This is a genomic window from Gemmatimonadota bacterium (assembly GCA_009692115.1).
Lineage (GTDB): Bacteria > Gemmatimonadota > Gemmatimonadetes > Gemmatimonadales > GWC2-71-9 > SHZU01.
Genome location: SHZU01000001.1, coordinates 114,528 through 518,025, shown reverse-complemented (window position 1 = coordinate 518,025; position 403,498 = coordinate 114,528). Strand labels below are relative to the sequence as shown.

At 65.8% G+C, this 403,498-nt stretch carries 380 protein-coding genes, 5 tRNA genes and 3 pseudogenes (1 of these 388 running past the window's edge); 201 read left to right on the top strand and 187 right to left on the bottom strand.

What is annotated here, in order from left to right:
* Window positions 1–241: 241 nt before the first annotated feature.
* Complete coding sequence (locus EXR94_02485) at window positions 242–955, bottom strand: DinB family protein (GenBank protein ID MSR01597.1); 714 nt, start codon at window positions 953–955, stop codon at window positions 242–244.
* Between EXR94_02485 and EXR94_02480 the strand changes: the two genes are divergently transcribed.
* Entirely contained in the window at window positions 777–1,214 is a 438-nt protein-coding gene (locus EXR94_02480) for a nuclear transport factor 2 family protein (protein MSR01596.1), read from the top strand. The genes EXR94_02485 and EXR94_02480 overlap by 179 nt on opposite strands.
* Before the next feature lie 93 nt (window positions 1,215–1,307).
* Window positions 1,308–2,750 carry a DUF4384 domain-containing protein gene (locus EXR94_02475; protein MSR01595.1) on the top strand — a complete coding sequence of 481 codons (1,443 nt, stop codon included), beginning with the start codon at window positions 1,308–1,310 and terminating at the stop codon, window positions 2,748–2,750.
* A gap of 57 nt (window positions 2,751–2,807) precedes the next feature.
* Here EXR94_02475 and EXR94_02470 read toward each other — a convergent pair whose 3' ends face one another.
* Window positions 2,808–3,272, bottom strand: coding sequence for a hypothetical protein (locus EXR94_02470; GenBank protein ID MSR01594.1), 465 nt, complete (start codon window positions 3,270–3,272; stop codon window positions 2,808–2,810).
* 35 nt (window positions 3,273–3,307) lie between these two features.
* Here EXR94_02470 and EXR94_02465 point away from each other — a divergent pair, with 35 nt between their 5' ends.
* From EXR94_02465 to EXR94_02450, 4 genes are read left to right on the top strand one after another with little or no spacing between them, the layout of a single operon-like run.
* Window positions 3,308–5,062, top strand: coding sequence for an NAD+ synthase (locus tag EXR94_02465; GenBank protein MSR01593.1), 1,755 nt, complete (start codon window positions 3,308–3,310; stop codon window positions 5,060–5,062).
* 2 nt (window positions 5,063–5,064) lie between these two features.
* Window positions 5,065–5,523: an acyl-CoA thioesterase gene (locus tag EXR94_02460; protein MSR01592.1), complete on the top strand. Its 459-nt coding sequence runs from the start codon at window positions 5,065–5,067 to the stop codon at window positions 5,521–5,523.
* Complete coding sequence (locus tag EXR94_02455) at window positions 5,523–5,762, top strand: hypothetical protein (GenBank protein MSR01591.1); 240 nt, start codon at window positions 5,523–5,525, stop codon at window positions 5,760–5,762. The genes EXR94_02460 and EXR94_02455 overlap by 1 nt, the downstream gene beginning before the upstream one ends.
* Window positions 5,759–6,247, top strand: a complete 489-nt coding sequence (locus tag EXR94_02450) for a DUF2203 family protein (protein MSR01590.1) — start codon at window positions 5,759–5,761, stop codon at window positions 6,245–6,247. The genes EXR94_02455 and EXR94_02450 overlap by 4 nt, the downstream gene beginning before the upstream one ends.
* 324 nt (window positions 6,248–6,571) lie before the next feature.
* Here the strand turns inward: EXR94_02450 and EXR94_02445 are convergent, their stop codons facing one another.
* Window positions 6,572–7,321, bottom strand: a complete 750-nt coding sequence (locus EXR94_02445) for an A/G-specific adenine glycosylase (GenBank protein ID MSR01589.1) — start codon at window positions 7,319–7,321, stop codon at window positions 6,572–6,574.
* A gap of 37 nt (window positions 7,322–7,358) precedes the next feature.
* On the opposite strand from EXR94_02445, the gene EXR94_02440 reads away from it, so the two are divergent.
* The 5 genes from EXR94_02440 to rnz are packed head-to-tail and all read left to right on the top strand — an operon-like array spanning window position 7,359 to window position 11,388.
* Window positions 7,359–8,165, top strand: a complete 807-nt coding sequence (locus tag EXR94_02440; protein ID MSR01588.1) for an ABC transporter permease — start codon at window positions 7,359–7,361, stop codon at window positions 8,163–8,165.
* Window positions 8,165–8,914, top strand: coding sequence for an ATP-binding cassette domain-containing protein (locus EXR94_02435; protein ID MSR01587.1), 750 nt, complete (start codon window positions 8,165–8,167; stop codon window positions 8,912–8,914). Before EXR94_02440 ends, EXR94_02435 begins: the two co-directional genes overlap by 1 nt.
* Before the next feature lie 7 nt (window positions 8,915–8,921).
* Window positions 8,922–9,809, top strand: coding sequence for an MCE family protein (locus tag EXR94_02430; protein MSR01586.1), 888 nt, complete (start codon window positions 8,922–8,924; stop codon window positions 9,807–9,809).
* Between the two features lie 42 nt (window positions 9,810–9,851).
* Window positions 9,852–10,430 (top strand): hypothetical protein, encoded by a 579-nt coding sequence (locus EXR94_02425; GenBank protein ID MSR01585.1) that lies wholly within the window; start codon window positions 9,852–9,854, stop codon window positions 10,428–10,430.
* A 25-nt stretch (window positions 10,431–10,455) separates the two neighbouring features.
* The gene (gene rnz / locus EXR94_02420) at window positions 10,456–11,388 is read left to right on the top strand and encodes a ribonuclease Z (protein ID MSR01584.1); all 933 of its coding nucleotides are present in this window, start codon (window positions 10,456–10,458) and stop codon (window positions 11,386–11,388) included.
* A gap of 22 nt (window positions 11,389–11,410) precedes the next feature.
* Here rnz and EXR94_02415 read toward each other — a convergent pair whose 3' ends face one another.
* Together EXR94_02415 and EXR94_02410 are read right to left on the bottom strand one after the other, a co-directional pair.
* Window positions 11,411–11,920, bottom strand: coding sequence for a hypothetical protein (locus tag EXR94_02415; GenBank protein MSR01583.1), 510 nt, complete (start codon window positions 11,918–11,920; stop codon window positions 11,411–11,413).
* Window positions 11,921–11,992: 72 nt separating this feature from the next.
* On the bottom strand, window positions 11,993–13,396 hold the full coding sequence (locus tag EXR94_02410) for a hypothetical protein (GenBank protein ID MSR01582.1): 1,404 nt from the start codon (window positions 13,394–13,396) through the stop codon (window positions 11,993–11,995).
* Window positions 13,397–13,832: 436 nt separating this feature from the next.
* On the opposite strand from EXR94_02410, the gene EXR94_02405 reads away from it, so the two are divergent.
* From EXR94_02405 to EXR94_02395, 3 genes are all read left to right on the top strand, one after another.
* Window positions 13,833–13,905 (top strand) — tRNA-Ala (locus EXR94_02405).
* A gap of 6 nt (window positions 13,906–13,911) precedes the next feature.
* A tRNA-Gln gene (locus EXR94_02400) sits at window positions 13,912–13,984 on the top strand.
* Between the two features lie 25 nt (window positions 13,985–14,009).
* Window positions 14,010–14,762, top strand: a complete 753-nt coding sequence (locus EXR94_02395; protein ID MSR01581.1) for a CDP-alcohol phosphatidyltransferase family protein — start codon at window positions 14,010–14,012, stop codon at window positions 14,760–14,762.
* On the opposite strand, the gene EXR94_02390 is transcribed toward EXR94_02395, so the two are convergent.
* The 3 genes from EXR94_02390 to EXR94_02380 are packed head-to-tail and all read right to left on the bottom strand — an operon-like array spanning window position 14,720 to window position 17,875.
* Window positions 14,720–15,433: an ABC transporter ATP-binding protein gene (locus tag EXR94_02390; protein ID MSR01580.1), complete on the bottom strand. Its 714-nt coding sequence runs from the start codon at window positions 15,431–15,433 to the stop codon at window positions 14,720–14,722. The two genes, EXR94_02395 and EXR94_02390, sit on opposite strands and share 43 nt — an antisense overlap.
* Window positions 15,426–16,643, bottom strand: coding sequence for an ABC transporter permease (locus EXR94_02385; protein ID MSR01579.1), 1,218 nt, complete (start codon window positions 16,641–16,643; stop codon window positions 15,426–15,428). Before EXR94_02385 ends, EXR94_02390 begins: the two co-directional genes overlap by 8 nt.
* Before the next feature lie 5 nt (window positions 16,644–16,648).
* Window positions 16,649–17,875, bottom strand: coding sequence for an efflux RND transporter periplasmic adaptor subunit (locus EXR94_02380; GenBank protein ID MSR01578.1), 1,227 nt, complete (start codon window positions 17,873–17,875; stop codon window positions 16,649–16,651).
* A 276-nt stretch (window positions 17,876–18,151) separates the two neighbouring features.
* On the opposite strand from EXR94_02380, the gene EXR94_02375 reads away from it, so the two are divergent.
* Window positions 18,152–18,553, top strand: coding sequence for an RNA polymerase sigma factor (locus EXR94_02375; GenBank protein ID MSR01577.1), 402 nt, complete (start codon window positions 18,152–18,154; stop codon window positions 18,551–18,553).
* Window positions 18,550–19,218 (top strand): hypothetical protein, encoded by a 669-nt coding sequence (locus EXR94_02370; GenBank protein ID MSR01576.1) that lies wholly within the window; start codon window positions 18,550–18,552, stop codon window positions 19,216–19,218. Before EXR94_02375 ends, EXR94_02370 begins: the two co-directional genes overlap by 4 nt.
* Before the next feature lie 45 nt (window positions 19,219–19,263).
* On the opposite strand, the gene EXR94_02365 is transcribed toward EXR94_02370, so the two are convergent.
* The 9 genes from EXR94_02365 to EXR94_02325 all read right to left on the bottom strand — a co-directional run bounded on the left by EXR94_02365 (window position 19,264) and on the right by EXR94_02325 (window position 33,270).
* Window positions 19,264–20,724: a D-glutamate deacylase gene (locus EXR94_02365; protein MSR01575.1), complete on the bottom strand. Its 1,461-nt coding sequence runs from the start codon at window positions 20,722–20,724 to the stop codon at window positions 19,264–19,266.
* A gap of 8 nt (window positions 20,725–20,732) precedes the next feature.
* Window positions 20,733–22,919, bottom strand: coding sequence for a xanthine dehydrogenase family protein molybdopterin-binding subunit (locus EXR94_02360; GenBank protein ID MSR01574.1), 2,187 nt, complete (start codon window positions 22,917–22,919; stop codon window positions 20,733–20,735).
* Window positions 22,920–22,928: 9 nt separating this feature from the next.
* A complete protein-coding gene (locus EXR94_02355) occupies window positions 22,929–23,393 on the bottom strand; it encodes a (2Fe-2S)-binding protein (GenBank protein ID MSR01573.1) in 465 nt (154 codons plus the stop codon).
* Window positions 23,394–23,456: 63 nt separating this feature from the next.
* A complete protein-coding gene (locus tag EXR94_02350) occupies window positions 23,457–25,004 on the bottom strand; it encodes a D-aminoacylase (protein MSR01572.1) in 1,548 nt (515 codons plus the stop codon).
* Window positions 25,005–25,007: 3 nt separating this feature from the next.
* Window positions 25,008–26,405 (bottom strand): MATE family efflux transporter, encoded by a 1,398-nt coding sequence (locus EXR94_02345; protein MSR01571.1) that lies wholly within the window; start codon window positions 26,403–26,405, stop codon window positions 25,008–25,010.
* Window positions 26,402–28,546, bottom strand: coding sequence for a S9 family peptidase (locus tag EXR94_02340; protein ID MSR01570.1), 2,145 nt, complete (start codon window positions 28,544–28,546; stop codon window positions 26,402–26,404). Before EXR94_02340 ends, EXR94_02345 begins: the two co-directional genes overlap by 4 nt.
* Window positions 28,547–28,646: 100 nt before the next feature.
* Window positions 28,647–30,530, bottom strand: a complete 1,884-nt coding sequence (locus EXR94_02335; protein ID MSR01569.1) for an ATP-binding cassette domain-containing protein — start codon at window positions 30,528–30,530, stop codon at window positions 28,647–28,649.
* 15 nt (window positions 30,531–30,545) lie between these two features.
* Window positions 30,546–31,385 carry a Gfo/Idh/MocA family oxidoreductase gene (locus EXR94_02330; GenBank protein MSR01568.1) on the bottom strand — a complete coding sequence of 280 codons (840 nt, stop codon included), beginning with the start codon at window positions 31,383–31,385 and terminating at the stop codon, window positions 30,546–30,548.
* Between the two features lie 157 nt (window positions 31,386–31,542).
* Window positions 31,543–33,270, bottom strand: a complete 1,728-nt coding sequence (locus EXR94_02325) for an amidohydrolase (protein MSR01567.1) — start codon at window positions 33,268–33,270, stop codon at window positions 31,543–31,545.
* Between the two features lie 77 nt (window positions 33,271–33,347).
* Between EXR94_02325 and EXR94_02320 the strand changes: the two genes are divergently transcribed.
* The 4 genes and pseudogenes from EXR94_02320 to EXR94_02305 all read left to right on the top strand — a co-directional run bounded on the left by EXR94_02320 (window position 33,348) and on the right by EXR94_02305 (window position 37,535).
* The gene (locus EXR94_02320) at window positions 33,348–33,539 is read left to right on the top strand and encodes a hypothetical protein (protein ID MSR01566.1); all 192 of its coding nucleotides are present in this window, start codon (window positions 33,348–33,350) and stop codon (window positions 33,537–33,539) included.
* Between the two features lie 77 nt (window positions 33,540–33,616).
* Window positions 33,617–34,374 (top strand): annotated as a pseudogene (locus EXR94_02315) (CocE/NonD family hydrolase).
* Between the two features lie 102 nt (window positions 34,375–34,476).
* A complete protein-coding gene (locus tag EXR94_02310; GenBank protein MSR01565.1) occupies window positions 34,477–35,955 on the top strand; it encodes an amino acid permease in 1,479 nt (492 codons plus the stop codon).
* A gap of 32 nt (window positions 35,956–35,987) precedes the next feature.
* The gene (locus EXR94_02305; protein MSR01564.1) at window positions 35,988–37,535 is read left to right on the top strand and encodes a tannase/feruloyl esterase family alpha/beta hydrolase; all 1,548 of its coding nucleotides are present in this window, start codon (window positions 35,988–35,990) and stop codon (window positions 37,533–37,535) included.
* A gap of 197 nt (window positions 37,536–37,732) precedes the next feature.
* Here EXR94_02305 and EXR94_02300 read toward each other — a convergent pair whose 3' ends face one another.
* From EXR94_02300 to EXR94_02290, 3 genes are read right to left on the bottom strand one after another with little or no spacing between them, the layout of a single operon-like run.
* A complete protein-coding gene (locus EXR94_02300) occupies window positions 37,733–38,500 on the bottom strand; it encodes an SDR family oxidoreductase (GenBank protein MSR01563.1) in 768 nt (255 codons plus the stop codon).
* A gap of 6 nt (window positions 38,501–38,506) precedes the next feature.
* On the bottom strand, window positions 38,507–40,204 hold the full coding sequence (locus tag EXR94_02295) for a CocE/NonD family hydrolase (GenBank protein ID MSR01562.1): 1,698 nt from the start codon (window positions 40,202–40,204) through the stop codon (window positions 38,507–38,509).
* A gap of 4 nt (window positions 40,205–40,208) precedes the next feature.
* A complete protein-coding gene (locus tag EXR94_02290; GenBank protein ID MSR01561.1) occupies window positions 40,209–41,003 on the bottom strand; it encodes an ATP-binding cassette domain-containing protein in 795 nt (264 codons plus the stop codon).
* A 72-nt stretch (window positions 41,004–41,075) separates the two neighbouring features.
* On the opposite strand from EXR94_02290, the gene EXR94_02285 reads away from it, so the two are divergent.
* Window positions 41,076–42,011 carry an alpha/beta fold hydrolase gene (locus tag EXR94_02285; GenBank protein ID MSR01560.1) on the top strand — a complete coding sequence of 312 codons (936 nt, stop codon included), beginning with the start codon at window positions 41,076–41,078 and terminating at the stop codon, window positions 42,009–42,011.
* Window positions 42,012–42,079: 68 nt separating this feature from the next.
* Window positions 42,080–42,712, top strand: coding sequence for a hypothetical protein (locus tag EXR94_02280; protein MSR01559.1), 633 nt, complete (start codon window positions 42,080–42,082; stop codon window positions 42,710–42,712).
* Here the strand turns inward: EXR94_02280 and glpK are convergent.
* Window positions 42,657–44,144, bottom strand: a complete 1,488-nt coding sequence (gene glpK / locus EXR94_02275) for a glycerol kinase (protein MSR01558.1) — start codon at window positions 44,142–44,144, stop codon at window positions 42,657–42,659. The two genes, EXR94_02280 and glpK, sit on opposite strands and share 56 nt — an antisense overlap.
* A 15-nt stretch (window positions 44,145–44,159) precedes the next feature.
* The gene (locus EXR94_02270) at window positions 44,160–44,885 is read right to left on the bottom strand and encodes an aquaporin family protein (GenBank protein ID MSR01557.1); all 726 of its coding nucleotides are present in this window, start codon (window positions 44,883–44,885) and stop codon (window positions 44,160–44,162) included.
* A 149-nt stretch (window positions 44,886–45,034) separates the two neighbouring features.
* Between EXR94_02270 and EXR94_02265 the strand changes: the two genes are divergently transcribed.
* Complete coding sequence (locus EXR94_02265; protein ID MSR01556.1) at window positions 45,035–45,469, top strand: hypothetical protein; 435 nt, start codon at window positions 45,035–45,037, stop codon at window positions 45,467–45,469.
* Window positions 45,470–45,506: 37 nt separating this feature from the next.
* Window positions 45,507–47,048, top strand: a complete 1,542-nt coding sequence (locus EXR94_02260) for a serine hydrolase (protein ID MSR01555.1) — start codon at window positions 45,507–45,509, stop codon at window positions 47,046–47,048.
* A 16-nt stretch (window positions 47,049–47,064) separates the two neighbouring features.
* Here the strand turns inward: EXR94_02260 and EXR94_02255 are convergent, their stop codons facing one another.
* The 3 genes from EXR94_02255 to EXR94_02245 all read right to left on the bottom strand — a co-directional run bounded on the left by EXR94_02255 (window position 47,065) and on the right by EXR94_02245 (window position 50,349).
* A complete protein-coding gene (locus EXR94_02255; GenBank protein MSR01554.1) occupies window positions 47,065–47,529 on the bottom strand; it encodes a hypothetical protein in 465 nt (154 codons plus the stop codon).
* 139 nt (window positions 47,530–47,668) lie between these two features.
* The gene (locus EXR94_02250) at window positions 47,669–48,586 is read right to left on the bottom strand and encodes a hypothetical protein (protein MSR01553.1); all 918 of its coding nucleotides are present in this window, start codon (window positions 48,584–48,586) and stop codon (window positions 47,669–47,671) included.
* On the bottom strand, window positions 48,583–50,349 hold the full coding sequence (locus EXR94_02245; protein ID MSR01552.1) for a CocE/NonD family hydrolase: 1,767 nt from the start codon (window positions 50,347–50,349) through the stop codon (window positions 48,583–48,585). Before EXR94_02245 ends, EXR94_02250 begins: the two co-directional genes overlap by 4 nt.
* A 101-nt stretch (window positions 50,350–50,450) precedes the next feature.
* On the opposite strand from EXR94_02245, the gene EXR94_02240 reads away from it, so the two are divergent.
* The 3 genes from EXR94_02240 (at window position 50,451) to EXR94_02230 (ending at window position 52,504) form a co-directional block, all read left to right on the top strand.
* Window positions 50,451–51,896: an amidohydrolase gene (locus EXR94_02240; protein MSR01551.1), complete on the top strand. Its 1,446-nt coding sequence runs from the start codon at window positions 50,451–50,453 to the stop codon at window positions 51,894–51,896.
* Window positions 51,897–52,029: 133 nt separating this feature from the next.
* Complete coding sequence (locus EXR94_02235) at window positions 52,030–52,275, top strand: hypothetical protein (protein ID MSR01550.1); 246 nt, start codon at window positions 52,030–52,032, stop codon at window positions 52,273–52,275.
* On the top strand, window positions 52,223–52,504 hold the full coding sequence (locus EXR94_02230; protein ID MSR01549.1) for a Uma2 family endonuclease: 282 nt from the start codon (window positions 52,223–52,225) through the stop codon (window positions 52,502–52,504). Before EXR94_02235 ends, EXR94_02230 begins: the two co-directional genes overlap by 53 nt.
* Here EXR94_02230 and EXR94_02225 read toward each other — a convergent pair.
* From EXR94_02225 to EXR94_02215, 3 genes are read right to left on the bottom strand one after another with little or no spacing between them, the layout of a single operon-like run.
* Complete coding sequence (locus EXR94_02225; GenBank protein ID MSR01548.1) at window positions 52,501–53,244, bottom strand: SDR family oxidoreductase; 744 nt, start codon at window positions 53,242–53,244, stop codon at window positions 52,501–52,503. The genes EXR94_02230 and EXR94_02225 overlap by 4 nt on opposite strands.
* The gene (locus EXR94_02220; GenBank protein MSR01547.1) at window positions 53,241–54,026 is read right to left on the bottom strand and encodes an MBL fold metallo-hydrolase; all 786 of its coding nucleotides are present in this window, start codon (window positions 54,024–54,026) and stop codon (window positions 53,241–53,243) included. The genes EXR94_02225 and EXR94_02220 overlap by 4 nt, the downstream gene beginning before the upstream one ends.
* 38 nt (window positions 54,027–54,064) lie before the next feature.
* Window positions 54,065–55,717, bottom strand: coding sequence for a serine hydrolase (locus tag EXR94_02215; protein ID MSR01546.1), 1,653 nt, complete (start codon window positions 55,715–55,717; stop codon window positions 54,065–54,067).
* A gap of 117 nt (window positions 55,718–55,834) precedes the next feature.
* Here EXR94_02215 and EXR94_02210 point away from each other — a divergent pair, with 117 nt between their 5' ends.
* From EXR94_02210 to EXR94_02200, 3 genes are all read left to right on the top strand, one after another.
* Window positions 55,835–57,226: an amidohydrolase family protein gene (locus EXR94_02210; protein ID MSR01545.1), complete on the top strand. Its 1,392-nt coding sequence runs from the start codon at window positions 55,835–55,837 to the stop codon at window positions 57,224–57,226.
* A gap of 78 nt (window positions 57,227–57,304) precedes the next feature.
* Window positions 57,305–57,688: a DUF2177 family protein gene (locus EXR94_02205; protein ID MSR01544.1), complete on the top strand. Its 384-nt coding sequence runs from the start codon at window positions 57,305–57,307 to the stop codon at window positions 57,686–57,688.
* Window positions 57,622–58,164 (top strand): tryptophan-rich sensory protein, encoded by a 543-nt coding sequence (locus tag EXR94_02200; GenBank protein ID MSR01543.1) that lies wholly within the window; start codon window positions 57,622–57,624, stop codon window positions 58,162–58,164. The genes EXR94_02205 and EXR94_02200 overlap by 67 nt, the downstream gene beginning before the upstream one ends.
* A 113-nt stretch (window positions 58,165–58,277) precedes the next feature.
* Here the strand turns inward: EXR94_02200 and EXR94_02195 are convergent, their stop codons facing one another.
* The 5 genes from EXR94_02195 to EXR94_02175 are packed head-to-tail and all read right to left on the bottom strand — an operon-like array spanning window position 58,278 to window position 61,583.
* Entirely contained in the window at window positions 58,278–58,703 is a 426-nt protein-coding gene (locus tag EXR94_02195; protein ID MSR01542.1) for a cytochrome C, read from the bottom strand.
* Window positions 58,700–59,209 carry a methylamine dehydrogenase (amicyanin) light chain gene (locus EXR94_02190; GenBank protein MSR01541.1) on the bottom strand — a complete coding sequence of 170 codons (510 nt, stop codon included), beginning with the start codon at window positions 59,207–59,209 and terminating at the stop codon, window positions 58,700–58,702. Before EXR94_02190 ends, EXR94_02195 begins: the two co-directional genes overlap by 4 nt.
* Window positions 59,210–59,228: 19 nt before the next feature.
* Window positions 59,229–59,840 (bottom strand): redoxin domain-containing protein, encoded by a 612-nt coding sequence (locus EXR94_02185; GenBank protein MSR01540.1) that lies wholly within the window; start codon window positions 59,838–59,840, stop codon window positions 59,229–59,231.
* Window positions 59,837–60,376, bottom strand: a complete 540-nt coding sequence (locus EXR94_02180; GenBank protein MSR01539.1) for a methylamine utilization protein MauE — start codon at window positions 60,374–60,376, stop codon at window positions 59,837–59,839. The genes EXR94_02185 and EXR94_02180 overlap by 4 nt, the downstream gene beginning before the upstream one ends.
* Window position 60,377: 1 nt before the next feature.
* On the bottom strand, window positions 60,378–61,583 hold the full coding sequence (locus EXR94_02175) for an amine dehydrogenase (GenBank protein ID MSR01538.1): 1,206 nt from the start codon (window positions 61,581–61,583) through the stop codon (window positions 60,378–60,380).
* 96 nt (window positions 61,584–61,679) lie between these two features.
* Between EXR94_02175 and EXR94_02170 the strand changes: the two genes are divergently transcribed.
* Genes EXR94_02170 through EXR94_02160 form a run of 3 tightly spaced genes read left to right on the top strand, consistent with a single transcriptional unit; the run spans window position 61,680 to window position 63,777 of the window.
* Window positions 61,680–62,003, top strand: a complete 324-nt coding sequence (locus EXR94_02170; protein ID MSR01537.1) for an AbrB/MazE/SpoVT family DNA-binding domain-containing protein — start codon at window positions 61,680–61,682, stop codon at window positions 62,001–62,003.
* Window positions 62,000–62,320, top strand: coding sequence for a type II toxin-antitoxin system PemK/MazF family toxin (locus tag EXR94_02165; GenBank protein MSR01536.1), 321 nt, complete (start codon window positions 62,000–62,002; stop codon window positions 62,318–62,320). Before EXR94_02170 ends, EXR94_02165 begins: the two co-directional genes overlap by 4 nt.
* Before the next feature lie 20 nt (window positions 62,321–62,340).
* Window positions 62,341–63,777, top strand: coding sequence for a D-glutamate deacylase (locus EXR94_02160; GenBank protein ID MSR01535.1), 1,437 nt, complete (start codon window positions 62,341–62,343; stop codon window positions 63,775–63,777).
* Between the two features lie 2 nt (window positions 63,778–63,779).
* Here EXR94_02160 and EXR94_02155 read toward each other — a convergent pair whose 3' ends face one another.
* From EXR94_02155 to mscL, 4 genes are all read right to left on the bottom strand, one after another.
* Window positions 63,780–64,883 carry a class A beta-lactamase-related serine hydrolase gene (locus EXR94_02155; protein ID MSR01534.1) on the bottom strand — a complete coding sequence of 368 codons (1,104 nt, stop codon included), beginning with the start codon at window positions 64,881–64,883 and terminating at the stop codon, window positions 63,780–63,782.
* 263 nt (window positions 64,884–65,146) lie between these two features.
* A complete protein-coding gene (locus tag EXR94_02150) occupies window positions 65,147–66,844 on the bottom strand; it encodes a class A beta-lactamase-related serine hydrolase (protein MSR01533.1) in 1,698 nt (565 codons plus the stop codon).
* Window positions 66,845–66,911: 67 nt separating this feature from the next.
* Window positions 66,912–69,230, bottom strand: coding sequence for a S9 family peptidase (locus EXR94_02145; GenBank protein MSR01532.1), 2,319 nt, complete (start codon window positions 69,228–69,230; stop codon window positions 66,912–66,914).
* 5 nt (window positions 69,231–69,235) lie between these two features.
* Window positions 69,236–69,673: a large conductance mechanosensitive channel protein MscL gene (mscL, locus tag EXR94_02140; protein ID MSR01531.1), complete on the bottom strand. Its 438-nt coding sequence runs from the start codon at window positions 69,671–69,673 to the stop codon at window positions 69,236–69,238.
* 66 nt (window positions 69,674–69,739) lie between these two features.
* On the opposite strand from mscL, the gene EXR94_02135 reads away from it, so the two are divergent.
* Window positions 69,740–70,720 carry a (Fe-S)-binding protein gene (locus EXR94_02135; protein ID MSR01530.1) on the top strand — a complete coding sequence of 327 codons (981 nt, stop codon included), beginning with the start codon at window positions 69,740–69,742 and terminating at the stop codon, window positions 70,718–70,720.
* A 46-nt stretch (window positions 70,721–70,766) separates the two neighbouring features.
* Here the strand turns inward: EXR94_02135 and EXR94_02130 are convergent, their stop codons facing one another.
* A complete protein-coding gene (locus EXR94_02130; GenBank protein ID MSR01529.1) occupies window positions 70,767–71,114 on the bottom strand; it encodes a PIN domain-containing protein in 348 nt (115 codons plus the stop codon).
* Between the two features lie 168 nt (window positions 71,115–71,282).
* On the opposite strand from EXR94_02130, the gene EXR94_02125 reads away from it, so the two are divergent.
* The 11 genes from EXR94_02125 to EXR94_02075 all read left to right on the top strand — a co-directional run bounded on the left by EXR94_02125 (window position 71,283) and on the right by EXR94_02075 (window position 81,538).
* Window positions 71,283–72,230: an alpha/beta hydrolase gene (locus EXR94_02125; protein ID MSR01528.1), complete on the top strand. Its 948-nt coding sequence runs from the start codon at window positions 71,283–71,285 to the stop codon at window positions 72,228–72,230.
* Complete coding sequence (locus tag EXR94_02120) at window positions 72,227–73,600, top strand: MmgE/PrpD family protein (protein MSR01527.1); 1,374 nt, start codon at window positions 72,227–72,229, stop codon at window positions 73,598–73,600. Before EXR94_02125 ends, EXR94_02120 begins: the two co-directional genes overlap by 4 nt.
* Window positions 73,597–74,766, top strand: coding sequence for an acyl-CoA dehydrogenase (locus EXR94_02115; protein MSR01526.1), 1,170 nt, complete (start codon window positions 73,597–73,599; stop codon window positions 74,764–74,766). The genes EXR94_02120 and EXR94_02115 overlap by 4 nt, the downstream gene beginning before the upstream one ends.
* Window positions 74,767–74,774: 8 nt before the next feature.
* Window positions 74,775–75,719: a CoA ester lyase gene (locus tag EXR94_02110; GenBank protein ID MSR01525.1), complete on the top strand. Its 945-nt coding sequence runs from the start codon at window positions 74,775–74,777 to the stop codon at window positions 75,717–75,719.
* Window positions 75,716–76,198 (top strand): MaoC family dehydratase, encoded by a 483-nt coding sequence (locus tag EXR94_02105; GenBank protein MSR01524.1) that lies wholly within the window; start codon window positions 75,716–75,718, stop codon window positions 76,196–76,198. The genes EXR94_02110 and EXR94_02105 overlap by 4 nt, the downstream gene beginning before the upstream one ends.
* Window positions 76,199–76,200: 2 nt before the next feature.
* Window positions 76,201–77,634, top strand: coding sequence for an NAD-dependent succinate-semialdehyde dehydrogenase (locus EXR94_02100; protein ID MSR01523.1), 1,434 nt, complete (start codon window positions 76,201–76,203; stop codon window positions 77,632–77,634).
* Window positions 77,631–78,161 carry a phosphonopyruvate decarboxylase gene (locus tag EXR94_02095; protein ID MSR01522.1) on the top strand — a complete coding sequence of 177 codons (531 nt, stop codon included), beginning with the start codon at window positions 77,631–77,633 and terminating at the stop codon, window positions 78,159–78,161. The genes EXR94_02100 and EXR94_02095 overlap by 4 nt, the downstream gene beginning before the upstream one ends.
* Entirely contained in the window at window positions 78,158–78,748 is a 591-nt protein-coding gene (locus EXR94_02090; GenBank protein ID MSR01521.1) for an aldehyde dehydrogenase, read from the top strand. The genes EXR94_02095 and EXR94_02090 overlap by 4 nt, the downstream gene beginning before the upstream one ends.
* Before the next feature lie 4 nt (window positions 78,749–78,752).
* Window positions 78,753–79,901: an FAD-binding oxidoreductase gene (locus tag EXR94_02085; protein ID MSR01520.1), complete on the top strand. Its 1,149-nt coding sequence runs from the start codon at window positions 78,753–78,755 to the stop codon at window positions 79,899–79,901.
* A gap of 12 nt (window positions 79,902–79,913) precedes the next feature.
* Window positions 79,914–81,065, top strand: coding sequence for a CoA transferase (locus EXR94_02080; GenBank protein MSR01519.1), 1,152 nt, complete (start codon window positions 79,914–79,916; stop codon window positions 81,063–81,065).
* A gap of 80 nt (window positions 81,066–81,145) precedes the next feature.
* A complete protein-coding gene (locus tag EXR94_02075) occupies window positions 81,146–81,538 on the top strand; it encodes a reactive intermediate/imine deaminase (protein MSR01518.1) in 393 nt (130 codons plus the stop codon).
* Here the strand turns inward: EXR94_02075 and EXR94_02070 are convergent.
* Window positions 81,535–82,290 carry a glucose 1-dehydrogenase gene (locus EXR94_02070; protein MSR01517.1) on the bottom strand — a complete coding sequence of 252 codons (756 nt, stop codon included), beginning with the start codon at window positions 82,288–82,290 and terminating at the stop codon, window positions 81,535–81,537. The genes EXR94_02075 and EXR94_02070 overlap by 4 nt on opposite strands.
* 107 nt (window positions 82,291–82,397) lie before the next feature.
* On the opposite strand from EXR94_02070, the gene EXR94_02065 reads away from it, so the two are divergent.
* On the top strand, window positions 82,398–83,804 hold the full coding sequence (locus EXR94_02065; protein ID MSR01516.1) for an amidohydrolase family protein: 1,407 nt from the start codon (window positions 82,398–82,400) through the stop codon (window positions 83,802–83,804).
* Here the strand turns inward: EXR94_02065 and EXR94_02060 are convergent.
* The gene (locus tag EXR94_02060; GenBank protein ID MSR01515.1) at window positions 83,439–84,512 is read right to left on the bottom strand and encodes a class A beta-lactamase-related serine hydrolase; all 1,074 of its coding nucleotides are present in this window, start codon (window positions 84,510–84,512) and stop codon (window positions 83,439–83,441) included. The genes EXR94_02065 and EXR94_02060 overlap by 366 nt on opposite strands.
* On the opposite strand from EXR94_02060, the gene EXR94_02055 reads away from it, so the two are divergent.
* Window positions 84,437–85,822, top strand: a complete 1,386-nt coding sequence (locus EXR94_02055) for an FAD-dependent oxidoreductase (protein MSR01514.1) — start codon at window positions 84,437–84,439, stop codon at window positions 85,820–85,822. The genes EXR94_02060 and EXR94_02055 overlap by 76 nt on opposite strands.
* A 70-nt stretch (window positions 85,823–85,892) precedes the next feature.
* On the top strand, window positions 85,893–86,174 hold the full coding sequence (locus tag EXR94_02050) for a hypothetical protein (GenBank protein ID MSR01513.1): 282 nt from the start codon (window positions 85,893–85,895) through the stop codon (window positions 86,172–86,174).
* A gap of 66 nt (window positions 86,175–86,240) precedes the next feature.
* Here EXR94_02050 and EXR94_02045 read toward each other — a convergent pair whose 3' ends face one another.
* A complete protein-coding gene (locus tag EXR94_02045) occupies window positions 86,241–87,677 on the bottom strand; it encodes a class A beta-lactamase-related serine hydrolase (protein ID MSR01512.1) in 1,437 nt (478 codons plus the stop codon).
* Between the two features lie 168 nt (window positions 87,678–87,845).
* Between EXR94_02045 and EXR94_02040 the strand changes: the two genes are divergently transcribed.
* The 5 genes from EXR94_02040 (at window position 87,846) to EXR94_02020 (ending at window position 93,582) form a co-directional block, all read left to right on the top strand.
* Window positions 87,846–88,334, top strand: a complete 489-nt coding sequence (locus EXR94_02040; protein MSR01511.1) for a DinB family protein — start codon at window positions 87,846–87,848, stop codon at window positions 88,332–88,334.
* A 6-nt stretch (window positions 88,335–88,340) separates the two neighbouring features.
* Complete coding sequence (locus EXR94_02035) at window positions 88,341–89,861, top strand: M28 family peptidase (GenBank protein ID MSR01510.1); 1,521 nt, start codon at window positions 88,341–88,343, stop codon at window positions 89,859–89,861.
* 52 nt (window positions 89,862–89,913) lie between these two features.
* Window positions 89,914–90,375, top strand: coding sequence for a hypothetical protein (locus tag EXR94_02030; GenBank protein ID MSR01509.1), 462 nt, complete (start codon window positions 89,914–89,916; stop codon window positions 90,373–90,375).
* Window positions 90,376–90,587: 212 nt separating this feature from the next.
* Window positions 90,588–91,970 (top strand): D-glutamate deacylase, encoded by a 1,383-nt coding sequence (locus tag EXR94_02025; GenBank protein ID MSR01508.1) that lies wholly within the window; start codon window positions 90,588–90,590, stop codon window positions 91,968–91,970.
* A gap of 190 nt (window positions 91,971–92,160) precedes the next feature.
* Window positions 92,161–93,582, top strand: coding sequence for a hypothetical protein (locus EXR94_02020; GenBank protein MSR01507.1), 1,422 nt, complete (start codon window positions 92,161–92,163; stop codon window positions 93,580–93,582).
* 171 nt (window positions 93,583–93,753) lie between these two features.
* Here the strand turns inward: EXR94_02020 and EXR94_02015 are convergent, their stop codons facing one another.
* Entirely contained in the window at window positions 93,754–95,556 is a 1,803-nt protein-coding gene (locus EXR94_02015; GenBank protein ID MSR01506.1) for a CocE/NonD family hydrolase, read from the bottom strand.
* A 29-nt stretch (window positions 95,557–95,585) separates the two neighbouring features.
* Window positions 95,586–97,511 (bottom strand): hypothetical protein, encoded by a 1,926-nt coding sequence (locus tag EXR94_02010; protein MSR01505.1) that lies wholly within the window; start codon window positions 97,509–97,511, stop codon window positions 95,586–95,588.
* Between the two features lie 88 nt (window positions 97,512–97,599).
* On the opposite strand from EXR94_02010, the gene psd reads away from it, so the two are divergent.
* The 6 genes from psd to EXR94_01980 all read left to right on the top strand — a co-directional run bounded on the left by psd (window position 97,600) and on the right by EXR94_01980 (window position 103,178).
* Complete coding sequence (psd, locus tag EXR94_02005; protein MSR01504.1) at window positions 97,600–98,451, top strand: phosphatidylserine decarboxylase; 852 nt, start codon at window positions 97,600–97,602, stop codon at window positions 98,449–98,451.
* A 4-nt stretch (window positions 98,452–98,455) separates the two neighbouring features.
* Complete coding sequence (locus EXR94_02000; protein MSR01503.1) at window positions 98,456–98,674, top strand: hypothetical protein; 219 nt, start codon at window positions 98,456–98,458, stop codon at window positions 98,672–98,674.
* Between the two features lie 110 nt (window positions 98,675–98,784).
* On the top strand, window positions 98,785–99,210 hold the full coding sequence (locus tag EXR94_01995; GenBank protein MSR01502.1) for a hypothetical protein: 426 nt from the start codon (window positions 98,785–98,787) through the stop codon (window positions 99,208–99,210).
* 64 nt (window positions 99,211–99,274) lie between these two features.
* Window positions 99,275–100,549 carry a peptidase M14 gene (locus tag EXR94_01990; protein MSR01501.1) on the top strand — a complete coding sequence of 425 codons (1,275 nt, stop codon included), beginning with the start codon at window positions 99,275–99,277 and terminating at the stop codon, window positions 100,547–100,549.
* A gap of 56 nt (window positions 100,550–100,605) precedes the next feature.
* The gene (locus tag EXR94_01985; protein MSR01500.1) at window positions 100,606–101,076 is read left to right on the top strand and encodes a nuclear transport factor 2 family protein; all 471 of its coding nucleotides are present in this window, start codon (window positions 100,606–100,608) and stop codon (window positions 101,074–101,076) included.
* A gap of 29 nt (window positions 101,077–101,105) precedes the next feature.
* Window positions 101,106–103,178 (top strand): S9 family peptidase, encoded by a 2,073-nt coding sequence (locus EXR94_01980; GenBank protein ID MSR01499.1) that lies wholly within the window; start codon window positions 101,106–101,108, stop codon window positions 103,176–103,178.
* On the opposite strand, the gene EXR94_01975 is transcribed toward EXR94_01980, so the two are convergent.
* The 5 genes from EXR94_01975 to EXR94_01955 form a co-directional block, all read right to left on the bottom strand.
* Window positions 103,150–104,181, bottom strand: a complete 1,032-nt coding sequence (locus EXR94_01975) for a class I SAM-dependent methyltransferase (protein ID MSR01498.1) — start codon at window positions 104,179–104,181, stop codon at window positions 103,150–103,152. The genes EXR94_01980 and EXR94_01975 overlap by 29 nt on opposite strands.
* Window positions 104,178–105,419, bottom strand: a complete 1,242-nt coding sequence (locus EXR94_01970; GenBank protein MSR01497.1) for a class I SAM-dependent methyltransferase — start codon at window positions 105,417–105,419, stop codon at window positions 104,178–104,180. The genes EXR94_01975 and EXR94_01970 overlap by 4 nt, the downstream gene beginning before the upstream one ends.
* Window positions 105,394–106,176 carry a DUF1365 domain-containing protein gene (locus EXR94_01965; GenBank protein ID MSR01496.1) on the bottom strand — a complete coding sequence of 261 codons (783 nt, stop codon included), beginning with the start codon at window positions 106,174–106,176 and terminating at the stop codon, window positions 105,394–105,396. The genes EXR94_01970 and EXR94_01965 overlap by 26 nt, the downstream gene beginning before the upstream one ends.
* Window positions 106,173–107,399, bottom strand: a complete 1,227-nt coding sequence (locus EXR94_01960; protein MSR01495.1) for an FAD-dependent oxidoreductase — start codon at window positions 107,397–107,399, stop codon at window positions 106,173–106,175. The genes EXR94_01965 and EXR94_01960 overlap by 4 nt, the downstream gene beginning before the upstream one ends.
* Before the next feature lie 1,281 nt (window positions 107,400–108,680).
* The gene (locus tag EXR94_01955) at window positions 108,681–109,271 is read right to left on the bottom strand and encodes a hypothetical protein (protein MSR01494.1); all 591 of its coding nucleotides are present in this window, start codon (window positions 109,269–109,271) and stop codon (window positions 108,681–108,683) included.
* 94 nt (window positions 109,272–109,365) lie between these two features.
* On the opposite strand from EXR94_01955, the gene EXR94_01950 reads away from it, so the two are divergent.
* On the top strand, window positions 109,366–109,764 hold the full coding sequence (locus EXR94_01950; GenBank protein ID MSR01493.1) for a DUF1801 domain-containing protein: 399 nt from the start codon (window positions 109,366–109,368) through the stop codon (window positions 109,762–109,764).
* 17 nt (window positions 109,765–109,781) lie between these two features.
* On the opposite strand, the gene EXR94_01945 is transcribed toward EXR94_01950, so the two are convergent.
* A complete protein-coding gene (locus EXR94_01945) occupies window positions 109,782–110,804 on the bottom strand; it encodes a MoxR family ATPase (GenBank protein MSR01492.1) in 1,023 nt (340 codons plus the stop codon).
* A gap of 140 nt (window positions 110,805–110,944) precedes the next feature.
* Here EXR94_01945 and EXR94_01940 point away from each other — a divergent pair, with 140 nt between their 5' ends.
* The 10 genes from EXR94_01940 to EXR94_01895 all read left to right on the top strand — a co-directional run bounded on the left by EXR94_01940 (window position 110,945) and on the right by EXR94_01895 (window position 122,943).
* The gene (locus EXR94_01940; protein ID MSR01491.1) at window positions 110,945–112,573 is read left to right on the top strand and encodes a tannase/feruloyl esterase family alpha/beta hydrolase; all 1,629 of its coding nucleotides are present in this window, start codon (window positions 110,945–110,947) and stop codon (window positions 112,571–112,573) included.
* Window positions 112,574–112,667: 94 nt separating this feature from the next.
* The gene (locus EXR94_01935) at window positions 112,668–112,919 is read left to right on the top strand and encodes an AtpZ/AtpI family protein (GenBank protein ID MSR01490.1); all 252 of its coding nucleotides are present in this window, start codon (window positions 112,668–112,670) and stop codon (window positions 112,917–112,919) included.
* A gap of 157 nt (window positions 112,920–113,076) precedes the next feature.
* On the top strand, window positions 113,077–114,078 hold the full coding sequence (gene atpB / locus EXR94_01930) for an ATP synthase F0 subunit A (protein ID MSR01489.1): 1,002 nt from the start codon (window positions 113,077–113,079) through the stop codon (window positions 114,076–114,078).
* 192 nt (window positions 114,079–114,270) lie between these two features.
* Window positions 114,271–114,549 (top strand): ATP synthase F0 subunit C, encoded by a 279-nt coding sequence (gene atpE, locus EXR94_01925; protein MSR01488.1) that lies wholly within the window; start codon window positions 114,271–114,273, stop codon window positions 114,547–114,549.
* Between the two features lie 12 nt (window positions 114,550–114,561).
* On the top strand, window positions 114,562–115,107 hold the full coding sequence (atpF, locus tag EXR94_01920) for an ATP synthase F0 subunit B (GenBank protein ID MSR01487.1): 546 nt from the start codon (window positions 114,562–114,564) through the stop codon (window positions 115,105–115,107).
* Window positions 115,107–115,649, top strand: coding sequence for an ATP synthase F1 subunit delta (gene atpH, locus EXR94_01915; GenBank protein MSR01486.1), 543 nt, complete (start codon window positions 115,107–115,109; stop codon window positions 115,647–115,649). The genes atpF and atpH overlap by 1 nt, the downstream gene beginning before the upstream one ends.
* A gap of 54 nt (window positions 115,650–115,703) precedes the next feature.
* Window positions 115,704–116,372, top strand: coding sequence for a PEP-CTERM sorting domain-containing protein (locus EXR94_01910; GenBank protein MSR01485.1), 669 nt, complete (start codon window positions 115,704–115,706; stop codon window positions 116,370–116,372).
* A 153-nt stretch (window positions 116,373–116,525) separates the two neighbouring features.
* The gene (locus EXR94_01905) at window positions 116,526–119,498 is read left to right on the top strand and encodes a M1 family peptidase (GenBank protein MSR01484.1); all 2,973 of its coding nucleotides are present in this window, start codon (window positions 116,526–116,528) and stop codon (window positions 119,496–119,498) included.
* Window positions 119,468–121,630, top strand: coding sequence for a S9 family peptidase (locus tag EXR94_01900; protein ID MSR01483.1), 2,163 nt, complete (start codon window positions 119,468–119,470; stop codon window positions 121,628–121,630). Before EXR94_01905 ends, EXR94_01900 begins: the two co-directional genes overlap by 31 nt.
* 11 nt (window positions 121,631–121,641) lie before the next feature.
* Window positions 121,642–122,943, top strand: coding sequence for a serpin family protein (locus EXR94_01895; GenBank protein ID MSR01482.1), 1,302 nt, complete (start codon window positions 121,642–121,644; stop codon window positions 122,941–122,943).
* 16 nt (window positions 122,944–122,959) lie between these two features.
* Here the strand turns inward: EXR94_01895 and EXR94_01890 are convergent, their stop codons facing one another.
* Window positions 122,960–125,167 carry a hypothetical protein gene (locus EXR94_01890; protein ID MSR01481.1) on the bottom strand — a complete coding sequence of 736 codons (2,208 nt, stop codon included), beginning with the start codon at window positions 125,165–125,167 and terminating at the stop codon, window positions 122,960–122,962.
* A 2,255-nt stretch (window positions 125,168–127,422) separates the two neighbouring features.
* Window positions 127,423–130,080 (bottom strand): hypothetical protein, encoded by a 2,658-nt coding sequence (locus EXR94_01885; GenBank protein MSR01480.1) that lies wholly within the window; start codon window positions 130,078–130,080, stop codon window positions 127,423–127,425.
* A gap of 102 nt (window positions 130,081–130,182) precedes the next feature.
* On the opposite strand from EXR94_01885, the gene EXR94_01880 reads away from it, so the two are divergent.
* The 17 genes from EXR94_01880 to EXR94_01800 all read left to right on the top strand — a co-directional run bounded on the left by EXR94_01880 (window position 130,183) and on the right by EXR94_01800 (window position 146,835).
* Window positions 130,183–131,409, top strand: a complete 1,227-nt coding sequence (locus EXR94_01880; protein MSR01479.1) for a class A beta-lactamase-related serine hydrolase — start codon at window positions 130,183–130,185, stop codon at window positions 131,407–131,409.
* A complete protein-coding gene (locus EXR94_01875) occupies window positions 131,406–131,987 on the top strand; it encodes a 4Fe-4S dicluster domain-containing protein (GenBank protein MSR01478.1) in 582 nt (193 codons plus the stop codon). The genes EXR94_01880 and EXR94_01875 overlap by 4 nt, the downstream gene beginning before the upstream one ends.
* Window positions 131,984–132,337 (top strand): cupin domain-containing protein, encoded by a 354-nt coding sequence (locus tag EXR94_01870; GenBank protein ID MSR01477.1) that lies wholly within the window; start codon window positions 131,984–131,986, stop codon window positions 132,335–132,337. The genes EXR94_01875 and EXR94_01870 overlap by 4 nt, the downstream gene beginning before the upstream one ends.
* Window positions 132,334–133,317 carry a nucleotidyltransferase gene (locus tag EXR94_01865; GenBank protein ID MSR01476.1) on the top strand — a complete coding sequence of 328 codons (984 nt, stop codon included), beginning with the start codon at window positions 132,334–132,336 and terminating at the stop codon, window positions 133,315–133,317. The genes EXR94_01870 and EXR94_01865 overlap by 4 nt, the downstream gene beginning before the upstream one ends.
* A 5-nt stretch (window positions 133,318–133,322) precedes the next feature.
* Window positions 133,323–134,420 carry a hypothetical protein gene (locus tag EXR94_01860; protein ID MSR01475.1) on the top strand — a complete coding sequence of 366 codons (1,098 nt, stop codon included), beginning with the start codon at window positions 133,323–133,325 and terminating at the stop codon, window positions 134,418–134,420.
* Window positions 134,407–135,579, top strand: a complete 1,173-nt coding sequence (locus EXR94_01855; protein MSR01474.1) for an MFS transporter — start codon at window positions 134,407–134,409, stop codon at window positions 135,577–135,579. The genes EXR94_01860 and EXR94_01855 overlap by 14 nt, the downstream gene beginning before the upstream one ends.
* Before the next feature lie 9 nt (window positions 135,580–135,588).
* On the top strand, window positions 135,589–136,482 hold the full coding sequence (locus tag EXR94_01850) for an SDR family oxidoreductase (GenBank protein ID MSR01473.1): 894 nt from the start codon (window positions 135,589–135,591) through the stop codon (window positions 136,480–136,482).
* Window positions 136,483–136,554: 72 nt separating this feature from the next.
* Window positions 136,555–137,190, top strand: coding sequence for a hypothetical protein (locus tag EXR94_01845; protein ID MSR01472.1), 636 nt, complete (start codon window positions 136,555–136,557; stop codon window positions 137,188–137,190).
* Window positions 137,187–138,203, top strand: coding sequence for an isocitrate/isopropylmalate dehydrogenase family protein (locus tag EXR94_01840; GenBank protein ID MSR01471.1), 1,017 nt, complete (start codon window positions 137,187–137,189; stop codon window positions 138,201–138,203). Before EXR94_01845 ends, EXR94_01840 begins: the two co-directional genes overlap by 4 nt.
* Window positions 138,151–138,483 (top strand): hypothetical protein, encoded by a 333-nt coding sequence (locus EXR94_01835; GenBank protein ID MSR01470.1) that lies wholly within the window; start codon window positions 138,151–138,153, stop codon window positions 138,481–138,483. Before EXR94_01840 ends, EXR94_01835 begins: the two co-directional genes overlap by 53 nt.
* A gap of 1,200 nt (window positions 138,484–139,683) precedes the next feature.
* A complete protein-coding gene (locus EXR94_01830; protein MSR01469.1) occupies window positions 139,684–140,655 on the top strand; it encodes a metallophosphoesterase in 972 nt (323 codons plus the stop codon).
* A complete protein-coding gene (locus EXR94_01825; GenBank protein MSR01468.1) occupies window positions 140,652–141,308 on the top strand; it encodes a hypothetical protein in 657 nt (218 codons plus the stop codon). The genes EXR94_01830 and EXR94_01825 overlap by 4 nt, the downstream gene beginning before the upstream one ends.
* 83 nt (window positions 141,309–141,391) lie before the next feature.
* A complete protein-coding gene (locus EXR94_01820) occupies window positions 141,392–142,591 on the top strand; it encodes an acyl-CoA dehydrogenase (protein MSR01467.1) in 1,200 nt (399 codons plus the stop codon).
* A gap of 18 nt (window positions 142,592–142,609) precedes the next feature.
* On the top strand, window positions 142,610–143,359 hold the full coding sequence (locus EXR94_01815; protein MSR01466.1) for an electron transfer flavoprotein subunit beta/FixA family protein: 750 nt from the start codon (window positions 142,610–142,612) through the stop codon (window positions 143,357–143,359).
* A 2-nt stretch (window positions 143,360–143,361) separates the two neighbouring features.
* The gene (locus tag EXR94_01810; protein MSR01465.1) at window positions 143,362–144,333 is read left to right on the top strand and encodes an electron transfer flavoprotein subunit alpha/FixB family protein; all 972 of its coding nucleotides are present in this window, start codon (window positions 143,362–143,364) and stop codon (window positions 144,331–144,333) included.
* Window positions 144,334–144,339: 6 nt separating this feature from the next.
* Window positions 144,340–145,191 (top strand): carboxylating nicotinate-nucleotide diphosphorylase, encoded by an 852-nt coding sequence (gene nadC, locus EXR94_01805; GenBank protein MSR01464.1) that lies wholly within the window; start codon window positions 144,340–144,342, stop codon window positions 145,189–145,191.
* Window positions 145,192–146,835 (top strand): hypothetical protein, encoded by a 1,644-nt coding sequence (locus EXR94_01800; GenBank protein MSR01463.1) that lies wholly within the window; start codon window positions 145,192–145,194, stop codon window positions 146,833–146,835.
* 15 nt (window positions 146,836–146,850) lie between these two features.
* Here EXR94_01800 and EXR94_01795 read toward each other — a convergent pair whose 3' ends face one another.
* Window positions 146,851–147,090 (bottom strand): hypothetical protein, encoded by a 240-nt coding sequence (locus EXR94_01795; GenBank protein ID MSR01462.1) that lies wholly within the window; start codon window positions 147,088–147,090, stop codon window positions 146,851–146,853.
* On the opposite strand from EXR94_01795, the gene EXR94_01790 reads away from it, so the two are divergent.
* Window positions 147,080–147,493, top strand: a complete 414-nt coding sequence (locus EXR94_01790; GenBank protein MSR01461.1) for a hypothetical protein — start codon at window positions 147,080–147,082, stop codon at window positions 147,491–147,493. The genes EXR94_01795 and EXR94_01790 overlap by 11 nt on opposite strands.
* 13 nt (window positions 147,494–147,506) lie before the next feature.
* Here the strand turns inward: EXR94_01790 and EXR94_01785 are convergent, their stop codons facing one another.
* From EXR94_01785 to EXR94_01755, 7 genes are all read right to left on the bottom strand, one after another.
* Entirely contained in the window at window positions 147,507–147,911 is a 405-nt protein-coding gene (locus tag EXR94_01785) for a hypothetical protein (protein MSR01460.1), read from the bottom strand.
* Window positions 147,912–148,037: 126 nt separating this feature from the next.
* Window positions 148,038–149,402: a molybdopterin molybdenumtransferase MoeA gene (locus EXR94_01780; protein ID MSR01459.1), complete on the bottom strand. Its 1,365-nt coding sequence runs from the start codon at window positions 149,400–149,402 to the stop codon at window positions 148,038–148,040.
* Window positions 149,276–149,818, bottom strand: coding sequence for a hypothetical protein (locus EXR94_01775; protein MSR01458.1), 543 nt, complete (start codon window positions 149,816–149,818; stop codon window positions 149,276–149,278). Before EXR94_01775 ends, EXR94_01780 begins: the two co-directional genes overlap by 127 nt.
* Before the next feature lie 54 nt (window positions 149,819–149,872).
* A complete protein-coding gene (locus EXR94_01770; GenBank protein ID MSR01457.1) occupies window positions 149,873–150,475 on the bottom strand; it encodes a molybdenum cofactor guanylyltransferase in 603 nt (200 codons plus the stop codon).
* Window positions 150,468–150,878 (bottom strand): 6-carboxytetrahydropterin synthase, encoded by a 411-nt coding sequence (locus EXR94_01765; GenBank protein MSR01456.1) that lies wholly within the window; start codon window positions 150,876–150,878, stop codon window positions 150,468–150,470. The genes EXR94_01770 and EXR94_01765 overlap by 8 nt, the downstream gene beginning before the upstream one ends.
* Window positions 150,879–150,891: 13 nt before the next feature.
* On the bottom strand, window positions 150,892–151,611 hold the full coding sequence (locus tag EXR94_01760; protein MSR01455.1) for a hypothetical protein: 720 nt from the start codon (window positions 151,609–151,611) through the stop codon (window positions 150,892–150,894).
* Window positions 151,595–153,148 carry a 2,3-bisphosphoglycerate-independent phosphoglycerate mutase gene (locus EXR94_01755; protein MSR01454.1) on the bottom strand — a complete coding sequence of 518 codons (1,554 nt, stop codon included), beginning with the start codon at window positions 153,146–153,148 and terminating at the stop codon, window positions 151,595–151,597. Before EXR94_01755 ends, EXR94_01760 begins: the two co-directional genes overlap by 17 nt.
* A 30-nt stretch (window positions 153,149–153,178) precedes the next feature.
* On the opposite strand from EXR94_01755, the gene EXR94_01750 reads away from it, so the two are divergent.
* The 8 genes from EXR94_01750 (at window position 153,179) to EXR94_01715 (ending at window position 163,182) form a co-directional block, all read left to right on the top strand.
* Window positions 153,179–154,261 carry a hypothetical protein gene (locus EXR94_01750; GenBank protein ID MSR01453.1) on the top strand — a complete coding sequence of 361 codons (1,083 nt, stop codon included), beginning with the start codon at window positions 153,179–153,181 and terminating at the stop codon, window positions 154,259–154,261.
* Window positions 154,258–154,611 (top strand): hypothetical protein, encoded by a 354-nt coding sequence (locus EXR94_01745; GenBank protein ID MSR01452.1) that lies wholly within the window; start codon window positions 154,258–154,260, stop codon window positions 154,609–154,611. Before EXR94_01750 ends, EXR94_01745 begins: the two co-directional genes overlap by 4 nt.
* A gap of 107 nt (window positions 154,612–154,718) precedes the next feature.
* Window positions 154,719–156,176 carry an IMP dehydrogenase gene (guaB, locus tag EXR94_01740; protein ID MSR01451.1) on the top strand — a complete coding sequence of 486 codons (1,458 nt, stop codon included), beginning with the start codon at window positions 154,719–154,721 and terminating at the stop codon, window positions 156,174–156,176.
* Between the two features lie 90 nt (window positions 156,177–156,266).
* Window positions 156,267–158,345, top strand: a complete 2,079-nt coding sequence (locus EXR94_01735; protein MSR01450.1) for a sodium-translocating pyrophosphatase — start codon at window positions 156,267–156,269, stop codon at window positions 158,343–158,345.
* Between the two features lie 36 nt (window positions 158,346–158,381).
* Window positions 158,382–159,878 (top strand): amino acid permease, encoded by a 1,497-nt coding sequence (locus EXR94_01730; protein ID MSR01449.1) that lies wholly within the window; start codon window positions 158,382–158,384, stop codon window positions 159,876–159,878.
* 139 nt (window positions 159,879–160,017) lie between these two features.
* Window positions 160,018–160,305 (top strand): NAD(P) transhydrogenase subunit alpha, encoded by a 288-nt coding sequence (locus EXR94_01725; protein MSR01448.1) that lies wholly within the window; start codon window positions 160,018–160,020, stop codon window positions 160,303–160,305.
* Window positions 160,302–161,708, top strand: a complete 1,407-nt coding sequence (locus EXR94_01720; GenBank protein MSR01447.1) for an NAD(P)(+) transhydrogenase (Re/Si-specific) subunit beta — start codon at window positions 160,302–160,304, stop codon at window positions 161,706–161,708. Before EXR94_01725 ends, EXR94_01720 begins: the two co-directional genes overlap by 4 nt.
* Before the next feature lie 31 nt (window positions 161,709–161,739).
* The gene (locus EXR94_01715; GenBank protein MSR01446.1) at window positions 161,740–163,182 is read left to right on the top strand and encodes an amino acid permease; all 1,443 of its coding nucleotides are present in this window, start codon (window positions 161,740–161,742) and stop codon (window positions 163,180–163,182) included.
* Between the two features lie 64 nt (window positions 163,183–163,246).
* Here EXR94_01715 and EXR94_01710 read toward each other — a convergent pair whose 3' ends face one another.
* Together EXR94_01710 and EXR94_01705 are read right to left on the bottom strand one after the other, a co-directional pair.
* On the bottom strand, window positions 163,247–164,533 hold the full coding sequence (locus tag EXR94_01710) for a DUF445 domain-containing protein (GenBank protein MSR01445.1): 1,287 nt from the start codon (window positions 164,531–164,533) through the stop codon (window positions 163,247–163,249).
* Complete coding sequence (locus tag EXR94_01705) at window positions 164,530–166,008, bottom strand: sodium:solute symporter (protein ID MSR01444.1); 1,479 nt, start codon at window positions 166,006–166,008, stop codon at window positions 164,530–164,532. Before EXR94_01705 ends, EXR94_01710 begins: the two co-directional genes overlap by 4 nt.
* 233 nt (window positions 166,009–166,241) lie before the next feature.
* Between EXR94_01705 and EXR94_01700 the strand changes: the two genes are divergently transcribed.
* The gene (locus EXR94_01700) at window positions 166,242–167,459 is read left to right on the top strand and encodes a NupC/NupG family nucleoside CNT transporter (protein ID MSR01443.1); all 1,218 of its coding nucleotides are present in this window, start codon (window positions 166,242–166,244) and stop codon (window positions 167,457–167,459) included.
* Between the two features lie 37 nt (window positions 167,460–167,496).
* Here EXR94_01700 and EXR94_01695 read toward each other — a convergent pair whose 3' ends face one another.
* A complete protein-coding gene (locus EXR94_01695) occupies window positions 167,497–168,720 on the bottom strand; it encodes a cation:dicarboxylase symporter family transporter (GenBank protein MSR01442.1) in 1,224 nt (407 codons plus the stop codon).
* Window positions 168,721–168,728: 8 nt separating this feature from the next.
* Here EXR94_01695 and EXR94_01690 point away from each other — a divergent pair, with 8 nt between their 5' ends.
* From EXR94_01690 to EXR94_01665, 6 genes are all read left to right on the top strand, one after another.
* A complete protein-coding gene (locus tag EXR94_01690; GenBank protein ID MSR01441.1) occupies window positions 168,729–169,823 on the top strand; it encodes a bifunctional oligoribonuclease/PAP phosphatase NrnA in 1,095 nt (364 codons plus the stop codon).
* Between the two features lie 51 nt (window positions 169,824–169,874).
* The gene (locus EXR94_01685) at window positions 169,875–170,225 is read left to right on the top strand and encodes a PadR family transcriptional regulator (protein MSR01440.1); all 351 of its coding nucleotides are present in this window, start codon (window positions 169,875–169,877) and stop codon (window positions 170,223–170,225) included.
* A gap of 307 nt (window positions 170,226–170,532) precedes the next feature.
* Window positions 170,533–171,327 carry a hypothetical protein gene (locus tag EXR94_01680; protein MSR01439.1) on the top strand — a complete coding sequence of 265 codons (795 nt, stop codon included), beginning with the start codon at window positions 170,533–170,535 and terminating at the stop codon, window positions 171,325–171,327.
* 6 nt (window positions 171,328–171,333) lie between these two features.
* Window positions 171,334–172,455, top strand: coding sequence for an FtsX-like permease family protein (locus EXR94_01675; GenBank protein MSR01438.1), 1,122 nt, complete (start codon window positions 171,334–171,336; stop codon window positions 172,453–172,455).
* 35 nt (window positions 172,456–172,490) lie between these two features.
* Window positions 172,491–172,721: a NifU family protein gene (locus tag EXR94_01670; GenBank protein ID MSR01437.1), complete on the top strand. Its 231-nt coding sequence runs from the start codon at window positions 172,491–172,493 to the stop codon at window positions 172,719–172,721.
* A gap of 20 nt (window positions 172,722–172,741) precedes the next feature.
* Window positions 172,742–173,857, top strand: coding sequence for an MRP family ATP-binding protein (locus EXR94_01665; protein ID MSR01436.1), 1,116 nt, complete (start codon window positions 172,742–172,744; stop codon window positions 173,855–173,857).
* A gap of 19 nt (window positions 173,858–173,876) precedes the next feature.
* Here the strand turns inward: EXR94_01665 and EXR94_01660 are convergent, their stop codons facing one another.
* From EXR94_01660 to EXR94_01645, 4 genes are all read right to left on the bottom strand, one after another.
* Window positions 173,877–174,698: a hypothetical protein gene (locus tag EXR94_01660; GenBank protein MSR01435.1), complete on the bottom strand. Its 822-nt coding sequence runs from the start codon at window positions 174,696–174,698 to the stop codon at window positions 173,877–173,879.
* Window positions 174,685–175,266, bottom strand: coding sequence for a hypothetical protein (locus EXR94_01655; protein ID MSR01434.1), 582 nt, complete (start codon window positions 175,264–175,266; stop codon window positions 174,685–174,687). The genes EXR94_01660 and EXR94_01655 overlap by 14 nt, the downstream gene beginning before the upstream one ends.
* Before the next feature lie 72 nt (window positions 175,267–175,338).
* On the bottom strand, window positions 175,339–175,953 hold the full coding sequence (locus EXR94_01650) for a sigma-70 family RNA polymerase sigma factor (protein ID MSR01433.1): 615 nt from the start codon (window positions 175,951–175,953) through the stop codon (window positions 175,339–175,341).
* Window positions 175,954–176,019: 66 nt separating this feature from the next.
* A complete protein-coding gene (locus tag EXR94_01645) occupies window positions 176,020–177,279 on the bottom strand; it encodes an amidohydrolase family protein (GenBank protein MSR01432.1) in 1,260 nt (419 codons plus the stop codon).
* Window positions 177,280–177,421: 142 nt separating this feature from the next.
* Between EXR94_01645 and EXR94_01640 the strand changes: the two genes are divergently transcribed.
* The 7 genes from EXR94_01640 (at window position 177,422) to EXR94_01610 (ending at window position 185,891) form a co-directional block, all read left to right on the top strand.
* Complete coding sequence (locus EXR94_01640) at window positions 177,422–178,711, top strand: hypothetical protein (protein MSR01431.1); 1,290 nt, start codon at window positions 177,422–177,424, stop codon at window positions 178,709–178,711.
* Window positions 178,712–178,727: 16 nt separating this feature from the next.
* Window positions 178,728–179,483: a ubiquinone/menaquinone biosynthesis methyltransferase gene (locus tag EXR94_01635; protein MSR01430.1), complete on the top strand. Its 756-nt coding sequence runs from the start codon at window positions 178,728–178,730 to the stop codon at window positions 179,481–179,483.
* Window positions 179,470–180,942 carry a menaquinone biosynthesis decarboxylase gene (locus tag EXR94_01630; protein ID MSR01429.1) on the top strand — a complete coding sequence of 491 codons (1,473 nt, stop codon included), beginning with the start codon at window positions 179,470–179,472 and terminating at the stop codon, window positions 180,940–180,942. Before EXR94_01635 ends, EXR94_01630 begins: the two co-directional genes overlap by 14 nt.
* Window positions 180,939–181,856, top strand: coding sequence for a 4-hydroxybenzoate polyprenyltransferase (gene ubiA / locus EXR94_01625; protein ID MSR01428.1), 918 nt, complete (start codon window positions 180,939–180,941; stop codon window positions 181,854–181,856). Before EXR94_01630 ends, ubiA begins: the two co-directional genes overlap by 4 nt.
* 104 nt (window positions 181,857–181,960) lie before the next feature.
* Window positions 181,961–182,218, top strand: coding sequence for a hypothetical protein (locus tag EXR94_01620; protein ID MSR01427.1), 258 nt, complete (start codon window positions 181,961–181,963; stop codon window positions 182,216–182,218).
* A 227-nt stretch (window positions 182,219–182,445) separates the two neighbouring features.
* Complete coding sequence (locus tag EXR94_01615) at window positions 182,446–185,403, top strand: hypothetical protein (protein ID MSR01426.1); 2,958 nt, start codon at window positions 182,446–182,448, stop codon at window positions 185,401–185,403.
* A 98-nt stretch (window positions 185,404–185,501) separates the two neighbouring features.
* On the top strand, window positions 185,502–185,891 hold the full coding sequence (locus EXR94_01610) for a PaaI family thioesterase (protein ID MSR01425.1): 390 nt from the start codon (window positions 185,502–185,504) through the stop codon (window positions 185,889–185,891).
* On the opposite strand, the gene gltS is transcribed toward EXR94_01610, so the two are convergent.
* Complete coding sequence (gene gltS / locus EXR94_01605; protein MSR01424.1) at window positions 185,872–187,074, bottom strand: sodium/glutamate symporter; 1,203 nt, start codon at window positions 187,072–187,074, stop codon at window positions 185,872–185,874. The two genes, EXR94_01610 and gltS, sit on opposite strands and share 20 nt — an antisense overlap.
* Window positions 187,075–187,133: 59 nt before the next feature.
* Here gltS and EXR94_01600 point away from each other — a divergent pair, with 59 nt between their 5' ends.
* Together EXR94_01600 and EXR94_01595 are read left to right on the top strand one after the other, a co-directional pair.
* Entirely contained in the window at window positions 187,134–187,724 is a 591-nt protein-coding gene (locus tag EXR94_01600; protein MSR01423.1) for a UbiX family flavin prenyltransferase, read from the top strand.
* 15 nt (window positions 187,725–187,739) lie between these two features.
* Complete coding sequence (locus EXR94_01595; protein ID MSR01422.1) at window positions 187,740–188,231, top strand: metallophosphoesterase; 492 nt, start codon at window positions 187,740–187,742, stop codon at window positions 188,229–188,231.
* On the opposite strand, the gene EXR94_01590 is transcribed toward EXR94_01595, so the two are convergent.
* The 10 genes from EXR94_01590 to EXR94_01545 form a co-directional block, all read right to left on the bottom strand.
* Window positions 188,228–188,815, bottom strand: a complete 588-nt coding sequence (locus EXR94_01590) for an RES domain-containing protein (protein MSR01421.1) — start codon at window positions 188,813–188,815, stop codon at window positions 188,228–188,230. The two genes, EXR94_01595 and EXR94_01590, sit on opposite strands and share 4 nt — an antisense overlap.
* Window positions 188,692–189,159 (bottom strand): DUF2384 domain-containing protein, encoded by a 468-nt coding sequence (locus tag EXR94_01585; GenBank protein MSR01420.1) that lies wholly within the window; start codon window positions 189,157–189,159, stop codon window positions 188,692–188,694. The genes EXR94_01590 and EXR94_01585 overlap by 124 nt, the downstream gene beginning before the upstream one ends.
* A gap of 38 nt (window positions 189,160–189,197) precedes the next feature.
* A complete protein-coding gene (locus tag EXR94_01580) occupies window positions 189,198–190,298 on the bottom strand; it encodes a nuclease (protein ID MSR01419.1) in 1,101 nt (366 codons plus the stop codon).
* Between the two features lie 4 nt (window positions 190,299–190,302).
* Window positions 190,303–191,124, bottom strand: a complete 822-nt coding sequence (gene mutM, locus EXR94_01575; protein ID MSR01418.1) for a bifunctional DNA-formamidopyrimidine glycosylase/DNA-(apurinic or apyrimidinic site) lyase — start codon at window positions 191,122–191,124, stop codon at window positions 190,303–190,305.
* Window positions 191,117–191,668: a hypothetical protein gene (locus EXR94_01570; GenBank protein ID MSR01417.1), complete on the bottom strand. Its 552-nt coding sequence runs from the start codon at window positions 191,666–191,668 to the stop codon at window positions 191,117–191,119. The genes mutM and EXR94_01570 overlap by 8 nt, the downstream gene beginning before the upstream one ends.
* A 7-nt stretch (window positions 191,669–191,675) precedes the next feature.
* On the bottom strand, window positions 191,676–192,143 hold the full coding sequence (locus EXR94_01565; protein ID MSR01416.1) for a HupE/UreJ family protein: 468 nt from the start codon (window positions 192,141–192,143) through the stop codon (window positions 191,676–191,678).
* Between the two features lie 128 nt (window positions 192,144–192,271).
* Window positions 192,272–192,586 (bottom strand): hypothetical protein, encoded by a 315-nt coding sequence (locus EXR94_01560; protein ID MSR01415.1) that lies wholly within the window; start codon window positions 192,584–192,586, stop codon window positions 192,272–192,274.
* A 4-nt stretch (window positions 192,587–192,590) separates the two neighbouring features.
* Window positions 192,591–193,865 carry a phosphoribosylamine--glycine ligase gene (gene purD, locus EXR94_01555; GenBank protein ID MSR01414.1) on the bottom strand — a complete coding sequence of 425 codons (1,275 nt, stop codon included), beginning with the start codon at window positions 193,863–193,865 and terminating at the stop codon, window positions 192,591–192,593.
* On the bottom strand, window positions 193,862–194,878 hold the full coding sequence (locus EXR94_01550) for a M48 family peptidase (GenBank protein ID MSR01413.1): 1,017 nt from the start codon (window positions 194,876–194,878) through the stop codon (window positions 193,862–193,864). The genes purD and EXR94_01550 overlap by 4 nt, the downstream gene beginning before the upstream one ends.
* An 87-nt stretch (window positions 194,879–194,965) precedes the next feature.
* Window positions 194,966–195,355 carry a hypothetical protein gene (locus EXR94_01545; GenBank protein ID MSR01412.1) on the bottom strand — a complete coding sequence of 130 codons (390 nt, stop codon included), beginning with the start codon at window positions 195,353–195,355 and terminating at the stop codon, window positions 194,966–194,968.
* Between the two features lie 40 nt (window positions 195,356–195,395).
* Between EXR94_01545 and EXR94_01540 the strand changes: the two genes are divergently transcribed.
* The 5 genes from EXR94_01540 (at window position 195,396) to EXR94_01520 (ending at window position 201,511) form a co-directional block, all read left to right on the top strand.
* Complete coding sequence (locus tag EXR94_01540) at window positions 195,396–196,571, top strand: amidohydrolase (protein ID MSR01411.1); 1,176 nt, start codon at window positions 195,396–195,398, stop codon at window positions 196,569–196,571.
* Window positions 196,568–196,759 carry a DUF3311 domain-containing protein gene (locus tag EXR94_01535; protein MSR01410.1) on the top strand — a complete coding sequence of 64 codons (192 nt, stop codon included), beginning with the start codon at window positions 196,568–196,570 and terminating at the stop codon, window positions 196,757–196,759. Before EXR94_01540 ends, EXR94_01535 begins: the two co-directional genes overlap by 4 nt.
* Entirely contained in the window at window positions 196,756–198,204 is a 1,449-nt protein-coding gene (locus EXR94_01530) for a sodium:solute symporter family protein (protein ID MSR01409.1), read from the top strand. Before EXR94_01535 ends, EXR94_01530 begins: the two co-directional genes overlap by 4 nt.
* Window positions 198,201–200,834: a hypothetical protein gene (locus EXR94_01525; GenBank protein MSR01408.1), complete on the top strand. Its 2,634-nt coding sequence runs from the start codon at window positions 198,201–198,203 to the stop codon at window positions 200,832–200,834. The genes EXR94_01530 and EXR94_01525 overlap by 4 nt, the downstream gene beginning before the upstream one ends.
* A gap of 314 nt (window positions 200,835–201,148) precedes the next feature.
* Complete coding sequence (locus tag EXR94_01520) at window positions 201,149–201,511, top strand: Uma2 family endonuclease (GenBank protein MSR01407.1); 363 nt, start codon at window positions 201,149–201,151, stop codon at window positions 201,509–201,511.
* 13 nt (window positions 201,512–201,524) lie between these two features.
* Here the strand turns inward: EXR94_01520 and EXR94_01515 are convergent, their stop codons facing one another.
* Window positions 201,525–202,688 carry a PLP-dependent transferase gene (locus EXR94_01515; protein ID MSR01406.1) on the bottom strand — a complete coding sequence of 388 codons (1,164 nt, stop codon included), beginning with the start codon at window positions 202,686–202,688 and terminating at the stop codon, window positions 201,525–201,527.
* A 99-nt stretch (window positions 202,689–202,787) separates the two neighbouring features.
* Here EXR94_01515 and EXR94_01510 point away from each other — a divergent pair, with 99 nt between their 5' ends.
* From EXR94_01510 to EXR94_01485, 6 genes are all read left to right on the top strand, one after another.
* Window positions 202,788–203,027 carry a hypothetical protein gene (locus EXR94_01510; protein ID MSR01405.1) on the top strand — a complete coding sequence of 80 codons (240 nt, stop codon included), beginning with the start codon at window positions 202,788–202,790 and terminating at the stop codon, window positions 203,025–203,027.
* On the top strand, window positions 203,024–204,403 hold the full coding sequence (gene glmM / locus EXR94_01505; protein ID MSR01404.1) for a phosphoglucosamine mutase: 1,380 nt from the start codon (window positions 203,024–203,026) through the stop codon (window positions 204,401–204,403). The genes EXR94_01510 and glmM overlap by 4 nt, the downstream gene beginning before the upstream one ends.
* A gap of 3 nt (window positions 204,404–204,406) precedes the next feature.
* Window positions 204,407–206,233: a glutamine--fructose-6-phosphate transaminase (isomerizing) gene (glmS, locus tag EXR94_01500; protein ID MSR01403.1), complete on the top strand. Its 1,827-nt coding sequence runs from the start codon at window positions 204,407–204,409 to the stop codon at window positions 206,231–206,233.
* 283 nt (window positions 206,234–206,516) lie between these two features.
* Window positions 206,517–206,891 (top strand): hypothetical protein, encoded by a 375-nt coding sequence (locus tag EXR94_01495; protein MSR01402.1) that lies wholly within the window; start codon window positions 206,517–206,519, stop codon window positions 206,889–206,891.
* Between the two features lie 44 nt (window positions 206,892–206,935).
* A complete protein-coding gene (locus EXR94_01490; GenBank protein MSR01401.1) occupies window positions 206,936–207,835 on the top strand; it encodes a GNAT family N-acetyltransferase in 900 nt (299 codons plus the stop codon).
* Window positions 207,836–207,941: 106 nt separating this feature from the next.
* Entirely contained in the window at window positions 207,942–208,244 is a 303-nt protein-coding gene (locus EXR94_01485; GenBank protein MSR01400.1) for a hypothetical protein, read from the top strand.
* On the opposite strand, the gene EXR94_01480 is transcribed toward EXR94_01485, so the two are convergent.
* On the bottom strand, window positions 208,234–209,211 hold the full coding sequence (locus EXR94_01480) for an NADPH:quinone oxidoreductase family protein (GenBank protein MSR01399.1): 978 nt from the start codon (window positions 209,209–209,211) through the stop codon (window positions 208,234–208,236). The genes EXR94_01485 and EXR94_01480 overlap by 11 nt on opposite strands.
* Before the next feature lie 55 nt (window positions 209,212–209,266).
* Between EXR94_01480 and EXR94_01475 the strand changes: the two genes are divergently transcribed.
* Genes EXR94_01475 through EXR94_01465 form a run of 3 tightly spaced genes read left to right on the top strand, consistent with a single transcriptional unit; the run spans window position 209,267 to window position 211,750 of the window.
* Window positions 209,267–210,742, top strand: coding sequence for a hypothetical protein (locus tag EXR94_01475; protein ID MSR01398.1), 1,476 nt, complete (start codon window positions 209,267–209,269; stop codon window positions 210,740–210,742).
* Window positions 210,739–211,185, top strand: a complete 447-nt coding sequence (locus EXR94_01470; GenBank protein ID MSR01397.1) for a D-tyrosyl-tRNA(Tyr) deacylase — start codon at window positions 210,739–210,741, stop codon at window positions 211,183–211,185. Before EXR94_01475 ends, EXR94_01470 begins: the two co-directional genes overlap by 4 nt.
* Complete coding sequence (locus EXR94_01465; protein ID MSR01396.1) at window positions 211,178–211,750, top strand: septum formation inhibitor Maf; 573 nt, start codon at window positions 211,178–211,180, stop codon at window positions 211,748–211,750. Before EXR94_01470 ends, EXR94_01465 begins: the two co-directional genes overlap by 8 nt.
* Here the strand turns inward: EXR94_01465 and EXR94_01460 are convergent.
* Both EXR94_01460 and EXR94_01455 read right to left on the bottom strand, forming a co-directional pair.
* The gene (locus EXR94_01460; GenBank protein MSR01395.1) at window positions 211,740–213,251 is read right to left on the bottom strand and encodes an FHA domain-containing protein; all 1,512 of its coding nucleotides are present in this window, start codon (window positions 213,249–213,251) and stop codon (window positions 211,740–211,742) included. The genes EXR94_01465 and EXR94_01460 overlap by 11 nt on opposite strands.
* Complete coding sequence (locus EXR94_01455) at window positions 213,248–213,925, bottom strand: hypothetical protein (protein MSR01394.1); 678 nt, start codon at window positions 213,923–213,925, stop codon at window positions 213,248–213,250. The genes EXR94_01460 and EXR94_01455 overlap by 4 nt, the downstream gene beginning before the upstream one ends.
* Between EXR94_01455 and EXR94_01450 the strand changes: the two genes are divergently transcribed.
* The 3 genes from EXR94_01450 to EXR94_01440 are packed head-to-tail and all read left to right on the top strand — an operon-like array spanning window position 213,842 to window position 218,639.
* Window positions 213,842–215,869, top strand: a complete 2,028-nt coding sequence (locus EXR94_01450; protein MSR01393.1) for a hypothetical protein — start codon at window positions 213,842–213,844, stop codon at window positions 215,867–215,869. The two genes, EXR94_01455 and EXR94_01450, sit on opposite strands and share 84 nt — an antisense overlap.
* 59 nt (window positions 215,870–215,928) lie before the next feature.
* A complete protein-coding gene (locus EXR94_01445; protein MSR01392.1) occupies window positions 215,929–218,172 on the top strand; it encodes a type II/IV secretion system protein in 2,244 nt (747 codons plus the stop codon).
* Window positions 218,173–218,231: 59 nt separating this feature from the next.
* Window positions 218,232–218,639, top strand: a complete 408-nt coding sequence (locus EXR94_01440) for an NUDIX domain-containing protein (GenBank protein MSR01391.1) — start codon at window positions 218,232–218,234, stop codon at window positions 218,637–218,639.
* 19 nt (window positions 218,640–218,658) lie between these two features.
* Here EXR94_01440 and EXR94_01435 read toward each other — a convergent pair whose 3' ends face one another.
* Both EXR94_01435 and EXR94_01430 read right to left on the bottom strand, forming a co-directional pair.
* Window positions 218,659–219,228, bottom strand: coding sequence for a hypothetical protein (locus tag EXR94_01435; protein MSR01390.1), 570 nt, complete (start codon window positions 219,226–219,228; stop codon window positions 218,659–218,661).
* 124 nt (window positions 219,229–219,352) lie between these two features.
* The gene (locus EXR94_01430; protein MSR01389.1) at window positions 219,353–220,090 is read right to left on the bottom strand and encodes a sulfite exporter TauE/SafE family protein; all 738 of its coding nucleotides are present in this window, start codon (window positions 220,088–220,090) and stop codon (window positions 219,353–219,355) included.
* 76 nt (window positions 220,091–220,166) lie between these two features.
* Between EXR94_01430 and EXR94_01425 the strand changes: the two genes are divergently transcribed.
* Window positions 220,167–221,207, top strand: coding sequence for a hypothetical protein (locus EXR94_01425; protein ID MSR01388.1), 1,041 nt, complete (start codon window positions 220,167–220,169; stop codon window positions 221,205–221,207).
* Between the two features lie 12 nt (window positions 221,208–221,219).
* Here the strand turns inward: EXR94_01425 and ysxC are convergent, their stop codons facing one another.
* Window positions 221,220–221,891, bottom strand: coding sequence for a ribosome biogenesis GTP-binding protein YsxC (gene ysxC / locus EXR94_01420; GenBank protein ID MSR01387.1), 672 nt, complete (start codon window positions 221,889–221,891; stop codon window positions 221,220–221,222).
* The gene (gene clpX, locus EXR94_01415) at window positions 221,825–223,084 is read right to left on the bottom strand and encodes an ATP-dependent Clp protease ATP-binding subunit ClpX (GenBank protein ID MSR01386.1); all 1,260 of its coding nucleotides are present in this window, start codon (window positions 223,082–223,084) and stop codon (window positions 221,825–221,827) included. The genes ysxC and clpX overlap by 67 nt, the downstream gene beginning before the upstream one ends.
* A gap of 273 nt (window positions 223,085–223,357) precedes the next feature.
* On the opposite strand from clpX, the gene EXR94_01410 reads away from it, so the two are divergent.
* The gene (locus EXR94_01410; GenBank protein MSR01385.1) at window positions 223,358–223,801 is read left to right on the top strand and encodes a sel1 repeat family protein; all 444 of its coding nucleotides are present in this window, start codon (window positions 223,358–223,360) and stop codon (window positions 223,799–223,801) included.
* A gap of 120 nt (window positions 223,802–223,921) precedes the next feature.
* Here EXR94_01410 and EXR94_01405 read toward each other — a convergent pair whose 3' ends face one another.
* The 5 genes from EXR94_01405 to EXR94_01385 all read right to left on the bottom strand — a co-directional run bounded on the left by EXR94_01405 (window position 223,922) and on the right by EXR94_01385 (window position 226,894).
* A complete protein-coding gene (locus EXR94_01405; protein ID MSR01384.1) occupies window positions 223,922–224,512 on the bottom strand; it encodes an ATP-dependent Clp protease proteolytic subunit in 591 nt (196 codons plus the stop codon).
* A 5-nt stretch (window positions 224,513–224,517) separates the two neighbouring features.
* Entirely contained in the window at window positions 224,518–225,771 is a 1,254-nt protein-coding gene (tig, locus tag EXR94_01400) for a trigger factor (protein MSR01383.1), read from the bottom strand.
* A 51-nt stretch (window positions 225,772–225,822) separates the two neighbouring features.
* A complete protein-coding gene (locus tag EXR94_01395; protein ID MSR01382.1) occupies window positions 225,823–226,098 on the bottom strand; it encodes a hypothetical protein in 276 nt (91 codons plus the stop codon).
* A 23-nt stretch (window positions 226,099–226,121) separates the two neighbouring features.
* A tRNA-Leu gene (locus tag EXR94_01390) sits at window positions 226,122–226,203 on the bottom strand.
* A 70-nt stretch (window positions 226,204–226,273) separates the two neighbouring features.
* A complete protein-coding gene (locus EXR94_01385; GenBank protein ID MSR01381.1) occupies window positions 226,274–226,894 on the bottom strand; it encodes an Hpt domain-containing protein in 621 nt (206 codons plus the stop codon).
* Here EXR94_01385 and EXR94_01380 point away from each other — a divergent pair.
* Window positions 226,893–227,111, top strand: a complete 219-nt coding sequence (locus EXR94_01380; GenBank protein ID MSR01380.1) for a hypothetical protein — start codon at window positions 226,893–226,895, stop codon at window positions 227,109–227,111. The genes EXR94_01385 and EXR94_01380 overlap by 2 nt on opposite strands.
* A gap of 46 nt (window positions 227,112–227,157) precedes the next feature.
* Here the strand turns inward: EXR94_01380 and EXR94_01375 are convergent, their stop codons facing one another.
* Window positions 227,158–228,771: a PDZ domain-containing protein gene (locus tag EXR94_01375; GenBank protein MSR01379.1), complete on the bottom strand. Its 1,614-nt coding sequence runs from the start codon at window positions 228,769–228,771 to the stop codon at window positions 227,158–227,160.
* A gap of 156 nt (window positions 228,772–228,927) precedes the next feature.
* Entirely contained in the window at window positions 228,928–230,853 is a 1,926-nt protein-coding gene (gene dnaK, locus EXR94_01370; GenBank protein MSR01378.1) for a molecular chaperone DnaK, read from the bottom strand.
* 86 nt (window positions 230,854–230,939) lie between these two features.
* On the opposite strand from dnaK, the gene EXR94_01365 reads away from it, so the two are divergent.
* Entirely contained in the window at window positions 230,940–233,447 is a 2,508-nt protein-coding gene (locus EXR94_01365; protein ID MSR01377.1) for a hypothetical protein, read from the top strand.
* Window positions 233,305–234,291: a DUF4249 domain-containing protein gene (locus EXR94_01360; protein ID MSR01376.1), complete on the top strand. Its 987-nt coding sequence runs from the start codon at window positions 233,305–233,307 to the stop codon at window positions 234,289–234,291. Before EXR94_01365 ends, EXR94_01360 begins: the two co-directional genes overlap by 143 nt.
* Before the next feature lie 38 nt (window positions 234,292–234,329).
* Here the strand turns inward: EXR94_01360 and EXR94_01355 are convergent, their stop codons facing one another.
* Entirely contained in the window at window positions 234,330–235,058 is a 729-nt protein-coding gene (locus EXR94_01355) for a hypothetical protein (GenBank protein ID MSR01375.1), read from the bottom strand.
* Between the two features lie 170 nt (window positions 235,059–235,228).
* Between EXR94_01355 and EXR94_01350 the strand changes: the two genes are divergently transcribed.
* Window positions 235,229–235,552: a hypothetical protein gene (locus EXR94_01350; protein MSR01374.1), complete on the top strand. Its 324-nt coding sequence runs from the start codon at window positions 235,229–235,231 to the stop codon at window positions 235,550–235,552.
* Here EXR94_01350 and EXR94_01345 read toward each other — a convergent pair.
* Together EXR94_01345 and EXR94_01340 are read right to left on the bottom strand one after the other, a co-directional pair.
* Window positions 235,549–237,003, bottom strand: a complete 1,455-nt coding sequence (locus tag EXR94_01345) for an amidase (protein ID MSR01373.1) — start codon at window positions 237,001–237,003, stop codon at window positions 235,549–235,551. The two genes, EXR94_01350 and EXR94_01345, sit on opposite strands and share 4 nt — an antisense overlap.
* A gap of 9 nt (window positions 237,004–237,012) precedes the next feature.
* Window positions 237,013–237,348, bottom strand: coding sequence for an FKBP-type peptidyl-prolyl cis-trans isomerase (locus EXR94_01340; GenBank protein ID MSR01372.1), 336 nt, complete (start codon window positions 237,346–237,348; stop codon window positions 237,013–237,015).
* Window positions 237,349–237,611: 263 nt separating this feature from the next.
* Between EXR94_01340 and EXR94_01335 the strand changes: the two genes are divergently transcribed.
* Entirely contained in the window at window positions 237,612–240,194 is a 2,583-nt protein-coding gene (locus EXR94_01335; GenBank protein ID MSR01371.1) for a S9 family peptidase, read from the top strand.
* Between the two features lie 3 nt (window positions 240,195–240,197).
* Here EXR94_01335 and EXR94_01330 read toward each other — a convergent pair whose 3' ends face one another.
* From EXR94_01330 to EXR94_01320, 3 genes are read right to left on the bottom strand one after another with little or no spacing between them, the layout of a single operon-like run.
* Window positions 240,198–240,581 (bottom strand): hypothetical protein, encoded by a 384-nt coding sequence (locus EXR94_01330; GenBank protein MSR01370.1) that lies wholly within the window; start codon window positions 240,579–240,581, stop codon window positions 240,198–240,200.
* Between the two features lie 31 nt (window positions 240,582–240,612).
* Window positions 240,613–241,152, bottom strand: a complete 540-nt coding sequence (locus EXR94_01325; GenBank protein ID MSR01369.1) for a cyclic nucleotide-binding domain-containing protein — start codon at window positions 241,150–241,152, stop codon at window positions 240,613–240,615.
* 38 nt (window positions 241,153–241,190) lie between these two features.
* The gene (locus EXR94_01320) at window positions 241,191–241,730 is read right to left on the bottom strand and encodes an acyltransferase (protein MSR01368.1); all 540 of its coding nucleotides are present in this window, start codon (window positions 241,728–241,730) and stop codon (window positions 241,191–241,193) included.
* Between EXR94_01320 and EXR94_01315 the strand changes: the two genes are divergently transcribed.
* Entirely contained in the window at window positions 241,585–243,198 is a 1,614-nt protein-coding gene (locus tag EXR94_01315) for a transcription termination factor Rho (protein ID MSR01367.1), read from the top strand. The genes EXR94_01320 and EXR94_01315 overlap by 146 nt on opposite strands.
* Here EXR94_01315 and EXR94_01310 read toward each other — a convergent pair.
* The 3 genes from EXR94_01310 to EXR94_01300 are packed head-to-tail and all read right to left on the bottom strand — an operon-like array spanning window position 243,195 to window position 246,026.
* Window positions 243,195–244,403 (bottom strand): membrane dipeptidase, encoded by a 1,209-nt coding sequence (locus EXR94_01310; protein ID MSR01366.1) that lies wholly within the window; start codon window positions 244,401–244,403, stop codon window positions 243,195–243,197. The genes EXR94_01315 and EXR94_01310 overlap by 4 nt on opposite strands.
* Before the next feature lie 46 nt (window positions 244,404–244,449).
* Entirely contained in the window at window positions 244,450–245,214 is a 765-nt protein-coding gene (locus EXR94_01305; protein MSR01365.1) for a sulfite exporter TauE/SafE family protein, read from the bottom strand.
* Window positions 245,154–246,026 carry an SDR family oxidoreductase gene (locus EXR94_01300; protein MSR01364.1) on the bottom strand — a complete coding sequence of 291 codons (873 nt, stop codon included), beginning with the start codon at window positions 246,024–246,026 and terminating at the stop codon, window positions 245,154–245,156. The genes EXR94_01305 and EXR94_01300 overlap by 61 nt, the downstream gene beginning before the upstream one ends.
* A 91-nt stretch (window positions 246,027–246,117) precedes the next feature.
* On the opposite strand from EXR94_01300, the gene EXR94_01295 reads away from it, so the two are divergent.
* Window positions 246,118–246,975, top strand: a complete 858-nt coding sequence (locus EXR94_01295; protein ID MSR01363.1) for a DUF1460 domain-containing protein — start codon at window positions 246,118–246,120, stop codon at window positions 246,973–246,975.
* Here the strand turns inward: EXR94_01295 and EXR94_01290 are convergent.
* Complete coding sequence (locus EXR94_01290) at window positions 246,972–248,294, bottom strand: NADP oxidoreductase (GenBank protein MSR01362.1); 1,323 nt, start codon at window positions 248,292–248,294, stop codon at window positions 246,972–246,974. The two genes, EXR94_01295 and EXR94_01290, sit on opposite strands and share 4 nt — an antisense overlap.
* 35 nt (window positions 248,295–248,329) lie before the next feature.
* On the opposite strand from EXR94_01290, the gene EXR94_01285 reads away from it, so the two are divergent.
* Window positions 248,330–249,520, top strand: a complete 1,191-nt coding sequence (locus EXR94_01285) for a divalent metal cation transporter (protein ID MSR01361.1) — start codon at window positions 248,330–248,332, stop codon at window positions 249,518–249,520.
* On the opposite strand, the gene EXR94_01280 is transcribed toward EXR94_01285, so the two are convergent.
* Window positions 249,521–249,895 carry a hypothetical protein gene (locus EXR94_01280; GenBank protein ID MSR01360.1) on the bottom strand — a complete coding sequence of 125 codons (375 nt, stop codon included), beginning with the start codon at window positions 249,893–249,895 and terminating at the stop codon, window positions 249,521–249,523. It abuts the gene before it with no gap.
* Between the two features lie 126 nt (window positions 249,896–250,021).
* On the opposite strand from EXR94_01280, the gene EXR94_01275 reads away from it, so the two are divergent.
* Window positions 250,022–252,220: a hypothetical protein gene (locus EXR94_01275; protein MSR01359.1), complete on the top strand. Its 2,199-nt coding sequence runs from the start codon at window positions 250,022–250,024 to the stop codon at window positions 252,218–252,220.
* Here EXR94_01275 and EXR94_01270 read toward each other — a convergent pair.
* Window positions 252,186–252,863, bottom strand: a complete 678-nt coding sequence (locus tag EXR94_01270; protein ID MSR01358.1) for a hypothetical protein — start codon at window positions 252,861–252,863, stop codon at window positions 252,186–252,188. The genes EXR94_01275 and EXR94_01270 overlap by 35 nt on opposite strands.
* A 149-nt stretch (window positions 252,864–253,012) precedes the next feature.
* Between EXR94_01270 and EXR94_01265 the strand changes: the two genes are divergently transcribed.
* Entirely contained in the window at window positions 253,013–254,503 is a 1,491-nt protein-coding gene (locus EXR94_01265) for an MFS transporter (protein MSR01357.1), read from the top strand.
* Here the strand turns inward: EXR94_01265 and EXR94_01260 are convergent.
* From EXR94_01260 to EXR94_01225, 8 genes are read right to left on the bottom strand one after another with little or no spacing between them, the layout of a single operon-like run.
* A complete protein-coding gene (locus tag EXR94_01260) occupies window positions 254,500–255,405 on the bottom strand; it encodes a pirin family protein (GenBank protein MSR01356.1) in 906 nt (301 codons plus the stop codon). The two genes, EXR94_01265 and EXR94_01260, sit on opposite strands and share 4 nt — an antisense overlap.
* A 24-nt stretch (window positions 255,406–255,429) precedes the next feature.
* Window positions 255,430–256,692 (bottom strand): Zn-dependent hydrolase, encoded by a 1,263-nt coding sequence (locus EXR94_01255; GenBank protein ID MSR01355.1) that lies wholly within the window; start codon window positions 256,690–256,692, stop codon window positions 255,430–255,432.
* Window positions 256,693–256,721: 29 nt separating this feature from the next.
* On the bottom strand, window positions 256,722–257,108 hold the full coding sequence (locus EXR94_01250; protein ID MSR01354.1) for a hypothetical protein: 387 nt from the start codon (window positions 257,106–257,108) through the stop codon (window positions 256,722–256,724).
* Window positions 257,109–257,119: 11 nt separating this feature from the next.
* Window positions 257,120–258,655, bottom strand: coding sequence for an SDR family oxidoreductase (locus EXR94_01245; protein ID MSR01353.1), 1,536 nt, complete (start codon window positions 258,653–258,655; stop codon window positions 257,120–257,122).
* Between the two features lie 33 nt (window positions 258,656–258,688).
* Window positions 258,689–259,240 (bottom strand): hypothetical protein, encoded by a 552-nt coding sequence (locus EXR94_01240; GenBank protein MSR01352.1) that lies wholly within the window; start codon window positions 259,238–259,240, stop codon window positions 258,689–258,691.
* Window positions 259,241–259,284: 44 nt separating this feature from the next.
* A complete protein-coding gene (locus tag EXR94_01235; protein ID MSR01351.1) occupies window positions 259,285–260,133 on the bottom strand; it encodes a branched-chain amino acid aminotransferase in 849 nt (282 codons plus the stop codon).
* Window positions 260,130–262,043 carry a CocE/NonD family hydrolase gene (locus EXR94_01230; GenBank protein MSR01350.1) on the bottom strand — a complete coding sequence of 638 codons (1,914 nt, stop codon included), beginning with the start codon at window positions 262,041–262,043 and terminating at the stop codon, window positions 260,130–260,132. Before EXR94_01230 ends, EXR94_01235 begins: the two co-directional genes overlap by 4 nt.
* A gap of 39 nt (window positions 262,044–262,082) precedes the next feature.
* Window positions 262,083–262,577, bottom strand: coding sequence for a nuclear transport factor 2 family protein (locus tag EXR94_01225; protein MSR01349.1), 495 nt, complete (start codon window positions 262,575–262,577; stop codon window positions 262,083–262,085).
* A 50-nt stretch (window positions 262,578–262,627) separates the two neighbouring features.
* Here EXR94_01225 and EXR94_01220 point away from each other — a divergent pair, with 50 nt between their 5' ends.
* The gene (locus tag EXR94_01220; GenBank protein ID MSR01348.1) at window positions 262,628–263,140 is read left to right on the top strand and encodes a M28 family peptidase; all 513 of its coding nucleotides are present in this window, start codon (window positions 262,628–262,630) and stop codon (window positions 263,138–263,140) included.
* 161 nt (window positions 263,141–263,301) lie between these two features.
* On the opposite strand, the gene EXR94_01215 is transcribed toward EXR94_01220, so the two are convergent.
* A complete protein-coding gene (locus EXR94_01215) occupies window positions 263,302–264,309 on the bottom strand; it encodes a methyltransferase domain-containing protein (GenBank protein MSR01347.1) in 1,008 nt (335 codons plus the stop codon).
* 429 nt (window positions 264,310–264,738) lie between these two features.
* Between EXR94_01215 and EXR94_01210 the strand changes: the two genes are divergently transcribed.
* Window positions 264,739–266,106, top strand: coding sequence for a pyridoxal-phosphate dependent enzyme (locus EXR94_01210; protein MSR01346.1), 1,368 nt, complete (start codon window positions 264,739–264,741; stop codon window positions 266,104–266,106).
* On the opposite strand, the gene hpaH is transcribed toward EXR94_01210, so the two are convergent.
* The 13 genes and pseudogenes from hpaH to cysQ form a co-directional block, all read right to left on the bottom strand.
* Window positions 266,103–266,900, bottom strand: a complete 798-nt coding sequence (gene hpaH, locus EXR94_01205; GenBank protein ID MSR01345.1) for a 2-oxo-hepta-3-ene-1,7-dioic acid hydratase — start codon at window positions 266,898–266,900, stop codon at window positions 266,103–266,105. The genes EXR94_01210 and hpaH overlap by 4 nt on opposite strands.
* 14 nt (window positions 266,901–266,914) lie before the next feature.
* On the bottom strand, window positions 266,915–267,304 hold the full coding sequence (locus tag EXR94_01200) for a 5-carboxymethyl-2-hydroxymuconate Delta-isomerase (protein MSR01344.1): 390 nt from the start codon (window positions 267,302–267,304) through the stop codon (window positions 266,915–266,917).
* 6 nt (window positions 267,305–267,310) lie between these two features.
* Window positions 267,311–268,051 (bottom strand): 2-hydroxyhepta-2,4-diene-1,7-dioate isomerase, encoded by a 741-nt coding sequence (locus tag EXR94_01195; protein ID MSR01343.1) that lies wholly within the window; start codon window positions 268,049–268,051, stop codon window positions 267,311–267,313.
* Window positions 268,048–268,680 carry a hypothetical protein gene (locus tag EXR94_01190; protein ID MSR01342.1) on the bottom strand — a complete coding sequence of 211 codons (633 nt, stop codon included), beginning with the start codon at window positions 268,678–268,680 and terminating at the stop codon, window positions 268,048–268,050. The genes EXR94_01195 and EXR94_01190 overlap by 4 nt, the downstream gene beginning before the upstream one ends.
* Window positions 268,677–269,645, bottom strand: coding sequence for a 3,4-dihydroxyphenylacetate 2,3-dioxygenase (gene hpaD, locus EXR94_01185; protein ID MSR01341.1), 969 nt, complete (start codon window positions 269,643–269,645; stop codon window positions 268,677–268,679). The genes EXR94_01190 and hpaD overlap by 4 nt, the downstream gene beginning before the upstream one ends.
* Before the next feature lie 9 nt (window positions 269,646–269,654).
* Window positions 269,655–271,181: a 5-carboxymethyl-2-hydroxymuconate semialdehyde dehydrogenase gene (gene hpaE / locus EXR94_01180; protein MSR01340.1), complete on the bottom strand. Its 1,527-nt coding sequence runs from the start codon at window positions 271,179–271,181 to the stop codon at window positions 269,655–269,657.
* A 1-nt stretch (window position 271,182) separates the two neighbouring features.
* Complete coding sequence (locus EXR94_01175) at window positions 271,183–271,536, bottom strand: hypothetical protein (protein ID MSR01339.1); 354 nt, start codon at window positions 271,534–271,536, stop codon at window positions 271,183–271,185.
* A complete protein-coding gene (locus EXR94_01170) occupies window positions 271,533–272,354 on the bottom strand; it encodes a tetratricopeptide repeat protein (protein MSR01338.1) in 822 nt (273 codons plus the stop codon). The genes EXR94_01175 and EXR94_01170 overlap by 4 nt, the downstream gene beginning before the upstream one ends.
* A gap of 42 nt (window positions 272,355–272,396) precedes the next feature.
* Entirely contained in the window at window positions 272,397–273,524 is a 1,128-nt protein-coding gene (locus EXR94_01165; GenBank protein MSR01337.1) for an aminotransferase, read from the bottom strand.
* Window positions 273,524–274,072, bottom strand: a complete 549-nt coding sequence (locus tag EXR94_01160; protein ID MSR01336.1) for a polyketide cyclase — start codon at window positions 274,070–274,072, stop codon at window positions 273,524–273,526. Before EXR94_01160 ends, EXR94_01165 begins: the two co-directional genes overlap by 1 nt.
* 62 nt (window positions 274,073–274,134) lie before the next feature.
* A complete protein-coding gene (locus tag EXR94_01155) occupies window positions 274,135–276,780 on the bottom strand; it encodes a hypothetical protein (protein MSR01335.1) in 2,646 nt (881 codons plus the stop codon).
* A 2,106-nt stretch (window positions 276,781–278,886) separates the two neighbouring features.
* Window positions 278,887–278,961: pseudogene (locus EXR94_01150) on the bottom strand (hypothetical protein).
* 7 nt (window positions 278,962–278,968) lie between these two features.
* A pseudogene (gene cysQ, locus EXR94_01145) lies at window positions 278,969–279,667 on the bottom strand (3'(2'),5'-bisphosphate nucleotidase).
* 162 nt (window positions 279,668–279,829) lie between these two features.
* Here cysQ and cysD point away from each other — a divergent pair.
* Genes cysD through EXR94_01125 form a run of 4 tightly spaced genes read left to right on the top strand, consistent with a single transcriptional unit; the run spans window position 279,830 to window position 287,518 of the window.
* Complete coding sequence (gene cysD, locus EXR94_01140) at window positions 279,830–280,729, top strand: sulfate adenylyltransferase subunit CysD (protein MSR01334.1); 900 nt, start codon at window positions 279,830–279,832, stop codon at window positions 280,727–280,729.
* A 1-nt stretch (window position 280,730) separates the two neighbouring features.
* Entirely contained in the window at window positions 280,731–282,638 is a 1,908-nt protein-coding gene (gene cysN, locus EXR94_01135; GenBank protein MSR01333.1) for a sulfate adenylyltransferase subunit CysN, read from the top strand.
* The gene (locus tag EXR94_01130) at window positions 282,635–284,368 is read left to right on the top strand and encodes an SLC13 family permease (GenBank protein MSR01332.1); all 1,734 of its coding nucleotides are present in this window, start codon (window positions 282,635–282,637) and stop codon (window positions 284,366–284,368) included. The genes cysN and EXR94_01130 overlap by 4 nt, the downstream gene beginning before the upstream one ends.
* Before the next feature lie 24 nt (window positions 284,369–284,392).
* Window positions 284,393–287,518 carry a hypothetical protein gene (locus tag EXR94_01125; protein ID MSR01331.1) on the top strand — a complete coding sequence of 1,042 codons (3,126 nt, stop codon included), beginning with the start codon at window positions 284,393–284,395 and terminating at the stop codon, window positions 287,516–287,518.
* A gap of 16 nt (window positions 287,519–287,534) precedes the next feature.
* Here the strand turns inward: EXR94_01125 and EXR94_01120 are convergent, their stop codons facing one another.
* From EXR94_01120 to EXR94_01110, 3 genes are read right to left on the bottom strand one after another with little or no spacing between them, the layout of a single operon-like run.
* Complete coding sequence (locus EXR94_01120; protein ID MSR01330.1) at window positions 287,535–287,783, bottom strand: DUF2132 domain-containing protein; 249 nt, start codon at window positions 287,781–287,783, stop codon at window positions 287,535–287,537.
* A 54-nt stretch (window positions 287,784–287,837) separates the two neighbouring features.
* Window positions 287,838–288,314 (bottom strand): hypothetical protein, encoded by a 477-nt coding sequence (locus tag EXR94_01115; GenBank protein ID MSR01329.1) that lies wholly within the window; start codon window positions 288,312–288,314, stop codon window positions 287,838–287,840.
* Window positions 288,311–290,344 (bottom strand): hypothetical protein, encoded by a 2,034-nt coding sequence (locus EXR94_01110; GenBank protein ID MSR01328.1) that lies wholly within the window; start codon window positions 290,342–290,344, stop codon window positions 288,311–288,313. The genes EXR94_01115 and EXR94_01110 overlap by 4 nt, the downstream gene beginning before the upstream one ends.
* Before the next feature lie 63 nt (window positions 290,345–290,407).
* Between EXR94_01110 and EXR94_01105 the strand changes: the two genes are divergently transcribed.
* The 4 genes from EXR94_01105 to EXR94_01090 all read left to right on the top strand — a co-directional run bounded on the left by EXR94_01105 (window position 290,408) and on the right by EXR94_01090 (window position 295,253).
* Entirely contained in the window at window positions 290,408–291,613 is a 1,206-nt protein-coding gene (locus tag EXR94_01105; protein ID MSR01327.1) for a YncE family protein, read from the top strand.
* 81 nt (window positions 291,614–291,694) lie between these two features.
* Window positions 291,695–292,786, top strand: a complete 1,092-nt coding sequence (locus EXR94_01100; protein ID MSR01326.1) for a Fic family protein — start codon at window positions 291,695–291,697, stop codon at window positions 292,784–292,786.
* Between the two features lie 56 nt (window positions 292,787–292,842).
* Window positions 292,843–294,282, top strand: a complete 1,440-nt coding sequence (locus tag EXR94_01095; protein MSR01325.1) for a class A beta-lactamase-related serine hydrolase — start codon at window positions 292,843–292,845, stop codon at window positions 294,280–294,282.
* Window positions 294,283–294,347: 65 nt separating this feature from the next.
* Window positions 294,348–295,253, top strand: coding sequence for a polysaccharide deacetylase (locus tag EXR94_01090; protein MSR01324.1), 906 nt, complete (start codon window positions 294,348–294,350; stop codon window positions 295,251–295,253).
* Between the two features lie 198 nt (window positions 295,254–295,451).
* Here the strand turns inward: EXR94_01090 and EXR94_01085 are convergent, their stop codons facing one another.
* From EXR94_01085 to EXR94_01075, 3 genes are read right to left on the bottom strand one after another with little or no spacing between them, the layout of a single operon-like run.
* Complete coding sequence (locus EXR94_01085; GenBank protein ID MSR01323.1) at window positions 295,452–295,988, bottom strand: DUF2127 domain-containing protein; 537 nt, start codon at window positions 295,986–295,988, stop codon at window positions 295,452–295,454.
* Window positions 295,989–295,994: 6 nt separating this feature from the next.
* Window positions 295,995–297,272: a S58 family peptidase gene (locus tag EXR94_01080; protein MSR01322.1), complete on the bottom strand. Its 1,278-nt coding sequence runs from the start codon at window positions 297,270–297,272 to the stop codon at window positions 295,995–295,997.
* A gap of 15 nt (window positions 297,273–297,287) precedes the next feature.
* Complete coding sequence (locus tag EXR94_01075) at window positions 297,288–298,511, bottom strand: MFS transporter (protein MSR01321.1); 1,224 nt, start codon at window positions 298,509–298,511, stop codon at window positions 297,288–297,290.
* A gap of 102 nt (window positions 298,512–298,613) precedes the next feature.
* On the opposite strand from EXR94_01075, the gene EXR94_01070 reads away from it, so the two are divergent.
* Window positions 298,614–300,476 (top strand): CocE/NonD family hydrolase, encoded by a 1,863-nt coding sequence (locus EXR94_01070; protein MSR01320.1) that lies wholly within the window; start codon window positions 298,614–298,616, stop codon window positions 300,474–300,476.
* 130 nt (window positions 300,477–300,606) lie between these two features.
* Window positions 300,607–301,143: a hypothetical protein gene (locus tag EXR94_01065; protein MSR01319.1), complete on the top strand. Its 537-nt coding sequence runs from the start codon at window positions 300,607–300,609 to the stop codon at window positions 301,141–301,143.
* On the opposite strand, the gene EXR94_01060 is transcribed toward EXR94_01065, so the two are convergent.
* Window positions 301,091–302,338, bottom strand: coding sequence for a membrane dipeptidase (locus tag EXR94_01060; GenBank protein ID MSR01318.1), 1,248 nt, complete (start codon window positions 302,336–302,338; stop codon window positions 301,091–301,093). The two genes, EXR94_01065 and EXR94_01060, sit on opposite strands and share 53 nt — an antisense overlap.
* 168 nt (window positions 302,339–302,506) lie before the next feature.
* Here EXR94_01060 and EXR94_01055 point away from each other — a divergent pair, with 168 nt between their 5' ends.
* From EXR94_01055 to EXR94_01040, 4 genes are all read left to right on the top strand, one after another.
* A complete protein-coding gene (locus EXR94_01055; protein ID MSR01317.1) occupies window positions 302,507–303,367 on the top strand; it encodes an alpha/beta hydrolase in 861 nt (286 codons plus the stop codon).
* 46 nt (window positions 303,368–303,413) lie between these two features.
* The gene (locus tag EXR94_01050) at window positions 303,414–303,623 is read left to right on the top strand and encodes an Hsp20/alpha crystallin family protein (protein ID MSR01316.1); all 210 of its coding nucleotides are present in this window, start codon (window positions 303,414–303,416) and stop codon (window positions 303,621–303,623) included.
* A 110-nt stretch (window positions 303,624–303,733) separates the two neighbouring features.
* A complete protein-coding gene (locus EXR94_01045) occupies window positions 303,734–304,921 on the top strand; it encodes a hypothetical protein (GenBank protein MSR01315.1) in 1,188 nt (395 codons plus the stop codon).
* Window positions 304,891–306,093 carry a hypothetical protein gene (locus EXR94_01040; protein ID MSR01314.1) on the top strand — a complete coding sequence of 401 codons (1,203 nt, stop codon included), beginning with the start codon at window positions 304,891–304,893 and terminating at the stop codon, window positions 306,091–306,093. The genes EXR94_01045 and EXR94_01040 overlap by 31 nt, the downstream gene beginning before the upstream one ends.
* Window positions 306,094–306,113: 20 nt before the next feature.
* Here EXR94_01040 and EXR94_01035 read toward each other — a convergent pair whose 3' ends face one another.
* The 6 genes from EXR94_01035 to EXR94_01010 all read right to left on the bottom strand — a co-directional run bounded on the left by EXR94_01035 (window position 306,114) and on the right by EXR94_01010 (window position 312,896).
* Window positions 306,114–306,992, bottom strand: coding sequence for a hypothetical protein (locus EXR94_01035; protein MSR01313.1), 879 nt, complete (start codon window positions 306,990–306,992; stop codon window positions 306,114–306,116).
* 22 nt (window positions 306,993–307,014) lie between these two features.
* Window positions 307,015–308,499, bottom strand: coding sequence for an aldo/keto reductase (locus EXR94_01030; GenBank protein MSR01312.1), 1,485 nt, complete (start codon window positions 308,497–308,499; stop codon window positions 307,015–307,017).
* 1 nt (window position 308,500) lies between these two features.
* A complete protein-coding gene (locus EXR94_01025) occupies window positions 308,501–309,877 on the bottom strand; it encodes a short-chain fatty acid transporter (protein ID MSR01311.1) in 1,377 nt (458 codons plus the stop codon).
* A 71-nt stretch (window positions 309,878–309,948) separates the two neighbouring features.
* On the bottom strand, window positions 309,949–310,182 hold the full coding sequence (locus tag EXR94_01020; GenBank protein ID MSR01310.1) for a hypothetical protein: 234 nt from the start codon (window positions 310,180–310,182) through the stop codon (window positions 309,949–309,951).
* Between the two features lie 10 nt (window positions 310,183–310,192).
* On the bottom strand, window positions 310,193–311,926 hold the full coding sequence (locus EXR94_01015) for a hypothetical protein (GenBank protein ID MSR01309.1): 1,734 nt from the start codon (window positions 311,924–311,926) through the stop codon (window positions 310,193–310,195).
* A 43-nt stretch (window positions 311,927–311,969) separates the two neighbouring features.
* Window positions 311,970–312,896: a proline dehydrogenase gene (locus EXR94_01010; GenBank protein MSR01308.1), complete on the bottom strand. Its 927-nt coding sequence runs from the start codon at window positions 312,894–312,896 to the stop codon at window positions 311,970–311,972.
* A gap of 114 nt (window positions 312,897–313,010) precedes the next feature.
* On the opposite strand from EXR94_01010, the gene EXR94_01005 reads away from it, so the two are divergent.
* Genes EXR94_01005 through EXR94_00995 form a run of 3 tightly spaced genes read left to right on the top strand, consistent with a single transcriptional unit; the run spans window position 313,011 to window position 317,085 of the window.
* Window positions 313,011–313,745 (top strand): rhomboid family intramembrane serine protease, encoded by a 735-nt coding sequence (locus EXR94_01005; protein MSR01307.1) that lies wholly within the window; start codon window positions 313,011–313,013, stop codon window positions 313,743–313,745.
* A 14-nt stretch (window positions 313,746–313,759) separates the two neighbouring features.
* On the top strand, window positions 313,760–314,713 hold the full coding sequence (gene deoC, locus EXR94_01000; protein MSR01306.1) for a deoxyribose-phosphate aldolase: 954 nt from the start codon (window positions 313,760–313,762) through the stop codon (window positions 314,711–314,713).
* 50 nt (window positions 314,714–314,763) lie between these two features.
* On the top strand, window positions 314,764–317,085 hold the full coding sequence (locus EXR94_00995; protein ID MSR01305.1) for an aldehyde dehydrogenase family protein: 2,322 nt from the start codon (window positions 314,764–314,766) through the stop codon (window positions 317,083–317,085).
* Here the strand turns inward: EXR94_00995 and EXR94_00990 are convergent.
* From EXR94_00990 to EXR94_00945, 10 genes are all read right to left on the bottom strand, one after another.
* On the bottom strand, window positions 317,073–318,647 hold the full coding sequence (locus EXR94_00990; protein MSR01304.1) for a Ppx/GppA family phosphatase: 1,575 nt from the start codon (window positions 318,645–318,647) through the stop codon (window positions 317,073–317,075). The two genes, EXR94_00995 and EXR94_00990, sit on opposite strands and share 13 nt — an antisense overlap.
* Window positions 318,644–319,327: a phosphate signaling complex protein PhoU gene (gene phoU / locus EXR94_00985; GenBank protein MSR01303.1), complete on the bottom strand. Its 684-nt coding sequence runs from the start codon at window positions 319,325–319,327 to the stop codon at window positions 318,644–318,646. The genes EXR94_00990 and phoU overlap by 4 nt, the downstream gene beginning before the upstream one ends.
* Window positions 319,324–320,103, bottom strand: coding sequence for a phosphate ABC transporter ATP-binding protein (gene pstB, locus EXR94_00980; protein MSR01302.1), 780 nt, complete (start codon window positions 320,101–320,103; stop codon window positions 319,324–319,326). The genes phoU and pstB (EXR94_00980) overlap by 4 nt, the downstream gene beginning before the upstream one ends.
* The gene (gene pstB / locus EXR94_00975; GenBank protein MSR01301.1) at window positions 320,100–320,906 is read right to left on the bottom strand and encodes a phosphate ABC transporter ATP-binding protein; all 807 of its coding nucleotides are present in this window, start codon (window positions 320,904–320,906) and stop codon (window positions 320,100–320,102) included. The genes pstB (EXR94_00980) and pstB (EXR94_00975) overlap by 4 nt, the downstream gene beginning before the upstream one ends.
* Window positions 320,899–321,696 carry a phosphate ABC transporter permease PstA gene (gene pstA / locus EXR94_00970; GenBank protein ID MSR01300.1) on the bottom strand — a complete coding sequence of 266 codons (798 nt, stop codon included), beginning with the start codon at window positions 321,694–321,696 and terminating at the stop codon, window positions 320,899–320,901. The genes pstB (EXR94_00975) and pstA overlap by 8 nt, the downstream gene beginning before the upstream one ends.
* A 35-nt stretch (window positions 321,697–321,731) precedes the next feature.
* Window positions 321,732–322,685, bottom strand: coding sequence for a phosphate ABC transporter permease subunit PstC (pstC, locus tag EXR94_00965; protein ID MSR01299.1), 954 nt, complete (start codon window positions 322,683–322,685; stop codon window positions 321,732–321,734).
* Window positions 322,685–323,716, bottom strand: a complete 1,032-nt coding sequence (pstS, locus tag EXR94_00960) for a phosphate ABC transporter substrate-binding protein PstS (protein ID MSR01298.1) — start codon at window positions 323,714–323,716, stop codon at window positions 322,685–322,687. Before pstS ends, pstC begins: the two co-directional genes overlap by 1 nt.
* Before the next feature lie 68 nt (window positions 323,717–323,784).
* Window positions 323,785–324,864, bottom strand: coding sequence for a hypothetical protein (locus EXR94_00955; GenBank protein MSR01297.1), 1,080 nt, complete (start codon window positions 324,862–324,864; stop codon window positions 323,785–323,787).
* A 177-nt stretch (window positions 324,865–325,041) separates the two neighbouring features.
* A complete protein-coding gene (locus EXR94_00950; protein ID MSR01296.1) occupies window positions 325,042–326,448 on the bottom strand; it encodes a DEAD/DEAH box helicase in 1,407 nt (468 codons plus the stop codon).
* Window positions 326,449–326,490: 42 nt separating this feature from the next.
* Window positions 326,491–326,760, bottom strand: a complete 270-nt coding sequence (locus tag EXR94_00945) for a DUF2277 domain-containing protein (protein ID MSR01295.1) — start codon at window positions 326,758–326,760, stop codon at window positions 326,491–326,493.
* An 86-nt stretch (window positions 326,761–326,846) separates the two neighbouring features.
* Here EXR94_00945 and EXR94_00940 point away from each other — a divergent pair, with 86 nt between their 5' ends.
* Complete coding sequence (locus EXR94_00940; protein ID MSR01294.1) at window positions 326,847–328,559, top strand: D-aminoacylase; 1,713 nt, start codon at window positions 326,847–326,849, stop codon at window positions 328,557–328,559.
* 5 nt (window positions 328,560–328,564) lie between these two features.
* Window positions 328,565–329,974, top strand: coding sequence for an amidohydrolase (locus EXR94_00935; GenBank protein ID MSR01293.1), 1,410 nt, complete (start codon window positions 328,565–328,567; stop codon window positions 329,972–329,974).
* A gap of 19 nt (window positions 329,975–329,993) precedes the next feature.
* Here the strand turns inward: EXR94_00935 and EXR94_00930 are convergent, their stop codons facing one another.
* Entirely contained in the window at window positions 329,994–331,796 is a 1,803-nt protein-coding gene (locus EXR94_00930) for a CocE/NonD family hydrolase (protein MSR01292.1), read from the bottom strand.
* Between the two features lie 169 nt (window positions 331,797–331,965).
* Here EXR94_00930 and EXR94_00925 point away from each other — a divergent pair, with 169 nt between their 5' ends.
* A complete protein-coding gene (locus EXR94_00925) occupies window positions 331,966–333,072 on the top strand; it encodes an NAD(P)-dependent alcohol dehydrogenase (protein MSR01291.1) in 1,107 nt (368 codons plus the stop codon).
* On the opposite strand, the gene EXR94_00920 is transcribed toward EXR94_00925, so the two are convergent.
* Genes EXR94_00920 through EXR94_00910 form a run of 3 tightly spaced genes read right to left on the bottom strand, consistent with a single transcriptional unit; the run spans window position 333,059 to window position 335,834 of the window.
* Window positions 333,059–334,768, bottom strand: coding sequence for a HAMP domain-containing histidine kinase (locus EXR94_00920; protein ID MSR01290.1), 1,710 nt, complete (start codon window positions 334,766–334,768; stop codon window positions 333,059–333,061). The two genes, EXR94_00925 and EXR94_00920, sit on opposite strands and share 14 nt — an antisense overlap.
* The gene (locus EXR94_00915) at window positions 334,765–335,472 is read right to left on the bottom strand and encodes a response regulator (GenBank protein MSR01289.1); all 708 of its coding nucleotides are present in this window, start codon (window positions 335,470–335,472) and stop codon (window positions 334,765–334,767) included. Before EXR94_00915 ends, EXR94_00920 begins: the two co-directional genes overlap by 4 nt.
* Before the next feature lie 8 nt (window positions 335,473–335,480).
* On the bottom strand, window positions 335,481–335,834 hold the full coding sequence (locus EXR94_00910) for an ArsR family transcriptional regulator (protein MSR01288.1): 354 nt from the start codon (window positions 335,832–335,834) through the stop codon (window positions 335,481–335,483).
* Between the two features lie 83 nt (window positions 335,835–335,917).
* Between EXR94_00910 and EXR94_00905 the strand changes: the two genes are divergently transcribed.
* From EXR94_00905 to EXR94_00875, 7 genes are all read left to right on the top strand, one after another.
* Window positions 335,918–337,417 (top strand): hypothetical protein, encoded by a 1,500-nt coding sequence (locus tag EXR94_00905; GenBank protein ID MSR01287.1) that lies wholly within the window; start codon window positions 335,918–335,920, stop codon window positions 337,415–337,417.
* A complete protein-coding gene (locus tag EXR94_00900; protein ID MSR01286.1) occupies window positions 337,414–337,653 on the top strand; it encodes a hypothetical protein in 240 nt (79 codons plus the stop codon). Before EXR94_00905 ends, EXR94_00900 begins: the two co-directional genes overlap by 4 nt.
* A complete protein-coding gene (add, locus tag EXR94_00895) occupies window positions 337,640–338,665 on the top strand; it encodes an adenosine deaminase (GenBank protein ID MSR01285.1) in 1,026 nt (341 codons plus the stop codon). Before EXR94_00900 ends, add begins: the two co-directional genes overlap by 14 nt.
* Window positions 338,662–339,738: a hypothetical protein gene (locus EXR94_00890; GenBank protein MSR01284.1), complete on the top strand. Its 1,077-nt coding sequence runs from the start codon at window positions 338,662–338,664 to the stop codon at window positions 339,736–339,738. The genes add and EXR94_00890 overlap by 4 nt, the downstream gene beginning before the upstream one ends.
* A gap of 86 nt (window positions 339,739–339,824) precedes the next feature.
* Window positions 339,825–340,268 (top strand): hypothetical protein, encoded by a 444-nt coding sequence (locus EXR94_00885; GenBank protein MSR01283.1) that lies wholly within the window; start codon window positions 339,825–339,827, stop codon window positions 340,266–340,268.
* A gap of 4 nt (window positions 340,269–340,272) precedes the next feature.
* Window positions 340,273–340,575, top strand: a complete 303-nt coding sequence (locus tag EXR94_00880; GenBank protein MSR01282.1) for an FtsX-like permease family protein — start codon at window positions 340,273–340,275, stop codon at window positions 340,573–340,575.
* Window positions 340,576–340,600: 25 nt separating this feature from the next.
* Window positions 340,601–341,443: a purine-nucleoside phosphorylase gene (locus EXR94_00875; GenBank protein MSR01281.1), complete on the top strand. Its 843-nt coding sequence runs from the start codon at window positions 340,601–340,603 to the stop codon at window positions 341,441–341,443.
* A 21-nt stretch (window positions 341,444–341,464) separates the two neighbouring features.
* Here the strand turns inward: EXR94_00875 and EXR94_00870 are convergent, their stop codons facing one another.
* Window positions 341,465–343,033, bottom strand: coding sequence for a M24 family metallopeptidase (locus tag EXR94_00870; protein MSR01280.1), 1,569 nt, complete (start codon window positions 343,031–343,033; stop codon window positions 341,465–341,467).
* Between EXR94_00870 and EXR94_00865 the strand changes: the two genes are divergently transcribed.
* The 5 genes from EXR94_00865 (at window position 343,033) to EXR94_00845 (ending at window position 346,809) form a co-directional block, all read left to right on the top strand.
* Window positions 343,033–343,800: an RNA methyltransferase gene (locus EXR94_00865; protein ID MSR01279.1), complete on the top strand. Its 768-nt coding sequence runs from the start codon at window positions 343,033–343,035 to the stop codon at window positions 343,798–343,800. The two genes, EXR94_00870 and EXR94_00865, sit on opposite strands and share 1 nt — an antisense overlap.
* Window positions 343,748–344,602 (top strand): prepilin peptidase, encoded by an 855-nt coding sequence (locus tag EXR94_00860; GenBank protein MSR01278.1) that lies wholly within the window; start codon window positions 343,748–343,750, stop codon window positions 344,600–344,602. Before EXR94_00865 ends, EXR94_00860 begins: the two co-directional genes overlap by 53 nt.
* A complete protein-coding gene (locus EXR94_00855) occupies window positions 344,602–345,804 on the top strand; it encodes a hypothetical protein (GenBank protein ID MSR01277.1) in 1,203 nt (400 codons plus the stop codon). The genes EXR94_00860 and EXR94_00855 overlap by 1 nt, the downstream gene beginning before the upstream one ends.
* Window positions 345,805–345,985: 181 nt before the next feature.
* Window positions 345,986–346,477 carry a hypothetical protein gene (locus tag EXR94_00850; protein MSR01276.1) on the top strand — a complete coding sequence of 164 codons (492 nt, stop codon included), beginning with the start codon at window positions 345,986–345,988 and terminating at the stop codon, window positions 346,475–346,477.
* A complete protein-coding gene (locus EXR94_00845; GenBank protein ID MSR01275.1) occupies window positions 346,474–346,809 on the top strand; it encodes a hypothetical protein in 336 nt (111 codons plus the stop codon). The genes EXR94_00850 and EXR94_00845 overlap by 4 nt, the downstream gene beginning before the upstream one ends.
* A gap of 6 nt (window positions 346,810–346,815) precedes the next feature.
* Here EXR94_00845 and EXR94_00840 read toward each other — a convergent pair whose 3' ends face one another.
* The 4 genes from EXR94_00840 to EXR94_00825 are packed head-to-tail and all read right to left on the bottom strand — an operon-like array spanning window position 346,816 to window position 350,282.
* Window positions 346,816–347,901 (bottom strand): ABC transporter permease, encoded by a 1,086-nt coding sequence (locus tag EXR94_00840; GenBank protein MSR01274.1) that lies wholly within the window; start codon window positions 347,899–347,901, stop codon window positions 346,816–346,818.
* Window positions 347,902–347,920: 19 nt separating this feature from the next.
* Window positions 347,921–348,667 carry an ABC transporter ATP-binding protein gene (locus tag EXR94_00835; protein MSR01273.1) on the bottom strand — a complete coding sequence of 249 codons (747 nt, stop codon included), beginning with the start codon at window positions 348,665–348,667 and terminating at the stop codon, window positions 347,921–347,923.
* Window positions 348,664–349,629 carry an HlyD family efflux transporter periplasmic adaptor subunit gene (locus tag EXR94_00830; GenBank protein MSR01272.1) on the bottom strand — a complete coding sequence of 322 codons (966 nt, stop codon included), beginning with the start codon at window positions 349,627–349,629 and terminating at the stop codon, window positions 348,664–348,666. The genes EXR94_00835 and EXR94_00830 overlap by 4 nt, the downstream gene beginning before the upstream one ends.
* Window positions 349,626–350,282 carry a TetR/AcrR family transcriptional regulator gene (locus EXR94_00825; protein MSR01271.1) on the bottom strand — a complete coding sequence of 219 codons (657 nt, stop codon included), beginning with the start codon at window positions 350,280–350,282 and terminating at the stop codon, window positions 349,626–349,628. The genes EXR94_00830 and EXR94_00825 overlap by 4 nt, the downstream gene beginning before the upstream one ends.
* 105 nt (window positions 350,283–350,387) lie before the next feature.
* Here EXR94_00825 and EXR94_00820 point away from each other — a divergent pair, with 105 nt between their 5' ends.
* Genes EXR94_00820 through EXR94_00795 form a run of 6 tightly spaced genes read left to right on the top strand, consistent with a single transcriptional unit; the run spans window position 350,388 to window position 354,242 of the window.
* Complete coding sequence (locus EXR94_00820) at window positions 350,388–351,725, top strand: signal recognition particle protein (GenBank protein ID MSR01270.1); 1,338 nt, start codon at window positions 350,388–350,390, stop codon at window positions 351,723–351,725.
* 20 nt (window positions 351,726–351,745) lie between these two features.
* Window positions 351,746–351,994: a 30S ribosomal protein S16 gene (rpsP, locus tag EXR94_00815; protein MSR01269.1), complete on the top strand. Its 249-nt coding sequence runs from the start codon at window positions 351,746–351,748 to the stop codon at window positions 351,992–351,994.
* Window positions 351,922–352,524 carry a 16S rRNA processing protein RimM gene (rimM, locus tag EXR94_00810; protein MSR01268.1) on the top strand — a complete coding sequence of 201 codons (603 nt, stop codon included), beginning with the start codon at window positions 351,922–351,924 and terminating at the stop codon, window positions 352,522–352,524. The genes rpsP and rimM overlap by 73 nt, the downstream gene beginning before the upstream one ends.
* The gene (trmD, locus tag EXR94_00805; protein ID MSR01267.1) at window positions 352,517–353,224 is read left to right on the top strand and encodes a tRNA (guanosine(37)-N1)-methyltransferase TrmD; all 708 of its coding nucleotides are present in this window, start codon (window positions 352,517–352,519) and stop codon (window positions 353,222–353,224) included. The genes rimM and trmD overlap by 8 nt, the downstream gene beginning before the upstream one ends.
* A 4-nt stretch (window positions 353,225–353,228) precedes the next feature.
* Entirely contained in the window at window positions 353,229–353,582 is a 354-nt protein-coding gene (locus tag EXR94_00800) for a 50S ribosomal protein L19 (protein MSR01266.1), read from the top strand.
* A 12-nt stretch (window positions 353,583–353,594) separates the two neighbouring features.
* On the top strand, window positions 353,595–354,242 hold the full coding sequence (locus EXR94_00795) for a ribonuclease HII (protein ID MSR01265.1): 648 nt from the start codon (window positions 353,595–353,597) through the stop codon (window positions 354,240–354,242).
* A 34-nt stretch (window positions 354,243–354,276) separates the two neighbouring features.
* On the opposite strand, the gene EXR94_00790 is transcribed toward EXR94_00795, so the two are convergent.
* Window positions 354,277–354,948, bottom strand: a complete 672-nt coding sequence (locus EXR94_00790; GenBank protein ID MSR01264.1) for a hypothetical protein — start codon at window positions 354,946–354,948, stop codon at window positions 354,277–354,279.
* A 328-nt stretch (window positions 354,949–355,276) separates the two neighbouring features.
* Here EXR94_00790 and EXR94_00785 point away from each other — a divergent pair, with 328 nt between their 5' ends.
* Window positions 355,277–356,038, top strand: coding sequence for an acyl-CoA desaturase (locus EXR94_00785; protein ID MSR01263.1), 762 nt, complete (start codon window positions 355,277–355,279; stop codon window positions 356,036–356,038).
* Between the two features lie 15 nt (window positions 356,039–356,053).
* Here EXR94_00785 and EXR94_00780 read toward each other — a convergent pair whose 3' ends face one another.
* The 6 genes from EXR94_00780 to EXR94_00755 form a co-directional block, all read right to left on the bottom strand.
* On the bottom strand, window positions 356,054–356,275 hold the full coding sequence (locus EXR94_00780; GenBank protein ID MSR01262.1) for a hypothetical protein: 222 nt from the start codon (window positions 356,273–356,275) through the stop codon (window positions 356,054–356,056).
* A gap of 96 nt (window positions 356,276–356,371) precedes the next feature.
* Window positions 356,372–356,773, bottom strand: coding sequence for a PadR family transcriptional regulator (locus EXR94_00775; GenBank protein ID MSR01261.1), 402 nt, complete (start codon window positions 356,771–356,773; stop codon window positions 356,372–356,374).
* 22 nt (window positions 356,774–356,795) lie between these two features.
* Complete coding sequence (locus tag EXR94_00770) at window positions 356,796–357,167, bottom strand: DUF3052 family protein (protein MSR01260.1); 372 nt, start codon at window positions 357,165–357,167, stop codon at window positions 356,796–356,798.
* Between the two features lie 94 nt (window positions 357,168–357,261).
* Window positions 357,262–357,334, bottom strand: a tRNA-Lys gene (locus tag EXR94_00765).
* A gap of 77 nt (window positions 357,335–357,411) precedes the next feature.
* Complete coding sequence (locus EXR94_00760) at window positions 357,412–358,422, bottom strand: hypothetical protein (GenBank protein ID MSR01259.1); 1,011 nt, start codon at window positions 358,420–358,422, stop codon at window positions 357,412–357,414.
* Complete coding sequence (locus EXR94_00755) at window positions 358,409–359,440, bottom strand: ATP-grasp domain-containing protein (GenBank protein ID MSR01258.1); 1,032 nt, start codon at window positions 359,438–359,440, stop codon at window positions 358,409–358,411. Before EXR94_00755 ends, EXR94_00760 begins: the two co-directional genes overlap by 14 nt.
* A 43-nt stretch (window positions 359,441–359,483) precedes the next feature.
* On the opposite strand from EXR94_00755, the gene EXR94_00750 reads away from it, so the two are divergent.
* The 3 genes from EXR94_00750 to EXR94_00740 all read left to right on the top strand — a co-directional run bounded on the left by EXR94_00750 (window position 359,484) and on the right by EXR94_00740 (window position 363,340).
* On the top strand, window positions 359,484–360,602 hold the full coding sequence (locus EXR94_00750) for an aminotransferase class V-fold PLP-dependent enzyme (GenBank protein MSR01257.1): 1,119 nt from the start codon (window positions 359,484–359,486) through the stop codon (window positions 360,600–360,602).
* A 278-nt stretch (window positions 360,603–360,880) separates the two neighbouring features.
* Window positions 360,881–361,369, top strand: a complete 489-nt coding sequence (locus EXR94_00745; protein MSR01256.1) for a nuclear transport factor 2 family protein — start codon at window positions 360,881–360,883, stop codon at window positions 361,367–361,369.
* Window positions 361,370–361,453: 84 nt separating this feature from the next.
* Window positions 361,454–363,340, top strand: a complete 1,887-nt coding sequence (locus EXR94_00740; protein ID MSR01255.1) for a class A beta-lactamase-related serine hydrolase — start codon at window positions 361,454–361,456, stop codon at window positions 363,338–363,340.
* 146 nt (window positions 363,341–363,486) lie between these two features.
* Here EXR94_00740 and EXR94_00735 read toward each other — a convergent pair whose 3' ends face one another.
* Entirely contained in the window at window positions 363,487–363,900 is a 414-nt protein-coding gene (locus EXR94_00735; GenBank protein ID MSR01254.1) for a hypothetical protein, read from the bottom strand.
* 525 nt (window positions 363,901–364,425) lie between these two features.
* Here EXR94_00735 and ilvE point away from each other — a divergent pair.
* From ilvE to EXR94_00710, 5 genes are all read left to right on the top strand, one after another.
* Complete coding sequence (ilvE, locus tag EXR94_00730) at window positions 364,426–365,283, top strand: branched-chain-amino-acid transaminase (GenBank protein ID MSR01253.1); 858 nt, start codon at window positions 364,426–364,428, stop codon at window positions 365,281–365,283.
* Window positions 365,284–365,294: 11 nt separating this feature from the next.
* Window positions 365,295–365,552 (top strand): hypothetical protein, encoded by a 258-nt coding sequence (locus EXR94_00725; GenBank protein MSR01252.1) that lies wholly within the window; start codon window positions 365,295–365,297, stop codon window positions 365,550–365,552.
* A complete protein-coding gene (locus EXR94_00720) occupies window positions 365,549–365,806 on the top strand; it encodes a hypothetical protein (GenBank protein ID MSR01251.1) in 258 nt (85 codons plus the stop codon). Before EXR94_00725 ends, EXR94_00720 begins: the two co-directional genes overlap by 4 nt.
* A 185-nt stretch (window positions 365,807–365,991) precedes the next feature.
* Entirely contained in the window at window positions 365,992–366,198 is a 207-nt protein-coding gene (locus EXR94_00715; protein ID MSR01250.1) for a hypothetical protein, read from the top strand.
* Between the two features lie 132 nt (window positions 366,199–366,330).
* Window positions 366,331–368,064: a LysM peptidoglycan-binding domain-containing protein gene (locus tag EXR94_00710; protein MSR01249.1), complete on the top strand. Its 1,734-nt coding sequence runs from the start codon at window positions 366,331–366,333 to the stop codon at window positions 368,062–368,064.
* Between the two features lie 9 nt (window positions 368,065–368,073).
* Here the strand turns inward: EXR94_00710 and EXR94_00705 are convergent, their stop codons facing one another.
* The 3 genes from EXR94_00705 to EXR94_00695 are packed head-to-tail and all read right to left on the bottom strand — an operon-like array spanning window position 368,074 to window position 370,393.
* Complete coding sequence (locus EXR94_00705; protein ID MSR01248.1) at window positions 368,074–368,772, bottom strand: lytic transglycosylase domain-containing protein; 699 nt, start codon at window positions 368,770–368,772, stop codon at window positions 368,074–368,076.
* The gene (gene moaC, locus EXR94_00700; protein MSR01247.1) at window positions 368,769–369,266 is read right to left on the bottom strand and encodes a cyclic pyranopterin monophosphate synthase MoaC; all 498 of its coding nucleotides are present in this window, start codon (window positions 369,264–369,266) and stop codon (window positions 368,769–368,771) included. The genes EXR94_00705 and moaC overlap by 4 nt, the downstream gene beginning before the upstream one ends.
* Complete coding sequence (locus EXR94_00695; protein MSR01246.1) at window positions 369,257–370,393, bottom strand: hypothetical protein; 1,137 nt, start codon at window positions 370,391–370,393, stop codon at window positions 369,257–369,259. The genes moaC and EXR94_00695 overlap by 10 nt, the downstream gene beginning before the upstream one ends.
* Window positions 370,394–370,666: 273 nt before the next feature.
* On the opposite strand from EXR94_00695, the gene EXR94_00690 reads away from it, so the two are divergent.
* Window positions 370,667–370,739 (top strand) — tRNA-Asn (locus EXR94_00690).
* A gap of 214 nt (window positions 370,740–370,953) precedes the next feature.
* Here EXR94_00690 and EXR94_00685 read toward each other — a convergent pair.
* The 4 genes from EXR94_00685 to uvrA all read right to left on the bottom strand — a co-directional run bounded on the left by EXR94_00685 (window position 370,954) and on the right by uvrA (window position 376,686).
* Window positions 370,954–371,145: a hypothetical protein gene (locus EXR94_00685; protein ID MSR01245.1), complete on the bottom strand. Its 192-nt coding sequence runs from the start codon at window positions 371,143–371,145 to the stop codon at window positions 370,954–370,956.
* A 36-nt stretch (window positions 371,146–371,181) separates the two neighbouring features.
* Entirely contained in the window at window positions 371,182–372,570 is a 1,389-nt protein-coding gene (locus tag EXR94_00680) for an amidohydrolase (protein ID MSR01244.1), read from the bottom strand.
* A gap of 442 nt (window positions 372,571–373,012) precedes the next feature.
* The gene (locus EXR94_00675; protein ID MSR01243.1) at window positions 373,013–373,900 is read right to left on the bottom strand and encodes a hypothetical protein; all 888 of its coding nucleotides are present in this window, start codon (window positions 373,898–373,900) and stop codon (window positions 373,013–373,015) included.
* Window positions 373,897–376,686 carry an excinuclease ABC subunit A gene (uvrA, locus tag EXR94_00670; GenBank protein MSR01242.1) on the bottom strand — a complete coding sequence of 930 codons (2,790 nt, stop codon included), beginning with the start codon at window positions 376,684–376,686 and terminating at the stop codon, window positions 373,897–373,899. Before uvrA ends, EXR94_00675 begins: the two co-directional genes overlap by 4 nt.
* 54 nt (window positions 376,687–376,740) lie before the next feature.
* On the opposite strand from uvrA, the gene EXR94_00665 reads away from it, so the two are divergent.
* The 4 genes from EXR94_00665 (at window position 376,741) to EXR94_00650 (ending at window position 381,251) form a co-directional block, all read left to right on the top strand.
* Window positions 376,741–377,811 (top strand): flippase-like domain-containing protein, encoded by a 1,071-nt coding sequence (locus EXR94_00665; protein MSR01241.1) that lies wholly within the window; start codon window positions 376,741–376,743, stop codon window positions 377,809–377,811.
* Window positions 377,703–379,586, top strand: a complete 1,884-nt coding sequence (locus EXR94_00660) for an ABC transporter ATP-binding protein (GenBank protein MSR01240.1) — start codon at window positions 377,703–377,705, stop codon at window positions 379,584–379,586. Before EXR94_00665 ends, EXR94_00660 begins: the two co-directional genes overlap by 109 nt.
* 145 nt (window positions 379,587–379,731) lie before the next feature.
* Window positions 379,732–380,517: an FHA domain-containing protein gene (locus EXR94_00655; protein ID MSR01239.1), complete on the top strand. Its 786-nt coding sequence runs from the start codon at window positions 379,732–379,734 to the stop codon at window positions 380,515–380,517.
* Between the two features lie 2 nt (window positions 380,518–380,519).
* The gene (locus tag EXR94_00650) at window positions 380,520–381,251 is read left to right on the top strand and encodes a Stp1/IreP family PP2C-type Ser/Thr phosphatase (protein ID MSR01238.1); all 732 of its coding nucleotides are present in this window, start codon (window positions 380,520–380,522) and stop codon (window positions 381,249–381,251) included.
* A gap of 18 nt (window positions 381,252–381,269) precedes the next feature.
* On the opposite strand, the gene EXR94_00645 is transcribed toward EXR94_00650, so the two are convergent.
* Together EXR94_00645 and EXR94_00640 are read right to left on the bottom strand one after the other, a co-directional pair.
* On the bottom strand, window positions 381,270–382,544 hold the full coding sequence (locus EXR94_00645) for an HD domain-containing protein (GenBank protein ID MSR01237.1): 1,275 nt from the start codon (window positions 382,542–382,544) through the stop codon (window positions 381,270–381,272).
* A 17-nt stretch (window positions 382,545–382,561) separates the two neighbouring features.
* Window positions 382,562–384,139, bottom strand: coding sequence for a phosphoenolpyruvate carboxykinase (locus EXR94_00640; protein MSR01236.1), 1,578 nt, complete (start codon window positions 384,137–384,139; stop codon window positions 382,562–382,564).
* A gap of 524 nt (window positions 384,140–384,663) precedes the next feature.
* Between EXR94_00640 and EXR94_00635 the strand changes: the two genes are divergently transcribed.
* Window positions 384,664–385,845: a sensor domain-containing diguanylate cyclase gene (locus EXR94_00635; protein MSR01235.1), complete on the top strand. Its 1,182-nt coding sequence runs from the start codon at window positions 384,664–384,666 to the stop codon at window positions 385,843–385,845.
* Here EXR94_00635 and EXR94_00630 read toward each other — a convergent pair.
* The 10 genes from EXR94_00630 to EXR94_00585 are packed head-to-tail and all read right to left on the bottom strand — an operon-like array spanning window position 385,842 to window position 395,951.
* Window positions 385,842–387,059 carry a hypothetical protein gene (locus EXR94_00630; GenBank protein MSR01234.1) on the bottom strand — a complete coding sequence of 406 codons (1,218 nt, stop codon included), beginning with the start codon at window positions 387,057–387,059 and terminating at the stop codon, window positions 385,842–385,844. The two genes, EXR94_00635 and EXR94_00630, sit on opposite strands and share 4 nt — an antisense overlap.
* Window positions 387,052–387,927: an ABC transporter permease gene (locus EXR94_00625; GenBank protein MSR01233.1), complete on the bottom strand. Its 876-nt coding sequence runs from the start codon at window positions 387,925–387,927 to the stop codon at window positions 387,052–387,054. The genes EXR94_00630 and EXR94_00625 overlap by 8 nt, the downstream gene beginning before the upstream one ends.
* Complete coding sequence (gene ftsE, locus EXR94_00620; protein MSR01232.1) at window positions 387,924–388,610, bottom strand: cell division ATP-binding protein FtsE; 687 nt, start codon at window positions 388,608–388,610, stop codon at window positions 387,924–387,926. The genes EXR94_00625 and ftsE overlap by 4 nt, the downstream gene beginning before the upstream one ends.
* Window positions 388,607–389,764 carry a PLP-dependent transferase gene (locus tag EXR94_00615; GenBank protein MSR01231.1) on the bottom strand — a complete coding sequence of 386 codons (1,158 nt, stop codon included), beginning with the start codon at window positions 389,762–389,764 and terminating at the stop codon, window positions 388,607–388,609. The genes ftsE and EXR94_00615 overlap by 4 nt, the downstream gene beginning before the upstream one ends.
* On the bottom strand, window positions 389,761–390,303 hold the full coding sequence (locus EXR94_00610; GenBank protein MSR01230.1) for a hypothetical protein: 543 nt from the start codon (window positions 390,301–390,303) through the stop codon (window positions 389,761–389,763). The genes EXR94_00615 and EXR94_00610 overlap by 4 nt, the downstream gene beginning before the upstream one ends.
* Window positions 390,300–391,205, bottom strand: coding sequence for an ATP-binding protein (locus EXR94_00605; GenBank protein MSR01229.1), 906 nt, complete (start codon window positions 391,203–391,205; stop codon window positions 390,300–390,302). The genes EXR94_00610 and EXR94_00605 overlap by 4 nt, the downstream gene beginning before the upstream one ends.
* Window positions 391,202–392,164, bottom strand: coding sequence for a carbohydrate kinase family protein (locus EXR94_00600; protein MSR01228.1), 963 nt, complete (start codon window positions 392,162–392,164; stop codon window positions 391,202–391,204). Before EXR94_00600 ends, EXR94_00605 begins: the two co-directional genes overlap by 4 nt.
* On the bottom strand, window positions 392,151–393,119 hold the full coding sequence (locus EXR94_00595; GenBank protein MSR01227.1) for an ROK family protein: 969 nt from the start codon (window positions 393,117–393,119) through the stop codon (window positions 392,151–392,153). Before EXR94_00595 ends, EXR94_00600 begins: the two co-directional genes overlap by 14 nt.
* A gap of 3 nt (window positions 393,120–393,122) precedes the next feature.
* Window positions 393,123–394,133, bottom strand: coding sequence for a glycosyltransferase family 9 protein (locus EXR94_00590; protein ID MSR01226.1), 1,011 nt, complete (start codon window positions 394,131–394,133; stop codon window positions 393,123–393,125).
* Window positions 394,134–394,145: 12 nt separating this feature from the next.
* Window positions 394,146–395,951 carry an elongation factor 4 gene (locus EXR94_00585; protein MSR01225.1) on the bottom strand — a complete coding sequence of 602 codons (1,806 nt, stop codon included), beginning with the start codon at window positions 395,949–395,951 and terminating at the stop codon, window positions 394,146–394,148.
* 78 nt (window positions 395,952–396,029) lie between these two features.
* Between EXR94_00585 and EXR94_00580 the strand changes: the two genes are divergently transcribed.
* The gene (locus tag EXR94_00580; protein MSR01224.1) at window positions 396,030–396,938 is read left to right on the top strand and encodes a DMT family transporter; all 909 of its coding nucleotides are present in this window, start codon (window positions 396,030–396,032) and stop codon (window positions 396,936–396,938) included.
* On the top strand, window positions 396,674–397,831 hold the full coding sequence (locus EXR94_00575; GenBank protein MSR01223.1) for a DMT family transporter: 1,158 nt from the start codon (window positions 396,674–396,676) through the stop codon (window positions 397,829–397,831). Before EXR94_00580 ends, EXR94_00575 begins: the two co-directional genes overlap by 265 nt.
* On the opposite strand, the gene EXR94_00570 is transcribed toward EXR94_00575, so the two are convergent.
* On the bottom strand, window positions 397,828–398,184 hold the full coding sequence (locus EXR94_00570) for a carboxymuconolactone decarboxylase family protein (protein MSR01222.1): 357 nt from the start codon (window positions 398,182–398,184) through the stop codon (window positions 397,828–397,830). The genes EXR94_00575 and EXR94_00570 overlap by 4 nt on opposite strands.
* 1 nt (window position 398,185) lies before the next feature.
* Window positions 398,186–399,700 carry a M20/M25/M40 family metallo-hydrolase gene (locus EXR94_00565; protein ID MSR01221.1) on the bottom strand — a complete coding sequence of 505 codons (1,515 nt, stop codon included), beginning with the start codon at window positions 399,698–399,700 and terminating at the stop codon, window positions 398,186–398,188.
* Between the two features lie 493 nt (window positions 399,701–400,193).
* On the opposite strand from EXR94_00565, the gene EXR94_00560 reads away from it, so the two are divergent.
* The 3 genes in view from EXR94_00560 to mfd are tightly spaced (each overlapping or abutting the next) and all read left to right on the top strand, a layout consistent with a single transcriptional unit that may run on beyond the window.
* Entirely contained in the window at window positions 400,194–401,114 is a 921-nt protein-coding gene (locus EXR94_00560; GenBank protein ID MSR01220.1) for a DUF58 domain-containing protein, read from the top strand.
* The gene (locus EXR94_00555) at window positions 401,111–402,889 is read left to right on the top strand and encodes a hypothetical protein (protein MSR01219.1); all 1,779 of its coding nucleotides are present in this window, start codon (window positions 401,111–401,113) and stop codon (window positions 402,887–402,889) included. The genes EXR94_00560 and EXR94_00555 overlap by 4 nt, the downstream gene beginning before the upstream one ends.
* On the top strand, window positions 402,889–403,498 hold the start of the coding sequence (gene mfd, locus EXR94_00550; protein MSR01218.1) for a transcription-repair coupling factor. Its footprint extends 2,660 nt past the window's final position; the window shows 610 of its 3,270 coding nt (coding positions 1–610); the start codon lies at window positions 402,889–402,891; its stop codon lies off the right edge, out of view. The genes EXR94_00555 and mfd overlap by 1 nt, the downstream gene beginning before the upstream one ends.

The window sequence follows — 403,498 nt, the reverse complement described above, 5'->3', positions numbered from 1 at the left end:
GGCGTCCGGCAAATCCTCCGGTTCAGTTCGATCGATTATCGAGAGGGCGCCTTCTCCCTGATTGCCGTCCGGGAGCCGGACACCCTCCGCCTCGACGTGACGGTTCGGAATACCCAAACCACTCCGATCGGAACCGGGGCCGCCCGGCTTTCGTTTCTCCAAATGCGCGGCCAATTCATCGCCCGGGGCCGCCTGCTCGGCGCAACGGTCGCCGACTCCGGCTTCGGCTTCTTCGAGACCTTTACTTCGGGTACCCCGCCGCGGCCTTGACCTCGTCGATTTGTTCGATGTGCCGCACGCAGTGCCGGACCAGGAAGTACCCCCACTGAAGCCCGTTCAACGGCCCGAGCGCCGGATGCGGCACCGCGAAAGTCGTCAAGTCGTGCTCCGTCGTCTTGATGAAGTCGATCGTCGCCTGCCGGCTCTCTTCGAACACCGCGATCATCTCCTCCGGCGTGGTCCACCGTCCCGTCGGCAGGACAAAGTCCGGGGCCGGAAACGGCTGATCCCGCTTGGCCAGCCGCCCATCCACCCGCTCCTCCGCCCCCACCGTCTGCGCCAACAACTCCGGCGCCGTCGCCTCCCGAACCAACTTCCCCCGGATCAACTTCCCCGACCCCGTCTCCGCCACCGTCACATGCTCCGCCGTCTCCGCAATCGACCACCGATCCGGTGCCGGCTTGAAATGAAACTGCCCCCCCGTCACCCCCCGAAACGCCGCCGTAAACGCCCCCCCCGACTCCCCCAACATCAAAACCACCTGCCCCTTCTCAATCATGCTGTGTCCCCCCAAGAGCCGAGTGCCGAGTGCCGAGCCGCCGAGTGCCGAGCTAATATTCACCATGACCGAACCCCAACCAAGCCCTCGCGAGCTGATCGACACCTTCGCCAAAGGCTGGTCCAAGGCCGATTTGGACAAGATCCTCTCAGTCTTCAGCGACAATGCCGTCTTCATCGAGACTCCGTTTGCCCCGCCCCACACCGGCCGGGACGCCATCCGCCGCTACTGGGCTGACGTCCCGTACAACCAATCCGAGATCACGGTCACCACCGGTGAGCTGCATACGGCGGGGCCCTGGTTCTCGACCGAGTTCAAAGTGGTCTTTCGCCGCCGCCGAACCGGTGAATGGGTGGAGGCCCGAGGGGCGTTATTCTGTGAGTCCGAGGGGGACAAGGTCACCGAAATGCGAATGTATTGGCACCGGAACGGATAAACCGTGATATTGGGGTAGGGGTGTCGCCTGGCGGGTTCAGGTGTCACCCGGCTAGGACAGGGCAATGTCCGGTTTGGAAAACTGTAAGTCGTTGTGGCCATGTTGGTTGGCCGCGTCGATCGGGATGGCACGAAACTCGATATGCTGGGTAGCTGTCATTGTGTCCAAGCCCCACGAGTCGTTGCGCGGAGGTTCCTCATGATGCCCGTTCTATGGTTGGCCAGCGCGCTGTTCACCGGCGGCGATTCGATTCCGGTGGCTTCGGCCTCAATCGATGCCGCGGCCCCTCCGATCCGAATCTGGATCAACAACAGCCGTCAGTTCCGCGAAGGTGAGCGAGCCCAAGTCCAGGTCGAATCGCGCGACGACGGCTACCTCCTGGTTTTCAACTATGACACCGAAGGCCGCCTCCGGGTCTTGTTCCCGGTCGATCCCCGCGAAGACAACTTGGTGCGGGGGGGCCGGCGCTACGAGGTCCGGGGCCGCGGCGATCGGGAATCTTTTGTGGTGGGTCGCGACGGCGACGGACTGATCTACGCCTCGGTGTCCGCCGACCCGTTCCGGTTCGATGATATCGAGGTTGGGGGCAACTGGGACTACGATCGGATCTCGATCGGCGACAACTCCAGCGATCCGGAATCCGACATCACCGAACTGCTCCAACGGATTTCCACCAACCGGGGCTTTGACTACGATGTGCTGGACTACCGGGTGTACGGCTACCGATCGGTAACGGTGGCGAACAACTGGTGGCATCCCCGGCCCTACGGCTACATCGACGACTACTATTGCGATCCTTGGAATCGCCCGAGCCTGTTCGGGTGCCGCTCCTACCCGGTGGGCGGGTGGTACGGCGGCTATGGTTCCGGTTACTACGGGTACAACGGATACGGCGGCGGATATGGTAGTTGGGGCCGCAATTGGTACCGGAACCCCCGCTACTATGGCGGGTCCGTGGCTCGCTATCCGGTGCTGGCCGGCCGTCCGCGGGGCTACACCATCGTTCGGCGCGGCACTGATAATACCGGCAACGCCGCTCCCGGCCGATCGGGATCGTTGGGCGGTGGCTCGATCGGTGGCGGTGGGCGCCGTCCGGTCATCGACTACCGACCCCGGACTCCCGGTGGTCGCCCGGCCGATGGCGATCGGGGCTTCGGTGGCCGGCCGTCCGGCGACCGGGTGGCGCCCAACATTGATATCGGCCGGCCCCGCGGTCGCCGTTCGCCCGCGGTTGAAGATCGAGGACCGATTGTCGAACGGGATCGGGGCACTCCTCGGGGCCCGGTGGATTTCGGCGACCGGCCCGCTCGGCGGGCCAGCGATGGGGGGAACGACAACGGCCGACGAGTGGAGCCGCGCGAGAGCCGACCGGAAGTTCGGGAGCGGCCCCGGAACGAGGACCGGCCCCGGAACAACGACGGTCCTCGGAACAATCCACCCCCGCGCGTGGATCCCCCGAGGCAAAGCGCGCCGCCGCCGGCTCAACCGCGGAACAACGACGCGCCCCGACGCCCCCGCGAGCGTCCGCCCGCCTAATCGGCGACGAGTTCAAGGAGTGAAGCGCCCCGGTGGGTTACCGGGGCGCTTTACGTTTCAAGGGGTGTGCCGGCGGGCGTAGTCGAGGCCCCATTCGAGGATCTCGGCGCCGCGAAGGCCAATCCGCATGGCGGCCTGAATCGCGTCGTCCTCGGTCATCCCATGGTCGAGGATGAAATGCGGCACCAGCGCCCCGCCGACCCGATTCCCGCTGGCGCAATGAAACAGGAGCGGCCGGCCCGCGTTGGAGCGCACCACCTCGAGGATTCGTTCCAGCGTGGGGTCATCCAGGGTATCGGCGGTGACCGGGATGTTGATGTACTCCAACCCCAACCGCCGGGTGGCCGCCGGCTCGTCGTACGGGCGGGGCTCCATGGGATCCCGGATGTCGAGGATGACAGTCACCCCGGCCGCCTTGAGCGCCTCGAGGTGTCCTTCCGATGGCTGGCCGCCGGTCACCAGGTTGGGGAGGGGGGCCGCCGCGTTGGCGACGCCCGCGAGCGCGTCGAGTGGATTCGTCATTCCTGAAGATTAGCGCCCACCTTACCTTACCGGCCATGCTTCGGATTGCTCTCGCCCAATTTCGGCCCCGGAAGGCCGCCTACCGCGCCAACTTGGCCCAGGTGGGCCAACTCTTGGCGGAGTTGGCCACGGGAGCCGAGGTGCCCGATCTGGTGGTCCTCCCGGAGACGGCCTTGACGGGCTACTTCGTCGAGGGCGGCGTCAAGGAGCTGGCCGTCAGCGCCGAGCAGCTCTTCGCGGACCTGTCCGCGGAGCACTTGGCCGCCGGCCTGCCGCCGCTCGATCTGGTCTGCGGTTTCTACGAGATCTGGAACACTCGGCTCTACAATTCCGCCCTGGTCGTCCGGCTCGGCGGCCCCGAGGCCGGGGTCAAGCATGTTCACCGGAAGATCTTTCTTCCGACTTACGGGGTCTTCGACGAGGAGCGGTTTGTCGAGCCGGGGCGCTCGGTCCAGGCCTTCGACCTCGGGGCGTGTCGGGCCGCTGTGCTGGTCTGCGAGGACGCCTGGCATTCGCTGGTTCCGACCATTGCCGCGCTCGATGGGGCAGAGGTCATCATCATTCTGAGCGCCAGCCCGGCTCGGGGCATCCAGCCAAGCGCTGAGGGAGACGGCCGGCCCGAAAGTACCCTCCGTTGGGAACGGGTGGCCCAATCGATCGCGGCCGAGCACGGGGTGTTTGTCGTGGTGGCCCATTTGGTGGGATTCGAAGGCGGCAAAGCCTTTCCGGGCGGGTCGGTGGTGGTTGATCCCCGCGGGGCGGTCTTGGCCCGGGCTCCGATCTTCGAGGCAGCGGTGACGTCGGTCGCGTTGGACCTGGACGAGATTACCCGGGCCCGCGCGGAAGAACCGTTGCTCTCGGACTTGGAAACCCATCTGCCTCATCTGCTCGAGTCGCTCGCCGCGGCGCCGGAGCCCGGGGCGGCCAACCCCGTCCGGCGCCCGGACCGCCCGGCCATGCCGCCCCGGCAGGACGACCCCCTGGCCATCGATCCCGACCTCACGGAGCGGTGGCTGGTCGAGTTCCTGAAGGATGAGGTGACCCGACGCCGCGGCTTCGAACGGGTGGTGCTGGGCTTGTCGGGCGGGGTCGACAGCGCGGTGGTGGCGTACCTCGCGGCCAAAGCCTTTGGACCCGAACAGGTCACCGCGGTTCGGATGCCGTACCGGTCGTCGAGCCAGGAGAGTCTCTCCCACGCCGACCTGGTCATCGGGGCACTCGGCATCCAATCGAGGACGATTGAGATCACGGCCGGTGTGGACGGACTGGCGTCGGCCTTGGGCGAGCGGCCCCCGCCGGCCCGGCTTGGCAATATCATGGCCCGGATGCGGATGATCACGCTCTTCGATCTCTCGGCGGCCACCCGGGCAATCCCGTTAGGCACCGGCAACAAGACGGAACGGTTGTTCGGGTATTTCACCTGGCACGCCGACGATTCGCCGCCGGTCAACCCGATCGGCGATCTCTTCAAGACCCAGGTCTGGGCCTTGGCACGCCATCTTGGCGTTCCCGCCGCCATCGTCGACAAGGCGCCGACCGCGGACTTGGTGGCCGGCCAGACCGACGAAGGCGATTTCGGGATCAGCTACGCCCGGGCCGATCTGATCTTGCACTGGGTGTTGTCGGGATATTCGAGCGAAGCGATCGAGCAGCTGGGCTTCTCGGCCGCGGAAGTGGTCACGGTCAAGCGCCGGCTCGACTCGACCCACTGGAAGCGAAAGCTTCCGACGGTGGCCATGTTGTCGCCCACCGCCATCGGCGAGTTCTATCTTCGCCCGGTGGACTACTGACGATGCCGGAATCCCATCCAATGGCGTTCTCGAAGGGCGAAATCAGCACCTTCGTCATGCCGCACATGCAAAACGTCCTCGGCGACCTCTTCGGCGGCGACTTGATGGCCTTGGTCGACCAAGCGGCCGCGGTCGCCGCGATGCGCCATGCCGGGGGGCCCGCAGTCACGAAGTCGATCGACCGGCTCGACTTCCACCACGCCATCCCGGTGGGGGCCCTGGTCACCTGCCTCGCCACGGTCGACTTCGTCGGCAATAGTTCGATGTCGATCACGGTGCAGGTCTACTCCGAGAACATCGCGACCGGGGCCCGGGTCCATACCCACACCGCCCGGGTGGTGTTCGTAGCGATCGACCGCAACCACAAGTCGTGCCGGGTGCCCCGGCTGGTCCCCGAAACCGCGGAAGAACACGCCCGGTACCAGGCGGCCCAAGCCCAGTACGAGGCCCGCCGGTCCTGATGAAGAAGGCGGTGACGGCGGTGCTTTCGGGAGGCGGCGCCAAGGCGGCGGCCCATCTCGGGGCGCTCGAGGTCCTGGCCCAAAATGGGATCATCCCGACCCGGTTGGTCGGGACCTCGATGGGAGCGGTCATTGCCGCGCGGCTCGCGGCCGGACTCTCGGTGGCCGAGGTTCACCGCCGGCTCAGCCGGATCCGGAAAGACGATGTGGCCCGCCTCGCGCTGGGCCGCCCGGCTTGACCGACCGGTTGGACGGGTCGATGATTGGGGGTGGGTCCCCCCGATCCGGAGGCATGACGGTGGCCGAATTGAAAATCTATTCCGTCGACGAAGCCGAACGGACCCTCCCGTTTCTGCGGAAGATTCTGGCCGATCTCAAGGTTGAGTACGAGGGATGGCGGGAGGCGGTGGCCGGGTACGAAGTGTTGGCGGCCGCGAGTCGCGCCGACACCGGCGAAACGGACGATCTGCTTCTAAGCCGCGGCCGGGTCACCGACGCGGCGGCCCGGATCAACGCTGGTCTGCTCGAACTCGAAGCCGTCGGGTGCCAGTTCAAAGGGTTCGAAGACGGCCTGGTCGACTTCTATGCGCTCCGGGACGACCGGTTGGTCTTTTTGTGTTGGAAATTGAGCGAAGCACACATCACTCACTGGCACGAGGTCGACGCCGGCATTGCGGGCCGGCAACCGATCGACGCGGCCGACTTCAGCGGAATCATTCCTTGAGACATCTCTGGATTTTGGCCCACCTGGCCGGCTTTACCATGTGGTTAGGCGGCGGGTTCTCCGCCATGTTCGTGGGCTTGGCCTCGAAGCGGGAGCCCCGCGAGAATCTCGGCACCGCCATGCGGATGCTGGCGGCCATCTATCAGGCGTTGGTGCTGCCGGGCGCGCTGCTGGCGGTCGTGTCGGGGCTGGTGCTGTCGCTCATGATGTACGGCGGCCCGACGCTGGCCGGGGTAAGCCACTGGCTGATGGCGATGCAAGGCACCGGCCTCCTGGCCGCGCTGATCACCCTGTTGGTGCTGGTGCCGGGCGCCGGCAAGCTCGTCAGAGTCGATCCGGTGGCCCAGCCCGCGTTGTTCGACGCGCTCCGGAAGAAGCAGGCCCGGTTCGGGATGATTTCCGGGTTGCTTGGCCTGCTGGCGCTTTACGCCGGGGCGATGGGGAGGCCGTGACGCTCGGCACTCGGCGGCCGGTGGAGCAGAGGGGTTTGACGGGGCAGATTGGGCAGTGGGCTTGGCGGGCGGTGCATACTAGGGCGCCGAGCTCCATGAGGCCTTGATTGAAGGCCCAGGCGGTCGCGCCGGCGCGGGGAACCAGGGCGGCAGCCGTGCTCCACAGTTTTTGTTGGTCTCGGGCTGTGGCGCCGGCTCGGGGGTGAAAGGCTCGTTTGAGGACCCGGGCCACGTTGGTGTCGACGGCGGGTTCGGCTTGTTCGAAGGCAAAGCTCGCCACCGCTCCGGCGGTGTACCGGCCGACCCCTGGAAGCGCGCGCAGTTGGTCGACGTTGCTCGGGATGGTCCCGTCCCGCTCGGTAACGACCGTTTGGGCCAGCCGGTGCAGGTTGGTGGCGCGGCGGTAGTAGCCGAGTCCCTCCCAACTTTCCCTCACCATACTCGGAGTGGCTGCGGCCAACGTGCCGAGGTCGGGGTATTCCGCCAGGAAGCGGTGGTAGAAGCCCTCGACCCGGCTGACCTGGGTCTGCTGGAGCATGATTTCGGACACCAGAACCCGATAGGGGTCTCTCGTCTGGCGCCACGGCAGGTCTCGGCCGTGCTTCTGGAACCAGGCCACGATCCGGCGCCGAAAGGCGGTTAGGGTGGACTTCGATGGCATGGGGGGGCAAGATATAGCCATGGCAACAGCGGTGCTTGGGGTTCCCCGGCTGGTTGGCCGGGTCGTCCTTACCGGTCTGGCACATCTCGGGCGGTTCAGCGCCATGTGCGCCGAGATCGTCCGGGGGTTTCGGGAGTGGCGGGTCTGGATCCCCCGGACGGTTACCGAGTGCGCCAATATCGGGGTCGGAAGCCTGCTGATCGTGCTGGTGGTTGCCGGGTTTGCCGGGGCCGTGACGGCGTTCCAATCCGGCTATCAGTGGCAAACCAGCCTGCCGCTCTACGTCTTGGGTACCCTGATCGTCACCAACATCGTGTTGGAATTGGGGCCGGTCCTGGTTGGCCTGGTCTTGGCCGGCCGGATTGGAGCCCGCTACGCCGCCGAGCTCGGCACGATGCGGGTTACCGAGCAAATCGATGCCCTGGAAAGCCTGGGCCGCTCGCCGGCGTCGCACCTGATCATTCCGCGGGTCCTGGCGGGCTTCCTGATGGTCCCGATTCTGGTGGTCATCGCCGATGTGGTGGCGGTGGTGGTGGCGTGGTACGCGGTCAAGCGGGTGCTGCCGGTTACCGACGAGGATTTCGCCTACGGCGCCCAGTATTTCTACCGGACCTTCGACGGGTACTACTCGGTCATCAAGGCCTTCTTTTTCGGTGGCGCCATCAGCTTGATCTCGTGCTACGTCGGATTCAACACCAAGCAGGGGGCTGAAGGCGTGGGTCGGGCCACCACGGCCGCGGTCGTGGCCAGTTCGGTGGTCATCCTGTTACTGAACGCCACGTTGGCGCGCCTGCTTCTCAACTAATGATCGAGCTCCGGGGCATCAAGAAACGGTTCGGCGAGCAGGTGGTGCTCGGCGGCGTCGACTTCACGGTCGCCGACGGCGAGACGGTTGCGCTGATGGGGCCGTCGGGTACCGGGAAGAGTGTGCTGCTCAAGCACATCAACGGCCTGATCCACCCGGACGCCGGGCAGATCCTGGTCGACGGCAAGAACGTGGCCCTGCTTCGGCGCGATGACCTGGCCGAGCTTCGGATGAGGATCGGGTATGTGTTTCAGAACGGCGCCCTCTTCGACTCGATGAATGTCTACGAAAACATCCGGCTCGGCATCGTCGATCAGAAGCACTACAGCGACGAGATGTTCTGCCGGGCCAGGGTTGGGGAGTGCTTGCGGCTGGTCAACCTGGCCCCGGAGACGCAGGGAAAGTTCCCGGCCCAGCTGTCCGGCGGGATGCGGAAGCGGGTTGGGATTGCCCGGGCGATTGCCGGCCAGCCCAAGTACCTGTTGTATGACGAACCGACCTCCGGGCTCGATCCGGTCAACTCGGACATCATCGACCGCCTGGTCAAGCGGCTAGCCGGTGAACTCGGGATCACGAGCGTGATGGTGACGCACGACGTGCGAGGCGCCTTCCGGGTGGCCGATCGGGTGGCGCTGCTGAGTGAGGGCCGGATTGTGTTGCAAGGAACGCCTGAGGAATTCAAGGCGTCGAACATTGCCGAGGTGCGGGCATTCCTGGAACGAGATTTCGAGACCGACGAGGCAGCCTGAGCGGACTATGGATCTTCATCACAAACAAGAAGTAACGGTTGGGTTGCTGGTCCTCGGTGGGATCGGCCTGTTCATGGCCGGGACCACGTGGCTCAAGGGTCGGAGCTTCTCCAGCTCCGGCAGTCAGGTCCGGGTCGCCTTCGCTGACGTCGGCACCCTCAAGCGGGGCTCCGCAGTGCGGGTGTCGGGGGTCAATCTCGGCTCGGTCGACCGGATCGACTTCGAAGGCGTCGGCAAGGTCGTCGTCACGCTGAGCGTCAAGCCGATCGTCCAGCCGAAAATCGACGCCTCCGCCAAACTCGGATCGGCCGGCCTGATGGGCGATGCCCTGATCCTTTTTCACCCCGGCAATTCGAGTGAGCCGTTGCCCCCAGGGGCCACGATTCAGGGTGTGGTCGGTCAGGGTTTGATGGAGCTCGGCACCGAGTTAGGCGACAAGGCGAAAGAGGCGATGACCGGTTTCAGCGAGATCGCCAACCAGAAGCTGGCCGACAACTTGAATGCGACCCTGTCGGCAATGCAGCGAATGATGGGGGTCTATACCAATACCAAATCCGGCCCCGTGGGCGATCTCGCGGCCACGATGCGGCAGCTCCAAACCCTGACGGCCCATCTCGACTCAACCCTGGCCGCCGCCAGTCTGCCGACCACGCTCCGAATGACCGATACCCTGATGACCAACCTGTCGTCAACCAGCCACGAATTTGCGGTGACGGCGGCCCGGTTCGACAGCCTGCTCCAGAAGATCAATCGGGGCCAGGGCACCCTTGGCAAGTTCGTCACCGATACCGCACTCTACGCGGAGTTGACCAAAGTGGCCACCTCCGTCAAGGAGCTGGTGGACGAGCTCAAGAAACACCCCGGGAAGATCACCATCCAAATCAAGGCGTTCTAAACCTCCCTCAAGCCTCCGCGTGCCACGCCGATACTCCGTGGCATGCAGATCGTCGCGTCGAACATTCAGCTCAGCAGCGCCCATCGGTTCGAGGCCGCCCACTTGGTTCGGGAGTGGCTCACCGTGGCCGTTCGACCCGCCGAGGACTCGTTTGTCCGCGGGGCGAGCTGGGATCACGATCTCGAGAAGTTGGCCAAGCTCCTGAAGCGGTACTTCGAGGGCCGCCCGGGGGAGGGCAACAACGAGAAGTTGGCCGACCGGATCGACCGGCTGGTGGCCCGGATCGGCGACGGTCGGATCGATGCCGCCACGGCACTGGTGGGACAGAGCGGCAACGGGTTCGCTGAGTTGGCCGGGTACGATGAGGACGGGAATGGCTTCATCGACGAGGGCGATAGCATCTTCAGCCGTTTGGCCTTGGTCGACCAGGGCGCCACCGGCCTGACGGCCGACACCCTGACGAACCGGGGGGTCGGGGCGATCTTTACCGGGTCGGTGGCGACGCCGTACCGGTTCACCGATGGGTCCAACCAGACCGTGGCGACGCTGTCCCGGTCGGGGATCTACCTCAACGAGAACGGCCCCACCGCCATTGCCCAGCAGGTCGATGTTCTGATCTAGCGCCCGCCGAGGTTAATTTGCCGCGATGCTTGGGGTCACTTTCCTTGGGACCGGCGCGGCCTGTCCAACCGTCGAACGCAACGTCTCCGGCCTGGCGCTGATGCGCGAGGGCGAAATGATGCTGTTCGACTGCGGCGAGGGCACCCAACGCCAGATGATGCGCTACGGCGTCGGGTTCAGCTTTTCCGAAATCTTCTTCTCCCACTATCACTCCGACCACCTCCTTGGCGTCATCGGCCTGTTCCGTACCATGGGGCTGCTCGACCGGAAAGATGGCGTCACCCTCTACGGGCCGAAGCACGCCCAGCGAATCATTACGCACGCCCTCTCCGTCGGGGTCGAGCGGACCAAGTTCCCGGTGGACATCATCGAAGTGAAGCCGGGTGACCGGCTGAAGCGGAAAGAATACGACATCGCCGTGTTCGAAACCGAGCATCGGATCGACACCGTGGGCTATGCGCTCGTGGAGCGCGACCGGCTGGGCCGATTCGATCCCGAGGTGGCCAAGTCGTTAGGGGTTTCCGAGGGCCCTCTCTGGGGGCAATTGCACCGGGGGATGCCGGTGACCCTGCCGGACGGCCGGGTCGTGCCGCCGGATGCCATTGTCGGGCCGCCCCGGCCGGGCCGGACGGTGGTTTACTCGGGCGACACCCGGCCCTGCCAGGGCGTTAGGCAGGCGGCTCGGGGCGCCGATCTATTGATTCACGAGGCAACCTTCGGGTCGGACGAGCGCCAACGGGCCATTGAAACCGGGCACAGTACTGCGGGGGAGGCGGCCGAATTGGCGCGCGATGCCGGCGTCAAACGTCTGGTGCTGACCCATATCAGCGCCCGGTACAGCCGGGAGGCGCCCGAGTTGATCGACGAGGCCCGAGCGATCTTCCCGACCGTGAGTATTGCCCGTGACGGCATGGCGGTGGACGTGCCGTTTCCGGACCGGGGCGGTTCCGCCGGCTAGCCGATCAGGTTCAATAGGGCCGTCACCTTTGCCGCTCGGTCCCCTTGAGGGAGCCTTCTGCAGCGAGGCGGCGGAAATCTACCGGGGGGCGCCCGTTTGGGTACCATCCGTCGTCGTCGGGGAGCCGACCCGACAAACCGAGGGCCCGTCCGGTTCGAATCCGGCGCCGCCAACTCGCCAGTTCTTCGGCCGCCGCCACCGGTTGCAGCTCGGCGCCGGTCTCCCAAAGGTGATTGGGACACGGGAGTGCCGTGACCCGCGCTTCCCGGCCGATCGTGGCCTTGAACCAGAGGACCGCTCGCTCCAGGCGCCGAAGGCTCGAGATGTGGACGAGAGCCCGGAACCGGTCCGGCAGAATCGCGAACTCATCCACAATCAGCTCGGGAAAACGAGTCGGGATGTCCCGCCACCGATCCAGGACGAGGCGGCCCAAGAGGCTGGCGTCGACCCGCTTGGTGCCGAATGCCACGAACGACGGGATCCGCCCAGCGGTCCACAGGGTTACTGTCCAGATGCCCGAATGCCAGATCATCGTTGTGTCCCGCGGTTGGAGGCGGGAACACAGTAGCTCCGGCGGGTTCCGACTATATAACCGAAACGTCCGCTATTTGGCTCCGGGCGCCGCAAACCGGGCCACATAGGCCGGGACATCGAATTTCTTGGCCGCTGCCGTCAGGCTCATATACCGAACCGTGCCGAAGATCGGCCGGCGGTAGAACGGACGGTCGTACTTCCCGAAACACCAAAGAATCCCGCCGTAGGAACTCGGGTCCCGGCCGTCGAGCGCGTACTTGTGATTCAGGTGTTCGAGAATTCGGAGTGCGGCGGCGGCGTCCTTCGTCCACATCAGGACTGACTTGCCCCAGAGCATTCGGACATAGTTGTGGATCTCCCCGTGGTGGACCAGGGAACGCTCCGCCGCATTCCACAACTCGTCGTGAGTCCGGCCCGCCTCGAGGTCTCGGTCCGAGTAGAGGGCGGGTCGGGGGTCTTCGGAGTGGTCGTCCAATTCCTTTCGGGCCCAGTTGGGAACCACGGCCAGGGTGCGGTGTTTGGGGTTCCGGAAGACGAGGTTGTGCGCCAGTTCGCGCCAGGTGAGGGCCTGATCGAGAAACGTGGCGTATTGGCTGCCGGGGCCGGCTTGTCTGGCGGTGAGCAGCACTTCCTGGATGCTGATGGTACCGAAATGAAGGTGAGCGGACAGCCGGCTCGTGGCCTCGACATTCGGGTCGCCCCGCTGGTCGTAGCGGGGCAGTCCGTGAGTGACGAAATCGTGGAGCCGGGCTCGGGCGGCGCGTTCGCCCCCGGGAGTTGCCGACGCCGGCCCGACGGCGTGGTCGATGTCACAGCTCGCCACCAACGACTGGATGTCCTGGGTGGTGCTGTTTCCGTTTAAGGGCTCGTCGAACGGAATCTCGATCGGGCGGCGAATGAGGGGGTCGGGATTCTCGACCGGGTAGAGATGGTGGGGCAGGGCCTCCATCAACACCGGCCGAATCGATCGGGCCACCAGGTATTCTTTGGAATGGAACTGGAGCGGGACCACGGTGGCGGAATCAACGGCCACCACGGGTGCGTCGAGTCGGTCGCGGAGCCGCTTCAACTGGCGCGGCTGAATGAACGTCGGGAAGAAGTCGGTCACCACGAGCGCGGCCCGGCGGCCCAAGGCCGTGAGCGGTGATTCGGAGTGGGTGCGGCGGGCCTGTTCGGTTTGGGTTTCGAGGTAGAACGCGTACCGGATGCCCCGTTCGGCGAAGCCATGATAGAGATCGATGGCCGATTCGAGGATGAAGGTGTGAAACCGGTCGCTGGCCCACGGATAGTCGTGCCGGAGGCCTTGGTACACCAAGATCGGGAGGCCGAGTTGGTTGGCTTGCTCGATCGCGAAGTTGAGGGCGAAGTTGGCCCGGGAACGCATCGTGACGCCCTGCATCCAGTAGAGCACGAACTCGCCGGCGCGGCGGGGACCGGGCTCTTCGGCGGCGTGAATTCGGAGCGAGTCAACCATAGTGACGGCATGTTATCCCTGAGCGCGGCCGAAGCGCTACCCGGCAGCTGGGGTCGTGGGCCGAGGGCCATTCTGGCGGTCCATGCCTAGTTCGTGGCATTCCTGCCGGATCGCCGGATGGTGTCGAGTCGATGGGCGGTGGGTGGAGTCCATATAAATGTATGATGGGTATTGTTTTGCCAACCAGACGTCGATTGGGGCCCAACAATTGCTATGGAGGTAGTTGCATTCCAAGAGCAGCGGTGAGGGGAGAGCTAGGGACGGGGCTATAGGACTAAGTTCCCCCCGAACCGGTTCCCACTCACCGCTCGTTTTTTTGCCCCTTCAGCCTACTTAATGTTTCTATCGCATTGTCAGACAATGAGATAGAGATGCCGGTCGGGGCTGATCCCCGGTTGACGGGTTCGGGCGAGGTCACTAGCTTAGTCGCCTGTCCGGGGCGGTAGCTCAGTTGGGAGAGCGCTGCAATCGCACTGCAGAGGTCAGGGGTTCGATCCCCCTCCGCTCCACATCATTGCCCCTTGGTGTAACTGGCAACACGTCTGACTCTGGATCAGAAGAGTCCTGGTTCGAGCCCAGGAGGGGCAACTTCCAAAGCCGCCGCGAGGCGGCTTTGTTCGTTTCCCCTCCGGGCCCGTTCCCTCGCTGGCGCGGCGGGGTCGAGCCCAGGAGGGGCAACTTCCAACGCTGGCTTCCGGGTCACGCCAAGGTCACTGGTACGGGCGTACTTCCGGGTGGTTCTCTCACCCCGAGGCGTCCCGTGCTCCCCAACTGGATTACCCTGTCGCGGTTTCCGCTGCTGCTGGTCAACGTGCTGGTGTTCTACTTTGGGTCGCCGCCGATTCGGCTGGCCGCGGTGGCCCTGTTGTTCGTCAGGCTGACCCTCGACACCGTGGATGGCGTGCTGGCCCGAAAGACCGGGCAGACCAGTCTCTTCGGAGGCGTCCTCGATATCGCGGCCGACCGGACCTACGAGTTGGTCCTCTGGCTCTGCTTTACCGACCTCGGGATGATTCCATTGGCGATCCCGCTCTTGGTGATCGCCCGGACCATCCTGACCGACGCGTTTCGATCTCTTTGGGTCGGGCAGGGTACCGCGCCGTTTGCTGGACACCAGACTCCGCTCGGGCGCTTTTTGGTGACCTCGCCGTTTATGCGGATCGGCTACACCATCACGAAGACCACGACCTTCTGCGGGTTGGCGCTGGCCCAGGCTTTGGGCGGAGTTCCCGGGATGGTTGCGGTGTTCCAGGTGACCGCTTGGGCGGCGGTGGTCTTCTGCTGGTTCCGCGGCGCGCCGGTCATTGGGCACGCCATCCGGCATTACTGGGGCGTCAGGCCCGGGGGTGAGTTGCGGCGGTCGTAGTCGACGAGGCCGTCGACGAGATGGATGGTTCGGTCGCACTGGGCCGCCAACCGGTCGTCGTGGGTGACGATGATGCAGGTGATCCCTCGCTCCTGGTTGAGCCGGCGGAGCAGCTTGAGGACTTGCTCGCCCGATTCCTGGTCGAGATTGCCGGTGGGTTCGTCGGCCAAGACCAGGGCGGGCGAGAGGGCCAAGGCCCGGGCAATCGCAACCCGCTGTTGTTGCCCCCCCGAGAGTTGGGCCGGCGGGGAATTCCGCTTGTCCGCCAGGCCGACGTCATCGAGCAGGCGCTCGGCGGTTTGCCGGAGTTCGGCACCCATGGAACCGGTCTGCGCGAAACCCGGCAACATCACATTTTCAACCGCCGTGAAGGCCGGCAACAAATGGTGGAACTGAAACACGAAGCCGATGGTCTGGCCTCTAAACCGGGCCAGGCCATTGGGGTCGAGCGTTCCGGTATCGGTACCCGCCATGACCAGGCGGCCAGCGGTCGGCTGGTCGAGCAGCCCGATCAGGTTGAGCAAGGTGCTCTTGCCGGACCCCGACGGGCCGGTCAGCGCCGCGAATTCGCCCCGCTCCACTACGAGGTCAATCCCGCGGAGGGCCCGGGTGATGACGACGGAGCCGTAGTCTTTAGTCAGGCCCTCGAGCGCCAGAATCGGATCAGGCATTGCGGATCGTGACGGCGGGGTCGAGGCGAGAGGCGCGCCGGGCCGGGAGGTAGGCGGCGAGCAGGGCCGTGATGGTGGCGGTGGCCGACGCCCGAAGGTAGAGGCCCAGCTTGAGTTCGACGGGGAAGGTGGCGCTCCCATCGGGATTCTTGACCAGACTCGCGAAGAACGCGCCGAGGCCGATGCCGAGCAGGACGCCGGCCACCGATCCCAAGAGGCCGACCAGGCCACCCTGAAACAGGAAGATCCGGAGGATCTTTGCCCGGGTCGTCCCGTAGGCCATCATGATGCCGATCTCCTTCGACTTCTGGACCACCGTCACTGCGAGCACGCTGGCGATGCCGAGCGCCACGGCCAGGATCACGAAGGTCTGGATCATGTTGCTCGAGGCGCTTTGCGACCGGAGGCCGACCAGGAGTTGGGAGTTGCTGCTCATCCAGCTTTCCGAGAGCAGCCCGGTTTGCTGGCCGATGGCCTTGGCGATCGGCTCGGCCTCGAAGATCTGATCGACCTTGACCTCGATGGTGGAGACCCCGCCATCGAGGCCGAACAGAGTCTGGGCGGCGCGGAGCGGGACCAGGACCCATCGTTCGTTGAGATCCTTGTTGCCGATGTCGATGGTGCCGACCACCGTGTAGATGGCGGTCGTTCCGGATCCGACCAGGAGGCGGAGTTTGTCGCCGATGGTGACGCCGAGGGCCCGGGCCAGTTCGACCCCGATCACCGCTTGAAAACCATTGATCGACAAGGTGCCGTCGACGAGGCGGGCTTTCAGGTCGACGATGGCGGAGTACGCTTCCGGATCGAGACCGCGGATTGCGACGGCCTTGGTGCCGTTGCCGCGGAGCGCGAAGGCCGGCCCATTGACCGTCGGCGCCACGGCAACCACCCCCGGGGTCGCGGCGATGATCGCGGCCACTTGCTGCCATTGGCGGACCGACCGGATCCGCTGCGGGGGTCGGATGATCCGGGCATCGGCGCCGTCGACGGAGTCGAGACCGACCGGCCGGGGAATCTCCTCGAGCGGCCGGACCACGATGTGAGCCTGATTGCCCAACGTCCTCGAAATGATGCTCTCCTGGAGGCCGTTGATCAGGGCCGACAGGAACACGATCGTGGCGACCCCGACGGCCACTCCGGTCAGGATCAGGGCGGTCTGGGTGCGGCCCTCCCGGAGGAACCGGAGCGCGACGAACCACTCGAACTTCATGCCGGTCAGGCCTTGGGCCGGGCCCGCATCCCGACAACGGCGCTCCGGGCGCCGGCGCCGACGACCCGGTCGCCCTCGGCTGGGCCCGTCAGAATTTCAGCCGACTGCTCGCTCCGGATGCCTAACGTGACCGGCAGGCGAACCACCAGGCCGTCCCGGATGACCATGACCCACGGCGCCGGGGTGACCAAGTCACGAATGGCGCTCGACGGGAGGACCAGGGCATTGGGCCGGCGGGCGGTTTCGACCTGGACCGACACCGTCATGTCCGGCCGGAGGTAGGCCGGCACACTGTCGACATCGAGCCGGATTTCGACCGTGCCCTGTTCCGGATCGATGGCCGGGGCCACGTACACCACCCGGGCGGCGAAGGTCTGTTCGGGGAATGCCTCGGCCGAAGCCGTGGCCGGCTGGCCTTCGCGAAGCCGGGCGACGTCTTTTTCATCGGGCACCGCCACCAGTTGGGTGGTTCCGTCGAGCGCCAACGTCAGGACCACCCGACCCGACTGGATCGCATCGCCCGGCTCGACGTCGCGGGTCAGGACCCGGCCGGCACCCGGCGCGGTGATCCGGGTGTTGGCGAGCCGGGCTCGGGCCAGGGCAACGGCGGCCACTGCCTCCGCGAGCGTCGCTTCCGACCCCCGACGCTCCGATCCGCCGCCGGCGGTAGCGTCTGTCTGGGCCATGGCGATATCCCGCTGACTGCGGGCGGCGGCGAGGACCTGATTGGCGAGGTCGAGCTGCTCGGTCGACGTGGCGCCTGCGGCCACGAGCCGTTGGGTCCTCTGATAGTCGAGTTCGGCCTTCTGAAAGGCCACTTCTGCCGAGCGGAGGTTGGCCGCGGCCACCAGGGCTCGGACCTCCCCGATACCGGCTAGCCCGGCTTCGGCCTGGCGACGAGCGGCCTCGGCCTGGAGCAGCTGCGCCCGGGCCTCGGCATCGTCGAGTTGGAGGAGGACCTGTCCGGGACGGACCCGGTCGCCTTCCCGGACCGCGACCCGGTTGACGGTGCCGGAGACCGCGGAACCCAGACGCGCGGTAGACAGACTCCGGACTCGGCCGGTGGCGACCACCGATTGGACGAGCTCGCGCCGTTCCACGAGAACCGTCTCCAGGGCGGTCGGTCTGATCCGGGACCAAGCCCACCAGGCCAGGAGGAGGGCACCGACGGCGAGGAGGGTTCGTCGGGAGGTGAGTTTTCGAAGGAGTGTGGTCACGGGAGCGGATAAGATAGCGCCAAGGGCGCGCCCCCGCCGAGCGAGTGGAGGCGGTAAGTTCCCGGATCAACCCTTGACCCTTGGCCGGCATCCAAGCTCCCGTGACTTCCTGGGTCATTCCGATTCCCTTGGCGCGCGCCTCTGGCGTGGAATCCGACGCAACCGAGCGACCGGTCGACCCGATGGTCGCGGCGGCCGCGGGCGGGGACGAGACCGCCTTTGAGCAGGCCTATCGGACCCACGTTGGTTGGATCTACGCCCTCGTGACAAGGCTGGCGGACAACCCGAGCCATGCCAACCAACTCACTCAAGATGCATTCGTTCGGACGTGGGGGCGGCTCGCCAGCTTCCGGGGCGAGAGCAGCTTTGCCACGTGGCTGCATGGTCTGGCGGTCAACGTGGTCCTCACCGCCCGCCCGCCGAAGCGCTTGGCGCCGGACCCGCCGGATCAGTCCCGAGGGTGACTTGATCGACCTTGAACCTGAAGCCAGGCCAGCGACCCCAGGGCTCCATCTCGATCTTGACTGGGCCATTGCGGGCCTTCCGCCGGGCGCCCTGACCGTATTCGTGCTCCACGACGTGGAGGGCTACCAGCATGCCGAAATCGCGGAGCTCGCCGGGACCGCCGTGGGCACTTCCAAGGCCCAGCTGTTCCGGGCTCGACGACTTCTTCGCGAGGCGCTCGATCGATGACCTGTGATGGCGTACGCGATCGTCTGGACCGTCACCTGGCCGGCACGCTCGATCCGGCCAAGTCGCTGGTGCTGACCGAGCACGCTGCCGGGTGTGCGGGGTGCCGGGTACGTCTTTGCCGGAGCGTAGCCTTCCTAACTCATCGTGAATTATGCTTTCCAGTGGGCGGGCCAACCGTTGGTCGTTCTCCAGCGGGTCGGTCCGCCTCTTGCATTTTCAGCCCCCGCTTCGGACGTCAATGCGGTCTGTCTTCGGGGGAGGACCGTTATGTCGTGGATGCAGCGGGGCATGTTGGTGGGTGTTGCGGGATTGGCCGGGTTGATCGTGATGAGCCGAAACGCCGATTCGAAGGAGGCTGGGCTCGATCCGGACCAGAGTCCGATGAAAAACTCGGTCTACGCCGCGCCGGTTCCAGTGTACTACGGTGCCGAGTTCCAAGAAACGACCGGCGGGAACTATTACGACGACATCGGCGGACCGGTCACCTTCACCAGCAAGTCGTGGTTCTTTGGCATCAAGGATCCGGTGGAGGAGGTGGCCGCCTTCTATGCCAAGAACCTGCCCGCCGGTGCCCATCCCGAGGAAACGATGGACGGCGACATGGCTTTCGAGTGGATTCCACCGGGCGCTGCGGCGGGGGAGCGTGTCTCCGTCACGATTGGTGACGGAGAGCTGCAGATCAGCGAAGTGGTGAAGGCTAAGCCTTAAAACTAGGGAGTACTGTCCCTGGTGCCGGTTCGGATCGGGCGCCCGGGCATGGCGCCCTTCACGAGTTGGCCGCCTTTGACGACGAACGTGCCACCGACGATCACGTTGGAAATGCCGGTCGAACCTTGGGTCGGCTTTTCAAACGTGGCGCGGTCAATGACCGTGGCCGGATCAAAAACGGTGATGTCGGCGTCGGCGTCGATGGCGATCCGGCCTTTGGTGCGCATGGCCGGGGCGATGCCCTCCACGCGCCGGGCCGGGAGGATCGTCATCTTGGCGAGCGCGTCCATCAGGCCGATGGTCTTCTTTTCCCGGACATAGTGGCCGAGCACCCGCGCGAACGTGCCGGCGCCGCGGGGGTGGCCGGTGCCGTTGACGAAGGGTACGCCGTCGCTCGCGATCATGACACCGGGGTGCGCGATGGCTTTCTCGATGAACTCGTCCTTCATCATGTAGATGATGACCCAGCCGCCCTCTTTCCGATACTTATCGAAGGTTGCCTTGGTCAGCCGCTCGCCGGTGGCGGCCCAGCCAAGATCCGGATAGTCGATTCCGAGGTTCTGTTGCCATCCCGGGTTGAAGAGGGCCGATTCGAGCATCGTCGACGCCGCGGTGTAGGGATAGACCTCGGTGGTCAAATCCTGCCCCGCGGCCCGCGCCGAGTCGATCAACGCCAGTGCCGCCGGGAGGTCCCGGCTGGCACTGCTTCCGATGTGCACGATGTGGAGCGAGGCGCCGGTCTTCTTCGCGGCTCCGATTGCTTCCCGGATCGCGCCGATCCCGAAGGCCCGGGTGTGGACGAAGACCGGCACCTTCTTTTCAGCAGCCACCGCGAACATGGCCTCGATCTCGGCGGGAGTGGCCCCCGGCGAGTAGTTGATGCCGAATCCGACGCCGAGCGCCCCGTCGGCGAGTCCTTGCCGGATCGCGCCGCCGAGTTGCTCGGTCTGGGCGTCGGATGCCGGCTCGTTCGCGCCGGCCGGCATGGCGCCCAGTTTGGCGACGTTGGCTCGGTTGACGGGCCAATGGCCGACCTCGATCCCGTGGAACACGAAGAACCGGGCGGCAATGTGGCTCACGGTGGCGCCGAAGTTGAGCGGTGACTTGCCCTCCCGGGAGCGATACCAGGGATCGACCGGATAGACCCCGACCTCGAGCTCGAGGGCGGTGGTCACCCCGTCCTGGGCCTGGAGTTCCATGTCGCTCGTGGTTTGGCCGTGGGCGTGGAGATCGATGAACCCGGGTGACACGACCTGTCCCGACACATCAATCACCTCGGTGCCCTTGAGCGGCTCCGCGGACATCGCGGCAATCTTGCCGGCGGTGATCCCGATGCTTCGTACCGAGTCGAGTCCGGATGCCGGGTCCATGACCCGCCCGCCTTGGAGCACCAGATCGTAGGTCGGCGGTTTGGCGCAGGCCATGGCCAGGGCGGCGAGCGCCAGAAACGTGGCTCGGGCCAGCCGGTTCATCATCCCCATTTGAGACCTTCTTTCGAGAGTGGCAGGCTCCGGACTCTTCGTCCGGAGGCCGCGAAGATGGCGTTGCAGAGCGCCGGAACCACCGGGGGCAAGGCCGGCTCGCCCATGCCGGTGGGCGAGTTGTCGGTCAGCTTGAAATGGACCTCGACCGGCGGGGCTTGGACCAGCCGGAGGAGCGGGAAGTCGTAGAAGTTGTTCTGCTTGGCCCGGCCGCGGTCAATGGTGATCTCCTGGCCTAACGCCTCGCTGATTCCGTCGAGTACCGAACCTTCGACCTGGTTCAAGGCCCCGCTCGGATTGATGATCTGGCTCCCGACGTCGGCGCCGACCCAGACCTTGGTGATCCGGAAGGTGTCCGCGGCCGACATGGCGACTTCAACGACTTCGGCGAAATACCCGCGGTGGCTGAAGTGGAACGCGACGCCCATGCCGGTGCCCTTCGCCGCCGTCCGCTTGCCCCAGCCTGACTTCAGAGCGACCAGCTCCAGGACTCCGCGCATCCGGGCCGCGTCATATCCCCCCTGGGCGCCTCCAACCATCCGGGGCGGGCCCAGCAAGTCCAACCGGAACTGGACCGGGTCTTGGCCCGAGGCGTGAGCCAACTCGTCGATGAACGAATGGAACACGAAGGCCAGCGCATTGCTGCCCGGGGCCCGGAGCGGCCCGGTGGGAACCCCGAGCGGCATCAGCGACTGTTCGAGCCGGAAGTTCGGGACGAACCGGGACGGAAACTCCGTCGGGGCGAGTCCGGCGCTGCTGGCCAGCCGGTCGCCTTCGCCGAAGGTCACGAAGTGGTTCTTCCACGCGGTCAGCTTGCCGGCGGCGTCGACGCCGCCCTTCAGGAAATGGAACCCGGCGGGACGGTAGAAGTCGTGCTTCATGTCGTCTTCGCGGGTCCAGAGGAGCTTGACCGGCGCGCCGACTTCCTTCGCGATCCAGGCCGCTTCGACCATATAGTCGTTGGCAAGCCGGCGACCGAAGCCGCCGCCGCCCCGGGTCATGTGGATGGTGATATCGGTCTGGGGAATGCTGAGAGTCGTGGCGACCAACTCCCGGCCGGGCTGCGGGTTCTGGGTCGGGGCCCAGATCTCGAGCTTCCCGCCGCTGAAATGGGCGGTGCAGTTCTGGGGTTCGAGGGGGGCGTGGGCAATGAAGGGATAGAAGTAGGCCGCTTCGACGACCTTGGCCGCGCCAGCAAAGGCAGCGTCGACATCGCCGTCGTTCTGCAGGACCTTGGCCCCGGGCCCTCGGCTCAACTGGGCCGCGGTGGCCGCGAAACCCTGGGAGGTTTGGGTCGCGGTGGCGCCCTCATTCCAGGTGACCACGAGCTTCCGCCGGGCGCTTTCGGCGGCCCACCAGTGGTCGGCCACGATGGCCACCCCTCCAAGCAGACCGCTCAGCGCGGTACCGCCGTCGACGACGAACGCGTGCCGCACGCCGGGGAGTTTCTTGACGACGTCGAGATTGGCACTCGCCACCTTGCCGGCAAACACCGGGCACTTGGCGAACACCGCGTAGAGCATGCCCGGAACCTTGACGTCGATGCCGAACAAGGGCTGTCCCGACACGATCTTCGGGTTGTCGATCCCGGGTACTGACGTGCCGATCAGCTTGAAGGTTTTCGGGTCTTTGAGCCGAACGCTCTTGAGCTCGGGGGCCGGCAGGGTCGCGGCTTTGGCCACCAGGTCGCCGTACCCGAGTTTCCGGCCGCTGGCCGCATGGGAGACCGTGGCCGAGGCGGTCGTGCACTCGGATTCAGGCACGGCCCAGGTCGCGGCGGCCGCGGCGACCAGCATCTGGCGGGCGGCGGCTCCCACTCGGCGGAGTTCGTCGTAGTGGAGCGGCGTGGCGGTGCTGCCACCGGCAAACTGGCGGCCGTACTTCGCCTGGTCGGCGTCGGCTTGCTGGATTTGGATGCCCTTCCAGTCGACGTCGAGCTCCTCGGCAATCAGCATCGGGAGCATCGTTTTGACGCCTTGGCCGACTTCGGGGTTCTTGGCGATGATCGTGATCGCCCCGTCGGCAGCGATCCGGATATAGGCGTTCGGCTCGAAGAGTTCCGCCGAGCCGCGCCGGTTTCGCCGGGCCAGGGGTTCGTAGTAGGAGCCGAGGAGCAGTCCTCCGCCGGCCAGCGCGGTCACCCGGAGAAAGCTCCGGCGAGTGTGCGTCGTCGTCATGGCGTTGCCTTACCGGTCTGCCGCGGTACCGGCGGCTCGATGAATGGCTTTGCGGATTCGGAGGTAGGTCGCGCACCGGCACAGATTGCCGTTCATGGCTTGGTCAATGTCGGCGTCGGTCGGCTTTGGCTTGGTAGCGAGGAGGGCGGCGGCCGTCATGATCTGGCCGGCCTGGCAGTACCCGCACTGCGGGACGTCGATTTCCTGCCACGCCTCCTGGAGCGGGTGGGTCCCGGTGCTGGACAATCCTTCGATGGTGGTCACTTCCGCGCCCTTGACCGCCGACACCGGGATCGAGCACGACTTGATCGCCACACCCTTCAGGTGAACGGTGCAGGCGCCGCATTGGCCGACCCCGCATCCGAACTTGGTTCCGGGCAGATCAAGGAGGTCTCGAAGGACCCACAACAGGGGCATGTCGGGGGGGGCGTCGACGGTCCGGGTTTGGCCGTTGACCTTGAGCATGATGGCCATCGTGGGCGCTCGGAGTAGGGTTCGGTTGAAAAGTACTGTGGTTAGCGGCGTTTGGGAGCGGGCTCAGCGCGGACGGGCCGGCCCGGTCAGGGGCCTGCCGGGGAGTTCGCCGGTCAGGGCGCCCCGGCGGATGACCGGCCGGCCGTTGACGAAGAGGTGCACGATGCCGGACGAGAACCGATGAGGGTCGGTGAAGGTGGCATGGTCCTGGATCGTTTCCGAATTGAAGACGACGATATCGGCGAACGCCCCCGCCTTGATCCGGCCCCGGTCGGGTTGGTTGATCTGGTCGGCCGGGGCCGAGGTCATTTTCCGAATCGCGTCTTCGAGCGTCAAGACCTTGAGTTCTCGAACATAGCGAGCGAGCAAGCGCGGGAAGGAGCCGTAGGTCCGGGGGTGAGGGAACCCCTGGCCGAATCCGACCGGGTCGCCGTCGGTTTCGAGCATCGACGCCGGGTAGGTCAGGATCCGAATCACGTCGGCCTCGTCCATGGAGTGATAGATCGCGTCGAAGCTGCCCTCGAGCTGCAAATCGATCAGCACGGGGATCGCCGCCTCGATCGTCGGCGGGAGCTTCCTGTCGACGAGGTAGTCGGCGAGGGTGCGGCCGTTGTACTCGGGGTGTTTTTCGAGAGTGCGGAACTGGAGGCTCTTCGGCCCGTCGCCGGCCTGCTCGGGGAAAATCCGCTTCATCTCGGTCTCGATCCTGGCGCGGGTGGCCGGATCGGCGATCCGCCGGGCAAACTCGGCCGGCCCGCCGGCGAGCGACCACGCCGGGAACATGATGTCCGAGTAGGTGCTGAAGGCCGTGTACGGATAGGCGTCGATCTTCACGTCGAGGCCTTCGGCCCGAGCCCGGTCGACCATCGCGAGGGTTTGCTTCGAGAGTCCGAACTGGGCCGCGCCCGACACTTTGTGGTGGTTGATCTGGGCGGGAATCTTGGCCTCGCGGGCAATCCGGATCACCTCCTCCATCGACGCGAGGGCGCCGGGGCCCTCGTCGCGGACGTGGGTGACGTAGAGGCCGCCCCACTTGGCCGCGACCTTGGCGAGGGCGATGACTTCGTCGGTGGTCGAATAGAACGCCGGGACATATTCGAGGCCGGTGGACAGCCCGAGCGCCCCCTCCGCCATCGAACGGTCAACCATGGCTCGCATCGAATCGAGTTCGGCTGCCGTGGGAGCCCGGTTGGCGAGGCCCATCACCTGCTTTCGAATCCAAGTGTGTCCGGCAAAGAACCCCACGTTAGGCGCCATCCGGAGTCCGGCCAGGTAGGGGCCGAGCGGCCAGGGCTGGTCGGTGCTGTGGAGCGACGCGAGGATGGTCGTAATCCCTTGGCGGACGAAATTCTCCTGGAGCGGATACTGGGCGATCGTCGGGGCCACATGGGCATGATTGTCGATGAACCCCGGCGCGACGATCCATCCGGCGGCATTGACCACCACTTTCGCCGTGGCGGGATCGAGATCCGGCGCGATCCGGGTAATCCGGTCGCCGGTGATCGCGACGTCGGCCCGGTAGCGGGGGGCGCCGGTACCATCGATGATGGTGCCGCCTTTGATCAACACGTCCGACGTCTGGAGCAGGAACAGCGCGAAGGCCGCGAGCATCGGTTACCTCGTGGTCAGGTCGACGGCGATGGATCGCCACCGGGATTGGCGGAATCGCAGCACCGACAGGGTGCATCGGGTGGCGTGGCCGATGACGATCGCGATCCAAATGTCGGATGGCTCGAGTTTGTGGAACGTCCCGAGGACCGCCAGCAGGCCCAGGGGCAAGATGATCTGCGACACCACTGAGATATAACATGGGCTCTTGGTATCCGCGGCCCCATGCAAACCGCCGGTGTAGGTCAGGGCCGTCGTAATGAAGAACCCGGAGACGCTCAGAAACTGGAGCAGCCGGATCCCGATGGCCACGGCCGCGGGATCGGTCATGCCGAAGGCGCCGAGCAAGACCCGGGGAATCGCGATGAACAACACGGCCAGCACGGCCGCCGCCGACAGTCCGATCCGCGCGGCGCCGTGCACCGCCGCGATGGCGCGCTCGGGTTGCCTGGCCCCGATGTTCTGGCCCACCACGGCGGCGGTGGCCCCCATCAGCCCGACCGACGTCCAGGTTATCAGCGAGAACAGCTGGCCGTACCCGACGGCGTAGGCCGCCTGGGCTTCGGCGCTCTGGTCGAGCGACCCGATGAACCGGAGGAGCAAGACCCCGCCGACATTCATGGCCACGCCCTGAAAGCCGGTCGGTAATCCGATCTTGAAGAGCGCCCGGATGATGGTCCAATCCGGCCGGAATCCCTCATGCCGGGGGAATCCGACCACCCACTTGCCGCTGATCAACCGCTGGAACGCGAAGACGGCCACCAGACCACCGGCGATGACGGTGCCCATCGCCGCGCCGGCGGTGCCGAACGCCGGGATCGGTCCAAGCCCCCGGATCAAGATGACGTTGAAGACGATGTTCAACACCGTGAGGGCAATGCCAAGTTGGAGCGGCGTCTTGGCATCGCCGGCGGAGCGGAGGGCGCCGCCAAGCATGAAGAAGGTCAGCATCCCGAAGCTGAAGACGAACATGATCCGGAGGTAGGGCAGGGCCTCGGCCCTAACGGCCGGGGTGGCCCGGACGAACTCGAGGAGGCTCGGAGCCAGGAAGTACCCTAACGGCGCCAGGATGGCAAAGGAAATGACGGTCGAGGTCAGAAATGCCTGGTATGCCGTGCGATTGGCCTTGGCGACGTCGCCGGCGCCGATGAACCGGGCCACCAGCACACCCATCCCCGTGAACAACGAACTGATGAAGACCATCACGACCAGAAAGATCTGCCAGGAGACGCCGATGGCGGCATTGCCGGCATACCCGACGTAGTGACCGACCATGGCATGGTCGATCATCCCCTGGAGACCGCCGATCACGTTTTGGAGCATGGTCGGCCACGCTAGCTTCCAGACGGCCGCGCCGATCGGTCCTTCGATAATGGACCGATCGAGCTTCTTCGGGGCCGTCACGGTACCAGGTTCCTCGACGCGCCGATCGTGTATCCCTGGGGCGGTTCGGCGCCGAGGAGGTGTTTGACGAAGAAATCCCAGCGCCGCCGCATCATATAGGGCTCATTGCCGAAGCCGTGCTGGCGGTTCGGCATCATGATCAACTCGAAATCCTTGTCGGCTTTGATGAGGGCGTCGGCGAGCGCCACGGTGTTGTTCGGCGGCACGTTGTCGTCCATGGTGCCGTGGGCGATCAAGAGCTTGCCCTTGAGGTTCTTGGCCAAGAGTTGGTTGGCCTGGTTGTCGTAATTCGTGGTCCCGTCCGGGTTCCTGGTCAGCAGGCCTTGGTAGCGCTCGCCCCAATCATCCTCGTAGGTCCGGTTGTCGTGATTGCCGGCTTGCGACACCGCCACTTTGTAGAAGTCGGGGTAGCGGAGAATGCCCCCGGCCGCGGCAAAGCCCCCGCCGGAATGGCCCCAGATCCCGACCTTGTCGAGGTTCATGGACGGGTAGCGGCGTCCGAGTTGCTTGATCATTTCGATCTGATCGGGCAGGCCGTTGTCGCCCATGTTGCCGTAGTAGGCATCATGAAAAGACTTCGACCGCATCGGCGTGCCCATCGCATCGACTTCGACGACGATGAAGCCGAGTTCCGCGATGGCCTGCTTGTCGGCCCGGGAGGCTTGGAACGAGCGGGTGCCGACGCTCCCTGATTGGGGCCCGGGGTAGAGATAGTTGACGACCGGGTAGCGCTTGGTCGAGTCGTAGCTCCGCGGCCGGTACATCAAACCGTACAGGTCGGTTTGTCCGTCGCGGGCCTTCACGGTGAACGGAATCGGGGGCACCCAGCCGGACGCGGTGAGGCGCGAGATGTCGGCGGTTTCGAGCGCCAGTACCAAGCGGCCGCGCGCGTCGCGGAGCACCGTGACCGGCGCGGTGGTCGGGGTGGACCACGTGCCGAGGAAGAACTGCCCGTCCGGCGACAGGGTGACGTCGTGGTTGGCGTTCTCGGGCGTCAACAACTCCTGGCGCTTGCCGTCGAAGCCGATCCGGTAGAGATGGTGGTAATAGGGATCGCGGCCCACCTCCCGGCCGGTCGCGATGTAGTAGAGCATCCGGGCTTTCTCGTCGATCCGGATCAGCTCGAGCACCGGGCCCGGGCCGCGGGTGATCTGCTGTTTGAGTTGCCCCGTGGTGAGGTCGTAGAGATACAGATTGCCCCAGTCGTCGCGCTCCGAGAACCAGATCACTTCATTGGTGGCCGGGAGGACATGCCAGTTGGCCCGTCCGAAACCGGATTCGTACTGGGTGGCTACTCGTTCTTCGAGGACGTCGCGAACGTCCCCCGTGACGGGGTCGCCGATCCGGAGGCTGGCCTGCTTGTGATCTCGGCTGGTCGAGACGAAGGCCAGCGCTGAGCCGTCCGGGTACCACTCGACGTCGGTCCATTCGGTGCCGCGGCAAACGACATGATCGCAGAGGGTGGAGCGATGCGGGTCGGGCGGCATCCTGAGCCGGGTGACGGCGCTGGTCTGCACATCGATGATCACCCGGCTGATTCGGAAGATTACGCTGTCGCCCGGCATCGGGTATTTCCAGGCCTCGAGTTTCGGCTGGCCGACGGCGGTGTTGACCAGGTACATGGTGCTGGTGCCGCGGGCGTCGTGCTGGAACGTGGCGATCCGCTTGGAGTCGGGAGACCACGACACGACCGGCCGGTCGCTCTTAGTCCAGCCGGCATTGTCGGTGGCATACCCGAAGTCGGGAATCCCGTCGGTGGTCAGTTGCCGCTCCCGTTGGGTGGCCACGTCGCGAACCCAGAGGTTGTTGGCCCGGGTAAACGCCTGCCGCTTGCCATCGGGCGAGAGCCCTGGGGTCCAGGCGGGCGGGGTGGTGTCCCCCGGCGCCGCGGCGACGATGATGCGGGTCTTCTTGGCCGGGTCCACCAGGACATACTCGGTTCCGGTCGGCGTGGTGTTCCGATACCAGAACCGGTTGCCGTCGAGCCAGGTGGGACGAACGGTGGCTTTGAAAACCAGGGCGTTCAGCTTCGTGCCGAGGGTGCGCTCGGCGCGAGCATAGTCCTCGGCCGTGAGGGCGGTTGGCGCTTGGGCAGCCAACGGCGCCGTCACGGCTAAAAAAGCAAGGAGAAACGAGCGCATCGGTGAGGATTTCCGAGGAGGTCAGGGTCAGGAAGATACGGACGTTGGGCCTCTTCCGCCCCCCCGCGGGCGTTGCCCGACTACACCCCGGCCGGCTGCCCTACGCGAGTGCCGCCAGGCGTTCCCATCGGACAGTCGACTCGGCCAGTTCGCGATCGACCGCCGCCAGGCGGGCCTTGGCGGCCGCGGTGGCGGCGCCGTTCTTGAGGAAGGCGAGGTCGGCGAGGGAGGTGTAGAGCCCTTGCCGCTCCTGCTCGAGGCCGTCGATCCGGGCCGGAAGCTCTTCGAGTTCACGGGATTCCTTGAAACTCAACTTGCGTTTCTTCTCGGCCGGCTTCGGTGGTGGCGGGGTGTCCCGTTTCTGCGGGGCCGCCTTGGCTTCGGTGCGAGCGGTCTTCTGGCGAACCCAGTCGGAGTAACCGCCCACGAACTCGCCGACCACCCCGTTGCCCTCCATCACGAGCGTGCTGGTGACGACGTTGTCGATGAAGGCCCGGTCATGACTGACCAGGAGCAACGTTCCGGAGAAACCCGAGAGGACCTCTTCGAGCAGATCGAGGGTTTCGATGTCGAGGTCGTTGGTCGGTTCGTCGAGGGCCAGCACGTTCATGGATTTCGTGAACAAGCGGGCCAGCAGGAGCCGATTCCGCTCTCCACCGGACAGCGCCTTGACCGGGGTTCGGGCCCGGTCCGGTGGAAACAGAAAGTTCTTGAGATACCCGAGCACATGCAGCCGGCTACCTCCGATCTCGATGTGGTCCGCGCCGCCGGCGATGCTGTCGAATACCGATCGTTCCGGGTCGAGCTCTTCGCGGAGTTGGTCGAAATAGACGATCTCGAGGTTGGTACCGTGGCGGATGGTGCCGGTATCGGGAGCGAGTTGGCCCAATAGGAGCCGGAGCAGGGTGGTTTTGCCGGACCCGTTCGGCCCAATGATCCCGATTCGGTCGCCCCGGGCAATGGTGGTGGTCAAGTCTTTGACCAACGGGCGCCCGCCGAGCGAGACGGACGCGGCTTTGGTTTGAACGACCAGCTTACCGGACCGTTCGGCTTCGTCGACTTGCATGGAGACCGACCCAATCCGGTCCCGCCGGTCGCCGCGTTCGCGCCGGAGATCGATCAGGGCCCGGACCCGTCCTTCGTTGCGCGTCCGGCGGGCCTGGATGCCTTGCCGGATCCAGACCTCTTCCTTGGCCAACTTCTTGTCGAACAGCGCCCATTCGCGCTCCTCGTTGGCCAGCGTAGCGTCTTTCCGCTCGAGGTAGGTGTCGTAGTCGGCACCCCAGTCACGAAGCCGGCCCCGGTCGAGCTCGATGATTCGGGTGGCCACCCGGCGGAGAAAGGCCCGGTCGTGGGTGACGAAGAGGAGGGTCGCGCTGCGATTGATGAGGTAGTCCTCCATCCACTCGATCGCTTCCACGTCGAAGTGGTTGGTCGGTTCGTCGAGGAGCAAGAGGTCCGGTTGCTTGACCAGGGCGCGGGCCAGCAGGGCCTGGCGTTTCCGGCCGCCCGACGCCGTGGCAAACGGTTGCTCGGGGTCGAGGCCCAAGTGGGACAGGACCGTTTCGACCCGGCTTTGGAGTTGCCAAGCGTCGGCCTGGTCGAGGGCGTGATGGAGGCGATCGAGTTCCCGGAGCGCGGCGTCGTCGCCGTGGGTGGCGAGGCGGTGACTGGCGTCGTGATAGCGGACCAGCAGGGTCCCGGCCTCGCCGAGGCCGCCGGCGGCTACATCGAACACCGAGCCGTTCATGCCGGCCGGGATGTCCTGCTCCAGGCGCCCGCTGGTCAGGCCGGTTTGGCGGATCACCTCTCCGGAATCCGGCTGGATCGTCCCGTCGAGCAGCTTCATCAGCGTGCTCTTGCCGGTGCCGTTCCGGCCCAGGAGCGCCACCCGCTCTCCGCGATCGATGCTGAAACTGATTCGGTCCAGGATAGCCGGTCCGCCAAAGGCGATACTGACCTCGCGCATGCCGATCAATGCCATCAGACTGCTTTCAATTCAAAGAGTTACCGGGTGTCCCCCGTGGCGGGCCGACCGGTAGAGCGCCTCGATGACCCGGAGGTTGGCGGCGGCTTCGCTCGCGGGATACCTAACGGGGCGGTGATGCAAGGCGCAATCGGCAAAGTGCTCGATCATCAGGCGGTACTCGTCGTCGCCGGCCACCCGGTGCTCGATCGACGGTTCCCGGCCCCGGTGCTCGATCGCGACGGTGTCGGCGGTGCCCGGGAGAAACGCCGCCCGGAGTTCGATCGATCCGTCGGTGCCGGCGACCTCGACGTACTCCCGCCGTTCCATGGTCAGGGCGCAGTCAAACTGAGCGACGAGACCGCCGTCGAACCGGAGCGTGCCGGCCAGTTCGAGGTCGACATTGGTCGGTCCGAAGGTGGCCCAGGCTTGGACCTCGATCGGCTCCCGGCCGGCCAGGGTCCGGCTCACGTTGACACAATAGTAGCCGACATCCATCAGCGCGCCGCCACCGAGGGCGGCATCGAGCCGGATGTTGCCGGGTTTGGTGAGCCGGAACGTGAAGGCGCTCCGGATCGACTTGAGCGAGCCCACCGCTCCGTCCCGAATCAGGGCTTCCACCCGCCCGATCCGCGGATGGAAGCGGTACATGAACGCCTCCATCAGGGTGACCCCGTTGGCCGCGGCGGCCGCGCCCATGTCGTGACATTCGGCCGCCGTCAGGGCCAAGGGTGTTTCGCACAGGATCTGTTTCCCGTGCTCGGCCGCCTTGATCGTCCACTCCCGGTGGAGGCTGTTAGGCAGGGGGATGTGGACGGCGTCGATGTCCGGGTCGGCGAGCAGGGCGTCGTAGCTACCGTAGTGGGCCGGGATGGCGTTCGCGGCGGCGAAGTCGCGGGCGGTCGAAGACTAGCGGCTGGCCACGGCCGCGACGGTGCCGTTGGAGGAGGCGCGGATCGCGGGAATCACGGCGGCCCGGCCGATGTTGGCGGTGCTCAGGATGCCCCAGCGGAGACTCGGCACTCGGCGGCTAGCGATGGTAGGTCACTTTGCCGTCGACGACGGTGAGGTCGACCTTCATCGAGCCGATTTGGTCCGGGTCGACGCGGGACAGGCCGCCGTCGAGGACACAGAGGTCGGCGGCATTGCCGGTCTCGAGTGTTCCCTTCCATTCCTCGGCGTGGTCCTGCCAGGCGCCGGCGGCGGTGTGCGACCAGATCGCTTGATTGAGGCTGATCCGTTCTTCGGGGCCCGAGACCGTTCCAGTTTGCTTCCCTTTGCGGACCACGCACGTGGCGATGCCTTGGCGCCAGTTGCCGTCGGTTACGGGGGCGTCGGAGCCGGTGGCGACCTGGACGCCGGCGTCGAGGGCGGTTCGGTAGGGCCACTCGTACGGCGCCCGGGTGGGGCCGATGCTGGCCATTTGCCCATCGGCGATCAGGTATTTGATGGTCGAGTTGAAGTTGGCCCCGACGCCGAGGGCGGCCATCCGGCGAAGCGTGGCCGGCAACACCATGTCGGCGTGGATCAGGTAGTGTCGGCGATTGCGATCCGGTGTCGCGGCGAGCACCTTGTCGTAGGCTCCGATGATGGTGTCGATGGCGCGGTCGCCGGTGGCATGGGTGCCGATCTGCCATCCGGCGTCGTGAGCTAGTCGGACCATCGCTTCCATCTCGGCCACCCGCTGCTCGTCGCTGCCCTCGCCGCTGACCAAGACGCCGTTGCCGCCGCCTTGATAGGGCTCATGCAACCAGGCGGTCTTGTTGCCGGTCGGAATGCCATCGGCGTGGAGCTTGACGCCGGCGACCCGAACCCAGCGCGGATCGGTCCCAATTGGCGCCTTGAAGGCACCAAGCGCGGCCGTGAGGTTCGCGGCGGAGCGCCCGACCGACAAGAGCGCCGTTAGGCGGGCCTTGAGGCGCCCCGCTGCCGCCATCTCGGTGTACAACTCCAGGACTTGGCCGTCGATCCCGGGTTCGGTGAAGCTGGTAATGCCGTTGGAGGCCATCAAGGCGGTGGCGTTCTCGAATCCTCGGAGCCGCTCGGCGGCAGAGTAGGGCGGAATCACCCGGCGCACCAAGCCGGCGGCTCCTTCGAAGAAGACGCCGGTTGGCTCCCCCGCCGCGTCCTTCACGATGACGCCGGCCGGAGGCGGGACCGTTTCCCTGGTAATGCCGGCGGCCGCGAGCGCCTTGGAGTTGGCCCAGAGGGCGTGGCCGGAGAACTCGGTCAGCACCACCGGATTGTTGGGAGCTGCTTGGTCGAGATCCTGCCGAGTGGGCGCCCGTCCCTCGGCGAAGTACGGTTGATCCCAGCCGCGTCCCTGGATCCATTCGCCCGGCTGGCGGGCGGCGGCCGCTTTCCGAACCGCCTCGACGATGTCGGCGATCGACTTCACGGCCGGGTAGCTCACGTCGACGTTGAAGGGGGGCTGGCTGAACCCCCACCACAAGGCATGGAGGTGCGAGTCGTTTGAGCCGGGCAAGAGGGTCCGGCCGCGAAGATTCACCGATTCGGTGCCGTGGCCTCCCAGGCGCCGCATCTCAGCGGTGGTTCCCGTGCCGAGGACTCGGCCTCCGCCGATGGCGATGGCTTCGACTCGGCGGAAGGTCCGGTCAACGAGATGAACGTCGCCGTCATAGAGGATGAGATCGGCCCGGGCGGCAGGCCAGGCGAGGCGAGGCCATCGGAAAGCGGCGCCGCCGGCGGCGGCCAGCAGGAACTCGCGGCGAGGAACTTTAATGGAATGAGATCTCATCGGAACCTCGGTTTGCCTTGGTGGAAGTTCTCGGGGCCGAGTTGCGCTCCTCAACGCCGAGTCTTCAGATTATGGTCATGTCTGCCGCCCCGCGCCAGTACACCGTGGGCGATTTGGACGCCCTTCCGGACGATGGGAACCGGTACGAGGTGCTGCACGGGGTTTTGCTCGTGACCCCGCAGGCGGGGCTTCCCCATCAAACGCTCGCCGCGAAAATCCTGGCGTCGCTGGCGTCGTTCCTGGATCCCGAGCCTGGTCTCCCGGGGTGATCCGGATCGCCCCGGCTACTCAACTCGAACCGGACATTCTCGTTGGGCGGCTGGTCCGGACCCCGTACCCCTTGAGCATGAGGACCGAGTCGCCCCTGACGGCCGCGATGGCGAGCCCGGGAACCTTCCACTGCTTCATGGCGGCGGTCACGTACTCGTCGAAGCCGGCCATCGGATCGCGGCCGGCGGCGGGGCGCTTCTGGGCGGAGGCGGCGTGGCCCCTTCCCACGGTCCAGTTCACCAAGTTCTATCTCACCAGCGACGGGCGGGCCAATAGCCGGTTCGGGACCGGCGGGCTGGTCCGCGAGCCACCCCGGGCCGCGCCCTCTGTTGCACCGGCACAGCCGACGCGCCGCCCGGTTCGTTCGACCAGTCGGACGTCCAGATGCGTCACGACGTGTTGGTGTACTCGACGCCGCCGCTCGAGCGGGGCATCGAGGTCACCGGCCCGGTCGAGGCGAAACTCTACGTGTCGTCATCCGCGAAGGACACCGACTTTACGGTCAAGTTGATCGACGTGTATCCCGACGGGACCGCCTACAACGTGCAGGAGGGAATTCTCCGAGCCCGGTACCGGGAGGGGTGGGACAAACCGGTCCTGATGACGCCCGGGCAGGTGTATCCGATCACGGTGAACGTCCACGCCACCAGCAACTACTTCGGACCGGGACATCGGATCCGGGTGGAGGTGTCGAGTAGTAATTTCCCCCGGTTCGACCGGAACCTCAACACCGGGGGCGACAACTCCCGCGATACCGCGATGGTGGTGGCCCGAAATGTCGTCCACCATTCAGCCGCCTATCCGTCCCACGTGCTGCTACCGGTGGTCCCGTGACCGCCCCGTGGCGAGGAGCCAGGCGATGACCGTGGTGGACGTGCCTCGTCGGAGCCGGTAGGTTGGGGGGCACCCCAGACAACGATCTTGAAACGAGCCTCTATGAGCATCGCCGCCCCGGACGCCGGCCTCGAAACCGAATTCGAACGGGGCCTCGGCGCCTTCGACTCGACCATGGTGGTCATGGGCTCGATGATCGGATCAGGGATTTTCCTGGTTTCGGCCGAGATGGCGCGGGTGCTCGGGAGTCCGGGGCTCTTGCTGGTGTCGTGGGGCATCACCGCGGCGCTCACCCTGGCCGCCGCGCTTTCGTACGGCGAACTCGCCGCGATGATGCCCAAGGCCGGCGGGCAGTACGTCTATCTCCGGGAGGCGTTCTCCCCGATCTGGGGCTTTCTCTACGGCTGGACACTGTTCCTCGTGATCCAGGCGGGTACCATCGCCGCCGTGTCGGTGGGCTTTGCCCGGTACTTGGGCGTCTGGGTCGGCGGGATCTCGGAGGAACGGTACCTGATCCAGCCGATCCACCTGACTGAGGGCTATGCGATCTCGCTCTCGACCACCCAGCTAGTGGCGCTCATAGTGATCGCTGTGCTGACCTGGGCCAATACCAGGGGGCTCAAGCTCGGCCGGCTGATCCAGAACGTCTTCACTTCGGCCAAGACGGTAGCGCTGGCGGCCCTGGTGGTGCTGGGAATCGCCTTCGGCTGGAACCAGTTCGCCGTGAACGGGAACTTCGGTGACCTCTGGACCACGCGCGGCCAGGTGCCGGTGGCGGCGGGCCTCACGCCCGCCACCGGATTTGGGCTCTTCGTGACGATCTGCGTGGCGCAGGTGGGGTCGCTCTTCGCGGCCGATTCCTGGAACAACATCACCTTCACCGCCGGGGAGGTGAAGGATCCCCGCCGGAACATTCCGCTTTCGTTGGCGGCCGGGGCGGGGTTGGTGATCGTGCTCTATCTACTGGCCAACGTGGCTTACCTGGTCACCCTCCCGTTTGATCAGATCCAGCAGGCGCCGTCCGACCGGGTGGCCACCGCGACCCTCGAATCGGTCTTGCCGGGGCGCGGGGCCCTGATCATGGCGCTCGGGATCATCGTCTCGACGTTCGGTTGTGCCAACGGGCTGATCCTCTCGGGAGCCCGCGCCACCTATGCCATGGCGAAGGACGGCGTGTTCTTCGCGGCCGCCGGCCGGCTCAACCGGGCGCAGGTGCCTGCGTGGGCGCTGGTGCTGCAGGGCGCCTGGGCCTGCTTCCTCGTGCTGCCGCGGACCTACAGCCCGGCGACCCAGGCGTATGGCAACCTCTACAGCAACCTGCTGGACTACGTGGTCTCGGCCGCGCTCCTCTTTTATATCCTGACGCTGCTCGGGTTGTTCCGCCTCCGCCGGACCCGGCCGGAGGTACCGAGGCCGTACAAGGCATTCGGGTATCCGCTGGTGCCGGCACTCTACATCGGGGCGGCCGCCGTGCTGCTGGTCATGCTGTTCATCTACCGGAACGCCACCACCTGGCCCGGTTTTGCGATCGTCGCGCTCGGCGTTCCGGTGTACCTGCTTCGGCGCCGCGCCCGGCCGTAGATTTCACCTTGACCAACTTCCCAAAAATCCTTATGCGCACCCGACTCCCGTTGGCCGTCTCCCTGTTGGTTCTCGGCGCCGTGCCGGCGTGGTCGCAGCCCTCGTCGGCGCCGGCCGTGAGTTGCGAATCCCTCAAGACCGCGACCCTGGTGGACGTCCGCATCGTCGACGCCGTCGCCATCGCACCGCCCGCCGCCAAGGGTTCGTCCCGCGCGCCGCATTGCCGGGTGAGCGGCGTGATCGGGAAGGAGATCAAGTTCGTCGCCCTCCTCCCGACCGGCTGGAACGGACGGTTCCTCATGGGCGGCGGCGGAGGGTTCGTCGGCGCGGTGGACAACCAAGCCGCAACCGAGGTCGACAACGGCTATGCCACCGCCGGCACCGATACCGGTCACGAAGGCAGCCCGATCCAGGCCGGCTGGGCCCTCGGCAACGACGAGCGGCGGATCAACTACGGCCACCTGGCCGTCCATCGCACGGCGGAGACGGCCAAGGCGCTGATCCAGGCCTACTACGGGCGGGCACCCGTCAAGTCGTACTTCATGGGGTGCTCCAACGGCGGCCGTCAGGCGATGATGGAGGCCCAGCGGTATCCCGAGGATTTCGACGGGATCATCGCGGGCGCCCCATCGTACAACTTTACCGAGATCGTGACCTCCTTCCTCAAGAACATGAAGGCGATGTACCCCGATCCCGCGAAGCTCACTCCGCCCCTGGTGTCCCCCGCGGCGATGAAAATGATCGAGACCCGGGTCCTCGCGGCGTGCGACATAAGGGACGGCGTCGGCGACGGCGTGCTCGACGATCCCCGGGCCTGCGACTTCAAGCTCGCCGTCATTCCGTCGTGCCCCGAGGACAAGGCTGGTGACGACTGCCTCACGAAGGCTCAGCGAGCCGCCGTGGAAATGATCTACCGCCCGATCGCCGACCAGGACGGCCTCATCTACCCGGGCCAGCCCTTCGGCGATGAGGGCGCCGGTGGCGGCTGGCCGGCCTGGATCACCGGCGCCGGTCAACTGATGCCGGTCTCCGGGTCGGCCAGGGCGCCGAGCGTCCAATGGGCGTTCGGGAGCGAGTTCTTCAAGTACCTCGTCTTCAACGACAGCACCTGGAACTACGGTCGCTACGATCTCTCGAAGGTCCGGGCCGACGTGGCGAAGGCGGCCACGTACCTGAACGCCGACAATGTTGATCTCGACAAATTCACCGCCCGGGGCGGCAAGCTGATCATCTGGCACGGCTGGTCCGATCCGGCGTTGAACGCCCTGGCCTCGATCCGGTACTACCAGAAGGCCACGGCGCGAAACGCGGCCGCCGCGGCCGCCGTCCGGCTGTTCATGATGCCGGGCGTGTTGCACTGTGCCGGCGGTTCCGGCCCCGATCGCGCCAATTGGCCAACGGCCATCGCCGACTGGGTGGAGCGGGGGGCGCCGCCGGTCCGGGTGGTGGCGTCGAAGATCGGCGCTGATCGCCAGCCGACCCGGACTCGACCGCTCTGTCCCTATCCCGAGGTTGCGGTGTTCAAGGGGAAGGGCAGTTCGGATGACGAGGCGAACTTCGCCTGCCGGGCGTCACGCTAGACCACGAGCAAACGAGGAGCTATCCGATGACCATGTCTCGACGGGCCGCCATTGGATTGGCCGCGGCGGCCAGAGCAGCGGCGGCAAGGGTTGGAAACCGGTTCGTCATGGCGAGCCTCGGTGTGGGATGACCGAAACGTCGGTCGGAACGAGTGGCTGTCAAGCAGTGGGAGAAAACGACCGGCCAACCGTCATCGCTACAGCAGGTCGCCGCCGCTGATGTTCATCGCGGTGCCGGTGATGTAGGCGGAACGGTCCGAGCAAAGGAACAGCACCAGTTCCGCCACCTCCTCCGGCTTGCCGAGCCGGTGGATCGGGAACCCGGCCTCATATCGCCGGATGTCGTCCGGCGCGATCGTGGTCCGGACCATCTCCGTGTCGATCAAGCCCGGGCAGACCGCGTTGACCCGGACGCCGAAGGGCCCGCCCTCCGCCGCGACCGCCTTGGTGAGGCCGATGACCGCATGTTTGGACGCGGTGTAGTGGGCGCCGCCGAGCGTGCTGACCGTGAGCCCAGCCGTCGAGGAAAAGTTGACGATACTGCCTCGGGCCCGAGCCTTCATGTGGGGATAGACGGCGTGCATCACCAGGAACGTGCCCCGGAGGTTCACGTTGAGGACTCGGTCCCACTCGGCGACGTCCATGGCGTCGAATCGGGTGGGATGGAGGATGCCCGCCGCGTTGACGAGGATGTCGATCCGGCCCAGGTCCGCCAAGATGCCGGCCACCAGCGCGGCCACCTGTGTTGGATCGGCGATGTCGAGTGCCGTGGACCGCGCCGTAAGGCCCCGCTTCCGGAGTGATGTCTCTACTGCCGTGAGCCCGTCCGCTCGAAGATCGGCCAGGACCAGGGTCGCTCCTTCGGCCGCCAAGCGCTCGGCCACCGCCCGGCCCATGCCCTGGGCGGCCCCCGTGATCAGGGCGACTCTTCCCGCAAGTGCTCCGGAGCCTGCCATGCTCGCCATCTCCTCCTATCGCTGGGGTGGTACGAACGGAAGGATTACGTACGAGGGGCGCTCCCGGTCGTGATAGATCGTCTGGTCGGCCGCTTGGATCCGGGCCGACATCCCGATTGCCTCGCCGGTGTTCGGGTTCCGGTCGAACTTCGGGAACGCGGCCGAGGCGACTTCAACCCGGAGCCGGTGCCCCGGGAGCACGGTCTGGCAGGTGCTCCAGACGTCGATGTCGTACTGGTAGACCTTGCCCGGCTCGAGCAGTTCGGGACGCTCCCACCCATTCCGGAACCGGGCCCGCACCATCCCGTCGTTGAGCCGTTGGACATATCCGTTAGGCCAGACGTCGAGCAGCTTGACCATGAAATCAGTGTCAACGGCCGACGAGGCCGCGAAGATCCGGGCGGAGATCGGGCCGCAGAGCAGGGCCGGCTTCGTGAACCGGGCCGTCGTGTAGTTGAGCAGGTCCTTCCGGAGCGCCGCCTTGGCGTAGTCGTCCGGACCGCCCAGTTGGGCGAACGATGGTTCGGTCAGGAAAGGTGTCGGGTTGGCGGGATCATACCGGTAGCGATCGGGCGGATCATCGCCCGGTGCGGTGGTCGTGAGCCGGCCGGTGGCCCGGAGATAGTGCTTGGTGAAGACGGTGCCGGGGATCGGCCAGTCGTCGGCGGTGAACCAGCGGTTGGTTTGCATCGAGAACAGGTGCACCCGCGGGTCGGGCTTGGCGGGCGCCTTGCCTTTGAGCCAGCGATCGAACCAGTCGACTTGGAGCTGAAAGAGGTCGATCACCGCGGTCGGTCCGAAGTCGAGGCGGCCGAGCTTCCGGGTCGAGTTGATGGCGTGGGGCCAGGGACCGATCACGAGTTTCTGCCGGTCGCGGGTTTCGGGCGTGGCGCCGCGGGTTCGCATCCCGACATAGTTCATCGGAGTGGCGCGTTGGGTGTCGTCGTACCAGCCGGTAATGTGCAGCGCGGGCACGTCGACCTTGTCGAATTGGTTCTGGTAGCGGAGCGGATCCCACCAGGCGTCACGGGTGGAGTGGGTGATCATGTCGCGCCATCGGGGGTTCGGCCCCCGGCCCGCCGCCTCGTCCATGGTGAGGAGCGGGAGGTGCCAGTTGAGGCGGTCCCAGTCAACGGCGTCCATGTTCTGCATGACGTTCCGGGCCGTGAGGTGGTACCAGGAAATCATCGTCGGCGTCGGCACGCCGCCCGGGCCGGTGATCCAGACGTCTTCGAACGGGTCGGCCATCGGCGCCAGCGCGATGATGGCCGCCAAGTGGGGCGGTTTCCGGACCGCGGCCACCCACTGGTTGTAGCCGACGTAGGAGCGGCCGATGGTGCCGATCTTTCCGGTGGACCAGCTCTGCGAGGCGCACCACTCGATCGCGTCGTACCCGTCGTCTCCCTCGAAGAAGTAGGGCCGCCAGTCTCCGTCGGAGTCACCCCGGCCCCGGACGTCGACCGCGACGTAGACGTAGCCTCGCCCCGCAAAGGCCCGGGCCTCTTTCAGGATGGCGTCGCCGTTCTTGTTGTACGGCGTTCGCATCAGGACGACGGGGTAGCGGCCCGGGTTCGCGGGGCGGTAAATGTCGGCAGCGAGGGTGACACCATCCCGCATCGGGATCCGGGCGTCGAATTGGATCGTGATCGAATCGGGCGGCGCGAGGTGGGCCGTGGCCGTCAGGGCCACGAATCCGAAGGCGAGCGAGAGCATTGAATTACCGGCCGCAAACGGCAAAGAGGAAGCGTGCGTAGCCGATCTCAGCGGCGTTCTTGGTGAGTTCAACGTTGGCCCAGGCAACGACGTCGCCGAACGGACGATCCTGGAACGGCCATCGGGTCCGCCGCGTCGATCGGAGGTCGTCGTCGGTCATCTCAAAGAGGCGCGCCCGCCACTGCTTCTCCAGTCCGGCCACCCACTCGCGGACGCCTTCGGCCGTGCCGGGCCAGTGGACATCTTCGCGGGTGAGAGTCCCGGGGCCGAACGAATGGTCAAGCGCCATGGACCACCAGAAACCGAGGTGCCAGGTTATCCATCCGATGCTGGGCGGGCCGAGGTCATAGGTTTCGCGATCGGGCCAATCGGCGCGCCAGGTTCCGTCGGAATCGCGGTGGACGTGTAAGCCCTCGCGGGCAGGGCGCCAGAGGCATTCCTCGGTCGTCAGGCCGTCGAGGTGGAAGCTCGTCAACTGCCAGGCCGTGTCGAATTGGCGGTTCAGGTAGTCACGCGCGTCGGCCATCGATATACTCCCATCGGAAGACTCTCGTTGCCGAAGCGCCGTCGCATCGCGCCCCGGATCGAGGCCCAGTACGGAGATGGTGCCGCGGTCCGGTTTCCGGAGGCCGTGGACGCATTCCATCGTGGTGGTTTTGCCGGCGCCGTTCGGACCGATCAGTCCGAAGATTTCGCCCTGGAGCACCGTCAGTGACACGTCGTCTACCGCCACCGTGGCGCCGTATCGCTTCCCGAGGTGGGAGACGGTAATGACCGCGGGCGGAACGGCGTCAGGCATGCTCATAGGCTACGTCAGGCCCAGGTGGTTACGCAACTCGCTACCTTTGCGGAACCTCGCGCTGGAGCCCTGATGATTCACCGGTACGTCCTGACGTTCGCGCTGTTCGGTCTGGCATCGAGCTGCACGAAACCCCTGCCGCCCATCGAGGGCTTCGTGTCCGTTCCGGGCGGCAAGATCTACTATGCTCGGATGGGCAACGGTCCCGGCATTCCCCTGGTCGTGATCCACGGCGGTCCCGGCTCGGGGAGCTACGGCGATAAGCCGTTCGGGGCCTTGGGGGACGAACGGCCGGTGATCCGGTACGACCAACTCGGCGCCGGCAAGGCGGATCATCCCACCGACACGACGCTCTTCACGGTCGATCGCGCGGTCCAGGAGCTTCAAGCGCTTCGTGATTCCCTTGGCCTCACGGAAGTCCACCTCCTGGGGCAGTCCTGGGGCGCGATGCTACTCCAGGCCTACATGGGCACGAATCCAACGGGGGTCAAGAGCGTGACCTTCCTGAGCCCGCTCGTCACGACGGCCCAGTGGGAACAGGACGCCGATTCGCTGATCAAGACGCTTCCGGATTCGACGCAACAGGCCATCGCGACCCACGAAACCAATCACACCACCGATTCGCCGGCCTACCAGGCGGCCGTGCTCGCATACTACCGGCAGTTCCTTTACCGGAAGCCTCTCGATATTCCGGGGGCCGACACCAGTAGCCACGGCGACCTCGTCTATTCCTATATGTGGGGGCCGAGCGAGTTCACGGCGACCGGCACCCTCAAGCACTTCGACGGCACCGAGTGGCTCAAGGGCATCACGGCCCCGGCGTTCTTCCTGGCCGGTGAGTTCGACGAAGCGACGCCCGCGTCGACCGAACGGTTTTCGAAACTGATCCCGGGTGCTCTGTTCAAGGTGATCCCCGGGAGCGGGCATCTGTCCCAGAACGACAACCCCGAGTTCCTGCTCGGGGCGGTGCGGGATTTCCTCCGGTCGGTTGACGGCACGAGTCGCTAAGCTGGCCGACCCCTTGCACTACTAGGGGAAGGGTCATGGCTTCCCCTAGTACTTCAGAGGGAGAGGCCATGGCGGGTGATTCGGTTCCGATGCTCAAGGGCACCGTTCATTTGTTGATCATGGAGGCACTCGCGTCGCGGGCCACTCACGGCTACGGCGTGATGTGGTGGATCGAAGAGGACGCCGGGTGGCAGCGCTACTGGCGGTATCCCACCACTCGCTTCCACCGTGACGTCGATGACGAGCTTGCCTTCCACGTCGACATGCGGGCCGCTGAGCTCCAAGAACGCGGGCTCTCGGCCGAGGCGGCCAAGCTCGAGGCCCAGCGGCGCTTCGGCGATCGCACCAGAATCCGGGCGACCCTGCACCGGATCGAGAAAAACAGAGGCCAAGGCATGAAACTGTCATTTCTCTTCGACGGGTTGTTCCAGGATGTTCGGTACGGAGTTCGCGGGCTACTCAAACGGCCCGGCTTCGCGCTGATGACGGCGAGCTCGCTCGCGCTCGGCATTGCCGCCACCACGGTCGTGCCCAGTGAATCGGTGACCCGGCCGAGGAAAATGTCGGATTGCTCCTGGGCCGCCAAAGGCGCCGTGCCAAGCAAGAGGCACAGGGCACCGAGTCCCGCGAAGTGCCGACGCATCCTCACGTCGGATCTTCCCACCGGCGGGCCCGCGCGAGTGCCTTTCCCCATCCTCTGAGCAGCGCCTTTCGCTTGGCCGGTTTCATCGCCGGGGTGAACCGCCGGTCCGCCTGCCACTGCGCGGCGATCTCGGTGGTGTCCTTCCAGTAGCCCACGGCCAGCCCGGCGAGGTAAGCGGCGCCGAGCGCGGTGGTTTCCGACACCCGCGGCCGCACCACCGGTACACCCAGCAGATCCGCCTGGAACTGCATCAGGAGATTGTCGGCGGAGGCACCGCCGTCGACCCGGAGTTCCCGGAGCTTGATGCCCGAGTCGGACTGCATGGCGTGCAGTACGTCGTGGACTTGGTAGGCGATGCCCTCGAGTGCGGCCCGGGCGAGGTGCGCCGCCGTGGTGCCCCGGGTCAGCCCCGCCACCAATCCGCGGGCATACTGGTCCCAATGCGGTGCGCCGAGCCCCGCAAAAGCGGGAACGAAGTAGACCCCGCCGTTATCCTCGACCTGGGCCGCGAGGGTCTCGACTTCAGAGGAGGTCTTGATCAAGCCCAATCCGTCGCGGAGCCACTGGACCACGGCGCCCGCGATGAAGATGCTGCCTTCGAGGGCGTACTCGGTTCGGTTCCCGACCCGCCAAGCCACTGTGGTGAGGAGATTGTTCCGGGATGTGATCGGCTTGGTGCCGGTGTTCATCAGCATGAAGCAGCCGGTGCCGTAGGTGTTCTTCACCATGCCCGGTTGGCGGCACACCTGGCCGAAGAGAGCCGCCTGCTGGTCGCCCGCGATGCCGGCGATCGGCATCACGCCACCCCACAGGGTGGTTTCTCCGTAGACTTCGCTCGAGCCGCGGATCTCGGGTAGAATGGCCCGCGGAATCCCGAACAGGGTGAGCAGTTCGTCGTCCCAGTCGCAGGTCTTGAGATTGCAGAGCATGGTGCGCGAGGCATTGCTCACGTCGGTGACATGGGCCCGGCCGCTCGTCAAGTTCCAGACCAGCCAGGAGTCGATGGTGCCGAACGCCAGCTCGCCGGCGCGGGCCCGGGCCTTGGCCCCCGGTACGTTGGCGAGAATCCACTGGAGTTTGGTGGCGGAGAAGTAGGCGTCCAGTACGAGTCCCGTCTTCCGGCGGATCATCGCGGCTTTGCCAGCCTTCCGGAGCCGGTCGCACGCGCCAGCCGTCCGGCGGTCCTGCCAGACGATGGCGTTGGAGATCGGCCGGCCGGTGGCCCGGTCCCACACCACGGTCGTCTCCCGCTGGTTGGTGATGCCCACCGCCGCGATGTCGGCGCTCTTGATTCCCGCTTTCGCGAGGGCGTCCCCGGCCACCGCGGACTGGGTGGCCCAGATCTCGGTGGCGTCATGTTCGACCCAGCCTGGCGTCGGAAAAATCTGGCGGAACTCCCGCTGGGCGTCGGCCACGATGGCGCCGTGGTGGTCGAAGATGATGGCCCGCGAGCTGGTGGTGCCCTGGTCGAGGGCGAGCACGTATTTCATCGAGGGTGGTCCCGTTCACCAGTGGAGATTGAAGAACACGGCACCAAGCACCGCGCCGACGATCGGGCCGGCGATCGGGATCCAGGCGTAGCCCCAGTCGCTCGAGCCCTTGCCGGGAATCGGGAGCAGGGCGTGGGCGATCCGGGGGCCCAGGTCGCGGGCCGGGTTGATGGCGTAGCCGGTGGCGCCGCCCAGCGACATCCCGACGGACGCCACCAGGAGCCCCACCAAGAACGGCGAGAAGCCTTTGTCGAACCCGGTGTTCGGCACCAGGTTCTCGGGTCGCATGATGGCGAGGAGCCCGAGCATCAGCACGAAGGTGGCGATCACTTCCGCCGCGAAGTTGGCCCCCTGGTGCCGGATGGCGGGTCCGGTGCTGAACACCGCGAGCTTGTCGGCGGCATTGTCGGTGGCGGCCCAATGGGGCAGGTAGGCCAGCCACACCAGCACCGCGCCGACGAACGCCCCGACGATCTGGGCGCCGACATAGAGGGGGACCTGATCCCACGGAAACCGGCCGAGCGCGGCGAGCGCGACGGTCACGGCCGGATTGAGGTGGGCGCCGCTGATCGAACCCACGAGATAGACCGCGACGGTCACCGCCGCCGCCCAGCCGGCCGTGATCACGATCCAGCCGCTGTTCTGGCCCTTGGTTTTCTGGAGTACCACGTTGGCCACGACGCCGTTGCCAAGGAGCACGAGGATCATCGTGCCGACTGCTTCCGCAAAAACTGGATGCATCAAGAGGTGACCGGTTGGGGAAAGGGTGACTAGAGGTAGCGCCAACCCGGGCTCCGCGCCAATGGCCTCCACCCGGGGATTGCCGCCAGGAGGGTTCAGGCGTAAATACCTGTATTCCCTGTCCTGTATCCATTGCCCTGGGGTATCCGATGGCCGAGCCGCAGAATTTCTCCAATCACTCCAAGATGGTGCCCCTGTTTCACCGGGGACTGTTCCTGCTGATCTTCATCGTGCTGGTCTGGTCGGTACGACAGCTGGTGACGGCCTTCTCGCTGGCGTCCGCGGTGCAGGTCGTCTCGGCGGTGGCGTTGTTCCTGACCGCGTTCTTTGCCAGGGTGTTTGCGGTCAAGGCCCAGGATCGGGTGATCCGAGCGGAGGAACGGGAGCGGATGAACCGCGTGCTGCCGGACGACCTCAAGGGCCGCCTGAGTGAACTGCGGCTGCCGCAGTTCGTCGCCCTTCGGTTTGCGTCGGATGGCGAGCTTGCCGACCTCGTCCGCCGGACCTTGGCGGGTGAATTTGCCAAGCCCACCGACATCAAGCGCGCCGTGAAGAACTGGCGCGCTGACGACGAGCGGGTCTAAGTTACCGATCAACACTCGCCCAAACCAGGACCTGACCATGCCGATCCCCTTCAGATTCTCTGCCGCCACGGTGGCGTTGCTCCTCGTGTCGGCCGCGCCGGCCGCCGCCCAGCAACCCGACCCCCTTCGCGGCCTCGACGCTTATATCGACAAGGCGCGACAAGATTGGGGGGTGGCCGGCCTCGCCGTGGCCATCGTCAAGGGCGATTCGGTGATCTACGCCAAGGGCTTCGGCGTCCGCGAAGTCGGCAAGCCGGACCAGGTCGACGCCCGGACCCTGTTTGCCATCGGCTCCAATTCGAAGTCGTTCACGGTTGTGGCCCTCGGGATGTTGCAGGACGAGAAGAAGTTGAGCCTCGACGACAAGATGATGAAGTACCTCCCGGACTTTGCGATGTCCGATCCCTACATCACCCGGGAGTTGACGATCCGCGATCTGGTCACCCACCGGAGCGGCTATTTCCGGGGTGATGCGGTCTGGATGGGAAGTGGCTTTGGGCGGGACGAGATTCTCCGCCGGACCCTGCAACAGCCGCCGGCCACCAGTTTCCGCTCGACCTTCGGCTACAACAACATCAATTTCCTTGCCGCGGGCCAAATCGCTGGCAAGGTGGCCGGCACGACCTGGGACTCCTTCGTTCGGCAGCGGATCTTCACCCCGCTCGGCATGACGACCAGCGTGACGAGCACCAAAGAACTGACCGGCCCCGACGTCGCCCGGCCGCACGCGCTGGTCGATGGTAAGCCGGTCCCGATCAACCACCGGAACCTCGACAATGTGGCCCCGGCCGGTTCGATCTACTCCAACGTCGCCGAGATGGGGCAGTACCTCCGGTTCCATCTCCGCGATGGGCGGTACGGGGGCAAGCAACTCCTCAGCAAGCGATTCCAGGACCAGATGGAGACCTCGCAGATGATCGCGAGCTCAGGCCGCGACACGCTCCTCCCGATGGTTCACTTCGACACCTACGGCCTCGGCCTCTGGCTTCGTGACTACTACGGGAAGCTGCTGGTGTCCCACGGCGGCGGGATCGACGGGATGTTGTCCCAGATGGCGTGGCTTCCGGAAGCCGACGTCGGGGTCGTAGTGCTCACCAACACCGACGGGCAGAATCTCCAGAACGCGCTCCCGTTCAAGATCCTCGACCGGTTCATCGGGGCCCCGGACCGCGACTGGAGCGGGCTCTACCTGACCCAGGCCAAGCAGCAGCGGCAGCTGAGCGATTCGATTCGCGCCACCTTGGTGTCCCAGCGGGTGACGGGCACCAAGCCGTCGTTGGCGCTCGACCGGTACGTCGGGGTCTACGACAATCCCTTCTACGGGGAGCTTCGGATCGAGCAGGAGGGCGGCGGATTGGTCCTCAAGCGGAGCGCCGAGCAATCGGCCAAGCTCGAGCACTGGCACCTCGATACCCACGGGGTGATCTGGAACACGAATCGGACCCCGGAGATCAACAGCTTCGCGATCTTCCGGGTCGATCCGAACGCGAAGGTGGCCGCGCTCGAAATGCGGGGGCCGCCCTTCGCGACGCCCTATGCGGAGGGCACGGTATTTACCAGGAAAGCGGACTCCCGTTAGGCAGGGGTTCCAGGGCTCACGGGCGGAACACCCAGGCCGCCGCCCGTGGGCCGGTCCCGTTTCCGTAACCGCCGGTGACCAGCGCCCCGCCGCCTTTGAGCGGGGCCACCGCCGAGAACTGGCCGGCCATCCGGACGTCGCCGACCACGATCGTGAAGGTCCGACTGCCCGGTTCGTAGGTCTCCGCGTCCGGTGCGCCACCCGCCAACAGCACCTGGCCATTCGGCAATAGCACCCCGGTGCCTTGGTGTTTGTACCGGGGGCGCTGCAGATCCGGGCCGGCCGTGAAGACGCCGGTTCGGGGCTCGAATAGTGCTGTGGTTCGGTAGCCCCCCCTGTCGCGCTCGTCAGCTCCCCCGGTAATCAGCACCCGACCATCGCGAAGCAGCCCGACGTCGTGTTTGTGACGCCGGGCCAGCATGTCGCCCACGTGACGGAAGGTGCCGGAGGCCGGATCATAGGTCTCGGCCGAGGTGTACAAGGTGATGGCCGCCCACGATCAGGACCCGGCCGTCCTGGAGCCGCACCGCCGCATGACTTTCCCGGGCCACGGTCATGCTTCCAGTCGGCGCGAGACGCCCGTTGCTTGGTTCATAGACTTCGTCGGCCCCCCGGTTTAGCTAGTGCATGTGGTGACCGGGCGCTTCGCCGAGCGCCCGCCCGTACTGACGTTCAAGCTGCGACTTGATGGCCGGACTTGGCGCGCCGGCCGCATACCACCGCCGAAGCGCGTCCAACTCGCCGATCAACTGGTCGGCCAGGGCATTTCGGGCGGCTCGATTGCCGGACTGGTCGGCGGTTCGAAGTTTGGGCACCAATGCTCGGATGGCGGCGCGGTGCACGGCGAGTGAATCGGCGAGCCCCGGCAAGGTGGTGGCCGCCTCGACCAGGCGGGCGTAGGGCATAATCGCGCCGAACGATTCGCCGAGGGCGAGGCCGAGCGCCCGGGTACGACGGGCCCGGCTCGGCGTCGAGAGATCGGCCGCAACGGGAAGTTTGAGCCCGGTGACCCAGTAGGGCAAAGCCACGTTGTCGTGCGCGAACGGCCCTTCCGGATTTGGGATCGTCCAGGCGTGGACCATGGTGATTTCGGGTTGCCGCGGGGCGCCGCCGCGGGCGAGACAATCGGCCTCACCGTCCGCGAGCGCTTCGCCTTCACCGGGGACCACGGCGCAGGGCTGATGGAGATGCCAGGGCGCCTTGGTGCCGGCCAGGTCGTCCGGCAACCGGGCGCCCCGCGTCATTCGCCGGGTATAGGCCAAGCCGGCCGGGCGCCAGACGCCGTCGACCGGCGCGAACATCACGAAGCTCGGGCTTGCGAGGTCGGGTGAGCCGCTGAACACCCGCCACCGGTGGAGCCAGTGTTGTCCCTGGAACGGCGTCAGGTCGGCGATCCGCCCGATCTGCAGGGGGCCGAATCCTTGGGCTCGGGCGGCGCTGGTGTCGGCGTGCTTGGCGGCGACCTGCTTAGTCCGGGCCAGGACGGAATCGGATCCGGGCTCGAGGAGTCCGAGCAGGATCAGCGCGGAGGGGATCATGGGGTCTCGATTCCCCGGGCCCGGTCGACGATCGGCAGGGTCACGAATGAGAGCCGGCCGACTTCGTGATAGACGGTCTGGTGGGCGACCACGGGTTCGGTTTCGAGGCCGAGGTCGCCGCCGGTGTTGAGGTTCCGGGTGAGCAGAGGATACGCCCCCGACATGATCGCGAGTCGGAGCCGCTCGCCGGGACGGACCGCGACGCAGGTACCCCACATATCGATCTGGTAGGTCTCCGGTTTGCCCGGCGTCAACGGATCGTTCCGAAAGTTGCCGCGGCGGGCCCGGGCTCGGACCCAGCCCTCGGTGAGGCGCTGGGAATAGCCGTCAGCCCGGACCAGGGTGAGCCGGGCGACCCAGTCGGTATCCTTGGCCGACGAACTCGCAACGACCGTCGCCGTGATCGGCCCGCACACGGTGAGTTTCTCGGCCGGTGATTCCATCGTGTAGGTGAGCACGTCGGACCGGCTCTCGACGCTGCGATAGTCGTCCGGACCGCCCGAGTCGACGTTCCTCGACCAGAAGAACGGGGTCGGGTCCTTGGGATCGTAGTCGTAGCGGCTCGACCCTTCGCCTGGGGGGAGGGGGTCCGGGGCCAGCCAGCCGGCGCCTCGGAGGTAGTACGGAACGAATCGGGTGCCGGGGAGTGGCCAGTCGTCTCCACCGATCCAGCGATTCTCGCCCAGGACAAAGAGCCTAACGTGGGGCCAGCCGGCGACTTCGTTGGATTCGTGCTTGAGATAGCGATCGAACCAGAGTTGATAGAGCCGCCGGGTGTCGACGACCGCCCCAGGCCCAAAGTCCATGCCCCCGATCGTGCTGGCCCGGGCGTCCGAATCGACCCAATGGCGCCAGGGGCCGACCATCAGGTACTGGTTCTCGCGGGTGTTGGGAGTGGCGCGGGTCCGCATGGCGGCGAAGTTCTCGAGGCTGCCGCCGAGAGTGCCGTCGTACCAGCCGGTGACATGGAACATCGGGACTCGGGACTCCGGCAATCGGTGCTGGTAGCTCCGCGGCTTCCAAAACTCGGGATTCTCGAGGTTCCGGAGATAGCTCCGCCAGGTTGCCGACCGGGCGCCGATCTTCTCGTCGATGGTTTGCAACGGCAGGCTTCGGTACGCGTCCGTGAGCTCGGACTCGTCATCAGGGAAACTTCGGACGGTCCGGCCTTCGACGACCATGGCCCATTCGAGCATCCCGAAGGAAATTCCGCCGTGGCGCATCGGCCAGAAGCCCCCGGGATCGGAGGGCGTGACCATCGGGATCATCGCTTTGAGGGCGGGATTGTTGAGGATGGCCGGGAACACCTGGGTCCATCCCGAGTACGAGCCGCCCAGAGTGCCGACTTGGCCGTCGGACCAGGGCTGGCGGGCGATCCAGCTCTGGGCCCGGTAGCCGTCCCGCCCCTCGTTGACCAGCGGTTCGAACCGGCCCTCGGAATCGCCTCGGCCCCGGACGTCCTGGACGACATAGGCGTATCCGCGCGAGGCCCAGTAGTGGCCCTGCTGGTAGCTCGACAATCCGGTTCGCATGTACGGGGTTCGGACCAGCAGCGCCGGGACCCGCTTTGGGGTCTCGGGTCGATAGACGTCGGTGACGAGCGCGACGCCGTCCGCTGTGCTGACCCGCACTGCGAATTCCCGCCGGATTCGATAGCGTCCCGGGTCGTCCGGACCGCTCGGTTGGGCCGAAGCCCTGCCCGACGGCATCGAACCCACGAGGAGGAGGTAGACCGGAAGGGAAATCAGGGCGGCGCGGGGCATGGTGAACGGTGGTCGTCCGGACCACGAACCGCAAGCCGTGGACTCGCGGTTCGATTGCTGGTAGAGTTCTCCAACCAAATTGACTCTGACTGGCGAGGCGAATGACCATGCGAACGTTGTTCTTTGGGGTCGCGGTGTTCCTGCTGAGTCCGGCCGCGCTTGGTGCCCAGCGTCCGGCGGTTGGCTCCGTTGCTAGCCAGTACGTTGCCGTCGACGCTCCGGTCGTGGCGCTCACCAACGTCACCATCATCGACGGGACCGGCCGGCCGCCGAAACCCGGCCAGACGATTGTCATGTCGGGTAACCGGATTCAGGCGGTTGGCGCCGTCGGTTCGGTGGCCGTTCCCCCCGGAGCGCGAGTGCTCGACCTCCCCGGCCACACCGTCATTCCCGGGCTGATCGGGATGCACGACCACATGTTCTACACCACGCCCGGTGGCAGCGAGATTCAGTCGAACTTTTCGTTTCCCCGGCTCTATTTGGCGAGCGGCGTCACCACGGTTCGAACGACGGGCAGCTTCTCGCCGTACGCCGAGCTCAATTTGAAGGGCGGGATCGACCGGGGCGAGGTGCCGGGGCCCCGGATGCACGTGACCGGGCCGTATCTTATTTCCAGCGCCATGGACCCCCGCCTCGACCTGCTCGGCATGCACGCGCTCGCGGATGAAGCGGCGGCTCGCCGGGTGGTGAAGACCTGGGCCGAAGAGGGGGCCGAATGGATCAAGGTGTACACCCAGATTTCGCCGGAGATCTTCCGCGCGGTGGTCGATGAGGCCCACCGCAACCGAATGAAGGTCACCGGCCATCTCTGCTCGATCAGCTTCACCGAAGCGGTTGAGCTGGGCATCGACAACATCGAGCATGGCCTTCGGACCAACTCGGATTACGATCCGAGCAAGCAGCCCGGTCGCTGCCCGGCGACCCACTTCGAGACCCTGGGCCGGCTCGACATGAAAGACCCGCGGATTGCCGAAACGTTCCGGCGGATGATTGCCCGGGGCGTGCCGATGACGACCACGGCGGTCAATGAGCAACTGGTGCCGAACCGGCCGGGGCCGGACGCCCGGACCCTCGAGGCCATGGCGCCGTGGATCGCCGAGCTGGAGCAGGCGCGCCGCCGCCAGCTCGACTTGCCGAATCCGATCGGCGAGATCTATCCGAAGATGCGGGAGATCTATCCGAAATCGCAGCAGTACGAGCTGGCGTTCGTCCGGGCGGGCGGGGTGCTCGCGGCGGGCGTCGATCCCGCGTTCGGGGCGATCGCCGGATTCGGCAACCAGCGGAATCTCGAGCTCTTGATCGGGGCGGGTTTCACCGTGCCGGAGGCCGTGCAGATCATGACCGGGAATGGCGCCAAGGTCCTCGGCCTGCTGGCCGAACTCGGAACCGTCGAAGCCGGCAAACTGGCCGACCTCGTAGTCATGCAGGGTGACTTGGCGGCGAACCCGGCCGCGATCTACCGCACGGTTACGGTTTTCAAGGACGGAGTCGGCTACGACTCGGCCAAGTTGATTGCGGCGGTGAAGGGGCAGGTCGGGATCCGATAGGCCGCGGAGCACCCCACTGGATTGCGCTGATTCGGTAATGCCGGCGGCGAGTGGGTTACCGGTGCGGCCATGGCTGGTGCCAGGTTGGTGCCATGGGCTCCACTTGCCTCACCCCGACCGCCGAGCGTACCGTATGGGCATGCCGAATCTCGCCAAGACATGGACCCGCGAGCAGGTTCTCGCGCTTCCCGACGACGGCAACCGGTACGAACTGGTTGACGGGGAGTTGCTGGTGAGCCCGGCTCCGCGCTGGGTTCACCAAACCGGGGTGAAACGCCTCCTCTTCTTACTCGACCCGTACGTCCGGCCACAGTCTTGGCACCGTCATTCTATCCCCGGCGGACCTCGATCTTCGGGCCGGCCAGTTGGTTCAGCCTGATCTGTTCGTCGTGCCCCCGATTCTGATTGCCGAAGTGGTTTCGCCGTCCACCGCCCGGTTTGACCGAATCACCAAACGGCGCCGGTATCAGCGCTCCGGTGTCCTTGCCTATTGGGTGGTCGACCTGGACGCCCGGCTTCGCTGGCACCCCGTGGGCGCCGTGGAGGGATTGACCATCGACGTGTCGGCCTATATGAACGAGGTCTGGGCCGAGCACACCTCGCTCTAGAGCGTCATGGTGAAGCCGCCGTCGGGCGTCAGGGTGGTGCCGGTGATATAGCTCGCGTCGTCGGAGCAGAGGAAGACGATCGAGGCGGCAATCTCCTCTGGTCGGCCGACCCGCTTCAGATGAACCCGCCCCTGAATCATGGTGTCAACTAGCTCATCGCTGGCCACTCCCCGGATCCGGTGATGCATTGGCGTATCGATCAGCCCAGGACAGACGAGGTTGACCCGGATTCCTTGGGGCGCGAGTTCGGCGGATGCGCTCGTGGTGAGTCCGACCTGGCCGTGCTTCGACGTCGCGTAGCCGGTTCCGCCTCCAAACCCGAGGAATGAGTTGACCGAGCCGACGTTGACGATGGCGCCGCCCCGCCCGCTTTTCAGGATGGCCCTCGCCTCGTACTTCACGCCGAGGAAGGTGCCCTTCAGGTTGATGCCCATGACCTGATCCCACGCGGCTTCGTCGAAATCGACGATCGGGGCGAAGGCGCCCTCGATGCCGGCGTTGTTGATGCCGAAATCGAGGCGCCCGAAGGTCTGAACCGCGTGATCAACCAACCGTTCCACGTCGCTCGCGATGGAGACGTCCGTCTTGAGGTAGGCAGCCTGCCCCCCGCTTGCCTTGATCTCGGCGGCGAGCGCGGCCAACTCCTCCTCGCGGCGGGCGCCGAGGACCACGCTCACGCCCTTGGCCGAAAACGCCTTGGCGGTGGCGAATCCGATGCCACTGCTGGCCCCGGTGATCAGCGGTGCGGCACGCCCGCATACGCAAACCGAACGAAATCATCCGCTTTGATGAACCCAGCCCAGGTGGCGTCGAACTCCCGGGTCGGCTTTGATGCGATGATCCGGTCGAGACTGGCTCCGGCCGCGGCCTGCTTCCGGACCCGTTCGTGGATCGTCGCGAGCACGTCGCGGTAGGCGCGGAGGTTGGCCCGATTGGCGACTTTGCCGTGGCCCGGGATGATCTTGGTGCTGTCGTTGATGATCCCGAACATCATGTCGACGGCTGTGATCATCCCGCTGAGGGACCCCCCGCTCGACAGGCCGATGAATGGGAACCCGTACCGAACATAGACGTCGCCCATGTGCACGACATTGGGGCCTCGAAAGTAGATCGCGGCATCACCGTCGGTGTGGGCCGCCGCCAGGTGGATCGCGGTGATCTCCCCGCCGTTGAGATGGAAGGTCAGGACGTCATTGAAGGTCACGACCGGGAGCGCGCCGGCCTTCGCCATGTTCTCGTTGCCGCCGGAATGATCGAAGTGCCAGTGGGTGTTGACGAGGAAGCGGACCGGTTTGTCGGTAATCGTGGCGATGGCCGCGAGGATCTTCGGGGTGAGCGGCGCGAATTGATCGTCGACCACGAACACGGCATCGGGCCCCACCGCGAGGCCGATGTTGCCCCCCTCGCCGAAGAGGACATACATCCCGGGTGCCAGCCGCTCGGTGGTAATCTGGACCGAACGAGGTTCTGGGCCGACGCGACCCCGGCCAAACCGGGGAAAAGCACGGCGAGGGCCGTGCACAGCAGGACGCTCCCGATATCGGATTTCGGTGACATGGACTACCTCGGGTCTCTGGTGGCAGTGATCGGAGCACGTTCGAACCGGACATCGCGGGCTCGGCCCGCAAACATCCGAAAGCCGGTGACCCGGCCTTTCTGGTCACGCATGAAGCGCAGGGTTTGCCCGCCATTCCGAAAGCCGTCGCGGTAGGCCGGCTGAAAGGACTCTCGATCGTCCGGGCGAGACCGGAGCAGGAGGGACCGGCCCTCTGCCTCGATCCGGTAGGTCACTTCCAATTCCGGGCTCCGATATTCCCCGGCGTAATCGGTGAGCGGGGCGGCGGCCCCTCCGGCCGGCTCCAAGCGGAAGCGCCGCCACGCATCAGCGTACTGGACCACTTCCCATCGATCCCCCTGGCGCTCGAACCGGAATTCGCCGGCCGCCGCATGCCAGAACCGCCCGTTGCCCAGATGGACCAGCGACGCCTGGGGGCCGCCGTTGCTCGCGGTCAGCCCGCCGTCGGCAACCCGGAAGGTGACGGTTTGGTCGGAGGTCGAGTCTCGGTAGACGCCGGCCATGGCCGGCAGTTCGGCGGCCTCGATCGCCACCGCCGGGCCCGGTGGCGCCTCGACGGCGGGGAGTCCGAGGAGCCGGATCGCGATCCGGCTGGCGGCTCCGCCGGCATCGGCACTTGCGGCATTGCACAACACCGCGACGGAGAGGTCGCGGGTCGGCCAGCGCGCGAGAAACGTCCGGTACCCCGCCGTGGCGCCGCCGTGGTTGACGGCCCGAAGGCCGTGGAAGGTTCCGATGCTGAGCCCGAGCCCGTAGCCGATCGGCGAACCGTCGGTGAGCTTGCCCGGGGTTTCGAGCAGGGCCACCAGCGCCGCGCCGCCGGGGATGGTGCCTTTGGTAAGCGCCTCGTTCCATCGGAGCAGGTCGTCCACGGTGGTGAGGAGGCCGCCGTTACCGTGGACATTGGTAAACGGCATGTCCTGGAGCCACCCGCCGCCGGTGGGGGCGTACGCCGTGGCTCGGTCGGCCACCACCTTCCGATAGTCGGCCCGCCACTCGGTTCGGGTCATGCCGAGGGGCGTGAACAACTCGTCGCGCGAGAAGTCGGCGAGGGATTTGCCCGATACCCGTTGGACGATGATCGCCGCGAGCGCGTAGCCGGTGTTGCTGTAGAGGTATTCGCTGCCCGGGGAGAAATTGAGCCGCTGCTGGTGCTGCACGAGGTCGAGGATCCGGGCCAGCGTGTGCACTTCGGTTCCGGGCGGAAACCCCTGGATGGACAGCAGGGCCCACTGGTCGCGGAGCCCGCTGGTGTGTTGCAGCAAGTTGCGGATCGTAATCGGCGTGCCGAAGTTGGGCACCTCGGGCAGCTGACGGCGGATGTCGTCATCGAGCGAGAGGCGGCCCCGGAGCGCCAGCAAGGCCACGGCCGCCGAGGTGAACTGTTTGGCCACCGAGCCGGACTCGAGGACTGAGCCGGGGCGGAGCGGAACCCCGGATTCAAGGTTGGCCATGCCGTACGCCCGGGTGGTCCGGGTGCCGGCGAAGTCGACGCCGACCGTGCAACCCGGCCCGTGAGTACTGCCCCACTGGGCGAAGGTGCTGTCGAGCACGGCCGCCGGGGTCTGCGCTGCCAGGGGCAGCGCGGTCACCGACAATGCCGCCCAGAGCCTGGTGGACCGGCGGGTTTTGGTCATCGGGGGGTGCTCCGGCGAAGGGTGGTCTGACGAATCCTTTGAAACATAGCGCGGGATTCCGCTCGCCGTTACTGCACCGCGGGTGTAGAATAGGCCGATACCGAATCTGAGGAATCCATGCTGTTCTTCGCCCGATTGTCAGCGGTCGCCGGCCTTCTGGTGCTGGCGGCGCTGCCGTTGGTGGCCCAGGACCGAGCCGCCGATCGACGCCGTTTTCTGGCCCCCACCAGCCAAACCACCGACGACCCGAGACGGGTGCTGGTCGGGAATGCGCCGCGGGGCCCCGACGGCTCGATCGTCTTGACCGGCGGGCGGGTCTTCGACGGCACCGGCGCGCCCGCCCGCGAGATGAACGTGGTGATCGAGCGGAACAAAATCACCCGGGTCTCGGCGCCGGGTGTCACCAACTGGCCGGCCGGCGCCCGGATCATCGACGTCAAGGGCATGACGGTGATGCCCGGACTGATCGATCTCCACACCCACCTGACCGACGGCCAGATCGCGACGATCCCGCCTCCGCTGGTGGATGACATGGCCGACGGGATGCTCCGCGGGATGGAGCGGATGCGGTTCTATATCGAGAGCGGGATTACCACGACCCGCGACGTCGGGTCGCTCGACGGCATCTTCCGCCTCCGGGCCTGGGTGTCCGACCATCGGCTGACCGGACCGCGGATCTTTGCCGCCGGACGGCTGATCACCGGGCCGGGCGGCCATAGCGCCGAGGGGTTGGGGTCGACCCCGGACCACGGGAATTTCCGGATTGCGAGCGGCGCGGACGATTGGCGGAAGGCGGTCCGCGAACAATTCGACAAAGGCGCGGACTTCATCAAGGTGACCAGTCACTTCAGCCGCGACGAAATCAAGGCCGCGGTGGAGGAAGCCCACGCGCTCGGCCTCAAGATCACCTGCGATTGCGAGACGTTCTACATCGACTGGGCGGTCGACGCCGGGGTCGACATGATCGAGCACCCGCTCCCGCGCACGGACGAAGTGATCCAGAAAATGGCCGCCAAGGGCGTCGCCTCCGATCCGACGCTCGTGCCCTACATGTACATCTTCGATGACGACGGCGGTTACTTCGGGTCGACGTCGCGCCGGTTCACCTTCGGCAAAGACGCGAATCTCGGCGTGCTTCGCCGACTCAAGAAGGCCGGGATCACGTTAGGCGTCGGGACGGACCTGGTGACTGACTGGTACCGGCGGCTGCCCGCGCCGTACCTGATCGAACTCAAGAACCTCGTCTCGGTCGGCTTCTCGATTCCCGAGGTGCTTGGCATTGCCACCAAGACCAATGCGATGCTGCTCGACATGGACGACAAGCTCGGGACCGTGGAAGTGGGGAAGCTGGCCGATGTCCTGGTGGTTCGGGGGAACCCCGACACCAACCTCGACGATCTGACTCGGGTCGAATGGGTCATTCGGGACGGGGAGATTGTGGTGCAGGGCGGGACGGCCCTGATGCCGAAGCGGAGCCGGACCGACCAAGCCCCGGCGAAACGCTACTGATGTGTCACGCGGTTTCCCATCTCAACCGGCCCCGAGGGGCCAGACGGTGTTGACGTGACGGTCTCGAGCTTCCTCAAAATGTACGGGGTTGGGGTGGTGACGTTCTTCGCCCTCGATCTGCTGTGGATCGGCCTGGTGGCCAAGAACTTCTATCAGCACCAGATCGGCCACCTCATGCGCCCGAACGTTCAATGGCTTCCCGCGGTGCTCTTCTACCTCATCTTCGTCGCGGCGCTGGTCGTGTTCGTGGCGGCGCCGGCGGTGGAGCGGCAATCCGTGGGTCGCGCCGTCGCCTATGGCGCGTTCTTTGGTCTCGCCGCCTACGCCGCGTTCGACCTGACCGCCCTGGCGCTGCTGCGGGACTTCCCGGTCACGGTTGCCGTGGTGGACTTGGCATGGGGGGCCGTCCTGTCGGCGACGGTCAGCGCCGCGGTGGTGCTGGGCGCGAGGGCCTGGGCGTGAAGCTGCGCGGCATCGTGGTCTTGATCCTGGCCGTGCTGCTGCCGCTGGTGGGGGGCGGATTGGGATCGTTCGCCACGATGGACTCCGTCCGCACCTGGTATCCCGCCTTGGTGCGGCCGTCCTTCGCGCCGCCCTCCTGGGTGTTCGGCCCGGTGTGGACCACGCTCTACCTGATGATGGGAGTGGCCAGCTGGCTCGTTTGGCGACAGGGGTTTTCGCGGCCCGAGGTGCGGAGCACCTTGATGGTCTTCGGGGTTCAGCTGGGCCTCAATCTCGCCTGGTCGTGGCTGTTCTTCGGCCTGAGGCAGCCGCTCCTCGCACTGTTCGACATCGTCGTTCTGCTGGTGCTGATCGGAGTGACCATGCGCCGGTTCGCGGCGGTGTCACGAGGGGCCGCATTGTTGTTGGCGCCCTATCTCGCCTGGGTGGCGTTCGCGACCGTCCTGAACGGGGGTTTTTGGTGGCTCAATCGGTAGCCGGCTAGGGGCGTTGGACAGCGAGCCTGGGAGGCTGAACAACTCCGCCTGAACGGGGACATCCGGGGAGCAAACCGACCAAGCCCCGGCGAAACGCTACTGATTGGCCTGGGTTACGGGAGCCCGCGGCCCTCGATCACGCCGGCCCGTGTGGCGGAGATCTCCAGCAGCGGGATGGCCCGGGCCGCGGCCACCTCCGCCGCGGTGAACGGCGTGATCCGCCGGGCCACCTCCGCACCGCCGAACTGGCGCAGGGTGTAGTTCAGGACCTCAGCCGTGCGCTCTGGTTCGAGGCTGGTCTGGGTCACGCCCGGCACCCGAAGGATGTAGGCCCGCCCGCCGGGAAGCGCCGCGAGCCGGGCCAGGTCCTTTCGGAGGTCAGGGACCTGGCCCTCGAGGCCGGCCCCGTTTTCCCCGTGGCACCCCATGCAGTGGATGAAGTAGTTCTGCTCGGCCAGCGTGAGTTCCCCGCTCGGTGCGGGGTGCGCGCAGGCCGCGGCCAGCCACCCGAGCGCCGCTGGCCACACGCGTCGCCTCACTCGGGCGCGACTCCCACGATCCGGGACACGGTGCAGTGATACGGCGACCCGCTCTTGCTTCCCACGCACCAGTTGTAGTCGTTGGCCAGACTCGGCTGGTACAGCGGGCGGTCGCCCTCGTTGCGGTTGCAGAGGCACCGCCCGCAGGAGCTCTTGCCGCAACAGTCGTTGTACGACACGATGTAGTTCCGGCCGTCGGAGGCATTCCGGCAGGTGCCGACCCACGTCAGCGTCGCCGCTTCGGTGCCCGGCGGGCAGGCGGTGGCGGAACCACCGCAGCAGGCGCAGAGGAAGCCGTCGATGGAACAGTAGCGCCAGTAATCGCACGAGCTCTCGTCCGGGGCCGCGGCGCCGGCGGCCGGCCGGACGCCCCGGGCAATCGGGAGCAGCGGCACCGCCGCGGCGCCCGCCAGGAAGCCGCCTAACGACCGGAGCACGCTCCGGCGCGACACCGTTTGGGCCAGGTGCCGGGTCAACCGTTCGACCACGTCGTCGTATCGAGCCATGTCGAGATCTCCGTTGTTTTCAGGCGACTTCGCGCCGCGCCGACCGCTCGAGGAACTCCTGGAGCGACGCCACCCCGCGATCCTTGGCCTCGAAGAGACTGTCGAGGTGTTCCCGGGAATTGACCAAGCCGGTTGCCCGGACCGTCCCCGCCGCGTCGAGCAGCACGGCGTGGGGCAGCCGTCCCGCCCCGTATCCGAGACCGAGCCGCTCGGACAGCACGTAGGGGAACTCGTCCAGCGATTCCGCGGCGACGAACGCCTCGTGTTCGGCGCGCGGGCCGTCGCTCGCGAGCACCACCTCCACCCGAGGCGCTTCCCGCCGCCGAATGGCGCGGAGGGCGGGGAGGAGCGTCTTGCAGATCGGGCAGGTGGGCGAGACGAACATTACCAAGGTGTCGGCCCCGCGCTCATGGCGCCCGCCGATCTGGAGTGAACGGCCCGTGAGCGTGTCCACCAAAATTTCCGGTGCGGGCTCCCCAGCCTGGAGGCCCTTCTGCAAGGACAGCGCGCCAACCGGCTGGAGCCGCTCGTGGAGCACGCCGATTTGCCGCGCCAGCGCGAGCACCGTGAGGCCGAGGGCCAGTACCACCACCCAGAGCGCGCCGATTGCCACCCAGCCGGCCGGACTCATGCCGCCCCGCTCCGGAGCGATGGGAGCGAGGCGAGCCGGCTCGCGGCGGAGAAGAGTGCCGCGATGGCCGCAACCGTTCCGGCTACAGTCAACCAGTCGAGTCCCTCGAGCGTTCGCGCGCCGGACGGCAGCCGGACGGCCAGGGCCGCCGCTGCCAGGACGCCGTTTCGTCCCACCATCCACCAGGCGATTCTCTCGCTCGTGCCGAACCCGAGACAGCCGCAGTCGATTCGGGTCCGGCCGCGGAGCAGGTTGAGAGCGATGGCTGCGCCATAGCCGGCCAGCAGTGTCGCCGCGAGGCCGCCGCCAAGGGGCCGGGTTGCGGGAAGCACCAACAGGACGGTGCTCCCGAGTTCAGTGCCGATCACCACGATGCCGGCCAGGCCGAGGGCCCCTTCCGGCAGGATCCGGTATCCGGCCAGTGCCGACCGGAACCGGGCCGGCTCGCGGAGCTTGTGGAGCGCCGCCGCGCCGAGCAGAAGGCCGAGTGAGAGGGCAACGATCCAGCCGACCGCGGGGTCGAGGGCTATTTCCATTTCAGCGGGTGACCAAGGTACTCGGTGTAAACCCGATCTCGGCCACGGTGCGGAGGAGCTTCCCGCTCATGGCGTCGAACACCCGGAGTTCCGGGATCCCGATGTTGATCCCGAAGAGGAGTGGCTTGGCATCACTGGTCGCCGCGATGGAGGTGAGCGGCTTCTCGAGCGGGATCCGCTGGACCTTCTTGCCGCCGGCCGCCAGATCGTGAACCCAGACTTCGACGCCCGGGTCTTTATGGGTGTCGGGACCGCCCTGGTGCATCAAGCTGTAGAGACGGCGACTCTTGGCATGGATCGCGAGGTGTTGCATGCCCCCGGGCTTCCAGTTCTGCTGCCGTTCGGCCGGGGTGCTCAAGGGCCAGCGGGCCTGGGCCTTGAGGCCCGACGCCGTGGCCTCGACCGGCACCATGTCACCGGCGAAGGTGGCGAAGAGCCAAGTGTTCCCGTCCCGGATCCCCTTCTCGGTGACCGGGTCCTTGAGCGCGTCGAAGAACTTGGCCGAGCGGCTCCGCGCCGCGGGCTTGCCGGTCTCGTCGAGCGTGACCTGGAACGCGGTGCCGTCGCCGCACAACGAGAAAAAGCTTCGCGGGCCCGTTGGGTACACCTCGGCGCAACCCGGGATGTCCACCTCGCCCACGAACTTCCGGGACTTGAGGTCGACGACCGAGACGGTCTGAGCCGGCGTAAAATTGTACACCAGGAGAAACCGGCCGTCGTCGGTGATCCCGCTCGTCGAGGTCATCGGGAGCTGGCCGGCCCGCTTGGCCGGGATCCCGATCTCGGCCTGGAAGTTGAGCGTCTTGGCGTCGTAGAGGGTCACGACGTCGGTTCGGGTTCCCCGGGTTCCGCGCGAGAAGTACGTCTCCGGCGAGACGATCACCGAACCGTCCGGGACGAGCTTAAGCCCGGTGAAGCCGAAGCCGGTACTCAGCATGCCGAGCATTTTTCCGGCGTTGCCGTCGATCAGGAAGGCCTTACCGTCGGCCATGTGGTGGAAGACGATGTCGTTGACCCAGACCCAGTGCGGGCTCGCGGCCGGCAAGGCGGCGGTGGTCAGCGGTTCGGGCTTGAGCTGCGCCGCGACCGGTCCGGAGGCGAAGGCGGCGGCCATGAGTCCGGCAACGGCCGATCGACGGATGTCTGGCAACGGAGACGTTCCCATGGGGATACCTGACTGCGAGCCGAGGAGCGGGACGGGGTTCATCTAAGGTTACCGTGAGTCGGAACCGGCCCGCAAGCCGAGCTGAGTCCTTGGGCAGACCGGCTGGCCCGATCCCACGAATGTGGCTACTGTTATAACATGAAACCGGTCGAGCTGAAGGTGAATCGGATCGGCAACTCCCGCGGGGTCCGGATCCCGGCCGCCACCCTGGCCCGGTATCGGATCGACGCGGCTGTCGTGATGGAGGAGCGAAGCGACGGCATCCTGCTTCGTCCGCTGCATGGCGGGCCGGCTAAACTATCTTGGGCCGAGACCGCGCAAGCCATGGCGGCGGCCGGGGAGGACTGGGAGGGCTGGGACGCCGTCGCGATGGACGGCCTCGATACGGTTCCGTGGGACGATCCGGTGGCCCGAGTCGCGGAACGCCCGGCGGCGAAAGGCCCGCGGCGGCGGACGCGGTGAAGCGGTACGACGTCCGCTGGGCGAATCTCGATCCGGTGCTGGGTTCGGAAATGTCCAAGACTCGGCTAGTGGTCGTGGTGAGCCTCGACGACCTCAACGCCGTCCTCAAAACCGTCACGATCTGTCCCCTCACGACCCAGTTGCGCCCGGCCTGGCGGACTCGGTTGCCGTGCCGGGTCGGGGGACGAAAAGCGGAGGTGGCGGTCGATCAAATCAGGACGATTAGCAAGTCGCGGCTTGGCGCCAAGGCCGGGCGCCTGTCGCCGGATGAGGCCCAAGCACTCCGGCGGCTGATCACGGAAATGTACGGCGAGTAACCCCAATCAACGGACCCCTGATGCGCCCTGTTTTCGTCGCCCTTGCTCTCGCGGCCCTGCCGGCCTCCACCCAGGCCCAGCCGCCGCGCTACGACCTCGTCCTCACCGGCGGCCGGGTCATCGACCCGGCGTCGAAGCTCGACGCCATCCGCTCGATCGGGATCACCGGACGCCGGATCGCCGCGATCTCGGCCGGCCCGCTGGCCGGCCGGGTGACGGTCGATGTCAAAGGACTCGTGATCGCCCCCGGCTTCATCGACCTCCACGCCCACGGGCAGGACCCGTTCAGCAGCCGGCTCCAAGCCCAAGACGGCGTCACCACGGCACTCGAACTCGAAGGCGGCGCGGACGACGTCGCTGGCTGGTACCGGGAACGGGAGGGCCGCGCGGTGATCAACTACGGCGCCACCATGTCGCACGGCGGCGCTCGCGGCGAGGTGATCCGGGACACGCTGCCGAACGGGCCCGGGGTGGTCTATCGGAACGCCCGGCCCGACGAGATCGAACAGATCGTCGCCCGGGTTCGAGCGGGAGTCGACCAGGGTGCGTTAGGTATCGGCTACGGGATTCAATACCTGCCGGGCACCACCCGCGGCGAGATCGTTCGAATGTTTCGGGTGGCGGAGGAGCGGGGCGTCGTCAACTTCGTCCACGACCGGTTTGCCTCGGTCAAGGAGCCGGGGAGCAGCGTCGAAGCGGTCCAAGAGCTGATCGCGGCCGCGGCGGTGTCGGGGGCTCCGGTCCACATGGTCCACGTCGGCAGCAGTGGGATCGGCCAGGTTCCCGAAATTCTCGCCATGATCGAGGGCGCCCGGAAGCACGGTGTCGACATCAGCACCGAGGTCTATCCCTATACCGCCGCCTCGACCGACATCCGTGCCGCGATCTTCGATCCGGGTTGGCGCGAGCGGCTCGGCGTGGATTATCGCGACATCGAGTGGGTCGCTACCGGCGAACGGCTCGACTCGGCGAGTTTCTATCGCCGCCGGGCCGAGGGCGGACCGATCATCGCCCACGTGATTCCCGAGACGGCGGTCGACTTCGCGGTGGCCCATCCGCTGGTCGCGATCGCGAGCGACGGGGTGACCTACGTGAACGGACGGGCTCACCCTCGTGGGGCGGGTACCTACGCCCGGGTGCTCGGCCGCTACGTCCGAGAGAAAAAGACCTTGAGCCTAATGGAGGCGATCCGGAAGATGACGCTGCTTCCGGCCCAGCGGCTCGAGGCCTCGGTGCCCCAGATGCGGAACAAGGGCCGGATCAACGTCGGCGCCGACGCCGACCTCACGATCTTCGATCCAGCCCGGGTGATCGACCGGGCCACCTTTGCCGAGCCCGCCGTGGCCTCGACGGGGATCGTCCATGTCGTGGTGAACGGGACGTTCGTGGTGCGGGACGAAGCGTTGGTGGCGGGTGCGGTACCAGGCCTGGCCGTTCGGCGCCCGATCAAGCCATAAGCTCAGCTCCGGGGTGCCTTCGGAAAGAGGATCGCCAGCACGGCGGGAACGGCGGCATAGGCAACCCGGCCCTCGGTTTGTTCGGTGACCGCCGCCGCAACCGTCAGACGGCTCGCCGGGAAGTAGTATCCGACCGTCCCCCAGAATCCCGCGTGCCCGTAGCCATGGTGGCCCAGCGTATCGACCTGGAAGATCCCGAGTCCGTAGCCGCCGCGATCGGGACTCCGCGCCTTGAGCATGGTCTCGAGCGTGGCCGGCCGCGCGAACACCCGGCCGGACAACAGCTCCTCGAGGAATCCGCCCATTTCGTCGAGGGGCGCGTCGATTCCGCCGCCCCCGTAGAGGTCGAACGACGGATCCAATTCGTAGGAGTCAAACCCGCCGATGTACTGGTGCACTCGGGGGCCCGCGCCGTTCGGTTCGGGCTCGAGGGTTTCGAACCAGGTTCTGACCAGCCCGAGCTTCTTGAAATCCACCAACTCCCGCACCGCCACACCGACGTTCTTCCCGGTATATCGCTCGAGGATCGCGCCGAGCAGGATGTAACCGGTATCGGAGTAGCGATACCGTTCACCGGGCTCGCCGACCGGCTGGAGGCTGTCCACCAACCACCGGACCTGTTCCTCCCGCGTCCACCGCTTCTTCGGTGCCGCCAGGGCAACGGCCGCGTAAGACGCCACGGCCGGGTGTTCGTTCAACCCGGACCGGTGACTCAACACCTGTTCGATCGTCATCCGATCGGTGGCATACCCGTCGCCAACCAGCATGGCGTTCAGATCGGCCGGCAAATGGCGGGAGAGCGGATCCGATAGCTGGAGCGTTCCCCGTTCTACCAGTCGGAGCACCGCCGCCGCCACGTAGGTCTTAGTGTTGCTGGCGATCCGGAGGGGCTGGCCCGGATCGAGCCGGACCCGGCGGGCCGTATCCGACCACCCCGAGGCAATCCGCCATTGGCGGCCGGAACGGCCATCCTTCACATACAGGATGAGGCCGGGCAATTTGGGCCGGGCCGCGACGAGGCTGTCGGCGAAGTGCTGGAGGCGAGGCCCGATCGAATCGGGTTGGGCCACCTGCGCGGTGGCGATGGCGAACAGGACCGCGATCATGCTCGAATCTAACGGCCCCCGGCCGCTCGGCGACGGGGCCTGGTAAAGCCGGCTGTGCCAGTCTCACGCCGGCCCTGCTTCCCAGCGGCGTCGATCAGCAAGTGAACGACGTTGGCCGGTAATCCCCCATTCTCTCTGCGACGGTTAACCCTCCGGTCCTCATGACGACTTGGAGATCACGCTTGGTGGACCCCGCTACGCTGGTAGCGGCGGCGTTTGGTGCGCGCACGTCGAGGAGATCGCGGTCTTGCCTTACGCCTCGGCTACCGCACCCGCGTGAATCGCAGGTGCCGCACCCGCCCGGACTCGACCAGGAACCCGGTGATCCGCCCTTTCCGGTCCCGCACCACGTCGATCACACTCCCGCCCTGGGTAAAACCGTCCTGGTAGCTCGGTTCCAAGACCCCGAGCCGCCGGTAACCCGCGTAGGCGGCCAACTTCCCTTTCTCGACCTTCCAGGTGTGGGTCACCTCCACTTCGTCGCTCCGATAGTCGCCGGCGTACTCGGCGAGCTTGAGGGAGTCGAGGGCGACGGTGTCGGCCCGGGCAAAGGTCACCGGGCCCCCCGCATTGCGGACCACCATGCGGGTGGGGGTCGGCCCCTCACCCTCGAAGCGGACTTCTGTCCCCCCCTCGGTCCGGAACCGGTCGCCGCCTAACGGAACGTACGGAGTGGGGGTCTGGCCGACCGAGACGAGGGTGTCGCCGGTCATCCGGGTCCGCCGGACCTCGCCGCGCTCGACGTTTCGCCAGACACCCGCGAGCCGGCGGAGCTCCGCCGGGGGCACCCCGACCCGCGGGGCCCCCGCCAGCGCCTCGGCCCAGGCCCCCACCGTGTCCGGCTGCATCCGGTCGCTCAGGTAAATCGCCGCTACCTTCTGCGCCAGGGAATCCGGACCCGACGTCGTCAGGTTGCAGAACGTCGCGACGGCAAAGTGCTGGTCGGGGAAGCGGAGGAAGTGGCCCCGGAACCCTCCCCAGCTGCCGCCGTGGGATACGACGCGGAGGCCGCGCGCCGTCCCGACCGTGAGGCCGACCGCGTACGCCAGACCCGGCGCCGAGGTGGCCGGCGAGCCGTCGTTCAACTTGGTGGCGGTCGTCATGGTGGTGACAACGTCCCGCCCGCCGACGGTGGCGGCGTCGTAGTTGTTGAGCCAGCGGCCGAAGTCCTCGACGGTGGTGTGGATCCCGCCGGCTCCCATGATCGCGCCGTCGTAGGGATTACGCTGGACCCGGTAGCTCTTCTCGCGGAAGGAATAGCTCTCGGCCAGGTTCGGGATGATGGCGGCGCGGTCCACCAGGAAGCGGGTGTCCCGCATGCCCAGTGGGGTGAAGATCCGCTCCTCGGCGAACTGGGCCAGGGTCTTGCCCGTGAGGCGGTAAACCGCCTGCGCGGCCAGGATCCATCCGGTGTTGGTGTAGAGGTAGCGCTCGCCCGGCTCGTAGTTGGGCTCGGCCGAGTGGAAAATCACGTTGAGTGCGTCGACGGTGTCCCCCGCAAAGGTCCGGCCGGTCTGTCCCCACATGCTCCAGAGATCGCGAAGCCCGCTGGTCTGGCTCAGCGCCCGCCGCCAGGTAATCCGGTCGGCGTAGGCAGGCATCTCGGGGTAGAGTTTTCGGATCGGATCGTCGAGCGAGAGCTTGCCGTCTTTCTCGAGGATCAGCATCGCCATCGCGGTGAACTGTTTCGAGATCGAGCCGACGTCGAGGACCGTGCGAGGCGAGAGCGGTACGCTGTACTCGAGGCTGGCGAGGCCGTAGCCCCGGGCGTAGCGGATCGCCCCGTCCTGATAGACGCCGAGGGCGCAGCCGGGCGAGTCGGTCCGGTCAAAGGCCCGGAAGACGCTGTCGACCCGGGCCGCCTGGTCGTCGCGGGCACCGATGATGTACTGGGCCGAGGCGGTGCTTGCCAGGGCGAGCGAGAGGAGAGCCGGGGCAAGAACCAGGGTGTGGCGGCGCATTGGCAGGCTAGGTTGAGGTGGATGAAGATGGTTCGGGCAACGGCGATCGGCTAGTGGGGCGACGGTGCTACGGAGCGGGCGGCGCGATCAGGTAGTCCGCCGGCGGCTCTTGACCCAGTAGATGGCGGACGAAGTAGTCCCAGGTCCGCCGGATCACATAGGGATGCTGGGTCATGTTGTGATCGGCGTCCGGCACGATCAGCAGGTCGAAGCTCTTGTTGGCCTTGATCAAGGCATCGACCAGAGCAATCGTGTGCGCCGGATGGACGTTGTCGTCCAAGTCGCCGTGCATCAGGAACAGCTTGCCTTTGAGGGCGGCGGCGTGGGTCTTGTTGGCCGCTGCTTCGAAGTTGTCGGTCTTCCGGATCGTATCACGTACCAAGAGCCCCTGGAACCGTTCCCCCCAGCCTGAGTAATAGGTCCGGTTGTCGTGGTTGCCCGCCGTCGACACCGCCACCTTGTAGAAATCGGGGTAGCGGAGCAACGCGTCGGTCGAGGCAAACCCGCCGCCGGAATGCCCATAGATCCCGACCCGGTCGAGATCGAGCTGCGGCATCCGCACGGCCAGCTGCTTGATGGCGGCGAGGTGGTCGGGAATGCCGTTATCTCCCATGTTGCCCCACCCCGCCGTATACAGCGCCTTGGCCCGCCCGGTGTTGCCGAGCGCGTCGATCGACACGACGACGAAGCCGAGCTCGGCCACCGCCTGCACTTGGCCACTCAACGGATACGTGAAGGGGTCGCGACTGGGGTAGAAACTCTTGACCGCGGGGCTGATCAGCGGGCCCGGGTAGATGTGGTCGAGCACCGGGTACTTCTGGGTCGAGTCGAACCGGCTCGGCTTCCAGATTACGCCCCAGATATCGGTGATGCCGTCCCGGGCCTTGGCGGTAAAGACCTGGCCGGGCCGCCAGCCGGTGGCCAGCAAATCCGTGATGTCGGCTCGTTCGACCTCGGAGAGCACCCGGCCGTCGGCGCCGCGAATCACCGAAACGGGCGCTTCACTGATCGTCGAGTAGGTGTCGAGAAAGAACTTGCCCGACGGCACCGCCGCGACTTGATGATTGGCCTTCTCGGGTGACAACAGCGTCAGACCGGTCCCGTCGAGATTGACGGAGTACAGCGCCAGGTAGTCGGGGTGCCGGTCGGCTTCCCGGCCCTTGGCCGTGAAGTAGACCCGGCCCAGGGTTTCATCAATGCCAAGGAGCGAGGCAACGATCCAGGGTCCGACGGTGACCTGGTTCTTGAACGCCCCGTCGGCTCCGTGCCGGTAGAGATGGGCGAATCCGTCCCGCTCCGCCAGCCAGAGCAGATCGCCGTTCTTCAGGATCTTCCAATTGGTGGCGAAGGAGAAGAGGTCGATCGAGCCGATCACGTAGGTGGCGCTGCTGTCGGCCAGGAGTTCGGTCACCGCACCGGTGGCCGGATTGGCGGCGAGCAGCCGGACCTTCTTCGGCCCTCGGTTGACGTGGGTGAAGAGCACCCGATCGCCCGACGGGGACCACTGGAGCTTTCCGCCGCCGAAACTGTACATCGACATCAGGGGCTGCGGGGGCGCGTCGATCCGGCGGACCTCTTTCGTCCCGACGTCGGCCAGGTACCACTCGGTCATCTCGACGATCGAATCGCCGGGGAGTCCGTAGGGAAACCGGTAGTGGACGGGCCGAGTCGAGGTCATGCTGATCAAGTCGACGGTGCCGACCTTCCGCTCATCGACCCGGGACACCGCCAATCGCTTCGAGTCGGGCGACCAGACCACCTCGGGCCTCGACGGAATCTTGAGCCGAACCTGTCCGGCCCGCGGCGCTCCCTGCCCGTAGCCGTACCCCTCGGCGCCATCAGTGGTGAGCTTGATGGAATCGGCGCCACCCACCAGCCGGAGCCAGAGGTTGGAGCCGGAGACGAAGGCGTCCCACCGGTCGTCGGGCGAGCGGACATAGCGGGTGAGGTTCGGGAGGGTGTCCGCGGCGGCGCAGCGATAGCCACCCAGCTCGCAGCGGAAACCCCGCTTCCCGATCCGGACCCGGATGGCGCGCTCGTCCCGGCCGTCGCGGTCAAAGGCAAAGCTTTGGAACGGCAGCTTCCGCGGGTCCAGGGCCGTATCGGCGGCCACCGACAGAGCGGCCGCCAGCCGGGCGTTGTCGAAGAGCACGGCCTTTCCCCCGGTCGCGGGGTTGACGGTGACGAACGCGAAGCCGCGCCGAGTATTGACCCGATACCAGAACCGAGTGCTGTCCGGGTACCAAGCCGGGGCGACCTGATCGTGATAGGTGTGGCGGAGCGCATTCCAGGTCAGAAACTGCTCGGCGCGACGGTAGTCGGTCTGGCCGAGCGCGGGGCGGGCGGCGAGCAGCAACCCGCCCACGGCCAACAGGATTCGAGTCACTTGGATTACTTCCTCAGCACGTCGCGAATTTCACGGAGGAGCAGGACGTCCTCGGGCGTCGGGGCCGGCGGAGCGGGCGCCGCCGGTGGCTCGGCCCGCTTCATCCGATTGACCTGCCGGACCATCATGAAAATGATGAAGGCCAGGATGAGGAAGTTGATGGCGACCGTCAGAAAATTCCCGTAAGCGAACAGCGGAACTCCCGCCTTGGACAACGCGTCATATGTCATCGGCCCCTGGAAGTCGGCCGGCGGGGTGGCGAGTGCAATGAAATAGTTGGAGAAGTCGAGGCCGCCAAAGATTTTGCCGACCAGCGGCATGATGATGTCCCTGACCAGCGAACCCACGATCTTGCCGAAGGCCCCGCCGATGATCACGCCGACGGCGAGGTCCATCACGCTTCCCTTGAGCGCAAACTCCTTGAACTCCGACGAGATACTCATGCGGCTGGGCCTTTTTGTTGGCAGGATTACTGGGGCAGGCTACCGCCGGAGCCGAGCGTCGTCAAGGTGGCGTTGCCCCGGAGGAGCGTTGGACCTACGATTGACCGCTGGATCGAGCGGTGGGAGCCGCCCGAACGACCGCATCAGATCGTGCTCTATCTCGGCTGCAACATCCTCCGCACTCCCGATCTGGCCGCCGATGTCGTAGCGGTGTTCGAGGCGTTAGGTCTCGACTTCGTGGCGGTCGCCGGTGTGCAGCTCTGCTGCGGGGTGACCTGGGACCACCACGGCGACGTGGCCAAGGGACAAGGCGTGTCGGCGACGACCCTCGAGCGGATCGGGGCGTTCAGGCCGTCCCTGGTCGTTCACTGGTGCCCGTCGTGCGATGTCCACTTCAACGACGTCGTCACCGGTCGGGACGGCCAGGCCCTCCCGTTTGAAACCACCAGTGCCGCGGTGTTTCTGGCTGAGTTGGCTGATGTGGACCGGATCCCCTGGCACCACGCGGTTCCGAACCGGGCCGCGCTACACGGGCACGTCGGGCGGAGCGGTCACCACCATGGTCAGCGACGGGCCCGTGAAGACACCGATCACGTTGGCGCGATCCTCCGGTCGGTGCCGGGAGTCGAATACCTGGGCGTGGTCGAGGCCCCGCCGGACCTCGACTACGATTGCGGTCCGAGCATCACCGGAATCGAGCCGAGTCGCTGGACGTCGATTCGGGCCGAGCTCTGGTCGGCGCTCCGGGCAACCGGCGCCGATCTCGTGGTCACGAAGTCCCACGCGTGCCAGCGCGAGTGGTGCGACTTGGCCAATGACGAGGTTGGGGTTCGGTGCTACATCTCCGTTGTGGCCGATGCGCTGGGCTGCCGGGGGGACTACCCGAGCAACATGATGCGCGAACTCAAGGCGCTGGGCGAGCCCGAAGGATTGGTCCAATTGACCAAGGGGAACTGGACCAGTCATGGACTCTCAGAGCGGGAGGCCCGCGACCTGGTGGCGCGGTACAACTGGTCGGGGCGAGTCCCCGACTTGCCGCCGCCGTAAGACCGGTCCGGTCGTTGGGATCGAAGGCTAGTTGGCCCCGCCGCGGCTACTTCCCGGGGGCATGGAGGGACACGAAGCCCAGTCGTTCCATCCTGACAAAATCGGAATCGAGAGACCAGAGTGTGGCTTGGTGATCGGCCGCGGTGGCGGCGATCAGGAGGTCGGCCAAGCCAAACCGATGACCGGCCTCGACGGCGGTGGTGACCCAGGTGTCGATCCGGACCCAGGTTGCTTTCTCGGGAACCGCCCGGGGCACGGCCGACAGGTGGTCCCGCAATTGGCGGTGAGCCTTGCGCGGCGAGCCGGCGAGCAGTTCCAGCCGGACCGGGACCGGCAGGATCACCAGGTCGGCGTCGAGCAAATCGCCGAGGTGGCGGGCTTCGATGCCGGCCAACTTACGGCTCGCTCAGGGCTTGGGTCAGGATTCCGGCGATCTGGCGCCCGAGGACGGCCGGTGAAGGTCCGTGGCTTGGCCCTCGGCCCGGGGATAGATTGGACTCAGTGGCGTCTTGCTCAGAGCGGAGCCACATCACGACCCCACCAGGAGCCTCAAGGTATCACCATGAAGATTTGCCTCGCCGCCGGGGGACTGCTCGTGGGCCTCGCCGCCGGGCCGGCGGTTGCTCAGCCGCTCATCACCGTGGCGCCGGTCACGACCCATCGGCTGGTGTCGAAGGCCGTGGGTGATTCCTTTGAAATCCGGGTGCTGCTGCCCCCGATGATCCCCGGCGAGACGACTCGGTTCCCGGTCGTCTACATGACCGACGTCCACAACGGGTTCATCGTCGACGAGGACCACTTGCGGCTGATGGTGATGAACGACACGCCGCGGTACATTGCGGTCGGGATCGGGTATCCGGGGGCTTCGAGTATCATGCAAGCCACCTTCATCCGGTCCCGCGATCTGACTCAGGTACTGGTCAAGGACCGCGAGGGCGGGGGAGGCATGCCGGTGGCCGGGGTGCTCCGGCCCCTGGTCACCAGCGGAGGAGCGGACAAATTCCTCGCCTTCATCCGCGATGAACTGATGCCGTTCATCGACGCCCGCTATTCGACCGATCCCGCCGACCGGGGCTACTGGGGCGATTCGTTGGGGGGCCTGTTCGGATCCTACGTGCTGTTCACCAAGCCCGACACCTTCAACCGCTATATCATCGGGAGCCCGTCGCTCTGGTGGGGTGGGGAAGACGCCCTCAAGCTGGCCGAGGCGTACGGAAAGACCCACAGCGACCTCCGCGCCAACGTGTTCATCGGCGTCGGCGGTCTCGAAGAAATGGGGCCGGCCGCCTCGTCCCGGATGGTGACCAATGTTCTCCGCCTGGAAACCATGCTCCGAGCCAAGAAGTATCCCGGTCTGCAGTTATCGACCCGGATCTTCCCCGATGAGTCCCACATCTCGGTGGTCGGGATGAATCTGGTCCGCGGTCTGGTGTCGGTGTTCGGGCCCCAGTCGCCGGAGTCCGGGCTCGGGGCGAAGTACGCCGCCATGGTGAAGCCGCCTCCGGCATGACGGCGCCCGATCAGCCCGTCAGCCGGCGGTTGGCGGCGTTCTCGTCGGCGGCCAGATTTGAGGATCTTCCCCCGGCCGCACTCGCCGATACCAGCCGAGCGGTGCTCGACTGGCTCGGGTCGGTGCTGGCGGGCGCCAAGGAGCCGGCCGCCCGGATGACGCAGCGGGTGGTGGCCACGCTCGGCCGTTCCGATGAAGCCACCGTGTTTGGTGCCGGCCGGACGGCGGCGGCCACCGCGGCGCTCGCCAACGGGGTGGCCTCCCATATTCTCGAGCTGGACGATGTCCACAAGGGCTCGACCCTTCACGCCGCGGCCCCGGTCATTCCCGCGGCCTTGGCCGTGGCGGAGCGAGAGCACCGGAGCGGGCGGGACTTCCTGCTGGCCGTTGCGTTAGGCTACGAGGCCGCCCTCCGGGTCGGGGAGGCGGTGAACCCCAGCCACTACCGCTTCTGGCACCCCACGGGCACCGCCGCCACGTTCGGGGCCGCGGTGGCCGCCGGGTCGCTGCTTCGGCTCGATGAGGCCGCGATGCTCGACGCTCTGGGAAGCGCCGGCACCCAGGCGGCCGGGCTCTGGGAGTTCAATGCCGACGGCGCGATGAGCAAACATCTCCACCCCGGCAAGGCCGCGTTCAACGGCGTCCTGTCCGCGGATCTCGCGCGCCAGGGGTTTACCGGCGCGAGCCGGATTCTCGAAGGCGCCCGGGGTTTCTTCCGGGCTACCAGCACTGATTTCGATGCGACGCGGATTACCGACGGCCTCGGGACCCACTGGAAAGTCAGCGAGAATTGCTTCAAGCTTCATTCGTGCTGCGGGCACACCCACTCCGCCATCGATCTGGCGCTCGAGTATCGCACCGCGGCCGACTGGGCCGGGGTGGCGTCGGTCGAGGTGGCCACGTATGCGTCTGGATACGAGATCGTGAAAGAACCGAACCCGAAGACGCCCTATCAGGCCAAGTTCAGCCTGGCCTACTGCGTCGCCGCCGCGCTCGTCGAAGGGCGGGTGGGGCTCGGTCAGTTTACTCCGGATCGGTTTGCCGAGCCTGGCGTGACTGACCCTCGCATCCGCCCCCTTCTCGACCGGATCCTCGTGTCGGTCGATCCCGGGATCACGGCTCGGTACCCAGCGGAGTGGGGCACTCGAATCCGGTTTACCCGGAAGGATGGTACCGGGTCTGAAATGTCGGCCGCCTTCCCGAAAGGCAACCCGGAAAACCCCGTGACGACGGAAGCGCTGGAGGCCAAGCTTCGGGATCTGGTCTCGCCCCGACTCGGCATGGCGGCTGCGGAGCGTGCCATCGCGGCAGTTGGGGCGCTTGACGGCTGCGTTGACATGGCCGGGGCGTTCGCCGGACTTGATCGATGAGCGAAATCAACCCGAGGGCCCGGGAGTACAGTGACATTCGTGAAGGGGTTCGCGCGGTCTGCGCGCCGTTCGACAGCGCCTACTGGCAGCAGATCGAGCGCCAGTCGGGATACCCCGAGGCCTTCGTGCAGGCCTTGACCGATGCCGGCTGGCTGGCCGCGCTCATTCCCGAGGAGTTCGGCGGCGGCGGGCTCACGTTGACCGAAGCGTCGGTCATCTTGGAGGAGATCAATCGGGCCGGTGCCAACTCCGGCGCCTGTCATGCCCAGATGTACGTGATGGGGACGGTGCTCCGCCACGGGTCGCTCGAGCAGAAACAGCGCTACCTCCCCGAGATCGCGGCGGGGCGACTTCGTCTCCAATCATTTGCCGTGACCGAACCGACGGCCGGAACCGACACCACCAAGATCAAGACCTTCGCCGAGCGCCGGGGCGATCGCTACGTCGTCAACGGCCAGAAGGTCTGGATTTCCCGGGTCCAGCATTCCGACTTGATGCTGTTGCTGGCCCGGACCACACCGCTGGAACGGGTGACCAAACGGACCGAGGGCCTGTCGGTGTTCTTGGTCGATCTCAAGCAAGGTGGGAACGACGGGCTCACCGTCCGCCCGATCGAGAACATGGTGAATCATGAGACCAACGAGCTGTTCTTCGAGAATTTTGAAATCCCGGCCGACAACCTGATCGGGCAAGAAGGGCAAGGGTTCAAATACATCCTCGACGGAATGAATGCCGAGCGGATTCTGATTGCCGCCGAGTGCGTGGGCGACGGGTACTGGTTCATCGACCGGGCCCGGACGTACGCTACCGAGCGGATCGTCTTCGACCGGCCGATCGGCCAAAATCAGGGCGTCCAGTTTCCGATCGCCCAAGCCTACGCCAACGTTCGGGCCGCGGATCTGATGCGGTACGAGGGGGCCCGCCTCTTTGATGCCGGGGAACCCTGCGGGGCCGAAGCCAATCTGGCCAAGTTGCTGGCCGCCGATGCCTCGTGGCAGGCCGCGAACGCCTGTCTCCAAACCTACGGCGGGTTCGGGTTTGCCACCGAGTATGACATCGAGCGGAAGTTCCGGGAAACCCGCCTCTACCAAGTGGCCCCGATTTCCACCAACTTGATCCTCTCGTTCGTGGGTGAGCACGTCCTCGGCATGCCCCGCTCGTTTTGAGACCAACTATGACGACACCGCCGGACCGGTTGTCCCGCAGCATGCTGTATGTCCCGGCCTCCCGACCGGACATGATCGAGAAGGCCGCCCGGAGCGGGGCCGACGCGATCTGTATCGACTTGGAAGATGCGGTAGCGCCGGAGCAAAAGGAGGGGAGCCGAGCCCACGTGGTCCGGGCCCTGACGACGCTCGACTTCGGGGCCCGAACCCGGCTGGTTCGGATCAACGGCCTCGACACGATGTATGCCTATCGCGATCTGGTCGACGTGGTCGAATCCGCCGGCCAATCGATCGATGCCGTGATGTTGCCGAAGACCCGCGGACCCAACGACGTCAAGTTCGTCGACACCCTGCTGACCCAGATCGAGGCCCGGTCCGGGATCGGCCACCGGATCGGGATCGAAGCTCAGATCGAAACCGCCGGCGGGTTCCTCTGGCTTCGGGAAATCGCCGCGAGTTCCGAGCGGCTCGAATCGCTGATCTTCGGATCCGGTGACTATGCCGCCTCGATGCGGATGCCGCTCGCGAGCATTGGCGAGGCCGACGAGGATGACGCCGCCTATCCCGGCCACCGATGGCACGCGGTGATGCACGGGATCGTGGCGGCCGCCCGGGCCAACGGGCTCCGGGCCCTCGACGGGCCGTATGCGGATTTCAAGGACACCGCTGGTTTCGAACGGGCCTGCCGGACGGCCCGGGCGCTCGGGTTCGACGGCAAGCAATGCATTCATCCCGCCCAGATCGCGGCGGTCAACGTCGCGTTCTCGCCGCTCCCGGCCGAGGTCGATTGGGCTCGCTCGGTGGTCGCGGCCTATGACCAGGCCACGGCCGGGGGCCGGGGGGCGGTGGCGATCGGCGGCAGGATGATCGACGCGGCCAACATCCGGATGGCGATGACGACCCTCCGCCGGGCCGACGCTATCAAGGCTCTGCACCCGGAGGCGACGCGATGAGTGAGGCTCGGTCCTACGAGGACTTCCAGGTCGGGTTGGTCGTTCGGCACGCCATTGGCCGGACCGTCACCAGTACCGACAATGCCTGGTTTACGCTCCTCACCAACAACAGCAACCCGATCCACTTCGACCGCCATTACGCGGCCCAGACCGAGTTCGGCCAGCCGCTCGTCAACTCGACGTTTACGTTGGCGCTGGTGGTGGGCCTCACGGTGTCCGACATCTCCCAGAACGCAGTCAATCTGGGTTGGCAGGATATTCGGATGCCGGCCCCGGTCTTCGAGGGTGACACGATTTACGCCCAGACCGAAGTGTTGAGCACTCGGGACTCGGGCTCCCGGCCCACCATGGGCATCGTTGAAATCAAGACCACCGGGTACAAACAGGACGGCACCGTAGTGATGACGTTCCGGCGCACCATTCTGGTGTACAAGCGGGGCCATGCTCCGGTTCGCCCGATCCCGACGATCAAGGAGTGACCATGCTCGATCCGATATTCTTCGACCGGATTCGGGCCGCCGGCACCGGGGCGGCCGCGACGTTCGAGGTCCGATCGCCGATTGACAGAAGGGTCGTAGCCACCGTGCCGGATTGCGGCGCGGCTGAAGCCCGCTCGGCACTCGATCAGGCCGCGACCGGGTTCGATCGATGGAAGCGAACCACCGCCTACGAGCGGGCCCTGGTGATGAAGAAGTGGCACGCGCTGATCGTGGCCCATGAGCCGGTGCTGGCCGAGTTGATGACCGTCGAAATGGGCAAGCCGGTGACCGAGTCGGTCGGGGAAGTCCGGTACGGTGCGGGGTTCGTCGAATGGTATGCCGAGGAAGCCAAGCGGATCGGCGGGGAAACCATCGCCAGCCAGTTTGCCCACAAGCGGCTTCACGCGATCAAGCAGCCGACCGGGATCGTCTATGCGATTACGCCATGGAATTTCCCGATTGCGACCGTCACCAGGAAGATCGCCCCGGCCTTGGCGGCGGGGTGCGTGGTGATCGTCAAGCCGGCCGAGCAGACGCCGCTGTCGGCGCTGGCACTCGCGGCGCTCTGGCGCGAGGCGGGCGGGCCGCCGGATGCGTTCCAAGTCCTCACGGCGCTCGATCCGCGGCCGGTGTCCGGGGTGCTGCTCGACGATCTCCGGGTTCGCGTCCTCACCTTCACCGGGTCGACCGAGGTCGGCGTTCATCTCTACGAGCAGTCGGCTCGGACCATGAAGCGCCTGGCTCTTGAGCTTGGAGGGCATGCGCCGTTCCTGATTTTTGAGGACGCCCCGCTCGATGCCGCGGTCCGGGAAGTGATGGCGTGTAAGTTCCGAAATGGGGGCCAGACCTGCGTCTGCACCAATCGGATTTACGTCCAGGCGTCGATCGCGCCGGCGTTTACCGCGCGGTTGGCCGCCGCCGTGGCTGCGCTCAAGGTCGGCGACCCGCTCGATCCGGCCACCCAGATCGGTCCGATGGTGGACCAGGCCGGCCTCGCCAAGATCGTCGAGCATCTCGAGGATGCCGCCCGACTCGGCGCCACCGTCCTGACCGGCGGCAAGGCCCTGACCGGCCTCTACCACCAGCCCACCGTGCTCACGGGCATTCAGCCCGCGATGAAGCTCATGCACGAAGAGACGTTCGGCCCGGTAGCGCCGGTGCTCACTTTCACGACCGAGGCCGAGGCGATTCGGCTGGCCAACGATTCGCCATTCGGGCTGGCGGCGTATCTCTGGACCGCAGATTTACGGCGGGCCTACCAGGTGGCGGAGGCGCTCGAGTTTGGGATCGTCGGCATCAACGATGGGGTGCCATCGACGGCGCAGGCGCCGTTTGGTGGGGTCAAAATGTCCGGGATTGGCCGCGAGGGCGGCCACTGGGGCATCGATGAGTTTCTCGACATCAAATACTTCTCGATCGGGCTCCACTCGACATGAATGACCAGATTGAATGGGCGGACGAGATTCACGCCCTGTTTCGCACTCATCGGATTGGACTGGTGTCGGTCGTGCCGGACGCCGGGCATCAACGGCTGATCGAACGCTGCCAGGCCGATCCGGCCATCCGGACGGTGACGCTCACGACCGAAGAGGAAGGCGTGGCCCTGGCGGCCGGTGCGTATCTCGGCGGGGTTCGCTCGGTCCTGTTGATTCAGTCGAGCGGGGTGGGCAACTGCATCAACATGTTGTCGCTGCCCCAAATCTGCCAGATCCCGTTCGTGACCATCGTCACGATGCGGGGCGAGTGGGGCGAGTTCAATCCCTGGCAGGTGCCGATGGGATCGAGCACGCCGGCGGTGCTGGCGGCTAGCGGGGTCACGGTGTTCCGCGCCGATACCGGAGCCGAGGTCGCTCCGACGGTCGATGGGGCGATCCAACTGGCGTGGCAGAGCCGCCGCCGGGTCGCGGTACTGTTGTCGCAGCGGCTCCTTGGGGCCAAGCGGTTTACGGAGGCGTCCAAATGACCGCCATTCCCCGGCGCGACGCGGTCCGGCGCCTGCTCACGGACCGCGGCAATCTGGTGGTCGTCACCGGACTCGGGGCCTCGGCCTATGACGTGGCCGCCGCCGGGGATTCGCCGCTCGACTTTCCGTTGTGGGGCGCCATGGGTGGCGCCGCGATGGTGGGTCTCGGATTGGCGATCGCGCAGCCGTCCCGCCCGGTGCTGGTGGTGACGGGCGACGGTGAGATGCTGATGGGCGTCGGGAGTTTCGCCACGATCGGAGTGGAACAGCCGGCCAACCTTCGGGTCGTGGTGCTCGACAACGAGCGGTTCGGTGAAACCGGCAATCAACGAACCCACACTGCGTCCGGCGCCGACCTCGCCGGGATTGCCAGAGCTTCCGGGATTACCGACACTCGGACGATTACGACGCTCGCCGAGGTCGACGCCCTCCGCGCTGACCTGCACCGACTGGCCGGACCGCTGGTGGCCGTGCTCAAGATCGGCGCGGACCCGGAACCCAAGGCGTTGCCGCCCCGCGATGGTCCGTACCTGGCCCACCGGATGCGGGAAGCCCTGCTCGGGATCGCGGCCGCGTTGGAGGCGTGAGCGGATGCCTCAAGTCGTCATCGTCGGCGGCGGCATTATCGGCGGCTCGATCGCGTACCATCTGGCCCTCCGCGGGTGCACCGATGTGATCGTGCTGGAACGGTCGGAGGCGCCGGCCACCGGCAGCACCGCCCGCTCGGCGGCCGGGGTCCGGCACCAATTCGCCACGGAAATGAACATCCGGCTCTCGCGGTACAGTATCGAGCGGCTGAGCCGGTTCACCGAGGAGGTTGGCGGGTACGCGGAACTCCACCAGGTGGGTTATCTCCTCTTGGTCACCGATCCGGCGGCGTGGCCGGCGTTTCAAGGGCAGGCCGAGCTCCAGCGGCGGCTAGGGGTCCCGACCGAACTACTCGGCCCTGCCGACATCGAGCGGCTGGTGCCGGGAACCCGGGTCGACGACGTCATCGGGGCGACCTACTGCCCGCTCGACGGGTACTGCGATCCGTACGGCGTGGCGATGGGCTACGTGAAGCGGGCCCAGGAACTCGGCGTCACGGTCGCGTGTGATTCGCCGGTGACCACGGTACATCGAGCGGGCGACCGGGTCACGGCCGTGGAAACGCCTAACGGCCGGATCGGGTGCGATATGCTGGTCAACGCCGCGGGTCCGTGGGCTGGTGCAGTGGCGGCGCTGGCGGGGCTCGAGGTCCCGGTGCTCCCCTATCGGCGGAGCATCTATATGACAGAGGAGTTTCCAGTCCTGCCGGATGGGATGCCGTTCACGTTCGACGTCTCGAGCGGATTTTACATCCGAAAAGAAGGGCGGGGCATGCTCTTCGGATTGTCAAACCAGGACGAGCCGTCGAGTGAACGGATCGACGTCGATTGGGACTGGCTCGGCACCGTGCTCGAGGCGGGGGTCAGCCGGTTTCCGGCGCTCGAGGACGCCCGGCTGGCTGAGAAGAAGTGCTGGGCCGGCCTCTATGAGATTACGCCAGACCACATGCCGATCATGGGCCGCCACCCCGATCTGCCTAACTACGTCGACGCCAGCGGATTCAGCGGCCACGGCGTGATGCATGCGCCGGCCACCGGGCTGTTGATGGCGGAGGAAATCCTCGAAGGCCGGGCCCGGACCATCGATGTCGATGAGTTGCGGATTACCCGGTTTGCGGAGCAGAGCGGTGCGGTCGAAACCAACATCTTCTAGGCGCCAGTGACGATGCCACTCTCGGGCCTCACGGTCGTCGCGCTCGAACAGGCGGTGACCGGGCCGTTCTGTTCCAGGCAACTGGCCGACTTGGGCGCCCGGGTCATCAAGATCGAACGGCCGGACGGCGGCGACTTCGCGCGCGGCTACGACGGAGCCCTGCATGGACTGTCGGCCTACTTCGCGTGGCTCAATCGGGGCAAGGAGAGCGTCGTCCTCGATCTCAAGACCGCATCGGGGCGGGCGGCCATGACACGGCTGGTGCGGCGCGCCGACGTTTTCGTCCACAACTTGGCGCCCGGATCGGTCGAGCGCCTCGGGCTCGGCTATGAGGTTCTGGCGGCGGTGGCGCCCCGGCTGATTTGGGCAGGGATCTCCGGGTATGGTCCCGATGGCCCGTACCGGGACAAGAAAGCCTACGACATGCTGATCCAGGCGGAGGCGGGTGTCGTCAGCCTAACGGGTACGCCCGATGCGCCGGCCAAAGTCGGGATCAGCGTCGCCGATATCGCGGCCGGCCTCTACGCCTACTCGAGCGTGTTGGCCGCGCTCCGCCAGCGTGATCGGACCGGTCGCGGCGACCGGATCGACATTTCGATGCTCGAGTGCCTGGTCGAATGGATGACGCCCCAGTTGTACGTCCAACTCGGCACCGGGGCGCCGCCGCCTCGGGCCGGCCTCCGTCACAATATGATCGTTCCGTATGGCGCCTACCGCTGCGCTGACGGCAACGTGATGTTCGCGATTCAGAACGACCGCGAATGGCGCCGGCTCTGCGACGTGGTCTTGGGCCGGGCCGAGTTAGCCGACGACCCGCGCTTCGCTGCTAACACCGACCGGCTGGCCAATCGGCGGGAGCTCGAGTTGTTGATCGAGACGATCTTCGGGACGCTGTCCGTTGCCGCGGTGATCGAGCGGCTCGAGCGGGGCGAGATCGCCAACGCGGTGGTGAACGACGTGGCCGCGGTCGTGGCCCATCCGCAACTTGCCGCGCGGGGGCGGTGGACCGAACTTGAGTCGTTTCTCGGGCCGATTCCCGCATTGCTCCCGCCGCACAACCTGGCCAGTGCCCCGCCGAGAATGGACCGGGTGCCGGCCCTCGGTGAACACACGGCGGCGGTCCTGGCCGAGGTTGAGCAATCCGGCGGGTCGTTTTCGGAGTGATTGGAGCGGGTGGTTCGGCCCGGCTCGACTTCGGGTTACTATTCCCCGTCCCCCGAACTTCTTTCACCTCGGAACACCTAATGCGCCACCAGCCGATCCACGCCCCGAATCTTCCCGAAGCGGCCGGACCCTATTCGCCTGGGATGGTGTTCGAGCGCCTGATCTTCGTCTCCGGCCAAGGCGCCGACGATCCGGCCACCGGACGGCGGGTCGGCATCGATACGGCGTCGCAGACCGAGCAGTGTCTCATGAACGTCCGGACGATCCTCCGGGCGGCAGGCTCGGACCTCCAGCACGTGCTTCGGTGCGGGGTGTTCTTGATCGACATAAACGACCTCGCGGAGATGAACGGCGTCTATGCCCGCGTGTTCGGGGTGCATCGGCCGGCCCGCACCACGATCCAAGCCGTGGCGCTGCCCGAGGAAGGGCTCCGCGTCGAGATTGACTGCGTCGCCTACGTCCCGCAACGCTAGAGCCCGGAGGACAGCCCGCCGTCGATCGGGAGGGCCACGCCATTGATATAGGACGCGGCATCGGAACAGAGCCACGTCACCGCCTGCGCCACCTCGTCAGGGTTCCCGCCCCGCCCGGGCACCTTCGAGCGGAACCAGTCTTCCACGCCCGGAATCGCAAAGGCCCGCTCGATCATCGGGGTCATGATCATGCCGGGGCAGACGACATTGATCCGGATCCCGTGGTCACGGTATTGGAGCGACGCCGACTTGGACAACCCGATGACGCCGTGCTTGCTTGCTGAGTAGGCGGGGCTTCGGACGTACCCGGTGAGCCCAGCCACCGAGGAATCGTTGACGATGGCGCCACCGCCCTGGCTCAACATCTGGATGATTTGGTACTTCATCCCGAGCCAGACGCCCTTCAAGTTCACGTCGATCATCCGGTCCCAATCCGCCTCGGTCACCTCATGGAGGAGGGCCCCGCCGGAGACGCCCGCGTTGTTGAAGGCGCAATCGAGTCGCCCGTAGGCGGCCACCGTTTTCTTGACCACCGCCTCGGCATCGGCCGCTTGGACGACGTCGGTCGCGACGAATATCGCCTCGCCGCCATTGCCGCGGATTTCGGCGACGGTCGCTTCGCCTTCCGCGGCTCGGCGGGCCGCGATCACGACGCGGGCCCCCTGCTCGGCAAACTGGAGCGCCGTGGCTTTGCCGATCCCGGAGTTGCCACCGGTAATCAGCGCGACTTTTCCTTCGAAGGGTTTCGGCATAGCAGAGAACCTATCGTCACGGCGTCAGAGGCGCCACGAGCATGGTGGCCCCGGCGTGCGGTCCCGGTTGCGACTAGTTTACCGGCGTCTCCAACCACCAATATCTCATGCGTAGCTTCTTTCTTGCCTCGATCCTCCTGGTGTCGTTGCTGCCCTCGCTCGTGGCGCAGGTTCCGCGCACCGAACGGCGGCGGTGGATCGCGCCCAGTACCAACACCACCGACGACCCGCGCCGGATCCCGATCCCCGCGGGCCTCTACGCCCCGAAGGGCACCCTGGTCCTCAAGGGCGGCCGGCTCTGGGACGGGACCGGTGCCGTGGCCCGGGCCGCCACGGTCGTCATCACCCGCAATCAGATCTCGGCCATCCTGCCGCCGACGAGCACCGATTGGCCCAAGGATGCCCGGGTCATCGACGTGTCCGGCAAGACCGTGATGCCGGGCCTGATCGACCTTCATACCCACATCGATTACCGCCTGCCGGGTGACTCGGACGCCAGGGCCCGAAGCCGGGCCGACGGTGCGCTTCGGGGGGCCGAGCGGCTCCGGTACTACATCGAGAGCGGGATCACCTCGCTCCGCGACACCGGCTCTGATGGCGAGACGCCGTTCCTGCTCAAGGAATGGGTCACCGAGGGCCGGCTGGTCGGGCCCCGGATCTTTGCCGCTGGCAACGTGATTGCGGGGCAGGGCGGCCATGGCAACGAGCCCGACATTGCGGGCGGCCAGTACCTGGCCGGCGTCCGGGTGGCGACGGGGCCCGCTGATTGGCGGAACGCGGTTCGCGAGCAGGTGGCCCGGGGCGCCGACTTCATCAAGGTGACCAGCCACTTTTCCGAGGAAGAGATCCAGGCGGCCGTCGCCGAGACCCACGACCTCGGCCTCAAGATCACCGCCGACGCCGAGACGTTCTATATCGAGCGCGCGGTCCGGGCCGGGGTCGATATGATCGAGCATCCGCTCCCCCGGACCGACGAAACGATCCGGCTGATGGCCGAGAAGGGTGTCGAGTCGGATGCGACCCTGATTCCGTATCAGATCATCTTCCGGCTGAGTGGCGGGTATTTCGGATCGCAGAGCCGGCGGTTCACCTTCTCGGATTCGGCCAACATGGCCCTGGTCAAGAAGATGAAGGATGCCGGCGTCACGTTAGGCATCGGCACCGATTTGGTGGTCGACTGGTTCCGGTACCTCCCGTGGCCCTACCACGAAGAGATGCGGAACTTCGTCCGGGTTGGCTATACCGTGCCCGAGGTGCTCGGCATTGCCACCCGGGTCAATGCCCAGATGCTCGACATGGGAGACAAGCTCGGGACCCTCGAGGTCGGCAAGCTCGCCGATGTGCTGGTCCTGAACGGCAACCCCGACGAGCGCCTCGACGACATCGCCAAGGTGGACATCGTGATTCGGGACGGCCGGGTCCAGGTCCAGGGCGGCCAGATCGTCTACCCGCGCCACGAGCCGATGGTGCCTCCGGGCCAGGCCGCGGCGGCCGGCGCCGACATCAAGCGATAGGGCGGAACGATGTGACCGTTCGAATGGATCATTGCGCTGGTGGTGGCGGCAATCCTGTGGCAATGGGTCAGGGGACGCCGGGCCCCGTTTGCGCTCGGAGCCATCGGGGTTGTCTTGGTGGCCGCGAGCGTGCTGATCGAGGGACAACGGGCCGCGATGTGGCCGGCCTACCTCATCGTATTGGTGGCGCTGGTGCAGTCCCTCCGTCGCCCGGTCGGCCACGGCCGCGCAGGAGGCGATGGCGGGGTGCTCGTCCAGGCCGGATCGATGGCTGAACACCTGCTCGATGGTCATCCGGTCGGTCGGATACCCATCGGCAACCAGCATCGCATTCAGATGGGCCGGGAGGTGGCGGGACAGCGGGTTGGAGAGCGTGAGCGTCCCTCGCTCCACCAGTCGGAGCATGGCCGCGGCCACGTAGGTCTCGGTGTTGCTCGCAATCCGGAGCGGTTGGTTCGGGTCGAGCCGGACCCGGCGCACGGTATCGGACCATCCCGACGCAATCCGCCAGCGCCGGCCGGACGCGCCGTCGCGGACGTAGAGAATCAGGCCGGGCAGCTTCGGCCGGACCGCAACGAGGCTGTCGGCGAAACGGTGGAGCCGAGGCCCGACCGAATCGGTATCTTCAGCGCATGAAACACCGATCTCTCTGGCTCGAGCAGACGGCCGGCGATGCCCCCGATCAACTCCCGCTGGCCGGTGCCGCATCGGCGGACGTGGTCGTGATCGGCGGCGGGTACGTCGGGCTGTGGACCGCCCTCCGGATCAAAGAGTTGGAGCCGGCGTGCGATGTGATGGTGCTGGAGCAGGATATCTGCGGAGGCGGGGCGTCCGGCCGAAACGGGGGCTTCGTCCTCTCCTGGTGGCCCAAGTTGTCGTCACTCGCGGCAATCATCGGTCCGGCGGATGCGGTGCGGGTGGCGAAATCGTCGGAAGACGCGATCGGCACCATTCGAGATTTCTGCGCCGCCCACGCGATCGACGCCGACTTCCGCCAGGGCGGGTGGCTGTGGACGGCCACGAGCCGGGCCCAACTCGGGGCGTGGAGTGGACTGCTTGATCTGTGTGCCAGACACGGCGTGGCGCCGTTCCAGAACCTTGAGGCCGCCGAGGTGGCGGCGCGGGCCGGATCGCCGGCCCACCGGGCCGGGACGTTTGAAGCGACCGCTGCGATCGTCCAGCCGGCCGCGCTGGCCCGGGGGCTCCGGCGGGTGGCGTTGAGCCGGGGGGTCCGGATCCACGAACACACCAAGGTCCGCAGGTTCTCGCGCGAAGAACCGGTCATCGTCGAGACCGACGCAGGGACGGTTACCACCCCGCGTCTCGTCATCGCCACGAACGCCTGGGCCGCCGGGATTCGGGAACTCTCCCGGTCGATCGTCGTGATTTCAAGCGACATCGTGGCCACCGCGCCCGCGGCGGCCGACCTCGCCCGGATCGGATGGCATCCGGACCTTTGCATCACCGACTCCCAAACCATGGTGGACTACTATCGAATCTCCGGCGACGGGCGGGTGGTGTTCGGGAAGGGCGGATGGTCGATCGCATACGGCGGCTCGATCGGACCGGCGTTCGATCGAAGCGCGGCGCGGGCGGCCGAGGTGACGGCCGACTTCCGGCGCTACTACCCGGCGTTGGCCCACGTGCCGATCACCCACGATTGGTCGGGCCCGATCGATCGAACCCCCAACAGCCTTCCGCTGCTTGGATACCTGGGCGGACGCCGCCATATCGCATACGGCGTCGGCTGGAGCGGCAACGGGGTCGGGCCCAGCGTCATCGGAGGGCGGATTCTGGCCTCAATGGCACTCGGCCGGCGCGACGAGTGGGGCGAACACCCGCTGATCGGGCGATCGGCGGGCAAGTTCCCACCAGAACCGATTCGGTTCTTGGGTGCCCATATGGTGCGCGAGGCGGTCGCGCGCAAGGAACGAAAGGAAATCAACGACGCAGAACCGTCGTGGGTGGCGACCATGCTCGCTCGCCTGGCACCGGCCGGCCTGGAAGACAAACAGTAGACTGGCAGCAACGAAACCCGCCTCGGTCCGGTCCCGTAGGTGGCCCTCACTCGCAACCAGTCAAGATCCAATGGCTCGATTCGTCACCAGCATCCTCATTGCGTCGGCCGTGGTCGGGGCCTCGATGGCCACCCTCGCGATTCAGCCGGACACCGTTCCCGGGCGCCCGGCGCTCACGGCCGATCCCTTGATGACCCGGCTCCTCGAGGCGTACCGGATCCAGGTGGTGGTGTTCTCGTGGCCGATGCACCGGGCCCGGTATCTCCGAGTGTCGGCCGCGCTCTATAACGGTGAGGCGGAGTACGAGTTCCTGGCCAAGGCCCTGGGGGAGTTGGGCGTTCGTGCCCAGTAGTCCGCACCATCCAATCCGGATCCGCGTCACCCTCCTTCTGCCCCCCGGCGGGGACGTAGAGCAGGCCTACCTACTCGCGAGAGCCTCCTCGAGGGTCAACGAGAGCAGAGGGTCCGTGCCCCGAGTCAGGACCGTCACTACCAACGCCCCCCGATCCATGACCATCCGGTAGCGCCGGCGGGCCAGGCCACCGCGATCGAGCCGCCCCACTAGTTCGAACTGCCGGATCCGGCCGCCCCGACGAAGCAACGCGGCCGCCTCGTTCACCGCGCCGGCCGACCATTCGTCTCTGGCGTCGGGTGCCAACCGGCTTAAGTCCAGCTCGCCCCGTCTGAGGCCGTCGGCCAAGGTCCGGATGCCGGCACTGAACCCGGGATCGGCGTCGTCAATCGCCGCCGGCGGTTTCGGTGCGAGCTCCGGTTCATAGATCCCGGCAATCGCCTGGGCGAGGGCCGCGGGATCGGCCCACTCGGCGTTGCCTAACACCACGACGGTGAGCCCCTTGGCGACGAACCGCGAGAAGTTGGTGAGGAACCCCGGGAGACTCCCGCCGTGTCCCACGGTTCGGAGTCCGTTGGTCGGGGCCACCATCCAGCCAAATCCATACGGATACGACTGCCCATTCGTGAGCGTGACCGGCGTCCACATCTGGTCGAGACTCGCCGGGGTGAGCACCCGGGGGCGGTAAAGGGACGAGTCCCACCGGGCGAGATCGAGGACCGACGACATCAGCGCGCCCTCTGAAAACGCAGCCGACTCGGTCACGGCGTCTCGGTTCACCACCCGCCCCCGTTCCTTGCCGTAGCCCCGGGCCCGGTGCGGAATCAGCGACTTTGGATCGCTGCTCCGGGTGGCCGTCATGCGGAGCGGGGTGAAGATCCGGCGCTCCATGAAGGCCCAGTACGACTCGCCCGAGGCCTTCTCGACAATCATGCCGAGCATCCGGTAGCCGCTGTTCCGATAGGCCCAGACGGCGCCGGGTTCCGACTGAAGCGAGTCGGCGAAGATGGTTCGGAGGACGTCGAGTTGATGGTGTTCGAAGCGGTCGAACTCGACGAAGTTCGGGAGCCAGTGCTCCTCCGGAATCCCCGAGGTGTGGGTCAGCAGCTGACGGACGGTGATCCGGCCCCAGTGCGGGGGCAGCGAGTCGAGGTAGCGGGTGACCGGATCGTCGAGTCTGACCTTGCCGTCTTCGACCAACTGCATGATGGCCGTGGCGGTGAACTGCTTCGAGATCGAGCCCAGGCCGAACACCGTCGCGGGGGTCACCGGCGCCTTGAGCTCCAGATTGGCGAAGCCGTATCCCTTCGCTTTGATGACCGTGCCGCTCCGGACCACCGCGATCGCGATGCCGGGCACATGGCGTCCGACTCGATAGCCCTCGACCAAGCGGTCGACCCTGGCGCCAGAATCCGGATCTCGGGCTTGCTGCCCCATGGCCGGCGCACTGCCCAATACGATCAGCAGGCAGGACAGCATCGCACTGAACGTGGTGGACGTCATTGTCGGATTCTTGGAAGGATGAATGCCCGGCGGGCGAGGGTCTCGGTCACGGCCGAATATATCGGCCGCGCCGACAATCCGCCCGAGTGCCAGACCTGAGTCGACACCGGGTTGCGCGCCGCGTAGGTTCCGAGTATCCAAAGCAACATCCCCACTGGAGAGTCAGCCATGACCCGTGCAGCCGTGGGACCCATTGGAGATACCCTCGCCCCGGCACGAGGCCAGGCATGGCATGGCGGCCCGACTCCGGTCGGCGCGGTGCGAGGCGTGAGCGCGGCCGCGGCCCACTGGACGCCGGCCCCCGGTCGGGCCAGCATCTGGGGGCTCACCCTGTACATCGCCTATTGGAAGTACACCATCCGGCGGCACCTGGTACGCAGGCTGATTCCGCGCTTCCCGCGCCACCCGGCTAACTTCCCGGTGGTGCCGCGCCGTGCCGACGAGGCCCTCTGGAAGGCCGACCGCGCGCTGCTGGCGGCGGAACATCGGCTCCTCGCCGAGGCGATCGCTGCGTTTTCGCCGGGCAAATTGGGACACATTCCGGTGGTGGGGAAGCGGTGGCCCTTCGGGCAAATGTTGATCGGAGTGGCGATGCACGATGCCTATCATACCGGACAGATCCAGTTACTCAAACGGCTGTGGGACAGCAGGCGGTAGAGAACGATGACGACTTTGACTCGATTGCTCCTGGCCGCGTCGCTGATGCCGGTCGGCATTGCCACGGCCCAGTCCGGCGCGCCCCGTGCCGCCGCCACCATCACCGAAGCGGATGTCCGCCGCCGGGTCTTCATCATCGCGGACGACTCCATGGGCGGCCGCGACACGCCGAGCCGGGGCCTCGAGACCACGGCGCAGTACATCGCGCGGGAGTTCGCCCGCAACAAGCTCGTGCCGGCCGGGGACGGCGGCTACTTCCAGCGGTATGCGATCCGGCTTCGAACCTTGGATGCTGCCGCGTCGAAGTTCACCATTGTCGATACCGGGACCCGGCGGGCCGTCTTCACCTTCACCGACAACGCGAAGTTGGTGTCCGGCTCACCGGTCGAGCTGGTGACCACCCGAGGGCTCGCCCTGGGTGGTGGGCCGATCGGACCGACCACCGAGTTGGACCGGGCGGCCGTCGATGGGCGAGTGCTCCACTGGGTGACGGACTGGCGGGGCAAGGCGCCGAACACCGGTCAGGTGCTGATCGCCGCCGCCAACGCGGGAGCCGCGCTGGTCATCTTCTCGGTCAACAGCGACAGTGCCTTCGACCGGCTCCGCGGGCAGGTCGCTGGGATCGCCACGGCCGAGTCGGTCGGGTGGCCCGCGGTGATCGCGATCCGGGAGTCGGCCCTGATCGCCCAGGTCCCGGAGGTGGCCGGCGCGATCGAGGCGGCTCGGGCCGCCCCCGAGGTCCTGGTCGTTCCGGCGCCGGCCTGGACCGCCACCGCGGCGATGGCCTACTCCCGCGACGAACGCAGCGAAGTACCTAACGTCGTCGGGATCATCCGGGGAACCGATCCGGCGCTCCGGGACGAATACGTCGCCATCTCGGCCCACTTCGACCACGTCGGTTCGCGGTGCCGCGGCGTCACGCCCGCGGACTCGATCTGCAACGGGGCCGACGACAACGGCTCCGGCACCACCGGTCTGCTGGAACTGGCGGAGGCATTCGCGAACCCGGCTGCCCGGCCCCGGCGATCGATGTTGTTCGTGGCGGTGAGCGGCGAAGAGCGGGGCCTCTGGGGCAGCGAGTACTACGCGAAACACCCGACCGTCCCGATCGAGCGGATCGTGGCCAACATCAACATGGATCACCTGGGCCGAAACTGGCGGGATTCGATCGTCGTGATCGGCCGGGAGCATTCGGACCTCGGCGCCACCGTCGACCGGACCGCAGCCGCCAACCGGGGCCTCGGTGTCGGGGTGCTGCCGGACCAGTGGCCGACGGAGCGGATCTATTTCCGGTCCGACCACTACAACTTTGCCCGGAACGGGGTGCCGATCCTGTTTTTCACCAATGGTTTTCATCCGGATTATCACGCGGTCACGGACTCACCGGACAAGATTGACGCCGAGAAGCAAGCCCGGGTGGTCCGGCTGATTTTCGAGACGGCGCTGGCGGTGGCCAATCGCACCGAGCGGCCGGAGTGGAATCCGGAGAGCGCCCGTCAGATCATCCGGCGCCAGCCGGTCCCCTGAGCCGGATGGCTCGAGATGGGGGAGGTTAGGCGATGATGTGTCGGACACGCCTGTGGGTTCACGCCGCATTTGCGTTGGCCGCCGGCCCGGCGCTGGCTCAGACCACCGCCATTGCGGCGCCGAGACGAACGGCAACCTGACCGGTGGGATCAGTCTCCGCGAACAGGGCACCGGCGATCTCTCGACCACGATCGAACCGGCGACCTCGTCGGGCAACGGAACTGCCGGGATTGCCGTCCGAGAGGACGATGCCGGGATCCTGACCGCAACCGTCGATCAGTCGACCAGCGGCACCAATGCCGGGATCGGGATCGACTTCGACGAAAACAGCACCGGCGACCTCGTGGCGACCGTCAAGAAAACCACCGTGTCGGCCAACACCGGGGCCGGTATCCGGGCGGATCAGGGAACGACTGGCATCGGGTCCCTGGCGCTGATCACCGTCACGCTGACGGGCAATATCGGCGGGACGATTGTCAATAACGCCGGAGTCACCGTCACTCAAACCCCGTAACACCCCCCCTCGAGCCGGGCGCTCGCGGCATTCGGCCGCCGGGCGTTCCGGCTTTCCGGTGTTCCGGCGCAATCGGCGATGGCCTTCCGATGGGATAACTGATCGGGTATCGTTGGCCCGTGGCGCTCCCGAAGTCCTTTCCATCCGGAGAATTGCGAATGCGTAACGCCCTGTTGGCCCTGGCCATTCTGGGATCCCCGAACTCGGCCGCGATGGCGCAGCGGGCCGGGTTTGACGTCGTCATTTCAGGCGGTCGGGTGATGGATCCCGAGTCGAAACTCGACGCCGTCCGGTCGATTGGAATCCGGGGCGGCAAGATCGTGGCAATCGCGGCGGGGCCCCTGAAGGGCAAGACCATGATCGACGCCAAAGGACTGGTCGTGGCGCCGGGATTCATCGATCTCCATGCCCATGGCCAGGACGACGAGAACTACCGGATCTTCGCGATGGACGGGGTGACCACCGCCCTCGAACTCGAGGTCGGGGTGGCGGACATTCCGGGCTTCTACGCCGCCCGCACCGGCACGGCGCGGATCAACTTCGGGGCGTCGGTCGGACACATTCCGCACCGGATGGCGGTGATGAAGGACCCCGGCCTCTTCCTGCCGGTCGGGGCCGGCGGGCGCGACGCCGCCACGGCCGAGCAGATCGCCGAGATCAAGCGGCGGATCGATGCCGGCTTGGCGGCCGGTGGCGTCGGCGTCGGCTTCGGGCTCCAGTATACGCCGGGGGCCAGCAAGTTCGAGGTCCTCGAGGCGTTCCGCGCCGCGGCCAAGTATCACGCCCCGGCGTTCGTCCATACCCGGTCGTGGGGCACCACCGATCCGGGGAGTTCGGTGGAGTCCTATATGGAGGTGATCGCGGCCAGTGCGATCACCGGGGCGCCGCTCCATATCGTGCATCTCAACAGTTCGAGCCTGGAGTCGACTCCTGCCACCCTTGCCCTGGTGGCCGAAGCGCGTGCCAATGGGCAAGACATCACGGCGGAGGCCTATCCGTATAGCGCGGGGCTCACCGAAATCAGTTCACCGCTCCTCGACCGGTTCGTGGGCGGGCCCGACAGCATGTTTGCCAAGCTGATGCTGGTCAGCACCGGCGAACGACTGACCCGCGAAACCTTCGCGGCCAAGCGGGTGCCCGGGGCCTCGGTGGTGCTCTTCCTGAACACGCCGGAGATGGAAGCGATGGCGATGACGAGTCCGCTCACCGCGATCGCGAGCGACGGCGGGCTCCGCCAGGGCAAGGGTCACCCGCGCACCGCGGGCACCAGTGGCCGGACCCTCGGCTACTATGTCCGGGAGACCAAGCAGATCGGCTTGATGGACGCGATCCGGAAGATGGCGCTGATGCCGGCGGTGCGGTTGGAGCGGGTGGCGCCGATGTTCAAGAACAAGGGCCGGATCCGGGTCGGGGCCGATGCGGACATCACGGTGTTCGATCCCAAGACGGTGATCGACAAGGCCACCTACCAGGAGCCGGCGCTTCCCTCGGTCGGCTTCCGCTATGTGCTCGTGAATGGGGTCCTGGTGGTTGTCGATGGTGCGCTTCAGGACCGCGAGTTCCCGGGGCGGCCGGCCCGCGGTCTCGTCCGTTGAGGGGCTGGGGAGCGGAACCGGATCATTCGTTCCATACCGCCAGCCCGGCCCGGTAGGTTGGCCGAGCCCGGAGCCGGTGATGGTGGCCCCGCGCCGCTCTTCCCGGTCCTCGTCGGCCTGGTCGGCCGAGCCGAGACGGCGTAGCTTGAATCCGTAAGCTCGGCCACCAACCGTTCACCCAGGATCAACCATGGCTCACTTTCCTCGCCGAGCCGCCGTGCTCGGCGTCGTCGTGCTCGCGTCCGCCGGCCGCCCGGTCGCGGCTCAAAATCTCGCCGTGACCGGCGCCACGATCATCGACGGCACCGGCCGGGCACCGATCGCCGACGGCGTCATCGTGATCCGGAACGGGAAAGTGACGGCGGTCGGCCCCGCCGCCACGGTTGCGATTCCGGGTGACGTGACCCGGGTGGACGCCCGCGGGAAATGGGTGATTCCCGGAATGATGGACGCCAATCTGCACCTCGACCTCAATATCAACCTCGAGCATCTGATTCTGTTCGAGGACCAGTACGACAAGATCGTGCTCGAAGGCGCCCAGATCGCGCTCAAGACCGGCCAGACGACGGTGTTCGACACCTGGGGCCCGCGGGCGGCGTTGATCAAGGTCCGCGACCAGATCAACGCCGGCCAGGCGGAAGGGGCGCGGATCTATCTCGCCGGGAACATCATCGGTTTCAGCGGTCCCCTCGGCCCGGACTTCATCGCCCCCGCGGCCGCCTGGGTGACGAAGTCGTTTGCCAAACGGATCAACGAAACGTGGGAACAGGGCACCGGTCGGGCCCTCCTCTGGATGCCGCCCGACACTCTCCGGGCCGCGATCCGGAAGTACACCGGGCTCGGCGTCGACTTCCTCAAGTTCGGCGGGAGTGGCCACCAAGACATGGATTTTCTCACCTTTTCTCCCCGCCAAGAGCAGGTGATCGTGGAAGAGGGTCATCGGGCCGGCATGACGGTCCAGGCCCACGTCACCTCACCCGAGAGCATCGACATGGCGGTCGACGCCGGTGTCGACATCCTGACCCATGGCAGCATCTCGGGACCGGTCTATCCGATCCAACCCGCCACGATCAGGAAGATCGTAGAGAAGGGCGTCGGGGTTTCCGTGCTGGGCCTGACCAAACGAGCCATGGCCGCGCAACAGAAGGCCGATTCGACCAGCGTGCTCCTGCCCTACATGAAGATGGCGGCGGAGAACATCAGGAACCTGAGCCGGGCCGGCGCGCTGCTGATGGTCTCAACCGACGCGGGCGTCGACGATCCGATCCGGGTCGTCGATTCCCGGACCCTGGTGTCCGACTCGGTGGATTCCCGGACCAAGCTCGGCGAGGGGCACTTCAACGCCCTCACCGTGTTCGAGGAAGCCGGGATGGCGCCGATGGAGATCCTCAAGACGGTCACCAGCAACGTGGCCAAGGCCTACAAGCTCGATAAGGAACTCGGCACGCTGGAACCGGGCAAGGCGGGCGACCTCGTGATCCTCGACGCCAACCCGCTCGAGGCCGCGCGGAACTATCGGCGGATCGGTTCGGTCATCAAAGGCGGCCGGGTGGTGAACCTCGCCGCGCTCCCGACGGCACCAGTGATCAGCTCGCGGAAGCCGCGGTCGTAGCCGACGCCATCGGGTCATCGCCGGCTGTTCGGGAGGTCGTGGGTCGGATGGCACGGCCCGGGGTCGGGCGGGGGCGGGTCGGTGCGCTCATCCGCCAGCTCGACGTTGGACTTCGCGGTGAACTACCGTCGCACGATGCCTAACGCGACGCGAACTCGGCCGGGAAGGGATTCATTCCGGCAGGAGCGGCAGCACTAGCACCGACGCCTGCTTCGATCCGTAGTGCAACGTGTTCGTCGCCTTCACCCAGGTGGTCTCGGTGACGTTGTCGCCGCCGGTGTTGAGGTTCCGGTCGTACATCGGGAAATCACTGCTCGAGATCCAGAGCCGGATTCGGTGCCCCGGGAGGAATCGGTAGGCCGTGGCTTTGAGGCTGATGGTCACCGGATAGATCTGACCCGGTTCCATAAAGGCCGGCGTGGCCATCCCGTTTCGGTACCGCACCCGCTTGATCCCGCTCACCACGTTCCACGACCGGCCCTGCTCATCAACGTCGATGAGCTTGGCCACGAGGTCGGTGTCTTTGGCGTTGGATCCGAGATAGATCGTGGCACTGACGGTGCCGGCCATGGTTACCGGTTTGGTTAACACCGGGGTCGAGTAGACCAGGAGGTCGGGTCTCGTTTCGAGATCGGTTTGGTCGAAAATCCCGGGCTGGTCAGCGGGGTTGCCGGTGCAGCAGATGGTGCCGCCACGAGAGGGCAGGGGATTGGCCGGATCGTAGACGAAGTTCTGGCTGCCCCCGACCGGTAAACGCGGCTCCAGCGCCCCGGTGGCGCTCAGATAGTAGTTGACCTGCTTCATGCCGGGCACCGGCCACGACGGCGATTCCCGCCACCGATTTTCGCCCATCACATAGTACTGAAACTTGGGCCGTCTGGTGACGCCGTTGTCGACGCCCTTGAGCCAGTGATCGAACCAATCGAGATAGATTTGGAAATACGGCTGCCGGCTGTCGCCGAACTCGCGGTCGCCCACCTTGGTAGGATTGCCGGCCCGCTCGCTGCCGCAGTGCGTCGTCGGCGACATGATGACGAACTGATTGTCGCGTCCCCGCGCCGTCGCCGCGTTCATCCGCATCAAATTGGCGACATGGAGGGTTTGCTCCGGCGTGACGTCGAGCCACGAGTTGACGTGGAGCGCCGGGGTGTCGAACTCGTCGGTGTCTTTCAAGTATCCGATCGGGGCCCAGTACGGGTCGGCGGGCGGGTGGGTCACGAAGTCCTTGAAATCGCTCAGTGGAAACCCGGCTCGCTCGGCCAAGGTGGCCGTCGGCAGGGTCTTGAGCATCGCGGCAAAGTTGATCTTGGGCACATTCGAGATCCCGACGGCGGTGTTGGCCGGGGCTCTGATCCGATGGCCCGCAAAGCCGAACCATCCGAAGATTGAACTCAGGGTCAGCGCGCCGCCGTCGTAGGTGCCGAAATTGGTATAGTAGTCGCCGGCCGATCCGGTGGCTCCGCTGGCCGCCTGCGGAATCATGGCCTTGAGCGCGGGGTGCCGGCGCGCCGAGAGCAAGTACTGGACTTCACCGAGGTAGGAGCAACCGTACATGCCGACGTTCGCGGTGGCCCAGGGCTGCTTGACGATCCAGTCGATCGCGTCGTAGCCGTCGCGGGCGTCGGCTAGTTGGACCCGGTAGAATCCTTCCGAGCCGTACTGCCCGCGGACGTCCTGGGTCACCACCGTGTAGCCCTGGCTGGCAAAGAAGGCGGCCGGCGCGGTGGCCCCGCCGTAGGTTGCCTTGTTGTACGGCGTCCTCATGAGAATGACCGGGAGCCGGTCGCCGGCGCCTTCGGGGCGGTAGATATCGGTGGCGAGCCGGATCCCGTCGCGCATCGGGACCATCACGTCCTTCTGGATCGCGACTTGGTACTTGGCGACGGGAGCCGGAATCGGGCCGTTGGCGGTTTGCGCGTGCGCCCCAGCCGTGAGGCCCGCGAGGGCACCGAGTACCAAGCGGAATCGGGTCATGGTCCTGGCTCCTGAACGAATTGGAGGCGTTAGGGTACCAGGCGCTTGGGGGTCAGTTTCCCGACCCAGACGCCGCTGTTGATGTCGGTGGCGTAGACGTAGCCCTTGTGAGGTTGGGCGCCCCACGCCATCGGCAGGTTGGCCCGGTAGCCGCCTTCCGCCCCGGTCCAGATCGAGCCGATTTCGCGGCCCTGGGCGTAGAGGTCGCCGCGGAGTTCGCCGCTCATGTCCACGGCCCGGACCCCGGCTTCGAAGTTGCCGACGTACATCACATCATCTTCCACCCACATGTTGTGCGACCCCGCGTTCGGCACCGAATATTCGGCCACCTTTTTGGGGTGTTCGATGTCGGTGACGTCGAGAATGTGGAGCCGGCCCAAGGTCTTGATTCGGGCCCGCGAGTTCAGATCAAAAAACCCGGGGAAAACTTCGTCGCCCACCACCAGGTATTTCCCGAACCGGAACACCGAGTGGGTTCCGGCGATCATTCCGGCGGGGTAGTAATCGGCGTGATTATAGGTGTACTGGGCCACGAACTTAGGGTTCTCTGGGCTGCCGCCCTTCCGGCCGTTGCCGACATCGAGGATCACCAGCCCGTCTTTCCAGTACGCCAAGTAGGCGAGTCCATCCTTAATCTGGAGGTCGTGGAGCGACCGGCCCTCCACCTGGCCCGACGCGCTGGTCCGCATCACGCTGGTTTCGACTTGCCAGCGGCCCACTTCGCGGGGGTTCTTGGGATCGGCAAAGTCGATGACCCGAAGCGACGCGGTTTCGGCGTCGTTCAAATACACATAATGACTATCGATATAGGCACTATGGACGCCGCCCGACACGGTGGCGGTGTATTCCGAGAGCACCTTGGGGTGGAGCGGGTCGGCCAAGTCGAGAAAGACGATCCCGTTCTTGCGGGACGACGCCTGTTGCCGGGTGATGAGTCCGATCCGGCCGTCCGGGGTAGTCGAGACGTCGTTGATCAGCCGGGCATCGACCATCAGGGAATCGGTGAGCCGCGGGCTCGCCGGCTCGGAAATATCGTAGGTGTAGAGCCGGTCCGAGATCGTCGATACGTAGAGGACGTCGTTGACCGCCCAGTGCTCGGCGGCCTGGAGTTGGCCGAACGTGGCAGACCCCGCGATTTCGAAGGTCCGGTTATGGACCCGCTGGCTCACTGTGATCGGCGCTGACGCGGACACGGCGCCCACAGCCGCGGTGACCACGTAGGTGCCGGGCCGCTCGGCGACGAAGCCGCCGTCGTGGAAAACCGAGGCGTCGGAGCGGTCCACGCTCCACCGAACCGGGGCGGGATCGGCGGCTTGGCCCCGGGCATCGGTGGCTTGGGCGAGGAATCGGACCACATCACCGGTGCGAGCTTGGGCCGGTGCGGTCAGGGCGAGCTGAGCGACTCGGTTGGCGACGACCTTCACCACTAGTTCCGCGCGGGCCGCTCCAGCCTCGGCCACGATCGTGGCCTGGCCCACGGCCCGTCCGACCACGATGCCGGCAGCGTCTACGGTGGCCACGTTAGGCGCCATGGAGCGGAATGTGACGGCGTGGCCGGTCAGGGGATCGCGGTCGCTGGTGAAGGGCAGTGCGGTCACGAGGGTGATGCCGCCCGGCACGACTTGGGCTGGGTCGGCCGAAATGTCGATGGTGGCGGGGCCCTTAGGTTCGACGATGATCTCGGCCGTCACCGTCTTGCCGCCCGAGCGGGCCACCAGGGTGGCGGTGCCGTGACGGAGTCCGCGGACCACGCCGGTCTGGCTCACGGCCGCTACGTCGAACGGCCCGATCAGCCATTGGGCATTCGGGACGGCCGCCCCGCCGGTGCTCCGGAGTTGGAACTGCACTTCTTGGCCGGCCACGACGCGTGCCCGGATCGGAGCCAGTTCGAGGGTTTGGGCCACTGCCGCGCCGGGGAAGGCAAGGCCGAGGGCGATGGCGGTTGTGACGCGCATGGGGACGGGCTCCGGAAGGGGACGCAGGATGAGTGAAGCTACGGGATCGCGGGGGTCCGATCAACTATCCGGGTTGTTACCTTGGAGCATGATGAAAGTGTCGTCCCTGGCGCAGTATCTGCTGCCCCATCGCTTTCTGTCGGACCTGGCCTGCCGGATTGCTCAGTCGGAAACTCCCTGGATCAAACGCCGGGTCATCCGGGCCGTGTTGGCCAACTTCGATGTCAACCTGGGCGAAGCGGCCGATCCGAACCCCGACAACTACCCGAGTTTCGGCGCCTTCTTCACCCGCGCACTGAAGCCCGGCGCCCGGGTACCGGACCCTGATCCGAAGACCCTGTTGATGCCGGCCGACGGCAAGGTCAGCCAGTGTGGCCGAATCGAGAACGGACGAATCTTCCAGGCCAAGGGCCACGACTACACCGCCGCCGAGCTGCTCGGGGACGCCGATTTGGCGTCGGCGTATCGGAACGGCTCGTTCATGAACATCTATCTCTCGCCCCGCGACTATCACCGCGTCCACATGCCGTGGACCGGTACCTTAGCCGAAACGCTGCACGTGCCCGGGCGCCTGTTCAGCGTGTCACCGGGTACGGTGGCCGATGTGCCGCGGCTGTTTGCCAGGAACGAGCGGCTGGTGTGCCACTTCGACACTGACTTGGGGCCGATGTGCTCGGTGATGGTCGGCGCGCTATTGGTGTCGGGTGTGGCAACGGTGTGGAACGGTGTCAATATTCCGGAGTACGCCGACCAACCCAAGCGGACCGTTTTCCGGGGGCAAAACATCCGATTGGAGCGGTTCGCCGAAATGGCCCGCTTCAACTACGGCTCCACCGTGATCCTCCTGTTCCCGGAAGGGGCCGTGAATCTCGATCGGTTCGACCACCAAGCCCCGTCGGTCCTTGGCCGGCGGATGGGCGTTGTTTCGAGCGGAGCTTAGGGCCATGACACTCGACGACGTGTTGGCACAGTTGGAGAAGGCCGGGTCGGCGCAAACCCGGAAGACCTACGGACGCCACGGCATCACCAGTCCGATGTTCGGCGTGAGCTATGCCGTGCTCGGCAAACTCGTCAAGACCATCAAGGTCGATCAGGCGCTGGCCGAGGCGCTCTGGGCTACCGGCAACCACGATGCCCGGATCCTCGCCACCCCCGTTCCCTGAGCGCCGGCCTCCTCTTTGCCCTTCCCACCTGTGGCGGGGGGAGCGGCGGTACCGGACCCACTGACCCCGAAGGGATCAACCCCTACGGCCTCACGATCACTGGCCCCGGCGTGCTGTCGGTATCGCCGATCGACACTGCATCGGTCATCGCCGTCACTCCGCTCGGCAAGATCGGCCCTCCGGGCCACACCCTGCCGACCGATCATGTCTATATCTCGTTCGTCGACCCCTACGGCGGCAATCAGCAGCACAATGACTGCCGCAAGCGCCCGATCGACGCGGCTGGGAGTGGCGTCATCACGTTCGTCTTGGGGACCGAGGCGCGCGGCGACACCAAGGTCGACATCCAGATGACGAAGACCTTCCACTACTACTACGATCACGTGTTGCTCTTGCCGGGCATGGTCCCCGGAACCCGGGTCACCGCCGGACAGCCGATCGGGACCACCACCGGTTTCTGTCCGTCGTTCGACCTCGGCGCGTACGATCGCGACGTGACGGAGCCGCGGGGCTTTGGGTTGGCTGCCGGCTACTGAGGTCTCGGCCAAAGGGGCAGGTCGGTCTCTTGCGCCGAGGGCTCCGGACGCCGTACGATGAGGGATGAATCGTACTCGGAGTGCCGGGGCTTGGGTCCTGACGGCGTTGACGCTCGGAGGAACCCCGATGCCGCTCGCCGGCCAAACGGCTTGGGCCGATCGAGTCACCCTCGCCGAGCGATTCCAGATCGGAGCGATCGGCCAGCGCCGGTTCACCCACGACCAGTTCTGGCGCGCGGTGGCGCCCGCGCTCGCCTCGGACCGATTCGTCGTCACCGAGGTGGGCCGCTCGATGCAGGGGCGGGAACTCCGCACGGTCACCTTTGGCGCCGGCCCGGTCAAAGTGTTCCTCTGGTCGCAAATGCACGGCGACGAGGCCACCGCCACGATGGCCCTAGCGGATGTCTTGGCGTTTCTCGCCTCGACCGAGGCGAGCCCGCTGCGCGACCGGGTGGCCCGTGATCTGACGGTCACCTTTCTCCCGATGCTCAATCCCGATGGCGCCGAGGTCTTCCAGCGGGAGAATGCGGCGGGCATCGACATCAACCGGGATGTCCGCCGGCTCAGTAGTCCGGAAGCCCGGGTGCTCAAGGCGGTCCACGACCGGATCGAGCCGGATTTCGGATTCAATCTCCACGATCAAAACGCCCGAACCCGGGTCGGGCAGGGCGAGCAGGCGGCCATCGCGTTGCTACCGCCGCCGGCGGATCAGGCGCGGAGTTATGGACCAGTCCGGAGTCGGGCTCGGCAAGTGGCGGCCTGGCTCGCCACCGATTTCGGTCACGCGGTCGGCGGCCGGATCGCGCGGTATGACGACACCTTCAATCCCCGGGCGTTTGGCGACCTGATGCAGGCTTGGGGGACCAGCACCGTGCTGATCGAGAGCGGCGCCCTGACCGGCGACCCCCAGAAGCAACGACTTCGGACCCTGAACGCCGCGGCGATTCTCGGCGTGCTGGAAGCGATTGCCGCCCGGAGTTACGAGCGGGCCGACCCGGCGGCGTACGAGTCGTTGCCCTTCAATCAGGGCGGGGCCTCCGATCTCTTGGTGGTGGGAGGCTCGCTCGTCGTGCCGGGTGCGGGGGCGCTCCGGGCCGATGTGGCGATCAACTTCGACGATTCGGTGGCCCGGGTTGGTGGCCGGGTCCGGGAGGTTGGCGATCTCGAGGGGACGGTTGCCCTCGATACCCTCGACTTGTCAGGGCGATTCCTGCATCCGATGCCGGATGCGGTCCTCCAGGCCGGCGGGCGGGTCTGGGTTCCGATCGGGTCGCCGGCGCGCTTCATCATTCGGGAATCCGCCGATCCGGCGTCGAAAGAACTTGGGCGGCTACCCTGAGGCCGGGGTAGCTTCCCCGACCATCACCATCCAACCACTGACTAAAAGGTTCACCCATGCTGCGACTTGCCCTGGTTTCCCTGGTTGCGCTCAGCTTGCCCGCGGGCAGTCCCACCAGCGCCGAAATCGACGCGCAGGTGTGGTCGGCGGTGGCGGCATCTGTCGTGGCCGGCGACATTGTCGCCATGGGCCGGACCTATCATCCAGCGGCGGTCCTGGTCAGCAACACCGGCACCAAGCCGATCGCCACGACGCTAGCGGATTGGGGCAAGGACATGGTGACGGCCAAGAAGGACGGGGTCCGGGCCACCGTGGAACTCCGGTTCGACAAGCGGCAGGATGATGCCACGACGGCGTTTGAGATCGGGGCGTTCAAGTACACGACCACGGACCGCGCCGGCAAGCAGACGCCGAGTATTCGCCGGATGGAGACTCTGCTGGTCAAGACGAATGGCCGCTGGCAGATCGTGATGGAGCGCCAGCTCGACGCCATCACCGAGGCTGCCTGGAACCAACTGCCGCACTGAGCAGACCAATTCAAATTTAGGGAGACAGAATGCTGATGACTCGAATCGGAGTGCTCGTGACCCTGGCGGCCGCCGTGGCGCCGCGGGGATCGGTCTCGGCCCAACCGGCCGGCCCAACCCTCAGCGTGGCCGACTATCTCGATTTCGAACGGGTCGGGAGCCCGGAGATCTCCCCGGACGGGAAGACGGTGCTCTATTCGCGCGGGTTCGTCGACAAGGTCAACGACACCTGGAGCGGCGCCATCTGGCAGATGAACGCCGACGGCACCAAGAATCGGTTCTTGTTGACGGGTGGCGGGGCGGTCTGGTCGCCGGACGGCACCCGGATTGCGTATGTGGCGGCCTCCGAGAATCCGAAGGGCGCCCAGATCTTCGTCCGATATATGGATGCGGAAGGGGCTACGACCCAGATCACCCGGCTGACCGAGTCGCCGGGGAACCTCACCTGGTCGCCGGACGGCAAGTGGATCTCGTTCACGAGCTTGGTCGCGAAGTCATCCGAGTGGGCTATCGAGATGCCGGCCCCGCCGCCGAACGCCAAGTGGACCCCGGCGCCGCGGGTGGCGGACCGGCTTCACTACCGGGCCGACCACCAAGGCTACACCGATCCGGGGTTCACCCATCTGTTCGTGGTGCCGGCCGATGGCGGGTCGCCGCGCCAGATCACCCGCGGAGACTGGAGCGTCGGGGCCGCGTTCGATGGCATGATCGTCGGCGGAAGCCACAGCTGGACTCCGGACGGCCAGGCAATTCTCTTCGACGGCTTTGCCGAGCCGAACTCGGACCGGAACTTCCGCGAGTCGAATATTTACGCGGTCGACGTAGGGTCGGGCACCCTGAAGAAACTCACGACGGTCAAGGGTTCGTGGATGGCGCCCCGGGTGTCTCCGGACGGCAAGATGGTGGCCTTCGCGGGCCGGGAGCTGTTGCCGGTCGTGTGGCAGACCGCCGATCTCTACGTGATGAACATCGATGGCTCCGGCAGCCGGGATCTGACCCGAGCCATTGACCGGGAAATGGGCGCCTTTGGCGGGGCCGATGCGCTTTGGGCCCCCGACGGTAGCGGCCTCTACGTCGCCCCCGGAGACCGGGGCACTGAAAACGTCCTCTTCGTGCCGCTGGCCGGCCCGCCGCGGTATCTCACGACCGGCAATCACTCCCTCTCGGTGTCGAGCATCGCCCGGACCGGTGAAATGGTCGGGATCCGGTCGAACTTCCAGCAACCCGGCGACGTGGTGCGAATGACGGCCGACAAGAAAGGTGCCGTTCAGATCACCCAGTTGACCCAAGTGAACGACGACCTGCTCCAGGGCAAGAAACTCGCGACCGCCGAGGAGATTTGGTACCCGTCGACCGGCGGGGCCAAGATCCAGGGGTGGATCGTCAAGCCGCCGTTCTTCGATCCGGCTAAGAAGTATCCGATGCTGCTCGAGATCCATGGCGGCCCCCAGGGCATGTACGGCGTCGGCTTCGACATGATGTGGCAGACGTTCGCGGCCAACGGGTACGTGGTGCTCTACCTCAACCCGCGCGGCTCCACCGGCTACGGCGATGCCTTCGTCCGGACGATTGAAAAGTCCTACCCGGGGCCCGACTACGATGACCTGATGGCGGGCGTCGACACCGTGCTGGGCCGCGGCTACGTCGATTCGAAGCAGTTGTATGTGTCGGGGTGCAGCGGCGGCGGAGCGCTTTCGAGCTGGATGATCGGCCATACCAACCGGTTCGCGGCGGCGGCGGTGCGCTGCCCGGTCACCAATTGGATCGGCATGGCCGGCAACGCCGACGTGCCGTATTTCGCCTACGCCTTCTTCGACAAGCCGTTCTGGGAAGACCCGATGGCGTGGTGGAAGCAGTCGAGCCTCGCGTACGTGGGCAACGTCAACACCCCGACGCTCTTGATGACCGGCGTGCTCGACATGCGGACCCCGATGCCGCAGACCGAGGACTTCTACGCCGCACTCAAGGTCCGGGGGGTTCCGACCAAGCTGCTCCGGTTCGAGAACGAATGGCATGGCACCGAGTCGGTGCCGTCCAACTGGATGCGGACCATGCTCTACATGATGAGCTGGTTCAAACAGTACCCGAAGCCGGCGGCCTAACCAGACGGTAGTGGCCGACGCCCCACTCGGCGCCGCCTCGATACCCGAAGAGTTCTTCGCACGCCAGGAAGAACATCCGCCAGCGGTGGTACCAGAGACCCGCCTCGCGGCCGTAGTGGGTCCGGAGCACCCGGAGCACCTCGTCGCGGCGGGCCTCCTGATTCGCCCGCCACCCGGCGGCGGTGCGCTGGTAGTGGGTCCCGTCGACCCACCACCGCTCCTCGAGCCTGAGCGCCGGCCCCGCGAGCCGAGGCAGCAGGTCGTACGCCGGCATCATCCCGCCGGAAAAGAAGTACCGCCCCATCCAGTTGTCGTCACCCTCGGTGTCGAAGGGATAGGCCTCCCGGGCGTGGCAGAACACATGCACGAAGAGCCGGCCCGCCGGATGCAGCCACCCGCCAACCCGGCCAAGCAGCGTGGGCCAGTCCCGCATGTGTTCGAACATCTCGACACTCACGATCCGGTCGAACTGCCGGCCCGGATCGAAGCCGTTCATGTCCGCGGTCCGCACCTCGAGGTTCGGGAGCCGCCGCGCCTCGATGAAGGCGCGCTGGGTGGCCGAGTTGGATACCGCCACGATCCGGGACCGCGGATAGCGGCGAGCCATGAAGGCCGAGAGCGAGCCCCAGCCGCAGCCGAGTTCGAGCACGTCCTGCCCGTCTTCGAGCATGGCGCGCTCGCAGGTCAGCGCGAGCATCGCCTCCTCCGCGGCGTCGAGCGTGTCGATGCCAGGTCCATAGAGGCAGGATGAGTACTTGAGCCGGCGGCCGAGGACCAGCGAGAAGAAGTCGCTGGCCACTTCGTAGTGCTGGGCGTTGGCCTGGTCGGGGAGGAGCGCAATCGGCGCCCCCTCGAGCGTCGCGATGAACCGGTCGAGGCCCCCCGCGGTCCGGAGCTCGTCGAGACGATCTTCGCAGAGGCCGCGGATGGCCCGGCGGAGCAGCGGAGTCGGAACCAGCCCCCGTTCGGCGAGCGCGAGGCCCGACCTGAGCAGCGACGTCATCCGGCCACCATCTCGAACTTGGCCACATCCGGCGCGACGATCCGCCGGCCCGCCGCGGCGGCCTTGGCGAAGGTCAACTGGGCGTTTCCGATAGCCCCGTCGAGGAAACCGCCCTCGCAGTAGCAGAAGTAGAAGTCCCAGAGGCGCTGGAACCGGTCGTCGAATCCGAGCGCGGTGATCCGGTCGTGGCTCGCCCGGAAGTTGGCTCGCCACCGGCGCAACGTCTCGGCGTAGTGGCGGCCGATGTCGTCGGCCCGGACCAAGGTGAGCCCGATCCGTTCGGCGGCCTGACGGAGCACCGCGCGAGAGGGAATACAACTGCCCGGGAAAATGTGCCGCTTGATGAAGTCCACTTCGCGGCGGGCCGCCTCGTACAGATGGTCCTGGATCGTGATCGATTGGATCGCGGCCAGGCCGTTGGGCGCGAGGAGCTCGGAACACTTGGCAAAAAAAGTATCGTAGTGCTCATGGCCAACCGCCTCGATCATCTCGATCGAGACCAGCTTGTCGAAGGAGCCCTCGAGATCGCGATAGTCCCGGTTGAGGACCGTGACCCGGTCGGTCAGCCCGGCATCGGCTACGCGCTGGCTCGCGAACCGGAACTGCTCCGCCGAAATCGTGGTGGTGGTGACCCGGCAGCCGAACCGGGCGGCGGCTCGGACCGCGAACCCGCCCCAGCCGGTCCCGATTTCAACGACATGATCGTCCGGCCCGAGGTCAACCAAGGCGGCCAGACGGTCATACTTGGCGAGTGAGGCCTCGCTCATCGTCATGTCGGGTTGCTCGAAGATCCCGCATGAGTACGTCAGGGTCTCGTCGAGGAAGGTCTGGAAGAAATCGTTGCTGAGGTCGTAGTGGGCCTGGATGTTCCGGCGGCTCCCGCTCCGGGTGTTCCGGTTCATGGCGTGGAGGAGCCGCCGGAGCGGTTGGGCAAGGCGAGCCCAGCCGGTTTCTAAGCCGTCGAGGGCGCCGCGATTCTGGGCCAGCAGCCGGACCAGGCCGGTCAGGTCGTCGGTGGTCCACCAGCCTTCAGCATAGGCCTCGCCCGCGCCGATGTGACCGCCGAACGCCACCGATTGGTAGAACCGCCGGTCGTGGACCACCACCTCGATCGGCTGGGCGGCACCGCGGCCGAACGTTGCTGTTCGGGCGCCGTCGCGAAGGACGAGCCGGCCCTCCGTCAGGTGGGCGAGGCGGGGCATCAACGCCCGTTCAGCGAGCGCGGTCAGCAACGTCATGGGTCTTCCGGAGCGAGGGGTGAACGTGGAACGGCGCCCGCTTGAGCCAAAGCCGGAGCGCTTGCCAGTAAATGCCGAGGGCCACCGAGGCGGTCATCCAGGGATGACGGGCCAGCGCCGCTGCCAGTGAGCCGGTGGTGATCGGCTCCCGCCGAAGAGCGAGCGTCGCATCGAACACCCGGCCACCGCGGCTCAGATTCTTCATGTGCACGGCCAGTCGTTCGCCGGGCGCGGAGAAAGTCCAGTCGTAGCCCATCTCCATCGGCAGAAACGGCGAAACGTGAAACTCCTTGACGAGCCGGAATCCGATCGAGCGGGCGGTCTGCTGCTCGGGCCCCGGCACCAGGACGTACGCGTGTCGTTCGCCCCACGGCGTGTTGGTGATTTCCGCCACGATCGCCTCGATGCCCCGGCCGGCCGGGTCGTGGCAGTAGTAGAAGCTCACCGGGTTCATCGCCACGCCGAAGTAGCGGAGGTGGGTGAGGAGTCGGATCGCGCCGGTCGGCCGGCGGCCGGTTCTCTCGGTGACGAGATCGCGAACCGCGGTGTCGAGGGGGATCGACGGATCGCCGAGATAGTCCGCACGGCGGAACCATGCCACGGATGGCCGGCGGGCCGACCAAAGCCAGCGCTGGTCGAACAGCGCGGGGAGCTCGGCCAGATCGAGGTAGCACATGAACAGCGGATACCGGAACGTGTGCGACACCGGTGAGAGCCGTCGGTGGCGGATGGTGCCGCGATAGAGGCAACTGTTCACGGCGACCCAATCTCCGAGACGACCGCCAGCCCGCTGGCGACCCCGTCTTCGTGAAAGCCGTTGCCCCAGTACGCCCCGCAGTAGTGGGTCCGTCCGGCGCCACTCACTTCACTCCGGCGAGCCCGCGCCGCGGCCCCTGCTACGGTCGCGACCGGATGGTGGTATTGCACCCGGCCGATCACTTGGGCCGGATCGATCAGATGGTCGCCGTTGAGGGTGACGCAGAACGTGACCGGCGCCTCGAGGGACTGGAGCAGGTTCATGTTATAGGTCACGACAGCCGGCGACCCGGCATCATGGCCCAGCCGGTAGTTCCAGGCTCCCCACGCCGCCCGCCGTCGCGGGAGCACCGAGGCATCGGTGTGGAGCACGGCCTCGTTGGCTTGATAGGGGAGCGATCCGAGTAGCTCCCGCTCCAGCGGGGTAGCCTCAGCCAGGATCGCGAGCGCTTGATCGCTGTGACAGGCCAGGACGACCCGGTCGAACGCCTCGCCGTTGACCTCGACCCGGTCGGCGAATCGGCTGACCCGGCGAACCGGCGACCCCGTCCGGATCTGGTCGCGAAACGGCGCCACCAGGGCCCCGACATACCGCGACGACCCTCCGGAGACCACTCGCCACTCGGGCCGGTCGTCCACCGTGAGCATGCCGTGATTGGAAAAGAACTGTACGAAGAACCGGGCCGGCATCGCGAGCACGGTCGAAGCGGGGATCGACCAGATCGCCGACCCCATCGGGAGCAGATACCAATCGCGGAATGCGGCGGAATATCCACCGCGATCCAGCAACTCGCGAATCGGCGCATCGCCAAGGCTTCCGGCCGCCGCCGTCGCCTCGCGATTGAAGCGGAGGATCTCCGTGAGCATCCGGAGGAACGACGGCCGGAGCAGGTTCCGCTTTTGGGCAAAGAGTTGTCGAATGGTCGAGCCGTTGTACTCGAGATCGGCGCCGTCATGCCGCACGCTGAAGCTCATCGTGCTGGGTTGGGTCGGAACCCCGAGCTCGGCGATGAGCCGGGTGAAGTGGGGGTAGTTCCGCTCGTTGTACACGATGAAACCGGAATCGATGGCCCAGGTCCGGCTCTCGCGCTCCACGGTCCAGGTATGGACGTGCCCGCCGATCCGGCGGTCGGCCTCGAACACGGTGATGTCGTGGGTCGAACGAAGGCCCCGGGCTACGACCAGTCCGGACACGCCGCTGCCGATGATGGCGACTCTGGTCACGCCGTTGGCTGAAGGTTCGGGTTGGTCATCGGACGGAGGCCCTGGAACGTCGATAATACGTCGAGAGCGGCGGTTTGTCAATATTTCGTACTGTACAAACTAGGGACGATAGATATTCGAGGCGCGGCCGAATACCTCCCATCCCCATGACTCCACTTCGTTTGGCCCTCGGCCTCGCCCTCTTTCCGGGCCTTGCCACGGCCCAGGTCACCTCGGTTTCTCCCCCGCGGATGAGCTCGATCGTGACCTGGGACCCCGACCCCGACGTCCGACCGTCGACCCAACGCCAGTTGACGCCGGCGGAGCTCAGGGCGGCACGGTCCCGCGCTGAACGGGTCTATGATCTTCTGAAGGCCGCGCCAGTCTTCAGCCAACCGGCTAAACATGCCACGCTGGCAATCGCATGGCCGACGGTCTGGGATGGCGCGGTCCGCGAACGATTGATCGTCTACTGGTCGGCCCCGCAGGACGTCAAACTGCGTCCGGATGGGTCTTTGTGGCCCAAGACCGGCGACGCCCACTTGTTGGCGTGGTTCGAAACCAACAACCCGCCTACGCCACCGAACCTCGAGGACCCGGCCACCCGGGGCAACTTCACTCGCGGATTGGTGGCCGAGGACCCGTTGCAGGGCATGTTTGCGGAACCGCGAACCTTTGGTCAGATCGGGGGTGGCACCCTCTACAACTCGATGCTGGTGTTCACCAAGGACGGACGATCGGTCCTCGAGCCGGCTCCAGTCGGGGTGCTCCTCGAAGGCGAGATCGAGCGAGTCAAGAAACTGATCGCCGACATGGACCGGAATGCCAAGTCGTCACTCGAGCAACTCGAGGCGTCGATGACGCCGCAGGCCAAGGCCGAGCGGCGCGCGAAGCGGGCCGATCGTTGGAAGACGCAATTCCGGAATCCAACGACCCTCGCCGGAGAACTCGATGCGGCCGACAAATCCGACGAGTCGGACTATCAACGCCGGAAAGAGCAGTTCGCCGCCCCGGCGCTCCGGGATCCGAAGAGCGTGTATTGGGGTCCCCGACTCGCGCTCGAGGCCCTCGAGAAGCGGCTGGCCTCGCTCGACGCCACCGGCCGCGAAGCCGGTGCCTGCGGCCGGATGGATCCGGCCTTTGCCGTCCACAACGGGGTCCGGTTCGAGCCGGCCGCATCGGGGGGCGCCGGGTGTGTGCCCATGGTCCGGATCCGCCGGGGACTCGTGGATCTGAAGCGGCCGGCGCTGGTCGGAGTCTTTGACAGAGAAAAAATCTTAGAGTACCCTAGCCGAGCACCCGCTACAGCATGGCTTGGGCATCCGCCACCACGCGGTCGAGGTGGCCGGCGTCGCGGAAGCTCTCCGCATAGAGCTTGTAGACGTTCTCCGTGCCCGAGGGTCGCGCCGCGAACCAGCCGTTTAGGGTCGTGACCTTGAGTCCCCCGATGGCCGCTCCGTTGCCCGGCGCCTGGGTGAGCTTCGCCTCGATCGGGTCACCCCCGAGGGTCGTGGCGGTGACGGCCTCGGGGGTCAGGCGCTTGAATCCCGCCTTCGCCGCCGCCGGGCACGGGGTGTCGATCCGGGTATAGACCGGCGAACCGAGCGCGGCGGTGATTTCCCGGTAATGTTCCCCGGGGTCTTTCCCGGTGACGGCGGTGATCTCCGCGGCCAAGAGGCCGAGGAGCAGCCCGTCCTTGTCCGTCGTCCACACCGACCCGTCCCGGCGGAGGAAGCTCGCCCCCGCGCTCTCTTCGCCGCCGAAGCAACAGCGGCCGTCGAAGAGCCCCGTCGTGAACCACTTGAATCCGACCGGCACTTCCATGAGGCGGCGGCCGGCGGCGCTAACGACCCGGTCGATGATGGCGCTCGACACCAGGGTCTTGCCGACCACCGCGCTCGCCGGCCACTGGGGCCGCGCCGGAAGCGTTTATCGACAAGGTGGCGGCGGTGTATTGCGACAATCGGCCTCGGCCGAAGGGGAAGCCATGAATCCGTCCGCGGCGGAACTGATCTCGAACCGAATCGCCGAGCTCGGCGACTGGCGGGGAGAAACCCTCGCCCGAATGCGGAAGCTCATCAAGGACGCCGATCCGGAGGTCGTCGAAGAGTGGAAGTGGAAGGGGACGCCGGTGTGGTCGCACGACGGTATCATCTGTACCGGCGAAACTTACCAGCAGGTCGTGAAGCTGACCTTCGCCAAAGGCGCGGCGCTAAAGGATCCGGCCGGTCTCTACAATTCGAGTCTCGAAGGCAATACCCGCCGCGCGATCGACATTCCCGAAGGCGGCCGGGTTAATGCAGCCGCCTTCAAGGCGCTGATTCGCCAGGCGGTTGCTCTGAACGGTACTTCGAAGGGGAAAGCGAAGAAGAAGCCGAAGGCTTAGGGCATCCGGCACGGGCGCTAGATCCGCCGCGTCTGCCAAGCGGAGCCCGCCACCAACTCCCGGATCAGGTCGTCGCTGCTGCGGCTGGCCGCTTCGGCCGCAAAGTTCGTCACCACCCGGTGCCGCAACACGAACGGGGCAATGGCCTTCACGTCGTCGAGATCCGCCATCGGGCGGCCCGCCATCGCCGCCCGGGCCTTGGCGCCTAACACCAGGTACTGGGACGCGCGCGGGCCCGCGCCCCACTCGACGTACTCCTTCACCAACGCCGGCGACTCCGCATCCACCGGCCGGGTCATCCGCGCCAACGTCACCGCCGAGGCGATCAGGCCCTTCGAGACCGGAATCCGCCGCACCAAGTCCTGCATCCCGTGCAGGGCCGCCGCATCGAGGACCGGCTCGAGTTTGACCTTCCGCGATCCGGTGGTTTGCTCGACGATGGCCTCTTCCTCGGCCTTGCTCGGATAACTCACCCGCAAATCGAGCATGAACCGGTCGAGCTGGGCCTCGGGTAACGGATAGGTGCCCTCCTGCTCGATCGGATTCTGGGTGGCCAGTACGAAAAACGGATCGGGCAGCGCGTAGGTCTTGCCGGCCGCCGTGACCTGGTGCTCCTGCATGGCCTGCAGCAACGCGGCCTGGGTCTTCGGAGGAGTCCGGTTGATTTCGTCGGCCAGCACGACGTGGGCAAAGATCGGCCCGGGCACAAACCGGAACGCCCGCCGCCCCGTGGCCGGGTCCTCTTCGACGATTTCGGTCCCGGTGATATCGCCCGGCATCAGATCCGGGGTGAACTGGACCCGGTTGAAGGACAACTCCAGCGCCTCAGCCACGGTCTGGACCATCAAGGTCTTGGCCAGGCCGGGAACGCCCACCAACAAGGCATGGCCGCCGGCCAGGATCGCGGTCACGACCCCGTCGACCACCTCCGTTTGCCCCACGATACGCTTGGCGACTTGGGATCGGAGTGAATCCATGGCACCGGCAAGGCGGCGGAGTTCTTCGACGTCGTTGGATGGAACGCGTTGGGGTGCGGCCATGAAGTTGGGAAGCCTGGTAAAGGTCTCGGCGCTCGGCGCTCGGCGCTCGGCACCTTACGTGGGGGCGAAAGGAAACGTTGCGGGGGGGTGGAGGCAAGAGGCGGTGGCGGGAGTGGTAGATTGGGACGTCAACCAAAAAAATGAGGGGCGTGATGAGACGTCTTGCGGTAGCGGGGATGGTCGTGCTGGCGGCCGGGTCGGCGCGGTCGGCGGCCGCGCCGCGGGCCTGTGGGAGCTTGGTTGGGACGAGGCTGGCGGACGCGGTGGTCACCGCGGCAACCGAGGTAGCGGCGGGGGTGTTTACGCCGCCGGCCGACGGGTTGCCGGGCTCACCGATGGCGCTGCCGGCCTACTGCCGGGTTCAGGGCACGGCCCGGCCGACGGCGGACTCGGAGATCAAATTCGAGGTGTGGCTGCCGGCGGCGGCCACCTGGAACGGGAAGTTCCAGCAGGCGGGGAATGGTGGATACGCGGGGAGCATCCCCGCGTCCTCGCTGGCCAACGGATTGAAGCGCGGCTTTGCCACGGCCGGCACCGACAACGGACATACCGGGATGAGCCCGGTGTTCGCGGCGGGTCATCCGGAGAAGGTCGTCGACTTCGGGCACCGGGCGGTCCACCTCACGGCGGTCCACGCCAAGGTCCTCGTCGAGTCGTTTTACGGGAAGGCGGCGAGCCGTTCGTATTTCGTGGGCTGCTCCGATGGTGGCCGCGAGGCGTTGATGGAGGCCCAACGGTATCCCGCCGACTTCGACGGGATCATCGCCGGCGCCCCCGCCAACAATTGGACCCGGCTCCTGACCTCCGGGGTGTGGAATTGGAGGGCCCTCAACGAGACGGCCGGGAGCGCCATTCCGGTCGCCAAGCTGGGCCTGATCCAGCGGGCCGCCGCGGCCGCCTGCGACCGGCTCGACCGGGTGGCCGACGGGCTGATCGAGGATCCCCGGATCTGCCGGTTCGATCCGGCGCCGCTCCAATGTACCGGAGCGGACGGCGCGGATTGCCTAACGGCGGCCCAGCTGGCGGCCCTCCGGAAGATCTACCAGGGGCCGCGGAACCCGCGGACTGGGGAGCAGATCTACGCGGGGGCGGTGCCCGGCACCGAGGCGATCATGGGCAACTGGCATCGCTGGGTGGTGGCCAGTCCAGAGCAACCGCTCCCGTTCCTGGCCTGGTTCGGCACGACCTTTTACCAAAGTATGGTGTTCGAGAAGCCTGATTGGGACTACCGGACCATGGACTTCGATCGCGACCTTGCGACCGCCATGGCCAAACTCGCTCCGGTGCTCGATGCCACCGACTCCAACCTCGGACCGTTCCGGGCCCGGGGCGGGAAGCTCATTCAGTACCACGGCTGGGGTGACGCCGCGATCCCGGCGCCGGGCTCGATCGAATACTACGAGCAGGTCCTCGCGACCTTGGGTCCGTCGGTGCCGGAGTTCTACCGTTTGTTCATGGTCCCGGGCATGGGGCACTGCGGCGGCGGCATCGGACCCGCCGATTTCGGCCAGAACGAGCCTTCGGCCCATGCCGGCGATCCCGGCCGGGACATGGTGGCCGCGCTCAATCGGTGGGTCGAGAACGGCGTGGCCCCCGAGCAGATCATCGGTGCCGGCATCCGGCCGGGCGAGCCGCTTTTGGACCCAGCCAAGGCCGCTCCGGTCAGCCGGCCGCTCTGCGCCTACCCCAAGGTGGCGGAATATCGGGGAACCGGGTCGACCGCCGAGGCGGCCAATTACTCCTGCCGGGTTCCGGCCCGGCCCCATTAGATGCTGGCATCGCCTAATCACTTGCTGGATAAAGAGTTGAGCTGCGCCATTAGTTGCTTGCGAAAAATTTCACAAGCGAATATCTTTGGCGCCAATGCGAACCCAGGAACCGAATTCGGCCGGCGGCGCCGGGACCCCTAGTCCCCTCGCCGCCGCCACGCGGTTCGCCGGAGCGATCGTGATGTTCCTACTGGGTGGGCTGGCGCTCGACCGGTGGATCCACACTACGCCGCTCTTCACCTTGGTTGGCATGGTGGTCGGCTCCGTACTTGGGTTCTTCAGTATCAAGCGGGAAGGCAAGATGCGCTCGTGGTCGGACAAACCGCGGGATTCGGACTCGCCCTAACGCTGGTCGCGGCGCTGGTGGGCTGGGCGCTCGCTGGATCGGTGGGCATGATGGCGGCCGCTTGGTTTGGCCTCACGGCCACGGTGGTCCAGGTCGTTGCCATGGCGTGGGCCGGCCCCAAGATCGGCGCCGGTGACTGGGGTGGGTTGTTGTCGCGATGGGCGGTCGGGACCGGCCTCCGCCTCCTTGGGATCGCGGCGGTGGCGGTGGCGGTGGGGCTCGATCGAGAACGGTTTCCGCCGCTTCCCGCGGCGCTTGGGTATCTGGCGGTGCTGGTGCCGCTGCTCTTTTTCGAGGTCCGACGGTTTCGATGACTGATCCAACTCAGGTCAACATCGGGGAGATCATCCTCCACCATACCTCCGACGAGTACGCCATCGGTATGGAGCCGTTCTGGAAACTGTCGTGGGAAAAATGGCAGGACATCCATATCGGTGGCCTCTCCATCAATCTGACGCCCACCAAGCACGTCATCTTCATGGCGATCGCGGCCGCGCTCGGGCTGCTGGTCATGGCCATCACCAAGCGCGGGCTGATTAAGCAACGAGCCGATAAGAGAGCCCCGACTGGGTTTGCCGGGTTCATCGAACAAATCGTGATGTGGCTCCGGGATGACATCGTCATCGCCAACATCGGCGCCAACGGGGTCAAATACGCGCCGCTGATCGTGGCCCTGTTCTTCTTCGTCCTGTTTATGGACCTGCTCGGCCTGCTGCCTTGGGGGGCGACCCCGACCGGCAACTTGGCCGTGACGGCGGCGCTCGCGATCATGGTGTTCCTGATCGTCGAGATCGGCGGGTTCATCAAACTGGGGCCCAAGGGGTACCTGGGCACGATCTTTCCCCATATCGACGGGATGAGTGGCGTCGGCGGGGCCGCGCTCACCATCGGGATGGCTCCGATCGAAATCCTGAGCAAACTGGTCAAGCCGTTCGCGCTCGCGATCCGGCTTTTCGGCAACATGACGGCCGGTCATTTCGTGGTGTTGTCACTGACCGGGATCATTTTGTTTTTCGGAAGCTGGATCATTGGGATCCCGACGGCGGTGCTGATCGCCGCGATCCTGTTGCTGGAGACCTTGGTGGCTGGGCTGCAAGCGTATGTGTTTGCGCTGTTGGCGGCGACGTTCATTGGATTGATGCAGACCGAGCACCATTAGCTCGGCGCTCGGCGGGGAAAAGACGGGCGGCGTTGCGCGATCGGCGCCCCGATGTAGCCGGCTGAATGGCCGGCGAGGTTCGCTGCCTTCGGGCATTGGCGGACACCAGGAGAGGGCCGGTACGGGAGAGCCGGTTTGGGCCTGACGCGCGAAACGGATTTGAGTCTCCCCGGTTTCTTAAAGGACATGATCATGTTGAACATGCTGGCGTTGTTGCAGGAGGCTTCCTCGTCGATGTCGGCTGAGGCGGCCAAGAATCTTGGGTTGTTTGGCGCCGGGATCGGGATGGGGTTGGCGATTCTTGGGGCGGGAATCGGGTTGGGACGGATCGGCGGCAGCGTGGCCGAGGGGATCGCACGGCAGCCGGAAGCGGCGAAGGAAATCGCCAGCGGGCCGTTCATTTTCGCGATCTTGCTGGAGGGCGCGGCCATCATCGCGCTGGTGTTCGCGTTGCTGCTCAAGATCCTTTAATTGGCGGCGACCATGACGCTCGGGATGCTCGCAGCGGTTGTTGCCGCTGAAGCCGAGGGTGGGGGCGGGCCGTTTTCGGTCAACCCCGGGGTGATGATTTGGACCTGGATCATCTTCCTGGTGTTCCTGTACTTCTTCAAGCGGACCTTCTGGGTCACCATCGTGAGCCGGGCCGAGGAACGCGAGAAGACGATCGCGGGCCAGCTCGCCGAGGCCGGCCGGATGAATACCGAGGCCAAGGTGCTGGTCGAAGGCCAGCGGAAAGCCACGGCCGAAGCGCAGGGGGCGGCCCAGTCGCTCCTGTCCGAGGCCAAAGCCGCCGTCGAGAAGGAGCGGGCCTTGGGCCTCGAAAAGGCCAAGCAGGAACAGGCCGCGTTGATGGACCGGGCTCGGCGGGACATTACCGCCGAGCGCGACAAGGCCATCGCCGACCTCCGGCGGGAAGCCGTGGAGTTGGCGTTAGGCGCCGCGGCCAAGGTCATCGGGCAGCGGTTGGATAGCGACGCCGATCGGAAGATCGTCGTCGACTACCTCTCGAAGGTGGAGACCACCCACTAATGGCCGGCTCCACCGTGGCGGAGAACTACGCCGAGGCCCTCTTCGAGTTGGGCGCCAAGTCGGGCCGGCTCGAGGAGTACGGGCGGCTGATGACGGCCACCGCCGGCGCCTTGGCGTCCTCTCCGGCGGCCCAGGCGGTATTGGTCAGTCCCAAGGTCACCAAAGCCTTGAAGAGCGATTTGGTGGGCCGGGCCATCACGGCCATCGGCGCCCCGCGGGAGTTCGTGCTGTATCTGATGGCCGTCGTCAAACGCGGCCGCCAGACCCGGTTTACCGAGATCGCCGCGGTCTATGGCGACCTGGTCGACCAGAAGCTCGGCCGAGTCCGCGCCACGGTGACGCTGGCCCGGAAGTCGGATCCTGCGCTCGAACAGGCCATCGTGGCGTCGTTGGCCCGGACGGTCGGCAAGGAGGTCCTGGCGACGTTTTCGGTCGATCCCGAGATTCTGGGCGGGGCGGTCGTTCGGGTCGGCGATAAGATCTATGACGGCTCGATCCGGAGGAAGCTGGTCCGGCTCAAGCGGCAACTGCTGGCCAAATAGCTCAAGCGGTGGTTTAACGGCGGCTGGACCTTCAACACCTGCGCCTCGGCGCACGTGACGGTTTCCGGGAATACCGTCACCCTCCGAATTTGGAACCTCGCCGGGCTGCCCGGGTCCAGCACCTTCGCCAATACGGGCTTCACCGCGGTCGGGCTCACTAGCCTCGGGAGCGGGCTGACGTTCCAGAACCTCCAGGCCTATTACCCGAACGGGACTGCCTACGCCGGTTGGAGCTTCGCCCAAAGCGGGGGCGGGATTCCCGGGCCGGTCGGGTCGGATGGGGTTTCGATCAGCGGCGTCGGCAGTTCTATCTTCAGCCAATACGCGACCAGCATTGCAGGAGGTGGAAGTCCGGCTGTTACGAGTTGGGCCGGATCGGGTCACTATGGGAGCGGCTTCGTGTCCTTCTCGTTCCAGACGTTCACCACGAATTGCACGGGGAATGGCTCGAACCAGGTCTGTATCGACACGGAGACCACGATCACTCTGACGAATGCGATTCTCGGTCTCCATGCTCAGGCAGGGCCCGCCGGGCAGTCGACCGGATACGAATGCCTCGCGACCTCTCCGTCCCCGACCGCGACGCAGACCAATCCTTGCGGTCCTCCGCCGCCTCCGACGGTGGTACCGGAACCCGCCACGATGATCCTGCCGGCGACAGGGTTGATGGCGCTGGCAGGGGCTGACGCCGTTCGTCGGCGCCGGAAGAAGTCGGTTCTGTAGGGATCGGTAGGTCCCCGGGACGGCCCCCTTCTGCTCGAAGGGGGCCGTTTCTTTTTGGGAGGACCCTGACCGTCTCTGCCGCCCACGGGCGGCGTCGTGGCGAATCGTTGGGGAGATCGGGTAGAATTCCGGTCCACGAACGAACCGAGTCCGATGCTGCTTTCGCTCCTTGTCCTCCTCCAGGCGGCGGCCCCGCCGTACTGGCAGCAGCAGGTGTCCTATACCATCGATGCCTCGCTGGATGAACCGACCGGGATGCTCCGCGGCAGCCAGCGCGTGGCATACCGGAACCACTCGCCCGACACCCTGACCTCGATCTCGTTTCATCTCTATCTCAACGCGTTTCGCCCCGGGTCCCGGTGGGCCGCCGCCGACAGCGCCGAGCAGCGGCGCCGGTTCAACGACTTGGCGGATCCCGATTTCGGCCTCAATCAGGTGGCCAATGTCCGGATCATGGGGAGCATCGTGACGCCGGAGTATCCGTTCGCGCCCGACAGCACGATCGTGCGGTTCCGGTTGCCGCGTCCCCTGCCGCCCGGCGGCAGCCTGGATGCGGAGCTCGACTGGCTGGCCCGCCCCTCGACGGTGCCCCGCCGGCAGGGGCGCCGGGGCCGCGCGTTCGATTTTGCCCAGTGGTACCCGAGAGTCGTGGCCTACGATAAGCATGGGTGGCAAGAACATCCCCTCTATCCGGCCGGCGAGTTCTACGGCGACTTTGGCGACTTCACCGTGACTCTCGACGTGCCGGACGACCAAGTGATCGGCGCCACCGGCGTGCCGCTCTGCGGCGATCCTGGCTGGGAACGGGCCAATCAATACCCCGACCGCCCAGTCGAGTATCGACGGACGTTCTATCCGGTGGCGGTGGACTCTGGGGCCTGTCGACCGAAGGCCCCGGGCCGGAAAACCATCGTCTGGCGGGCCGAGCAGGTTCACCACTTCGCGCTCTCGATGCGTCCGGATTACCGGTACGAGGGAGGCCGGTGGGGCGACGTGACCGTCCATACGCTCTATCAACCGGGCGATGAAAAGTCCTGGGGCGGCAACGTCGCGGTCAAGCGCACCGAGGTCGCCCTCGAGTGGCTCGATTCGGTGTTCGGCAAATATCCCTGGCCCCAGATGACCAACGTCCACCGGATCGAGGGCGGGGGCACCGAGTTCCCGATGATGATGCATAACGGTTCGGCCAGCCAGAAGTTGATTCTCCACGAGGGCGGGCACAATTACTTGATGGGGATCTTGGCGAACAACGAGTGGAAAGAGGGTTTTCTCGACGAGGGGTTCACCAGCTATCAGACCGCGTTGTTCTTCCAGGAACGAGGGGTCAAGGGGCCCGAGGACGAGTTCGATGAATACCGGGTCCTCGAGCGGGGAATCCTCGAGTTCGATCTCGATGGCTGGTCGGAGCCGACCAGTTTCGTCAGCAACGAATACCGGGATTTCGTCACCTACAACACCATGATCTACTCCCGAGGCGAGCTGTTCTTCCACCAACTCCGCGAAATCGTCGGGCCGGCGGTGATGAAGCAGATCCTCCGAACCTACTACGACCGGTGGCAACTCAAACACGTCGATGAGGGGGCTTTCCGGCAGGTGGCCGAGGAGGTGTCGAAGCGGGACTTGGCCGGGTTCTTCGGGCAATGGCTCCATAGGACCACGCTCTATGATTATGGGGTGGGCCAGGTCCGTTCCAAGCGGCGGGCCGACGGGCAATGGGTGTCGCGGGTCGAGGTCCGCCGCCACGAGTCCGGCGTCTTCCCAGTCGATGTGGTGGTCCGGTCGAAGTCCGATTCCGCCGCGGTTCGGGTCGAAGGGCCGGCCGAGCGAACCTGGGTCGAGCTGGTGACCCGAGGCAAGCCCAAGGAGGTCGTGATCGATCCCCGAACCCGTTCGCACGATTGGAACATGACCAACAACCGGAAGACCCGGGGGTGGCTCGGTTGGGGCGGGCTCAATGGGCGCCGGGCGGTCTATCTCGACCGGTTCTTCTCGACTCGGACCTATCGCGACCGAACGGCCGACGCCCTGGCCCCCCTGGTGTGGTACAACGAGGCGGGCGGCGTGATGCTCGGCGCTCGAAGCCGGAGCAACTACCTTGGCCGTTTCAACCAGGTGACCTATCAGCATAGTGTCGCCACGAAGGACTGCTGCCAAGACGGTACGGCCAATCACTGGCTCTTTCGGGTCAAGAATCCAACCTGGGCGTACCGGCCCAGGCTCTCGACCCAGTTTGAGGCTCTTCACTTCGAGGGGCGGGAAGGGGTCGCGGTGTCGCTGGAGCAACAGACCAAAGGCCACCTCGGTTTCGGGCCGACCACCTTCAAGGGGGCCTCGGTCCGGTGGCTTGCCACCTACGACGCCGACTACCTCGATCGGGCGCTCTACGATAACGCTGGCACGGTGGAGGGCACGTGGTGGATCCGGTCTTCGGCGCGGCGCGGCGTCTGGGCCATGGCGGGTTCCGTGACGACCGCGGGTGGAGTCGAATACCGGAATCGGGGCGCAGGCTTCGACGCCGACGCCCGCTACGATGTCCAGCCCTATCTCAGGTTCTCGGCCGAGGCAACGGCCAAACGTCCGCTGGGCAAACGCGGGAGTCTCGGGGTCCGGGTGTTCGGGGGAATCGTCGAGGGCAAGAATTCCGATCCCGTGCGACAGCGCTGGTTCTTCCTCTCCGGCGCGGATCCCTACCAGCAACTCGGCAATCCCTTCGTCCGCTCCCGGGCGGCGCTGCTGACGGACGACGTCCATTTCCACACGCCGGGCGGCGCTAACGTTCGCGGCATGGCCCGGGATGTCGCGGTGACCCGGCTCGCCGCGATCAATGTCGAGGCCGACCGATCGGTGCTGGCCCGCCCTCGAGCCGCGCTGTTTCGAGACACCCGCTTGGCCCTGTTCGGCGATCTGGCGTTTACCAACCGGTTCTTCTCCTACAACGGCGTCGGCCGGGTTGTCGGCGACGCGGGGGCCGGCGTCCGGTTCACCCATCGGATCGGGCAGACTACGTTTGTGACGCGATTCGACTTTCCGCTGTACGTCTCGCATCCCGACCGGGCCATTGGCGGGGCGGATGACGACGGCTCATTCCGATTTCGATGGACCATCGGGTTCAGTCCCACGTTCTAGAGGTGGCTATGATGAGACGAATGGTTGGCGCGACCCTGATCTTCGTAGTTGGGCAGGGCGCCGAGGCGATGGCCCAGGGGCGGGCCTTTACGCCGAAGGATTGGTATCGGTTGACGACGCTGTCGGGTCCGGCGGTGTCGCCGGACGGGAAGTGGGTGGCGTTTACCACCACCACCGTGCGGGAAGCCGACAACAAGCGGCATTCCGAAGTCTGGATGGTGGGCACCACCGGCGGTGAGCCGATCCGGATGACCTCGCCCAGCGTGGAGAGCTCCGGGGCGCGGTGGTCACCGGACGGCAAGATGTTGCTGTTCACCTCGACTCGGCCCACCAGCAAGGCCCGCACCTGGGGCCTCCGCATTGATCGTCCGGCCGGTGAGGCCTTCGAGGTCGACAGCTTACCGAACGGCTCGTACACGAAGGACGGCCGGACCGTGGCCTGGGCCGATACCCTGGAATGGAAGGCCGATTCAGGGGCCAAGGACCCCTATGAGAAGACGCCGGCGATGGCGCGGCCGCCCTATCGGGCCGTGACCGCGCCGGTGGATCCGGCCCGGTTTGACGGCCGGCACATCATCGATCTCGGCTACAAATTCAACGGCCCAGGGTTCATTCCGGCTCCGAAGCAGGCCCCCCGGTGGAACCAGGCCCAAATCTGGGTTCGGCCGGTGGACGGGGGCGCTAAGCGCCAGCTCACCACGGCGGGTTACAGCCACCGGGAGGTGACGATTTCTCCGGACGGGCAGTGGATTGCCTTTGTCGCCGATTCGAAGCTCCGGTCGGATTCACTGGCCCAGGCGGAGCAGGACTCGATCCGGCGGGCCAAGTACGACCCGAAGCTGTCCGAGGCACCCCGGAACGATGGCGATGTGTTCGTGATCCCGGCCTCCGGAGGCGAGCCTCGCCGCCTAACGACCGGCGCCGGAACCGAGGGCGGTCTTGAGTGGTCGCCAGATGGATCGCGGTTGGCGTACGTGTCCCAGGTTGGCCGGACCGGGGCCCAACGGCTCTGGGTCATCCCCGCCGCCGGCGGTACCCCGGTCAATTTGCTGGGCGACTGGGTGTATGAGCCGAATTGGCTCCACTGGCTGCCGAGCGGACAAATGTTGATGGGCGCCTCGATCGGCGGACGGGACGCCGTCTTCACGGTGAACCCGGACACTCGGGCGCGGCAGGAAATCGTTTCGGGCCGGCGGCGGATTCCGGGCACCGATATCGATCCGGCGGGTCAGGTCATGGCTTATGTCGCGACCTCGATCACCTCGCCGACCGAGCTGTATCTGGCGTCTGGGAACGGGACCGGCGAGCGCAAGGTCACCGACTTCAACGGCAAACTCAACACGGAAATTGTCTGGCCGGACGCCGAGCGGTTCACCTACAAGAGCGTCGGCGGAGTCGAGATTGAGGGCTGGCTCCAGAAGCCGTTTGGCTATCAGCCGGGCTGGAAATATCCATTGGTGTTCTACATCCACGGGGGCCCGCACAGCGCCTATGGCGAGAATTGGTTTGACGAGTTTCACAACATCACCGGGTCGGGCAAGTGGGTGTTGTTTACCAATCCACGCGGGTCGAGCGGGTATGGGGCCGAATTCACCTATTCGACCCGGGGTCGGTGGGGGCTCGAAGACTACCAGGACCTGATGAAGGCGGTGGACATTGCCGCGGCCCGGCCCGACGTCGATTCGACCAAAATGGGCGTCACCGGGGGTTCGTACGGCGGCTTCATGACGGCCTGGATCACCACTCGGACCAACCGGTTCAAGGCGGCCCAGGCCGACCGGATGATCAGCAATTGGTGGTCGTGGTGGGGCGTGTCGGACGTGCCCGGGCTGACCGAGTTCGAGTTCTATGGCATGCCGTGGGAGCGACCGGCCCTTTATGACTCATTGTCACCGATGCGGCATGTCAACAAGGTCAAGACGCCGACGTTGATCGTCCAGTCGGAAGAGGACCACCGCACTCCGATGGCCGATGCCGAGCAGTGGTTCATGGCGTTGCAGAAGCAGAAGGTGCCGGTCGAGTTCATCCGATATCCCCGATCGACTCATGATTTGTCCCGGACCGGTGAGCCGTGGTTGCTCGTTGACCGGCTGGGCCGGCTCCGGCAGTGGTTCGACTACTGGCTCAACTAAGGCCCGCGGGAATGACACCGGCCACGATCCCCGGGTATACTAGGATCGTGGCTCGGCGTTTCCCCTCGGAGAATGACCCCATGAAGGCCCCGCTCGTACTCACGCTTTTCCTCGCCGCGGCATGCGCCGGCCCAACCGATCCAGAACCCAATGGTGCGCCCCCGTTGCTCGAGCGGCTGCCCCGGGCGCTGTCGGGGGCCGAAGTCACCGCCATCGGTGCCTCGAACCGCTTTGCCTTCGACCTCCTCGGCCGGGCCACCGCCGCCGAGCCGGGGAAGAACGTCTTTCTCTCCCCGCTTTCGGTGTCGATGGCGCTCGGCATGGTCATGAATGGCGCCCGCGGCGAGACCCGCGACGCGATGGCCGCGACCCTCGGCTTCGGCACGACGTCGCAGGCGGACATCAATGAGGGCTACCGGAGTCTGATCGCCCTGCTGGCGAGTCTTGATCCACAGGTTCAATTCACCATCGCGAACTCGATCTGGACCCGCCGGGGGTATCCGATCTTGGCCTCGTTCCTCGCCGATGCGAGGCAGTTTTTCGACGCCGAAGCGCAATCGCTCGACTTTGGTTCGCCGGCCGCGCTCGATGCCATCAACAACTGGGTCAGCCAGAAGACCAAGGGCAAGATTCCGAAGATCTTGAGCTCGATCAGCAGCGACGAGGTTCTCTTTGCGGTCAACGCGATCTACTTCAAGGGCCTCTGGCGAACCCAGTTCAAGAAGGGCGAAACCGCTCCAGCTTCGTTCCAACGGGCGGTTGGGGGGTCCCAGACGGTTCCATTCATGCACCGCCAGGACGATCTGCCCTACTTCCGGGGCCCCGATTTCGAAATGACAGAGCTCTGGTACGGGGCCGGCGCCCATGCGATGACGGTCATCCTTCCGAAGGAGGGAACCACGGGCGCGAGTTTGGCGAGCCGGCTCAGCGCAGCGGACTTTGCGACCGCGGCGGCCGGGTTCCATTCCTCCAAAATCGATCTCTTCTTTCCGAAGATCACCTTCGACTACAAACGGTCCCTCGGGCAGGATCTCATCGCGCTCGGGATGGACCCAGCGTTCTCCGATCGGGCCGATCTGACCGGGATCGCCAATGACGGGTTGGTCATCACCCGGGTCGAGCATAAGACGTTCGTGGCCATCGACGAGGAAGGGACCGAAGCGGCGGCGGCCACCGCGGTGGGCGTTGGCAGGACCAGCCAGCCCCAGGTGGTCACCATCCGGGTCGACCGGCCGTTCCTGGTCGCGATCCGAGAACGGTTGTCCGGCACCATTCTCTTCCTGGGCTTGGTAAACGAAATCCCGTCGAGTTGAGGCCGGACTTCAAATCCTAGCTGCCGCTGATCCGAGTCCAGATCATGACCGCCCCGCACAAAGCGCCGGTGGTGTTCAGTTCGACCGGCGTCTCGCTCGGGCCCCGGTAGATCTCGACGGCCTCGACGCGGTCGGTCAGGAAGTCGTCGAGATTCGGAACCGGCCCATCGCCGTCGTACATCCGCGCTCCGTCGACATAGATGGCCATCGGGCAGCCTGGGCCCATCAGACAGGGGGCGTAACGCCCGCTTCGGAGGCTTGCGGCGCCGAACCCGCCGCCGCAGTCGGTCGTCCGGGGCACCAGCCGGACGGCTTGCACGGTCCGGAGGGCCACGCTGAGCGGGTGCGCCTCCCATTTCGCGAGCACGGCCCGGGTCACGAAGGTGCCGAATCCGGCCTGTCGGCGGCGCTCGAATTCTTCGAGCTTGGCCACCACCGGGGTGGTCCGGCCGGTTACCTCGAGGGGCGCGAGCGTCTGGGCGACGGGTTTCAATACCAGGGTCGTGTCGAGGAACCGGCGGTCGAGCGAAATCCGGAAGCCGAGTCCACGGGGCGCGTACCCGATCGCCACGACCCGGAGCACCACGGGGCCCTCGGGCAATTCACCGAGGCGGAGCAGGCCGGCTGGATCGGTGGCGAAGGTCGAGTCGATGCCCGGCACCGTGACCGTGGCTCGCTCGACCGGCTTCCCGGCGGCGGACACGACCCGCAATAACAGTTCTCCCGAGGCCACCGTGGATTCGGCCGTCCTCGCCGCCTGATCGTCGACCAAGCTCTCACCACTGCCTAACGGTTGAGCGCTGCCGCCCTCGTCGACATACCCAGCCACCGAATCCACCCCCTGCCGAAGCCGGCGGAACCCGCGGGGCTCCACCCGCACCCGGTCGGCGGTGCGGATGAACCATTCGGTGGCGACCGAGAGGCCGTTTGCCAACCGCTGAAACTCGATCCGCCCCCCGATCCCGTCCCACTGAATCGCTTCGGGCGCGTTGAGGTATTCGAAGTCCAGATGACGGAGGGCGGCGGAGCGCCGATCGACCCAGAGGGTGCCGCGGACGTCGGGCAGGCGCCGCCCGGGAACCGGCTCGAAGGCCAGCCCGACAAACCCCGGCTGCTCGGGGTCCGCGGTCGCGACCCGGAAGCAATGCGCCTCCAGAAACTCGTCCGACAGCACCAGCCTCGCGTCCGGCGCAAAAAACTGGAACCCGCCCCCGCGCTCCTGGATGAAGCCGTCGCGATGGAGCTGGCCCGGATCGCCGCTCACGAAGGGGGCGTTCCGGGTGGTGAACCGGCCGACGATGCTGTCGGCCCGGATCACGCCGGCCCGGGTCCGGTACCGCCGAAATCGGGTCACGGCCAGCACCACGCTCTCGGATTCAGTGGTGATCTCGCTGGCCGTCAGTGATTTGCGGATCTCGTTCCAAAGCTCCGCCGTCGACGCGCCACTCGCCCGGCGATCGCATGGCGTGGCGCCGGCCACCGTGACCTCCGGCAGGACCGTACGGCTCGCGGGCATGATGACGGTGATCGAGATAGCGGAGTCACCGACCGGGAAGGGGTCGGTCAGGATACCCGAATGCCCGATCCGGTCGGCCCGGAGCCGAAAAGTTCCCGGGTGCGGCGCGGTGAGCACCACCCGTCCCCCTTCGTTGGTCAAGCCTCGGGTGCCAGGGCGGCCGGCGCTGTCGACGAGCACCACGATAGCCCCGACCACCGGCCGCTGGGTTTCGGATTCGACGGCCTGGACTCGGACCGTTTGGGCCGAGGCCGGTGCCGTGATGAGCAGAACGAGCCATGGAACGAACGTGCGACCGTTCATTCGGCCACCGGGTTTAGAACGAGAAGTAGTAGTTCGCCTTGACGAGCAGGACGTTTTGCATGTCGTCGGAGAAGATGTCCCCGAGATCCCGGAAGGGCCGGAACCTCGGATCGCTCCCGAAGTTGAACCGGCTCTGATTCCAGACCAGGAACAAGGTCGACCCCGGCCGGTACTCCCACCGGAGCACCAAGTTGCTCCGAATCGACCGAATTCGGAAATCCTGGTTTCCGTAGGTATTCGAGGGGGCGGGTCCGGCGCCATCGGCGTCGACCGTGGTGGCGCCGGTGGCCGGGTCGGTCGCGATGGTCGAACCGCCGGTGCCGTAGGTCCGGAATCCGTAGCTTCGCGGCTGCACCAGCGACCGGGGCGATCGAAAATCGCCGGTGGCCACGAACGGCTGGGCATACAACTGGAGTGAGAGCGCCGGGGTGAAGTAGTAGTTGAGTCGAGTGCTGATGCTCAGCACGTCTTGGTCGAGCGGGGCGAAGAGATACCGGTTGCCGAACGTCGCGCTCGCCGTCGGGTCGGCGTACTGTCCGAGGTAGAAGGCCTTTTGCCGGGATCGCTGGTAGCTGGGCGTGATCTGAAAGGTAATCCGGCCTTGGTTCTGGACGTTGATTTGCGCAAAGACACTGGCGCTCGAGGACCGGTCATCGTCGATGGCGATCGAGGTCCCGGCAGTCGTCGAGACGGCCTTTCGACTATCGGTGGAGTAGTGGAGACTGCCGCGGAAATTGCTCGGGGTCTCGATCAGGGGGCCGCCCCGGGTGGTCCGATCGTCGAGCCCCTGGAAGCGATAGTCGAAATTCAGGTATATGGTATGGAAGTTATGGAGGCTCAAGACCGTTCCGACGCCGGCCTGGGGCGCCAGCCGGATCCCGCCAAAATTGAAAAGTTGGTTGGCTTGGAAGTTGAATGACCCGGACCGCCCCATTTTCCCGGGGCTAACCCATTGACGGGTGAGGAGTCCGCCAATCCGGATTCGATCGGCCTCCTGCTGGAATCCTGCATCGTTCGACTCGAACCCCGGCGAGGTGAAGTTCCCGCCGATCTGATAAACCCAGTCCCCGCCGAGTTGTTCGAGCAGCAATTGCCCGTTGGCCCCGTTCATCGTCGTAGCGGTCGGATCGAACGAGACGTAGTCCTGATCAGGGCGCTGATAGTATCGGGCGGAAGCAAGTTGGACACCGGCCATCGCCTCGCTCGGACCGGCTATCCGGGAGAAGCCGAAGGACCCGATGATCTGGCGGGAGTTCTGCTTCCAGCGGTGGAAGAAGTCCGCGGCCCCGACGTACGCCGACTTCGTCAGGCCCGGAAACTCGGCGGCGGTGCCGCCCCGATTGACCGCAGTGCCCATGAACCCATAGCCGCTTGATCCCCCGGCCACATCGCGCTTGAGCCGGAGGACGCCGTAGTTGGCCCCGGGCTCGATCGGAGTGGTGGTGATCGGACCGCCCGGGTTGGCGAGGCGGGCTTCCTCCCGGCCGGTTATGGCATCGAGGACCCCGATCGACCAACCGGATTTGGTCCGGCCCGACAACTTGACCGCCCCCAAGATCGACGAACTCCCTGGTTCGTCCACGAACGCCGCTTTGCCTAACGCCGACTGGCCGGGGCTCCGGCCGATTCGGCGGGAATAGAACAGCTGGTCGCGGCCGAATCCGGTGTAGAATCCGAAGATATTGGACCCCTCGACGAAGAAGGGCCGCCGTTCCTCGAAGAAGGTTTCGAAGGCGGTCAGGTTGACGACCGACGGGTCGGCCTCCACTTGGCCGAAATCCGGGTTGATCGTGGCGTTCAGGGTCAGATCGCTGGTCAGGCCGTACTTGGCATCGAGGCCGCCGGTGACCGATCCGGTCCGGCCGTCGTTGAACGGATTGCCCGGCGCGATGTCTTGGGTAAACTGAGCTTGACTCGACGTATAGGGAAGGAACTCGAGCCGCTTGGGGGCCGGAATGTCGGTCAGGCCCAGCAAGTGGCCGAACTTGGAGGCCTGGCCCGGTTCGGCTCGCGACGACCATTGCCAGTCAACCGCCTCGCCGGCCCGGACGTTGTCCCGCCGCAACTGAATACCCCAAATCTGGGTGGCCGCGCCGGAGAACCGGAGCTGTGAGAAGGGAATCCGCATCTCGGCAACCCAGCCTAACGAGTCGATACTGGTTGCGGCTGCCCACACCGGGTCGTATCCGGCGTCGAGTCCGCCGCTGCCATCTTCGGTCGAGAGGGCGTCCCGGCGTTCACCGGCGGCGGTGACTCCGAAGACGAAGGTCGTCCGGTGGTCGTGGTATGAATCGAGCAAGACGAAGAACACGTCATTGAAGGCGCCGAACGAGTCCCGTCGGTTCAGACGCCGGGAAATGGTACCGGGCTGGTCGTCGTAGAGGCGGGCCCCGATGTAGATGGCGTTCTGGTCATAGGCGATCCGGACGTCGGTGGCCTGGGTGGCGGGATTCCCGTCGCTCGGGACATCCCGCCGGAATCCCTTCTCAGGGGTAATCCGGGCCCAGATGGCATCGTCCAATCGGCCGTCAATCGTCGTCGGCGCGTCGGTCCGAACGGCCGTGATCGACCGGGGAATCCGGCCGTTGCGATGGACCAGGCCCGAGTCGGTTGGAGGGACCCCGATCTGGAATAGGAGCCCGAGGACGATCAGCATGCAATCACAGGGAAAAATAGTAGCTGGCTTTGATCAGGAAGACGTTCTGCTGGTCGTCGTTCCAGATGTCGCTCAGATCGCTCAAGGCCCGGAATCGCGGGTCGGTGGCGCGAAAGGCCCGGTTCTGATTCCACACCAGAAATACCGTCGAGCCGGGCCGGTATTCCCACCGCACCACCAAGTTACTCCGAAGGGACCGGACCCGAAAATCGGGCTCGCTGACAACGATGGGGAGCGCGGCCCCGGGTCCGTCAGCATCGACCGTGTAGGTGGAGTCGGCGGGGTTGTATCCGATCGTCGAGGCGCCGCTCCCGTACCGGGTGAACCCGAAGGAGCGGGGCGCGTTCAGGTGCTGGAAGCCGCGGTAGTCTCCGGTGGCCACGAAGGGCTGGGCGTAAAGTTGGACCGAAAGTTTGGGTGAGAGCAGCAGATTGACGCGGGTCGTCAGGCTCAGCGTATTCTGGTCGAGCTGGGCAAACAGATAACGGTTCCCGAAGGTGGCGGCGGCCGCCGGATCGGGGCTCTGACCGACATAGAATGAGGCCTCATGCGATCGGGTGTAGCCCGGGTTGAAGGAAATCGAGAGGGCGCCCCGGGACCGAATCGTGATGTCAGGGCCGATCCGGGCCGACCACCGCCCAGCCTCGTCCCACTCGTATCCCATGCCAATGCTGCCGGACACCGTGCGCCGGCCATCGGTTCGGACATTGCCGGAGACCCCCCATTGCGAGGGCCGTTTGATCAAGGGACCGCCCCGAGTGGCCCGATCGTCGAAGGATGCGGGATTCCGGTCCAGGTTGAGCCGGAACCCGCCGAATCCGAGAAACTCGCCATTGGCGCTCATCTCAAAATTCCGCCGGATGTTGATCCCCTCGAAGTTGAGGGCCTGGAACGTGTTCCAACTGAGGTCGAAGCTCCGGAAATACGCACTCGGTTTGATCCACCGGCGATTGACGCGGCCGGAGAAGCTGATCCGATCGGCCTGGGTCTGGAACCCGGCGTCGTTCAACTCGAGCCCCGGCGACACGAAGGTGGTGCCGAAGGAGTAGAGCCACTGGCCGCCGATCTTCCCGACGTTGAGTTCCCCGCCGAGGCCGGCCAGCGAGCGGCGAGTGGGGTCATAGCGGACCTTGGCCTGATCGAATCGCTGGAAATAGCGGGTCGATGACAACTGAGCTTGGTTGATCGCGGCGGTGTCGCCGCGAATCAATGAACCGCCGATGCCGCCTCGGATCTCGAACCCGTTGTGGCCGAACCGATGGAAAAAATCGACTCCTCCGACGACCGCGCTGGACCGGAGCGCCCGGAATGATGAGTCGCCGAGGTCGCGGCCGACGGCGGTGGCCAGGAGTCCGATCCCACTGCCGCCACCCCGGAAGTCGCGCCGGAGGCGGAAGACCCCGTAACCGGCCAGCGGCTCGAGGGGCCGGTCGGCCAAGGGAGCGCCGCTCGCATTCGCCAGCCGAGCGGTTTCTCGGCCGGTGATGGCGCCAATGGCGCCGATCGACCATCCGGAACGAGTCCGTCCACTGAGCTTCCCAGCGCCGAGAATCGACGTGGCGGTCGGTTGATCGACGAACTCGGCGGCGCCGGTGGCGGACAGACTCGGCTGGCGGCCGATACGCCGCGAGTAATAGAAGTTCACGCCCTGGTCGCGGACTCCGAAGTCGAGAATCCCGGCGCCTTCGACGAAAAACGGCCGTCGCTCCTCGAAGAAGGTCTCGAACGCCGTGAGGTTGACGACCGACGGGTCGGCCTCGACTTGTCCGAAATCGGGATTGATCGTGGCGTCCAGGGTCAGGTCGCTGGTCAGGCCGTATTTGAGGTCGAGCCCGCCGGCCAACGATCGGACGCTCCCGTCGTCGAACGGGCTCCTTCGGTTGGCACCTTCGATGAATCGAGCTTGGCTCACCGAATACGGGAGCACCTCCAGACGACGCGGGGCTGGGATGTTGCGAAGGCCGAACAGGTGACCCCACTTCGAGGCCTGCCCTGATTCGGTTCGGGGGGTCCACGACCAGTCCACGGCCTCGCCGGCGGCCCGGATGTCCCGGCGGAACTGGATGCCCCAGGTCTGCTCAGCCCTCGCCGGGAAGCGGAGTTGGGAAAACGGGATTCGCATTTCAGCGGTCCAGCCTAACGAATCGATCAAGGACTTGGTTTCCCAAACCGGATCCCACGAGGCATCGCGGTTCCCGCCATCGGAGGTCGTCAGCATGTCGCGCTGCTCCCCCGCCGGTGTCACGCCAAAGACGAAGGCAGTCCGATGGTCGTGGTACGAGTCGATCATGACGAAGAACACGTCGTTGAACACCGAAAACGAGTCGCGGCGGCTGAGCCGCCGGGAAATCGCCGTGATGTCGCGGTGGTAGAGGCGGGCCCCGATATAGAGGGCATCGCGGTCGTAGGCCACTCGGATTTCGGAGCCCTCGGAGGCAGGGTTGCCGTCCGCGGGTACATCCCGGCGAAAGTCGGTCGCGGGGACGGCGGTGTGCCACCAAGGCTCGTCGAGCCGTCCGTCGATCCGGGCCGGAGCAGGGGCGGGGATAGCCGTGACCGAGGGCGGGATCCGCCCGTTCCGGTGGACCAGGTCCGGCCTGGCGGTGGAGTGGGTGAGCGTGTCCTGCAACTGAATCAGTAGCGCCACCGCGACCAACACCATGCCGGGCTCCGGGGATCGGGTACGGGTGCCGGCGAGCCGGGGGAGGAAGCCTATCCAGAGCGAGAGGCGGAACCAAGGGGCGATCGGTTAGATTCTGGCCCCATGATGACCGGCCCTTCGTTCCGACAAACCGCACTGGCGGTCCTGCTGATTGCCGGCCTCGGCCCGACGACCGGGCCGGCGCAAACGATCCGGGATCGATTCACTCCGGCATGGGCTCCGGTCAAGGAGTTCTTCCACCGGACCCTCAACGATGAGGGCGTGGTCGGCGGGAGCATGATCTTCTTCCATGGCGACACCGTGTTGGCGCAAGAGTTTCACGGCCTGGCCGATCTGGCCACCAACCGGGCGGTTGACGAGCGGACGATTTACCACTGGGCGTCGATCACCAAAACCTTCACGTCCATCGCGGTGATGCAGCTTCGCGACCGGAGGCGGCTCGGGCTCGACGATCCGGCGCTCCAGTACGTTCCCGAGTTGCGGGCGGTCCACAATCCATTCGGGCCGATGGAGGCGATTACCCTCCGGATGCTGATGTCGCATTCCGCCGGCTTTCGAAACGGGACCTGGCCCTGGGGCGGCGACAAACCGTGGCATCCGCATGAGCCGGTCGCGTGGTCGCAACTGGTGGCGATGATGCCGTACACCGAGATCCTGTTCCAGCCGGGGACGAAGTTCAGCTATTCGAACCCGGGCGTGATCTTCCTCGGTCGGACCATCGAGGCGCTGACCGGCGAGGACTACGAGACCTACATCGAGAAGAACCTGTTCCGGCCCCTCGGCATGTCGTCAAGCTACTTCGATCTCACCCCGTACCACTTGCTGCCGTTTCGGTCCAACAACTACGACATCGGGACCGGCGGCCCGGTGGCGAACGGCCTCGACTTCGACACCGGGATCACGGTATCGAACGGCGGGCTCAATGCCCCGATCACGGATTTGGTCAAGTATCTCCAGTTCCTCGTCGGAGCCCCCGGGGTGCCGGCGGCCGGCCGGGGGGTCTTGGCGCGAGCGTCGCTGGAGGAAATGTGGAAGCCACTGCTTCCGTTAGGCGGCCCCGAGGGCGGGTCGATCGGCTTGGCCTATTTTCTGCTGGAGCGGAAGGGTCTCAACTTGGTCGGACATACCGGGAGCCAGAAGGCGTTCCGGTCGTTCTTTTACATCGATCCCGTGTCTAAGGCTGGGGTCGTTGCCGTGTTCAACACCGCCCCGACCGATGACCCCAGGAATCCCACGGATCAGGGCCCTGGCAAGCCGCGGATCGGGGTGCTGTTCAGCGGCCTGCTCGGGCGCCTGACCGATGGTGTCTTTCCGATTTATCGCCAGTGAAACCATGGGATAAGACGGGCGACCGGCGGGCGGTGATTCGCGACAGCTTCGGGGAATGGCTCCGAGGGTTGGTCGAGCGAACCGAGGAACGGATCATCCAAAGCCGGTACACCCGGCCGCCCGGCTCGATGCCCGAGGTCGGGTTCCTGGCCGCCTGCACCCGGTGCGGCGCGTGCTCACCCGTGTGTCCGGTCCACGCGATTCTGACGGTGCCGGCCTCGGGCGGGTTGGCGGCCGGCACGCCCTACCTCGAGCCGACGAGCCAACCGTGTGTGGCGTGCCCGGACATGCCCTGCGTCCAGGCCTGCCCGACCGGGGCGCTGACCCGGCCGGCCAACGGGTGGACCGACTACCGTCTTGGCACGGTGGCGTTGGTTCCGGAACGGTGCGTCACGTTCGAGGGGAGTCCGTGCCGGGTGTGTGTGGATGCGTGCCCGATCGGGGAACGGGCGTTAGGGCAAGATGAGGCCGGCCATCCAGTGCTCCGGCGCGAGGGCTGCGTTGGTTGCGGGGTCTGCGTCCGGGAGTGCGTTGCGTCGCCTTCCGCGTTCGAGTTTCATCCTTTGGAGGCTTCATGAGTGAAATACCCTATCGGGTCGACAAACCTTGGGGGTATGAAGTGATTTGGGCCCGGACCGACCGCTACGTCGGGAAGATCCTGCACGTGAACGCCGGGCAAGTCATGAGCTGCCAGTACCACAACGTCAAGGATGAAACGATGTATGTCCTCCGGGGCGAACTCATCTTGCGGACCCAGGTGGCTGGTTCGGGCATGACCGCCCGACCCTTTCGCGCCGGCGAGTCGTTTCACATCCCGGCCAAGTTGATTCACCAAATCGAGGCCATCCAGGACTCCGATGTGCTCGAGGCCTCGACCCCCGAGCTGGACGATCTCGTCCGCATCACTGATCGCTACGGGAGAACCTGACCGTGCAAGTCATCATACCCCTGGCCGGCAAGGGGACCCGGGTCCGTCCCCATTCGCACCTGGTCCCGAAGCCCATGCTCAAAGTGGCCGGCCGTCCGGTCATGGATTGGGTCATGGACCGGATCAAGGGCCTCGACGTCTCCGAGATCATCTTCATCACCGGCCACCTCAAAGAGCAGGTCGAGGCCTATGCGACCGGCCGCTACGGGGTGCCGTGCCGGTATATCGAGCAGCAGGTCCAGGACGGGACCGCGGGCGCCGTCAACTTGGCCCGGCCGTTCGTCCATGAGCCGATCCTGGTCATCTTCGTCGACACCGTCTTCGAGGCCGACCTGACCCTGATCAACCGAGCCACCGCCGACGGGATCATTTGGGCTAAAGAGGTCGAGAATTATCAACGGTTCGGGGTCGTGGTGACCGATGCCGACGGCTACATGACGAAGATCGTCGAAAAACCGACGACGCCGATTTCCAAGCTCGCCAACATCGGGCTCTATTACATCAAGGACGTCGAAGCCCTCTGGAACGGGATTGACCACACCCTGGCCGCACCGGCCAACAAGGGCGAGTTCTACCTGACCGATGCCTTCCAATGGATGATCGAACATGGTAAGAAGATCCTGACCGCCGAAGTGGGCGGGTGGTACGACTGCGGGAAACTCGACGCTTTCCTCGAGACCAATCAAATCCTCCTCGAAAAAGGGGCGGCCCGCCGGGGCGCTTTTCCCGGGGTAACCTTCATTGACCCGGTGCTGATCGAAGAAGGCGTCTCGATCGCAGGGTCCACGATCGGGCCGAACGTCACGGTCGAGAAGGGCTCCGTGATTACCAATTCGACCTTGTCGCACACGCTGGTCGGCCAGAAGAGCATCATCACCGACGCGGTGCTCATCCACTCGATGCTCGGCAACCGGGTCACCGTGAAGGGGTTCTCGGGGTCACTCAGCGTCGCGGACGATTCGGAAGTCACGGGCCGATAGCGCGGATGCCGTTATTGCCCGAACTGGCCCTCTCGTTTCTCGACCTCTGGCACCACTTCGACGGGGTCGAAGCGAGCCGGACCGACTGGGTCGGCCCGGCCCCGGTGCTGGCCTCGTTTGACGACCAGACCCTCCCGCAGCACGCGGCCGCGTTTCGCTCGCTGGCGCATGCGGTCGAGGAACTCGAGCTCGACTCGCTGGACGAGGAAGTCGACCGCACGATCCTGATTGACGCCATCCGGGTCCGGCTTCGGCGAGTCGAGCACGATCGCCCCGACCGGCGAAGTCCGGCCCTGTGGCTCGACCGGCTGGCCGCCATCGTCGCCGCCCGGCCCGACGATCAGGCCATGCTCGAGGCCATGCCCGCTTGGGCGGCCGCGCTTCGCGGGACGGTGTCGAAGCCGTCGATCGGCAACCTCCACGTGGCCCTCGAATTGTTGACCGAGCTCCGCCCGGCGGTCACGCACCCGGCGGCCGCCGAGGCCCTGGCGGGGCTGGAGACCTTCCTCCGGCACGATGTCGGAGTCGACGGGGCCGCCGATGCCGGCGCGTTAGGCGAGGACCAGGTCACCTGGCACCTCCATCACGAATTCAAGCTCGAAATGACCGCCGCCCAGGCGGAACGCCGGCTGATTGCCCTGGTCGAGTCCTCAGCGGCCGATCTCGAGACGGGACGGTCCATCGTCGCGGCCGTCGGCAGCGGGGCTCGAGTCGCGGCGGCAGCCGAGCCTCGTGAAATTCGTCGCCGGCTGGCGGCGCCGGAATGGCTCTCGGCCATGGATCTGTTCTCCGGCCATCGCTCGGCCGGTGAGCGGCATCTGGCTTTGGTCATCGCCGGGCTGGATTTGGCCATTCAACTCGGCCGGATTGGCGCGGCCGAGGGTGTGGCCAAGCTGACAGACCGGCTCCAGAGCCGTGGTGAGCAGGTCCGCCGGGTGGTGGTGGCGCCGCTCGAATCGGTCGGAACCGTGCTCCTGGCCGCCGAGTGGCAGGCGGTTGCCCTCGCTCGCGACGCGACCCCTCCCGATCTGATCGCCGCGGCCACGGCCCGAGGCCTGTTCCACCCGGCGTTGGCCGCGTGGGCGCTCAGTGCCGATTCCTGATGCCCCCCGGGTCCCCGCCACGGTCAAAGGCCTGGCGGCGGTCTCGCTCCTCAATGACTTCGCCAGCGAAATGGTCTATCCGCTGCTGCCGGCGTTCCTGACCGGCACGTTAGGCGCCGGTCCGGTGGTCCTGGGCGCCTTGGACGGCGCGGCCGACCTGGCGTCGTCCGTCATTCGGTGGTGGAGCGGCCCGCTGGCCGACCGGGGCCGCTGGCGCCTCCCCTTGGTCTGGGCTGGCTACGCCGTGGCCACCGTGCTCCGGCCGGTCATGGCGGTCACCTCCTCCGCCTGGCAGGTCATCGGCGTCCGAATGCTCGACCGGATGGGGAAGGGCCTTCGGTCGCCCGGCCGGGATGCCTTGATTGCCGATGCCACTCCCCGCGTGATGCACGGCCGCGCCTTTGGCCTCCATCGGACCGCCGACCATCTGGGGGCCGTGCTCGGGTCGCTGATGGCGTTCGAACTGCTGCGGCGGGGCGTTCCGGTCCGGCAGGTGTTAGGCGCGAGTCTGATTCCGGGAATCGCGGCGCTTGGCGTGCTGACCCTGGTGCTCTGGCGGGCCCGGACCACGATCGCAGCCGAGCCGGCTCCGTCCGCCCCCGACGACGATTCGTCCACCGTGCCAAGAGGTCGGTTGGCGGGGTTGGCGCTGCTGGCCGCGGTCCGCCTGCCAGAAGCGTTGATCCTGCTTCGGATCCAGGATCTGGGCTTGCCGGTCGCCGGGGTGCCGTTGGTGTGGGCGGTGCTCCATATCGTCAAGAGCGCCGCCTCCTACCCTTCAGGGTGGCTGGCCGACCGGGTCGGCGTCGGTCCCTCGCTGGTCCTCGGCACGGCGGCCTATGCCGCGACCGCGTTCGGATTGTCCCGCGACCTCAGCCCGACTTTGGCCGTCGGCCTGTTCCTGTCCCACGGCCTGGCCGCCGGCTTCCTGGAGCCGGCCGAGCGAGCGGCGGTGGCCCGGGTCGCGCCGAGCCGGCGGGGTCGCGCCTTTGGAACCTACCAGGCCATGGCCGGGGTCGGCGCGCTGATCTTCGGCCTCGGGTATGGATGGCTCTACCAGGTGTTCGGCGGAGGACTGGCCCTCCTCGTGGCGGCCGGGATGTCGGTCTCGGCACTCGGCGCTCGGCGCTCGGCACTCGGCTCGGCGCGCGAGGGTTGAGCTTGCGGGATGGGGCGACGGCCGATAGCTTCGCGCCAGATGCCATTTTCGGATTTCGGGAAATCACCTAGTTGGCAGGCGGTTGGCCGCTCGCGGTCGGCGGTCTTGCCGGAGGCGTTGGAGCAACCGGTGGTGGCTCCCGGGTTTGCCGGCAAGACGGTCGTCGTGACCGGCGGGGCAACGGGCTTGGGGCGGGCCATTGCGCTCGAGTTCGGCCGGCTGGGCTGCAACGTGGCGTTCTGTTTCGTCAATTTGCCGGGCCGGGACGTTCGCGAAATGGCCTTGTTGACCGAAACGATTCTGGCCTCGATGGGCGCCCGCGTGCTGGCCGATACCTGCGACGTGCGGGATCGGGAGCACGTGGCTCGTTTCATCGACGCCGTCAAGGAGAAGTTTGGGTCGGTCCATTTCTTGGTCAACAACGCCGGGATTGCGATCGATGGTGCCCAATGGCGCCTGACGGAGACTGACTGGAACGACGTCATCATGACGAATCTGATCGGGGCCAATAACTGCATCGCCTCGGTTGCCCCGATCTTCCGCCGCCAGCGGTACGGTAAGATTGTCAGTATCAGTGCCCACCAGGCCACCCGGCCGGGGTTCGGGGTCACCAGTTACGCCGCCAGCAAGTCCGGGCTCGAGGGTCTGACCCGGGCCGTGGCGGTGGAACTTGGTCCGAGCAACATCAATGTCAACGCGGTGGCGCCCGGGTTCGTCCGCACCGAGCGCCTGCAGCAACTGCCGCCCGAGGTACTGGAACGGGCCAAGACCAGTACGGTGCTGGGCCGCTTGGCCGATCCCGAAGATGTGGCCCATGTGGTGTCGTTCCTCTGTTCGGATGAGGCCAGGCATGTCACCGGCCAAGTCATTCAAGTGGACGGGGGCCTGGCCCTGGAGCGATAGCCGTCGCCGGTGGGTACCTCGGGCAGCGTGGAGTCGTTTTTTTAGGTCGACTCCGTTAGGATTACAGCTGCTATGTTGAGAAACCGCAACGTGTTCGCGCTCGTGACCGTGGTTGCTTCGCTGGCCGGCGCCCAGCCGGTGTTTGCCCAGAAGAGGCCGGTTACCCAGCCGCTCGTCGTCAATGCGGTGGCCGGCCAGGGCGTCGCCATCGTTCCCGTCAACATGTTCCTCATCGAACCCGAGGTCCCGCCAGGCACCTTTGCGCTGGCTCGGCCGGCGCTGCTCCGGTGGGTCGATTCGGTGCTGTTCGAAGGGGCCGCCTCCCGGGCACCCGAAGTAAAGTGGATCCCCCCCCAGGAATTGCGGCGGATCTCCCGTCGGGCCGGTGGCCTGATGCCGGACCCCGACCAGATGGGGCAGTCGATCATGCGGAGTTGGGGAATGTCCTCCGTCCCTGACCCGCTCCGCTCGAACCTCCGCCGACTCTTGGCGGTGGCGGGCGGTTCACGCTACGCGATGATTCCCGCCTCGGTGGTGTTCAAGTCCGACAGTGCCGGTGCCCTCGCGGTTGATATGGCCGTCTTATTGGCGGACGTCCGGACCGGCAAAGTGGTCTGGCGGTCGATGGCCAAAGGCAGCGGCGGCACCCCCGATCAGGTACTTGGCAAGGCCGTGGCCACGATCTTCCCGGTTGAGGGCGAGCCATGAGGTACGAAGTGACCCTGATTCCAGGAGACGGAATCGGGCCGGAAATCAGTGACGCGACGATCAATGCGGTTGAAGCAACCGGGGTGACCTTCACGTGGGACCGCCAGCTTGGCGGGATGGCCGCGGTGGCCGCGACGGGCACGCCGGTGCCCGAAGCCACCCTGGAGAGCATCCGGCACCGCCGAGTGGCGTTGAAGGGGCCGCTTACGACCCCCTCGGGTCCGGGCTACCGATCGGTGAACGTCGCGCTCCGCCGCGAGTTCGAGCTGTTTGCCAACGTCCGGCCCGCCAAGACCATTCTCCCCGGCCGGTACGACAACATCGACATCGTGTTGGTGCGGGAAAATCTCGAAGGATTCTATACCGGGATCGAGTATTGGATTGCTACCAAAGACGATCCCCACGCGGCCGGCGTCACCACCGGGGTCACCACCCGATACGGCTGCGAACGGATCGTCCGGTACGCCTTCGAATACGCCCTCCGGACCGGGCGGAAGAAGGTCACCATCGTTCACAAAGCCAATATCCTCAAGATGGTGAGCGGGCTGTTCCTGGAGGTCGGCCACGAGGTGGCGGCCGAGTATCAGGGCCGGGTCGAGTCCACCGACATGATCGTCGACAACTGCGCCATGCAACTGGTGGTCCGGCCGGAACAGTTCGACGTGATCGTGACCACGAACCTGTTCGGCGATATTCTGAGCGATGAAATATCCGGCCTGGTCGGAGGCTTGGGCTTGGCGCCGGGCGCCAACATTGGAACGACGGCCTCGATCTTCGAAGCCGTCCATGGCAGCGCCCCTGACATTGCCGGCACGGGCCTGGCCAATCCGTCGGCGCTGATGTTTGCGGCCGCGATGATGCTGGAACACCTCGGCGAGGCCGAGGCCGGCGGCCGGCTTCGGCGAGCGATCGTCGACACGATAGTGAAAGACCAAGTCCGAACCAAGGATCTGGGTGGCCATGCTACGACTCAACAATTCGGCGATCGCGTCGCGGCTCGGGCTCGCGGCTGAGCCGGTTCCCTGCGTCCAATGCGACCGGCGCGAGCCGGGCTTGGCGTGGGGTGACTATTGCCATGGGTGCAAGGAGAAACGCCGGCGGAAGGCGGCCCGTGCTGGGCAGCGGTACGGCATCGTGGCGGCCGTGCTGCTGGCGGCTTGGCTGATCTGGAAGACGCCCCCGGAGCTGACCCAACGGGTTTTCGCGGCGGCCTCGGTGGTGCTGGTGTACGTAATCGTCCGCCGGTTCGTCTCGCGGATCCTCGAAGAATACCTACCCAAGGAGTTGCGATGAGGGCAGCGGGCGTCTTGGCGGTCATCATCTTGGTTGGAGGAGTCGCGGCCGAAGCGCAAACGAGCCTGACGATCTACCAGGATGGTCGGGTCCTCCAACGCCGGACCCTCCCGGTTCGAGTGCCGGCCGGAGCGTCGTCGCATCAATTGACGCTGGGGCAGCTCGATCTTGGCTCCCTGTTTGCCCTCGATTCGGGCCTGGCCATTACCGGCGCTCAGTACGATGCCGCCCAAGATCAGGCCAATGCCCTTCGCCGGGCCGTTGGCCGCCAACTGGCTTTTGCGACTCGCGGCCCCAACGGCGCCCGGGAAATCACCATGGCCGACGTCATGGCGGTCGATCCGGAGCGGTATCGGCTCGAGGATGGGCGGGTGACGTTCCAAGCGCCCGGCATCCCGCTGTTTCCGGCCGAGCTGGTGCCGCTCCAGTCCAGTCTGCTCGTCGGGATCAAGAGCGAGAAGCCCCGCACCACCCTCGGCCTGGGCTTTTTCTCGGGCGGGGCGTCCTGGAACGCCGCTTACGCCATCACGTTAGGCAAGGGAACCGCTCGGGTGGCGGGGCATGCCGCCATTCAGGTCGGCACCATCCGGGCTGATTCCGTCGAGGTCCAGTTGCTGGCCGGTAACGTGGGGTCCGCCCCAAAGACGTTCCAAGGCCGGGGGCCGTTGGCTCGAGAGGCGTCGATGGCCATGGCGGACATGGGGGCCAGTGAGCAGCAGGTCGGCGAGGCCCACCTGTACACGTTGCCGGGCCGGTTGGCGTTCGTTCCGGGCGTCGAGACCTCGGCGGCCCTGTTCGAACCGGCCGCCGCGCCGCTCGAGCGGACCTACACGGTGCGGGGGCAGCTCCCGTATTGGGGCGGTCTGCCCCAATCCGGCGACGAGCAGCTCGAACCGGTCAACGTCACCTACATCATCAAACGCCTGGCCAAGACCGAGTTCGGCGATCGGCCCGTGCCGGGCGGTACCGTCCGTCTCTACGAACGCGACGCCGCGGGCCGCCCGCAGTTGGTTGGCGAATCCTCGGTGGGCCACACGGCGGCCGGCCAGGATCTTCGGCTCGACGCCGGCACCGCCTTCGACCTGACCGCCCGCCGTCTCCAGACGGCGTACGAGACCCGTCTCGAAGGCAAGCGGACCGTGGCCATGGCCACCTACGCCGTTACCATTGCCAACGCCAAGGACTCGGTGGTCTCGGTCGATGTGCTGGAGCAGCGGGGTGGCGAGTGGACGGTTGTCTCGAGCTCGGTCGCGGCGGAGAAGGTGTCGAGCACGATCACCCGGTTCCGGGTCAAGGTGCCGGCCCGCGGCGCAACGACCCTCACCTACCGAGTCAGGGTCGTTTGGTAGAGTGACGACCCTCGTTCATCTCTCGGATCTGCATTTTGGCCGGGACGTTGATCTCGAGCAGATCAACGTGCTGGAGTCCTTGGTCCCGACCCTTGGACCCACCGCCATCGTTATCTCAGGTGATCTGACCCAGCGGGGCCGGCACGGCGAGTTCCAGCGCGCGCTGGCCTTCGTGGAGCGGCTTCGCCCGGCGGCGCCGGTCCATGTGATACCGGGAAATCACGACGTGGCCTGGTGGGAAACTCCGTTCGGCCTGTTGGGCACCGACCGCCTAACAGTCAAGTATCGCCGCTATTTCGGTGACGACCTGTCGCCGACGCTCGAGTTGCCCGGCCTCGTGATTGCCTCCGTCCGGACCAGTCACGGCGTGGCCTTCGGCTCGATGACCTGGAAGTTCTGGCGGGATCCGGCCGTGAAGGGGCACTTGCCGCGCTCGGAGGTGGAGCGGGTCGCCGCCCGGTTCCAGGCCGCGCCGGCGGGCCTCAAGGTAGTCGTCCTCCACCACAACGTCCTCCGGGGTCAGATCTCGCGTCGGATGGGCCTGGCCCACTGGCGATGGGCCGAGGACGCCCTGCGCTCGACCGGAGCCGATCTGGTGCTGTGCGGGCACGACCATCAGGAGGGTGCGGCGGCGGCGGGCCGGATGGTAGTCTCCACCGCGGGCACTCACACCCACCGGACTCGGGGGCACCGGCCGTCGGCCTTCAACGTCATCACAATCGACGATTCGTCGATCACCATCAGGCCTCACATCTGGGACCGGGCCCGCCGCACCTTCCAGCCCGGCGAACCAGCCCGGTTTCCGCGCCCCGCCGAGCGATGACCGCCCAACTCGGCCTCGACCTTGAAACGCCCCGGGACTTGGTTGCCGAACTCCGGGCGTTCGGGGTGCCGGCCTCGATTCCGATCGTGCTCCATCAAAACCGCCGGGTCATGCTCTCCTTCAAGCCGCGGAGCGGGCTCCGGGTTCATGGGGGGTATGCAGCGGCTCCTCCCGAGGTGGTGGCCGCAATCGCCAAGTGGGCCAGGCCCTGGGTGCGGCGGAAGGATCGCCGGGAGGCCGCCCGGGTGTTCCTTCGGTTCCCAGTCCATCCGGACGGCCCGCCCCGGCGGATTCGCCGCCCCGATCGGTCCGAACCGGGCGACGAGCAGCGAATCGCTCAGTTGCAAGCCCTCCATGTCGTCTTGAATGCGCGGTGGTTCGGCGGCCGGCTGGCCCCGATTCCGATCGAGCTCTCGGGCCGGATGCGGCGCAAGCTCGGTCATTACGAACCCACGTCGGTCGGGAGTCCGATCATCGCCATCAGTCGCCGCCATCTGAGTCGGGACGGCTGGGCCTCGGTGAGTGACACCCTCCTCCACGAAATGGTTCACCAGTGGCAAGACGAGTCGGGGCTCCCGGTCGATCACGGACCGGGATTTCGGCGGAAGGCCAACGAAGTCGCCATCGAACCGCGCGCCATCGCGATTCGGTAAGGCCCGCGAAACCCTGCCTACCCCGGCTGGCCATCTTACGTTATTTTCCCGCCTTAACTCGTTTTTTTAGAAGGGGTTGCCCCATGTCAGTCGGTGTCGCTGGGTCCCAGTTTACCGGAGTCGATCTGTATCAAATCGACTCCCTCCTCACGGAAGAAGAGCGCGCCATCCGGGACACCGTCCGGGCCTGGGTCGATGAGCACCTGATGCCGATCATCGGCGAGTACTACGTCGCCGGCAAATTCCCCAAGCAACTGATCCCCGGCCTCGCGGAACTCGGTGTCCTCGGCGCCAACCTGCCCGAGGAATACGGATGCGCCGGCTTGGGCAACGTGGCCTACGGACTCATCATGCAGGAACTCGAGCGGGGCGACAGCGGGATTCGTTCGTTCGCGTCGGTCCAGGGTGCCCTCGTGATGTACCCGATCTACGCGTTCGGTTCGGAGGCGCAGCGCAAACGGTGGCTCCCGACGCTGGCCCAAGGAAAGGACATCGGCTGCTTTGGTCTGACCGAGCCCGATTTCGGCTCGAACCCGGGCGGGATGATTACCACCGCGAAGGAAACCAAGGACGGTTGGGTCCTGAACGGAACCAAGATGTGGATCACCAACGGATCGCAGGCGACCGTGGCGGTGGTGTGGGCCAAGACCGGCGAGATTGACGACTCCAAGTCGATTCGGGGCTTCATCGTGCCCACCGACACCAAGGGCTTTACCGGCAAAGACCAAAAGGGCAAGCTCTCGCTGCGGGCCTCCGATACGGCCGAACTCCATTTCGAAGATGTCCATCTCCCCAAGGACGCCCTGCTGCCGAAGTCCGGCGGCCTCAAGAGCCCGCTCCAGTGCCTGACCCAGGCCCGGTACGGCATCTCCTGGGGCGCGATCGGTGCGGCGATGGCCTGTTACGATGAGGCCGTGCGCTACTCCAAGAGCCGGATCATGTTCGGCCGGCCGATCGGCGGCACCCAGATCCAACAGGTCCGGTTGGCCGACATGGCCACGGAAATTACCAAGGCCCAATTGCTGTCCCTCCAGTTGGGCCGGATGAAAGAGGCGGGCACCATGACGCCGCAGCAGGTCTCGATGGCCAAACGGAACAACGTGGATATGGCGTGCGAATGCGCCCGGGAATCCCGCCGGTTGCTGGGCGCCAACGGGATCTTGGCCGAGTACCATTCGATGCGCCACATGGCCAATCTGGAATCCGTGTATACCTACGAGGGCACCCACGACATGCACTCGCTGATTCTGGGGCAAGAAATCACCGGACTCAGCGCGTATTAGTGCACTGAAGGAGGGATCGTGAAAATCGCGGTTTGTTTGAAGCGGGTTCCCGACACCACGGCCAAAATCGTGGTGGGCGGGGACGGGAAGTCCATCGACGAGACCGGGGTGAAATTTGTCCCGAACCCGTATGACGAGTACGCCCTTGAGGCGGCGCTGGCCCTGAAGGACAAGGCCGGGGCCGGGGAGACCGTGGTCTACTCGTTAGGCGGCGACGCCGCTCAGGAGACCATCCGGACGGCGCTCGCCATGGGCATCGACCGCGGCGTCCTGCTCCAGACCGCTGGTTCGGCGGACGGCTTCGTGGTGGCCGAGGCGCTGGCGGCCGAGCTCGGCACCGGCGGGTTCGATCTGATCCTGTTCGGCAAGATGGCGGTGGATGACTACAACCATCAGGTCGGCCTGATGGTGGGCGAGTTGCTGGGCCTCCCGACGATTTCGGCGGTGTCGGGCCTTACCGTCGACGGCGGCCGGGTCCAGGCCGAGCGCGAAGTGGAGGGCGGAGTCGAGGTCGTGACCTGCGCCCTTCCGGCGGTGATCACCGCCGACAAGGGTCTCAATACCCCGCGGCTACCGTCCCTCAAGGGGATCATGGCGGCCAAGAAGAAGCCCCTCGAGTCGAAGCCGGTTACGCTCGGACCCGGCGCCGTGTCGGTCGTGGGGCTCTCCCTCCCGCCCGAACGCCAAGCCGGCCGGATCGTCGGGGAAGGACCTGACGCCGTCACGCTCCTCGTGCAATTGCTTCGCAACGAAGCGAAGGTGATCTGATCATGGCTGCCATTCTTGCCGTCACGGAACAGCGCCAGGGTGCGCTTCGCAAAGTCTCCTTGGAAGCAGTAGCGGCCGCCCGCCTGATTGCGGACGCCATGGGGGGGAGCACGGTCGACGCCATCGTCCTTGGCGCCGGGCCGGTGGAGGGGGTGACCGGATTGGGGCCCTCAGGAGCCGACCGGGTCTTGTACGCCACTCACGAGGGATTCGGACTCTACAATCCCGATGGCTATGCCGCGACCATCGCATCGATCGGCGGGAGCTATGCCGCGGTCGTCTTCGCGGCCAGTGCCACCGGCCGGGACCTCGCGCCCCGGGTTGCGGCCAAGTTGCGGACCGCCTGTGCCACCGACGTGACCGCGCTCCACGTCGAGGGCGGGAAGATCGTCGCCACCCGCCCGGTGTATGCCGGCAAAGCCATCCAGAAACTCGTGTTAGGCGGAACACCCGCGATTCTCTCGGTTCGTCCCAACACCTTCGCGCCCGGCAAAGCCGACAAGGCCGGGGTCGCCGAAACGGTCGCGGTGCCCGCTTTTACCCAGCGAGTCACAGTCACGGAAATCAAAGCGCCGGCCACCGCCGCGCTCGATGTCACCGAGGCGCCCATTGTGGTTTCGGGCGGCCGGGGTCTCAAAGAGCCCGCCAACTTCAAATTGGTCGAGGATCTGGCGGCGGCGCTGGGGTCGGCGGCGGTTGGCGCCAGCCGGGCGGTGGTCGACGCCGGATGGCGCGAACACGGCGCCCAGGTTGGCCAGACCGGGAAGACCGTGGCGCCGTCGCTCTACGTGGCGATCGGGATTTCCGGCGCGATTCAGCACTTGGCCGGAATGCGGACGTCGAAGGTCATCGTCGCGATCAACAAGGACAAGGACGCGCCGATCTTCAAGGTGGCCGACTACGGAATCGTCGGCGATTTGTTCGAGGTGGTGCCTCGGCTAACCGACGAGATTCGAAAACTCAAGGCGGAGTAACCGCCCATGCCGGAGCGCCTGCCCGATCTCACCGTCGACGCCACCCGGGTTGCGGCGTTGGCGCTCGGTGAAGACGGCGTCCTCGACCTGACGACCGCCGTCACGGTGCGGAAGCCGGTGCCCGGCCAAGCCGTGCTCGAGGCCCGGACACCCATCGTGGTGGCCGGGCTTCTGTATGCCGAGACCACCGCCCGAGCGGCTGGCTGCTCGGTCACTTGGGTCACCGGTGAGGGCGGTGCCGCCGAGCCCGGCCCGATCGGCCAGGTCCGGGGCGATCTGGCTGCCATTCTCCGGGCGGAGCGAGCGATGCTCAACATTCTCCAGCGGGCCTGTGGAATTGCCACCGCGACTCGCGCCTACGTCCGGGCGATTGCCGGAACCAGGTGCCAGGTCCTCCACACCCGGAAGACGGCCCCCGGGCTCCGCCTGCTGGACGTGGCCGCCGTCGTCGCGGGTGGGGGTGTGATTCACCGGCTCGACTTGGCCCACACCGTCATGGTCAAGGACAATCACTGGCGGGCATTGGAGCGCGATGGCCGGAGCGTGGCGGAAGCCTTGGTTGCCGCCCGGGCACGGGGGGCGATCGCGTGCCAAGTGGAAGTCGAGACCGAGGAGCAGGTCATCGAAGCCAGCCGGGCCGGGGCCGACCGGTTGATGGTCGACAACCAGACGCCCGGCATGGTGGCCCGGTGGTCGGAACTCGCCCGGGGTCTTCAGCCCACCATCGCGATCGAAGCGACCGGGGGCATCAACCTCGGCAATGCCCGCGCCTACGCCGAGGCGGGCGCGGACTTCATCTCGGTCGGGGCGCTGACTCACAGCGTCATCGCCGCCGACATCTCACTGGAGCTTGCGTAAGTGACCAGGATTCTCCCCATCAGACACCAGCCGGCCCTGCCGGTGGCGCAGTTGATCAAGGCCGAGGCGCCGGGCGCCGAGGCCATCGAGATGGACGTGCTCTTCGTCGGCGCCGGTCCGGCGGGTCTGGCGGGGGCCATCGAACTGGCCAAGCTGGTCAAGCAGGATGGAACGTTAGGCGACTTGAGTATCGGCGTGTTGGAAAAAGCCGGGAGCCTCGGGGAGCACTGCCTCTCCGGCGCCGTGATCAACCCCCGGACGTTCGCCGAACTCTTCCCGGAGGTCCCGGTCGCCGACTTGCCGTTCCGGCAGAAAGTCACCGGCGAGGCCGTGTACCTGATGACCGAGGGAAGCGCCCTGAAGATCCCGACCCCGCCGACAATGCACAACAGCGGGAACTACGTGGCCTCGCTGTCGGAGGTGGTGCGTTGGATGGGTGGCCGGGCCGAGGAACTCGGCGTTAACCTGTTTGCCGGGTTCCCCGCGGATTCCTTGCTGGTGGACGGCGCCCGGGTCATCGGGGTCCGGACCACCCCGTCGGGCCTCGATCGGGACCGGAACCCGGGCGATGGGTTTGCCGAGCCGACCGACCTGGCCGCCAAAGTGACGGTCCTGACCGAAGGCACCCGGGGTCCGTTGTCCGAGGCCTGGCGCAACTGGCAGAAAATCGGGTCGCCGAATCCCCAGATCTTTGCGTTAGGCGTCAAAGAAGTGTGGGACGTCAAGAAACCGTTGGACCGGATCATTCACACCTTGGGCTGGCCGCTTCCGCGGGATGCCTTCGGCGGCACCTTCATGTACCCGATGGGGCCCAGTCAGGTGGCCATTGGGCTGGTGGTCGGGCTGGACGCCAAGGATGCCGGACTCGACGTCCATGAGTTGCTCCAGCGGACCAAGCTCCACCCGTTGTTCCGGCCGTACTTCGAGGGAGGCCACTTGGTCGAGTGGGGCGCCAAGACCATTCCCGAGGGCGGATATTACGCGCTGCCCGATCGGTTTTCGGGTGACGGCCTCATCATGGCCGGCGATTGTCTTGGCACGGTGGAAGTAGCGAGCCTCAAGGGCATTCACTACGCCATGCAATCCGGGATGTTCGCGGCCCGGGCCATCTTCGCGGCTCTCAAAGCGGGCGACACCAGCGGGGCCAAGCTGGCCGCCTACGACACCATGCTCCGGGACAGTTACGTGGTGGCCGACCTCAAGAAACGCCGGAATATGCGGCTGGCCTTCAAGCAGGGTTTCTACGTGGGCGGCGTGAAGAGTGTGCTGATGACCCTCACCAACGGTGGGTTTCCCGGAGGCCAGATCCACAGTGAGACCGACGCCGAGGAGCCGCGGGACATCACCCCTCGAACGCCGTTCGTGCCGGACAATACCATCACCTTCAGCAAAGCTGACGCCGTGTTCAAGTCTGGTAACGCGACCCGGGATACCATTCCCTCCCACTTGATTGTCGGGCAGGACGTGTCCGGTGAGGTCGCCGACTTCTACAGTCACATCTGTCCCGCCGGTGTCTACGAACGAGTCGGGGACGAGCTTCGGGTCAATCCGCCCAATTGTGTCGACTGCAAGGCCACTGACGTCGTGGGCCCCCGGTGGACGCCCCGCGAGGGCGGTAGCGGTCCCAAGTACCGGGTGATGTAGCCCGATGGGCCGTCATCAGGGGACTGGCAGGACGACGAAGTTGGACGCCTTGAGACTCAACTCGTCGTCGACGGCATTCTTGATGTAGTCGATGGTGGCGTCCGATGGGAACCCGTACTGGCGGTCGAACGACACCGTGACGGCATAGTTGGCCGGATTCTCCTGATCCCAGAGTTGCTTCGCCTCGTTGAACCGATCGAGCGACCGATCCGGGCCGGCCAGTCCGCATCCGCCGGATCCGAGGATGGTGTACAAGATTGGCCAGGACCACGGCCAGAAGCTCGATGCCAATCAGGTGAAGGACCTGGCCGGGGCGGTCGGGATCGGCGCGGCCGGCCAAGTAATGGAGGGCGTCGCTCGGAAGCTCATGGGCGGTTTGGCCAAAGGGCTGTTTGGCCGGATGCTCGGCGGGGTGGCCGGTGGGGTGGTCTCGACCGCCGCCGGGGCTGCTCTGACCTTCGCGACGACGTATGCGCTCGGGAACGCGGCCCGGCAATACTATGCCCAGGGCCGGAGTCTCAGCCGGGAGGACCTCAAGGCACTGTTTGGCAAGCTCAAGGTTGACGCCGAGGGGCTCTATCCCAAGGTCGAGGGCCGGATCCGGGAGCAAGCCCGGACCCTGAACCTTTCGGAGGTGCTGAAACAGGTCCGCGGCTGAGACCGCCGGGCGGTCACGACCGGGACTCTCGCCTCGGCCTCTGCCGCTCGACATCCTCAGGGAACGGCGGTGTAGTGGCCGTGGATACCAAGCCAGCGGCCGTTTTCCTTGACGAAGATCCTGGTTGATTTTCCCCGGCTGGTGAACCGGGTTCCGTTTGACGTTCCCGCATCAGTCCAATAGAGGTGATCCACGCCACGGTGCCGCGCACCGTGACCTCGGCCTGGTGCATCTCGGTGTGTACCTCTTTGGCCCGCCGAAAGTAGGCCGCCATCGATCGGACCTCGAGGTCTTTGCCTGAGGTGAGGTAGACGTCGTTCTCGCCGTATTGCGTGAAGTTCGGGTGGACGAAGACCGCGTAGCCCGCGGAATCTCCGCGCTCGACGGCGGCCCACATGGCGTCGAGGGTGGACTTCACCTCGTTGACCTCCTGGGTGCCGGCTTGGGGCTCGGCACTTCAGATCGGAATGAGCAGCGGGGCCAGGGCCAGCAGCCGGAACAACTGTCGCATCGGCTTCTCCATCAATCAGCCAGGGAGGGGGTGCTAGAACGGTGGAGCGGCGAGGTGGGTCGGATCGTCGAGCCGAATAGCGTCCAAGCGAGAGCCGACCCCGACCTGCTGGACTCCCTCCGGAACGATCAGTAACGCGTTGGCGATGGCCATTGATTTGAGGATGCCCGAACCCTGCGGCCCCGTCAGCGACGCGATGGCCTCGGCCCCGTCGCCGGTGACGCGGGCCCGAAGAAAGTGCTGGAGTGCCGGACCTAGCCGGATCGGCTCGGCGGGGGCGACGGAAACGGCGCGACGGAATGGCAGTGGTTCGCCCATCATCCGCCGAATGGCCGGCCGGGCAAACAGCTCGAAGGTCACCATCGCGCTCACCGGGTTCCCGGGTAACCCGATCCACGGAACCGAGCTCACCATCCCGAAGCCCACCGGAGCGCCCGGCCGCATCCGAAGTTTCCAGAAATCGATCTCGGCGCCCATTGATTGAAGGACACCGCGGAGGTGATCGTGTTCGCCGACACTGATGCCGGCGGTAGTGACGATGAGGTCACAATCGAGGGCCGACTCCAGCAGCCGCCGGATGGCCTCGGGGCGGTCGGCCGCATTGCCGAGGGAGACCGGTTCGCCGCCGGCCAACCGGACCATGGCCGTCATGGTGTGGTTGTTCGAGCTGGCGACCTTCCGGCCGCTCAAGATCAGATCGGGCTGGTCGACGTCGACGATCTCGTCGCCACTGCCGAGGATCGCGACGCGGGGCCGGCGGTAGACCACAGGGTGCGCCATCGCGAGCGACGCCAAGACCCCGAGGTGAGCCGGACCGAGGGCGGTGCCGGCCTCGAATACCAAGGCGCCGGCCCTGAGGTCTTCGCCCGCCCGGCGGACGTTGACGCCGCAGTCGCGATCCCTGACGATCGTGACGAGGTCGGTGCCGAGGTCGGTGTCCTCCTGCCGGATCACCGAATCGGCGCCGTCGGGAAGCGGGGCGCCGGTGAAGATCCGGGCCGCCTGGCCGGCACCGATCGTCCGGGTAGGAAAGGTGCCCGCCGGGATCTGCTCGATGACCCGCAGGCGAACCGGCGCGGCCGCGCTGGCGCCGCGGACCTCGTCGGCCCGAACGGCATACCCGTCCATGGCGGAGTTGGCCCAAAACGGCACGTCGATCGGGCTGATGACCGATTCCGCGAGGACACTGCCTAACGCTGATGCGAGGGGAACCCGGAGCGGCGGTCCGACTGGAACAGCTGCCTGGATGCGTTCGGCAGCCTCTCGGGCGGTCAGACTGGTGAGCACCAGCCTACTCGAGCGGCTTGGCGCGGTCCTAGACGATGGACGCCAAGAGTTGGGGCCACATCGTGTCGGTGAAGCGGAGAACCGGGCAGCTGACTTGGGGTACCGGCACATCGGAGAGCAGGGCCACCCAGTGTTCCGGATGCGGAGCGGTGGCGGCAATTGGCGCCGGTCCGCCGGCCGACCGAAAAATCTCGATCTTGGGGATCGGGGCTTGGCGGCACCCTTCCACGAGGACCAGGTCGCGGTCGGCGAAGTACTGGCGGGCGCGCCAAGGCCTCGGGTCCGGTATCGTCGGGGCGGCGTTCGAACACGGCCTGGAGGTCGGGGCTCGCGATCAGGCCCCCGTCGGTGAGGCCCTCGTGAAAATGCCGGTGGGTGTCGGAGCCTTCCCGGTCGAGCGTGGGGGCGTGAGTGACATGCTTGATCGTGGCCACCCGCTTCTTCCGGCGGTGGAATTCCAGGGCGAGCGCGATAAGGAGCGTGGTCTTGCCCGCGTTTTGGTGGCCGATGATGGAGATGATCTGCATAGAGGAGGGAGAATACCTTGGTCCTGGGGGCGGGGAAAGAGGGACCAGCCCAGTCTAAGCCGGTCCGGCCTGGTTGGCCCGGGCCAGATCCTCCGGAGTATTGACGTTGAAAAAGAGCCGGGCGGGATCGCCGAACGGCCGGGTCGCGGCCGGGTCAAGGAGGTCGAGGCGAATGTCGGGATGGAATCCGACCGCCCGGAGGTCCTGTCGGGCGATGGCCGCCTCGATCGGACCGGTGCACCCCGGACCATAGCCGGCACAGAGCGGCTCCATGCCTCGCGGTCCGGGACTGGCGGGGAGGACGGCATCGAAACCGGTCAACCGCGAACCGATGAGACGGAGGAGCCCGGCCGGCACAAAGGGCATGTCCCACGCCACACAGACCACCGGGCCCTCGGCGGCCAGGATGGCGGCATGGATGCCGCCTAACGTTCCGGCCCCGGCAATCCGGTCCGGCCGGACCCGGAGGCCGGGGTGCCAATCCGAGGCGTCCGGGGCGTTGGCGATCAGGAATGGCAGCGTCCCAAAGGCCTCGGTCATGGCCGCTACCAATCGGTCGAGCATCCGCACCCCGCCTATTTCCTCCAGGCCTTTGGGCTTGCCCCCGAACCGAAGGGCCTGACCGCCCGCCAGGATGGCCCCCTTCGGCTCAGACATCTCCAAGGCATTCGGCGCTGAGGTCGGCGTCCTCGGCGATCATCACCCGGTCGAGCGTTGTGCCCGGGGGGAGTCGCCGGGCAATCCGCTCGAACACGTCGCGGGCCAGGCCCTCGCATGTCGGGAGGATCTCGGTAAACGGGGCGACGTCCCGGTGAAGGTGGCGGCCGTCGAACCGCGCCGTCACTTCGTCTGCGAGGATCCGGTCGAGCAACGGCAGGTCGATCACGAACGGGAGTCGGTGGTCAACCGGCCCCGCCACCGACACTTCACAGCGGTAGTGATGGGCGTGCGGCTCGCTGGTCCACCCGAACCGGGTTCGATTCTCCTGTGGGGAGAGCGTCCGGTCGGCCAACTGGTGAAAGGCCCGGAAGGCCACGGCCCGAGTCAGACGGATCCGCATCAGCCGTTGACGATCAGAAGAAGGGATTTTTGAAGGCGTAGCCAAGCCCGGCGTGGATCATCGGGACCGGTGCCCATTCCTTGAGCGCCTGGCCGGCCAGAATCGGATTGGCCGGCCCGAATCCGTCGGGGTCGGTGCCCCGGTAGGTGCCTGGATAGGTCAGGCTCCAGAACACGGCTCGGGCTTCCACCCGGGCGTACATCCGGCGGCTCAGGAACAGGCGGACCCCGGCCGACGGCGCGAGGTAGAACTTGGTCTTCAGCTTGTATCCGCTCGAGTCGGCGGGGAGCTTTTCACCCAAGGCAAACCCCAACCCGACGTTGGCGTACGGGGCAACCGAATGCCAGGTCTTGCCGCCGGTCAGATTGAACTGGATGGTGCCTTCGGCGAAATAGACGTTGTGCTGGAACGGGCCCCGGACCGGGTTGTTGACCGAATTGGGAAAGGCAATGTTGCGGTCGAGCCGCGCGAAGCCCCCGGCCAGGCCAACCGACACGGTTCGGTCGCCAAGGAACTCATGCCGGAGCCAAGCCACCTCGCCATCGTGGGGGCCCACCCCGATGGTGCCGCCCGCGCCAAAGGCCTTGCCAACCGAGAGCGAGACGAATTGGCCGTAGCGAAGATCGCGATAGGGCGACCGCGACGGGTCATGGCCGACTTGGGCCCCGACCGGCTGGACCAGGAGACCGAGGGCCGCGACGAGCGGCAGGACAACGTTAGGTTTGATTGGCACGTGATAGACTCCGACCGGTCATCTCCGCCGGTTGCTCGAGCCCGAGGAGCTCGAGAACCGTCGGCGCCACGTCGCACAGGGCGCCCCCGGCCCGCAACGCGCGGATGGGGGTGCCGAGCGCCACGAACGGGACCGGATTGGTGGTGTGGGCGGTATGGGGTCCCCCGGTAACCGGGTCGACCATCATCTCGCAGTTGCCGTGATCGGCGGTAACCAGGATTCGGGTGCCGGTGCGTTCGGCCACCGTCAGGATGCGACCAAGACACTGGTCGACGGTTTCGACGGCCTCGATGATGGCACCCGGGACGCCGGTGTGACCAACCATGTCGGCGTTGGCGAAATTACAGAGATAAAACGCATGGTCCCGGCGCTCGAACGCCGTGACGAGGGCCTCGGCAATGCCGGGGGCGCTCATCTCAGGCATCAAGTCGTAGGTGGCCACTTTTTGGGACGGAATCAGCTGCCGCTCTTCGCCGAGGTACGGCGGTTCGACGCCCCCGTTGAAGAAATAGGTGACGTGAGGATACTTCTCGGTTTCCGCGGTCCGGAATTGCGAGAGCGACGCGTCCGCCAACACCTCGGCGAGGATCCGGGCCAAGTTGAACGGCGGAAACGCCTGGGGCACCGGCAAGGTCCGGTCGTACTGCGTCATCGTGACGCCGTGGAGCGTCGGCCGGCCGGTGACGTCGAACCCGTCAAAATCGTCGACCAGGAGGGCCCGGACGACCTGCCGCATCCGGTCGCTTCGGTAGTTGAAGCAGAAGACCGCGTCGCCGTCGCGAAGCAGGGCCACCGGGGCCTCGTGGCGGTGGAGGACGATCGGCTTGACGAACTCGTCGGTTTCGCCCCGATGGTAGGCGTCCCCGATCGCCGCGACCGGGTCGGTGGCCGCCACTCCGGCGCCGTTGACCATCAGGTCGTAGGCCAGACGAATCCGTTCCCACCGGTTGTCCCGGTCCATGGCGAAGTACCGGCCGATCAGGCTGGCGATGGCACCGCGCCCCCCGGTGATCCTCGCGATGTCGGCGGCGAGCGTGGCCACGAAGGCTTGTCCCGACTTCGGCAACGTATCGCGGCCGTCGAGGAAACCGTGCACGGCGATCCGGGGGACGTCGAGCTTGATGCCGAGTTCGAGGCCGGCGAGCAGATGGTGGTCGATGGCGTGGACCCCGCCGTTGCCGAGCAGTCCGACCAAATGCAGCGTGCCGCCGGTCTGCTTGAGATGGCGGCCCAACTCGAGGAGTGGGGGGAGACGGAAGAACTCGCCGGTCCGCATCGATTCGGAGATCCGGACCAAGTCCTGGGGTACCACCCGGCCGGCGCCCAAGTTCAAGTGGCCAACCTCGCTGTTGCCCATTTGCCCATCGGGAAGCCCGACGGCCAAGCCGCTGGCATCCAGGAGGGTCCGGGGACATGACTCCCAGAGCCGGTGCCACACTGGAGTGCGGCCCAACTCAATCGCGTTATGCGCGGATTCAGATCGGTAGCCCCACCCGTCGAGGACGATTAACGCAACGGGGGGCGTTCGGTTTGACATGCTCTCTGGCGCCGTCTACTATGCGAAATCGTGTCGATGCTGCCCCAATCTAGTCCTGGCCTGGGTCGCCTACCAGTCTGTCTCGCGCTGGCCCTCGTCGCGTTCGGGGCCACCGCGTCGGCCCAGGCCCGCCAACGGGCTGCCAGCGCGGCGGCACTTCTCAAAGATCCCGGCGGCATTCGTCTCGGCTCCTTGGTGGCCGGGGTAAGTTATCAGGTCGGTCGCGCCAATGGCGGCCACGTCGAAGCCACCATCGACGGGTGGGTCCCAGTGGCCTCCACTAAACGTTCGACCCGGGACGGTTTTGACCTGACGGTCACCGCCGGCTCCGGCGTAGCCATTCGGTCCACGCCCTCCGGTGCCATCGTGGCCCGGGTTCAAAAAGGCACCCTGTTATCCAAGGTTTCGACCCGGGGCACCTGGGTTCGGGTTCGACGAGCGGGCTGGGTGGCTCGGGGTTCGCTTCGAGCTGAACCGGCCGTCAAACCAACGGTTGCCCAGGCCGCTCCGCCGCCTCCCACCCGCCGGGATTCGGTGAAACCGGGCTCGCCACCGCCGGTTCTGCCGGCCGCGACGAAGCCACCAGGAGATCCGCCAGCCGACTCCACCGTCTCGGACGGCGCAACGGTCCGCCCGGGTGCGGTCCTCTCGATCACGCCCGATGGCAAGCCCGCGGCAACCCTGGTCCAGTCGGCTGAGGTTCAGGTCATCGGCCGGACCCGGGACTGGACCAAGGTTCGGTTCGAGGGCTGGGTCCGGAACGCCGACCTCGCGGCCGAGGCCGCCTCGGGTCCGAGAATCACCGCGGTGATGCTCCGCGACCAGCCGGGCAAATACGTTGGCCAGACGGTGTCGTGGCGGGTTCAGTACCTGGCCGTGCAGGAAGCCGATCCGCTCCGACCCGAGATTCCCCGGGGGGCGCCCTATGTCCTGGCCCGAGGACCGCTCCCGGAAAGTGGATTTACCTACCTCATCGTGACCCGTGAGCAGGCCGCGGTGTTCCGTCAATTTGCCCCGCTCGACGAAGTGGCCATCGAGGCCGTTATTCGGGCCGGTCGGACGAAGTATCTGCCGACCCCTGTTCTCGAACTGGTGAAGGTGGTGCCGCGATGAACGATACCCTCAAGCAGCGGATCGTCCGCCGCCTCGAATCGATGAGCGATGAGCGGGGGTATCAGATCCTCGACTACGTCGAATTCCTCGAGAGCAAATACGCCGAGCGGGTGGCGCCGACTAATCTGTTTGCGCGGATGACCGAAACGGTCGAGGATGTGATGCGGGCCGGGAAGATCCCGGTCAGGGCGATTTCCGGCACGATTGGCATCATGGACAGCGCCACCAAGGTCATGAAGGGGGTCGCGGCGGCGGCGCAAGCGGTGGTCGACGAAGCCATTTCCGCGGCGGAAACCAAGCCCGGCGCCAAGCCCGGCGATGCCGCCTTACCGCCCAAGGCTGCAGGGTAGGGCCGGCCCTCGGCTTGCCCCAATGGGGTCAGGCTTCTAGGTTTGCCCATGGCCCAGGTAAGTGTTTTCCCCTCAGTCGGTTGCCTCCATTTTCAGAGTCCCGTCCCATGAGCACCCTGCGCCCCGGGGTTGCCCTCACCTTCGATGATGTCCTGCTGGTGCCCCGGCACAGCACCGTCCATCCCCGTGAGGTTTCGATCCAGAGCCTGTTCACTCGCGCCATCCCCCTCAATATCCCGCTGGTGGCGGCGGCCATGGATACGGTTACCGAAGCCGAGATGGCCATAGCCATGGCCCGGGCCGGCGGGATCGGGGTGATTCACAAGAACATGACGATCGATCGGCAGGCGGCCGAGGTGGATCGGGTCAAGCGGAGCGAGAGTGGGATGATCCTGAATCCCATCACGCTCGGCCCCGACCGGCCCATCCGGGAAGCGGCCACCCTGATGAAGCGCTTTCGGATCTCGGGTGTGCCGATCGTCGACGCCCAGGGCAAGCTGATCGGCATCATCACGAATCGCGACCTCCAATTCGAGCGCGATTTGGACCAACCGATCGAGATGGCCATGACCCGAGAGGGACTGGTCACCGCCCCGGTCGGGACCACCCTCGACGAGGCCCAACGGACCCTGGCCAAACACCGGATTGAGAAGTTGCCGGTCGTCGATGAGCATGGTATCCTCCGCGGGCTGATCACGGTCAAAGATATTTTCAAGCGGCTCCGGTATCCGGACGCCAACAAGGATCAGCACGGCAGGCTTCGGGTCGCGGCCGCGCTCGGCGCGAGCCCCGACACGCTCGACCGGGCCAAGGCGTTGCTCGATGCCGGCACCGACGTGCTGGTGGTCGATTCGGCCCACGGCCACAGTGCGGGTGTGCTCGATGTTCTCGATCAACTCCGGAACCGGTTCCCTGACGCCCAGCTGGTCGGCGGCAACGTGGCCACCGAGGCGGGGGCGCGAGAAATGGCTCGGCGGGGTGTCGATGCCATCAAGGTCGGGATCGGACCGGGCAGTATTTGCACGACGCGGGTTGTGACCGGGGTCGGGGTGCCGCAGATCACCGCCATCCTCGAGGCGGTCCGGGGCGCGGACGGGGTGCCGATCATCGCCGACGGGGGGATCAAGTATTCGGGCGATATCGTCAAGGCGATCGCCTGCGGGGCCTCCTCGGTCATGATGGGTTCGATGCTGGCTGGGACGGAGGAGAGTCCCGGGGAGTCGGTGCTGGCCGAAGGCCGGCGGTTCAAGATGATTCGCGGGATGGGAAGCCTGTCGGCCATGCAGGATGGTTCGGCCGATCGCTACTTCCAGGACGGTGAGCTTGCGCCGTCGAAGATGGTGCCGGAAGGCATCGAAGGCCGGGTGCCCTACCGCGGGCCGGTGGGCGACGTGCTGTTCCAGATGGTGGGCGGGCTTCGGAGCGGGATGGGATACTGTGGTTCCGCCGATATCGGCGGTCTTCAGCGGGACACCGAAATGGTCCAGATCACCGCCGCGGGGCTGCGCGAGTCGCATCCCCACGATGTGACGATCACGCGAGAAGCACCCAACTACAGCAAATAGGCCGACGGCTGGTTGTGGTCCCCCGGGGACCCGGCCGTGAGGGAAATCGTGACGGCGCGCCGCGAAGGCGGTGCGCGACTGGAGCCAAGTGTGTCGGCAGCGGAATGGGTTTTCCTCCTAGCGCGGTACTCCCCGGTGGCTGGGGGTATCGGACTCGTCCTCGCCATTCTGGTGTTCCGCTCGATCGTCAAGCGACCGACCGGGACCGGCGAATTGGTCGTCATCGCGGGCCGGATCGAACAGGGGGCGATGGCGTTTCTGCGCCGGATGTACACTGTGCTCTTCCCGGTCATGCTGGTGGTGGCCGCCTTGCTTTGGTTTGCCGTGGGGTGGCAGGTGGCGGTGACGTTCATCTTCGGCGCGCTCTGCTCGGCTCTGGCGGGCTTTACCGGGATGCGGGCGGCCACCAAGGCCAACGTCCGGACCGCCGAGGCGGCCCGCGCCGAGGGGTCGGCGGCGGCGCTCTCGGTCGCGTTCGGCGGCGGCGCGGTCATGGGCCTTGCGGTGGCTTCGCTCGGCCTCCTTGGCCTCGGGTTCATGCTCGACGCGCTGCTGGGGTTGACGCCCGGCGTCGTTCCGACCGATGCGCAGTTCGACAAGTTTTCCGAGATCATTGCCGGGTTCGCGATGGGGGCGTCGTCGATCGCCCTTTTTGCCAGGGTGGGCGGCGGGATCTACACCAAGGCCGCGGATGTGGGGGCCGATCTGGTGGGCAAAGTCGAGGCCGGAATCCCCGAGGACGACCCCCGGAATCCGGCCGTCATCGCCGACAATGTGGGTGATAACGTGGGCGACATTGCCGGCATGGGCGCCGACATTTTCGAGAGCTACGTCGATGCCACCGTGTCGGCGGCGGTCCTCGCGGCAACCGGGATGGGGTTGGTCGGCATGGCCCGGCTCAACGCCACCCTGCTGCCGTTCGCGCTGATCGTGGCGGGCTTAGCCGCGTCGGGCCTGGCGCTCGCGTCGATGAAGATCCTGGCCCGTGGCTCGGCCGCCCGGGCGCTTCGGCTGGTCCAGGCCATCGGGGCGGTGCTCTTCTTGGTCTTCGCCCTTGGCTTGGTGTGGGCGCTGCCGGTCGGCGACCAGTACTCGGGCGCCGGATTCTATTGGGCGATCATCGCGGGCACCGTCGGTGGGGTGATCGTGGGCCTGATGACGGAGTGGTACACGTCGTCGAAGCCGGTGTACCGGATTGCGGAGGCGTCGAAAACCGGGCCTGCCACGAACCTGATCGCAGGCCTCGCGATCGGGATGGAGTCGGTCATCGGTCCGGCCCTCGTCATCTGTCTTGTCATCTACCTGGCCAACAGCCAGGCCGGCCTGATGGGCGTCGCGCTGGCGGCCGTGGGCATGCTGGCCACGACGGGCGTGATCATGACGGTCGACGCCTACGGGCCGATCGCCGACAACGCCGGCGGGATCGCCCAAATGGGTCACTTGGGCAAGGAGGTCCGGGCCATCACGGACGAACTCGATGCCCTGGGCAACACGACTGCCGCGATCGGGAAGGGCTTTGCCATCGCCTCGGCGGTGCTGACCGCGGTGGCGTTGTTCGCGGCCTACGCCACGGCCGTGGGCCGGGCGTTGGGTCACCCGCTCGACCTCAACCTGCTCGATTTCCGGGTGGTGATCGGCCTGTTGATCGGGGGCGTGATTCCGATGCTGATCGGGGCGCGGACCATGACGGCGGTCGGGAACGCCGCGCAGGAGGTTGTCACCGAGGTCCGGCGCCAATTCCGGGAAATCAAGGGTCTCCTCGAAGGGACCGGCGAACCGGATACCGCCCGGTGCGTCGACATCGCGACCACGGCAGCGCTCCGGGAGATGGTGGTGCCGGGCCTCATTGCGGTGCTGAGCCCGGTCGTGGTCGGGTATTTTCTCGGCACGGCGGCTCTCGGCGGCCTGCTCGCGGGTTCGATGGTGATGGGAGCGCTCCTGGCCCTGATGATGGCCAACGCCGGTGGTGCCTGGGACAATGCCAAGAAGTATATTGAAAAAGGTCTTCACGGCGGGAAGGGATCCGACCCCCACAAGGCCGCCGTCGTCGGCGATACCGTAGGCGATCCATTCAAGGACACCTCGGGGCCGGCTATCAGCATCTCCATTAAAGTCATGGCGATCGTTTCACTCGTCATTGCCCCCTGGCTCGGCGCGCTGGGCCGGTAGCAGGGCTCTTTCCACACCCCTTGATTCGGAGGCAATATGGGCTTGTGGAGCACTCGGTCGATCACCTCGCTCAAGGCGGAGGCGGAAGCGGCCGGCGAGGCGGGACTTAAACGAACCCTCGGCCCGCTGAATCTCATGGCGCTCGGGATCGGCGGCATCATCGGTGCCGGCATCTTCGTCCTGACCGGGGTGGCGTCCGCGTTGCACGCCGGCCCGGGGGTGGCGATCTCGATGGTGCTGGCCGGCATTGGGTGCGGGTTCGCCGGATTGTGTTACGCCGAGATGGCGAGCGCGGTTCCGGTGGCCGGCAGCGCCTACACCTACTCCTATGCGACGCTCGGCGAGTTCGTTGCCTGGATCATCGGTTGGGATCTCATGCTTGAGTACGCCATGGGCGCCGCAACCGTCGGGGTGGGTTGGTCCGCGACCTTCGTCAGCTTCCTCAATCTCGTCGGCATCCATCTTCCCGACACGCTGATCCAAGCGCCCCTCAAGTTCTGTCACACGGCCCAAGTGGTCTCAGGGGCTGCCGGTTGCACCGTGGCGGGATGGAGCGCAACGGGGGCCATCGTCAACCTGCCGGCCGTCTTCATCATCCTGTTCATCACGGCTGTTTTGGTGATCGGGATCAAGGAATCGGCCAACTTCAATTCCGTTATCGTCTTCATCAAGGCCGGCGTGCTGATCCTCTTCGTGGGGTTCGGTGCCATGTACATCAACCGCGAAAACTGGACACCGTTCATTCCGCCAAACACCGGCGAATGGGGCTTCTTCGGTTGGTCGGGGGTGCTCCGCGGAGCCGGCCTCATCTTCTTCGCGTTCATCGGATTTGACGCCGTCAGTACGGCGGCGCAAGAGGCCAAGAATCCGAAGCGTGATATGCCGATCGGCATCCTCGGTTCATTGGTTATTTGCACGATCATCTATGTGGCGGTTTCGGTCGTGCTGACCGGGCTTGTCTCCTATAAGGAACTGAACGTCCCCTCGCCGGTGATCACGGTGGTCGAGAAGATCCCGCAGCTGGCGTGGTTCCGGCCGATCGTCACGATTGGTGCCGTGGTGGGGCTCGGTTCGACGATCCTCGTCATGTTGCTGGGCCAGACTCGGGTGTTCTATTCTATGTCCCGCGACGGCCTGCTCGGCCCGTGGGCTAGTCGGATCCATCCCAAGTTTCGCACGCCGTACCTCTCGACCATCGTGACGGGTGCGGCGGTCGCGGTGTTCACCGGGGTCCTGCCGATCCAGATCCTTGGCGAGTTGGTCAGCATCGGGACCTTATTGGCCTTCGTGCTGGTGTGCGGCGGGGTTTTGATTCTCCGGCGCACCCGTCCCGACCTGGAGCGGCCTTTCCGGACTCCGTTCGTCCCGTTTGTCCCGATCATGGGCATTCTCTGCTGCCTTGGCCTCATGGCGACGCTGCCATTCGATACCTGGCTCCGGCTCGCGGTCTGGCTCGCTATCGGTATCGTGATTTATTTCTTCTACGGCCGGCACCACAGTAAGCTGCAGCGGGAGCTCAACGCCGGTCGGTAACCGCACCACGGGTAGTGCCGCAAACCGGTTTTGGCGATAGATTCGTCGGGCCCCTGGATGACCTGGGGGCCCGACGAGCCTTCGATCCGACGGCTTCACCGAAGATCATTCCACCGTCCCGATTGGACCTATGGCGACTTTGACTGCGTTCATGCAGGTGTACGTATTCGTCCTGGCCGGCTTCGTCGGCTTTCAGGTCGTTTCCAAAGTGCCCGCGTTGCTTCATACGCCGCTGATGTCGGCGGCCAACGCGATTACCGGTATTTCGCTGGTTGGTTCGTTGGTCGCCGCGGGCAGCGGCCGCGGATTCGCCAGTAACCTGCTTGGGTCGATCGCGGTGGCCTGCGCCACGATCAACGTGGTCGGCGGGTTCTTGATTACCGACCGGATGCTCAAGATGTTCAAGCGGCCTGGGGCTCCGAAATGACCGAGCCGAGTGGGGATGTTCGGGAAGCCCTGATTCAAACCGCCTACCTTGCTTCATCCGTTCTTTTCATTCTTGGTCTTCGGGGGTTATCGGATCCGGCCAAAGCCCGCAACGGGATGCGGCAGGCCATGCTGGCGATGCTGCTGGCAGTCATCGGGACGCTGATGCACCACGACATCGTTCGCTTCGACTGGATCATCGCCGGGCTCGCCGTGGGGTCCATTGTCGGGGTCGTGATCGGCCTGCCGCTCGGGGTCGACATCCCGATGACGGCGATGCCCCAGTTCGTTGCGATCTCCCATTTGTTCGGCGCGGTGGCCGCCACGCTCGTCGGCGTCGACGAATACTTCGCGATGGCCACCCGGCCCTCTACGTTCGTCATGACGGCCCTCGGCTTCGAGGTGATTCTCGGGGCGCTGACCGTTACCGGTAGCTTTATGGCTTTCGCGAAACTCCAGGAATTGATCGGGGGGAAACCGATCACCTACCCGGGACAGAACTATGGGAACATCACGCTGTTCCTCCTCACGGTCGGTCTGCTCGTTTATCAACTATTCGTTCCCGGCCAGCCGGTTCTGTTCTTCGTCATGCTCGCCGCCGCCGCGCTGATCGGTGTCCTGATGGTGCTGCCAATCGGCGGGGCCGACATGCCGGTGGTCGTCTCGCTCCTCAATGCCTACGCGGGACTCGCGGCGTCGGCGATGGGCTTCGCGCTCAACAACAACCTGTTGATCGTCGTCGGCGCCCTCGATGGAGCGTCGGGGTTCCTGCTTTCGGTGTTGATGTGCAAGGCGATGAACCGGTCGTTCTCCAACGTGCTGTTCGGCGCCTTCGGCGGCACGGTCGCGTCCTCGAAGAGCGCCGAGGGGCTCTCCGTTCGCGAAGTGTCGATCGAGGACGCGGCGGTCAGGTTGGCGTACGCCGGTAACGTCATTGTGGTCCCAGGCTACGGGCTCGCCGTGGCCCGGGCCCAGCACTTGATCCGGGAAATGGCCGACTTGATCGAGAAGAAGGGCGGCCAGGTCCGCTATGCGGTCCACCCGGTGGCCGGCCGGATGCCGGGGCATATGAACGTCCTGCTGGCCGAAGCGGAAGTGCCGTACGACAAGTTGTGCGACATGGAGGAGATCAACGCCGACTTTAGCCGAACCGACGTGGCCCTGGTCGTCGGGGCCAACGACGTGGTCAATCCGGCGGCGCGGTCCGATCCGTCGAGTCCGATCTTCGGGATGCCGATCCTCAATGTCGACCATGCCAAGTCGATCATCGTGATGAAGCGCGGCATGGGGACCGGCTTTGCCGGCATTGAGAATGATCTGTTTTATGACCCCAAGACCTCCATGCTCTTCGGCGACGCGAAAGCGTCTCTCGCCAAGTTGGTTGCGGAACTCAAAACGCTGTAACGTCACTCACTCGAAAGGGCTAGGTTAAACCATGTCGCTTTTCCGACGGAAGTTGATTGTCGACCTTCAGGCCGAGGCGGCCAGTGAGACCGGGCTCAAGCGCGAGCTCGGACCGCTGAGTCTGACCCTGCTCGGGATCGGGGCGATCATCGGGACCGGGATCTTCGTGCTCACCGGTACCGTGGCGGCCCAAAACGCCGGCCCCGCGGTCGTGCTCTCGTTCGTGCTCGCAGGCACCGCGGCGATTCTGGCGGCCCTTTGCTATTCCGAGTTTGCCGCGTTGGTCCCGATCGCCGGAAGCGCCTACACCTACGGCTACGCCACCCTGGGTGAGATGTTCGCCTGGATCATCGGGTGGGACTTGGTGCTCGAGTACGCTTTGTCGGCGACGACGGTGGCGGTGGGCTGGTCGGGCTACGTGGTGTCGTTCCTGAGCCATATCGGCATTCACATTCCCGCAACGCTGTCCGCCGCCGCTGGAACCCAGGTCACGATGGCGGACGGGAGCACGGTGACGGCCCTGTTCAACCTCCCGGCCGTCTTGGTGGTCTTGGCGGTCACGGCGCTGTTGGTTCGCGGCATCAAGGAGTCGGCGCGGGTCAACGACATCATCGTGGTCATCAAGGTTGCCGTCGTTCTTCTCTTCATTGCCTTCGCGTGGAAGGGCATTCAGGCCGCCAATTGGCAGCCGTTCATTCCGGCCAACACCGGCCTCCGGGAGAACTTCGGCGTCAGCGGCATCGTGGCCGGAGCAGGGATCGTATTCTTCGCCTACATCGGATTCGACGCGGTGAGTACGGCGGCGCAGGAAGCCAAGAACCCTCAGCGCGACATGCCGATCGCTATCATTGCGTCGCTCTTGATCTGTACTGTTCTCTATATCGTGGTTTCGGCCATTGCCACCGGCGTCGTTCCCTACGGCCAGCTGGATGTCCCGGATCCGATCGCCAAGGTGGCGGCGGCCGCCGGCTTGGGATGGATGACCCAGGTCATCGAACTCGGAGCGATCGCCGGGCTTTCGTCGGTCATTCTCGTACAACTGCTGGGCCAGTCCCGGGTGTTCTGGTCGATGGCCAATGACGGGCTGCTGCCGCCCGTGGTCAACAAGATCCACCCGAAGTTCAAGACCCCGTGGATCACCCAGATCGTCCTGGGCGTCCTCGTCGCGATTCCGGCCGGGTTCCTGTCGGTGCGCGAGGCCGCGTCGCTGGTGTCGATCGGAACGTTGCTGGCCTTCGTCATCGTATGCGGCGCGGTGATGGTGCTGCGGTACCGCGAGCCGAACCTGCACCGGCCGTTCAAGACCCCGTTCGTCTGGTTGACGGCGCCGGCGGGAATGATCTTCTGCTTCTACCTGATGTCCGCCCTGCCGTGGCGGACCTGGGAACGGCTCTTCATCTGGCTGGCGATTGGATTGGTGATCTATTTCGTCTATGGCTGGAGTCACTCGAATCTGGCCAAAAAGAAGGCCTAGGCCGGCGGGCTTGGTTCGGAGCGGGGCAGCCGGTGTTGACCGGCTGCCCCGTTTGTTTTGAAGACTACTCGAGCAGCCGGGTTACGGTGTAAATCGCCAAGCCGAGCAATCCCCCGACCAGGGTTCCGTTGATCCGGATAAACTGGAGGTCCCTCCCGATCGCCAACTCGATCCGCTGCGACATGACCTGGGGATCCCACTTGGCCACCGTCGTCGCGATCAGGTCGGCCACCGCGCCACGATATTGCTCCACTACCACCAGCGCCTGCTCGAGGATGAACTCGTCGACCTTGGCGAGCAGCTCCGGGTTCCCGGCCAGGGACCGGCCGAAAGCGGTGATACCCTGCTCGATGGCCCCCGGGTTGCCGGTCTCGGATTCTTCGTGGTCGGTCTTGGCCGCCGCCCGGAGCGCCTCGTGGCGGAGGTAGTCGTAGATCGAGGTGGTGAATTCCTCCATCACGGGGTCGGCGAGCCATTGCTCCTTGAGGGCCTCCGCCTTGGCGATTGCCTCGGGCGAGTGTTGGAGGCGGTCGACGAATTGTTCGAAGGCTTGGTCGAACTTGGCCCGGAGCGGGTGCCCCAGATCGGCACCAACGGCCCGGAGCATTTCCTCGATGGTCGTGAGAATCTTCCGATAAATCTTGTCGTCGACCATCCCGGGGATCCACCACGGACTCTGGGTCTTGACCCGGTCCCGAATGGTGTCGCGGTTCTGGTCGACGGCGGTGGCCGCGATCTTGACCGCCTCGCTCAACAATTCTTGGTGCTTGTTCCCGGCCCTGACCAGCTTGAGTGCCTGGCCGAGGACCGGGGCCACTTGGGTGGTCCGGATCCGGGCCACGATCCCGGCATGGACCAGTCCCTTGAGCTGGGCTTCGGGCAGGGCGTCCACCGTCTTGGCAAACCCCGCCGCCACTTGCTTCGCGATCTGCCGGGCGTTGGCGGGTTCGGAGAGCCAGCGCGCCAAACCGGCCGACACGTTCCACGACTTGAGCCGGTCGGCCAGGACCTCGCGGGACAGGAAGTGATGTTGGACGAAATTGCCTAACGTCCGGCCCAGGCGGTCTTTCTGCACCATGATGATGGCGGTGTGGGGAATCGGGATCCCGAGGGGGTGACGGAACAAGGCAGTGACGGCGAACCAGTCCGCCAAGCCGCCAATCAGAGCGGCCTCCGCCGTGGCCCGGACATAGCCGACCCAGGTGCCAAGGTCGTGAAAGTACCCGGCCAGAACGAACACCACCGCGGCGACCACCAGGAGCCCCGATGCTCGGCGCTTCATCTGAGTGAGCTGCCGTTTCCGGGTGGCGTCGTCGAGGATCGGCGGGGCCGGCGCGGGGGTAACCGTCACGCGGGCCGAGCAGGCTCCGGAAGCCGACTCATCAGGTACCCGACCCCGACGGTGAGGACGGTGCCGAGGGGGACGTACCAGGGCCACGCCAGCCGGCCAACCGGCGCCAGCCAATCGAGCGCGAAGGTGGCGGCAATCGGCTTCGCAAACACGACCACCAACATGACCACCACCGTGAAGACGAGTGCGGTGATCACGTCCCGAGCCTTCGCTCGGGCGTTCACGCTGGCCAGGACATAGGTGCCGAGTAGGGCCCCGTAGGTGATCGAAGCAATCGAGAGCGCCAGCACCACGACCGGAGAATCATTCTGGCTCGTGAAGCGATGAAAGAACAGGGCGCCGAGCATCAGGATCACCCCCCAGGCCGCCGAGAAGAGCTTCCCGATCTTCAACAGGTGGCCCGGGTCCCGCCGACCGGTCCAGCCGGCGTAGAGGTCGTGGGTGGCCGAGGAGGCCATCGAGTTGATGGCGGAACTGTGGGTTCCCATGGCGGCGGCGAGAATGCCGGCAATGACGAGGCCGCCCAGGCCCGGCGGAAGATGGGTCAGCACGAACATCGGAAAGAGCTGGTCCGCCGGCCGGTCGGGGGGAGCGAGGTTGGCCGCCCAGAGCGCGCTCCCGATCAACAGGAACAGCGTGAATTGCAGGATGACCACGACCCCCGAGCCGATCAACGCGGTGCGGGCCGCCGCCAGCGACCGGGAGGCGAGGAGGCGCTGGACGATCAAGTGGTCGGTTCCATGGGACGCCGCCGACAACAAGGCCCCACCCACCAATCCCCCAAGCAGGGTATAGGTCGACGTGAGGTTGAGCGACAGGTCGAACACCTGGAGCTTGCCGGCCGCCGCCGCCGCGGAAAGGGCCGCTCCCGGCCCTCCGGCCAGGCCCCACGCCACCCAGAGGGCGCCGATTCCGCCGGCGACGTACACCGTCAACTGGAGCACGTCGGTCCAGACGACTGCCTTGAACCCGCCGAACCAAGTGTAGATCATTGTGATAATGCCGATGGCCAATACCGACGTCGGGACACTCCAGCCAGTCACCAACGCCATCGGGATGGCACTCGCGAAGACCCGGACCGCATCGCCGAGGGCCCGGGTCACCAAGAATACCAGCGACGTGATCCGGCGAGTCCGGACCCCGAACCGGTTCTCGATTCGCTGGTAGGCGGTCTCCTGCTCCCCTCGGAAGTAGCCGGGGAGCAGCCACGAAGCGACCAAGATTCGCCCCAACAGGTAACCGAAGGTAAGCTGGAGGAAGGCGAGGTTGCCCCGGGCCCCGACCCCCGGAATCGAAATGACGGTGAGGGCCGATGTTTCGGTCGCGACGATGGAGAGCAGAATGGCCCACGCGGGAAGATCGCGGGCACCCAGGAAGTAGTCGCTGGCGGACGATTGAGACCGGGCGGTCCACAACCCGATCGCAATCGACCCGGTGAGATAGACTACGACGACGATCAGGTCAATCGAAGACACGCACCCAACTTAATCGGCAGGAGCGCACAATGGACGGTGGACGGCTGAGGAGAACGGGGCTCGCGATCGCACTGCTTGCCCTCGCGGTGGTTGGTTCGTGGGCCCTCCCCGGGGCGGCAGGACGGGCGATCGGCACCTTGGTGGGCCAGGCCACGCCGGGCGTCGACAGCGGGCCGGCCGCGGTGACCACCCAGGCCGCCGTTCCGGTTCCGGTGGCCGCCCCGACGCCGCTCCTGACCCGGTTCCGTGGTCTCCTCGGCATCGTCCTCATCATCGGGACCGGCTATCTCCTGTCGAGCAACCGGCGGGCCATCCGCTGGAACGTGGTGGCGTGGGGACTTGGCCTCCAGGTGGTGTTTGCCATCTTCGTCTTGCGGGTCCCGATTGGGCAGGAGGTCTTCAAACGTCTCGGCGAGTCGGTCACCGCGGTGCTTCACTACTCCTACATCGGATCGGCGTTCGTCTTCGGGGAACTCGGCAAGGCCAATTCCAGCCTCGGGATGATCTTCGCCTTCCAGATCCTGCCGGCCATCATTTTCGTCTCGGCCCTGTTCGCCGTCATGTACTACCTCGGGATCATGCAGGTCGTGGTCCGGGGCTTCGCGGTGGTGATGAGCAAGACCATGGGCGCCAGCGGGGCGGAAAGCCTCAACGTGGGCGCCTCGATCTTCATGGGACAAACCGAAGCGCCCCTCACCATCCGGCCCTTTCTCCCGAGGATGACCAGATCGGAACTGATGACGGTCATGACCTCCGGGATGGCCCATGTTTCGGGCTCGATCATGGTCGCCTACATCGCGTTTGGTGTCGAGGCCCGTCACCTGCTGGCCGCGGTGATCATGACCGCACCCGGCACGATCATGCTGGCCAAGCTGTTCGAGCCGGAAACCGGAACGCCGGAAACCTTCGGACGAGTCAAGCTCGACCTTCCGAAAACCGACGTCAATGTGATCGATGCCGCCGCCCGAGGTACCGGCGAGGGCCTCCATCTAATGCTGAACGTGATCGCGATGCTGGTGTCGTTCGTGGCCCTCGTGGCCTTGGCCAACGGTGCCATGGGGCTGATTCACGGCTGGCTCCCGTTCTTCCCCGAGAATCTCCAGTCGGTGTTGGCCTGGGTGGGGCGTCCGGTGGCCTGGGTCCTGGGCGTGCCCTGGCAGGACAGCGGCGTCGTCGGGGGGCTCCTCGGGACCCGGGCTGTCCTCAATGAGTTCATCGCCTTCGCCGAACTCGGCCCGCTGAAGGCAAGCCTCGACCCGCGTTCCTTCACCATCGCCTCGTTCGCGCTGGCGGGATTCGCCAATTTCAGCTCAATTGGGATTCAACTCGGCGGGATCGGGGCCCTGGTGCCGGAACGCAAGGGCGAGTTAGCGAAACTAGGCCTCCGGGCCATGTTGGCCGGTACCTTGGCCAATTTCATCTCAGCCGCCATCGCCGGGATGTTGATTTAGAGGCTCGGCACTCGGCACTCAGCCGAGTGCCGAGCCTCTAAGACTCCTTCAGCTCGCCTTCCCAGCGTGCCATGACAGCGGAGGCGAGGCAGTTGCCGAGCAGATTGACCGACGTGCGGGCCATGTCCATGAACGCATCGACGCCGAGGATCACGGCAATACCCTCGAGGGGAAGGCCGAACTGGGTCAGGGTGCCGGAGAGAATGACCAGGGAGGCCCTGGGGACCGCGGCAACCCCTTTACTGGTGAGCATCAGGGTCAGCATCATCAGCAATTGGGTGGTGAGCGGCAGGTCGATCCCGGCAGCTTGCGCCACGAAGATCGATGCCACGGCCAGGTAGAGGGTCGAGCCGTCGAGGTTGAACGAGTACCCGGTTGGCAGCACGAACGAGACGATCCGCCGCGGCACCCCATACTTCTCCATGTTTTCGAGCGCGAGCGGGAGCGCCGCCTCGGACGAGGCCGTCGTGAAGGCCAGGAGCCAAGGCTCCTTCGTCCAGTGCCAGAACTTCCGCAAATTGATCCGGGCGATCAACGCCACCGGCACCAATGCCACCAGCACGAACACGATCAACGCCACATACAGTGTCAAGACCAGTTTGCCCAGGTTGAACAGGACGCCGAGTCCGTTCTTGCCGATGGTCACGCCGAGCGCGGCGGCAATGCCGATCGGGGCGTACTTCATGACTAGGCCGGTGAACTTGAACATGACCTGCGCCAGGCTTTCACACACCTCGAGCATGACCTCTTTCGGGCGGCCCTTGACCTGGGTCAGCGCCATCGCGAACAGGGCGGAGAAGAACACGATCTGGAGGGTCTCGTTCTTGGCCATGGCGTCGACGATACTGGCCGGAACCGTGTGTTCCAGAACGCCGGCCAAGGTCGTCTGCGAGCTGGCGAACTGCTGGCCTTCGGTGGCCGAGGCGGTCAGGGCGACGCCGACGCCGGGCTTGCCGATGTGGGCGGCGGCCAATCCGACGAAGAGGGCAATCGTCGTGACCACTTCGAAATAGAGAATTGACCGGAAGGCGAGCCGCCCCACCTGTTTCAGGTCGTCGCCATGTCCCGCGATCCCGACGACCAGGCTGCTGAAGATCAGCGGCGCTACGATCGACTTGATCATTCGGATGAAAATGGTGGAGAGGGGTTTGAGGCCCTCGGCGACGTCGGTCTCGAGCCAGACATTGTGGTCGAGGTATCCGATGAGGGCACCCGCCAGGGTGCCGATCAGGATCCAATGAGTCAGGGTAAGTCGGCGCATGGCCAATAATGGGCCTCGACTCGCTCCAGCGGAAGAGGTCACGGGTGTATTTTCCTGGCGCCATGACTATTACCCTGACTGCTGACAAGCTCGCCGCCGCTTTGGACTTGACCCGGCTTTTCGTTCCCGGCAGCCGGGTCTGCCTGACCACCCATGTCAATCCCGACGGCGACGGGCTCGGCAGTGAGGTGGGGTTGGTCCATCTCCTTCGCGCCATTGGGGTGAAGGCCACGATCGCCAACCCGACGCCGACCCCGCCCCGATTCCAGTTTCTGTTTCAAGACCTGCCTGGCGTCGACAAAACGCCGGAGGCCGTGAAGGAGCTCCGGCGAGCCGATGCCATCATCGTCCTCGATATCAGCGACCTGAGCCGGCTTGGAATGCTGGCGGAAACGGTCCGGGGCCGCGGGGTTCCGGTCGGGTGCGTCGATCACCACGTCGGATCGGGCACTCTGCCGCCCGGACCCTTGTATGTCGATCAGTCGGCGGCGGCCACGGCGGAGCTGATCGTCGAGATTGCCCTGGCCAACGAGTGGCCCCTCACCCAGGCGGCGGCGCGGGCGCTCTATGTCGGCATTCTTACCGACACCGGCGGGTTCCGGTTTTCCAACACCCGCCCGCGCACCCTCCGAATTGCCGCCGAGCTCCTCGACCGCGGGATCGATCCCGAAGCGATCTATCTGGATGTGTATGCCGGGGCGCCCGAGGGCCGGGTCCGGCTGCTGGCGGAGGCGCTGCAGACCCTGGTGGTCGAACGCGACGTGGGCCTCGCGTGGATCACGGTCCCGCCCGGCGCGGTCGAGCGGCACGGGGTGACCAGCGATGATCTCGATGGCGTGGTGGAACACGCCCGGTCGATTTCCGGCATCAAGATGGCCCTGTTGTTTCGGGAGATTGCCCAAGGCCGGATCAAGATCTCGCTCCGGTCGGTTGGGGACGTCGACGTGGCTCGATTTGCCAAGCTATTCGGTGGCGGCGGGCACATCAAGGCCGCCGGACTTTCGTTGGCAGGGCAACTCGGCGAGGTGCAGGCCACGGTCCTGGCCGCGGCCCGGGCGTACCTGGCGAACGGATCCGCCGACGTTCCAATTGTTAACGATTAGCCACGAACAGAGTACTATGCTGGCCGATGCATAATCGGAGCCGACTGAAGTATGGTGGTCAAACGGGAATTGATTCGTGGGGCGGGGCCCGTTGCGGTCCTCCAGCTCCTCACCCGCCGGGAGATGTACGGCTACGAGCTCGCCGAGTTGTTGACTGAGCGCTCTGACGGCGTGCTGGCCTTAGGGCAGTCGACTCTCTATCCCCTCCTCTACAGCCTCGAGTCGAAGGGCCTGGTTGAAAGCCGCTGGGTTTCGCTTCCTTCCGGCCGCAAGCGCCGCTACTACCGGATCACTGATCCCGGCCTCGCCACCCTCGAGACCCAGCGCGCCCAGTGGCAGGAGTTGTTCCGGGTGATGATGGGCCTTGGCCTCCTGACGCCGATGCCGGCGGAGGGCGGATGAGGAACCGCGGATTCGAGGGCCGGATCGACCGCCTTGCGGTGGAGCGGCTCGCCCGGGCAGCGGGGCTTCCGACCCCGGTGGCGGAGCGGGTGGCCCAGGTCGTGGTCGGCACCGGGCTGCCCGACGACCGGCGGGAGGAAGTGTTTCGCGAGTTGGTGGCGCACTTCGAAGACGGATTGGCCGCGGGGAGGACCCCCGGCCAGCTCCTCGAGGCGTTCGGCGAAGGGTCAGCGGCCGGGTCGATGATCAAAGAGGCTAAACGGGTGGTGACGCCCCAGACGTTAGGCGGTTTGGAACCCCGGAGCCGGTGGCTCGAGCAGCTGGTCCGCGATACCCGGTATGCCTTCCGGCGGCTGCTGGCCCGGCCGGCCTTTGCCCTCACCGCCGTGCTGTCGCTGGCGCTGGGGATCGGGGCGAACACTGCCATGTTCACGCTGGTCAACGACGTCATCCTCCGCAAGCCGACCCTGTCTCACCCCGAGGAGCTGGTCGACCTCTATCGGTCGAGCTCCTCGTTTGCCTACAACGTGTTTTCGGAACCAGACGTCGCCGACATTCGCCGGAACTCGACGGCGTTTTCCGGCCTCGCGACCGCCAAGCTGTCCCTCGTCCCGTACGAAGTCGCCGGCCGGGTCGATCGGCTGACCGTCGAGATGGTGTCGGCCGACTACTTCGAAGTGCTGGGGCTCCGACCGCTCCGGGGCCGGTGGCGGTTTTGGGCGATCGGTTTTGGCGGCGGGCGTTTGGAGCCGATCCCGGGGTCGTCGGTCGGCCGATTCGCTTGAACGGTTCCAGCTACGTCGTGACGGGCGTTTTGCCCGCCGACTATCCCGGACTGCTCGGTGCCGGGCTCGGCCGGGCCGCGCTCCGGCTGGTGCTGGCGAGCGACATCCCGCTGCCGGTCGCCGTCGATCTGGCGTTGACGGTCGACTGGCGGGTGTTGGGTTTCTCGGTCCTGGTCTCGGTACTCGCCGGGGTGTTCTTTGGGCTGATGCCGGCTCTCCAAGCCACTCGTCTCGATCTGGCCCAAGTCATCCGGACCGAAAACACCGGTGGCGGCCGGAAACGCTGGGCGGCGCGGAGTGTCCTGGTCGGCGGCTAAGTGGCGGTGTCGATGGTGCTGCTGTTGGTCGCCGGGCTCTTCATGCGAAGCCTCGACGCCGCCCGCAAGGTGGACGCCGGATTCGGGGCCGCCCCCGCCGCCATGGTATGGTTCGGAGGACCCGGCAATGTGGCCCCCGACGCCATGGAGGCGAACCGGGACCGCTTGGTTCGGGCCGTGGGCCAGTTGCCGAGTGTCGTCTCGGTCGGCCTGATCTCGAACCTGCACTTGAATTGGTTAGGCAACCAGAGCAGCGAGATCACGGTGCCTGGGGTCGAGCCGCCGCCGGGCCGGAGCACCTTCGACGTGGACCGGGCCGCGATTGATACCGGGTTCGTCCCGGCGGCCGGGCTCCGGGTGGTGGCGGGCAGGAACCTGGTGCTGACCGACACCGACACTATCTGGCGAGCGGCCCTCGTGAACGAGGCGTTCGCCGCCCGGTTCTTCCCCGGCCGGCCCACCGTGGGCCAGCGGTTTTGGTCCGGGGCCCGCCAAGTGGAAATCGTGGGGGTCGTCAACACCGCGAAGATCCGGAGTTTGGGTGAGGAGCCGAGGCCCTTCATCTATGCCCCGATCGAGAAGGGTTCGGGTCCGAACTTCCTCGTCGCAAGGACCACCGCCGATCCCGAGCGGCTCGCCGCCGACATCGTCCGGAAGATCCGCGAAGTGACCCCCGAGATGTTCGTCATGCAGAGCCGTTCGCTGGCGGCGCATATCGGGGCGATGTCGTATCCGCTCCGGATGGGAGCGGCGGCCTTGCTGGCTTTTGCCCTCGTCGCGCTCCTGATGGCGTCGATCGGGCTCTACGGCGCGGTGAGCTATGCCGTGTCGCAGCGGAGCCGGGAGGTCGGGATCCGCCTGTCCCTGGGCGCGGCCCCAAGCACGGTGGTTCGGCTGCTCTTGGTCGGCGGGCTCCGCTTGGTCGCGGGTGGAGCCGTGGTCGGGCTGGTCCTGGCCCTGGTCGTCGGGAAGTTGCTCGAAGGCCTGCTGTTCGGAATCAAGGCATTCGACCCGGTGACCCTGGTCATGGTGCCGGCGATTCTGATCGGGGTGGCGGTGTTGGCGGCCTACCTCCCGGCCCGGCGGGCCGGAAAGATCGATCTATTCAAGGCCCTCAAAGCGGAGTAGTTCCGGCCGGGGGGCCTTATATTAGACCCACGACCATGGAAATCATCGACCGGATCGAACAGACCCTCGACTCACTCCGACCCTACATCGCATCGCACCGCGGAACGGTCGAAATCATCGATTTTGACGAAGCCGAGGGCATGCTGACCGTCCGGCTCGGCGGCACCTGTCACGGCTGCTCGGCCTCCTCGATAACACTCAAGCAGGGCATTGAAACCCGTCTCAAACAGTTCGTGCCTGAGGTCAAAGCGGTCCAGGCACTCTAGCTCTTTCTCGAGGTTCCCTCGTGTCCGACTCTCTCGAGGCCCAGGTCGGCCTCGCGCTCTCCCGAATCAAGAACCCCCGGCTCGACAATGACTTGTTGTCCGCCGGGATGGTCCGCGACTTGGCCGTCACCCCCGAAGGCCGAGTCTCCTTCACGTTCCTGCTGACCCGGGCCGATCCGGCCACCCTGGTACGCGATGCCCGGTCGGGGCTCAAGGCCATTGAGGGCATTACCGAGGTCAAGATCACCGTCGTCGATCCAGCCGGTCCGAGCCAGGCGACCCACGCCCCGCCGAGCGGAGCCCCGGGGCCCCAATCGACCGGGATGCCGGCCCCGCCGACCGCGGCGGAGTTCCCGGGCCTGGGTAAGGTGATCGCGGTGTCATCGGGGAAGGGCGGGGTCGGCAAGTCGACCGTCGCGGTCAACCTGGCGGTGGCGCTCGCGGCGAGCGGGAAACGCGTCGGGGTCATGGACTGCGATATCTACGGCCCGAACGTGCCCCGGATGTTCGGACGGTTTGAACGACCGCCGGTCGTGGCGGGCCGAATTCAGCCGCTCGAATCGTTCGGCGTCAAGCTGATGTCGATCGGCTTCCTGGTCGATCGCGACGCCCCGGCCATCTGGCGCGGCCCGATCATCATGAAGGTGATCCAGCAGTTCCTCCGGGACGTCGAGTGGGGCGAACTCGATTTCTTCATCGTCGACATGCCGCCCGGCACCGGCGATGCCCAGTTGTCGCTGGTGCAGTCGGTGCAGGTGTCAGGCGCGGTCATCGTCACCACGCCCCAGGAAATGGCCGTCGGTGATGCGTTGCGCGGCGCCAAGATGTTCGAGCGGGTCAACGTGCCCGTGTTGGGCATCGTTGAGAACATGAGCGGCTACACCGACCCCGACACCGGCAAACGGATCGAGTTCTTTTCGTCCGGCGGTGGTCAGCGGTTGGCCGACGAACTCGGAGTGCCGTTGCTCGGGAAGATCCCGCTGGAGCCGGGATTGGCCGAAGCGGCTGATGCCGGGTCGCCGGTCGTGGTGGGCAACCCAAAGAGTCCCGCCGCGGTGGCCCTGCTGGCGACGGCCAAAGCGATTGCCAAGGAGGCTGGAGCCCGCTCGATGGCCCTGCCGGTCATCAATCAGTAGGGACCCACCCGGGCTGCTCTTACTTGGGGGTTGGCCGTTTCACCGCGGGGACGCCCTGCTGCGGCGTGGCCCAGAGATACTCATCGGTCAGCATCTCGGTCGGGAGGTACCGTCCGGCAAAACTCGGCTGAACGCCGCCCCGGCTGAGGACCGCCGCCCCGAGTCCAACCGTGCCGAGGAGCCACGTAGCGATGATCGCGGCACCGAGAATCAAAGTTCCAGCCACCGGGACCCACCCGAAACAGACCCAGGCCAGCCAGACCGAGGCCAGGCCGCCGAGGCCCACCACCAGATACCGATAGCTGTTCGGCGAGAGCGCATCCCCGCGGGCCATCCGTCGCCGAGTGTGGGTTTCGCCCATGGCGTGGGAGACGGCCAAGAACCCGCCTAACACCCCGGCCAGGACCAGCAGGGCGTAGACGGCGATTACGAATGGCACCAAGAGGACCCCGACCACGCTCAAGACCAATCCAACGACCAACATGCCGAACGTCGGCACGACCAGGACCTGGGCCAGCAACCCGACCATGAATGAGCGGAGGAAGCTGTGGCTCACGGTGTCGGACACGACCTCGAGGTTCGATTGCCCAAAGAGGACGAGGCCGAATCCCACCAATCCCAAGGTCAAAAAGGAGCCGATGACCCCTGCGAAGTTGGTGACGGTGCGCGCCACCGGTCCGGCCGCCGGAGCCACGAGGGCGGGCTCGCGGTCGAGCGCGGGACTCTGCCCGGTAACCTTCCCGCCCAGATTGACGACGGGGCCGCCGGACGAAACGGCGTTCCGCACCGCCGCGGTACCGCTCAACGCCAGCAGGGTAAGCCCGAGACTAAAGCAGGGCATTCGCCTCCGGTCCGGCCGCCGGCGTGACGAGCCGGCGGAGCGCCACCACTCCGCCGGCGTACGATCCGATGACGACGATGGCAACCGCGGCTAGCCGGACCGGGGCACCGGACAACTGCCGGAGGCTTTCAAGCCATGACGTGGCAGTCATGACGGCCAGCGCCTGTTGCCAAAGCGTGGCCCCGGCGCTCCAGAGTGCCGACTCGGCCCCGTCGAGCCATCCGTCCAATACCGCGCGGTTAGCCGCCGACCACCCGACACTGATGATCATCCCGGCTGCGAGCGCTGCCAGGGCGGCGACCCGGCGGGTGGTGAGCTTCGGGAAGGACAGCACCGGCACCGGGGCCGGCACTGCGATCTCCACCCGTGCCATGATCCGATCGACGAACCCAGTCTGAGGTCCATAGCTCGGTAGCCGGTTCATCATCGACAAGACTTCACGATCGAGAACCACCAACCGTCGGCAATCCTCGCATGTTTCCAGATGAATCCGCATTTCGGATCGCAGCGATTCAGTGTGAAACGCATCGACGTCGTCAGCGGTGAGGTGGTTCGTTAGAGATTTCATAGTCAGACCCTTGTACGGCACCCACGCGAATCTTGTTTCAACGTTCCAAAACAAAACGTAACCGACAAAAGGTCACTCATCGCGAACCTCGCGCAGGAGAATCCGGAGCTCGTTTCTCGCTCGGTGGATATAGGTCTTCACTGTCCCGAGCGGAAGACTGAGCATCTCGGCGATTTCTTCATAGCCCCGTCCCTCGACATGGCGCAGCAAAATGCAGGACCGGTATTCCGGCCTGAGCTTCGCAATGGCGTCCTCGATGGTGCCGCCGAGTTCCCGGTTGGCGACTTCGTCGAGTTGGTTCTCGCCCCGCCCGCCGATCTGGGGCGCGGTGGCCTCGATCAACTCGGGGGTGTCCGCGTGGGGTGATCCCTCGAGCGACAGGGTGTCGAGCTCCCGTTTTCGGAGGTGATCGATGGCGGCGTTGTTGGCGATCTTGAAGACCCAAGAGGAAAACTTGAATTCCGGCCGGTAAGATTGAATGGCGTTCAGGACCTTCACAAAGGTCTCTTGGGCCAGGTCCTCAGCGAGCTCCCGGTTCCGGACCATTCGGAACACCAGCGAGAATACCGGCCGTTCGTAACGGTGGACCAGCTCGCGATACGCCTCATCTACCCCGTCCTTGGCGAGGGCAACCACCGCTTGATCGGTTTGCCCACGAAGAGATCCGGGACGGATAGACGGCTCCAGGTTGCTAGATGAAACGCGAACGAAACGTAGGAACCCGGCACCCGAGTGGCCAGGGCGAGTGCCGGGTCATTGCGGCGTTACGATCCGGCCGCCGACCATGACCCAACTCACCCGTTGGGTGGCGGTGATGTCCCGGAGCGGATCGCCAGGGACGGCGATCAGGTCGGCCAGCTTGCCCGGGGCGATGGTTCCCCGGTCGGTGACCCCCAGGGCCTCGGCGGCGACGATGGTGGCCGAGCGGAGCGCGTCGAGTGGGGACATGCCGAGCTTGGTGTAGGCGACGAACTCGCCGGCGTTCTCGCCGTGGGGGTAGACCCCGGCATCGGTGCCGAACCCGATCTTGACCCCGGCCGCTATGGCCTTCCGAAGGCTGGCCCGGGCCAGCGGCAGGATCGTTTCAGCCTTGCTCCGAACCAATGCCGGCAGGACCGCCAAGTTGATCCGGTCGACCAAGTAGGTGGTCGGCACCAGATAGGTGCCCCTGGCCTTCATCAAGGCGATGGCTTCGTCGTCGAGCATCGAGCCATGCTCGATCGTGGTGACGCCGGCGCGGACGGCCGCTTTGATTCCTTCGGTTCCATGAGCGTGGGCCGCGACCCGGACCCCATGGCGGGCCGCCTCGTCGACGATGGCCTTGAGCTCCTCATCGCTCAACTGCTGGGCGCCAACCGGTCCCTCGAGGGACAGAACCCCGGCGGTGGCGCAGATCTTAATGACCTGCGCCCCGTGCTTGATCTGGTAGCGAACGGCTTGGACGACGCCCCAGGGTCCGTCGGCCACCCCGTCCTCGGGCCGCTGTTCCGCGATGCCGGGGGCGAAGCCGGTGACGTCGCAATGCCCGCCGGTGATACCGATGGATTCCCGCGAGGGCACGATGTGGGGTCCGACCGTCAACCCGCGGTCAACCGCCTTGCCGAGGGCCACGGTCACATCGCCGCCGAAATCACGAACGGTCGTGAATCCGGCCAGCGCCGTCTTTCGGGCGAAATGGGCCGCGCTGAAGGCGGCGTCGGCCATGGTCAGGGTGACCGGCGCCACAAACGAGGCCGCCGAAATCTCGGCGGAGAGATGGGTGTGGAGGTCGATGAACCCCGGGAGGAGCGTCACGTCGCCGAGGTCGACGACCCGGGCGTCCTTCGGCACGGTGGCTTGGCCGAGTGAGACGATCCGGTTGCCCTGGACCACGATGACCGGATTGGTCACCATCTGACCGGAGGCGAGATCGAGCATCCGGGCCGCCTTGATAGCGGTGGTCGTCGGGGCGGCCTGGGCCGCCAGCAGTACCGGAAGGGTTGCGAGGGCGATCGGACAGAGCAGGCGGCGCATGGGAGGGTCCTTTGGGTTGCCGGAATAGAAGGGGCGGCACGGCGGCGATCAAGGGCCCACCGGGTTGCGAGCGGCCCGGGTCGGCTCTACCGTTGGGCTCGGCGCCTCGTCCGAGGCCGATACCCGCGAAAGGATCCGCCCAATGACCGATCACCAGGGGAGCTTGAGCCGCCGGGCATTTGTCGGGGCCGCGACGGTGGCTGTCGCGCTGCCTTCGGTCCGGGGCGAGACTCCCGTCCGCCCGGTCGCCGATCTCGAGCACAACGTCTACACCCGGCTGCTCGGCGTCCGGCCCCACCTTGGGGCGCACGAGCATATCTCTCGGCTCGGGGGCGGGCGGATGGCGCCGGAGGTCCTCGAAGCCATGGCCGAAGCCAACGAGTTCTTCGTCGACATCCATGAGTTGACGCTGGCGGCCGGCCAGCGGGTGGCGGCCTTGGTCGGCGCCGAGGCGGCGTTGGTCACGGCGGGCGGGTTCTCGGGCCTGGTGCTTGGGGCCGCGGCCTGCCTAACGGGTACCGACGAGGAGAAGATCGCGGCCTTGCCCCACCCGACGTGGGACCGGCGTGAGTGTCTGATCCAATCATGCCAGCGATTCGGTTACGACCGGGCCTATCGGGTGGCCGGCGCCACGATCGCTGAAGGGGCCACCCGGGCCGACCTGGAGGCCAAACTCGGCCCGAAGACGGCGTTCATCGCCGGGCTCTCCAACGCCGAGCGCCAAGGGATGTTCGCGCCGCCGCTTTCGGCCGGCCGGGCGCCCCCGCCGGATCCGCGGCTAGTGAAGCAGGAAGACCTGATTGCGATGGGCCGGAAAGCCGGTGTCCCCGTGTTGATCGACATGGCGTCCGACTTGCCGCCCTGGGGCAGTCTCCGGCGGTTTCTCGACGCGGGAGCCGACTTGGTGGTGATGTCCGGCGGCAAGGTCATCGGGGGTCCTCAGTCGTCCGGGATCTTGGCCGGCCGGAAGGACCTGATCGAGGCGGCCCGGCGGAACGCGACGCCGTTCGACAACGTCGGCCGGGGCATGAAAGTCGGCAAGGAAGAAGTGATCGGGTTGGTGGTGGCGCTGGAACGGTTCGTCCGCCAGGATCACCAGGCCGAGGCTGAGCGATGGAATGCCCGGGCGGCCCGAATCGTCGGCCGGTTGCAGGACATCCCGGGTCTGACTTGCCGGCTCGATGAAAACACGGCAGGCTACGTTGACGCGGATCTGACGTGGGACGAGCGCGACATCCGACTGACGAAGGACTCGCTCCGGGCCGCCTTGGTCAAAGGTACCCCTCGGGTAGAACTCGAGGTGATCATCACCAAGGACCGGGATACCACCAGGTGGCATGCGACGGCGCGGACCCGGGTGCTGCGGGACGGGGAGGAGCTCAAGGTGGCGGATCGACTCCGGACGGTGTTCTTGGAGGCGGGTCGGCGGTAGGCTAATTTCTTCGCCTATGTTAGCGACGGACAAGGAATTACCCCTCGAGGGCGGGGTCGCGAAACGGGCCTACGTCCGGGGGATTTTCACGGCCATTGCCCCGCGGTACGACCTCCTCAACCACGTGCTTAGCCTGAACATCGACCGGCGGTGGCGCCGCGATGCCGTCAAGGCGCTGGGCTGGGAGCGGGCCCCGGCGGGGACGTACCTCGATCTCTGCGCCGGCACGCTCGATTTGGCCGCCACACTTGGCAACGATCCGGCGTTTCGGGGCCGGGTGATCGGGGCTGATTTCGTCAAGCCGATGCTCGATCTTGGCCGGGGCAAGTCGGCGGCGGTGGTCCCGGTGGCGGCCGATGCGCTCGATCTCCCGTTCCACTCCGAGCAATTCGATGGCGCCACCGTGGGGTTTGGGGTCCGGAACCTGATGGATCTCGACCGGGGGTTGATCGAGGCAGGCCGAGTGCTCAAGCCCGGCGCCAAACTCGTGGTGCTCGAGTTCACGACTCCTACCTGGCAGCCGCTTCGGGGCCTCTACTTCTTCTACTTCCGGCGGGTGTTACCGTTCATCGGCCGATTGGTTTCGAAACACCGGAGCGCCTATTCCTACTTGCCGGAGTCGGTGCTGGCGTTCCCGGGACCGGACGAACTCAAGGCCAAGATGGAACGGGCCGGGTTTGGGGGGGTCAGCTACCGTCTGTTGCGGGGCGGGATCTGTGCGATCCACGTTGGTTCGGCACTCGGGGGGGGAGTAGGGGATGGCACTCGATAGTTTGCGGGAGTTTGTGGCGGCCATTGAGAAGGCTGGGGAGTTGGTTCGGATTCGGCATCCGGTGCGGACCCGGCTCGAGATGGCGGAGATCGCCGACCGGGTCATGAAGAGTCCGGGCGGGGGGCCGGCGCTGCTGTTCGAGAACCCGATTTCGGACTCGGGTGCCCGGCACCCGATTCCGGTCGGCATCAACTTGTTCGGGTCGATGCGGCGGATGTGCCTCGGGCTCGGCGTCGAGCGGCTCGACGAGATCGGCGGGCGGATTTCCGAATTGCTCAACTTGAAAGTACCCGAGGGGATTTTCGGGAAACTCGCCATGCTGCCGAAGTTGGCGGAGGTGGCCAAGTTCCCGCCGAAGGTCCGGAGTGGGCGGCCGTCGTGCCAGGAGGTGGTCTGGCAAGGCGACGAGGTCGACCTCGCGAAGTTGCCGGTGCTCGTGACGTGGCCGGGCGATGGCGGCCCCTACCTTACCCTGCCGATGGTGATTACCGAAGACCCGTCGCGGGGGATCCGGAACGTCGGGATGTACCGGGTCCAGGTCATCGGCAAGAACACGGTGGCCATGCACTGGCAGCGCCATAAGGTAGGCGCCGCTCACTGGCGGGAAATGGCCGAGAAGGGTGAGAAGATGCCGGTCGTCATCGCGTTAGGCGGCGACCCGGCGGCGATGTACTCCGCCTCGGCGCCGTTGCCGCCGATGATCGACGAGTTCCTGTTTGCCGGCTTCTTGCGGAAATCGCCGGTCGAGCTGGCCCGGGCGGTGACCTGCGATCTCGAGGTACCGGCCGAGGCCGACATCGTGCTTGAAGGGTACATCGATCCGGCCGAACCGCTGGTGACCGAGGGGCCGTTCGGGGACCACACCGGTTTCTACTCGCTGGCCGATCAGTATCCGGCCGTGCACATCACCTGCGTGACGATGCGGAAGGACCCGATCTTTCCCGCCACGCTGGTGGGCCGCCCGCCGATGGAAGACTACTACCTCGGTCACGCCACCGAACGGATTTTTCTGCCGTTGCTCAAGCTCACCACGCCCGAGGTGGTCGACTACCACATGCCGGCGTGCGGGATCTTCCACAACCTCGTGTTCGTGGCCATCGACAAACAGTATCCAGGGCAAGCGTCTAAAGTCATGAACGCCATGTGGGGCGCCGGTCTGATGTCGTTGGCCAAGGTCATCGTGGTGGTGGACAAGCACGTCAACGTCCAGGATCCCGACGAAGCGTGGTGGATTGCCCTCAACAACATCGACCCCGAACGGGACGTCCGCTTCAGTATGGGGCCGGTCGATGTGCTCGACCATGCCAGCCGGGCGTTCACGTACGGCAGCAAGATGGGCATCGATGGCACCCGGAAATGGCCCGAGGAGGGCCAGACGAGGGAATGGCCCCCGCTCATCGAGATGGACCCGGCGACCAAGTCGGCGGTTGATGCGATGTGGAGCAAGTTGGGGCTATGAGCGTCGGGGTTCAGCGGGAAGGACACCGCGAGGGCCAAACGTTCGAGGGGCGGTCGGTGCTGGTTCGGTACCTCAATTTCGTCAAGCTCCCCCACACCCTGTTTGCGCTGCCGTTCGCGATGCTCGGGGTGGTGGCGGCCTCGATGACTCATCCGGTCTCCGGGTGGGTGGTGGTCCAGGTCGCCATCGCGTTTTCCGCGGCGCGTTGGGTGGCCATGGCCTTCAATCGGATCGCCGACCGTGAGTTCGACGCCCGGAACCCCCGGACGATGAACCGGGAACTCCCGACCGGGGCCTTGACGGTCCGGCAAGCCTGGATCTCGGTGGCGGTGGCGGCAGTCGTGTTTCTGGCCGCGGCCGGGTCGTTCAACCGGCTTTGCCTTTACTTGAGTCCCGTGGCGCTGGTCTGGGTCATGGGCTACAGCCTCTCGAAACGCTTTACCTGGTGGCCGCACCTCTGGCTCGGGATGGGTCTCGCCATCGCGCCGGTCGGTGGCTATCTCGCGATTACCGGAGCCTGGAGCGATCCGGCCTGGCTGCTCGTCGCGCTGACGGTGGCCGTCGCCACCTGGGTGGCCGGGTTCGACATGTTCTATGCCCTGCCGGACGAAGATTTCGATCGCCGCGAAGGTCTCAAGAGTGCGGTCGTGCGGTTAGGCGAGCGTCGGGCCATTCTGATGGCCAAGCTGCTTCACGGGGTGACCATTCCAGCGCTGGCGCTGTTCGGGTGGGGTGTGGGATTCGGGGCGTGGTACTACGTCGGGTTGGCGGTGGCGGCCGGGATTCTCTGGTACGAACATCGACTCGTCAAACCCGGTGACCTCTCCCGGCTTGACGCGGCGTTCTTTACCATGAATGGGGTGATGAGCGTGGTTGTCTTCGTGTTTGCCTTGACCGACAGGATCCTCGGATGAAAAAATGGACCAAGTTCCTCCCGGCGGTCCTGCTGCTGGTGGTGGCCGGGGCCGGATACGTCTTTTAGAGGATCAGTCCGAAGGTTGCCGAGCACCCTTTCGAGGTGCCGTCCGGACCGTACCCGGTGGGAACCCAAGAGTTCTCTTGGACCGATCCGACCCGCCCGGAACTCTATACCAAGAACCCCGATGACCGGCGCCGCGTCGTCATCCAAGTGTGGTATCCCGCGGAGACGTCGACTGGGGCAGAGCGGGCCATCTACCTGCAGCGGCCCGAAGAATTCGCGAGTCAAGCCGGCGGCAGCGACAACGTGACGGTGGTGGTCGTCCGGCAACGACCGGGGCAGAATGTCACCCCGTAAGATCCCAGGGCGCCCGATGCCCGATCCGCCAATTCGGCCATCCGACCGGCCGGGCCGTTCGCCCAGCCCTCCGCGCCGCGGCCCTCTCGGTCCGCCCAAACACCCCGTTCGGTCACCGACTCCCAACCGGCGGGGGCGGTAACCGGCGGCAAAACCCCGGACGTCCGAGTATTGTTGGGGAAGCCGCATTCGCGGCGTCAGGATTCAAAGCCAGAGAGGAAGACCGGATGCGACACTCGAAACGGGCGGCGCTCGGCGCGTCGATTGCCCGGCTCACCGCGTTGTTAGTTGCCGTCAGCACCGCTCGGCCTGGGGCGATATCGGCCCAGAGCGGACAAGCGGTGGACCAGGAGTACACCAAGAAGATCAAGGAATACCTCCGCGATCCCCGGATCTCGACCGAACTCGTCGATCATCTCCCCGCCTCGGCCACCGTCCCGACTCCGCTCAAGTTCCTGGGCCGGATCGTGGGCACCCCCGGCGAGCTGACCTATGCGAAAGACATCCATCGCTATTTCGAGGCGCTCGACCAGGCCTCGGACCGGGTGCTGACCTGGAGCATCGGCACCACCGAAGAAGGCCGCGAGATGATCGTCACGGCCATCGCCGACGCGGAGACGATTCGGAAACTCAAGCAGTACCGGGGCATGCTGGCCTCGCTGACCGACCCGCGGAGAACCACCGAGGCCGAAGCCCGCCGGATCATCGGGACGGCCAAGCCGATCTACTGGCTCACGAGCGGGATGCACTCGCCGGAGACCGGGGGGCCCGAGATGCTGATGGAGTTGGGCTACCGGCTCGCGGTGGAAGAGACGCCCTACATCCAGGCGATCCGGAAGAACGTGATCACCTTCATTACCCCGGTCATCGAAGTCGACGGCCGCGAGAAACACGTCGATACCTATTACTACAACAAGAAGCAGCCCGCCGGTGCCCAACGATTGCCGCTGATGTACTGGGGCAAGTACGTGGCCCATGACAACAATCGCGACGGGATGGGACAGTTCCTGGCCCTCACCAAGAATGTCACCAAGCTGTTCGTGGAGTGGACCCCGACTATCATGCACGACCTCCACGAGTCAGTCACCTATCTCTACGCTTCGACCGGGACCGGCCCGTACAACGAGTCCCTCGACCCGATTACGGTGGATGAGTGGTGGCTCCTGGCCAAGACTGAGGTCATGGAGATGACGAAGCGGGGTGTGCCCGGGGTGTGGACCTACGGGTTCTACGACGGCTGGGTACCAAACTACATGTTCTTCATTGCCCACACCCACAACGCCGTGGGTCGGTTTTACGAGGTCCAGAGTTACGGGCCGGATACCACGACGATCCGTCCGCCCGCGACGACCACCAGCCGCGAATGGTTCCGTCCGAACCCGCCGCTCGCCTCGATCGCGTGGGGCCCCAGGAATAACACCAACATCCAGCAATCGGCATTGCTGATCGTGCTGAACCACGTGGCCAAGAACCGGGAGCTCTACCTCGAAAACTACTGGCTCAAGAACAAGCGAGCGGTGGACAAGGGCAAGACCGGCGCGCCCTATGCCTGGGTGATTCCGGCGGGCCAGCGCCGGAAGGCGGACGCCGCGCAAGCGGTCAACGACCTTCGGCGCCAGGGTCTCGAGATTCATCGGGCCACCGGGTCGTTTGCCGCCGGGAAGGTCCAGGTCCAGGCGGGCGACTACGTGGTCCGGGCCGACCAACCGTATCGCACCCTGGCCGAGATGTACTTCTCGGTCCAGAACTACGCCCCGGCCAATCCGCGCCCCTACGACGACACCGGGTGGACGTTCGGCCTGATGCGGAACCTGACGATCACGCCGGTCGCCGAGAAGGGGGTTCTCGATCAGCCAATGACGATGATTATGGCCGATGTCCGGGCCGCCGGCGGGATCGCAGGCACTGGCCCCGTGGTGATCGTCGATCATACCAGCGACAACAACCTGATGACGCTGCGGTACCGGCACGTCGGGGTGCCGATGCAGGCGGCCGAGGAGGACTTTCAGGCGGCGGGCCATTCGTTCCGGGCCGGTGCGTTCATCATCGCGAATGCAGATCGTGCTAAGCTCGAGCCAACCCTGATTGAACTCGGCCTCTCGGCTTTTGCCGTGGCGGCCGCGCCCGGCGTCAAGAGCCACGATCTCGACGTGCCGCGGATCGGGTACGTGCACAGCTGGCAGCGGACCCAAGACGAAGGCTGGGTCCGGGCCGCGCTCGACACCTATGGCGTTCCCTATCAGTACTTTGCCGATCAGAAGCTTGCGCAAGGGAATCTCCGGTCCAAGTACGACGTCATCATCTTCCCGCATGTCGGCGGCAGCGCCACGGCCCAGGTGAACGGCATCGCCAAGACCGGCGCCGCGCCGCTCCCTTACCAAAAATCAACCACCACGCCGAATCTCGGCGCCCTCGACCAGAGCGACGACATTCGGGGTGGGATGGGGATGGAAGGATTGCTTGAGCTGGCCAAATTCGTTCAGGCGGGTGGCACGCTGATCGTGGAAGGATCGACCGCCACGATTTTCCCGTCCTACGGCCTGACCTCGGGTGTGACGGTCGAGAGCCCGGCGCAGTTGTTTGTTCGTGGGTCGGTCATGCGCGGGGTCATCGCCGACAAGAAGAGTCCCTTGGTGTACGGGTTCGACGGCGGGAACCTCCCGGTGTACTTCAACCAAGATCCGGTCTTGAATGCCGGTGGCGGCGGCATTCCCCCCGAATTCGCGGCGTTCTTCGGCGGCGGCAATCAGATTCCGGGGGTCGGCCAGAACACGACCCCGATGGCGAGCCGCCTCACGCTGTCGCCGTGGGACGCCGACAGCTCGGCGTCGTCGGGCCGGCCGGCCCGGGGCGAGGCCGATCAAATGGCGCAGTTCCGCGAGGTGGCCAGGGCATTCGGGCTCGGCGGCGACGAGGCCCGGCCTCGGGTGGTGATGCAATTCCCGGTCAATCCCAATGACATGTTGCTGTCGGGTACCTTGGCCGGCGGGCAATACCTGTCGGGGCGCGCGCAGCTGGTCGATGCGCCGTTAGGCAAAGGCCATGTGGTGAGCTTTGCGATCCGGCCGTTTTGGCGGTGGCAGACCCAGGGGACCTACTTCTTGGGGTTCAATGCCATTCTCAATTGGAACGATCTCGATGCCGGGAAGGCAGCCCGGCCGGCGGGGCCGGGGAGCGATCGGTGACCGAGCGCTGGACCGAGGCGGGGTTGGTGCTCAACCCCGCCTACGTCGCGGAACTCCTCCGCCGCACCAACGCGAGTCCGTTTCCCAGTCACCTGCCGATGCGGGTGACGTCGGTTGGGCTTCGCGATGCCGGGGTCGAGCTCGACATTGCCGATTGCCATCTGCAGCCGTTTGGCATCGTCCATGGTGGCGTGATCGCTACGCTGGTTGATACCGCGACCTTCTGGGCGGGGTTTGGATCGATCCCGGAAACGGCCGGGCTCGTGAACGTTGATTTGAAGCTCAACTACCTCTCGCCGGCCACCTCGGGCCGGCTCCTCGCGACCGGCCGGGCGATCAAATCCGGCCGGACCCTCGGCTATACGGAAGCGACGGTCATGACGGAGGCCGGACACCTCGTGGCCCATGGGACGTCGACGCTGATGGTCCTCGAGGGCAAGGGGCTCGCGATCGGCGTGCCGAAGTTTCTCACGGCCTCACCCAGTTGATGAACCCGGTAATGATCAACGCATTGCTGAAGTCGATGAAGAACGCCCCGACCATCGGTACCACGAGGAAGGCCTGCGGTGCCGGCCCAAACCGTTCGACCACGCTTCGCATGTTGGCGACCGCGTTGGGGGTGGCGCCGAGTCCGAAGCCGCAGTGCCCGGCCGTCATCACGGCGGCGGCGTAGTCCCGGCCCATCAGCCGGAACGTGACCCCGTAGGTAAAGAGCCCAAGGAACGTGACCTGAGCGGTCAGGATGACCCACATCGGGAGCGCCAGGTCGAGGAGCTCCCAGAGCTTGAGCGACATCAACGCCATCGCGAGGAACAACGAGAGCGCTACGGTGCCGAGATCGTCAACCACTCGCTGGTTCAGCCGAATGACGCCGCTCGCGTCGAGGCTGTTCCGAAACACGGCCGCGACGATCATGGTCCCGATGTAGCCGGGCAACGTGAGGTATTGCTTGAGCCACCCGCTCAGCACCGAGCCCAGGGCCATCGCCACCAGAATGATGGCCATCGTCTTGAGCAGGGTGTACGCGGTTGCCGCTTCGCCCTCCGGCTCGGTGTCGATCTCGTCGTCGAGCGCGTTGGTGGGTACGGCGGGGGCGAGGCCCTTTCGCCGGACCAAGAGCGTCGCGACCGGCCCGCCCAACAAGCCGCCGCTCACCAGCCCGAAGGTGGCGGCCGCCATCGCCAGCGTCACCCCGCCGCTGAATCCGTACTGGTCCTCCATCAATGTCCCGAACGCTGCTCCGGTGCCATGACCTCCGGTCATCGTGATGGACCCCGAGATCAGGCCCAGGAACGGATGGACGTCCATGGCCGTAGCCAACCCGACGCCGAGTAAATTCTGGCACGCCGCGACCACACTGGCCACGACCCAGAAGATGACCACCTGCGGTCCACCGACCCGGAGGAGCTTGAGGCTCGCGCCGAGCCCGATGGTGGTGAAGAACGCGATCATGAGCGGCGCTTGGAGGGTCGTATCGAACTCAAACCCCAGCACCCCGGCCTGCCGGAGGATCAGGGACAAGGCGGCAAACAGAAAGCCGCCGATGACCGGCGCCGGGATGTTGAACCGGTCGAGGACGCCGATCCGCTTGCGGACGCCATAGCCAAGGAACAGGACCACCGCCGCCAGGGCCAGGGTCTGAATCATGTCGAGCTTGAGTGTGAATGGCATCGGGGTAGAGTATCCTCGCCGGCCCTGATTCGTCACGGCTTCCCGGTTAGATTTCCGCCATGCCGACACCGCGTCCGCTGGTCTTTGCCCTTACCGGAGCCTCGGGGGCACCGTATGCCGTCCGAGTGCTCGACCTCCTGGCTCGGCATGAGGTACCCGTGTGGCTGATCGTCTCCGGCCATGGTTGGCGGCTCCTCAAGGAGGAATGCGGGATTGCCAATCTGGCGGGCCTCAAGAAAGCCACCGGCGGAAAATGGCCGTCGATCGAGGTCTTTGATGATGCCGACCGGGGGGCGAAGCCGGCGTCGGGATCCCAAAAGACCCGCGGGATGCTGATCTGCCCCTGTTCGATGGGCACGGTCTCGGCCATCGCCCACGGAACCAGCCGGTCGCTGGTGGAGCGGGCCGCCGACGTCACCCTGAAAGAGGGTCGGAAACTGGTCGTGGTGCCCCGAGAGACCCCGTTATCGTTGGTCCACTTACGGAACCTGACCGCCGCCGCGGAAGCGGGGGTGACCGTGCTGCCCGGTGCCCCGGGCTTCTATCATCGGCCCAAACAGATCAGTGATCTCGTTGACTTCATCGCCCAGCGGATCCTCGATCAGTTCGACCTCGACATCGAAGTCGCCCCCCGATGGGGCGCCCGCTGAGCGACTGACCCTGTCATGCGGCTAGGCATCATCGCCGATACCCACGGGCTGCTCCGCCCCGAAGTGTTCGAGGCGTTTCGGGAAGTGGACCAGATCCTCCACGCCGGCGACATCGGATCGCCCGAGTTGCTGACCGAACTCGAAGCGATCGCCCCGGTCCGGGCGGTCTATGGCAACACCGACGGGTTCGACATCCGTCGCCTCGTGCCCGAAGTCATCGAGACCGACATCGAGGGGTTCCGGTTCCTGATCCTGCATGGCCACCAATTCGACCGGCTAACGCCCGAAGCGGTCAATCTCCGGTATCCGGACGCTGAGGTCATCATTTACGGCCATACCCACCGGCCGCTGCTGACGATCGTCGACGAGGTGGTGACGGTGCTGAACCCGGGTGGGGCGGGGGCCCGGCGGTTCGACCTGCCGGCGTCGGTCGGGATCATGGAACTCGAGCCGGGCATTCCGCCGCGAGCCCGGTTAGTGCCCCTCACCGGTCTCGACGAGGACTAGGCGCGTCCCAGGCGCCGATCGACGCCAAACGGCTCGGCGGGCAGGACTTGGATCTTCGAAAAACTCAGGTGACCGGGATTCAAGACAAAATTGAACTCGGACGGCACGATCGTGCTGGGCACCCGCAGCACCGCCCCTGCGCCTTCGGCGATCCAACGACCGCCGAGGGAGCGGGTGCTGGCCGGAGCGGGAAATGAGCGCCAGTCCTCGGGCAGATCGCCGGCCGGGAGCCGAGCGACCAAGCTGTCGTCGAAGCTCGCCCGGCAGATCGAATAGTGATCGAGCAGCCCGGGCGTCTTGAGGTGCACCAAAACTTCGAGGATGGCGAGCGCCGCGGTGTCCGAGGCATAGCTGCATCGAACGCCCGGGTGGTTCCACCGGCCCCCAAACAGGCGGGCACCTTCGCCATCAAACGGATTGGACGCGAACCGGGTCTTGACCAACCGGCAGACCACGATCTTCAGCTGGGCACCCCATGCTCCAACCGGCCAATCAAGGCTTCGACTTCCCGCGCGCCAATGTCGGTGCGGGCGAACGCCAGTGGTGTGGCTCCTTTCAGGGCCGGCTGCGGATCGGCGAGCCACTGCCGGGCCTCCGCCATGTTGCCCTCGAACAGACGCCGAGCCAAGAAGGTGACGCGGGCCGCCCGCAGCAATCGATCCGATTCTTCCGGCGAAAACCGTCGCTCGGCCCGGCGCCGGTGAAGCGTCCGGACCGGGACCTGGATCAACTCGGCCAGGGTGGTGGCCGGGAAGCCGGTTTCGCGCTGGAAATGATCGAAGACGCTGTAGGAAAATCCCTCGTCGATTGCGGCGACCAGCTTGATGGTGGATTGGGCGGATAACCCAAGCAGGTCGGCAAAGCCCTCATCGGCCGACGGGTATCGGCTGAGGGCGGTCTCGGCCACTTGGAGGGTTTTTCGGATCATGGCCAAAATGTATATAGTTCTATGCCATTTGGCAAGCTCTAGGCCGACTGACCTTCGAGCCACTCGCCGATCGCAACCGTCCGCCGCCAGGCCTCTGGGTGGCGGCGAAACCAACTCATGACCAGCAACATCTCGTCGAGCGTGGCGTGGTCAAGCAGGCCGGCCGCGGGTACGGTGGTGGCGAGCTCGGCTTCGACGACGGCCCGGAACGCCTCCCGTTCAATCGGCGTGTGGGGGTAGGGATACGAGGCCCGAACCAGTCCGTGGCGAATCAGGTAGACCCGGTCGTCGCCGAAGGCGCCGGGCTCCCGGTACACGAAGGTCAGGACCTGGATCGCGGCCCTGGCCCGGGCGGCGGCACTGATCAGCCACTCCAGCTGTTCGAACTTGTCGCGCCAGCGGGACGCCGCCTCGAAGTCGTCGCGCTCGGACGCGGCGGTCATTTGGTCAACGGCGCGGTCGATCGGCTCGATGGCTGCTCCGGCCAGGAACCAAACGGCGGCGTCGACCTTTTCCCGATAGCGGATTTCCTCGACTAACCCGGCGCACGGGCCGGCGCAGGTGCCGAAGTCGAACCGCGGGCAGGCCGCCTGAGTCGGTTCGGCGAATAGGTCGCCCTGGCCCGGGAACACCACCGGCATCTTCTCGGCACAATCGCGAAGGCCGAGCAGGTCGTTCAGGACCCGGACGCCGCCGGCGGTTCGGGCCGGCGAGGCGAACGGTCCGAAGTACTGGACGTCTTGGCGGCCGGTCGACGTGGTGACGGCAAGCCGGGGCGCCGTGCCTAACGATACGGTCACAAAGGCCGGGTTCCGCCGCCGGTTCATCTGGTGGTTGTAGGCCGGCCGGTGCTTTCGGATTTCGGCCAATTCGGCAAGGTGGGCGGCGAACTCGCTCGGGGCGTAGTCCCAGGTAATGTTCCAAGCGGCCTGGAGAATCCGGGCCGCCTTATCCTTGGGGAACTTCGCATTGAAGTAGGAGAGGAGCCGGGCTTTGACTCGCTTGGCCTTTCCGACGTACAGGACGTGACCCATCGCGTCGACCATCTTGTAGACGCCGGGCCGGTGTTCGGCCAACGCCTTGACTCGGGCCCGGAGGGTCTCGAGGTCGGTGGTCGGAGGGAGCAGGGTGGTCGTCACGCGCTCAGCGCTGGCACCGATAACAGAAGACGGTAATCCTCGCGTCGATCGAGTGGGTCCCGGCCAAGATGGTGCCGCAGCGTTTGCACGGTTCGCCCTCCCGATCGTAGACGTCAAGCTTTCCCTGGAAACTACCCGGTTCACCCGTGCCGGTGCGATAGTCCCGAATCGTGGTGCCGCTGGCGTTGATGGCGTTGCCCAAGATCCGGACAATGTGGTGATGGAGCAGGTGGTATTCTCGTGGCATGACGGTGTTGGCCGGCCGCGACGGATCGATCCCGGCCGAAAAAAGCGCTTCGTTGGCGTAGATGTTCCCGACCCCGGCCAGGTGTTTTTGGTCCATGAGGACCTTCTTGACGGCCGCCTTCGACCGGCCGAGGGCAAGGCCGAGCACGGCGGGGGTAAAGCCCGGGTCGAGGGGTTCCGGCCCGATGGCGGCCGAGAACCGGTCCCAGCCGTCTTGGGTCACCCATCGGATGGTGCCCAGGCGCCGGACGTCGTGGTAGATGAAGGTCCGGCCGTCGTCGAGGATCACCTTGAGGACCCCATAGCGCACGTCTGCCGGAGCGAGGCGGCGTTTGACGAACATCGAACCGGTCATCCCGGGTTGGATGATCAGCCGCCGCCGGTCGGTGACGATGACCGCGTTTTTCGCCCGCCGCTCGAGCCGGAGGACGCGGGCTCCGGTCAGTCCGGCGATCAACGCCCGGCTGGTCACCCCCGACAGGATATCGGTGTGGGTCAGGGCGGCGCTCTGGAAGACACGCCCGGCGAGGACCGGTGTCATGTCCCGGACCATGGTTTCGACTTCAGGTAGCTCAGGCATTGGGCATGGCGAAGCCCAAATCTAATGGGTTGGCGGCGTCCGGTTCCGGCGGCGTGAGGCGGAGCGTGGCTGGTCCGGGCTCGCCGGGCACGAAGTACAGGGAGGTTTCGTCGCCGTACCGGGACGGAAGCACCTTGAGCAGGTTCTGCTGGTCATCGAACAGCTCGAAGAAGATCCGATTGGCAATACTGAGCGTGGCGGCGGTGGCGGCCATCGGATACTCCACCAGATACCACCACATCTTGTCTTCTTGGCCGGCGGCGGCAATCCGGCCGGCTAGCGGACGGCCGTCGGCCGACACCAGGAGTTTCCGGCCGAGGTAGGCCATGGCGAGTGAATCGGCGACGGGCCTGGCCTCGACATCGACCGTATCACGCTCATGATGCCGGGCGAGGGCCCGTGACAGATCGTCGGTGAACATCCGGAGCCGGATGGTGACCGTGGTCCTTTCGATCGTGACTCGGCCATAACTCACGTGGAGGTCATGCCGCGCCGGGGACGGGGCGAAGAACATCAAGGCGAGGGCGGCCCCGGTGGAAGTCACGGTACCCTCATGAAAGACGCTCCGCGATCATCGCCGCCGACCAAGCGATGGTCAGGGTCCCGATGGCGAGTTGCCAGGTGCGGCGGTCGAGCAATCGGTCGACCACGACAGATGTGAGCGTCAGTACCGTTGCGACGACCAGGAGTTGGGCGGCTTCGAGGCCCAGGTTGAACCAAAGGAGAGGTGGGAGGATCGACTCCCCGCTGCCGAGCAGGCTCCGGAGGTAGGTCGCGAATCCGAGTCCGTGGATCAGACCAAAGCCGAGCGGGAGCAAATACGTGCTCGCTCCGAGGCGGGCCGGCCGGGGTTCGGTGCCCTGGCGCCGGTTTCGGCTCATGACCAGCAGTGCCGTGACCAGAATGGTGACCGGGATCAGTACTTCGACCACTTGGGAATCGACCCGAACCACATCGAGTGCGGCGAGGGCCAGGGTCAACGAGTGGCCCAGTGTGAAACCGGTTACCAGCACCACCACCGATCGCCACTCTCGTCAGACGAACGGGATCGCCATGATGGTCAAGTACAGCAGGTGATCGACGGCGCCGAGGTTGAGAATGTGACGGAGGCCGAGGCGGAGATAGAGGGCGAAGTCGGAGCCGATGTTCATCGCCGCTCGGCGGCGGCCGGGATCGGGCGGAACGTCATCAGTCGGACCCCCCGCCGTTTGGTGAGTTCCTTCTCGAGCCGCTGGGCCGTGCGTTCGAGTGGGATCCGCCGGTCGCGCACTCGCTCGATCGGGCCGAACCGATCGACCTGGAGTTGGTACTGAACGACGGCCTCCCGGACCTCGGATTCGAAATCCAACTCGGTGGGGCCGCCGACCAGCACATCCACCCAAGCCCGCTCACCAGGGGGCAAGACCAGGCAATGTTCGAGTGCGGTTACCCCAACTGATCCAACCCAGACTTCGTTGCTCATGGCCTTACGATCGCCGCGCGGCCTCGCGCCAGCCGATGTCGGGTCGGTACTGTTTGCCGTCGAACTGAATTCGTTCCGCGGCGCCCCGGCTCACGGCTTGGGCTTGCTCGAAGGTCCGGGCCACGCCGGTCACCGCGAGAACCCGGCCCCCGTTGACCCGCACAGTTCCGTCCCCCGCCAGGACGGTACCGGCGTGAAACACCAGGGCGCCGGGCGGCAGGTCGGCGGGGATCTCGATTCGGGCCCCTTTCTCGGGGCGGTCCGGGTACCCCTTGGCGGCCAGGACGGTCGTGACGGCGGCATCGGAGCTGACCGTTAGGCGCGGCAGGGGGCCCCCCGTGGCGCAGGCGTGGAGAGCCTCGAACAGTCCGTCAGTAACTCGTGGGAGAATGACCTGGGTTTCGGGGTCGCCGAACCGGCAGTTGAACTCGACCACGGATGGATGGCCACCGGCGTCGATCATCAGGCCGGCGTACAGCACCCCGCTGAACGGAGCCCCCCGCCGGGCCATTTCGGCCAAGGTCGGCTCCAACACCCGGGCCCGGACTCGCTCGAGCAATTCCGGGGTTTCGAGCGAGACCGGGCTGTAGGCACCCATTCCGCCGGTATTCGGTCCGCGGTCGCCCGCCAGCAGGCGTTTGTGGTCCTGGGCCGTTGGCAGGATCCGAATGTCCGTACCGTTGGTGAGGGCGAGCAGTGATAACTCTTCGCCTTCGAGGAACGACTCGATGACGACGACCTGCCCGGCGTCGCCGAAGATCCGGTCCTCGAGCATTTCCCGCGCGGCGGTCTTGGCCTCGGCGCGGGTCAGGCAGACCACCGCTCCTTTGCCGGCGGCGAGCCCGCTGGCCTTGACCACCAACGGCTCGGCGTGGCGGTCGATGTACGCGATCGCGCCGGCCATGTCGCCAAACGTCATGCTCGCCGCGGTCGGCACCCCGGCGGCGTTCATGACATCCTTGGCCCAGGCCTTCGACGCCTCAATCTGAGCCGCCGCTGCGCTCGGTCCGAAGACCAGGAGGCCCCGGTGCCGGAGTTGGTCGGCCAGCCCGAGGGCCAGGGGTCCCTCCGGGCCAATGATGACGAGGTTGATCTGCTCCCGCACAGCGAACCCGAGCAGATCCCCGATCGCCTCGGCGGGGATCGGGATGTTCGTGGCGAGGCCGCCGGTGCCGGCGTTCCCTGGGCTGCAGAAGATGGTGGCGGTGGGCTGGTCTCTGGTCAGCGCCCAGACGAGCGCGTGTTCCCGCCCACCGCTCCCGACGACGAGGATCTTCACGCGCTGGTGCGGGCCTTGTTGAACGCGTCCTTCGCGGCCTGGGCCGCCCGCTTGGCGGCATCGGCCACGTGTCCGACCACTTCCTTGCCCGCCTCAGAGTAGTAGTTCTTGGCCGCCCCGAAGTCGTCACCCACCGACCGGTCCTTCGACTCCTGGCCCCGGCGGGTGTATTCGCCGCGGAGAATCCGTTCGTAGTCGCCCGAGGTCATCCATTGCTGGATCTCGGCGGCCCGGACGGTGTTCATCGGGTGACTCAGCCCCAAGGTATTGAGGACCTTGTAGAGGATGTCCATACCCTCGTGGGTATTGGCATACTCGTTGGCTTGGGCCATGAACTCGTTCAGATCCATCTGACCGGAGTCAAGCGCCTTCCGGTATCCACCCGCCATCTTCATGAACAGTTGCTGGGAAGCCATGATGTTCTGGCCGCCTAACAGGCCGGCCCGGTCGGCCGAGAGCTCCGATTTCCGCGACCACTCGAGGACCGCGAGCTTGATCGGCAATAGGGCAATCCCGGCCAAGAACGGCAATGCCGAGAGGCTGACCATGAACAGAATCGCGGCAATGGTGTGATAGAGGGCGTGTCCGCTGACCACATGCCCCATTTCATGGGCGATCAGGACCCGAAGCTCCTCGTCATCGAGCAGCTCCAAGGCCGCCGAGTGGAGCACGATGAACGGGTCGTCCACGCCGTAGGCCCCCGCGTTGAACACCGGGGTTTGGGACACGAACATTTCGGGGGTCCGGTCGCAGTCGAACGTGGCGCATACTTCGATCAGCAGCTGGTGCGCCCGAGGGAACTGCTTCGGCCCAACCCGGACCGAGTTTCCCTGGAACAGGAGCCGAATTCCCCGTTCGCCCCCCATGATCCCAATGACCTTGCGAACCACATCGTCAAAACCGGGAATGGCCCGCATGCCTTGAAGGGCGGCCCGGTCGGCCGGGTGCTCCCAGGAAACGGGCGCAATTTGGGGGAAAGCCACTCGGGGGCGAGCTGCCGGAAGGCCAGTCATGGAGTACTCTCGGTCGTTTTAGGTGGCGACCATACGAATATGGGGGGCCAGGAGTTGCAGTTCTAGTGCCGAACGCCGAGTGCCGAGCTACAACCCCAACCAGTAGTTGAGCCTCACGAGGAGAACGTTCTTGGCGGGGCTCCGGAACAGGTCGCCGAGACGCTCCCCGAAGCGGAAGCGGCCATCGGCGTCGGAGCCGCTCCGGCCGTGTTGCCAGACCAGGAACAGGGTCGAGCCGAGGCTGTACTCCCAGCGAATGACCAAGTTGGAGCGGAACGAGAGGGAGGGGAAATCCAGGTTGTCCGCGGTGAGGTCCCGGGTTCCGTTACCGTCCACGTCGATCCGGACGGCACCGTTCGGGTCGCGGGAGGCCCGGTTGGGTCCCAAAGCCTCGAGCCGGTCGGCGAAGCGGTCGGCCCGGGGGGCGATGACCCGCTTGAAGGTGTCCCAGATGCCGCTGGCGTGGGGCGACGTCACGGGCTACCCTTTCCTGGTCCCCCAGCAAACCAAGGTAACCATGACCGTCTCCGCCCTCGATTCGGTGGCCGATGCCCTCCGCGATCAGGTAATCGCCTGGCGCCGCCACCTGCATCGCCATCCCGAGCTGTCGTTTCACGAGACTGAAACATCCCGTTTCGTCGAGGAGGCCCTCCGATCGTTCGGGGGACTCGAGATCTCCCGGCCGACCGCCACCAGCGTGATGGCCCGGCTCGTCACCGGCCGGCCCGGCCCAACCCTGGCGTTCCGCGCCGACATGGACGCGCTCCCGATTCAGGAGGAGAACCGGCACGAATTCGTCTCCACCACCCCCGGCGTGATGCACGCGTGTGGCCACGACGGTCATACAGCAGTGCTGCTCGGCGTGGCCAAGATTCTCACCGGGCGCCGCGACGCCCTGAATGGCGAACTCCGGTTTCTGTTCCAGCACGCCGAGGAGGTTTTGCCGGGCGGGGCCCAATCGATGGTCGATGCCGGCGTGATGGACGGGGTCGACCTCGTCATCGGCCAACATGTGTGGGCCACCCTCGAGCACGGACAGATCGGGGTTAAGGAAGGCCCGATGATGGCGGCCCCCGATACGTTTTTCGTGACCGTTCGGGGCCGAGGCGGGCATGCGGCCAAGCCGAACGAAACGATCGATCCAATTCCGGTGGCGGCGCAGATCGTGATGGCGTTCCAGACCATCGTGTCCCGCGTGGTCGATCCGATCGAACCGGCCGTGCTGAGTGTGACCCAGTTCCATGCCGGCACTACCCACAACGTGATTCCCGAAGAAGCCAAGCTGGTCGGCACGGTTCGCACCTTCGACACGGCGCTCCGGGCCCAGATCCCAAGGGACATGGAACGAATCGTCAAAGGCATCACCGAGGCCCACGGAGCGGAGTACGAATTTGCCTGGCAGGACGGTTATCGCCCGGTCATCAACGACCCGAAGGTCACGGCCCGGGTCGCCGCGGTGGCGAAGGGCTTGTTTGGCGAGGAGCGGGTGGTGACCCTGCCGCCCAATATGGGCGGGGAGGATTTTTCCGCGTTTCTCGAAAAGGCCCCCGGGACCTTCTTCTATACCGGCGGCGGCAATGTGGCCCGGGGCATCGTCTATCCCCATCATCACCCCCGCTTCGATATCGACGAAACCAGCCTCGATCAGTCGCTCCGGCTATTCGTTGCGGTGGCGCTCGACGTGCTCGGATGAGGGCCTATCGCCTGCTGCCGCTGATCCCGGCGGTGGCGCTGATCGGGAGCGGCTGGTTTGCCAACCGGCTCGAGCCCCGCATCCTCGGATTGCCGTTCCTGCTGGCGTGGATCGTGTTCTGGGTCGTGGCTACCAGTGGCATCATGTGGCTCGTCTATCGCTTCGATAACCGGTCGACCGGGGCGTGAACGCCTCCCTGGTGGTGATCGGCGCCACCTTCGCGCTGGCGTTCGGTCTGGGCCTTCGGGCCCGGCGGGGCAAGGCCATGAACCTGGCCCAGTGGGCGGTCGGCGGCCGGGCCTTCGGCGCGGTGCTGATGTTCCTGCTCCTGGCCGGCGAGATCTACACGACGTTCACCTTTCTTGGCGCGAGCGGATGGGCGTACGGCCGCGGGGCCCCGGCCTTCTATATCCTCTGTTACGGCGCGCTGGCGTACATCACCAGCTATTGGATCGCACCGGCGGTGTGGCGGTATGCCCGGAATCACGACTTAGTGTCGCAGCCCGACTTCTTCGTCCACAAGTATCGGAGCCCGCTGTTTGGGACCCTGGTCGCGATCGTCGGCGTCATCGCGATGATTCCCTATCTGGTCCTCCAACTCAAAGGCCTGGGCCTCATCGTGAGCGAGGCCTCGTACGGGGCCGTGTCGTCCACGGCGGCGATTTGGCTCGGGGTCATCGGCGTCGTGGCCTACGTGATGGTGTCGGGTATTCACGCCTCGGCCTGGACCGCCGTCGTCAAGGACATTCTGATTCTGGGGGTGGCGATCTTCCTCGGGCTCTACCTCCCGACCACGCTGCACGGGGGCATCGGGCCGATGTTCGATCAGATCGAGGCGGCCCAACCCGGGTTTCTGACCCTCCCTACCACTGGCCAAAGTGCCTCATGGTTTGCGAGCACCGTGGTCGTGACCGCGCTCGGCTTCTATATGTGGCCCCATACCTTCGGATCGATCTACTCAGCCAAGAGCGCCGACACCTTTCGAAAAAACGCGATCGTGATGCCGCTCTATCAACTGGTGATGCTGTTCATTTTCTTCGTCGGCTTTGCGGCCTTGCTCACCGTACCGGGTCTGACCGGAACCGACGCGGACCTGGCACTCCTTCGGGTCAGCGTCCGGACCTTTGATCCGTGGCTGGTTGGCGTCATTGGGGCCGCCGGTGTGCTCACCGCGCTGGTACCCGGGTCGATGATCTTGATGGCCGCATCGACCGTCCTGGCCAAGAACGTCGTGTATGGGGGGGGCGGCGCCGATGACCCCAGGATTGCGCGGTTGGCAAAGGGTTTGGTTCCGGTCGTCGCGGCTGCCGCCCTGTGGTTCACGTTCCAAGGCGGCAACAGTATCGTCGCCTTGCTGCTGATGGGCTATTCGCTGGTGACCCAGCTGTTCCCGTCGCTGATCTGCTCGTTGTTGCCCCGGAATCCGCTGACCACCGCGGGCGCCATGGCGGGGCTCGTCGCGGGTGAACTCACCGTGGCGTGGGTCACCCTTGGCCAGGTCAAGGTGGCGACGCTGCTGCCTGGAGCATCGACCTGGGTTCAAGACCTCAATGTCGGATTCATCGCCCTGCTGGTGAACCTGCTGGTGGCCGGCGCCGTGACCCTGGTGACTCGTCGAGGAGACTCGGTATGAGCACGCGCTTGATGATCGTTGCAGCAGCCTCAGTCGGCGCCGCTTGTGCCCGATCCGCACCGGCCCCCTCGGTTCCCACCACCCGAGGGCCCGCGGTCTTTCCAACCGGAGACTGGGAGCGATTGGCTGACCCGGTGGCAGCGGGATGGAGCGCCGCGGGGCTCGACACGGTTCGAGCCACGGTGGGACGGATGAACACCACGGCGATGCTGGTGGTCGAAGGCGGCCGGGTGGTGCTCGGCTACGGCGACCTCACCACCCAGAGTTACATCGCTTCGGTTCGGAAGAGTGTACTCTCGATGCTATATGGCATCGACCAGGCCCGGGGCCGGGTCGACACCAGCCAGACGCTGGCGCAACTCGGGATCGACGATCGCGGCGGGCTTTTGTCGACCGAGCGCGAAGCCACGGTCCAGGATCTCCTCAGCGCCCGGTCCGGGGTCTTTCACGAGGCCTCATACTCCGGGGACGACCTTGCCCAAGCTCCGCCCCGCGGTTCGAAGCGGCACGGCAGCTTCTTTCTCTACAGTAATTGGGATTTCAACGCCCTCGGTACGATTTACGAGCGTCAGACTGGGCGGAACCTCTACGATGCGGTCGAAGCGGATCTGGCTCGCCCGCTCGGGATGCAGGATTGGCGTCGGGATCTGCAACGAAAAGAGGGCGACACCACTCGATCGATCCATCCGGCGTATCCGATGTGGTTTTCGACCCGTGACATGGCGCGGATCGGCTACCTGATGCTCAGGGGTGGCAACTGGGCGGGGACTCAACTCGTTCCGGCGGATTGGGTGCGGGCCAGTACTGGGGCGGTCACCCGGGTCGCCGACATGCAACCGGCCGTCAACCGGCGGGGCCGGTTCGGGTACGGCTACCTCTGGTGGCCGTTCGACGGCGCCTGGAACAGCGGTCCCTACGAAGACGCCTATTCCGGAATCGGCGCGGTGGGCCAGTACCTCACCGTGATTCCGAAGCTGGATTTGGTCGTCGCCCACAAGACGATGCCGCGGCCCGGCAACGCCGGGGTACCGCATGCCCAATACTGGGCGTTGCTCGACCGGGTCGTCGCGGCCAGAACCGGCGCTCTGCCCCAGCCTGCCGGCCGGAACGTTCCGCCGTACGACGTCCTGGTCCGTGGCGGAACCGTGGTCGACGGCTCCGGAGCCACCGGGTATCGCGCCGATGTGGCGGTGGTCGGCACTCGGATTGTCCGGGTGGAACGAGGTGGTCTCGATCCGGCCGACGCCACCCGAGTCATCGATGCGACGGGGCTCACGGTGGCGCCCGGGTTCATCGATCTTCACACCCATCTCGAACCGTTGTTGCGATTGCCAGCCGCCGAGAGCCATGTCCGTCAGGGCGTCACGCTTGCGTTAGGCGGACCGGACGGCGACGGGCCGTTTCCGCTCGGCCCCTATCTCGACACCGCCGATCGGGCCGGCCTTGGGATCAATGTCGCCTATCTGGTTGGGCACAACACGATCCGGCGGACGGTCATGGCCACCGACAACCGAGCCCCGACCGCGGCCGAGTTGGCCCGGATGGAAGCTATGGTGGCCGAGGCCATGGGCCAGGGTGCGTTCGGGATCAGCACCGGGCTTCGGTATGTGCCGGGCGTCTACTCGAAGACGGATGAAGTGATCGCGCTGTCGAAGGTCGCCGCGGCGCAGGGCGGGATCTACACCTCACACCTCCGGGAGGAGGGCGTTGGGCTGGTCGACGGCGTGGCGGAGGCCCTTGAGATTGGGCGCCAGGCCAAGGTCCCGGTGGTGCTTACCCATCATAAGGCGGTCGGCCGCCACGGTTGGGGTAAAAGCGTCGTCACCCTTACCATGGTTGATTCCGCCAGGCGGGCGGGTACCGATGTGATGATCGATCAGTATCCCTACACCGCGAGCTATACCGGGCTCGATGTCATGGTGCCGCCGTGGGCGTTGGCCGGTGGCTCGGAGGCCCTCCGCGGCCGGTTGGCCGTTCCGGCCCTCCGCGACAGCATTCGCCGCGGGGTCCTCGATTTGATCTTGAATGACCGCGGCGGGGCCGATCTCAAGCGAGTGCAGTTCTCGCGGGTCGGCTGGGATCCGTCGTTGCAGGGGAAAACGTTGGCCGACTGGGCGGTCCGGCGCGGGCTGCCCGCGACGCCAGAAACCGGGGTCGATCTCGTTCTCGAAGGGGTTTTGAAGGGCGGGGCGGGCATGGTGTTTCACGTGATCGACGAGGCCGACGTCCGCCGGATTATGGCCCATCCCCAGACCATGATCGCGAGTGACGGCGAGCTCACGAAGTTCGGCGAGGGCGTGGTCCATCCCAGAAACTACGGGACCTTTCCGCGGGTACTCGGGCGCTATGTACGGGAGGAACGGGTCGTCTCGCTCGAGCAGGCCGTCAACAAAATGACGGGGATGCCGGCCGCCCGCCTCGGATTGACGGATCGAGGGTGTGTTCGGGTGGGTTGCATCGCGGATCTCACGGCGTTCGATGCGACTCGGGTCGGTGAGATCGGAACCTTCACCGACCCCCATCACTACCCGGTCGGGATTCCGTGGGTGTTCGTCAACGGGGAGGCCGTGGTGGCGAACGGGGTCATGACCGCGGCCCGGCCCGGCCGGGTGGTTCGTCGGCCGCGGTAGGTTCGCTGATCGGTGCCTGAGTGTGGCGGATTGGTGCGATTGCAGCAAATCGGGTTACCGCTTTAGAGAGGTAGCCCCGAACTTGGGCGATGCCGAGTTGCCAAAACCCCGCCGCCGAGCCGACCTTAATGGCCATGCCGATCACATTGCCCGCGTATTTCGTCGACGACTTGGGGCATTTCCCGGACGACGGGAACCATTACGAACTGCTGGACGGGGCTTTGCTGGTGAGCCCCGGCGCGGAACTACTTCACCAAGTGGTGACGGGACGGTTGTTCACCGTCCTGTCGGAGTTTCTGTGATCCTGGCCCGAGTTGCTCATCGCGAGTCCTGGGGCCGTCGTGCGCCGCCCGAAGACCCGGTTGGAACCCGACATCCTGGTCTTTCGCTCGCCGCTGGTTGGGGCCAAGTGGGAATCGGTCCAGGAGCACTTGCTGGCGGTGGAAACCACCAGCCGTTCGACGGTGGTCCACGACCGCGATTTCAAGCGCCCGGCTTATCTTGACCTCGGTGTGGGTGAGGTATGGCGGGTGGATCTCGATCAAGAGGCCATCCTGGTTTCCCGGTTGGGAGAACCGCCGGACCTCGCCCATCGTGACCGGCTGCTGTGGGCCCCGCGGGGCTTCGATCGAACCCTCCCGATCGAAATCGGGCCGCTCTTCCGTGGTCTTGCCTAACGCTAAGCGACCATTACGCCATAGCCTGGGCCAGATCCTCGATCAGGTCTTCGGGTTCCTCGATCCCGACCGAGAGTCGCACCAAGCTGTCCGTGAGGCCCATGGCCTGGCGCATCGCTACCGGCACCGAGGCGTGGGTTTGCGAGGCGGGGTGTCCGATCAAACTTTCCACCCCGCCGAGCGACTCCGCCAGGGCAAAGATCTTGGTGCCGTCGAGGATCTTCCGGGCCAAATCGAGGTGCCCGACATCAAAGGAAATCATCCCCCCGAACCCCTTCATCTGGCGCTTGGCGAGCTCGTGCTGCGGGTGTGACGCGAGTCCCGGGTAGTAGATCTTCTGGATCTTCTTCTGAGTCGTGAGCCACTCCGCCACTTTTCGGCCGCTGGCATCGTGCTGCTTCATCCGAAGCGGCAGCGTCTTGACTCCACGGAGTGCCAGCCAGCAGTCCATCGGGCCCGGGACCGCGCCGGCCGCGTTCTGCAAGAACCCGATCCGCTCCGCCAGATCCTCCCGGTTGGTCACCATGATGCCGCCCACCATGTCGCTATGGCCATTCAGGTACTTGGTGGTCGAATGCATGACCAAATCGGCGCCGAGCGACAGGGGTTGCTGGAAGATCGGGCTCGCGAACGTGTTGTCGACGGCGAACAAAACGCCATGGGCCTGGCAGATGTCCCCAATGGCTTGGAGATCGGCCAGAAACATCATCGGGTTGGTCGGGGTCTCGCAGTACACCATCCGGGTGGTCTTGGTCAGGGCCTTGACCACGGTTTCGGGATTCCGCATGTCGACGAACGAGAACGAGAGGCCGAGCTGCTCGTAGACCCTGACCATCAGGCGCATGCTGCCGCCGTAGACGTTGTCGCCGCAGACGATGTGATCGCCGGCCTTCAGAAGCTTCAGCATCGTGTCGAGGGTGGCCAGGCCGGAGGCGAAGGCAAACCCGAAATCGGCCCCCTCCAGGCTTGCGACGTTCCGCTCCAGCGCCTCCCGGGTCGGGTTCTGGGTTCGGCCGTATTCATACCCTTTGTGCTCGCCGAGAGCGATTTGCTTGTAGGTCGAGGTCTGGTAGATCGGGGGCATGATCGCCCCGGCCAGCAGGTCGTCGATCCGGCCGGCATGGACGGCCCGGGTCCCGGGCCGGTGGCTTTTGTCGTCCTGGCGAATCCGAGTCATGGCTTTTGGATGTAGGAGGTTCCGGAAACTAACCCCCGGACGACTTTGCCGGAAGTTGGAATTGAAGAAGTTGTTCCAGGCTAATAGCTTACGGTGACAATGACGGAATCTCTCGGTCTGCCGGCTCGGCCCGCCGACGCCTCCCGGGCCCTGGTGGTCGACGATGACCAGCAGGTGCGACGGTCGTTGTGCCGGGTGCTCAAGGCCATCGGGATCAGCCCGACCGAGGCCATGGTCGAACTCCAGCGGTGTGCCGGCCTTCAATTCGATCCCGATGTGGTGGCCGCGTTTCAGCGGGCCTTTCCCGACGTCAGCAAACTCCCGATTGAAATCTCATGACCTCTTCGACGCTGATGGTGTCGGTTTCCGGAATGCGCGGCATCGTCGGAACCGATCTGACCCCCGAATTGATTGCCCGGCACGCGGCGGCCCTGGGGGCCTGGGCCAAGGGTAACGGCGGTCCTCTGGTGGTCCTGGGCCGGGATGGCCGAACCAGCGGGGCCATGTTCACCCATGCCGCCGTGGCCGGGCTGATGTCGGTCGGGGTCGATGTCATCGACCTCGGCATCGTCCCAACTCCGACCGTGCAGATGGCGGTGGAGCATCACCATGCTGGAGCGGGGCTGATCATTACCGCGAGCCACAATCCCGTGGCCTGGAACGCCCTCAAGTTCGTCGGGCCCGACGGGATCTTTCTCGACGCCGCCGCCGGGGGGGCGGTCCGCGCCATGGCAGAGCAGGGCGTGCCCCGCGGCGGGTGGGACGGGGTCGGCAAGCTCCGGTTCGATCCTGAAGCCACATCCCGGCACCTGGACCGAATCCTGGCGCTGCCGTGGATCGACCTGGAGCGGATTCGGGCCCGCCGGTTTCACGTGGCGCTGGATTGCGTTCGCGGCGCCGGCGGCGCGGTCATTCCGGGGCTACTCGAACGGCTCGGGTGCCAAGTCTCGGCCATCAACCTCGAAACCGACGGCCGCTTCCCGCGGGAGCCGGAGCCGATTCCCGAGAACTTGGGCGACCTGGGCCTGTTGGTCCGGCAAACCGGAGCCGATATCGGGCTGGCGGTTGATCCTGACGTCGACCGGCTCGCCGTGGTTGACGAACTGGGCCACCCGATTGGAGAGGACTACACCCTGGCGTGGGCGGTCCGGTGTGTGCTCGGCACTCGGCGCTCGGCACTCGGCGCTCGGCCTGGGGATGAGCCGGTGGTCGTTGCGAACCTGTCAACGTCGTTGGTGGTCGAAGATGCGGCGCGCGATGGGGGCGGCCGGTTCGTGCGGGCGCCGGTGGGGGAGGCGAACGTTGCTGCCTCCATTAAGGCTGAGCGGGCCTTGATTGGGGGCGAGGGAAACGGCGGAGTCATCTTGCCCGAACTTCATGTTGGACGGGACGCGCCGCTCGGTGTGGCGTTGATCTTGCAATATTTGGCAGTAACGGGTCAAAGCCCCAGTGAGATCGTCGCCGGGGCGCCCCGTTACCATATTGTGAAGTCTAAGTCACTGCTCGGAGCCAACTTAGACGCACTTTACGTGGCGCTCCGGACCCGGTTTGCCGGGGTGGCGGCGGACACCCGGGACGGACTTCGGCTTTCCTGGCCCGATCGTTGGGTTCATGTCCGGCCGTCCGGGACGGAGCCGATCATCCGGTACATCGCCGAGGCGCCCACCGAGGCGCTGGCGAAGGAACTCATCGCAACGTGTCAGGATCTGGCATAACCTATGTGTGGAATCGTTGGATACGTCGGGCCCAGGCAGGCCACCACCATCCTACTCGACAGCCTCAAACGGATGGAGTACCGGGGGTATGACTCCTCCGGGATCGCGATTCTGAATGGGAACGGCATCAAGGTTCGGAAAGCCGCCGGGAAACTCGGCGTCTTAGTCGATGCCCTCGAAACCGATATGCCCGAGGGGACGGTCGGTGTCGGGCACATCCGTTGGGCCACCCACGGCGCCCCAACGACCCCCAACGCTCACCCCCATTTGGACCAGACCGGCCGGATCGCCGTCATTCACAATGGGATCATCGAAAACGCCGGCACGATCCGCAAAGCCCTCGAGATGCGCGGTCACACCTTCAAGTCGGAAACCGACACGGAGGTGCTGGCCCATCTGATCGGCGAGTACTATGAAGGCAATCTCGAAGAAGCCGTGGCTTCGGCACTCTGGGACGTCCAAGGCGCCTACGGCATTGCGGTGATCTCGGCCGATGAGCCTGGTACGCTGATCGCCGCTCGTCACGGGTCCCCGTTGTTGGTCGGGGTGGGTGACAGGGAGTATTTCGTGGCGTCGGATGCGTCCGCCATTTTGGAGCACACCCGGTCGGTGGTGTACCTCGACGACGGCGAGATGGTGGTGCTGCAGCGGGATGGCTACCGGGTCCGCAATTTGACCAAGACTCACGTCGACAAGCCGGTCAATCAGATCGAGTGGGACCTGGCGACGATCGAACGGGGCGGGTTTGCCCACTTCATGCTCAAGGAAATCTTCGAGCAACCGGAGAGCCTCACCAACACCCTCCGAGGCCATTTGCTCGAGGAGGAAGGCACCGCCCGGCTGCGGGGCCTCAATTTGTCCGACGAGGAACTGAAGCGCTTCGACCGGATCATCATTACCGCGTGCGGCACCTCATGGCACGCGGGCTTGATCGGCGAGTACATCATCGAAGAACTGGCCCGGATCCCGGTCGAAGTCGAATACGCGTCTGAGTTCCGGTACCGGAACCCGGTGCTCGATGATCGGTGCCTCGTCATCGCGATTTCCCAGTCCGGCGAAACCGCCGATACTCTGGCCGCCATCCGCGAGGGAAAACGGCGAGGCGGGCGAACCATTGGCCTCGTCAACGTCGTTGGTTCGACGATTGCCCGGGAAGTCGACGGAGGCTTGTACCTCCGGGCCGGTCCGGAAATCGGGGTGGCCAGCACCAAGGCGTTCAACAGCCAGGTTGCCGCTTTGGCCATGTTTGCGCTGCGGCTGGCCCGGCTCAAGAACCTGAGCGTCCTCCAAGGCCGGGAGTTCATCCATGCCTTGAACCGGTTGCCCGAACAAATCCGCCAGGTCCTCAGCCGGTCGGGCGACATCGAACGGCTGGCCGAGAAGTATCACGGCGCTACCAACTGCCTCTATCTGGGCCGGGGAGTGAATTTTCCCGTGGCGCTCGAAGGAGCGCTCAAACTCAAAGAAATCTCCTACATCCACGCCGAAGGCTACCCGGCGGCGGAAATGAAGCACGGACCGATCGCCTTGATCGACGAGAACATGCCCGTCGTGTTCGTCGCCCCGACCGACGGGGTCTACTCCAAGATCGTCTCTAACATCGAAGAAGTGAAAGCCCGCAAGGGACGGGTCATCGCCTTGGTAACCGAGGGTGATGTCGAGATCGCGAAACTCGCCGAGGAAACCTTCTCCCTCCCGGCCACCCATGACCTCCTGACGCCGATTCTGGCCAGCGTCCCGCTGCAGTTGTTCAGCTACTACGTGGCGGTGCGGCGGGGGTGTAACGTGGATCAGCCTCGGAATTTGGCGAAGAGTGTGACGGTGGAATAGGGCTCGGCACTCGGCGCTCGGCACTCGGGGATTGTGCGCTGGGCCACAGTGATGGGGTGGGGGTGGAGACTAGGATTGCAGGCCCGGCGGTGGTCGGGCCTTCTTCTTTAGGAGATGGCTGATGAGAATGTCTGTCGACCTCTGCTTGGTGAGCGCCTAGAACCGACCGCAGTTGCCTGTCATACTGCCAGTCGGTCATTTGCTTGCCTCCGAACCGGTTTCCAAACTTTCCAACAACTGAAATCTTGCGACTGCTTCAGTCTGGAAGGCCGGGCTCTTCAACCTGTACTTCCTGGGTGGCATCGGGCTCCTGTTCGTCGGGTTTGCACCGGCCATCGTGGCGGTGTTTACCCGCGATGCCGAGGTGGCGGGGTATGCCGTCACGGCGCTTCGGGTCGTCAGCCTGGGCTTTCCGTTCTACGCCTACGGCATGGTACTGTCGAGTGCGTTCAACGGCGCTGGTGACACTCGAACCCCGACGGTCATCAACGTATTCTGCTTGTGGCTCCTCGAGATTCCTCTGGCTTATGTTCTGGCCCGGCCGATCGGCTGGGGGCCGGAGGGGGCGTTCACTGCGATCGCGGTGGCGTTTTCCAGTCTGGCGCTGGTGAGTGCGGTCCTGTTCCGGCGGGGAGGCTGGAAGAGGAAACTGGTGTAGATTCGAGACCTTCTCTCGGGGGGCATCATGGTCGGAGCCTGGGCATGACGGGCGGGGCGGCGCGATCCTACCGGTTCGACGCGACGCTCGGTGACCGGGTATTCGATTTGCTCGAGGTCGTGTTTCCGGGTGTCGGGGCCGGTCGGGCCAATGGCGCGGCGTTCGGAGCGGCATGGGAATCCGTGTCGACCCCGTTCGTCGCCGAGCGCTCGGGACGGATCGTTGCGCATGTCGGCTTGATGCCGATGCCGCTCCACGCGCGGGGCCGGACCCTCCGGTGCGGCGGGGTTCACGGCGTGGCCACCGATCCTGACCATCGGCGCCGCGGTTATTTCCGGCGCCTGATGGAAGAACTGCTGGTCGATGGGTCCGCTCGTTTCGACACCCTGATCCTCACCACCGCTCATCGCGAGTACTTCGAACCGTTCGGTTTTCGAGTGGTGCCGGAGTCGGTGTTTCGGTACCGGAGCCCGGTCGGGGGCCGAGAGCCGAGCCGAGTTCTCGATCTTGCCCGCCCCGAGGATTCCACGCGGATGCATGGGCTCTTGGATGAACGGACGCCGGTCTCGGATGTTCTCGGGGTTGGTCCCGAGAAGGGGTGCTGGGCTTTCTACGAGTATCGGAGCCCGATCCGATTCCTGCCTGACGCCGATGTGGCGGTCATCGCGGAGCTGACCGGCCAGACGCTCCGGCTCTACGATGTGATCGGCCGCTCGATGCCATCGATCGAGCGGATTGTGGCGGCGTTCCCGGGGCCGGTCTCGGAGGTCGTGGCCTACCTAGCGCCCGACCGGCTCGGCGGGGCCTTCCTTCCTGAATCCCATGATCGATTGGGCGGCCCTGAGGCGCTGGAGCCGGGCACTCCCGACCTGGTGTTCATGGTCCGGGGGCCGTTTCCCGCCGAGGGCTGGCCGCTGATGCTGCCCCGACCGGGCCGATGCTGAACCCGGGGTATTCCGGTGACGCCGGTCACCGTCGCGGGGTATCGGTATCGTGGCGGGGCCAAGCGATGCGCAAGTGATCCGCCGGGTGCTCGCGGGCGACCGGGAGATGTACGCCCAGTTGGTCGATCGGTATCGAGACCGCTTGGGCCGATACGCCCTCCGGATGCTCGGCGAGCGGGCGGATGCGGAGGCTGCGGTCCAGGAGACGTTCGTGCGGGCGTACCGATCCCTCAGCCGCTGTGACCCTGACAACTTTGGGGCCTGGGTGTACGGGATCCTGGTCAATCGGTGTCGCACCAATGGCAGCTTGGCTCTTGGCGCGTCGTGGGTCGTCCCCTCGGGCAACCGGGTTGAGCGAACCGAGTTCTGGGCGGTGGGCGTGGTGGTCGTGCCCGGCGTCACGAATTGACGAGAATCAGCTTGCCAAGGACCTGACGGCCGGCCATTCTGGCGTAGGCCTCCGGCAGCCGTTCCATCGGGAGCACCCGATCGAGCGCCGGCTTGATTGTTCCTTTCGCGTACCACTGGCTCAATTCGGCCACCGCGTCGCGGCTCCGTCCGGGTTCGCGCCGGACAAAATCACCCCAGAATACTCCGACCAGATCGGCCCCCTTGAGCAGCGCCAAGTTCAGTGGCAACGAGGGGATGATCCCCTGGGCAAATCCAATGACCAGAAACCGGCCCCGCCACGCCAGCGACCGGAAGGCCGGCTCGGCGAGATCGCCGCCGACCGGGTCGTAGACGATATCGACGCCGCGGCCCTCGGTCAGTGCCTTGATCCGGTCGCGGAGGTTTTCCCGGCTGTAGCAAATCACGGCGTCGGCACCTAACGACAGGCAAAACGCGGCCTTCTCGTCGGACGAGACGGCGGCAATGACCCGGGCCCCGGCGGCCTTGGCGATCTGGATCGCCGCGGTCCCGACGCCGCCGGCCGCGCCGAGCACGAGCACGGTCTCGCCGGCGCAAAGGCGGCCCCGGTCGAGCAGGGCATGGTGCGAGGTGCCATAGGTCAGGGCAAATGCGGCGGCCTCCTCGAAGGAGAACCCGGCGGGCTTCGGAATCAGGCCTTCGGCCCGGGCAACGGCATGAGTCGCAAACCCGCCGGTGTTGCCGACGACGATCACCTCATCGCCCGGCCGAGCGGTCTCGACCCCGGGACCGACCGCCTCGACCACACCGGAGAACTCCGAACCCGGGACGAAGGGCAACGGCGGTTTGAATTGGTACTTGTTTTCGATGATCAACGCGTCGGGAAAGTTGAGACTGGCCGCTCGGACGGCGACCCGAACCTCACCAGTTTGGGGTTCGGGCGTCGGGAGGTCCTTCCATTGCAGGGCCGCCACCCCGGTCAGTGTTTCGCAAAGCCATGCTCGCATATCCGATGGTCCTCGAGGTCGGAGTCGCCAGGCCCTTGGGCGGCCGGCGAAAAGTGTGATTCTTCCCGCCGGGATGCTAGGGGCCCATATTCCAAGGATGACGAAATCTTTCCTGCAGGTGTCCGCCCTCGTGGTCGCACTGGTTCTCCCGGTGGCGGCCCAGACAACCGCGATCCGGAACGTATCGGTGGTCGACGTCGAAACCGGCCGTCTGATCTCGGGGCAGACGGTCGTGATCACCGGCAACCGAATCAGCCGGATGGGGCCGGCGAGCGGCGTGGTCGTCGAGTCGGCGGCCCGGACCATTGACGGAACCGGCAAGTTCCTCATCCCAGGCCTTTGGGATATGCACGTCCACGCCGCAACACCGTGGTTCGGCGCCTACTTCATGCCGCTCCTGGTGGCTCATGGTGTGACCGGCGTCCGGGAGATGTTCAGCACGACGACGGCTGTGGACATCTGGCGGAAACGGATTGCGTCTGGCGAGTCGGTTGGACCCCGGGTGGGTCAGTTCGGAAGTCTGGTTGACGGGACGCCTCCGATCTGGCCGGGGTCGGTCGTCGCGAGCACCGCCGACGATGGCCGCCGGATCGTCGATTCCCTGAAGGCCGCGGGGGTCGAGTTCGTCAAGGTCTACAGTCGGCTCAGTCCGGAAACGTTCCGGGCCATCGCAGCTCGTTCGAAGGAGACGAGGATTTCGTTCGCGGGACACATTCCGAACCTCGTGTCTGCCCGGGAGGCCGCCAGTCTTGGCCAGCGCACGGTCGAGCACCTGACCCAGGTGCTGCTGGCCTGTTCGACCCGGGAGGATGAGTTCCTCGACCAGTCGCGGCGGGCCGTCGCATCGGCCAAAGGGTGGGACTCGGCCGGGGTAGTTTCACGAGGCCGGGTCGAGGCGTTGGTGGCGAGCTACGACGCCAGGCGCTGCGAGCAGGTGGCGGACGCGTTCAAAGCCGCCGGGACGGTCATGGTCCCGACGACCACGGTGCTCCGATCGATTGCCAACCTCGACGATCCGACGCTCGGTGCGGATCCGCGGCTCAAGTACATCCCCGCGTTCATGAAGGACGGCTGGGATCCCAAGAAGGACTTCCGGTTCAGCATGCTGAAGCCGGCCGACTGGGCTCTTCGCAAAGTGCTCCATGCCCGGGAACTCGAGGTGCTCCGGTTGCTCCAGCGGCGGGGGGTCAAGATCCTGGCGGGCACCGACCTAGCCAATCCCTTCATCTTTGCCGGGGCCTCCCTCCACGACGAGCTTGGCCTGTTGGTCTCGATCGGGATGACGCCGCTCCAAGCGCTCCAAAGCGCCACCATCGAGCCGGCGCGGTTCCTCGGTCTGGCCGATTCGTTAGGTAGCGTCGGCACCGGCCGGGTGGCCGATCTGGTCCTGTTGTCGGCCAATCCGCTGATCGCGATCGGCAACGTCGCCAAGATCGATGTGGTCATTGCCAACGGCCGGGTGTTCGACGCGGCGGCCCGGCAGGCGCTGCTCAAGGCGGCCGAGGCCCTGGCGGCCCGACCCCCGTCATGAGGGTCCTGCTACAGCGGGTAGCGCGAGCCCGGGTGACGATCGAGGGCCGGGAGGTTGGAGCGGTCGACCGGGGGTTCTGCCTCTTGGTTGGCTTCACGCACTCCGACACGGCCGCCGAGTCGGCCTGGATGGCGGAGAAGATCATCGGGCTTCGGTTGTTTCCCGACGGCGAAGGCAAGATGAACCTCGGCCTGACGGAGGTCGGGGGCGGCCTGCTGGTGGTGTCCCAGTTCACCCTCTATGGCGACGCGGCCAAGGGGCGGCGTCCGTCGTTCATCGACGCCTCGAGGCCGGACCATGCGATCCCGCTTTACGAGTACTTTTGCGGCGAGCTCCGAAGCCGGGGCGTGGCCGTGGCCACCGGACAATTCGGCGCCGAGATGCAGGTGGAGATTCACAACGACGGGCCGGTGACGCTGATGCTGGAACGGAACCATGACTGAGGCGCCGCTCGTGCTGGCGTCGAAATCACCCCGCCGGAAACAGTTGCTCGAAATGCTCGGAATCCCGGTGATCATCTCGGCCAGCGACGTGCAGGAGATCCCGCTGCCCCAGGAGGCGCCCGCGGCCTATTCGCGCCGCCTGGCCCGTGACAAAGCGCGGGCGGCGCCGGGCGAGTTCGTGTTAGGCGCCGATACCATCGTGGTGATCGACGGGGCCATTCTCGAAAAACCGGCGGATGCCGCCGACGCGGTCCGGATGCTGGAGCGGCTCCAGGGCAACCGGCACGAGGTGATCACCTCGGTGTGTCTGGTGGCCCGGGGCCGCGAGTACGAAGCGGCGGACGTCACGGCGGTGTATTTCCGGCCGGCCACTCGCGAGTGGCTGGCATCCTACGTGGCCACCGGCGAACCGATGGACAAGGCCGGAGCGTACGGCATTCAGGGGTATGGCGCCGCGTTGGTGGATCGGATCGAGGGCGATTTCTTCAGCGTGATGGGGTTGCCGGTCCGAAAAGTGCTCGACCTGCTGGAGCAGGCCGGCCGGCCGTACCGGTTTACAGGCTGAACACCACCACCCGGTTCTGCCGGTGCTTGAGTTCGATGTCGGGCAGACGGGTCAGGATGGGCCGAGTGGTGAGCTGTTGGACGAACGGTTCCGCCAGCCGGATTTCGCCGGGGGCGGCGTCGTCGCAGAGCCGGGAGGCGACGTTCACGGCATCGCCGATGACGCTGTACTCGAGCCGGCGTTCGCTCCCCAAATAGCCGGCGAACACATCGCCGTAGTTGATCCCGATGCCGATCGACAAGGGCACCTGTCCCGCGGCTTCCCACCGGGCGTTGAGCTGCCCCATCCGTCGCTGCATGGCGACAGCGGCCTCCAGGGCCCGGTCGGCATCGCCGGGGCCGGCGAGGGGGGCTCCCCACACGGCCATGATGGCATCGCCGATGAACTTGTCGAGCGTTCCGCCATGGTCGAACACGATATCGACCATTTCGCTGAAATACTCCGTCAGGAGCGACCCTAACGTTTCGGGCGCCATCGTTTCGGCCATGGCGGTGAAGCCGCGGATGTCGCTGAACAGCACGGTCACCGCCCGGCGTTCGCCGGCCAAGCCGATGACCCCCTTCTCCTTGGCGATCCGGAGCGCCACTTCGGGCGCAAAAAACCGCTCGAAGTTGGCCCGGACCTGGGCGTCGCGGCGCATCGTCTCGGCATACGCGAGCTTGCTCAAGCTCACGGCCGCGAGGCCGCCGAAGGCGTACAGCATCGAGGCCTCGTCCTCCCGGAACGGGCGGGTGGCCGTCAAGGTATCGACGTACAGCACGCCGAGGCATTGGTCCTTCGAGGCCATCAAGGGCGTGCAGATCGCGCCCCGGACGCTCTGCAGCATGACCGACCCGCTCCGAAACCGCTCGTCGTCGACCGCGCTTTCGGTCAGGATCGGCGCCCGGTCCAGCACCGCCCGCATGGCGATCGATCGGGGTACCCGGGTGCCGGTGCCGTTGTCGAGCCGGGTTTTGGAATTGGCCGGGATCAACTCGCCGGAGGCCTCGTCGATCAGGAGCAGGGCCACCCGGTCGACCGGCAACAAGTCGAAGGTGAGATCGACGATGGCCGTGGTCAGGCGTTCGGGATCGATCTCGCCCGAGAGCCGTTTAGCGAGGTCGAGGATCCGGGCCAGTTGGGCGGACTCGAGATTGGTGTCGGGGGTCGCGCCTAACGTGACTTTCCGGACGATCGCTCCCTCGGGCGGAAGATCGGCGGGCGGTTCCGGTATGTCATGGTCGGCGTGGAGCCGGAACGCCACTTTGCCGAACACGATCGTGTCACCCGACATCGCCTGGCCAACCGGCGTCCGGGTCCCATTGATGCTGGTGCCGTTCGAACTCCCCAGATCGCGGATGGCAACGCCCAACGGGGTGGCGGTCAGCTCGGCATGCCGGCGCGACACGGTCACATCGGCAATGACCCGGTCGGTGTCGGGTGCGCGGCCCACGACGACCGGGCCCTCGGCCCCGACCACGATTTCCTGGGGGTGGCCGATGCCCTGGAGCCGCCAGGTCATTGGGGGGCCTTGGGTGCCGAGACCACATAGCGCCCCGGGCCGGGAATCGTCGCTGCCACCAGATCGGAGCCAGGCCGGCTGGTCAGGAGGAACACGATCCGGCCGTCCGCCGTTGCCTGCGCGAGATAGAGGGCTCGCTCGAAGCCGAGGTCACTGCCGTACCGGTCGCGGGCCCCGGCGGGGGCGATGAAGTGGATCGCGTAGCTGACCGTGAGCGACATCCCGGCCGGTAGCGGTCCGGTCGACTCGAGGTCGATGCCGTAGAGACCGGGGCGGGGGCGAACCGTGATCCGGATCGAGTCGGTGCGGGCGCTGTCGGGCGGGATAGCAATCCGGGCGAACAGGCTGTTGTCTGGTGCCCCGCGCCGGACCAGGATGATCCGGCCTCGGCGCGGCGGGATGACGACGACGGTGTCGTCCGGGGAGGTGCCGCCTGATTCCAGGATGAACGCCTCGCTGCTTCCGGCCGCCGCGGGGGGCGGGGGCGCCGCATCCCGCGGTGAAACGCCCGGAGGGACGTTCTGGGGCCCTCCGCACCCAACCGCCAGTAGCGCGGCCAGCGCCAGCTGGCGGACTATGTTTCCCCCATCATGAGGATGTGGTTTGTTCTGCTGGCGCTCCTCGGCGTCAGCACCGCCGCCGCGCAGGAATGGAACGACCCGGCCACCCAGCACCTGGTCCGGCGGGCCATTGCCGAGCGGGCCGTGGCGGCCGCCGATTCGACCCTGATTTCCTACCGCGCGCGGGCCCATGGTGTCGTGTTGTTTCTCGCCGAGATCGGGTTCGTGGTCGGGATGCCGCCGAGAGTACTCAAGGCGGACGAACTCGACGTGGAAGTGTATTGGGAAAGGCCGGATCGGAGCAAGCAGGTGATTCGGGCTTGGCGGGACTCGACGTTCTTCCCAGTCGACCTCGCCTATCATCGCGATCACCTCGGGATCGTGTCCAACGACTTTGGACCGATGATTCGGATCGGGGAGGGCGACGAGGTGGCGGACGTGGTCCATCCGCTTGCGCCGGGCGGATCCGCGCTCTATGACTACCGGATCACCGACACGGTGGCCATCGCTCGACCCGCCGGCCGGGTGGTCGTGGCTACGCTCGAGTTCCGCCCCAAAGACCGCCGCCAACCGCTGGCGGTCGGGACCCTCGACCTCGATTTGGCCCGGGCTCAAGTGGTGCGGTCGAGTCTGTCGTTTACGCCGGCCGCCTATCGGGATGCCGACCTCGAGGATATTGCCGTTCGGCTGGAACGCTCCCTGGTGGAGGGCCGCTACTGGCTGCCGTATGCGCAAGAGATCGAGATCCGGCGCCGGTCGGCGGCAGTCGACTTTCCAGTGCGGGGCATCATTCGCGGCCGATGGCAGATCGACGACGTCCAACTCAACGACTCGGCGGCGGTGGTGGTGGCCTGGGCCGGGCCGGCCATCGGCGGGTTGACCAGGCCGGGCGGGGGCCCGTGGACCGGTCCGATGCTTCGCCCGGTCGACTCGGCGGCGAGCTGGCGGTCGGAGCAGGTGTTGGGCGAGGTCCGGGCCGCGGCCGGTCGGGCCCTCGGTCGCCGAATGGTCAGCGGACTCCCGGCTTGGCGGCTGTCGGTGACCCGGGTCAGCGACATTTTGCGCATTAATCGGGTAGAGGGCCTCCGGATCGGGGCCGGTCTGGCTTGGCAAACCGAATCGGTGGGCCGGGTGGCTCTGATGGGCGGAGTGGCCACGATTGACGGCCGGGTGACGGGGCGGATCGAGATTGCCCGTTCAATCGGCGGCCTCCCGATCCGGGTCGCGGCCGAGCGGTCGGTGGTCGATATGGCCGACAGCCCCGCGGCCAGCACCTTGGTCAATTCCCTGGCGGCTCAGGAGGCGGGGCGGGACTGGGGAGACTACCTGCTCCGGGACCGGATCGGCATCGAAACGGCCTGGCAGGTCGGGCCGACGACCCGCCTGGTGGCCGAAATCGGGCGGGATTGGGCCGGTTCGCTCGAGGCGGTGGCTCGACCGGCCCGCGGAACCTATCGGGCCAATCCGGCCCTCGGCGGCCCGGCGTACAGCTTCGGCCACCTGACTGTCTCGGCCAGCCGATTCGGAGCCGCCGGGTTGGGCTTTTCGGTGGCGGCCCGAGGTGAAGTTGGCCTCGGGTCGGGTGACTTCGGCCGGGTTTCGGTCGACGGCCGGTGGGCAAGTCGGGTGGGTGGTGGAACCCTTGGTCTCTCGGCCACGGCCGGAATCGGGACCCCAAAATTACCCCGCCGGCGTTCGTTCGTTCTTGGGGGGCCGGGCACCTTGCCGGGCGAGGCGTTCCGGGCCTTCGGGGGGCGCCGGATGGTGCTGGTCGCGGCGGACTGGCTGGTGGCCGTGCCGGGGCCGTCGATTCCCCTGGGTCCCTTTGGCCGAACCGCGCCTCGAATGGCGATTGGCCCGATGATCGCTATCGGGAGTGCCGGCGGACCGGTGGCCGGGGTCCCCTGGGTTGGGTCTTTGGGCCTCCGGCCAATACTTGGGGTGGCACTCGAGGCCTTCGAACGGGTCCTCCGGCTGGAGGTGGGTCGAGGTCTTCGGGCCCAGTCAGGCTGGTCGTTTTCGGTCGACTTCACCCGGTCTTGGTGGTCTATCATCTAGCAGGGATTGGGGTTACCCCTCTATTGTTCGGGAGGTTTGACCGTGCATGATCCTCTGGAGTGGCGAGTGCAGTGACCCATTTTCCCGATGAATGGTTGGTGTCGGCCCTAGGCACTCTGGTAACTCCGGAGGTCGTGGCCGATTTGCGGAAGCGGGCCGGCGAGGGCGGGTCGCTCTGGCAGCAGCTGCTCGATCAGCGGGTGCTGGGCGATGATGCCGTGCTGCAGGCGGTGTCGACCCGGTTCCGGCTTCCGGTGGCGGACCTCAATCAGGTCGATCGCCGGGTCATCGAGCAGGTGCCCGAACAGCTGGCCCGGCGGTTCAACGTAATTCCGCTTCGGGCCACCGACAGTTGGGTCGATCTTGCCACCGCCAATCCATTCGACATGGACGCCGAAAAGATGCTGGCCTTTGCCACCGGACTCGAAGTCCGGTTGTCGATCTGCTCGCCGACGAAGATCCTGGAAAAGCTCGAAGAAGTCTATCGTCCCGACGATCTGGTCGAACGACTGTTGGACAGCTTCAAAGAAGCGCACGAGGTCACCCAGCTTCGGGACGAGCCCGATGATACCGCGAGCGGGGCCGATGAAGCCCGCGCCCGTCCGATCGTCAAGCTGGTCGACACGCTGTTGGCGGACGGGATCACCAGCCGGGCCAGCGACGTGCACATCGAACCCGGCGAAGGCGGGGTCGCGGTTCGGTATCGGATCGACGGGGTGCTCCGCGAGGTGATGAAGATTCCGCGGTCCGCCGGTATTCCACTCATCTCCCGGATCAAGATCATGTCTGGGATGGATATCGCGGACCGACTGCGGCCCCAGGACGGCCGGTGCCGGGTGGCGGTCAATGGCAACCCGGTCGATCTCCGGGTCTCGACCTTGCCGGCATCGTTAGGCGAGAAGGTTGTCATCCGGATTCTCAATACCCGGGCCACGCTCCTCAATCTCGACAATATCGGCTTCGACCCCGCCGAGCGGGCCACCTTCCAGAAGCTGCTCGACAGTAAGGAAGGGATTCTTCTGGTGACCGGGCCGACCGGTTCGGGGAAGACCACCACGCTCTACGCGGCGTTGCGGACGGTCCAGGCCACGGGCGTCAACATCGTCACGGTCGAGGACCCGGTCGAGTACCGGCTTGGCGAGAAGATCGTCCAAGTCCAAATCAACGAGAAGACGGGGATGACCTTTCCCGCCGCGCTCCGATCGATTCTCCGGCAAGACCCCGATGTGATTCTGATCGGCGAAATCCGCGATCAAGAAACCGCCCAGATCGCGGTCCAGGCGTCGCTCACGGGTCACTTGGTCCTCTCGACCCTGCATACCAATGATGCGCCGAACACCGTCACCCGGTTGGTCGACATCGGGATGGAGTCCTACAAGATCGGGGCGGCGCTTCGCGGGGTGGTGGCGCAGCGCTTGGTACGGCGGCTTTGCCTCGCCTGCAGGATTTCCGACACTGATCCGCTCCCCGGTCGGCTGGTCAAACACATTAAAGGCGGCGCGCCCCGCTTCAAGGCGGTCGGGTGTCCCGAATGTGCCCAAACCGGCTATCTCGGCCGGTTCGCTATTGTCGAGATACTGGTGATGAATCCGACCATCGAGCGGTTGGTCAGTGCCGGCGCCACCGCCGATCAGATCGCGACGGCGGCCCGGACCGCCGGAATGCGGTCGCTGTTCGAAAGCGCGATGACGAAGGTGTTGAGCGGTGACACCTCATTGGAGGAGGCTCTCCGGGTTACGGATCCTCCGCGAGACGACTTCGCCGCCGGGCCGCCGGTGCCGCTGGCCGAGCCTCGAGCCCGGCACACCCCTCAGACCCTTCGAGCGGTGATTCTCTCGCCTTCCGGCCCCGATCAGTTTTCGCAGGCGTTCGAATTGCTCGACGACACCGATCTCCCGACGGCCAAGTTCGAGTTGACCCGGAAAGGGTCGGTGGTCTTGCTGGTCGACGACGAGGATCAGCTCCGCCGGGTGATGCGAGACCTGCTCGAACGCCAAGGCTACACCATCGTCGAAGCCCGGGACGGCGCTGAGGCCCTCGCTGAGATCGACCGGGCCGCTCCGGACCTGGTGATCCTCGATCTCAACCTGCCAGGGGTCGACGGCTACACGGTCCTGTCTCAGGTTCGGTCGCGGGAGGCCACGAGGAACCTGCCGGTCATCGTGCTCACCGCTAAAGGTGATGAGGACAACGAAGTCCGGGTCATCGAGCTCGGCGCCGACGACTTTCTCACCAAGCCGTTTCGGGCCCGAGCGCTCGCGGCCCGGCTCGAGAGCCTCCTCGGCCGCCGCCGGGCCATCTGACCTCCGCCGCCCCGATTCGCTACATCGACATCTATCCGGTCCGGTGGGTGGCCGGCCGGATGGAGACTCTGATTCTCCGCCGGAGCCCGGCGGTCCGTTGCACCGGGGCGTGGGAATCCGTGCACGGTCATATCGAATCCGGCGAGCGTGCCGCCGAGGCCGCCGAGCGGGAGCTCCTCGAAGAAACCGGCCTCGTCGCGGTCCGGCTCTACAACCTGAGCCGGGCCGAGTATTTCTATCTGCACCGCAGCGATGAGGTGGCGCTGATCCCCGCGTTCGCCGGCGTCGTCGATGCCGAGGCCCCGGTGACCCTCTCCCAGGAACATGATGACTATCGGTGGCTCGGGATCGACGAGTCGCTGACAACCCTCGCCTGGCCCCGAGAGCGCCGAGCCGTGGCGGATCTAGCGGTCCTCCTCGGCGGGGGAGATGCCGGCCCCCTCGAAGACGTCCTCAGAATTCGCTGAGCCCGCCGAGCGCCGAGGATCAGTAGTCGGAAGCGTAGGTGAGGAACTTGTAGACACCGTTTCGCTCGATGATCGAGCCGAAGTGATGCCGTTCGATCGTCCGACCGTCCTGACGTACGAAGAGACGACATTCGTTCCAGAGTCTGATGAGCCCAGCCGGCTTTCCCAAGGTCGGGCAGCGGTGGCCGGTGGCGGCGAGGGGTTTGCCGCCGTCGCGGGCCAACACCCGGCCGATTCCTTTTTGGCTGGATTCGGGCATTCGAAACCAAACCAGTCCGGGTTTCTGCCGGTAGGGAGGCCGGCTGTATTCGCTGGCGGGGAAATAGAAATAGGCGAACTCTGCCTTGCTCAGGAGCAACCGGTTCAGGGCGAGCGTGTCATTGGTTTCGACGGCGGTGACGAACCGGCGGATCAATTCGACCCGGCTGGAGGCGCCGCCCGAAAGCGCGGTTGGCGCGGTTCCGGGCAGTGATGCCCTGAACCGCGTCAACTCGACTTCCGGTGTAAAAATACTATCGACGACCTGGACCGGCGGGAGTGCCAAAGCAGCCACTAACAGCAGCGGGGCTCGGCGCTTGGCACTCGGCATTCGGTCTAGTTCTCCTGATCCAGGGGTACTACGTCGGGCAACCGATGCCGCCCGAGGAGTTCGGGGCGTTCTTCCCGGTGCTCGGGTCTCGGCTTCGGGCTGCGATGCCGGCTGAAGTTGCGGGCTAACCGCCCAGCAGGAGTTTGAGTCCTGCCACGAGCAGGACGACCGCCAACAGCCGCCGAATCGCACTGACCGGCAACCGCCGGCTTCCATAGAAGCCGCCCAAACCACCCGCCGCGACCGCCACGATGGCCAGACTTCCGGCAATGGCCGGGAGCGGGCGGCCGCTCGAGATGAAGCCGCTCAACCCCGAGATCGAGTTGACCAGGATGAACGGTGCCGAGACGGCGGCGGTTTCCTTGGTGGTGGACCAGCCGAGCAGCAGCATCAGCGGGGTGAGGAAGATCCCTCCGCCGGTGCCGGTAAGGCCGGAGAGGAGGCCCAGACCGGCTCCTACCGCGAGGGCAACGGCGAGGGGCGGAAACCGGGTCACCGACGGGTCTTCGGTTCGGACGGCGAAGCGGGCGGCGGACAGGAGGAGGATGATCCCGACCAAGATCTTGAACAGGTCGGTTGGGATATGGATGTATCCGCCCAGAAATGCGGCCGGAACCGACAGGGCTGCAAAGGGCCAAAATCGGTTCCAGGCAAAGTACCCAGCGCGGTAGAATTGGTACGTGGTGAGGGTAGCGACGAGGATGTTGAGGACCAACGCGGTTGGGCGGACCACGGTCGCGGCCAGGCCGGCTAGGGTCAGCACCGCGATGTACCCGGACGCGCCAGCGTGGCCGACGGAGGCGTAGAGGAACGCGATGGCGCCAATGGCAACGTGGAGGAGCGCGAGGTCGGTTGGGGTCATCGACTCCAAATATATCGGCCTTACGGCTTGGGCGGCGGAGAACGGCCATCGTTTCGTGGCCAACCGGAAGCCTCTGATGCTTCGGCTGGCGCTGGAAGATGCTTTTCTGAAACCGCTGGCCAATACCCCCTGCGAGCTGACGGTCAAAGGTCACACCTTCAAGCTGGTGTCTGACGCCAAGGGCAAGATCGAGCACGAAATTCCCCCCGATGCTGAGGAAGCCAGCCTCGTCATCAAAGATCCCCAGGCCTCGTTCAACGGTCTGGTGATTCCGATCCTGATCGGCCACCTCGACCCGATCGATACGGTCTCAGGCCAGAACACCCGTGTGAATAATCTGGGCTACTTTGCGGGACCGTTGGACCAAGAAAACGAGGCGCTGTTCCGGTCGACGGTGGAGGAGTTTCAATGCGAGCACTTGGGGAAGGCCTACGTGGACGGGATCTCGGCGAGCTTGCTGGAACTCAAGCCGTTGCCGGTATTCGTCGGGCCTTCGGTTGGGGACGAGTTCAACACCGTTCGGTCATTGCTGCTCCCCTCCCCCTGCTTCCGGTGGGAGGACAATGCGTTCGACTTCGAATCCTCGTTTGCCTTCGACTTCGATGCCGGTCCGCCGAAGGAACTCATGGCGCTCCACCCCGGGAGCAAGCTGTCGATCTTCGGGTTGCTGACCCGGGATGTTGCCGTATGGGAGGATCTCTACTGCAACCACGACACCAAGGGCCGGGACAAGTGGGGGGTCAAGACCGGCCCCCCAAGTCCGACTAACGACCGAAACACGCACGGGCTCATTGTCGAAAATGCCTTCCCCCTCGCGGAGGTTGGGCTGCCGCCCGCCTTCAATGTGCCGGAGGAGGGAACGTTCGCGGCGTACGATCCGGACAATCGCCGCCGATTTGACCAGGGCTTTCGACAGGACGAGACCTTGTGGCTGGACAACGCCATGGGCTTCAGGGCGTCGGCGGGGTTCGTCCCGCCATTTGTACGATCGGTGGCGCCGGCGGACCTGAGGGCCAAGTCGTGGGCCGATCTATTCTTCTATCGGGAAGATGATGCCGACCTGAGCCCCGGTAGTCGTTTGGTTCGATCCGATGCAGCCTTCGCACCCGACCCGTAACCGCCGCGCAACTCAGAGTCCTTCCGAAGCCACTTCCGCGATCAGATCGCCAAGGTCGGCAATCCTGGTGCCTTTGGCACTCGAGGTCATGATCACCTCGTCGACTCCGAGCCCGAGCTCGGTGGCCCGGGACCGGTGCGCCACCGCCCGGGCCGACTGGGTCAACTTGTCGGACTTGGTCAGCACCACGATCGTCTCCCGCTTGGCATCGGCCAGCAACTCGCTCATGGTCAAGTCGTCCGCCGTCACGGGATGACGGATGTCGAGCAGCCACACCACCGCACGGAGGCCCGCCCGCCGGCTGATGGCGCCATTGATCAGCTGCCGGAGCCGCTTCCGTTCCGCCAACGACAATTTGGCGTAGCCGTATCCGGGCAGATCGAGCAGGTAGAACTCGGGGAATCGAAACGCGTTGAGGTGCTGGGTCTTGCCGGGGGTGGAGCTGGTCCGGGCGATCTTCCGCCCGACCACCGCATTGATGAGACTCGATTTGCCGACGTTGGACCGGCCCAGGAAGGCGACCTCGGGCAGCAATGGTTCGAGTAGGTAGAGCGGATCTGGAAAACTTCCGACGAATTCGAACGGCAGCGTGATGAGCGGCGAGGTGGGCGGTGGGCTCACGCCTCCTTGACCTTGCGGCGCTGCTCGGTCACCACGAGGGGCTGCTTGTGCTCGTTGATCGATTCCGGCGTGATCACCACTTCGCGAATGTCATCACGCGACGGAATCTCGAACATGATGTCGGTCATCACGGTTTCGAGGATGGCGCGGAGGCCGCGGGCGCCGGTGCCCCGTTTGAGGGCCTTCCGAGCCACCGACCGCAGGGCCTCCTGATCGAACGTCAGGCCCACGTCATCGAGTTCGAACAGTTTGTGATACTGTTTGGTAATCGAGTTCTTCGGCTCGGTGAGAATCCGGACTAAGGTCTCCTCGTCGAGGGCCTCGAGCGGCACGATGACCGGCAACCGGCCCACCAACTCGGGAATCAGGCCGAACCGGAGCAGGTCATCGGGCTCGGCGTCGGCGTAGGGATTCTTCTTGTCGACGTCCTTCCGCCGGTCGGCTTCGCCCTCGACGGGCACCCCCGCAAAGCCGATCTGCTGCCGCCCAACCCGGGCCTGGACGATCTTGTCGAGCCCGTCGAACGCCCCGCCACAGATGAACAGGATGTCCTTGGTGTTGATCTGGATGTATTCCTGCTGCGGATGCTTCCGGCCCCCCTGAGGCGGGACCGAAGCCACGGTGCCTTCCAAGATCTTGAGCAGGGCCTGCTGAACCCCTTCGCCGGACACATCGCGGGTGATGCTTGGGTTTTCCGACTTCCGGGCAATCTTGTCGATCTCGTCGATGTAGACGATGCCCCGTTCACACTCCGCCACGTTGAACTCGCCGGCCTGGAGCAGCCGCACCAAGATGTTCTCGACATCCTCGCCGACGTATCCGGCCTCAGTCAAGGTCGTGGCATCGGCGATGGTGAAGGGGACATCGAGAATCCGGGCCAGGGTCTGGGCCAGCAGGGTCTTGCCGACCCCGGTCGGTCCGAGCAGTAGAATGTTCGACTTGTCGAGTTCGACCTGGTTGTCCCGGCCGGCCGAGGCATTGATCCGCTTGTAATGGTTGTACACGGCAACGGCCAGGGTCCGTTTGGCGCGGTCCTGGCCGATCACATGCTGGTCAAGGACGTCTTTGATCTCACTCGGCGTTGGGACGTGGGTGATGTTGTCGACGACATCCCGATCCTCGTCCTCGGCCAGAATCTCATTGCAGAGGGTGATGCATTCGTTGCAGATATACACCGAAGGCCCGGAGATGAACTTCCGGACTGAATCCTTCGACTTCCCGCAGAAAGAACAGCGGAGGTGCTTGTCGTTGGACATGCCGCTCGGTGTTAGGGACGAGGTGTTAGGCCGTGGGACCGGTAGAAAGGTGGCCGGAGTGCTCCGGCTTCGTCAAGAGCGGCCGGCGGATCCCAGCAACTACCGGCTTCGGGCTTCGGCAAGGCCGACCGCGTAGTTGAAGAGGGTCGCATTGCCGTCAAGGCCGGCCAAACCGTGGCGTGGCGTCCGACGCTTACCAAGCTGGAACAAACGCCGGCTTCGCCACCTGCCGCAGTCCCGGGCCCGCCCCCGTCCCCGTCCACGATCACCGCCTTGAATTGCGCCAAAGCGGCCGCCCGGACCGATTGGTCGGCGGCGGCGGGCCTCTGTCAGAAGGAGGCCGAAGGAGGCGATGTCGCGGCCCAGCGGACCCTGGCCATGATGTACGACGAGGGCCGGGGAGTGGGCCAGGACAAGGCGCTCGCGGTGACGTGGTATAGCCGAGCGGCTTTGGGGGGTGATCACCGCGCCAATGAGCGGCTCGGCTACATGTATCGGGACGGGGCCGGCATCAAGCGGGACGAAAAACAGTCAGCTCAGTTCTTCAAGCGAGCGGCGGATGCCGGGCTCAATTTGAGTGCCCTCGAGTACGGGGTGGCGCTCGACGAGGGTCGGGGGGTGAGCCGGAACGACGCCGAAGGTGAAACCGAGTACCGGTCGCCACCGGGCTCGTCGGCCGGGTTGGCGAGGGGTTTGGATCGAATGCTGACGCCGTAGCGGTCGAAATTGCCGCCCAGGGGTAGTTGGCGTGGTCCACGCGACCGAGGCGACCAGCCTCGAACGGCCACCTTCAGGTCGAGCGCCCCCCGCCGAATGCCGAACGCCGAGTGCCGAGCCCTAGGCCCTCACCTTCGCCACATACACCTCATCAATGATTCCATAGGCCTTGGCTTCCTCTGCCGACATGTACCGGTCCCGATCGGAGTCGCGCTCGATGACCTCGCTTGGCTGCCCGGTGTGCTTGGCAAACAGGCTGTTCAGGAGCGAGCGGGTGTGGAGGATTTCGCGGGCGGCAATCTCGATATCCGCCGCGGTGCCTTGTGATCCGCTCGACGGCTGGTGAATCATGATCCGGGCGTGGGGCAGGGCCGCCCGCTTCCCCTTGGCTCCGGTGGCCAGTAGGAACGCGCCCATCGAGGCGGCCATGCCCATACAGATGGTGTTGACCGGCGCCCGCAAATGCTGGATCGTGTCGTAGATCGCGATCCCGCTATGGACATGGCCGCCCGGCGAATTGATGTACATGTAGATGTCTTTCTCGGGATTGTCGGCATCGAGAAAGAGTAGCTGGGCAATGATGATGTTGGCGACGTCGTCGTTGATCGGGGCGCCAAGGAACACGATCCGGTCCATCAACAACCGGGAGAAGATGTCGTAGGTCCGCTCGCCGCGGGGCGAACGTTCGATGATATAGGGCGGATAGAGCATCGTGCTCATGATGTGGCCTCTTCTATCGTGGACTGGCCCTTGAGGAACTCGAACACTTTGTCTTCAGTAATCCCGCGTTCGAGTTCCTGGAGGCGCTTGGCCTTTTCGAGTTGGGCATAGATCTCGTTCGGCGAAACGCCCCGCGCGGCCGCCAACGCCTGAATTCGTTGGTCGAGCTCGGCTTCGGTGGCGAACAGCTTGTGGACATCCGCCACGGCGCCTAACGCCAGCTCCCGCTTGACCTGGCCCTCGGCCACCGGGCGGAACTCGGCGTTGAACGCCTCTTCCTTCTCATGCGGAATCTTGTACGCGTGGAGGTAGGCATGGAGGGCTCGCCCTACCAAGGACGGCGGCGCTTCGATCCCGTTGGCGTTGATGACCTCCTGCAACAGACTCTCCCGCACCCCGCTGTCCGCTTCCCGTTCCGCCGACCGTTGGAGATCGGCCCGAATCGCCGTCTTGAGGGCCGCAACGTCGTCCAGGTCGCCGACGGACTTCGCGAAGGCGTCATCGAGCGGCGGCAGTTCTTGGCGTTTCACTTCATGGAGGGTGATGTGGACCTTCCGGGACGTGCCGCGCCGGGACTCATCGGGGTGGTCATCCGGGAACTTGATCTCGGTCTCGGCCGATTCGCCCGGCTTCAACGAGAGGACCCGCTCCTCGAGGGCCGGCATGGCCTGGCCCTGCCCGATCACGATGGTATACGGCTGGGCCGGCTTCCGTTCGCCATCCTCGACCGCCGCCACGTCCATCCGGACCATGTTCCCCTCGACCGGGGCCTGGCCTTCGACCGGGAGCCACGCCGCCTTGCTTTCTCGCAGCTGATGCAACTGCTCGGTCAGCATCTCGTCGGTGACCTTCGGGACGGTCCGGCTGACCTTGAAGCCGCCCACCTTGTCGAGCTTGATGTCCGGCCGAATCTCGACCAGGACCTCGAATTCGACCGGCTGGCCGTCCTCGAACTTGAGGTTCCGGACCGACGGGTCGGCGACCGGCTTTAAGTCCTCTGACACCCGAGCCTGTTCCCAACCTTCTCGGACCACCTCTTCGACGATGTATTGCTTGATCTCGTCGCCGAATCGCTTCCGGATGACGGCGGTTGGAGCCTTGCCAGGCCGAAAGCCCGGCAGGCGGACTCGCCGCCCGTATTCGACCACGGCCCGCTCTTCCGCGGCCCGGACCCGGTCGACCGGGACGGTAACCCTAAATGCTTTGGAGGCCGAGTCTTCGGCCGTCTTGGTAACGATGATTTCTGTCATGGCAGAGGGAAGATAATCGACTGCCGGACGCCCGGCAGCGGTGGATCGTGACTACTCCACCGCCACCTTGATTGGCAGGCTCTGGCTCACCGAGACGGCGCTGACCACCAGCCGCATGGCGTTGGCTACGGCGGGAGCCGCCACGCCGGTACCGAGCAGGAGGCAATTCACCGCCACCAGCCGGGCAGTCCACCGGTTGACCAGCGAGCGGTCGCGCGTCAGGAACACGGCCGCAGCGGCCGATCCATTGATCAGGAGGAATGCCAGAGCCGACCAACGAAACATCGTCTCAGCAAACGAACCGAGGGTCAGAGCGAAGGAATCCATGAGCTTCCTCATGTCGGTGAGAGTGCGAACGGCGGGAGTTGAACCCGCACCCCGTTAGGGACAGGATCCTAAGTCCTGCGCGTCTGCCAGTTTCGCCACGCTCGCGGAGGTAGCGTAATAGACTACAACCCCTCGTGCCGGGGCGCGAGAGGTTGTTTCGAGGTGCAACGGGGCCCTAGGGCCTTCGGAGCTTGGCCAACTCGCTCGTGGCCCGGGCGATCTCGGGCTCGAGCTGAACCAAGATCTCCTCGGTTCCAGCTGCCGAGCCGGAACGGCCAATCGCCTCGATCTGAGCGCAGAGGCCCGCTACCACCACGGCGCCGACCGAACCGGCGCTGCCCTTGAGCGCGTGGGCTGCCGACTTGAGCTCAGTTGGGTTCTTCGAGTCCACGGCCTGCCGGAGCCGGTCGGCGCGCACCGGCAGGTCCTCGAGGAACCCATCGATGAACTCGGTGACCACGTCGGGCTGACCCTCATCCTGGAGGGACCGGTAGCTCTCGAGAATGCTGTCGTCGATCACGGAACTGGTTTCCACGGGCACGGATGTCTCCACAGGCCGATTTCTCTGGCGCATCGGCCAACCGCCCCGATTCATTGAGGAGGGTATTATATTGCGACATATATAAGTGTCTATCTGACATGGACTTCCAACGCGGATGGCAGTGATGCACGTCACAAAAAAGGTGGGAATCGCCGCCGTCGGGTCGCTTCTGGCGATGACGGCCTGCGAACGAGCGGACCCTCGGCTCGAGAACCTGACCGTCGGGATTGCCAAGGACAGCGCCATTACCGCCATGGAAGGCGAGGTGCCGAAGCGGATCGATCGCTATCTCTACAACGGCCAGTACATCGAGGCCATGCTTTTTCCGCGGAAAGGCAAGACCGACTCCGCCGTGACGGCGGACCGGAAAATGACGCCGGTGGTGGTGATCAACGGCAAGCTGGCGGGGTGGGGTTGGGACTACTGGGACTCGACCGCAACGGCCAACCACATTGAAGTGGCCCCGAAGTAGGAGGCCAAAGTCGGGCGGAGGGTGAAATCCCTCCGCCCTTTCTGGCTTATTTGAGCTTGATTCGGACGATCTGACTCTGGGACCGCCCGTCCTGGGTTGGGGCCAGGACGCTCAACGTCACGACCTCTCCCGCTCGGGCCGCCTTGACCGCGGTGCGAAGATCGGCCTCGGTCCGGATCGGCTTGCCTTCGAAACTGGTAATGATGTTGAGGGGCTGGCTCGAGAGCAGGCCGTCCGCCGGGCCGTACGGATCGACCGACTCGACGATCACGCCCTTGGTACTCGTCGGTAAGGCGATCTGCTGGGCGATTTCCGGCGTGAGCGCGGTGACCGTGATGCCTAACCGCTCCTTCATCTCACTGATCCCGGCATCCGGAGTCGGGCTTCCGGCCGCCCCGCTCTTCTCGTCAGAGGCGAGTTGGGTGGTCTGGCCTTGAGCGACCAGCCGGATGTTGTAGGTCCGCCGAACGCCGCCCTTCCGGGCCACCTCGACCTTGACGACCTCGCCCGGCTTCTTGAACCCGACGTTCTGCTGCAATTGGGCGACGTACTCGACCTTCTGGCCATCGATGGTGACGACCAAGTCGCCCTGCTGGAGTCCGGCCGCCTTGGCCGGCGACCCATCGGTGAACTCGCTGATCTTGACGCCGTAAATCTCCGCCAGGCCCGCCCACTCGGCGTCGAGGTTCGTCACCTCGCCGACGACCACGCCCAACGCGGCCCGCTCGACTTTGCCCTTGGTGATCAATTGGTTCATGACCTGGCGGGCGAGGTCGATCGGGATGGCGAAGGCATAGCCGGCACTGACCCCGGTCGGGCTATAGATCGCCGAGTTGATCCCGATCACTTCGCCGCGGACGTTGAGCAACGGGCCCCCGGAGTTGCCCCGGTTGATCGCCGCATCGGTCTGGAGGAAGTCTTGAATCGACAGGTTGCCCCGGCCGGGGAGCGGGAGTTGCCCCCGCCCTTTGGCGCTCAGGATCCCGGAGGTAACGGTAAAGCTGAGCGACTCCGAGAGCGGGTTTCCAACCGCCAAGACCCATTCGCCGACCCGGGTGGTGGCACTGGCACCCAGCGTGGCCGGCGTCAACTGAATCCCCGCCTTGGGCGTGATCTTGATCACGGCCAAGTCGGTGTTGGGGTCGGTTCCGATCACTTTGGCGGTGTACTCGTGCCGATCAAGGAGCCGGACGGTCACTTGGTCGGCACCTTCGACCACGTGATTGTTGGTCAGAATGTACCCGTCACCGGAGACGATGAAGCCCGAGCCGGCACCGGTCTCGACCGGCGGCTCGGCCGCCCCACCCCGGTTCGGGCGGTTCCGTTGCGGCGGGCCGAAAAACTGCTCAAAGCCTTCGGGAACTCGGCGCTCGCCCCCGCGCTCGGTGCGACGGGACAGGATATAGACGACGCTCGGCCGGACCTGCTCCGCAACGCTTGCAAACGCGTCCGATAGGCTGACCAACGGCGCCACGGCGGCCGTCGGGACGTTCCGGGGCTGGGTCGTGGCCGCCGGGATGGCCTGAGGGTCGGATGGTTTGGGGTTTTGGGCCAGGCCCGACGACGGCAGGTCGAGCAGTCCAGCGAACAGAAGGCCGAGCATGAAGGCAAGCCCGACCAAGCCACCAAATTTGAGCCAATTCAACGACCGGACTGACATAGATGCTTGGGATCCTGCGCCGCAGCGGTTCTCGGTAGAGACTCAGATCTTGAAGGCGCCTTCCGCTGGGCCGCTACGGCCGTGGGTCGAAACCCGGCGGATGGCGCTCTTCAATATACCCGTGATGCCCGGAGCATGGCTCCGGTTGCACGGGTCCTACTTCTTGGGGTCGTCCACGATCTCGTAGTCGGCTTCGACGACGTCATCCGGCTTGCCCTGGGTCTGCTGCTGGCCGCCTTCGGACGTCTGGTCGTTCGGGCCTGACTCGGGGCTCGATTGGGCGGCACTCTGGTACAGGGATGCCCCCGCCGCCGAGTAGGCGGTGTTGAGGTCGTTCAACGCGGCGGTGATCCCGGTGGCATCGCCGTTCCGCAACGCCTGCTTGCCCGACTCGACTGAGGCGTCGAGCTTCTCCTTGAGGTCGGGGCTCAGTCGGTCAACCCACTCCTTCGAGTCCTTTTCGACCTTGTAGACCAGACCGTCGAGTTGATTCCGGGCTTCGATCCCGTCCCGCCGTTCCTTGTCGGCCACCGCGTTAGCCTCCGCCGTCTTGACCATCTTGTCGATATCGGCGTCCGAGAGGCCGCTCGAGGCCTCAATCCGGATCTTCTGCTCTTTGCTGGTGGCTTTGTCCTTGGCCGACACATGGAGGATGCCGTTGGCATCGATGTCGAAGGTGACCTCGACCTGCGGCATCCCCCGGGGGGCCGGGGGCATCCCGGTCAACTGGAACTTGCCGATGGTCCGGTTGTCGGTCGCCATCTGCCGTTCGCCCTGGAGGACATGGATTTCGACCGTGGTCTGGTTGTCCTCGGCGGTCGAGAAGACCTCCGATTTCTTGGTCGGGATGGTCGTGTTTCGTGGAATCAAGACCGTGGCGACACCGCCCAGGGTCTCGATTCCGAGTGAGAGTGGGGTCACGTCGAGAAGCAGGACATCCTTGACCTCACCGCCGAGGACCCCGCCCTGAATGGCGGCCCCAATGGCCACGACTTCGTCGGGATTGACCGACTTGTTCGGTTCCTTGCCGAAGAAGGTCTTGACGATTTCCTGGATCTTCGGAATCCGGGTTGAGCCGCCGACCAAAAGCACTTCGTCGATGTCCTTCTGGGTCAGGCCGGCATCTTTGAGCGCCTGCTGCATCGGCGGCAAGGTCCGCTGGATCAGGTCGTCGACCAACTGCTCGAACTTGGCCCGGGTCAGGGCCATGTTGAGGTGCTTCGGACCGGACTGATCGGCGGTAATGAACGGCAGGTTGATGTCGGTTTGCTGAGTGCTCGACAGCTCGCACTTGGCCTTTTCAGCCGCTTCTTTGAGCCGCTGGAGCGCCATCGGGTCCTTCGAGAGATCGATACCCTGGTCCTTCTTGAACTCGGTCACCAGCCAGTCGATCAGCCGCTGATCGAAGTCGTCGCCGCCGAGGTGGGTGTCGCCATTGGTGCTCTTGACCTCGAAGACGCCGTCAGCGAGGTCCAGGATCGAGATGTCGTACGTGCCGCCGCCCAAGTCGAACACGGCCACCTTCTCGTCTTTCTTCTTCTCGGTGCCGTACGCCAGGGCCGCGGCGGTCGGCTCGTTGATGATCCGGAGCACCTCGAGGCCCGCGATCTTGCCGGCATCCTTGGTGGCCTGCCGCTGCGCGTCGTTGAAGTAGGCCGGGACCGTAATGACGGCCTTGTCGACCGAATGACCCAGATAGTCTTCCGCGGTTTGCTTCATTTTCTGAAGGATCATGGCGGAGATCTCGGGGGGGGTGTAGTGCTTCCCGGCGATCTCGACCGAGGCCAAGCTGTTGGCGCCCGATCCGATCTTGTAGGGCACCCGTTTGGACTCCTCGGTGACCTCATTGAGCCGCCGCCCCATGAACCGCTTGATCGAGAAGATGGTCTGCTTGGGGTTGGTCACCGCTTGGCGCTTGGCCACCTGCCCAACCAGCCGCTCGCCGTCCTTGGTGAACGCGACGACCGAAGGCGTGGTCCGACCCCCTTCGGCGTTGGGGATGACGACGGGGTCGCCGCCTTCCATGACGGAGACCACGGAATTGGTGGTGCCGAGGTCAATACCGATGATTTTCGAGGCCATGGTGGCTCCTTGGAAAGGCCCAATGGTGATTGTCTGGGCGGTCTTTGGGCAATAGCCATACCTGCCATTTGCGCCAAAATGGCATAATGGCTCGGCGCTCGGTGGGGTGGCGGGGGCGGAGGGGGGGGGCTATCCTAGGGCGGTCGGAGGGGCTTGGCTTTGGGGCGAAAGTGGTGCGGTGCGTGGGTGTGATCCTGACGGTAGTGCTGGCCCTGGGGGGCGGACTCTTTGGGTCCTCCCGGAGTCTTGCGGCTCAAAACGGTCCGGTTCGGCTGAGCGGCTACGTTCGCTTGGAGGCGAACGGGGAGGTCGTTCGCTACGCCACCATCTCGGCCGACGGCCCCGAGTGCCGAGTGCCGAGCGCCAATTGCCGAGCCACCTCGAACCAGGACGGTTTCTATGTCCTGACCCTCTCGAAGGGGCTTCATACCATCCGGGTTCGGGCCCTCGGCTATGCGGCTCGGGTCGATACCCTGGTGTTGGCTGGGTCGGCGAGCCGGGACTTTCGGCTCGCGGCGCTCCCCTTCGAGCTCGAGGAGGTCCGGGTCAGCGGCACCCGCGACTCGTCCGACGTCGATCCGAGCAGTCCTGAAATGAGCACGGCCCGGCTCGATCTCAAGACGGTTCGGTTCGTCCCCGTGGTGCTCGGTGAGGTCGATCCGATCCGGACCCTGACGCTCCTGCCAGGGGTCACCACAGTCAGTGACTTCTCGACCGGGTTTAGTGTCCGGGGCGGCACCACCGACCAGAACCTGATTCTCCTCGACGAATCCACGATCTACAATCCGGCCCATGTCTTTGGGTTCTTCTCCGTCTTCAACGGCGATGCGATCGATGACGTGAAGCTCTACAAGGGGGCGATCCCGGCCCGGTATGGGGGCCGGTTGTCATCGGTTCTCGACGTCCGCCAGCGGGAAGGGAATGCGAAGCAGTTCGAGGGCAACGGGACCGTGGGTCTCTTGTCGAGCCGGTTGTCGGTGGAGGGGCCGTTGCCGAGCCAGGTTGGGTCGTATCTGGTGGCGGGCCGGCGGACCTATGCCGATCTCTTCCTCAAGCTGTCGAGCGATCCCGATCTCAACCAGAATGTGGCCTACTTCTATGACCTGAACGCCAAGGGGAATGTCCGGCTTGGTTCGAGCGGGACGCTGATGGCCTCGGGCTACTTCGGCCGGGACCGCTTCAAGGTGGCCGACCAGTTTGCGGCGAGTTGGGGCAACGTGGCCGGGACCCTGCGGTGGAACCAAGCCTTTGGAAATCGGTTGTTCTCGAAAGCGGTTCTCGCGGTCAGCGACTACGACTACGGGCTCGAATTCCTCGGGTTCGGCCGCGACCTCCGGTGGACCTCGCGGATCGGGAGCGCCGATTTCAAGCTCAACGAGACCTACCATATCGGCAACGGGAACCTGCTCGAGTTCGGCGGAGAGCTCACCAGCTTCGATCTCAAACCCGGGAGCATCCGTCCGGTCGGGAATTCGCCGGTGCTTCCGATTGACCTGCAGCAGCGTTTTGGCGTCGCGCCCGCGCTCCATCTCAGCCACGAAATCGAGCTCGGCCCCAAGGTGTCTCTTCGCTATGGCGCCCGGCTGGCGGGGTTTTGGCGGACCGGGCGAGCCACGATCTATCGCTACGCCGGCGCCGGGCCGCTCGCCTATGATCCGGCGCTGGGCCGCTATCAGCGGGGCACCGTCATCGACAGCACGGTGTACCGCGACGGCGAGTCGATCGCCTCGTTCAGCGGCCTCGAGCCCCGGGCTTCGATCCGGGTCGGGTTGTCCCGGACGGCGAGTCTCAAGGCGAGCTATACCCGGACTCGCCAATACCTCCATCTGGTGTCCAACACCAACTCACCGACGCCGGTTGACATCTGGGAACCGGTGGGGCCCTATCTCAAACCCCAGGTCGCCGATCAAATGGCGTTAGGCTATGCCAGCACCTGGGGTGGCGAAGCCTACGAATTTTCGGTGGAGGGGTACTACAAACGGCTCCGGAACGTGACCGACTTCATCGACGGAGCCGATCTAGGGCTGAATGACCGCCTCGAAACCGAAATGCTCCAGGGCGACGGCCGGGCGTACGGCCTCGAATTCTATGCCCGGAAACGGACCGGCGACCTCACCGGCTGGTTGAGCTATACCCTGAGCCGGTCGGAGCGCCGCCTCCGCGGCCTCACGGCCGATGACCCAGGCATCAACGGCGGCCGCTACTACCCTTCGCCGTTCGACAAGACCCACGACGTGTCGGCGGTGGGGTTCCTGCCACTCAACCGGAAGTGGACCCTTGGTGGCACCTTCGTGCTGGCCACTGGCCTCCCGATGACCTACCCCGAGTCGCGGTATCAGTACAACGGCCTCGTGGTCGTCGAGTACGGCCCCCGGAACGCGTCCCGGCTCCCGATCTATCATCGCCTCGATCTGACGTTCACCCGAACGTCGGGCTCCAAGCAGTGGCAGTTTGGGCTCTACAATCTCTACAACCGCTTCAACGCCCAGTCGATCAGTTTCCGTCAGGCGGAGTCGAACCCGCTCCAGGTCGAGGCGGTCCAAACGTCCATCTTTGGGATCGTGCCCAGTGTCAGTTTCTCGTTCCGGTTTTAAGTGGCTGCTGGTGGCGCTGGCCGCCGCCGGCTGCACTCGCGTGGTGGATCTGACCGTCAGCCAAGGACCGGTTCGCCTGGTGATCGAGGGCCGAATCGAGCTGCGTGACAACGACCCGGTGGCCCGGCAGCGGATTCGCCTGACCACGACCGATGCGTACCAGAGTTCGGCGCCCCCTCCGCCGGCCCGGGGCGCCGTTGTCCGAGTAGCCGACGATGCCGGTCGGAGCTTTGCGTTTACCGAATCAGCCACCGAGCCCGGTGTCTACCAGCGGGATGGGCTGGCGCCCGTCATTGGGGCCCGGTACACCCTCACCATCGATTTTGACGGGGAGCGGTACGAGGGCTCGCACCAACTCAATCCGGTGGCCCCGATCGACTCGCTCTATTTCATCTATCGGGAGCAGGGCTTGGCCCAAGGCGACTCCGGGTTTCGGGCGTTGATCGACTACGCCGATCCGGCCGGCACCAAGAACTACTATCTCTGGGAACTCCTGGTCGACGGTAAGCCCCGGCTCAATACCGATCCCGGCAACCAATTTCGGATCATCAGCGATGACCGGTTCTACGACGGCGGCCGGGTGATCGGGTATCAACCCTACGACGAAGAGGTGGTCGAACCGGGCCAGCAGGTCACCCTGCGCCAGGTCGCTCTCTCGGAAGGCGGCTTTCGGTACTACACCGCACTCTTCAAGCAGACCACCGGCGGAGGCGGCCCGTTCTCCACCCCCCCCGCATCGGTCCGCGGCAACATGTCGAACCGCACCAACCAGTCCCACTATCCGCTCGGCTACTTCTTCTCCGCCCAAGTGTCCGAGCGCACTACCCCCGTCCCACCCCGCTAGCGCCGAGTGCCGAGTGCCGAGCGCCGAGCGCCGAGTTTCTAATTCGGCAGCCGACTGACCACCTTGCCTGCGGCGTCAAGGAACTCGAGGCTCGCGACGCCGAGCGAGTCGACCTGGAGCCGGATTCGCGGCTTGCCCTCCCGGTCGGATAGGTTGAGCACCGCGGCTTTGGCTCGGTTCCGGCCGACGTAGACGCGCTCGGCGTACATGGGCACTCCGTTCTTCGGCTCGAGTAGCTTGGCCCGGGCGTCAACCTTGGCTGGGCCGTCGGGCATTTTGTTGACCGAGTCCATCTGCGCCACCACCTCCATGATCGGGACGTCGGCTCGGTCGGCGAACGTCAGGCCGGTTCGACGGGTGCCGTTCTCGTCGATGTATTGAAGGACCACCACCTGATCCTGGTTGTACTGGTCGAATGACATGTGGACACCCGAGGTGAACTTGCCGTTCTCGGTCTTGCCGTAGAACGTCAGTCCACCGTTTTCGGTGCCCTCATCGTTGAAGAAGATGATCCCGGGCCGGCTCCCACCCGGATATCCGAACGGTTTGCCATAAGCGATCGGGCCGATCGAACGGGGCCGGTTCGAGAGGACCATCCGGTAGTGGCCGTTCGGCTCGACGATGTTGATCCGTTCGACATCGATCTCGGTGAACTTGGCTTTCTGGGTCTGTGTGAAGGCGCTGACCGAGAAGACGGTGAGCAGGAGCGTCGTGATCAAGCCGTAGGTTCTGAGGATTCGGAGTTCATGGTGGTTGCGATCGGTCATGGCGGGATCGGGTTGGGGTTGCCCCAAAGCTAGCCAAGCCGACCCCGTTGCCACACCACTACGGGGCAACCCCCCGGCTCAACTCCGGATTCCCCGGGTCGGTCTGAAAGGCCCAGTCGAGAATGATCAGGTCGCGCCCGACGTGGCTCACGCGGAGGGCGCCGTAGCGGCTGATCTTCGACCCGGGGATCGGATTCGGCAAGACGACGGCCCAGACGGCGGCGATTCTGGCCCGGATCGGCGAGTTCTGGACGTTAGGCGTCCGGCTCCTGGTGGGGCATTCCCGGAAGTCATTTCTCAAAGCATGGTTCGCGCCGGGCGGGTCTGGACCGTGCGCCACCGCCGCCGATCGAGAGACCGAGACGCTGGCCTTGACCCAGCATTTGGCGGCCTGGGCGGTGGACTACGTCCGGGTCCATGACGTCGAGGCCAATGCCCGGCTGCTGCGAGCGGGGGCTATGGTCCGGGCCCCCGATCGCTGGAGCGTGTCTTAGCGGGCCGCCGGGCTCGCCACGTGAACCGGCGGCCGGCGCTGGTGCCACGGCGCCGCTTGCTCGAGGTGGCCGGCGATGTTGAGCAACGTGGCCTCGTCGCCCCAGGGCGCGACGAATTGAACCCCGACCGGGAGCCCGGCCGGGGTTTGGTGCAACGGCAGGCTGATGGCCGGTTGGCCGGTCATGTTGTAGAGGCCGGTAAAGGGCACCCGGCCGAACAGGAAGTCGTAGTACGCCTTGGCGTTCGCCACTGGAGCGTCTTGGTTGAACGTGCCTAACGGAAGCGGCGGGTCCGACAGGACTGGGGTAATCAGCAGGTCATACTGGGTAAAGAACGGCGCCACCGCCCGGCACACCAAGTTGGCGAAGACATCGGCCATCTCCAGGTCGAGCAAGCTGAGGCTTCGGCCATGCTCGAAACTGGCCCAGGTGGCGGCCTCGAGGTTGTCGGGTGACGGGGTGAGCCCAAGCATCTGCGACGCCCCGGCAATGCCCCCGGCCAAGAATCCGCACCAGTAGGTCAGGTTGGCCGCGTGGAACAGTCCCTCGTCGTAGCTCGGCGTGGCTTCCGTTACGTGGTGCCCCGCCGACTCGCAGAGCGCAGCGGCGAGTTCGACCGCCCGCCGGCACTCGGGATCAATCACCGCGTTCATCATCCCGTGGGTCGAGAACGCGATCTTGAGTTTTCGAGGGGGCGTGGCCGCCTCGACCGCGTAGGGGCGGACCGGCCGCGGAATGATGAACCGGTCGCCGGGGGATGGGCCTTCGTCGGCGTCGAGCATCGCGGCACAGTCGCGGACGGTACGAGTCACGACATGCTCGATACCCATGCCGTGCAACGCCTCCCCGTACTCGGGTCCGACGGGCGTGCGCCCCCGGGTGGGCTTGAGCCCCACCAGGCCGCAGTTCGAAGCCGGGACCCGAATTGATCCGCCCCCATCGTTGGCGTGAGCGATCGGAACGATCCCCGCCGCAACCGCCGCCGCCGACCCCCCGCTCGAGCCACCCGCGCTTCGGGTCAGGTCCCAGGGATTCTTGGTCGATCCATAGAGGACCGGCTCGGTGTTGGCATTGAAGCCAAACTCCGGGGTGTTGGTCCGGCCGAGAAAATTGACCCCCGCGTCGAGGAACTTCCGCGCCAGATCCGTATCATGGGGCGACACGAACCGGCCCGCCAGCAAGCGGCTCCCCGCATCGCTCGGAACGCCCTTGAGGTGGAGGACCAGGTCCTTGATCAGAAACGGAACCCCGTGGAACGCGCCCCCCTTGGGCTGGCTCGCAAACCGGGTTTCCCAGTCGCTGATCGGCGCGATGACGGCGTTGATCGTTGGATTGACCGCGGCGATCCCTTCGAACGCCAGCCGGGCGAGTTCCGCCGGGGTGACCTGCTTGGTCCGGACCAGCTCGGCCAAGCCGAGGGCGTCGTAGCGGGCGTACTCGGAGAGGTTCATGGGCTTGGGCTATTGGATGGCGACGAGGTCGATCTGGAACACGAGGACGGCATTGGCCGGGATCGGGCCCTGGGCGGTGCCGCCGTAGCCCAACGACGGCGGAATGACCAGCTGTCGGCGCCCCCCGATGGCCATACCCCGGGCTCCCTCATCGAAGCCCTTGATGACCTGTCCAAGGCCCACCGTGAACTGGAACGGGTTGCTGGGTGGTTGATTGGCGTCGAACTGGGTGCCATTCGTCAGCCAGCCGATGTAATGAATGGAGACCCGTTTGCCGACTAACACCGTGGCGCCCGCACCGAGGGTAAGGTCACGATAGTAGAGCCCGGAAGCCGTCTTGGTCATCTTGGACACGTCGATGCCCAAGGCTGGCGCAAAAGTAATCATGGTGATGTCAGGGTCAGGGACCGGGCCGGTGGCTTCGGAGCCGCAGCCCCCCGCCACCACCGCCACCGCAAGGAACGTCAGAACTTTTTTCATCCCCCAAAATACACCGCCGAGCGCCGAGTGCCGAGTGCCGAATGCCGAGCGCCGAGTGCCGAGTACTTGTGGCCCAGCCCCTTGGGCCGTCTATTTAATCCGTTCCCTCTGTCATTCTGGAGCTTGCCATGCGTTGTCTCATCGGCCCCGCCGCCTTGCTACTCGTCGCGTCTGCCACCTCGGCCCAACAAACTCCGTCTGCGCGGGCGGCAGTGGATTCGGTGCTTCGGTCCGAACGGTTCGTCGCGCCGGCCCAGTCCATCGCGGATGCGGTGCTCGCTCCGCGGTATCGCAATGTGTCGTTGACGGAGATCAACTCGGAACGAACCTGGTTCATCAATGAACTCGGCGACGGCCCGGTCACGATGGAGGTGTTCTCGAAGCCGTTTCATGAGTTGGGTGGATTGTTCCTCGACTTTCGGGCCCATCGGAATCGGAATCTGACGATCCGGAGCAACGTTGGCCTCGAGTTGATCGCCGCACGCGATGGATCGACGACCCCGGTGGCGCTGCCGGCTGGGGTCAGGATTTCCGACGCGGCCTGGAGCCCGGACGGAAAGAGCGTGGCGTTCTTCGGTCACACACCGGACGGGAGCCACCTCTGGGTGGCCGACGCGGCCACCGGCAAAGCCCGCCAGGTCACCAAAGTGCCGGTGCTGGCCACGCTGACGACCGGCTTCGAGTGGACCGATGACAGCCGGCAGCTGGCCACGGTGCTGATGCCGGAACCCCGCGGCTCCATGCCGGTCGAGTCGGCGGTGCCAACGGGGCCCCAGGTCAAACTCGCTGAGGAAAAGGACAAGAATCGGCTCCGGAACTACGCCAGTTTGATGGCGACGCCCCATCACCAGGCGCTGCTCGAGTGGCACACCACCGGCCAAGTCGCACTGGTCGACGTCCAAACCAGGGCGGTGACCAAAATTGGGCAACCGGCGATGGTCGAGCGGGTCGATGTGGCGCCCGACGGGAAGTACCTTCGGGTGACTCGGATGAAGAAGCCGTTCTCGTACATCGTGCCGGTCGGGAATTTTGGCCGGGTCGAAGAGTTGTGGAGCGCCGCAGGGGCCGTGGTCGCGAAGCTGACGGAAGAACCGCTCAACGTCGGGGTCGACACCAGCCGGACTCCGACCGCACCGGGCGTTGGAGGCGGAGACGCCGCCCGCGACGGCCGCCGGGAGATCGTCTGGCGTCCCGACGGCCCGGGGCTTTGGTTTCTGGAGCAAGGATCGGAACCGACCGGAAGCGACACCTTGGCCATCGGCGACGAACGGCCGCGGCGCAAGGACCGGCTCCGCCAATGGCTTCCGCCTTACGACTCGGCCCAAATCACGACAGTGTTGGAGAACGGATCCCGGCTTTCAACCCTGCGCTTTGCCCTCAACGGCAAGACGGTGTTCTTGAGCGAACGGACCGGCCAGAACGTCCACGAGTTTGCCCTGTTTCTGGCCGAGCCAACGAAGAAATACACGGTGGCCCGATACCGTGCCGACGACGTGTACGCCAACCCGGGCACCTTGATTCCGGAGTTCGGCCTGATGCCGGTGGCCAATCCGTTTGCCGAATTCGGGGTCCCCGGCCGGGTGATCCGGCCGGTCAAGGTTTCCTCGGACGGTGAGCGGGCGTTCTTGGCCGGCACCACGTACGACCGGAACCCGACCATCACCGGGCCTAAGACCTTCATCGACCGGATCGAGCTTCGAACCGGTGAGAAGACCCGGCTCTTCGAGAGCGGGAACGACCGCCTCTCCGAACGGGTGCTCGCCTATCAGAAGCTCGACTCCGTGCAATTGATTGTGTCTCGCGAGTCGGCCACCGAACCGCCGCAGTCGTTTCGACGCGACCGGGACGCTCTGGTCCAATTGACGCAGAATGTCGATCCCACGCCCGACCTGACCCGGGCACCGAAGGAAAGCTTCATCGTCGAGCGGCCCGATGGGTTCAAGTTCAAGGTCAATGTCACGCTGCCTCCCGGCTACCAGCCCGGGACCCGGCTGCCGGCCATGTTCTGGTTTTACCCGCGGGAGTACGCGGGGCAAGCGGAATACGACCGCGGGGCGCGGACTTTCAATCGGAACGCCTTCCAGGTCTTCGGTGCCCGATCGATGCAGATCTTGGCTCGCGCGGGGTACGCGGTGGTGGAGCCGGATGCGCCGATCGTCGGATCGGCGGGGCAGATGAACAACAACTATGAGAACGACCTCCGGAACAATTTGGCGGCCGTCATCGATGAGATCGATCGGCGTGGGCTCGTCGACCGGACTCGGATCGGGATCGGCGGCCACAGCTACGGCGCGTTCTCGACGGTCAATGCGATGGCGCACACCCCGTTCTTCAAGGCGGGCATTGCCGGGGACGGCAACTACAACCGGACTCTGACCCCGCTCGCCTTCCAGAGCGAACGCCGGGATCTGTGGGAGGCGAAGGACACCTATCTCCAAATGTCGCCGCTGCTGCACGCCAATAACTTGACCGGGGCGCTCCTGATGTACCACGGTCTCGGCGACCAGAACGTCGGCACGGATCCGATCAATTCGCCCCGGCTGTTTCAGGCGTTGAACGGCCTCGGCAAACCGACGGCGATGTATCTCTATCCGTTCGAGGACCACGGTCCGGCCACCAAGGAAACGCTGTTGGATCTCTGGGGACGGTGGACGGCCTGGTTGGACAAGTACGTCAAGAACGCCGGCCCCAACGGGAAAGACGTGAGCTGAAGGCTACCGGCGTTCGAACGTGATCCGAGTGGCGTTCGGGTCGGTCGGAAATAGCAGGTAGATGGAATTCGAGCCGAGGACCCGTCCGGCCATGACGAGGGTCTGGGGGGTGGTTGGGGAGGCGAAGACGAGGCTGATCTGGATGTTGGCGTCGAATCGGAGTCCCTGGGCCGTCAGCGGGTTGGTGCCCGATCCGACCTGGGGCGTCCACTCACCGGTTCCGGTGACGGTGTGGTTGTCCTCGGTCAGGTCCAGAGTGACGAAGCCGATCCCCAGCCCGTTCACCGTGCCGCGCCACCGTCCGGACATCGAGTCGAGGGTGGGGTCGGTCGAACCGCACCCGATGAGGAGGACGAGGGCGACGAGTCCGGCGAAGACACGAGTCATCCCCGAATTGTAGCAGGTCCGGCCGGCCAGGCTAGCTCTCGAGGTGCTCGGCCAAGGCGCCGGTTGTCTGGCGAAGCAGTTGGGCGATCGTCGCGGCAATCGCGGTCGTGATCGCCAATCCCAAGGTCGGGTTGTCCTCGCCGAGGCCTTGAAACTCACGCCGCGTCAGGACCAGCAAGGTGGTCAGTTCGGCGGCGGTGGCCGAGGCCGACCGGGAGGCGCCGTCGAGGAGCGACATTTGGCCGAGCATCTTGCCGCGGCTAATTGTCGTGACGATCCGGTCTTGGTCGGAGGAGTCGGATTTATGAATCTGGAGCCCGCCTTCGAGCACGATGGCCATGAACGCGTCGTGGTCACCCTCGTGGAAGAGGGCTTGGCCTTCGGGGAGCTGGTAGAGGCGCAGGTACCCGGCCATGGCCAGTACTTGGCGCCACTCGAGCCGCCGAGACCACTCGGTTTCGTCGAGGAGTTCGGCTTGCTCTTCGGGGGTCGATGACATCAAGACCGCCCCGCGAGCAGCCAGGGCCTCTTGGACCGTTGGACCGGGCGTGGCGGCAATGCGGGTGGCCATACCAGCGAGGATCGGCCGGGGCCCGCGTTTCTGGAGGATTACTTCGGGCTCAAGGCTCGGGCCAGGTCGATGGTCCGGCCGTCCTGTCTGGGGAACTCGGCGAACAGGCCGACGATGGCCCGAAGATCGGCCTCGGCGTCATCGGTGATCGGCACTGGGGGCAGGATCCCGAAGACTTTCCGCCCCCAGTCGAGGTAGACCGGGACGATAGCCGCTTGGGAGCGTTTGGCGATCCAATAGAACCCAGTCTTCCATTTGGCGCCGTAGGTTCGGGTTCCCTCGGCCGCGACCCCGAGAAGTACCTGGTCACAGCGATCGAATTCGGCCACCACTTGGTCGAGAAAACCCTTGGTGGCTTTGCGGTCAACCGGGATGCCGCCCAGCCATCGCATGATGGGACCGAGCGGCCAGCGAAAGAGCTCCTTCTTCCCGATGTACCGGACCGCCAGATTCCAGGAGAAGACCAAGCCGATCGCGATCAAGAAGTCGAGGTTGGATGAGTGCGGGGCCACGACCGCGACGATCTTCTTTCGGTCGGGCAGGGTGCCTTCGACGCGCCAGCCGAGGAGCCGGAGCATGGTGCGTCCGACGAGCCGGGTGATCGGCCCGCCACGGGTGGCGATCGAGGGGGGTAGCGTACCCACACCGGGGAAAATAACCGACCCGGGTCCGAATGTTAGGCGACCATTTTGGCTTGGTGCCTTGATTCCGGCCCCCGTTCAGAGTCTCTTTACTGGGGAACGGGCTCCTATCCTGGCCCGATCCCCAGTCCCGGTTTCAGTTGTCCTCTTTTTATCGGCCCCTCGAGATCCTCGTGGGCAAGGTAGCTTCATGGCTCGTAGGCGACGCGATCGAAGGGGTGGTCGGCCGGCTCGGGGTCCCGAGCAAGGCCAGCGCGAAGCGGCACCGGCCCAAGCGGGCGGTCCAGCCGCCGGGGTTCTCGAGATGAACGGGCGGACCAGCGGGTTTCTCCGCCGCCGAGAACTAAGTTACCAGCCGCACAACCAGGACGTGCAGGTCTCGGATCGCACGGTGCAGCAGTACGGGCTTCGCCCGGGCGACGAGATTACCGGGACGACCCGCAGTGGCCGCGGCGGCGGCAGTCTCGACGTGGTGGCAACGATCAACGGCCGGCCGGCCGCGGAACTCGCCACTCGCCCCGACTGGGAGCGGCTCGGCGCGATCCACCCGAAGGAAATGCTCAATCTCGAATCGAAGCTGATTCGCCAGGGGCAGCCGGATTTCACCACCCGGGTCATCGACCTGCTCTGTCCCTTCGGCAAAGGCCAGCGGGCCCTGATCGTGGCCCCGGCCAAAGGCGGGAAGACTATGGTGCTCGAGGCCATTGCCGCCGGCATTACCGCCAATCATCCGGCCGCGGCATTGTTCATCCTGCTGGTCGACGAACGGCCGGAGGAAATCTTCGAGATCGAGGCCGCCGGATATGGCGAGGTGATCGCGTCGAGTTTCGATTGCCCCCCGGCCCGGCATGTGGCGGCGGCCGAACTGTTGCTGGAGCGAGCGCGGCGGCGGGTCGAGTTGGGCCAGGACGTGGTGTTGATCGTTGATTCGCTGACCCGATTGGCCCGGGCCTACAATTCGGTGGTCAAGGGGAGCGGCCGGACTCTCTCGGGTGGCATGGACTCCCAATCGATGGAACGGCCCAAGCGGTTCCTCGGCAGCGCCCGGAAAGTCGACCCCAAAGACGGCGGGGGTTCCCTGACGATCATCGCCACGGCGCTGATCGACACGGGGAGCAAGATGGATCAGCTGATCTACGAGGAGTTCAAAGGTACCGGCAACAGCGAGCTGGTCTTGAGCCGCGAGCTGGCCGAGCGGCGGATCTACCCGTCGATCGACATCGTGGCCAGCGGAACCCGGCGGGAGGAGTTGCTGCTGTCGGAGCCGGCGCTGGCCGCGACGCGGGTGGTGCGCCGCCGAATCGACCGAAGGCCGCCCGCCATTGCGATGAGCGACCTCCTGGTGGATCTGAAGCGGTATCCGTCCAACGCCGACTTGATCACGTTCTTGGCCCGTTCGGACTAGGAAGCCTCGCCTCGAAGGCGCTTGCCGGTCTTCTCGACCGCTTCCATGACCCGGAGCAGGTTGCCGCTCCACAGCTTCCCGATCTGTTCCTCGGTGTAGCCGCGGCGGACCAATTCGATCGTGACGTTGATCGTTTCGGTCGCATTGCTCCAGCCCTCGATCCCGCCCCCGCCGTCGAAGTCCGAACTGATCCCGACATGGTCGAGCCCGATCAACTTGACGGCGTAATCGAGATGGTCGGCAAAATCCCGGACGGTAGCCCGCGGCGGGGGAGGGAAGCGGCGGTTGAGTTCGGTCCGGACCGAATCCGGCAGACCGCCTGGGTACTTGGCCCGCAGCGCTTCCATGGTTTGCTGGCGCTCGGGGGAGTCCGGTTGGCACTTGAGGTAGCTATTGAAGGCCACGACCTGGACCACTCCGCCGTTCTGGGCCAACGCCTTGAGCTGCTGGTCGTCGAGGTTCCGGCTGTGATTGCAGAGCGAGCGAACGGCGGAGTGGGAGGCGATGATCGGCGCCTGGGTGATGTCGAGGGTCTGCATCATCGAGGCCTTCGAGGGATGCGAGATATCGACCATGATGCCCCACATGTTCAGTTCGGCAATCACCTGGCGGCCTAACGGCGACAGGCCGCCGTGCTTCCAGATGCCGTCCCGCTCGCCGGTATTCGAATCCGACAAGTGGCTGTGGCCATTGTGGGCCAACGACAGATACCGGGCGCCCCGTCCGGCGAACCGCCGGACGTTGCCCAGGTCATCGCCCAATTGGTAGCCATTTTCGACCCCGATCAGGATCACCTTCTTGCCCGAGGCGTAGATTCGCCGGACGTCGGCCGCGGAACGGGCCAGCGCCACCCGGCCGGGGGCCAAGTCGTTCACCAGCCGATCGATCGCATCGAACTTGGTCAGCGCGGAAGCGGTGGCCTTCGCCAGACCGGCCGGGGAGAAATCATCCCCCTGTCCGACGAACACGATCAAGAACACGGCGTCCAAGCCGCCTTCCTCCATCGCCGGGACATTGACCTGGGTCTTGATCTTGGTGGCGTAGCTCTGAGCCGGGGTGAAGTTGTCCGGATTGATGTCGACGTGAGTGTCGAGGGTCAGGACCCGGTCGTGAATGGCCTTGGCCCGGGCGATCAGCGCGGCGTCTTGGGCCGAGAGATATGGTACGAACATGAGGAGACTCAGCGCCAGAAGTCGAAGGGGCATTGGCGGTCTTGGGTTAGGGTCGAGGGTGGGCGGCACGAGGCCTCCGTTAGGTGACGATCAGGACGATCGCGGAAATGGCGGATACCGTCAACACGGCGGGTCGAACGCCTTTCCGGTCGACGTGGCCGATGAACCGATGAGACGCGAGGTAGCCGGCCAAGACTCCGGGGCAGAGCAGGAGGCCCGAGACCAGGTCCGGCAGGCCGAACCGTCCGCCCCAATAGAGGCCCAGCGCCGACAGCACCGCCCCGATGGTGAAGTAGGCCGAAAGGGTGCCTCGAAAGCTCGGTCCCGATTCCCGCTGATACACGATGGCCATCGGAGGACCGCCGATCGCGGTGGCCGTGCCCATGATACCGGACACCAGGCCGGCCCCGACCAAGGTGCCCGGATTGAGCTTGAACGAGAGGCCCAGCGCGGTGATCAGGACGCCCACCAAGACGGTGCCGCCGAAGAACAGTTCGAGCCCATGGGTCGAGAGACCGGCCATGATCCCGACGGCAAGGGCAATCCCGATCACGCGCCCGCCTAACGACCAGCCGAGATCGCCGACCCGGACCTGATGCCACTCCCGCCTGGCCATGAGGCCTGTGAGGACGACATTGGCCACCAGGAGCGGCCCGGGCGCCAAGTGGGTGTCGATCAGGGCCAACAACGGCGCCGCGAACAACGCCAGGCCGAAACCGATACTTCCCTGAAGCACCGACCCCAGCGCCATGACCACCGTCGCGGCCGCGAACTCCGGTCCGGTCACCGGGCAGCCTTGTCCTTGGCGTTCTGGGCTTTGATCAGGTCGCGGGCCTGCTGCCATTCGGCGTCACCCCAGGCCGAGAGGGAGGCGAATCCGCCGTGGTTGGCCAAGTGCCCGGCGCCGTCGAGGGCGATGGTTTGGCCCGTGAGCCAGTCGCAACCGTCGGACATCAGGAACGCGGCCAGGTTCTGGAGTTCGGCCATTTCGCCGTGGCGCCCCATCGGGTTCGGCTTGGCCGACTCAGCCGGATCGTCCTGATCGGGGGCCAGCCGTTTCGAGGCGCCTTCGGTAGGAATCGTGCCCGGTGCGATGGCATTGAGACGAATCCCGTAGCGGCCCCATTCCACGGCCAGCGACTGGGTCATAACATGGATGCCGGCCTTGGACATGGCCGACGGCACCACGAACGGCGATCCGGTCCAGACCCAGGTGACCACGATCGACAGCACGGAACCCCGATGACCGCCCGCGATCCACCGCTTGCCGACCGCGTGGGTCGTGTAGAACGTGCCATGGAGCACGATGCCGGCAATGGCATCGAAGCCCCGGGGCGAGAGGTCCTCGGTCCGGCTGATGAAGTTGCCGGCCGCGTTGTTCACCAAACCGGTCAGCGGTCCACCGTCGTCCCAGATCCACTGGATCATCGTGTCGACCGCTGGGGCGTCTTTGATATCGACTTGGTAGGCCTTGACCGAGCCGCCGTGGGCGGCCATCAACTCGGCGGCGGTCTGGTCGACGACGCCCTTCCGCCGGCCGCAGATGTAGAGATCGGCGCCGAGGATCAGGAACTTGGCGGCCATTTCGCGACCGAGGCCGGTGCCGCCGCCGGTAATGAGAATACGCTGGCCCTTGAAAATGCCGGGTGCGAACACGCGGAATTCCTTTCGCGAGGTGACGGTGTGGCGCTAGGTTCCGACACCCAAGATACGAGGGAAGCGCCGTGGATCAGAGAGGCCCAACGTCATGATCGCCCCGCTGTTCGCCGGGGTGGCCTTGGTCCTGGCGGCCGGTCCGGGCTGGACCGCTCGGGACTGGAGAGTCTTCGAGTCTAAGGTGCGGTGGGGCGTGGCGCACCGCCTGGACACCCTGCCGGTCGGCGCGGCCATCGCGCGGCTTGGGGCCACCTTCGTCGGGACCCGATATACGCCGGGCACGCTCGAGGTTCCGGGGCCGGAGCGGGTCGTGGTCAACCTGCGGGAACTCGATTGCGTCACCTTCGTGGAAAACACCCTGGCGCTGGTCCGGTTCATTCGGGATGACGGCATCGCGATACTCCGGCGCCCCGCCGCGGCCCGGGCCCGCTACGAGGCATACCTTCGCGACCTGCGCTACCGGAGTGGGGTGCTGGCAGGCTACGACAGCCGGCTCCACTATTTCTCGGAATGGCTCGACGACAACGAGCGCCGCGGCCGGCTGACTTTGATAACCGGCCGGTTAGGCGGAGTGACCGACCCCGAGCGGATCGACTTCATGTCGACCCACCGAACCGCCTACCGGCAACTCGCCGACAGCGCCATCTGGGAGCGGATCCGGGCCATCGAAACCGGACTCGCAGTCCGGCCTCCCCGGATCTACCTGCCCAAAGACCGGATTGGGACGGTGGCCGATTCGATTCAGGATGGTGATGTGATCGCGGCGACGTCGACCGTTGCCGGTCTCGATGTGGCCCATACCGGGTTTGCCATCTGGAAGGACGGCCGGCTGTTGTTGCTCCACGCGCCGCTGGTCGGCCGGAGCGTCGAGATTTCCGAGTTTCCGCTGGCCGACCGAATTCAGAAGATCACGACCCAAGACGGGATCATGGTCGCCCGGCCGCGCTAGCGAGCCGCGTTGAGCATCGCCTCGATGGTCGTGAGCTTGACCCGGGGACGGTTGCCGGCTTTGCCTTGGGCGGTTTCGGCGGTGTTGATCCGCTGCCACGCGGCCCAATCGATGATCTCGGCACTCGGCACTAGGAGCTCGGCGCTCGGCGGCTTGGGGAAGGGGCAGTCGGCCAAGATGGCTTCGGCGGTGGCGGCGGCGTCGGGTTTGTTGGTGCCGATCACGCCGCTCGGGCCGCGTTTGATCCAGCCGGCCACGTAGAGGCCCTCGGATACCCGGCCGCCCTGGTTCGGGACCGTGCCGGTCTTCTCGTCGAAGGGGAGGCCGGGGATGGCGGTGCCGCGGTAGCCCACCGAGCGGAACACCAGACCGACCGGAATGGTCTCGGATTCGCCGGTGGGTTCGGCGGCGATTGCCCCGTGCTTCTCGACCAACCGGTTGTGGGCCAGGCGGATGGCGGACACGTTGCCATGGCCGTCGTTGATCAATTCCGTGGGCGACACCAGGAACCTGAGGGTCAGGCATTTGGGTTTGCCGGCCGGCGGGCGCTCGGCGAACTGGGTCAGGACCTCGATCTTGCGAGTGACGCTGGCATCCTCGTCGGCGGCCACTTGGGCGGCCGAGAGCGGGTCGAGCGCCACTTCGCGGGGCAGGGTCACGGCATCGGCCAGGGCCATCTCACCCAGTTCCTTGACCTCGGGGGTCGTGAATGCGGCCTGGGCGGGGCCCCGTCGGCCTAACAGATAGATGTTCTTGACCTTGCTGTGGCAGAGCGCCTCCAAGGCGTGGTCGGCGATATCGGTCTTGGCCAGTTCGTCGGGCGAGCGTGACAGGATTCGGGCCACGTCGACCGCCACGTTGCCGACTCCGACGACCGCGACACTTTCGGCGTCGAGGTTGAAGTGCCGGTCGCGGAAATCGGGATGGCCGTTGTACCACGCGACGAATTCGGTGGCCGCATGGCTATTGACCAGATCCTCGCCCGGGATGCCCATCCGCCGGTCCGATTGGGCGCCGGTGGTGAACGCCACGGCGTCGTAGGCTTCGCGAAGCTGAGTGACCGAGAGGTGGCGCCCGATCTCGACGTTACCGAAGAACCGAAAGCCGGGCCGGCCGGCCACTTTGTCGAAGCTCCGGGTGACCGCCTTGATCTTTTCGTGGTCGGGCGCCACGCCGAAGCGCACCAGGCCGTAGGGAACCGGCAGCCGCTCGTAGAGATCGACCGCCACCGGCCGGTCGGTTTGACCGAGGAGCTTTTCGGCCAGAAAAAAGCCGGACGGACCGGCCCCGACGATGGCGACCCGGAGAATGGCTGTCATAGCGAGAAGGTATCCTCTGAGTTACCCTTGGCGCCATGTCTAAAGCCAACCGCTCGACCTTGGTCGGGGCGGCATTCCTGATGGCCACCTCCGCCATTGGTCCGGGATTCCTGACCCAGACCACGGTGTTCACGACCCAGCTCAAAGCCAGCTTCGGGTTTGCGATCCTGGTGTCGGTGCTGTTCGACTTGGTGGCGCAGCTTAATATCTGGCGGGTGTTGGTGGGTTCGGGCCAGCGGGCCCAGGTGGTGGCCAATCAAGTGACGCCGGGGCTCGGCCACGCGCTCAGCGTGCTGGTGGCCGCTGGGGGACTTGCCTTCAATATTGGAAACGTCGCGGGGGCGGGGCTTGGCTTGAACGTCCTGTTCGGGATCCCCGTCGGGGTCGGGGCCGTCGCGAGCGCAGCGCTCGCGATCGGGGTCTTCCTGGTCAAGGACGCCGGTCGGGCCATGGATCGGTTTGCCCAAGTCTTGGGCGGGCTGATGGTGATCGTGGCCTGCTATGTCGCCGTGGCGGCCGCGCCGCCCGTCGGGGAGGCCATCGTTCGGACCTTCGTACCCCTCGCCCTCGATCCGTTGGCCATCGTGACCATCGTGGGCGGAACGGTCGGAGGTTACATCACCTTTGCGGGCGCTCATCGGCTGGTGGACGCCGGCCTGACCGGGCCCGCAGCCGTCCCCGCGGCCACCCGGGCCGCGCTGCTCGGCATCGGGGTGGCCACCGTCATGCGGGTCGTGCTGTTTCTCGGCGCGTTAGGCGTGGTGTCGTCCGGGGCGGCCATCGATCCGGCCAACCCGCCGGCGTCGGTATTCCAGGCCGCGGCCGGCGATTTGGGATATCGGTTTTTCGGAGTCGTGATGTGGGCCGCCGCCATTACCTCGGTAGTTGGGTCGGCCTACACCTCGGTGTCGTTCCTGACGACCTTGAGCGCCCGGTGGCACCGGTCCGCCACCGGATTGACCACCGGGTTCATCGCGGTGTCGACGCTGGTGTTCCTCGGGGTGGGCCGGCCGGTCAGCATCCTGCTCGCGGTCGGCGCCATCAACGGATTGATCCTGCCGCTTGGCCTCGGCGCCATGTTGGTGGCATCCCGGCGGGAGCCGTATCGATCGGTTGCCAACCAGCCGGCCTGGCTCCTGGCGGCCGGCGGCCTCGTGTCGCTGGTGATGCTCGCGCTGGGGATGTACACCCTGGTGACCCAGGTGCCATCCCTCTTCAGGGGGTAGTCAGGATTTGGCGGTGAGGCGAACCCGGCGGGCCGCCCGCGGGTGCTTGAGCATGACACGGCGGTGGGTGTTCTTCGCCGCGTTGCACGAGGCGATCAGCAGCGATTCGAGAGCCACCCGATCGACGCCCGCGGTCTTGAGCTCGACCCAGCCGTTTTTGCCCATGGCCCCCACCGAGACGAACGGCTTCGCGATCCCCGCCTTGAGCGCCGTCAGCAACTCGCTCGGCGGCAAGTGGAGGACCACGCCACGAGGACTCGACGCGGCGAACCGCGCCTGGCCGACAAAGAACGCCTCGGTTCCAAACTCGGGGCGTACGGTCACGCCGGGCAACGTCTTGAGAAATGCCGCGGCGGCATTGGAGCTCTGGCTCATGGATCGGCTCGGAAATTAAAGGTTCCGATACTACCGCCCAATTGGGGATCGCGCGAGGGGTGTTGGGTCTCCCTGCGCAGTCGACTAGTTTGGATACAAATAACTCCTTCAACGCCGCAGCCATCCATGCTTCGAATGTCCTCATCCCTGCTCGTGCTGGCGGTCATCCTCGGCCCGTCGGCCGCGGCCCAAGGTCCGCGAACGGCCACCAGCACCCGCATCACCCAGGCGCCAAGCATCGATGGGCGGCTGGACGAGGCGGTCTGGGCGTCCGGCTCACCGCTAACCGGGTTCATTCAGCGCGATCCCGCTGAGGGCGACCCGGCGAGCGAGCGAACCGAGGTTCGGTTCCTGACCGATGGGGAGGCGCTCTATATCGGCGCCTGGTTGTTCGACCGGGAGGCGAGCGGGATCGTGGCCGGTGAGCGGTTGCGCGACGTGACGCTCAGCAACAGCGACTACTTCGCGGTGATCTTCGATACCTACCTCGATCGCCAAAACGGGTTCGTGTTCGCCACCACACCGGCGGGGGTCGAGCACGACGGGCAGGTCGTTCGTGAGGGCGAGGGTGGGGGCATGTTTCAGCAGGGGCAAACCCGAGCGCAGGCGGGTTCGGCCGGGGGGTTCAATCTCAATTGGGACGCCAGCTGGAAGGTGGCCACCTCGCGCGATAGCCTCGGCTGGTACGCCGAGTTCCGGATCCCGTTCTCCACGCTGCGGTATGGCAGTTCGAAGATCCAGAACTGGGGCCTCAACCTGGCGCGGAGCGTTCGGCGGCGGAACGAGGAGTCGTTTTGGTCGGCCGTTCCCCGCCAGTACAATCTCTACCGGGTGTCACGCGCGGGGATCCTGGAGAACCTCGAGGTGCCGAGCCAGCGGATCGCGACCCTCTCGCCGTACGTGCTCAGTTCGGCGGTGAAGAACTTCGTGTCCGGGGCGGACGCCCAATACCCGATCGAGTTGGGTGCGGACGCCAAGTTCGGCCTGACGCCCAGCCTCACGCTCGATGCCACCTACAACACCGACTTCGCCCAGGTCGAAGTCGACGAGCAACGGACCAATCTGACCAGGTTCCCGCTGTTCTTCCCGGAAAAACGGCCCTTCTTCCTCGAGAATGCCGGCGTCTTCTCGGCCGGCACGCCGCAAGCCGTCGAACTGTTCTTCAGCCGGAGGGTCGGGATCGACTCGTTAGGCAGCCCCGTGCCGATTCTCGGCGGCGGCCGGCTGACCGGCAAGGTGGGGAGCTTCACGGTTGGGATGATTCAGCTGTTTACCGAGAGCGTGGCGGGGCGCCAGCCGGCCAACTCTTATTCGGTGGCCCGGGCGTCCCGGGAATGGGGTCGCTCCCGGATTGGGCTGATCGGGGTCCAACGGATTGCCACCAGCAATGGGGACGACCGGAATCGGACCTTTGGAGCCGATGGGCGGATTGCCCTCAATGACCCCCTGTCCATCGACTGGTGGGCCGCCAAGACCGAGACCCCCGGCCGCTCCGGGCGCGACGGCGCCTACAGTGTCCGCTTTGGACATCAGACCCGGCTCTGGAACAACAGCGTCCGGTTTACCCAGGTCGGCGAGGACTTCAATCCGGAGGTCGGGTTCGTCAACCGGACCGGCTACCGGTACTACGACCTCTCGGTGTTCCGGACGGTGCCGATCAAGAGCCGGACGTTTCGTTACTGGCAGCCCCACGTCAATTACCGAGGCTTTTTCGGATTCGACAATGAGGTGCAGTCCGAGCACATCCATGCCGACTTCGGCGAGACGGAATTCGCCGGCGGCGGACGGATCGGACCTGAACTCAATTTCTTCCGGGAGTGGTTGTTGGCGCCGTTTCGGATCGCGCGGAATGTCGTGTTGCCGGCCGGCAAGTACCGGTGGACCAGCCTCGGCTGGGATTTCTCGACCAATCCGAGCGCCCCGGTGTCCCTGCTGACCCGGATCGAAGCCGGCGGGTTCTACAACGGACGCCGGGTCGGGGGCACCGCAACGCTTACGGTCCGGCAGGCAGCGCTGACCGCGTCACTGTTGGTCGATTACAACGACGTTCATCTCGACCAGGGAGACTTCGTTCGGTCGCTCGCCGGGGTTCGGCTCGGCTATTTTGTCACCCCGCGGATCTTCGTCCAGTCACTGGTTCAGTATTCCAATCAGGCCCAGGTGTTCAGCGCCAACGTCCGGTTCGGTTGGCTCAATACCGCCGGGACCGGCTTGTTTATCGTGCTGAACGACGCCGAGGAAGGACCCGGCGTGTTCGACTGGACCAAGCCGTTGACCCGGTCCTTCGTGGTCAAGTTCTCGAAGCAATTCGGCACTGGCGGCTGATCCGCCAGGACCGGCCGCCACCCCGGACGAGGTCGACCCACTCCTCGATCAGAAGCTGCGCCAACGGGTGGGCCCGGCCAACGCTTGACCGGGCGATTCGGTTGGCGAGGCCGCGGAGCCGCAAATTGGCGGTCATGATGCCGCGGCGTAACTCTTGGGGCCCCGGCCGGCGAACGTCGAGCCCGAACGCCTTAGCCCGGCGAACCGCCCGGTGGACGAGCGGATTCACGTCGAGGGCGGGAATGCCGAGAATCTGGGCCGACTCGGTGACGGGAACGGCCAGGAGCGACCGGAGGATCACCGCATTCGAGACCCGGGGCGGGAGCGCGCCGTGGGTGCTCCAGAGCAGGGCCTCCAGGAGGTCATCTGGCGTCGCTTCAAGGGGTGACGCGAACCGGACCGGACCATGCTCGGCCAGCCACTGGTCGGCGTGACGGAGAACCTCGAGTCTTAGGGCTGGTTCGTTGTCGGGACGCGGACCGGACAACATTTGCTCCCGGACATGGTCAGCCAGTGTCACGATCCGGTTCAGGTGGGCTGCGCCGAGCGAACGGAGGAGCCCGACCGCCAACCGGCTGGTGAGGCGGCGAACCTCAATTTCGAAAATGGGATCGGCGCGGCGGCTCGGCTCGGCAGTCAGCATGGTTGGTTCGGCCTAACGGTAGCGGTGGAGGAACGGTCATTGGATGCTCCGGACCCCCGGATGGTTGCATCGGGCCGGCCATCGATGCAAACCGCGCGCGGGGTCTTCTCGTTTCACGGTCGGTCATCGGCCCGAGGATTGTTATTTTAATGCCATCCAAGCTCGAAGCCACACCGGGGTTCAATCGCTGGTTGATTCCCCCCGCCGCCTTGGCCATCCATCTCTCGATCGGCCAAGCTTACGCGTTCAGCGTCTTCAACCTCCCGCTGTCGCACGCCCTCGGGATTGCCGAGCCGGCCCCGGGAGACTGGAAGCTGACCCAACTCGGGTGGGTCTTTACGCTTGCCATCGTGTTCTTGGGTCTCTCGGCGGCCAGGTTCGGTCGATGGCTGGAACGGGTCGGTCCGAGGACCAGCGGATTGGCCGCCGCCGGCTGTTGGGGCGCCGGCTTCCTGATCGCCGCGGCCGGGGTGTCCAGTCATCAGCTCTGGCTGGTCTTGCTGGGGTACGGGGTGGTAGGCGGGTGCGGGCTTGGTCTTGGGTACATCACGCCGGTTTCGACCCTGATCAAGTGGTTTCCTGACCACCGCGGCATGGCCACCGGCATGGCGATCATGGGATTTGGGGGAGGCGCGATGATCGCGGCGCCCCTCTCGACGGCGTTGATGCGCCGGTTTGCCGGCCCGGATTCGGTGGGCGTCGCCGAGACGTTCGTCGTGCTGGGCATCGGCTACGCGGCATTGATGGCGGTGGGCGCCCTCCTGTTCCGGCTGCCGGCGCCGGGGTGGACTCCCGCGGGGTTCGACCCGGACCGCTTGGCTCGCCGGTCGATCACCAAGGAGAATGTCGATCCCGATACCGCAATCAAGACCCGTGTGTTTTGGTTGCTGTGGATCGTGCTTTGCCTCAACGTCACGGCCGGCATCGGGGTGCTGGGGCAGGCCAGCGCGATGATTCAGGAAGTGTTCGGCGGTCAGATCACCGCGGCCGCGGCCGCCGGGTTTGTCGGGCTACTCAGCCTCTTCAACATGGCGGGACGATTTTTTTGGTCGTCGCTTTCGGACCGAATTGGGCGGAAGCCGACCTACGCGATCTTCTTCGGGCTCGGGACGGCACTCTATGCGGCGGTGCCGGCCGCTGGAGCGCGGGGCGGAATCGGGCTTTTCGTGGCGTGCTTTGCGGTCATCCTGACCATGTACGGCGGCGGTTTCGCCACGATTCCCGCCTATCTCTCGGACCTTTTTGGGACCCGGTTCGTCGGCGCGATCCATGGCCGTTTGCTCACCGCTTGGTCAACGGCGGGCGTGCTCGGGCCGGTGCTGGTAAACTATCTCCGGGAGTACCAGATCGATCGGGGCGTTCCCAAGGCCCAGGCGTACAACGTCACCATGGTGGTGATGGCGGGGTTGCTGGTGGTTGGGTTCGCGGCGAACCTGGCCGTGCGTCCGGTGGCGGCGCGCTACTACCTGCCCCATCAGCCGGATGACGTCGGCGGGCCGAGCCTCGCTACGGTCCACGGCCCCCGGGCGCCGACCAGTACCTGGCCGGTCATCGCCGCCTGGCTGTTCGTCGGTGGGCCGCTGGCGTGGGGCGTGTGGAGCACGCTGGTCAAGGCCGCGCAGTTGTTTGCGAACCGTTAGGCAGACCGGATGAAGGTCCCGCGCTCGAGATCGCTCAGGGCCTCGCGTAGTTCCGCTTGGGTGTTCATCACGATCGGACCATACCAGGCCACCGGCTCGGCGAGGGGTTTGCCCGAGACCAGCAAGAACCGGATGCCGGCCTCGCCGGCCTGAACCACCACCTCATCACCCCGATCGAAGAGGACCAACGAACGATTGCCGGTGGTGGACCACTCGGCGTTGTGCTCCGTGACGCCGTCCTCGGTCAGGACGGGGCGGGACGCCGAGGCATCCTTGAAGCCGCCGGCCCCCTCGAAGACATAGGCAAACGCGTGGCGTTCGGTTTCCACCGGGAGGACCTTCCGGCGGCCGGGCGGGACCCACACGTCGAGGTACCGCGGCTCGGCGGCGATGCCGTCGACCGGACCCTGCTTTCCCCAGAAGTCGCCGCAGACCACCCGGACTCGGGTCCCGTCGTCGTCGGTCACTTCCGGGATGTCGGGGGCGGTCACGTCTTGATAGCGCGGGGCGGTCATCTTGAGCGACGACGGCAAATTGGCCCAGAGTTGAAACCCGTGCATCCGGCCGGCTGGGTCGCCGTGGGGCATTTCCTGATGGAGGATGCCGCTGCCGGCCGTCATCCACTGCACGTCCCCAGCGCCGAGGGAGCCTTGATTGCCAAGGCTGTCGGTGTGGTCGACCGTGCCGGCCAGGACGTAGGTGATGGTCTCGATGCCGCGATGGGGATGCCAGGGGAAACCGGCGGCGTAGTCGCCCGGTCGGTCGTTTCGGAAGTCGTCGAACAACAGGAAGGGGTCAAACTCGTTGGTCGTGCCGAACCCGAACCCGCGGTGGAGCTTCACGCCCGCGCCCTCGATGGTGGGGGCCGCGGGAATGATCCGTTTCACTGGTCTGATCGACATGGCGAGTGTTCTGCGCGCGGGTTGTTAGGGCCGGTCGACCGCGATGACGGCGTTGAGGAGGACATCCGCCCCGCGGGTGATATCGTCTGGTTTGGTGAACTCTCTCGGGGAGTGGCTGATCCCGCCGACGCTCGGCACGAAGATCATCCCCATTGGGGCGATCCGGGCGATTTCCTGGGCGTCGTGGCCCGCCCCGCTCGGCATCGGCTGCCGGGTCAAGCCGAGGGATCCGGCGCTCGCGTCGATCCACTGGATGACCCGCGGATCGGCGATTGCCGGTTCGCTGTCCACCAGGTGTTTGAAGGCGAACGTCGTACCGGTGGCGGCGCCGATGTCGCGGCCGAGTGTTTCGAAGGCGGCGAAGAACCGGGAGAGCCGGGCGGGGTCGAGGTCCCGGAGGTCGACGGTCAGGACCACCCGTCCCGGAATCACATTGGTGGTGTTCGGCGAAGCCGTGAGGCGCCCCACCGTGGCCACTTGGCGGCCGGGTTCGGCGGTGACGGCGTCGTTGACGGCCACCGTGAACTTGGCGGCCGCGAGCATGGCGTCGTGGCGCTGGTCCATTGGAGTGGCACCGGCGTGGTTGGCAAGCCCGTCGATGGTCACCTCGATCCAGCGGAGGCCGACGATGCCCTGAACCACCCCGATCTGGAGTCCGGCCTTTTCGAGCAAGCCGCCCTGCTCGATGTGCAGTTCGAGGTAGCAGGCCACGCTCCCCGGGGCCCGGACGGCCTCCGCCAACTTCGACAACTGCCCGCCAATGATCCCGATCCCGTCGCGGATGGTCTTGCCGGACCGGGCCACTTTATCGAGGTCGGCCTCGGCCAAAGCCCCGATGGCGAGCTTGCTGCCGATGGTGCCGCCTTCTTCGTTCTGCCAGACCACGACCTCGAGCGGGTGGCGGAGCCTGACGCCCTGCTCACGGAGACACCGGGCAACCTCGATGGCGCCAAACGAACCGACCGGGCCATCGAAGTTGCCGCCATCGGGAACCGAATCGACATGCGACCCGATCAGGATCGGCGGCAGTGACCGATCGCTCCCCTCGATCCGGCCGAGGATGTTACCGGCCGCGTCGAGCCGGGGGGTGAGCCCGGCCTGCCGGAAGAGGTCGAGGGTAAAGGCCCGCCCGGCGCCATCGGCCTCGGAGTAGGCTACCCGGTTGATGCCGCCGGCGGTCCGGCCAATGGCGTCGAACCGCGTGAGCGCGTCGTTCAGCCGGGCGCCGTTCACGTGGAGCGGGGCGGTGCGCCGGCCAAAGCCGGACCGCGGGAGGGCGGCCAGCATCGCCGTGTGGCTCAGGAACCGGCGCCGGTTCACGCGGGTTTGCCGTTCGGCGCGTCGGATCCGAGTTCGCTCCGGAGCGTGAGGTAGGTCCAGACGGCGCCGGCCAAATCGACGCCGCCGAACAACAACAACGACGACGGGGCCCATCCCAGGGCGACGAAGGCGCCGAAGAAGAGTGGTACCGCCACTCGGACCCGGACCGACGCCTCGAGCATGGGCAGGAAATTGGCCCGGGCGGCGCTCACGTAGTAGACCCCGAGAAACAGCACCAACATCCCGACGATCCGGATCCAGACCTCGGTGGTTGGGGGGATATCGAACAGCCCGAGCAGCCAATTGGGGGCGACCAAGAGAATGGCGCCAAGGCCGAAGAGATACAGCGCGAAGAAGAACAGGGATTGGGCGGACTTGGTCATGGGTCGGCTCCTTACCAGTCGGTCGGGACGTAGTCTTTCAGAAACTTACCCCAAATGTGTTCACCCGTGTTGATTCCGGAAATGATCGGGTCGACGATCCGGGCCGCGCCGTCGACGATGTCGAGCGGGGGATGGAACCGGTGCTCGGCCACCTTCCGGGCCGCGAGTTCCTCGGGGTCTTCGTCGGTCACCCACCCGGTGTCGACGCTATTCATGTGGATCCCGTCGGCCTGGTAATCGGTGGCCGAGGTGCGGGTCATCATGTTGAGCGCGGCCTTGGCCATGTTGGTGTGGGGGTGCCGGGTGGTCTTGAACCGGCGGTAGAACTGGCCTTCGACCGCGGACACGTTGACGATGTGCTTGTCGCGGTTGGCGGTCCGGAGCATCAGCGGCTTGAGCCGGGCGTTCAGGATGAACGGCGCCACGGCGTTGACCAACTGCACCTCGAGCAACTCGACCGAGGGCACCTCCGCCATGAGCAGGCGCCAGGAGTTCCGATCGCGAAGGTCGACCTGCTGGAGGTCTTGGTCGAGGCGGCCCACCGGGAACAGCGCCTGCTGAGCCGCCTGTTCCTCGGGCAACAGGCGGACCTGGGAGAGCTCCGCCGAATGGGTCAGACCCGCGATCCCGGCCAGGGGCCGGCCGAGCGGCGCCGGCACCGCGCTCGCCTCGGGCAGCATGTGATAGCCCCGGAGGCCCTCGTAGGCGCCTAACAGCTTGCGAGCCGGTTCGGGCATGCCGGCCAGCGAGGCGGCTTCGCCCTCCATCATGTGCTCGTAGAACTCGGGCGGACGGCGCACGGTTTGGCAGGCGTTGTTGATGATGAAATCGAGCCGGTCTTCGGTCGTCACCAGTTGATGGCAGAACGCCTCGACGCTCGGCGTGTGCCGGAGATCGAGCCCGTAGATCTGGAGCCGGTGTCCCCATGTTCCGAAATCCGGTTCGCGGGCGTACCGGGCGGCCGAGTCGCGCGGGAAGCGGGTGGTAACGATCAGCCGGGCGCCGCAGCGGAGCAACTTGATACCGGCTTGGTAGCCGATCTTGACCCGCCCGCCGGTCAACAGGGCCACCCGCCCGGTGAGGTCGGCCAGTTCGGTGCGTTTCCGGAAGTTCATCTCGGCGCACTCGGGGCACATCTGATCGTAGAAGTGGTGGATGGCCGAGAAATCCTGCTTGCAGATGTAGCAGTGCTGGGGCTCGGAGGCTTCGCGGAACTCGGGCTCGGGAACGTCCTGCTGTTCGAAGTCGGACGGTGGAAAGACGTTCGGGGTGGTGAACACGGTTTCGCGGCGGAGTTTCCGGATGCCAGTTTCAGCCAGGACGCTCTCGATCCGGTGCACCTTCGCGGCCCGACGATCGACGCGGGCGGCCTTGACCACCCGGCGGCGGGCGAGGGCGTCGGGCCGGGAAACCATCCCGGCGGCCTTGAGGAGGCGGACCCGTTCCTCGACCGGCACCTCGGCCAGCAGGGCCCGGTTGTCGATAATGGCTTCGAGGAATTCGGTGGCGGCGATCGTCCGCTCCAGGAGGGTTGCGGCTTCATTCATGGGCGGCAAAATACCCGGCGGGGCGGTCCTGGCCTAGGGTAGCAGGTGTTCCGGCCCGTAGGGCTGGGCGCTCGCCGTCACGTTGTAGGCGGTACCCGGGGCGAGTTCGCCCGGGAAGGTGAACGAAACGGCTCCCGTAGCGATGGTCAGGTCGGCGGTGCCGTTGTTCTTGAGGACCAGTCCCGAGCCGGACAACCCGGTGATCGTGCCGCCGAGGGTGATGGCGGACGTCGCGGTGGTACAGGCCACGGCCACGCTGGTGACATTGGCCGCGCCGATCGTGCCGGTGCCGCCCGTCACCGTACAGGTTTGCGCCGGATTACTCGGCTGGATCTTGACCGAGACGCTGGAGGCGGCCCCTTGGCCCACCGCGCCGGAAAAGGTGAAGCTGCTGGCCCCGGCGCCAACCGAGAGGTCATTGCCGGCATTGTTCTGGAGGACCATTCCTCCTCCGGCCAGGCCGGCCACCGTGCCGCCGAGCGTGCAGGTGGGGACCGGTCTAGGACCGGGGTCCGTGCCACCGCCACATGCGCTGATGCCGCCCGCGAAGGCGGCGATCAACACGAACCCAGGATTTGAACGCATGAGACCCAACTGTCGACCAACGACGGAGGGATCGATCCAGTGGACTATATGGGCTCAGACTTGGCGAACTCAAAGTACAACAACCGCGCCGCCATGGCGCCCTCATGGTCGGTCAACGTTCGATCTTCATATCGGGTGGCCGGCAGCACTTTGCCTTGATTGCCGGTTGAGAAGATCTCGTCCGCTTCCGCCAGGTCTTCCACTGTGACGACCCGCTCTTCTACTCGATGTCCCGCCTCCTTGAGGAGCTTCATGACCCGGGCTCGGGTGATCCCGGCGAGGAAACACCGGTTCGGCACCGGCGTGGCATAAACGCCATCCTTCACCAGCCAGAGATTCTGCGCCGCAAACTCGGCCACCGTTCCGTCGGGCGAGCGGATCACCGCGGCGTCGAAACCGCGGGCCCGGGCATAGCTCATGGCCAGGATCGACATCGGATAGAGGCAACTGGCTTTGGCCTCCGTGGGCGCTTGGTCCGGCGCCGCCCGCCGGAACGGCACCAGGGTGGCCGAGAAACCGGTGGGCGGGGGCAGGGGAGCCGGCGTGATGACCAAGGCGAATCGGGTGGAATCCGGATTGATGATCGTGGTCCCTTCCTGAATCCACATCATGGGCCGGACATAGAGTTCAGCCCCGACCGGAAACCGTTTGATGCCCTCACGCGCCAGGGCTTCGATTTGAGGGGCGGTGACCGGGGGCCGCATTTCGAGCGTCCGGGCCGACCGGATGATGCGCTCGCAGTGCAGGTCGAGGTCGGGCGCGAAACCCCCGAACGCTCGAGCGCCGTCGAAAACCGTGTTGGCCATCCAGCCGGCGTTGGAATCCGAATCCATGAGTGGAGTCGGTCCTTCGTGCCAGGCGCCGTTGTAGTAGCAAATCGAGGCCGGGGTCATCGGATCGGGAGCGCAATCCGCGAGGCCATCTCCCCGCCGCGATGGAGAGTCACGGTAGGGCGCCCCCGGACCGGGGGCTTTTCGGTGTTGTCGACATCGGCGCCCGCGATCGTCACCCGAATCCGGTGGCCGGCATTGAACACCGTGGCGGTCGGTTGGAGGTCGAACTTCAACTCCACCATCGTCCCAGGTACGAGCGGGGTGACGTCGCCCTTCTGATTCATATTCCACGGCAGGTCGAGGTTGTCCCACGGGGGTTTGGCCGGGGTCCGGTGCGAGGCCCGGAGCATTCCCTCGCTCACGTAGCGTGAGAACCCGGTCGAGTCGACCTCTTCGAGGTACGCGTAGAAATCGCCGTCGGTTTGATCGGAGGAGACGTACAGGGTGACCACCGGATGGCCGATCACCGTGACGTCGGCCGCGAGGGGGGCGGTGGTATAGGTGAGCGCCTTGGCGTCGTTCGGCGTCATGTCGGGGTACTTCATCGCGCCCTGGCCGACGGCGTTATCCCACCGCGAGGCGGTGCCGGTCGTGGTGGTGAGATCGACCTTCCAGAGGTCTTGGCCCGCGGCGCCGGCGGTGCCCGCCGCCAACAGACCGTCGTTAGGCGACTTGACGTTGCCTGAGGGCCCGGCCCCGAAGAAGTAGTCGACGTTCCGGACCGCCGGCAGCGGCCAGGCGTCGGCGTGCTCCCAGGTCCACCTGCCGGGATCGACCATCAGCGCGTAGTTGACCGGCGCATCCTTGTCGATCCCGTTCGGGATGCCCTTGAGCCAGCGGTCGAACCACCGGTGCTGTTCGGCTGCCATGATCCGGCCCTGCTCGACGCCCATGGCGCTGTCCGGCCGGGCGTGGGACCACGGCCCCATAGTGACCCGGTCGATGCCGCTCCAATTCCGGAACCAGAGCATTTCGTCGCGGGCGAAGATGTCGAACCAGCCGCCCCAGTGATAGGCGGCCACACCGGACTGGTTCATGGCCATCAGGAAAGTGGACGGCTGAAACTGCATCAAGTCGAAGTTGGCCGTCTTGTGATCCCGGAATTTGGCCCCGCGCCACTCGGTGATCACGTTCCAGTTCTTGGCGTGCTGGCCGAGTGCCTCGCGCCACATGGCGCCGGTCGAATCCTCGTCCACGGGGGGCTCGGGGAACCCGACGTCGAGGGCGTGGGTCAGCCGGCCCCAGTGCTCGATCATGTTCTGGCGGTAGATCCCGCCGTCGTAGAGCACATCATACATGTCGAACGCGGCGACGTTCGGGAAGATCGCCTTGAGGGCCGGGTGCTTGGTGCTCGCCGCCATGTACTGGGTGATACCGAGATAGGAACCACCGAACATGCCGAGATTTCCGTCGCACCAGGCCTGCTTGACCATCCAGTCCATCAGGTCGAAGGCGTCTTGGGTTTCGGCGGGGGAGAACAGACCCTGGTAGCGGCCGTAGGACGCTCCACCGCCGCGGACCTGGGCCGAGACCACCACGTAGCCGTACTTGACGAGGCGCTGGAGCCCGGAGTTCCCGTCCACCTGTGAATTGACTTTGGGAGGGATCGAGTCGGTCCGCCAAGCGGGAACCGGTTTGGCTGTCGGGTCGAGGCTCGCTTGGAATGCCCCCGCCGGCGCTGCCCCGCGGTGGTAGCGGGAGTGGGTCCAGACCACCGGCATCTTCTGGGCAACGGCCACGCCGTTCACCGCCGGCCGGATGATATCGACCGCGAGTTTGACGCCGTCTCGCATCGTCACGTAATGGGACTCGCGGACCCACTCCGAGTAGAGCGAGTCCGAGTATCCGCGGTATTCACCGAAGGTGGAGACCCGGGTTGCCGCGGCCGCCGGGGCCGCGTCGGGTCGGGGCCCGCACGCCGACGTGGTGGCGAGCAGGAGGGCGAGGGAGAGGCTCTGATGGTTTCGCATCGGCCAAAGGTGACTCTCGGTCCCCGTCGCCGCAAGAGATCAGGGCTTGGTGGGCGCGACGTCGCCCTTGACAGTGCGATTGGTGAACCGCCAGCCCACCTTGGTTTTGACGAGCTCATCCGAGTAGGTCGACGACGCCAAGAGCGAGGCCGGCCTGGTGGCGAAGTCGACCAGCACCAGGTATACCCGGCCGGTGGCGCCGGTGGCCGACGGGGTGATCATCAAGTTGGTGTTCCAGTGCTTGACGTGGGCGCCGAGAGTGGCGTGGAATCCGGTCGCGAACTTGCGGAGTGCCTCGTGACCGGCGTTGATCCCGGCCGCGCCCTGGTCTACGATGGTGAACACGCCCTCTGGCGTAAAGGTGGCGGCCCAGGCTTCGGCATCGCCGGTGTCGAGCGACCAGTTGTACTGGGTGTAGAGCGACTGGATCTCAAGCAGGTCTGGGGCCGAGAGGGCGGGACCCTTCGGCGTGACGAGCCAGGTGCCGCTCAAGGTGACGGCGGCCGCGAGGGCGAGTCCGGGTCGGGTGAACATGTCAGGGCTCCTGGTAGAGGTGGGTTCGAACAGTGCGGCAGGTATCGATCATGGCAAAGACATTTTCCCGGCGCTATACTAGCCTGCGGCTTCCCCCGAATATCGGAGTTCCCATGTGTCCGTTCACGGTGCTGCTAATCGTCGCCCTCGCGGCCTGCACCGACAAGGCCCCGCCTCCGGGGCCCGCGGCAACGACCGACACCTGGACGGCGCTTCGGGCCAACGAACGGACGGGGCGGTTCGTGATCGATACCCTGTGGGACCGGCCGACCCACTTCGAGGACTGGTATTTCCGGAGCGACCACCTGCCGTACGCGCGGCTCGGGGTTCCGGGGCTGATGTACTCCACCAACCTGCACGAGGATTACCACACCGCGGGCGATATCCCCGAGCGGATCGACTACGCCAAGCTCACCCGGATGGCACGGTGGATGTACCTGACGGGGGTGATCGTTCCGTCGCATCTTCTTGATGCCGGTTCTTCCCAACCCGTACCCAAGGACGGCTCATGCGCTGGAATCTCCGCACCCGCAGCATGTTGTCGCTTTTGTTCGCTGGGTTGATCGCAGCGGCTGTCACCGGCTGCAAGAAGAAGTACGTCGCTGAATCCTACCAGCCAGCCCCCCCCGCGGAGTCAGTGGCGCCGACCAACTCATAGGGCGTCTCAGTTATTCGACTACAATCGATTGTGTCACGATCCAGAGAGTCGTGACACGATCGTCGTTCAAGCGGGCGCTCGGCGGGCAACGACCGCTCGGGTGATTCCCGGCAGCAACTCGAACTCCTCCGCGTCGACGAAACCCGCGGCCCGTGCGGCCCCAATCAGCATTCCTGGCGTGAGTTGGGGTGCGTCCGGGTCCGACACGACATTGAACAGCAACCAGAGGGCGGCCGACGCCGGTCCGGCCAGGTCGTCGGTCACCATGAAGTCGTGGAGGATCAGTGTCCCGCCCGGCGCCAGCGAGGCATAGGCCCGGCTCAGGAGCGGCGCGAGGTCGGTGGCCGCCACGGCACTCAAGAGATACGACATGATCACCGCGCCCTGATTGCCCGGCCAATCGGTGGTTCGCGCATCACCGCGGAGGAGCGCAATCCGATCCGTAAGACCCGCCTCGGCCACGTAACTCGCCGCGACGTCACAGATCTTTGGGAAGTCGAGGATGGTGGCGGACAACGCAGGGTTCCGATGACAGAGCGTGATCGAGAACGCCCCGGTGCCGCCCGCCACGTCGAGCAACCGCCGCCACGTGACCGCTCCGAGCCGGCGGGACAGCAGGTGGGCCGGCCCGAGCGAGCCGACATGCTGGGCGACGCTGAAGTGCCGGGCTTCATCGGGATCGACGGTGAGTTCGTAGAAAGGACGAGCGGCCCGGCCGTGGATGGCCGGCAGCAGGTCGTTCATATGCGGATAGACCTGCCGGTCGATTTGAAAACGGAAGTAGTCCCCGTAGTAATTGGGAGACGACTTCGCGAGGAAGTTCGCCGCCGCCGGCGAATTGATGAAGCGGCCGTCGGGATCGGTCCCGACGAGGCCGAGGGCCCGGAGGGCGGTGAGCAGCGTCTGGAGCCGCTTGGCCGGGATGCCGGCGGTCACGGCCAGCTCGTCGGGCGTCGCGGGCCCCCGCGCCAAGACGGAAAACAGATCGAGATCGAGGGCGGCAAACAGGGCCTTGGAGGCCATGAATCCGTAGCCGATCTGAGACACATCTCGAACATCCTTGAGCAGTTCCATGTCAGGGGGTTCCCCAGCTAATGGCCCGAATCAACCGTCCTTCTCGGTGAAGGCCTGGGGGTCGTAGGTCCAGTCTTCCCGTCGGGCTTCGACTACGTCGAGATGGGCCAGGAGGATCACCGGCTTCCGGGCCCCGGTGCCGCGGAGCCGGACGATCAGGTTGTGGTTCTTCGAGTCGGCCGGTCCGACCACCTCGGCGTCGGCGGGGGGGGGGGAAGCCGGCGGCCAGGAATCGCTGGCGGAGGGCTTCCGCGGCTACAGTGGTGCTGCCGGTCGAGTGGGTGGTATTGATCTCGACCGGCTGTTTGAAGATGGCGCGGGCGGTGGCTTGCTCCGGGGTCGGCGTCTGGGCCGAGACGGATCCGGCCGACGAGAGGATGGCGAGGGCGAGCATGGCTGATCTTGTCATGGGTAAACTATAATTCACTCATGCCACTCAACGTCCATGACAACATCCTCGGCGCGATCGGCCACACCCCGCTGATCCGTCTCAACGCCATCGTCCGCGAGGTCTCGGCCACCGTCTACGCCAAAGTCGAGACCTTCAATCCCGGCCACAGCATCAAGGACCGGATGGCGCTCCGGATGGTCGAGGACGCCGAGCGGAGCGGCCTGCTCAAACCGGGCGGCACGATCATCGAAGGTACCAGCGGCAACACCGGCATGGGCCTCGCACTCGCGGCGATCGTCAAGGGCTATCGCTGCATCTTCACCACCACCGATAAACAGTCGCGCGAGAAGGTCGACGCGCTCCGGGCGTTCGGGGCCGAGGTGGTGGTCTGCCCGACGGACGTCGATCCCGAGGACCCGCGTTCCTATTACTCGGTGTCGTCCCGGCTGGTGGCCGAAACGCCCAACAGTTGGAAACCCAACCAGTACGACAATCTCAGCAACTCGGCGGCCCACTACGAATCGACCGGGCCGGAAATCTGGGAGCAGACCGAGGGCCGGGTGGCCCACTTGGTGGTGGGGGTCGGGACCGGCGGGACGATTTGCGGCACCGGCCGGTACTTGAAGGAAAAAAATCCGGCGATCAAAGTTTGGGGCATCGATACCTATGGGTCGGTCTTCAAGAAGTACAAGGAGACTGGGATTTTCGACAAGCACGAGATCTACCCCTACGTCACCGAAGGAATCGGCGAGGATTTCCTCCCCGCCAACGTCGATTTCAGCATTGTCGATCACTTCGAGAAGGTGACGGACCGGGATGCCGCGATCTACACTCGCGAGCTGGTCCGGAGCGAAGGGATCTGGGTCGGAAACTCGGCCGGTTCGGCGCTGGCGGGGCTGTTGCAGCTCAAAGACCGGTTCAAGGCGGGTGAGATCGTGGTGGTGATCTTCCACGACCATGGCACCCGGTACATCGGCAAAATGTTCAATCCGGACTGGATGCGGCGGATGGGCTATGAGAATCTCGAAGGGCCGACCGCCCGAAGCCTGGTCAAGACCAAGACCGGTGCGGACCTCGTGGGTGTCGAGGAGACGGCCACGGTAGAGCAGGCGCTGGCCCGCATGGTGGCCAATGATTTTTCGCAGATCCCGGTTACCAAAGAGGAGCGGGTGGTCGGCTCGTTACGGGAGGCGCACGCCTATGCCTGCATCGTCAAAGATCATGCGGTCCGGCACGCGCTGGTCCGGTCGATCATGCAGCCCGCATTTCCGTTCGTCGATATCGAAACACCGGTGGAGCTGTTGGCGCCGATGATCACGCCGGAGAGCCCGGCGGTGTTGGTCCGTGATTTTCCGGCGGCCAAGACCTACGTGCTGACGGGATACGACGTCCTCCAGGTAATCTAAAACCGGCAGTCGATCGTCCCGTAGGCTCCGAAGTCGATGTGGAATTCATCACCAGGGCGCGCCGCGACCGGGCTCACGAACGAACCGCCTAACACCACTTCGCCGGGTTCGAGCGCCACGCCGTAGGGCGCCAACTTGTTGGCCAGCCAGGCCACCCCGTTGGCCGGATGGTTGAGCACCGCCGCCGCCACCCCCGAGACCTCAATCTCCCCGTTCCGGTAGCAGAGCGCCGAAACCCAACGCATGTCGCCCTCGGTGGGCTTGAAGGGGCGACCGCCGAGCAGGATGCCGGCATTGGCGGCGTTATCGGAAATCGTATCGGTCACCTTCCGCGTCACCTTGGTCTCCGGGTCGATCTGCTGAATCCTTGCGTCGATGATTTCGACCGCCGGGACCACCGAATCGGCGGCCGCGAGCACGTCCGCCAGGGTGCAGTCAGGACCCGCGAGCCGGCGGCCGAGCACGAAGGCCAGCTCCACCTCGACCCGGGGCACGATGAAGCGATCGGGCGGAATCGTGGCCCCGTTCTCGAAGAACATGTCGTCGAGGAGCACGCCGTAGTCCGGCTCCGAAATGTTCGAGGCATACTGCATGGCCTTGGAGGTGAGGCCGATCTTGTGACCCCTCACGTTCCGGCCCCGCGCCAGCTTCATCGCGACCCAGTGGCCCTGAATCGCATAGCCGTCGGCGATGGTCAGGTCCGGAAACTCGAGGGAAAACTGCCGGATCTGCTTCCGGCTCCGTTCCGATTCATCGAGCCGTCGCGCCAACTCGGCAAAGAGTGCGGGGTCCACGGGGGTCTCCGGCGTTAGGGTTGCTTGAAGCGCGCGTGCAGGTTGTTGTGTTTCCAGCTCCAGGCCTCGCTGGTTTCGTAGAGCTCGAACGAGATCGCCAGGGGCCGGGCCTGAAACAGCTCGGCAAAGTGTTCCTTGAACATCGCGAAGAGTTGGTCGCCGGTGGCGCGTGTGACGGCCTCGGGGCGGCCGGCGCCGATCGTGAGCCGGGCGTGGACGAATCCGTAGTCGGCGGCCTGGTCGGCCACGGCGTATTCGGTCAGCCGGTGGGCCCGGGACCGGATCCCGCCGGTTGGAAAAACGCCGCCCTGATCCATCAGGATTCGGTTGGCCTTCGCGAGCAACTCGGGGATCCGGGCCCCGTCGCCCAGATTGTCGGTGTACTCGACGATGAGATGGGGCATCAGTGCTTAGTCTCCCACGATGGTGCTGGTCAACCGGCCCACCCCTTCGACTTCGGTGGTCACGATATCGCCGGCCTGGACGTTGGCCAGTCCGTCGGGCGTGCCGGTCAGGATGAGATCGCCCGGCGAGAGAGTCAGGAAGCCGCTCAGATACTCGATCAGCCACGCCACCGAGAAAATCATGGCGCTGGTCGAGCCGGCCAGGGTCTCGCTGCCGTTGACGGTGGTGCGAAGCCGGAGGTTGGCGGGGTCGGGCACGTCGGCTTGGTCAACCAGCCACGGGCCAAGCGGGGTGGCATGGTCACGACTTTTGACCCGAAGATTCGGCCGGTAGTAATTCTCGAGGTAGTCGCGGAACGCGTAGTCGTTCGCCACCGTGTAGCCGGCCACATAGTCGAGCGCGTCGGCCTGGCGGACCCGGCGGGCGGTTCGGCCGATGATCACGGCCAATTCACACTCGTAGTGCATGAAGGTCACGTCGGCCGGGCGGCTGACCCGGGAGAAGTGCCCACAGATCGTATTCGCGCCTTTGAGGAAGACCAACGGCACGGTCGGTGGCGTAAAGGCGAGTTCCTTGGCGTGGTCGGCGTAGTTGAGGCCAACGGCAAAGATGGTTCGCGGCACCACCGGCGGGAGCCACCCCACGTCCGCTTCGGCCAGCATCCGGCCGTCGGAAAGGCGGACCATCCCATCGGACTCGGTGGCCGCCCATTCGGTTCCCTGGAACATCACCCGGGCCCGCTTCATTCCCGCTCCACCGGATTCTCGAGAACCCCGACCCCCGCGATCACAAGCCGGACCCGGTCACCGGGGGTGGCGAGTGGCGGTTCGTGGGGCTCTCCGAGGAGCAGGATATCGCCGGGTTCGAAGGTGATGAATTGGGAGACGTCCGCCAACAGGTGGGCGGCGCCGCGCACCAATCCCCGGCCATCCGCTCGGCGCACGATTCGGCCGTTCACTTCAATGACCACCTCGAGACCGTCTGGGTCGAGCGCGCCGCCGGGGGCCACCACCGGCCCGATGGGACAGAAGCCATCGGGGCAGCGCTCTTTGATGGCAGGCCGGTAGTGCGACTGGTAAGGGATGCTCACGTCGTTGGCCACCACCAAGCCGGCCAAGTGGGCCAGGGCCTCGTCCGGCCCGACGCCGGACATGGTGCGCCCGATGACCAGGCCCACGGTGCCTCCCATCCGGAGGGCGGGCACCCCGGCCGGGCAGGGGATCGGATCGCCGGGGCCGATCCAGGTGTTGGCCGGCTTCAAGTGCAACACCGGGGCCTTGGGCGGGGCCTTATAGGGGTCCCGGTTGAGCGCATCGCCCAACGCCCGCCACGTCTCCAGCCGGTTGAGCGCCGCCGCATAGACCGTCCGGCTCATGAGATGTAGGTCGGGATGCCCGACAACGCCGATTCCCGGACCGGCGACCCGGCCCCGTCGAATGACTCGACCACTGATCCCTCGGTAAACCACCGCTTCGGTGCGGGGCCGCCCCACAGTTGCTGGCGCCGGATGTCGTCCCGGTCCCACCGGATCGGCTCGAAGTCGGGATCCACGGTGAGATAGTCCGAGCTGTACAACTCGATCCGGTGGCCGTCGGGGTCGCGAAGGTAGAGGTAGAAGGCGTTCGAGATCCCATGGCGCCCGGGACCGCGTTCGATGTGGGCCTCCATCCGCGCGCCGGCCAGGATATCGCAGAGCTGGGTGACCCGGCTCCCGTCGGGGAGGTAGTACGCAAAGTGGTGCATCCGGGGGCCGGCGCCGTTAGTGATGGCGAGATCGTGGACGTTGCCCTTCCGGTGCATCCACGCGGCCCAGGTCACCCCGTCTTGGTCCTCGGTGTACTCGCTCAGCCGGAATCCCTGGGTCCGCTGGTACCATGCCGCCATGTCGCCCACCGTCGGGGAGAAGACGTTCACATGGTCGATCCGAGTAATCCCGGGGCCTCGGTGCAGGTCGTAGCGCTGGAGCAGCCACGGATGGCGAACCGATTGGTAGTAATAGGTCATCGGGAAGCCGAACGGGTCCTGGATCCGAAGCAACGAGGGCCGGTCGAGTTCGGACTCTCGCCGAGTGGCCAGACCTTCGGCACGGGCTAGCGCCTCCAATTGGTCGAGAGCGGCCTCGGACCCGACCTTGAAGCCAAACTGCCGGACCCGCGGGGCGGGGCCGGTCTCGAGCTTGAGGCTCCACTCGCGATCCTCGACCCCGCGGAGGTAGAGGGCGCCCGGCGTTTCGTGGAGCAGGTTCAATCCCAGGAGATCGACGTAGAACCGTTTCGAAGCGGCGAGATCGGCCACCGATAGGACCACGTGGCCGATCCGGATGATCTCTGGGGTCGTCATGTGACGCGCCTAACGCTTGCCGAACTGCGGGATCGGGTGGGTGCCGAGCGGCACGGCCACGTTCTTGATCTCGGTGTAGAACTCGAAGGCATGCTCGCCCCCTTCGCGGTGGGTGCCGCTGAACTTGACCCCGCCGAACGGCGTCGGCAGGTGGCGGACGTTGTGGCTGTTGATCCAGGTCATCCCGGCCTCGATGCCGAGCGCCATTCGGTGGGCCCGGGCCACATCGGAGGTCCAGATATACGCCGCGAGGCCGTACTTCACGTCGTTGGCCTTGGCTAAGGCATCGGCCTCGTCCGTGAAGGGGATCGCGACTAAGACCGGGCCGAAGATCTCTTCTTGGGCAATCCGCATCCGGTTGTCGCCGGTGAACAGGGTCGGGGCGACATAGTTGCCCTCGGTGCCGACCCGGTGTCCGCCGGCCACGAGCCGGGCGCCTTCACGCTTCCCGATGTCGAGATAGCCAAGCACCCGGTCGCAATGTTCGGGGTGGATCAGGGGGCCCACTTCGGTATTGGGGTCGAGCGGATGGCCCACCGTGACCGCTTTGGTCCGGGCTTCGAGCTGCGCCACGAAGTCATCGAAGATCGAGGCCTGGATCAGGACCCGGGAGTTGGCGGTGCAGCGTTCCCCGTTGAGGCTGAAGATCTGGAACACGGTGCCGTCGAGCGCGCGGTCGAGGTCGGCGTCGGCAAAGACGACCGACGGCGATTTGCCGCCGAGTTCGAGCGAGACCCGCTTGAGCTGATCGGCGGCGTTCTTGGTAACGATGGTGCCGGTGGTGGTTTCGCCGGTGAAGGTGATCAGCGGCACCTTGGGGTGCGCCACCAACGGGGCCCCGGCCTCTTCGCCGAACCCCTGCACCACATTGAAGACCCCCGGCGGCAAGTCGGCTTCCTGGATGATCCGGGCGAGCTTCCAGGCCGTCAGCGGCGACCACTCGGCCGGTTTCAGGATGACGGTGTTGCCGGTGGCGAGCGCCGGGGCGATCCGCCACGTGGCCAGCATCAGGGGCGAATTCCACGGGGTGATGATCCCGCAGGCCCCGACCGGCACCCGGAGCGTGTAGTTGAGCCACTCATGGCCCACCGGGTAAGTCCGCCCGTCCATCGCCTTGTCGGCATACTCGGCGTAAAAGCTGAAATTCTCGGCCGCCCGGGCAATCTGGGCCCGGACCACCTTGATCACTTGGCCCGCGTCGAGGCACTCGATGGTGGCGAGTTCGTCGCCGTGTTTGTCGAGGACCGCGGCGATCCGGATCAGGTGCGTCCGGCGGGCCTTGGGCGCGAGCTTTCGCCACGACTGGAAGGCTTGATGGGCCGCGTCGGCCGCCCGGTCGATGTCTTCGGCGTGCCCCCGCGCCACCCGGGCCAGCAACTGGTTCGTGGAGGGATCGAGGGTCTCGAACGTTTCGCCCCGATGCCCCGGCACGAACTCGCCGCCGATGAAATGGGGAATGACGGACCCGCCGAGCTTCTCGCGGACTTTCGTGATGAACTCCGGCGCAATGGCCGTCCCGCTCTGGCCCAAAGCCATCTCAACTCTCCTCGGTGGTGCTGAACAGTCGGTCGATCGTCGTCATGGTGGCCGCCACTTCCGTCGGCGTGGCGATCAGTTCCTTCGTCGGGATTCCGAACGCGTACGCCGACGTCGAGCCGTCGAGCGCCTGGCCGATCGGAATCACTTCGACATGTCTGGCCCAAAGCCACCGGCGGAACACCGCCGTGTAGATCTCGGGGTCATAGGGAGCCGGGCCGCCGCCGGTGGCCTCCCGATAGACCTCGTCCCAAAGCGCCCGCAGCACGTTCGGCGGGGGCGGGGTCCGGTTTTGGGCGCCGGCGGGAATGCTCATCGCAGCCAGGAGCAGGACAATCGCAAGTCGATAACTCACTTGAGCTGGCGAAGCTCCGCCTCCGCCACGATGAACCCGAAGCCCGGCCAGCCCCTTGAATCGATCACCCGACGGAACCACTGCCGGGCCTTGGCCGTGTCGCCCCGGACCAGATACCAGTTGCCAAGGCCGTAGCTCAACGTGGCGAGGGTAACGTCGCCGGTGTCGGCCGGGGTCACCACTTGGTCGGGCCCGATCAAGCCGCGGTAGAGCTTGAGCCGCCGGGCGTACCAGACCGTCGTCGGGAGGGAATCGGGCCGCCGGTCGAGCATCGCCTTGGCCTCAGCGGCCCGGCCTGCTCGGGCGAGCGACATCCAAAGCCAGTCGGTGGACCCGGCCAGTTCGCCGGGGTCCGGCGCGATCGGCTGGGCTTTGGCGAACGCGGCGGCTGCCCCGGGAAAGTCCGCCTTGGCGAAGCGAACCACGCCCAGGTGATACCAGAGTCCGTAGATCGAGGGGTCGAGTTTGGTGCCGGCCTCGAGATCGGCCCGGGCCTTGTCGAATTCCCGGATCGACAGATACCGGTGACCCCGCCACCGGAGGAGCAGGGCGTTGGTGGGCTCGATGGCCAATCCCCTGGTGAACGTGGTGATCGCTTCCCGAAACTGGCGCACTCCCGATTGGGCCACGCCGAGGGCGATGATCTTGGTGACGTTCTTGGGATCGGCCTTGAGGGCCAGCTCCGCTCGGGCTACCGCGCCGGTGTCGGGTTGCGACCGGTACTCGACACCGGCGGGGGAGCGGTACTGAACGGACTGGCTCTGAGCGAGTGCCCAGGGGACCGCCAGAAGGGGGGCGAAGATCCATCGAGCGCGCATTGGGCCTCGGGGTTGGAATTGGAAGTGGGGAATCTGTTGGTGCTATACCAAGGCGCCAGCACCCAGGAACGCCGAGACCTCCGCCAGGCCCTGCTCCAAGACGGTTCGGTTGTTAGCGTACCCGATTCGGACGTAGCCCTCCATGTCGAGGGCGCTGCCCGGGGTAAACATCACACCCCGGGTTTCGACCAGCCGGACGCAGAAGCTCTCGGACGACTCGGGTTCGGAGTACTTGAGCAGCGCCGTCGTGCCGGATCGGGGTTTGATGTACGATATCGAAGGTTCGGCGCCGATCCACTGATCGAGCACGGCCAAGTTGGTGCGGACGATGTTGCGGCTCCGGGCCAGAATCTTGGTCCGGTGTTCGAGAGCAATCGCCGCGAAATGCTCATCGAGCATGCCGACGCTGATCGTGTTGTAGTCGCGGTGCCGTGCCACGGCGCGGATCACCGGGTGTGGCCCGGTAATCCAGCCCAGCCGCAAGCCCGCCAGGGAAAACGCCTTCGACATGCTGCCGGTGCTGATGCCCCGCTCGTACAGATCAGCCACCGAGTCGGTGGTGCCGCTGCCCTCCTGATCGATGCCGCGATAGACCTCGTCGGACAGCACGTAGGCACCGGACGCCCCGGCGATTCGAACGATCGCCTCGAGCGTCGTGCGGTCCATCAGCGACCCCGTCGGGTTGTTTGGGTTACTGAGCGCGATGATTTTGGTGCGAGGGGTGACGAGCCCGGCGAGTTCATCGAGATCGGGCAGGAAGCGGTTCGACTCCGTGAGCCGGAGGCGCTTGACCGTGGCGCCCAGGCTTTCGGGAATCGAGTAGTGCTGCTGGTAGATCGGCACCAGGGTCACCACCTCGTCGCCCGGTTCGACCAGGGTCTGGTAAACGAGCGCGTTCCCCCCGATCGCCCCATGGGTGATCACGACGTTGGCCACCTGCTGGGAGGCATAGAGCGACGCCACCAGGCCGCGCAGCCGGGCGGACCCCTCAATGGCGCCGTAGGTCAGTTTGAGGGGCAGGAGTTCGTCGAGGATCGTGCTCTGTTTGCCGGCCAGGGCGAGCAATTCCTGCACCGTCAGGGACTCGACACAGCTTTCGGCCAAGTTGTAGCGACAGTGATTTTCATAGCGGTCCATCCATCGTTCGATCGCGAATTCTTCGATCTGCATCAGGTTCTCTCCAGGCCGGCGGCCCCTGGTTGCTCCCCGACGCGCTGGAGTTTCGCCAACCCCGTCTCGAAGTCCTTCCCGATCATCGTGTCCATGCTAACGAAGATGCCCATCGGCTTGGTCATGAAACTGCTCGGGCCCTCCATGGTCCAGGTCAGGCGGGTGGCGTGTCTTTCGGCGGCCAAATGAAACCTCGTGGTGTTGTGAGACTCGAACGGCCTCAGGAAATCGAGTTGGATCGTGATCGTTGCAGGGGGCACCGATTCAGTGATCTCCATCCGCCCCATGCCGGCCTTCTTGCTGCCGTCCCACGCATACACCGCGCCGACCCCGCTCGCCGCGCCGCTGTGGGTCCGTTTCATGGCGGGGTCGAGGCCCTCCCACGGCGACCAAGCGGCCCATCGGTGAAAATCGTTGAGCAGAGGGAAGACCAGGCCGGCGGGCGCCGGGATAGTGGCCGAGCGCTCGACCCGGTAGGCGCCCGGGCGCGTGGCCGCGAAGACCACCAGCGCCAGGATCAGTACGGTAATGACAATGTTGGCGGTCATCGGGTCGCCTCAGGGTGGGGTCCGGTCCCAAGTTGCCGATCAAAGCCCCCGCTGGCAAGCCACTACTTGGCCTTGAGCCAGTAGCTCAGCTTCAGGGCAAAGAAGTTGTCGCCCGGGGCCGAGGTGGCATCCCAGAGCGAGCCCGTACTTACGAGAGTGCCGGTTGGGAGCAGGTCGCTTCGGTTCTGCTGCCAAATCAGGAACAGGGTGCTCCCAGCGGACCACTCCCACCGGACCACCAAGTTGGAGCGAAACGACAGGAGGTTGAAATCCGGGTTTGCAAACCCGAAACTCGCCGGTCCGTCGGTCACGGCAAATCGGCCGCCGGGCTGCCGGGCGATCGTGGTTCCGCCGGTCACGCCGTAAGTTCGAAGCGCGAAGCTCCGCGCCCGGGCCAACTCGCCGAAGTCGTAGAACCGGCCGCTCGCCGCGAAGGGTTCGGCATAGCCTTGCACGGTCAGGTTCGGCGAAAAGGCGTAGTTGAGGCGGAATTGGGTCGCAATCGTGCTTTGTTGGACGAACCCGAAGACGTAGCGCCGCCCGAACGTAGCCGCTGAACCGCCGCCTAACGTGGCGACATACTGTTGGGCGTTGACCGAGCGGGTGTAGCGCGGCGTGACCGATGCCTCCCACTGCGGGCCGGGCCGGGTGGTGATCCCGGCGCTCAGGCTCGTCGCCGATCCGTCCAACTCATCGCGGCGATAACTGGCGCCCAAGTTCCACGTGGTGCGGGACTGCTGATTGCCCGACAGTCTGGCCTGCACGTTCCAGCCATCCGGGGTCTGCATGTAGGGTCCGCCCCGGGTCAGGGTATTGCTCATGGCACGGGGGGCATAGCCGACGCCCAGCCCGAGGTTCCAAAAGTTCCGGAACACGAAAGTCGAACTCTGGTTCAAACGAAGGAATTGCCGGTCGAGCCCGAAATCCCACTGCCCGACGACCGAGTGGCCCACTCGGAGATACCGAAACACGCGGTTTGGCTTGGTGTCCTGGAGTTGCAGGTCGGCGTTGAAGTCGATGGCGTCGGCCCGCGCCATCTGGCCGATGTCGTTGATCTCGAACCCGGGAGACTCGACCCCGACCTGGATACCCCAAAGCGTCAGGCGGCCGGCGTTCTTGTCGGCCCGGACTGAGGCGGTGTAGCCGGACAAGGAGGTCCGGAGCGCGTCATAGGTGAGATAGTCCGCGTCGGGGCGCTGGAAGTACCGGGCGCTCGACCGTTGGACCCGGTCGATGGCCGCGCCTTCACCGGCCACCCGGCTGAACCCGGCCCAGCCGGTCAGTTCGTATTTGCCCTCCTGGAAGCGGAGCCGCCAATCGACGCCGCCGGTGACGGCATCCCGAGCCAACAGGGCGTCGAGGCCGCCGGCGTTACTCACCCCCCGGCGCACCCCGGTCAGGACCATGCCTAACGTCGATTGGTCCCGGCCCACCTCCTGCTGGAGCCGGAGCACCCCGAATCCGGCCGGTGCCTCGACCGCGGAACGGGTGATAAGTCCGGTGGTCGAGTCGTACCCCTCGCCGAATTCCCGGCCCGTGACCGAGGCGAGCAGCCCGACCGAGAGCCGGGACGGGAGCCGGCCCGTGACCTTGGCCGCGCCCAGGATGGTGGTGTTGCGGGGTTCATTGACGAAGTCACCCGAGGCGCCGCCTCGGGGGCTCGCCCCGATCCGGCGGGTATAGAAATAGGTGGGCCGCCCGAGAAAACTCTGGGCCCGCCCCGTCAGGATTTCGTTGCCCTCGACGAAGAACGGACGCCGCTCGTCGAAGACGGTCTCAAAGGCGGTGAGATTGACCTCGGCCGGGTCGGCCTCGACTTGGCCGAAGTCCGGGTTGACCGTGGCATCGAGCGTCAGGTATGTCCCGAGCCCGGCCTTGAGATCCGCCCCCGCCCGGCCGACGAATTTCTGATCGAAGGGATTCTTCGGATTCTGGTTCCCGCGGATCGTCAGGTCGGCGGCGACGTAGGGGACCAATTCGATGCCCCGTGCGGAGCTGATGTTGGCGATGCCCTCGAGTGTGCCGAAGAACGACGACCAGCCGGACTGATCGCTAGCCCGGGGAATCATGACCCAATAGTGATCGGCATTCCGGTCGGGAATGGCGCGCTGAATGTTGAGGCCCCAGGCCTGGTCGCGGGCCCCGAACCGGAGCTGCGAAAACGGAATCCGCATCTCGGCGGTCCAGCCGGCGCTGTCGACCCGGACCGCCGCGGTCCAGATCGGCTCGTATTCGTACTGGCGATCCGTTTGGGAGTCCTGTCCGTGATAGTAGTCGCTGCGGACTCCTCCGGAGGAAATCCCGAAGCTGTAGGCGGTCCGCCGGTCGTGATACGTATCAAAGGACACCACCAGTAACTCGGCGTTGCTGGTGCCGTCGCGCCGGGTCACTGCGGTCGGGATGTTCAGAGGGTCGGGCCGGTGGAGCCGGGCGCCGACGTACACCGCGTCGTGGTCGTAGAGAATCCGGACCTCGGTCTTGAAGCTCGGGTCGGCACCTTCGACCGGCAACTTCTCCACGAAGTCTGCAATCGGGACCGCCGCCGTCCAGCCGGCGTCATCCATCAATCCATCAATGCGAGGAACCGGGCCGGCGATCCGGACCGCCCGGGCCGTCTTCTGTGCGGGCTGGCTGTGGGCGGACTCTGCCACGAGCAACGTCGACAATCCGAACAACAGGATCGTGGCTCTTGGAATTCGAACGATCACCTGCGATGTCCTTGGTTTTGGTAGTTCAGACGGCGGAACCGCGGTCTGGGTTTCGGCGCTGGGCCAGATCCGGAACAAACCTAACTCCCCCAGGGCCTTGATCGGGTTGGCCGGCGAGGCCAACCTTTGGGTAACCCGAAAGTCATCCTGTTGCCGGAGCCGCCATGCGTTTCGCGCTCGCTACCCTCGTCGTCACGGCCGCCCGAGCGGCCACCGTTCAGTTGGCCCACGCCGAGGTGGTCCGCTATGAGATCACTCATCGGCGGGATATTGCCGGTGGCCGCTCGTTCGGTGCGGCCGGCCCGTATGAGTTGATCGAAGGGCGGATCCTGTTCGCGGTCGACCCAGCCAACCGCTACAACGAGCGGATTGTCGACCTTGGTCTGGCGCCCCGCAATGGAGCCGGCCGGGTGGAGGCATGGGCGGATTTTGCCGCGCTCCGTCCCAAGAACGGCCGGGGGGACGGCACCGCACTGTTTGAAGTGTCGAATCGGGGGCTCAAGTACCTCGCGAATCTCCTCGATTTCGGTACCATGACCGCCCATCCGGAGACCCTCGAGGATCTCGGTGATGGCCTCTTGCTCCGACTCGGTCTCACCTTGGTGTGGGTCGGCTGGCAGTTCGACGTGCCGGAGGCCGATCCCGATCGGCTTGGCCTCTCGGCGCCGGTGGCGATCAGTCCGGGCGGGGCTCCGCTCACGGGGCTGGTCCGGGCCGACTGGGTCATTCCCCGGCCGGTCCGGGTGCTCGCCCTCGCCCACGGAAATCACACCGGGTACCCGGTGGCCGATCCCGGGTCGCCCGAGAACGTCCTCACCGTTCGGTCCGGGCGATATGCCGCCCGGCAGATCGTGCCCCGGACGGAGTGGCGGTTTGCGCGGGAAGTTGGGGATGCTCCAGTCGACGATCCGGCGTCCGTCTACATGGCCGGGGGTTTCGAACCGGGCCAGATCTATGAGTTGGTGTACCGGAGTCGTAACCCCAAGGTGGCTGGCCTCGGTCTCGCGGTCATTCGCGACGCGATGAGCGCTGCGAAGCATTCTCCGGACAGCCCGTTTCCCGCCAAGTACGTCGTCGGCATTGGGGTGTCGCAGACCGGCCGCCTCCTCCGCCACTTTCTCTACCAGGGATTCAATACCGACGAACAGGGCCGGAAAGTGTTCGACGGTCTGCTGGTCCACGTGGCCGGCGCGGGGCGGGGCAGCTTCAATCACCGGTTTGCCCAACCGTCGCGAGACGGGCACCGGTTCGATGCGTTCTTCTATCCAACCGATCTGTTTCCGTTTGCCGGTACTGCGGCCGCCGATCCGGTCACTGGGCTCCGCGATGGTCTCTATGCTCACCAATTCAACCCCGCCCATCTCCCGCGGGTGTTCCAGACCAACACCGGCTACGAGTACTGGGGCCGCGCCGCGTCGCTGATTCACACCACGCCGGACGGGGCCCGCGACCTCCTGGTGCCGCCTAACGAGCGAGTCTATCATCTGGCCGGCGGGCAGCACGTGCCGGGTCCGTTTCCGCCGGTCGAGACCTCCCGCCATCCCGGGTCCCGAGCCTACCGGAGCGAGCCGCTCGACTACCGGCTGCCGCTTCGGGCGCTGCTGGTCAGTCTGATCGAGTGGGTGCGGCACGGAACCGAACCGCCGCCGTCGGTTTATCCCCGGATCGACCGGGGCCAGCTCGTGCCGCTCGACCGCTTCCGGTTACCGGTCATTGCGGACCTGGGCCGCCCGACCGTCGTGCACCAGCCTGACCGGCTCGATTTTGGGCCTCGATGGAGCCAGGGCATCGCCGACCAAGAGCCGCCGGGAGTCGGGGCGCCGTTTCCGGTGCTGGTGCCGCAAGTGGACTCGTTGGCCAATGAAGTGGGCGGGGTTCGAAGCGTGGAAATCGAGGCCCCGCTGGCGAGCTATCTGCCCTGGAACCTCCGGTGGGGCCAGCCCGGCGATACCGCCGAGATGACGCGGATTCTCGGGACCTATCTGCCGCTCCCGCGGACCGAAGCGGAGCGGACCGCCGCGAACGACCCCCGGCCAAGCATCGCGAGCCGTTATCCGAATCGGACGGCCTATCTGGCCGCGGCCCGCCGGGCGGCCGAGGGTCTGGTCACGCGGCGGATGCTCCTTCAAGATGACGTCGAACGGGCGGTGGCGCGGGCCGGGGCCCAGTGGGACTGGACGATGGCTCGTTAGGTCAGACCTTCGGCCACGAAATGAGGGTTGTCGAACCCTGGCTTGCCGTACCGCAGGGGCTCGCCGCCGGTGGTCCGGACTTGCCCGCCGGCCGCAGCCAGGACTGCATGACCGGCCGCGATATCCCACTCCATCGTGCGTCCGAGGCGGGGATAGAGATCGGCTTCCCCGCCGGCCACCAAGCACAGCTTGAGGGACGAGCCGGCATTGGTGGTCGAGGCCACTCGGCGCCCCAGAAGGAATGCGTCGAGCGTCGCGGTATCGCTGTGGAAGCGGCTGGCCACTACCACCAATCCGGATTCAGGTACGGTTCGGCACCGGATCGGCCGCCGGCCGCCGTCATCTTCGACATAGGCCCCGTGGCCAACCGCGCCGGCAAACAGCCGGTTGAGCGCGGGGGCCAACACCACGCCGAACACCGGGCGGTGCCGATGCACGAGGGCGATGTTCACGGTGAACTCGCCGTTCCGGCTAATGAATTCCTTGGTGCCGTCGAGGGGGTCGACCAGTCAAAACCAGTCGCCGACTCCAGGGGTATGACCCGCCGCCACGGCTGCCTCAGCCACCACTGGTATTCCTGGGGCCAGGCGCTCCAAGGCCGGGGTAATAATGGCCTCGGCCCGGTCGTCGGCCTGGGTCACCGGCGACCGGTCCTTCTTGCCCGGCACGGCAAAGTCGGTGGCGTAGACCTCCATGATCGCGGCGCCGGCGGCCCGGGTGATGGCGATGACCTCGGCTTGCCAACTGGCCCCCGCGATCACCGGTTCGTCCACGACGGACCTGCCTTTTCTGGGGTACTGCAGCCAATATACACACAGCGCCGGGACACCGATCAGAACGCATTACCGAATTGGTCCATGAAACTCACCCACTTGCAGCGCCTGGAAGCCGAAAGCATCCACATCATGCGGGAGGTCGTCGCCGAGAGCGATAACCCCGTCATGTTGTATTCGATCGGCAAGGACAGCGCCGTGATGCTGCACCTGGCGAAGAAAGCGTTCTATCCGTCTCCGCCCCCGTTTCCGCTCCTCCACGTGGACACCACCTGGAAATTCCAGGCGATGTACCAGCTCCGGGAGCGGATGGCCCGCGAGTTGGGCATGCAGTTGCTCGTGTATCAGAACCCGGAAGCCAAGGCGTTGGGCATCAATCCGTTCGACCATGGCTCGCAGATCCACACGGACATGTGGAAGACCCAGGGCCTCAAACAGGCGCTCGATCTCCACGGGTTCGACGCGGCCTTTGGCGGCGCCAGGCGCGATGAAGAAAAGTCGCGGGCCAAGGAACGGATCTTCTCATTCCGGAGCGACCAACACCGGTGGGACCCCAAGCTCCAGCGTCCGGAGCTCTGGCGCTTGTACAACGGCCGGAAGCACAAGGGCGAGTCGATCCGGGTGTTTCCGATCTCGAACTGGACCGAGCTGGACGTCTGGCAGTACATCCACTTGGAGAACATTCCGATCGTGCCCCTGTACTTCGCCGCCCTGCGTCCGGTGGTCGAGCGGGACGGCACCCTGATCATGGTGGACGACGATCGGATGCGGCTCCTGCCTGGTGAGACGCCGATGATGAAGAAGGTCCGGTTTCGGACCCTCGGCTGCTATCCGTTGTCCGGCGCGATCGAGTCAGAGGCCGACACGTTGGTCGGGATCATCCAAGAAATGCTCCTGACCCGGACGTCCGAGCGGCAGGGTCGGATGATCGATCACGACACCGCCGCGTCGATGGAGAAGAAGAAGCAGGAAGGGTACTTCTGATATGGCCCATGTTTCCGATTTGATCGCGAGCGACATCGAAGCCTATCTGCACCAACACGAACGAAAGAGCCTGCTCCGGTTCATTGCCTGTGGGTCGGTCGACGACGGCAAGAGTACGGTCATCGGTCGCCTGCTCTACGAGTCAAAGATGTTGTTCGACGACCAAGTCGCCGCCATCGAATCCGACTCGAAGAAATGGGGCACCCAGGGCGGCGAGATCGATTTCGCGCTGCTGGTCGACGGTCTGGCCGCCGAGCGGGAGCAGGGGATCACAATCGACGTGGCCTACCGGTTCTTCAGTACCGACCGGCGGAAGTTCATCGTGGCCGACACCCCGGGGCACGAGCAGTACACCCGGAACATGATTACCGGCGCCTCCACCGCCGACGTCGCGGTCATCCTGATCGACGCCAGGAAAGGGGTTCTGACCCAGACCCGCCGCCATAGTTACCTGGTGAGTCTGATCGGGATTCGGAAAGTCGTCCTCGCGATCAACAAGATGGACCTGGTCGATTTCTCGGAGCCGGCCTTCCGCCAGATCGACCAGCAGTACCGGTCGTTTGCGGAGCAGATTGGTCTCGCCGACATCACCTCGATCCCGCTCTCGGGCCTCAAGGGCGACAACATGGTCGACCCGAGCCCGCGAACGCCATGGTACCACGGGCCGACGTTGATGGAGTTTCTCGAGACCACCGAGATCGACGAGGAACCTCTTCAAGCCGGTCCGCTCCGCCTGCCGGTCCAGTGGGTCAACCGGCCGAACCTCGACTTCCGGGGCTTCTGCGGCGTGATCACCGGCGGGTCCGTCAAGCCCGGCGACCGGATTCGGGCCCAGCCGTCCGGCCGGGAAAGCCGGGTGGCTCGGATCGTGGCCGTCGACGGCGACCTGCCCGAAGCGGTGGCCGGCCAGTCCGTGACCCTGACGCTGGAAGACGAGATCGATATTTCGCGTGGGGATCTCATCTCCGCCGCCGAGTCGCCGGCCGAAGTCGCCGACCAATTCGAATGCACCATTGTGTGGATGGCCGATGAGCCGATGTTGCCCGGCCGGCCCTACCTGCTCAAGATCGGCGCTCGAACGGTCAGCGCCACGATCACCGAGCCGAAATACAAGGTCAACGTCAATACGATGGAGCACCTGGCCGCCAAGAAACTCGACTTGAACGAGATTGGCGTCTGCAACATTGCCCTCGACCGCGTGGTGGCGTTCGACCCCTACAGCACCAACCGGGATAGCGGCGGTTTCATCCTGATCGACCGGATGACCAACAACACGATCGGCGCCGGGTTGCTGCATTTTGCGCTCCGGCGTTCCCATAACATCCATCTGCAGCACCTCGACATCGACAAGAGCGCCCGGGCCCGCCTCAAGGGCCAGCGCCCGGTGGTGCTGTGGTTCACCGGCCTCTCGGGGGCCGGCAAGTCCACGATCGCCAACCTGGTCGAAAAGCGGCTTCACGCCATGGGGCGGCATTCCTACCTCCTCGACGGCGACAACGTGCGCCACGGTCTGAACAAGGATCTTGGCTTCACGGACGCCGACCGGGTCGAGAACATTCGTCGGGTGGCTGAGGTGGCCAAGTTGATGGTTGACGCCGGGCTGGTCGTGCTGACCGCATTCATTTCACCGTTCCGCTCCGAGCGGGCCTTGGCCCGGAGTCTCCTCGGCGAGAATGAGTTCGTTGAAATCCACGTCGACACCCCGCTCGAGGTGGCGGAGTCGCGGGACGTCAAGGGTCTCTACCAGAAGGCTCGCCGGGGAGAACTCACCAACTTCACCGGTATCGACTCACCCTATGAACCGCCGGAGACACCCGACCTGCGAGTCAATACCGTGGGGACGACGGCCGAGCAGGCGGCGGATCAGGTCCTCGAGCGCCTCCGGGTGCTGGGGTTGATCGATCCATGACCCTGCAACAAGCGGTGGTGACCCTGGCCCTGGTCGTCCTCGTGGTCGAGTTGGTGCGCGACAAGCGGTCGCCCGCCACCGTGTTCGGCGGAGTGGCGCTGGCGTTTGTGCTGATCGACTACGTCGATATCGACACCAGCCTCCGGCAACTGACGAATACCGGCTTGGTCACGGTCGTGGTGCTGCTGTTGCTGTCGGTGGTGCTTGACAAGGCCCAATTGCTCGAGGCCGCGGCCGATCGGGTGGTCCGGGGCCCCTATCGGCTGGCCTTGACCAAGCTCTACGTCGCGACGGCCGCCTATTCGGCATTTCTGAACAACACGGCCGTGGTGGCGTCACTGCTTGGCCCGCTCCGCCAATCGCGGCAGCACTCACCATCGCGTCTCTTGCTCCCGATGTGCTTCGCCGCCTCGCTCGGCGGGATCCTGACCCTGGTGGGTACCTCCACCAATTTGTTGGTGAACAGCCTCCTGGTCGGCCGCCAGATGCCGGCGCTCCACATGTTCGATTTGTTCCCGGTCGGGATTCTGATCGTGGTGGCTTGCGGAATCACGATGGTGCTCCTGTATCCCTCGATTCTCAAGGAACAGCCGCCGGTGGACGATGTGGCGTCGGACTACTTCCTCGAGGCCACGGTGAGCCCGACCTCTCGCTTGGCGGGCCGCTCGGTGCGGGCCAATGGGCTCCGGAATCTGGCTCATTTGTTTCTCACCGAAATCGTCCGAGGCGGCCGGGTCATCGTGCCCGTCGAGCCGGACGAGGCGATTCAGGCCAACGACGTCCTGGTCTTCACCGGCGACATCACCCGGCTCGATGTGCTGGCCCAGTTCGACGGGCTCAAGACCCACGGGGACCACTACGACTTGCCAACCGATAACTTGGTCGAGGTGGTCGTGGCCGTCCACTCCACCCTGGCCCGGCGGACGATCAAGGAAGCCGATTTTCGTTCCCAGTTCGACGCGGCGGTGATCGCGGTGCGACGGGGCAGCGAACGACTGGCTGGCGCCATCGCCAACGTGCCGCTCGAGGTGGGCGACACGCTCGTCCTGGTGGTCGGTCAGGACTTCGAGAAACGCAACAACCTGGCCCGAAACTTCGTCGTCGTCTCCCGCCGCGAGGTGCAGAAGTTCGTGGATCAGCGAAAGGGGCTCCTCGGGCTAGCCGGGTTCCTGGCCGTGGTGATCCTCTCGGCAGCCGGGGTGTTCGACTTTCTGAAGGGCCTGCTCATTCTACTGACGCTCTTTCTGGCCGCGGGCCTCGTCAAGTCGAGCGACTTGCGGCGGAACATGCCGTATAGCCTGATCATCATCCTGGCATCGGCCCTGGTGATTTCCCAGGTGATGATCAACACCGGTACCGCGGAACTCCTGGCCGGCGGCCTCCTGACCGGGGCGGAAAATGTCGGCCCCTACTGGGCGCTCGGAATCATCCTGCTGGTCACCTGGGTCTTGACCGAGGTGATGAGCAATAACGCCGCGGCGGCCCTGGCCTTCCCGGTGGCTGTCGGCGTGGCCCAGAAACTCGGACTCGACCCGATGCCGTTCGTCATGGCGGTGCTCTATGGGGCGAGTTGCAGTTTCATCACGCCGTACGGGTATCAGACGAACTTGATGGTGATGTCGCCCGGACGGTACACCCTATCTGATTTCGTCCGCGGCGGCCTCCCGATCGCGATCGTGTTCTTGATCGTCGCGCTGCTTGCCATCCCGGTGTTCTTCCCCTTTTACTAGCCCCAGTCAACCGCTGGAGTTGCCATGATCGTCCCGTCGCCCGTGACGCGTGGGGTATTCGTTGTTGCGTTGCTCGCTGCCGTGTCAGCTCGCGGTGTCTCCCAAACGCGATCCGTGACGTTCACGACGACCGAGGGGACCTGGGTGTCGCTGGACGTCGCGCCCGACGGGCAGACCATCGTCTTCGAGCTACTCGGCGATCTCTATCGGCTGCCTCGGAAGGGCGGGAAGGCGACGCCGATACTGACCGGGACGGCCTTCCAATCGCAACCGCGATTCTCGCCAGACGGCGGGTCGCTGGTGTTCGTGAGTGACGGGAGCGGGTCCGATAATGTGTGGATTGCGGCGGCCGATGGGACCAATCCGCGGCAACTGACCAGGATTCCTCGGTCGCTGGTTATCTCGCCCGCGTGGTCTCCTGACGGGCGGGTGGTGTACGCCACGGTGGTCGAAGGTCGCAACGCCGCGGAGATTTGGCGATTCGACGTCTCGACCGGAGCCGGCGAAAAGCTGATCCCGAACCGAAACGGTCCGCCCTCGCAACTCGTGTCCACCCCCGCGCCGGGCGGGTACGGCCCGTATCCGAGCCCCGACGGCCGGTCCCTCTACTATGCGAGCGTGACGCCCAGCGTCGCGCGGAGCACCGTGCGGGCCCAGAGCGTGGTGGTGCAGCACGATCTTGCCACTCGCACCGACCGCTCGCTGGTCCTCGAGAAGAGCGTCGCAATCAAACCGGTCATCTCGCCTGATGGACGGTGGCTGGTGTACGGAGCCCAAAGCCGGGGCCAGACCGGGCTCCGGACCCTGGATCTCGTGACCGGCGGAGAACGGTGGCTCAAATTCCCGTTGCAGCGGAACGAACTCGAGTCGCGGGCCTCCCGCGATCTGCTGCCGAACTATGCCTTCACGCCTGATTCGAGGGCGGTGATCGCCGGGTACGGGGGCCAGATCCACGAACTCGCGGTCGCTGGAGGGCCGGACGCGGCGGTTCCGTTCCAGGCCACGGTCATCGCGGACCTCGAGGAGCCGCTTCGGTTCTCCACGCGGTTGACCGACGCGCCGGTGCGAGGCCGGATCATCCAGCAGCCGGCCCTCTTCTCGGATGGCCGGGTGGCGTTCTCGGTTCTGGCCCGGATCTACTTAGCCACTCGTGAAGGCACGGTGACTGAGCGCCTAACCGCCACGGAACATCCCCGTGAGTTCATGCCGGCGTGGTCGCCGGATGGCCGGTGGCTCGCGTTCGTCACCTGGGGCGCTGAAGGCGGGTACCTGTGGAAGGCGCGGAGTGACGGGACGGGAGAGCCGGTGCGTCTCTCCGAGGTTCCGGCATTGTGGGCCGACCCGGTGTGGACGCCGGCCGGCGACAGTATCGTCGTGCTTCGCGGGGCCGCCAGTTCGAGTCATGCCGTCACCGGCGTGCCGCCCGATGCCGATCTGATGATCCTGTCGGCTGAGGGAGGAAAGGGACGCCGCGTTGCCGCCGCCGGAGGTGCCAGGCGCCCCCACTTCGGTGGTGATCGCCGCCGGGTCTTGGCCGCGGCCGGGAATGCGCTCGTGGCGATCGAACTCGATGGGGGAGGCCGCCGGACGGTTGCCGTGCTGCCGCCGGCTCCGGGCTTCTTTGCCGGCCCGGGGGAACTCCGCCTGAGCCCGGATGGGACCCGGCTTGCGGCGATGTTCGACGAACGGTTGTACCACCTTCCGTTGCCGGCCGAGAATCCGGCCCAGCCGCCGGTCGTCGAGGTGGCAAACCCGTCCTCCGGCGCTGTACTGGTCGGGGAAGGGGCGCCCGCCGGCTTCACCTGGTCGTTGGATGGCGCCACGCTCGCCTGGGTCAACGGGGCTCGGCTCAGCCGGACAGCGGTCGCCGCCCGCCTCGGCGTTCAGGAGCACCGCCTCGTCGTCGAAGTGCCGCGAGCCAGGCCGTCCGGGAGTGTCGTGCTCCGGGGTGCCAAACTCCTCACCATGCGCTCGGGCCAAATCATCACGCCCGCCGACCTCGTGATCACGAACAACCGGATCGTGGCGCTCGGCCTCCAGGGTACGGTCCCGTTCCCAACGGGTGCCCGGGTGATCAACGTGTCTGGCAAGGTGATCGTCCCGGGCTTCGTCGATGTCCACGCCCACCTGGGCCAGCGGCACGAGTTACTGGAGCCGGAGGGTGGGTTGTCGTACGCGAACCTCGCGTTCGGGATGACGACGATTCGGGATCCGCAGACCGGACCGGACGTCTTCGCCTACGCCGACCTGACCGAGATCGGTGAGGTGCTGGCCCCCCGGGTGTTCTCGACCGGCCCCGGCATCTTCGCCGAGCGGAATTTCGGGTCGCTCGAGGACGCCCGTTGGTTGCTGACCCGGTATCGCGATGACTACGGCACCCACCTGATCAAGTCCTACATCGTCGGCAACCGCCAACAACGCCAATGGATGGTCCAGGCCTGTCGCGAGTTGGGACTGATGCCGACCACCGAGGGCGGCGCCGATACTAAAATGGACCTGACCCACGCGATCGACGGGTTCAGCGGCAACGAACACTCGGTGCCGACGACGCCGATTTTCCGGGACGTGGCCGAGTTCCTTGGCCAAAGCGGCATGACCTACACCCCCACGCTGCTCGTCACCTTCGGCGGGGCCCTCCCGATCTACCGGGTCCAGCCGCGGGAAAAGGCTTACCGCAACGTCAAACTCCAGCGCTTCGTACCCGCGGACGAACTCTATCGCCGCTCGGCCGGCACCATGCTCGGCCATCCCGACGAGGACTACAATTATCGGGAGGCCTCGGCCGGCGCGAACGCGATCCAGAAAGCCGGGGGCAACGTCGCCGTCGGCGGGCACGGCGAAATGCCGGGGTTGCAGGTCCACTGGGAGATGGGCCTGCTCGCCGAGGGTGGGATGGCGCCCCACGACATCCTCCGGTCGGCAACCATCAACGGCGCCGAGGCGTTAGGTCTCGGTCGGGACCTCGGGAGCCTGGAGGTCGGCAAGCTGGCCGATCTGGTGGTGCTCGATCGCGATCCGCTGGTGAACATCCGCAACACCACGTCGATCCGTTTCGTTATGAAGAACGGCGTCCTCTACGAAGGCGAGACGCTCGACCAAATCTGGCCGGCTTGGGTTCGGTTGCCCGCGCCGTGGTGGCGGCGGGAATAGCGCGCCGGGTGGTCGCTTAGTTTCTCGGTGGCCTCGTGGGTGTTCGGATCATGGTCAAGTACATCGTTTCGACCTTGGCGCGGGCCCACGGGGTGCGTCGAAGGAACGCCAGGCTTGACGCCACACTCGGGTTGGTGGTGAAACAGGCGACCGTGACCTCCCGGCCCATTCGCTCCCAGCCGACCTGCTCGACGAGTTCGTCGAGCATTCGGTGGAGCGTGATTCCGTGCAACGGATTGTTGGGGTGGTCCTTCGGGGCGGCCATGCTCTGGTGATGACCCCTAACGCCCGTCGGCCAACCGGCTGAGCGCGGCGAGAATCATCTCGTTGGTGGGCCGGATATTGTAGTCGACTTCCGTCGCTCGTCGAACCGGGCGACGCCCACCAGGCCAGCGCCGAACGACTTCGCGATCCGCTTCACCTCCATGGTCATCGCGGCGGGGTTGGCGACCGGGAGCGGTTGGTCGCTGCCCGGCCGATGGGCCGTGAACAGGTCGGTGAAGCCCTCGTGGCGGCCGTCGTCACGCTTCAGGTCGGCGAAGACATCGGCGATGTGCCAGGACGCGTTCCGATAGGCGTAGTCCCACACCGTGAAGCCCTCGACGGCGCGGGCCTTGGCCCCGGACATGAAATAGCCCTCGTAAAATGCCCGGGCCTTGGGCCCTGAAACCTCGACGTCCCAATCCGACCGATTGAAGATGTCGTCGCGTTGGTTGAAGCGAACGAAGTCGGGCCCGATGACGATCCCGTCACCGAGCCCGACTTCGGGAATGGCAATGGTGGCCGGATCGTTCAAGGCGTCAACGCCTGCTTCGGCGCCAACCGGGCCGCCCACAGACCAGTGTTGAAGTCGGTGAAGAGGACGTGGCCCTTCCAAGGCATCGCGTTCATCACGAACGAGGCGTTCGGCGTGTACCCTTTCGGATCGTACGGCTTGAACACCGCGATTTCCCGTCCTTGCTGGGCCAAGTTGCCCAACAACTGGCCCGACACGTCGACCAACCGGACGCCACCCTCGTAGAAGGCCTGATAGAGGATGTCGTCTTGGACGATGATGTCGTGGGATCCGAAGTCCTCAATCTCGTACCGGCCGACTGCTTTCGGCTTCATCGGGTCGGCAAAGTCGACGATGTGGACCAATCCCGCCGAGGTCTGGGGGACGCCGCCCGGCGTCGTCATCTCGTTGCGGTAATTGGTGCCGGCCCAGACCCGGTTCGAACGGTTCATCTCTTCGTCGCCGATGAAGAGATAGGTCTTGCCGGTCGACGCCTGGACGTACGGGAAGATCTCGTGGCCGCTGTTGACGTCGTAGACCGTGATCAGCTTCGGATTCTCGATCGTGCCGCCGTACTTCCCGTTGCCGACGTCCACCACCACGGTGCCGGCGCCGCCCTGCGCCGAGTAGGCAATGCCGTCGTGGACCCAAAGGTCGTGGACCCGGGCGTTCGGATGCCGGTATTCGCTGACGTACTTCGGATTCTTGATGTCCCGGACGTCGATGATGATGTACTTGGCCCCGCCCGAGACCGCGAACAAGTAGTCGTTGGTGGCGAACATATTGTGGACGCCGCCAGTGAGTTCCTGGTTGAACGTCGAGGCGATTGTCGGATGGGCCGGGTTGGCCAAGTCGAGAATCACGACGCCGTTGACCCGGTTCGAGGCGCCCTCCCGCGACAGGACGCCGTAACGGCCATCGGGCGACACCGTGACGTCGTTGATCGTCCGGGCATCGATCTTCACCGAATCGGTCTTGACGACGTTGTTGAGGTCGGTGATATCATAGACGAGTCCCCAGCCGTCGCCGCCCCAGGTGCCTACGAGGGCATAGTCGCGCCCATCCTTGCCGGTCCACGGCCACAGGTCGGACGTGTGGGTGTTGTTGATTTCCCCTCGGCTGGTGACCAGGATCGGCCGGCGGGCTTCCCGCGGTTTCACTTCGATGGTTCGCTCGGCAAAATTGTTCCCCGACCGGGCGATCAGGGTGTAGCGGCCGGGGTAGTTGCCGGTGAAGAGCCCGAACTGGACAATGCCCGCTCCGCCCGGCATCCCCGAGGGGCCCACGGTGTCGGCGGGCACATAGCTGTAGGACCACGTAATCGGGGCTTCCGGCGCCGGCCGCCCGTCAGCGCGGCGGGCCGTGGCGGTGAGTTCGACCACGTCACCGGTCCGGATCGTCGTGTCCCGAATCCCGATGGCAATCGTGGTGACCGGATTGGACGCCACGGTGTGGGTGACGCTGGCGGACTGCCCTTCGGCATCGGCGGTAATCGTGACCGAGCCGGCGGCTACTGTCCGAACGTTACCGAACCGATCGACCGTCGCCACCCCGGCGTTCGAGGTGCGCCAGGTTGGGGTAAGGCTCGGCCGCTCGCTGCCATCGGGATGAGTGCCTTTGGCCGAGTGGGTCACCGTCGAGCCGGTGTAGAGCCGGGTGGCCGCCGTCAGCATTTGGAGCTTGGCGAGGGCCGGCCAGGTGACCGTGACCCCGATTTCGAGTTGCAGGGGCGCGCACTCGGCGCCGCCGCAAGCGCCGGGTCGTTCGGCCACGGCCACCAGCGTGTGCTTCCCAGCTTGGAAGGCGTGAACCATTCCGTCGCTATACGCCACCGCCCGCCGGCCGGCAAACACCCGGATCGTGGCGTCGCGGACTTCGCGGCCTTGGGCGTCGAGCGCTTTGACCACCACCCGCGCCGAGTCGCCGGCCCGCATGGTCAGGGCCGCGGGCTCGGCCACCAACTTGGCCACCGGACCGGTCTGGGCCGCGAGTGACGGGACGACAAGCAGGGTCGCCAGAATGGCGCGGCTGAACGAACGGATTAGCTTCATAGGAGTAGGTCCCCGGGCGAGAAATCGAAGTTCAAGCGGTTACTGGAATATGGAACGATGCTGATGAATAGCTTCATGCGCAAGGCGACCCTGGTCGCGGCGGTCTCCGGCCCTGGTTCGTTGGCGGCGCAGGCGCCGGCGCCGGCCGCCCCCACCGCCAACTATTGGGTCTACGTGGGCGCCGAATCGGCCGACGCGATCTACCGGATTCGGTTCGGACCCGGCGGCACGGCGGTCGAAAAAACCATTGCGATCGGCGAGTTGGCCGCCGAGATGGAAGGCCCCCACGGGCTGGTGATCTCCCATGACGGCAAGTATCTCCACATGACGACCGGCCACGGGTTTCCGGACGGCAAATACTGGCGGTATGTCCTCGGACCCGACACCCTGATGGGGCCGGGTACCCTGCTCGGCAACTTCCCGGCCTCGATCGAGATCTCGCCCGACGGGCTCTACGCCATTGCCGCGAATTTCAACCTCCATGGTGACATGGTGCCGTCGTCCCAGTCGGTGATCTACACCCCGACCCAGACCGAAGTGGCGCGGGTGGTGACCTGCACCATGCCGCACGGGAGCCGGATCGATCCGAGCGGGCGGCTTCACTACTCCGGCTGCATGATGGACGACCAGTTGGTCGAGATCGATACTCGGACCTTTACCGTGTCGCGCCGGTTCTCGTTGGCCAAGGGTGCCGAGCAGCCGCTCGACAAGGCGGACCGGGGCGAAATGGGGGGCCATCTTCAAACCGCCGCCGTGTCCGGCAAACCTGCCGTTGACCCCGCTGACGTCGGCTACCAGGGCATGCGCCACCAGATGAAGCCGAATTCTTGCTCGCCGACCTGGGCCCAACCGTCGGCGGACGGCAAGAAGGTCTACGTCGCCTGCAACAAGAGCGATGAGATTCTCGAAATCGACCGCGACGGGTGGGCCGTGTCCCGCCGGTTTCCGACCGGTCGAGGGGTGTACAATCTCGCCGTCACACCGAATGGCAAGCTCCTCGTGGCGACGCTGAAGCAGGGCAGCGGGGTCCAGGTATTTGACCTTGGCACCGGCACCAGTGTCGCCCAATTCAAGAGTTCGACCACGGTGAGCCACGGGGTGGCGCTCAGCTCGGATTCGCGGTACGCGTTCGTGAGCAGCGAAGGGGTGGGGGCGGCCCCAGGCAAGGTCGATGTGTACGATCTGACCGCACTCGCGAAGGTCGGGACCGTGGACGTTGGCCAGCAGGCCAGCGGGATCGCGTTCTGGAAGACGGAACCGGCCCATTAGTTATTCTCCTCATAAGATGGGGTGAATGACTTGCGTTTCTCTTTAAGGGGGTGCATATTGTCCTCGTAAAGTGAGGAGAATATGTACGTCTGGGAGTGCCGGGGCTGGCCAAGATTCCGCTGGAACGTCGACACCCTGCTGGGGTCGTTGGCATCCACCCGCCTGAAGCAGGGCCGGCTTCTGGGCACCATGATCCGGCTGGGCTTCGACCTCAAACGGGAGGCTCAGCTCGCGACGCTGACCGAGAACGTCATCAAGAGTTCGGAGATCGAGGGCGAGGTTCTCGAAGGGGCGGCGGTTCGATCGTCGATTGCCCGGCGGTTGGGTGTCGCCGAGGCGAGCGTGACCCCGGCCGACCGGCGGACCGAAGGGGTGGTCGAGATGATGCTCGACGCCACCGAGCGGTACGACGCGCCGCTGACCATGAAGCGGTTGTTCGGGTGGCATGCGGCGCTGTTTCCCACCGGCTATGCGGGGGCTCGCCCAGTCCGGGTCGGGGCCTGGCGGAACGACGCCGATGGTCCGATGCAGGTGGTCTCGGGTCCGCTTGGACGGAAGCGCGTTCACTACCAAGCTCCGCCGGCGCCGAAGGTGGCCGCCGAAATGGCTCGTTTCCTCGAGTGGTTCAATCGCCGGACCGAACCGGAGGGATTGCTTCGGGCCGGCCTGGCCCATTTGTGGTTTGTGACGCTTCATCCGTTCGACGATGGGAATGGTCGGATGGCGCGCGCCATTGCCGATCAGGCGTTGGCGCAATCGGAAGGCTCGTCGCAGCGGTTCTACAGCATGTCGAGCCAGATCCGGAAGGAGCGGACCCAGTACTACGACCTGTTGGAGCGGACCCAGCGGAGCGGTCTCGACATCACCGAGTGGCTGAGTTGGTTTCTTGAATGCCTGGCCCGCGCCATCGATGGTGCCGGAGTGGTATCGGCCACGGTGCTCACCAAGGCGGATTTCTGGGAGCGCTCGGCCCGCGAGCCGTTCACGCCGCGTCAGAAACTGGTCTTGAACCGGTTTCTGGATGGGTTCGAGGGCAGCCTAACGGCCAAGAAGTGGTCGGTGATCGGCAAGTGCTCGGTGCCGACGGCGCAGCGTGATCTCAACGACTTGGTTGAGCGCGCCCTTCTGCGACGGAACCCTGGCGGGAGTAAGAACACGAGTTACCGTCTCTAATCATCGAGGCTCGACGGACCAGCTTCGATCCACATCCAGATCCCAACGAGGTCCTGATGCTCCTCCGTCTTGCGACGTACCGCGCCGCAGCGATCGCCATCCTCTGCACGGTGCAACTCTCCGCCCAGACCCGGCCGAACGCCGCCGCCAATCCCGATGTCCTCGGCGCCGAGCGGCTGTTCTCGGCCTGGATGGAAGGCCAGATCGCGTACCGCGGACTCCCCGGGATCGTGGTCGGGGTTGTGGCCGACCAGGAGTTGGTCTGGGCCGCCGGATTCGGGTACGCCGACACCCAGGCCAAGCGGCCGATGACCGCCGGGACCAAGTTCCGGATGGCGTCTCACAGCAAGCTGTTCACCGCTACCGCCATCATGCAGCTCCGCGAGCAGGGCAAGCTCGGGCTCCATGATCCGGTCGCCAAACATTTGCCGTGGTTTCATGCCAAACCGGCCGATCCGGGCGACGCGCCGATCACGATCGAGGAGCTGCTGACCCATAGCTCCGGGCTCCCGCGCGAGGCGGGGCCGCACTGGACGACCTACGAGTTCCCGACCCAGGATGAGCTCCGGAAGCTGATCACCGAGCGGCAGGCCGCGTTTTCGCCGGAAGTCCGCTGGAAGTACTCGAACCTCGCCTACTCGCTGGCGGGGATGATCGTCGAAACCGTGAGCGGTGAGACCTGGGCCGACTACGTCCAGAACCACATCTACGCGCCGTTAGACATGGCCGCGTCGAGTGTCGACCGGACCGATCCCGGCTTGGCGGTCGGGTACGGCCGTCGGATGCCGGACGGATCCCGGGTCGTGATGCCGTTCGTCGACGCCCGCGGGATGGCCTCAGCCACCGGAATCACCTCGACGGTCGAAGACATGGCGAAGTTCGTGTCGGCCCAATTTCGGACCGGGCCGATGGGCGGCAGGCAAATCGTGAGCACCGGGTCGCTTCGGGAAATGCACCGGGTCCGAATGCTCGAGAACAACTGGACGCAGGGCAATGCCATCGGCTTTGCGGTGAACCGGATTCGAGACAAGACCTATGTTGGCCACGGTGGCGGGTACCCGGGCTATACCACCCAAACCTTGATTCAACTCGACAGCCGAGTCGGGGTGATCGTGCTCACCAATACGAACGACTCGAATCCGTTCGACATCGCGATGCAGTTGATGAGCACCGTGGGCGAGGCCGTGGCCAAGGCGACGGCGACCGAGCCCAAAGTCGTGGCGTGGGATCCGTCATGGGCCCGGTTCGCAGGATTCTACAGCGGGCGCGGGGGCGATTCCCAAGTGGTGCTCCTGAACGAGCGGTTGGTCATCATCACGCCCAATGGAGCGAACGTCGACGACCCGGTTCGGCTCGAACCCCTTGGCAACGGGCTCTTCCGGTATGTCGCTCCGGTGGGGGGCGGGCCCGTCGGCGAGGTGGTACGGTTCGTCGAGGAGGGCGGCCGGGTGGTCCGGATGATTACCGGCGATTCGTACGTGGATCGGGTCCGATGAGGAGCGCCAGCGCCTTGGCCTTCGCGGGCCTGCTCGCCGGGGTCGGCGGATGCGCGGAGAAGCCGATGCCCGCCGCCGATGCCGGCACCAAGGCCAAGGTTACGCCGGGCTGGCAGTGGTCGATCGATAGCGTTCGGAAGGTGGTCGGTGCCGTTCGGGCCGGGAAGAGTCTCAAGCCGAAGATCTGGCCGAACGGTGCCAAGGTGGCGGTGCTGCTGTCGTTCGACGTCGACAACGAAACCATCCCGATCCGGTTCGGCGAGCCCACGGTTGGCGCGCTCTCGCAGGCGCAGTACGGCGCCCGGGTCGGCCTCGGGCGGATTCTCGGGCTGCTCGACCGGAACGCGATCCCGGCCACCTTCTTCATTCCGGCCGTGAGCCTGATGATCACGCCGGAAATGGTGGGCCAGATCAAGCAGGCCGGGGTCCATGAGTTCGCGGTCCACGGGTGGATCCACGAACTCAACACCACCTTGCCGGGTGACATTGAGAAGGAACTGGTCCAGCGGGCCGTCGATACCCTTACCAAGCTGACCGGCACCAGGCCCGTGGGCTATCGAGCGCCGTCGTGGAACATGAGCCCCAACACGATGCGGATCGTCCAGGAACTCGGCTTTCTCTATGAAAGTTCCCTGATGGCCGACGACGTACCGTACGAGTTAGTGGCGGACGGGAAGCCGACCGGTGTCGTGGAGTTGCCGGTCGAGTGGATCAAGGACGACGCCCCGCTCTACGATCCCCGCGGCAACGCCTACAGCCCGCCGCGTGAAGTGGCCCAGGTCTGGATCGATGAGTTCGACCGGGCCTATGACGAGGGCGGGATGTTCCTGCTCACCATGCATCCCCATATCAGCGGGCACGGATCGCGGATGGTGGCGCTCGAGCTGTTGGTGGCCCATGTCAAGAAGCGGACTGGGGTCTGGTTTGGAACTCACCGGGCCGCCGCCGAGTGGGTGAAGGCGCCGCACTGACCCTGCCGGCCGGACGCCGTCATCCTGGTTTGGAACGGATGGATCGAAGCCGTCGGCGACCGGGCCACGACCCCGATTCCTCGCGGTACCTGGGTCGTCGATCTCCGCGGCCGATTCGTCACCCCGGGCTTCGTCGGCATGCATTCGCCCATCGCGATCGGGGCTTGGGCATTCGACACGGTCCAGGGTCGCCCGACGCTACGGTATGACTGTGATGGGGCCGCGACGAGGGGGCTGGCTCGAACCGCCCGGCGGATCGAGTGGGTGGTCCAGAGCGGCCGGATGAGCAAGCCGGGAGGGTTCGGGCCCCCGACCCATGCTCGGCTGGGCTGTCGCCGCCGCCGGTGCCCGCTTGGCCGACGTATGCCGAGGCCGCCCCATGCCGGTACACGAGCTCACCACCGCTGTGGCCGACCTGATACCCGGCCACCATGAGTCCCGCCGCCGCGAACACAGTAACGACGCGGGCCGCCGACCCCGCCTGACTCCGGAGCAGCCGACCGCCACCAGCCAGGCCCGGGTTGGGTCCCCGGCGATCTGGAGAAAGACCCGAGGGTAGTGATGGGCCGGATTGAGGTGGAGATGCGCAAGCAACCGCTCGGCGAGTGCCTCGACGTCCCGGTTGATCAGGAGCAAGAGGCCCGACCCGGCCGCGAGCACGAGAAGCCCCTTGGCGGCCTCAAGGAGGGCGACGGCTCGGAGCCCAAATCCGGGGCGATCGGAGGGTAGGGGCACGCCTGATCAGCGAGTAGTGCCGGTCAGCCGGTTGTACCGGGCTAGGATGGCCCGTACCTGGTCGTGGGGAATGGCCCACGACCGCCGATAGTCGGCCCCGTCCATCGTCTCAGCCGCCATCAGGGCGTTCAGGATGGCCTCTTCGGTGGCCTCGACGGTCGCGGTGAAGACCGGGTCCATTAGGCCCGATCCGATCCGCTGCATCGTCGGCGCCGGCAAGGTCGAGCGGCCGCTGTTGCCCCAGTCGATGCCCCGATTGGCCGTCGAAAAAGCGATAAAGATGTCGCCCGAGCCATTGCCGTTGTTGGATCCCATCCGCCCCATGCCTAACGCCACCCGCCGGACCACCCGCTTCAACTGATCGGGCGACAGCGGCGCATCGGTCGCGACCGCGATGATGATCGACCCCTGCTCGGGTTCTTCCGCCGGCTGATCCGAGGGCGCCGGGCTCGAGGCGCAGACCGGGATCGCCTTGCCATCGAAGGCCATGACCGGGGGATCGATCCGTTGGGCCACGCAGGGATCGACGCCGGTGACCTCCCGCCCCACCGGGATGCCCGCGATCCGGAGTTGGGTCCTGGTCCCGTAGTTGCACTGGACCAGGACCCCGACCATGAAGCCGCCGTCAGTGGCCGCCAGCTTCCGGGAGGCCGTTCCGGTGCCGCCTTTGAAACCGTGGCAGTTCATCCCGGTGCCGCCCCCGACGTTCCCCTCGGTGACCGGGCCGGCCTTCGCGTTCTCGAGGGCCTGAAACGCGTGCTCGGCCTTCACGTGCAGGCCCTTCATGTCGTTCAACCCGCCGTCGGATGTTTCCGCCACGACCGGATACCAGAACGGGCCCGGGGCGTTTCGCTTGACCATCCAGTCGACCACCGCATCGCGGACGGTGCCGACACTCAAGGTGTTGGTGATCATGATCGGGGTTTCGAGCACTCCGACCTCCTCGATCCAATGAGTACCGGTCATGTCGCCGTTGCCATTCCCGGCATAGAAGGCGGCGAAGACCGGTTCGAGGGTGGCTTTGCCCCGGGGCAGAATCGCGGTCACCCCGGTTCGAACCGGCCCTTGGCCGATGACGCGTTTTCCGCTGCCCTTGATCAGGGTGACAAAGCCGACCTCGACCCCGGCCACATCGGTGATCGCATTGAGCGGACCGGGCGTCCCGTCGAGCGGAATGCCGAGATCGCGGGCGCGGGATTTCGGTTGCGCGTGGATCGTGAGAGGCGCGGCGAGTGCTGCGATCGCAGACAGGGCGGCGACGAGCCGGAGGACGGGGCGGGTCATGTCAGGGCTCCTGGGTCAGGTGGTACGACCAACGGTTTTGTGGAGACTGCTGCGCGCCATCAGGGCGCCGACTAAGGTCAGGACCCCGCCCAGCACGAGCGCGGCACCGGGAAAATAGAAGGGGGCTCGGGGTCCGGTGAACCACGAAAACGTGTTGGCCATGAGGGGCGGTCCGACAATCGACGTCAGACTCATCAGGCTGGTGAGCGCGCCCTGCAACTCGCCCTGCTCGTTCGGCGGTACTTGACCGGAGATCAGCCCCTGGATGGCCGGCCCGGCAATCCCGCCGAGGCAGTACACCACGGTGAAGGCGAACATCATCCAGGTCGCCGTGGCGGCGGCGTAGAGGAAGAAGCCGAGACTGTACACGCCGAGCCCCAAGTAGACGCTCCGGACCTGGCCCAGTTTCGGGATGATGACCCGGATCAGCCCTCCTTGAACGATCCCGACCGCAAGTCCCACCATCGCAATCGAAAGCCCGACCATGCGTTCATTCCACTGGAACTTCTCGATCGTGTAGAACGACCAATTGCTTTGGACCGCGTGGGCGGCGATCTGGAGCAGGACCAGCGAGCCGACCAGGCCCAGGATGACCGGGTATTTCCGGAGGTTCTTCAGCGACACCAGCGAGTTGGCCCGCTTCCAGTCGAACGGGCGGCGGTGTTCCTGCCCCAGCGACTCGGGAAGGACGAAATAGCCGTAGAGCCAGTTTACGAGCGTCAGGACGGCCGAGGCGATGAAGGGAAGTCGGGCGCCATAGGGTCCGAGCAGTCCGCCGATCAAGGGGCCCAGGATGAACCCCATGCCGAACACCGCGCCGATCATCCCGAAGTTCTGGGCTCGCTTCTCGGGCGGCGAAACGTCGGCGATGTAGGCGGAGGCCGTGGTGAAGGACGCCCCCATGATGCCGGCAATGATCCGGCTCAGGAAGAGCCACCAGATTGTTGGGGCCACGGCCATGAAGATGTAGTCGAGCCCGAAACCGAACAACGACGCGAGGAGCACCGGCCGGCGGCCGAACCGGTCACTCAAGCCGCCCATGATCGGGGCAAAGAGGAACTGCATTGCCGCATACGAGAACGTCATCCAGCCGCCCCACCGGGCCGCGTCGCTCAGGGTGCCGGCGGTCAGGTGGGTGATCAGTTTCGGCATGACGGGGATGATGATCCCGAGCCCCGTCACGTCGATCAATAACGTGATCAGAATGAAGCCAAGGGCTGGCGTCCGCGTGGACGACATGGCAGAGTCTCTCAAATGGGGGGGGGCGGCCAGCGCGAATAATAGACGGAATCCGCCCGGACGCTACGCCACCGAGTAGGAACGGCGGTAGATTCGACGACCATGAACCCTGACCGTTGGCTCCGTTCCGCCAGCTTGCTCCTGGCGGTGGTGGCCGCCCCAACCTCCGGTCACGCGCAGTTGGCCGCCGGACCTGATACCGGCTACCTCCGCACCCACTATCAGAAGCGCGAAGCCATGATTTCGATGCGGGACGGGGTCAAGTTGTTTACTGCGATCTATAGCCCCCGCGACCCGGGTCGGCCCGCGCCGATCCTGCTGACCCGCACACCATACAGTGCCGCCCCGTACGGACCGGCCAGCTATCCCCGGTTCATCGGCCCGGGTCCCGGCTTTGCAGCGGGCCGCTGGGTTTTCGTGACCCAAGACGTGCGGGGCCGCTACCGCTCCGAAGGCCACTTCGTGCATATGACGCCGCACCGGTCGGACAAACGGGGTCCCGCCGACGTCGATGAGAGCACCGACACGTACGACACGATTGACTGGTTGATCAAGAACGTGCCGGGTAACAACGGCCGGGTCGGTCTCTGGGGCATTTCGTACGGCGGGTTCTTTGCCGCGGCCGGGTCGATCGCGGCCCATCCCGCGCTCAAGGCCGTTTCGCCGCAGGCACCCCAGACCGACTGGTTCCTGGGTGACGATACCCACCACAACGGCGCCTTCTTCCTGACCTCGACCTTCAACTTCATGGCGGCGTGTGGCCGGCGGGGCACCGGCACCTCGATGACCTGCGGCCGGCCCTTCGATTTCGGTACCACCGACGGCTACCAGTTCTTCCTGAACCTTGGCCCCCTCGCCAACGTCGACGCCAAATACTTCAAGGGTGAGGTTCCCGGCTGGACCGAAATGATGGAGCACGGTACCTACGATTCGCTCTGGCAGTCGCGGAACATCCTGCCCCACATCAAAAACATCACGCCCGCGGTCCTGACGGTCGGTGGGTGGTACGATGCCAACAACTTCTATGGTGCCTTGCACCTGTTCGAAACGATCGAACGCCAGAGCCCGGCCACCGACAATGCCATTGTGATCGGACCGTGGTACCACGGGCAATGGGCCCGCGATCCGGGGGCGGCCGTTGGCAAACTCGGCTTCGGTTCCAACACCTCGGAGGAGTATCAGAACAACATCCTCCGGCCGTTTTTCGAGGCCCATCTCCTGGGCGCCGGCCAGGCTAAGCACCCCAAGGCGTATGTCTTCGAGACCGGGTCCAACCGGTGGCGGACCTTCGACACTTGGCCCCCAAAGGAAGCCGCGGCCCGATCGATCTACCTCGGAGTCGGGAAGACGCTGTCGTTCGAGGCGCCTCGGGCGACGCCCGGTAACCCGTTCGAGGAATGGGTGACCGACCCCGCGAAACCCGTATCCTTCGTCCCGGGCCTGAGTACCGACATGGATCCCGACTACATGGCAGAAGACCAGCGCTTCGGGGACGGCCGGGCCGACGTGGTAAGCTATCGCGGCAACCTGCTTACCGAAGACCTGACCGTGTCGGGCCCGGTGAGTCCGACCCTCTTCGTATCGACCACGGGTACCGACGGCGACTGGGTTGTTAAATTGATTGACGTTCATCCCAATGGCTTTCAGGAGTTGGTCCGGGGCGATGTGGTCCGGGCCAAATTCCGGAACAGTTTCGAGCACCCGGAACCACTGACACCAGGGCAGGTCACCCGGCTCGACTTCGTGATGCCCGACGTGATGCACACCTTTCGGCGCGGGCACCGGCTCCTCGTGCAAGTGCAGGGGAGTTGGTTCCCGCTGGTGGACCGAAACCCGCAAACGTTCGTCGATATCTATCGGGCTCAGGAATCGGATTTCCAAAAGGCGAGCCAGCGGGTGTACCGGACGCCGACCGAGAGTTCCCGGATCGTGGTGAATGTGTTGCCGTCGCGGCCGATTCCCTGACCGAACCCCCCACCCCAAGGGAGAGAGCATGAGCCTGAGAGTCCTGAGCTTCGCGGTCATCGCTGATTTCGGGATTGCCAAGGCCGTGACCGAAGCCACCGGGGCAACGCTCACCGCCTAAGGCAGTCAGATCGGGACTCCGTCCTATCTGAGCCCCGAGCAAGCCTCCGGCGAAGACAACGTCGGGCCTCGGTCGGGCATCTTCTCGCTCGGGGTTGTCTTGTACGAGTTGCTCCCCGGCGAGCTCCCGTTCGGGGGTACCACTGTCCAGAGCCAGATTGCCCGCCGCCTCCATGAAACGCCGATGCCCGTTCGGGTGCTCCGCCCGGAAATTCCCGAGGCCCTGGTGATCCCAGTTGATCCCAGTTGTGCCGAAGCGAGGCGCGGGAATCCTGATCGGACTTGTCGGCGTCGTCGGGATCCTCGCCGCTCGCCCGGAAACCGGCCCGGGGACGACCAACCGGCGGGCCAACGAGGCGTTCCTGCAGGGCCGGTGGCACTGGAGCAAACGCGACCAGGCGGGGTTCGAACAGGCGACTCGCTACTTCGAGGAAGCGATCGCGGCCGATTCAGGTTTCGCCAAGGCGTGGGGTCCTTGTTCCGAGGTCGAGGGGCTACCTATCGAGGTCGCCGATCAAGGCGGTGCTCGCCGGGCGCTGCCGCTTGATCCGGGCCGAGACGTGCTCTACCTCTCGCATCACCCGCAGAAAGTTGCCCCCGATGATCTTCTTCACCTGCTCGTCGGTGTAGCCGCGGCGAAGCAGTTCGGCCGTCAGGTAGGGGTAACGAGAGACGTCTTCGAGCCCCTTCGGATGATTGGTCAACGACCCGAAGTCGGCGCCGTACCCGACATGATCGATCCCGGCCACCTTGATGATGTGGTCGACGTGATCGGCCACCTCCGCGAGCGTTCCCGGCTCCATCTCGTTCATCGTCTTGGTGAGCCACGCCAGGTATTCGCTCGACGCCCGTTTGGGGTCGTCCGGATACCTGGCGTTGAAGTCGCGCTCCCGGTCCAAGATGCCGGCCGCTTGCTCGGCCGCGATCGCATTGACGAAGCCCGGGAAGATGTTCACCATCACGATCCCTCGGTTCTTCGGCATCAATGCCAAAATGCTGTCCGGCACATTGCGGGCGTGGTTGGCAAGGGCCCGGGCGGATGAGTGGCTGAAGATCACCGGCGCTTCGGACACCCGGATCGCATCCGACATGGTGCCGTCCGAGACGTGGGAAATGTCGACCATCATGCCGACCCGGTTCATTTCCCGAACCACTTCTTCGCCGAACTTGGTCAGACCGCCATGCCGCGGCGCCTCGGTCGCGGCATCCGCCCAGGCGGTGTTCCCCCCGTGGGTCAGGGTCAGGTACCGAACCCCGAGTTCATAGAACATCCGGAGGTTGGCGAGCGAGTTCTCGATCGCGTAGCCGCCCTCGATCCCGATCAGCGAGGCGATCTGGCCGCCGGCGTGAACCCGCGCGATGTCGGTGGCCGTGGTGGCCCAGCCGAGCGACGGCGACTGGGCCGTCATCCGCCGAATCACGTCGATCTGCTCGAGGGCGTACCCGGCGCCGCCGCGGTCGGCGAAAGAGGCCGGCACGTAGGCGGCCCAGAACTGTCCCCCAACCAGGCCCTGTTTCAACCGGGGGAGGTCGGTGTCGATGTTCTCGAGCCGGTCCTCCGGGTTCATCTTGGCCAGATCGTTATCGGCCCGCTCGCGGAGCATTTCCGGAAGATCGTTGTGGGTGTCGATCATCGGGATCGCCCGGTGCAATGCTTTGGCGCGGGCGAGGTTGCGGTCGGCGGATTGAGCCAGAGCCGGTTGGCACAGGCCGAGCAACAGAACGACGGTCAGGAGGCGCATCGGAACCTTGTTGGGGATGGGTCAGGTTCGCGAATCGTACTTGGGCCGGCGGCACCCGACAACAGTTGGTTCATCGGAAGTGCGGCATCGGCTGGCGAGGAGGCAGGGGGCCCCCGCATCTTGGAGTGCAGCCGGGCTGACCCGGCTGCTCATGTTGGAGGTTGTCGGATGACCGACCCATCTCAGGCGAGCCCGGCTTGGCGAACCTGGACCAAAGAGCACCTCGAACGCGAGTACTCTCCGAGTAGCACGGTCCCGGACATCGGAGCTGAGATCGAGGCCTACGTCCGGGACAGCGCCGCCGCGCGGGCCGCGTATCCTCCCCTGACCGTGCGATACCGAGAGGATCCGAGCGGGACCATCGACCTGTTCCGGCCCCCGGGGCCCGGGCCCCATCCGGCGCTGATCTATATCCACGGCGGCTATTGGCAGGAGCTCTCGAAGAACGAATCGGCCTTCATGGTGCCGGCGCTCCTCGCGCACGGCGTGGCCGTCGCGGTGGTGGACTACCAACTCGCGCCGGCCGCTCGCCTGCCCACGATCGTGGCCCAATGCGCCGACGCCTGCCGCTACTTGGTCACCGAAGCGGGTTCCCTCAGCCTCGACCCCGCCCGCCTCGTGGTCTCCGGTTCGTCGGCCGGCGGGCACCTGGCAGCGATGGTGTTAGGCGACGTCACCGGCCTGGCCGGTGGTGTCTTGCTGAGCGGGGTCTACGATCTCGTTCCCCTGGTCGGGACCTCCATCAATGACGCCCTCGGCCTCGACGAACCCGCCGCCGAGCGCCTGAGCCCCAGCGGCCGGTCGATGATCGCCGCTGTTCCCCTGGTCGTGGCGGTCGGTGAGGTCGAGACCGGCGAGTTCCATCGCCAGACCGCCGAGTTCGCCGAGCAAAAGCGAGCCGGGGGGCATCTGGTCACGAATTTTCAGGCAGCGGGACGCCATCACTTTGACCTGCCGTATGACCTCGGCAACGCTGAATCCCGTCTGGGGCGGCTGAGCTTGGTCATGATTCAAGGCAACCAGCGATAAGCTTCAACCCGCCCTCGACTTCTCGGAGACGCCGAAGGAGTACGTGGTGCGGATGGAGATCCCCGGCGTGATCCGGGACGATCTTGAGGTGAACCTGGATGGGAACCTTCTGACGGTCGGCGGAAAGAGAGAGCTCCGCAAAGAGGAAAAGGGTGAGGACTTCCTCTGGGAGGAAAGGATCGAGGGACGGTTTGCCCGAACGCTGCGGCTTCCGAAGATGGAGCCGGCCATGAAGAGTAAGATCACGATCAAGTAACCCCACCACTCGGGCAGCTTCGCCGCCGCTCCCGGTACCTGTCGGCCCCGGGAGCGGTTTCTCGTTAAGTTCGGGGATCAAGTCCACGCCCTACGACCATAGGTATTGCGATGCGATCGAAAGTCCTTCCTCTCCTCAGCCTGGTGACGGCGGTTGGGCTCCTGCGTCCCGAGCCCGCCGCCGCGATCCCGGTCTTTGCCAGGAAATACAAAGTCAGCTGCGCGCTCTGCCACAACCCGATTCCGAAGCTCACGGCATTTGGCGAGCAGTTTGCCGCCAACGGGTTCCGGTTTGCCTCGAACGAAGCGCCCCGCGACACCATCAATACCGGCGACCCGCTGCTCCAGCTCGCCAATCAGTTTCCGCTCGCGATGCGGCTCGAGGCCTACGCCCAGTCGTACTCGGGTGGCCGAGCGGCCACGGACTTCCAGACCCCGTACGGCCTCAAGATCCTGTCGTCGGGCACCATCTCGAAGAAACTCTCCTACTACTTCTACACCTTCTTGGCCGAACGAGGTGAGATCGGAGGGGTGGAGGACGCCTTTCTCCAGGTCAACGACATCGGCGGGAAGCCGATCGACCTCGTGGTCGGGCAGTTTCAGGTGTCCGACCCGCTCTTCAAACGCGAGCTCCGGCTGGAGTTCGAGGACTACGCGGTGTATCGGGCCCGGCTCGGTGATTCGCCGGTCGACCTGACGTACGATCGCGGCATCGTGGCCACTGCCGATGTCGCTGGATTCGGGTTGACCGGGCAACTCCTGAACGGCAACGGCGCGGGAGGGGCAGAGAGCAATCGGCGGTTCGATCAGGATCCCTTCAAGAGCGTCTTCTTCCATATCAGTCGTGATTTTGGCGAGAATCTCCATCTGGGTACCTTCGGATACACCGGCAAGACCGAAAGCGGTGGCGTCGGAAGCCGGACCAGGATGTTCGGCATCGATGCGACGATCGGTGGCAAGACCTTCGAGCTGAATGGCCAGTACATTCATCGCTCCGAGACGCGCCCGACGTTCACGGCCAACGAGCTGGAGGCCGTCCTCGACGGCGGGTTCGCCGAGTTGATCGTCCGGCCGCCGAAATCGCGCTGGTATGGGTTTGGGCTCTACAATCTCGTGTCCGCCGACCGGCCGCTGCTCAACGTCCGTCTCGGTGGCCCCACCGGCGTCAACCGGTACGAAACGATGTCCGCCGGATTCGGCCGGGCCGAGCAGCGGAACTTCCGGTGGACCCTCGAGGCCACCTACGACGTCAAACAGGAGACGCTCCGATGGGGCTTGGGATTTGTCACCGCTTTGTGAGCCAACTACTTCTTGCCGGCGCCCTCGTTGGGGCGCCGGTCGTCGTACCGGTGGCAGCCGGAGTTTCCGGAGTGGTATTTCTCGATCGGAACGGTGACGGCCGCCGGAGCCCAGGCGAACCCGGGATCGCCGGGGTGGCCGTATCCGATCAGGCCGACGTGGTGGTGAGTGCCGCCGATGGGTCGTTTCGAATTGGGGGCACCGACGGATTCGGTTTCGTGTTCGTCAGCACCCCCACTGGGTACCAGGCCGTCGGGTCATTCTGGAAGCGGGTACCCGCCGGCGGGGCGGCTCCGATCGACTTTCCGCTCCGGAAGGTGCCCGTCCCGGGCGAATTCCTCTTCGTCCACGCCTCCGACACTCATGTCAGCGCCGAAAGCCAACCCCGGACCGCCCGGCTTCGCGCTTTGGTTGACTCGATCAAGCCGGCGTTTTCAGTCATTACGGGCGACCTGGTCCGGGACGCCCTTCGGGTACCGGAGGCCGAGGCCACGGGCTACTACGAGTTGTTCGAGGCCGAGGCGGCCAGGTTTCCGGGCCCGCTCTACACGGTGCCGGGCAACCACGAGATCTTCGGAATCGAGCGGGACAAGTCCCACGCCACCATCGACCACCCCCGCTACGGCCGGGCCATGTATCGGCACTATCGGGGGCCCGACTATTACTCGTTCAACTATGGCGGGATCCATTTCGTCGGACTCAACAGCGTCGATATCGAGGATCAGTCCTATTACGGCCACGTCGATAGTGTCCAAGCCGGATGGCTGGTGCGGGACTTAGCCGTGGTTCCGGCCGCGACCCCGGTCGTGACATTTAACCACATTCCATTCTTCACCGCGGTCGAAACGGTCAACGGCTTTATGGACGGGCCTCCCGCCCCAACCGCGATCTCGGTTCGGGGTAAGGTCGCGTTCCGGCACACGGTCTCGAATGCGGGTGCGATCATCGCCTCGATCAAGGGTCACCCGTTTCCGTTGGCCCTCGGCGGACACATGCATGTCCGGGAGCAACTCAAATACGAAGGCGTCCCGACTCGGTTCTATCAGACGGCGGCGGTGGTCGGTCCAAGCCACCGGGCGGATCTCTCGTTTCCGTCCGGCTTCGTCGTCTATCGGATCCGGGCGGGGCAAATCGATGACGGACGCTTCGTCCCGCTTGGCCCTGATCGCTGATCCTGAGCACGGCCCGCGGGCTAGTTCCGCGCCAACATCCGAATCAGGCGCGATACCTTATAGGCGACCAGGGCGTCAGCGGCCCGATACCTCACGGTCGATCCGCTGACCCGCTCCATGCCGGGCACGAACATCACGGCATCGGCGTCGGACGCCAAGCCCAACTCGACCTCGAGGGTAATCGGCGCCGTAAACGACACCGGCTTCATCTCCGCCCGCCGGGCCAGGGCCGTCTTGACCCCGGCGGTGATCCGCTCCCGGGCAACGGCGGGGTGCAGGGTCTTGGCTGCCGTAAACCCGATCCCCTCCTTCACCGCGAGCGCCTCCACGCCGGGAAAGAACTTCCTGGCCTCCTCGGCGAACACCTTGTCGCCGGAGACGAACGCCACCGGCACCCGGTAGTAGCCAGCCACCATGCCGGCCGTGCCGTATTCACCGACTTCGCGGCCGTTGATCAGGACGTGCCGCAGGGCGTGACTATACGTGTGACCCATCACCGCATCGACCTGGTTGGCATGACCGTGGTATCCGATCAGGATGACCGCGTCGAAGGTTCCATCGAGCCCCTCGACCATCCCCATCGGTTTGGGACTTCCCGAAATCAGGGTGGCTCGGCGGTCGAGCAGGTCGGCCCGGAGATTGGTGTGGCTCCCGTGTCCGTCGTTGACCACGACCTCGGTGGCGCCGGCCTCGAACGCCCCGGCGATGGCGGCGTTGGTTTCTGCCAGCATCAGCGGGCGGGCCCACTCATAGTCCGTGCCGCCGGCCTGGGCATTGGATACGACCCCGGCAATGCCCTCCATATCGACCGAGATGTAGATCTTGAGTTTCTGCTGGGCGCTCGCCGGGGTTGCGGCAAGGGCCAGGAGGAGCAGGGCGGCACGAAGACGAACGGGCATGGGCTGGAAACTCCGATCGGGGTCAGGAATGTGAGCGGGGTGGCAGGTCAATGTAGCTGCCGTCGACGACGGCCTCGGCTTCGATCTCGACTCGGTACTCCGGTCCGATCAATTCGGCTCGGACCAGGGTGTTGGCGGGCAGGATTCCGGCAAACCGCTCGCCGTGGGCCCGGGCTACCGGCTCCCAATCAGCGAGGTCGCGAACGAAGATCCGGGTCCGGACTACCTGGTCCAGGCGACCGCCGAGCGACTGAAGGGCGCCTTCAATCTTGTCGACGACCGCGTGGGTTTGGGCGGCCGGGTCGTCGCCGCCGATGAGCCGGTCGCCGTGAGTGGCGGTGGTACCGCTCACCAGGATTCGGTTGCCGATCCGGATGGCTCGGGAGTAACCGGCCAAGGATTCCCAACTGGTGCCGGATTGAGCGAGCGTCTTGCCGCCGGTGCCCGGCCGCACGGGGTAGGGTGAGGGGAACGCGCTGACATGATGACTGAGATCGCCGGAGGCAGTCAGATATGGCGGTTTCCGGTACTCGTCGCCTGAGTCGCCGGGGATCGGGGTCAACTCGCCGAGGCTCGCCTGGAGTTCGGCCCGATCGGCCTCGGTGAAATGAACGTCAAAGACGCGAAGGTTGTCAGCCAAGTGACTCGACTGACCGAGGCGAGCGCCGATGATGACGGCCCCAACGCCCGGGTGATCGAGAATGAAGCGCGTGGCCACGTTGGCCATAGACACCTGGTGACGACCGGCAATCCGATGCACCACCGCCAGCACCTGCTGGAGCGACTCCCACCCGCCGGCCTCCGTGACGAACCGCCCGTACTTCATCTCCGACCACGTGGCCCCAGGATCGGTGGCTGGGGCCGGTTTGCCGAGCCAGCGTTCGGTCAAATAGCCGCCGGCCACCGTTCCGTAGCAGAGCAGCTTGACGCCGGTCGCCGCGCAGAGGGCCGTCATCGCCCGGGCCGGACGCTGGTCGAGCAACGAAAAGCAGACCTGATTCGACACCACCGGAATTCCCGATGCCACCACCATCCGTAGATGAGCCGTGTCGAAATTCGTGAGGCCCAGGTGCCGGATAAGGCCCGCGTGGCGGAGTTCGTCGAGCCAGAACAGCCGATCGAGCCAGCTCGGGTCAGCGTAGTTCCAGGCGTGGAACTGGAGCAGGTCGAGGGCCGGCATCGCCATCCGCTCGAGCGCCCGCTCGACGGCCTCCCGGACCTCCGCGCGGCTGCCGGCGGCGGGGGTCGGGACCCACTTGGTGAACAATTCGACCGGGCGCGTGGTCCGACTCCGGAACCGCCCGGCCACGATCTCAGCCGACCCGTAGTGATCCGCCATGTCGAAGCTGGTCAGGCCGGCCTCGGCATAAGGCGCCATCGATTCCGCCACGGCCTCGAGGTCGAGGACCCGGCCGTCCCGCTCCATGTCCGCAATCTGCCAGAGGCCGGTGACGACTCGCGATGCTTCCAAGCCGACCCCGAGCCGGCACCGTTCAACCTCGGTCATGTCAGGCGGGGAGGAACGTGAAGATCAGGACGCCAAGCACGAACCAAATCGCGGCATAGGCAAACTGGTAGCCGATGAAACGACGGAAGTCGATCCGGGCCATTCCGGCCCCGATTGCGGCCCAGAACGGAGTGATCAGGTTGCCCATTTGGTCGCCGATCCCGACGGCCAGGAGGCCGCGTTGGACCGAGACGCCGACCGCGTCCGCGGCGGTGGCGGTCACGAAGCCTTGGATGGCCCATTGGCCTCCGCTCGACGGCACGAAGGTCGCAACGATGGTGGACGCGAGGGTGGTGAGAAACGGGAACGTGTATCGCGTTGCAATCGCGGCAAACGCCCCCGCAAACTCGGTGCCCACGGTGGTAAACTGAATCAGGCCCGCCACCCCGCCGTAGAGATGGTACATCACTACGATGGGCCAACACGAGAGAATGGCCGTCTGGAGCGCGGTGGTGAAGTTCTTGACGGTGCGATGGACGAGCAACGCCAGTATCAAGAGGACGGTGTTGAGCGAGTTGAGATCGAGACCCAGGCCTTTGACCGCAAAATGGTAATAGACCCAGGCCGCGAGCGCCGCGCAGAGTACCAATAGCGGGACCGAGCTCCGCTCGACTCGGTCCGAGAGGCTCGGGGCAACCGCCCTCATGTCGATCGGTTCCGCTGCGGCCACGGCGATCGGGTCGGCGAGTTGGTAGGCGTCCGGGAATTGCGACAGCGGCTCGGGCCGGCTCGGGTTGAGCCACCGGGCCGCAACAATCACGGCCACGAAAAACACCGCGATGAAGACTAAAGTTGCCGGGGCCCACAGCGTCGTCGAGAGCGGCATCAACCCGGTGTGCTTTTCGAGAAAATGACCTGGCGTGTTCATCAAAAGGGCAGGCGTCGACGAGAGGCCGAACTGCCAAATCGAGCCGGCGGCGGTCGTGGTCGCCAAGAGGAACGGGAAGTCGATCGAGATCCCCTTCTGCTCGGCCTCACGGGCAAAATAGATGGCCACCAGGGGACCGAGCGCCATGGCCAAGCCCCAGTAGAGATAGGCCAGGCAGGCCACCACGAAACAGGCCAGCGAGACGACGCCGCCCCGGGTGGTCGGGATTCGGGACAACCGGGCCACGATCCGACGGAAGATCGGGGCAGCCCCAAGCGTCGAGCTTAAGACCAGGATCAGCGTCATCTGCATGGTAAACGGCACCATCATCCAGAGGCCGCGGTAAAACGCGTCCATCACAGTGGCGCCCGAATTACCGATGGCCAACGCCGCCAGCGCAAGCAGGACCAGCATCGCGACGGCGGTGGACATGGCGTCCGGGATGATTCGGCCGATGATATGGGAAAATCGGGTCAGCCGGTCGACAGGCGCCGGGGTAGCGTCAGCCATTGAGCCTTGGTGGTGGGGTTGGGTTAAACTACCGCCCGGATCGTGGTTGCTCCAGTCCCGTGCCTAGTCGCTCAGTCCCCAAAGGGAGATTTCTTGGCCCGCGGCTTCGGGATCGGGGCCGAGTCGAGCAGCGTCTGCAGCTCCTCCCGGCTCAACTCGAATGGGTCCTTCTCGTACCCCGGCGAGGGCGCGTTTCGTGACCGGTGCGGATTCCCGCCGAACGGGGCCAAGTCCCAGTCGGATCGGGTCCGGGGTCGCACTTCCCACTCGTGTCCGTCCCGATCGACGAATTTCCGAAACGCCATTGAAAACCTCCTAGTAGCGCCAGCTCAGCGTGTCTGCATGTGGTGGGCCGTTTTTCCGGATCTGGTCGATGATCCGGGGGATGAACATTTGGTGGTAGCGGAGCCGCGAATAGGCGTTGGAACGGGCCTGGTCACCGTTCCAGCAGTGCTCGGCGCGATCGCCGTAGTCGACGACCGCGTCGGCCGCGGGGGTGGCCGTCTTGAGAAAGTCTTCGACCAGGTAGACGGCGTTGTTGAGATAGTAGTTGTCCATGTCCCCGACATAGATGTGGAGCTTGCCCTTGAGCTTGGGGCCGAGAGTCTTCCAATCCCGCCGCAGGATGTGGGAGAGGTCATAGTTTTCCTTCCAATACTCGGCAACCGACTGATCGATCCGGCCGGTCACCTTGTCGTAGATCGGCTTGGGGTACCCATCGGGTCCGGCCGGGGAAAACACCGACTGCCAGACATCCCATTGCCCTCCGCTTCGGCCCTTGGTGGCAATGGCCAATTCGTGGTAGTTCCCGTCCTGGACGGTGGCGTCGACGTGGCCGAGGTAGTTGCGGTGTCCGGGCCGGAGGGTCCGCTTCCACTTGGAGTCGGGCCAGTAAGCGTTCGACTCCCGATAGAGATCGATGTTGGTAAACTGGCGAAAGTCGATCGGGTCGGGGCAGGCAACAAAAGCCCCGTTGAATTCGTCCGGATAGAACATCTGCACCGCCATGGCTTCCCAGCCGCCGGTCGAACCGCCGTAGGTAATCCTGGCGTAGCCCTGGCCGATGCCCCGGTACTTGCGTTCGATGTGCGGAATCAGCTCCCGCATGATCGCGTCGCCGTAGGGGCCGTTGTTGGCGGAGTTGACCGCGTACGAATCGTCGTAGTACGGCGTCGGATGCTGGATCTCGACCAGCAGGGCTCGGGGAAAGCTGGGCCCGGTCCAATCCTGGTAGAACTGATGGGCCAGGGTTTGCTGAATCCGGTTATAGCCCGCCAAGCTGAACCGGGCGCTATAGTCCGGCTTGAGGTTCGGGTCAGGCGGCTCCGGGCGGAACCCCCCGAACTGAGCTGGAAAATGCCCATGGCTCACCACCAGGGGATACCGCGCCTCCGGATGCCGATCGAACCCAGCCGGAAGCAACACCCACGCCGCCAAGAACGTCGGCGTCCCCCAAAACTCCGTCAGGAGCCGGCTCTGAATCCTCTCGTACCGGATGTACTCCGACGTGACCGGCGCCTCCGCCGTCGGCACCACCTCAGTCAGCTCCAGCCGAGTGCCGAGCGCCGAGCCCCGAGTGCCGAGCCCACCAATCTCCACCCACCGCGGAACACTAAAAAGATTCCCCGGCTTGGTGTTCCACTGCTGCCCCTCGCCTTGGTCCGGTGGGAGCTTGACCGTGTGTCCGTCACTCCGACGATAGGTCTGGTACCGGTTGAGTACCGCCTGGACCCGGTAGCGCCCCGGGGGTACGTCGGTGAGGCTCCGGAGCGGGTAGCCCCAGGCCTTGGCGTCGACCGTGACGGTTTGCCCGGGCTTCATGCCGTCGACGTCGATCCCGAACACCAGTTGGGTCGTCAGACCGTCCGCGATCTGAAATCGGGGTTCCGCGGTCGAGTCGGCCGAGAGAAGGAGGAGGACCCGCCCGTCCTGAGGCGTGGCAGACCGGCTAACGGGGAACGAGACCGAAAAACGGGGCGGGGTCTGGGCGGGCAAGGGGAGTGCGCTTGCCAGACTCGCTGCGGATGCCAAGACGAGGGCTGTTTTCATCCCGTAAGATGCCGCCGCCGGGGCGCCTTGTCAGGGGGCGTCCCTAGCCGACCAAACTCTTCAGCACGAACATCACGTTGGCCGGCCGCTCCGCCAGGCGCCGCATATACCATTTGAACCAGGCGTGGCCGTAGCTGATCAGGACTTTCACCGCCTCGCCTTGGGCCACGAAGTCGCGTTGCGCGGCGGTCTGGATCCCGTACAGCATGTGGATCTCGTACTGCCCTGGCTTGACCCCCCGTTCCTTGGCGGACGCGACGATTCGCTGCAACAGGGTGATGTCATGGGTACCGAATACGGCCAACCCGCCATACGTCTTGACGCCTTCCAGCATCTTGAGCGAAAGATCGTAGAAGGCCCAATCGTTATCGCGCTTGACGGGGAAAGCGATTGCCGCCGGCTCGGCGTACGCCCCTTTGACCAGCCGAATCCACGGCTTGAGCGGCAGGAGACCTTCGATGTCCTTCGGGGTCCGAAACAAGTACGACTGGATAGCCAGGCCGACCGGCTCGTACTTGGCCTTCAGTTCCCGGTAGAGGCCCAGGGTCCGGTCGACGTAGGTCGAGTCCTCCATGTCGATCCAGAGTGACGACCCGGTGCTGACGGCTTTGGCTGCGAGCGTATCCAAGTATTTCAGGCACTTGTCGGCGCTCAAGTCGAGTCCCAATTGGGTTGGCTTGATCGAGATCCAAGTCGTGAGCTTGCGGGCCGCCAGTTGGTCGAACACGTCGAGGTAGTGGTCCCGCACCGCGTCGGCGTCCGCCTGCTTCGTCAATCCTTCCCCCAGCCGAGTGAACAACGATCCCATCCCCTGGCCCTGGAGCGTTGCGGCGGCGCCGATCGCGTCCGCCAGTTCCTCGCCGGGCATGAACCTTCGAATGGCCCGCCGGGAGAACGAGCGGCGCGACATCTGACCGGCCAGCCACTGGCTCTCGGCGGCCCGAAGAATGAGGGACCTGGCAATCGACATGATGAACCTTGCGCGGCAGGTGGATTCCAGGTCTGAATATAACCGCCGCCGCGTCGGTCGCCTCGGACGAACGGAGGGGCCGGGTGGGGTTCCGGTTTGGCCTTATATTGTAGGATGTTCCCGTACAAGGACGACAATCCGACCCTGGCCACGCCGGTCGTCACCTTCCTGCTGATCGGGCTCAACATCGCGGCCTGGGTGTTTCTCCAGGGCCTCGGGACCGAACCGCAGTTGTCGGCGTCGGTCTGCGAACTGGGTCTGATTCCCGGCGCGGTGCTCGGCAACCTGGCCCCGGGTACCCCGGTGCCGGGCGCCGGGGCGATTGGCTGCGAAACGGTGGCCGCCAATTGGCTCACCGTCCTCACCTCGATGTTCCTTCATGGCGGCTGGCTTCACCTGCTCGGCAATCTGTGGTTTCTCTGGGTCTTCGGAAACAACGTCGAAGACTCGATGGGCAAACTCCGGTTCCTGCTGTTCTATGTGGCCACCGGGGTCGCGGCGGCGGCCGCTCAATCGGCGGTCAACCCGAGCAGCGCGATTCCGATGGTCGGGGCGTCCGGCGCGATCAGTGGGGTCATGGGCGCCTACATCATTCTCTACCCCAAGGTCCGGGTCCATATGGTGGTGTTCCTGGGGATCTTCATCACCCGGATTGCGGTCCCGGCTGTCGCGATGCTCGGCTACTGGTTCTTGCTCCAACTCGTCGGCGGCATTCCAACGCTCCAGGCGGAATCCGGAGGGGTGGCCTTTTGGGCTCACGCCGGTGGGTTCGTGGCCGGTATGGTGTTCGTCCTGATGTTCCGGAACCCTGATCTGATTGCGGCCCGCGTGGCCCATCGGATGCCGTGATAACCACCGTGAGCATGCCGCTGCCCCGCAATCCCGGCCTGGCGCTCGATCTCGATTGGGTCCGGGAGGTCCGGATCAACCGGAGTGCCGTCGAGCGGCGGGCCGACACCCTGACCAAGCGCCGGACGGTCAAGAAAGAATGGCAACTCGGGTGGCTGCTCCGGGCGGTCACCCTCATGGACCTGACGACCCTCTCGGGTGACGACACCGTACGGCGGGTTGAGCGGCTCTGCGCCAAGGCCCGCCGACCGGTCCGGGATGACCTGCTCGAAGCGCTGGGCTTCGCCGATCGCCCGATTCAGGTGGCGGCCGTCTGCGTGTATCACGTCTTCGTCGAGGCCGCCGTCCGGGCCCTCGAAGGGAGCGGGATTCCGGTGGCGGCCGTCTCCGCCGGATTTCCAGCCGGGCTCTCGCCGTTTGCCCAGCGGGTCGACGAGATTCGGGCGTCGGTCGCGGCCGGCGCCGCGGAAATCGACATCGTCATCACCCGGGCCCACGTCTTGGGCGGCAACTGGCTGGCATTGTACGACGAGGTTCGGGCCTTCCGGGCCGCCTGCGGCGACGCTCATCTCAAGACGATTCTGGCCACCGGTGAACTCGGCACCCTGCGCGATGTCTACCGGGCCAGCCTGGTCTGCATGATGGCCGGCGCCGATTTCATCAAGACGTCGACTGGCAAAGAAACCGCCAATGCCACCTTGTCGTTCGGGTTGGTGATGTCGCGGGCCATTCGAGCGTACCAGGAACGCACCGGCCACACCGTTGGATTCAAGCCCGCCGGAGGGATCCGGAAGGCCAAGGAATCCCTCGACTGGTTGGCGCTGATCAAAGAAGAGCTCGGCGACCGCTATCTCCGGCCCGATTTGTTCCGGTTCGGCGCCAGCGGGCTCCTGACCGACATCGAACGCCAACTCGAATTCCACCTGACCGGGCGATACTCCGCCGCTCACCGTCACCCGCTCCCCTAGCCAGCGCCGAGACTCCTGTGTCGAGAACCGTTCGCGATGCCTTCGATTCGATGGCTTGGGGCCCGGCCCCTGAGTCTCCCGCCCTGGCGAATGCCTGGCTCGACCGGTTCGGCCGCCGGTTCGGTCATTTCATCGGGGGCAACTTCACCGCCCCCGGTGCGGACACCTTGGTCACGGTGAATCCGGCCACCGGCGCCCGGTTGGCGGAGGTGTCGCAGGGCACCCCAGCCGACGTCGACCTGGCCGTGGCCGCGGCGCGGGCGGCGGCACCCGGTTGGGTCGCGATTGGGGGCCACCGGCGGGCTACTCATCTCTATGCGATGGCCCGGCAGGTCCAGAAACACAGCCGGCTCCTGGCCGTACTCGAGAGCCTCGACAACGGGAAGCCGATCCGGGAATCCCGGGATATCGATATTCCCCTTGTGGCGCGGCACTTCTATCACCATGCCGGATGGGCCGAACTGATGGAGACTGAGCTCCCGGGCTATGGGCCGGTCGGGGTCGTCGGGCAGATTATTCCGTGGAACTTCCCGCTCCTGATGCTGGCCTGGAAGATTGCGCCCGCGCTTGCCATGGGAAATACGGTCGTCCTTAAACCGGCCGAGTACACGCCGCTGACGGCGCTGCTGTTCGGGGAGATTTGCGCCGGAGCCGGGCTCCCGCCGGGCGTCGTTAATATTGTCACCGGCGATGGCCGCACCGGTGAGGCGCTCGTCAACCACTCCGACGTCGACAAGATTGCCTTCACTGGCTCCACCGAGGTGGGCCGGACCATCCGGATCGCCACCGCGGGCAGCGGCAAGAAGCTCTCGCTCGAATTGGGAGGGAAATCGCCGTTTATCGTGTTTGACGACGCCGACCTCGACAGTGTCGTCGAGGGCGTGGTCGACGCGATCTGGTTCAATCAGGGCCAGGTCTGCTGTGCCGGTTCCCGGATTCTGGTCCAGGAGCCGGTGGCCGACCTACTCTATGCCAAGCTCCGGGCTCGGATGGAAACGCTCCGGGTCGGTGATTCGCTCGACAAGGCCGTCGACATCGGCGCGATCGTCGCCCCGGTCCAGTTGGAACGGATCCGTTCCCTAGTGGCCCAAGGTGTTGCCGAAGGCGCCACGCTCTGGCAACCGAGTTGGGAGTGTCCGTCGGACGGTCTCTACTATCCTCCCTCGATGTTGACCGAGGTGGCGCCGGCATCCACCGTGGCTCAAGTGGAGATCTTTGGCCCGGTGGTCGTAGCCATGACTTTTCGGACGCCCGCCGAAGCCGTCGAACTTGCCAACAACACCCGGTTCGGCCTGGCCGCGAGCATTTGGACCGAAAACGTCAATACCGCGCTCGACATCGCCCCCCAAGTCAAAGCCGGCACAGTATGGATCAACTGCACCAACGTCTTCGACGCCGCCAGCGGCTTCGGCGGCTACCGGGAAAGCGGCTTCGGCCGGGAAGGCGGCCGCGAAGGCCTTTTTGAGTACGTGACTCGGCACTCGGCACTCGGCACTCGGCACTCGGCCGCGTTGCTGGGCGCCGAGCGCCGAGTGCCGAGTGCCGAGTGCCGAACCTACAAGCTCTATATCGGGGGTAAACAGGTTCGGCCGGACTCGGGGTATATGATGGCGGTGGCGGGGGGGGAGGTTGGGTTGGGGAATCGAAAGGACCTCCGGAACGCGGTGGAGGCGGCGCAGGCGGCGGCCCGGGGGTGGGGGCGTAGTACGGCGCATCTGCGGGCTCAGATCCTCTACTACATCGGGGAGAATCTGGGGGTCCGGGCGAATGAATTCGCCGGCGGGCTGGTCCGGACCGCGGGTCTGACGGAGGCGGCGGCCCACGTCGAGGTGGCGGCGGCGGTGCGGCGGGTGGGTCGGGCCGCGGCGTGGGCCGACAAGTACGACGGACGAGTTCACGCCACGCCGATGCGGGCGGTGACGCTGGCCATGCCGGAGCCGTTAGGCGTCGTTGGGATCGTGGCGCCGCCGTCGCCGTCGTTGCTCGGGTTTCTGTCCACCGTGCTGCCGGCTGTGGCCATGGGGAATACCGTCGTGGTGGTGCCGTCGGAAGACGTCCCGCTGGCGGCCCTCGAGTGCTCGCAGGTCTTCGACACCTCGGACCTGCCGGCCGGGGTCATCAACATCGTGACCGGCCGGGTCCAGGAACTGGCTCCGGTGCTCGCTGGGCATGACGACGTCGACGGGATGTGGTATTTCGGCACCGAGGCCATGAGTGGGGAAGTCGAGCGGCTCTCGGCCGGGAACATGAAGCGGACCTGGGTCGACTACGGCCGGGCCCGCGATTGGTTCGATGACGCCGAGGGCGCCGGTGAGGAGTTTCTCCGCGAGGCCACCCAAGTCAAGAACATCTGGGTTCCCTACGGGGTCTGATCCGGTGAGGTGAGGGCAATCACCACACTCCGGCCCAGGACGCCTTCGAGCACATCGGCCTTGCGGGACGCGCCCCACACCTCGAGCGAGAGATCCGCGCCGGCCTTCTTGGGCCCGACCCTGATCGTAAGCTGCTCCTTGGTGAGCCGGGTGGAGATGTGGTCGACCATCGCGGCATGGCCCCGGTCGAGGCCGTCGGCCACCCGAAGGATTCCCGAGAGCCGCCGGACCGTCTCCTGGTCGGCCTCCGAGAGCCGGATGAACTCGGCATGCTTCCGGCTCGGTCCCTTCTTGCGGTGGTACCGGCTGATCAAGGCCACCAGGGTTCGCTCCCGCGAGCCGAGGCTGAGCCGGTCGGCATGCAGGATCAATTGGTAACTGTGCTTGTGGTGGCTTCGGTAGCTGACCACCTGGCCCACGTCGTGGAGCAGAGTGGCCGCTTCGAGGAGGGCCCGCTCGGCGGGTGGCGCCCGGAGTACATGATGGAGCCGGTCGAACAGAGCCAAGGCCAAGACTCGGACCTGCTCCACATGGCGCTTGTCGCCCTGGCAGCGGTCCACGAACTCGCGCATGGCCCGGAGCGGATCGACGGCCAAGGCTCGTTCGTCACCAACCATTTCGAGGAGGAGGCCTTCCCGGAGCCCGTAGGCGCTGACCCTGAGCGACGGCGCCTCGATCAGGTCGAGGAGCTCCGCAGTGACGCCGAGGCCGGCCAGGATGATGTCGGCGCGCTGAGGGTTGAGGCCGGGCACGGCGCCTCGCTCCTCGGATGTCTTGGTCTGCAGCCACTCCAGCATTTGTTCGACCTCGGCGGTGGTGACGGTCTCGCCATGCACCGCCTCCCCGATGTCGAAGCCGCGCCGCCCGCGCACCATCCGGGCCAAGTTGGTGAAGGTCCCGCCCGAGCCGATCATGGTGGCGTTGATCCACTCGCGCCGGGCCAGGGCCTTCCGGAGCCGCTTCCGGACCCAGCGCCTGAGGTCACCGACTTCCTTCTGGATTGACCGGTCGCCGACGATCCACATTTCCGTCAGTCGCACGGCCCCAAGGGGCAGCGAGGAGGTGATCTCGACCAGCCCGTTCACGGCGCCGACCATCTCGAGGCTGCCCCCGCCGATGTCGGCGATCAGGGCCCGTTTGTTGTTGAGCTGGAAATGATGGGCCACCGACCGATACGACAGGTTGGCCTCGACATCACCGGTCACGACCTCGAGGGTGATGCCGGTCTCACGCTTGACCCGTTTCACGAACTCGCGGCCGTTGCCGGCTTCCCGCACCGCCGACGTGGCCACGGCCCGGATCCGGCTGACCTGGCGACGGTCGGCGACTTCCTTCATCCGCTTGATCACGGCGACCGCGCGCTCCATCGCGAGCTGGTCGAGGTTGCCGGTGGCGGCAATCCCCATGGCGAGCCGCGGCTGGTCTTTGACTTCGTCGATGATCCGAAGGCCGCTCGAGGGGTCGTACTCCGCCACTGACAGCCGAATCGAGTTCGAGCCGACGTCGATGGCGGCGATGCGCTCGGGAACCGGGGGAGAAAGGGGGTGGCTCGCGGCCGTCACTGGGCTCCGAAATCCTCGGCGTGATGCTTGATCGACTTGCCTTCCACCAAGAAGACTACATCCTCCCCGACGTTCGTCGCCAGGTCCGCGATTCGCTCGAGGTTCCGGGACACGAGGAGAAGCTCGAGTCCGGACCCGATCGAGTGGGGATCCTCCATCATGTGGGTGAGGAGGATCCGGAACATCGACCGGTTCAGGGCGTCGACCTTATCGTCCCGGAGGCAAATTGCCCGGCCCGCATTCGCATCGTCCCGGACAAAGGCTTCAAGTGCGTCCGACAACATCTCGCGGGCCAACCGGGCCATCTCGAGGATCTCCGGCTCGGGCGTGATCGGCCGGTGCTTGGCTAGGCGATCGGCCGATTGCGCGATGTTGACGGCGTGATCGCCGACCCGCTCGAGGTCGTTGGCGATTTTGATCCCGGCCACGAGGAGCCGGAGGTCCTTGGCCATCGGTTGCTGGAGCGCCAGCAGGCTCAGGCATTGCTCCTCGACCTCGACCTCCATCAGGTCGATGACCCGGTCGCCCTTGATGACCCGCTCGGCCTTCTCGGCGCTCCGTTCGAGCAGGGCCTCGACGGCGAGTTGGACCGCCGCCTCCGCCTCGCTGGACATCGTGAGCAGCCGGACCTTGACTTGGCTCAACTCGTCGTGAAAATGCCGCTGGCCTCCGCTGGTCATCCAAACCTCCCGGTGATATAGGCTTCCGTCCGCTCGTGCTTCGGCGCGGTGAAGATCTGATTGGTCGCGCCGTACTCGATCAATCGGCCGGCGTCGAAGAATCCAGTCATTGCCGAGACTCGGGCCGCTTGCTGCATGTTGTGCGTCACGATGACAATAGTGTACTGTTGCTTCAACTCGAAAATCAATTCCTCGATCCGCTGCGTGGCGATCGGATCGAGGGCCGAGCAGGGCTCATCCATGAGCAGGATGTCGGGCCGGTTACCCAGGGCGCGGGCAATGCAGAGTCGCTGTTGCTGGCCCCCGGATAGCCCCGTGGCCGGCTGGTTGAGCCGGTCCTTGACCTCGTCCCACAGGGCGGCCTGCCGCAAGCACTGTTCCACGACCTCGGAAAGTTCACTTTTGGGGACTAACGCATTGAGTCGGGGCCCATAGGCGACGTTCTCGAAGATCGTCTTCGGAAACGGATTCGGCCGTTGAAACACCATCCCGATCCGGCGCCGCAAGCTGACGAGATCCGTCGATCGGTCGAAGATCGAGACCCCTTCGATCTCGATCCGGCCCTCATACCGCGCCCCCGGCACGAGGTCATTCATCCGATTGATCGACCGCAAGAAGGTCGATTTGCCGCACCCCGACGGCCCAATGATCGCCGTCACCGCCCGCCGGTCGAGCCCAAACGAAATATCAAATAGCGCCTGACTGGCTCCGTAGTAGAACGAAAACCCCACCGCCTCGAGTGCCGAGTGCCGAGCGCCGAGTGCCGAGGTCGTCATCCGAACCGCCCCGTGACATAGGCCTCGGTTCGCGGATTCGTCGGCGTGGTAAACATCTGCTTCGTCGCTCCGGTCTCGATCATGTCGCCCAGGTAGAAGAACGTCGTGGTGTCCGATGACCGGGCCGCCTGCTGCATGTTGTGGGTTACGAGGATGATCGTAAAATGCGCCTTGAGCCCGAAGAGCAGTTCTTCGATCCGTTGGGTCCCTTGGGGGTCGAGCGAGGCGGTCGGCTCGTCGAGGAGGACGACCTCCGGCTCGGGTGCGATGGTCCGCGCGATGCAAAGCCGCTGCTGCTGGCCCCCCGAGAGCGCCATGGCGCTGGCCTGGAGCCGGTCTTTGACTTCGTCCCAGAGTGCCGCCTGTCGGAGCGCCCGCTCCACGATCTCGTCGAGGCGGGCCCGCGCCGGTTGGTCCCCGACCTTCAGCCCCGCAGCCACGTTCTGGTAGATCGACATTGTCGGAAAGGGCGTCGGCCGTTGAAACACCATCCCGACCCGCCGCCGCAACTGGGTCAGGCTGACTTGTTTGCTGTAGACATCATCCCCGTCGAGCAACACCCGCCCCGTCACGTGGCCTCCCGCCACTTCGTGGAGCCGGTTGATCGTGCGCAAGAAAGTCGACTTCCCACACCCCGACGGCCCAATGAGGGCGTGGACCCGGTTGGTCTCAAACCCGATCGAGACGTCCTTCACCGCCGCCAACGTCCCGTAGTACGCCGTCAGCCCCACGGTCCGTACCCGCACCAGCGCCTCCCCGCCGAGCGTCGAGTGCCGAGTGCCAAGTGCCGAGCTCTCATCCATGGCGCTGCCTCGTCGCCAACCGGGCCAGGATACTGAGCACCAGCACCACCAAGATCAGGACCAATGCCGTGGCCCAGGCAATCCGGTGCCAATCGTCATATGGTCCGGTGGCGTAGGTAAACACCGTCAGCGGGAGCGCTGCGATTGGTTGCGACAAATCGCGGCTCATGAACTGGCTGCCCAGTGCCGTGAAGAGCAGGGGGGCAGTCTCGCCGGCCACCCGGGCAACCGCGAGCAGGCTTCCGGTGACGATCCCCGGGAGGCAGGTCCGAACCACAATCGACAGGCTGGTCCGCCACCGGGGATAGCCGAGTGCCAGGGCCGCCTCCCGGAGGGAGTGCGGGACCAGTTTGATCATCTCCTCAGTGGTTCGGAGCACCATCGGGATCATGATGATGGCCATCGCGACGCTCCCGGCAAACCCCGAGAAGTGCTTTACTCGGGCGACGATCAAGGTCCAGACGAACACTCCGACGACGATGGACGGGGTTCCGTTCATCACATCGGCCACAAACCGGGCCGTCGTGGCAAGCTTGGTCTTCGGATACTCGGCCGAGTAGATCCCGGCGCCGATTCCGATCGGGAGGCCGATCAAGCCGGCCATCCCGACCATCATCAGGGTGCCGACGATCGCATGGGCTACTCCGCCGCCCGTCTCACCGGCCGGGGCCGGTGTCTGGGTAAAGAAGTCGAGATTGAGGCTCCCGGCGCCTCTGATGATGAGGGTGCCGAGAATCATCACCAGCGGGGTGACCGCGACCAAGACGGCCGCCATCAACAGGCCGACCATGATCCGGCTCTTCCACCGCCGCCAAGCCAGCCGGTTCAAAGCCCGTGCCCCCCGCCAGGCTGGCCCTTCGAGACCCGCCAGATCAGAAGTCGGGCCAGGGCATTGATCAGCACTGTGACGACGAACAACACCAGCGCCACGTAGGTCAGGGCCGCGAAGTGAATGTCGCTGGTGGCTTCGCTGAATTCATTCGCGATGACCGCCGCCATGGTGTACCCAGGTGCAAAGAGCGAGGCGGCGATTTCGTTGCGATTGCCGATCAGCATCGTCACCGCCATCGTCTCGCCCAGGGCGCGGCCCAGTCCAAGGATGATGGCGCCAAGGATGCCCGAGCGGGCGTACGGGACGACGACGGTCCACGCCGCTTCCCACCGGGTGGCCCCGAGTCCCAGGGCCGCCTCTCGTTGGCTCGCGGGCACCGCGTTGAGGACTTCCCGGGACACCGACATGATGTACGGCATCACCATGATGGCCAGGATGATCCCCGCGGCCAGCATCGAGTTGCCGTAAATCGGGCCCTGAAAGAAGGGCAAGAAACCCAAGGTGTCGCGGAGAAACGGAAACACGGTGGACTTGAGCACCGGGATCAGGACAAAAATTCCCCACAGGCCGTACACGACGCTCGGAATGGCGGCCAGGAGTTCAATGAGAAACGCCACCGGCTGCCGGAGCCATTTCGGCGCGAATTCGGTCAGGTAGATCGCCACGCCTAACGAAAGCGGTACGGCGATTAGCAGGGCGATGCCGGCTGACAGGACGGTCCCGAAGATCAACGGCAGCGCCCCGAACTCCTCCGTCACCGGGTCCCACGTCGACCCGGTGACGAATCCAAGACCATACCGGTCGATGGCGAGGCGGGACCCCACCCACAGTTCGTACACCAGGAAGGCCAAGAGAGCCGGCACCGCCAGAGCGGCGGTGGTCAGGACGCCTCGAAATACGGCGTCGCCGACGTTCCGGCCTTCGAGGACCGACCCTGGCCCCTTCATCAGGAAATGGCCTTACCCGTCGCCATCAGGGTCTTGACCCGTGCCTCGACCAGCCCGGCGACATCCCCGGGCAGCGGGGCATATCCCAAGTCGGTTGCCATCTTCTGAGCGTCGCCGGAGACCATCCAGTTGAGGAAGTCCCGAATTTGCTTGCCCTTGACGGCGTCGGCGTTGTCGGCTTGGACCAGGAGCCAGGTGAAGGACGCAATCGGATACGCTTTGTCGCCCGGTGCGTCGGTGATCGAGACCCGAAAATCCGTGGTCTTCGGGAGCTTGGCGCTGGCCGCCGCGGCGGTGACGGTCTCGAGCGTCGGGTCGACCATCTTGCCGGCTTGGTTCTTCACCGACGCATACTGAAGCTTGTTGGCCAAGGCATACACCAGCTCGACGTAGCCGATGGTGCCTTCGAGTTGCTTGACCTGCTGGGTCACGCCCTCGTTGCCCTTGCCGCCCAAACCGGTGGGCCAATTCACCGCGTTGGCCGCGCCCACCTTAGTGCGCCATTCGGGCCAGACCTTCGAGAGATAGTCCACGAACACGAACGTGGTACCCGACCCGTCGGACCGGTGGACCACCAACAAGTCGGTCGCCGGGAGCTTCGCGCCGGGATTGAGGGCCGCGATCCGGGGGTCATTCCACTTGGTGATCTTCCCAAGGAAAATGTCGGCAATCGTTGGGGCGTCGAGCTTGAGCTTCGTGGCTCCGACCGCCGGGAGGTTGTAGGTCAGCACTACGGCGCCCAGTACGGTCGGGATGTGCGCCGCATTGCCCTTGACCGAGGCGATTTGCTCGTCGGTCATTGGGCTGTCGGAGGCGCCGAAGTCGACCGTCCCTTGAGTGAATTGACGAATCCCGCCGCCCGAACCGATCGACTGATAGTTGATCTTGATGCCGGTCTTCTTGGCGTAGGCGTCGAACCATTTCGTATAGATCGGGTTCGGAAACGTCGCGCCGGCTCCATTGAGATTGGCCTGGGCCGCCAGCGGACCCGCCACCGCCACCGCGATCACGACCATACCGAGTGTCTTCATTGCTAGTTCCGTTAGCCAAAGGGTGCAGTAACCAACATGATGTCTTTAACGAACCGATCACGGATCGGTCAAAAAGTCATCGTCATCGCCGTGCGGAGCCCTGAAATCGTCTTGCCCGCCGCCGCCTGGGGGTTCTGGGTCTCGAACATGAACCGGAGTTGGGCCTTGGCAGTCAGATACAGGTTGACCCCCGCTGAAACTAGGGTCGACGCATTGGCCGCTACCCCACCGTCCGGGTCGGCCCAGTCAAACCGTACCACCGGCTCGACGGCAAAGATCTTCTTGGCCGCCGCGGTTCGGGCGTGGTATGCGGCCACCACGGAAACGCCCTTCATTGAATGGAGGTCTTTGGTAAAGTCTTCGCCGGCCATGTAGTCGGCCACCACGAACAGGCCTTTGTCGCCCGGCTTGCCCCACTGGGCTTCCAGTCCGATGGCCTGGTTTCGGAACGAGCTATCGGACACCGTTGGCGTCAGGGCCACGATTCCGTCATGGGAAAAGAACGCCACCCCGAGCATCAGCTTCTTCGTGACATCCGCCAAGGCCTGGACCCCGAGAGACTTCGATCCATTGACGTCGTTGATGCTCTCGCCCTGGCCGTTATAGCCTCCCACCTGCACAGTCAGGTGGCGCCCCTCGGCCAGCTTGTGGGCCAGGATGAGGGACGCCCCCAAGTCGGTCGCGATGTAACCCGCGGTTTCGAAGAGGTTGTTGGATGCCACCGGAAGGAGGCCCCGGCCGGCATTCCGCTCGAGGGTCGGGAGGTTGTTGGACGAGAGGAGTTCGTAGCGCCCGAAGGGTTTCTTTTCGGCCCCAGTCCGGATGGTGAACGCGGTGCGGGAACTCGCCGGTGTCAACCGGACATCGATATAGGCGTCCCGAAGCCGAACCCCGGTGGCCCGCCCGCCTTCAAACGATGGCTGGATGACTAAGCTCACGTTCTCGCGGAGCTTGGCGTTGATCTGGATCCGGGCCCGCCGGATGAAGAAGTTGCTGCTGGACCCGCTTTTGGCCTGGTTGTCGTTGTCGAAGGTGTAGAACTGAGTCTGTAAACGCCCGCCGACCACGATCTGGGGATAGGTCGGTTCCTGTGCCGCGGCAGGGGTCGAAAGCAATACCGCCAATGCGGCTCCAAGGGCCAATTTCATCAAGTCTCCCGGGTAGAATGATCCGTTATGAACGAGGCCGTTATGTCAGGAGCCCATAACACGGGCGTAACACTCGCCGGCCTCGGCCATCGTAATGTCAATTTTGTGTAACGAATCAGTAACGCCGGTTCCCCGGAGTCATTCGCGAATGAGAACGACCCGGGGAGTGCTCGGCGATCAGGGAGGTGGGGTCCGTCCGGGTCGTCGGGGGCCAGGACCGCGGCGGGCATCGCGACCACCGGGTCCACTCTCGGAGCTGCTCCGTTGCGACCGGGGCTGGCCGTCGCCCTGGTCGGGGCGCCGGTGGGCGCGGCCCGGTCCGGACGGATGCCGGGGACCTGCTTTAGCTGCGGCCCGCCGAGCCTCGTTGGCTTTGGCTCGGGCCCGGTCCTCCGCCTTCCGGGCCCGGATGGCGGCGATCCGTTCGGCCAGGGGGATTTCCAGCTGGGGCGTGGCCTTGGCCGAGTAGTCGAAGTCCGGCACGGTGACCCGCGGCAACCGCTTCCCGATTGCCCGCTCGATGCTCTTGAGATCGCCCTCTTCTTCCGGCGCCACGAACGTGAAGGCATCGCCGGTGGCCTCGGCCCTCGCGGTCCGGCCGACCCGATGGATGTAGTCCTCCGGCACCATCGGCACATCGAAATTGATCACGTGCCCCAACTCGGTCACGTCGATGCCGCGGGCCGCGATGTCGGTGGCCACCAGGACCCGGTACTTCCCGCTCTTGAATCCTGCGAGCGCTTCGGTCCGCTGCGGCTGCGACCGGTTGCCATGAATCCGTTCGGCGTTGATCCCGCCCTTGACCAGGAACTTCATCAGCCGGTCGGCCCGGTGCTTGGTCCGGGTAAACACCAGGGCTTCGGCCGTGGCGCCCCGCTCGAGCATGGTGAGCAACAGCGCCGACTTGAGATCCTGCCGGACCGGGTAGACGGCTTGGGTAATCCCGACCGCCGGGGCCGCTTGGCGCTGAATGTTGATGCTGACAGGATCTTTTAAGAGCTCCCGGGTCAGCGCGGCAATCGGCGGCGGCATGGTGGCGCTAAAGAACAGGGTCTGGTGCCGGGGCGGAATGTGGCGGAGAATCTTCTTGATCTCTGGCAGGAAGCCCATGTCGAGCATCCGGTCGGCTTCGTCGAGAACGAGGTGCTCGAGACCGGCGAGCTTGGCATAGGGGAACCGGAAGTGATCGAGGAGCCGGCCCGGCGTCGCGATGATGACATCCGCCCCGGTTCGGAAGGCATGCTCCTGCGGGTTCATGCCGACGCCGCCGAAGACCGAAGCGCCGGTAATCGGGGTGTGGACGGCCAAGTCGTTCAGGTGCTCGAGAATCTGGGCGGCCAGTTCCCGGGTCGGCGTGATGACGAGAGCTCGGGTCGTGCCGCGGGGCTTGTCGATCAAACGGTGGAGGATCGGGAGCAGAAAGGCGGCGGTCTTCCCGCTGCCCGTCATGGCGCAGGCCAGCACGTCCCGGCCCGCCAGGGCGGGGGGAATGGAATCGAGCTGAATGGGAGTCGGACGAGCGAAGCCGAGTTCCTTCAAGCCTCTGAGCAGGCTCGGATGGAGCTCGAGTGAATTGAACGGCACGGAATACCCTTGGGTAGTGGGAAACGAACTACCCCAAGATAGTCAGGGTCCGAACCGTTTCGCGTTTCTGGCACGAGCTTTGGCTATCTCGGCCTCCCGGTTCTTGGGCGGCGCGGATGTCACCAGCGAACCCCTCAGGTGGCGAACCACCCCGGTCACCTCCAGGACCGCTTGATCGAAGGCGGCCGCATTGGCGGCGGATGGCTTGGCAAACCCGCTGACCTTGCGGACGAATTGGAGCGAGGCCGCCTGGATCTCGGCGTCGCTCACCGGCGGGTCGAAATGATAGAGCGGGCGAATGTTCCGGCACATCGGTTCCTCCTGGCGGCGCTTGACGGCGACCCCTTTCGTCCCGATCCTTCGCGAAACGGAAATTACCCATCTCCTCGAGTTCTGCCATGGCCGCATTCCGCTTGACCGCCCTGACGCTCCTGCTCGGAGCCTGCCAGGCTCCCGGCACTCCCGCCGCTCCCGGCGACTATGACCTCGTCATTACCAACGCCAAGATCGTCGATGGCACCGGCAACCCTTGGTACTTCGGCGATGTCGGGGTTCGGGGAAACCGAATCGCGGCCGTCGCCCCCCGGGGCGCCTTGGCGTCGGCTGGAAGCAAAGACCGGGTTGATGCCGGTGGTCTGGTGGTTTCGCCCGGGTTCATCGATATCCAGAGCCACTCTTGGACCGCGGCGCTGGTGGGCGACGGACGATTGGTTGGGAAGATCGCCCAGGGGGTGACCTCTGAGATCCTCGGCGAATCCACGACTCCCGGCCCCGCCAACGACAACATCGACTCGCTCTTTACCGGGTCCGACCCCGATGACATCGCGACCCTCGGACTGGTCAAGGGCTTCCACGGCCCCCGCGGCTTCGGGGCCTGGCTCGACGCGATCGAGAAGCACGGCGTCTCGGCCAACGTGGGGAGCTATCTCGGCTCAACGACCGTGCGGGCGTATGCCATGGGCCGAAGCGAAGGTCAGCCGAGTCCGGCTCAACTCGATACCATGCGTCTCGTCGTGGCCAACGCCATGAAGGATGGCGCCTTCGGAATCTCGAGCGCCCTGATCTACCCGCCCGGGAGTTACGCCGGCACCGCCGAGTTGATCGAGATGGCCAAGGCTATGGCGCCGCTGCACGGCACCTACATCACCCACATGCGCTCGGAGGAGAGCAAGCTCCTCGCCGCCATGGATGAGGCGCTGCTGATCGGGCAGGATGGCGGCGTGCCGGTCGTGATCTATCACTTCAAGGCGTCGGGCTCGGTCAATTGGCACTTGGCCGATCCGGCCATCGCCAAGGTCGACTCGGCGCGGGCCGCGGGGCAGGACGTCAAGGCCACGATGTACCCGTACCCCGCTTCGGGCAATAACCTCTCGTCGTGTCTCCCGGGCTGGGCCCATGCGGACGGCAAACTGATCGAGAACCTCAAGAACCCGGCGCTTCGCGATCGGATCCGCCGCGAGATGGCCGACCGGGGGCCGGATGCCGCGGTCTACTGCCAGCACAACGCGCCGAACGCCTACCAAATTGCCGGGTTCACCAAGGCCGAGTGGCAGAACTTCCAGGGGCTCCGGCTCGATGTGATCGCCAAGGCCCTCGGGAAGGACTGGATCGATGCGGTGATCGAGCTGACGATTGGCGAAGACAACCGGCTTGGCAAGATCACCTTCGGGATGTCGGACCAAAACGTGGCCAAGATGCTGGCCCGGCCGTGGGTGGTGATCGGGAGTGACGCCGGCGGCTACGATCCCGACTCCGCGTCGGCCCTGGTCCATCCCAGGTCGTACGGGACGTTTCCCCGGGTCCTGGGCAAGTACGCCCGGGACGAACGGCTCTTTCCGCTCGAAGAGGCCGTCCGCAAGATGACGTGGTCAACCGCCCAAATTCTCGGGCTTCGCGATCGCGGCCTGGTGAAGGAAGGGATGATGGCCGACCTCGTCATCTTCGACCCCGCCACGGTCCTCGACAAGGCGACCTTCGAGAAGCCCCACCAGCTATCGGTCGGGGTCCGGGATGTGTTCGTGAACGGGGTCGCGGTCTGGCGGAACGGCAAGCACACCGGCGCCAAGCCCGGTCGGGCGCTTCGCGGGCCGGGGTATGAGGTGACCAAGTGAACGCTGTGAAGCGGGCGCTGGCGCTGGCCCTGGTTCTGGCCGCGCCGGCCGGCGCGCAGCGGCCCAAGCTGTCCGGGGCCACCCGGGCCTACGCCAAGATCGACACCGCGATGGTGGCGTTGATCAATGCCCGCGTCATCGATGGGCGGGGGACGCCGGCGCAGGACAACCAGACCGTATTCATTCGGGACGGCGTGATCGCGGCGGTCGGCCCGTCGGGGAGCGTGCTCTACCCGGCTGGAACTGCAATCGTCGATCTCGCCGGCAAGACGGTCCTGCCTGGTCTGGTGATGGTCCACGAGCATCTGTACTACCCGGTCGGCCCCGGGATCTACGGCAACTTCACCGAGTCGTTCGTCAAGCTCTACTTGGCCGGGGGCGTTACCGCGATGCGGACCGGCGGCAACATGAACGGCTATTCCGAACTCAACATCGCCAAGGCCATTGCCCGGGGGGACAAGCCCGGCCCGTGGATCGACGCCACTGCACCCTACCTCAACGGCCCGAATCCGTTTTCCCAGATGCAGGCGTTGGGAACCGCCGCCGAGGCCCGCCGGTTCGTCGATTTCTGGGCCGACCAGGGGGCCACCTCGTTCAAGGCCTACATGCAGATCAGCCGCGAGGTGTTAGGCGCGGCCATCGACCAGGTCCACCGGCGGAAGCTCAAGGTCACCGGCCATCTCTGCTCGGTCACCTACCGGGAGGCGGCCGCTCTCGGCATCGACAACCTCGAGCATGGATTCCTGGCCGCGACCGACTTCGTGGCCGGCAAGTTGCCCGATGAATGCCCGGGCCAGGGCGGGGGGCAGGGCACCCTCGTCGCGTTGGACCTTGCGGGCGCGCCGTTTCAGTCGCTGGTTGCCGACTTGGTGAAGCGGAAAGTGGCCGTGACCTCAACCCTCACGGTGTTCGAGACCTTTACCCCAGGCCGGCCCAAGTCCCCCGGCACCGACGTGTTGCTGCCGGAACTCAAGGCGGCCTACGACCGTCAGTACGCCAGAGTCTCGGCCCAGCCCCAGTCGGTCTACACGACCCTGTTCCCCAAGGCGATGGCCATGGAGTTGGCCTTTGCCAGGGCCGGCGGTCTGCTGGTCGTGGGGACCGACCCAACGGGAGGAGGTGGCGTGATCCCGGGTTACTCGAACCAACGGGCCATCGAGCTCCTGGTCGAGGCCGGGTTCACCCCGGTCGAAGCGATCCAGATTGCGACCCAAAATGGCGCCAAGTATCTGGGGCTGTCCGACCGGCTCGGCACCATTGAGCCCGGCAAACAGGCCGACCTCGTGGTGGTGGGGGGCAATCCGTCTCAAGCCATCGCCGACATTCGGAACGTTGAGCTCGTTTTCAAGCAGGGCGTCGGCTACGACCCCGCCAAACTGATCGCCGCGGTCAAAGGAAACGTCGGGCTCTATTGACCCGACTGGGCGGCCGGGCTCAGGGCAGGACGTCGAGGGTGACGTGGGATGCCAGGCGGCTACTCCGGAAGATTCGGTGGGTAGCCGCCCGGTAGTCGGCTGGCTTGGCCAGGAAGATGTTCGGGACGAAGGTTTGGGGGTTGCGGTCATAGAGCGGGAACCAACTGCTCTGGACCTGAACCATGATCCGGTGCCCCTTCCTGAAGGTATACGACTGCTGGTGGAGGTCGACCGTGTAGGGCAGCGCCAAGTTGTTGGGAATCCGCTCGGCCTTCTCGAAGCTCTTCCGGTACCGCCCCCGCATGATGTCGCTCGCCACCATCAACTGATAGCCACGCATCGCCAGGTCAGGATCCGAGTCGGGACGGACGTCGATCAGCTTCACGACCCAGTCGGCATCGCTTCCGGTGGTCGAGGCAAACAGTTTTGCCGCCACGTTGCCGGCGACCACCACATCCTCCGCCAGCGGCTCGGTTTCCCAACTCAAGACATCGGGCCGGCCGTGGACGAATCGTTGATCGCGCACCAGCCAGGTTTCCCAATCCACGTACGACGGGATCGGCCGAGGCCGGTAGGGCACCGGATTGGCCGGATCGGAGACGTAGCTGTCAAACCCAGCTGCCTCGGTCGGCGGCTGGAAGCTGGCCCGCCCGTTCCGATGGAGGTAGAGCCGCTTGGTCGTCGCCAGTCGCGGCGGCCAGGTGTCGAAGCTCTTCCACTGATTCACTCCGGCGTCGAACACCGTCGCCTCGGCGAACCTGCCGTCGCCCTGGCCCTTGAGCCAGTAGCCGAACCACTTCCGCTGTAACGCCCGGAAATCGTCGCCCGTGTTTCGGCCGAACTTGATCTCGCCGAGATTGGCCGCGGCCTGGTCGTACCACTGGCCGTGAAACCAGGGGCCCACCACGAGGTGATTCCGCTTGAGGCTGTCGGTTGGCTCCATGGCCGCATAGGTCACCAGCGGGCCATAGCCGTCTTCCTGATCCCACCAGCCGGCCACCGTAAGCGTCGGGACCGGGGCGTGCCGAACGTTGCGCTGGACGGCGCGGCTCTTCCACTCGGCGCTGTACTCCGGGTGGGCCATAAACAGCTGCCAAGTGGGCCACCGGTTAGCGCCGACGGCCCGGGCCAGGGAGTCGAGGGTCGGAAATGAGCGATACCAGTCGTAGGTGTCCCACCGGCCAATCTGCAGGGGGCCCGTCCCCGCCTGACCCGCTTCCCGCCCGTGAACCCACTCGATCCCGTACGATTGCCGGAAGGCGCCCTGGTGGAAGAAGTCATCCCCCATCCAGGTGTCGCCCATGGTGGCCTGAGGACTGACGGCGGTAAGGGCCGGATGCGGTTCGGTCAGCGACGCGTTGGCCAGGAATCCGGGATAGGAAATCCCGAGGATCCCGACTTTGCGGTTGGTGCTCGGCAGGTGGGCCAGGAGCCAGTCGATCGTGTCCCAGGTGTCGGTCGCTTCGTCGAGGCTCTTCGGGTCCCGGCGATCTCGCGGGGGCTGCGTCATGACGAAGGTGCCCTCGGATTGGTGCTGACCCCGGATGTCCTGGAAGACGAAGATGTAGCCGTCCTCGATCAGTTCCTTGAACCCGGTCGCCATGCCGGACGTGCCGCCCCAGCCGTCGGTGCCGTAGGGCGTTCGCGACATCAGGATCGGGAGCGATCCGCTCGGCCCTTTCGGGGTCAAGATCACCGTAAAGAGGCGGGTCCCATCCCGCATCGCGATCCGTTCCTCGCGGCGGTCAAACCGGCGCGCAATCGCGGTATCGGGGGCTTGGGCAGTGGCTGGGCGGTCGGCCGGAGCGATGGCGAGGACCAACCCAAGGGCGGCAAATCGGATTGACAGTGACATCCTAGCAAAATCCGACGTCGTCGGCCGTTTCGCTAGTACCCGCGGCCTCACCGGAACGGAAACCTTGGGGTTGAGCCCCTCGTACGGGCGCCCTCGACGGCCCCTTCGGCGTCGCCTTCTGATCCAAAGGACAAGTATGAGCCGGCGCGTTAAGGTTCTGGGAATCGTCGTCGCGGTGCTTGCCGCGGCCGGGTTCGCGCTCGCTTTCGTCGTGAGCCACGACTCGGCCTGCGAGCCACCGGCAACGCCCCCGAAGGGGACGGTCCTGGTCCGGGGCTTCCGTTATCGCTGCTGCGGTGGGCCAGACGGGCTGACCCTCGCGGATATCCCGAGGCCGGTTCCCGACTCGAACGAGTTGCTCGTCAAAGTTCGGGCGGCCTCGCTCAACCCGCTCGATTGGCACTTCATGCGGGGCAAGCCCTACGTCATGCGGCTGTCCTCCGGTCTCGGCAAACCGAAAGACCCTCGCGCCGGCGTTGACTTCTCCGGCACCGTGGAAGCCGTTGGGAGCGTGGTGACCCGGTTCAAGCCGGGCGACCATGTCTTCGGCGCCGGGGACGGGACCTTCGCGGAATACCTGACAATCCGGGAGAACGGCGCCGTCGTGTCCAAGCCCGACAGCGTGACCTTCGAGCAGGCGGCCGCGATTGGGGTCGCAGCGGTCACGGCGCTCCAGGCGGTGCGCGACAAAGGGCAGGTCAAACCGAGGCAGCGCGTTCTCGTCAACGGCGCCTCGGGCGGCGTCGGGACCTTCGCCGTTCAGATCGCGAAATTGTTTAGTGCCCTGGTCACCGGCGTCTCCAGCACCCGAAACCTCGACCTGGTGAAGTCCCTCGGCGCCGATCACGTCATCGACTACACCCGGGAGGACTTCACCAAGAGCGCCGAGCGTTACGACGTCATCATCCACAACGTTGGCAATCACCCCTTGCCGGAGTATCGGAAAGTGCTGACGCCGAAGGGTGTTGTGGTGATCGTCGGCGGGTCGAGCGAGAACCGGTGGATCGGACCCCTCGGCCGGTTTCTGGATGCCGCGGTGCTGTCACCGTTCGTGAGTCAGGGATTCGTCATGGTCCTGGCTCAGCGAAGCCAGAAGGACCTGACTGTCTTGCGCGACCTGATGGAGGCCGGCAAGCTCAGCTCAGTGATCGATCGGCGTTATCCGTTGGCGGAGCTTCCAGCCGCGATCGGGTATCTGGAGCAAGGGCGGGCCCGCGGCAAGGTCGTCATCACGATGGAGTAGCGGGCCACTGGATCTGAATCGTGGTCCCAGCGCCCAGGGTGCTCTCGGCCCAGACCCGTCCGCCATGGCCCTCGACCAAGTGCTTGACGATGGCGAGGCCGAGTCCGGTCCCACCCTGCTCCCGCGACCGGCTGGGGTCCACTCGGTAGAATCGTTCGAAGATTCGGGGTAGGTGCTCCGATCCGATCCCCGCGCCGGTGTCGGTAACACTGAGCCGGATCCCACCGTCGTCGGACGTTGCCGTCACGGTCACCCGCCCGCTGGGCGCGGTATGCCGGACGGCATTCTCGAAGAGATTCCGGAAGATTTGGCGGAGCCCGTCGGCATCGGCGGTGATCCAGGTTGCCTCAGGTGCGAGCTCGACACTGAAATTCGGGGCGGCCGGTTCGGTCGCGGTGGCCAACGCCCACGCCTCCCGGGCCGCCGGCTCGATGGCCACATCGTCCAAGCGGGGGGTCCAGGCACCCGATTCGATCCGGGAGAGATCCAGCTGGTCGTCGACGAGCCGCTGCATCCGCAGGGCGTTCGAAAGGATCGTCTCCAGAAACCGTTTGGTAATGGCCGGCCCCGGTTCATCGGCTAACAACGTTTCCGCGTAGCCCGAGATGGCGGTGAGCGGGGTCTTCAGTTCGTGGGAGGCATTGGCCACGAAGTCCCGGCGGACCGTCTCGAGCCGTTTCAGGCGAGTCAGGTCGTGGAGCACCACGACCGCCCCGCCGGTTGGCAGCGGCCTGGCATTCAGCAGATAGGTCCGGTCGCCCAGCGAGAGTTCTCGGTCGGCAATCGACTCGCCGATCAACACGGTGGCGAGCGCTTCGCGGGCATCTTTGGTCCGGAACAGCAAGGCAAGCTCCGGCAGTTGATCGGTCTCCCCGTAGCCGAGCAGCCGGCGGACCGCGGGGTTCGCCGTGAGGATCCGGCCCTTCGCGTCCGATGACAGCACGCCCTCGACCATCGAATCGACGATGGCGGCGGTTTCGGCTTGCTTCCGGCGGAGGATCTCAAACCGCTCGGTCAGCTGGTCATGCATCTGGCGGAGGTTGGTGGTCAGCTGATCCACGTCTGGAATGCCGGAGAACGGAAACCGGGGCGTTTCCCCTCGTGCAATGCTCTGCGCCGACTTGGCGATGTCCGAGAGCGGCCGGCCGGACCGCCGGGCCGCCACCAGAGCAAGCACGGTACCCAGGAGCAGAGCCACCAGCGCCACGACCAGCACCGGTCGTTGGGCCCGGCTCACGAGTATTCCGATTTGGTCGAGAGGCAGGGCCATCCTGACGACGCCGGGGCCACCGGGCACCGCGACGTAGATCAGGCGCTCGCCGGTGGTGGCGCTGAGGCGTTGATCGAAGCCGGGGGTGCCCCGGAGGGCGGCCGCGACTTCCGGGCGCTCGGCGTGGTTCTCGATCCGGCCTTGATCCTCCGGCCGGACGCCCGACTCGGCCACCACCCGGCCGGTCCGGTCGATGACGGTGATTCGGATGCCGGTGGCGCGAGCGGCCTCCGCAACCGCCCCTTGCCAGGCGGCCGAATCAGCCGGCATCCCGCTTCGAAACAGCTCGGCTTCTCGGGTCAGGGAGTTCCGGGTTTCCTGTTCGAGTTCGTGGCGGAGCGAACGCTTGACCCCGACGACTAGGACCCCAACCGTCACGACCAGGACGAGTAGGGTACCGGCAATCGATCGGGCGGCATAGGTCACCGGATCCGGGCCGCTTTCTCCGCGGATTTGAAGCGGTAGCCGAACCCTCGGACGGTCTCGATCTGGTCACCGGCTTCGCCGAGTTTGGTTCGGAGCCGTTGCACGTGCATGTCCACCGTTCGGGTCTGGATGTCGGGCTGGGCGTCCCACACCGTTTCGAGAAGCTGCGGGCGGGTCTGCACCCGGCCGCGGCGCTCCAACAACGTCAACAAGAGCTTGTACTCGGTCGCCGTCAGCAGCAACTCCTGGCCGTCGACCGTCACTCGATGGGCCGACCGGTCGACCGTGATCGACCCCGCTACCAATTGAGAGCCGCTCGTGGTCGACGGCGCCGCCAGCCGCCGGATGATCGCGGCCACCCGAAGGGTCAACTCGTTCGGGGAAAACGGCTTGGTAAGGTAGTCGTCGGCGCCGAGCGCCAGGCCCCGAATCCGGTCGGCCTCCTCGCGTCGGGCGGTCAACATGATCACGCCCACGTCCCGGGTGTCCTCCTGCTTCCGAAGCGCCTGCAGCACGTCGAGCCCCGAGAGGCCGGGCAACATCAGGTCGAGAACCACCACGTCGGGCCGCTGCTCCGTGGCTGTCTTCAGGGCATCGGTGCCGTTTGCCGCGGTCGAAACCCGATAGCCGGCCTTGGCTAAGTGATACGCTACCAGGGCCGTGATGTCGGGTTCGTCGTCTACCACCAAGATCCGATGGGTCATTGTATCCGTCACTCTGTTACTCCGTTGCTCCGCCCTCGGCTCCGGGCGAGGGCCAGGGTTCGCTCCCGCCGGTATTCGGTTTCGGTACTCAGGGTGTCCAATATGGTCTTCACGAGCCGGCCCTGGGGGCCGGGATCTCGGGTCAGTCGGTAGAGCACGAACGGCGCAACCGACGTATCCCGGACCAGCTCGGCCTTCTTCAGCACGGTCAAATGGCGCGACACCGTCGGCTGCGGTAGCGCCAGGACGGTCTGCAGGTCGGACACGAACAGCGGCGCGGCTGCCAGGCAGTTGAGGATCCGGAGCCGGGTCGGCTCGGCCACGGTGGCCAGCAGGGACGCTGAGGGAGACGGGTCAGTCATATTCGCCGAAACGAATATGACCGTCTTCCGAGTTTGGGCAAGCGACGTGACAGGTTTGTTACGGCTGCCTAGTTTTATCCCTAATGCTGAACTCCCTGACCCTGGCCGCGGTCCTGGCCCTCCCGGCGGACTCGATTCTGCTCCGCGTGCTCACGATCAATGACTTTCACGGGGCCCTGGAGGCCAAGGGGTATGCCTGGTCGAACGGCCGGCCGATCGGTGGAATCGCGGCGGTCAAGGGGATGATGGACAGTCTGGCGGGCGAGTGCCGGTGCCCCTCGATCCGGCTCGACGCTGGGGACCAGCTCCAGGGCACCCTGACCTCGAATCTGGTCGCCGGCCGTTCCGCGGTCGAGGCCATGAACCTCCTTGGGCTGACCGCGGCGGTCATCGGCAACCATGAACTCGACTGGGGCGTGGATACCCTGATGGCGCGGATCAGCGAAGCCCGGTATCCGTGGTTGGCGGTCAATATCATCGATACGGCCACGAGCAGACGGCCCGCTTGGTCGAAGCCGTATGCCATTGTCTCCGCGGGGCCCTATCGGATCGGGGTCGTCGGGTACCTCGCCCCCGCGACCAAAACCATGGTGATGGACCGCCATGTGAGGGGCCTTCGCTTTCCCGAGGGGATGGCGTCGATGGCCGAGACCTTGGCTCTGGTCAAGGCGGCCCGACCGGATTTCACCATGCTGGTGGCCCACGAAGGCGCGTTTTGCGACTCGCTGGCGTGTACCGGAGAGATCATCGACCTGGCCCGGCAAACTGATTCGACGGTCTTCGATCTGATCGTGGCGGGACACACCCATACCTTGCTCAACACCGTCGTCAACGGCATCCCGATCGTGTCGGCCCGGTCGAGTGGCACCGCGATCGGGATTGCCGATCTGGTTCGCTCGCCGGACGGGGGCCGGCGCTGGCGGGTCCGGGTCGAGTCGGTCTACGCCGACGCGGTCAGTCTCGATTCGGCGGCGGTGGCATTGGTCGACCGGTACCGGCCGCTGATCGGCCGGCTCGCCAACCAAGTCGTGGCCCGGCTCCGGGACACGCTGTTGGTTGAACGGGGCGAGTATCCCATCGGGAACCTGATTGCCGATGCCCAACGAGCGGCCGCCCCGGCCGACTTTGGACTGATGAACAACGGCGGCATCCGGCGGGCGCTGCTGCCGGGTCCGGTAACCTACGCCGACCTCTTTGAGCTGCAGCCATTCGGCAACAACGTCGTCCGGCTTTCGATGCCGGGTCGCGAGCTGAAGCGGGTCCTCGAGCACTCTCTTCGGGATGGGGCGCCCAATGCCCACATCTCGGGCCTCAAGGTGCGGTATGATCCCTCCCGGCCCCCCGGCGACCAAGTCGTCGAGATCCGGAAGCTCGATGGCACTCGGATCGATCCTCGGCGGCTCTACGTCTTGGCGGTGGCCGATTTTTTGGCGGGCGGAGGTGGCGGGTATGCGATGCTCCGACAGTACCGGCAGGTCCGGACCGGCAAAACCGATCTCGAGGCGATAATCGCCTGGGCCAAGCGGCTGCCACAGCCCATTCGGGCACCGGCAGGGAAACGATGGCAGGCGGTGACCAAATGATGATCCCGGTGTTCGTCAATGACCGGCGCGTGGCGGTGGCCCCCGGTACCACGGCGGCGGGTGCTGCGATATCCGCCGACGCCAGTCATGCGGAAACGTTAGGCGACGGGCGGGCCTATCTCACCGACGGCCGGGGCATCCGCATGGACCCGAGCGCCCTCGTCGGGCCCGGCGCCATCATTCGGGTCGTCACGTCGGCCCGCCGGGTCGAGGAGCCGCCCGATGACCACGCGTGATGTCATCCAGCGCCTGCCCAAGGCCGAGCTCCACGTTCACCTCGATGCCGTCATCCGGCCCACCACGATGGTGGCTCTCGCGAAGGCCGCCAAGTTTTCCCTGCCGACCACCGACCCCGACGCCCTTCGCCGCTTCATGCTGGTGGGTGATGGCACGTCGCTCGATGAGTACCTCAAACGATTCGACCAGACCATCCCGCTGCTGCAGACCCCGGAATCGATCGAACGGGTGGCCTACGAAGCGGTCGAGGACGCCGCGCGGGACAACATCCGGTACCTCGAGATGCGCTACTGCCCGATGCTTTCGACGAAACGCGGGATGCCGCTCCAGGACGTCCTCGACGCCGAATGGCGGGGCTTGAGCCGCGGCGAACAGGATTTCGGCGTCGTGAGCCGGATCATCAACTGCTCCCTCCGCCACTACGACCCCGGCGTGTCGATCGAGCTCGCCGAATGTTCCGTGGCCAACCGCCATCAGGGTGTGGTCGCCTTCGATCTGGCCGGCGGCGAGGCCGGTCGCCCCCCCGCCGTTCACCGGGCTGCCTTCGACATCGCCCAGGACGGCCTGATCGGCATCACGGTACACGCCGGCGAGGCGGCCGGGCCGGAGTCGATTCGGGAGGCCTTGCTCCGCTGCCACGCCAACCGGATCGGCCACGGAACCCGGCTCTTCGAGGATCCGGCCCTGATGGCCTACGTTCGCGATCGCCAGGTCCCGATCGAGATCAACCTGACCAGCAACGTCAAGACCGGAGCCGTGCGTTCGCTCCGCGAGCACCCGGCCAAGGCCTATTTCGCGGCCGGCATCCTGGTAACCCTCTGCACCGACGGCTGGCTGATGACCGGCGCCACCCTGTCGGACGAATACTGGCTGGCCCATGATGCCCTGGGCTTTACCCGCGCTGAGATCGACCGGATGATCGTGGCAGGGTTCGAGGCCGCATTCCTCCCGTGGCTCGAACGGCGAGCCCTGGTTTCCCGCATTCGCGACGAGTTGGAAGGCATCCGATGACCATGCTTCGGCGCCACGAAGCTCGGCCAGGCCTGAGCCGGGCCGCATTCATCGCGGCCGTGGCGGCGGTTCCGCTGGCCTCGGCTCGGGCCCAGCCGCGCGACCGACTCATCATTGACGCCATGGGGGAGCTTCGTCCCGAATATCCGGCCTCCTTGATTCGCGACTTGCTGGCCAGCGGGATGGACGCGATCACGGTCACCCTCTGCGATCCCAAGCCCGAAGGGCCGGAGGCCTTGGCGCTCGCCGTGGATTCGCTCCTCGAGCATGACGCCTACCTCACGGCTCATCCGGAGTTCTTCCTGAAGGCAACCCGGGCCGCGGATCTCGACCGGGCGCGCCGCACCGGACGCTTGGCGGTCTTTTATCTCTATCAAAATACGGTCCAGTTCGGCGGGGCACTCGACCGGATCGACCTGTTCCACCGAATGGGACTCCGGAGTTGCCAACTCACCTACAACACCCGCAACGAGGTCGGCGTTGGATGCTGGGAGTCCGGGGGTCTGACGCCCTTCGGCCGGCAGGTGATCGAGCGGATGAACGCCCGAGGGATGCTGATCGATCTCTCCCACGCCAACATGACCACGATGGCGGAGGCGATCACGGCGTCCCGGGCGCCGGTCATCGTCTCCCACACGGCCTGCATGGCGGTCCATCAAAACCGCCGCAACACGACCGACGACAACCTCCGGCTCCTCGCGGGTCGGGGCGGTGTCGTCGGGATCTGTCAAATGCGCCCCTTTCTCACCCCGAAAAAGACCGACAACCTCGCGGCCTACTTCGACCATCTGGTGCACGCGATCAGGGTTGCGGGGGTCGAGCACGTCGCCATCGGGAGCGACCGCGATCATCGAGTGGTCGAACTCACCCCGGAGTACCTCGCCGAGCTCAAGCGCGAGGAGGGGGCCCAAGTGCAGGACAACGAGTTGCCCTACTTCATCGCCGAACTGAACGGGCCCCGGCGAATGGAGGTGGTGTGGGACGGGCTGGTGAAACGGGGACTCAAGCCTCGGGAGGTCGAGCAGGTCATGGGCGGCAATCTCCTTCGGCTCTATCGCGAGGTGCTCGGCTAGCTCCAACGCCGGCCGCCCGGCGGGTATCGAAACCTCGCCCGACACCTAGGCGCCCGTCCCCACAGTCCTGCCTCAGGAGGCCACCCGTGCGCGCTGATCTCCGGTTGGCGGTTCGGATGCTCCGAAACCGCCCTCTCTTTTCCAGGTTGGTCATCCTCACGCTGGCCCTGGGGATTGGCGCCAATACGGCCATCTTCAGCGTGGGCGACGTCCACCACAACGGCCTGACCAATCCGGCCAAACGCGCCTGGTTCGTACCGCACAACCAGTTCGACAAGCCGTGGGGGATCACTCGCTCGGCGATGACGCTGGTCGTCCGAACCGCCGGTGATCCCCGGAGCATCTGGAAGCCGATCGAGGCGCTCATCGTCACGCGGGACCCGAACCTCCCGATCACCGAGGTGGTGACCCTCGGCGATGTCATGGGCGGCGCGGTCCGCGAGCAGCGCTTCACGGACACGCTGATGGCCGGTCTCGCGCTGGTGACGCTGGTGCTGGCCGCGATCGGGATCTACGGGGTGATGTCCTAACTCAGTGACGAGGCGGAACCAGGAGATCGGGGTCCGCCTGGCCCTGGGTGCGAAGCCGGGCCGGGTCCGCCGCCTGGTGATCGTCGAGGGGATGGTTCCGGCTGTGATCGGAATCGGAGCCGGACTCGCGGCGGCGATGGGCTTGAGCCGGTTTCTCGGTGAAATCCTCTACGGGGTCGGGCCGCTCGATCCGCTCACGTTCCTCGTCGTCCCGCTCCTCCTGACCGGCGTTGCGCTCGGCTCGGCGCTTGGCCCGGCCCATCGGGCCACCCGGGTGGACTCGGTCGCCGCGCTCCGGCGGGAATAGTCGGGGGCTAGGTATTCTTCGGCCCATGACCAGTCACTCGCCCACCACCACTGGGTCGGCCGATGAGGTGAGCCACGCCGCCGAGTCAATCCAAGCCCGCCTGGGCGGTCGCCGGCCCACGGTCGCGATCGTCCTGGGCTCCGGCCTCGGCGCCCTAGCCGATCGGATCACCGACCCGGTCCGGATCGCCTACCGGGACATCCCCGGCTTTCACGCCCCTGCCGTCCTGGGCCACAAGGGTGAACTCGTCATCGGGACCCTGGGCGGCCGGATGGTGGTCGGGCAAAGCGGCCGGTTCCATATGTATGAAGGCCACTCCGCCCACACCGCCGCCCTTCCGGTCCGGGCCTTCGCGTTGTTGGGGGTGCGAACCCTGGTTGTCACCAACGCCGCCGGCGGCGTCAATCCGTCGTTTGGCGCCGGTACCATCATGGTGATCAAGGATCACCTGAACCTGACCGGCCAAAATCCGCTACTCGGTCCGGTTCGCGAAGGTGAATCGCGTTTCCCCGACATGTCCGCCGCCTACGACCCCGAACTCCGAGCCGCGGCCAAACAAACCGCCGCCACCCTCGGTATCCCGGTCGCAGAAGGTGTCTACGCCGGCCTCCTCGGCCCGAACTACGAAACCCCCGCCGAGATCCGGATGCTCCAGCACCTCGGCGCCGACGCCGTCGGCATGTCCACCGTGGTCGAAATCATCGCCGCCCGAACCCTGGGCCTCCGCTGCCTCGGCATCTCCATGATCACCAACGCCGGCGCCGGCCTCAGCAAGACCCCCCTGTCCCACGCCGAGGTCATGGAATCCGCCGCCCACTCCGGCACCACCGTCGCCCACCTCATCGAATCAACCCTAACCCACACCTAACCGAGTGCCGAGTGCCGAGCCCTAAGGCACCGGTCGAATCCGCCTCGTAATCGCCTCGATCTCCTCGATCTCCCGAGGAACCCCGCTGCTGATCCACTCGAGTCCCTCAGCCGTGATCACGTAGTCATCCTCGATCCGGACCCCGGTGTTGAGGTACCGCGCCACCAACGGCCGGGCCTTGGCAATGAACCGGCGGTTCTTCGGAGTATCGGGCAGAATATCGAGCTGTTTGGCACTGATATAGATCCCCGGCTCGATCGTGAACGCGTCGCCTTTCTGGAAGGTTTTGTCGCCGTAGTACGCCTGCAACTGGTCATGGACCTCGAGTCCGATCCCGTGGGTGATCCCGTGAATGGCAAACAACGAGGCCTGGAGGCAGGACCGGGGCACCGCTTGGCAATCCACCGGCCACGGCGGGTCAAAGGTGGCCGTGGCCGATTCAACCAAGCCTAAGGCGGCAAGACCCCGGGCCCGAACATCGATCGAACTGTCCTGCGCCGCCTGAATCGACATCCCCGGCTTGGAATTCCGTTCCGCAGCCGCGAGGCCATCCCGGACCAGCTGATAGACCGCCCGCTGTTCCGCGGTGTACGTGCCGCTCACCGGAATCGTCCGGGTCACGTCGGCCGCATACCCTTGATACTCGGTGCCGGCATCCACGACCACGACCTCGCCGGGGAGGGCGGGCCGGCGGTTTTTCATATAGTGAAGTTGGGTTCCGTTCGGCCCGGCCCCGACGATCGACCCATAGGAGGGCCGCTCGCCGCCGGCCCGGCGGAACGCGTATTCGATGATCGCCTGGAGGTCGTACTCGTGCATCCCAGGTTCAATCTTCTTCATCAGTTCAAGGTGCCCGTGGGCGCTGATCTCGGCGGCCTTCCGAATCAGGGCCAACTCGGCGTCGCTTTTCCGGGCCCGGAGCAGATCGACGATCGGGTGGGCATCTTTGACGTTGAGACCGGGACGGCGCGCCGCGAGTCCACGGATGAACTGCCCGCCCCGGGTCAGCGAATCCTGTCGGGAAAAATCGGCGGCTTCGAAGTCCCGCAGCGAATAGAACGTCAATCCGCTGGCCGCCAGGGAATCGGCCACCTTCACCAAATCGCCCCCATCCCGAGGCACCAGTCCGACCTCATCGGCCAACGCGCTCGAGTCCGGCTCCGCCCCGTAGTACAACGCCCGTCGCGGCGTACTCCGGTTCACGAAGATCGTGCTCCGTTGGCGGCCGCCCCGAATCACCATGACCAAGGCCGCGTCGGCAAACTCGTACCCCGTCAGGTACCGAAAACCAGCCAGTTGGTAAAACGGCCCAAAGTCGGTGACCGGGGTCCGGCCCCCAAAGGCCACGACCACGCCGTCACCGATCCGCGCTGCTACCGAATCCCGCCGATCCCGATACTCGCCGACCGGAATTTGCGCCCGAGCCACCGGCGCCACCCCAAACAGCCCCGCCCCCAGGACTACCCACCGAATGATTTGCATCCCCAAATATCGTCCCCCCCCACCCCCGAAGCCAGCCGCCGAGCGCCGAGTGCCGAGCCCGTCCCCCCCTTGCCTAACGAGGTCCGCCCCCCCCAACATTCCCGGCAATGGGACATGCCCTCCATACGATGATTCGGGACCTCCATCGCCGCCGGGGTCGGGAACGTCGCGGCTTGGCCTTGGCCGAGGGTGTTCGCTTGGTCGAGGAGGTCCTCGCGGCCGGCATCGAATGCCGGGCGGTGGTGGTCAGCCCGGCGCTCCACGGCACCGAGCGAGGCCGGGCGCTCAAGGCGGCCCTGGAGGCCGCCGGCCCGGTGACCGAGACCACCGACGAGGAACTCGCCGAACTCGCCGCCACCGATCATCCTCAAGGGGTGGTGGCGGTGGTCGTCCCCAAGCGTTGGGTGCTTGACGACATCGCCATCGGACCGTCCGGTGTGGTGGTCGTCCTCGACGCGCTCCAGGATCCGGGCAACGTCGGCACCATCGTCCGGACCGCGCTCGCCCTCGGGGCCAAGGGGGTGGTGGCGTTGCCCGGAACCGCCGAGATTGGGAACCCGAAGACCATGCGAAGCGCCATGGGGGCCACGTTCCGGCTCCCGACCGTTCCAACCGATGAGGCGGCTCTCTCCGAATGGCTGGTCCGCCACCGGGTGACCGTCGCCGCCACGGCCATGAGTGGACAACCGTTCGATCGCGCCCGTTTGACGGGCCCGGTAGCCCTGGTCTTGGGCAACGAGGGCGCCGGGCTCCAGTCGGACCTCGGCCGGAACGCGCCAGTCACCGTCGCGATTCCGCTCGAGGCGGGGTCCGAATCGCTCAATGTTGCGGTGGCCGCGGGCATCTTCCTCTATGGAGCCTGTCGTGATCGATAACGGAATTCTGGCCTTGGTCGGTGGGCTGTTCGGGGCCGTCATCGGGAGCTTCTTGAATGTGTGCATCGTGCGCTGGCCGGCCGAGCAATCGGTCGTCAAGCCGCGGTCCCGGTGCCCGAAGTGCAGTTACCAGATTACCTGGGCCGACAATATTCCCTTGATTTCCTGGCTGCTCCTCGGCGGGAAATGCCGGTCCTGCAAACAACCGATCGGCGCGCTCTATCCGGCCATCGAACTCGCGACGGCTCTGATCTGGGCCTGGATGGCCTGGCGGCACGGTCTGAGCCTCGAGGCACTCGAAGGCGCTTTCTTCTTCACCGTTCTGCTCGGCATCGCTATGGCGGACGCCCGCGAGTACCTCATTCCCGATGAGTTCACCCTCGGCGGTTTGGTCATCGGCCTCCTCTTTGCCGCGGCCGGCGGCGGCTCGACTCTCCTCACGGCGGTCATTGGTGCCGCGGTTGGCTTCGGGGTGCTCTGGCTGGTTGAGGTTGCCGGGACTTGGCTCTTCAAGGAGGAGGCCATGGGCGGCGGCGACATCAAGATGATGGCGATGGCCGGTGCGTTTCTCGGATGGAAGGGGGTGGTCTTGACGATCTTCCTGGGCGCCTTGGCTGGGGTGATCATCAACGCCAGGGAGGCGCTGACCGCGGTCCGCAAATTTATCTTCCCGCCCAGGACGCCGTCGGGCGAGAAGAAACATTTACCTTTCGGCGTCTTCCTCGCGATGGGGGCCGCGCTGACCTATGTCGTCGGCCCTTCCATCCTGTCGTGGTATCGCAGTTTCAGCGGAGCCATGTAATGCGGCGAGCACTCGCGGCGGTGTTGGCGGTGGCGGGGGTGGCCGCGTGTCGCGGCAAGGCGCCCGGGGTGGCCGATTCTCCTGCGGTTCGGGCCACGGTGGATAGTCTGATTCCGTTGGTCGAAAAAGCCGTCGGCATCACGTTCAAGAAGCCGCCCCGCTTTGAAATGCGGACCAAAGCCCAGGTCCAGGAGTATCTCCGCGTCAAGCTGGAGCAGGAGTTTCCCGCGTCCAAGATGGCGGGTGTGGAAGCGGCGTATCGGCTCCTCGAGCTCCTGCCCGATACGGTCGATATCAAGTCACTGCTGCTGCCGCTTTATTCCGAACAGGTGGCCGGCTATTACGATCCGGATTCGACGACGCTCTACGCGGTCGAAGGAGCCAAGGGCGACCAACTGCGGCTGGTCTTGGCCCACGAGTTGGTGCACGCCCTTCAGCATGAGCGCCTCCCGCTCGAAAAGATGTTGAAGGACGTTTCGAACGCCGATCGCCTCGCCGCCTCTCAGGCGGTGCTCGAGGGACACGCCACGGTGGCCATGCTCGGTGTCGTCATGCCGAATCTGGAGGCCCTGGCTGATCCGAGCTTCTGGAACTCCTACCGGGACCAAGTGAAATTAGCCCAAAGCTCGATGCCGGTATTCCAGCGGGCGCCGTTGATCCTCCGCGAAGGGCTGATCTTCCCCTATTTGGCCGGCGCCGAGTTCATGCGGTGGTGGGCCATCCAGGGCGGCGGCCGCGGCCCGCTTCCAACCGTGGAACAGTTGCCCCGATCCACCGAGCAGATTCTCCATCCTAATCGGTACCTGGCCAACGACCAGCCCCAGTCGGTCGAATTCGCCGAGCCTCGGGACGCGGATGTTCTGCACGAAGACACCATGGGTGAGTTCGAGTTGCAGATCTGGGCCACCCAGATGCGGAACGGGACGGAAGTGCTGACCGACCTGCCGATTGGGTGGGCCGGCGATCGGTTCCGGGTCTACCGGACGCCCACCGGTCCGGCGCTGGTGCTCTACACCCAATGGGAGGACTCCACGGCCGCCCGGCGCTTCGTGACCCTGACTGGTGCCCGCTTCGTCGATCGTCCGCGTCCGGGGTACCGGACCACCGCGGAGTTGTTGCCCCAGGCGAGCCGCCCGACCGTTCGGGTGGTACGCGCCCCCGAAGCCTGGACCCAATGGTCATCGCTGCCCCAGTCTCGCTGACCGGTCCCGTGTCCGATGGACTCCCCGGCCCACGGTCTGTTCGAAAACCGGTCTCCGGGTGTATCGTACGGCAACGTGGCCACCGGGCCTGTGTTGCCTGCTTGGTCGTTTCACGTCACCATAGGTCTTGAGGCAACGCACCGTCACCCGTCATTCGCCCCGTGCATAGGAGTTACGCTCCATGGCCATCTGGAAAGAAACCGTTGCGCCGAAGAAGGACCTCCCCCCGGTACTGCCCGATCTAACCATGAAGAAAGAAGCTGACTTCCCCCGGGTCGAGGCGTCGTCGGCGTACGATCTACCTCGCCGGCCGGCAGAGCGGGAGGCCAAAGAATCGCTGATCGCCGCCGGGCTCACCATCGAAGGGAAAATTGAGGGCACCGGCCACATTCGGATTGCCGGGCGGTTCAAGGGTGACGTGCATGTCCAAGGCAATGTGACCATCGAGGCCGGCGCCAAGGTCACCGGCGGGGTCCGCGCCGGAACGGTCGTGATTGGTGGGGAGCTCGAGGGCAACATCGACGATGCCAATCGGGTTGAACTCCTCGAAACCGGCATCCTCAACGGCAACCTCAAAGCCGGGGCACTGACCGTGGCGGCCGGATCGCGGATGCGCGGGCAGGTCGAGTTTGGTTGGGAGAAGGGCAAATCGGATAACGGCGCCACGGGATGAGCACCGTTCGCCCGGGGGTGGCGGGGGCCACCAGGATCTGCCCCCATTGCCGGACGGCTATTCTCGAGAGCGCCGCCGTTTGTCCGGCCTGCCGCCACCATCTCCGCTTCGACCCGGGGGCGGCGCAGCGGGCCGAACCCGCGTTTTCGCCGCTCCGCGTCGAAGGCACCATTCAACACTCGGCCGACGGCCCGGCCTGGGAATATTCGGTTGTCGTCTCGATCCGCGACGGCCGGGGCGAAGAGATCGCCCGGCAGGTCGTCGGGGTCGGGGCCCTCAATCCGGCCGATGTCAGGACGTTCTCGCTGGCGGTCGAGGTCTTCACCAAGTGACCAGCGCTATTCAACGGTCTTCCTGAACCGCATCACCGCCAGCATCACCAGCACCACCGCAAACCCCGACAGCGCCCCAAACTCTCGCCAGAGGTCCTGAAGACCGACGCCCTTCAGTAGAATCCCCCGGAGCGCCCGGAGAAAGTACGTTAGCGGGAGCGCCGCGCCGATCCACTGCGCCGCTACCGGCATGGCCTCCCGCGGAAACATGAACCCAGACAACAGAATGTTCGGCAGGAGATACAAGAAGCCGAGTTGCATCGCCTGGGCCTGGTTCTGCACCGCGCTCGACACCAACAGCCCAACCCCCAGGCTAGCCACGTTGAACGGCAACGCCACCACATAGAGGTCGAGCACGCTGCCGACGATCGGGATATCGAAGAGCAGCCGTCCCACCAGCAGGATCACCGTGACTTGGACATACCCGATCAGCAGGAACGGGACGATCTTGCCTAACATCAGGCTGGTCTTGCTGATCGGGGTCACGATGAGTTGTTCCAAGGTTCCCCGTTCCCGCTCCCGGACCACGGCCGTGCTCGCGATCACCACCAGGGTCATCGACAGCAGAACCCCGATGATGCCCGGCACGATATAGACCGAACTCCGGAGGCCGGGGTTGTACCAGGGGCGGACCCGGACGTCGATGGTCCCGGTCCCGCCGGTAGACGCGACCAGGCGTTGGCTCTCCGCCGCCCCTACCTGGGAACCGGCCGAGATCCCGGCCGCCGCCGAGAGCGGGTCGGCCGCGTCGAGGATGACCTGAATGCTGGCCGGCCGGCGCCGCTTGAGGTCCCGGGCAAAGTCGGGTGGAATGATCACCGCCGCGCGGGCCCGTCCGCCGTCGAACCACTCGCGAACCGCGTCCCGGTCGCCAACCTCCGCGACGATATCGAAGTTGCCGGTGTTCTCGAGGGTCGTCACCATCGAGCGGCTCTGGGCGCTCCGGCTCTCGTCGACCACCACGGTGGGCAGGTGCCGGACCTCGGTCTGGATCGCGTACCCGAAGAGAGCGATCTGGACCACCGGGATCCCGATCATCATGGCCAGGGTGAATCGGTCTCGCCGAAGCTGGATGAATTCCTTCCACAGCATGGCCCAGAAGGGCCAACCCCTAACGCTCAACGCCCACCTCGTCTTTCGCCTGCAGGGCGATGAACACGTCCTCGATGGTCGGGAGCCCGAACCGGGCGGTTACTTCCGCGGGAGTTCCAATGCCGATCAGATGCCCCCGCGACAGGAAGGCCAGGCGTTCGCACCGTTCGGCCTCATCCATGTAGTGCGTCGTCACGATCATCGTCATGCCCCCGGCCGCTTGGCGCTTGATCAGATCCCAAAACAGCCGCCGCGCGGCGGGGTCAACCCCGGCGGTTGGCTCGTCCAGAAAGACCAAGTCCGGCCGGTGTACCGTCGCGCAGGCAAGCGCCAGCCGCTGCTTCCAACCGCCCGACAGCGTTCCCGCCAACTGGTTGGCCCGCGGGCCAAGGGCGTATACGGTCAGTTGCTCGTCGACCCGGCGCTTCTTCTCGGCGCCGAGCAGACCGTAAATCCCGGCATAGAACCGGACGTTCTCGGTCACGGTCAGGTCCTCGTAGAAGCCGAATCGCTGCGACATGTACCCGATCCGCTGGCGGACTTTCTCAGGAGACCGGACCACGTCGATGCCGACGACTGTCGCCGAGCCGCTGGTCGGCCGGACCAGCCCGGTCAACATCCGGATCGTCGTGGTTTTCCCGGAGCCGTTCGGGCCGAGGAGACCGAAGACCTCGCCCCTGCGAATGGCCAAGTCGAGCCCCTCGACGGCCACCAAGTCTCCGTAGGTCTTTCGGAGCCCCTTCGTCTCGATGCCCAGGGCGGTCATGGGCGGGCGCGAGCTCGAACCAGCGTCACCGAGACCCAGAGCCCGGGGTGCGCGGCGACCCCGCCGCCCAGAAGGTCCAGCTTGACCCCAAACATCAAGTCGGCCCGTTCTTGCTCGGTCAGGGCCACCCGAGGCGTGAACTCGGCCTTGGTGTTGATGGCAGCGATCCGGGCCCAGCCGACCGCCTGTCCGGTGCCGTCCACGACCACCGACGCCGTGTCGCCCACGGCGAGCTCGGCAATTCGCCGGGCGGGGACGTAGACCCGAACATAGGACCGGGCGGTATCGCCTAACGTCACGGCCGGAACCCCCGGAGCCAGGAACTCACCCGGCTCGGCCTGGCGCGTCAGGATCCGGCCCGCCACCGGCGCGATGATGACGAGATCGGTGGCCCGGGCCTCGATCATCGCCAGGGCTGCCTGGGCGCTGGCCAGTTCGCTCCGCGCCATGGCCACTCGGTCGCGTCGAGTGCCCGCGCGGAGGACCGCCAGGGCCTCGGCGGCGACCCGGCGCCGCTCCGCCGCGACCTGGGTCGCCGTTTCCGCGTTGTCGAGTTGTTGCTGGGCGATGACTTCGTTCGCGTACAACGACTTGAATCGCTCCAAATCGGTCGCGGTCCGCTTCGCTTCCGCCCCCGCCGCCGCGAGCTCCGCCTCCGCCCGCTTCAGTTCCTCGGGCCGGGCACCCGCTTCCAGATCCTTGAGATTGGCGCCGGCCATCCCGACCCGGGCCCGTTGCGCCGCTAAGGAACTCGGCAAGTCCGCCTGCGAGAGCAGGGCGATGGTGTCGCCGGCCGCCACTACGGCACCCTCGTCGACCCGAACGGCCACCACCCGGGCGGCGATCGGCACCGAGAGGTCGATCTCGGGCAGTTCGACGGAGCCCCGAGCCACCAGCGCCCCATCGTCGGCCTTTCCGCACCCGGCAAGGCAAAGAACCACCACCAACGTTCGCAACCTCATGTCGCCTGCCTCTTGGGAGTTGGCCCTCGGATACCCGCCACGGCAAATCCGGCCGCGTGACGGCCGAATATTCTCACGTCGTCCGGGGTGGGGTAGGAGGGGCCTTGGTCGAGAAGGATTCGGATCAACGGCTGGGCCAGCGTGAAATAGACCAACTGTGCGATGGTCGAAATGGTGGCAAACCGGGGATCGAGGTCCGCCCGGATCATCCCGGTGGCTTTGCCCTTTTCGATTGCTTCGGCCACCGGGCGAAAGAGCCGAACCGCCAACTCGTGAATAACCGGCTGGGCATGGGCGGCTTGATGGTCGATCATCTCCCGGATGATCAGGGTGACCGCCCGGGGATGGCGGATCAGCAACTCGGCTTGGGCTTCGACGATCGCCTCGATGACCTCCTCGGCTGTTCCAGCCCGTTCGAGACGGGCCGTGGCGCCTTGGCTCAGGGTCGTCGCGATCCGGCCCAGCACGGCCTGATAGAGGCCGGCCTTGTCGGGGAAGTAGTAATACAGGAGCCCGGGGTTTACCCCCGCCCGGCGGCCGATCTCCTTGATGGTGGTCGGATCGAAGCCTTGGGTCGCAAACAGCTCCTCCGCTGCGTCAAGAATGGCTTGGTAGGTCGCGGCTGGGCGGGCGGGTTCGAAGGTGGCTGTCACTCTTTAATTAATCGTTCAATCAAGTCGAAGTCAATTGCGGACATACTAGGGGGCCCGGTTCCGGTCCTTGAACCTCCCCTCTAAGTGCGCTATCTTAAAAGGCTTATGTTCGATGAACTGTCGTCCAAACTAACTGATGCCCTGAAGCGCCTGGCTGGGAAAGGGGTATTGAGCGAGGACGCAGTCAAGGAAGGGCTTCGCGAAATCCGTCGCGTGCTCCTCGAGGCCGATGTGAGTTTCGAACTCACTCGTCAATTCCTCGAGCGGGTCCAGGAAAAAGCGGTCGGTGTTTCGCAGTTGAAGGGCGTGAGGCCGGGCCAGCAACTCGTCAAGATCGTCTTTGACGAATTGGTGGTGATGCTCGGTGAAAAGCAGGCGCCGATTGGGTTCGCCTCGATCCCGCCCACCATCATCTTGATGGTCGGGCTCCAAGGATCGGGGAAAACCACCAGCGCCGGCAAGCTCGCCAAGCGGTTGAAACTGGAGCAGAAGGCCCCGTTCCTGGTGGCCGCGGATGTGTATCGTCCGGCCGCGGTCGAGCAACTGGCCACGCTGGCCCGCCAAGTCGACGTCGGCTTCCACGGCGAACCGGGCCGCACGGACGTCGCGGGGATCGTCAAGCGGGGCATCGAGGCGGCGGCCAAGGCGCGGGCTCGCTCAGTCATCGTCGATACGGCCGGCCGGCTCCAGATCGACGATGAGATGATGCAGGAGCTCAAGGATCTCAAGGCGGCCATCAAGCCCCATGAAATCCTCCTGGTGGCCGACGGGATGACCGGTCAGGATGCGGTCCGGATTGCGAAGGGCTTTCACGATGCGTTAGGCGTAACCGGCATCGTGTTGACGAAGATGGACGGCGATGCGCGGGGTGGCGCGGCGCTCTCGGTGTACGGTGTTACCGGCGCGCCGATCAAGTTTGTCGGGGTCGGGGAAGGGCTCGATGCGTTGGAGCCGTTCCGCCCCGACCGGATGGCCGGCCGGATCTTGCAGCAGGGCGATGTGTTGAGTCTGGTCGAAGCGGCGCAGGGCGCCATCGACGAGAAGGAGGCCGAAAAACTCGCCAAGAAGGCGATGTCGAAGAAGGGCCTGGATCTCCAGGACTTCCTCACGGCCATGAAGCAGATGCAGAAGATGGGGCCGCTCAAGAATGTGTTGGGGATGCTGCCGGGGGTGAACCCCGCCATGCTCAAGGCCGCGAACGTGGACGACAACCGGGTCAAGCATCTCGAGGCCATCATCCTATCGATGACGCCTGGCGAGCGGGCCGACCCCGACACGATGACCGGATCTCGCCGGATGCGGGTGGCCAAGGGATCGGGCCGGACGGTGCAGGAAGTGAATCAATTGCTGAATCAGTTCAAACAGATGTCGAAGATGATGAAGTCGGTCAAACCGGGAATGAAAATGCCGTTCGGTCGCGGCGGTTTCCCGGGTATGAGTTAACTCACAGGAAAGCACCCAGCATGGCAACTCGCATTCGTCTCCGCCGCATTGGCCGGAAAAAGGTCCCGATCTACCGGATCGTGGTCGCCGACAAGGAAAAGTCCCGCGACGGCCGCTTCATCGCGATCCTCGGGACCTACGACCCCCGCGCGGAGGACTCGAAGCAGATCCAGCTCGACGTCGCGGCTGCCGAGGAGTGGATTGGGAAGGGCGCCACGCCGTCGGACACCTGCGCCGCCCTGCTCAAGAGGGCCGGCGTCGGCGCGTGACCGAAGAACCCGCCCGCCACTTGGTGGTCGGGCGGTTACGAAAGCCGCACGGCCTCAAGGGCGACTGTACGGTTTTTCCGCTCACCAGCAGCCCGGCGGTTGTGTACGCGCCTGGCCGTCTGGTGTGGTTGATGAATCTGAAGGGTGAAATCGTCGGCGGGCCGCTCAAAGTCGAGCGAAGCCGGGCGTATCGCCGGGAATGGTTGATCGCGTTCCGAGGATATCCGGGCCGCGAAGCAGTGCAGGGGTGGTTCGATCTGTTGCTGTCGGCTCCGGCCGACACGCTGCCCTCTCCGGAAGAGGGCGAGGTGTACCTCCACGAGTTGGAGGGCTTCGCGATCCAGGATGAGGCTGGCAACGGGCTCGGCGTCGTCACCAAGATCGACGAGACGATCACCGGCGTGCTGCTGGAAGTGCAGGGCAAGAAACGCGAGTACGTCCTGCCGTTCAAGAAGGAGTTCGTGAAAACGGTCGATCGGGCGGGACGGCGGCTCATCGTCGACCTCCCGGAGGGTCTGGTGGATGGCTGACGGAGCGGCCAGGATTGCGGTGGTCACGCTCTTTCCCGAGGTGATCGCACCCTACCTGGCCGCCAGCATCCCGGCCCGGGCGGCGGCCAAAGGGTTGGTGGAGTTTCGGCTGGTGCAGGTGCGCGACTTTACGACCGACCGGCATCGCACCGTCGACGATACGCCCTACGGGGGCGGCGCCGGGATGGTGATGAAGCCGGAACCGCTGGTGGCGGCGGTCGAGTCGCTCGGGACGCGGGGTCGGGTCGTGGTGATGTCGGCCCGCGGCAAGCCGCTGACCCACGCGATGGTGGTGCGGTACTCGCTCGAACCGGTGCTCACGATTCTCTGTGGGCACTACAAGGACATCGACCAGCGGGTCGTCGACGTCCTCGAGGCGGAGGAAGTCTCGGTGGGAGACTTCATCCTGAGTGGCGGGGAACCGGCGGCGCTCTGTCTGATCGATGCGATCGTCAGACTGCTCCCTGGTGCGTTAGGTGATCACGAATCGGCGAGTTCCGATTCGTTTTATGACGGACTGCTGAGTCCGCCGAGCTTTACCAGACCCCCGGAGTTTCGGGGCTTGAACGTCCCGGACGTGTTACGATCCGGGAACCACGCCGACATCGACGCGTGGAGACAACGAGAGGCCGAGCGGCTGACGGCCCAGCGGCGCCCCGACTTGTGGGCGGCGTGGAACGAGCACCACGAACCGGAGTAAGACTATGACAGACTTGGCAACGATCACCCGTGAAGGGCTCAAGACCGACCTCCCGAACTTTGCGACGGGTGATACCCTGAAGGTCATGGTTCGGGTGCGTGAAGGTGACAAAGAGCGGCTCCAGGCGTTCGAGGGCACCTGTATTTCCCGGAAGGGCGGGGGCATCGACGAGACCTTCACCGTTCGGAAGATCTCGGCCTCGGTCGGCGTCGAGCGGATCTTCCCGCTCCACAGCCCGATCATCGCGACCATCGAGGTGGTTCGGCGGGGCCGGGTTCGCCGCGCCAAGCTCTACTACCTCCGCAATCTGAGCGGTAAGGGCGCCCGGATCCGCGAGAAGCGCGCCCCCACCCTCTAAGCTGGCGGTACCATGCCCGCCGGCCCGACGCTCAAGCTGGAGCGGATCGCGTGGCAAGCGGGCAAGCTCCTTCTGGGCGTTGACGAAGCAGGCCGCGGTCCCCTGGCTGGTCCAGTGGTGGCCGCGGCCGTAGTTTTCCCCCGAGACGTCAAACGCCTAGCCGGCATTCGCGACAGCAAGACCCTCTCCGAACCCCAACGTGACAAAGCCGTCCTCCTGATCCGCAAGCGTGCCCTGGCCATCGGAATCGGCGCCGCCTCGGTCCGAGAAATCGACCGCCTCAACATCCGCCGCGCCACCGCCCTAGCCATGCGCCGCGCCATCCTGCGCCTCTACGCCGAGTGCCGAGAACCCGAGTGCCGAGAACCCGAGTGCCGAGTCTTGCTCGACGGGCTCGCCATGCCCGAAGTCGGCTTCGCCCACGAGTTCCTGATCGACGGCGACGCCCTCTGCGTCTCGATCTCAGCCGCCGGGATCATCGCCAAGACGATCCGCGACCGCCTGATGGTGAACCTGGCCCGCCGCCACCCCGCGTATCACTGGGTCACCAACCGCGGCTACGGCACCGAGGCCCACCTCCAGGCCATCGAACAACACGGCCCCACCCGCCACCACCGTCGCACCTTCGCCCCCATCGCCCAACTCGGCCTCGGCCTCTAACGCTGCCCCTCGCCGAGCGCCGAGTGCCGAGCCCTTATTTCTTCCCGAGCCCCGTCACCGTCAGCTCGAGATTATGACTGACCCGGATCCCAAACCCGCCGTCGGTTGAGGTCAATTTGTCCGGCCCAATCAAATCGGCCTTGGCAAAGGACTTCACCTCGGTACCGTTGACGATGCAGGACGCCTTGTCGCCCTGAACCCGCCACCCGATCACGTTGGTTGACTCGCCGCTCGTGGGATCCGCCTTATGGAGAGCGGCGTTGGCTTCCGGGGCCACCACGGTGGTCACCTTGGCGCCGTGGAAGGTCTTGACCGCGAAGGTGCCGTTGCCATAGACGATGCAGTAGGCCAGGGTCTCGTTATCGGACTCGAGGTCGGCGCCGCCGATGAAGATGCCGTAGGAATGGGGATGGCTGGCCACCATCTTGTGCTCTTTGAAGGTGGCGCTGACTTCGTAGTTGCCCTTGGCCGTGTGGGCGGGGTTCCAGAAGTTGCCGGCCGGCCCGGCGGAAATCCGAAAGCCACCCTCGGTGGTGGCGAACTTGGAGTCGTTGACCGTCTTGCCCTGCGACGCAGGTCGCCGATCGACCCGGCCCTTCCAGTCGGCCACCTTGATGCCGCCATCCTTGACGCTACGATCGGCATCCTGGGCGGCCGAGGAGGAGGTGGCCAGGGCGGCCAGGATCAGGAAAGCAGCAATACGCATCGGGTGTCCTTGGTGAGGGTCAGGATAGATAGCTGCCGGCTGGGGCGTCGATTCGCAAGGGGCCGCCGGGACCTGATGGAGACTACGGGCTCCGGATGGCAAGGGTGTCAGATCGGACACCGGGCGCGCTTGACTGGGTCTGGCCGGTCCCCGATGTTTCCGAGCGGCATCCCGCCCTATCTTTAGTCCCAATCCGACCGGAGTCTCCGCTGTGCTGCCCTCGTTTCTGAAGAAGTTTGTTCTCTGGTTCGACACCGGGGCCGTTGCCGTGGTTCCGACCGATAACCCCCGTACCGTCGACTGGGTCAGGGTCATCCCGTTCGTCGGGATGCATGCCGCCTGCCTCGGGGTGATCTGGGTCGGGTGGAGTTGGGGTGCCGTCTCGGTGGCGCTGGCGTTGTACCTGGTTCGGATGTTTGCGATTACCGGCTTCTATCACCGGTATTTCTCGCATCGGGCCTTCAAGACGTCGCGGGTGACCCAGTTTGCCTTTGCGCTGCTCGGGGCGAGCGCCGTCCAACGCGGCCCCCTTTGGTGGGCCGCTCATCATCGCAAACACCATCGCCATTCCGATACCGAAGAGGACGTCCATTCCCCCCGGCATCACGGATTCTGGTGGAGCCACATGGGGTGGATTACGTCCCCGGCCAATTTTGCGACTGACCTCGAGGCGGTGCCGGACCTGGCCCAGTATCCGGAGCTCCGGTTTCTCGACCGGTTCGACATTCTGGTCCCGATCGTGTTGGCGGTGACGCTCTTCGTGGTCGGGGGTTGGCAGTGGCTCGTCTGGGGGTTCTTCGTCAGCACCGTGGTCCTCTTTCACTGTACCTGCTTCATCAACTCCCTGGCCCATGTGCTGGGCCGGCGGCGCTACCAAACCGGCGACGATAGCCGGAACAGCCTCCTGCTTGCCCTGGTTACCCTGGGCGAAGGTTGGCACAACAATCACCACCGCTTTCCCGGCGCGGCACGGCAGGGCTTTTTCTGGTGGGAGGTCGATCTGACCTATTACGCCCTTCAGATCCTCCAGCGGTTCCGGCTGGTCTGGGACCTCCGCCCGGTGCCCCAGCGGGTGCTCGACGAGGCCTAGGCTTGGTCGTTAGGCTCAGTCCGAACGGATCGCCTCGACGGGCGGGATGCCGCTGGCCCTCCGGGCTGGAATCCAGCACGCAACCGGGGCCACGGCGCCGGTCGCGAGGGCCGGGGCGACCATCCGTCCCCCTTCCGACAACAACATCCTAAGGTCGGCCACGTTGGCGCAGGCGATCAGCAACACGAAACACATCGCGCCGAACACCACGGCGATCAGGGTCCGGACCTCGTTCACGATGTCGGCGTGGAGCCCGACCAGGTTGATGTCCCACCCCTTCTGCCGCTCCCGTCAGCAGCCACTCGGCCACCCGGGGAGGGTGCGCGCCAGTCATCAGGCCGAACCCAGGGTGCGTTCGAGTCCGCGGGTCAGGGCGGTCACCGCCGCCACCGACCGTCGGAGCGCCTTCAACCCCGGCGCCGTCAGCGCAAATTGGCGCCGGGGGACGCCGCCTCGGCGACCGGGGTTCGGATCGGGGCGCCACTGCAGGTAGCCCTTGGTCTCGAGCCGCTCCAACGTAGAGTAGAGGGCGCCGCGAGTGACCCGGCGGGCCGCAGCGGTCTCGATCGCGACCCGAATACCCGGAGCATAGGCGTCGCTGTCGAGCCGCAGGATGGCGAGCAGGACGAGTTGCTCGAAATCGCCAAGACTTGAGGTGTCGGGCACGGTATCCAGGTCCCGGGGTTTTGAGTCTACAATGTAGACATGTCGAGGGCACCACGCCAGTACCGGCAAGCCGGCGGACGATCAATTCGACTCAAGGGGTGGTTCGAAGCGCCTTCCGGATTACCAATTTGGGGCCCGACCAGACCTCGCTTACCGCGCAGACTTTGATGTCGACGAATCCGAGCGGCAGGGCGATCTCTCGGATGATATCCTCGGTAATGTCGGTGGCCACCCTGGCAGCCTTCTTGGGCCAGGAAACCCAAATAGCCCCATCCGGCTTGAGCCGAGCCCGCGCCGTCTCAAGAATTGTGAGAAAATCCCGCCGCCGGGCCACGAAGCAGTGGACGATAATCGGTCGAAGCCGCCCACCGACTCCCAAACTCCACCCCCGGAGGCAACGGCGCGAGCCACTGCCGATACCCGTCCGGCGCCGAGAGCACCAACACCCGCGCCCCCGCCCCAATCCCCAACTTCTTCACCAACGGCGTCCCCGAATCCCCCCCCCACCACCCATAATTCCCCAAGTGCCGAGTGCCGAGTGCCGAGTGCCGAGAAAATGAGGGCGGTGGGGCACGATCCCACAACCTACGGATTAAAAGTCCGTTGCTCTACCAGTTGAGCTACGCCCCCAAACGAGGCGCAAATATATACTCGGCGCTCGGCGCTTGGCACTCGGCCGCCAAGTGCCGAGTGCCGAGTGCCGAGATCTACCTCCAGGCTCGGACCGAGCGGAGGAATTCGTCGAGGAGGAGGAACTTCTCGTAGACGGGGACGCCTTTTCGTTTCTGGCCGAGCTCGGTGAACATTTCGCGGAGCCGGCCGCGGCGGGTGACGTAGAAGCGGAAGGTTTCCGCGAAGTCTTCTTGGGGGTGGCGGGCGGCGTAGCCGCTCACGTGGTTGACGGGGGCGATGGCCACCCGGCGGCGCTGGAAGTCGACCCAGGCGTCGTCGTTGACCCGGTAGGCTTTGGTGGCTTCCCCGAAGGTGCGGCGGAAATCTTTGGACTGGGTCCAGTGCCAGTGGTGGTAGAGGAAGCTGTGGCCGAGCTCGTGGCTGATCAGGCCGATCAGCATCGGCCACGGGATTTCGTCCCGGCGCCTAACGCCGATGACGTAGCGTTGCTCGATTTCGACGATCTTGGGGTACCGCGGATCCACGCCCGAGACCCCGGGCCGGAGGAGGACCCGGTAGCCCCAGTCCGCGATGCCGGTGGCGCGGAGCAGGGCATGGACCTGGCGGAGGGCCTTGGGTATCAGATCCCGGCCCGTCGCGTCGTCGCCACACCACGGGCAGTGGTCCATCCAGTCGTCAACACCCCGGCTGCACCGGGGACACTCCCCTTCGAACCGGTCGTCCTCGTTCCAGTGCTGGTCGCCGCCGCACCAGGGGCAAAACGGCATTGGGTACTGAACGCCGCCCCCGCATCCCCAGTCGCACTTGGCGTCTTTGCGGAATCCCTTGGGGGCTTTGAGCGGGGCTTTGGCGGTCCGCTTCTCGTCGTACACCATGGTCGAGCACCACGGGCAGTGCAGGAACTTGGGACTGATGACCCAGCCGCAGCTTGGGCACTGATCGCCGGTGACCGCCGCCGTGTCGCGCCACTTCTGGGCCCGGCCGCAGTCGGGGCAGTGGGGCCAGTAGCGGTGCAGCGGATAGCCGCATTGGCACCGCGGATCGTCGTGGGGCACCCCTTCCCGGGGCCGTCTACGTGCGGTCATACCGTCGTACCGCCTCACTCACGATCCGTTGAATGAACTTCGGATATGGTAACCCGATCTTGTCCGCCGCGTTCGCCACTTCGTGGCCCCTGGCAATGAATGGATTGGCGTTGGCTTCCAACACCCAGACGTCGTCATCGTTGCTCAACCGGACGTCGATCCGGCCGTAATCCCGGAGCCAGAGCGCCTTGCACGCGGTCCGGCAGATGGCCTCGATCCGCTCCTTGGCCGCCGCAGACACCGGCCGGGCGAACTGATACCGGATTCCTTTCCGCCGCCGGTACGGCGCGTCCCACTTCGTGGTCTGAGTCGCGATTCGTTCTTCAGGCGCGTTCTTCTCTTTGTCGAACACTAGTTCCGTCAGTGGCAAGACTTCGAGCGTGTCATCATTGCCGATCATGCTGGCGTAGAGTTCCCGGCCTTCGATGAATTCCTCCGCGATGGCCGCTTGTTCGAACCGCTGGTGCACGAACGCCACCCGCTCCCGGAGTTCGGCCGCATCGCTCACCACCGAGGCTTGGGCAATCCCCTCCGACGCATCGCTGGCGAGGGGCTTGACGATCAACGGAAACCGGAGCGACACCTCCCCAACTGGCTCATTCGGGTTCCAGGTCTCGAAGCTCGGCACTTGAATCCCGTGATAGGCGAGGATCTTCTTGCTCATCGCTTTGTCGCGGGTCACCAGGAGGCCCAATGGGGGTGACCCCGTGTATCGCACGCCGCAGGTCTCGAGCAGAGCCGGGAAGACGAAGTCGTGGCGGGCGTCCCGGAACGCCTCGGCGCAGTTGACCACTAGATCGGGTTTCCAGGCGCTGCAGTGGTCGAGGATGACCCGGAGGTCGTCGTGCACCCCGATCAGCAGCACCTCGTGCCGGTTGCTCTCCAACGCCTCGGCCACCTGGTACTCGAGCTCCGGCTCGTTCCCGGTCTTGCCGGCCAATTCGTCCCGCATCTGCTGGAGATGCTGTTCCGGGGTCCACCGAGGATAGGGCGTATTGAAGACTACGGCGATCCGCATCGGGGAAAAGTACCTTGTCGCCCCGATCGGGATAAGTTCCGGGATGCCTTTCGCATCCCTGAGCCTGGCCCGGGCGGAGTTCCCCCTCTTGGCTACCCACAGCCTGCTCAACAACTGCTCCCAGGGGCCCCAGTCTCATGCCACCCGCCTCGCGGCCGATCGTTTCCTCGACTCCTGGCGGAACGACGGGATGGACTGGGAGGCCTGGATCGGCGAAGTGAATCGGGCTCGGGAGGCGTTTGCCCGACTCATCAAGGCCGATCCCGATGAGATTGCGGTGACGAGTTCGGTGAGCGAAGCCGTGAGCAGCTTGGCCTCCGCCCTCGATTTCAGGGACCGGCCGGGTCTCGTGCTTGCTGAGAGCGAGTTTCCGACCGTGGCCCACGGGTGGCAGGCCCAGGCGCGCCGCGGCGCCGACCTCGAGTGGGCCTCTGACGGCGACCTTGGGCGGCTCGTCAACGAGCGAACCCGCTTGGTTTCCGTTACCCATGCTTCGTATCTGACCGGGGCAAAGCAAGACGTGGCGGCGATCGCGGCGACCGCTCACCGCCACGGCGCCCTCGTCTTCACCGACGTGTACCAGACCATTGGCACCTGCCCGATCGACGTCCGGGCATTGGATGTCGACTTCCTCGCCGCCGGGTGCCTCAAGTATCTCCTGGGCACCGCGGGGATCGCGTTTCTGTACGTTCGGCGGTCCTTGATCGAGCGGCTGGTGCCCACCGTGACCGGGTGGTTCGGCCGGCAGGAGCCTTTGGCTTTTCGACCGCGCCCCCTGGATTGGGCCGATACCGCCGCCCGCTTCGATACCGGCACGCCGCCCCTGATTAACGCGGCGATCGCCCGGGCCGGGATCGAGTTGATCGAAGCGGCCGACCCGGCGGCCATTGATGGCTGGATCCAAAACCTCTCCGCCCGGATGCGGGCCCGGGCGCTCGGCCGAAACCTCACGGTGCTCTCACCCGCCGATCCAGCCGCCAAAGCCCCGACGACGGCTATCGAGGTCGGCGATCAGGCGGGTCTCGTCGAAGGCCGGCTTCGCCGGCGCCGGATCCTCGCGTCGGCCCGCGGCAACGTCATTCGCCTCGCGCCCCATTTCTTTACAACGGAAGCCGAGATCGACCAAGCGATCGACGCCCTAGCGGAGGAAATCCCCGGCTGACCCTGCCCGCGAATGCCGAGCGCCGAGTGCCGAGCCCTAAAACTCCCGCTTTCGCATTTCTCGAAACAAGTGCTTGGTGTCGGAATCCTCTTCCCGCTGACTGATCTTGAGGGTGTCGTCGTACTGCCGGGCCCGATCCTTGGGGACGGCCACCTTCGCCGCCGCCTTCTTCACCAACTTCGCGATCATCGCGTCTTCTTTCTTCCCCATCGTCGGCTCCTCCGAGGTGGTTGTGGTCGCTGTTCCAAGATAGTCGGCCCCCGGGTAGAATACTGACCATGCGAATTCAGCCCCTCCTCGTTGGCTTCGGCCTGGCCCTGATCGGGCGGTCCGCCCCGGCCGCGGCCCAATCTCCGAAAGATGATGTCCTCAAGACCGGGCAGGCGGTCTTTGAGGCCATGGCCCGCCGGGACACCATTGCCCTGAGGCGGCTGGTTCATCCCGCCGCGCACCTGATTGCCACCATCGGAACCGGCGATTCCGCCATGGCCCGGGTCAGTACCCGGGACCAGTTTCTCGTCCAGATCGCGACCATGGCCACCGTGCCGATCGAGCGGATGTGGAATGCCGAAGTCCGGGTCAGCGAAGGCATTGCTTCGATCTGGACCCAATACGACTTCCATCTGGGCACAGTCTGGAGCCACTGCGGTATCGACAGTTTGCAGTTGGTGAAAACCGCCGCCGGCTGGCAAGTCACCTCGATCATCTACACCGTCGTTCGACCAGCCTCCCGCTGTAAGCCCAACCCCCTCGGTCCGCCTCGGTAGGCTTGCGAAACCTTCGAGTTGGGGACAACGTACGGGGCTCCTTCTCTGTGCCCAAAATCGAATACTAACAATTCGGAGGCTTCAGTGCGCACTTCGCTCGCTCTCTTGCTCGTATCCGCTGGACTGGTGGGCCCCGTGGCCGCTCAGGTTCGCGGCCTTCGTGACTCGGCCGAAGTGGAGGCGTTTATTGATGGGACGATGGCCGCCTGGCTTCGGGATAAGCACATCGCCGGGGTGACGGTCTCAGTGGTCAAGAATGGCGCCCTCTTTTTTGCCAAGGGCTACGGGTACGCGGATGTGGTCGCCAAGAAGCCGGTCGACGCGGCCAAGACCCAGTTCCGGATCGGTTCGATTTCGAAGCTGTTTACCTGGACCGCCGTCATGCAGTTGGTGGAGCAGGGCAAGCTCGACCTCGACCGGGATGTGAACGAGTACCTCGATTTCAAGATCCCGGCCACCTATCCCCAGCCGATCACGCTCAAGGACATCCTGGCGCACACGCCGGGCTTCGAAGAAGACGGCCGCGACTTGTTCACCGAGGACTCGGCTCACATGGTCCCGATGAAGGAGTGGCTGCCGGCCCACATGCCGGCCCGGGTGCGGGTACCCGGGACCTTCTCGTCTTACTCGAACTACGCGACCGCCGTCGCGGGCTACATCGTCGAGCGGGTGTCCGGCCTGAGCTTCGACGACTACATCGAACAGCGGATTCTCACTCCGCTCGGCATGACCCAAACCACGACTCGTCAGCCGCTCCCCGGCCGTTTCGCCGCCGATATGTCGGTTGGGTACCTGTGGGACCAGGGGCGCTTCGAACCGAAGAAATGGGAGATCATTACCGGCGCCGCGCCGGCCGGGTCGGTTAGTGCCTCGGCCACGGACATGGCCAAATTCATGCTGGCCCATCTCGGCAACGGCGCGCTTGGCGAGGTCCGAATCCTGGCCGACTCGACCGCCCGCCGGATGCACTCCCGCCTCCAGGGGCACGATGACCGGCTGCCGGGTTTTGCCCACGGTTTCTACGAGCAGTCCAGCCATGGCCTCCGGATCTTCGGCCACGGCGGCGACACCGGGTGGTTCCACTCCGATTTGGCGTTGATCCCAAGCGAGAACGTCGGCCTCTTCATTTCGACCAACACCAACACCGGCAGCTCGATCAGCTTCAAGGCGGTCGTCGACGCCTTTCTCGACCACTACTACCCCGAGGATCTGGCGGTCATCACGCCCACACCCGAGGCCAAGGCAGGGGCAGCCCGGTACGCCGGTGAATACCTCTTCAATCGAACGAGCTACTCGACGTTCCAAAAGGTCTTGGGCCTGGTGAGCGCGATTAGCGTGACCCCTGCCGAGGACGGGGCGTTGGTGACGATCACCCCGTTCGGCCCCCTCCGGCTGATCAGCGTCGACAGCATGTTATTCCGCGACGCTGTCAGCGGCGACCTGGTGGCATTCCGGGCCGATGCCAAGGGCAACATCACCCACGGATTCCTCTCGATGGCGCCGATGATGGTGCTCGAGAAGCAGACCGGCTTGTTTGCCCCCCGGCGGAGCCAAATCTTGCTGGGCCTTGGTGTCGTGACGTTTCTCGGGATTCTGATCTCGGTGGTGCTCCGGTTCTTCCGTCGCCGGAGCGGCACCGAGCCCGCCGCCGCCCCAACTATCGCGTCCGGCCGTCGGGTCATAGCCATCGTCGCTCTCCTCCAGGTGATCTTCCTGGTCCTGTTCGGGCTCGTCCTGGCGGGGATGTCGAAAGGCCTCCCGAGCGGCGCGCCCACCAGCCTCAAGATCGGCCTCGTCTTCCCGGTGCTCGGCGCCATCCTCACCGCCGGCGCCCTCTGGATCGGAATTACCCAGTGGCGGAAAGGCGAAGGCACGACCGGCGCCCGGGTTCGGCATCTCGGCGCCGTCATCATCGCCGCCCTGTTCTTCCTCACCCTCAACGCCTGGAACCTCTTTGGCTGGAGGTATTGAGGTTCGGCACTCGGCACTCGGGTTGGAATCATTGTCGATGCTGAGCAGGCGACCGACGGAGCGATCCGGCGGCGGCGACCCTGCTCCCGGTGGTGGCCTGGTGGCCGCCGCCGTGCCGGCCGGCCGCGCCGCCCGGCTAGATCCCCTCACGGCGATGTAGGAGTAAAGAACACCAGTCGCCCGGCGGCGGCGGCGATCGTGGGGGCTTCGATTCCCATGACGCCGCTCTTGTCGAACCGGACTGCGAGCCGGCTGGCCGACCCGGTGAGCAACACCGACGCCAACTCGCTCATCCACGGCTCATGGCCGACGAGCGCGACGACCTCGTCCGCGGTCCGGGGACCCACGGCTTCAGCAATGGCGGCCAGGTTGGTGTCTTGTGCCAGGGGGGCAGAAGCCACTCGCCGTTTCTTGTCGGTCCCGGTCTCCCGGGCCAGCCGTCGAGAGATATGGGCCTGCGTCTTCTTCCCCTTGGCGACCAGCGGGCGGTCCGAGTCGAGCGGATACCGGGCGCCGTCCCGGTCGGCGGCCAAGGCGTGGCGTACCAGCAGTATGAGCATGATCCAACGTTCGCGGCTGACCCCGACCCAGATAAGAGTGGCCCGGTGATTGCCCCTATGGGCCCCGCCCGGCAGACCCTTCCGGATTTTGGGGCCGGTGGGACTCAAGTCCGGCCAGGAATTGCCGAGGATTGGAGTAGTAGTCCGCTGGCAGAAGCCACAGGAGACTCGAGAAGGGGTCCGGAACCATGGGAAAGACCGTTGCACGGCACACCGTGAGTTGGTGCAATCGTTCGATCGCTTGGACAGCCGTCGGCGTAGCGACCCGCGGGGTCCCCGATCCAACCAATACCGTTGGGAGCTATACCCTCGACGGCCTGACCTAACTTTGGGTTTCCGTTCGACCCGGTCAAGGGCCGGATGACGACCAGCGACCGGGTCCTCAATTGGCTCAACCGCCACCACCTCATCGTGAAGCGGGAGCATCTGGTCATCGAGCCGGTCGGGTCGGTGCGATAGACTCGCGGTCCGGTTATTATCGGACATTGCCGGACACGAGGGCTCACCATACCACAAGGCAACTCGATGGCCATTGTCTGGATTGACGGCGTCTGGGGTGACCGAGCGACCGCCAAAATTTCGGTATTCGACCATGGGCTGCTGTACGGCGACGGCGTCTTCGAAGGGATCCGCGCCTATAACGGGAAAGTATTCGAATTGGGTGCCCACCTTGACCGACTGTATGATTCGGCCCGGGCCATCGCGCTGACGATTCCGATGCCGGTTGCGGAGATGGCGGCGCTGATCGAGGCCGGCGTTGCCCAGTCGGGGCTCAAGGATGCCTACATCCGCCCCCTGGTAACCCGCGGCGACGGCGACATGGGCATCGATCCGAAAAAATGCGGCCAGCCCACCATCGTCATTATCGTCGATTCCATCAAGATGTGGGCCCCTGACCGCTATCAGAACGGGCTCGTCATGGTCACCGCGGGTACTCCGATTCCGCACCGGGAAGCCCTCTGTCCGCGGATCAAGTCTCTGAACTACTTGCCCCACGTGTTGGCCAAGCATGAAGCCAATACGGCGGGTGCCGACGACGCCGTCATGCTCGACGCCAGCGGCCACGTTTGTGAAGCTACCGGCATGAATATCTGGATTGCCCGGCACGGGGTGTTGAAGACCCCACCGGCCCATGCCGGGATCCTGATGGGAGTGACGCGCGATTTGGTGTTCAAACTGGCCCGGGCGGCCGGGGTCGAGGCCCGCGAAGAAATGCTGAACCGCTACGACCTCTACACCGCGGACGAAATGTTCCTGTGCGGAACCGGGGCGGAGATTGCGCCGGTCCAGAAGCTCGACGGACGGGCCATTGGGACCGGCAAGCCGGGCCCGATCGTCCAGGACATCATGCGCCGTTTCCGGGCCTTGACCCGCGGCGACTGAAGGAGGCCCCCGTGGCGTGGCGAGTGCTTGAGGTTGGGGACGAGACCTGGAACATCTCGGTGGCAGCCGAGCGCCGGGCCAATACCGACCAATGGGGTTTGGTCCTGTCGTTCCGGTCCTCCGGTCCAATACCCCGCCGGTTCTGGACTCCGGTCGAGGCCCATCAGTCGTCGTCCAAGGCATCCTGTTATTCTCAAGCCGAGAAGCTATCCGACCGGGAGTTGGTCGAATTGCTTACGCAACATCTTTCCGGGCGGGATCCGCGATGATTCAAATTCCAGCGCAGGATCTTCGCCGGGTGGCCGCCTCGCTTCAATTGCTCCGGGGCAACGAGATCGCCGATTGTGTCATGCGGTCCGATCTTCGCCAACTCAAGATCGAGTTGGCCGATGGCCGGATGCTGGTGATTGGCGTCGAGCTCGATGAGGCCGGCCGGCAGTACCACCTTGCGGCGGATATCGTGGTGCCGCCTGAGGAGTTTACTCGACAGCTCGAAGTCAGCCTCGACCCGCGAGCGTCGTGAGCACCGAGACGAGGGGTCGGCTCCGGTTCAAAGACTTCTCGATCGAGCGGCTCTCGTCGGGCTAGTGCCAAGCCCGGGTCGTCCTGGCTTGGCCCGGCGAGGCAACCGGGCTGTCCTCTCAGGCCGGTGAACTGCGGTGGGCCGCCCAGGCGTGCCTGTCGGCGCTGGCAACGGCCTTCCCGGAGGTGGCGTTCGACTTGGTCGGGGTCAAGGCGGTGCGAGCCTTCGACGCGACGGTGGTCATAGCCTCCCTCGCCACCCATGGCCGGCTCGATGGACTCCGGGTGGTGGGGTCGGCCCTGGTCCAGGATCATGTTCCCCGGGGCGCTGCCCTGGCCGTGCTCAACGCCACGAACCGCTTGATGACCGGATCGTCCGAGGCCCGCCGTTAAGCCCTAGGCCAAAGCTGTGCAACGGTTTGCGCAGCCCGAGCATCAGCAAGAGAGTCCGACCTGTTGCCCTGGCCGACCGCCCCTTCCTACCTTTGTACGACGGGTCGGGCCGGATCCCAAACTCGAGGTCTCATGAAACGGTGGCTCTGGGTGTTGACCGCTGGGCTTGGTGTCGGGTGTTCGCCGACCCGAACGCCCGTTGCGGTACCCGGGCCCCGTCAGAGCGCCGCCGAACCGGTGCCGGTTCCATCTGAAACCGAACTTCCGCCGCCACCGGAGCTCCGTCTGGCCCGGGCCCTCTCCGACAGCTTGCTCAAACGATCGGCCGTCGATTCACTCCAGGATCAGAAGGACATGGAGATCCTCGAGCGGCTTCGGGACGTCGCAGTAGCCGGCGATTCGATGAGCGTCGGGACCGAGGCCGGCGTGGATCTGGCTGAAATGTTCGACATCAACGTGGCCCGGTATGCCGAGCATACACGGGTCCGGTACTACCTCGACTTTTTCCAGGGACCGGCCCGCGAACGAATGACGGTGTGGTTGGGCCGGCTTCCGGTATACGAGCCGATGATCAAGGCGGCCCTCAGCGCCCGCGGTCTTCCCAACGATCTCAAATACCTCGCGCTGATCGAATCCGGCTATTCGAACACGGCCGTCAGCCGGTCGAAAGCGGTCGGGATGTGGCAGTTCATGCGTCCGACCGCGCGGGACTACGGCCTCAAGACCACGCACTGGGTCGACGAGCGCCGCGATCCCGTCAAGGCCACCGCGGCGGCGGCCCGGTTCCTGTCCGATCTGACTAAGCGGTTTGACGGCTCCTACTATCTCGCGGCGGCGGCGTACAACAGCGGTGGCGGGACCGTGTCCCGCGGGCTCCGGAAGCTTGGCGCGGGGGCGGCCGAGGATTATTTCGACGATGACGAGGCCGCGATCGACTTAGCCGAAGATCCGACCGGGGATGACCGTTTCTTCCACCTCTCGGAATCTCGGTTTCTCCGACAGGAAACCAAGGACTACGTGCCGAAGCTGATTGCGGCGGCGATGATCGCCAAGCAACCGGAGAAGTACGGGTTCCCGCCGATTCCCGCCGTGGAGCCCTTCGAGGTCGACTCGGTGCCGGTCACCGAGCCGACGAGTCTCGAGGTGGTGGCCAAAGTGGCGGGGCTCGACTTCGCGACGATCGCCGGCCTCAACCCGTTCTACATTCGGGGCATAACCCCGCCGGACGCGCCGGTCGCGTGGGTTCGGGTTCCGATTGGTCGCGGCCGAGAGATCACCGAGGCGCTCGCGGCCGTACCGACCGCCGATCGGCTTCCGGCCCAGATCCACGTGGTCCAGCGCAAGGAGACGATGCGGTCGGTCAGCCGGAAGTACGGCATTACCGCCGCCGCGCTCGCTGAATTCAATCCGGGTCTGACGGCCAAATCACCGCTCAAACTCGGGGCCCAATTGCGGGTGCCCGGCCGGGCGTTGGTGCGAGGGTTGGTGGCGGCCGACCAGCAGGAGACGATCACCCGCCGGGCGCGGGTGGCGTCCCGGGGCACCCACCGCATTGCCCGGGGTGAAACGTTAGGCGCATTGGCTCGGCGCTACAGGGTCACGGTCGCGCAGTTGGCTGCCTGGAATGGCTTGTCGGCCAGGAGTTCGTTGCGGATCGGGCAGGTGGTTCGGATCGGGAGTAGCCGGTCCCGCACCGCGGTCCCCTCGAAATCGGGGTCCAAGGCGGTACACATCGTCCGGCGGGGAGAAACACTATCCAGCGTGGCTCGCCGCTACCGGGTGACGGTGACGGCGCTCAGGGAGGCCAACGGGCTCCGCCCCGGTGGCGACCTCAAGACCGGGAAGCGGCTCACCATTCCCGGGTAGGTCAGCTCCTCAGGTTGTCGGCTTGATCAGGGCCCGCTTTTTCATCCCGCTCATCACTTTGCTTGCGTAGTTCGTTCCCGCCGGCGCCACGCCGGTGGTGGTATCGGCGCGAGCCATCGCCGCGCCGGTCGGTCCGAGGTTGTAGGCCGCCAGTGCGAGTTCGAGGTCGTTGCCGAATTGGCGGAGCAGCCGGCGGAGGACCCGGAACCCGATCCGGAGATTGGTGTCGGGGACCAGTAGGTCCCGCTCGGTCAGGGTCGAGTCGACTTCCCGGGCCGTGGCCAAGCGAACCTGGGTCAGGCCCAGGGCGTTCCGATGGGAGCGGGCGCCCCGAAGGAACCCGCTCTCGACCTTGACCAGCTGGTAGCCTAACGATGGATGGAGGCCCTCGGCCAAGGCGGCGTCATAGATCTGCCCGGCCAAGTCGGCCGGAATCCGATAGGCTGCTGAGTACTGCCCCACTATCGTCAACCGCTCGACCTTGAGGTCGGTGACCGAGATTCGGCCCTCGAGTTCGTCCACCAGGCTTTCGAGCCGGCTGATCTCCAGATTGGCCTCGATACTCGCCAGCGGCTTCGGGAGCTCCGCCGAGAGCCGCTCGAAAATGCTGTGGCCAATTCCGAACACGGCGCCGCCGCCGGCCAGCAACAGGGCACGACCAAGCAGTGATCGGAGGCTCTGACGGGATCGTTTGTCGAGGTGATTCATGGGCGTTCTCCCTCCGTTAACCGATCGCGGCGGTAGTTGCCGCTCTGGCCGCCGCTTTTCGCGACGAGGTACATCGGTCCAATCGTCATGGTGCGGTCGACGGCCTTGACCATGTCGTAGATCGTGAGGCAGGCAATGCCAACGGCGACCATGGCCTCCATCTCGACCCCGGTCCGGGCCTCGACCCGGGCGGTGGCCGTCACCTGGATGCCTGGCAGCGCCGGGTCCAATGCGAGGCCGAGGTCGACACCGTCGAGGCCGAGGGGGTGGCAGAGGGGGATCAACTCCGCGGTCCGCTTGGCGGCCATGATCCCCGCGACTCGGGCCACGGCGAGCACATCCCCCTTGGCCACCGTATTGGCGCTGACCTCTCGGAACGCGTCGGCCGACATCGTGACCGACCCTTGGGCGGTGGCCTGACGCGCCGTGGCCGGCTTGGAGCCGACGTCGACCATCCGGGCTTGTCCAGCGGCGTCGGTGTGGCTCAGGCCCATAGTGCCTCCGCCAAGTCGGCGGTGAGGGTGCCGAGGAGCAGTTGAGGATTGACGTTGCCTTGGGCGGCCTCGCGGGCCGCCTCGACTTTTTCGAGGGCCACCAGAAGCCGGGCCGGGCTGGTGACGGTTCGGAGCGATTCGGCAACCGGCCCGACTGGTCCACCAGAGCTGACCCGGACAGCTTGGCCAAGAGCGCCGGCCAGGCGGTCGAGGAGTTCGGTAAAGTCGCCTCGGGCCTGCCAGGCGCCCTGACGCAAGACCCGCTCGAAACGAGGCGCTCCGCCTTGTTTGGCGACCGCCAGGAGCTGGTCCACTTGTTCGTCGGTCTTGGCGGTGGCGGTGGCGACGAGCGCCCGGCCTAACGAACCCTCGGCCGCCAGAACCCGGCGGCGGCGCTCCGCTTCGGGGAGCTCGGGGGCAAGCTCTGTCAACCCTGCGGCCAGCGTGGCCGGGTCGAGCCGGCCCAGGCGAACGGGCACTGCCCGAGATCGGATGGTCGGGAGGACCCGGTTGGGATCGGTGGTGGTGAGGATGATCAAGGCGCTGGCCGGGGGCTCCTCGAGGAACTTGAGGAGGGCGTTGGCGGCTTCCTGGTTGGCCTCTTGGGGTACTAGCCGTTCGGCGTCGCCGATCAGAATGACCCGCCGGCCGCCCATGACGGTGGTGAGGGAGCCAGCCTTGAGGATCAGGCGCGCGGTGGCGACCCCATGCATTGCCAGCCCGTCGGGGGCGCTGTACACGGGGTTTTCGCGCCGGGCTGCCATGACTTCGGCCAGGGTTTCCCGAACCTCGTCCATCTGTTTGTCCGGGTCGCCGGCCTTGGGGCGGGGCGTCGGGACGAACCAGTGGAAATCGGGATGGGACAAGGTCGAGACCAACCGGCAGGATTGACAGACCCCGCAGGGGGCCTCGGCGGATTGGCAGAGGGCCACCGCAGCCAGCCATCGGCCGAACGACTGGCGACCAACGCCCTGGTCTCCGGTGATCAGGAGGACCTGGGGAAGGCGACCATTTCGGTTGGCGTTGAGGAGATCTCGCTGGACGCTCTCGTGGCCAAGCAACCGGGGCTTCATAAGGGATAAAAGTAGTGAACTCTGGGTCAGAATTGAAGTGATGCGCGGATGCATAAGTTGTTGTTTTTGAACGTGTTACTGTGACTCACGTCACCGAGACTTGGTCTCTTTTTGCCAAGAATCTCCTTGAATAACTAGTGTGAGCGCTAACTATTGCTTGTAGTACGATGGTGCCTGCACTCTTTTTAGTGTAAGTCGTTTGATGTCAGCGGCATAGGAAAATGAAGCGATTTTCGGTCACAGGGTGCTTCCTGGTGACCGAATCGGTCCGAAGTATTGCCGGATCAGGGTCGCCGACATACTTTACCCGCGCTTTTCAGAGTTCGATCCCGAGTAGCTCAGTTGGTAGAGCAGCTGACTGTTAATCAGCGGGTCACAGGTTCGAGTCCTGTCTCGGGAGTGTTATGGATCAATGACTTACGCCATTCCTCGGAGTGGCGTTTGTCGTTCCAGGAGGCCAATAGGAGGCCGGCCGGCCACCCCCCCCCACCCCCGATCGCCTATCGCCCAGGGCGTGTAGGGGGCTAAATCTGCGGCACATTTTTGAGCCGAAGCCCCCCCCGGGGGGTAAAACGTTCGAGGGGAAGCTCGTTGCCCAGGGGGGCTGGTCTTGGCTACAGCCGTCTCGCCTCACTGAGGGCCAACCGCGACGGTTCGCGCTCGATCCGGTAGCGGGCGGCCAGGTAGTCCCGCCGCAGCGTGTTCACAAAGGCCTCCGACATGCCATTCGACTGCGGACTGGCCGCCGGGACGACTCCAAGCAACGCCAGCACCGACAGGACACCTTGTCGCGATCCGTTTCTCATTGTCATCCTCTGCAGTGCGATCGTTAGGTGCTCCGGTCAGCGCTGCGCCGCGGCCTCGGCGCCCAACAGCAACCGATCGAGCGAGGCGCGATCCCACACTCGGCCTCCCTGAATCACGGATTGAATCTTCGTGGTGTTGGCAATATCGGTCAGCGGATCGGCAGTCAACAGCACCAGATCGGCCACCTTGCCGACGGCCACGGTGCCGAGGGAATCGCTGAGTCCGAGGAATCGGGCCGGCTCGCTCGTCGCGGCCCGCAGGGCCGCCGCAGCGGGCAAACCAGCTTTGACCAGCAAGGCCAATTCGTCGTGCAAGCTAGCCCCTGGATAGACGTACGGGTTCGGGAAATCGGTCCCGGCCAGGATCGGCACGCCGGCCCGATACATCTTCCCGACCAGCTCCATGTCGAGCGGATGAAGATCGTGGATGCCTTTCACGAAGACGGCCATCGATCCCATCGCGGCCCACATGCCCCGCACCGACTGCCCGATGAAGCGATCGGCCGGCACCGCAGCGGGTACGCCATCCACCAGACTCCCGACCTGCCGGGACACGATCAAGGTCGGAACTTGCCAGGTTTGGTTTCGCTTGAAGGCCGCGAACAGCGCCGCGGCCTTGGCGGAGTCCTGGGTGACCCGAATCCGGGCGGCGTCGGCCCATTTGAAGACCCTCTTCGCCACGGCGGCCCAGTTCTCGGCCAGGATCGCGGCTTCTTCGCGGGAGGTGCCCGCTTCGACGCCGATCACATGCTCGAAGGTCCGTTGGCCCACGTTCGACGCCTCGAGCGCCGTGATGGCCGGGGTGACGTGCCCCGCGTACGGGATCCCGGCTTTCTTGGCCTCGTCGGCGATCGCGAAGTACAGGTCCCGCGAAAGCGCCGAGTACACTTTCACAAAGTCCGCCCCGCCCTGCTTGAGTGCCCGCACTTGAGCCCGCGCTTCGGCCTCGGTTGCCACCCGACGCGCCGACGGGTTGACGGAGTTGACGCCGTCGACCAGCTCGCCGGACACGAAGAGCCGGGGCCCGACACGCGACCCGGCGGCGATGGCCCGTTTGGCCGCGACCACACTGTCGAGGTTGCTGTGAGTGTCCCGTGCGCCGAGCACCCCGTAGCCGACCAGCGCCGGGAGAAACACGTCGGAGGTCCCCGGCATCGAGGCGACGTGGACGTGCATGTCCCACAGACCGGGGATCAGATAGAGGCCGCGGGCGTCGACCACTGAAGCGGCCCTTGGCTTCGCCACCGCCGGGGCGATCCCGGTAATGAACCGGCCGGCAATCGCCACGTCCATTTCGCGCTGGACCATCCCGGTGGTCACGTCCACCACGTTGACCGCCGCCAAGACCAGATCGGGCGGCGGACTTTCGGGAGCCTTGGCGCAACCGCCGAGGACCAGGACGACCACTGCGAGAAACCGCGCCATGCGGACCTACCTCGATGACTTGACTCGGATGGATGGGAGGTCGACCCTTCAGGCCGACCCTCCCGCGAAGGTACCAATGATACTCGGATACATGTTACTGCTTCTGCAGCAACCGGCCCAGGCCGTCGCCGGCCGGTGCTCTGTACCCCATTTCGTGAGGCAGTTTGGGCTAGCATGTGAAACCTAACACGCAGGACAGGGTAGGTTTCACATGCTAGCCCAAACTAGCCTCACGAAATGGGGTACAGAGCACGACCCTCAATCAAGATCACGCTCGAAGAATGGCGGGAAGCCGAGGCCCTCTACCGGATGACGCCCGATCAGATCGCCGCGTGGTGGCGTTGGTTCTGTCGGCGGCCCGAGGAGGGCGGGGGGCTGCCCCAACGGACCGGATCGATCAGACGATCGCGTTAGGCCACCGGGATGCCGACCGTCACGCCGCTCAGTTTACCGCTTGGCTCGGGAGAGGAACCGCGGGCACCACCGCCGATCGTCCGACCTGAGCCACAATCGAGCCGGCGAGGATCAATCCGCCGCCGGCCCACTGCCCGAGCGAGAGCCGTTCCCCGACGCTGATGAAGCTGACGGCGGCCGCTACCAGCGGCTCGAGCGCGAAGAGGAGAGCGGCTTCGGTCGGCCGGATGGCCCGTTGGCCGGCCAATTGGCCGACGAACGTTGCGACGCCCGCCAGAGCCAGAAATGGGATCAGGGTGACGGTGGTGGTGTTGAGGTCGATCCGGGGATCTTCGAACCCCGCGGAGAGGACCCCGGCCGTCAACGAAATCACCACGAATTGCACCGCCATGAGCCGCATCGGCTCGTGGCGGTTCGCGACCGCACCGACCAGCACCACGTACAGCGCGGCGCAGGCGGCGCTCCCGATCATGGCGAGGTCGCCGGCTCCAAACCCGAGGCCCGTCCCATTGGCGGCCGGCCGGGTCAGCCACCATCCGCCTAACGTGGCAAGGCCGATCGCGGCGAGATCCCGGCCGGTGGGCCACCGCCAGTGGAACGCGAGCATCAGCACGGGGACCAACGGGGTTTGGAAGCTGAAGAGAAATGCCGCCCGGCCCGGATCGATCGCGGCGAGGCCCACCACGAACAGGGCCAGTTGGACCGCGAACAGGGTGCCCAACGCCACGCCGGTCCGCCAGTCCCGCCGGTCCACGTGGCGATAGACCGGCGCGAGCAGCAGGGCGGAGCCGGCGAACCGAACCGCCATGAACGCGAGCGGGGTGGCTGAGCCGAGAACCATTTTGTTCAATGAAAATGAGGCGCCCCAAATGAAGGTGCACCCCAAGAGCACCCAGATTGCCCGGCGGTGGGTCATTCCGGGCCGCCGGCCAGGAGCGGTTTGAGATACCGTCCGGTGTGCGACGCGGCGGCGGCCGCGATCGACTCGGGCGGGCCCTGGGCCACCACCCGGCCCCCGCCATCGCCGGCCTCGGGGCCCAAGTCGATGACCCAATCGGCTCGCTTGACCACATCGAGGTGGTGCTCGATGACCATGACCGTATGCCCGGCGTCCACCAGGCGGTCGAGGACGGAGATCAGCTGCCGAACGTCCTCCAGGTGGAGGCCGGTGGTCGGTTCGTCGAGGAGGTAGAGTTTTCGGCCGCCCCGCTTGCCGGCCTGAATCAACTCCCGGGCAATTTTGAGCCGCTGCGCTTCGCCGCCGGAGAGGGTCGTGGCCGGTTGACCGAGTTGCAGGTAGCCAAGCCCGACCTGCTGGAGGTGCCACAAGGCGGCGCCGAGCCGGGGTTGGTGGTGGAACCGGCTGATCGCCTCGTCGACGGTCCATTGGAGCACGTCGTGGATCGAATGGCCCCGGACCCTGACATCAAGGACGTCCCGTTTGAATCGGGTGCCACCGCAGGCGTCGCACGGTACGTAGACGTCGGCTAAAAACACCATCTCGACCATGACCTGTCCGGCGCCGTCGCAATGTTCGCACCGGCCGCTGCCGGTGTTGAACGAGAACGTGGCCGGGGTATATCGCCGGGTCCGGGAGAGGGGCTGCTCGGCGTAGAGTTCCCGGATGTCGTCGAACCCCTTGATATAGGTCACCGGGTTGGACCGGGGACTCCGGCCGATCGGCGACTGGTCGATCAGCACCACGTCTTCGAGCCACTCGTGTCCGGTCATCGATTCGACCGTGCCGATGACCTCGCCCATGTGGGCCTTGATCGAGGACTCGCCGACCACCTTGGCTTCCAGTTGACGGTAGATCACGTCATGCACCAGGGTACTCTTGCCGGAGCCGGAGACCCCGGTCACCGCCACCAGAGTGCCCAAGGGAACGTCGACATCGACGCTTTGAAGGTTGTGGAGCCGGGCGCCCCGGAATTTGAGCCAGCGGGGTCCGGCGGGACGGCGGGCACTCGGTACGCCGATCCGTTTGGTGCCCTCGAGATATTGGCCGGTCAGGGTCTTCCCGGCCGCGGCCACCGGGCCTGCATGCACGAGGAATCCGCCGCGTTCGCCTGAGCCCGGACCCAGCTCGACCATGAAATCGGCCCGACGAATCGCTTCGAGATCGTGCTCGACGACGAGGACGGTATTGCCGGCGTCTCGGAGCCGGACCAAGAGGTCGAGCAGGCGGTCGGTGTCGCGGGGGTGGAGGCCGATCGACGGTTCGTCGAGGACGTAGAGGGAATCGACGAGCCGGGCACCGAGGGCGTTGGCCAAGGCGATTCGCTGGGCTTCGCCGCCCGAGAGGGTCCGGGTCTGCCGCTCCATGGTGAGGTAGCCGAGCCCGACCTCGACCAAGTAGTCGACCCGGGCGGTCAACTCGGTCAGGATGTCAGTCGCGATGGCGCGTTCGGTTGGGCTCCAGGGCAAGCCCCGGAGCCAGAGGGAGAGGTCGGCCAACGGGAGCGTGGCGACGTCGGCGATGGTTCGCCCGCCGACCTTGACCGCGAGGGCATGCTCGTTGAGCCGAGTGCCGCCGCAGCCCGGGCAGATTTTGGCCAGCTGATATTGGCGGAGGAAGACCCTGATGTACTGCTTGTATCGCTTCTCTTCGAGCGAGGTCAGAAACGGAAAGATCCCGGTGAATTTGCCGAGCTTGCCGTAGAGCAACTCGCGCTTGACGGTGGCCTTCAGGCTTTGCCACGGCGCCGTCGGGTCGGCGCCGAGTTTTCGGGCCGCGTCGAGGAGGGTCCGGCGCCGGCCTTCGTACCGCGGCTTGGTCCACGGGTCGATGGCACCGTCTTCGAGCGAGCGGCTGGGATCGGGCACGACCAGGGACTCGTCGTACTCGAGGACTGCGCCGAAGCCTTTGCAGCCGCCGCAGGCCCCGCGGGGATTGTTGAAGCTGAAGAGGGCCGGTGAGAGGGGCAGGGCGGGGGTGTCGCAGGTGCTGCAGGCCGGATGCTCGGTGAACCGAAGCCGCCCCCCTTCCCAGAGAATGACGGCAATGCCATCGCCCTCAGCCATGGCTTGGCCGATCGCCTCGGGGAGCCGGGCTTGGGCGGTGGCCGCGTTGCCGAGCCGATCGGCGACCACCAGGAGTTCGGCGGCCCGCCCGAGGTCGAGGGTCGGCTTCAGATCATCGAGGTGGAGGGCGACGCCGTCGCTGATGAGACGGAGATACCCCATAGCTCGGAGGTTCTCGACAATGGCCTCGTGCGAGAGCCGGGCCGAGGGGGGAAGCGGAAACGCCACCTGGATCGGAACCGGTCCGAGGGCCCGAACCTGGTCGGCCGCAGTGGTGGGGGTGTCGCGGACTACCCGGGCGCCGCATTTGCGACAGTACTGGATGCCCAATCGAGCCCAGAGTAACCGGAGGTAGTCGTAGACTTCGGTGGCCGTGCCGACGGTTGACCGGCCCGACACGGTTGGGTTCCGTTGCTCGATGGCCACCGCCGGAGCGATGCCTTCGATCCGGTCGACCAGCGGCTTCGGCATCCGTTCCAGGAATTGCTTCGCGTAGGTCGAGAGGGACTCGATGTACCGCCGTTGCCCCTCGGCGTAGATGGTATCGAACGCCAAGGAACTCTTCCCCGATCCCGATGGTCCGGTCACCACGATCAGGTGCCGGTGCGGCAGCTCGACCGTAATGCCCTTCAGGTTGTGCTGGCGAGCGTTGACGACTCGGAGAAAGGCGTTGGGCACCGGGGGAATATAATTGCTCGGCCGTTGGCACCCGAGATTAGATTCCAGCTGCCTATGGCCAAGCTGCTGACCCCCCAAATCCTGCTCCGCGGCCTCGAGCTGTTCCTGCTCATGTCGCTGGTGAGCTTTGGCGCCGTGCTGGTGTACAGCGACAGCTCAACCGGGTTCCTCGAGGCGATTCCGGATCTTCGCTTTGGGTGGCTGGCGTTGGGTCTGGGACTCGCGTCGATGGACTGGATTGGCGGCGGCCTCCGGAACTATGTGTTGGCCAGGAACGTGATGGCCGATCCGCCGCTCAAGGGTATGGTGTTGGCTGGGGGCATGGGCGCGTGGGCCGCGTACCTGACACCGGTCCAGTCGGGGGCTGCCCCGATGATGATCTACACGATGAAGCGGTACGGGGTGCCGGTTCCCCTTGGGTTCACCATCACCTTCATGAGTTTCATCGCCACGGTGGCGTTCTTTGCGATTGCGGGGCCGATCGCGATTGCGTTCGGGGCCGGGAAGTCACTCGGGAACCATGGGGTGGCGCTCGGGATTTCGCTCTACGACTTGTTCATCGGCAGCCTGGTCATTTTTTGTGCTCTTGGCGTGGTGTTTCTGGTGGTGATCCTCTTTCCGAAATTCGTCCGGGATCTGGTTCATCGCCTGGCGATGGGCCTGGGGAAGAAGAGTGAGCGGGTGGCGGCCCGGCTCGAGGGGCTCCGGCGCGGCATCGATCAGGCGCATGAATCGGTGGCGCGCTTCAATTCGCCCCGGGGGTGGGCGGCGCTGGCGGTGGCGACCGTCCTGTCCGGCCCTTCGCACGCCAACAAGCTCCTGGCGGGGTACGTGGCGCTTCGGGCCCTCGGAATCGAAGCCCAGTTCGTCGATGTTCTGTTGCTCCAGACCTTCATCACCTTCGTGCTCTACTTCTTTGCTCCGACCCCGGGCGGATCTGGCATCGGTGAGCTGATTTCCACCGCCGTCATGTCGATCTATGTACCCCGAGAAATCGCGCCGCTTTACATTCTCATTTGGCGGTTGGTGATCAGCGGGTACACGGTGGTCTTCGGTTCCCTGGTGTTCTATCGGTGGGTCAGGCGGGGCCTCACGGGCATCGAGGAGGAGCCGTCAGCCGCGTGACCGAGCTCGACAGCGACGATCTGCCGACCGATCCGGTCGACCGCCGCCTCCTCGCCAGACTCCTCGAATACCTCAAGCCCCACTGGCGACTGGTCGCCGCCTCGGCGGTGCTGATTGCGATCCATGCCGGCCTGGCGGTGGTTGGCCCGGCCCTGACCCAGCGGGCACTCGACCGAGCGATTCCCGCTCGGGATGGCGACCTCTTGCTCCGGTACGCCGCGATCTTTCTGGCGGCGTTGCTCCTGACGTTCGTCGTGGATTACGCCCAATCCATGCTCACGACCCGAATCGGGCAGCGGGTCATGGCGGACCTCCGGATCTCGATTTTCGACCGTTTGACGCGGCTGTCCGTCGGGTACTTCGACCGGAACCCGGTAGGTCGTTTAATGACCCGGGTCACGTCCGACGTCGAAACGTTGAACGAGCTGTTTTCCTCGGGGGTGGTCAGCGTCTTCGGCGACCTGCTGACCCTCGCGGCGATTACCACGATGATGCTGGCCACGGATTGGCGGTTGGCGCTGGTTGCCTTTCTGGTCATGCCCATGATGTGGTTGGTCGCGGCAGGATTTCGGCGCCGGATTCGGGACGCGTTTCGGGACATCCGGGGCCGGGTGGCCAAACTCAATAGCTATTTGCAAGAACACCTGGCGGGGGTGCAAGTCGTTCAGCTCTTTGGACGCGAGCGCGCCGCCGCGGCCGAGTTCACCGAGGTGAACCAGGCCTACCTCACTGCGAACCAGCGATCGATCGCGATCTATGCGGTGTTCTTTCCGTTGGTCGAGCTGGTCGCGGCGGTGGCCCTGGCGTTGATCTTGGCCCGGGGGGCTCCCTGGGTTCTCGACGGGTCGCTCACGGTTGGGGTGTTGGCGGCCTTCGTTCAGCTGACCCGGCGGTTCTTCCAGCCGCTCCAAGACCTCTCGGAGAAGGTCAACTTGGTGCAGAGTGCGATGGCCAGTTCCGAGCGGGTCTTCCGCTTGCTGGATACGCCGGTGGCCGTCCTCGACCCGACCGACCCGGTGCCGTTGCCGGTGCCGACTCGCGGGGAGATCGCCTTCGAAAACGTCTGGTTCCGCTACTCGGAGTCGGGGCCGTGGGTGCTCCAGGATGTGTCGTTCCGGGTGCCGGCCGGCTCGACCCTGGCCGTGGTCGGCCATACCGGGGCGGGCAAGACCACGCTGGTCAGCTTGCTGCTGCGGTTCTACGACCCGTCGCAAGGCCGCATTACCCTCGACGGGATCGATATCCGATCGGTGGGCGTCGCGGATTTGCGGCGCCAATTCGGCTTCGTCCAGCAGGACCTGTTCCTGTTTGCTGGCGACGTGTTCCGCAACCTGGCCCTCGACCCCGAGGTGACCGAGGCCAGGGTTCGGGCGGCCGCGGCCCGGGTGGGGATCGACGGGTTTATCGGGCGACTGCCTGGGGGATACCACCATGTCCTGGCGGAGCGGGGCAAGAACCTGTCTGTCGGGGAGCGGCAATTGCTGAGTTTTGCCCGAGCGATGGCCCGGGATCCCCGGATCCTCCTGCTCGACGAAGCCACCAGTTCGATCGACTCCGAGCTGGAGGCCCGGATTCAGCGCGGGGTGGATGAACTGATGCGGGGCCGGACCGCGGTTGTCATTGCCCACCGGTTGAGCACGATCCTTCATGCCGACGAGATCGTGGTGATGCACCACGGCCGGGTGGTGGAGCGGGGGCGGCATGAGACCCTGGTCCGGCGCGACGGTGTCTATCAGCGACTCTCCCGGCTTCAGGCCGGAACTCATCTGGCCTGAACGACTTGACAGATCGGCTGCCAGGGTTAAAAGATCGGGGACTTTGGTTTCTTGCTAACCCGCCGACCACGGCCTACGTTTTGGCGCCACTGGGTTTGAAAAAGGGACCCCCCGGCGGACGCAACAGCAGTATGGCGGTGGCCGGGTGGTGAGCCTCAACGACGGGCGGGAGTATCTCGTGTCGGTCGTTCCATTCGGGTTCGGGCGGGATGCCGAGGTGGAAGTGGTTGTCGCATCGCCGGATGCTTCCCGGCGGCATGCGGAAATCGTGGTTCGTCCCGACGGCAGTGTGCTGGTTGATCGCTCGGCCAATGGAACCTATGTGAACGGCAGCCGGATCGATGGCCGCCGCCCATTGAAAGCGCTGGATGTGATCCGAATTGGAGCTGAAGAGTTCCGGTACTATTCCATGGTCAATGAACCGGCTGGGCGCCCCGTCCCACCGGTGGGGGCCGCAGCCCGCTTGAGCGACACCCTGGTTGGGGTGCCGCGGGTTCGTCCGTTGGCCACGCTCCGGATCAAGAACGGGGTGGGCAAGGGCGATCGCAAGCTGGTCGTCGCGGCCGTCACCCATCTCGGTCGCGGGGCCGCGAGCCAGATTCGGTTCTCCGACCAGAGTGTGAGTGCCGAGCACGCGGTGTTGCAATTACGGGAGGGGGTTTGGACCCTGACGGATCTTGGCTCGACCCACGGGTCCGCAGTCGATGACGAGCCGGTGACCGAGGAGACGCCGCTCTCGCCGGGGGCCACCATCCGGCTGGGCGAGGTCGTCATCTCGTTCGAACCCAATGACGAGCGGGCCGACTTCGTCCTCCGTGCCCCCGCGGTGCCGGCGCCCGTCGCCGTGGCGCCCGGTCCCCGGGCCGGCCTCATGGCGGTGGCGATCGCCCTCCTCCTGGCGGCCCTGGTCGCCTTGGTCCTGTTCGTCTAGCCATGCTGATCACCTGCGCGGGAGACACTCACGTCGGCGTTGTCAGGAGCGGCAACGAAGACAATTTCATGATCGATCTCAAAAGCGGCACCTTCATCGTCGCGGACGGGATGGGGGGCCACGCGGCCGGCGAAGTCGCCAGCAAAATGGCCGTTGAGATCATCGCCAAGGAATTGGGTTCGCTCCCCGGACTGCCGGACGCGGCCGCCTTCGAGCGGGTCCGGCATTCGATCCGGGCCGCCAATCAGGCGATTTTTGAACGGACCATTGCTGAGGCCGACAAGCGCGGGATGGGCACGACGACCACGGTGCTGGTGCTCGAGGCCAATCGCTATTTGATCGGGCAGGTTGGGGACAGCCGGGCCTATCTGTTTCGGAAGGGACAGTTTCTTCAGATCACCAAAGATCACAGCTACGTCCAGGAGCAAGTCGACGCCGGTCTGCTGACCGCCGATCAGGCCCGCACTCATCCCTATAGCAATGTGATTACCCGCTGTGTTGGGGCCAACGAGGACGTGGTCCCGGATGTGTACTTCGGCACCCTTGAGCAGGGCGACGTGCTGCTGGTGGCCTCGGACGGCCTGACCGGGATGCTGGAAGACGACCAACTGGGCAAGATCATTCAGACCGATTCGACCCCGGAACTCGTGGTGGGCCGGATGATCGCCGAAGCCAACCGACATGGCGGTCTCGACAACATCACCGCCATCGTGGTGCGGATCGACGAAGTGTAGGACTCCCCCGATCCGCCCTCAGATCAGGGCGCGTCCCCTCGCCAGCCGTTCTTCCACTTCACCGGCCGACAGCAGTGCCAGCCGGCCGAGCCGTTCCGTACTCCCAGTCAGCGGCTCGGCCGTGAAGACCCGGAGGTGGCGGGCACTGCGGTAGAGTTCCCCGGCGATGCGGGGGAGCCCCAGCTGGCCGGCTCGGCCCTCGCCGGTCAAACGCTCGGCCTGCCCCTCGCGAGTGGCCAGCAGGATGTCGACGCCCAGCATGTTGGGCCGGGCCGGGTAGTCGAGCAGCAGGCTTGCCGGTTCGAGGCCGAGTTCGCGGGCCACGGCGTCTTCGACCCGTTCGAGCAGGTCAGGGTCGTCGCCGATCCAGGCCCCCGCGCCATCGGGGACGTCGCTGGCCGGAAGATCGAGCGCCCGTTTATAGAGTCGGCGTTCGTGGACCGCCCGGGCCAGGCCGGTCGGGTCGGTCGCAAAGAGCCGTTCCATCAGAGCGCCGTCGGTTTCTTCAGCCAACTCGTCACGGCTGAGCCCGCCCCCCGCCACTGCCGCGCGGACGGCCCGCTTGAACATGCACGTCGCGGCGCGAACCGCATGGTGCCAATAGACGTTCCGATACATCTGATATTTGGCGAAGAGCAAGGTCTCGAGGGCGCTCATGCCTTTTTCGAGAATCCCGACCTCGAGTCGGCCATGAGGGGCGGCAATGATCGTGAGCCCTGAAAGCAACCGGTCGACGTCGAGGGCGCCGTACGGAACGCCGCAGGCCCGGGCATCCCGGCTCAGGTAATCGATCTTGTCGAGGTCGAGGGTTCCGGAGACGAGGCCTTGAAGCGGTCCCGGGTTCGTTCCCCGGACCAACGAGCCGATTTCACCGACCAGCTCCGGTCCGCCCAGGGCATTGAGTGCCTGTCCGAGCTGGCCCCGGCCCAGCTTGGCGACGCCCAGTGACTCGTGGTGGAGAAACCCGGCCTCTTCGAGGCCATGGGAAAACGGGTAGTGCCCGATGTCGTGGACCAGGGCCGCGAGGCGCACCGCGTGCTGATGGAGGACCGGCACCCGTTCGAGTTCGCCCCGCTGCTGCAACACCGTCAGGGCCCGCCCGGTCAGGTGGTAGGCTCCCAAGGCATGCTCGAATCGCGAATGGGTTGCCCCTGGATAGACGAGAAAGGCGTGCCCCAGCTGGCGGACGTACCGCAAACGCTGCAGCGGCGGCGTGTCGAGAACCGACAGCGCCGCCGGATCGAGTTGGATGTTGTCCCACAACGGATCCCGGATGATCTCGAACCCGCTCATTGGGGTGATCCTTGGCCCTACCGAGGGCCCGCCTTGACGACCGTTTCCTGGACCTGGCTCGCGAACGCTCTGAAATTCTCCCTGAACATCGCGGCCAACTTGGCGGCTTGGGTGTCGTACGCCGCGCCGTCCTTCCAGGTGCCCCGGGGGTCGAGGACCTCGGAAGGAACCCCGGCGACCGCCGCCGGAACCTCGAAGCCGAAGACCGGGTCGGTCCGGAAGGTCCCGCGGTCAAGCACGCCGGAGAGCGCGGCCGTCACCATGGCGCGGGTATGGGCCAACTTCATTCGCGACCCGGCGCCATACGCGCCACCCGTCCACCCGGTGTTGACCAACCAGACCTTGGCCCCATGGGTCGCGATCTTCTCGCCGAGCATTTTGGCATAGACGCCCGGGTGGAGCGGCAGGAACGGGGCACCGAAGCACGAGGAGAAGGTTGCCGAGGGTTCGGTAACCCCCCGCTCAGTTCCCGCCACCTTCGCGGTGTAGCCCGAGAGGAAGTGGAACATGGCCTGTTCGGCCGTCAGCCGGGCAATCGGGGGCATCACCCCGAAGGCATCGGCCGTGAGGAACACGATGTTCTTCGGATGGCCGCCGGTGCCGCTCGATTCGAAATTGGGGATGACGTGGATCGGGTAGCTGGCCCGGGTGTTCTCGGTAATCTTGTCGGAGTCGAAGTCCACGGCTCGGGTCTGGTCATCGAGGGTGACGTTCTCGAGGACCGTTCCAAAGGTATGGCTCGCGTTCCAGATCTCCGGCTCGCCTTGTTTTGACAGCTTGATGACCTTGGCGTAACACCCGCCCTCGAAATTGAAGACGCCATGATCGCTCCACCCGTGCTCGTCATCGCCGATCAGCTTCCGGGTCGGGTCGGCGGACAGGGTGGTCTTTCCGGTGCCCGAGAGCCCGAAGAAGATCGCCGCGTCGCCGGTCGGACCGATGTTGGCCGAGCAGTGCATCGGCAGCACCTGCTGCTGGGGCAGGAGATAGTTGAGGGCTGTGAAGATCGACTTCTTCATCTCGCCGGCGTAGTGGGTGCCGCCGATGAGAATGACCCGCTTGGCGAAGTTGAGCACGATGAACGTGCCGGTCCGGGTGCCGTGCCGGGCCGGGTCGGCCTGGAACTCGGGGGCGTGGTAGACCACGAACGAGGGCGCGAACGAACCGAGGACCGCCCGATCGGGCCGGATGAACATGTTCCGGACGAACATCGCCTGCCACGCGTTCGGGGTGATGAATCGGACCGGTAGGCGATAGCTCTCGTCGGCTCCGCCAAAGAGGTCCTGGGTAAACACCTCGGTCAGGCCACTGAGATGGGTCTGCACGTCGTGCAACAGTCGGTCGAACTTGTCGGGGGCCAGGCGCTCGTTCTTCTCCCACCAGATCTGTCCGGTACTCGACGGCTCATCCACGACGAATTTGTCCTTGGGGGAGCGACCGGTATGGGGGGAGGTGACGACCGCGAGAGCGCCGTGGTCGGTCAAGCGGCTTTCCCCGCGCCGGGCGGAGTGTTCGTACAAAGCAGGGGTGCCGAGATTGGCCCAAACGGTCGTGGTGGTGACGCCGTGGGCAGCGAGGCTCGTGGGTTTGCTCATAATCCTAGGGTCGGGGCCCCAGTGGCGGTCACCGGGCCCGTGAACGGGATCGCTCGGACCAAAACGTCCCAGCCAACGGCTGCAAGGGGGAAAGATCGGCACCTCCCGCATTTCGGACAAGCCAAGCTAGTGGTCGGAGTGGAGGGGCCGGCTGCCGGGGCCCTCAAGGTGTCGTGGTTCCGATCCGACACCCGCGCCCCACCAGCCCAAAAACCAGCCGAGGCCAGGCCTTGTAATGCCTTCTACTGCAACCGCTTGCTGGTATAGTTGAGGGCAGGAAATCCTTGGTCTGGATCGTGCCATAAGGACCTCGAGATGCAGACACGCGTGCCCCTCCTTGGAACCCCCAACGCTCGCTCTGACGGCCTCGAACGGAGCCTGATGCGGGCTGGGTTCGTGCTCAGCGAAGCGGTTGACCTCGCGGCCCGACCGGGCGATGTCGGCTCGCCCGATTTCGCGATCGTCTCGATCGGCCGGGTGGACGCCGAGTCGGACCGGCTCCTGATGCCGATGACGAACGAGGCATGGCGGAATGTGCCGACGATAGTCCTGCTCCCGGCGGGCTCCTCAGGCGCCGCCGGGAGTGCCTTGGCCCAAGGGGCGGTCGACGCCATGGTGGCGCCGATTTACCTCCCGGAACTGACCGCTCGGGTGGCGGCCCGGCTCCGGGGGTTCGGGACGGATTTCGGGCCACAGCGTCGGACAACAGGCAGGCCCAACTCTTGGCGGTGTTTCAAGACGTGGCCCTCGCCCCGCGCCCGGAGGAAATGCTGCAGATCTTGGTCCGGGATGTTGCCCGTTCGCTCGACGCGGCGCATTGCGCCGTGGTCTTTTCGGTCGACGAGCATCGGGGTCGGTTGATTGCCGTGGCCGAGCGCCCCGAGGTCCGCAACCTCGAAATCGGGCTGGCCGACTATCCGGAAGCGCTCCATGCCGCGAGCACCGGCCGCACCGCGTTCATTCCGGACGTCAGGCACCATCCGCTGTTTGCGGGGCGGACCGGGCCGGCGGCCGGTCACCCGGGTCAGCCCACGAGCGCCGTTGCCGTCCCGATCGTTTTTCAGGGCAAGGGTCTGGGGTTCTTGATCCTCCGCACCGCCCTGCCGCGTCCGAATCTCACGGCGGACGAAGTGGCTTTTGTCGAGACCCTGGTGGTCACCACGGTCCGGCTCTTGGAGCACGAAGACCGCCGGGCCACGCTCTACCGGCGACAAGCGAGCGCCGGCGTAACCGATTCACTGACCGGCTGTGGCGGGCTCGACGCCCTCGACCGGCGGATCCGGGAGGAGATGCACCGCGCCGACCGGTACGGGCGCCGGTTCAGTGTGATGCTGCTCGACGTAGACGGACTCCGGTTTGTGAACCAGCGCCTTGGCGTCGAGGCCGGGGACCGGGTGCTCGGCGAGTTGGGCGGCGGGTTCCAGCGGGAACTCCGTTCGCCTGATTTCGTGGCTCGGTACGGCGGGGATGAATTTGTCTTGATCATGCCGGAAACCGGCGAGGAGGGCTGTTGGGACACCCTGGTTCGGCTCCGCCGGGCCATCGCCGCCCACAGCTTCGGCGAAGGGGACAGCGCCCCGGTCGGCGTCACCGCGGGATGGGTCGGCTATCCGGGCTCGGGGCTCTTGAGCCCCGAGGACGTGCTGGCTCGCGCGGAGGCGGACCTCGTGGCCCGAAAGCACCCCAGTCCTGAGGTGGCCGCCTAACGGCGGCGCCGGAGCCAGTCGGTCGGATCGAGGGCGATCTGGTTGTCGCCTCGAATTTCGAAATAGAGATGGGCCCCGTCGTCCGAGTTCTCCCCGCCAACCGACCCGATCCGCTGGCCTTTGGTGACGGCTGCGTTCACTTGGACGGCGGTGCTCGAGAGTTGCATGTAGAGGGAGAAGTATCCGCTCGGGTGCTCGACGATGACCGACAGGCCATAGGTTCCCAGCCGCTGGACCAGCACCACCCGCCCGGCCGACACGGCCGTGACCGGGGTGCCCGAGGTGGCGGCAACAGAGATCCCGTGGCGGGTAATCCGGCCGCCACTGGCCAAGGTATCGGGGCCGAAGTCGTGGATGATCCGGCCTTGCACCGGCCAGTCCAAGGTTCCGAGTTCGGCGGTGGACACCCCGAGTGACCGGGGGGTTGGTGTTGCGCCCGGGCTCGCGGGAGTCCGGCCCGGTGCGCTTCGGCGGTTTCGCTCCAGCGCCGCGAGCACGTCGATCAGATCGTCCTCGCTTTTTGCCAGGACCGAAAGCCGGCGGGCCGTGGTCTGGGTGTTCTGGCGAAGCCGCCGAATCTGGGCGGTTCGGTCCTTCGCCAGGGTCTTATAGCTCCAAAGCTCGGCTTCACGTTCGGCGCGGCGCCGATCGAGCTGCTCCTGGACGATGATCAATTCCTCGCGCTGCGATTGAATCCGATTGCGAAGCCGCTCGACATCGGTCAGCAGCGCGCGATCTTGCCGGCTCGAGAGGAACAGGTACTTGTAGCGAGACAGGAGGTCGGAAAAGGACTCCGCGGCCAGCAGCACTTGGAATGTGTAGAGCGCCCCCCGCTTGTAAATGTCGACCAGCCGGCGCTCCAGTACCGCCCGGCGGTCGGCCAGGTTGTCCTCGGTCAAGGTCAGCTGGACGCTGGTATTGTCGAGCTGACCCCCGAGGCCCCCGATCTGCCGTTCCAATTCGTTGACGATCCGATTGGCGGTTTCCCGCTGCCGCTCCAAATTGTCGAGCTCCCGGCCGGCATCACGGACCTGGCCCTGGAGCCGCTCTTGATTCTGGCGGAGCCGGTCCCGCTCGGCGCGGATCTGCTCCAACCGCTGCCGGCTCTTCTCGAGGTCCGCCGGTTGCTGTCCGGCCAACGAAGCGGGTCCGCTGACGGCCAGTAAGGCGACCGCAAGAGTGGCAAGGAGCCTGGGGCCGGCCACCCTAGACATTCCGGAGATGTCTCCCGACCGACAAGACGCTGCCCCCCAGCCCGATCGTCGTGCCGAACCCGACGATCATCAGCATCTGGAAGGCACCGAAAAAGACCAGAGTGGCCCCGGTGTCCGAGGCGGTGCGCTTGAACAGGGTGAAGGTGATCCAGCACATCAGGATGGCCAGGAGACCACCCGCCACGCCCTTGATGGCGCCCTCGATCAAGAACGGCCCCCGGATGTACCCGTTGGTCGCCCCCAGGAGCCGCATAATTGAAATTTCCTTGGCCCTTTGGAGCACGGTAATCCGGATCGTGACCCCGATGATTACGATCGCGACCGCGGCAAATGCCAAACCGATGACCGCCCCGACGGCGGTCGCCATGTTGCGGAGGCGGTCGAGCCGCTCGACCCAATCTCGACCGTACCGGACGTCCTCGACGAAAGGGAACCCCCGAAGCCGCTCCGCGACGGCTCGGGCGTGCTCGGCATCTCGGAATTCCGGCCGGAGCCGGACTTCTAATGACCCCGGTAGCGGATTCACTTGCAAATCGCGGTACGCCTCTTTGAACTCCACGAGTTCGCGGCGGGCCCGCGACAGCGCCTCGTCCGCGTTGACGAACCGGGTCTCGAGGACCTCGGGAAAGGCTGAAATGTCCTGGGCCGCCTGGCTGATCGTTTCGGTCGGGGTGCCCCGGAGTACGAACGCCACGACCTCCACCCGTTCGGCCAGGGTGGCCAGGGCTTTCCGGAAATTGATCGCCACCAGGGCAAAAAGGCCGATGGTGAACAGCGAAAAACCGATCGACGCGATCGAGAGCCCGGAGAGGAGCGGGGTTCGCTTAAAGGTCATGGCCGCTTCGCGAATCGGGGTGCGATGCTTCACCGGGTCGCTCCTTCCTCGTCGACGCCGCTATCGAACACGATCCGGCCGCCCCGCAACTCGATGGTGCGGTATCCGGTGCCGCGAACCAACTCCATGTTGTGCGTCGCCATTACCACGACCGTTCCTCCGGCGTTGATCTCCTGCAAGAGCTGAAAGACCCCCCGCGTCGCTCGTTCGTCCAAGTTCCCGGTCGGTTCATCGGCGATCAGGATGTGGGGATCGTTGATGAGGGCGCGGGCAACGGCCACTCGCTGCTGCTCCCCGCCGGACAACTCTTTGGGATAGGCCCGGGCCTTCGACGCCAAGCCAACCTGGGTCAGGGCCCGCATGACGCGGTTGGGAATCGTTTCCCGGCGGGCGCCGGTGACCTCGAGGGCGACGGCGACGTTCTCTTCGACCGTGTGAGACTCGAGGAGTCGAAAATCCTGGAAGACGATGCCGAGCCGGCGTCGGAGCCTGGGAACTTCGTGGGTCGTCAGCTTCGCGATCTGGTAGCCCGAAACGCGAACGTCCCCTTCGGTCGGCTTTTGCTCGGCTAGGACCAGCGAGAGGATCGAGGACTTCCCGGCGCCGGAATGACCGGTGAGAAAGACGAACTGGCCCTTCGGAACCTGGAACGAGACATCCTTCAGGCCGACGACGCCATTCGGGTACGTCTTTGAAACGTGGTTGAATCGAATCATAGTCCTTCAAGCGCCTGGCGCAGGTCGTCGACGATATCGGCGGTGTCCTCGATGCCGCAACTCAGCCGGACGAATCCGTCCGGAATCCCTTGTTCCGCCCGCTGCTCGGGCGTCAGCGAGGCGTGCGACGTGATCCGGGGCTCGGACACCAGGCTCTCCACGCCGGCAAGGCTTGGGGCGTGGGTGACGAGCCGAAGGCGGCGGAGAAACCGCTCGGCTCCACCGGCACCACCCCGAACGACGAGTCCGACCATGCCGCCGAATCCGTCGAGGACCCGGGTGGCAATGCCGTGATCCGGATGGGACGGGAGCCCGGGGTAGCGCACCTCCGCGATCTCTGGCTGGCCCTCGGCCCAGGTGGCCACCGCCATCCCGTTGGTGTTCTGCCGGGCCACCCGGAGCGAGAGCGTCTTCATGCCCCGGTCGAGCAGCCAAGCGGCGTGCGAGTCAATGCAGGGTCCCCAGAGGCGAGAGAGCCGGGTGACTTCATCGACCACCGACTGGGTGCCGGCAACGGCACCGGCCGTGACGTCGGAGTGTCCGTTGAGGGATTTGGTGGCGCTGGTGATGACCACATCCGCCCCGTGTTCCAGGGGACGAAAATTGATCGGTGACGCAAAGGTGCTGTCGACCAGCAGCGCAAACCCATACTCCTTGGCAATCGAAGCGACCGGGACCGGGTCGACCACCCGCATCACGGGATTGGTCGGCGATTCGAAGAAGATGGCCCGGGTCGTTTTCCGAATGGCCCGGCGCCAGGCCCGCGGCTGGGTCGGCTCGACGTACGTCACGGCAATCCCGAATCGGTCGAGCTCCTCGTCGAACAATCGCCGGGTCCCGCCATAAATCCACCGGCTGGCAATCAGGTGGTCGCCGGGACGGAGGACCGCCAAGTGGGCCATCGCGGTCGCCGCCATTCCGCTGGCGAGAAAGACGGCCGCTTCGGCCTTCTCGAGGATCGCGTACTTGGCGGCAACCGCGAGCTGGTTCGGGCTGTTGCCGTAGCGCTCGTACTTCACTTCGCGGTTGGCGCCGATCTCGTTCACGTACGTCGTACTCTGATAGACCGGTTGGACCACCGGTTCATCGGGGTGACGCCGTTCGAGCGGGCCATGCACGGCAATCGTGGAGCGACCGGGGCGCGGTGTCGTCATAGGAGCGGGAGGGGGCAAAAGGTTCCGGAGGCGGCCTGCACCACCCGGCGAAGCGCGAGCGATTGGAGGGCATCGGCCGCTCGCTCGATGGTCCAGCCGAGGGCATCGGCCACTCGGCCCGAGTCGCCAGCCCCGAGGGCCACGACCGCCTCGAAGGCCGCCAGTAAGTCCGGCGATTGCCACCCGATGATTCGGGGGGCCGCGGCTCCGGCCATCACGGCAATGATGGTCAGCCGATGGGTGACCAAGACATGGTCGATGGCCTCGACTTGGGCTTCCGAGACGTTCACGAGCACCACGAATCGAGGCCGCTCGACATCACTGTTGAGGAGGAGCTTGGCGACGATTTCGTCGGCGCAACTGAAGTCGAGCAAGCCGATCGCGCCGAAATCGAGCTGGGCGGTTGGATGAGGACTCGCCGCGATCTGCGCTTCGATCCGCTGCCGGACCGAGACTCCCGTCGGCCGGGTCACCAGATTGGAGTAGGGTGTGCTCACGACCTCCCGGAGCAGCAGCGCGAGATCGATCCGGTCTCTCATCGGGCCGAGGCCTCCTGAGCCGGGATGGTGATCTGCAATTGCGAGCCGGGGAAGAACGCGAGGTGCTCCGCGAGGGGCACGTCGTCATCCCACTCCGGGCGCACCGAGACCCGGGCCGTCCCGCTTCGGATCAAGATCTTCCCTTGCCAGCGGACGAGGTAGCGCTTGATCCCCGCCAAGCCCTGGCCCCGACCGGCATCCCGGAACCGACTCACCCCGTGGAGCAGCGCCGATTCGATGGCGGCCGCATCGCCCCAGCGGTCGCCGACCTTCTTGGCCTCGGAACTCTCGAGCGACCGGCGGAACCCCACGCCCGCATCGCTGACCGAGATGACCGCCACTTTGCGGCCCAGCCGCCGCTTCCAAAAGTAGGTTTGGACCGCCACCCATCCGCCGGTGCCGGCGTGCTCGACCACATTCTGGCAGGCCTCCGAGAGTGCCATGGCAAACCCCATGGTGGCTTTGGCCTCGAGCTTGAGCTCCGAGGTCAGGATTCGGGTGGCCCCTTCTTGGATTCGGCCCACGACCTCATGGACGTCGGAGGCGGCCCGAATGGCGGTGACCGGCACCAAGACGTCCGAGGGTGCTTCGCCCGGACGCTTCGGGACCTTGCCGACGAGGTCGAAATACTCGGCGGCGTGGTGGAAGAAGCCGATCCGGGTCCAGTAGCTCCGGGTTTCGTGGCTGTCGGGAACCGCCAGTCGCGGCGTCGGCGCATTGAGCTCCTTCATGGCCTGGCCGAGGGTCAGCAACGAGGTGAGCCCATAGGGGGAAGCCCACGTCGTGCCCCGGGCATCGATGAGTAGCCGCTCCGCGGGAGGGGGCCAACTCGGAAGCGCCTGCGCCAAGGCGTCGAGGCTTCGGTCGTCGAGACTGGCCGGCACCGGCACGACATGAATCATAGAGTGAGCAACGACCCTCGAAGATGATGGTTCAGTGCCGAAGCGCCTCGGAACGTCGCGTTCCGCCCGGCGGCCCGATTTCCAGCGTCGACACTCGCTTCGAGAGTTTCGCCCCGGAGCAGACCGGCAAAGACCGTGGCGCCGAACACGTCGCCGCATCCGGTGGGGTCGGTGGCGTCGACCGGGGCGGCGTCGATCCGCGCCGTGCGCACCGTACCGGCCCGCCCGTTCGATCGCTCGGACCGATCGGCCAGGCGGTCGAACCCGGGCGCCGCGACATAGGCGGCCCCGCGGGGACCTAACGTGACCAGTAGGGCCGACGCCCCCGCGCCCAAGACGGCGCTCGCGAGTCCGAGGGGGTCGGTGGACAGTTGCGCCATTTCGTCCTCGTTGACCTGGAGCAAATCGAAGCATCGAAACCAGTTCGGCGCATCGGGGAGCGGCTGAAGGCTTCGCAATCCGTCGCCTCCCATCCCGAGAAGCAAGCTGTGGAGGTCGGCATAGATCGGCCCGGCAAAACCGTCCCGCAAGGCCGAGGCCGTGCCCAGGCACATCTCGAACCCGGAGATGAAGTTGACGTAGACCGCGTCAAGATCCATGACCAAGGGCCCGAGTTCCGCCCAGGTCCACCCCGGAACACCGCCCGACATCCGTTCGCACCGTCGCTCCGCCGAATGATACCGAAGGACGACCCGGTTGTTGGGGGTCGGGACTTCGAGAAACCGGGCGGTCGGACTCCGGTGGCTAAGGGTCCGCAGAAACGCCTCCGCCGGACCGGCCAAGTCGCGTCCCACCTTGACCAAGGGGACGATGTCCCAGTCCTCGCTCAACGCGGCGTCAAACCCGGCCAAGGCGTAGGCAATCCCGCCCCACTCCTCGGCGACCGGAATGAGGGGGTCGCGGCCGTGGATCTCGTCCCAGACGAGCGACCCGAGCACGCCGAGCTTACGGGTGGGCATCGAGGAAGACCTTGGCCGCCCCCACGACCCCGGCCGTTCCCGGCAGGAGACCCGGCACGATCCGGCAGGCTTGCACCGCCGGCCGGAACGCCCGCCGCGCCACCTCGCGCCGCAACGGTGTGAACAGGCGGTCTCCGGCTTGGGTCACCCCACCGCAAATGACCACGACTTCGGGGTTCAAGATGTTGATCAGGTTCGCGACCCCGACCCCAAGATACTTGGCCGTGTCCTGGACGACTTCGAGGGCCAAGGGATCCCCGGTCGCGGCCGCCGCATAAACGGTCTCGGCACCGATCCGGGCCAGCACGCCGCCAACCAGCGACGGAATCGATGATTCTGCGCCGGCCTCGATCATCTCGAGGGCCCGCCGGGCAATCGCGGGTCCGGAGGCATAGGCTTCGAGGCAACCATCGTTCCCGCAGCCGCACCGCCGGCCGTTGGTCTCGATCGTGATATGGCCGATTTCCGCCGCGACGTCCGATGCCCCATGGAGGAGGCGGCCGTCGATGACGATCCCACCGCCGATGCCGGTGCCTAACGTGAACGTCACGGCGTGACGGGCGCCCTTCGCGGCCCCGACCCACCATTCGCCGGCCATGGCGCAGTTGGCGTCGTTGTCGAGCCAGGCCGGCAGGCCGAGGGCGGTGCCGATCCGGTCGCGGACCGGCATGTCGACCCAGCCGAGGTTCGGGGTCAGAATCACGATCCCGGTCGTGCGGTTGAGCGGCCCCGGCGATCCGATCCCGACGCCGTCGAACTCCGCGTTGGGATCGATCCGCCGGGTGTCTGCCATCGTGGCCCGGGCCATCGCGACGATCCGGTCGATGACGCTCTCGGCCCCGTGGGTGGCGCCGGTCGGTTCGGTCCGGAGCCCGACGACCCGGCCACCGTCCGCGACCACCGCCCCCACCACGAGGTTGGTGCCGCCAATGTCGACTCCCATGACGTATCGCATCGGCTATCGGACCAGTGCCAGGATGGTGTCTCGAACCATAGTGGCCGGAATCTCGCGCATACAGCGATGATGACCAAGCGGGCAGCGGACCGGCCCGTGGTCGGAGCAGGGGCGGCACCCCAAGTCGGTCCGCTCGATGATCGCCGCCTGGGGGGCCCGGGGGCCAAACCCGAGCGCCGGGGTGGTCGGTCCGAAGATGGCCACGGTCGGGGTGCCCGTCGCGCTCGCGAGGTGGAGCGGGGCGGAGTCGTTCGTCACCAGGACCCCGGCCCGCTCGAGGATGGCCGCTGACACCCGGAGGGACACCGCCCCCGCGGCGCTGGCCACCCGGTCCGGGGCGGCGTCGACCACCACCTGGGCGGCTTCCTGGTCGTCCGGCCCGCCGATCACCACGATCCGCCCCGGCAGCAGTCGAGCCAGATCCCCGAACCCGGGCCACCGTTTAGTTCCCCAAATCGACCCCGGCGCGGCGGCCACGAAGCCATCACCAATGCCCCGGGAGGCGAGCCACGCATACGCCTCGGCTCGGTCGTCCTCGGTCAGTTCCACTCGGATTGTTGCCGTTCGCCCGGTGGCCGGCACCGCCAGGGCCAGCAGCCGCTCGGCCTCATGTCCGCCGACTGGTCTCGGCACCCGGACCGTGTACCACAGGGCCGCGGCCCCGCCGGCAAAGCCGATTCGGATCGGGATCTTGGCGGCCCGCGCCAGGGTGGCCGATCGGAACGACCGGTGGGGGAGATAGACCCGGGCATACTGTTCGGCCGCCAGGGCTCGGGCCAAACGTCCCCAGGCCGCGAACCCTCGGTCTTTGCCGCGCTTGTCGTAGGTGAGTGCCTTCCGAACCGCCGGATGGGTGACGACAAGGGGATGGGCCGCCGGGGTGACCAAGACATCCACCGGACCGTGCTCGGCAGCCAGCGCCGACAAGAGGCCGGTGGTCAACACCACATCGCCCAAGAATGCGGTCTGGATGACCAAGGTTCGGTCGGAAGCCCGCTCGCCGTCTTGGCTCATCCCGGCCTCTCGCTAGTCGCTATCGACTTGGAGTACCGCCAGGAAGGCTTCTTGGGGAATTTCGACCTGGCCGATCTGCTTCATCCGCTTCTTGCCCTCTTTCTGCTTCTCGAGGAGCTTGCGCTTCCGGGTGATGTCGCCCCCGTAGCACTTGGCCAGCACGTCCTTGCGGAGGGCCGAGACGGTTTCCCGGCAGATGATCTTGGCCCCGATGGCCGCCTGAATGGCCACTGGAAACAATTGCCGCGGAATCAGCTCCTTGAGCTTCTCGGCGATCTTCCGGCCCCAGTCGTTGGCTTTGTCCTCATGGACGATGACGCTGAAGGCGTCGATCTGCTCGCCGTTGATCAGGAGATCGAGTTTGACCAAGTCGCTGGTCCGGTATCCGGCCATTTCGTAATCGAGCGACGCGTATCCCCGTGACAGCGATTTCAGCCGGTCATAAAAATCCAGCACGATCTCGCCCAGCGGAAAGTCGAAACTGAACTCGACCCGGGTCGGATCGATGAAATGCATGCCGTTGTAGACCCCGCGGCGGTCCTGGCCCAGCTTCATGATCGCGCCGATGTAGTCCGTCGGCGACACGATCCGGGCTTTGACGTAGGGCTCATCGATCCGGGCCCGCAATCCCGACTCCGGGAGGGTCGACGGGTTCTCAACCACCATTTCCTGGCCGTTGGTGAGCAAGACATGATACTCCACCGTCGGTACCGTGGTGATCAGCGCGAGATTGAACTCCCGCTCCAATCGCTCCTGGACGATTTCCATGTGGAGGAGCCCGAGAAATCCGCACCGGAACCCGAACCCGAGGGCCAGCGACGACTCCGGCTGGTAGTTGAGGCTGGCATCGTTGATCTGGAGCTTCTCCAGGGCGTCCCGGAGATCTTCGTATTGGTCGGTGGTGGTCGGGTACACGCCGGCAAACACCATTGACCGGACTTCCCGGTATCCGGCCAGCAACTCCGTGGCGGGATTGGTGGCGTCGAGAATGGTGTCGCCGACCCGGGCATCGCGGACGCCCCGGACGCTGGCGACCACATAGCCGACCTCGCCCGCGCTCAGCCGGTCGGTTTCGAATTTGCCGAGTGCGGGGAATCCGACTTCGGCCACCTCGTAGACGTTGTCCGGATGGGATCCGAAGTGGATCTTGGTCCCCTTGGTGATGGTCCCGTCCACGACCCGGACGGTCGGGACGGCGCCGCGATAGCGGTCGTAATACGAATCGAACACCAACGCCCGGAGGGGCAAGCCCGGGTTGCCCCGGGGCATCGGCACTTTGGCGACAATGGCTTCGAGTAGTTCCGGAACCCCGGTCCCTTCCTTCGCCGACACCGCCAGAATGTCCTCGCGGGCTACCCCCAGCAATTCCATCAGCTCAAGGGCCCGCTTTTCCGGTTCGGCTCCGGGAAGATCGATCTTGTTGAGGACCGGCACGATCTCGAGGCCGGCTTCCATCGCCAGGAACAGGTTGGAAAGCGTTTGGGCCTGCACCCCCTGCGAGGCATCGACGACGAGCACCGCGCCCTCACACGCCGCCAGTGACCGCGACACCTCGTAGGTGAAGTCCACATGCCCCGGGGTATCGATCAAGTTGAGCTGGTACTCGATCCCGTCCTTGGCGTGATAGGACATCCGGCAGGCGTTGAGCTTGATCGTGATCCCACGCTCCCGCTCCAGGTCCATCGTGTCGAGGACCTGCTCGCGCATCTGTCGTTTGCCCAACGTCCCGGTCGTCTCGATCAGCCGATCCGCCAGGGTCGATTTACCGTGGTCGATGTGGGCCACGATACAAAAATTCCGGATTCGTTCCTGCTTCATGGAGGGAATATAGTCGCTCGGCGCTCGGCATTCGGGACTCGGCTCGGCGCCCACTCCCGATTAACTTGTCCATTCCCCATGCCAACCCGTCTGCCGAGCGCCGAGCGCCGAGTCCTGAGTGCCGAGCTCGGCATGCTGTTCGTGGCCCTGATCTGGGGGGCCAATTTCAGCGCCAATAAGTTCGCGTTGGCGGCCATTCCGCCGATTGCATTCGCCGCGGTTCGATTTGCGTTGTCGAGTCTGCTGTTCCTCGCGATCGTCACCTACCTCAACCCGGTGCCACGGATTCCCCCCCGGACGGCGTGGTTGCTGGCGGGGCTCGGCGTGGTCGGGAACACCGGCTATCAAATCGCCTTTATGACCGGCCTGGTTACCACCAGCGCGATCAACGCGTCCCTCGTTCTGGCCTCGTTGCCGGTCGTCGTGGCCGTCTTGTCTGCGGTCCTCGGGGTGGAGCGAGCCTCCGGCAGGCTCTGGCTCGGCATTCTGGTGGCGACGGCTGGGGTCGTGCTGGTGGTCGCGGCTCAGGGCGCGACCTTCTCGGTCCTGACGATGCGGGGCGATCTCCTGGTGCTTGCGGCCTCGGTGTGCTGGGCGGCCTTCACGGTCGGGATTCGGTTCGTTGGCCATGACCAAAACCCGCTCAGGGTGGCGGCGCTCACCACCTACGCCGGCACCCCGGGCCTCGTGCTCGCATCCTACCCGGAGCTCCGGGCTCTCGGGTGGAGCGGTCTCTCCGCCGGGACTTGGTTCGCGCTGGTCTTCTCGGCGGTGTTCGCCATCGTGATTTCGTACATCATCTGGAGCTACGCGGTCCGGGCCATCGGCGGCAGCCGAACCGCGATCTACAACTGCATCACTCCGGTCTTTGCGGCCGGCGTCGCGTGGGTGGTCCTGGGCGAACGGCTGGTGTGGAGCCAGGGGGTCGGGGCGGGGTTGGTCTTTGCCGGGGTGTTCTTGAGCCGGCGGACCAGCGCACCGGCGTGACCGCCAAACGATGGTCTCGCCACGATGTCGGCTTGGTGGTCGTCTCGCTGATTTGGGGCGGCAACTACAGCGTCTCGAAGATCGCCCTTGGGCACGTTTCCCCAGTCATTTTCGCGGCCCTCCGATTCGGCATCAGCACCGCGCTCCTCTGGTTGCTGGTGTGGGGCCTCAAACAGTCCGGGCCGGTCAGCTGGGGCACGATTCGGAGACTGCTTGGGTGGGGGGTGGTCGGCCACACGCTCAACCAGCTGGCGTTCCTCTACGGCCTCCAATCCACCACCGCCACCAACAGCGCGGTGATCTTCGGCAACCTGCCGGTGGTCGTGGCACTCCTCAGTGTCGTGCTCGGATCCGAACGCCCCACGCCCCGGGTGTGGCTCGGGATTGTGCTCGGGACCGTTGGCGTTGCGGTGGTCGTCGGGGCCAAGGGCATCCATTTCAGTGCCGAGACAATGCGAGGGGACGGCTTGAGTCTGCTCGCGCTGCTCTTCTGGGCCATGTTCACCCTTGGTGTCCGTCACGCCGCCCTCGGTCTCAACTCGGCGCAAGTCACGGCCTTGACTCATTTAGGGGGAACCCCCGGGCTGATGCTCGCCGCGGTGCCGGTGGTTGGAGGGTTCGAGATCGGGTCACTCCACCCGAGCGTGTGGGTGGCCCTCGCGTATTCGTCGATCCTGTCGTCGGTGGTGGCATCGGTACTCTGGACCCGGAGTCTCAAAGCACTAGGCGGCAGCCGGACCGCACTCTACAACTGCATCACCCCGGTCTTTGCCGCCGTCGCCGCGTGGATTCTTCTCGGGGAAAAACCAGTGCCGCTCCAAGGGGTCGGAGCGGCACTGGTCATTATCGGCGTATTGGTGAGCCGGGCCCCCGGCGAGGCCGAGGAACCTTAAGGCGCGCTGCTTGACTGACGGACCTCCTCAAGCCGGGCCACCGCTCGGCGGAGGTGGGGAATCACAATGGACCCCCCGACCACCAGGCCGATCGAAAACGCCTCATGCATCTCGGGGTCGGTCACCCCTTCGTCGCAGCATCGCTGGACGTGGTAGGTAATGCAGTCGTCACAGCGGAGCACCATCGACGCCACCAAGCCAAGGAGTTCCTTGGTCTTGACGTCGAGCGCCCCGGCCTCGTAGGCGCGGGTGTCGAGGTTGAAGAACCGGTTCGTCGTCAGGTTCCCGGCGGCGAAGACCTTCTGGTTCATGGCCCCACGGAATCGGTTGAACTCTTCGATACTGTCGCTCATCTCAGGGAACCGGGTTCGGTTTTTCGACGAACTTCCCGTAGCTCGCCGGATTCCACGTGGGCCGCTCGGGTGCATTTCCGATCGTGGTGGCCAGATGAAAGATCAGTCTCAGAATCCTGGCCTCTTTTTCCGCGTCGAGCCGGTCCGGGGTGTCGCTGACGGCGTGGTAATCGTCGTGGAGGCCGCTCGTAAAGAACAGTACCGGGACGCCCTTCAGGGCAAAGTTGTAATGGTCGGACCGGAAGTAGAGATTCTCTTCCGGCCACCGGTCGTCGATGGCGGCCATCCCGAGATCGGGGTGTTCGGCCGCGACCTTGGCCAGCGTCGTACCGAGGTCGGAATGCTGCATCCCGATGGCCACCACGGTGTCTTTCCAGTTCCGACCGATCATGTCGATGTTGAGATTGGCCACCATGGCTTCAATCGGGACCGGCGGGTTCTTGACGAACTGGGCACTGCCCCAGAGCCCCTTTTCTTCGCCACTGACGCCGAGAAAGAGCACCGACCGTTTGGGCCGGGCCCCAGTTTGTGCGAACGCTTCGGCCAGCTCGACGATGCCGACGGTGCCCGACCCGTCGTCATCGGCGCCATTGCAAATTCGGTCCTTGTCGCTCGACCCTTTGCAGCTTGGGCTCTGGCCCAGGTGGTCCATGTGCGCCGAGACGACGACGTATTCGTTCTTGAGGACCGGGTCGGTGCCCTCGATAACCCCCGCGACGTTCGGAGCCTCCAAGGCGCTCAAGATCGTATCGCGAATGGTGGATTTGGCGGTCCAATCGGGAGCCGGCACGATGGTCGGAGTAGTCGCCGCCCGAATCTGGGCGAGGTGCTCCACTGCCTCCGGTGACTGCGCCGCGACGGCCGCGGCGTTGGCCAGGAAGACCGAAAGCCCTTCGCGGGGGCCGACGCCGACGACGGTTTCATCGGCTGACTGACCGGCTAGTTGGTTGAAGGCGCCCGGATTGTTGACCATCGCTACCATCAATTTGGCGCCACCGACGAAGGCGGCCTGGAGAACCTTGTTGGCGTCCGCGGGGAACCCCGCGCTCCAATCGGCCACCCACACGACGGCCTTGCCCTTGAGCTCCGCCGACGTGGCGCTGTCGATGCCGCCGCCGAGCAGGACGACCGGGAATTCACCGCCGCCGCCGGCTACCGCGACCGAGGCGTCCCGGCCGACCTGAAACGTGATGGCGCTCCCCGGTCCGGTGAAGGACACGGACGAACCGGCCGGTACGACGCGGCGGGTGGTAATTTTGTAGGGTAGCACGAAATCGGGAGACGAACCGGGTGGCTTGAGCCCGAGCTGCTTGAACTCGGTGGCCATCCATCGGGCCGTCAGGTCGAGCCCCCGGCTCGGGGTATCGCGGCCACCCATGGAATCGTGGGCCACGATGTGGATCCGCCGTTTGACATCGGCTTCGGTAATGGTCGCGGCCGCCCGGGTTGCCGCCGACTGGGCACGCAGGGGGACCGTCAGGCAGCCGATCGTCGCCACCAAGCATCCAACCTTCACGTCGTTCTCCAATGGTGAATCAGTCGAGCAAAACTAACCGCCCCGGCGTGGATGCAAGGGCGGCTGATGTGACGAGCGGGATCAGGGCGGGGTCGGCCGGGGGGGGGGCGGTGGTTTCCGGCGGCGGAGTTCGGGTTGCTTCGGAGCCGGCGTGGGCTTCTGAACTGGGGGCGGCTTCGGTCTGATCGAGTCTTGAACGAACGGGCTGATCGCCGACGCGACCCAGGGACGCCCGGGGGAGGAAGAACCTCCAAGCAGCGCGACGACCAACACCGTCGGTCCCACCAAACCACTGAACACTGAGGATTCCGTCATTGGAGGCAAAGCTAGCGATGGCAGGTCGTGTGCCACCAGATGCCGATCGGGTAACCGCCAGTGAACCAACCGGATAGCGAACCGGGCTCGATTCAGTCCATCGGGGAGTGTCCCCCGGGCGGGACACCGGTGGCCTCGCGTTGACTCTCTCTCTATCTCCCCGTACGTTCCGCCGCCTATGGTGACCACCAGCCGAGCGAAAGAGCGAATTGACCTCCTCGACCCGATGGAGGTCGCTCGGCTCGGCGGTATTGAGGTTCTGACCCAAGGCATCGTCGAAGGCTTCCTGACCGGACTGCACCGGTCCCCGAAGCGGGGTTTTTCGGTCGAGTTTGCCGAGCATCGGGCGTATCAGCCGGGTGATGAACTTCGATATGTTGATTGGAAAGTCCTGGCCCGCAACGACCGGCTTTACGTCAAGCAGTTCGAGGAAGAGACCAATCTGCGGGCCATGGTGGTGCTCGATTCCAGCAAGTCGATGGGCTGGTCCGGGGTTCCGGGTGGCCGACTGACCAAGCTCGAGTACGCCAAGCGGTTGGTGGCTGCCATGGTGTTGGTGTTGCTCCGACAGCGGGACGCCACCGGCCTGATCACGTTCGACGAGGTGGTGCGCTCGATCACCCCGCCCCGGGCCCGGATGACCCACTGGCACCAGATCCTCGCGGCCCTCCACCATACCGATGCCGGCTCGGCGACGGCGGCGGAGCCGGCGCTCCGGCGGGTCGTTGATCAACTCCGCCGGCGAGGCCTGGTCATCTTCGTCTCCGACCTCTTGCTTGACCGCGAGCTGACCATCAAGGCGCTCCGGTTCCTCCGGCACCGAGGCCATCAAGTGCTGGTGCTGCACGTCATGGATCCGGCGGAGCTGGCGTTAGGCGGTCCGGCCGAAGCGCGGTTCGAGGACCCGGAAACCGGCCAGCACGTGACGATTCGGCCGGCCGACTGGGCCGGGGTCTATGCCAAGACCGTGGAGGGCGTCGTTCATGATTGGCGCCTCGCCTGCCGCGCCCACGCCATGGCCTATGAGCGGGTCACCACGGACACCCCGTTCGGGCTGGCGTTGCGGCAGGCGTTGGTTCAGTCGACTCACCTCGCATGACGTTCGCTTTCCCCTGGGTCCTGGGCGGGCTGGTCCTGGCGGGGATCCCGATTCTGCTCCATTTGTTGGCCCGGCGGGAACCTCCCACCGTGATGTTTCCAGCCACCCGGTATCTCGCTCAGGCGGCGGAACATCATAAGCGCCGCCTCCAACTGCAGCACTTTCTTCTCCTGCTGGTCCGGACCCTCTTGGTCGTGGCGCTGGTGCTCGCGGCGTCGGGGCCGAGTTGGCCCTCCGCCGGGTTCGGGAATCACGGCCCGACGGCGGCGGTGTTGATTCTGGACAATTCGCTCTCGAGCGGCACGATCGCCGCCGGCGTTCCGGTGCTTGACGGCCTCAAAACCGCCGCCCGTGCCGTGGTCGATCGGGCCACGTCCGAGGACCGCCTTTGGTTGCTCACGGCCGATGGGATTGCCCGACCGGGCGCGCCTCCGGTTCAGCGGAGTCGGATCGACACCGCAGTTGCGACCGGCCGGCGAGCTGATTTGGGTGCGCTCGTGACCCTCGCGACTGAGATCCTCGACGGCCAGAGCCTGCCCGGCGAGGTCATCGTGGTGTCCGATCTGCAACGCACCGCCGTCGTCGGTCTTTCGCGAGCGCCGATCACGGTCTTGCGGCCCTCGGTGCCGCCGCCGGGCAATGCCGGCATCGGCACCCTCGATGTGGGGAGCCAGCCTTGGGGGGCCGACGGCGGCACCGCGAGCCTGTTGGTTCGCGGATCCGGCGGCCCGGCCCGGCCGGTGACGCTGGTTGTCGGCGACCGGCCGCCGAAGCAACTGCTGGTGCCCGTCGGCGGGGTGGGAACCCAGCGAGTGACCGGGGTTGCCCCGGGCTGGTGGACCGTCAAGGCCTCGCTCGACCCCGACGAACTCCGCGCTGACGATAGCCGAAGCGCGACGGTTCGGATTGCGCCGGCGGCTCGGGTGGCGTGGTCGGCGTCGGACCAATACCTCGCGACGGCGGCGTCGGTGCTGGCCCAGAACGGCCGGATCGTGCCGGGGGCCGAGGTCGGTCTCGGCTCGTTAGGCAGCGGCGGGGCGGTGGTGACGCCGCCGGCCGATCCGGCCCAACTCGGCGCGCTCAACCGGGCGCTGGCCGCCCGGGGATCCGCTTGGCGCTTTGGCGACGTGGCCCTGACGGCCGTCAACACCGACAGCGGTCCATGGCTCGGGCGGGCGCGGATTACCCGTCGCCACCGTCTGGTGTTCCAAGGGGGCGCTCCAACCGACGTGCTCGTCACCGCCGCCGGCGAGCCGTGGGTGGCTCGATCGGGCCGGATCGTGCTGGTGGGGAGCCGGATGGAGCCGGGATGGACCGCCCTGCCGCTCGCCGCCGGGTTCGTTCCGTTTCTCGACGCCCTGCTCAACCGGGCCGCCCGGGGCGAGTTGATTCACCTGGTGGCCGCTCCGGGCGACCGGGTTCTGATGCCGGACCGGGTCACCATGGTATCCGCCCGGGCCCGCCAGTGGACGATCGAGGGTGGATCGGCGTTTCGGCCGGCCGACGCCGGACCGCATTTCCTCCTGGCCGGCCGTGATACCATCGGGGTCCTGAGTGTGAACCCTGATCCGCGGGAATCAGATCTGGACCGGGCCGGCGATTCGGAGGTCCTCGCCATCTGGCCTAACGCCCGCGTGGCCGACCTCGCCGCCGCCGGCCAGGCGGCCTTCCAGGCCGGAGCCCGGAGCGACCTTCGGGGTCCGTTGCTGTGGGCGGCCCTGCTGTTGGCGGTGGTCGAGGTGGCTCTGGCCAGCCTGCGGCGCGGGCGCCGGTAATGCTCCAGCCGGTCCTTGACGCCTTCAGCCGAACCCGGTTTGCCCGCGAACTCTTGGAGCGGCTGCCGGGAGCCGGGGTCACGCTTCGGCTGGGGGGGCTGCCGGGTTCGAGTCCCGCCGTGGTGGCGGCGTGGCTCCGAGGGGAGCGACCGACGCAGCTGATCGTGATCGTCGCCAACACGCCATCCGAGGCCGAGCGCTGGGTGGCCGACTTGGGGCAGTTGACTGGCGGCGGCGTGGCCCTCTACCCCCAGCGGGAGGCGCTCGGGGAGGAAGAACACCACGTCGAGATCGCCGGGGAGCGGACCGAAACGCTCCAAGCGCTGATCGCGGGGGCGCTCGGGATCTTGGTGACCACCGCCCGGGCGTCGGCGGAGCGGACCGCCATTCCGGCGGCCTTGGCTGCCTACCGGCTCGAACTCGCTCGGGGGGCCGCTCTGTCGCTTCGGGCCGTCATCGAACAACTGGGGTCGATGGGCTATAGCCGGGTTCCGACCGTCACCGAGGTGGCCCAGTTCAGCGTCCGGGGCGGGATCATCGATCTGTACGGGTTCGGGATGGCCACACCGGTCCGGGCGGAGTGGTGGGGCGATGTGATCGAAAGCGTCC

What these genes read in the sequence shown, in the direction of transcription:
- EXR94_00595 (MSR01227.1), bottom strand. Translation starts at nt 393,119, where the DNA reads ATGCGATACGTCATGGGAGTCGACATTGGCGGCACCAACCTCGTGGTG.
- EXR94_00915 (MSR01289.1), bottom strand. Translation starts at nt 335,472, where the DNA reads ATGACCCATCGGATCTTGGTGGTAGACGACGAACCCGACATCACGGCC.
- EXR94_01900 (MSR01483.1), top strand. Translation starts at nt 119,468, where the DNA reads ATGGACCATCGGGTTCAGTCCCACGTTCTAGAGGTGGCTATGATGAGA.
- EXR94_00665 (MSR01241.1), top strand. Translation starts at nt 376,741, where the DNA reads ATGGCCAAGCTGCTGACCCCCCAAATCCTGCTCCGCGGCCTCGAGCTG.
- EXR94_02210 (MSR01545.1), top strand. Translation starts at nt 55,835, where the DNA reads ATGCTGTTCTTCGCCCGATTGTCAGCGGTCGCCGGCCTTCTGGTGCTG.
- EXR94_01895 (MSR01482.1), top strand. Translation starts at nt 121,642, where the DNA reads ATGACACCGGCCACGATCCCCGGGTATACTAGGATCGTGGCTCGGCGT.
- EXR94_01600 (MSR01423.1), top strand. Translation starts at nt 187,134, where the DNA reads ATGCCGACACCGCGTCCGCTGGTCTTTGCCCTTACCGGAGCCTCGGGG.
- EXR94_02115 (MSR01526.1), top strand. Translation starts at nt 73,597, where the DNA reads ATGAGCGAAATCAACCCGAGGGCCCGGGAGTACAGTGACATTCGTGAA.
- EXR94_01235 (MSR01351.1), bottom strand. Translation starts at nt 260,133, where the DNA reads ATGACCCCGGCCTCGATTTGCTACTACAACGGCGCCTGGCACGAAGGA.
- EXR94_01255 (MSR01355.1), bottom strand. Translation starts at nt 256,692, where the DNA reads ATGCTGGCCGCCCTCCCGCGGTCCGGCTTTGGCCGGCGCACCGCCCCG.
- EXR94_00695 (MSR01246.1), bottom strand. Translation starts at nt 370,393, where the DNA reads ATGCATCCGCGCATCACTTCAATTCTGACCCAGAGTTCACTACTTTTA.
- nadC (MSR01464.1), top strand. Translation starts at nt 144,340, where the DNA reads ATGCCGGAGCGCCTGCCCGATCTCACCGTCGACGCCACCCGGGTTGCG.
- EXR94_02370 (MSR01576.1), top strand. Translation starts at nt 18,550, where the DNA reads ATGACCTGTGATGGCGTACGCGATCGTCTGGACCGTCACCTGGCCGGC.
- EXR94_02480 (MSR01596.1), top strand. Translation starts at nt 777, where the DNA reads ATGCTGTGTCCCCCCAAGAGCCGAGTGCCGAGTGCCGAGCCGCCGAGT.
- EXR94_01635 (MSR01430.1), top strand. Translation starts at nt 178,728, where the DNA reads ATGTTAGCGACGGACAAGGAATTACCCCTCGAGGGCGGGGTCGCGAAA.
- EXR94_01190 (MSR01342.1), bottom strand. Translation starts at nt 268,680, where the DNA reads ATGAGCCGGACGGTCTATGCGGCGGCGCTCAACCGGCTGGAGACGTGG.
- EXR94_01660 (MSR01435.1), bottom strand. Translation starts at nt 174,698, where the DNA reads ATGCCCTGCTTTAGTCTCGGGCTTACCCTGCTGGCGTTGAGCGGTACC.
- EXR94_00850 (MSR01276.1), top strand. Translation starts at nt 345,986, where the DNA reads ATGGCCATCTGGAAAGAAACCGTTGCGCCGAAGAAGGACCTCCCCCCG.
- EXR94_00925 (MSR01291.1), top strand. Translation starts at nt 331,966, where the DNA reads ATGAGCCGGCGCGTTAAGGTTCTGGGAATCGTCGTCGCGGTGCTTGCC.
- EXR94_00580 (MSR01224.1), top strand. Translation starts at nt 396,030, where the DNA reads ATGCCAACCCGTCTGCCGAGCGCCGAGCGCCGAGTCCTGAGTGCCGAG.
- EXR94_02415 (MSR01583.1), bottom strand. Translation starts at nt 11,920, where the DNA reads ATGATCTGGCATTCGGGCATCTGGACAGTAACCCTGTGGACCGCTGGG.
- EXR94_01585 (MSR01420.1), bottom strand. Translation starts at nt 189,159, where the DNA reads ATGATCCGAAAAACCCTCCAAGTGGCCGAGACCGCCCTCAGCCGATAC.
- EXR94_00555 (MSR01219.1), top strand. Translation starts at nt 401,111, where the DNA reads ATGACGTTCGCTTTCCCCTGGGTCCTGGGCGGGCTGGTCCTGGCGGGG.
- psd (MSR01504.1), top strand. Translation starts at nt 97,600, where the DNA reads ATGATGAAAGTGTCGTCCCTGGCGCAGTATCTGCTGCCCCATCGCTTT.
- glmS (MSR01403.1), top strand. Translation starts at nt 204,407, where the DNA reads ATGTGTGGAATCGTTGGATACGTCGGGCCCAGGCAGGCCACCACCATC.
- EXR94_00785 (MSR01263.1), top strand. Translation starts at nt 355,277, where the DNA reads ATGCATGCCGCCTGCCTCGGGGTGATCTGGGTCGGGTGGAGTTGGGGT.
- EXR94_00905 (MSR01287.1), top strand. Translation starts at nt 335,918, where the DNA reads ATGCTGAACTCCCTGACCCTGGCCGCGGTCCTGGCCCTCCCGGCGGAC.
- EXR94_00745 (MSR01256.1), top strand. Translation starts at nt 360,881, where the DNA reads ATGCGAATTCAGCCCCTCCTCGTTGGCTTCGGCCTGGCCCTGATCGGG.
- EXR94_01055 (MSR01317.1), top strand. Translation starts at nt 302,507, where the DNA reads ATGACCGACCCATCTCAGGCGAGCCCGGCTTGGCGAACCTGGACCAAA.
- EXR94_02435 (MSR01587.1), top strand. Translation starts at nt 8,165, where the DNA reads ATGATCGAGCTCCGGGGCATCAAGAAACGGTTCGGCGAGCAGGTGGTG.
- EXR94_02085 (MSR01520.1), top strand. Translation starts at nt 78,753, where the DNA reads ATGCCTCAAGTCGTCATCGTCGGCGGCGGCATTATCGGCGGCTCGATC.
- EXR94_02375 (MSR01577.1), top strand. Translation starts at nt 18,152, where the DNA reads ATGCCAACCAACTCACTCAAGATGCATTCGTTCGGACGTGGGGGCGGC.
- EXR94_01510 (MSR01405.1), top strand. Translation starts at nt 202,788, where the DNA reads ATGACGGAATCTCTCGGTCTGCCGGCTCGGCCCGCCGACGCCTCCCGG.
- EXR94_01240 (MSR01352.1), bottom strand. Translation starts at nt 259,240, where the DNA reads ATGCGTTCAAATCCTGGGTTCGTGTTGATCGCCGCCTTCGCGGGCGGC.
- EXR94_02035 (MSR01510.1), top strand. Translation starts at nt 88,341, where the DNA reads ATGACGACTTTGACTCGATTGCTCCTGGCCGCGTCGCTGATGCCGGTC.
- EXR94_02270 (MSR01557.1), bottom strand. Translation starts at nt 44,885, where the DNA reads ATGCATCCAGTTTTTGCGGAAGCAGTCGGCACGATGATCCTCGTGCTC.
- pstA (MSR01300.1), bottom strand. Translation starts at nt 321,696, where the DNA reads ATGGTCGGCCTGTTGATGGCGGCCGTCTTGGTCGCGGTCACCCCGCTG.
- EXR94_00705 (MSR01248.1), bottom strand. Translation starts at nt 368,772, where the DNA reads ATGAATCACCTCGACAAACGATCCCGTCAGAGCCTCCGATCACTGCTT.
- glmM (MSR01404.1), top strand. Translation starts at nt 203,024, where the DNA reads ATGACCTCTTCGACGCTGATGGTGTCGGTTTCCGGAATGCGCGGCATC.
- EXR94_02320 (MSR01566.1), top strand. Translation starts at nt 33,348, where the DNA reads ATGTCTGCCGCCCCGCGCCAGTACACCGTGGGCGATTTGGACGCCCTT.
- EXR94_00875 (MSR01281.1), top strand. Translation starts at nt 340,601, where the DNA reads ATGACCAGTCACTCGCCCACCACCACTGGGTCGGCCGATGAGGTGAGC.
- EXR94_00645 (MSR01237.1), bottom strand. Translation starts at nt 382,544, where the DNA reads ATGAGCGGGTTCGAGATCATCCGGGATCCGTTGTGGGACAACATCCAA.
- EXR94_01685 (MSR01440.1), top strand. Translation starts at nt 169,875, where the DNA reads ATGGTGGTCAAACGGGAATTGATTCGTGGGGCGGGGCCCGTTGCGGTC.
- EXR94_01860 (MSR01475.1), top strand. Translation starts at nt 133,323, where the DNA reads ATGCCGTTATTGCCCGAACTGGCCCTCTCGTTTCTCGACCTCTGGCAC.
- EXR94_01880 (MSR01479.1), top strand. Translation starts at nt 130,183, where the DNA reads ATGATGACCGGCCCTTCGTTCCGACAAACCGCACTGGCGGTCCTGCTG.
- EXR94_02250 (MSR01553.1), bottom strand. Translation starts at nt 48,586, where the DNA reads ATGATCCCCTCCGCGCTGATCCTGCTCGGACTCCTCGAGCCCGGATCC.
- EXR94_02185 (MSR01540.1), bottom strand. Translation starts at nt 59,840, where the DNA reads ATGAGTCCGGCCGGCTGGGTGGCAATCGGCGCGCTCTGGGTGGTGGTA.
- rnz (MSR01584.1), top strand. Translation starts at nt 10,456, where the DNA reads ATGCTTGGGGTCACTTTCCTTGGGACCGGCGCGGCCTGTCCAACCGTC.
- pstB (MSR01302.1), bottom strand. Translation starts at nt 320,103, where the DNA reads ATGACGACCTCGGCACTCGGCGCTCGGCACTCGGCACTCGAGGCGGTG.
- hpaE (MSR01340.1), bottom strand. Translation starts at nt 271,181, where the DNA reads ATGGCTTTGGGCCAGAGCGGGACGGCCATTGCGCCGGAGTTCATCACG.
- EXR94_01615 (MSR01426.1), top strand. Translation starts at nt 182,446, where the DNA reads ATGCGACACTCGAAACGGGCGGCGCTCGGCGCGTCGATTGCCCGGCTC.
- EXR94_02025 (MSR01508.1), top strand. Translation starts at nt 90,588, where the DNA reads ATGGCGCAGCGGGCCGGGTTTGACGTCGTCATTTCAGGCGGTCGGGTG.
- EXR94_01295 (MSR01363.1), top strand. Translation starts at nt 246,118, where the DNA reads ATGATCGCCCCGCTGTTCGCCGGGGTGGCCTTGGTCCTGGCGGCCGGT.
- EXR94_00615 (MSR01231.1), bottom strand. Translation starts at nt 389,764, where the DNA reads ATGACGACACCGCGCCCCGGTCGCTCCACGATTGCCGTGCATGGCCCG.
- atpH (MSR01486.1), top strand. Translation starts at nt 115,107, where the DNA reads ATGGCCGGCTCCACCGTGGCGGAGAACTACGCCGAGGCCCTCTTCGAG.
- EXR94_01990 (MSR01501.1), top strand. Translation starts at nt 99,275, where the DNA reads ATGAATCGTACTCGGAGTGCCGGGGCTTGGGTCCTGACGGCGTTGACG.
- EXR94_01110 (MSR01328.1), bottom strand. Translation starts at nt 290,344, where the DNA reads ATGAAGCTAATCCGTTCGTTCAGCCGCGCCATTCTGGCGACCCTGCTT.
- atpB (MSR01489.1), top strand. Translation starts at nt 113,077, where the DNA reads ATGGGCGGTCGGGACCGGCCTCCGCCTCCTTGGGATCGCGGCGGTGGC.
- EXR94_01160 (MSR01336.1), bottom strand. Translation starts at nt 274,072, where the DNA reads ATGACCGCCAACATTGTCATTACCGTACTGATCCTGGCGCTGGTGGTC.
- dnaK (MSR01378.1), bottom strand. Translation starts at nt 230,853, where the DNA reads ATGGCCTCGAAAATCATCGGTATTGACCTCGGCACCACCAATTCCGTG.
- EXR94_00865 (MSR01279.1), top strand. Translation starts at nt 343,033, where the DNA reads ATGGGACATGCCCTCCATACGATGATTCGGGACCTCCATCGCCGCCGG.
- EXR94_02015 (MSR01506.1), bottom strand. Translation starts at nt 95,556, where the DNA reads ATGACCCGATTCCGCTTGGTACTCGGTGCCCTCGCGGGCCTCACGGCT.
- EXR94_00940 (MSR01294.1), top strand. Translation starts at nt 326,847, where the DNA reads ATGGCCGCATTCCGCTTGACCGCCCTGACGCTCCTGCTCGGAGCCTGC.
- EXR94_01170 (MSR01338.1), bottom strand. Translation starts at nt 272,354, where the DNA reads ATGCGCGCTCGATGGATCTTCGCCCCCCTTCTGGCGGTCCCCTGGGCA.
- EXR94_01560 (MSR01415.1), bottom strand. Translation starts at nt 192,586, where the DNA reads ATGAGCAACGAAGTCTGGGTTGGATCAGTTGGGGTAACCGCACTCGAA.
- EXR94_02110 (MSR01525.1), top strand. Translation starts at nt 74,775, where the DNA reads ATGACGACACCGCCGGACCGGTTGTCCCGCAGCATGCTGTATGTCCCG.
- mutM (MSR01418.1), bottom strand. Translation starts at nt 191,124, where the DNA reads ATGCCTGAGCTACCTGAAGTCGAAACCATGGTCCGGGACATGACACCG.
- EXR94_01200 (MSR01344.1), bottom strand. Translation starts at nt 267,304, where the DNA reads ATGCCCCATCTCATCGTCGAGTACACCGACAATCTGGGCGACGGGGCC.
- EXR94_01480 (MSR01399.1), bottom strand. Translation starts at nt 209,211, where the DNA reads ATGCGAGCATGGCTTTGCGAAACACTGACCGGGGTGGCGGCCCTGCAA.
- EXR94_00680 (MSR01244.1), bottom strand. Translation starts at nt 372,570, where the DNA reads ATGGCGCGGTTTCTCGCAGTGGTCGTCCTGGTCCTCGGCGGTTGCGCC.
- EXR94_00790 (MSR01264.1), bottom strand. Translation starts at nt 354,948, where the DNA reads ATGCGTATTGCTGCTTTCCTGATCCTGGCCGCCCTGGCCACCTCCTCC.
- EXR94_00795 (MSR01265.1), top strand. Translation starts at nt 353,595, where the DNA reads ATGCCCGCCGGCCCGACGCTCAAGCTGGAGCGGATCGCGTGGCAAGCG.
- EXR94_01465 (MSR01396.1), top strand. Translation starts at nt 211,178, where the DNA reads ATGACTGAGGCGCCGCTCGTGCTGGCGTCGAAATCACCCCGCCGGAAA.
- EXR94_02410 (MSR01582.1), bottom strand. Translation starts at nt 13,396, where the DNA reads ATGGTTGACTCGCTCCGAATTCACGCCGCCGAAGAGCCCGGTCCCCGC.
- EXR94_02155 (MSR01534.1), bottom strand. Translation starts at nt 64,883, where the DNA reads ATGATCGCGGTCCTGTTCGCCATCGCCACCGCGCAGGTGGCCCAACCC.
- EXR94_01450 (MSR01393.1), top strand. Translation starts at nt 213,842, where the DNA reads ATGAGGATGTGGTTTGTTCTGCTGGCGCTCCTCGGCGTCAGCACCGCC.
- phoU (MSR01303.1), bottom strand. Translation starts at nt 319,327, where the DNA reads ATGACCAGCGGAGGCCAGCGGCATTTTCACGACGAGTTGAGCCAAGTC.
- EXR94_00860 (MSR01278.1), top strand. Translation starts at nt 343,748, where the DNA reads ATGTTGCGGTGGCCGCGGGCATCTTCCTCTATGGAGCCTGTCGTGATC.
- EXR94_02285 (MSR01560.1), top strand. Translation starts at nt 41,076, where the DNA reads ATGATTCACCGGTACGTCCTGACGTTCGCGCTGTTCGGTCTGGCATCG.
- EXR94_02290 (MSR01561.1), bottom strand. Translation starts at nt 41,003, where the DNA reads ATGCCTGACGCCGTTCCGCCCGCGGTCATTACCGTCTCCCACCTCGGG.
- EXR94_02120 (MSR01527.1), top strand. Translation starts at nt 72,227, where the DNA reads ATGACGGCGCCCGATCAGCCCGTCAGCCGGCGGTTGGCGGCGTTCTCG.
- EXR94_01730 (MSR01449.1), top strand. Translation starts at nt 158,382, where the DNA reads ATGGGCTTGTGGAGCACTCGGTCGATCACCTCGCTCAAGGCGGAGGCG.
- EXR94_01030 (MSR01312.1), bottom strand. Translation starts at nt 308,499, where the DNA reads ATGACCGAGGTTGAACGGTGCCGGCTCGGGGTCGGCTTGGAAGCATCG.
- EXR94_02060 (MSR01515.1), bottom strand. Translation starts at nt 84,512, where the DNA reads ATGCGGCACCGGCCAGCGGGAGTTGATCGGGGGCATCGCCGGCCGTCT.
- EXR94_02295 (MSR01562.1), bottom strand. Translation starts at nt 40,204, where the DNA reads ATGCTCTCGCTCGCCTTCGGATTCGTGGCCCTGACGGCCACGGCCCAC.
- EXR94_01090 (MSR01324.1), top strand. Translation starts at nt 294,348, where the DNA reads ATGCCCGCCGCCGATGCCGGCACCAAGGCCAAGGTTACGCCGGGCTGG.
- EXR94_02360 (MSR01574.1), bottom strand. Translation starts at nt 22,919, where the DNA reads ATGACGACGACGCACACTCGCCGGAGCTTTCTCCGGGTGACCGCGCTG.
- EXR94_01825 (MSR01468.1), top strand. Translation starts at nt 140,652, where the DNA reads ATGACCGCCCAACTCGGCCTCGACCTTGAAACGCCCCGGGACTTGGTT.
- EXR94_02065 (MSR01516.1), top strand. Translation starts at nt 82,398, where the DNA reads ATGCGTAGCTTCTTTCTTGCCTCGATCCTCCTGGTGTCGTTGCTGCCC.
- EXR94_01045 (MSR01315.1), top strand. Translation starts at nt 303,734, where the DNA reads ATGCGATCGAAAGTCCTTCCTCTCCTCAGCCTGGTGACGGCGGTTGGG.
- EXR94_01380 (MSR01380.1), top strand. Translation starts at nt 226,893, where the DNA reads ATGGAAGGCGAGGTGCCGAAGCGGATCGATCGCTATCTCTACAACGGC.
- EXR94_02125 (MSR01528.1), top strand. Translation starts at nt 71,283, where the DNA reads ATGAAGATTTGCCTCGCCGCCGGGGGACTGCTCGTGGGCCTCGCCGCC.
- EXR94_01950 (MSR01493.1), top strand. Translation starts at nt 109,366, where the DNA reads ATGAATCCGTCCGCGGCGGAACTGATCTCGAACCGAATCGCCGAGCTC.
- EXR94_02100 (MSR01523.1), top strand. Translation starts at nt 76,201, where the DNA reads ATGCTCGATCCGATATTCTTCGACCGGATTCGGGCCGCCGGCACCGGG.
- EXR94_02040 (MSR01511.1), top strand. Translation starts at nt 87,846, where the DNA reads ATGACCCGTGCAGCCGTGGGACCCATTGGAGATACCCTCGCCCCGGCA.
- EXR94_00900 (MSR01286.1), top strand. Translation starts at nt 337,414, where the DNA reads ATGATGATCCCGGTGTTCGTCAATGACCGGCGCGTGGCGGTGGCCCCC.
- EXR94_00590 (MSR01226.1), bottom strand. Translation starts at nt 394,133, where the DNA reads ATGAGCCAAGACGGCGAGCGGGCTTCCGACCGAACCTTGGTCATCCAG.
- EXR94_02200 (MSR01543.1), top strand. Translation starts at nt 57,622, where the DNA reads ATGGGGGGCCGTCCTGTCGGCGACGGTCAGCGCCGCGGTGGTGCTGGG.
- ftsE (MSR01232.1), bottom strand. Translation starts at nt 388,610, where the DNA reads ATGATTCGATTCAACCACGTTTCAAAGACGTACCCGAATGGCGTCGTC.
- EXR94_00910 (MSR01288.1), bottom strand. Translation starts at nt 335,834, where the DNA reads ATGACTGACCCGTCTCCCTCAGCGTCCCTGCTGGCCACCGTGGCCGAG.
- EXR94_01325 (MSR01369.1), bottom strand. Translation starts at nt 241,152, where the DNA reads ATGGCCACCCGCATTGCCGCCACGCCCGGTCCAACGGTCCAAGAGGCC.
- EXR94_01165 (MSR01337.1), bottom strand. Translation starts at nt 273,524, where the DNA reads ATGCAGATCGAAGAATTCGCGATCGAACGATGGATGGACCGCTATGAA.
- EXR94_01260 (MSR01356.1), bottom strand. Translation starts at nt 255,405, where the DNA reads ATGTCGATCAGACCAGTGAAACGGATCATTCCCGCGGCCCCCACCATC.
- EXR94_01810 (MSR01465.1), top strand. Translation starts at nt 143,362, where the DNA reads ATGGCTGCCATTCTTGCCGTCACGGAACAGCGCCAGGGTGCGCTTCGC.
- EXR94_01355 (MSR01375.1), bottom strand. Translation starts at nt 235,058, where the DNA reads ATGACCGATCGCAACCACCATGAACTCCGAATCCTCAGAACCTACGGC.
- EXR94_01230 (MSR01350.1), bottom strand. Translation starts at nt 262,043, where the DNA reads ATGCGAAACCATCAGAGCCTCTCCCTCGCCCTCCTGCTCGCCACCACG.
- EXR94_02215 (MSR01546.1), bottom strand. Translation starts at nt 55,717, where the DNA reads ATGACCAAAACCCGCCGGTCCACCAGGCTCTGGGCGGCATTGTCGGTG.
- EXR94_01595 (MSR01422.1), top strand. Translation starts at nt 187,740, where the DNA reads ATGCGGCTAGGCATCATCGCCGATACCCACGGGCTGCTCCGCCCCGAA.
- EXR94_01430 (MSR01389.1), bottom strand. Translation starts at nt 220,090, where the DNA reads ATGACCCCAACCGACCTCGCGCTCCTCCACGTTGCCATTGGCGCCATC.
- EXR94_01695 (MSR01442.1), bottom strand. Translation starts at nt 168,720, where the DNA reads ATGCGCCGACTTACCCTGACTCATTGGATCCTGATCGGCACCCTGGCG.
- EXR94_02050 (MSR01513.1), top strand. Translation starts at nt 85,893, where the DNA reads ATGGCTCGATTCGTCACCAGCATCCTCATTGCGTCGGCCGTGGTCGGG.
- EXR94_02010 (MSR01505.1), bottom strand. Translation starts at nt 97,511, where the DNA reads ATGCGCGTCACAACCGCCATCGCCCTCGGCCTTGCCTTCCCCGGCGCG.
- EXR94_02090 (MSR01521.1), top strand. Translation starts at nt 78,158, where the DNA reads ATGACCGCCATTCCCCGGCGCGACGCGGTCCGGCGCCTGCTCACGGAC.
- EXR94_02310 (MSR01565.1), top strand. Translation starts at nt 34,477, where the DNA reads ATGAGCATCGCCGCCCCGGACGCCGGCCTCGAAACCGAATTCGAACGG.
- EXR94_00890 (MSR01284.1), top strand. Translation starts at nt 338,662, where the DNA reads ATGACCATGCTTCGGCGCCACGAAGCTCGGCCAGGCCTGAGCCGGGCC.
- EXR94_01830 (MSR01469.1), top strand. Translation starts at nt 139,684, where the DNA reads ATGTGCTGGAGCAGCGGGGTGGCGAGTGGACGGTTGTCTCGAGCTCGG.
- EXR94_01340 (MSR01372.1), bottom strand. Translation starts at nt 237,348, where the DNA reads ATGACCAAGACGGCTTCCGGGCTCTACTATCGTGACCTTACCCTCGGT.
- EXR94_00630 (MSR01234.1), bottom strand. Translation starts at nt 387,059, where the DNA reads ATGTCTAGGGTGGCCGGCCCCAGGCTCCTTGCCACTCTTGCGGTCGCC.
- EXR94_00710 (MSR01249.1), top strand. Translation starts at nt 366,331, where the DNA reads ATGAAACGGTGGCTCTGGGTGTTGACCGCTGGGCTTGGTGTCGGGTGT.
- EXR94_01280 (MSR01360.1), bottom strand. Translation starts at nt 249,895, where the DNA reads ATGAGCCAGAGCTCCAATGCCGCCGCGGCATTTCTCAAGACGTTGCCC.
- EXR94_00995 (MSR01305.1), top strand. Translation starts at nt 314,764, where the DNA reads ATGGCTTGGGGCCCGGCCCCTGAGTCTCCCGCCCTGGCGAATGCCTGG.
- EXR94_01540 (MSR01411.1), top strand. Translation starts at nt 195,396, where the DNA reads ATGACCGTCTCCGCCCTCGATTCGGTGGCCGATGCCCTCCGCGATCAG.
- EXR94_02260 (MSR01555.1), top strand. Translation starts at nt 45,507, where the DNA reads ATGCCGATCCCCTTCAGATTCTCTGCCGCCACGGTGGCGTTGCTCCTC.
- EXR94_01485 (MSR01400.1), top strand. Translation starts at nt 207,942, where the DNA reads ATGTACGCCCAGTTGGTCGATCGGTATCGAGACCGCTTGGGCCGATAC.
- EXR94_02280 (MSR01559.1), top strand. Translation starts at nt 42,080, where the DNA reads ATGGCGGGTGATTCGGTTCCGATGCTCAAGGGCACCGTTCATTTGTTG.
- EXR94_01975 (MSR01498.1), bottom strand. Translation starts at nt 104,181, where the DNA reads ATGACGTCGCTGCTCAGGTCGGGCCTCGCGCTCGCCGAACGGGGGCTG.
- EXR94_02235 (MSR01550.1), top strand. Translation starts at nt 52,030, where the DNA reads ATGGGCATGCCGAATCTCGCCAAGACATGGACCCGCGAGCAGGTTCTC.
- EXR94_02340 (MSR01570.1), bottom strand. Translation starts at nt 28,546, where the DNA reads ATGCGCTCGTTTCTCCTTGCTTTTTTAGCCGTGACGGCGCCGTTGGCT.
- EXR94_01345 (MSR01373.1), bottom strand. Translation starts at nt 237,003, where the DNA reads ATGAACCTCTCCGAGTACGCCCGCTACGACGCCCTCGGCTTGGCCGAG.
- EXR94_02020 (MSR01507.1), top strand. Translation starts at nt 92,161, where the DNA reads ATGGCTCACTTTCCTCGCCGAGCCGCCGTGCTCGGCGTCGTCGTGCTC.
- EXR94_02245 (MSR01552.1), bottom strand. Translation starts at nt 50,349, where the DNA reads ATGCCCCGCGCCGCCCTGATTTCCCTTCCGGTCTACCTCCTCCTCGTG.
- EXR94_01460 (MSR01395.1), bottom strand. Translation starts at nt 213,251, where the DNA reads ATGACCTGGCGGCTCCAGGGCATCGGCCACCCCCAGGAAATCGTGGTC.
- EXR94_02240 (MSR01551.1), top strand. Translation starts at nt 50,451, where the DNA reads ATGACCATGCGAACGTTGTTCTTTGGGGTCGCGGTGTTCCTGCTGAGT.
- EXR94_00755 (MSR01258.1), bottom strand. Translation starts at nt 359,440, where the DNA reads ATGCGGATCGCCGTAGTCTTCAATACGCCCTATCCTCGGTGGACCCCG.
- EXR94_01060 (MSR01318.1), bottom strand. Translation starts at nt 302,338, where the DNA reads ATGCGCCTCCTGACCGTCGTTCTGTTGCTCGGCCTGTGCCAACCGGCT.
- rpsP (MSR01269.1), top strand. Translation starts at nt 351,746, where the DNA reads ATGGCAACTCGCATTCGTCTCCGCCGCATTGGCCGGAAAAAGGTCCCG.
- EXR94_02095 (MSR01522.1), top strand. Translation starts at nt 77,631, where the DNA reads ATGAATGACCAGATTGAATGGGCGGACGAGATTCACGCCCTGTTTCGC.
- EXR94_00840 (MSR01274.1), bottom strand. Translation starts at nt 347,901, where the DNA reads ATGCTGTGGAAGGAATTCATCCAGCTTCGGCGAGACCGATTCACCCTG.
- trmD (MSR01267.1), top strand. Translation starts at nt 352,517, where the DNA reads ATGGCTGACGGAGCGGCCAGGATTGCGGTGGTCACGCTCTTTCCCGAG.
- pstB (MSR01301.1), bottom strand. Translation starts at nt 320,906, where the DNA reads ATGGATGAGAGCTCGGCACTTGGCACTCGGCACTCGACGCTCGGCGGG.
- EXR94_00650 (MSR01238.1), top strand. Translation starts at nt 380,520, where the DNA reads ATGCTGATCACCTGCGCGGGAGACACTCACGTCGGCGTTGTCAGGAGC.
- EXR94_01550 (MSR01413.1), bottom strand. Translation starts at nt 194,878, where the DNA reads ATGACTGGCCTTCCGGCAGCTCGCCCCCGAGTGGCTTTCCCCCAAATT.
- EXR94_01210 (MSR01346.1), top strand. Translation starts at nt 264,739, where the DNA reads ATGCCACTCAACGTCCATGACAACATCCTCGGCGCGATCGGCCACACC.
- EXR94_02000 (MSR01503.1), top strand. Translation starts at nt 98,456, where the DNA reads ATGACACTCGACGACGTGTTGGCACAGTTGGAGAAGGCCGGGTCGGCG.
- EXR94_01870 (MSR01477.1), top strand. Translation starts at nt 131,984, where the DNA reads ATGAGTGAAATACCCTATCGGGTCGACAAACCTTGGGGGTATGAAGTG.
- EXR94_01095 (MSR01325.1), top strand. Translation starts at nt 292,843, where the DNA reads ATGCTCCTCCGTCTTGCGACGTACCGCGCCGCAGCGATCGCCATCCTC.
- EXR94_01310 (MSR01366.1), bottom strand. Translation starts at nt 244,403, where the DNA reads ATGCCCCTTCGACTTCTGGCGCTGAGTCTCCTCATGTTCGTACCATAT.
- EXR94_01425 (MSR01388.1), top strand. Translation starts at nt 220,167, where the DNA reads ATGCTTCGGCTGGCGCTGGAAGATGCTTTTCTGAAACCGCTGGCCAAT.
- EXR94_01845 (MSR01472.1), top strand. Translation starts at nt 136,555, where the DNA reads ATGTTGAGAAACCGCAACGTGTTCGCGCTCGTGACCGTGGTTGCTTCG.
- EXR94_02300 (MSR01563.1), bottom strand. Translation starts at nt 38,500, where the DNA reads ATGGCGAGCATGGCAGGCTCCGGAGCACTTGCGGGAAGAGTCGCCCTG.
- EXR94_02205 (MSR01544.1), top strand. Translation starts at nt 57,305, where the DNA reads ATGTACGGGGTTGGGGTGGTGACGTTCTTCGCCCTCGATCTGCTGTGG.
- EXR94_00735 (MSR01254.1), bottom strand. Translation starts at nt 363,900, where the DNA reads ATGCTCATACTGCTGGTACGCCACGCCTTGGCCGCCGACCGGGACGGC.
- EXR94_00750 (MSR01257.1), top strand. Translation starts at nt 359,484, where the DNA reads ATGCCTTTCGCATCCCTGAGCCTGGCCCGGGCGGAGTTCCCCCTCTTG.
- EXR94_00600 (MSR01228.1), bottom strand. Translation starts at nt 392,164, where the DNA reads ATGCCCACCCGTAAGCTCGGCGTGCTCGGGTCGCTCGTCTGGGACGAG.
- EXR94_01405 (MSR01384.1), bottom strand. Translation starts at nt 224,512, where the DNA reads ATGCTCTATCCGCCCTATATCATCGAACGTTCGCCCCGCGGCGAGCGG.
- EXR94_01225 (MSR01349.1), bottom strand. Translation starts at nt 262,577, where the DNA reads ATGTTCACCCGACCCGGACTCGCCCTCGCGGCCGCCGTCACCTTGAGC.
- glpK (MSR01558.1), bottom strand. Translation starts at nt 44,144, where the DNA reads ATGAAATACGTGCTCGCCCTCGACCAGGGCACCACCAGCTCGCGGGCC.
- EXR94_02075 (MSR01518.1), top strand. Translation starts at nt 81,146, where the DNA reads ATGCGCCACCAGCCGATCCACGCCCCGAATCTTCCCGAAGCGGCCGGA.
- EXR94_00685 (MSR01245.1), bottom strand. Translation starts at nt 371,145, where the DNA reads ATGAGAAACGGATCGCGACAAGGTGTCCTGTCGGTGCTGGCGTTGCTT.
- EXR94_01100 (MSR01326.1), top strand. Translation starts at nt 291,695, where the DNA reads ATGTACGTCTGGGAGTGCCGGGGCTGGCCAAGATTCCGCTGGAACGTC.
- EXR94_02350 (MSR01572.1), bottom strand. Translation starts at nt 25,004, where the DNA reads ATGCTCGCGGCCTTCGCGCTGTTCCTGCTCCAGACGTCGGACGTGTTG.
- EXR94_01640 (MSR01431.1), top strand. Translation starts at nt 177,422, where the DNA reads ATGACCGATCACCAGGGGAGCTTGAGCCGCCGGGCATTTGTCGGGGCC.
- EXR94_02105 (MSR01524.1), top strand. Translation starts at nt 75,716, where the DNA reads ATGAGTGAGGCTCGGTCCTACGAGGACTTCCAGGTCGGGTTGGTCGTT.
- EXR94_01015 (MSR01309.1), bottom strand. Translation starts at nt 311,926, where the DNA reads ATGAAAACAGCCCTCGTCTTGGCATCCGCAGCGAGTCTGGCAAGCGCA.
- EXR94_00855 (MSR01277.1), top strand. Translation starts at nt 344,602, where the DNA reads ATGCGGCGAGCACTCGCGGCGGTGTTGGCGGTGGCGGGGGTGGCCGCG.
- EXR94_01005 (MSR01307.1), top strand. Translation starts at nt 313,011, where the DNA reads ATGTTCCCGTACAAGGACGACAATCCGACCCTGGCCACGCCGGTCGTC.
- EXR94_01940 (MSR01491.1), top strand. Translation starts at nt 110,945, where the DNA reads ATGAGGGGCGTGATGAGACGTCTTGCGGTAGCGGGGATGGTCGTGCTG.
- EXR94_01305 (MSR01365.1), bottom strand. Translation starts at nt 245,214, where the DNA reads ATGGCAGCAGGCCCGCGACCTGATCAAAGCCCAGAACGCCAAGGACAA.
- EXR94_01850 (MSR01473.1), top strand. Translation starts at nt 135,589, where the DNA reads ATGGGGCGACGGCCGATAGCTTCGCGCCAGATGCCATTTTCGGATTTC.
- EXR94_01715 (MSR01446.1), top strand. Translation starts at nt 161,740, where the DNA reads ATGTCGCTTTTCCGACGGAAGTTGATTGTCGACCTTCAGGCCGAGGCG.
- EXR94_01330 (MSR01370.1), bottom strand. Translation starts at nt 240,581, where the DNA reads ATGACTCGTGTCTTCGCCGGACTCGTCGCCCTCGTCCTCCTCATCGGG.
- EXR94_02325 (MSR01567.1), bottom strand. Translation starts at nt 33,270, where the DNA reads ATGAGATCTCATTCCATTAAAGTTCCTCGCCGCGAGTTCCTGCTGGCC.
- EXR94_00955 (MSR01297.1), bottom strand. Translation starts at nt 324,864, where the DNA reads ATGAAATTGGCCCTTGGAGCCGCATTGGCGGTATTGCTTTCGACCCCT.
- EXR94_02055 (MSR01514.1), top strand. Translation starts at nt 84,437, where the DNA reads ATGAAACACCGATCTCTCTGGCTCGAGCAGACGGCCGGCGATGCCCCC.
- EXR94_01755 (MSR01454.1), bottom strand. Translation starts at nt 153,148, where the DNA reads ATGTCAAACCGAACGCCCCCCGTTGCGTTAATCGTCCTCGACGGGTGG.
- EXR94_01945 (MSR01492.1), bottom strand. Translation starts at nt 110,804, where the DNA reads ATGGCCGCACCCCAACGCGTTCCATCCAACGACGTCGAAGAACTCCGC.
- guaB (MSR01451.1), top strand. Translation starts at nt 154,719, where the DNA reads ATGAGCACCCTGCGCCCCGGGGTTGCCCTCACCTTCGATGATGTCCTG.
- EXR94_01315 (MSR01367.1), top strand. Translation starts at nt 241,585, where the DNA reads ATGTACCGGACCGCCAGATTCCAGGAGAAGACCAAGCCGATCGCGATC.
- EXR94_01670 (MSR01437.1), top strand. Translation starts at nt 172,491, where the DNA reads ATGGAAATCATCGACCGGATCGAACAGACCCTCGACTCACTCCGACCC.
- EXR94_01285 (MSR01361.1), top strand. Translation starts at nt 248,330, where the DNA reads ATGTCTAAAGCCAACCGCTCGACCTTGGTCGGGGCGGCATTCCTGATG.
- EXR94_02455 (MSR01591.1), top strand. Translation starts at nt 5,523, where the DNA reads ATGAAGAAGGCGGTGACGGCGGTGCTTTCGGGAGGCGGCGCCAAGGCG.
- EXR94_01835 (MSR01470.1), top strand. Translation starts at nt 138,151, where the DNA reads ATGCTACGACTCAACAATTCGGCGATCGCGTCGCGGCTCGGGCTCGCG.
- EXR94_01020 (MSR01310.1), bottom strand. Translation starts at nt 310,182, where the DNA reads ATGGCGTTTCGGAAATTCGTCGATCGGGACGGACACGAGTGGGAAGTG.
- EXR94_01395 (MSR01382.1), bottom strand. Translation starts at nt 226,098, where the DNA reads ATGGATTCCTTCGCTCTGACCCTCGGTTCGTTTGCTGAGACGATGTTT.
- EXR94_01820 (MSR01467.1), top strand. Translation starts at nt 141,392, where the DNA reads ATGTCAGTCGGTGTCGCTGGGTCCCAGTTTACCGGAGTCGATCTGTAT.
- EXR94_01790 (MSR01461.1), top strand. Translation starts at nt 147,080, where the DNA reads ATGGTGTACAAGATTGGCCAGGACCACGGCCAGAAGCTCGATGCCAAT.
- EXR94_02265 (MSR01556.1), top strand. Translation starts at nt 45,035, where the DNA reads ATGGCCGAGCCGCAGAATTTCTCCAATCACTCCAAGATGGTGCCCCTG.
- EXR94_01215 (MSR01347.1), bottom strand. Translation starts at nt 264,309, where the DNA reads ATGGAACTGCTCAAGGATGTTCGAGATGTGTCTCAGATCGGCTACGGA.
- EXR94_02170 (MSR01537.1), top strand. Translation starts at nt 61,680, where the DNA reads ATGAAACCGGTCGAGCTGAAGGTGAATCGGATCGGCAACTCCCGCGGG.
- EXR94_01435 (MSR01390.1), bottom strand. Translation starts at nt 219,228, where the DNA reads ATGCCGAGTGCCAAGCGCCGAGCCCCGCTGCTGTTAGTGGCTGCTTTG.
- EXR94_01745 (MSR01452.1), top strand. Translation starts at nt 154,258, where the DNA reads ATGAACGATACCCTCAAGCAGCGGATCGTCCGCCGCCTCGAATCGATG.
- EXR94_01125 (MSR01331.1), top strand. Translation starts at nt 284,393, where the DNA reads ATGATCGTCCCGTCGCCCGTGACGCGTGGGGTATTCGTTGTTGCGTTG.
- EXR94_01120 (MSR01330.1), bottom strand. Translation starts at nt 287,783, where the DNA reads ATGGCCGCCCCGAAGGACCACCCCAACAATCCGTTGCACGGAATCACG.
- deoC (MSR01306.1), top strand. Translation starts at nt 313,760, where the DNA reads ATGCCGCTGCCCCGCAATCCCGGCCTGGCGCTCGATCTCGATTGGGTC.
- EXR94_01770 (MSR01457.1), bottom strand. Translation starts at nt 150,475, where the DNA reads ATGTCTGAGCCGAAGGGGGCCATCCTGGCGGGCGGTCAGGCCCTTCGG.
- EXR94_01105 (MSR01327.1), top strand. Translation starts at nt 290,408, where the DNA reads ATGAATAGCTTCATGCGCAAGGCGACCCTGGTCGCGGCGGTCTCCGGC.
- EXR94_01375 (MSR01379.1), bottom strand. Translation starts at nt 228,771, where the DNA reads ATGTCAGTCCGGTCGTTGAATTGGCTCAAATTTGGTGGCTTGGTCGGG.
- EXR94_00570 (MSR01222.1), bottom strand. Translation starts at nt 398,184, where the DNA reads ATGAGCGACAGTATCGAAGAGTTCAACCGATTCCGTGGGGCCATGAAC.
- EXR94_01645 (MSR01432.1), bottom strand. Translation starts at nt 177,279, where the DNA reads ATGCGCCGCCTGCTCTGTCCGATCGCCCTCGCAACCCTTCCGGTACTG.
- EXR94_01195 (MSR01343.1), bottom strand. Translation starts at nt 268,051, where the DNA reads ATGAAGCGGGCCCGGGTGATGTTCCAGGGAACCGAATGGGCGGCCACC.
- EXR94_00560 (MSR01220.1), top strand. Translation starts at nt 400,194, where the DNA reads ATGGTGACCACCAGCCGAGCGAAAGAGCGAATTGACCTCCTCGACCCG.
- EXR94_02390 (MSR01580.1), bottom strand. Translation starts at nt 15,433, where the DNA reads ATGCCTGATCCGATTCTGGCGCTCGAGGGCCTGACTAAAGACTACGGC.
- EXR94_01980 (MSR01499.1), top strand. Translation starts at nt 101,106, where the DNA reads ATGCTGATGACTCGAATCGGAGTGCTCGTGACCCTGGCGGCCGCCGTG.
- EXR94_02355 (MSR01573.1), bottom strand. Translation starts at nt 23,393, where the DNA reads ATGGCCATCATGCTCAAGGTCAACGGCCAAACCCGGACCGTCGACGCC.
- EXR94_01885 (MSR01480.1), bottom strand. Translation starts at nt 130,080, where the DNA reads ATGGTGTTGGTCGCGGTGGCGCTACTGATTCAGTTGCAGGACACGCTC.
- add (MSR01285.1), top strand. Translation starts at nt 337,640, where the DNA reads ATGACCACGCGTGATGTCATCCAGCGCCTGCCCAAGGCCGAGCTCCAC.
- EXR94_02425 (MSR01585.1), top strand. Translation starts at nt 9,852, where the DNA reads ATGCAGATCGTCGCGTCGAACATTCAGCTCAGCAGCGCCCATCGGTTC.
- EXR94_01265 (MSR01357.1), top strand. Translation starts at nt 253,013, where the DNA reads ATGCCATCCAAGCTCGAAGCCACACCGGGGTTCAATCGCTGGTTGATT.
- EXR94_00945 (MSR01295.1), bottom strand. Translation starts at nt 326,760, where the DNA reads ATGTGCCGGAACATTCGCCCGCTCTATCATTTCGACCCGCCGGTGAGC.
- EXR94_01075 (MSR01321.1), bottom strand. Translation starts at nt 298,511, where the DNA reads ATGTCGTCCACGCGGACGCCAGCCCTTGGCTTCATTCTGATCACGTTA.
- EXR94_01270 (MSR01358.1), bottom strand. Translation starts at nt 252,863, where the DNA reads ATGCTGACTGCCGAGCCGAGCCGCCGCGCCGATCCCATTTTCGAAATT.
- EXR94_01035 (MSR01313.1), bottom strand. Translation starts at nt 306,992, where the DNA reads ATGCCCGTTCGTCTTCGTGCCGCCCTGCTCCTCCTGGCCCTTGCCGCA.
- EXR94_00675 (MSR01243.1), bottom strand. Translation starts at nt 373,900, where the DNA reads ATGACCCACCGCCGGGCAATCTGGGTGCTCTTGGGGTGCACCTTCATT.
- EXR94_02045 (MSR01512.1), bottom strand. Translation starts at nt 87,677, where the DNA reads ATGACGTCCACCACGTTCAGTGCGATGCTGTCCTGCCTGCTGATCGTA.
- EXR94_01780 (MSR01459.1), bottom strand. Translation starts at nt 149,402, where the DNA reads ATGTGCCGGTACCCCAAGTCAGCTGCCCGGTTCTCCGCTTCACCGACA.
- EXR94_01515 (MSR01406.1), bottom strand. Translation starts at nt 202,688, where the DNA reads ATGACTCGGATTCGCCAGGACGACAAAAGCCACCGGCCCGGGACCCGG.
- EXR94_02335 (MSR01569.1), bottom strand. Translation starts at nt 30,530, where the DNA reads ATGGCATTGATCGGCATGCGCGAGGTCAGTATCGCCTTTGGCGGACCG.
- pstS (MSR01298.1), bottom strand. Translation starts at nt 323,716, where the DNA reads ATGAAGACACTCGGTATGGTCGTGATCGCGGTGGCGGTGGCGGGTCCG.
- EXR94_01130 (MSR01332.1), top strand. Translation starts at nt 282,635, where the DNA reads ATGACCCTGCAACAAGCGGTGGTGACCCTGGCCCTGGTCGTCCTCGTG.
- EXR94_00760 (MSR01259.1), bottom strand. Translation starts at nt 358,422, where the DNA reads ATGACCGCACGTAGACGGCCCCGGGAAGGGGTGCCCCACGACGATCCG.
- mscL (MSR01531.1), bottom strand. Translation starts at nt 69,673, where the DNA reads ATGAGTATCTCGTCGGAGTTCAAGGAGTTTGCGCTCAAGGGAAGCGTG.
- EXR94_00720 (MSR01251.1), top strand. Translation starts at nt 365,549, where the DNA reads ATGATTCAAATTCCAGCGCAGGATCTTCGCCGGGTGGCCGCCTCGCTT.
- EXR94_01610 (MSR01425.1), top strand. Translation starts at nt 185,502, where the DNA reads ATGCGGGTGACGTCGGTTGGGCTTCGCGATGCCGGGGTCGAGCTCGAC.
- EXR94_01655 (MSR01434.1), bottom strand. Translation starts at nt 175,266, where the DNA reads ATGAAATCTCTAACGAACCACCTCACCGCTGACGACGTCGATGCGTTT.
- EXR94_00610 (MSR01230.1), bottom strand. Translation starts at nt 390,303, where the DNA reads ATGAGAGACCGGATCGATCTCGCGCTGCTGCTCCGGGAGGTCGTGAGC.
- EXR94_01080 (MSR01322.1), bottom strand. Translation starts at nt 297,272, where the DNA reads ATGACCCGCCCCGTCCTCCGGCTCGTCGCCGCCCTGTCTGCGATCGCA.
- EXR94_02175 (MSR01538.1), bottom strand. Translation starts at nt 61,583, where the DNA reads ATGAACCCCGTCCCGCTCCTCGGCTCGCAGTCAGGTATCCCCATGGGA.
- EXR94_01440 (MSR01391.1), top strand. Translation starts at nt 218,232, where the DNA reads ATGGAGACTCTGATTCTCCGCCGGAGCCCGGCGGTCCGTTGCACCGGG.
- EXR94_02305 (MSR01564.1), top strand. Translation starts at nt 35,988, where the DNA reads ATGCGCACCCGACTCCCGTTGGCCGTCTCCCTGTTGGTTCTCGGCGCC.
- EXR94_01250 (MSR01354.1), bottom strand. Translation starts at nt 257,108, where the DNA reads ATGACCAAGTCCGCCCAATCCCTGTTCTTCTTCGCGCTGTATCTCTTC.
- EXR94_01765 (MSR01456.1), bottom strand. Translation starts at nt 150,878, where the DNA reads ATGCGGATCCGTCTGACTCGGGCCGTGGCCTTCCGGGCCTTTCACCAG.
- EXR94_01070 (MSR01320.1), top strand. Translation starts at nt 298,614, where the DNA reads ATGAACCCTGACCGTTGGCTCCGTTCCGCCAGCTTGCTCCTGGCGGTG.
- EXR94_02460 (MSR01592.1), top strand. Translation starts at nt 5,065, where the DNA reads ATGCCGGAATCCCATCCAATGGCGTTCTCGAAGGGCGAAATCAGCACC.
- EXR94_01245 (MSR01353.1), bottom strand. Translation starts at nt 258,655, where the DNA reads ATGAATGAAGCCGCAACCCTCCTGGAGCGGACGATCGCCGCCACCGAA.
- EXR94_01720 (MSR01447.1), top strand. Translation starts at nt 160,302, where the DNA reads ATGACCGAGCCGAGTGGGGATGTTCGGGAAGCCCTGATTCAAACCGCC.
- cysD (MSR01334.1), top strand. Translation starts at nt 279,830, where the DNA reads ATGAAACTCACCCACTTGCAGCGCCTGGAAGCCGAAAGCATCCACATC.
- atpF (MSR01487.1), top strand. Translation starts at nt 114,562, where the DNA reads ATGACGCTCGGGATGCTCGCAGCGGTTGTTGCCGCTGAAGCCGAGGGT.
- EXR94_00800 (MSR01266.1), top strand. Translation starts at nt 353,229, where the DNA reads ATGACAGACTTGGCAACGATCACCCGTGAAGGGCTCAAGACCGACCTC.
- moaC (MSR01247.1), bottom strand. Translation starts at nt 369,266, where the DNA reads ATGGGCCTGAGCCACACCGACGCCGCTGGACAAGCCCGGATGGTCGAC.
- EXR94_01275 (MSR01359.1), top strand. Translation starts at nt 250,022, where the DNA reads ATGCTTCGAATGTCCTCATCCCTGCTCGTGCTGGCGGTCATCCTCGGC.
- EXR94_01985 (MSR01500.1), top strand. Translation starts at nt 100,606, where the DNA reads ATGCTGCGACTTGCCCTGGTTTCCCTGGTTGCGCTCAGCTTGCCCGCG.
- EXR94_02150 (MSR01533.1), bottom strand. Translation starts at nt 66,844, where the DNA reads ATGCGCCGCCACACCCTGGTTCTTGCCCCGGCTCTCCTCTCGCTCGCC.
- EXR94_02180 (MSR01539.1), bottom strand. Translation starts at nt 60,376, where the DNA reads ATGGAAATAGCCCTCGACCCCGCGGTCGGCTGGATCGTTGCCCTCTCA.
- EXR94_02430 (MSR01586.1), top strand. Translation starts at nt 8,922, where the DNA reads ATGGATCTTCATCACAAACAAGAAGTAACGGTTGGGTTGCTGGTCCTC.
- pstC (MSR01299.1), bottom strand. Translation starts at nt 322,685, where the DNA reads ATGAAGGGGCCAGGGTCGGTCCTCGAAGGCCGGAACGTCGGCGACGCC.
- EXR94_01630 (MSR01429.1), top strand. Translation starts at nt 179,470, where the DNA reads ATGGCACTCGATAGTTTGCGGGAGTTTGTGGCGGCCATTGAGAAGGCT.
- EXR94_00820 (MSR01270.1), top strand. Translation starts at nt 350,388, where the DNA reads ATGTTCGATGAACTGTCGTCCAAACTAACTGATGCCCTGAAGCGCCTG.
- EXR94_00830 (MSR01272.1), bottom strand. Translation starts at nt 349,629, where the DNA reads ATGAGGTTGCGAACGTTGGTGGTGGTTCTTTGCCTTGCCGGGTGCGGA.
- atpE (MSR01488.1), top strand. Translation starts at nt 114,271, where the DNA reads ATGTTGAACATGCTGGCGTTGTTGCAGGAGGCTTCCTCGTCGATGTCG.
- EXR94_01220 (MSR01348.1), top strand. Translation starts at nt 262,628, where the DNA reads ATGGCAAAGACATTTTCCCGGCGCTATACTAGCCTGCGGCTTCCCCCG.
- EXR94_02440 (MSR01588.1), top strand. Translation starts at nt 7,359, where the DNA reads ATGGGGGGGCAAGATATAGCCATGGCAACAGCGGTGCTTGGGGTTCCC.
- EXR94_00640 (MSR01236.1), bottom strand. Translation starts at nt 384,139, where the DNA reads ATGAGCAAACCCACGAGCCTCGCTGCCCACGGCGTCACCACCACGACC.
- cysN (MSR01333.1), top strand. Translation starts at nt 280,731, where the DNA reads ATGGCCCATGTTTCCGATTTGATCGCGAGCGACATCGAAGCCTATCTG.
- EXR94_01840 (MSR01471.1), top strand. Translation starts at nt 137,187, where the DNA reads ATGAGGTACGAAGTGACCCTGATTCCAGGAGACGGAATCGGGCCGGAA.
- EXR94_02465 (MSR01593.1), top strand. Translation starts at nt 3,308, where the DNA reads ATGCTTCGGATTGCTCTCGCCCAATTTCGGCCCCGGAAGGCCGCCTAC.
- EXR94_02160 (MSR01535.1), top strand. Translation starts at nt 62,341, where the DNA reads ATGCGCCCTGTTTTCGTCGCCCTTGCTCTCGCGGCCCTGCCGGCCTCC.
- EXR94_01935 (MSR01490.1), top strand. Translation starts at nt 112,668, where the DNA reads ATGCGAACCCAGGAACCGAATTCGGCCGGCGGCGCCGGGACCCCTAGT.
- EXR94_01970 (MSR01497.1), bottom strand. Translation starts at nt 105,419, where the DNA reads ATGACGTTGCTGACCGCGCTCGCTGAACGGGCGTTGATGCCCCGCCTC.
- EXR94_01365 (MSR01377.1), top strand. Translation starts at nt 230,940, where the DNA reads ATGGCTCGGCGCTCGGTGGGGTGGCGGGGGCGGAGGGGGGGGGCTATC.
- EXR94_01290 (MSR01362.1), bottom strand. Translation starts at nt 248,294, where the DNA reads ATGACAGCCATTCTCCGGGTCGCCATCGTCGGGGCCGGTCCGTCCGGC.
- EXR94_01320 (MSR01368.1), bottom strand. Translation starts at nt 241,730, where the DNA reads ATGCTCCGGCTCCTCGGCTGGCGCGTCGAAGGCACCCTGCCCGACCGA.
- EXR94_00835 (MSR01273.1), bottom strand. Translation starts at nt 348,667, where the DNA reads ATGACCGCCCTGGGCATCGAGACGAAGGGGCTCCGAAAGACCTACGGA.
- EXR94_01905 (MSR01484.1), top strand. Translation starts at nt 116,526, where the DNA reads ATGCTGCTTTCGCTCCTTGTCCTCCTCCAGGCGGCGGCCCCGCCGTAC.
- EXR94_02080 (MSR01519.1), top strand. Translation starts at nt 79,914, where the DNA reads ATGCCACTCTCGGGCCTCACGGTCGTCGCGCTCGAACAGGCGGTGACC.
- EXR94_01025 (MSR01311.1), bottom strand. Translation starts at nt 309,877, where the DNA reads ATGGCTGACGCTACCCCGGCGCCTGTCGACCGGCTGACCCGATTTTCC.
- EXR94_01335 (MSR01371.1), top strand. Translation starts at nt 237,612, where the DNA reads ATGCGTTGTCTCATCGGCCCCGCCGCCTTGCTACTCGTCGCGTCTGCC.
- EXR94_01535 (MSR01410.1), top strand. Translation starts at nt 196,568, where the DNA reads ATGAGGGCCTATCGCCTGCTGCCGCTGATCCCGGCGGTGGCGCTGATC.
- EXR94_01525 (MSR01408.1), top strand. Translation starts at nt 198,201, where the DNA reads ATGAGCACGCGCTTGATGATCGTTGCAGCAGCCTCAGTCGGCGCCGCT.
- EXR94_00845 (MSR01275.1), top strand. Translation starts at nt 346,474, where the DNA reads ATGAGCACCGTTCGCCCGGGGGTGGCGGGGGCCACCAGGATCTGCCCC.
- EXR94_01010 (MSR01308.1), bottom strand. Translation starts at nt 312,896, where the DNA reads ATGTCGATTGCCAGGTCCCTCATTCTTCGGGCCGCCGAGAGCCAGTGG.
- hpaD (MSR01341.1), bottom strand. Translation starts at nt 269,645, where the DNA reads ATGACGACCCCAGAGATCATCCGGATCGGCCACGTGGTCCTATCGGTG.
- EXR94_02190 (MSR01541.1), bottom strand. Translation starts at nt 59,209, where the DNA reads ATGGCTCGATACGACGACGTGGTCGAACGGTTGACCCGGCACCTGGCC.
- gltS (MSR01424.1), bottom strand. Translation starts at nt 187,074, where the DNA reads ATGCCATTCACACTCAAGCTCGACATGATTCAGACCCTGGCCCTGGCG.
- ubiA (MSR01428.1), top strand. Translation starts at nt 180,939, where the DNA reads ATGAGCGTCGGGGTTCAGCGGGAAGGACACCGCGAGGGCCAAACGTTC.
- EXR94_01890 (MSR01481.1), bottom strand. Translation starts at nt 125,167, where the DNA reads ATGCCCAGCCGTTCGTGGCCACCGGCGATTTTCGATCGCCCCGGTCGC.
- EXR94_00585 (MSR01225.1), bottom strand. Translation starts at nt 395,951, where the DNA reads ATGAAGCAGGAACGAATCCGGAATTTTTGTATCGTGGCCCACATCGAC.
- EXR94_01385 (MSR01381.1), bottom strand. Translation starts at nt 226,894, where the DNA reads ATGGCGGTAATGGCGCTGTCCTTGGCAATCCCGACGGTCAGGTTCTCG.
- EXR94_00635 (MSR01235.1), top strand. Translation starts at nt 384,664, where the DNA reads ATGGCGGAATGTGCCGACGATAGTCCTGCTCCCGGCGGGCTCCTCAGG.
- EXR94_00605 (MSR01229.1), bottom strand. Translation starts at nt 391,205, where the DNA reads ATGATTCATGTCGTGCCGGTGCCGGCCAGTCTCGACGACCGAAGCCTC.
- EXR94_02070 (MSR01517.1), bottom strand. Translation starts at nt 82,290, where the DNA reads ATGCCGAAACCCTTCGAAGGAAAAGTCGCGCTGATTACCGGTGGCAAC.
- tig (MSR01383.1), bottom strand. Translation starts at nt 225,771, where the DNA reads ATGACAGAAATCATCGTTACCAAGACGGCCGAAGACTCGGCCTCCAAA.
- EXR94_02485 (MSR01597.1), bottom strand. Translation starts at nt 955, where the DNA reads ATGAAGACGGCATTGTCGCTGAAGACTGAGAGGATCTTGTCCAAATCG.
- EXR94_02385 (MSR01579.1), bottom strand. Translation starts at nt 16,643, where the DNA reads ATGAAGTTCGAGTGGTTCGTCGCGCTCCGGTTCCTCCGGGAGGGCCGC.
- EXR94_01690 (MSR01441.1), top strand. Translation starts at nt 168,729, where the DNA reads ATGGGCCTCGACTCGCTCCAGCGGAAGAGGTCACGGGTGTATTTTCCT.
- EXR94_01490 (MSR01401.1), top strand. Translation starts at nt 206,936, where the DNA reads ATGACGGGCGGGGCGGCGCGATCCTACCGGTTCGACGCGACGCTCGGT.
- EXR94_01470 (MSR01397.1), top strand. Translation starts at nt 210,739, where the DNA reads ATGAGGGTCCTGCTACAGCGGGTAGCGCGAGCCCGGGTGACGATCGAG.
- clpX (MSR01386.1), bottom strand. Translation starts at nt 223,084, where the DNA reads ATGTCCAACGACAAGCACCTCCGCTGTTCTTTCTGCGGGAAGTCGAAG.
- EXR94_01775 (MSR01458.1), bottom strand. Translation starts at nt 149,818, where the DNA reads ATGCAGATCATCTCCATCATCGGCCACCAAAACGCGGGCAAGACCACG.
- EXR94_02470 (MSR01594.1), bottom strand. Translation starts at nt 3,272, where the DNA reads ATGACGAATCCACTCGACGCGCTCGCGGGCGTCGCCAACGCGGCGGCC.
- EXR94_01040 (MSR01314.1), top strand. Translation starts at nt 304,891, where the DNA reads ATGGGGCTTGGGATTTGTCACCGCTTTGTGAGCCAACTACTTCTTGCC.
- ilvE (MSR01253.1), top strand. Translation starts at nt 364,426, where the DNA reads ATGGCCATTGTCTGGATTGACGGCGTCTGGGGTGACCGAGCGACCGCC.